This is a genomic window from Variovorax paradoxus (assembly GCA_016806145.1).
Taxonomy (GTDB): domain Bacteria; phylum Pseudomonadota; class Gammaproteobacteria; order Burkholderiales; family Burkholderiaceae_C; genus Variovorax.
Map to the genome: position 1 here is coordinate 6,309,108 of CP063166.1, position 357,348 is coordinate 6,666,455.

At 69.6% G+C, this 357,348-nt stretch carries 333 protein-coding genes, 1 tRNA gene and 9 pseudogenes; 156 read left to right on the plus strand and 187 right to left on the minus strand.

The window, feature by feature from the left end; genetic code table 11:
* Positions 1-49: 49 nt before the first annotated feature.
* Both INQ48_29480 and INQ48_29485 read left to right on the plus strand, forming a co-directional pair.
* On the plus strand, positions 50-538 hold the full coding sequence (locus INQ48_29480) for a tripartite tricarboxylate transporter TctB family protein (protein QRF57374.1): 489 nt from the start codon (positions 50-52) through the stop codon (positions 536-538).
* 13 nt (positions 539-551) lie between these two features.
* On the plus strand, positions 552-2,063 hold the full coding sequence (locus tag INQ48_29485; protein ID QRF57375.1) for a tripartite tricarboxylate transporter permease: 1,512 nt from the start codon (positions 552-554) through the stop codon (positions 2,061-2,063).
* A gap of 53 nt (positions 2,064-2,116) precedes the next feature.
* Here the strand turns inward: INQ48_29485 and INQ48_29490 are convergent, their stop codons facing one another.
* A complete protein-coding gene (locus INQ48_29490) occupies positions 2,117-2,875 on the minus strand; it encodes a TSUP family transporter (GenBank protein ID QRF57376.1) in 759 nt (252 codons plus the stop codon).
* 416 nt (positions 2,876-3,291) lie between these two features.
* Between INQ48_29490 and INQ48_29495 the strand changes: the two genes are divergently transcribed.
* Together INQ48_29495 and INQ48_29500 are read left to right on the plus strand one after the other, a co-directional pair.
* Positions 3,292-4,527 carry an ammonium transporter gene (locus INQ48_29495; protein QRF57377.1) on the plus strand — a complete coding sequence of 412 codons (1,236 nt, stop codon included), beginning with the start codon at positions 3,292-3,294 and terminating at the stop codon, positions 4,525-4,527.
* 6 nt (positions 4,528-4,533) lie between these two features.
* Positions 4,534-4,848, plus strand: coding sequence for a hypothetical protein (locus tag INQ48_29500; protein QRF57378.1), 315 nt, complete (start codon positions 4,534-4,536; stop codon positions 4,846-4,848).
* On the opposite strand, the gene INQ48_29505 is transcribed toward INQ48_29500, so the two are convergent.
* The 4 genes from INQ48_29505 to INQ48_29520 form a co-directional block, all read right to left on the minus strand.
* On the minus strand, positions 4,845-6,524 hold the full coding sequence (locus INQ48_29505; protein QRF57379.1) for a thiamine pyrophosphate-binding protein: 1,680 nt from the start codon (positions 6,522-6,524) through the stop codon (positions 4,845-4,847). The two genes, INQ48_29500 and INQ48_29505, sit on opposite strands and share 4 nt — an antisense overlap.
* Positions 6,525-6,654: 130 nt before the next feature.
* Positions 6,655-7,890 carry a pyridoxal phosphate-dependent aminotransferase gene (locus INQ48_29510; protein ID QRF57380.1) on the minus strand — a complete coding sequence of 412 codons (1,236 nt, stop codon included), beginning with the start codon at positions 7,888-7,890 and terminating at the stop codon, positions 6,655-6,657.
* Positions 7,887-8,804 (minus strand): amino acid ABC transporter substrate-binding protein, encoded by a 918-nt coding sequence (locus INQ48_29515; protein ID QRF57381.1) that lies wholly within the window; start codon positions 8,802-8,804, stop codon positions 7,887-7,889. The genes INQ48_29510 and INQ48_29515 overlap by 4 nt, the downstream gene beginning before the upstream one ends.
* A 105-nt stretch (positions 8,805-8,909) precedes the next feature.
* Positions 8,910-10,451, minus strand: a complete 1,542-nt coding sequence (locus INQ48_29520; GenBank protein ID QRF57382.1) for an aldehyde dehydrogenase family protein — start codon at positions 10,449-10,451, stop codon at positions 8,910-8,912.
* 259 nt (positions 10,452-10,710) lie between these two features.
* Between INQ48_29520 and INQ48_29525 the strand changes: the two genes are divergently transcribed.
* Entirely contained in the window at positions 10,711-11,214 is a 504-nt protein-coding gene (locus INQ48_29525) for a hypothetical protein (GenBank protein QRF57383.1), read from the plus strand.
* On the opposite strand, the gene INQ48_29530 is transcribed toward INQ48_29525, so the two are convergent.
* Positions 11,204-12,040 (minus strand): IclR family transcriptional regulator, encoded by an 837-nt coding sequence (locus INQ48_29530; protein ID QRF57384.1) that lies wholly within the window; start codon positions 12,038-12,040, stop codon positions 11,204-11,206. The genes INQ48_29525 and INQ48_29530 overlap by 11 nt on opposite strands.
* A 207-nt stretch (positions 12,041-12,247) precedes the next feature.
* Here INQ48_29530 and INQ48_29535 point away from each other — a divergent pair, with 207 nt between their 5' ends.
* From INQ48_29535 to INQ48_29565, 7 genes are all read left to right on the plus strand, one after another.
* Positions 12,248-13,318 carry an ABC transporter ATP-binding protein gene (locus INQ48_29535; GenBank protein QRF57385.1) on the plus strand — a complete coding sequence of 357 codons (1,071 nt, stop codon included), beginning with the start codon at positions 12,248-12,250 and terminating at the stop codon, positions 13,316-13,318.
* On the plus strand, positions 13,315-14,175 hold the full coding sequence (locus INQ48_29540; protein ID QRF57386.1) for an ABC transporter permease: 861 nt from the start codon (positions 13,315-13,317) through the stop codon (positions 14,173-14,175). The genes INQ48_29535 and INQ48_29540 overlap by 4 nt, the downstream gene beginning before the upstream one ends.
* 4 nt (positions 14,176-14,179) lie before the next feature.
* Positions 14,180-14,974 carry an ABC transporter permease gene (locus tag INQ48_29545; protein QRF57387.1) on the plus strand — a complete coding sequence of 265 codons (795 nt, stop codon included), beginning with the start codon at positions 14,180-14,182 and terminating at the stop codon, positions 14,972-14,974.
* Positions 14,975-15,271: a (2Fe-2S)-binding protein gene (locus tag INQ48_29550; GenBank protein ID QRF57388.1), complete on the plus strand. Its 297-nt coding sequence runs from the start codon at positions 14,975-14,977 to the stop codon at positions 15,269-15,271. It abuts the gene before it with no gap.
* A complete protein-coding gene (locus INQ48_29555; protein QRF57389.1) occupies positions 15,268-16,677 on the plus strand; it encodes an FAD-dependent oxidoreductase in 1,410 nt (469 codons plus the stop codon). Before INQ48_29550 ends, INQ48_29555 begins: the two co-directional genes overlap by 4 nt.
* Positions 16,674-17,855, plus strand: a complete 1,182-nt coding sequence (locus INQ48_29560) for an FAD-binding oxidoreductase (protein QRF57390.1) — start codon at positions 16,674-16,676, stop codon at positions 17,853-17,855. The genes INQ48_29555 and INQ48_29560 overlap by 4 nt, the downstream gene beginning before the upstream one ends.
* A 64-nt stretch (positions 17,856-17,919) precedes the next feature.
* Complete coding sequence (locus INQ48_29565; GenBank protein ID QRF57391.1) at positions 17,920-18,984, plus strand: ABC transporter substrate-binding protein; 1,065 nt, start codon at positions 17,920-17,922, stop codon at positions 18,982-18,984.
* A gap of 21 nt (positions 18,985-19,005) precedes the next feature.
* Here INQ48_29565 and tet read toward each other — a convergent pair whose 3' ends face one another.
* A complete protein-coding gene (gene tet / locus INQ48_29570) occupies positions 19,006-20,208 on the minus strand; it encodes a Tet(A)/Tet(B)/Tet(C) family tetracycline efflux MFS transporter (GenBank protein ID QRF57392.1) in 1,203 nt (400 codons plus the stop codon).
* 90 nt (positions 20,209-20,298) lie between these two features.
* Here tet and tetR point away from each other — a divergent pair, with 90 nt between their 5' ends.
* The gene (tetR, locus tag INQ48_29575) at positions 20,299-20,955 is read left to right on the plus strand and encodes a tetracycline resistance transcriptional repressor TetR (GenBank protein QRF57393.1); all 657 of its coding nucleotides are present in this window, start codon (positions 20,299-20,301) and stop codon (positions 20,953-20,955) included.
* Positions 20,956-20,962: 7 nt separating this feature from the next.
* On the opposite strand, the gene INQ48_29580 is transcribed toward tetR, so the two are convergent.
* Positions 20,963-22,612, minus strand: a complete 1,650-nt coding sequence (locus INQ48_29580; protein ID QRF57394.1) for a GMC family oxidoreductase N-terminal domain-containing protein — start codon at positions 22,610-22,612, stop codon at positions 20,963-20,965.
* Positions 22,613-22,741: 129 nt separating this feature from the next.
* On the opposite strand from INQ48_29580, the gene INQ48_29585 reads away from it, so the two are divergent.
* From INQ48_29585 to INQ48_29610, 6 genes are all read left to right on the plus strand, one after another.
* The gene (locus tag INQ48_29585) at positions 22,742-23,638 is read left to right on the plus strand and encodes a LysR family transcriptional regulator (GenBank protein ID QRF57395.1); all 897 of its coding nucleotides are present in this window, start codon (positions 22,742-22,744) and stop codon (positions 23,636-23,638) included.
* 210 nt (positions 23,639-23,848) lie between these two features.
* On the plus strand, positions 23,849-25,021 hold the full coding sequence (locus tag INQ48_29590) for an ABC transporter permease (protein ID QRF57396.1): 1,173 nt from the start codon (positions 23,849-23,851) through the stop codon (positions 25,019-25,021).
* Positions 25,018-25,872, plus strand: a complete 855-nt coding sequence (locus tag INQ48_29595; GenBank protein ID QRF57397.1) for an ATP-binding cassette domain-containing protein — start codon at positions 25,018-25,020, stop codon at positions 25,870-25,872. The genes INQ48_29590 and INQ48_29595 overlap by 4 nt, the downstream gene beginning before the upstream one ends.
* A gap of 3 nt (positions 25,873-25,875) precedes the next feature.
* Complete coding sequence (locus tag INQ48_29600; protein ID QRF57398.1) at positions 25,876-26,847, plus strand: MCE family protein; 972 nt, start codon at positions 25,876-25,878, stop codon at positions 26,845-26,847.
* 33 nt (positions 26,848-26,880) lie between these two features.
* On the plus strand, positions 26,881-27,543 hold the full coding sequence (locus tag INQ48_29605; protein ID QRF57399.1) for a membrane integrity-associated transporter subunit PqiC: 663 nt from the start codon (positions 26,881-26,883) through the stop codon (positions 27,541-27,543).
* Between the two features lie 55 nt (positions 27,544-27,598).
* A complete protein-coding gene (locus tag INQ48_29610; protein QRF57400.1) occupies positions 27,599-27,820 on the plus strand; it encodes a hypothetical protein in 222 nt (73 codons plus the stop codon).
* A 138-nt stretch (positions 27,821-27,958) separates the two neighbouring features.
* Here the strand turns inward: INQ48_29610 and INQ48_29615 are convergent, their stop codons facing one another.
* From INQ48_29615 to INQ48_29625, 3 genes are read right to left on the minus strand one after another with little or no spacing between them, the layout of a single operon-like run.
* Positions 27,959-28,981, minus strand: a complete 1,023-nt coding sequence (locus INQ48_29615; GenBank protein ID QRF57401.1) for a hypothetical protein — start codon at positions 28,979-28,981, stop codon at positions 27,959-27,961.
* Complete coding sequence (locus INQ48_29620; protein ID QRF57402.1) at positions 28,978-30,516, minus strand: serine hydrolase; 1,539 nt, start codon at positions 30,514-30,516, stop codon at positions 28,978-28,980. Before INQ48_29620 ends, INQ48_29615 begins: the two co-directional genes overlap by 4 nt.
* Positions 30,513-31,346, minus strand: a complete 834-nt coding sequence (locus tag INQ48_29625; GenBank protein QRF57403.1) for an IclR family transcriptional regulator — start codon at positions 31,344-31,346, stop codon at positions 30,513-30,515. The genes INQ48_29620 and INQ48_29625 overlap by 4 nt, the downstream gene beginning before the upstream one ends.
* A 115-nt stretch (positions 31,347-31,461) precedes the next feature.
* Here INQ48_29625 and INQ48_29630 point away from each other — a divergent pair, with 115 nt between their 5' ends.
* From INQ48_29630 to fahA, 6 genes are all read left to right on the plus strand, one after another.
* Complete coding sequence (locus tag INQ48_29630) at positions 31,462-32,421, plus strand: MBL fold metallo-hydrolase (GenBank protein ID QRF57404.1); 960 nt, start codon at positions 31,462-31,464, stop codon at positions 32,419-32,421.
* 153 nt (positions 32,422-32,574) lie between these two features.
* On the plus strand, positions 32,575-34,251 hold the full coding sequence (locus tag INQ48_29635) for an FAD-dependent oxidoreductase (GenBank protein QRF57405.1): 1,677 nt from the start codon (positions 32,575-32,577) through the stop codon (positions 34,249-34,251).
* 25 nt (positions 34,252-34,276) lie between these two features.
* Positions 34,277-34,474, plus strand: coding sequence for a DUF2783 domain-containing protein (locus INQ48_29640; protein ID QRF57406.1), 198 nt, complete (start codon positions 34,277-34,279; stop codon positions 34,472-34,474).
* Positions 34,475-34,495: 21 nt separating this feature from the next.
* Complete coding sequence (locus INQ48_29645; GenBank protein ID QRF57407.1) at positions 34,496-35,806, plus strand: homogentisate 1,2-dioxygenase; 1,311 nt, start codon at positions 34,496-34,498, stop codon at positions 35,804-35,806.
* Complete coding sequence (locus INQ48_29650) at positions 35,803-36,777, plus strand: tripartite tricarboxylate transporter substrate binding protein (GenBank protein QRF57408.1); 975 nt, start codon at positions 35,803-35,805, stop codon at positions 36,775-36,777. Before INQ48_29645 ends, INQ48_29650 begins: the two co-directional genes overlap by 4 nt.
* 121 nt (positions 36,778-36,898) lie before the next feature.
* A complete protein-coding gene (fahA, locus tag INQ48_29655; GenBank protein ID QRF57409.1) occupies positions 36,899-38,167 on the plus strand; it encodes a fumarylacetoacetase in 1,269 nt (422 codons plus the stop codon).
* A 36-nt stretch (positions 38,168-38,203) separates the two neighbouring features.
* On the opposite strand, the gene INQ48_29660 is transcribed toward fahA, so the two are convergent.
* Genes INQ48_29660 through INQ48_29670 form a run of 3 tightly spaced genes read right to left on the minus strand, consistent with a single transcriptional unit; the run spans position 38,204 to position 41,137 of the window.
* A complete protein-coding gene (locus INQ48_29660) occupies positions 38,204-39,298 on the minus strand; it encodes a hypothetical protein (GenBank protein ID QRF57410.1) in 1,095 nt (364 codons plus the stop codon).
* A 5-nt stretch (positions 39,299-39,303) separates the two neighbouring features.
* The gene (locus tag INQ48_29665) at positions 39,304-40,290 is read right to left on the minus strand and encodes a tripartite tricarboxylate transporter substrate binding protein (GenBank protein QRF57411.1); all 987 of its coding nucleotides are present in this window, start codon (positions 40,288-40,290) and stop codon (positions 39,304-39,306) included.
* Between the two features lie 43 nt (positions 40,291-40,333).
* Positions 40,334-41,137 carry an igiC gene (locus INQ48_29670; GenBank protein ID QRF57412.1) on the minus strand — a complete coding sequence of 268 codons (804 nt, stop codon included), beginning with the start codon at positions 41,135-41,137 and terminating at the stop codon, positions 40,334-40,336.
* Between the two features lie 179 nt (positions 41,138-41,316).
* On the opposite strand from INQ48_29670, the gene INQ48_29675 reads away from it, so the two are divergent.
* The 6 genes from INQ48_29675 to INQ48_29700 all read left to right on the plus strand — a co-directional run bounded on the left by INQ48_29675 (position 41,317) and on the right by INQ48_29700 (position 46,198).
* Entirely contained in the window at positions 41,317-42,012 is a 696-nt protein-coding gene (locus tag INQ48_29675) for a GntR family transcriptional regulator (protein QRF57413.1), read from the plus strand.
* A gap of 236 nt (positions 42,013-42,248) precedes the next feature.
* Entirely contained in the window at positions 42,249-42,992 is a 744-nt protein-coding gene (locus INQ48_29680; GenBank protein ID QRF57414.1) for a hypothetical protein, read from the plus strand.
* Positions 42,993-43,111: 119 nt separating this feature from the next.
* Entirely contained in the window at positions 43,112-43,501 is a 390-nt protein-coding gene (locus INQ48_29685) for a hypothetical protein (GenBank protein ID QRF57415.1), read from the plus strand.
* 175 nt (positions 43,502-43,676) lie between these two features.
* Positions 43,677-44,699 carry a thiamine pyrophosphate-dependent dehydrogenase E1 component subunit alpha gene (locus INQ48_29690; protein QRF57416.1) on the plus strand — a complete coding sequence of 341 codons (1,023 nt, stop codon included), beginning with the start codon at positions 43,677-43,679 and terminating at the stop codon, positions 44,697-44,699.
* Positions 44,690-45,670: an alpha-ketoacid dehydrogenase subunit beta gene (locus INQ48_29695; GenBank protein QRF57417.1), complete on the plus strand. Its 981-nt coding sequence runs from the start codon at positions 44,690-44,692 to the stop codon at positions 45,668-45,670. The genes INQ48_29690 and INQ48_29695 overlap by 10 nt, the downstream gene beginning before the upstream one ends.
* Before the next feature lie 18 nt (positions 45,671-45,688).
* The gene (locus INQ48_29700; protein QRF57418.1) at positions 45,689-46,198 is read left to right on the plus strand and encodes a MarR family transcriptional regulator; all 510 of its coding nucleotides are present in this window, start codon (positions 45,689-45,691) and stop codon (positions 46,196-46,198) included.
* Here the strand turns inward: INQ48_29700 and INQ48_29705 are convergent.
* Positions 46,126-46,806, minus strand: a complete 681-nt coding sequence (locus INQ48_29705; GenBank protein ID QRF57419.1) for an AhpC/TSA family protein — start codon at positions 46,804-46,806, stop codon at positions 46,126-46,128. The genes INQ48_29700 and INQ48_29705 overlap by 73 nt on opposite strands.
* A gap of 135 nt (positions 46,807-46,941) precedes the next feature.
* Between INQ48_29705 and INQ48_29710 the strand changes: the two genes are divergently transcribed.
* Positions 46,942-47,841 carry a LysR family transcriptional regulator gene (locus INQ48_29710; GenBank protein ID QRF57420.1) on the plus strand — a complete coding sequence of 300 codons (900 nt, stop codon included), beginning with the start codon at positions 46,942-46,944 and terminating at the stop codon, positions 47,839-47,841.
* Between the two features lie 21 nt (positions 47,842-47,862).
* Here INQ48_29710 and INQ48_29715 read toward each other — a convergent pair whose 3' ends face one another.
* The gene (locus tag INQ48_29715) at positions 47,863-48,636 is read right to left on the minus strand and encodes an SDR family oxidoreductase (protein QRF57421.1); all 774 of its coding nucleotides are present in this window, start codon (positions 48,634-48,636) and stop codon (positions 47,863-47,865) included.
* Between the two features lie 111 nt (positions 48,637-48,747).
* On the opposite strand from INQ48_29715, the gene INQ48_29720 reads away from it, so the two are divergent.
* Complete coding sequence (locus INQ48_29720) at positions 48,748-49,686, plus strand: LysR family transcriptional regulator (protein ID QRF57422.1); 939 nt, start codon at positions 48,748-48,750, stop codon at positions 49,684-49,686.
* Positions 49,687-49,809: 123 nt separating this feature from the next.
* A complete protein-coding gene (locus tag INQ48_29725; protein ID QRF57423.1) occupies positions 49,810-50,832 on the plus strand; it encodes a tripartite tricarboxylate transporter substrate binding protein in 1,023 nt (340 codons plus the stop codon).
* Positions 50,833-50,923: 91 nt separating this feature from the next.
* On the opposite strand, the gene INQ48_29730 is transcribed toward INQ48_29725, so the two are convergent.
* Positions 50,924-51,247 carry a DUF1840 domain-containing protein gene (locus tag INQ48_29730; GenBank protein ID QRF57424.1) on the minus strand — a complete coding sequence of 108 codons (324 nt, stop codon included), beginning with the start codon at positions 51,245-51,247 and terminating at the stop codon, positions 50,924-50,926.
* Positions 51,248-51,260: 13 nt separating this feature from the next.
* The gene (locus INQ48_29735) at positions 51,261-52,532 is read right to left on the minus strand and encodes a class I SAM-dependent methyltransferase (GenBank protein ID QRF57425.1); all 1,272 of its coding nucleotides are present in this window, start codon (positions 52,530-52,532) and stop codon (positions 51,261-51,263) included.
* A gap of 160 nt (positions 52,533-52,692) precedes the next feature.
* Here INQ48_29735 and INQ48_29740 point away from each other — a divergent pair, with 160 nt between their 5' ends.
* Genes INQ48_29740 through INQ48_29765 form a run of 6 tightly spaced genes read left to right on the plus strand, consistent with a single transcriptional unit; the run spans position 52,693 to position 59,651 of the window.
* Entirely contained in the window at positions 52,693-55,068 is a 2,376-nt protein-coding gene (locus INQ48_29740) for a bifunctional salicylyl-CoA 5-hydroxylase/oxidoreductase (protein QRF57426.1), read from the plus strand.
* 16 nt (positions 55,069-55,084) lie between these two features.
* Positions 55,085-55,564: a MarR family transcriptional regulator gene (locus tag INQ48_29745; protein ID QRF57427.1), complete on the plus strand. Its 480-nt coding sequence runs from the start codon at positions 55,085-55,087 to the stop codon at positions 55,562-55,564.
* Complete coding sequence (locus INQ48_29750) at positions 55,561-56,415, plus strand: enoyl-CoA hydratase family protein (protein ID QRF57428.1); 855 nt, start codon at positions 55,561-55,563, stop codon at positions 56,413-56,415. The genes INQ48_29745 and INQ48_29750 overlap by 4 nt, the downstream gene beginning before the upstream one ends.
* A 4-nt stretch (positions 56,416-56,419) precedes the next feature.
* Entirely contained in the window at positions 56,420-57,610 is a 1,191-nt protein-coding gene (locus INQ48_29755; GenBank protein QRF57429.1) for an acyl-CoA dehydrogenase family protein, read from the plus strand.
* On the plus strand, positions 57,607-59,259 hold the full coding sequence (locus INQ48_29760; protein QRF57430.1) for an AMP-binding protein: 1,653 nt from the start codon (positions 57,607-57,609) through the stop codon (positions 59,257-59,259). Before INQ48_29755 ends, INQ48_29760 begins: the two co-directional genes overlap by 4 nt.
* Positions 59,253-59,651, plus strand: a complete 399-nt coding sequence (locus tag INQ48_29765; protein QRF60951.1) for a RidA family protein — start codon at positions 59,253-59,255, stop codon at positions 59,649-59,651. Before INQ48_29760 ends, INQ48_29765 begins: the two co-directional genes overlap by 7 nt.
* 145 nt (positions 59,652-59,796) lie before the next feature.
* Here the strand turns inward: INQ48_29765 and INQ48_29770 are convergent.
* From INQ48_29770 to rplN, 18 genes are all read right to left on the minus strand, one after another.
* Positions 59,797-59,873: transfer RNA gene (locus tag INQ48_29770), tRNA-Met, on the minus strand.
* 21 nt (positions 59,874-59,894) lie between these two features.
* A complete protein-coding gene (gene rplQ / locus INQ48_29775) occupies positions 59,895-60,296 on the minus strand; it encodes a 50S ribosomal protein L17 (GenBank protein QRF57431.1) in 402 nt (133 codons plus the stop codon).
* A gap of 87 nt (positions 60,297-60,383) precedes the next feature.
* Positions 60,384-61,373: a DNA-directed RNA polymerase subunit alpha gene (gene rpoA / locus INQ48_29780; GenBank protein QRF57432.1), complete on the minus strand. Its 990-nt coding sequence runs from the start codon at positions 61,371-61,373 to the stop codon at positions 60,384-60,386.
* Between the two features lie 145 nt (positions 61,374-61,518).
* The gene (gene rpsD, locus INQ48_29785; GenBank protein QRF57433.1) at positions 61,519-62,142 is read right to left on the minus strand and encodes a 30S ribosomal protein S4; all 624 of its coding nucleotides are present in this window, start codon (positions 62,140-62,142) and stop codon (positions 61,519-61,521) included.
* 130 nt (positions 62,143-62,272) lie between these two features.
* On the minus strand, positions 62,273-62,677 hold the full coding sequence (gene rpsK / locus INQ48_29790; GenBank protein ID QRF57434.1) for a 30S ribosomal protein S11: 405 nt from the start codon (positions 62,675-62,677) through the stop codon (positions 62,273-62,275).
* A 13-nt stretch (positions 62,678-62,690) separates the two neighbouring features.
* On the minus strand, positions 62,691-63,056 hold the full coding sequence (gene rpsM / locus INQ48_29795) for a 30S ribosomal protein S13 (protein QRF57435.1): 366 nt from the start codon (positions 63,054-63,056) through the stop codon (positions 62,691-62,693).
* Positions 63,057-63,079: 23 nt separating this feature from the next.
* On the minus strand, positions 63,080-63,193 hold the full coding sequence (gene rpmJ, locus INQ48_29800) for a 50S ribosomal protein L36 (protein ID QRF57436.1): 114 nt from the start codon (positions 63,191-63,193) through the stop codon (positions 63,080-63,082).
* A gap of 51 nt (positions 63,194-63,244) precedes the next feature.
* On the minus strand, positions 63,245-64,558 hold the full coding sequence (gene secY, locus INQ48_29805) for a preprotein translocase subunit SecY (protein QRF57437.1): 1,314 nt from the start codon (positions 64,556-64,558) through the stop codon (positions 63,245-63,247).
* Positions 64,559-64,590: 32 nt separating this feature from the next.
* A complete protein-coding gene (gene rplO, locus INQ48_29810; protein ID QRF57438.1) occupies positions 64,591-65,022 on the minus strand; it encodes a 50S ribosomal protein L15 in 432 nt (143 codons plus the stop codon).
* A gap of 11 nt (positions 65,023-65,033) precedes the next feature.
* Entirely contained in the window at positions 65,034-65,219 is a 186-nt protein-coding gene (gene rpmD / locus INQ48_29815) for a 50S ribosomal protein L30 (protein ID QRF57439.1), read from the minus strand.
* A gap of 35 nt (positions 65,220-65,254) precedes the next feature.
* Complete coding sequence (rpsE, locus tag INQ48_29820) at positions 65,255-65,773, minus strand: 30S ribosomal protein S5 (GenBank protein QRF57440.1); 519 nt, start codon at positions 65,771-65,773, stop codon at positions 65,255-65,257.
* A gap of 18 nt (positions 65,774-65,791) precedes the next feature.
* Positions 65,792-66,157 carry a 50S ribosomal protein L18 gene (rplR, locus tag INQ48_29825; protein QRF60952.1) on the minus strand — a complete coding sequence of 122 codons (366 nt, stop codon included), beginning with the start codon at positions 66,155-66,157 and terminating at the stop codon, positions 65,792-65,794.
* Positions 66,158-66,171: 14 nt separating this feature from the next.
* Positions 66,172-66,705 (minus strand): 50S ribosomal protein L6, encoded by a 534-nt coding sequence (gene rplF, locus INQ48_29830; protein ID QRF57441.1) that lies wholly within the window; start codon positions 66,703-66,705, stop codon positions 66,172-66,174.
* Positions 66,706-66,730: 25 nt separating this feature from the next.
* A complete protein-coding gene (gene rpsH, locus INQ48_29835) occupies positions 66,731-67,126 on the minus strand; it encodes a 30S ribosomal protein S8 (protein ID QRF57442.1) in 396 nt (131 codons plus the stop codon).
* Between the two features lie 20 nt (positions 67,127-67,146).
* Complete coding sequence (gene rpsN / locus INQ48_29840; GenBank protein QRF57443.1) at positions 67,147-67,452, minus strand: 30S ribosomal protein S14; 306 nt, start codon at positions 67,450-67,452, stop codon at positions 67,147-67,149.
* An 8-nt stretch (positions 67,453-67,460) separates the two neighbouring features.
* On the minus strand, positions 67,461-68,000 hold the full coding sequence (rplE, locus tag INQ48_29845) for a 50S ribosomal protein L5 (protein QRF57444.1): 540 nt from the start codon (positions 67,998-68,000) through the stop codon (positions 67,461-67,463).
* 11 nt (positions 68,001-68,011) lie between these two features.
* On the minus strand, positions 68,012-68,344 hold the full coding sequence (gene rplX / locus INQ48_29850) for a 50S ribosomal protein L24 (protein ID QRF57445.1): 333 nt from the start codon (positions 68,342-68,344) through the stop codon (positions 68,012-68,014).
* A gap of 13 nt (positions 68,345-68,357) precedes the next feature.
* Positions 68,358-68,726: a 50S ribosomal protein L14 gene (gene rplN / locus INQ48_29855; GenBank protein ID QRF60953.1), complete on the minus strand. Its 369-nt coding sequence runs from the start codon at positions 68,724-68,726 to the stop codon at positions 68,358-68,360.
* A gap of 272 nt (positions 68,727-68,998) precedes the next feature.
* Between rplN and INQ48_29860 the strand changes: the two genes are divergently transcribed.
* Positions 68,999-70,144, plus strand: coding sequence for an esterase-like activity of phytase family protein (locus INQ48_29860; GenBank protein ID QRF60954.1), 1,146 nt, complete (start codon positions 68,999-69,001; stop codon positions 70,142-70,144).
* Positions 70,141-70,998, plus strand: a complete 858-nt coding sequence (locus tag INQ48_29865) for a pyrroline-5-carboxylate reductase (GenBank protein ID QRF57446.1) — start codon at positions 70,141-70,143, stop codon at positions 70,996-70,998. Before INQ48_29860 ends, INQ48_29865 begins: the two co-directional genes overlap by 4 nt.
* A gap of 6 nt (positions 70,999-71,004) precedes the next feature.
* On the opposite strand, the gene INQ48_29870 is transcribed toward INQ48_29865, so the two are convergent.
* The 6 genes from INQ48_29870 to INQ48_29895 all read right to left on the minus strand — a co-directional run bounded on the left by INQ48_29870 (position 71,005) and on the right by INQ48_29895 (position 75,758).
* Positions 71,005-71,520, minus strand: coding sequence for a MaoC family dehydratase N-terminal domain-containing protein (locus INQ48_29870; protein QRF57447.1), 516 nt, complete (start codon positions 71,518-71,520; stop codon positions 71,005-71,007).
* Between the two features lie 29 nt (positions 71,521-71,549).
* The gene (ubiA, locus tag INQ48_29875) at positions 71,550-72,389 is read right to left on the minus strand and encodes a 4-hydroxybenzoate octaprenyltransferase (protein ID QRF57448.1); all 840 of its coding nucleotides are present in this window, start codon (positions 72,387-72,389) and stop codon (positions 71,550-71,552) included.
* A gap of 56 nt (positions 72,390-72,445) precedes the next feature.
* Positions 72,446-72,952 (minus strand): DNA starvation/stationary phase protection protein, encoded by a 507-nt coding sequence (locus INQ48_29880; GenBank protein ID QRF60955.1) that lies wholly within the window; start codon positions 72,950-72,952, stop codon positions 72,446-72,448.
* A gap of 221 nt (positions 72,953-73,173) precedes the next feature.
* A complete protein-coding gene (locus INQ48_29885; GenBank protein ID QRF57449.1) occupies positions 73,174-74,139 on the minus strand; it encodes a LysR family transcriptional regulator in 966 nt (321 codons plus the stop codon).
* Between the two features lie 74 nt (positions 74,140-74,213).
* Positions 74,214-74,609, minus strand: coding sequence for a tautomerase (locus tag INQ48_29890; protein QRF57450.1), 396 nt, complete (start codon positions 74,607-74,609; stop codon positions 74,214-74,216).
* A gap of 231 nt (positions 74,610-74,840) precedes the next feature.
* Entirely contained in the window at positions 74,841-75,758 is a 918-nt protein-coding gene (locus INQ48_29895) for a LysR family transcriptional regulator (GenBank protein ID QRF57451.1), read from the minus strand.
* Positions 75,759-75,843: 85 nt separating this feature from the next.
* Here INQ48_29895 and INQ48_29900 point away from each other — a divergent pair, with 85 nt between their 5' ends.
* From INQ48_29900 to INQ48_29910, 3 genes are all read left to right on the plus strand, one after another.
* Entirely contained in the window at positions 75,844-76,911 is a 1,068-nt protein-coding gene (locus INQ48_29900) for an aminotransferase class I/II-fold pyridoxal phosphate-dependent enzyme (GenBank protein QRF57452.1), read from the plus strand.
* A gap of 25 nt (positions 76,912-76,936) precedes the next feature.
* Positions 76,937-77,917 (plus strand): tripartite tricarboxylate transporter substrate binding protein, encoded by a 981-nt coding sequence (locus INQ48_29905; protein QRF57453.1) that lies wholly within the window; start codon positions 76,937-76,939, stop codon positions 77,915-77,917.
* A gap of 135 nt (positions 77,918-78,052) precedes the next feature.
* Positions 78,053-78,610 (plus strand): thioredoxin family protein, encoded by a 558-nt coding sequence (locus INQ48_29910; GenBank protein ID QRF57454.1) that lies wholly within the window; start codon positions 78,053-78,055, stop codon positions 78,608-78,610.
* 126 nt (positions 78,611-78,736) lie between these two features.
* On the opposite strand, the gene INQ48_29915 is transcribed toward INQ48_29910, so the two are convergent.
* On the minus strand, positions 78,737-79,477 hold the full coding sequence (locus INQ48_29915; protein QRF57455.1) for a response regulator: 741 nt from the start codon (positions 79,475-79,477) through the stop codon (positions 78,737-78,739).
* Between the two features lie 266 nt (positions 79,478-79,743).
* Here INQ48_29915 and INQ48_29920 point away from each other — a divergent pair, with 266 nt between their 5' ends.
* From INQ48_29920 to INQ48_29935, 4 genes are all read left to right on the plus strand, one after another.
* Entirely contained in the window at positions 79,744-80,163 is a 420-nt protein-coding gene (locus INQ48_29920) for an organic hydroperoxide resistance protein (protein ID QRF57456.1), read from the plus strand.
* A 56-nt stretch (positions 80,164-80,219) separates the two neighbouring features.
* On the plus strand, positions 80,220-81,593 hold the full coding sequence (locus tag INQ48_29925) for a HAMP domain-containing histidine kinase (GenBank protein QRF57457.1): 1,374 nt from the start codon (positions 80,220-80,222) through the stop codon (positions 81,591-81,593).
* A gap of 114 nt (positions 81,594-81,707) precedes the next feature.
* Complete coding sequence (locus INQ48_29930; protein QRF57458.1) at positions 81,708-83,495, plus strand: redoxin domain-containing protein; 1,788 nt, start codon at positions 81,708-81,710, stop codon at positions 83,493-83,495.
* Between the two features lie 61 nt (positions 83,496-83,556).
* On the plus strand, positions 83,557-84,186 hold the full coding sequence (locus INQ48_29935) for a LysE family translocator (GenBank protein ID QRF57459.1): 630 nt from the start codon (positions 83,557-83,559) through the stop codon (positions 84,184-84,186).
* 107 nt (positions 84,187-84,293) lie between these two features.
* Here INQ48_29935 and recG read toward each other — a convergent pair whose 3' ends face one another.
* The 3 genes and pseudogenes from recG to INQ48_29950 form a co-directional block, all read right to left on the minus strand.
* On the minus strand, positions 84,294-86,468 hold the full coding sequence (gene recG / locus INQ48_29940) for an ATP-dependent DNA helicase RecG (GenBank protein QRF57460.1): 2,175 nt from the start codon (positions 86,466-86,468) through the stop codon (positions 84,294-84,296).
* A gap of 11 nt (positions 86,469-86,479) precedes the next feature.
* Positions 86,480-87,969: pseudogene (locus INQ48_29945) on the minus strand (TIGR01777 family protein).
* Positions 87,966-88,637, minus strand: coding sequence for a DUF4166 domain-containing protein (locus INQ48_29950; GenBank protein QRF57461.1), 672 nt, complete (start codon positions 88,635-88,637; stop codon positions 87,966-87,968). The pseudogene INQ48_29945 and the gene INQ48_29950 overlap by 4 nt, the downstream one beginning before the upstream one ends.
* Before the next feature lie 141 nt (positions 88,638-88,778).
* Between INQ48_29950 and queA the strand changes: the two genes are divergently transcribed.
* The 5 genes from queA to INQ48_29975 all read left to right on the plus strand — a co-directional run bounded on the left by queA (position 88,779) and on the right by INQ48_29975 (position 93,968).
* On the plus strand, positions 88,779-89,840 hold the full coding sequence (queA, locus tag INQ48_29955; GenBank protein ID QRF57462.1) for a tRNA preQ1(34) S-adenosylmethionine ribosyltransferase-isomerase QueA: 1,062 nt from the start codon (positions 88,779-88,781) through the stop codon (positions 89,838-89,840).
* 62 nt (positions 89,841-89,902) lie between these two features.
* On the plus strand, positions 89,903-91,339 hold the full coding sequence (locus INQ48_29960; protein QRF57463.1) for an AAA family ATPase: 1,437 nt from the start codon (positions 89,903-89,905) through the stop codon (positions 91,337-91,339).
* Positions 91,340-91,356: 17 nt separating this feature from the next.
* Complete coding sequence (locus tag INQ48_29965) at positions 91,357-91,974, plus strand: DUF4276 family protein (protein ID QRF57464.1); 618 nt, start codon at positions 91,357-91,359, stop codon at positions 91,972-91,974.
* Positions 91,958-93,133 carry a tRNA guanosine(34) transglycosylase Tgt gene (tgt, locus tag INQ48_29970; GenBank protein QRF57465.1) on the plus strand — a complete coding sequence of 392 codons (1,176 nt, stop codon included), beginning with the start codon at positions 91,958-91,960 and terminating at the stop codon, positions 93,131-93,133. Before INQ48_29965 ends, tgt begins: the two co-directional genes overlap by 17 nt.
* Before the next feature lie 58 nt (positions 93,134-93,191).
* Positions 93,192-93,968, plus strand: a complete 777-nt coding sequence (locus INQ48_29975; protein ID QRF57466.1) for an SDR family oxidoreductase — start codon at positions 93,192-93,194, stop codon at positions 93,966-93,968.
* Positions 93,969-94,039: 71 nt separating this feature from the next.
* Here the strand turns inward: INQ48_29975 and INQ48_29980 are convergent.
* From INQ48_29980 to INQ48_30010, 7 genes and pseudogenes are all read right to left on the minus strand, one after another.
* Positions 94,040-94,431 (minus strand): annotated as a pseudogene (locus tag INQ48_29980) (DUF3597 domain-containing protein).
* 98 nt (positions 94,432-94,529) lie between these two features.
* Positions 94,530-95,621, minus strand: a complete 1,092-nt coding sequence (locus tag INQ48_29985) for a zinc ribbon domain-containing protein (protein ID QRF57467.1) — start codon at positions 95,619-95,621, stop codon at positions 94,530-94,532.
* Positions 95,622-95,658: 37 nt separating this feature from the next.
* Positions 95,659-96,453: a DUF2145 domain-containing protein gene (locus INQ48_29990; protein QRF57468.1), complete on the minus strand. Its 795-nt coding sequence runs from the start codon at positions 96,451-96,453 to the stop codon at positions 95,659-95,661.
* The gene (locus INQ48_29995; protein QRF57469.1) at positions 96,450-96,929 is read right to left on the minus strand and encodes a hypothetical protein; all 480 of its coding nucleotides are present in this window, start codon (positions 96,927-96,929) and stop codon (positions 96,450-96,452) included. Before INQ48_29995 ends, INQ48_29990 begins: the two co-directional genes overlap by 4 nt.
* Positions 96,930-96,970: 41 nt before the next feature.
* Positions 96,971-97,468 carry a hypothetical protein gene (locus tag INQ48_30000; GenBank protein ID QRF57470.1) on the minus strand — a complete coding sequence of 166 codons (498 nt, stop codon included), beginning with the start codon at positions 97,466-97,468 and terminating at the stop codon, positions 96,971-96,973.
* Between the two features lie 185 nt (positions 97,469-97,653).
* Positions 97,654-99,594 (minus strand): MFS transporter, encoded by a 1,941-nt coding sequence (locus INQ48_30005; GenBank protein QRF57471.1) that lies wholly within the window; start codon positions 99,592-99,594, stop codon positions 97,654-97,656.
* A gap of 70 nt (positions 99,595-99,664) precedes the next feature.
* A complete protein-coding gene (locus INQ48_30010) occupies positions 99,665-100,522 on the minus strand; it encodes a hypothetical protein (GenBank protein QRF57472.1) in 858 nt (285 codons plus the stop codon).
* Between the two features lie 157 nt (positions 100,523-100,679).
* Between INQ48_30010 and INQ48_30015 the strand changes: the two genes are divergently transcribed.
* Positions 100,680-101,414 carry a helix-turn-helix transcriptional regulator gene (locus INQ48_30015; protein ID QRF57473.1) on the plus strand — a complete coding sequence of 245 codons (735 nt, stop codon included), beginning with the start codon at positions 100,680-100,682 and terminating at the stop codon, positions 101,412-101,414.
* A 94-nt stretch (positions 101,415-101,508) separates the two neighbouring features.
* Here the strand turns inward: INQ48_30015 and pyrF are convergent, their stop codons facing one another.
* The 6 genes and pseudogenes from pyrF to INQ48_30045 form a co-directional block, all read right to left on the minus strand.
* Positions 101,509-102,333, minus strand: a complete 825-nt coding sequence (gene pyrF, locus INQ48_30020; GenBank protein QRF57474.1) for an orotidine-5'-phosphate decarboxylase — start codon at positions 102,331-102,333, stop codon at positions 101,509-101,511.
* 33 nt (positions 102,334-102,366) lie between these two features.
* Positions 102,367-103,190: pseudogene (locus INQ48_30025) on the minus strand (uracil-DNA glycosylase).
* The gene (gene rimI / locus INQ48_30030; protein QRF57475.1) at positions 103,187-103,741 is read right to left on the minus strand and encodes a ribosomal protein S18-alanine N-acetyltransferase; all 555 of its coding nucleotides are present in this window, start codon (positions 103,739-103,741) and stop codon (positions 103,187-103,189) included. The pseudogene INQ48_30025 and the gene rimI overlap by 4 nt, the downstream one beginning before the upstream one ends.
* Entirely contained in the window at positions 103,738-104,466 is a 729-nt protein-coding gene (gene tsaB / locus INQ48_30035; protein QRF57476.1) for a tRNA (adenosine(37)-N6)-threonylcarbamoyltransferase complex dimerization subunit type 1 TsaB, read from the minus strand. The genes rimI and tsaB overlap by 4 nt, the downstream gene beginning before the upstream one ends.
* Positions 104,459-105,475, minus strand: coding sequence for a DMT family transporter (locus tag INQ48_30040; protein QRF57477.1), 1,017 nt, complete (start codon positions 105,473-105,475; stop codon positions 104,459-104,461). Before INQ48_30040 ends, tsaB begins: the two co-directional genes overlap by 8 nt.
* A gap of 84 nt (positions 105,476-105,559) precedes the next feature.
* Positions 105,560-106,330 carry a DeoR/GlpR transcriptional regulator gene (locus INQ48_30045; GenBank protein ID QRF57478.1) on the minus strand — a complete coding sequence of 257 codons (771 nt, stop codon included), beginning with the start codon at positions 106,328-106,330 and terminating at the stop codon, positions 105,560-105,562.
* Positions 106,331-106,409: 79 nt separating this feature from the next.
* Between INQ48_30045 and INQ48_30050 the strand changes: the two genes are divergently transcribed.
* The 3 genes from INQ48_30050 to INQ48_30060 all read left to right on the plus strand — a co-directional run bounded on the left by INQ48_30050 (position 106,410) and on the right by INQ48_30060 (position 110,217).
* Complete coding sequence (locus INQ48_30050) at positions 106,410-106,997, plus strand: NUDIX domain-containing protein (GenBank protein QRF57479.1); 588 nt, start codon at positions 106,410-106,412, stop codon at positions 106,995-106,997.
* Positions 106,998-107,005: 8 nt separating this feature from the next.
* Positions 107,006-108,457 (plus strand): D-alanyl-D-alanine carboxypeptidase/D-alanyl-D-alanine-endopeptidase, encoded by a 1,452-nt coding sequence (dacB, locus tag INQ48_30055; GenBank protein ID QRF57480.1) that lies wholly within the window; start codon positions 107,006-107,008, stop codon positions 108,455-108,457.
* Between the two features lie 170 nt (positions 108,458-108,627).
* Complete coding sequence (locus INQ48_30060; GenBank protein ID QRF60956.1) at positions 108,628-110,217, plus strand: prolyl oligopeptidase family serine peptidase; 1,590 nt, start codon at positions 108,628-108,630, stop codon at positions 110,215-110,217.
* A gap of 150 nt (positions 110,218-110,367) precedes the next feature.
* Here the strand turns inward: INQ48_30060 and INQ48_30065 are convergent, their stop codons facing one another.
* Genes INQ48_30065 through purE form a run of 3 tightly spaced genes read right to left on the minus strand, consistent with a single transcriptional unit; the run spans position 110,368 to position 113,097 of the window.
* Positions 110,368-111,369 (minus strand): threonylcarbamoyl-AMP synthase, encoded by a 1,002-nt coding sequence (locus INQ48_30065; GenBank protein ID QRF57481.1) that lies wholly within the window; start codon positions 111,367-111,369, stop codon positions 110,368-110,370.
* A 7-nt stretch (positions 111,370-111,376) separates the two neighbouring features.
* Entirely contained in the window at positions 111,377-112,558 is a 1,182-nt protein-coding gene (locus INQ48_30070; GenBank protein ID QRF57482.1) for a 5-(carboxyamino)imidazole ribonucleotide synthase, read from the minus strand.
* Entirely contained in the window at positions 112,555-113,097 is a 543-nt protein-coding gene (gene purE, locus INQ48_30075) for a 5-(carboxyamino)imidazole ribonucleotide mutase (protein ID QRF57483.1), read from the minus strand. The genes INQ48_30070 and purE overlap by 4 nt, the downstream gene beginning before the upstream one ends.
* 36 nt (positions 113,098-113,133) lie before the next feature.
* Here purE and INQ48_30080 point away from each other — a divergent pair, with 36 nt between their 5' ends.
* The 4 genes from INQ48_30080 to INQ48_30095 all read left to right on the plus strand — a co-directional run bounded on the left by INQ48_30080 (position 113,134) and on the right by INQ48_30095 (position 116,387).
* Positions 113,134-114,054 (plus strand): tetratricopeptide repeat protein, encoded by a 921-nt coding sequence (locus INQ48_30080; GenBank protein ID QRF57484.1) that lies wholly within the window; start codon positions 113,134-113,136, stop codon positions 114,052-114,054.
* 131 nt (positions 114,055-114,185) lie between these two features.
* On the plus strand, positions 114,186-114,485 hold the full coding sequence (locus INQ48_30085) for a helix-turn-helix transcriptional regulator (protein QRF57485.1): 300 nt from the start codon (positions 114,186-114,188) through the stop codon (positions 114,483-114,485).
* Between the two features lie 41 nt (positions 114,486-114,526).
* On the plus strand, positions 114,527-115,828 hold the full coding sequence (locus INQ48_30090; protein ID QRF60957.1) for a type II toxin-antitoxin system HipA family toxin: 1,302 nt from the start codon (positions 114,527-114,529) through the stop codon (positions 115,826-115,828).
* Between the two features lie 112 nt (positions 115,829-115,940).
* Positions 115,941-116,387 carry an META domain-containing protein gene (locus INQ48_30095; protein ID QRF57486.1) on the plus strand — a complete coding sequence of 149 codons (447 nt, stop codon included), beginning with the start codon at positions 115,941-115,943 and terminating at the stop codon, positions 116,385-116,387.
* A 22-nt stretch (positions 116,388-116,409) separates the two neighbouring features.
* Here INQ48_30095 and INQ48_30100 read toward each other — a convergent pair whose 3' ends face one another.
* The 7 genes from INQ48_30100 to INQ48_30130 all read right to left on the minus strand — a co-directional run bounded on the left by INQ48_30100 (position 116,410) and on the right by INQ48_30130 (position 125,167).
* On the minus strand, positions 116,410-117,933 hold the full coding sequence (locus tag INQ48_30100; protein QRF57487.1) for a hypothetical protein: 1,524 nt from the start codon (positions 117,931-117,933) through the stop codon (positions 116,410-116,412).
* Positions 117,934-118,115: 182 nt separating this feature from the next.
* Entirely contained in the window at positions 118,116-119,021 is a 906-nt protein-coding gene (locus INQ48_30105) for a phosphoribosylaminoimidazolesuccinocarboxamide synthase (protein ID QRF57488.1), read from the minus strand.
* Between the two features lie 103 nt (positions 119,022-119,124).
* Positions 119,125-120,189, minus strand: a complete 1,065-nt coding sequence (locus INQ48_30110) for a fructose-bisphosphate aldolase class II (GenBank protein QRF57489.1) — start codon at positions 120,187-120,189, stop codon at positions 119,125-119,127.
* 66 nt (positions 120,190-120,255) lie between these two features.
* Positions 120,256-121,185: an alpha/beta hydrolase gene (locus INQ48_30115; protein ID QRF57490.1), complete on the minus strand. Its 930-nt coding sequence runs from the start codon at positions 121,183-121,185 to the stop codon at positions 120,256-120,258.
* 228 nt (positions 121,186-121,413) lie between these two features.
* The gene (gene pyk, locus INQ48_30120) at positions 121,414-122,862 is read right to left on the minus strand and encodes a pyruvate kinase (GenBank protein ID QRF57491.1); all 1,449 of its coding nucleotides are present in this window, start codon (positions 122,860-122,862) and stop codon (positions 121,414-121,416) included.
* Between the two features lie 100 nt (positions 122,863-122,962).
* Positions 122,963-124,156: a phosphoglycerate kinase gene (locus INQ48_30125; protein QRF57492.1), complete on the minus strand. Its 1,194-nt coding sequence runs from the start codon at positions 124,154-124,156 to the stop codon at positions 122,963-122,965.
* A 102-nt stretch (positions 124,157-124,258) separates the two neighbouring features.
* Positions 124,259-125,167: a LysR family transcriptional regulator gene (locus INQ48_30130; protein QRF57493.1), complete on the minus strand. Its 909-nt coding sequence runs from the start codon at positions 125,165-125,167 to the stop codon at positions 124,259-124,261.
* Between the two features lie 106 nt (positions 125,168-125,273).
* Between INQ48_30130 and INQ48_30135 the strand changes: the two genes are divergently transcribed.
* The 7 genes from INQ48_30135 to INQ48_30165 are packed head-to-tail and all read left to right on the plus strand — an operon-like array spanning position 125,274 to position 131,800.
* Positions 125,274-125,819: a VOC family protein gene (locus tag INQ48_30135; protein ID QRF57494.1), complete on the plus strand. Its 546-nt coding sequence runs from the start codon at positions 125,274-125,276 to the stop codon at positions 125,817-125,819.
* Entirely contained in the window at positions 125,812-126,933 is a 1,122-nt protein-coding gene (locus tag INQ48_30140) for an alpha/beta hydrolase (protein QRF57495.1), read from the plus strand. Before INQ48_30135 ends, INQ48_30140 begins: the two co-directional genes overlap by 8 nt.
* Before the next feature lie 15 nt (positions 126,934-126,948).
* On the plus strand, positions 126,949-128,610 hold the full coding sequence (locus tag INQ48_30145) for an FAD-dependent monooxygenase (GenBank protein ID QRF57496.1): 1,662 nt from the start codon (positions 126,949-126,951) through the stop codon (positions 128,608-128,610).
* Positions 128,607-128,816: a DUF2783 domain-containing protein gene (locus tag INQ48_30150; GenBank protein QRF57497.1), complete on the plus strand. Its 210-nt coding sequence runs from the start codon at positions 128,607-128,609 to the stop codon at positions 128,814-128,816. Before INQ48_30145 ends, INQ48_30150 begins: the two co-directional genes overlap by 4 nt.
* A complete protein-coding gene (locus INQ48_30155) occupies positions 128,813-129,787 on the plus strand; it encodes an MBL fold metallo-hydrolase (GenBank protein ID QRF57498.1) in 975 nt (324 codons plus the stop codon). Before INQ48_30150 ends, INQ48_30155 begins: the two co-directional genes overlap by 4 nt.
* A 47-nt stretch (positions 129,788-129,834) precedes the next feature.
* Entirely contained in the window at positions 129,835-130,818 is a 984-nt protein-coding gene (locus tag INQ48_30160) for a tripartite tricarboxylate transporter substrate binding protein (protein ID QRF57499.1), read from the plus strand.
* Between the two features lie 37 nt (positions 130,819-130,855).
* Positions 130,856-131,800 carry an NAD(P)-dependent oxidoreductase gene (locus tag INQ48_30165; protein ID QRF57500.1) on the plus strand — a complete coding sequence of 315 codons (945 nt, stop codon included), beginning with the start codon at positions 130,856-130,858 and terminating at the stop codon, positions 131,798-131,800.
* Here INQ48_30165 and INQ48_30170 read toward each other — a convergent pair.
* From INQ48_30170 to INQ48_30190, 5 genes are read right to left on the minus strand one after another with little or no spacing between them, the layout of a single operon-like run.
* A complete protein-coding gene (locus tag INQ48_30170) occupies positions 131,784-132,122 on the minus strand; it encodes an AzlD domain-containing protein (GenBank protein ID QRF57501.1) in 339 nt (112 codons plus the stop codon). The two genes, INQ48_30165 and INQ48_30170, sit on opposite strands and share 17 nt — an antisense overlap.
* Positions 132,119-132,859, minus strand: coding sequence for an AzlC family ABC transporter permease (locus INQ48_30175; protein ID QRF57502.1), 741 nt, complete (start codon positions 132,857-132,859; stop codon positions 132,119-132,121). Before INQ48_30175 ends, INQ48_30170 begins: the two co-directional genes overlap by 4 nt.
* 7 nt (positions 132,860-132,866) lie before the next feature.
* Complete coding sequence (locus tag INQ48_30180) at positions 132,867-133,826, minus strand: methionyl-tRNA formyltransferase (GenBank protein ID QRF57503.1); 960 nt, start codon at positions 133,824-133,826, stop codon at positions 132,867-132,869.
* Complete coding sequence (locus INQ48_30185; protein ID QRF57504.1) at positions 133,823-134,326, minus strand: hypothetical protein; 504 nt, start codon at positions 134,324-134,326, stop codon at positions 133,823-133,825. Before INQ48_30185 ends, INQ48_30180 begins: the two co-directional genes overlap by 4 nt.
* A 3-nt stretch (positions 134,327-134,329) precedes the next feature.
* Positions 134,330-134,851 (minus strand): peptide deformylase, encoded by a 522-nt coding sequence (locus INQ48_30190; protein ID QRF57505.1) that lies wholly within the window; start codon positions 134,849-134,851, stop codon positions 134,330-134,332.
* Between the two features lie 160 nt (positions 134,852-135,011).
* Here INQ48_30190 and INQ48_30195 point away from each other — a divergent pair, with 160 nt between their 5' ends.
* The 3 genes from INQ48_30195 (at position 135,012) to INQ48_30205 (ending at position 138,053) form a co-directional block, all read left to right on the plus strand.
* Positions 135,012-136,229: a LysM peptidoglycan-binding domain-containing protein gene (locus INQ48_30195; GenBank protein ID QRF57506.1), complete on the plus strand. Its 1,218-nt coding sequence runs from the start codon at positions 135,012-135,014 to the stop codon at positions 136,227-136,229.
* Between the two features lie 16 nt (positions 136,230-136,245).
* The gene (gene dprA / locus INQ48_30200) at positions 136,246-137,400 is read left to right on the plus strand and encodes a DNA-protecting protein DprA (protein QRF57507.1); all 1,155 of its coding nucleotides are present in this window, start codon (positions 136,246-136,248) and stop codon (positions 137,398-137,400) included.
* Positions 137,401-137,537: 137 nt separating this feature from the next.
* Positions 137,538-138,053, plus strand: coding sequence for a DUF494 domain-containing protein (locus INQ48_30205; GenBank protein QRF57508.1), 516 nt, complete (start codon positions 137,538-137,540; stop codon positions 138,051-138,053).
* 13 nt (positions 138,054-138,066) lie between these two features.
* On the opposite strand, the gene INQ48_30210 is transcribed toward INQ48_30205, so the two are convergent.
* The 6 genes from INQ48_30210 to INQ48_30235 form a co-directional block, all read right to left on the minus strand.
* A complete protein-coding gene (locus INQ48_30210; protein ID QRF57509.1) occupies positions 138,067-140,487 on the minus strand; it encodes a DUF1631 domain-containing protein in 2,421 nt (806 codons plus the stop codon).
* Between the two features lie 165 nt (positions 140,488-140,652).
* Positions 140,653-141,606, minus strand: a complete 954-nt coding sequence (gene secF, locus INQ48_30215) for a protein translocase subunit SecF (protein QRF57510.1) — start codon at positions 141,604-141,606, stop codon at positions 140,653-140,655.
* Positions 141,607-141,618: 12 nt separating this feature from the next.
* The gene (gene secD / locus INQ48_30220) at positions 141,619-143,511 is read right to left on the minus strand and encodes a protein translocase subunit SecD (protein QRF57511.1); all 1,893 of its coding nucleotides are present in this window, start codon (positions 143,509-143,511) and stop codon (positions 141,619-141,621) included.
* Between the two features lie 93 nt (positions 143,512-143,604).
* Positions 143,605-143,937 (minus strand): preprotein translocase subunit YajC, encoded by a 333-nt coding sequence (gene yajC / locus INQ48_30225; GenBank protein ID QRF57512.1) that lies wholly within the window; start codon positions 143,935-143,937, stop codon positions 143,605-143,607.
* Positions 143,938-144,268: 331 nt separating this feature from the next.
* On the minus strand, positions 144,269-147,871 hold the full coding sequence (locus INQ48_30230; protein ID QRF57513.1) for an indolepyruvate ferredoxin oxidoreductase family protein: 3,603 nt from the start codon (positions 147,869-147,871) through the stop codon (positions 144,269-144,271).
* A complete protein-coding gene (locus tag INQ48_30235; protein QRF57514.1) occupies positions 147,868-148,032 on the minus strand; it encodes a hypothetical protein in 165 nt (54 codons plus the stop codon). Before INQ48_30235 ends, INQ48_30230 begins: the two co-directional genes overlap by 4 nt.
* A 178-nt stretch (positions 148,033-148,210) precedes the next feature.
* On the opposite strand from INQ48_30235, the gene INQ48_30240 reads away from it, so the two are divergent.
* The 16 genes from INQ48_30240 (at position 148,211) to INQ48_30315 (ending at position 166,389) form a co-directional block, all read left to right on the plus strand.
* Positions 148,211-148,687, plus strand: coding sequence for an Lrp/AsnC family transcriptional regulator (locus tag INQ48_30240; protein ID QRF57515.1), 477 nt, complete (start codon positions 148,211-148,213; stop codon positions 148,685-148,687).
* A 131-nt stretch (positions 148,688-148,818) separates the two neighbouring features.
* Complete coding sequence (gene tssI, locus INQ48_30245) at positions 148,819-151,272, plus strand: type VI secretion system tip protein VgrG (GenBank protein ID QRF57516.1); 2,454 nt, start codon at positions 148,819-148,821, stop codon at positions 151,270-151,272.
* 15 nt (positions 151,273-151,287) lie between these two features.
* Positions 151,288-153,534, plus strand: a complete 2,247-nt coding sequence (locus INQ48_30250) for a M23 family metallopeptidase (GenBank protein QRF57517.1) — start codon at positions 151,288-151,290, stop codon at positions 153,532-153,534.
* Positions 153,531-153,995 carry a hypothetical protein gene (locus INQ48_30255; GenBank protein ID QRF57518.1) on the plus strand — a complete coding sequence of 155 codons (465 nt, stop codon included), beginning with the start codon at positions 153,531-153,533 and terminating at the stop codon, positions 153,993-153,995. Before INQ48_30250 ends, INQ48_30255 begins: the two co-directional genes overlap by 4 nt.
* An 87-nt stretch (positions 153,996-154,082) precedes the next feature.
* Positions 154,083-154,853 carry a basic amino acid ABC transporter substrate-binding protein gene (locus INQ48_30260; protein ID QRF57519.1) on the plus strand — a complete coding sequence of 257 codons (771 nt, stop codon included), beginning with the start codon at positions 154,083-154,085 and terminating at the stop codon, positions 154,851-154,853.
* Between the two features lie 91 nt (positions 154,854-154,944).
* Positions 154,945-155,715 carry an amino acid ABC transporter permease gene (locus INQ48_30265; GenBank protein QRF57520.1) on the plus strand — a complete coding sequence of 257 codons (771 nt, stop codon included), beginning with the start codon at positions 154,945-154,947 and terminating at the stop codon, positions 155,713-155,715.
* Between the two features lie 45 nt (positions 155,716-155,760).
* Positions 155,761-157,386: an MFS transporter gene (locus INQ48_30270; protein QRF57521.1), complete on the plus strand. Its 1,626-nt coding sequence runs from the start codon at positions 155,761-155,763 to the stop codon at positions 157,384-157,386.
* A gap of 21 nt (positions 157,387-157,407) precedes the next feature.
* Positions 157,408-158,571: an MFS transporter gene (locus tag INQ48_30275; protein QRF57522.1), complete on the plus strand. Its 1,164-nt coding sequence runs from the start codon at positions 157,408-157,410 to the stop codon at positions 158,569-158,571.
* Between the two features lie 117 nt (positions 158,572-158,688).
* Complete coding sequence (locus tag INQ48_30280; protein QRF57523.1) at positions 158,689-159,510, plus strand: creatininase family protein; 822 nt, start codon at positions 158,689-158,691, stop codon at positions 159,508-159,510.
* Positions 159,511-159,543: 33 nt separating this feature from the next.
* Positions 159,544-160,350: an ABC transporter ATP-binding protein gene (locus INQ48_30285; protein ID QRF57524.1), complete on the plus strand. Its 807-nt coding sequence runs from the start codon at positions 159,544-159,546 to the stop codon at positions 160,348-160,350.
* Positions 160,328-161,227, plus strand: a complete 900-nt coding sequence (locus tag INQ48_30290; protein ID QRF57525.1) for an ABC transporter permease — start codon at positions 160,328-160,330, stop codon at positions 161,225-161,227. The genes INQ48_30285 and INQ48_30290 overlap by 23 nt, the downstream gene beginning before the upstream one ends.
* Positions 161,199-162,599 carry an FAD-binding oxidoreductase gene (locus tag INQ48_30295; protein ID QRF57526.1) on the plus strand — a complete coding sequence of 467 codons (1,401 nt, stop codon included), beginning with the start codon at positions 161,199-161,201 and terminating at the stop codon, positions 162,597-162,599. Before INQ48_30290 ends, INQ48_30295 begins: the two co-directional genes overlap by 29 nt.
* Before the next feature lie 53 nt (positions 162,600-162,652).
* A complete protein-coding gene (locus INQ48_30300) occupies positions 162,653-163,690 on the plus strand; it encodes an ABC transporter substrate-binding protein (protein QRF57527.1) in 1,038 nt (345 codons plus the stop codon).
* A 431-nt stretch (positions 163,691-164,121) separates the two neighbouring features.
* Positions 164,122-164,712, plus strand: coding sequence for an NAD(P)H-dependent oxidoreductase (locus INQ48_30305; GenBank protein ID QRF57528.1), 591 nt, complete (start codon positions 164,122-164,124; stop codon positions 164,710-164,712).
* Between the two features lie 31 nt (positions 164,713-164,743).
* Positions 164,744-165,715 carry an oxidoreductase gene (locus tag INQ48_30310; GenBank protein ID QRF57529.1) on the plus strand — a complete coding sequence of 324 codons (972 nt, stop codon included), beginning with the start codon at positions 164,744-164,746 and terminating at the stop codon, positions 165,713-165,715.
* An 8-nt stretch (positions 165,716-165,723) separates the two neighbouring features.
* Positions 165,724-166,389: a TetR family transcriptional regulator C-terminal domain-containing protein gene (locus INQ48_30315; GenBank protein ID QRF57530.1), complete on the plus strand. Its 666-nt coding sequence runs from the start codon at positions 165,724-165,726 to the stop codon at positions 166,387-166,389.
* Between the two features lie 132 nt (positions 166,390-166,521).
* Here INQ48_30315 and INQ48_30320 read toward each other — a convergent pair whose 3' ends face one another.
* The 9 genes from INQ48_30320 to INQ48_30360 form a co-directional block, all read right to left on the minus strand.
* The gene (locus tag INQ48_30320) at positions 166,522-166,983 is read right to left on the minus strand and encodes a RidA family protein (GenBank protein ID QRF57531.1); all 462 of its coding nucleotides are present in this window, start codon (positions 166,981-166,983) and stop codon (positions 166,522-166,524) included.
* Positions 166,980-168,173 carry an amidohydrolase family protein gene (locus INQ48_30325; GenBank protein ID QRF60958.1) on the minus strand — a complete coding sequence of 398 codons (1,194 nt, stop codon included), beginning with the start codon at positions 168,171-168,173 and terminating at the stop codon, positions 166,980-166,982. The genes INQ48_30320 and INQ48_30325 overlap by 4 nt, the downstream gene beginning before the upstream one ends.
* The gene (locus INQ48_30330) at positions 168,170-168,988 is read right to left on the minus strand and encodes a hydroxypyruvate isomerase family protein (protein QRF57532.1); all 819 of its coding nucleotides are present in this window, start codon (positions 168,986-168,988) and stop codon (positions 168,170-168,172) included. Before INQ48_30330 ends, INQ48_30325 begins: the two co-directional genes overlap by 4 nt.
* 45 nt (positions 168,989-169,033) lie before the next feature.
* The gene (locus INQ48_30335; GenBank protein QRF57533.1) at positions 169,034-169,708 is read right to left on the minus strand and encodes an aldolase; all 675 of its coding nucleotides are present in this window, start codon (positions 169,706-169,708) and stop codon (positions 169,034-169,036) included.
* 280 nt (positions 169,709-169,988) lie between these two features.
* Positions 169,989-171,260: a four-carbon acid sugar kinase family protein gene (locus INQ48_30340; protein QRF57534.1), complete on the minus strand. Its 1,272-nt coding sequence runs from the start codon at positions 171,258-171,260 to the stop codon at positions 169,989-169,991.
* Positions 171,261-171,263: 3 nt separating this feature from the next.
* Positions 171,264-172,277, minus strand: a complete 1,014-nt coding sequence (locus INQ48_30345; GenBank protein ID QRF57535.1) for an NAD-dependent epimerase/dehydratase family protein — start codon at positions 172,275-172,277, stop codon at positions 171,264-171,266.
* A 34-nt stretch (positions 172,278-172,311) separates the two neighbouring features.
* Positions 172,312-173,115, minus strand: a complete 804-nt coding sequence (locus tag INQ48_30350; protein ID QRF60959.1) for an alpha/beta hydrolase — start codon at positions 173,113-173,115, stop codon at positions 172,312-172,314.
* Between the two features lie 83 nt (positions 173,116-173,198).
* Entirely contained in the window at positions 173,199-174,122 is a 924-nt protein-coding gene (locus INQ48_30355; protein ID QRF57536.1) for an NAD(P)-dependent oxidoreductase, read from the minus strand.
* Between the two features lie 82 nt (positions 174,123-174,204).
* Positions 174,205-175,014 carry a FadR family transcriptional regulator gene (locus INQ48_30360; GenBank protein QRF57537.1) on the minus strand — a complete coding sequence of 270 codons (810 nt, stop codon included), beginning with the start codon at positions 175,012-175,014 and terminating at the stop codon, positions 174,205-174,207.
* Positions 175,015-175,061: 47 nt separating this feature from the next.
* On the opposite strand from INQ48_30360, the gene INQ48_30365 reads away from it, so the two are divergent.
* Positions 175,062-175,745 (plus strand): hypothetical protein, encoded by a 684-nt coding sequence (locus INQ48_30365; GenBank protein QRF57538.1) that lies wholly within the window; start codon positions 175,062-175,064, stop codon positions 175,743-175,745.
* The gene (locus tag INQ48_30370; GenBank protein QRF57539.1) at positions 175,729-176,697 is read left to right on the plus strand and encodes a hypothetical protein; all 969 of its coding nucleotides are present in this window, start codon (positions 175,729-175,731) and stop codon (positions 176,695-176,697) included. The genes INQ48_30365 and INQ48_30370 overlap by 17 nt, the downstream gene beginning before the upstream one ends.
* Here the strand turns inward: INQ48_30370 and INQ48_30375 are convergent.
* The 3 genes from INQ48_30375 to mdeB form a co-directional block, all read right to left on the minus strand.
* Complete coding sequence (locus tag INQ48_30375) at positions 176,694-177,866, minus strand: MFS transporter (protein QRF57540.1); 1,173 nt, start codon at positions 177,864-177,866, stop codon at positions 176,694-176,696. The genes INQ48_30370 and INQ48_30375 overlap by 4 nt on opposite strands.
* Positions 177,867-177,869: 3 nt before the next feature.
* Complete coding sequence (locus INQ48_30380) at positions 177,870-178,889, minus strand: GlxA family transcriptional regulator (protein ID QRF57541.1); 1,020 nt, start codon at positions 178,887-178,889, stop codon at positions 177,870-177,872.
* 90 nt (positions 178,890-178,979) lie between these two features.
* The gene (gene mdeB / locus INQ48_30385) at positions 178,980-181,646 is read right to left on the minus strand and encodes an alpha-ketoglutarate dehydrogenase (GenBank protein QRF57542.1); all 2,667 of its coding nucleotides are present in this window, start codon (positions 181,644-181,646) and stop codon (positions 178,980-178,982) included.
* Positions 181,647-181,751: 105 nt separating this feature from the next.
* Here mdeB and INQ48_30390 point away from each other — a divergent pair, with 105 nt between their 5' ends.
* Positions 181,752-182,225: an Lrp/AsnC family transcriptional regulator gene (locus INQ48_30390; GenBank protein ID QRF57543.1), complete on the plus strand. Its 474-nt coding sequence runs from the start codon at positions 181,752-181,754 to the stop codon at positions 182,223-182,225.
* Positions 182,226-182,243: 18 nt separating this feature from the next.
* On the opposite strand, the gene INQ48_30395 is transcribed toward INQ48_30390, so the two are convergent.
* The 3 genes from INQ48_30395 to INQ48_30405 all read right to left on the minus strand — a co-directional run bounded on the left by INQ48_30395 (position 182,244) and on the right by INQ48_30405 (position 188,117).
* Positions 182,244-184,247: a DUF839 domain-containing protein gene (locus INQ48_30395; protein ID QRF57544.1), complete on the minus strand. Its 2,004-nt coding sequence runs from the start codon at positions 184,245-184,247 to the stop codon at positions 182,244-182,246.
* Between the two features lie 223 nt (positions 184,248-184,470).
* Complete coding sequence (locus INQ48_30400) at positions 184,471-186,696, minus strand: PhoX family phosphatase (protein ID QRF57545.1); 2,226 nt, start codon at positions 186,694-186,696, stop codon at positions 184,471-184,473.
* Between the two features lie 203 nt (positions 186,697-186,899).
* Positions 186,900-188,117 (minus strand): MltA domain-containing protein, encoded by a 1,218-nt coding sequence (locus INQ48_30405; GenBank protein ID QRF57546.1) that lies wholly within the window; start codon positions 188,115-188,117, stop codon positions 186,900-186,902.
* Between INQ48_30405 and INQ48_30410 the strand changes: the two genes are divergently transcribed.
* The 3 genes from INQ48_30410 (at position 188,050) to INQ48_30420 (ending at position 189,751) form a co-directional block, all read left to right on the plus strand.
* Entirely contained in the window at positions 188,050-188,211 is a 162-nt protein-coding gene (locus tag INQ48_30410; protein QRF57547.1) for a hypothetical protein, read from the plus strand. The two genes, INQ48_30405 and INQ48_30410, sit on opposite strands and share 68 nt — an antisense overlap.
* Positions 188,212-188,406: 195 nt before the next feature.
* Positions 188,407-189,069, plus strand: coding sequence for an OmpA family protein (locus INQ48_30415; GenBank protein QRF57548.1), 663 nt, complete (start codon positions 188,407-188,409; stop codon positions 189,067-189,069).
* 109 nt (positions 189,070-189,178) lie between these two features.
* On the plus strand, positions 189,179-189,751 hold the full coding sequence (locus INQ48_30420) for an OmpA family protein (GenBank protein QRF57549.1): 573 nt from the start codon (positions 189,179-189,181) through the stop codon (positions 189,749-189,751).
* 61 nt (positions 189,752-189,812) lie between these two features.
* On the opposite strand, the gene INQ48_30425 is transcribed toward INQ48_30420, so the two are convergent.
* From INQ48_30425 to INQ48_30440, 4 genes and pseudogenes are all read right to left on the minus strand, one after another.
* Positions 189,813-190,439: a response regulator transcription factor gene (locus INQ48_30425; protein ID QRF57550.1), complete on the minus strand. Its 627-nt coding sequence runs from the start codon at positions 190,437-190,439 to the stop codon at positions 189,813-189,815.
* Positions 190,440-190,482: 43 nt separating this feature from the next.
* Positions 190,483-192,576 (minus strand): PAS domain S-box protein, encoded by a 2,094-nt coding sequence (locus INQ48_30430; GenBank protein QRF57551.1) that lies wholly within the window; start codon positions 192,574-192,576, stop codon positions 190,483-190,485.
* A gap of 11 nt (positions 192,577-192,587) precedes the next feature.
* Positions 192,588-193,403 (minus strand): carbon-nitrogen hydrolase family protein, encoded by an 816-nt coding sequence (locus INQ48_30435; GenBank protein ID QRF57552.1) that lies wholly within the window; start codon positions 193,401-193,403, stop codon positions 192,588-192,590.
* Positions 193,400-197,775 (minus strand): annotated as a pseudogene (locus INQ48_30440) (TIGR02099 family protein). Before INQ48_30440 ends, INQ48_30435 begins: the two are co-directional and overlap by 4 nt.
* Positions 197,776-197,800: 25 nt before the next feature.
* On the opposite strand from INQ48_30440, the gene glnE reads away from it, so the two are divergent.
* A complete protein-coding gene (gene glnE / locus INQ48_30445; GenBank protein QRF57553.1) occupies positions 197,801-200,617 on the plus strand; it encodes a bifunctional [glutamate--ammonia ligase]-adenylyl-L-tyrosine phosphorylase/[glutamate--ammonia-ligase] adenylyltransferase in 2,817 nt (938 codons plus the stop codon).
* Positions 200,610-201,790: pseudogene (locus INQ48_30450) on the plus strand (septal ring lytic transglycosylase RlpA family protein). Before glnE ends, INQ48_30450 begins: the two are co-directional and overlap by 8 nt.
* 19 nt (positions 201,791-201,809) lie before the next feature.
* Here the strand turns inward: INQ48_30450 and INQ48_30455 are convergent.
* The 3 genes from INQ48_30455 to INQ48_30465 all read right to left on the minus strand — a co-directional run bounded on the left by INQ48_30455 (position 201,810) and on the right by INQ48_30465 (position 204,204).
* Entirely contained in the window at positions 201,810-202,271 is a 462-nt protein-coding gene (locus INQ48_30455) for a carboxymuconolactone decarboxylase family protein (GenBank protein QRF57554.1), read from the minus strand.
* A gap of 90 nt (positions 202,272-202,361) precedes the next feature.
* On the minus strand, positions 202,362-203,255 hold the full coding sequence (locus tag INQ48_30460; GenBank protein ID QRF57555.1) for an RNA polymerase sigma-70 factor: 894 nt from the start codon (positions 203,253-203,255) through the stop codon (positions 202,362-202,364).
* Positions 203,256-203,346: 91 nt separating this feature from the next.
* The gene (locus INQ48_30465) at positions 203,347-204,204 is read right to left on the minus strand and encodes a ferritin-like domain-containing protein (GenBank protein ID QRF57556.1); all 858 of its coding nucleotides are present in this window, start codon (positions 204,202-204,204) and stop codon (positions 203,347-203,349) included.
* A 169-nt stretch (positions 204,205-204,373) separates the two neighbouring features.
* Between INQ48_30465 and INQ48_30470 the strand changes: the two genes are divergently transcribed.
* From INQ48_30470 to INQ48_30485, 4 genes are all read left to right on the plus strand, one after another.
* A complete protein-coding gene (locus INQ48_30470; GenBank protein QRF60960.1) occupies positions 204,374-204,967 on the plus strand; it encodes a glutathione peroxidase in 594 nt (197 codons plus the stop codon).
* Positions 204,968-205,293: 326 nt separating this feature from the next.
* Positions 205,294-206,610, plus strand: a complete 1,317-nt coding sequence (locus INQ48_30475; GenBank protein QRF57557.1) for an FAD-dependent oxidoreductase — start codon at positions 205,294-205,296, stop codon at positions 206,608-206,610.
* Positions 206,607-207,410 carry a DUF1365 domain-containing protein gene (locus tag INQ48_30480; GenBank protein ID QRF57558.1) on the plus strand — a complete coding sequence of 268 codons (804 nt, stop codon included), beginning with the start codon at positions 206,607-206,609 and terminating at the stop codon, positions 207,408-207,410. The genes INQ48_30475 and INQ48_30480 overlap by 4 nt, the downstream gene beginning before the upstream one ends.
* Positions 207,407-208,651: a class I SAM-dependent methyltransferase gene (locus tag INQ48_30485; protein ID QRF57559.1), complete on the plus strand. Its 1,245-nt coding sequence runs from the start codon at positions 207,407-207,409 to the stop codon at positions 208,649-208,651. Before INQ48_30480 ends, INQ48_30485 begins: the two co-directional genes overlap by 4 nt.
* Positions 208,652-208,724: 73 nt before the next feature.
* Here the strand turns inward: INQ48_30485 and INQ48_30490 are convergent, their stop codons facing one another.
* Positions 208,725-209,336 (minus strand): glutathione S-transferase N-terminal domain-containing protein, encoded by a 612-nt coding sequence (locus INQ48_30490; GenBank protein ID QRF57560.1) that lies wholly within the window; start codon positions 209,334-209,336, stop codon positions 208,725-208,727.
* A 116-nt stretch (positions 209,337-209,452) separates the two neighbouring features.
* Here INQ48_30490 and purB point away from each other — a divergent pair, with 116 nt between their 5' ends.
* The 4 genes from purB to INQ48_30510 all read left to right on the plus strand — a co-directional run bounded on the left by purB (position 209,453) and on the right by INQ48_30510 (position 215,066).
* Positions 209,453-210,832, plus strand: coding sequence for an adenylosuccinate lyase (gene purB / locus INQ48_30495; protein ID QRF57561.1), 1,380 nt, complete (start codon positions 209,453-209,455; stop codon positions 210,830-210,832).
* 203 nt (positions 210,833-211,035) lie between these two features.
* Positions 211,036-212,169 carry a PepSY domain-containing protein gene (locus INQ48_30500; GenBank protein ID QRF57562.1) on the plus strand — a complete coding sequence of 378 codons (1,134 nt, stop codon included), beginning with the start codon at positions 211,036-211,038 and terminating at the stop codon, positions 212,167-212,169.
* Positions 212,170-212,305: 136 nt separating this feature from the next.
* Positions 212,306-214,441: a TonB-dependent siderophore receptor gene (locus tag INQ48_30505; protein QRF57563.1), complete on the plus strand. Its 2,136-nt coding sequence runs from the start codon at positions 212,306-212,308 to the stop codon at positions 214,439-214,441.
* A gap of 64 nt (positions 214,442-214,505) precedes the next feature.
* Positions 214,506-215,066, plus strand: coding sequence for a YaeQ family protein (locus tag INQ48_30510; protein ID QRF57564.1), 561 nt, complete (start codon positions 214,506-214,508; stop codon positions 215,064-215,066).
* Between the two features lie 9 nt (positions 215,067-215,075).
* Here the strand turns inward: INQ48_30510 and INQ48_30515 are convergent, their stop codons facing one another.
* Positions 215,076-215,378: a DUF2007 domain-containing protein gene (locus INQ48_30515; GenBank protein ID QRF57565.1), complete on the minus strand. Its 303-nt coding sequence runs from the start codon at positions 215,376-215,378 to the stop codon at positions 215,076-215,078.
* A 12-nt stretch (positions 215,379-215,390) separates the two neighbouring features.
* Positions 215,391-215,864 (minus strand): DUF3717 domain-containing protein, encoded by a 474-nt coding sequence (locus tag INQ48_30520; GenBank protein QRF57566.1) that lies wholly within the window; start codon positions 215,862-215,864, stop codon positions 215,391-215,393.
* A 496-nt stretch (positions 215,865-216,360) separates the two neighbouring features.
* Here INQ48_30520 and INQ48_30525 point away from each other — a divergent pair, with 496 nt between their 5' ends.
* The 3 genes from INQ48_30525 to INQ48_30535 all read left to right on the plus strand — a co-directional run bounded on the left by INQ48_30525 (position 216,361) and on the right by INQ48_30535 (position 218,149).
* Positions 216,361-217,107 (plus strand): TerC family protein, encoded by a 747-nt coding sequence (locus INQ48_30525; GenBank protein QRF57567.1) that lies wholly within the window; start codon positions 216,361-216,363, stop codon positions 217,105-217,107.
* Positions 217,108-217,179: 72 nt separating this feature from the next.
* Positions 217,180-217,644, plus strand: a complete 465-nt coding sequence (locus tag INQ48_30530; protein ID QRF57568.1) for a hypothetical protein — start codon at positions 217,180-217,182, stop codon at positions 217,642-217,644.
* A gap of 151 nt (positions 217,645-217,795) precedes the next feature.
* Entirely contained in the window at positions 217,796-218,149 is a 354-nt protein-coding gene (locus tag INQ48_30535) for a phage holin family protein (GenBank protein QRF57569.1), read from the plus strand.
* Between the two features lie 16 nt (positions 218,150-218,165).
* On the opposite strand, the gene INQ48_30540 is transcribed toward INQ48_30535, so the two are convergent.
* Positions 218,166-219,752: a M48 family metalloprotease gene (locus tag INQ48_30540; GenBank protein QRF57570.1), complete on the minus strand. Its 1,587-nt coding sequence runs from the start codon at positions 219,750-219,752 to the stop codon at positions 218,166-218,168.
* A gap of 54 nt (positions 219,753-219,806) precedes the next feature.
* Between INQ48_30540 and moaC the strand changes: the two genes are divergently transcribed.
* A complete protein-coding gene (gene moaC / locus INQ48_30545; GenBank protein QRF57571.1) occupies positions 219,807-220,301 on the plus strand; it encodes a cyclic pyranopterin monophosphate synthase MoaC in 495 nt (164 codons plus the stop codon).
* Here the strand turns inward: moaC and INQ48_30550 are convergent.
* On the minus strand, positions 220,298-221,836 hold the full coding sequence (locus tag INQ48_30550; GenBank protein ID QRF60961.1) for an O-antigen ligase C-terminal domain-containing protein: 1,539 nt from the start codon (positions 221,834-221,836) through the stop codon (positions 220,298-220,300). The genes moaC and INQ48_30550 overlap by 4 nt on opposite strands.
* Before the next feature lie 270 nt (positions 221,837-222,106).
* Here INQ48_30550 and INQ48_30555 point away from each other — a divergent pair, with 270 nt between their 5' ends.
* Genes INQ48_30555 through INQ48_30580 form a run of 6 tightly spaced genes read left to right on the plus strand, consistent with a single transcriptional unit; the run spans position 222,107 to position 229,509 of the window.
* The gene (locus INQ48_30555) at positions 222,107-222,553 is read left to right on the plus strand and encodes a prepilin-type N-terminal cleavage/methylation domain-containing protein (GenBank protein QRF60962.1); all 447 of its coding nucleotides are present in this window, start codon (positions 222,107-222,109) and stop codon (positions 222,551-222,553) included.
* On the plus strand, positions 222,547-223,146 hold the full coding sequence (locus INQ48_30560; protein QRF57572.1) for a GspH/FimT family pseudopilin: 600 nt from the start codon (positions 222,547-222,549) through the stop codon (positions 223,144-223,146). The genes INQ48_30555 and INQ48_30560 overlap by 7 nt, the downstream gene beginning before the upstream one ends.
* Before the next feature lie 2 nt (positions 223,147-223,148).
* Positions 223,149-223,547: a type IV pilus modification protein PilV gene (pilV, locus tag INQ48_30565; GenBank protein ID QRF60963.1), complete on the plus strand. Its 399-nt coding sequence runs from the start codon at positions 223,149-223,151 to the stop codon at positions 223,545-223,547.
* Entirely contained in the window at positions 223,547-224,716 is a 1,170-nt protein-coding gene (locus INQ48_30570; GenBank protein ID QRF57573.1) for a PilW family protein, read from the plus strand. The genes pilV and INQ48_30570 overlap by 1 nt, the downstream gene beginning before the upstream one ends.
* Positions 224,713-225,321 carry a hypothetical protein gene (locus INQ48_30575; GenBank protein QRF57574.1) on the plus strand — a complete coding sequence of 203 codons (609 nt, stop codon included), beginning with the start codon at positions 224,713-224,715 and terminating at the stop codon, positions 225,319-225,321. Before INQ48_30570 ends, INQ48_30575 begins: the two co-directional genes overlap by 4 nt.
* Positions 225,322-225,339: 18 nt before the next feature.
* A complete protein-coding gene (locus tag INQ48_30580) occupies positions 225,340-229,509 on the plus strand; it encodes a pilus assembly protein (GenBank protein QRF57575.1) in 4,170 nt (1,389 codons plus the stop codon).
* A 561-nt stretch (positions 229,510-230,070) separates the two neighbouring features.
* Here the strand turns inward: INQ48_30580 and INQ48_30585 are convergent.
* The 11 genes and pseudogenes from INQ48_30585 to sucC form a co-directional block, all read right to left on the minus strand.
* Positions 230,071-230,301 carry a hypothetical protein gene (locus tag INQ48_30585; GenBank protein ID QRF60976.1) on the minus strand — a complete coding sequence of 77 codons (231 nt, stop codon included), beginning with the start codon at positions 230,299-230,301 and terminating at the stop codon, positions 230,071-230,073.
* Positions 230,294-230,451 (minus strand): annotated as a pseudogene (locus tag INQ48_30590) (IS3 family transposase). Before INQ48_30590 ends, INQ48_30585 begins: the two are co-directional and overlap by 8 nt.
* 78 nt (positions 230,452-230,529) lie before the next feature.
* A pseudogene (locus INQ48_30595) lies at positions 230,530-231,699 on the minus strand (IS3 family transposase).
* 106 nt (positions 231,700-231,805) lie between these two features.
* Positions 231,806-232,294, minus strand: coding sequence for a pilin (locus tag INQ48_30600; GenBank protein ID QRF57576.1), 489 nt, complete (start codon positions 232,292-232,294; stop codon positions 231,806-231,808).
* A gap of 221 nt (positions 232,295-232,515) precedes the next feature.
* The gene (locus INQ48_30605) at positions 232,516-233,319 is read right to left on the minus strand and encodes a 3',5'-cyclic-nucleotide phosphodiesterase (protein ID QRF57577.1); all 804 of its coding nucleotides are present in this window, start codon (positions 233,317-233,319) and stop codon (positions 232,516-232,518) included.
* 26 nt (positions 233,320-233,345) lie between these two features.
* Positions 233,346-235,607, minus strand: coding sequence for a CHASE2 domain-containing protein (locus INQ48_30610; protein ID QRF57578.1), 2,262 nt, complete (start codon positions 235,605-235,607; stop codon positions 233,346-233,348).
* Positions 235,608-235,664: 57 nt separating this feature from the next.
* Entirely contained in the window at positions 235,665-236,318 is a 654-nt protein-coding gene (locus INQ48_30615; GenBank protein ID QRF57579.1) for an FHA domain-containing protein, read from the minus strand.
* Between the two features lie 75 nt (positions 236,319-236,393).
* Complete coding sequence (locus INQ48_30620; GenBank protein ID QRF57580.1) at positions 236,394-237,197, minus strand: Stp1/IreP family PP2C-type Ser/Thr phosphatase; 804 nt, start codon at positions 237,195-237,197, stop codon at positions 236,394-236,396.
* Positions 237,198-237,243: 46 nt separating this feature from the next.
* Positions 237,244-237,933 (minus strand): TerC family protein, encoded by a 690-nt coding sequence (locus INQ48_30625; protein QRF57581.1) that lies wholly within the window; start codon positions 237,931-237,933, stop codon positions 237,244-237,246.
* 119 nt (positions 237,934-238,052) lie between these two features.
* A complete protein-coding gene (gene sucD / locus INQ48_30630; GenBank protein QRF57582.1) occupies positions 238,053-238,946 on the minus strand; it encodes a succinate--CoA ligase subunit alpha in 894 nt (297 codons plus the stop codon).
* 11 nt (positions 238,947-238,957) lie between these two features.
* Positions 238,958-240,124, minus strand: coding sequence for an ADP-forming succinate--CoA ligase subunit beta (sucC, locus tag INQ48_30635; protein ID QRF57583.1), 1,167 nt, complete (start codon positions 240,122-240,124; stop codon positions 238,958-238,960).
* Between the two features lie 207 nt (positions 240,125-240,331).
* On the opposite strand from sucC, the gene argC reads away from it, so the two are divergent.
* Positions 240,332-241,255: an N-acetyl-gamma-glutamyl-phosphate reductase gene (gene argC / locus INQ48_30640; GenBank protein QRF57584.1), complete on the plus strand. Its 924-nt coding sequence runs from the start codon at positions 240,332-240,334 to the stop codon at positions 241,253-241,255.
* Between the two features lie 63 nt (positions 241,256-241,318).
* Here the strand turns inward: argC and INQ48_30645 are convergent, their stop codons facing one another.
* The 4 genes from INQ48_30645 to recA all read right to left on the minus strand — a co-directional run bounded on the left by INQ48_30645 (position 241,319) and on the right by recA (position 244,140).
* The gene (locus tag INQ48_30645) at positions 241,319-242,062 is read right to left on the minus strand and encodes a hypothetical protein (GenBank protein QRF57585.1); all 744 of its coding nucleotides are present in this window, start codon (positions 242,060-242,062) and stop codon (positions 241,319-241,321) included.
* A 73-nt stretch (positions 242,063-242,135) separates the two neighbouring features.
* Positions 242,136-242,570 (minus strand): SRPBCC family protein, encoded by a 435-nt coding sequence (locus INQ48_30650; GenBank protein QRF57586.1) that lies wholly within the window; start codon positions 242,568-242,570, stop codon positions 242,136-242,138.
* A complete protein-coding gene (recX, locus tag INQ48_30655) occupies positions 242,557-243,012 on the minus strand; it encodes a recombination regulator RecX (GenBank protein ID QRF57587.1) in 456 nt (151 codons plus the stop codon). Before recX ends, INQ48_30650 begins: the two co-directional genes overlap by 14 nt.
* A 66-nt stretch (positions 243,013-243,078) precedes the next feature.
* On the minus strand, positions 243,079-244,140 hold the full coding sequence (recA, locus tag INQ48_30660) for a recombinase RecA (protein ID QRF57588.1): 1,062 nt from the start codon (positions 244,138-244,140) through the stop codon (positions 243,079-243,081).
* A gap of 146 nt (positions 244,141-244,286) precedes the next feature.
* Here recA and INQ48_30665 point away from each other — a divergent pair, with 146 nt between their 5' ends.
* The 3 genes from INQ48_30665 (at position 244,287) to INQ48_30675 (ending at position 246,988) form a co-directional block, all read left to right on the plus strand.
* Positions 244,287-244,772 (plus strand): winged helix-turn-helix transcriptional regulator, encoded by a 486-nt coding sequence (locus tag INQ48_30665; GenBank protein QRF57589.1) that lies wholly within the window; start codon positions 244,287-244,289, stop codon positions 244,770-244,772.
* 67 nt (positions 244,773-244,839) lie between these two features.
* On the plus strand, positions 244,840-245,511 hold the full coding sequence (locus INQ48_30670; protein ID QRF57590.1) for a response regulator transcription factor: 672 nt from the start codon (positions 244,840-244,842) through the stop codon (positions 245,509-245,511).
* Positions 245,512-245,548: 37 nt separating this feature from the next.
* Positions 245,549-246,988: a sensor histidine kinase N-terminal domain-containing protein gene (locus INQ48_30675; protein QRF57591.1), complete on the plus strand. Its 1,440-nt coding sequence runs from the start codon at positions 245,549-245,551 to the stop codon at positions 246,986-246,988.
* Positions 246,989-246,997: 9 nt separating this feature from the next.
* Here the strand turns inward: INQ48_30675 and INQ48_30680 are convergent, their stop codons facing one another.
* Genes INQ48_30680 through INQ48_30690 form a run of 3 tightly spaced genes read right to left on the minus strand, consistent with a single transcriptional unit; the run spans position 246,998 to position 248,741 of the window.
* Positions 246,998-247,207 carry a sporulation protein gene (locus tag INQ48_30680; protein QRF57592.1) on the minus strand — a complete coding sequence of 70 codons (210 nt, stop codon included), beginning with the start codon at positions 247,205-247,207 and terminating at the stop codon, positions 246,998-247,000.
* Between the two features lie 14 nt (positions 247,208-247,221).
* Complete coding sequence (locus tag INQ48_30685; protein ID QRF57593.1) at positions 247,222-248,046, minus strand: biotin--[acetyl-CoA-carboxylase] ligase; 825 nt, start codon at positions 248,044-248,046, stop codon at positions 247,222-247,224.
* Between the two features lie 2 nt (positions 248,047-248,048).
* Positions 248,049-248,741 (minus strand): SET domain-containing protein-lysine N-methyltransferase, encoded by a 693-nt coding sequence (locus tag INQ48_30690; GenBank protein QRF57594.1) that lies wholly within the window; start codon positions 248,739-248,741, stop codon positions 248,049-248,051.
* Between the two features lie 140 nt (positions 248,742-248,881).
* Here INQ48_30690 and INQ48_30695 point away from each other — a divergent pair, with 140 nt between their 5' ends.
* Positions 248,882-251,833: a DNA topoisomerase III gene (locus tag INQ48_30695; protein QRF57595.1), complete on the plus strand. Its 2,952-nt coding sequence runs from the start codon at positions 248,882-248,884 to the stop codon at positions 251,831-251,833.
* Between the two features lie 3 nt (positions 251,834-251,836).
* Complete coding sequence (locus INQ48_30700; protein ID QRF57596.1) at positions 251,837-252,823, plus strand: tripartite tricarboxylate transporter substrate binding protein; 987 nt, start codon at positions 251,837-251,839, stop codon at positions 252,821-252,823.
* Between the two features lie 12 nt (positions 252,824-252,835).
* Here INQ48_30700 and INQ48_30705 read toward each other — a convergent pair whose 3' ends face one another.
* Positions 252,836-253,699 carry an oxidoreductase gene (locus INQ48_30705; GenBank protein ID QRF57597.1) on the minus strand — a complete coding sequence of 288 codons (864 nt, stop codon included), beginning with the start codon at positions 253,697-253,699 and terminating at the stop codon, positions 252,836-252,838.
* Between the two features lie 227 nt (positions 253,700-253,926).
* Here INQ48_30705 and INQ48_30710 point away from each other — a divergent pair, with 227 nt between their 5' ends.
* Positions 253,927-254,106 carry a hypothetical protein gene (locus INQ48_30710; GenBank protein ID QRF57598.1) on the plus strand — a complete coding sequence of 60 codons (180 nt, stop codon included), beginning with the start codon at positions 253,927-253,929 and terminating at the stop codon, positions 254,104-254,106.
* A 13-nt stretch (positions 254,107-254,119) separates the two neighbouring features.
* On the opposite strand, the gene INQ48_30715 is transcribed toward INQ48_30710, so the two are convergent.
* A complete protein-coding gene (locus INQ48_30715; protein ID QRF57599.1) occupies positions 254,120-255,013 on the minus strand; it encodes a gamma-glutamyl-gamma-aminobutyrate hydrolase family protein in 894 nt (297 codons plus the stop codon).
* A 106-nt stretch (positions 255,014-255,119) separates the two neighbouring features.
* On the opposite strand from INQ48_30715, the gene INQ48_30720 reads away from it, so the two are divergent.
* Complete coding sequence (locus INQ48_30720) at positions 255,120-256,175, plus strand: sugar phosphate isomerase/epimerase (protein QRF57600.1); 1,056 nt, start codon at positions 255,120-255,122, stop codon at positions 256,173-256,175.
* Between the two features lie 9 nt (positions 256,176-256,184).
* Here INQ48_30720 and INQ48_30725 read toward each other — a convergent pair whose 3' ends face one another.
* The gene (locus tag INQ48_30725) at positions 256,185-257,276 is read right to left on the minus strand and encodes a catalase family protein (GenBank protein QRF57601.1); all 1,092 of its coding nucleotides are present in this window, start codon (positions 257,274-257,276) and stop codon (positions 256,185-256,187) included.
* Between the two features lie 113 nt (positions 257,277-257,389).
* Positions 257,390-258,884, minus strand: a pseudogene (locus tag INQ48_30730) (PLP-dependent aminotransferase family protein).
* 82 nt (positions 258,885-258,966) lie between these two features.
* On the opposite strand from INQ48_30730, the gene INQ48_30735 reads away from it, so the two are divergent.
* From INQ48_30735 to dbpA, 3 genes are all read left to right on the plus strand, one after another.
* Entirely contained in the window at positions 258,967-260,211 is a 1,245-nt protein-coding gene (locus INQ48_30735) for an MFS transporter (protein QRF57602.1), read from the plus strand.
* A gap of 415 nt (positions 260,212-260,626) precedes the next feature.
* Positions 260,627-260,902 carry a translation initiation factor IF-1 gene (gene infA / locus INQ48_30740; protein QRF57603.1) on the plus strand — a complete coding sequence of 92 codons (276 nt, stop codon included), beginning with the start codon at positions 260,627-260,629 and terminating at the stop codon, positions 260,900-260,902.
* 137 nt (positions 260,903-261,039) lie between these two features.
* A complete protein-coding gene (gene dbpA / locus INQ48_30745) occupies positions 261,040-262,446 on the plus strand; it encodes an ATP-dependent RNA helicase DbpA (protein ID QRF57604.1) in 1,407 nt (468 codons plus the stop codon).
* Here the strand turns inward: dbpA and INQ48_30750 are convergent.
* On the minus strand, positions 262,421-263,896 hold the full coding sequence (locus INQ48_30750) for a polysaccharide biosynthesis C-terminal domain-containing protein (protein QRF57605.1): 1,476 nt from the start codon (positions 263,894-263,896) through the stop codon (positions 262,421-262,423). The genes dbpA and INQ48_30750 overlap by 26 nt on opposite strands.
* Before the next feature lie 59 nt (positions 263,897-263,955).
* Between INQ48_30750 and INQ48_30755 the strand changes: the two genes are divergently transcribed.
* The 4 genes from INQ48_30755 (at position 263,956) to INQ48_30770 (ending at position 266,857) form a co-directional block, all read left to right on the plus strand.
* Complete coding sequence (locus INQ48_30755; protein ID QRF57606.1) at positions 263,956-264,126, plus strand: hypothetical protein; 171 nt, start codon at positions 263,956-263,958, stop codon at positions 264,124-264,126.
* A 111-nt stretch (positions 264,127-264,237) separates the two neighbouring features.
* Positions 264,238-264,558: a hypothetical protein gene (locus INQ48_30760; GenBank protein ID QRF57607.1), complete on the plus strand. Its 321-nt coding sequence runs from the start codon at positions 264,238-264,240 to the stop codon at positions 264,556-264,558.
* A 17-nt stretch (positions 264,559-264,575) separates the two neighbouring features.
* The gene (locus INQ48_30765; GenBank protein ID QRF57608.1) at positions 264,576-265,583 is read left to right on the plus strand and encodes a MerR family transcriptional regulator; all 1,008 of its coding nucleotides are present in this window, start codon (positions 264,576-264,578) and stop codon (positions 265,581-265,583) included.
* A gap of 56 nt (positions 265,584-265,639) precedes the next feature.
* Positions 265,640-266,857: an acyltransferase family protein gene (locus INQ48_30770; GenBank protein ID QRF57609.1), complete on the plus strand. Its 1,218-nt coding sequence runs from the start codon at positions 265,640-265,642 to the stop codon at positions 266,855-266,857.
* Here the strand turns inward: INQ48_30770 and INQ48_30775 are convergent.
* Positions 266,794-267,681 carry a LysR family transcriptional regulator gene (locus INQ48_30775; GenBank protein QRF57610.1) on the minus strand — a complete coding sequence of 296 codons (888 nt, stop codon included), beginning with the start codon at positions 267,679-267,681 and terminating at the stop codon, positions 266,794-266,796. The genes INQ48_30770 and INQ48_30775 overlap by 64 nt on opposite strands.
* A gap of 79 nt (positions 267,682-267,760) precedes the next feature.
* On the opposite strand from INQ48_30775, the gene INQ48_30780 reads away from it, so the two are divergent.
* Positions 267,761-268,675, plus strand: coding sequence for an EamA family transporter (locus INQ48_30780; protein ID QRF57611.1), 915 nt, complete (start codon positions 267,761-267,763; stop codon positions 268,673-268,675).
* Between the two features lie 4 nt (positions 268,676-268,679).
* Here the strand turns inward: INQ48_30780 and INQ48_30785 are convergent, their stop codons facing one another.
* Positions 268,680-269,603, minus strand: coding sequence for a fatty acid desaturase family protein (locus INQ48_30785; protein ID QRF57612.1), 924 nt, complete (start codon positions 269,601-269,603; stop codon positions 268,680-268,682).
* 97 nt (positions 269,604-269,700) lie between these two features.
* Between INQ48_30785 and INQ48_30790 the strand changes: the two genes are divergently transcribed.
* Complete coding sequence (locus INQ48_30790; GenBank protein QRF57613.1) at positions 269,701-269,922, plus strand: 4-oxalocrotonate tautomerase family protein; 222 nt, start codon at positions 269,701-269,703, stop codon at positions 269,920-269,922.
* On the opposite strand, the gene INQ48_30795 is transcribed toward INQ48_30790, so the two are convergent.
* The 14 genes and pseudogenes from INQ48_30795 to INQ48_30860 form a co-directional block, all read right to left on the minus strand.
* Positions 269,919-270,593, minus strand: a complete 675-nt coding sequence (locus INQ48_30795; GenBank protein ID QRF57614.1) for a GntR family transcriptional regulator — start codon at positions 270,591-270,593, stop codon at positions 269,919-269,921. The genes INQ48_30790 and INQ48_30795 overlap by 4 nt on opposite strands.
* Before the next feature lie 34 nt (positions 270,594-270,627).
* Complete coding sequence (locus INQ48_30800) at positions 270,628-271,920, minus strand: FAD-dependent oxidoreductase (protein QRF57615.1); 1,293 nt, start codon at positions 271,918-271,920, stop codon at positions 270,628-270,630.
* Entirely contained in the window at positions 271,917-272,171 is a 255-nt protein-coding gene (locus INQ48_30805) for a (2Fe-2S)-binding protein (protein ID QRF57616.1), read from the minus strand. The genes INQ48_30800 and INQ48_30805 overlap by 4 nt, the downstream gene beginning before the upstream one ends.
* Positions 272,168-273,277 carry an FAD-binding oxidoreductase gene (locus INQ48_30810; protein ID QRF57617.1) on the minus strand — a complete coding sequence of 370 codons (1,110 nt, stop codon included), beginning with the start codon at positions 273,275-273,277 and terminating at the stop codon, positions 272,168-272,170. Before INQ48_30810 ends, INQ48_30805 begins: the two co-directional genes overlap by 4 nt.
* An 8-nt stretch (positions 273,278-273,285) precedes the next feature.
* Positions 273,286-274,230, minus strand: coding sequence for a 4-hydroxyproline epimerase (locus tag INQ48_30815; protein QRF57618.1), 945 nt, complete (start codon positions 274,228-274,230; stop codon positions 273,286-273,288).
* Positions 274,231-274,321: 91 nt separating this feature from the next.
* Positions 274,322-275,455: a branched-chain amino acid ABC transporter substrate-binding protein gene (locus tag INQ48_30820; GenBank protein QRF57619.1), complete on the minus strand. Its 1,134-nt coding sequence runs from the start codon at positions 275,453-275,455 to the stop codon at positions 274,322-274,324.
* 82 nt (positions 275,456-275,537) lie between these two features.
* A complete protein-coding gene (locus tag INQ48_30825; GenBank protein ID QRF57620.1) occupies positions 275,538-276,452 on the minus strand; it encodes a dihydrodipicolinate synthase family protein in 915 nt (304 codons plus the stop codon).
* Between the two features lie 147 nt (positions 276,453-276,599).
* Positions 276,600-277,283, minus strand: coding sequence for a glycine zipper 2TM domain-containing protein (locus tag INQ48_30830; protein ID QRF57621.1), 684 nt, complete (start codon positions 277,281-277,283; stop codon positions 276,600-276,602).
* Between the two features lie 137 nt (positions 277,284-277,420).
* Positions 277,421-278,734 carry a HipA domain-containing protein gene (locus tag INQ48_30835; protein QRF60964.1) on the minus strand — a complete coding sequence of 438 codons (1,314 nt, stop codon included), beginning with the start codon at positions 278,732-278,734 and terminating at the stop codon, positions 277,421-277,423.
* Positions 278,735-278,994: 260 nt separating this feature from the next.
* Positions 278,995-279,207: pseudogene (locus INQ48_30840) on the minus strand (helix-turn-helix domain-containing protein).
* Between the two features lie 92 nt (positions 279,208-279,299).
* Positions 279,300-280,262, minus strand: a complete 963-nt coding sequence (locus INQ48_30845; protein ID QRF57622.1) for a tripartite tricarboxylate transporter substrate binding protein — start codon at positions 280,260-280,262, stop codon at positions 279,300-279,302.
* Between the two features lie 53 nt (positions 280,263-280,315).
* On the minus strand, positions 280,316-281,518 hold the full coding sequence (locus INQ48_30850; GenBank protein ID QRF57623.1) for an amidohydrolase: 1,203 nt from the start codon (positions 281,516-281,518) through the stop codon (positions 280,316-280,318).
* Between the two features lie 103 nt (positions 281,519-281,621).
* Positions 281,622-282,485, minus strand: coding sequence for a pirin family protein (locus INQ48_30855; GenBank protein ID QRF57624.1), 864 nt, complete (start codon positions 282,483-282,485; stop codon positions 281,622-281,624).
* Positions 282,482-283,066 carry an NAD(P)H-dependent oxidoreductase gene (locus INQ48_30860; GenBank protein QRF57625.1) on the minus strand — a complete coding sequence of 195 codons (585 nt, stop codon included), beginning with the start codon at positions 283,064-283,066 and terminating at the stop codon, positions 282,482-282,484. The genes INQ48_30855 and INQ48_30860 overlap by 4 nt, the downstream gene beginning before the upstream one ends.
* Positions 283,067-283,207: 141 nt before the next feature.
* Here INQ48_30860 and INQ48_30865 point away from each other — a divergent pair, with 141 nt between their 5' ends.
* The 3 genes from INQ48_30865 to INQ48_30875 are packed head-to-tail and all read left to right on the plus strand — an operon-like array spanning position 283,208 to position 285,516.
* Positions 283,208-284,134 (plus strand): LysR family transcriptional regulator, encoded by a 927-nt coding sequence (locus tag INQ48_30865; protein QRF57626.1) that lies wholly within the window; start codon positions 283,208-283,210, stop codon positions 284,132-284,134.
* A gap of 37 nt (positions 284,135-284,171) precedes the next feature.
* Positions 284,172-284,648: a peptidylprolyl isomerase gene (locus tag INQ48_30870; protein QRF57627.1), complete on the plus strand. Its 477-nt coding sequence runs from the start codon at positions 284,172-284,174 to the stop codon at positions 284,646-284,648.
* A gap of 22 nt (positions 284,649-284,670) precedes the next feature.
* Positions 284,671-285,516, plus strand: a complete 846-nt coding sequence (locus INQ48_30875) for a hypothetical protein (GenBank protein QRF57628.1) — start codon at positions 284,671-284,673, stop codon at positions 285,514-285,516.
* A gap of 36 nt (positions 285,517-285,552) precedes the next feature.
* Here the strand turns inward: INQ48_30875 and INQ48_30880 are convergent, their stop codons facing one another.
* Positions 285,553-287,145, minus strand: coding sequence for a CYTH and CHAD domain-containing protein (locus INQ48_30880; protein ID QRF57629.1), 1,593 nt, complete (start codon positions 287,143-287,145; stop codon positions 285,553-285,555).
* Positions 287,146-287,367: 222 nt separating this feature from the next.
* Between INQ48_30880 and INQ48_30885 the strand changes: the two genes are divergently transcribed.
* On the plus strand, positions 287,368-287,784 hold the full coding sequence (locus INQ48_30885) for a VOC family protein (protein QRF57630.1): 417 nt from the start codon (positions 287,368-287,370) through the stop codon (positions 287,782-287,784).
* Between the two features lie 93 nt (positions 287,785-287,877).
* On the plus strand, positions 287,878-289,005 hold the full coding sequence (locus INQ48_30890) for a pirin family protein (GenBank protein ID QRF57631.1): 1,128 nt from the start codon (positions 287,878-287,880) through the stop codon (positions 289,003-289,005).
* 4 nt (positions 289,006-289,009) lie between these two features.
* Here the strand turns inward: INQ48_30890 and INQ48_30895 are convergent, their stop codons facing one another.
* Both INQ48_30895 and INQ48_30900 read right to left on the minus strand, forming a co-directional pair.
* The gene (locus tag INQ48_30895) at positions 289,010-289,300 is read right to left on the minus strand and encodes a hypothetical protein (protein QRF57632.1); all 291 of its coding nucleotides are present in this window, start codon (positions 289,298-289,300) and stop codon (positions 289,010-289,012) included.
* Positions 289,301-289,422: 122 nt separating this feature from the next.
* Positions 289,423-290,751, minus strand: a complete 1,329-nt coding sequence (locus tag INQ48_30900; GenBank protein ID QRF57633.1) for an Nramp family divalent metal transporter — start codon at positions 290,749-290,751, stop codon at positions 289,423-289,425.
* A gap of 139 nt (positions 290,752-290,890) precedes the next feature.
* On the opposite strand from INQ48_30900, the gene INQ48_30905 reads away from it, so the two are divergent.
* The 3 genes from INQ48_30905 (at position 290,891) to INQ48_30915 (ending at position 292,556) form a co-directional block, all read left to right on the plus strand.
* Positions 290,891-291,199: an antibiotic biosynthesis monooxygenase gene (locus INQ48_30905; protein QRF57634.1), complete on the plus strand. Its 309-nt coding sequence runs from the start codon at positions 290,891-290,893 to the stop codon at positions 291,197-291,199.
* A gap of 131 nt (positions 291,200-291,330) precedes the next feature.
* Positions 291,331-291,930: a hypothetical protein gene (locus INQ48_30910; protein ID QRF57635.1), complete on the plus strand. Its 600-nt coding sequence runs from the start codon at positions 291,331-291,333 to the stop codon at positions 291,928-291,930.
* A gap of 23 nt (positions 291,931-291,953) precedes the next feature.
* Positions 291,954-292,556 (plus strand): hypothetical protein, encoded by a 603-nt coding sequence (locus tag INQ48_30915; protein QRF57636.1) that lies wholly within the window; start codon positions 291,954-291,956, stop codon positions 292,554-292,556.
* Positions 292,557-292,621: 65 nt separating this feature from the next.
* Here the strand turns inward: INQ48_30915 and gap are convergent, their stop codons facing one another.
* Both gap and INQ48_30925 read right to left on the minus strand, forming a co-directional pair.
* Positions 292,622-293,623: a type I glyceraldehyde-3-phosphate dehydrogenase gene (gene gap / locus INQ48_30920; GenBank protein QRF57637.1), complete on the minus strand. Its 1,002-nt coding sequence runs from the start codon at positions 293,621-293,623 to the stop codon at positions 292,622-292,624.
* A 64-nt stretch (positions 293,624-293,687) separates the two neighbouring features.
* Positions 293,688-295,790, minus strand: coding sequence for a transketolase (locus INQ48_30925; protein QRF57638.1), 2,103 nt, complete (start codon positions 295,788-295,790; stop codon positions 293,688-293,690).
* Between the two features lie 172 nt (positions 295,791-295,962).
* On the opposite strand from INQ48_30925, the gene INQ48_30930 reads away from it, so the two are divergent.
* From INQ48_30930 to INQ48_30940, 3 genes are read left to right on the plus strand one after another with little or no spacing between them, the layout of a single operon-like run.
* Positions 295,963-296,349 carry an S-adenosylmethionine decarboxylase gene (locus INQ48_30930; protein ID QRF57639.1) on the plus strand — a complete coding sequence of 129 codons (387 nt, stop codon included), beginning with the start codon at positions 295,963-295,965 and terminating at the stop codon, positions 296,347-296,349.
* 29 nt (positions 296,350-296,378) lie between these two features.
* On the plus strand, positions 296,379-297,092 hold the full coding sequence (locus INQ48_30935; GenBank protein QRF60965.1) for a nucleotidyltransferase family protein: 714 nt from the start codon (positions 296,379-296,381) through the stop codon (positions 297,090-297,092).
* Positions 297,093-297,122: 30 nt separating this feature from the next.
* Positions 297,123-298,520 (plus strand): aminopeptidase P N-terminal domain-containing protein, encoded by a 1,398-nt coding sequence (locus INQ48_30940; protein ID QRF57640.1) that lies wholly within the window; start codon positions 297,123-297,125, stop codon positions 298,518-298,520.
* Positions 298,521-298,535: 15 nt separating this feature from the next.
* Here INQ48_30940 and INQ48_30945 read toward each other — a convergent pair whose 3' ends face one another.
* From INQ48_30945 to INQ48_31015, 15 genes are all read right to left on the minus strand, one after another.
* The gene (locus INQ48_30945; GenBank protein QRF57641.1) at positions 298,536-298,901 is read right to left on the minus strand and encodes a DUF3325 domain-containing protein; all 366 of its coding nucleotides are present in this window, start codon (positions 298,899-298,901) and stop codon (positions 298,536-298,538) included.
* Positions 298,901-300,574 (minus strand): PepSY domain-containing protein, encoded by a 1,674-nt coding sequence (locus INQ48_30950; protein ID QRF57642.1) that lies wholly within the window; start codon positions 300,572-300,574, stop codon positions 298,901-298,903. The genes INQ48_30945 and INQ48_30950 overlap by 1 nt, the downstream gene beginning before the upstream one ends.
* Positions 300,571-300,876, minus strand: a complete 306-nt coding sequence (locus tag INQ48_30955) for a DUF3649 domain-containing protein (GenBank protein ID QRF60966.1) — start codon at positions 300,874-300,876, stop codon at positions 300,571-300,573. Before INQ48_30955 ends, INQ48_30950 begins: the two co-directional genes overlap by 4 nt.
* A 162-nt stretch (positions 300,877-301,038) precedes the next feature.
* The gene (locus INQ48_30960; protein QRF57643.1) at positions 301,039-302,394 is read right to left on the minus strand and encodes an esterase-like activity of phytase family protein; all 1,356 of its coding nucleotides are present in this window, start codon (positions 302,392-302,394) and stop codon (positions 301,039-301,041) included.
* 74 nt (positions 302,395-302,468) lie between these two features.
* Entirely contained in the window at positions 302,469-304,802 is a 2,334-nt protein-coding gene (pbpC, locus tag INQ48_30965) for a penicillin-binding protein 1C (protein ID QRF57644.1), read from the minus strand.
* Between the two features lie 19 nt (positions 304,803-304,821).
* Entirely contained in the window at positions 304,822-310,845 is a 6,024-nt protein-coding gene (locus INQ48_30970) for an alpha-2-macroglobulin (GenBank protein QRF57645.1), read from the minus strand.
* A gap of 115 nt (positions 310,846-310,960) precedes the next feature.
* Positions 310,961-311,437 carry a DUF2269 domain-containing protein gene (locus INQ48_30975; protein QRF57646.1) on the minus strand — a complete coding sequence of 159 codons (477 nt, stop codon included), beginning with the start codon at positions 311,435-311,437 and terminating at the stop codon, positions 310,961-310,963.
* Positions 311,434-311,811 (minus strand): DoxX-like family protein, encoded by a 378-nt coding sequence (locus tag INQ48_30980; GenBank protein ID QRF57647.1) that lies wholly within the window; start codon positions 311,809-311,811, stop codon positions 311,434-311,436. The genes INQ48_30975 and INQ48_30980 overlap by 4 nt, the downstream gene beginning before the upstream one ends.
* Entirely contained in the window at positions 311,808-312,314 is a 507-nt protein-coding gene (locus tag INQ48_30985; protein ID QRF57648.1) for a hypothetical protein, read from the minus strand. Before INQ48_30985 ends, INQ48_30980 begins: the two co-directional genes overlap by 4 nt.
* Complete coding sequence (locus INQ48_30990; protein QRF57649.1) at positions 312,295-313,413, minus strand: saccharopine dehydrogenase NADP-binding domain-containing protein; 1,119 nt, start codon at positions 313,411-313,413, stop codon at positions 312,295-312,297. Before INQ48_30990 ends, INQ48_30985 begins: the two co-directional genes overlap by 20 nt.
* Positions 313,410-315,041: an FAD-dependent oxidoreductase gene (locus INQ48_30995; protein QRF57650.1), complete on the minus strand. Its 1,632-nt coding sequence runs from the start codon at positions 315,039-315,041 to the stop codon at positions 313,410-313,412. The genes INQ48_30990 and INQ48_30995 overlap by 4 nt, the downstream gene beginning before the upstream one ends.
* Positions 315,042-315,226: 185 nt before the next feature.
* Complete coding sequence (locus INQ48_31000) at positions 315,227-316,792, minus strand: polyamine aminopropyltransferase (protein ID QRF57651.1); 1,566 nt, start codon at positions 316,790-316,792, stop codon at positions 315,227-315,229.
* Positions 316,789-317,007 (minus strand): DUF350 domain-containing protein, encoded by a 219-nt coding sequence (locus tag INQ48_31005; GenBank protein QRF57652.1) that lies wholly within the window; start codon positions 317,005-317,007, stop codon positions 316,789-316,791. Before INQ48_31005 ends, INQ48_31000 begins: the two co-directional genes overlap by 4 nt.
* A gap of 63 nt (positions 317,008-317,070) precedes the next feature.
* Positions 317,071-318,564: a DUF4178 domain-containing protein gene (locus INQ48_31010; GenBank protein ID QRF57653.1), complete on the minus strand. Its 1,494-nt coding sequence runs from the start codon at positions 318,562-318,564 to the stop codon at positions 317,071-317,073.
* Positions 318,565-318,667: 103 nt separating this feature from the next.
* Positions 318,668-319,717: an SPFH domain-containing protein gene (locus INQ48_31015; protein QRF57654.1), complete on the minus strand. Its 1,050-nt coding sequence runs from the start codon at positions 319,715-319,717 to the stop codon at positions 318,668-318,670.
* Positions 319,718-319,897: 180 nt separating this feature from the next.
* Here INQ48_31015 and INQ48_31020 point away from each other — a divergent pair, with 180 nt between their 5' ends.
* The 4 genes from INQ48_31020 to INQ48_31035 all read left to right on the plus strand — a co-directional run bounded on the left by INQ48_31020 (position 319,898) and on the right by INQ48_31035 (position 323,579).
* Positions 319,898-322,246 (plus strand): NADP-dependent malic enzyme, encoded by a 2,349-nt coding sequence (locus tag INQ48_31020; GenBank protein ID QRF57655.1) that lies wholly within the window; start codon positions 319,898-319,900, stop codon positions 322,244-322,246.
* Positions 322,247-322,447: 201 nt separating this feature from the next.
* Positions 322,448-322,864, plus strand: a complete 417-nt coding sequence (locus INQ48_31025) for a guanine-specific ribonuclease N1 and T1 (protein ID QRF60967.1) — start codon at positions 322,448-322,450, stop codon at positions 322,862-322,864.
* Between the two features lie 53 nt (positions 322,865-322,917).
* Positions 322,918-323,343 carry a barstar family protein gene (locus INQ48_31030; GenBank protein ID QRF60968.1) on the plus strand — a complete coding sequence of 142 codons (426 nt, stop codon included), beginning with the start codon at positions 322,918-322,920 and terminating at the stop codon, positions 323,341-323,343.
* On the plus strand, positions 323,322-323,579 hold the full coding sequence (locus tag INQ48_31035) for a hypothetical protein (GenBank protein ID QRF57656.1): 258 nt from the start codon (positions 323,322-323,324) through the stop codon (positions 323,577-323,579). Before INQ48_31030 ends, INQ48_31035 begins: the two co-directional genes overlap by 22 nt.
* Positions 323,580-323,670: 91 nt before the next feature.
* Here INQ48_31035 and rsmA read toward each other — a convergent pair whose 3' ends face one another.
* The 3 genes from rsmA to INQ48_31050 are packed head-to-tail and all read right to left on the minus strand — an operon-like array spanning position 323,671 to position 328,495.
* Positions 323,671-324,438, minus strand: coding sequence for a 16S rRNA (adenine(1518)-N(6)/adenine(1519)-N(6))-dimethyltransferase RsmA (gene rsmA, locus INQ48_31040; GenBank protein QRF57657.1), 768 nt, complete (start codon positions 324,436-324,438; stop codon positions 323,671-323,673).
* A 10-nt stretch (positions 324,439-324,448) separates the two neighbouring features.
* Positions 324,449-325,861 (minus strand): peptidylprolyl isomerase, encoded by a 1,413-nt coding sequence (locus INQ48_31045; GenBank protein QRF57658.1) that lies wholly within the window; start codon positions 325,859-325,861, stop codon positions 324,449-324,451.
* Between the two features lie 21 nt (positions 325,862-325,882).
* Positions 325,883-328,495, minus strand: coding sequence for an LPS-assembly protein LptD (locus INQ48_31050; GenBank protein QRF57659.1), 2,613 nt, complete (start codon positions 328,493-328,495; stop codon positions 325,883-325,885).
* Positions 328,496-328,730: 235 nt separating this feature from the next.
* Between INQ48_31050 and INQ48_31055 the strand changes: the two genes are divergently transcribed.
* The 6 genes from INQ48_31055 to INQ48_31080 all read left to right on the plus strand — a co-directional run bounded on the left by INQ48_31055 (position 328,731) and on the right by INQ48_31080 (position 337,020).
* A complete protein-coding gene (locus INQ48_31055) occupies positions 328,731-329,849 on the plus strand; it encodes a phosphotransferase (protein QRF57660.1) in 1,119 nt (372 codons plus the stop codon).
* An 87-nt stretch (positions 329,850-329,936) separates the two neighbouring features.
* Entirely contained in the window at positions 329,937-330,671 is a 735-nt protein-coding gene (locus INQ48_31060; GenBank protein QRF57661.1) for a 16S rRNA (uracil(1498)-N(3))-methyltransferase, read from the plus strand.
* A gap of 134 nt (positions 330,672-330,805) precedes the next feature.
* The gene (locus tag INQ48_31065; GenBank protein ID QRF57662.1) at positions 330,806-332,173 is read left to right on the plus strand and encodes a M20/M25/M40 family metallo-hydrolase; all 1,368 of its coding nucleotides are present in this window, start codon (positions 330,806-330,808) and stop codon (positions 332,171-332,173) included.
* 98 nt (positions 332,174-332,271) lie between these two features.
* Positions 332,272-332,730: a DUF937 domain-containing protein gene (locus INQ48_31070; protein QRF57663.1), complete on the plus strand. Its 459-nt coding sequence runs from the start codon at positions 332,272-332,274 to the stop codon at positions 332,728-332,730.
* A gap of 132 nt (positions 332,731-332,862) precedes the next feature.
* Positions 332,863-334,032, plus strand: coding sequence for an MFS transporter (locus INQ48_31075; protein QRF57664.1), 1,170 nt, complete (start codon positions 332,863-332,865; stop codon positions 334,030-334,032).
* Between the two features lie 54 nt (positions 334,033-334,086).
* Positions 334,087-337,020, plus strand: coding sequence for a DUF4132 domain-containing protein (locus INQ48_31080; GenBank protein ID QRF57665.1), 2,934 nt, complete (start codon positions 334,087-334,089; stop codon positions 337,018-337,020).
* A 10-nt stretch (positions 337,021-337,030) separates the two neighbouring features.
* Here INQ48_31080 and INQ48_31085 read toward each other — a convergent pair whose 3' ends face one another.
* Together INQ48_31085 and INQ48_31090 are read right to left on the minus strand one after the other, a co-directional pair.
* The gene (locus INQ48_31085) at positions 337,031-337,786 is read right to left on the minus strand and encodes an alpha/beta hydrolase (protein ID QRF60969.1); all 756 of its coding nucleotides are present in this window, start codon (positions 337,784-337,786) and stop codon (positions 337,031-337,033) included.
* Positions 337,787-337,890: 104 nt separating this feature from the next.
* Positions 337,891-339,402: a M20 family metallopeptidase gene (locus INQ48_31090; protein ID QRF57666.1), complete on the minus strand. Its 1,512-nt coding sequence runs from the start codon at positions 339,400-339,402 to the stop codon at positions 337,891-337,893.
* 95 nt (positions 339,403-339,497) lie between these two features.
* Here INQ48_31090 and INQ48_31095 point away from each other — a divergent pair, with 95 nt between their 5' ends.
* Positions 339,498-340,400, plus strand: a complete 903-nt coding sequence (locus tag INQ48_31095; GenBank protein QRF57667.1) for a DUF72 domain-containing protein — start codon at positions 339,498-339,500, stop codon at positions 340,398-340,400.
* A 39-nt stretch (positions 340,401-340,439) separates the two neighbouring features.
* On the opposite strand, the gene INQ48_31100 is transcribed toward INQ48_31095, so the two are convergent.
* Positions 340,440-340,979 carry a polymer-forming cytoskeletal protein gene (locus INQ48_31100; GenBank protein ID QRF57668.1) on the minus strand — a complete coding sequence of 180 codons (540 nt, stop codon included), beginning with the start codon at positions 340,977-340,979 and terminating at the stop codon, positions 340,440-340,442.
* A 142-nt stretch (positions 340,980-341,121) separates the two neighbouring features.
* Here INQ48_31100 and INQ48_31105 point away from each other — a divergent pair, with 142 nt between their 5' ends.
* Complete coding sequence (locus tag INQ48_31105) at positions 341,122-342,075, plus strand: ion transporter (GenBank protein ID QRF57669.1); 954 nt, start codon at positions 341,122-341,124, stop codon at positions 342,073-342,075.
* Here INQ48_31105 and INQ48_31110 read toward each other — a convergent pair.
* From INQ48_31110 to INQ48_31125, 4 genes are all read right to left on the minus strand, one after another.
* Positions 342,020-342,607 carry a YigZ family protein gene (locus INQ48_31110; protein QRF57670.1) on the minus strand — a complete coding sequence of 196 codons (588 nt, stop codon included), beginning with the start codon at positions 342,605-342,607 and terminating at the stop codon, positions 342,020-342,022. The two genes, INQ48_31105 and INQ48_31110, sit on opposite strands and share 56 nt — an antisense overlap.
* Positions 342,608-342,623: 16 nt before the next feature.
* Positions 342,624-343,211, minus strand: a complete 588-nt coding sequence (gene metW, locus INQ48_31115; GenBank protein ID QRF57671.1) for a methionine biosynthesis protein MetW — start codon at positions 343,209-343,211, stop codon at positions 342,624-342,626.
* Complete coding sequence (locus INQ48_31120; protein ID QRF57672.1) at positions 343,208-344,368, minus strand: homoserine O-acetyltransferase; 1,161 nt, start codon at positions 344,366-344,368, stop codon at positions 343,208-343,210. Before INQ48_31120 ends, metW begins: the two co-directional genes overlap by 4 nt.
* Before the next feature lie 156 nt (positions 344,369-344,524).
* The gene (locus INQ48_31125) at positions 344,525-345,088 is read right to left on the minus strand and encodes a TMEM165/GDT1 family protein (GenBank protein QRF57673.1); all 564 of its coding nucleotides are present in this window, start codon (positions 345,086-345,088) and stop codon (positions 344,525-344,527) included.
* A 464-nt stretch (positions 345,089-345,552) separates the two neighbouring features.
* On the opposite strand from INQ48_31125, the gene INQ48_31130 reads away from it, so the two are divergent.
* Positions 345,553-346,086, plus strand: a complete 534-nt coding sequence (locus INQ48_31130; GenBank protein QRF57674.1) for an RNA-binding protein — start codon at positions 345,553-345,555, stop codon at positions 346,084-346,086.
* A 69-nt stretch (positions 346,087-346,155) separates the two neighbouring features.
* Here INQ48_31130 and INQ48_31135 read toward each other — a convergent pair whose 3' ends face one another.
* From INQ48_31135 to INQ48_31150, 4 genes are read right to left on the minus strand one after another with little or no spacing between them, the layout of a single operon-like run.
* A complete protein-coding gene (locus INQ48_31135; protein QRF57675.1) occupies positions 346,156-346,944 on the minus strand; it encodes an SDR family oxidoreductase in 789 nt (262 codons plus the stop codon).
* Positions 346,945-346,954: 10 nt separating this feature from the next.
* Entirely contained in the window at positions 346,955-347,611 is a 657-nt protein-coding gene (gene lptC / locus INQ48_31140) for an LPS export ABC transporter periplasmic protein LptC (protein ID QRF57676.1), read from the minus strand.
* On the minus strand, positions 347,608-348,156 hold the full coding sequence (locus INQ48_31145; GenBank protein QRF57677.1) for an HAD hydrolase family protein: 549 nt from the start codon (positions 348,154-348,156) through the stop codon (positions 347,608-347,610). The genes lptC and INQ48_31145 overlap by 4 nt, the downstream gene beginning before the upstream one ends.
* Positions 348,156-349,157, minus strand: a complete 1,002-nt coding sequence (locus tag INQ48_31150) for a KpsF/GutQ family sugar-phosphate isomerase (GenBank protein QRF57678.1) — start codon at positions 349,155-349,157, stop codon at positions 348,156-348,158. The genes INQ48_31145 and INQ48_31150 overlap by 1 nt, the downstream gene beginning before the upstream one ends.
* A 123-nt stretch (positions 349,158-349,280) precedes the next feature.
* Here INQ48_31150 and INQ48_31155 point away from each other — a divergent pair, with 123 nt between their 5' ends.
* Entirely contained in the window at positions 349,281-351,266 is a 1,986-nt protein-coding gene (locus tag INQ48_31155; protein QRF57679.1) for a cation:proton antiporter, read from the plus strand.
* A 12-nt stretch (positions 351,267-351,278) separates the two neighbouring features.
* On the opposite strand, the gene INQ48_31160 is transcribed toward INQ48_31155, so the two are convergent.
* The 7 genes from INQ48_31160 to rpmH form a co-directional block, all read right to left on the minus strand.
* The gene (locus INQ48_31160; protein ID QRF57680.1) at positions 351,279-352,226 is read right to left on the minus strand and encodes a zinc ribbon domain-containing protein; all 948 of its coding nucleotides are present in this window, start codon (positions 352,224-352,226) and stop codon (positions 351,279-351,281) included.
* A gap of 76 nt (positions 352,227-352,302) precedes the next feature.
* A complete protein-coding gene (locus INQ48_31165; GenBank protein QRF57681.1) occupies positions 352,303-352,764 on the minus strand; it encodes a cyclic nucleotide-binding domain-containing protein in 462 nt (153 codons plus the stop codon).
* Positions 352,765-352,870: 106 nt separating this feature from the next.
* Complete coding sequence (mnmE, locus tag INQ48_31170) at positions 352,871-354,289, minus strand: tRNA uridine-5-carboxymethylaminomethyl(34) synthesis GTPase MnmE (GenBank protein QRF57682.1); 1,419 nt, start codon at positions 354,287-354,289, stop codon at positions 352,871-352,873.
* A 76-nt stretch (positions 354,290-354,365) separates the two neighbouring features.
* Positions 354,366-356,054: a membrane protein insertase YidC gene (gene yidC / locus INQ48_31175; GenBank protein QRF57683.1), complete on the minus strand. Its 1,689-nt coding sequence runs from the start codon at positions 356,052-356,054 to the stop codon at positions 354,366-354,368.
* On the minus strand, positions 356,051-356,338 hold the full coding sequence (gene yidD / locus INQ48_31180; protein QRF57684.1) for a membrane protein insertion efficiency factor YidD: 288 nt from the start codon (positions 356,336-356,338) through the stop codon (positions 356,051-356,053). The genes yidC and yidD overlap by 4 nt, the downstream gene beginning before the upstream one ends.
* Entirely contained in the window at positions 356,335-356,757 is a 423-nt protein-coding gene (locus tag INQ48_31185; protein QRF60970.1) for a ribonuclease P protein component, read from the minus strand. Before INQ48_31185 ends, yidD begins: the two co-directional genes overlap by 4 nt.
* A gap of 86 nt (positions 356,758-356,843) precedes the next feature.
* The gene (gene rpmH, locus INQ48_31190) at positions 356,844-356,978 is read right to left on the minus strand and encodes a 50S ribosomal protein L34 (protein QRF57685.1); all 135 of its coding nucleotides are present in this window, start codon (positions 356,976-356,978) and stop codon (positions 356,844-356,846) included.
* Positions 356,979-357,348 lie beyond the last annotated feature (370 nt).

The window sequence follows — 357,348 nt, forward strand, 5'->3', positions numbered from 1 at the left end:
CAGTCGCCGGAAACGACCCTCATCCCTCCAAAACAGAGGGTCGAGAGACATGAAAATCAAGAGCCAGGCCGACTTCTTTTCAGGAGTCATGTTCACGGCCGTGGGCGGCGCCTTCGCCATCGGCGCCACCGCATACAACATCGGCGACGGGGCCCGCATGGGTCCCGGTTACTTCCCGCTCATGCTGGGCATCCTGCTCGCGCTGCTCGGGCTGGGGATCATGTTCCAGGCCATGGTGGTCGAGACCACCGACGGCGATCCGATCGGCAAATGGGCCTGGAAGCCGCTGGCCTACGTGCTGGGCGCCAACCTCGCGTTCGGCGTGCTGCTCGGCGGCCTGCCGAGCATCGGCCTGCCGGCCATGGGAATGATCATCGCGATCTACGCGCTCACCATCATCTCGAGCATGGCGGGCGAACACTTCAACCTGCGCGACGTGCTGGTGCTCGCCACCATCCTCGCGGCGGGCAGCTACGTGGCCTTCATCTGGGCGCTCAAGCTCCAGATCCAGGTCTGGCCCACCTTCATCGCCGGTTGAGGAGCACACCGCCATGGAACTGTTCCACAACCTCGCGACCGGCTTCGGCGTCGCCTTCACCTTCACCAACCTGCTGTACTGCCTGGTCGGCTGCATTCTGGGCACGCTGATCGGCGTGCTGCCGGGCATCGGCCCGGTCGCGACCATCGCGATGCTGCTGCCCGCGACCTACGCACTGCCGCCGGTCTCGGCCCTGATCATGCTGGCCGGCATCTACTACGGCGCGCAGTACGGCGGATCGACCACCGCCATCCTGGTCAACCTGCCCGGGGAGTCGTCCTCGGTCGTGACCTGCATCGACGGCTACCAGATGGCAAGGCAGGGCCGCGCGGGCCCGGCGCTCGCGGCCGCGGGCCTGGGCTCGTTCTTCGCGGGCTGCGTCGGCACGCTGATCCTGGCCGCCTTCGCGCCGCCGCTGACCGAGCTGGCCTTCAAGTTCGGCCCGGCCGAGTACTTCTCGCTGATGGTGCTGGGCCTGATCGGCGCGGTGGTGCTGGCCTCGGGCTCGCTGCTCAAGGCGGTGGCGATGATCGTGCTGGGCCTGCTGCTGGGCATCGTCGGCACCGACGTGAATTCGGGCGTGGCGCGCTTCAGCTTCGACATCCCCGAACTGACCGACGGCATCGGCTTCGTGGTGATCGCCATGGGCGTGTTCGGCTACGGCGAGATCATCGGCAATCTCTCGCAGCCCGACGACGAGCGCGAGGTCTTCACGCACAAGGTCAAGGGCCTGTGGCCCACCAAGGACGACTTCAAGCGCATGACGCCCGCGGTGCTGCGCGGCACGGCCCTCGGCTCGGCCCTGGGCATCCTGCCCGGCGGCGGCGCGCTGCTGGCGGCCTTCGCGGCCTATGCGCTCGAGAAGAAGATCAAGATGCGCCCGGGCGAAGTGCCCTTCGGCAAGGGCAACATCCGCGGCGTGGCCTCGCCCGAGTCGGCCAACAACGCCGGCGCGCAGACCTCCTTCATTCCGCTGCTGACGCTGGGCATCCCGCCCAACGCCGTGATGGCGCTGATGGTGGGCGCGATGACGATCCACAACATCCAGCCGGGTCCGCAGGTGATGACCAGCAACCCCGAGCTGTTCTGGGGCCTGATCGCCTCGATGTGGATCGGCAACGCGATGCTGATCATCCTGAACCTGCCGCTGATCGGCATGTGGATCAAGCTGCTGACGGTGCCCTACAAGTTCCTGTTCCCGGCGATCGTGCTGTTCTGCGCCATCGGCGTGTACTCGACCAACAACAACACCTTCGACGTCTGGATGGTCGCGATCTTCGGCTTCGTCGGCTACCTGTTCCTCAAGCTGCGCACCGAACCGGCTCCGCTGCTGCTGGGCTTCATCCTCGGGCCGATGATGGAAGAGAACCTGCGGCGCGCGCTGCTGCTGTCGCGCGGTGCCTGGAGCGTGTTCGTCACGCGGCCGCTGTCGGCCGGCCTGCTGGTGGCCGCGGCGCTGCTGCTGGGCATCGTGCTGCTGCCGGCCGTGAAGTCGAAGCGCGAGGAAGCCTTCGTCGAGGATTGAGCGCCCCGCGCATCCCATGAAAGAAAAGGCCCCGGTTTGTCCCGGGGCCTTTTCTATTGGAGGAAGGCGTCGTACGCGGTCTTGAGGATCAGCACGCTGACCACGACCATGAACACGATCCGCACGAAGCCCGCGCCGTGCCTGAGCGCCACGCGCGTGCCGATCAGGCTGCCGGCCACGTTGGCGACCGCCATCGCCAGCCCGTAGTGCCACCAGACGTGGCCCTTGAGCGCGAGCAGCAGCAGCGCCGCGCCGTTGGTGAGCACGTTGATGACCTTGGCCGAGGCCGAGGCGTTGAGGAAGTCGTAGCCCATCCAGCGCACGAACAGGAACACCAGGAAGCTGCCCGTTCCGGGACCGAAGAAGCCGTCATAGACGCCGATGCCCAGCCCGATGCTGCAGGCCGCAAACGTCTCGGCGCGGCCGGTGAAGCGCGGTGCGTGGTGGCGCCCCATGTCCTTGCGCGCCAGGGTGTAGAGCAGCACCGCCAGCAGGATCGCGGGCAGCGCGCGGCGCAGGAAATCGCCCGGGAACTGGGTGACGCCCCAGGCGCCGGCCAGCGCGCCGCAGAAACCGGCCAGCGCGGCCGGCCAGAGCGCGCCCCAGCGCATCCGCACGCGCTGGCTGAACTGCGCCGCCGAAGCGGCCGTGCCCCAGATCGACGCACTCTTGTTGGTGCCCAGCAACGTGGCCGGCGGCGCGCCGGGAAAGGCGGCGAACAGCGCCGGCACCAGGATCAGTCCACCCCCACCCACGATCGCATCCACGAACCCCGCGAGCAGCGAGGCCGCGGTCATCAGCCACATTTCCATGGCCACGATTGTCGCACCGGGATCGCTATCGAAAGAGTAGCTACAGACGGCGGCGCAGCCGACTCTCTGGCCGCTTTTCAAGGCAAGGAATCGGGGCGCCGATGCGACAGCGACAGGCAAAAAAAAGCGCCGACCAGCGGCGCTTCTGAATTTTTCAACCCGGCTCTCGGATGTAGCCTTTTGGATGATTGTTCTTGTCGATCGGGAATTTGTCTCCTCGGCCCTCGGCAGCACGAGCAGGGCCCGTTCGCGAGTGGCTGGACTTTAGGGGGTGCACCGCCGCAGTGCATTGGGAATTACCCGCTTTGCCTTACTTTCGCGCACGGCGTAGCAAACCAAAGTGTTTCACGCAGTTAACGATGTGGCACGACTTGTGCACAGAGCCAGGACCATCACTCCAAGAAGAGACCGCCGCCATGGCCCTGGTACCGCAAGCCTCCATCAGCGCCGCGGACACCGCGTGGATGATGACCTCCACGGTGCTGGTGCTGCTGATGACGCTGCCGGGCATCGCGCTCTTCTACGCCGGCATGGTGCGGCGCAAGAACGTGCTCGCCACCATGGCCTGCGTGGTCGCCATCGCCGCGGTGGTGTCGCTGACCTGGTTCGCGCTCGGCTACTCGCTGGCCTTCACGCCCGGCTGGCCCTGGCTCGGCGGCACCGGGCGCTTCTGGTTCGCGGGCTTCGACTACCTGAAGGATGCCGGCACGCTGGCCGTGAGCCACGTGGCGCCCAACGTGCCCGAGACGGTCTACGCGATGTTCCAGCTGAGCTTCGCGATCATCACCACCGCGCTGGTGCTCGGCGCCTTCGTCGAGCGCATGCGCTTCTCGGCCGTGCTGTGGTTCGCGCTGCTGTGGAGCGTGCTGGTCTATGCGCCGATCGCGCACTGGGTCTGGGAACCCGGCGGCTGGCTCGCGCAGATGGGCGCTCTCGACTTCGCGGGCGGCTCGGTGGTGCACGTCAACGCGGGCGTGGCGGGGCTGGTCTGCGCCTATGCGCTGGGCCGGCGCCGCGGCTATGGCCGCGAGCCCTTCGAGCCCTACAACCTGGCCTTCACCATGGCCGGCGCCAGCCTGCTGTGGGTGGGCTGGTTCGGCTTCAATGCGGGCTCGGCCGTGGCGGCCGACGGGCGCGCGGGCCTCGCGATGCTGGTCACGCACGTGGCGGCGGCCGCCGGTGCCGCGAGCTGGATGATCGCCGAGTGGACGGTGCGCCGCAGCCCCTCGCTGCTGGGCCTGTGCTCGGGCCTGGTCGCGGGGCTGGTGGCGATCACGCCGGCCGCGGGCTTCGTCACGCCGCCCTCGGCGCTGGCCATCGGCGCCATCGCCGGCCTGGCCTGCTACTGGGGTGCCACCGGCCTCAAGCGCCTGCTGGGCGCGGACGATTCGCTCGACGTGTTCGGCGTGCACGGCATCGGCGGCATCGTGGGCGCGCTGCTCACGGGCGTGTTCGCCGACAAGGCCATCTCGGGCGCCAGCGGCAACGTGCTGACGCAGGCGATCGCGGTCGGCGGCGTGGCGGTCTACAGCGCGGCCGGCACCGCGATCGTGCTGTTCCTGGTGCGCGCGCTGGTGGGGCTGCGCGTCGATCCCGACAGCGAGGTGCAGGGGCTCGACCTGGCCCAGCACCGCGAACACATCGGAGGCTGAACCGAGATGGATGGCCACGTCATGTCCGAGAGCGAGCGCATCGCGCTCGCGGCACGCCTGCACGTGGCCCTGCGCCGCAAGCACGGCCGCGTGACCGACACCGAGTGGATGGCCGTCAATGCCGAGTACGCCACCGAGATGGTGCGCTTCGCGCGCGCGCACGCGGCAGAAACCCACGACGACGAGCTCGCGGCCATCGCGTTGCGGCTCGAGCAGGCGATGGAGCCGCTGGCACGCGCCGCGCGGCTCGAGGCCGCGGCGCGGCTGCCCGACGGCAGCGGGCGGCAGCCGCCGCCGAAGTACATCGGCGGCCTGCGTTAGACCGTCTTCGCGAGCGCCGTGTCGCGGATCGCCTGCAGCGTGGTCGACGGCGTGATCGCCTCCGGATCGAGCACGCAGTGCAGGATCGCGGGCTTGCCGCTGGCCCGCGCACGCGCCAGCGCGGGGCCGAACTCGGCGGTGCTCGTCACGCGCTCGCCGTGGCCGCCGAACACCTCGGCATAGCCGCGGAAGTCGGGGTTCTTCAGCTGCGTGGCGCTGACGCGGCCCGGGTAGTGGCGCTCCTGGTGCATGCGGATGGTGCCGTACATGGCGTTGTCGAGCAGCACCACGAGGATCGGCAGCCCGTACTGCACCGCGGTCGCGAACTCCTGGCCGTGCATCAGGAAGTCGCCGTCGCCCGCGAACACCACCACCTCGCGCTGCGGCCACAGCCGCTTCGCGCCGACGCCGGCCGGCAGGCCGTAGCCCATCGAGCCGCTGGTGGGCGCGAGCTGGCTCGCGAAGGCGCGGAACGGCCAGAAGCGGTGCACCCAGGTCGCGAAGTTGCCCGCGCCGTTGCAGAAGATGGTGTCGTGCGGCAGCACCTCGCGCAGATGCTGCATCACCTCGCCCATCTGCAGCGGACCCGGCACGCGGATCGGCGCCGGATCGCTCCAGTGCAGGAACTCCTCGCGCGCCTCGGCCGTGCGCGACTTCCAGGCCGGCGCCTGCGCCGGCTTGAGCCCGGCCACCGCCTCGGCGAAGGCACGCGGCGTGGCATGGATGCCCAGCGCGGGCCGGTAGAGCCGGCCGAGCTCGTCGGCATCGGCATGCACGTGCACCAGCGCCTGCGCGGGCTGCGGAATGGCCAGCAGCTCGTAGCCCTGCGACGGCACCTCCGACAGCCGGCCGCCGACCAGCAGCACCAGGTCGGCCTCGCGGATGCGCTGCAGCATGCGCGGATTGGCGCCCAGCCCCAGGTCGCCCGCGTAGCAGGGATGCTCGGCCGACAGCAGCATCTGGCGCCGGAACGAGCAGTACACGGGCAGCGAGAAGTCCTCGGCGAATTGCGCGAACTGCCGCGTGGCCTCGGCCGACCAGCGGCCGCCGCCGAGCACCACCACCGGCCGCTCGGCCTGCGCGAGGCGCTGCTGCAGCTCGGCGAGCTGCGCCGCGCCCGGATGGGTTTCGGTCACGGCATAGGGCAGCGCGTCGGCCACCGCGGCGGCCTCGGTCAGCATGTCCTCGGGCAGCGCGATCACCACCGGACCGGGCCGGCCCGAGGTCGCCACGTGGAAGGCGCGCGACACCAGCTCGGGCACGCGCGCGGGGTCGTCGATCTGCACCACCCACTTGGCCATGGTGCCGAACACCGCGCCGTAGTCGAGCTCCTGGAAGGCCTCGCGCCCCAGGGCCTCGCGCGCCACCTGGCCCACGAACAGCAGCAGCGGCGTCGAGTCCTGGTGCGCGATGTGCACGCCGGCCGAGGCATTGGTCGCGCCCGGTCCGCGCGTGACGAAGCACACGCCGGGCCGGCCGGTGAGCTTGCCCTGCGCTTCGGCCATCATGGTGGCGCCTCCCTCCTGGCGGCAGACCGTGACGGCGATCGATGCGTCATGCAGCGCGTCGAGCACCGCGAGGAAGCTTTCGCCGGGAACGCAGAACAGCTGCTCGACGCCGTGCAGGACGAGCTGGTCGACCAGGAGCTGGCCGCCGGTGCGGGGGGAGTGATTCAAGTGCTTTCTCCAAGGAAGGGTTTTGCTCCTTCCCCCGCTGGGGGAAGGCCGGGATGGGGGCACCGGGCGATGGATGCGCCGCGAGCCCCCACCCCGGCCCTCCCCCAGCGGAGGAGGGAGACATGCGAAGTCATTCGAGCGCCGCGCAGGCCGCCGCGATGCGCGCGCAGGCCTCCTCGAGCTGCGCCATCGAGGTCGCGTACGAGATGCGGAAATAGGGCGCGAGCCCGAACACGCTGCCCGGCACCACCGCCACCTCGAAGTCCTCGAGCAGGTAGCGGCAGAAGTCCGCGTCGCTGGCCAGCAGCGCGCCGCGGCGCGTGCGCCGTCCCAGCAGGCCCTCGCAGCGCGCGAAGGTATAGAACGCGCCCTCGGGCCGCGGGCAATGCAGGCCGTCGATGCGGTTGAGCGCGGCCACCACGAAGTCGCGCCGGCGCTGGAAGTCGTCGCGCCGCTCGGCCACGATGCCCTGCGGCCCGGTCAGCGCCTCGATCGCCGCGGCCTGGCTCACCGACGAGGGGCACGAGGTGGTCTGGCTCTGCACCACGGCCATCGCCGCGATCAGCGCGCGCGGCCCGGCGCCGTAGCCCACGCGCCAGCCGGTCATCGCATAGGCCTTCGACACGCCGTTGATCGTCAGCGTGCGCTCGCGCAGCCGCGGCTCCACCGCCGCCGGCGTGGCGAAAGCGAGGCCGTCGTAGAGGATGTGCTCGTAGATGTCGTCGGCCAGCACCCACACGCGCGGATGCCGCAGCAGCACCTCGCACAGCGGCTTCAGCTGGTCGGCACCGTAGGCCGCGCCGCTCGGGTTCGAGGGCGAGTTGAGGAACAGCCAGCGCGTGCGCGGCGTGATCGCCGCCTCGAGCTGCGCGGCCTCGAGCCGGAAGCCCTGCGCGTCGCCGCAGGGCACGCCGACCGGCACGCCGCCGCAGATGCGCACGATGTCGGCGTACGAGGTCCAGTAGGGCGCGGGCAGGATCACCTCGTCGCCCGGATCCAGGCTCGCCATCAGCGCATTGAAGATCACCTGCTTGGCGCCCGCGCTCACGCTGATCTCGTCGAGGCCGAAGTCCAGCGCGTTGTCGCGCCTGAACTTGAGCTGCACCGCCGCCTTCATCGCCGGGCTGCCGTCGAGCACCGTGTAGCGCGTGTCGCCGCGCCCGATGGCGCGCACCGCGGCCTCGCGCACGTTGTCGGGCGTGTCGAAGTCGGGCTCGCCCGCGCCCAGCACGATCACCGGGCGGCCCGCGCGCTTGAGCGCATTGGCATGGTCGGTGATGCGCAGGATCTCCGACACGCCGAGCGCGCGCACGCGCTGCGCCGGCACGAAGTCCGAGGAAGAAGAGGCGGCGGTAGCGGGACTCACTTGGCGTAGCTCTCCAGCGGCTTGTCGTTGGGCTCGAGCACCAGCTGCTTGAGCACCGCGCTCATCGGCAGGTTCAGGCTGGTGTTCTTCGGCGGAATCGGCGCCACGAACCACTTGGTGTAGATGCGCTCGAGCTCGCCGCTCTTCATGAGGCGGCGCAGCGCGCCGTCGACCGCCGCCTTGAAGGCCGGGTCGTCCTTGCGGAACAGCAGCGCGATCGGCTCCGAGCCCAGCGGCTCGCCGGCGATGCGGTAGGCCGTCGGGTTCTTCGAGTTCGCGATGATCCCGGCCAGCAGGTTGTCGTCGAGCACGAAGGCATCGGCGCGGCCCGACTCCATCAGCAGGAAGCTCTCGAGGTGGTCCTTGCCGAGCATGGTGTTGATGCTCACGTTGTTGGTGCGCTCGCGCTTGCGCAGCAGCTGCACCGCCGTCGTGCCGGTCGAGGCCGACACGGTGCGGCCCGCGAGCTGGTCGAGCGTGGTGATGCCCGAGTCGACGCGCGTGGCCATGCGCACCTCGCTCACGTAGGTGGTGAGCGCGAAGGCCACCTGTTGCTGGCGCGCGAGGTTGTTGGTGGTGGGGCCGCAGCCGATGTCGAGCGTGCCGTTCTGCACCAGCGGGATGGTGTTCTGCGCGGTGACCGCCATGTACTCGAGCTTCGCGGCCGGCACGATGTCCTTGAGCACGCGCTCGCACAGCTCCACGTGGTAGCCCACGTACTTCTCGCCCGCGCCCAGCATGTAGGCCATGGGCGGCGAGGCCTCGCGCACGCCGAGCACCGCCTTGCCGCTGGCGGCGATCTTCTCGAGCGTGCCCGCGGGCGCAGGTTGCTGCGCGCCGGCCGTGGCGGCCAGGGCCAGCAGCAGCGTGGCGGCCGCGGCCTTGAGCGGGTGCAGGGATGGGATGAAGGTCATGTCGTCGTCTCCTCGTCGTTGTGGTGATGGGTCTGGCGCTCGCGCAGGCATCCGCCCGCGGCGACGCTCATGCGCCGCCGCGGCCAAAGCCTGCGCCGCGGGAAATCAGTCGCCGATGTCGAAGGTCACGCCTTGAGCGAGAGGCAGTGCCGTCGAGTAGTTGATGGTGTTCGTCGCCCGGCGCATGTAGGCCTTCCAGCTGTCGGAGCCGGCCTCGCGGCCGCCGCCGGTTTCCTTCTCGCCGCCGAAAGCCCCGCCGATCTCGGCGCCGCTCGGGCCGATGTTGACGTTGGCGATGCCGCAGTCGGAACCGGCGCACGAGAGGAAGCGCTCGGCCTCGCGCATGTCGAGCGTGAAGATCGACGACGACAGGCCCGCGCCCACCGCGTTGTGCTGCTCGATCGCCTCGTCGAGCGAGGCATAGCGCACCACGTAGAGGATCGGCGCGAAGGTCTCGCGCAGCACCGCGCCGGCATGGGCCTTGAGTTCGACCAGGGCCGGGCGCGCGTAGTAGGCCTCGGCGCCGCCGATGCCCTCGACGCGGCCGCCGCCATGCACGACGGCGCCGGCATCGCGGCTCTCGTCGAGCGCCTTCTGCATGCCCTCGAAGGCCGCGCGGTCGATCAGCGGACCGACCAGCGTGCCGGCCTCGCGCGGATCGCCGACCTTCACGCCGCCATACACCTTGACGAGGCGCGGCACCAGCTTGTCGTACACGCTCTCGTGCACGAACAGCCGGCGCAGCGTGGTGCAGCGCTGGCCCGCCGTGCCCATGGCCGCGAAGGCGATCGCGCGCAAGGTGAGGTCGAGGTCGGCCGAGGGCGTGACGATGGCCGCGTTGTTGCCGCCGAGCTCGAGGATGGCGCGCGCGAAGCGGGCCGCGAGCTTGGGGCCGACCTGGCGGCCCATGGCGGTGGAACCGGTGGCCGACAGCACCGCCACGCGATGGTCGTCGACCAGCAGCTCGCCGATGTCGCGCTGGCCCAGCAGCAGGCCGAGCAGGCCCTCGGGTGCGTCGGCGCCGAAGCGCTCGATGGCGCGCGCGGCGATCGCATGCACCGCGAGCGCGGTCAGCGGCGTCTTCTCGGACGGCTTCCACACCACCGGATCGCCGCACACCAGCGCCAGCGCCGCGTTCCACGACCACACCGCGACCGGGAAGTTGAAGGCCGAGATCACGCCGCACACGCCCAGCGGATGCCAGGTTTCCATCATCCGGTGCTCGGCGCGCTCGGTGGCCAGCGTGAGGCCGTAGAGCTGGCGCGACAGGCCGACCGCGAAGTCGCAGATGTCGATCATTTCCTGCACCTCGCCCGCGCCCTCGGACGGCACCTTGCCGGCCTCGAGCGTGACCAGCCGGCCGAGGTCGCGCTTGGCCGCGCGCAGTTCCTCGCCGAGCAGCCGCACCAGTTCGCCGCGCCGCGGCGCCGGCACCGCGCGCCAGGCCTTGAAGGCGGCATGCGCGCGCGCAATGGTCTCGGTGGCCGCGGCCGGCGCGGTCTGCGCGACCTGCGCGATCACCTCGCCCGTGAGCGGCGAGCGCACCGTCAGCGCGCCGCCGACATGGGACTCGCGCGGCACGCCCAGGCGCTGGAGCAGTTGTTCGACTTCGGAAGGGAGGGAGACGGAGGTGTGGACTTCGGACATGGCGCGCTCCGCGGGGGAGTCGGGAAGAAGGAAGAAGGAAGGCGACCGGGGTCGGGGGAACCGCGCCAATATCTGCGAAGTGGGCGGGGTTGGCTAGTGAAAATATGGAAGGACCTGATGCGTTTGGCGAAGGAACTCGGCCGCCGAAGCGCGCGTCCGCATGACCCGCCGCGCGCGTTCCTCGAAACGGCTCGCGCGCCTACGCACCGATCCGCGCCCGGCGCCGACGATGCGGCACCCTCACTTCGCCGCCCCTGCCATGAAGCTGATCCACACCCTCTATGCCGCGGTCCATGCGCTGATGGCGCTCGCCTTCGCCATCGCGTCGCTGGTTCTGATCGTGATCGCGGCACGCGCCGGCTGGGGCGCGGTCGTGCACGACCTCGACCTGCCGGCCGCCGAAGCGATCATCGAGGCGGTGGGCCTGCTCGCGGCCGCCGTGGTGGCGCTGCAGATCTCGCAGACGGTGGTGGAGGAAGAGGTGGTGCGCGACGCCCACATCGGCGCGCCGACGCGGGTGCGCCGCTTCCTCTCGCGCTTCATGGTGGTGATCGTGGTGGCGGTCGCGGTCGAAGGACTGGTCGCGACCTTCAAGGCGCGCGAGGCGCCGGAGCTGATGCTGCATGCGGCCGCCATGCTGGGCGCGGTCGGGCTGATGATGGCCGGCTGGGGCCTCTTCATCCGGCTCAACCGCTATGCCGAGGAACTGGAGCCCGAGGCGATGCAGGAAGCGAAGAACGAGGACCGCAAGCTCAAGCAGTGATCCTCTGCCCCGCCGGCGACCCCGCCAGGCTCTGCGCGGGCCGGCGCAGCGAGGCATCGAAGGGATTGATCCTCGGCCCGATCGCCAGCGCCTCGCGCTGCAGCAGGTCGACCACGGTCGGCAGCCGGTCGGCGTTGAGGCGGTCGGCGATGGTGCCCACGCTCAGCGCGGCCACGGCGCGGCCCTCACGGTCGAGGATGGGCACGGCCACGCCGGCCATGCCTTCGAGCAGGCCGGTGTTGCGGCCCGCGAAGCCGCTCTGGCGCACGCGCTCGATCTCGGTGCGCAGGTAGACCTCGTCGTACACGCCGTACTCGCGCACGCGCGAGAGGTTGAAGCGGATCACCTCCTCGCGCTCGCCCTCGGGCAGGAAGGCCAGGATCGCGAGCGCGCCCTGCCCCACGCCGAGCGCGATGCGCCCGCCGATGTCGCCGGTGAACGAGCGGATCGGGAACGGGCCCTCGCTGCGGTCGAGGCACACGGCGTCGAAGCCGCTGCGCACCAGCAGGAAGATGCTGTCGCCCAGGCTCGCGCACAGGCGCAGCAGCGCGGGCCGGCACAGGGTGCGCAGGTCGCCGGGATTGCCGGCGTTGGCCGCGAGCGCGAAGAACTCGATGCTCAGCCGGTACAGCTTGCTGCGCTCGTCCTGCTCGACCACGCCCTCGGCCATCAGCGACTGCAGCAGGCGGTGCGTGGTGGCCTGCGTGAGGCCGACGGCGCGCGCGATCTGGGTGACGCGGCCGCCCTCGGCCTGCACCACGCCGAGCGCCCGGATCACCGAAAAGATGCGCGGCACGCCGCCGCTGGCCGCGGTTGTGGTTTCCATGTCCCGTTTCCTTGGAATACGTCGATCTTGCTCGGGCCATCATATTCCATTGAACGGAATAAATTAAAGAAATATTCTGATTAATGGAATACCCGTGGCGGTCTGGCGCGATCGTTGCAATAGAGTGAACCGAAAGCACTCACGCATTCACGGCCCCGGCGCCCGCGCGCCGGCCGTGGATTCCGACCCCCGACGAAAGGCGTTTCCATGTCATTCCTGCGGCTCAGCGACGTGTCCAAGTCCTATGGCGGCACCCGCGCGGTGACGGCCATGAACCTCACTGTCGAGAAGGGCGAGTTCGTCTCGCTGCTCGGCCCCTCGGGCTGCGGCAAGACCACCACGCTGCAGATGATCGCGGGCTTCGAGGCCGTGACCAGCGGCCGCATCGAGCTCGCGGGCCAGGACATCACGCATGCCAAGGCCAACACGCGCGGCCTGGGCATCGTGTTCCAGAGCTATGCGCTGTTTCCGCACATGACGGTGGCCGACAACGTGAGCTTCGGCCTCGAGATGCGCAAGATGCAGAAGGCCGAGCGCCGCGAGCGCGTGCAGCAGGCGCTGGCGCTGGTGCACCTCGAGGCACATGCCACGCGCTATCCGCGCGAGCTCTCGGGCGGCCAGCGGCAGCGCGTGGCGCTGGCGCGCGCGCTGGTGATCGAGCCGCCGGTGCTGCTGCTCGACGAGCCGCTGTCGAACCTCGACGCCAAGCTGCGCGAGGAGATGCAGTTCGAGCTGCGCCAGATCCAGCGCAAGGTCGGCACCACCACGGTCATGGTCACGCACGACCAGAGCGAGGCGATGTCGATCAGCGACCGCGTGGTGGTGATGGAAGCCGGCCGCGCGACGCAGATCGACCATCCGTACCGCGTCTACGAGCATCCGAGCACGCGCTTCATCTCCACCTTCGTGGGCAAGGCCAACCTGCTGCCGGGCCGGGTCACGGCCTGCGGCACGGGCAGCTGCAACGTGGCGGTCGGACCGCTCGCGGTCGAGGTGGACGAAGGTGGCTACGACAGCGGCGCCGCCGTGCTGATGAGCGTGCGCCCCGAGAAGCTGCAGCTGGTGCCCGCGGGCACCGGCCGGCTCGACGGCACGGTGCAAGAGCGCTTCTTCCTCGGCAGCCAGTGGCTCTACCGGCTCGCCACGCCGGCCGGTGAGCTGATGGTGCTGAGCCCCAACGACGGCCGCGCCGCGCTCGACGAAGGCGACGCGGCCGGCATCGACTGGCCCGCGCACTGCACGCGCCTGTTGCGCGACGACGCGGCGGTGGCGGCATGAGCGGAACTTCTCGCAAGGCCACGCCCTGGTGGCTCTCCGGTCCCGCGCTGGTGCTGTTCATTGCGCTGCTCGTGGTGCCGCTGCTGCTCACGGCCGTGCTGTCCTTCAACGTCTACGACCCGGCCAGCGGCCCGCGCGCCGGCGAGTTCACGCTCGCGCACTACGCGCAGGTGTTCGGCGACGACTACTACCACGGCATCTTCTGGCGCACCTTCTGGATCTCGGCGCTGGTCACGCTGATCTGCGTGCTGATCGGTGCGCCCGAGGCCTATGTGCTGAGCCGCATGCGCAACCCCTGGCGCTCGGTGCTGCTGCTGGTGGTGCTGGCGCCGCTTTTGGTGTCGGTGGTGGTGCGCGCCTTCGGCTGGAGCATGCTGCTGGGCCCCGAGGGCGCGGTCAACGCGCTGCTGCAGCTGGTGGGCATCGGCCCGGTGAAGATCCTCTACACCAGCGCGGCCGTGGTGATCGCGCTGGTGCACGTGATGCTGCCGTTCATGGTGATCCCGGTCTGGACCTCGCTGCAGAAGCTCGATCCCGGCGTGGAGAACGCGGCGCTCTCGCTCAATGCCACGCCCTTCACCACGCTGCGCCGCATCGTGCTGCCGCAGGTGATGCCCGGCATCCTCTCGGGCAGCCTGATCGTGTTCGGCCTCGCGGCAAGCTCGTTCGCGATCCCCGGCCTGCTCGGCGGACGCCGCCTCAAGATGGTCGCGACCGTGGTCTACGACGAGTACCTGAGCGAGCTCAACTGGCCGCTCGGCGCGGCGGTGGCGCTCACGCTGCTGGTGGCCAACCTCGTGGTGATGCTGAGCTACAACCGGCTCGTGGAAGGCCGCTACAAGAAGGCGCTGGGGTGAGGCCATGAGCAAGAACGGCCCCATCGCCCTCGCGTTCAACGCGCTCGTCATCACCTTCATGCTGGCCCCGCTGCTGGTGGTCTGCATCGTCGCGTTCACGCCCGAGAACACGCTGACCATCCCGACCACGCACTTCTCGCTGCGCTGGTTCGAGGCGGTGTTCGCGCATCCCGACTTCATGCAGTCGTTCTGGAACAGCCTGTGGCTCGCGCTGAGCGCGGCCACCATCGCGACGCTGCTCGCGGTGCCGGCCGGCATGGCGATCACGCGCTACGACTTCCCGGGCCGCGATTTCCTCAACGGCCTGTTCCTGTCGCCGCTGATCATTCCGCACCTGGTGCTCGGCGTCGCGCTGCTGCGGCTGTTCGCGCTGGTGGGCGGCACGGGCAGCTTCGGCTGGCTGGTGATGGCGCATGCGCTGATCGTCACGCCCTACACGCTGCGGCTGGTGGTGGCGGCGCTCGTCGGCTTCGACCGCAGCGCCGAGCAGGCCGCGCTCTCGCTGGGCGCGAGCCAGGCCACCGTGTTCCGCCGCATCACGCTGCCGATGATCCTGCCGGGCGTCACCGGCGGCTGGATGCTGGCCTTCATCAACAGCTTCGACGAAGTGACGATGTCGATCTTCGTCACCTCGCCGAGCACGGTGACGCTGCCGGTGCGCATGTACATGTACGCCACCGAATCGATCGACCCGCTGATGGCCGCGGTGTCGGCGCTGATGGTGGCCGTGACCGCCATCGCGATGGTGGTGCTCGACCGGCTCTATGGCCTGGACCGCGTGCTGGTGGGGCGCAAGTAGATGGCGACCCATGCACTGCTGCACCGCGTGGCCGAGACCGGCCGCGCCACGGTGCCCTTCACGCTCGACGGCGCGCCCGCGTCGGCGCTGGCCGGCGACACGGTGCTGACCGCCGTGCTCACGCAGGCCGCCCAGCTGCGCCGCAACGAGTTCAGCGACGCGCCGCGCGCGGGCTTCTGCATGATGGGCGCCTGCCAGGACTGCTGGATCTCGACCGCCGAGGGCGAACGGCTGCGCGCCTGCTCCACCTTCATCGCGCCGGGCATGGCGCTGGTCACCGGGCGGAGCGAGGCATGACGACGACGGCCCATCCTCCCGTGATCGTCGGCGCCGGCCCGGCCGGCGTGCGCGCCGCGCAGGCGCTGGTCGCGCATGGCCTGCGGCCGATCGTCATCGACGAGGCCGCGCGCGCCGGCGGACAGATCTACCGCCGCCCGCCCGCCAACTTCGTCGAACGCGCGGCGGCCACGCTCTACGGCTTCGAGGCCGGGCGCGCGAACGCGGTGCACGCGGCCTTCGACGGCCTGCGCGATCGCATCGATTACCGGCCCGACAGCCTGGTATGGAACGCGCAGGGCGGCGTGCTCGACGTGCTGCACGGCCCGACGCGCAGCACCGCGCGCGTGCCGCATGGCCCGCTGATCGTGGCCACCGGCGCCACCGACCGCGTGCTGCCGCTGCCGGGCTGGACCCTGCCCGGCGTCTACACGCTCGGCGGCGCGCAGGTGGCGCTCAAGTTCCAGGGCTGCGCCATCGGGCAGCGCGTGGTGTTCATGGGCACGGGGCCGCTGCTCTATCTGGTGGCCTACCAGTATGCGAAGGCCGGCGCGCGGGTCGCGGCCGTGCTCGACACCGCGCGCCTCGCGGACCAGGTCGCGGCGACGCCCGCGATGCTGCGGCAGCCCGCGGTGCTCGCGAAGGGCGTCTACTTCGTTGCCTGGCTGCGCGCGCATGGCGTGCCGCTGCATGGCGGCGTGCGGCCGCTGCGCGTGCTCGGCGACGATGCCGCGAGCCGCGTCACCGGCGTCGCCTGGCACGACGGCCGCGAGGAGCGCCGCATCGATTGCGATGCCGTCGGCTTCGGCTATGCGCTGCGCTCCGAGACCCAGCTCGCCGACCTGCTGGGCTGCCGCTTCGAGTTCGCGCCGATGCACCGCGCCCACCTGCCGGTGCGCGACGCGGCAGGCCGCTCGAGCGTGGCGGGCGTGTACCTCGCGGGCGATGGCGCCGGCATCATGGGCGCCGACGCGGCCGAGTGGGCCGGCGAGCGCGCGGCGCTCGCGCTGCTCGCGGACCAGGGCGTGGCCGTCGATGGCGCGCGCGCCGCGCTGCTCGAACGCAAGCTCGACACGCTGGCGGGCTTTCGCCGCGGACTCGAACGCGCGTTTCCGCTGCCGCAGGACTGGGCCGCCCACGCACCCGACGAGCTCGTCGTCTGCCGCTGCGAGAACGTCACGGCCGGCACGCTGCGCCAGACGGTCGCGGTCAACGGCGCCGACGAACTCAATCGCCTCAAGGCGCTGTCGCGCGTGGGCATGGGCCGCTGCCAGGGCCGCATGTGCGGCGTGGCCGCGGCCGAGATCCTCGCGCATGCAACCGGCCAGCCACTCGCGCAGGTCGGCCGGCTGCGCGGGCAGGCGCCGGTCAAGCCGATACCGATCCGGCTCGTCACGCAGGCCCCCGCCGATGGAGTCAGCGCATGAGCACCACCCGCACCCTGCGCACTGACGTAGCGATCGTCGGCGGCGGCATCGTGGGTTCGTCGGCCGCGCTCGCGCTGCGGCGCATGGGCCTGGACGTGGTGCTGCTCGAGCGCGACCTCTGCGGCTCGCGCTCCAGCGGCGTCAACTACGGCGGCGTGCGGCGCCAGGGCCGGCCCTTGAGCCAGCTGCCGCTGGCGCAGCGCGCACACCGCATCTGGGGGCGGCTCGGCGAGCTGATCGGCACCGAGGGCGAGTACCAGCGCTCGGGTCATTTCAAGATCGGCCGCAGCGAGGACGACATGGCCGCGCTCGAGCGCTACCGCGCGAGCGTGCGCGACGCCGGCTTCGACCTCGGGCTCGAGCTGGTGACGGGCGCGCGGCTGCGCGAGCACTGCCCCTGGCTCGGCGCGCGCGCGCTCGGCGGCTCGTTGTGCATCGAGGACGGGCAGGCCAATCCGCGTCTGGTGTCGCCGGCCTTCGCGCTCGCGGCGCAGCGTGCGGGCGCGCGGGTGTTCGAGCGCCATCGCGTCGACGAGGTCGCGCACGACGGCACGCTGTTCCGGCTGTGCGCCACGCATGCCGAGGGCACGCTCGAGGTGCGCTCGCCGGTGCTGCTGAACTGCGCGGGCGCCTGGTCGGGCCCGATCGCCACGCACTTCGGCGAGGCCGTGCCGCTGCAGTCGGGCCATCCCGCGATGGCGGTGACCGAGCCCCTGCCCTTCTTCATGGACTGGAGCCTCGGCGTCGAGGGCGGCGGCATCTACTGCCGCCAGGTCGCGCGCGGCAACCTCGTGCTCGGCGGCGGCGCCGGCATCGGCCTCGATGCCGAGCGCGCGCGTTCCGAGCGCGACGCCATCGCCACGCTGTCGACGCAGGCGATCGAGCTGCTGCCGCGGCTCGCGCATGCGCATTTCATCCGCACCTGGAGCGGCACCGAGGGCTACCTGCCCGACCGCCAGCCGGTGCTGGGGCCGAGCCGCACCACGCCCGGCCTGTTCCACGGCTTCGGCTTCGCGGGCGCGGGCTTCCAGATCGGCCCGGCCGCGGGCGAGGTGCTGGCCGAACTGGCGCGCGACGGCCGCAGCACCACGCCGATCGAGGCCTTCGCGATCGAGCGCTTCTTTCCCGACACGCGGGCCGAGCGGCCCGCCGAAGCCGCCGCATCGGCCTCGCACTGAACCCGACAAGAGCAACCCACCGCAACCGCAGATCCACCCTCGACACTGAACGGAGAGTCCCACCATGGCACGACGCGAACGCACTTCCTTTTTCCTCACCTTCGCCGCCACCGCGGTGGCCGCCCTCGCGGGCTTCGGCGGCGCGGTCCACGCGCAGACGAAGACGCTCTACATCGGCATGAACGGCGGCACGATGGAGAAGGCGTACACGCAGTACGTCTTCCCGGCCTTCGAGAAGCTCTACAACGCGAAGGTGGTGGTGGTGCCCGGCACCTCCTCCGACATCCTCGCCAAGGCGCAGGCCAACAAGGACCGGCCGCAGATGCACGTGATGTTCCTCGACGACGGCATCATGGTGCGCGCCATCGGCATGGGCCTGTGCCAGAAGCAGAAGCCCAATCCCTCGCTGGCCGAGATCTACCCGGCCGCGCGCTTCAAGGACGACATGGCCAGCGGCGTGAGCCTGGGCATGACCGGCCTGGCCTACAACGCCAAGATGTTCAAGGAGAAGGGCTGGGCCGCGCCCACCTCGTGGATGGACCTGGCCGATCCGAAGTTCAAGGGCAAGGTGGTGTTCCAGTCGATGTCGTCCTCGTCCTTCGGGCTGCACGGCTTCCTGATGTTCAACCGCATCCAGGGCGGCAACGACAAGAACGTGGAGCCCGGCTTCAAGGCCTGGCCGACCACCATCGGCCCGAACGTGCTCGAGTACATCCCGAGCTCGGCCAAGCTCTCGGAGATGGTGCAGACCGGCGAGGCCGCGATCTTCCCGCTCACGCCGACGGCCGTGGCCGCGCTCAAGGTCAAGGGCATTCCGGTGGAATATGCGCCGCCCAAGGAAGGCGCGGTGGTGCTGATGGTGGGCCAGTGCGTGATCGCCAACAACAGCGAGCCCGAGCTGTCGCAGAAGCTCGCCGAGTTCCTGCTGAGCCCGCTGGCGCAGGCCAACGTGCTGCAGTACGGCGCGCAGATCCCGACCAATCCCAAGGCCCCGGCCGTGGGCGAGGGCGCGACGCAGGTGGCCGAGATCAACCAGTGGATGAAGACCGCGATCACCATCGACTGGGAGAGCATCAACGCCAACCGGCCGGCCTGGAACGCGCGCTGGAACAAGACGATCGAGAAGTGACCGCGCTGCCGGCGGAGCGGCTCAGCGCGTGCGGCGCAGCAGCACCGGCAGGCACAGCAGGTAGAGCGAAGCGCCCGCGAGCCACACGATGCCCGGAAAGCGCGTGCGGAACGCGAAGTACAGCGGGCTGATCAGGAGCGGCCCGAACACCGCGGCCAGGCTGGTGATGCTCGCGAGCACGCCCTGCAGCCGCCCCTGCTGCGCCTCGCCCACGCGCGCCGACAGCGTGGCCTGCAGCGCGGGCGCGCAGACGCCGCCCATGCACAGCAGCGGCAGCAGCGCGATGGCCATCCAGCCCTGGGAGGCGAAGGCGATCAGCGCATAGCCGGTGCCGTCGGCGATGGTGCCGACGGCGATCGCCGCGCGCTCGCCCCAGCGCTCGACCAGCGGGCCGGCCGCGAAGCCCTGCACCAGCGCATGCAGCAGGCCGAAGACCGCGAGCGAGAAGCCGACCATGGTGCCGTTCCAGGCATAGCGGTCCTGGCCGTAGAGCACCCAGGTCGTGCCCGCGACCTCGCCCACCAGCACCAGCAGCAGGAACACGCCGAGCAGCGGCAGCAGCGCCGGAAAGCTCGTGGCCCAGCGCAGCGGCGCGAGCGGATGCAGCACGCCGCGGTCGAAGGGCTGCGCGGCGAGCGCCGGCGGCCGCGATTCGCGCAGCACCAGCAGGCCGACCAGGAAGGTCAGGCCGTTGAGCGCGGCCGCCGCGATGAAGGGCAGGCGCACCCCGTGGTCGCCGAGCACGCCGCCGAGCGCCGGCCCGGCGATGAAGCCCAGCCCGAAGCAGGCGCCCATGCGGCCGAACCAGCGCGCGCGCTGGTGCTCGGGCGTGAGGTCGGCGATGGCGGCCGAGGCCACGGCCATGCTCGCGCCGGTCATGCCGGCGATCGCGCGGCCCACGAACAGCAGCCACAGTGACGGCGCGAAGGCCATGAACAGCGCGTCGATCGCGGCGCCCAGCACCGAGATCAGCAGCACCGGCCGGCGGCCGAAGCGGTCGCTGAGCGCGCCGAGCACGGGCGCGCAGAGGAACTGCATCAGCGCGTAGAGCGAGAGGAAGGCGCCGAAGTGCCAGCCGAGCTCGCCGCTGTGGCCGACCTCGCGCAGCAGGCTCGGCACGATCGGCATCACGAGGCTGATGCCGATGGCGTCGAGCGTGACGATCGCCAGGATCACCGCCTGCGCGTGGCGGCCTCCGGCGAATGGAATGGAAGGAGAAGACATGTTGGAATTTATCGTTGATAAGGAATTATCAGCGATAAATTTTGGACTGTGAAGTACCCTCCCGGATCGACACCCGGCAAGCACATCTGAATGAAACTGGACCGCGAAGCGATCCTCGAGGCGGCACTCTCGCTGCTCGACGAGGTCGGCATGGACAAGCTCAGCACCCGGCTGCTGGCCGAGCGGCTGGGCGTGCAGCAGCCCGCCCTCTACTGGCACTTCAAGAACAAGCGCGCGCTGCTCGACGCGATGAACGGCGAGATCCTGCGCCGCAGCCATCACCGCAAGCTGCCGCTGCCCGACGAATCGTGGGAGAGCTTCCTGCGCGAGAACGCGCGCAGCTTCCGGCGCGCGCTGCTGGCGCGGCGCGACGGCGCGCGCCTGCACGCGGGCTCCGAGCCCGACCCGGGCGACCTCGACATGGTGGAGGCCCAGCTCGCGGCCGTGGTGCGCCTGGGCGTGCCGCCCGCGCAGGCGATGACCCTGCTGATCGCGCTGGGCCGCTACACCGTGGGCTGCGTGCTCGAGCAGCAGGCGACGCCGGCCGACGCGGCGATGCAGCAGCAGACGCTCGATGCCGCCGCGGCCTCGCGGCCGCTGCTGGCCGAAGCCTTCGCCACTTACCGCGCGGCGGGGCCCGATGCGTTGTTCGAGATCGGCGTGGACCTGATGCTCGAAGGCGCGAAGGTGCGCCTGGCGGCCCAGGCCCCGCAGGCGAAACGGCGCGGTCCGGCGCCGCGGCGCTGAGGCTCTTTCAGCGCGCCTCGGCGCGAATCCAGCCCGCCGCCTTCTCCGCCATCATCAAGGTCGGACTGTTGGTGTTGCCGCTCGTGATCGTCGGCATCGCGCCCGCATCGACCACGCGCAGCCCCTGCACGCCGCGCACGCGCAGCCGCGCGTCGAGCACCGCCATCGGATCGTTGTCGGCGCCCATCCTGGTGGTGCCCACCGGATGGAAGATGGTCGTCGCGATGTCGCCGGCCAGGCGCGCGAGGTCCTCGTCGCTCTGGTACTGCACGCCGGGCTTCCATTCCTGCGGCTTGTACCTGGCGAGCGCGGGCTGCGCGGCGATGCGCCGCGTCACGCGCAGCGAGTCGGCCGCCACCTTGCGGTCGGCGTCGGTGCTCAGGTAGTTGGGCGCGATCGCCGGCGCGTCCGCGAAGCGATTCGAGCGGATGCGCACCGTGCCGCGGCTGGTCGGGTTGAGGTTGCACACGCTCGCGGTGAAGGCCGGGAACGCGTGCAGCGGCTCGCCGAAGGCATCGAGCGACAGCGGCTGCACGTGGTACTGGATGTTGGGCCACTCGCGGTCGGGCGAGCTGCGCGTGAAGGCGCCGAGCTGCGAGGGCGCCATGCTCATCGGGCCGCTGCGGCTGAGCAGGTACTCGAGGCCGATGCGCGCCTTGCCGACCATCGACGAGGCCAGCACGTTGAGCGTGGGCGCGCCGTCGATCTTGTAGACCGCGCGGATCTGCAGGTGGTCCTGCAGGTTGGCGCCGACGCCGGGCGCGTCGACCGCCACCTCGATGCCGTGCTGGCGCAGCAGTTCGGCCGGGCCGATGCCCGAGAGCTGCAGGATCTGCGGCGAGCCGATGCTGCCCGCGCTCAGGATCACCTCGCGCGTGGCGTGCGCCGTCACCATCTCGTGGCCGTTCCAGATCCGGGCGCCGGTGCAGCGCTGCGTGCCGTCGGCCTGCCGCTCGATCACCAGCTGCGAGACCTGCGCGCCGGTCCAGAGCTCGAAGTTGGGCCGGCCGTAGCAGGTGGGCCGCAGGAAGGCCTTGGCCGTGTTCCAGCGCCAGCCGTTCTTCTGGTTGACCTGGAAGTAGCCCACGCCCTCGTTGCTGCCGCGGTTGAAGTCGGTGGTGTGCGGCACGCCGGCCTCGACCGCGGCGGCCGCGAAGGCGTCGAGGATGTCCCAGCGCAGCCGCTGCTTCTCGACCCGCCATTCGCCGCCCGCGCCGTGCATCTCGTCGGCGCCGAGGTAGAAGTCCTCGTGCTTCTTGAAGGCCGGCAGCACGTTCTGCCAACGCCAGTCCTCGTCGCCGGTGAGCGATGCCCACTGCTCGTAGTCGCGCGACTGGCCGCGCATGTAGATCATGCCGTTGATGCTCGAGCAGCCGCCCAGTGTCTTGCCGCGCGGATAGCGCAGCACGCGGCCGTTGAGGCCGGCGTCGGGCTCGGTGCTGTAGAGCCAGTCGGTGCGCGGGTTGCCGATGCAGTAGAGGTAGCCGACCGGGATGTGGATCCAGTGGTAGTCGTCCTTGCGGCCGGCCTCGACCAGCAGCACGCGCTTGTCCTTGTCGGCGCTGAGCCGGTTCGCGAGCAGCGCGCCGGCGGTGCCCGCGCCGATGACGATGTAGTCGAAGGTGGTGTCGTTGCTCAAGGGGCTTGTCTCCGTCATCGATATTTCCCGTACTCATGGATCGGCCGTGAGCCGCTGCGCCTGATTTGGCCCAATCCACGCCAGGAATGCCAATGAAATCGAATCAGATGGCGTATAAATCCGATTTATATGACTGCCGCCGCCGCGATGGACCTGCAAATTCTGCGCGCCTTCGTGCTGGCCGCGCGCGAAGGCAGCGTCTCGCGCGCCGCCGCCCGGCTCCACCTCACGCAGCCGGCCGTGAGCCTGCAGCTCAAGCGCCTGGCGGAAGACACCGGCCTGCAGCTGTTCACGCGCACGCCGCACGGGCTGGCGCTCACGGCCGACGGCGCGGCGCTGCTGCCGCAGGCCGAGCGCGTGCTGGCCGCGGTGGGCGACCTGCAGCAGGCGGCGCGCAACCTGCAGTCGACGGTGCGTGGCGCGCTGCGCATCGGCACCATCCTCGATCCCGAATTCACGCGCCTGGGCATGTTCCTGCGCGAGCTGGTCGAGTCGGCGCCGCAGATCGAGACCGAGCTGCGCCACGGCATGAGCGGCACGGTGCTGGCGCAGGTGCTGCGCGGCGAGCTCGACGTGGGCTTCCACCTCGATGCGGACGGCGATGCGGACGCGGCCGGCGGCGATCCGGCGCTGGCCGCGCGCACCCTCACGCGCTTCACCTACCGCGTGGTGGCGCCGGCCGGCTGGGGGCCGCAGGTGACGGGGCGCGACTGGAAGGCGCTGGCCGCGCTGCCCTGGCTCGGGACGCCGCCCGAGTCGGCGCACCACCGGCTGCTCGAACGCGTGTTCGGACCGCTGGGGCTGGCGCCGCGCCGCGTGGCGCTGGTCGACCAGGAGGCCTCGATGCTCGACCTGTTGAAGTCGGGCGTGGGCCTGAGCCTGCTGCGCGACTCGATCGCGATCCGCGAGAGCCAGGCCCACGGGCTGGTGCTGGCCGACCGGGTGCAGCTCGACTGCGCGCTGCGCTTCGTGTCGCTGGCGGCGCGGCGCAACGAGCCGGTGATCGCGAGTGCCTGGGATGCGCTGACCCGCGCCTGGAGCTGAGAAGGCATGGATGACCCGCTGCGCGCCCCGATCGGTCTCACGAAAAGTTAAGAAAGGCCTCAGGAAAAACGGCGTGCTTCCCTACGTAATCCAGGGTTCGGTCGCACATGGCGCCCCGGGGCCTACGGTTACGATGCGCGCTGCATTTTGAAACCTTTGGTTCGTCCCGCGCCTCCTTCCTCCTCCTCTTCCCACCCGCTCCCCCGGACCATGCCCTCCACCACGCCGCCTGCCGACAGCCCCGCTGCAGCCGACGTCGGCGCGAGCCCCCGCATCGAGTCGCGCGAGCAGGACGGCAAGCGCTGGATCGTGGCGAGCGGCCGCTGGACCACGCTGGCGATGTCCTCGCCCTCCGACTGGCAGGCGCTCGCGAAGAGCCTGGACGCGCTGCCCAGGCAGGACGACGCGGCCTGGGACCTGCGCCCGATCGCGCAGCTCGACCACATCGGCGCGCAGCTGCTGTGGGAGCGCTGGCACCACGACTGGCCGGCCACGCTCGAGCTGGCGCCGCAGCACAAGGCGGTGCTCGACCAGGTGGCGCAGTACACCGTCGGCACGCCCGAGGAACCGCCCAAGACACTGGTCGAACGGCTGCGCGACTTCTCGCACAACGGCCCGCGCGCGATGGGCGTCACGCGCGACTTCGTCGGCCTGATCGGCCAGCTCACGATCGACGTCGGCCGGCTGCTGGCGGCGCCGCACCGCGGGCCCTGGCGCGACTTCTCGGGCCACCTCTACCAGTTCGGCGCGACGGCGCTGCACATCACGGCGCTGGTCGGCCTGCTGATCGGCGTGGTGCTGGCCTACCTGATCTCGCAGCAGCTGCGCCAGTACGGCGCCGAGACCTTCGTGGTCAACATCCTCGGCCTGTCGCTGGTGCGCGAGCTCGGGCCGGTGCTCGCGGCGGTGCTGATCGCGGGCCGCTCGGGCTCGGCGATCACGGCGCAAATCGGCGTGATGCGCGTGACCGAGGAGCTCGACGCGATGCGCGTGATGGGCATCCCGCACGGCTTCCGGCTGGTGATGCCGCGCGTGCTGGCGCTCGCCATCGCGATGCCGCTGATCAGCCTGTGGACCTCGATGGCGGCGCTCTTGGGCGGCATGCTCGCGGCCGACGCGGCGCTCGACATCTCGCCGGCCTATTTCCTCTCGGCGCTGCCGCGCGCGGTGCCGATCGCCAACCTCTGGCTGGCCACCGCCAAGTCGGCGGTGTTCGGCATCCTGATCGCGCTGATCGGCTGCTACTTCGGCATGAAGGTCAAGCCCAACACCGAGAGCCTGGGGCGCGGCACCACCTCGTCGGTCGTGACCTCGATCACCGCGGTGATCCTGGTCGATGCGCTGTTCGCCGTGCTGTTCAAGGGCATCGGGTTCCGCGGATGAACACGCAGGCCACGCCCTCTTCCGCCGCGTCCGAGACCGTGGTCGACATCCGTCGCCTGTGGACGGTGTTCAAGAACACCGACGGCGAGCAGGTGGTGCACCGCGACCTCGACCTGCGCATCGAGCGCGGCGAGGTGCTGTCGCTGGTCGGCGGCTCGGGCACCGGCAAGACGGTGCTGCTGCGCCAGATCCTCGGGCTCGAGAAGCCCTCGAAGGGCACGGTCGAGGTGCTGGGCCAGGCGCCCGGCGAGCTCAGCGCCGCGGGCGCGGCCAACGTCGGCATGCTGTTCCAGCACGGCGCGCTGTTCTCGGCCTTCAGCGTGCTCGAGAACATCGCCTTTCCGCTGCGCGAGCTCAAGCTGCTGCCCGACGAGCTGATCCGCAACGCGGCGCTGGTCAAGCTGCAGATGGTGGGCCTGGAGCCGCGCCATGCGAACCGCAGCCCGGCCGACCTGTCGGGCGGCATGATCAAGCGCGTGGCGCTGGCGCGCGCGCTGATCATGGACCCGCCGCTGCTGCTGCTCGACGAACCCACCGCCGGCCTCGATCCCGAGGCCTCCGACAGCTTCTGCGACCTGCTGCGCGGGCTGCACCGCGAGCTCGGCCTCACGGTGGTGATGGTCACGCACGACCTCGACACGCTGTTCGACCTGAGCACCCGCATCGCGGTGCTGGCCGACCAGAAGGTCATCGCCAGCGGCACCGCGCGCGAGGTGATCGCCTACCCGCATCCCTTCATCCACGAGTACTTTCTCGGAGGGCGCGGCCAGCGCGCCCTGGAGGCGCTGCACGACCGACCCGCCCCCGAACGACATGCGCCGCGGCCCGAGGCCGGCGGCGCCGAAAGGTAGTCCATGGAAAACAAGGCCCATGCCCTCGCCGCCGGAGCCTTCGTGCTCGGCCTGCTCGCCGTGCTCGTGGGGCTGGTGATCTGGTTCACGCGCGACAACACCGTGCGCAACATCTACGAGCTCTCCACGCGCGACGCGGTCAGCGGCCTGCAGCCGCAGGCGATGGTGCGCTACCGCGGCATCGCGGTCGGCAAGGTCACGCTGATCGACTTCGACCCCAAGGTGAAGGGCAACGTGCGCGTGCGCATCACGGTCGACGAACGCGTGCCGCTGACCACCTCGAGCTTCGCCACCCTGAGCTACCAGGGCGTGACCGGCCTGGCCTTCATCGCGCTGGACGACAAGGGCGAATCGAACGTGGCGCTCAAGCCCGACAACGGCGATCCGCCGCGCATCCCGCTCAAGCCCTCGATGCTGGCCCAGCTGCAGGACCGCGGCGAGGCGATCATCAACCAGGTCGAGGAGGTGACCAAGCGCGCCAACCGCCTGCTCAACGACGACAACCAGAAGCGCGTGGCCGACGCGCTCGAGAACATCGCGGCCGCGACCTCCAGCGCCAACCAGCTGATGCTGCGCCTCGACGGCACCGTGAAGACCGGCGTCGCGCCCGTGCTGCAGCGGCTGCCCGACACGCTCGACTCGGTGAAGAAGGCCGCGGGCGACGTCTCGCGCGTGGCCAACAACTTCAACGGCACCGTGACCCGGCTCAACGCGCCCGACGGTCCGGTGCAGCGGCTGGGCGACGGCACCAAGGCGCTGGCGCAGGCGGTCGACTCCTTCAACGCCGCCACGCTGCCGCGCGTGAACCGCGTGGCCGACGACACCTCGCACGCGGTGCGCCGGCTCGGCCGCGCGGCCGACAGCATCAACGACAACCCGCAATCGCTGCTGTTCGGCAACGGCGGCGCGGCGGCCGGACCGGGCGAGCCGGGCTTCTCGCCGCCGGCCGCGAGCGGCAACGGCGCCAGGCCCTGAGGCCGCGGCATCCACGATGGCAGGACAACGACCATGAAGAACGCCACGCATCCTCTTTCCGCCCTCGCGCTCGGCCTCGCGCTGCTGCTGGCCGGCTGCGGCGCGCTGCCCGACAAGCCCCAGCGCGCCACGCTCTACGACTTCGGTCCCGGACCGATGGCCGCGCAGCAGGCGAGCAGCGCGCCGACGCCGCAGGCCATGATCGCGCTGCCCGAGATCGAGGCCAGTCCGCGGCTCGACGGCACGCAGATCCTCTACCGGCTCGGCTATGCCGACGCCAACGAACTCAAGCCTTATGGCCAGTCGCGCTGGAGCCTGTCGCCCGCGCAACTGCTGCGCCAGCGGCTGCGCGACACGCTGGCCGAGCGCCGCACCGTGCTCGGCCCCGAGGAGAGCGCGACCATCGCACGCAGCGAGGGCCGCGTGCCCGACACGCTGCGCCTGTCGCTCGACGAGTTCAGCCACTACTTCGAATCGCCCGCGGCCAGCGTGGGCCTGGTGCGGCTGCGCGCCACGCTCGTGCGCGGCGGCACCGGCGGCGACCGCGTGCTGGGCCAGAAGCTGATCACCGTGCGCCGGCCCGCGCCGAGCGCCGATGCGCCCGGCGGCGTGAAGGCACTGGCCGCGGCCAGCGACGCGGCGATCGCCGAGCTCGTGCAGTGGGTGGACCAGCAGCAGCAACAGCAGCCGCGGTAGTAAGCTGCCGCCAGCCGCGGCACCCCGCATCGGCCCACGGACGGAGGAAACGCACATGAACGCCACCCGCATCGTCGGCATCATCCTGATCGTCGCCGGCATCGCCGGGCTGGGCCTCGGCGGCTTCAGCTTCACGCGCGAGACGCACCAGGCCAAGCTCGGGCCGATCGAGCTGTCGGTGAAGGAGAAGCAGACCGTGAACTTCCCGGCCTGGGCCGGCGTCGCGGCGATCGTGGTGGGCGGGGTGCTGGTGCTGTTCGGCGGCCGCAAGGGCTGAGCGGCTCGAGCGGCCTCACAAGGTGTGAAGAAACCGTAGCGAGCGCCCCGAGGTCGCGCCGAGGACCGGAGCCGTACCTTGTACGGTGAGGACCGCAGGTGCGAGATCGGGGCGCGTAGTAGGTTTATTCATACCTTGTCAGCCACCGCCGCGCGGCACGGCCAGCTTCTCCTTCACCGCCTCCACCATGCGGTCGCCCAGCGCCAGTTGCCCATGCATCGAGAAGTGGGTGTCGTTGGGCATGTAGAAGTCGCGGATCGCGGTCTTCTGACGCTGGGCGAAGGCGAACAGATCGGGGCCGAGCCCGGCTTCGTTGAAGGCCTTCACGAAGGCCTGCGAATGCGTGGGATCGAGGTAGGTGGTGGTCTTGTCGGGCACCACCATCCACAGGATGGTCACCCCGTCCCGGGCCTTGGCGAAGGCCTGCAGCTGCGCCGCGTGCTCCGCCGTGAGTTCGCGGCCGGTCGCGTCGACGGACAGGAACAGCGCCATCCCGCACCGCCGGTTGCTGAACAGCGCGCAGCCGTCGGGCACGGCCGCCGCGCGCACCTGCGGGTCGCAGCCGCTGCGCTCCTCGCCGGCGATCGCGGCGCGGGTGCAGCGCGCCGTGAGAAAGCCCGCGTAGAACTGCCCGTCCCAGTTGAGCGCGAAGCCCGGCACCTTGTCGAGCGGCGGCAACGGCACCTCGCGCTCGGTGACCATCGGCTTCCTCATCTCCACGCAGCCCTGCGAGCGCTCGAGACGCGCATCGACGAGCCGCTCCACGCTCTCGATGATCACCAGCTTGCCGTGGAAGCCGCCGTCCGTGAGCCAGCGATCGAAGTCGTCGCACAGCGATTCGCCGACCTCCAGCCAGGACGTGGAGGCCACGCCCCAGCCTTCCTGGACCAGCCGCGACTGCCAGCGGCGCGTGAGCGAGAAGCTGTCGCCGATGACCAGGATGTCGGCCTGCTCGATCGGCGTGCCGCGCAGCAGCGCCGCATCGACGCGCGGCGGATCGATGCGCCAGCCGAAGTCGTGTTCGGAGATGCGCCCGAGGCGCGAGAGGTCGCCATAGGGCACGGGCGTGAAGAGCGTCTGCATCACGAGGCCGAACAGCACCGCATAGCCGACGCCGAAGATCCCGAGCCACAGCCTGGCGAAGGGGGGTTTCACTGTCATGGCGCCTCCGCGCGCAGTTCGGCCTGGAAGCCATAGGAGTTGGAAAAGACGAGGTCGATGCCCTCGGTGCCATCGTCGCGCAGCCGCAGCAGGTAGCGGGTGCGCAGCGGTTCGCCGAGGATGCGCGCCTCCACGTCGAAGCTGCGCGCGTCGCTCCAGCGGCCCCGGGTGGCGACCACCGGCATCGGGCCGCCCGCGGGGCTGGTGCGGAACAGGCCGTCGAGGCCGATCGGCGCGGTGAAGCGCTCGTCGGCGCCGCCGGGTCCGCGCGCGGCGGTCACGACCTCGTAGTGCGGGTTCGCGGGATCGAGCTCGAGCCGCAGGCTGCGCAGCCCGATGGGGTTGCTGGCGAAGCGCCAGGTGCGGCCCGCGAGGCGTTGCCGCGCCGCCTCGGGCACCGGGCCGACCTCGGAGGGCTTCTCGGCCGTGGCCCTGGCCACCGAGGCCTCGAGCGCGGCCTGGGCCGCGGCATCGTCGGCAACGGCGCCGCCGGCCTTGACGGAGCGCAGGATGCGTTCGATCAAGAGCGGCACCGGCGCCGCGCGCGTGCTCGTGAACACCGCCACCGCGTCCGCCTCGGGCAGCACCACGATGCCCTGGCCGTTGTGGCCCATGGCCATGTAGATGCGGCGCGCGGGCAGGGTCCACCAGCCGTTGGCGTAGAAGAAGCCCGGCGTGCCGAGGTCCTTCATCTCGACCGTGGCCGCGAGGTTCTTCGCGACCCAGGCGGCCGGCACGAGCTGGCGGTCTTCCCAGCGGCCGCCGCGCAGGTAGAGCTGGCCGATCTTCGCCATGTCGCGCGGCTGCAGCGCCAGGCCGAAGCCGCCCACGGGCACGCCCTGCGGGTCCTGGCGCCAGCGCAGGTCGGCGATGCCCAGCGGCTTGAACAGGCGCTCGGTGGCATAGGCCCGCAGATCGCCGCCGGTGCGCCGCGCGAGCAGGGCCGACAGCAGCTGCGAGTTGCCGCTGTTGTAGTTGAAGCCGGCGCCGGGCGCCTGTGCCATCGGGCGGCCGCGCACGTAGGCGGCCCAGTCGCGCGAACGCTCCATCTCGATCAGCGAGACCGGCTTGCCGCGGTCGTTGAGCGGCTCGGTCCAGTCGATGCCCGAGGTCATGTCGAGCAGGTGCGCGACCGTGACCGCGGCGCGCCGGGGATCGGTGGCGTCGTCGAACACCCGGTCGTCGAGGCGCAGCTTGCCTTCCTCGATCGCGATGCCGGCGAGCGTGCCCATCACGGCCTTGGTGACCGAGTTGACCGCGTGGCGCAGGCCGGGGCGAAACGGCGCGTAGTAGGCCTCCACCACGATGCGGCCGTGGCGCACCACCAGCAGGCTGTCGAGCTGGTGGGTGGCGCCGAGCTCGACCAGCCGCGCGAGCTCGGCCGGGTCCATGCCCTGCGAGGCGGGCGTGGCGACGGTCCAGCCGGCGGTGGGCCAGGGGCCCTCGTCGGCCGCGGCGGCAGCACCGGCGAAAGCGAGCGACACCGACAGCGAAAGGGCCTGGAGGCCCGCGGCCACGGTCTGCGACGCCTTCATCGGCGGCTCGCCCCCAGCCGCTGCGACACCGCGTCCGCGCAGCCCTTGAGCGCGGTGCCGATGGCGCCGTCCCAGGCGGTGTCGAAGATGCCGGCCGGGCCGATGGCCGTGATCGCGAGCACGATCGCGCCCGTGTGGTCGAACACCGGCGCGGCCATGGCGCTCACGCCCTCGATCACCTCGCCGTCGGAACGGCTGATGCCGTGCGCGCGCACCTCCTGCAGCTGGCGCTCGAAATCGGCCCACGACGGCAGCGGCTGCACCGGCGGCATGCCGGCCGGCGGCGCGGGCTCGGCCTTGCGCTGCTTCTGGCGCTGGCGCTCGGCCTCGAGCAGGTCGCGCACGCGCCCGGCGTCGAGGTAGGCCGCGAACACCCGGCCCGAGGCCGTGTTGGTCAGCGAGAACACCGTGCCGTGGCGCATGTTGACGTGCACCGGCGAGGGCGACTCGGCCGTGCGCACGATGGTCGCGCCGCGCGCGCCCCAGACCGCCAGCGCGATGGTGTGGCCGGTCTGCTGCGCGAGCTGGGCGATGGCCGGCGTGGCGATGTGCACCGGGTCGGCCTGCTGCAGGCTGATCAGGCCCAGTTGCAGTGCCAGCGGGCCGAGCAGATAGTGGCCGCTCGCGCGGTCCTGCTCGATCAGCCCCAGCCGGCCGAAGCTCACCATGTAGGGATGGGCCTTGGCGGGCGTCATGTCGGCCTCGCGGGCCAGGTCCTTGAGCGCCATCGGCCGGCCGTGGTGCACCAGCGCGCGCAGCAGCTGGCCGCCGACCTCGATGCTCTGGATGCCGCGCTGGGCGCGGTCGGCGTCGGGTTGTGCTTCGTTCATGGAGTGGGGATTAGACATGAAGCGATTCGAGGCTTACACTCGCGGAAATTCGTTAACTGCAAATTCGTTCGCCCTAAACGAATTTCATCCCCCCAACACTCCACGGAGACACACGATGAGCCAAGCCAAGAAATTCGCCAGCCAGGCCGACATGGAAGAGAAGAAGGTCACCTTCAGCCAGATCTCGGAACACGCGTGGGCCTACACCGCCGAGGGCGACCCGAACACCGGCATCGTGATCGGCGACGACTGCGTGCTGGTGGCCGACACCCAGGCCACGCCCGCGATGGCGGCCGACGTGGTGCGCCGCATCCGCGAAGTGACCGACAAGCCGATCAAGTACGTGGTGCTCACCCACTACCACGCGGTGCGCGTGCTGGGCGCGGCCGGCTACGGCGCCGAGCACATCCTGGCGAGCCAGGACACGCGCGACCTGATCGTCGAGCGCGGCGAGCAGGACAAGGCCAGCGAGATCGGCCGCTTCCCGCGCCTGTTCCAGAACGTCGAGACGGTGCCGCCGGGCCTGACCTGGCCCACCATGACCTTCACCGGCAAGATGACCCTGTGGCTCGGCAAGCTCGAGGTGCAGCTGCTGCAGCTCGGCCGCGGCCACACCAAGGGCGACACCGTGGTCTGGCTGCCGCAGGAACGCGCGCTGCTCTCGGGCGACCTGGTCGAGTTCGGCGCCACGCCGTACGCGGGCGACGCCTATTTCAAGGACTGGCCGCAGACGCTCGACAACGTCGCCGCCCTCAAGCCCGCCGCGCTGGTGCCGGGCCGCGGCGCCGCGCTGACCACGCCCGAGGCCGTGGCCGAGGGCCTCACGGGCACGCGCGACTTCATCGCCGACGTCTACGCCAGCGTGCAGGAAGGCGTGAAGGCCGGGCGCGACCTCAACGCGGTCTACAAGGACACCTACGAGAAGCTCAAGCCCAAGTACAGCCAGTGGGTGATCTTCGACCACTGCATGCCCTTCGACGTGAGCCGCGCCTACGACGAGGCCTCGGGCCATGTCGACCCGCGCGTGTGGACCGCCGAGCGCGACGTGGAGATGTGGAAGGCGCTCGAAGGCTGAGATGAATGCCTCCCTCCCCCTCTGGGGGAGGGCCGGGGTGGGGGCACGCGGCAACCGCACGATGCGCGACCGGCCCCCATCCCCGCCGTCCCCCGGAGGGGGAAGGCGCAAGACAAGAGAGACGAAGACGGCACAGAGACGGAGACAACGGACGTGAACGCACTCGCCACCGAAGCCGCGCAGGTCGACTACCAGAGCCTGCGCTTCGACTACCGCCGCCACCCCGACCAGGACGCGGCCCCGCCCGCTCGCCACCCGGTGGTGGTGGTCGGCGCCGGCCCCGTGGGCCTGGCGCTGGCCATCGACCTCGCGCTGCGCCAGGTGCCGGTGGTGCTGCTCGACAACGACAACACCCTGTCGACCGGATCGCGCGCGATCTGCTTCGCCAAGCGCACGCTCGAGGTCTTCGACCGGCTGGGCTGCGGCGACCGCATGGTCGACAAGGGCGTGTCGTGGAACATCGGCAAGGTCTATTTCCACGACGAGCAGGTCTACCGCTTCGACCTGCTGCCCGAGCCCGGCCACGAGCGCCCGGCCTTCATCAACCTGCAGCAGTACTACGTCGAGGGCTACCTGGCCGAGCGCGCGGCCCAGCTGCCGCTGATCGACATCCGCTGGAACAACAAGGTCACCGGCATCGCGCAGGACGCCGAGGGCGCGACGCTGACCGTGGAAACGCCCGAGGGCGAGTACCGCCTGGCCGCCGACTACGTGAGCGCCTGCGACGGCTCGCGCTCGAACCTGCGCCAGCTGCTGGGCCAGGAATCGAAGGGCCGCGTGTTCCGCGACCGCTTCCTGATCGCCGACATCACGATGGACGCGCAGCTGCCGACCGAGCGCCGCTTCTGGTTCGACCCGCCCTTCCATCCGGGCCAGAGCGTGCTGCTGCACAAGCAGGCCGACGGCATGTGGCGCATCGACTTCCAGCTCGGCTGGGAGGCCGATCCGGTGGAGGAACGCAAGCCCGAGCGCATCGTGCCGCGCGTGCGCGCGCTGCTCGACAGCATCGGCCACGCGGGCGTGCAGTTCGAGATCGGCTGGGCCAGCGTCTACACCTTCGCCTGCCAGCGCATGGACAGCTTCCGCCACGGCCGCGTGCTGTTCGCGGGCGACTCGGCGCACGGCGTGTCGCCGTTCGGGGCGCGCGGCGCCAACTCGGGCGTGCAGGACGCCGACAACCTGGCCTGGAAGCTGGCCGCCGTGGTGCGCGGCGAGGCGCCCGACGCGCTGCTCGACAGCTACGCGGGCGAACGCGAGTACGCGGCCGACGAGAACATCCGCAACTCCACGCGCGCGACCGACTTCATCACGCCCAAGAGCGAGGTCAGCCGGCTGTTCCGCGACGCGGTGCTGGCGCTGACGCGGCGGCACGCCTTCGCGCGCACGCTGGTCAACAGCGGCCGGCTGTCGGTGCCCTCGGTGCTGCGCGGCTCGCCGCTCAACACGCCCGACGCACACGGCGACGGCTTCGCGGGCGCGATGGTGCCGGGCGCGGCCGCGGCCGACGCGCCGGTGGCGCTCGCCGACGGCGGCAGCGGCTGGCTGCTGCGCGAGCTCGGCCGCGCGCACGGCTTCACGGCGCTGGTGTTCGGCGATGCCGACGACGCGGCCGTGACGCGGAGCCTGCGCGCCATCGAGGCCGCGGCGCTGCCGCTGCGCACCGTGCGCGTGCCCGCGGGCGCGGCGAGCGAACTGGCCGTGCGGCGCTACGATGCGCACCCCGGCACGGTCTACCTGCTGCGCCCCGACCAGCATGTGAGCGCGCGCTGGCGCGCGCCATCGTCCGCGCAGATCCGCGCGGCCTTCGACCGCGCGCTCGGCAAGGCCTGAGACGACACGCAGCGAGACATTGCCCATGACCGCATCCACCCCCACGCTGATCACCGACGCGCACCTCGAGGCGCCCGACGATTTCTACGAAGCGCTGATCGAGGCGCACCAGGGCCTGAGCACCGAGGAGAGCCATGCGTACAACGCGCGCCTCGTGCTGCTGCTGGCCAACCACATCGGCTCGCTGCCCGTGCTGCGCGAAGCGCTGGCGGCCGCGAAATGAACACCATCCAGTGAGGACACCATGACCGCCGCAACTCCCGCCACCGAGCGCCGCTACCAGAGCGGCTTCGGCAACGAATACGCGTCCGAGGCCGTGCCCGGCGCGCTGCCGCAGGGCCGCAACAACCCGCAGCGCGGGCCCTTCGACCTCTACACCGAGCTGCTCTCGGGCACCGCCTTCACCGCGCCGCGCCACGAGAACCGCCGCACCTGGCTCTACCGCCGCCAGCCCTCGGTGGTGTCGGGCCGCTACCAGCCCTATGCGCAGGCGCACTGGAGCACCGGCGCCGACCGCGAGATCGCGCTGCCGCCCGAGCCGATGCGCTGGCATCCGCAGCCGCTGGACGGCGCGGGGGAGCACGACTTCGTCGACGGCATGCACACCATCGCGGCCAACGGCGATGCCGAGTCGCAGGTCGGCATCGGCTCGCTGATGTACCTGGCGGGCCGCTCGATGGACAAGCGCGCCTTCGTCAACGCCGACGGCGAGATGCTGGTGGTGCCGCAGCAGGGCCGGCTGGTCATCACCACCGAGCTCGGCGTGCTCGAGGTGAAGCCCGGCGAGATCGCGCTGCTGCCGCGCGGCATGGCCTTCAAGGTGGCGCTGCCCGACGGACTTTCGCGCGGCTACGTCTGCGAGAACTACGGCGCGCACTTCCGCCTGCCCGAACTCGGCCCGATCGGCTCGAACGGCCTGGCCAACGCGCGCGACTTCCAGGCGCCGGTGGCGGCCTTCGAGGCGGAAGAAGGCGGCTACGAGATCGTCAAGAAGTTCGGCGGCCGCTTCTGGCACGCGCCGATGAAGCAGACGCCCTTCAACGTGGTCGCCTGGCACGGCAACCTCGCGCCCGTGAAGTACGACACCGCGCACTTCATGGTGATCGGCTCGATCAGCTTCGACCATCCCGATCCCTCGATCTTCACCGTGCTGACTTCGCCCAGCGACACGCCCGGCACGGCCAACTGCGACTTCGTGATCTTCCCGCCGCGCTGGATGGTGATGGAGAACACCTTCCGTCCGCCGTGGTTCCACCGCAACCTGATGAGCGAGTTCATGGGCCTGGTGCTCGGCGAGTACGACGCCAAGCCGGGCGGCTTCAAGCCCGGCGGCGCGAGCCTGCACAACAGCATGGTGCCGCACGGCCCCGACGAGGAAGCCTTCGACAAGGCCACCCACGCCGACCTCAAGCCGCACAAGCTCGACAACACGCTGGCCTTCATGTTCGAGAGCCGCTACCGCTTCATCCCGACCAATTTCGCGCTGCAGAGCAAGGCGCTCGACACCGACTACGCCGACTGCTGGGCCGGCCTCAAGGATCAGTTCAAGCCATGAACCCCGTCTTCGCACTGACGCGCCGCGCCGCGGTCCTCGCGCTGCTCGCCGCGCCCCTGTTCTCGCAGGCCGCGGACTTCCCCGCCAAGCCGATCCGTTTCATCGTGCCCTACACCCCGGGCGGCACCACCGACCTGGTGGCGCGCACCGTGGGCCAGAAGGTGTCGGAGAAGCTGGGCCAGCCGGTGCTGATCGACAACCGCGGCGGCGCGGGCGGCAACATCGGCATGGACGCCGTGGCCAAGGCCGCGCCCGACGGCTACACCATCGGCTTCGGCGCCATCTCGACCAATGCGCTGAACCCGCACATCTACAAGTCGATGGCCTTCGATCCGCGCAAGGACTTCACCGCCATCAGCCTGCTGGGCACCTCGACCATCGTGCTCGAAGTGCCGGCGGCCTCGCCGATCAAGTCGGTGGCCGACCTGATCGCGGCCGCGAAGAAGACCCCCGGCATGCCCTACGCCACCGCGGGCGCGGGCACCTCGATGAACCTGGCCGGCGTGATGTTCGCGCAGATGACCGGCACCGAGCTGACCCACGTGGCCTACAAGGGCAGCGGCCCGGCCATCACCGACATGCTGGGCAACAACATCGGCCTGATGTTCGACAACCTGCCGGCCTCGCTGCCGCACATCCAGGCCGGCAAGCTGCGCGCGCTGGCCGTCGCCGGTCCCACGCGCTCGCCCTCGCTGCCCGAGGTGCCGACCATCGCCGAGGCCGGCCTCAAGGGCTATGCGCTCGAGCCCTGGTTCGGCGTCTACGGCCCCGCCAACCTGCCGGCGCCGATCGTGAAGGCGCTCAACGAGGCCTTCGTGGAGGCGCTCGCGCAGCCCGACGTGAAGGCCAAGCTGGCGCAGGCCGGCTTCTCGCCGCGCGGCTCGAGCGCGCAGGAACTGGCCACGCTCACGCAGACCGAGTACCAGCGGCTCGGCGAGGTGGCGAAGAAGGCCGGGATGACGGCCGAGTGAGCGCCCGATGAACACCCTGGTCCGTTCACGCTGAGCCTGTCGAAGCGCCGCGCGCGGCTTCGACAAGCTCAGCCCGAACGGTCCGGGACGATAGAACCGAATACAGAACCGAAGGACATCCATGACCACCGCACTGAACGCCACCCACGACCCGAAGCTGCGCAGCTGGGTCGCCTCGGCCAATGAAGCCGGCAGCGACTTCCCGATCCAGAACCTGCCCTTCGGCCGCTTCCGCGCCGCCGGCAGCACCGAGGCCTTCCGCATCGGCGTCGCCATCGGCGACCAGGTGCTCGACCTGCGCGCCGCGGGCCTCGTCGACAGCGACGACATGAACGCGCTGATGGCCGTCGGTACCCAGGAGCGCCAGGCGCTGCGCGCCGCGCTCTCCGCCGGCCTCGCCGAAGGCAGCGACAAGCAGGCCGCCTGGTCGAAGGCGCTCATCGCGCAGGCCCAGGCCGAGATGACCGTGCCCTGCCGCATCGGCGACTACACCGACTTCTACACCGGCATCCACCACGCGACCACGATCGGCAAGCTGTTCCGTCCCGACCAGCCGCTGATGCCCAACTACAAGTGGGTGCCGATCGGCTACCACGGCCGCGCCTCGTCGATCGGCGTGAGCGGCCAGGTCTTCAAGCGCCCGCAGGGCCAGACCAAGGCACCCGATGCCGCCGAGCCCAGCTTCGGCCCGTCCAAGCGCCTCGACTACGAACTCGAGCTCGGCTTCCTCATCGGCCGCGGCAATGCGCTCGGCGAGCCGATCGCCATCGGCGAGGCCGAGGAGCACCTGTTCGGCGTGACCCTGCTCAACGACTGGTCGGCACGCGACCTGCAGGCCTGGGAGTACCAGCCGCTCGGCCCCTTCCTCTCGAAGAACTTCGCGAGCACGCTGTCGCCGTGGATCGTGACCATGGAAGCGCTCGCGCCCTTCCGCGCGAAGTTCGAGCGGCCCGAGGGCGATCCGCAACCGCTGCCCTATCTCGATGCCCCCTCGAACCGCGAAGCCGGTGCGCTCGACATCACGCTCGAGGTGCTGCTGCAGACCGCGAAGATGCGCGAAGCCGGCGAAGCGCCGGTGCGCCTCACGCTCGGCAACACCACCGAGGCCGCCTACTGGACCGCGGCGCAGCTGGTGACGCACCACACGGTGAACGGCTGCAACCTGCAACCCGGCGACCTGCTGGGCTCGGGCACGCTCTCGGGCCCGAAGCCCGACCAGGCCGGTTCGCTGATCGAGCTCACGCTCGGCGGCAAGCAGGCCGTGACCTTGCCCAACGGCGAGAAGCGCGTCTTCCTCGAGAACGGCGACACGCTGGTGATCCGCGGCTGGTGCGAGCGCGCGGGCGCGGTGCGTATCGGGCTCGGCGAGGTCCGCGGCACGGTGGTCTGACGCCACCGGCGTTGCGCATGCGCAAGGGCGTGGCCCTCAACGCACCCTGAACACGGCCTGGTCGGCCTGCAGGCTATAGGGCGCGACGCGCGCCTTGTACGCCAGCAGGCTCTGGATCACGCGGCGCGCATCGGCATCGGCGCGCGCGCTGGCATCGAGCTCCACGCGCGTGGCCTCGCGCAGGGCCTCGACGACGGCCGGCGGCAGCGCCTCGATGCGCGTGCCGCGCGCCTCGAGTTCGCGCATCGCCACCGCGTTGCGGTCGTTGGCGCGCGCGATCGAGCGCAGCGCCGCGGCCTGCGCCGACTGCCGCACGATCTGCTGCAGGTCGGCCGGCAGCGCGAGGAACTTCGCGCGGCCGATGAACAGGTGCATCGCCACGTCGGGCTCGTGCCAGGGCGCGACATAGTGCGGCGCATAGCGCGCGAGCGGCAGCGTCGCGTCGATCGCGGGGCCGACCACGTCGGCCGCGTCGATGCGGCCCTCGGCGAAGGCCGGCACGATCTGCCCCAGCGGCAGGTTCACCGGCACCGCGCCCACGCGCGCCAGCACGCGGCCCGGAAAGCCCGCGATGCGCACGCGCACGCCGCGCAGGTCCTCGGGCGTGCGCAACGGCTTCGCGAACCAGCCGCCCATCTGGATGCCGGTGTGGCCCGCCATCAGCGGCAGCACGTCCAGCGGCGCCAGCACCGCCTCGAACAGCGCCTGGCCACCGCCCTCGTTGAGCCAGCCCTCCTGCTCGACCGGCAAGAGGCCGAAGGGCACGGCGGTGAAGAAGTCGATCGCGGGCACCTCGGCGGCGTAGTACTGCGCGGTCGTGTGCACGAGGTCGAACTCGCCGCCGCGCAGCGCCTGCAGCAGGCCCGCGGGCTTGCCATGGCGCGCGGGGTCGATGGTCTCGATGCGCAGGCGCCCGCCCGAGGCGGCGTTCACGGTGTCGGCGAAGTCGAGCGCGGCTTCGTGCAGCAGCGGCAGGCTGGTGGGCCACGAGGTGCCCATGCGCCACACGATGGGCTGCGTGCCCGGTGGCGCGGCGGCGGGTGCGGCGCAGCCGGCGAGCGATAGGGCGAACACGAACGGCAGCAGGAGCGCGGCCAGGCCGCGGCGCAGGAGAGCGAAGTTCCCGGGCATGGCCGTCACTCCGCCACGATGTGCTTGTCCGCGGCCAGCTTGCTCCAGCGCGCGATCTCGGCCTTCAGGTAGTCCTGCGCCTGGGCCGGCGTGCCGCCCGCGACGTCGGTGCCCAGCGCCGCGAGCTTGTCGCGCACCTCGGGCGACTGCAGCGTGCGGTTCATCGCATCGGCGAGCGCATCGACCACCGGCTTGGGCAGTCCGGCCGGGCCCATCAGCATGTACCAGGCGCCGATCTCGTAGTCGGGCACGCCGGCCTCGATCACCGTCGGTACCTCGGGCAGGCTGGCCGCGCGCTGGCGAGAGGTGACCGCGAGCGCGCGCAGCTTGCCGGCCTTCACCTGCTGCAGCACGGTGGGCACGGTGTCGAAGTTCACGTCGACCTGGCCCGCGATCAGGTCGGCCAGCGCCGCGCCGCTGCCCTTGTAGGGCACGTGCGTCATGGTGGTCCGCGTGGCCTGCTGGAACAGCTCGGCCGCGAAGTGCTGCTGCGTGCCCGCGCCCGAGGAGGCGTAGTTGACGCCACCCGGCTTGGTCTTCGCGAAGGCGATGAATTCCTGCAGCGTCTTCACGGGCAGGCTCGCGGGCACGGTCACCACCTGCGGCACGCTGCCGATCAGCGTGATGGCGGTGAAGTCGCGCGCCGCCGCGTAGGGCAGCTTCGGCATGATCGCCGGCACCATCGCGTTCGAGCTCACGTGGCCCAGCAGCAGCGTGTAGCCGTCGGGCCGCGCGCGCGCCGCGGCGGCGGTCGCGATGGTGCCGCTGGCGCCGGCGCGGTTCTCGACGATCACCGGCTGCTTCAGCAGCTCGGACAAGCGCGGCGCGACCTGGCGCGCGATCAGGTCGGTGCCGCCGCCGGGCGCGAAGCCCACCAGCAGCGTGACCGGCTTGGCCGGCCAGTGCTCCTGGGCCGCCGCGGGCAGCGGCCCGAGCAGCGCCCAGGCAGCGAGCGCGGCGCAGGCCGCGCGCATGCGTTGTCTCGTCGTCATGCTTGTCTCCTTCGTTCTGTGCGTCTGTGCGCGCGCGCCGGACTCAGTGGAATTCCGTCAGGCTGCCGAAGCCCGGGAACTGGTCTTTGATGCCCATCCTGCGCAGCGCCGACCAATAGATCACCGGGCCCGAGGCGAAGACCGGCTTCCTGAGCCACTTCTCGGCATCGTTGGCCACGCGCGCATAGGCCAGGTTGGTGCCCAGCTGCAGGATCGCGTCGGGCTTGGCGGCCTCGCAGCGCAGGGTGGCCTCGGCGAGCTGCTCGTAGGTCTGCGAGGCGACGTGGATGATGCTCTTGCACTTGAGCCCCTCGACGTGCACCACCTCGAAGCCGCGCGACGTGAAATAGCTGATGGCGTTGGTCTCGATCACCGGGTAGTAGGGCGTGAGCAGCGCGATGCGCTTCGCGCCGCAGAGCTTGAAGGCCTGCTCGGCCGACTGCGCGCCCATGGTCACCGGCACGCCCGAGAGCTTCTCGAGGTGCTCGAGCAGCGCGAAGCTGCCCTTCTCGCCGCCCATGTAGCTCTGCGAGGACATGCCGAGCACGAGGTGGTCGATCAGCGCTTCCTTGAGGCGGCGCACCGAGTCGTCGAGGTTGGCCGTGACGTTGCGCATGATCACCGACCAGTCCTCGTCCTGCGCGATCTTCTGGTTCGGCACGTAGTAGCGGTCGATGGCGTTGATCACGCCGCGCGGGCGCATGTCCATCATCTCGTTCTCGACGTTCACGTTCGGTCCCGGCGTCATCACGCCGATCACGCCGCGCGGGCCGAGGGCGTTGGTGTAGCGGTCGGTGTCGTGGGTCGAGCCTGCGATTTCGACGATGCCTTGCTGGAATGCATTCATAAATTGCCTTTTGAAGCTGGATTGGGGGAGTTTCGGGGGTTCAAGTGCTGCAAATGAATGCGTTCAATGTAGCGGAGGCCAGCCGACTCGGTCAACACTTTGAATTCAAATACTCGGAATTTCTCGCCTCCGAGGGCTTCAACCGGCCATTTCATCGAAAAATGAATTCATAATTGCCCATGGCCAAAGAATTCGTTCACAACGACCTGCTCGGAAACCTGCGCGAGGTGTTCGTGCAGGGCGAGTTCCCGCCGGGCAGCAAGGTGCCCGAAGCCCTGCTGTGCGAGCGCTTCGGCATCTCGCGCACGCCGCTGCGCGAGGCGCTCAAGGTGCTGGCCGCCGAGGGCCACGTCGAGCTGCTGCCCAACCGCGGCGCGCGCGTGCGCGAGCTGTCGCTCGAGGAGGTGGAGGGGCTGTTCGCGGTGGCCGGCGCGCTCGAGGCGCTGGCCGGCGAGCAGGCGGCCGCGCGCGTCACCGACGCGCAGCTCGCGGAGATCACCGCGCTGCACGAGCGCATGCGCGGTGCCTTCGCCGCGCGCGACATGGCGAGCTACTACGCGCTGAACCGCGGCATCCACGAGACCATCGTGCAGGCCACGCGCAACCCGGTGCTGCTCGACCAGTACGCGCTGATCAACGCGCGCATCCGGCGCATCCGCTTCAACTCGCCGATGACGCCCGAGATCTGGTCGCGCGCGATGGCGGAACACGAGGGCATGCTGAACGCGCTGGCGCGGCGCGACGCGGCCTCGCTGTCGGGCATCCTCAAGACCCACCTGAAGCACAAGTGCGAGGCGATCCTCGAGGGGATGAAGGCCACGGCCGATGCGGCCGCGGCGCAGGCCACGGGCTCGCAGCGGCGCAAGGCGGGCTGAGCGGGGCGCTACGGTCATTCCATCCAGGGCATCGCGAGACGCACAGGAAAAGGTCTCGCGATCTCGGGTCAGGCGGCCGATTCACGACGACGAGTTCGACTCATTGCTCCTATCGAGTGCCCAGCGCGAAGACTCGATACGCAATTCCATCTATTTCGATTCGCATCCCTGAGACCTCAGTGGATATTTTTCGAGTCTTGATTTCACACCACCGAGGGCACAAACTGCGTCGGCCAATGGGAATTGTTCTCATTGGGAAATCAAGGGGGTTTGCAATGAAATTATTAAAGATTCTTGCTGTATTTTTTGCCTTCTCAGGGATTTCGGCCAATTCTCAGGCCGCCTGCTTTTCATCTCTCGACGGGCCTTGCGGTCCCTGCATCGCCGGCGAACCTTCCGCGCGCAGGGATGGCCGAATCGCATGTTTTACTTGCGGAGGGGTTTGCATCCTGGTTCGGATGGCGACCGATCAAGTGATGCAGAACCCACGCCTCGACCCCTCCACGACGCGAACCGAGGGTGAGGTGGCCTATGTCGAATACAAGGAAAAAACAAGGATCGACCAAGGAATGCCATTCACTGATCGAAGCCACATTTATGCAATTGGCCAAGTCAACCCTCACGCCGCAATTGTCGTGGCCAACTTTCTTCCCGAATTTTCCAGGGAAACCCCTTTCATCAAAGGCGAAGCCTATTTCAACAGGATAGCGCTCGCCGGCGCGGTACACGCCTACCTCGAGCGAGACGTCGCCGACGAGAAATGGGATCAGGTTTCTCGACCCACGGCCGAGGGACAGTACGCGAAGACGGATTGGCGCGTTGAAAAAGATTCATCGGGAAGAATCAAAAACCTGCGAATCAAGACCTATCTCCAGGATAAAGCAGGAGCCACATTTGGCAGCATTTATCCCGACATCGTCATCGACGTGACGCCAGACAAGCCCTACAGGCTGGTTCGATGGAAGAGCGAACAGCAATGATCCGGCGAACTATTTTGGGTGTCTTGGGAGTTGCGGCCTTTTCAAGGCCCTCGATTTCCTCAATATCGCAACCATACGAGGGCGCAAGAGAAGTGGCGCAGAGATATTCAACCCACTTCATGAGACGCGACATTTCAACGATGGATGCTTCAATGAATCCAGTTTTTCGAGAGCTTCTAGCCGCAAAGGGATTGACCGGGCGCGAGTACCTCGAACGGCGCGACTCGGTCTATTTTTCGGAAGAAACCACCACCATTTCGGAAGACATCAGAGAAGTCGAATTGCTGGCATCCCCGAATTTGATCATCGCAATCGCTCCTCGAATTCGCCACATCGATTACGGGGTGCACGTTTCCGAAAGAAAAGGCATTTACCTGCTGATGAGCGAAGACGGCGCTCGACGATGGACCGTGTACGACAACGATTGCTCGCACGACGCCTTCCTGGAGCTGCTGCGCCCCGACGTTGACTGGGCTCCCGTGGTGACGAAGTACACGGAGCTTCCGTAGACGGTCGCGCCTTTCAGGCTGGGCACTTTCCGAGTTCGGCGTCCTTGGGACCCGCTTGCTCGCGGAGAACGCATCCCCGGGGACCGCGGTCCCCGGGGAAAGCCCCCTGCCCCCAGTCCGTCACGCTTGATACGATTTTTCCGCAAACGCCCATTCCACAGGCGTCGGAGACAAGATGGACCTGGACATCCCCAGCGGCGCCGCCGAGGCGCTGTACCGCACCATGGTGCGCATCCGCGCGTTCGAGAACGCGGCCGAGACGGCCAGCCAGGGCGGCGTGAGCGCCTATGGGCAGCAGGCCGGCGGCGCGGCCAAGGTGCGCGGGCCGCTGCACCTGTCGACCGGGCAGGAGGCGGTGCCGGCCGGCGTCTGCGCGCACCTGCGCACGAGCGACTACCTCACGTCCACCCACCGCGGCCACGGCCACACGCTGGCCAAGGGCGCCGACCTCGCACGCATGATGTGCGAGCTGTTCGGCAAGGCCACGGGCTTCAACGGCGGCAAGGGCGGCTCGATGCACATCGCCGATTTCTCGGTCGGCATGCTGGGCGCCAACGGCGTGGTGGCGGCCGGGCTGCCGATCGCGGTGGGCGCGGCGCATGCGCAGAAGGTGCTGGGCCAGGGCGACGCGCTCACGGTCTGCTTCTTCGGCGACGGCGCGATCAACCGCGGCCCCTTCCTCGAGGCGCTGAACTGGGCCCGCGTGTACGAGCTGCCGGTGCTGTTCGTCTGCGAGGACAACCGCTGGAGCGCGACCACCGCGAGCGGCCCGATGACCGCGGGCGAAGGTGCCTCGGCGCGTGCCGAAGCGCTGGGCATCGCGGCCACGCAGGTCGACGGCAACGACGTGTTCGCGGTGCACGCGGCCGCGGCGCGGCTGGTGGCCGAGGTGCGCGGCGGCGGCGGACCGCGGCTGCTGCATGCGCTGACCTACCGCGTGAAGGGCCACGTGTCGGTCGACCTCGCGGCCTACCGCGATCCGGCCGAGCTGGCGGCGGCGCTCGAGACCGATCCGCTGGCCCGCGCGCGCGGCCGGCTGCTGGAAGCCGGGCTCGAGGCGGCGGCGCTCGACGCGATCGAGAACGCGGCCACGGCCGAGGTCGAAGCCGCCCTGGCCACCGCCGACGCGGCGCCCTGGCCCGAGGCCGGCGCGGCCTTCACCGACGTGCAGACCACGGGAGCCGGGCAATGGCACTGAATGCAGCGAACACCGTGGAAGAACTCAGCTATGCCGAAGCCGCCGTGCGCGCCATCGCGCGCGAGATGGAAGCCGATGCGCGCGTGGTCGTGCTCGGCGAGGACGTGGGCCGCGGCGGCATCTTCGGCCAGTACAAGGGGCTGCAGCAGCGCTTCGGCGAGCGGCGCGTGATCGACACGCCGATCAGCGAGGCCGCGATCATGGGCGCGGGCGTGGGCATGGCGCTCGCGGGTCTGCGGCCGGTGGTCGAGATGCGCGTGGTCGACTTCGCGCTGTGCGGCATGGACGAGCTGGTGAACCAGGCCGCCAAGAACCGCTTCATGTTCGGTGGCCAGGGCCGCGTGCCGCTGGTGGCGCGCATGCCGGGCGGCATCTGGGACGCCTCGGCGGCGCAGCATTCGCAGTCGCTCGAGGCCTGGTTCGCGCACCTGCCGGGCGTGGTGGTGGTGAGCCCGTCGACGCCGCAGGACAACCATTCGCTGCTGCGCGCGGCGCTGCAGTGCGGCGACCCGGTGGTCTACATCGAGCACAAGACGCTGTGGGGCGCGCGCGGCCCGGTCGACGAGACGCTGGCGGTGCCGCTGGGCAAGGCGGCGCGCCTGCGTCAGGGCGACGCGCTCACGCTCGTGAGCTGGAGCCGGCAGGCGCAGGTCTGCGCCGAGGCCTGCGAGCGGCTCGCGGCCGAGGGCATCGCGGTCGACCTGATCGACCTGCGCACGCTCTGGCCCTGGGACCGCGAGACGGTGTTCGAATCGTGCGCGCGCACCGGCCGGCTGCTGGTGGCGCACGAGGCGGTGCAGGCCGCGGGCTTCGGCGCCGAGATCGCGGCCAGCGCGGCCGAGGCCACCGGCTGCCGCATCGCGCGGCTCGGCGCGCCGCGCATCCCGGTCGGCTATGCGCCGGTGCTCGAGGCGCAGTCGCGCGTGGGCGTGGACGCCATCGTCGCGGCGGCGAAGAAGCTGGCGGGCTGACACGCGCCCCGCGCACCGATGGACCCGCTGTTCTTCAAGCTGGTGCGCGTGGTCAACCTCACGGCGCGGCCCTTCCACGAACGCGTGGGCCGCGAGCACCAGCTCACGCTCAACGAGTGGCGCACGATGGCGGTGCTGGGCGCGCAGCCCGGGCTCACCGCCTCGCAGGTGGCCGACCAGACCGGCCTCGACAAGATGGCGGTGAGCCGCGCGCTGGCCGGCCTCAAGCGCCACCGGCGCGTGCAATGCCGCGAGGATCCGACAGACCAGCGCAGGAGCCGGCTGCACCTCACGGCCGCTGGCAAGGCGCTGCACGCAACGGTGAGCGAACTGGGCCGCGAGCGCGAGGCCGCGCTGTTCGCGGGCGTGAGCGCCGACGAGCTCGCGCGGCTGGGCACCACGCTCGACCGGCTGATCGCCTCGGTGGGCGGCGATGCCGAAATTCAGGCCCAGGCTCATGCGCCGGCGGTCGCGCGCAGCCGCTCGAGCACCGGCAGCAGCTCCGAGGGATCGGGCCGCTGCGTGTAGTCGGGATTGACCTCGGCATAGACGATGGTGCCGTCGCGCGCGATCACGTAGCGCGCCGGCATCGGCAGGGTCCAGCTCGGCTCGCCATTGACCACCGCGAGGTCGTTCCTGAACACGTCGCGGTAGAGGTCCCGCAGGTAGCCCGGAAGCTCGAAGCGCAGGCCGAAGGCGGCGGCCACGGCATTGCCGGTGTCCGACAGGATCGGAAAGGCGAGCTTGTTGTCGCGCGCCGACTTGCGGCTGTTCGAGGGCGTCTGCGGCGACACCGCCACCAGTTGCGCGCCGAGCGCCTGCAGGCCCGGCAGCGCTTCCTGCAGCGCCTGCAGGTCCAGGTTGCAGTACGGGCACCAGACGCCGCGGTAGAAGGTCAGCACCAGCGGGCCGCGGGCCAGCAGCTCCTGCGACGACCAGGCGCGGCCGTCGGCGTCGTGCAGCGTGAAGGCCGGGGCGCGATCGCCGGCGCGCAGCGCGCGGTCGGCGGCGCCCGAGGCGATCAGCTCGTCGGTGGCGCGGTGCATGGGTTCGTGGATGAAGGCGGGCGCGTTCCACGGCGGGCCGCCGGCTTCGAAGTTGGCGCGGAAGGCGGCGAGTTTCTCGGGCAGTGACATGGCGATTTCTCCAGGGTGGTTTGCGGGGGTTGGGGCACCGGCGGTGCCGTGCCGTCACTGTCTTTGATTCGCCGATCGGCCGGTAGCCGGCGCGCACGACTAAGATCCATTCGCCATGCAAATCAATCAGGAACGATGAGCGACCGGCTGCTCGCCCTGCGGCTGTTCACGCGCGTCGCGCACGCGGGCAGCTTCTCGCGCGCGGGGCGCGAGTTCGGGCTCTCGCAGCCCTCGGCCTCGCGCGTGATCGCGACGCTCGAGAAGGAGGTCGGCGCGGCGCTGCTGACGCGCACCACGCGCGCCGTGACGCTGACCGAGGCCGGCGCCGACTACCTCGCGCGCATCGAGCCGATCCTGGCCGCGCTCGAGGAGGCCGACCATGCGGCGCGCGGCACCGGCGAGTTGCGCGGCGTGCTGCGCGTGGCGCTGTCCTCGAGCTTCGCGGTGCGCGAGGCGATCCCCGCGCTGCCGCCGTTCACGGCGCGGCATCCGGCGCTGCGCATCAAGCTGCTGATGCACGACCAGCTGCAGGACCTGGTGAGCGAGGGCGCGGACCTCGCGTTCCGCTTCGGCGCGCTGCCCGATTCCAGCGCCACCGCGCGCAGCCTGGGCCTGTTCGAGACCCTGCTGGTGGCCGCGCCCGGCTACCTGCACCGCGCCGGCACGCCGGCGCTGCCGGCCGACCTCGCGGCGCACGCGGTGGTGGCCGGCCCGAGCGGCGGTGCGTCATGGTCCTTCGAGCGCGGCGGCCGCCAGGTGTCGGTGCGCATCGCGGGCGCGCTGCTCAGCAGCACGATGAACGAGGGCTCGATCGCCGCGGCCGTGGCGGGCCTGGGCATCACGCACACCAGCGAGCTGGGCTGCGGCGCCGAGCTGGCGAGCGGCGCGCTGGTGCGGGTGCTCGCGGACTGGCGCATGGCGCCGGTGGAGCTGCATGCGGTGTTTCCGGCCGGGCGCGCCGCGAAGCCGTCGGCGCGCGCGCTGGCCGAGCACGTGGCCGCGGCGCTGGCGGCGCGGGCGGTGCCCGGCCGCTGAACCGCGCGCTGAATCGCGCGCTCAGGCCGCGAAGCCGCCGTCGATGTTGAGCCCGGCGCCGGTCACGAACGCGGCCTCGGGGCTCGCGAGGTAGGCCACCATGCCCGCGATCTCGTCGGCGTGGCCGTGGCGGTCGAGCGCCATGAAGCTGTGCATGGTCGCGGCCATGGGGCCGTTGGCCGGGTTCATGTCGGTGTCGACCGGGCCGGGCTGCACGTTGTTGACCGTGATGCCGCGCGGGCCGAGGTCGCGCGCCAGGCCCTGCACCAGGCCCGTGAGCGCCGACTTGCTCATGGCGTAGATGCTGCCGCCCGCGAAGGGCATGCGCTCGGCGTTGGTGCTGCCGATGTTGACGATGCGCCCGCCGCTGCCCATGTGCGCCAGCGCGGCCTGGATGGCGACGAACACGGCGCGCACGTTGACGGCGATGGTGCGGTCGAAATCGGCCAGCGTGAGCTGGTCGACCGGGCCCAGGTGCAGCACGCCGGCGCTGTTGACCAGGATGTCGATGCGGCCGCCGAAGTGGCGCGCCGCCTGGTCGATGCCGGCCTTGAGCGCCTCGGCATCGGCGCTGTCGATCTTCAGCGCGAGCGCGCGGCCGCCTTCGGCCTCGAGGCTGCGCGCGAGTTCCTCGGCGACGGCCTGCGAGCTGCTGTAGCTGAAGGCCACGGCGGCGCCGTCGCGCGCCAGGCGGCGCACGATGGCCGCGCCGATGCCGCGCGAGCCGCCGGTGACGAAGGCGACCTTGCCGGCGAGGACGGGGGTCGGGGAGGAGGAGGAGGTGGTGGTGGTCATGGTTTTTCCTGGGTGAGTGGGTTGGAAGGCCTCCAGTCTCTGCCTTCGATTGCCTTTGCGGTAGCCATCAATCGGTCCCATCAAATTCAACCGTTGGTTGAAAATAGAACGATGGAACCGCTCAACCATCTCGCGTCCTTCGTGCAGAGCGCCGAGGGCGGCAGCTTCTCGGCCGCCGCGCGCCGCCTCGGGCTCACGCCGGCCGCGGTCAGCAAGAACGTGGCGCGGCTGGAGGCGCGGCTCGGCGTGCGGCTGTTCCAGCGCAGCACGCGCCGGCTCACGCTGACCGAGGGCGGCGAGCGTTTCCTGGCGCAGATCGGCGGCGCGCTCGCGACCCTGCAGGACGCGGTGGCCGGCATCGACAAGGACGACGGCCAGCCCTCGGGCACGCTCAAGGTCAGCATGGGCCAGGCCTTCGGCCGCACCCACGTGCTGCCGATGATGGGCGACTTCCTCGCGCGCTATCCGGCGATCGTGCCGGACTGGCATTTCGACAACCTGCAGGCCGACCTCGTCGGCGAGGGCTTCGACGCGGCGATCGGCGGCGGCTTCGAGCTGTCGGCCGGGCTGGTGGCGCGCGAACTGGCGCGCATCCACGTGGTGGCGGTGGCAGCGCCGGCCTACATGGCGCAGCGCGCGATGCCGCGCAATCCGTCGGAGCTGGCGGCGCTCGACGCGCTGGTGCGCCGCTCCTCGCCCACGGGCCGGCTGCGCAGTTGGACCTTGCGGCATGCGCGAGGCGCGGCGAAGGAAGCGGAGGTCACGGTCGAGCTGCCGCGCCCGCGCGCGATCTTCAACGACCCCGAGGCCATCGCGCAGGCCGCGCTGATGGGACTGGGCGTGGCGATGCTGCCGATGCCCTTCGTGGAACAAGGACTGCGCGACGGCAGCCTGCTGCGGCTGCTGCCCGAATGGCACCACGACGCGGGCGCGGTCTGGCTCTACTACCCGAGCAAGAAGCTGCTGCCGCCGAAGACGCGGGCCTTCGTCGACTTCGTGCTCGAGCGCTTCCGCGAGGAGCGGTTCGCGCAGCGCATGCAGGTGGGCTGAGCGCCGCGCCGGGCCGCCCCAAGCAAGCTCGCACCGCAGTGCGGAGCACGAAGGTGCTCCAATGAACCACGCCCGGGGTTTTCACCCGCGACGGCCGCGGCACGCGCCTGTACAAAGGCGCGCATGACTTCTTCCCCTCTCCACTTCCCGTCCCGGCGCGCGCTGCTCGCCGCCTCGGTCGCCGCCGCCGCAACGCTGCTCGCCGCCCCCTCGTGGGCACAGGGCACCTGGCCCACCAAGCCGGTGCGCATCGTCGTGCCCTTCGCCGCGGGCGGCACCACCGACATCCTCGCGCGCGCGGTCGCGCCCGAACTCTCGAAGGCCTTCGGCCAGCAGTTCATCGTCGACAACCGCGCGGGCGCCGGCGGCAACGTGGGCGCGGAGATCGTCGCGCGCGCGCCGAACGACGGCTACACGCTGCTGATGGGCACGGTGGGCACGCACGGCATCAACCGCGCGCTCTATCCGAAGCTGCCCTTCGATCCGATCAAGGACTTCGCGCCGATCACCATGGTGGCCGCGGTGCCGAACGTGATGGAGATGAACGCCGAGAAGGCCAAGACGCTCGGCATCCACAACGTGCAGGACTTCATCAAGTACAGCAAGGCCAACCCCGGCAAGTTCAACATGGCCTCGAGCGGCAGCGGCACCTCGATCCATCTCGCGGGCGAGCTGTTCAAGAGCATGACGGGCACTTTCATGGCCCACATCCCCTACAAGGGCTCGGGCCCGGCCCTGCTCGACATGGTGGCCGGCAACGCCGACGTGATGTTCGACAACCTGCCCTCGTCGATGGCGCAGATCAAGGCCGGCAAGCTCACGGCACTGGCCGTGACCAGCGCGCAGCGTTCGCCCGCGCTGCCCGACGTGCCGACGGTGGAAGAGGCCGGCGGCCCGACGCTCAAGGGCTTCGAGGCCAGCTCGTGGTTCGGTCTGCTGGCGCCGGCGGGCACCTCGCCCGAGATCGTCAACCGCATCCAGCAGGAAGTCGCCAAGTCGCTCGGCACGGCGGCGATCAAGGAGAAGATGCTGGCGCAGGGCGCGATCCCGAGCGGCAACACGCCGGCCGACTTCACGAAGCTCATCGCGAGCGAGCACGTGAAGTGGGCGAAGGTGGTGAAGGAGTCGGGCGCGAAGGTGGACTGAGGGAGTCCGGCCCGAGTGAAGATTCAGCGCCCGTCCGTCGCGGACTGGCGCCGGACACCGGCCGCCGCGCGGCCGGTTGTCCGACCCGGACTCAGGTGGTCCAGGTCACGTCCTTGTTTTCGGCCAGCGATTCCTTGAGCATGTGCAGCAGCGGCGTAGCGCGCTGGTGCAGCGCCACATGCTGTTTTTCGGCGTCGTGGTTGTGGTCCTCGACGGCGAATTCGTCATGGTTGTGGGTGTTGGCTTTTTCGCGTGCGAGCGCGGCCTCGATGGCCGAGATCGCCCCGGGAATCTGCTCGACCGTGATGATTCCTTGCGCGGAAGGCGACTTGCCGACGATGTCGAACAACTGGCGCGCGTGCGTCTCGAGCATCACGAAATCCGACGAGGCCCTGGACTGGAAACGATAGAGCATGGGGGTGTCCCTTTCACTTGTAGAGATGATCACGCGTGAAAGGGTACACCGATTGCGCACCGCGCAAGTTGCCGTGATCGACCTTGCCGTCGGGCTTGGTCGAGACCATCTGGTACAGGCCGATCCAGCCCTGCTCGAAGCTCATGGCCGAGCCCGCGAGGTAGAGCCGGTAGGCGCGCAGGATGCGCTCGGCGTTGGCGTGCTGGCGCTCGCTGCCGCCGTTGCGCAGCACGGCGCGCGCGGTCTCGAGCTGCGCCTCGAGCGCGTCGGACCAGGCCCACAAGGTGCGGGCATAGTGCGGCCGCAGGCTCTCGACGTCGACGATCTCCAGGCCGGCCGCCGCGGTCTCGCGCAGCACGTGCGTGACGTGCAGCAGCTCGCCGCCCGGGAAGATGTACTTCTCAATGAAGTCGCCCATGCCGTTGCCGAGCTGGCGGTAGTTGAGCTGGCCCGAGGTGATGCCGTGGTTCATCAGCAGGCCGCCGGGCGCCAGCAATGAATGGATCTTGGCGAAGTAGGTCGGCATGTTGGCCGCGCCCACGTGCTCGAACATGCCCACCGAGGAGATCTTGTCGAACGGCCGCTCCACCGACAGCTCGCGGTAGTCGCGCAGCTCGACGCGCACGCGGCCCGTGAGGCCCTTCTCCTCGATCAGCCGCTGCACGTGCGCATGCTGGTTGCGCGACAGCGTGATGCCGGTGGCGTCGACGCCGTAGTGCTCGGCGGCCCACAGCAGCAGGCCGCCCCAGCCCGAGCCGACGTCGAGGTAGCGCTCGCCGGGCTTGAGCATCAGCTTGCGGCAGATGTGGTCGAGCTTGGCTTCCTGCGCCTGCGCCAGCGTGAGGTCGGGCGTCGCGTAGTAGGCGCACGAGTAGACGCGGCGCGGGTCGAGCCACAGTGCGTAGAAGTCGTCGGAGACGTCGTAGTGGAACTCGATCTGGGCGGCGTCCTTGCGCAGCGAGTGCGAGCCGCGGGACTTGGCCAGGTGCTGCAGGCGGCTCCACCATCCGGTGTCGGTCTCGGCCGGGTTGCCGGGCAGCAGGCCGACGGCGGCATCGATCAGGTCGCGCATGGCGCCCTCGATCTGCACCTTGCCCTCCACGTAGGCCTCGCCGATCGCGCCCACCTGTCGGGCCGCGAGCTTGGCCAGTGCCGACCACTCCGAAAAAGCCAGCGTGACACGCGAACCGGCTGCGGCAACCCGTCGCCCATCGGGCAGTTCCAGTGCCACGGGCACGGGTAGCGAAGCCAGCTGCGACTCGATCTTGGGTATCAAGCTTTGCATGGGCCGCATGGTATTGATTTTTCGATCTTCTTGCATGCCGTTGCATCGAGCGGCCCGGATCGCGTCGCGGGGACGGCGGCCGGCGCCGGCAGCGGTCGGCCCGATGTGCTGCGGGTAAATCCGTTTGACACCAGATTGTTTATGTCTAAACTATTCAACCATGAACAGCATCGCCCACGCCCCGTCCATGGACCTCCAACGCATCCTGTGCATCGGCGGCGGGCCCGCCGGCCTGTATTTCGCGCTGCTGATGAAGGCGCGCAACCCGGCCCTCAAGATCACGGTGGTGGAGCGCAACCGGCCCTTCGACACCTTCGGCTGGGGCGTGGTGCTCAGCGACCAGACGCTCGCCAACCTGCGCGCGGCCGACCCCGAATCGGCCGCGCTGATCGGCGACGACTTCCACCACTGGGACGACATCCAGGTCTTCTTCAAGGGCCGCCAGGTGCGCTCGGGCGGCCATGGCTTCTGCGGCATCGGCCGCAAGCGGCTGCTCAACATCCTGCAGGAGCGCTGCCTCGCGCTCGGCGTGGAGCTGGTGTTCGAGACCGACGTGACCGACGACCAGGCGCTGGCCGCGAAGTACGAGGCCGACCTGGTGATCGCGAGCGACGGCCTCAACAGCCGCATCCGCCAGCGCTATGCCGACGTGTTCCAGCCCGACATCGACCTGCGCCAGTGCCGCTTCGTCTGGCTCGGCACGCACCAGACCTTCGACGCCTTCACCTTCGCCTTCGAACAGACCGAGCACGGCTGGTTCCAGGCCCACGCCTACCAGTTCGACAAGGACACCTCGACCTTCATCGTCGAGACGCCCGAAGCCGTGTGGCAGGCCCATGGCCTCGACAAGATGGAGCAGCCCGAGGCGATCGCCTTCTGCGAGAAGCTGTTCGCCAAGTACCTCGACGGCCACACGCTGATCAGCAACGCCACGCACCTGCGCGGCTCGGCCAACTGGATCCGCTTCCCGCGCGTGGTGTGCGAGCACTGGACGCACCGCGTCGACGTCGGCGGCCGCTCGGTGCCCGTGGTGCTGATGGGCGACGCCGCGCACACGGCGCACTTCTCGATCGGCTCGGGCACCAAGCTCGCGCTCGAGGACGCGATCGACCTGGCCAACGAATTCGCCGCCGGTGGCAGCACCGACCAGGTGCTCGAGCAGTACGAGGCGCGCCGCAGCGTCGAGGTGCTCAAGATCCAGAACGCCGCGCGCAACTCCACCGAATGGTTCGAGAACGTGCCGCGCTACACCGGCATGGAGATCGAGCAGTTCGCCTATTCGCTGCTCACGCGCTCGCAGCGCATCAGCCACGAGAACCTGCGGCTGCGCGACACCAAGTGGCTCGGCGGCTACGAGCAGTGGCTGGCCGGCGGCAAGGCCGTCGCGCCGATGCTGATGCCGCTCAAGGTGCGCGGCCTCGAGCTCAAGAACCGCATCCTGGTGTCGCCGATGGCGACCTACAGCGCGGTCGACGGCGTGCCGCAGGACTTCCTGCTGGTGCACCTGGGCGCGCGCGCGCTCGGCGGCGCGGCGATGGTGTTCGTCGAGATGACCAGCCCCACGCCCGAAGGCCGCATCACGCCCGGCTGCACCGGCCTCTACAACGACGAGCAGCAGGCCGCGTTCAAGCGCATCGTCGACTTCGTGCACGCGCAGTCGAGCGCGAAGATCGCGATGCAGCTCGGCCACAGCGGTCCCAAGGGCTCGACGCAGGTGGGCTGGGAAGGCACCGACGAGCCGCTGCCCAGCGGCAACTGGCCGCTGCTGGCCGCCAGCGCGCTGCCCTACGGCGAGCAGAACCAGCTGCCCGCCGCGATCACGCGCGCCGAGATGGACACGCTGCGCGATCAGTTCGTGGCATCGACGCGCCGCACGGCCGAGGCCGGCTTCGACTGGCTCGAGCTGCACTGCGCGCACGGCTACCTGCTGTCGGCCTTCATCAGCCCGCTGACCAACCTGCGCGAGGACGAGTACGGCGGCAGCCTCGAGAACCGCTGCCGCTATCCACTCGAGGTGTTCCGCGCGATGCGCGCCGCCTGGCCGGCCGACAGGCCGATGAGCGTGCGCATCTCGGCCCACGACTGGGCACCGGGCGGCAACACCGATGCCGACGCGGTGGCGATCGCGCGCTTCTTCAAGGACGCGGGCGCCGACTTCATCGACGTGTCCTCGGGCCAGACCACGCGCGCCGCCAAGCCGGTCTACGGCCGCATGTACCAGACGCCGTTCGCCGACCGCATCCGCAACGAGGTCGGCATCTCGACCATCGCGGTGGGCGCGATCACCGAGGCCGACCAGGCCAACAGCATCATCGCGGCCGGTCGCGCCGACCTCTGCGCGATCGCGCGGCCGCACCTGGCCGACCCGGCCTGGACGCTGCACGAGGCCGCCAAGCTGCAGAGCCGCGCCGTCGAATGGCCGAAGCAGTACCTGAGCGGGCGCGACCAGATGTACCGCGAGATCGCCAAGCAGCAGCAGATGGCGGCAGCAGCCACCGCGGCGATGGCCGCGGCGCAGAGCGAAGAAACGCACTGATCGCCGGCGGCACCCCATGGACCTCGAAGCCCGCGCCCACGCCGAGCATCCCGAAGCGCTGCGGCTGTGGCTGCGCCTGCTGACCTGCACGCAGCTGATCGAGAAGGAAGTGCGCAACGGGCTGCGCGCGCAGTTCACCACCACGCTGCCGCGCTTCGACCTGATGTCGCAGCTCGAGCGCTCGCCCGAGGGGCTGAAGATGAACGAGCTGTCGCGCCGGATGATGGTGACCGGCGGCAACGTCACCGGCATCACCGACCAGCTCGTGACCGAGGGCCTGGTCGAGCGCGTCGACGTCGAGGGCGATCGCCGCGCCTGGCGCGTGCGGCTCACGCCGCGCGGCCGCAAGCTGTTCCACGAGATGGCGCAGCAGCACGAGGACTGGATCGTCGGGGCCTTCGCGGGCCTCACGGGCAAGGAGATCGCGCAGCTGCACAAGCTGCTCGGCAAGGTCAAGCAACACTCACAGAGCCAGACACTGGCGGAGGCCGAATGAAGCACTACATCGGCGCGGGCAATCCCATGCACGCGCAATTCGAAGCGAAGGCGGCCTATGCCGCGAAGCACTTCGCCTGGCACTACGACAACGGCGTGGGCACCATCACGCTGAACCGCCCCGAGCGCAAGAACCCGCTGACCTTCGACTCGTACGCCGAGCTGCGCGACCTGTTCCGCGCGCTCAACTACGCGAGCGACGTGAAGGTGATCGTGGTCACGGGCGCGGGCGGCAACTTCTGCTCGGGCGGCGACGTGCACGAGATCATCGGCCCGCTGACCGGCATGCGCATGCCCGAGCTGCTCGAGTTCACGCGCATGACCGGCGACCTGGTGAAGGCGATCCGCGCCTGCCCGCAGCCGATCGTCGGCGCCATCGACGGCGTGTGCGCCGGCGCCGGCGCGATGATCGCGCTGGCCTGCGACCTGCGCTACGGCTCGCCCGCCACGCGCACCGCCTTCCTGTTCACGCGCGTCGGCCTGGCCGGCGCGGACATGGGCGCCTGCGCGCTGCTGCCGCGCGTGATCGGCCAGGGCCGTGCTTCCGAGCTGCTGTTCACGGGCCGCGCGATGACCGCGCAGGAAGGCCATGCCTGGGGCTTCTTCAACGCGCTGCACGAGAGCGACGCGCTGCTCGAGGCCGCGACCAAGATGGCACGCGAGCTGGCCGAGGGCCCGAGCTTCGCGCACGGCATGACCAAGACCATGCTGGCGCAGGAATGGTCGATGACCATCGACCAGGCGATCGAGGCCGAGGCGCAGGCGCAGGCGATCTGCATGCAGACCGAGGACTTCCGCCGCGCCTACGAGGCCTTCGCGGCCAAGCGCAAGCCGGTGTTCGGCGGGGACTGAGGCCATGGCGAAGATCCCGGCTCCTCCTTCCACCGCGCACCTGGCGCTGCCTTTCTTCGACGAGGCGCACCGCACGCTCGCGAGCGACCTGCTGCCCTGGTGCGCCGCGCAGGAGGTCGACGAACGCGACGACCGCGCGGCCTGCCGCGAATGGGTGCGCCGCCTCGGCGACGGCGGCTGGCTGCGCTACGCGGTGCCCGGCAGCGCCGGCGGCGCGCTCGAGCGCCTCGATTCGCGCGCGCTGGTGCTGCTGCGCGAAACCCTCGGCTACCACTCGCCGCTGGCCGATTTCGCCTTCGCGATGCAGGGCCTGGGCAGCGGCGCGATCACGCTCGCGGGCACGCCCGAGCAGCAGTCGCGCTACCTCGGCGCGGTCGGCAAGGGCGAGAAGATCGCGGCCTTCGCGCTGAGCGAGCCCGAGGCAGGCTCGGACGTGGCCGCCATGGCCATGCGCGCCGAGCCCACGGCCGACGGCTGGCGCCTCGATGGCAGCAAGACCTGGATCAGCAACGGCGGCATCGCCGACTTCTACTGCGTGTTCGCCAAGACCGATCCCGCGGGCGGCACGCGCGGCATCACGGTGTTCATCGTCGATGCGAGCACGCCCGGCCTCGACACCTCCGAGCACATCGACGTGATGGCGCCGCATCCGCTGGCCACCCTGCGCTTCGACGACTGCGTGGTGCCGCGGGACGCGCAGCTCGGCGAACTCAACGGCGGCTTCAAGCTCGCGATGCGCACGCTCGACATCTTCCGCGCCTCGGTGGCCGGTGCCGCGCTCGGCATGGGCCGGCGCGCGCTGGCCGAGGCGATCTCGCATGCGAAGAACCGCCGCATGTTCGGCCAGACGCTGGCCGACTTCCAGCTCACGCAGGCCAAGCTCGGCGAGATGGCGGCGCTGATCGACGGCGCGGCGCTGCTGACCTACCGCGCGGCCTGGATGCGCGACGAGGCCGAGCAGCGCGGCGGCGCGCCGGTGGGCGACGTGTCGGCCGCGGCCGCGATGGCCAAGATGGCCGCGACCGAGAACGCCAGCCGCGTGATCGACATGGCGCTGCAGATGCATGGCGGCCTCGGCGTCAAGGTCGGCACCAAGATCGAGGCCCTCTACCGCGACATCCGTTCGCTGCGCATCTACGAGGGCGCGACGGAAGTGCAGCAACTGATCATCGGCAAATCCGTACTGCGGGGATGAACACCGTGACCGCTCCATCCGCCCAAGTCGACCGCTTCGTGCACGACCGGCTGCCGCCCGCGGCGCAGCTGCCGGTCTTTCGCTACGACCGGCCCGAACTGCAACTGCCCGACCGGCTCAACCTGGTCGAGGAACTGCTCGACAAGGCGCCCGCCAAGGGCTTCGGCGACCGGCCGCTGCTGCGCTCGCCGCAGGGCACGCTCAGCTATTCGCAGGCCGCCATCGAGGTCAACCGCATCGCACAGGTGCTGACCGAGGACCTGGGCCTGGTGCCCGGCAACCGCGTGCTGCTGCGCGGCGGCAACTCGGTGGCGATGGCGCTGGCCTGGCTCGCGGTGGTGAAGGCGGGACTGATCGCCGTCGCAACCATGCCGCTGCTGCGCGCCAAGGAGCTCGGCGACATCATCGAGAAGTCGCAGCCGGTGGCCGCGCTGTGCGACGGCCGCCTGCTCGACGAGCTGGTGGCCGCGCAGCAGGCGCACCCGGTGCTCGCCGACATCGTCGCCTTCAACCGGCCCGATGCGCCCGATTCGCTGTCGACACGTGCGGCCGCCAAGAGCGGCATCTTCGAGGCCTGCCCCACGGCGGCCGACGACATCGCGCTCTTGGCCTTCACCTCGGGCACCACGGGCAAGCCGAAGGCGCCCGTGACCACGCATCGCGACGTGCTCGCGATGTGCGAGACCTGGCCGCGCCACGTGCTGCGGGCGCGGCCCGACGACGTGGTGGTGGGCTCGCCGCCGCTGGCCTTCACCTTCGGGCTCGGCGGGCTGCTGGTGTTCCCGATGTACGCGGGCGCCTCGATCTACTTCCCCGACGCGCCCTTCACGCCCGAGGGCCTGGTGAAGCTGATCAACGAGGTCGGCGCGACCATCTGCTACACCGCGCCGACGTTCTACCGCCAGATGGCGCCGTTCGTGAAGCAGCACGGCGCGCCCACGCTGCGCATCAGCGTGAGCGCGGGCGAGGCCCTGCCCGATGCCACGCGCCAGCTCTGGAAGGAGGCCACCGGCCTCGAGATGCTCGACGGCATCGGCGGCACCGAGGTGTTCCACATCTACATCTCGGCCGCGGGCGACGAGGTGCGCCGCGGCGCCGTCGGCAAGGCCGTGCCGGGCTTCATCGCCAAGGTGGTCGATGCCGAGGGCAACGAGGTGCCGCGCGGCACGGTCGGCAAGCTGGCGCTGCAGGGCCCGGTGGGCTGCCGCTACCTCGACGACGCGCGGCAGGCCGACTACGTGAAGAACGGCTGGAACTATCCGGGCGATTCCTTCGTCCAGGACGACGACGGCTATTTCTTCTACCAGGCGCGCGCCGACGACATGATCATCACCGCCGGCTACAACGTCGGCGGCCCCGAGGTCGAGGATGCGCTGCTCAAGCATCCGGCCGTGGCCGAGTGCGGCGTGATCGGCAAGCCCGATGCCGACCGCGGCATGATCGTCAAGGCCTTCTGCGTGCTGAAGCCCGGACAGACCGGCGATGCCGGCCTCGTGAAGGCGCTGCAGGACCACGTGAAGGCCACGATCGCGCCGTTCAAGTACCCGCGCGAGATCGAGTTCGTGTCCGTGCTGCCACGCACCGAAACCGGCAAGCTGCAACGCTTCAAACTGAGACAAACCGAAGACAACAGGTCCACCACATCATGATCAAACTCTTGCAGCCTCCGGGCTGGTTGCCCCCCAAGGGCTATGCGAATGGCGTCGCCGCGCGCGGCACCATGGTGTTCGTCGGCGGACAGATCGGCTGGAATGCCCAGCAGCAGTTCGAGTCGGACGATTTCATCGACCAGTGCGGCCTGGCGCTGCGCAACATCGTCGAGGTGCTGCGCGAGGCCGGTGCCGGCCCCGAGCACATGGTGCGCATGACTTGGTACGTGGTCGACCGCGACGAGTACAGCCGCCGGCTCGCCGAGCTCGGCCCGGTGTACCGCGATGCGATGGGCCGCAACTTCCCGGCCATGACCTGCGTGCAGGTCGCGGCGCTGGTGGAGCCGCGCGCGAAGATCGAGATCGAGGTCACGGCGGTCGTGCCGGACTGACGAAGGCCCTTCGCCCCATCAACGACAAAGCCCTCTCGCGAGGGCTTTTTTTTGGGGCGCGCGCTTTGCGTTGTTGCAACGCGCTTGCGAATCCACGGCGGGAAAAGAAAAAGGGTCTTTCGTTTCCGAAAGACCCTTATCAATTTGGTTGCGCGAGCAAGATTTGAACTTGCGACCTTTGGGTTATGAGCCCAACGAGCTACCAGGCTGCTCCATCGCGCGGCAAGAGATAAATTATAGCACTTATTCCGCGGCGTTCTGCTCGGTGGCAGAAACTTCGCTCACTTCAGGGCGATCGACGAGTTCGACCAGCGCCATCGGCGCGTTGTCGCCCACGCGGAAACCCATCTTGAGGATGCGGGTGTAGCCACCGGGACGCGCGGCGAAGCGCGGGCCCAGTTCGCCGAACAGCTTGACGACGGAGTCGCGGCTGCGCAGGCGGTCGAAGGCCAGGCGCTTGTTGGCGACGGTGGGCTTCTTGGCGAGCGTGATCATCGGCTCGATGACGCGGCGCAGTTCCTTGGCCTTGGGGACCGTGGTCTTGATGACTTCGTGCTCGATGAGCGAGTTCATCATGTTCTGCAGCATCGCGAGGCGGTGCGAGCTGGTGCGGTTGAGTTTGCGGAGTCCGTGTCCGTGACGCATGGTGCTTTCCTTTGCTTTTTGAAGAACGGGCAGCCGTGTCAGGTACTGCCCGGTGCACTGGCCCTTTTCAGAGGGCCGTTAAAAAAATCAACGCTTGTCGAGGCCGGCCGGCGGCCAGCTTTCGAGCTTCATACCCAGGGTCAGGCCGCGCGAGGCGAGCACTTCCTTGATTTCGTTGAGCGACTTGCGCCCCAGGTTCGGGGTCTTGAGCAGCTCGTTCTCGGTACGCTGGATCAGGTCGCCGATGTAGTAGATGTTTTCGGCCTTCAGGCAGTTGGCCGAACGCACGGTGAGCTCGAGCTCGTCGACCGGGCGCAGCAGGATCGGGTCGAACTGCTGTGCGCTGCGCGGTGCCGGGGCATCGAACGCGGCCAGTTCGCCACCTTCGAGCTGCGCGAACACGGCGAGTTGCTCGACCAGGATCTTGGCCGAGGCGCGCACGGCGTCTTCGGCGGTGATCGCGCCGTTGGTCTCGATTTCGACCAGCAGCTTGTCGAGGTCGGTGCGCTGCTCGACGCGGGCGCTTTCGACGGTGTAGCTCACGCGCTTCACGGGCGAGAACGAAGCATCGAGAACGATGCGGCCGATCGACTTGGTCGGCTCGTCGGCATAGCGGCGCATCGTGCCGGGCACGTAGCCGCGGCCCTTCTCGACCTTGATCTGCATGTCGAGCTTGCCGCCTTGCGACAGGTGCGCGATCACGTGGTCGGGATTGATGATCTCGACGTCGTGCGGGGTCTGGATGTCCGATGCCAGGACCGGGCCTTCGCCGTCCTTGCGCAGGCTCAGCGTGACTTCATCGCGGTTGTGGAGCTTGAACACCACGCCCTTGAGGTTCAGCAGGATGTTGACGACGTCTTCCTGCACGCCATCGATCGACGAGTACTCGTGCAGAACGCCGGCGATCGTGACTTCGGTGGCCGAATAACCGACCATGGACGACAGCAGCACGCGACGCAGCGCGTTGCCGAGCGTGTGGCCGTAGCCGCGCTCGAAAGGCTCGAGCGTCACCTTGGCCTTGTTGGCCGCGAGTTGCTCGACCTGGATGGTCTTGGGTTTCAGCAGGGTGGTTTGCATGCAGACTTCCTCTCAATACCCCCGGCTCGTTACACCGGTAAGGCTGGTGAAGCGCCTGGCCCGCAGCGCGAGTGCGGCACGAACCAGGAACGTGAACAACAAAAACAGGACTCCCGCCGCCGCTTGCGCGGTGCGGGAGTGGAAATCAACGCGAATACAGTTCGACGATCAGCGATTCGTTGATGTCCGCAGCGAACTCGTCGCGATCCGGGACCTTCTTGAAGGTGCCTTCGGCCTTGTCGGCATTCACGTCGACCCAGCCGGGGATACCGACTTGCTGGGCGAGTTGCAGCGCTTCGACGATGCGGTTCTGCTTCTTCGACTTCTCGCGCACGGCGATCACGTCGCCGGTCTTGACCAGGTACGACGGGATGTTGACCGACTGGCCGTTCACCGTGATCGCCTTGTGCGACACGAGCTGACGCGCTTCGGCGCGGGTCGAGCCGAAGCCCATGCGGTAGACGACGTTGTCCAGGCGCGATTCGAGCAGGAACAGCAGGTTGGCGCCGGTGTTGCCACGGCGGCGATCGGCTTCCTCGAAGTAGCGGCGGAACTGCTTCTCGAGCACGCCGTACATGCGCTTGACCTTCTGCTTCTCACGCAGCTGCAGACCGTAGTCCGAGGTGCGCTGACCCGAGGTGCGGCCGTGCTGGCCGGGCTTGGAGTCGAACTTGGCCTTGTCCTGGATCGAGCGGCGGGCGCTCTTCAGGAACAGGTCGGTGCCTTCGCGGCGGGAAAGTTTGGCCTTGGGGCCGAGGTAGCGTGCCACGTCTTTTCCTTTGTTTGCTGCCGCAGTCGCCTGCGGGAGCCATCGACAAGATATTGCCGATGGCGGTGGGCTTAGTTAAAAAACAAATGCGCAGCCGCTTTGAAACGGCTGCGCCTGAGGGGGCTGACGATCAGATGCGACGACGCTTCTGGGGGCGGCAGCCGTTGTGCGGAACGGGCGTCACGTCGGCAATGGAATTGATCCGGATGCCGAGCGCAGCCAGTGCGCGCACCGACGATTCGCGACCGGGGCCGGGGCCCTTGATCTCGACGTCGAGGTTCTTGATGCCTTGTTCGACAGCAGCACGGCCGGCCACTTCCGAAGCGACCTGCGCAGCGAACGGGGTCGACTTGCGCGAGCCCTTGAAGCCCTGGCCACCCGACGAAGCCCACGACAGGGCGTTGCCCTGGCGATCGGTGATCGTGATGATGGTGTTGTTGAACGAGGCGTGCACGTGGGCGATGCCGTCCGCAACGTTCTTGCGAACCTTCTTGCGAACGCGCTGTGCGGCGTTGTTGGCAGGAGCTTTAGCCATGCTGTTTCAATCCTTACTTCTTCAGGGACTGCGCAGCCTTGCGCGGACCCTTGCGGGTGCGGGCATTGGTGCGCGTGCGCTGGCCGCGCATCGGCAGGCCGCGACGATGACGGAAGCCGCGGTAGCAGCCGATGTCCATCAAGCGCTTGATGTTCATCGTCGTCTCGCGGCGCAGGTCGCCTTCGATCGTGAACAAGGCGATCTGGTCGCGGATCTTCTCGAGATCGGCGTCGGTCAGATCCTTGATCTTCTTCGAATATTCGATGCCGCTCGCTTCGCAGATTTGACGGGCGCGGGTGCGACCGATACCGAAGATGGCGGTCAGGCCGATCTCAGCGTGCTTGTGCGGCGGAATGTTGATGCCAGCAATACGTGCCATGTGCGTCCTCTAATACTCTTTGATCAACCCTGGCGCTGCTTGTGGCGCGGGTCGGTACAGATCACGCGCACCACACCCTTGCGGCGGATGATCTTGCAATTACGGCAGATGGTTTTGACCGAAGCCGAAACTCTCATTTCACTCTCCTAAATCTCTGTTCAACCGGCGGGGGGACGGTGCCCTGTGCCTTACGAAGTCTTGAAATTGGCCTTCTTCAGCAGCGACTCGTACTGCTGGGACATCATGTAGTTCTGCACCTGGGCCATGAAGTCCATCGTGACGACCACGATGATCAACAGGGAGGTACCACCGAAGTAGAACGGGACGTTGTACTTCAGGATCAGGAACTCGGGCAGCAGACAGACGAAGGTGATGTACACCGCGCCGGCCAACGTCAGGCGAACCAGGATCTTGTCGATGTAGCGTGCCGTCTGGTCACCCGGGCGGATGCCCGGAATGAACGCACCGCTCTTCTTCAGGTTGTCGGCGGTCTCGCGGCTGTTGAACACGAGGGCCGTATAGAAGAAGCAGAAGAACACGATCGCGGCGGCATACAGCAGCACGTAGATCGGCTCGCCCGGGCGCAGAGCGCTCGCCACGTCCTTGATCCAGCGGAACCCGCCTTCGCCGGTGCTGAACCAGCCCACCACCGTTGCCGGCAGCAGAATGATCGAGGACGCGAAGATCGGCGGAATCACACCGGCCATGTTCAGCTTCAGCGGCAGGTGCGACGACTGGCCGCCATACACCTTGTTGCCGACCTGGCGCCGCGCATAGTTCACGAGGATCTTGCGTTGGCCGCGTTCGACGAACACCACGAAGTAGGTGACCAGCACCACCACCGCGACGATGAACAGCGCGATGATCACGTTCATGGCGCCGGTACGCACCAGCTCCAGCAGACCGCCGATGGCGTTCGGCAGACCGGCGGCGATACCCGCGAAGATCAGGATCGAGATGCCGTTGCCCAGGCCGCGTTCGGTGATCTGCTCGCCGAGCCACATCAGGAACATCGAACCTGCCGTCAGGCTCACCATGGCGGTGATGCGGAAGCCGAAGCCGGGCGAGATCACCAGGCCGGCCGACGACTCGAGCGCCACCGCGATGCTGAACGACTGGAACAGCGCCAGACCCAGTGCACCGTAACGGGTGTACTGCGTGATCTTGCGACGGCCCGCCTCGCCTTCCTTCTTCAATTGCTCGAAGCTCGGAAGCACGTAGGTCATCAGCTGCATGATGATCGACGCCGAGATGTACGGCATGATCCCCAGCGCAAACACCGTGAAACGCGACAGCGCGCCACCCGAGAACATGTTGAACAGGCTCAGGATGCCGCCCTGCTGCCCCTGGAACAACGCCGCGAGCTGGTCGGGGTTGATGCCGGGCACGGGAATGTGCGCGCCGATCCGGTAGACCACGAGCGCGAGCAGCAAGAAGACCAGCCGGCGACGCAGGTCGCCGAACTTGCCCGTCTTTGCGATCGTTGCCGCGTTAGTTGCCACGAGGAGCTTCTTTCAGTCCGAAGGTCTGTCGATCAGGCGACGCTGCCGCCGGCCGCTTCGATCGCGGCCTTGGCACCAGCGGTGGCGCCGACGCCCGTCAGCTTGACGGCCTTGGTGAGTTCGCCGGTCTTGATGATCTTCACCACCTTGGCGAGCTGGCCCACGAGGCCGGCTTGCTTCAGGGCGAGCACATCGACTTCGGCCAGGCCGAGCTGCTCGAGAGCAGCCAGCGTGACTTCGGCGTTGAACTTGAGCGTCTGCGACTTGAAGCCACGCTTCGGCAGGCGACGCTGCAGCGGCATTTGACCGCCTTCGAAGCCGACCTTGTGGAAACCGCCTGCGCGCGACTTCTGGCCCTTGTGACCGCGACCCGCGGTCTTGCCGATGCCGGAGCCGATACCGCGGCCAACGCGGCGCTTGGCGTGCTTGGCGCCATCCGCCGGCTTGATGCCATTGAGTTCCATATCAGTCTCTCTTACAGAACTTTGACCAGATAACTGATCTTGTTGATCATGCCGCGCACCGCGGGGGTGTCCTGCAGTTCGCTCACGCTGTTGAGCTTGCGCAGGCCCAGGCCACGAACGGTGGCACGGTGCGATTCCTTGGTGCCGATCGGGCTCTTGACCAATTGCACCTTCAGGGTTTGTTGTTGCGTCGTCATTTGAATGCTTCCTTCAGCCTTGCAAGAGCTCGCGCTCAGGCGAAGATTTCTTCGACGGTGAGGCCACGCTTGGCAGCCACTGCGGACGCGGTCGTCGAGTTCTTCAACCCGTCGAGCGTGGCGCGAACCATGTTGTAGGGGTTCGACGAACCATGGCTCTTGGCCACGATGTCGGTGATGCCCATGACTTCGAACACGGCGCGCATCGGGCCGCCGGCGATGATGCCGGTACCCTTGGGGGCCGGGTACATCACGACGGTGGAGGCACCGTGGTGGCCTTGCACCTGATGGTGCAGCGTGCCGTTCTTGATCGGAGCCTTGAACAGGTTGCGACGGGCTTCTTCCATCGCCTTCTGCACGGCAGCGGGCACTTCCTTCGACTTGCCCTTGCCCATGCCGACGCGGCCATCGCCGTCACCGACCACGGTGAGTGCTGCGAAACCGAGGATACGACCACCCTTCACCACCTTGGTGACGCGGTTGATCGCGATCATCTTCTCGCGCAGACCGTCCTCGGGGCCTTCGTTCTGCGTTCTTGCCTGAATCTTTGCCATTTTGAATCTCGTGTCCGGTTAGAACTGCAGGCCGGCTTCGCGGGCGGCATCGGCCAGCGCCTTGACGCGGCCGTGGTACGCGAAACCTGCGCGGTCGAAGGCAACCTTCTCGACGCCGGCGGCCTTCGCCTTTTCGGCGATGCGCTTGCCGATGGCGGTGGCTGCAGCGGTGTTGCCACCCTTGCCCGAGCCGCCGAGCGCGGTACGCACTTCGGCTTCGGCGGTGGAGGCCGTGGCCAGCACCTTCGAGCCGTCGCCGGAGATGACGGTCGCGTAGATGTGCAGGTTGGTGCGGTTCACCGTGAGGCGAGCCACGCCCTGCGTCGCGATGCGGATGCGGGTCTGGCGCGAACGGCGGAGACGCTGTGCTTTTTTGGTCAACATCATTTTGCTGCCCCTTACTTCTTCTTGGTCTCTTTGATCACGATCTTCTCGTCCGCATAACGGATACCCTTGCCCTTGTAGGGCTCGGGCGGACGAACGGCACGGATCTCAGCGGCCACTTGGCCGACGCGCTGGCGATCGGCACCCTTGATCACGATTTCGGTCGGGGTCGCGGTGGCCACCGTGATGCCTTGCGGCATGTCGATGTTGACCGGGTGCGAGTAACCGACTTGCAGGTTCAACTTGGCACCTTGGGCGGCGGCCTTGTAGCCCACGCCGACCAGGTTGAGCTTCTTCTCGAAGCCCTTGGTCACACCGACCACCATGTTGTTCACGAGCTGACGAATCGTGCCGCTCATCGCGTTGGCTTCACGCGAGTCGTTGGCCGGCTCGAAGCTCAGCTTGCCGTCCTTGCTGACGACGTTGACCAGTGCGTTGCGCGCGAGGCTGAGCGAACCGCCCGTGCCCTTGACGCTAATCTGGTCTTCCTTGATCTGCACATCCACGCCTTGGGGGATGGCGACCGGCGATTTTCCTACTCGGGACATTTCAGTGTTCTCCTCGATGTCTCGGTCAGGCGACGTAGCACAGCACTTCGCCACCGACACCGGAGGCGCGTGCCTTGCGGTCGGTCATCACGCCCTGGGGGGTCGTGACGATCGCAACGCCGAGGCCGTTCTGGACTTGCGGAATGGCAGTGCTGGACTTGTAGACGCGCAGGCCGGGGCGGCTCACGCGCTCGATGCGCTCGATGACCGGGCGACCAGCGTAGTACTTCAGCGAAATTTCGAGTTCGCTCTTGCCGGCTTCGGTCTTGACCTGGAAGCCGTCGATGTAGCCCTCGTCCTTCAGGACTTGTGCGATCGCGATCTTCACCTTGGAAGACGGGACCGACACGGTGGGCTTCGCCACCATCTGCGCGTTGCGGATACGCGTCAGCAGGTCGGCAATGGGATCACTCATGCTCATGTTGTTTGCTCCTGCCTGGCTTACCAGCTGGCCTTGATGACACCGGGGATGTCACCGTTGAAGGCCAGTTCGCGGATCTTGGCGCGGGCCAGACCGAATTGACGGAAGGTGCCGCGCGGACGACCGGTGATTTCGCAACGGTTGCGTTGACGCGTGGGGTTCGCGTTGCGCGGGAGCTTTTGCAGTGCCAGGCGGGCGGCTGCGCGCTCTTCTTCGGTCTTCTTGAGGTCGTTCGAGGCGGCCTTCAGTTCGGCGTGCTTGGCGGCGAACTTGGCAACCAGCTTGTCGCGCTTGAGTTCGCGCTGGATCAAAGATGCTTTAGCCACGGATCACCTCAGTTCTTGAACGGGAAACGGAAGCCGGCGAGCAGCGCCTTGGCTTCTTCATCGGTCTTGGCCGTCGTCGTGATGCTGATGTTCAGACCACGCAGGGCGTCGACCTTGTCGTACTCGATCTCGGGGAAGATGATCTGCTCTTTCACGCCGATGTTGTAGTTGCCGCGACCGTCGAAGGCACGACCCGAGATACCGCGGAAGTCGCGAACGCGGGGCAGAGCCACCGTCACGAAGCGGTCCAGGAATTCGTACATCTGGACGCCGCGCAGCGTGACCATGCAGCCGATGGGTTGGTTCTCGCGGATCTTGAAACCGGCGATGGCCTTCTTCGACTTGGTGACCACGGGCTTCTGGCCGGCAATCTTGGTCAGGTCGGCGACGGCGTTGTCGAGGACCTTCTTGTCGGCGACGGCTTCACCCACGCCCATGTTGAGCGTGATCTTGGTGAGGCGCGGGACCTGCATCGGCGAGACATAACCGAACTTCTCGGTCAGGTCCTTGGCGATCTTTTCGCGATAGTGTTGTTGGAGACGTGCCATCTGAGTACCTCTTAGGCGATCTTGATTTCTTCGCCGCTGGACTTGAAGACACGCACTGCGACGCGCTTGCCTTCGGCATCCTGGCTCACCTTGATGCCCACGCGATCGGCCTTGCCGGTCGCGGCATTGAAGATCGCCACGTTGGATTGGTGAATCGGCATGGCCTTCTCGACGATGCCACCGGTCGTACCCTTGAGCGGGTTCGGCTTGGTGTGCTTCTTGACGAGGTTGATGCCTTCGACGAGCACGTGCGAGTCGTCCTTGCGCAGCGTGACGACGCCACGCTTGCCCTTGTCGCGGCCGGCCAACACGATGACCTGGTCGCCTTTGCGAATCTTGTTCATGGCGTTGTTGTCCTTAGAGAACTTCGGGTGCCAGCGACACGATCTTCATGAACTTCTCGGTGCGCAGTTCGCGCGTCACCGGTCCGAAGATGCGGGTGCCGATCGGCTCCAGCTTGGCGTTGAGCAGCACGGCGGCATTGCCGTCGAACTTGACGAGCGAGCCGTCGGCGCGACGGATGCCCTTGGCGGTGCGCACGACCACAGCGCTGTAGATCTCGCCCTTCTTGACGCGACCACGCGGAGCGGCTTCCTTGATGCTGACCTTGATGACGTCGCCCACGCTGGCATAACGCCGCTTGGAGCCACCGAGCACCTTGATACACAGGACGGACTTCGCGCCTGTGTTGTCGGCCACTTCGAGCCGGGATTCAGTTTGGATCATTTCTTGATATTCCCAACTTGTACCAATGCGCGGCCCGGAGGGATTCGCGTGTCTCGCATCGGTCAGTCTTGGGCCCGCCGTCCGCGCTTCGAACCACTCGAAGCGCTTCCCGTTTGGGCTGAAATCTTCGCCTTTTTGAAGCGAAGCCCGCGATTGTGGCATCCGCCTGCTTCGATGTCAACTGCCTTCTTTGCGCCACCCGCCAAGACACTAGACTCTGGCCCGTGCGCCCTCCCGCCCCTCCTCCCTCGTTCTCGACCACCCGCCGCCTCGTGCTGGGCGGCCTCGCGGGGGCCGCTGGCGCCCTGGCGCTGGGCGTCGCCGGCTGCGGCGCCCCGGCGGCCGCGCCCGGTTCGCCGGCGTCCGGCCGGCTGCGTCGCCTCGCGGAAGCACGCTGGCCGCACCGGTTCTCCATCGGCGGCACGCCGGCGGGCGGACTCTCGGGCATCGACTTCGACGCCCGCGCGGGTGAGTACCTGCTCCTGAGCGACGACCGGTCGGACCTGGCGCCCGTGCGCTTCTATAGGGCGCGCTGGCCCGCGCCCTGGAACGCCGCGCCCGAACCCACCGGTGTCGTCGAACTGCAACGCCCGGGCGGCGGCCCCTGGCCTTCGCGCCGCCAGGCCATTGCCGGCCTGCCGGTGCCCGACCCCGAATCGCTGCGCCTGCGCCCCGACACCGGCACCCTGCTGTGGAGCAGCGAGGGCGACCTCGCGCGCGGCTTCGGCCCCGCGCTCTACGAATCGGCGCGCGACGGCCGCTTCCTGCGCGAATTCGCGCTGCCCGCGATGTTCCAGCCCGATCCGGCCCAGCGCCGCGGCCCGCGCGACAACCTCGCCTTCGAGGGCCTCGCGCTGGTGCCCGACGGCCGCACGGCCTGGCTGGCGATGGAGAACGCGCTGATCCAGGACGGTCCCGTGCCCACGGTCGACGCCGCCGGCGGCCCCTGCCGCTTCACGCGCATCGACCTGGCCAGCGGCCGCGCGACCGGCCAGATCGCCTATGTGCCCGACGCGATTCCGCTGCGCCCCCTGGTGCCGGGCACCTATGCCGACAACGGCGTGAGCGAGGTGCTGATGATCGACGCGCACCGCATGCTGGTGCTCGAGCGCGCCTACGCCGCCGGCACCGGGAATTCGCTGCGCCTCTATGAGATAGACACCCGCGGCGGCAGCGACGTGCTGGGCCTGGAGGCGCTGGCCCCTGGCAACCACCGGCCGGTCGCCAAGACCCTGGTCGCCGATTTCTCCCGGCTCGGGCCCGGCAACGGCCTCTCGCGCCTCGACAACAGCGAGGGCATGTGCTGGGGACCGCCGCTGCCCGGTGGCGGGCGGACGCTGATGATCGTCAGCGACGACAATTTCAACCCGCTGCAGATCACGCAGTTCGCCGCCTTCGAATTCCTCGACCGACCATGACCATCGCCGCCACCTTCCTGCCCCGCAACGCCCCCGCGCCGCTGCCGCCCATCGCCTTCATCGGCGGCGGCAACATGGCCAGCGCCATCATCGGCGGGCTGATCCAGCAAGGCACGCCGGCCACCTCCTTCGAGGTGGTCGAGCCCTTCGAGGAGGCGCGCGCCAGGCTGTCCAACACCTTCGGCATCGCGGCCCAGCCGGAGGCCGGCGCGGCGCTGTCGCGCTGCGCGGTGGTGGTCTGGGCGGTCAAGCCCCAGACCTTCGCCGAGGCCACGCGCCCGGTGCGCCCGTTCGCCGAAAACGCCCTGCACCTGAGCGTGGCCGCGGGCATCCCGTCCGACAGCATCGCCCGCTGGCTGGCCACCGAACGCGTGGTGCGGGCCATGCCGAACACGCCGGCGCTGGTCGGCCAGGGCATGACGGGCCTGTTCGCGCGCGCCGGTGCCGACGGCGCCGACCGCGCGCTGGTCGGCCAGCTGCTGACGCCCACCGGCGAGCTGATCTGGGTCGACGAGGAACCGGCGCTCGACGCGGTGACCGCGATGTCGGGCTCGGGCCCGGCCTACGTGTTCTATTTCATCGAGGCCATGACCGAGGCCGGCATCGAGATGAACCTCACGCCCGACCAGGCGCAGCGCCTGGCGATCGGCACCTTCACCGGCGCCTCGGCGCTGGCCGACAGCGCGCACGAACCGCCCGCGGTGCTGCGCGAGCGCGTGACCTCCAAGGGCGGCACCACCTACGCGGCGATCAGCGCGCTGCAGCAGGCCGACGTCAAGGGACAGTTCAAGACCGCGATCCGTGCGGCGCAGAAGCGCGCGGCCGAGCTCGGCGAGGAATTCGGCCGCGGCTGAGGGCCCTCAGGCCGGCGGCGCGTCGAAGGTGCCCGCCAGCGCGCGCGGGCCGAGGAAGAACAGCCAGTCGGCCGCCAGCGTGACGGTGCCGTCCTCCAGCTCGAGCTGCAGCGCTTCCTTCAGCAGGAAGCTGTCGCCGGGCTTGGGCGTGACCTCCGCGATGCGCACGCGCGCCCGGAAGCGCGCGCCCACCGGCATCGGCCGCACGAAGCGCAGGCGGTCGAAGCCGTAGTTCAGCGCATGGTTGGTGTCGAAGGGCAGCAGGCTGCGCATCGCCTCGCCGCTGAGCTTGATCAGGTGCGAGACCTGGAAGAAGCCCTGCACGATGGCACCGCCGTAGCCGGCCTCGCGCGCGGCGCGCTCCGGATCGAGATGGATCCATTCGCCCTCGCCGTCTCCCGACAGCTCGGCGTAGCGCGCCACCATGTCCTGGGTGATGCGGTGCCATTCCGAATGGGCCTCGCGGCCGATCCGGGCGCGCAGATTCTCCAGCGTGGCCTCGGCGTCGGGCGTGGGCTGCATTCGGTCTCGTTTCCGTTGCCGGCCGTGGATCAGCGCAGGCCGTAGCCGGCCACCACGCCGGCGAAGACCGCGAAGCCCAGCCAGTGGTTAAGCCGGAAGGCCTGGAAGCAGCCTTCGCGCGTGCGATCGCGGATCAGCCGCCAGTGCCAGGCCGCTTGCCCCGCCGCGATCGCGATCGCGAGGTAGAACGCGATGCCGAGCCCGCGGCTCGCGCCGGCCCAGGTCCACACGGCGAGGAAGACCGCATAGCTCGCCATTACCGCCGCCACGTCGAAGCGGCCGAAGGTGATGGCCGAGGTCTTCATGCCGATCTTGAGGTCGTCGTCGCGGTCGACCATCGCGTACTCGGTGTCGTAGGCCAGCACCCAGAACAGGTTGCCCGCCAGCAGCCACCACGCGAAGGCCGGCACGGTGGCCTGCACGGCCGCGAAGGCCATCGGAATGCCGAAGCTGAACGCGATGCCGAGCACCGCCTGCGGGATCGACACGAAGCGCTTCGCATAGGGGTAGACCAGCGTGACCGCGAGCGCGGCGAACGACCAGTACACCGTGACCCGGTTGGTCGTGAGCACCAGCCCGAAGGCCACCAGCGCGAGCACCGCGCCGAACAGCAGCGCCTCGCGCACCGAAATCTCGCCGCTGGTCACGGGCCGCTGCGCGGTGCGCTTCACGTGGCGGTCGAAGTCGCGGTCGGCCACGTCGTTGATGCAGCAGCCCGCGCTGCGCATCAGGATCGTGCCGAGCACGAACACCGCGACCAGGTGCCAGCCCGGCCAGCCGTCGGCCGCGAACCAGAGCGCGCCGAGGCTGGGCCACAGCAGCAGCAGCCAGCCCGCGGGACGGTTCCAGCGGATCAGGTCGAGGTACACGGCAAAACGCCCGCGGCGTGACGCGGGCGTGAGGCCGTGGGGGGCGGGATGGGAGGTCAATCCTCGAGCAGCGAACGCAGCATCCAGGCGGTCTGGTCATGCACCGTGCAGCGCGCAGTCAGCATGTCGGCCGTCGGATCGTCGCCGGCTTCCTCGGCCACGGGGATGAATTCGCGCGCGATGCGCGACACGGTCTCGTGGCCCTTCACCAGGATGCGCACCATCTCCATCGCCTTGGGCGGGTCCTGCGGCACGTCGGGCACGGTGGCGATCTTGCTGAACTCGGCGTACGAGCCCGGCGCGTAGTGGCCCAGCGCGCGGATGCGCTCGGCGATCACGTCGGTCGAGTTCCACAGCTCGGTGTACTGCGCCATGAACATCGCGTGCAGCGAGTTGAAGTGCGGACCCGTCACGTTCCAGTGGAAGTTGTGCGTGGTGAGGTAGAGCGTGTAGGTGTCGGCGAGCACGCGGCTCAGGCCTTCGGCGATGGCCGCGCGGTCCTGGCGCTCGATGCCGATGTTGATGATCGGCGCATTGCGGCTGCCGGACTCCTGCGCAACCACGGTGCCGCCCTTCTTGGGCACCTTGCCGGCGGAGGAAGCGGGAGAGGGCTTGGTTTTCTTGGGAGCTTTGGCCATGGCAAAAGATCTTTCTTCAAGTTGGGAGTGACACCGGAATTCTCGAAGCCGGCGCGCGGCTTCGCAACAGCGTCACTCTATCGCAGCGTTCGATATTCCAGGCTTGCGGCGGCGTAGGCCGAGGTCGCGAATTCGCCTGCCCTGGCTCAGGAGAGCCGCTTCACGCCCGGCAGCTCGCAGGCATAGATCGCATTGCGCAGCGCCGCGATGGCCTCGTAGCGCGTGAAGGTGCGCCGCCATGCGAGCACCACGCGGCGCGTGGGCGGATCGCGGTCCTGCGCATCGCGCACCGGCAGGTAGCGCACCATCTGCTCCGATTCCTTGCGGCCCTTGCCCCGGGGCTTGAGCGCCTCGGCCGGCACCGACAGCCGCGGCACCAGCGTCACGCCCATGCCCGAGGCCACCATGTGCTTGATGGTCTCGAGCGACGAGCCCTCGAAGCTCTTGCGGATGCCCTCGGCATTGCTCGAGAAGCGTGCGAACTCGGGGCAGACCTCGAGCACGTGGTCGCGAAAGCAGTGGCCCGTGCCCAGCAGCAGCATGGTCTCGCTCTGCAGCTCTTCGGAGGTGATCGATTCGCGGTCGGCGAACTTGTGCTTGACCGGCAGCGCCGCCACGAAGGGCTCGTCGTACAGCGGCGCCATCGCGAGGCCGGTATCGGGAAAGGGCTCGGCCATGATCGCGCAGTCGATCTCGCCGGCGCGCAGCATCTCGAGCAGCTTGACGGTGAAGTTCTCCTGCAGCACCAGCGGCATCTGCGGCGTGCGCGCGATCACCTGGCGCACGAGGTCGGGCAGCAGGTAGGGCCCGATGGTGTAGATCACGCCGAGGTTCAGCGGCCCGGCCAGCGGGTCCTTGCCGCGCTTGGCGATCTCCTTGATGCTGGCCGCCTGGTCGAGCACGCTCTGGGCCTGCTGCACGATCTGCTCGCCGAGCGGCGTGACCGTGACTTCGCCGGCGCTGCGCTCGAAGAGCTTGACTTCGAGTTCGTCCTCGAGCTTCTTGATGGCCACCGAGAGCGTGGGCTGGGACACGTAGCAGGCTTCGGCCGCCTTGCCGAAATGGCGCTCCCTGGCCACGGCAACGATGTATTTGAGTTCGGTGAGGGTCATAGCTTGCGTCAATTATGCGCAAGGCACCGTGACCGCTCGCCGCCAGGGGTCGGGCGCCACCGAAGCGGCACGCGTCAGGACTCGCCGGGCGTCCAGTCCGGGCTGTAGCCGCCGAGCGTGGGGTGGTACATCTCGTCGCCCGTGTGCTGGGTGAACTCGACGTTGAGCCGATCCTCGCGCAGGCCCAGCAGCTCGATGCAGTGGGCGCACAGCGCCTTGGCGAGCGCCATGCGCAGCTCGGGCGGCCGGCCGTGGCGGATGTCCAGCATCATCAGCGCGACCGGCACCGGCGGGCCCTCCGGATCGGGAATGCGCCAGAGCCCGCCCTCGCCGAGCTCGCGCACCGCGACGCTGATGCGGCGGATGTCCACCGACATCATCTCGGCGTAGGTGCGGCTCATGCGTTCGGCCAGGCGCTGCTTGAGCTCGCTCGGGTAGTTGTCGTTGACGTCCAGCTGGAGGTACGGCATGCGGGGCTCCTGAAAAGAAGAAGAAAGGAGGACTCAGCGCGCCAGACCATAGCGCGCGGCCGGGATGGTGCTGGCCGATTCCTTCTGCGGGGCCCGATCGAGGTGATCGCGCGCGAAACCGGGTTCGGCGACCGCGAGCGCATGCGGCAGGCCTTCCTGCGCGCCTTCGGACAGCCGCCGCAGGCGATCCAGCGCATCTCGGCCAACGCCGAGCTGGCGCAGCCGGTGGCCTCAGCGCCGGTACGGCCGGATCACCTCGAGGTCCGACGCGATCACCGCGCGCACCTGGTCCGCGAAGGCGCTCACCAGCCGCGAATCCGGCGCATCGGGCGGCAGCAGCAGCGCGAGCCGCACCGGGATCGCGGGCACGAAGGCGCGCACCGCGAGCTCGAGGTTGCGCCGCTCCTCGAGCGCCGCCAGCGGGTTGAGCACGCTGACGCCCAGGCCCGCGGCGACCAGCGCGCAGACGGAAGCACCGAGATCCGACTCCAGCACCGTGCGCGTGCGGGCGCCCGCGGCCGCCAGCACGCGGTCGATGCGTTCGCGCGGCGCGCTGCCCAGCGGGAACGAGACGAAGGCCTCGCCCTCGAGGTCGGCGGCCGCGACCTGCTTGCGCTTCGCGAGCCGGTGCCCGATCGGCAGCACGGCCACGCAGTCCATGGTCAGCAGGGTCTGGACCTGCATGCCCGGCACGTCGTCGCCGTAGAGGATCGCCAGCCCGAGCTCGCACAGGCCCGAGCTGACCCAGGTGTTGACGGTGGCGGCCGCGCCCGAGTGGATGGTGAGCAGGGTCTCGGGATGCTCGGCCTTGAACTGCGCGACGGCCTTGCTCAGCAGCCCGCCCGCGATCCGCGGCATGGCGGCCACCGCGAGCCGGTCGCCGCCGAAGGAGCGGATGTTCGAGGCCGCGCCCTCCAGGCCCTCGAGCCCGACGAAGGCCTTCTCCACGTCCTGGAAGAAGCGCTTGCCGTCGAGCGAGGGCAGAAGGCGCGTGCCGCGGCGCTCGAACAGCAGGAAGCCGACGATGGCCTCGAGCTGCGACACCAGCCGGCTGACCTGGGGCTGCGAGGTGTGGAGCCGGCGCGCGGCCTCGGTCATCGAGCCCGTCTGCATGACGATGCGGAAGGCCTCGATGTGCTTGAGGGTCATGCGGCGGGTCGTCATATCAAAATTGTATGACGCACCCTCTACAAGGAATTTTGCGTATCCGGGCGGCGCGCGAATACTCGCCGCCATGACAGGCACCGATACGAACGCACCCTCCGATCCTCCCGGCGTGGACCTGCGCAGCGACACCGTCACGCGGCCCACGCCCGCGATGTACGAACGCATGCGCAGCGCGCCGCTGGGCGACGACGGCCTCGACGGCGACCCGACCGCGCGCGAACTCGAGGCGCTGGTGGCGCGCACGCTCGACAAGGAGGCCGGCCTCTACGTGCCCACGGCCACCATGGGCAACCTGCTGGCCGTGCTCGCGCAGACCGAGCGCCAGGGCCAGGTGCTGCTCGAGGCCACGGCCCACATGTTCCTGACCGAGCGCGGCGGCGCCACGCTCGCGGGCCTGGCCTACCTCGGCATCGCGGGCACGGCCGGCGCCATGGACCTCGACGAGCTGGAACACACGCTGCGCCGCCCCGGCGGCCTGCGCACCGAACTCGTCGGCATGGAGACCTCGCACGCGAACGCGGGCGGCGCCGTGCCGCCGCTCGAGCACATGCGCGCGGTGATGGAGGCCGCGCGGGGCGCGGGCGCGCGCGTGCACCTCGACGGCGCGCGGCTGTTCAACGCGGCGGTCGCGCTCGAGCTGGCGCCCGCCGCCATCGCGCGCTGCGCCGACAGCGTGTCCGTCTGCCTCTCGAAGGGCCTGAGCGCGCCGGCCGGCGCGGTGCTGGTCGGCACCGCCGCGACGATCGAACGCGCGCGCCGGCTGCGCAAGATGCTCGGCGGCACGCAGCGTCAGATCGGCGTGGTCGCGGCGGCCGGGCTCGAGGCCATCGAGACCATGGTCGGCCGGCTCGCCGACGACCACCGCCAGGCGCGGCGGCTGGCCGAGGGCCTGGCCGACATCCGGCCCGGCGCGCTGCGCACCAACGCGCCCGCCACCAACATCGTGCTCGCCGACCTGCCCGCGAACGGCCCCGACAGCGCGGCCTGGACCCGCGCGCTGCGCGAGCACGGCGTGCTGGTGCGCGCCTGGGGCGGCCACCGGCTGCGCCTCGTGACGCACCGCCACATCGACACCGCCGGCGTCGACACCGCCATCGCCGCCTTCCGCCGCGCCGCCGACGCCCTACTCCGCTGAGCCGCCCCCTTCCAGGAGATCCACCATGCCCACCCTGTCCCGCCGCGACTTCGTCGCCACCTCCCTCTCGGCCGCGGCCCTGTCGCTCAGCCGCCCCGCCTTCGCCAATGACTACCCGAGCCGCCCGATCCGCTTGGTCGTGCCCTATGCGCCCGGTGGCGGCTCCGACGTGGTCGGGCGTCTGGTGGCGCAGAAGCTGACCGAGTCCAGCGGCTGGAACGTCATCGTCGACAACAAGGCCGGCGCCTCCGCCATGATCGGCACCGACGCCGTGGCCAAGAGCGCGGCCGACGGCTACACGCTGCTGATCGCCGATGCCGCGCACGCCACCAACGCGGCGGTGCAGCCGCGGCTGCCCTTCGATTCGACCCGGGACTTCGCGCCGCTCACGCTGATCGGCTCCTCGCCGCAATTGCTGGTGGCGCACCCGTCGCTTCCCGCCAACTCGCTCAAGGAACTGCTGGCGCTGCCGCGCGAGCAGGTGCGCCAGTACGGCGTCGGCACGCCGGGCCAGGGCTCGGCGCCGCACCTGCTCTACGAGCTGCTCAAGCTCAAGACCGGGATGGAGCTGGTGCACGTGCCGTACAAGGGCGGCGCGCTCGCGCTGACCGACGCCATCGGCGGCCAGGTGCCGATGGTGATCAACTCGGTGCCGGCCTGCATGCCGCACATCGAGGCGAAGCGGCTCAAGGTGCTCGCCATCGCGAGCACGGCGCGCGATCCCAAGCTGCCGCAGGTGCAGACCTTCGCGGAGAGCGCGCCCGGCATCGTCGGCAGCGTCTGGTACGGCCTCATGGTGCCCGCGAAGACGCCCGCCGACGTGCAGCAGCGCCTCAATGCCGCGCTCGCCAAGGTGCTCGACCTGCCCGAGGTCAAGACCCGGCTGGCCGATGCCTTCATCGATCCGATGCCGCGCGGCAGCCAGGCCTTCGCGAAGCACCTGAACGACGAGATCGCGCGCTGGCAGGCGGTGGTGAAGCAGACGGGGTTCACGCTCAACAGCTAGCAGCGTGCAACGTACTGTGCGGCTTGCGTCCCGCGGATACACAGGCATACGCAGCACGCGCGGCAGCGGTGGCGGGCGTCGAAGAATCGCCGCATCGATTCTTCCACCGCCTCTTTCTCACCCGAAGGAACCGCCATGCGCATCCCCGCCGCACCGCTCGCCATCGCCGCCGCCATCGCCGCCTCGGTGGCTTTCGTCACCCTCGCCGCGCCACCCGGCGGCGGCGACATCCCCGCCGCGCAGGCCGCGCCCGCGCCGGCCTTCACCAACATCGACACCTGGCTCAACTCGCCGCCGCTGGACATGGCCGCGCTGCGCGGCAAGGTGGTGCTGGTCGACTTCTGGACCTACACCTGCATCAACTGCCTGAACCACCTGCCCTACGTCAAGGACTGGGACGCGAAGTACAAGGACCAGGGGCTGGTCGTGGTCGGCGTGCACACGCCCGAGTTCGCCTACGAGAAGTCGACGCAGAACGTGAAGGACGCGATCCAGCGCCTGCAGATCCGTCATGCGGTGGCGCAGGACAACGGCTATGGCACCTGGAAGGCCTTCCGCAACCAGTACTGGCCGGCCGTCTACCTGATCGACAAGCAGGGCCGCATCGTCTATTCGCACTTCGGCGAGGGCAGCTACGGAGCTACCGAGAAGAAGATCCAGGCACTGCTGGCCGAACCCGCGCCGGCGTCCTGAGATGAAGAAGCTCTGGTTCGCCCTGCTGTTCCTCGCGGGCGGCTTCGCGCACGAAGTCCGCCAGCCGACGAACTGCCAATGCATCTCGACCCGTTCGGCGACGGGTCCCTCGAAGCGAAAAGGCGCCTAGTCGCGCGCCTCGACCGCCGCGGCCAGCACGTAGCCTTCGCTGCGCACCGTCTTCAGGTAGCGCGGCTCGCGCGCATCGTCGCGCAGGCGCTGGCGCAGCCGGCTCACCAGCAGGTCGATCGAGCGCTCGAACAGCTCGGCCTCGCGGCCCTGGGTCAGGCTCAGCAGCTGGTCGCGGCTCAGCACCTTCTGCGGATGGTCGAGGAACACGCGCAGCAGCCGGTACTCGGCGCCGCTGAGCGCGACCATGGTGCCGCTCTCGTCGAGCAGGTGGCGCTCCACCGTGTCGACCTGCCATTCGCCGAACACCAGCTTGCGCGCGGCCTCGGCCGAGCCCATGTTGGGCGGCAGCATGCGGGTGCGGCGCATCACCGAGCGGATGCGCGCGAGCAGCTCGCGCGCCGAGAAGGGCTTGGCCAGGTAGTCGTCGGCGCCCATCTCCAAGCCGAGGATGCGGTCGGCCTCCTCGCTGCGCGCGGTCAGCATCAGGATCGGCGTGGCCTTGTACTTGCCGGTGCGCAGGTCGCGGCACAGGGTCAGGCCGTCCTCGCCCGGCAGCATCAGGTCGAGGATGATCAGGTCGAAGGGCCCCGAGTCCTCGAGCGCCGCGCGCATGTGGCGCCCGGTCGGCACCGCCACCACGCGCAGGCCGTTCTTCACCAGGTAGGTGCTCAGCAGTTCGCGGATCTCCCGGTCGTCGTCGACGATGAGGATGTGGTCGGAAGGCCTGGTGTTCATGGCGCGGTCTCTGGGTTGTCGTGCAGCGCAATGTAGCCGCCGGCCGGCGCGCGAGAGCGGCTTTTGTATGCCCAAGTATCCGGCGCGGCGAAGCGCCACATGCCGTTGCACTCGGGGCTGGCCGCCCCCGGGGACGTGAAACGTACTGTGTGCGTTTTTCGCGCGGATACACAGGCATACGCAAGGCGCGCCGCGGGGGTGGCCGCGGCCCAAGAATCCGTTCCGTTCGACGAACAACCCCTTCTTCATCCATCCAAGGAACCACCATGAGCCAGATCGACAAGGTCCTCTACACCGGCAAGACCCACACCACCTCCGGCGGCCGCGACGGCAGCGCGCGCAGCAGCGACGGCCGGCTCGACATCCAGCTGTCCTCGCCCGGCTCCGCCGGCCAGGGCACCAATCCCGAGCAGCTGTTCGCGGCCGGCTGGTCGGCCTGCTTCATCGGCGCGATGGGCCTGGCCGCCGTCAAACAGAAGATCGCGCTGCCGGCCGACCTGAGCGTGAACGCCGAGGTCGACCTCGGCAGCGGCACGGGCGGCTACTTCCTGCAGGCCCGGCTCGACGTGAGCATCCCGGGCCTGGACCGCGAGGTGGCCCAGGGCCTGGTCGACGCGGCGCACCAGACCTGCCCGTACTCGAAGGCCACGCGCGGCAACATCGACGTGACGCTGCGCCTGGTCTGAGCCGCAACGCGCCGGCCGATGCCGGCGCCTTCCTCCACCCGTCTATAAAGGCGTCCATGTCCACCCCCGCCAGCCCCGCCGCCAGCCAGGCCGCCCCCGTCCGCCGCGGGCTGCGCCGGCTGGTCCCGCGCTCGCTGTTCGCGCGCGTCACGCTGATCATCGTGGTCGGCCTCGCGATCGCGCAGGCCCTGACCTTCGGCGCGATCAACTACGAGCGCGGCCTCGCGATGCGCGAGCTGATGATGATCGGCATCGAGCGCGACATCGCGAGCTCGGTGGCGCTCCTCGACCGCCTGCCGGCCGGCGAGCGCGCGGACTGGCTCGCGCGGCTGGAGCGGCGCAACTACCACTTCACGCTCGGCGGCGAGGCCGGTGGCAAGGCGCCGGCCTCGGCCTCGCTGCGCCAGTTCGGCGAGGCCATCATGGACGCGATGCGCCCGTTCGAGATCGTGAAGATCGGCGAGGTCGGCAACCCCGTCGGCGGCCTGGAGATCCAGGTGCGGCTGCACGACGGCTCGGCGCTGATCGTGCATGCGCGCCGGGTCGACATGCCGATGTCGCCCTGGCTGGTGTGGGGCCTCGCGGTGCAGCTGCTGGTGCTGGCGCTGTGCGCCTGGGCCGCGGTGCGGCTGGTCACGCGGCCGCTGGCGCAGCTGGCGAGCGCGGCCGACGAGCTCGGGCCCGACCTCAAGGGCCGGCCGCTCGATGAGCACGGCCCGAGCGAGGTGGCCCATGCCGCGCGCGCCTTCAATGCGATGCAGCAGCGCATCTCGGGCTACATGTCGGAGCGCGTCGAGATCCTGGCCGCGATCTCGCACGACCTGCAGACGCCGATCACGCGCATGCGGCTGCGCACCGAGCTGATGGACGCCACACCCGACCGCGACAAGTTCCGCCAGGACCTCGACGCGATGAAGTCGCTGGTGCGCGAGGGCGTGACCTATGCGCGCACGCTGCACGGCGCGACCGAGCCGCCGCTGCGCGTGGATGCCGATGCGCTGGTGCAGAGCATGCTGGCCGACTACGAGGACGCGGGCCAGCCGGTGCGGCTCGAGGGCCGCGCCGGCACGCCGATCGTGACCCGGCCCAACGCGCTGCGCCGCATCCTCGCCAACCTGATCGACAACGCGCTCAAGTTCGGCACCGAGGTCAGCGTGCGCGTGCAGCCCGAGGCCGCCGGCGGCCAGCTGCGCATCGCGGTGGTCGACAACGGCCCGGGCATCCCGGCCGACGAGCTCGACGCGGTGCTCAAGCCCTTCTACCGCGTCGAGAGCTCGCGCAACCGCGACACCGGCGGCACCGGCCTCGGCCTCGCGATCGCGCAGCAGCTCGCGACCGCGATGGGCGCGCAGCTGCGGCTGGCCAACCGGCCCGAGGGCGGGCTCGAGGCCAGCCTGCTGCTGGGCACGCGGCCCGCGCCGGGCGACTGAGCGCACACAACCCACCACGGCGACATCCGACGGCGGCCGCGCGACGCGAGGCCGCGGGGGATGCGCACGCCCCTTCCCCACCGATCCACCCACGACCCAACCAGGAGCGCCACCATGCTCGTTCTCATCGTTGCCTACCTCGGCGGGGTGCTCACCATCCTGAGCCCCTGCATCCTGCCGGTGCTGCCCTTCGTGTTCGCGCGCGCCGACCGCCCGTTCCGCTCGCACGGTCTGCCGATGCTCGCGGGCATGGCGCTGGCCTTCGCGGCCGTCGCCACCCTCGCGGCCGTGGGCGGCGGCTGGGTGGTGGCGCTCAACGAGTGGGGGCGCTACGCGGCGATCGCGCTGCTCGCGCTGTTCGGCCTCACGCTGCTGCTGCCCGCGCTGGCCGACCGGCTGAGCCGGCCGCTGGTGGCGCTCGGGCTGCGGCTGGCCGATGCGCCCACCGGCGGCTCGGCGTTCACGCCGCTGCTGCTGGGCGTGGGCACGGGCCTGCTGTGGGCGCCCTGCGCGGGCCCGATCCTGGGCCTGATCCTGACCGGCGCCGCGCTCAATGGCGCCAGCGCCGGCACCTCGCTGCTGCTCTTGGCCTACGCGGCCGGTGCCTGCACCTCGCTGGCGGCCGCGCTGCTGTTCGGCAACCGGATGTTCGCGCGCATGAAGGCCTCGCTGCGCACCGGCGAATGGCTGCGCCGCGCGGCCGGCGCCGCGGTGCTCGCGGGCGTGGGCGCGATCGCGCTCGGGCTGGACACCGGCCTGCTGAGCCAGCTCTCGGGCGGCAGCACCAACGCGCTCGAACAGGCGCTGCTCGATCGCCTCGGGCCGCCGAAGCCCGCCGCACCGCAAGCCATGCCGCAGTCCGCGCGCGAGGACCAGGGCGGCCTGATGCGCGTCAGCGCCGAAGCACCCGCCCCCGCCTTCACGCCGCGCCCCCTGCGCGACCAGGGCCCGTTCCCCGCGCTGGCCGGCGCCACCGAGTGGATCAACTCGCCGCCGCTCACGCCCGAGGCGCTGCGCGGCAAGGTGGTGCTGGTCGACTTCTGGACCTACTCCTGCATCAACTGCCTGCGCACCCTGCCCTACCTGCGCGCCTGGGCCGAGAAGTACAGGGACGCCGGCCTCGTGGTGGTGGGCGTGCACACGCCCGAGTTCGCGTTCGAGAAGCGCCCGGCCAACGTGCGCCGCGCGGTCAAGGACCTCGATATCGGCTTCCCGGTCGCGGTCGACAGCGACTACGCGATCTGGCGCGCCTTCGGCAACCAGGCCTGGCCGGCCTTCTACTTCGTCGACGCGCAGGGGCGCATCCGCCACCAGCTGTTCGGCGAGGGCCAGTACGCGAAGTCCGAGCAGGTGATCCAGCAACTGCTGGCCGAGGCCGGGCCGTCGCGCGTGGCCGCGGGTCTGGTCGCGCCGCAGGGGCTGGGCACGCAGGCCGCGCCCGGCACCGAGCCCGTGCGCTCGGGCGAGACCTACATCGGCCAGGAACGCGCCGAGGGCTTCGCCTCGCCGGGCGGGCTGGTCGCGGGCCGCACCCATGCCTACCAGGTGCCGGCCGCGCTGCGCATCAACCAGTGGGCGCTGGCGGGCGACTGGGCGGTCGATGCCGAGCGCGCGGTGCTCGCGCGCCCGGGCGGACGCATCGCCTACCGCTTCCAGGCGCGCGACCTGCACCTGGTGCTCGGCCCCGCGGCCGACGGCAAGCCGGTGCGCTTCCGCGTGCGCATCGACGGCCAGCCGCCGCTGGCCGACCACGGCTTCGACACCGACGCGCAAGGGCTGGGCACGGTCGACGCGCAGCGGCTCTACCAGCTGGTGCGCCAGCAGCAGGGCGCGCGCGAGCGGCTGTTCGAGATCGAGTTCCTCGACCCCGGCGCGCAGGCCTATGCCTTCACCTTCGGCTGAAGCCGGCGGTCCGCGGCGCTGCGGATAATGGTCGCCTCCCCCGCCTCCCACCGCAGACGCCATGACCCTGTCCGCCTACCTGCTGTTCCTGCCGGCCTGCTTCGCCATCAACATGGCGTTCGGCCCCAACAACCTGCTCTCGGTGAGCAACGGCGCGCGCTACGGCATCGCGCAGGCCGTGACCGCCGCGGCCGGCCGCCTCGTCGCCTTCGCGCTGATGATCGCGATCGCCGGCCTGGGCATGGGCGCGGTGCTGGTCGCGTCCGAGCTGGCCTTCGACGTCGTCAAGTGGATCGGCGCCGCCTACCTCGTGTGGATCGGCATCCGGCTGCTGCGCGCGCCCGCGCCCGAACTGGCGCGGCAGGCGCGCGAGCTCGCGGGCCCGCCGCCGATGCGCGTGCTGGTGCGGCAGGAGTTCACCGTCGCCGCGGGCAACCCGAAGGCGATCCTGGTGTTCACCGCCTTCTTCCCGCAGTTCGTGGTGCCGGGCGCCTATGCCTCGAGCTACCTGCTGCTGGGCCTGACCTTCCTGGTCTTCGAGGTGGTGGCGATCGCGCTCTATGCGCTGCTCGGCGCGCGCATGCGCCGGCTGGCCGGCGGCAGCCGCGCGATGCGCTGGTTCAACCGCGTGAGCGGCAGCATGATGATCGGCTTCGGCTGCCTGCTGGCGTTGACGCGGCGGCCGAGTTGAGCGCTTCCACCCGTTCAGGCTGAGCCTGTCGAAGCCTCGCGCACGGCTTCGATCGTTCGACAGGCTCACGACAGGCCAAGCTCAGCCCGAACGGATCGTTGATCGCCTCAAGCCTTCAGATACTCGGCCTTGGTGCCGAGCCAGCGGTCGATGTGCCGCCGCGCCAGCTCGGGATGCTGCTCGAGCATGCGCGGCGCGAGCTCGCGTGCCCAGTCGAGCAGCAAGGTGTCGGTCGTGAGGTCGGCGAAGCGCAGCAGCGGCGCGCCCGACTGGCGCGCGCCGAGGAACTCGCCGGGTCCGCGGATCTCGAGGTCGCGGCGCGCGATCTCGAAGCCGTCGCCGGTCTCGGCCATCGCGCGCAGCCGCGCGCGCGCGGCCTCGCCGACGCGGCCGCTGTCGCCGGGCGCATAGAGCAGCACGCAGGCCGAGGCCGCCGCGCCGCGGCCCACGCGCCCGCGCAGCTGGTGCAGCTGCGACAGGCCGAAGCGCTCGGCATGCTCGATCACCATCAGCGAGGCATTGGGCACGTCCACGCCGACCTCGATCACCGTGGTGCTCACCAGCACGTGCATCTCATTGGCGGTGAAGGCCGCCATCACCGCCTGCTTCTCGGCCGTGGGCATGCGCGAATGCAGCAGCCCGACGTTGACCTGCGGCCCGAGCAGGTCGGCCAGCTCGTCGCGCGTGGCGGTGGCGTTGCGCAGGTCGACCGCCTCGCTCTCCTCGATCAGCGGGCAGACCCAGTAGACCTGCCGGCCCTGCTCGATCTGCGACTGGATGCGCGCGATCACCTCGTCGCGCCGATGCTCGGCCACCAGCCGGGTGACGATGGGCGTGCGGCCCGGCGGCAGCTCGTCGAGCGTGGAGACGTCGAGGTCGGCGTAGTAGCTCATCGCGAGCGTGCGCGGGATCGGCGTGGCGCTCATCATCAGCAGGTGCGGCTCGAGCTCGTCGCGCGCCTTGCCGCGCAGCGCCAGCCGCTGCGCCACGCCGAAGCGGTGCTGCTCGTCGATGATGGCCAGCGCGAGGTTGTGGAAGCGCACCTTCTCGGAGATCACGGCATGGGTGCCGATCACCAGCGCGGCCTCGCCGCTCTCGACCGCCGCGCCCATGGCGTCGCGCTCCTTCTTCTTCTGGCTGCCGGTGAGCCAGGCCACGCGCAGGCCGCGCTCGGCCAGCAGCGGATCGAGCCAGCCGACCAGCTTGCCGAAATGCTGGGCCGCGAGGATCTCGGTCGGCGCCATCAGCGCGCACTGGAAGCCCGCGTCGATGCAGCGCGCCGCCGCGAGCGCGGCCACCACTGTCTTGCCCGAGCCCACGTCGCCCTGCAGCAGCCGGTGCATCGGCAGCTCGCGCCCGAGGTCGCGCGCGATCTCCTCGCCCACGCGCGCCTGCGCGCCGGTCAGGCCGAAGGGCAGCACGGCCAGCAGCGCGTCGTGCAGCGAGCCCTTGCCGCCGACGGGCGCGGCCGCCATGTCGAGCATCGGCGCGCGCTGCGCCGCGCGCTCCATGCGCGCCTGCATCTGCGACAGCTGCTGCGCCAGCAACTCCTCGGCCTTGATGCGCTGCCAGGCCGGGTGGCTGTGGTCCTCGAGCGTGGCCATCGCCACGTCGGGTGTCGGATAGTGCAGGAAGCTCAGCGCGGCGCGCAGGTCCCAGGCGCCGCGCAGGCCGATCTGCACCGGGACGGTCTCGTCGAGCACCGCGCGCGCGAGGCCCGAGCGCACCTCGCGCCGCAGCACCGGCTGCGCGAGGCCGGCCACGGTCGGGTAGACCGGCGTGAGCGCCTCGGGCAGCGCGGTGCCCGCGGCCTTGACCGTGGGATGCATCATCTGCCGCCCGACGAAGCCGCCGCGCACCTCGCCGCGCACGCGCACCCGCGCGCCCACCGCGAGCTGCTTCTGCTGCGAGGGATAGAAGTTGAAGAAGCGCAGCTGGCAGGTCTCGCCGCCGTCGTCGATGGTGACGATGAGCTGGCGCCGCGGCCGGTAGGCCACCTCGGCCTCCGTCACCACGCCCTCGATCTGCGCGGTGTCGCCGTCGCGCGTGTCGGCCAGCCGCACCACGCGGGTCTCGTCCTCGTAGCGCATCGGCAGGTAGAGCGCGAAGTCGATGTCGCGCACCAGGCCGAGCTTGCGCAGCGCGCGCTGCACGACGCTGAGGCCGCTGCCCGGTGGGCCGGCCGGGGCGGCGGGCGCGGCGGGTGCGGCGGGTGCAGGCGTGGCGACGCCCGGTGCGCTCGGCGCGGCGGCAGGTGGGGAGGCTTTCTTCTTGGCGGGCACGGACAGGTCTTCTAGCGTGGACGGCAAAGGTCCGTCAAGGCGCCGCGCGCATCGGGGAACATGAACTGGAAGCCTTCGCGCAGCAGCCGCGCGGGCACCACGCGCTGGCCTTCGAGCAGCAGGTCGGCCTGCTCGCCGAGCAGCAGCTTCACGGGCGCCGCAGGCGTGGGCATCCAGCAGGGGCGATGCAGCACGCTGGCCGCGACGCGCGTGAAGTCGTGCTGGCTCAGCGCCTGCGGCGCGGTCACGTTGAAGGCGCGCGCGGCCGGCGTGCCGCCTTCGCGTTCGATCTGGCTCCAGGCATGCGCGAGCGCGCGCACCAGGTCGTGCACATGCACCCACGACAGCCACTGCCGCCCGCTGCCCAGCCGCCCGCCGACACCGAGCCGCACCGGCAGCAGCAGCTGCGGCAGCGAGCCCTGGTGGCCCAGCACGAAGCCGAAGCGCATGCAGGCCACCTGCACGCCCAGCGCGACCGCGGCCTGCGCCGCCTGTTCCCAGCGCTGGCACAGGCGCGACATGAAGATGTCCTGTGGCGGCGCGTCCTCGTCGAGCGCGGTGGCATCGCCCTGCGGCTGCACGCCGTAGTAGCCGATGGCCGAGCCCGAGAGCAGCAGCCAGGGCTTGCGCGGGCGCGCGGCCATCCATTCGACCAGCTGCCGCGTCAGGCCCTCGCGGCTGGCCAGCAACTGGCGCTGCCGCCGCTCGCTCCAGCGCGCGCCGAGGATGCGCGCGCCCGCGAGGTTGACGACCACCTCGATCTCCTCGGCCGCCGGCAGCTCGGCCAGCGACTGCACGCAGCGCACCGCGCCGCCGAAGTTCCAGGCCGCCGCGCGCGCGTCGCGCGTCCACACCGTGACCGCATGGCCGTCGGCCAGCAGATGGCGCACGAGGATCTGGCCGATGAAGCCGGTGCCGCCCGTGACCAGCACGCGCCGCGGCCGCGCGCCGAAGCGCACCGGCGCCTCGGTCTCGCGCAGCCGCGCCTGGCGCCGGCGCCGCACAGCGCGCGCGCCGCGAAGGCATCGCGCAGCCCCGACACGCCCACCCCCACGCCGCACAGCGCGAGGAAGGCGCCGAGCCAGCCCTGCGGCTGCCAGGCGAGCGCGGTCGGCTCGGCGGCCCAGCCGACGGCCGCCAGCGCCAGCAGCGCGATGAAGGCGCCCGCGTTGATCGCCAGCACCGTGTGCGTGACGCGCTCGGTGGCCGGCAGCAGGCGGCTGCGGTCCTCGACCACGAAGTCCCACAGCGTGAGCACGATCTCGACGCCGAACACCGCGAGCAGCACCCAGGCCCAGGCGCCATGCCAGGCCCAGAACGAGAGGCCGATGAACAGCAGGCAGTAGATCGACGAGCGCGTGGCGTGGATCGCGAGCTCGCGCCCGGCCGAGGCGCGCCGCGGCAGGGCCTCGGTGCCCTCGTGGTGGTAGAGCGTGTCGAAGGCGCCGAGCGCGCCCTGGGCCGCCATCAGCTGCAGCGCCAGCAGGTGCGTGTCGATCATGCGGGGGCGGACACTTCCTCGAACACGCCGACCTGGGTGAAGGTGGTGCCCATCAGCGGGTGGCGGATCTCGATGCGGATGTTGAAGCGCTCGGGCGTCTCGTTGTGGTGCCAGAGGAAGGTCTTGCCCGGCGTGAGCAGGCCCGGCAGGGGGAGGCGCCAGCCGAACAGCTGCCAGAAGTAGCCGTCGCTGCGGAAATGCAGGCTGCCGTTCTCCACGCTGAGCACCAGCTTCATGCCCAGGCCCATGCCGACGTACTCGAGCACCTCGCCGCGTTCGCTCTCGCGCATGAAGCTGGTGAACTGGATCGGCCGGCGCCCGTGCAGCCGGTAGATGCGCTGCTTGTAGATCGCGGGGTCGCCGGGCTTCGCGTAGACCTGGATCTCGACCGGGAAGTCGGCGTCGCTGTAGGGGATCAGCGCGCCCTGGATCAGCGGCTGCGTGAGGTGGCCCAGCAGCCGGCCGAAGCGCGAGCAGCGCAGTTCGCTGAGCCGGCCCCGGTAATGCAGCGCCTTGCCGGGCGAGGGGTTCTTGTCGAAGCGGCGGCGGATGTCGGCATGCAGGCCCTGCCAGGCGGCGCCGAGGATCTTCTTGAAGAGCTCGCCCTCGGAGGGTCCGGGCGCGGACCCGGCCTCCGGCGTGACGCGCGCTGCATGTGTATCGACCATGCGGCGATTCTGCCTCGCCGGCTCTGGCCCGACCCCGCGGCGGCGGACGGTTTTCGCGCCATGGGACAATCGCCGCCTCGCTCTCCGAACGGCCCCTCGCGGCCACCTTCTTGGAACGGGCCCGTCCGGCCCTCAAGCATCATGCGCGCCTTCACGCTCTCCGATTTCGATTTCGCCCTGCCGCCCGAGCTGGTGGCGCAACACCCGGCCACCGAACGCACCGCGTCCCGCCTGCTCGACGGCACCGGCCCCGCACCGTCCGACCGCATCTTTCGCGACCTGCCCTCGCTGCTGCGCGAGGGCGACCTGCTGGTCTTCAACGACACCCGCGTCGTCAAGGCGCGCCTGTTCGGCGAGAAGCCGACCGGCGGCAAGCTCGAGCTGCTGGTCGAGCGCGTGCTGCAGGGGCAGGAGGTGGTGGCCCACATGAAGGTCAGCAAGAAGCCGCCCGTGGGCACCACGCTGCAGATGGTCGGCGGCTTCCGCGCCACCCTGCTCGGCCGCTGGCCCGAGGAGGACGGCGCCCTGTTCCGCTTCGCCTTCGAGAGCGACACGGGCGAGAACCCCTACCTGCTGATGGAGCGCTGCGGCCACGTGCCGCTGCCGCCCTACATCACGCACGACGACTCGGCCGAGGACGAGCGCCGCTACCAGACCGTGTTCGCGCGCGTGCCCGGCGCCGTGGCCGCGCCCACCGCCGCGCTGCACTTCGACGAGGGCCTGCTGGCCGCGCTCGAGGCGCGCGGCGTGCAGCGCGCCAACGTCACGCTGCACGTGGGCGCCGGCACCTTCCAGCCGGTGAAGACCGAGAACATCGCCGAGCACACCATGCATGCCGAGCGCTACGAGGTGCCCGAGGCCACGCAGCGCGCCATCGCCGAATGCAAGGCGCGCGGCGGCCGCATCGTGGCCGTGGGCACGACCACCGTGCGCACGCTCGAGTCATGGGCCAGGAGCGGCGAGGCCGCGGGCGACACCCGCATCTTCATCACGCCGGGCTTCGCCTTCGCGCACGTCGACCTGCTGATCACCAACTTCCACCTGCCCAAGAGCACGCTGATGATGCTGGTCTCGGCCCTAGCGGGCTACGAGCGCGTGATGGCGCTCTATGCGCACGCCATCGCGCAGCGCTATCGCTTCTTCAGCTATGGCGATGCGATGCTGTTGGAGCGCGCTAGCTCCTACAGCAAGCGGTCAGAATAGATCGATTTTTTGATCCCACCTCTACCTTTGTCAGGCATCTCAGAACAGCTCCGGAGAATGAAATGCTCACTCGCCTAAAAGTTTCGGGATTTAAGAACTTACGTGATATCGACATCCAATTTGGGTTGTTCACCTGTATCGCAGGCGCAAACGGTGTGGGAAAGTCAAATCTTTTTGATGCCATCACGTTCTTGAGCGACTTGGCATCGATGCCAATCATCAAGGCCTGCAGCAACGTTCGGGGGACACATGGCCGAGCGTCAGACTTTGCCTCGCTCTTTTTTAGAGAAAAAGGATCTGATGCGCTACGCATGGAGTTTCTTGCCGAACTGATCATTCCCAATGAAGTCGTCGATGACTTCGATCGAAAAGCCAGACCCACTGCAACATTGGTGGAGTACACGCTCGTCCTCCGTTTGAACTCAGATGCGGTTTCGGGGCCATCAAAGGATCCGGTCTACATAGAGAAAGAAGAGCTTCGCGCAAAACCATCGAGCGATGCCCAGAAATTCCTTCAGTTCGAAGGAGGGGCGGAGCTCGCGAAAAACAAGAAAATCGTCTTCGGACCGGGTCCGCGGACGTCTCCATTCATCGAAACGGACAACACGGGGACCGACACGGCAATTCTCCTGAGAGGCGATGGAGGTGGAAGGGGCAACCCCCAGCGAATCTTCGCGCAGAAGAGCCCCCAAACCGTGCTATCCGGCGTCAATCTCTCATCCCACCCCACAGCGCTTGCAGTTCGAAGAGAGATGCAATCGTGGCGGATGCTGCAGTTGGAGCCAACCGCTCTTCGGGCGCCCGATGACATTTTTGGAGACTCGTCGCTGTCTCCTACTGGCGAGCATCTCCCGAACACTCTATTTCGACTCGGTCGCTATGGAGATATCGCAAATCGACTCGCTGACCTGATTCCCGGCGTCGAATCTCTAGATGTCGATACCGATCAGACGCGTCAACAGCGTACGCTCTCGGTGACCATGAGCGACAAGCGCCCATATTCTGCAAGCTCCTTGTCGGACGGCACGCTGCGGTTTTTGGCGCTCGCAGTGCTATCGAATGATCCGGATGCGAGTGGTCTTGTTTGTCTGGAAGAACCAGAGAATGGTATTCACCCACAGCGAATTCCGGAGATGCTCAAGTTAGTTCGCGAGTTGTCGGATGCAGATCTTTCTCCAGCCGAGCTTGCGAGTCAGCTTAATCTCCGACAAGTGATCATCAACACGCACTCTCCGCTTGTTGTAGCCGAGCTTCTTGATGATGAACTTCTTTTTGCCGAAACGGTTCGCCTGAAAGCTCAATCGTTCGCCAACTTCAAGCCTATCAATGGAACATGGAGAACGAAGTCCTCGACGACGCAGCAGCCGTCAAGCATCATTACCCGGGGAGAGTTGCACGCCTACTTGTCTGGAAACCGTCTTCCGTCGAAACCGAAGGGGGCTAACAAACTGGTGCGGGATCACCTTCCCGAAACCATCGACCTCTTTCAAGGACCCTGAAGCGTGGCGTGCCTGCAATGAGAACACTTACTGCAACATTGGTCACCGATGGCACCTCTGATCGAACGCTTCTTCCCGTAGTGCAGTTTTTGCTCGACGAATGGAGCCCGATTCCTCATCGTATTCTGTTCGCCGAAGGCTTGCATCGCGGTCCATTAACTGCGCGGCTTCCCCGCGTTCTGCAGCTTTATCCTTGCGATCTGTTGTTCATTCATCGAGATGCGGAAGCGGCCCCTCCTGCTACGAGACAGCAGGAGATCGAACAAGCTGCAAAGCAGGTGCGAATACCCACATCGCACATCTGTCTGATACCGGTCCGCATGACAGAAAGTTGGTTGCTGCTTGACTCAAAGGCAATTCGAGCGGCTGCGGGCAACCCGGATGGAAATTCTCCGCTGCAGTTGCCTCCTCCCAAGTCCATTGAGAAATTGACAGATCCCAAGGCCAAACTCTTCGAAGCACTGGTTTCGGCCTCGGATCGAACAGGTAGACGCAAACGACAGTTCAAACCCGAGGCAGCAAGACATCGTGTGGCAGAGCTGATGGACTTATCCAGTCTCCGCCTTATCCCATCGTTCGCGCACGCCGAAGCGCAGGTCAAACAGTTTTTTGAAATCTATGGAAAACGGGCTTAAGTTCCAGGTACTGCGTCAAGAGGGCCACGCGCGCCGCGCCACGCTCACGCTCAACCACGGCGTGGTGCAGACGCCGATCTTCATGCCCGTGGGCACCTACGGCACCGTCAAGGGCGTGATGCCGCGCAGCCTCGAGGAGATGGGTGCGCAGATCATCCTGGGCAACACCTTCCACCTGTGGATGCGCCCGGGCCTGGACGTGATGCAGAGCTTCGGCGGGCTGCACCCCTTCGAGAAGTGGAACAAGCCCATCCTCACCGACTCGGGCGGCTTCCAGGTCTGGTCGCTGGGCGCGATGCGCAAGATCAGCGAGGAGGGCGTGAAGTTCGCGTCGCCGGTCAACGGCGACAAGCTGTTCCTCACGCCCGAGGTCTCGATGCAGATCCAGACCGTCCTCAACAGCGACATCGTGATGCAGTTCGACGAGTGCACGCCCTACGACACCAAGGGCCACATCACGACCGAGGCCGAGGCGCGCATCTCGATGGAGCTGAGCCTGCGCTGGGCCAAGCGCTGCCAGACGGAATTCGAGCGCCTGTCGAACCCGAACGCGCTGTTCGGCATCGTGCAGGGCGGCATGTTCGAGAACCTGCGCGAGGAATCGCTGGCGGCGCTGGTCGAGCTGGACTTCCCCGGCTACGCCATCGGCGGCGTGAGCGTGGGCGAGCCCAAGGAGGAGATGCTGCACATCATGGGCCACACGCCGCACCGGCTGCCCGCGAACAAGCCGCGCTACCTGATGGGCGTGGGCACGCCCGAGGACCTGGTGCAGGGCGTGGCCGACGGCGTCGACATGTTCGACTGCGTGATGCCCACGCGCAATGCGCGCAACGGCACGCTGTTCACGCGCTTCGGCGACCTCAAGATGCGCAACGCGCGCCACAAGAGCGACCCGCAGCCCATCGATCCGAGCTGCACCTGCCACGCCTGCGCGGGCAGCTCGGGCGTGAGCTGGAACGACGGCGGGCGCGAGGGCTTCAGCCGCGCCTACCTGCATCACCTCGACCGCTGCGGCGAGATGCTCGGGCCGATGCTCACGACCATCCACAACCTGCACTACTACCTGAATCTGATGCGCGAGATCCGCGAGGCGCTCGACGCGGGAACGTTCACGGCATTCCGGGCGCGCTTCAAGTCCGAGCGCGCGCGCGGGGTCTGAGACGCGACGGGCGTTCCGCGCTAACCTCGCGGGCTTCCAGGCTGTCGTCTTCCACGCCATGAGCACCGCACCCTCGCCCTACACCGCGCGCTATCCCTCGCTCGCCCAGCGCACCGTCTTCATCTCGGGCGGTGCGAGCGGCATCGGCGAAGCGCTGGTGCGGGCCTTCCATGCGCAGGGCGCGAAGGTCGGCTTCTGCGACATCGACGCCGCCGCGGGCCAGGCGCTCGCGGGCCGGTTGCAGGGCGACCATCCCGCGCTGTTCCTGCCCTGCGACGTGACCGACACGGCCGCGCTGGGCGCCACCATCGATGCGGTGCGCTCGCGCTTCGGGCCGGTGGGCGTGCTGCTCAACAACGCGGCCAACGACCGCCGCCACGAGATGGCCGACGTCACCGACGAGGACTTCGACCGGCTGGTGGCCGTGAACCTCAAGCACCAGTTCTTCGCCGCGCAGGCGGTGGCGCCCGACATGCGCGCGCTGGGCGGCGGCTCGATCGTCAACTTCGGCTCGGTCAGCTGGATGATGAAGGGCCGCGGCTATCCGGTCTACCAGGCCTGCAAGGCGGCCGTGCGCGGCCTCACGCGCTCGCTGGCGCGCGACCTGGGCAAGCAGAACATCCGCGTCAACACGATCGTGCCGGGCTGGGTGATGACCGAGCGGCAGCTGCGGCTGTGGGTCAAGCCCGAGTCGGGCGCGGAGATCGACACGGCCCAGTGCCTGCCGGGCCGCGTGATGGGCGAGGACATCGCGGCGATGGCGCTGTTCCTGGCGGCCGACGATTCGCGCATGTGCACGGCGCAGGACTACGTGGTGGACGCGGGCTGGACCTGAAGCCTTCTTCGCGCCTCCAAAGCAAACAGCCCGGCAATGCCGGGCTGTTTGCATGGTGGAAACAGCGCGGATCAGTCGCGCAGTTCGGCCGGCACCTTGCCGCCATTGGCGGCCAGCTTGGTCATGACCTGGCGGTGCAGCCAGATGTTCATCTTGGCGCTGTCGCTGGTGTCGGCGCCGTAGCTCAGTTCGGCCGCGAGCTGCTTGCGCGCGTCGAGGCTGCTGTCCAGGCCCAGCAGCTTCATCAGGTCGACGATGGAGGTGCGCCAGTTGAGCTGCTTCGCGCCCGGCATGCCGTCGAGCAGGGCCTCGACGTCGACCACCGTGATGGCCGGCGGCGGTGCCGCGGCGGCCGGTGCGCCCGCGGGCGCCGGCGCGGCGGGGGGCAGGGTGCCGCGGCCGGCGGTTGCGCGGCCTGCGCGGACGGGAAGATCTTGGAAAGGATGCTGCCGAAGATGCTCATTGCGCGTACTCCTTCGAGGTGAGGCATGGAACGGACCGGGCTGCGGCCGCGAACGCGGCGCAGCGGGCGGTTGTAGCACGAGCGCGTGACCGCCCTTCTCAGGTCGCGGGTTGCGGCGGGGTCCGGGGCGTGAAGGATTTTGCGTCCGGTTCCGACGCCGCAGCCGAGGCACCGCAGGCATGGCAGAAGCGCGAGAAGGCACTCTTGCGCGTCTCGCAGACCTCGCAGTGGTCGTGCAGGCCGATGCCGCAGTGCGGGCAGAAGTCGATCGCGGTGTTCTTCAGGTCCACCGGCCGTTCGCAGCCGGGGCACACGCCCTTGTCGAGCCGCGCCAGCGCGGTGTCGTAGCTCAGCTCCTCGCGCCGCACCTGGTCGGGCTGCTGCTCGGCCAGCTTCTGGCGCGCCAGGTAGTTGTTGAGCGCGACGATCGCGTAGCGCCCCACCAGCACCGTGATCACGATGCCCACCGCGTAGCGCACGTAGCCGCCGTAGCTCGGCAGGTAGGGCACCAGCTCGACGAAGAAGGCGAACAGCGCGAACAGGATGAAGCCCCAGACGAAGGGCCACCAGGTGCTCTTGCGCTTCTTCACGAACAGCCAGCCCGCGACCACCAGGAGCGGCAGCGTGAGCGCGAGCCGGTAGGCGAACACGCGCAGTTCGATGCGGCGGTACTCGGCGTCGAGCTTGAGCTGCGCGTCGCGCTCCAGCTCGGCCAGCGCGGTGCGCGCGCGCTGCTCGGCCTGGCGCGCGTCGAGCATGCGCTGCTGCTGCGCATTGACCTGGCGCTGCACCGCCTCCTCCTTCTGCTTGATGGCATCGAGCGCCTTGGTGCGCGCGATCAGCTCGGGATCCTGGTCGGGCTGCGCGGTGGCGCGGCGCGTGGCGATCCAGTTGCCGAAGGTCTCGCGCGCATTGGCGCCGGCCTGCTGCGCCGCCTGCAGCTGCAGCCGGATCTGGTCGAGGTCGCGCGAGGCCTGCAGCTCGGCCCCCTCCGAGGCCTTGACGGTGGCGCGCAGCGGATCGGCCGCGCGGTGGTCGATGAAGTCCTCGATGGTGCGCACGCGCTCGACCTGCGGTAGGTCGCCCACGATGGTGCTGCCCAGCCCGATCAAAAAGCCCGCGAACACCAGCGCCACCAGCCAGAGGCCGCGGCGGAACCATTTCTCGGAGAGGCGCAGGGATTTGCTCATGTCGTCGTTCCTTCCATTCTTCTCGCGCGGGCCGCGCTCACAGCTTGAACCCCACCGGCGCCGCGCCCAGGCCCGCGCGCTGCAGCCATTCGAACACCGAATCGACGGTCACGGTCTCGATGCGGTCCGAGAAGCGCTTGTCGTTGGGGTGATCGTCGAAGGCGATGTTGGCCGAGCCGACACGCCCGCCCAGGCGGGTCAGCGGGCCGAGCTTCAAGGTGGTGGGCTCGTAGCCCTTGAACTGCAGCCAGGCCTGCGCCTGCGAGCGGTTGGCGATGGTGGCGGGTTCCATCGCGGCGGCCAGCGTCTCGAGCGCCCACTGGTTCGACTGCTGGTACTTCCGGCCCCAGGCATAGCTGACGACGCTGTAGGGCGCGGCATGCAGCCGCACCAGGCGCGGCGTCGGCTCCTGCAGCGCGGCCAGCAGCTGCGCCTGCACCTGCGGCGTGGGCACGACCCAGGCGGCCTCGTAGCGCCAGAGGTCGTCGAGGAAGAACTCGCCGAGCCCCTGCCGATAGACCGCCGCCACGGCCGTGCCGCACTGGTTGAGCTTGTGCACCACGCGCCACGGGCCGGCCTCGGTCTTGTAGGCGAGGCCGAAGTGCGAGTAGCGCAGGCCGTATTTGCTGAGGTCCTGGCCGGCACGCGCCAGCACGACGACGCGCGCGCCGCTGGCGTCGAGCTGCTGCGAGGTGCGCTCGGCCAGCTCCATGCCCTTGGCGATCAGCGCGGCGCCGGGCTTGACCTGCTCGCACGAGCGGCCGGCCTGCGCCTGCGTCGTCGCGGCGGCCACGACGAACGCGGCCAGCGCCAGGAAGGCGACGCGCTTCACGACAGCCTCTCGTTGGCCAGCAGCGCACGGCCGATGGCGTTGGGCACGAAGGCCAGCACCTCGCCCGCGGCCGAGAGCACGACGCCGGTGCCGATCACGCTGACGACGATGGCGGTGCCGACCGCGGTCGAGGCGCCCTGCGCCACGCGGCCCGCCACCTTGACGCTGGCGCGCGCGCCGTCGGCGGTGCGTTCGAGCACGTAGACCGTGCCGTCGGCCGAGGCCTCGACGGCGACCACGGTGAGGACCGAGCCTCCGACCGAGAGCGCGGCCGGCACTTCGCTGGCCCTGGCGGCCGAGGCGCCGGCGGCACCGACCGCGGAGGCGCCGACCAGCACCGAGGCCACGGGCAGCATCGACAGCGCGACGGAGGCGTCGCTCTGGGCGCGGGCCACGGGGGCCGCGAACGCGGCGAAGGCGGTGCAGGCGGCCACGAGGACGGTGGCCAGGGACTTGCGGGCGAAAGCGGTGTTCATGAGCGGGCTCCTTGCGTGCGGTTGCGGGCGGTTGCGGGCGGTCATTCGGCGGCCGGGGTCTGGGCGGCTTCGGCGCGGGCGGCGCGGCGGCCTTGCAGGCGGGCTTCGGCGAGGTCGGCCTCGTGGCGGTCGCGCAGGGTCTTGGCCAGCGTGAAGGCCGAGCTGATCAGGAACAGCCAGCTCACGCCGAGGAAGGCCTTGTAGGTGTCGTTGACCTCCATGCGCAGCAGGCCCCAGCCGGTCAGCAGCATGGCGACGAAGAAGCTGCCCCAGACGACCAGCTTCCACATCGGCAGGTCGCGGCCGGCGGCATGCTGGTTGTCGCGCACGAACTTCGACAGCACGAAGGCGGTGCTCAGGCAGAACACATAGCCCATCACCATGAAGGCCCGGTCCAGTGCCTCGCCCGGCAGCCAGCTCAGGCCGGTCGCGCAGAGGAAGACGGCGATCGCGAAGGACGCCCAGACCTGGAACTGCCAGGCCCGCGTGTCGCGCTGGACCGGGGCGTTGGTGATGGTGTTGGCTATGTGAGTTTGCATGAGTGCCTCGCGGCGTAGTGAAGGTGGGCGGATGATGGTCCGCCCCCGCGCCGCGGGACTCGAATGATTCGACCGGTTCAGCGTTTCGGCTCCGGCGGTATCTCCAACGGATACTTTTCGGGGTATCTCGCCCCTCAAGAGAAAGGCCGCCCGAAGGCGGCCTGTCCGTGCGTGCAGTCCCCGACTCAGGGACTCAGCAGCCCGCCCACGCGCTGCTGCAGCAGCTCGGGCCGCACCTCGGCCGGCGCCACCGGGGCGCCGACGTTGAGGCCCACGCGGCTGAAGAAGCCGCGGCGGAAGGGCTTGACCATCGCCACCGGTTCGCCGCCGCGCAGCTCGATGCGGCTGAAGAACGAGCCCCAGAGGTTGGTCAGCGCCATCGGGATCACGGGCGGCTCGATGCCCTCGGCGCGCGCGCTGTCCACGATCTTCATCACGCCGCCCCTGAAGGGCTGCAGCGCGCCGTCGCGCGTGATCGCGCCCTCGGGGAAGATGGCCAGCAGGTCGCCCTCGCGCAGCACGCCGAGCGCCTTGGCGAAGGCCGCCTCGTAGGCCGCCGGGTCCTCCTTCTGCGACGCGATCGGGATCGCCTTGGCGAGCTTGAACAGCCAGCCGAGCACCGGCACCTTGAAGATGCGGTGGTCCATGATGAAGCGGATCGGCCGCGGGCTCGCGGCCATCAGCAGCACCGCGTCGATGAAGCTCACGTGGTTGCACACCAGCACGGCCGGCCCCTCGACGGGGATGTGCTCGTCGCCCTGGATGTCGAAGCGGTAGACGAAGCGCGACAGCACCCAGGCCACGAAGCGCAGCAGGTACTCGGGCACCAGCATGAAGATGTAGAAGGCCACCACCGCGTTGGCGATGCCGGTGAACAGGAAGATCTGCGGGATGGTGAAGCCCGCGCCCAGCAGCGCGCCCGCGATGACCGAGCTGCCGATCATGAACAGGGCGTTGAGGATGTTGTTGGCCGCGATGATGCGCGCGCGGTGCGTGGGCTGGCTGCGCAGCTGGATCAGCGCGTACATCGGCACGCTGTAGAGGCCCGCGAACAGCGACAGCAGCGCCAGGTCGGCCATCACGCGCCAGTGCGCGGCCTGGCGCAGGAAGGCGCCGAGCCCCATCTCCGGCACCGCGGGCAGGCCGCGCGCGGCGAAGTACAGGTCGATCGCGAACACGCTCATGCCGATGGCGCCCAGCGGCACCAGACCGATCTCGACCTGGCGCCGGCTCAGCGTCTCGCACAGCAGCGAGCCGACGCCGATGCCGATCGAGAACACCACCAGCAGCAGCGAGGCGACCTGCTCGTTGCCGTGCAGCACCTCCTTGGCGAAGCTCGGGAACTGGCTCAGGAACACGGCGCCGAAGAACCACATCCACGAGATGCCCAGCAGCGAGCGGAACACCACGATGTTCTCGTGCGCGAGCTTGAGGTTGCGCCAGGTCTCGCTGACCGGGTTCCAGTTGACGACCAGGCTCGGGTCGGTGGCCGGCGCGGGCGGGATCGCCTGGGCCACTGCGCGCCCGGCCAGCGCCAGGGCCACGCAGGCGACGGCCACGCTCAGGTGGCCGATCTGCGGCACCGCCACCAGCAGGCCGCCGGCCACCTGGCCCAGCAGGATCGCGATGAAGGTGCCCATCTCGACCATGCCGTTGCCGCCCGTGAGCTCGCGCGCGTCGAGCACCTGCGGCAGGTAGGCGAACTTGACCGGGCCGAACAGGGTGGAGTGCAGGCCCATGAGGAACACGCAGCCCAGCAGGATCACCGCGTCGGCGCGCACGAAGCCCCAGGCCGCGATCAGCATGATCGCGATCTCGAGGTTCTTGACGAAGCGGATCATCTTCGTCTTGTCGAACTTGTCGGTGAGCTGGCCCGCGGTGGCCGAGAACAGCAGGAACGGCAGGATGAACAGCGCCCCGATCGCCAGCCCCGCCATGGAGGGCTGCATCCAGCTGAGCTGCAGCTGGTAGGTCACCATCACGGTGAAGGCGAACTTGAACAGGTTGTCGTTCGCCGCGCCCGCGAACTGGGTCCAGAAGAAGGGCGCGAAACGCCGCTGGCCGAGCAGCGCGAACTGGTTGGCATGGGCATTCGCCTCGGACGGGGCAGCAGCGGGCGTGGTCATTCGGAAGCTTCTCCTCTTGGCGGCTCCGCGCGGCCTGCGCGGGGAAGGCTCGCGGGGCCGGGGGCTGTCGTCAGGCCGTCAGGGCGGCCGCGCCGGGATTGTGCCGCAGGGCCACGGCGCGCCAGCCGCTGTCGAGCCGCTTGAGCGCGGCCAGCACCGGCAGCGCGGCCAGGGCGGCGCACAGGTGCTTGAGCGTGTGGCCCGAGATCACGCCGTGCGTGGCCTCGTAGATCGGCTGGTCGGCGAGTTCGAAGGCCTTGGCCAGCACGTAGGCCGCGATCACCCAGCCCAGGCGCAGGCCGACGGCGCCGGGCATCGGCCGCGACAGCGCCAGCGTGAGCACCAGCGCCATGCCGCCGAACTGCACCAGCGCCCAGGGCAGCACGTTGCCGGTCTCCTGCGCGATCTCGGCCGACAGCAGGCCGGTGGTGAGCACGAACCAGGCGGCCGGCCAGCCGGCGCGCTGGCTCACGCGCTCGCAGACCGCCACCCCGATCAGGCCGGCGAAGGCGACCGCCATGCCGGCGCGGTCGGCCGCCAGCCGCGGCGCGTCGGGCGCCAGGTGGTAGAAGGCCGAGCCGGCGGCGGTGGCGATCAGGCCGGCGAAGAACAGCCACGCGCAGTCGAGCGTGTTGTCGGGCGGATCGCTGGCCGGCGGCGCGAGCGGGAAGCCGGCCAGCGCCTCGTGGTGCGCGCGGTCGATGCGGTTGAGCCAGTACAGGCCCCAGCAGCCCATGAAGACGAAGGGCAGGTTGCTCAGCACGTCCATGGCGTTGGGCAGGCCGTGCCAGGCACGGGTGTCGGCGAACACCAGGGCGATCGCGACCTCGGCGGCCGGCAGCGCCGGGCCGACGATGCCGATCAGCAGCAGCAGGCCCAGGAAGAAGGCCAGGCCACGTTCGCGGCGTGTCAGGGAGTGGAGGAGCATGTCTGTTCTCGAAGTTGGGTGATGGCGGGATGGCCGATCGGTTGGCGGGCGGAATTTAGTTGCCAGCCTCTCCCCAGGCATCGAGAATCGATACGAGGCACTATTTCACACCCATCGGTATCTCCAACCGATACCCAACCGGAACCCCGCCACCTTCATGAGCACCACCGTCGACCTCGTCCAGGCCCTCAAGAACGAACTCAAGAGCGCCCGCATGACCTACGCCGACCTGGCGCGCTCGCTCGACATGGCCGAGTCCAGCGTCAAGCGGATGCTGGCCAAGAGCGACATGCCGCTGTCGCGCGTGGACGCCATCTGCCGCGCGCTGAAGATCGATTTCGCCGAGCTGGCGCGGCGCGTGGCCGACGCCCAGCCGCTGCTCAAGGAGCTGACGCACGAGCAGGAGAAGGCCGTGGTCAAGGACAAGAAGCTGCTGCTGGTTGCGATCAGCGTGCTGAGCCAGTGGACGCTGGAGCAGATCGTGACGGCCTACCGGATCAGCGAGGCCGAGTGCATCGGCTTCCTGGCCCAGCTCGACCGGATCGGGATCATCGAGCTGCGGCCGTTGAACCGCTATCGCCTGAAGCTCGCCAAGACCTTCCGCTGGCGCCCGCACGGGCCGGTGATGGAGTTCTTCCGCGAGAACGTGGTGCTCGACTACTACCGCGGCGGCTTCGACGGCCCGGCCGAGGGCCTGCTGCTGGTGCACGGCTCGATCAGCCGTTCGCTGGCGCCGGCCTTCCTCGAGCGGCTGCAGCGCGTGGCGCAGGACTTCGCGCAGCAGCACCAGACCGACCAGAAACTGTCGCCCAAGGACCGCGAGGGCTACACGCTGCTCCTGGGGATGCGCAACTGGGAGTTCGAGCTGTTCACGCGGCTGCGGCGGGCCTGAGAACGAGCGGAAGGACGCTCCCGCACCGTTCAGGCTGAGCCTGTCGAAGCCCTGCGCGGCGCTTCGACAGGCTCAGCGTGAACGGCTGGGGGTCTCAGGCCTTGGCGGCTTCGAGCGTGTCGCGCGTGGTCCGCGCCGCGGCGCGCGCGGCCTCGGCGAAATCGTCGCCCGACGAGGCATAGATGATCGCGCGCGAGGAGTTCACGACGATCGGCGCGTCGGCGCGCCAGCCGGCGCGCACCGTGGCGACCGCGTCGCCGCCCTGGGCGCCGACGCCCGGGATCAGCAGCGGCACCGTCGGCGCCAGCGCGCGCACGCGCTCGATCTCGGCCGGGTAGGTGGCGCCGACCACGAGGCCGAGCTGGCCGTTGAGGTTCCACGGGCCCTGCGCCAGCCGCGCCACGTGCTCGTAGAGGAAGGGCTGGCCTTCGACGCTCGCGAGCCGCTGGCCCTGCAGGTCGGAACCGCCGGGGTTGCTGGTGCGGCACAGCAGGAACGCGCCCTTGCCGTGGTGGCGCAGGTAGGGCTCGACCGAGTCGAAGCCCATGAAGGGCGAGAGCGTGACCGCGTCGGCGCCATAGCGTTCGAAGGCCTCGATGGCGTACTGCTCGGCGGTGGAGCCGATGTCGCCGCGCTTGGCGTCGAGGATGGTCGGCACCTGGGGCGCGTTGCGGCGCATGTGCTCCATGAGCTGCTCGAGCTGGTCCTCGGCGCGATGGGCCGCGAAGTAGGCGATCTGCGGCTTGAAGGCGATGGCGAGGTCGGCCGTGGCGTCGACGATGCGGGCGCAGAAGTCGTAGATGCGGCGCGCGTCGCCCTTGAACTGCCCCGGGAACTTCGCCGGCTCCGGATCGAGCCCCACGCAGAGCAACGAACCGTTTGTTTGCTGCGCGGCGGCAAGCTTGTCGAGGAAAGTCATGGGGGCGATTTTAAAGGGGGCCCCCGGCCCGGCTCAGCCCGCCTCGGGCTGCTGCGCGGCCGCCAGGCACAGGTCGGCCCAGGCGCGGCCCTTGTCGACCGGGTTGCGCAGCAGGTAGGCCGGGTGGTAGGTGGCGACCACCGGCACGCCCGCCAGCTGCGCCGCCTGGCCGACCCGGCCGCGCAGCTTGCCGAGCGGCTCGCCGCTTTGCATCAAGCCCTGCGCGGCCAGCGGACCCATGGCCAGCACCAGCCGGGGCGCGAGCGCCGCGGCGTGTTCGGCGAAGGCCTCGTCGAGCGCGCGCGGGCCGCCGGGCTGGCCCGAGGCCACGCCGCGGTGCAGGCGCATCAGGTGCACCGGCGTGCCGCCCTCGTGCAGCTTGAGCGCGCGCAGCATGTTGTCGAGCAGCCGGCCGGCATCGCCCGCGAAGGGCTCGCCGTGGCGGCCGTCGGCCTCGGGCGGCATGTCGGCCAGCACCAGCCAGCCGCCCTGCGGCGCGACGCCCTCGGCGGCGTCGGCATAGAGACGGCGCGGCGCCTCGACCAGCACGGCCGCGCCGTGGCCGGCCGGGACCGGCGCCGGGCGCGGCGGCGGCGCGGCCACGGGCGCGCGCGCGGCGGCCGGGCGCGCGGCGCGACCGGTTCGGGTTCGGGCGCGGGGTCGTCACGGGTGTCGTGGCGGGCGTCCGGCGGCGGCATGTCGACCGGCTCGGCCTCGTCCTCCACCACCGGCGCGGGCGCCACCGCCACGGGGACCTCGACCACCTCGGGCACCGGCCACCAGACCTTCACGCCCATCTCGTCGAGCATCGCGCGCTGGCGCGCATCGAGCCGCAGGGTCTGCACGGCGGCGTTCATCGCAACGCTCCCCAGGCACTGCCTGTTTCGTTGAGGCGCATGCTCATGACGATCGCGTCCTCGCGGCCGCCCTCGGCGCCCGGGTAGTAGCCCTTGCGCACGCCGACCGTGCGATAGCCCTGGCGCAGGTAGATGTCGAGCGCGCGCCGGTTGCTCTGGCGCACCTCGAGCCACAGCCACTGGGCGCCCTGGGCGCGCGACCAGCCGGTCAGCGCCTCGAGCATCAGCGGCGCCCAGCCCTGGCGCTGGAACGCTGGCGCCACGGTGATGTTGAGCAGGTGCACCTCGTCGACGCCCTTCATGGCCACGAAGTAGCCGATCAGCATCTCGCCGAGGCTGGTGACCGGAGAGAAGCGCGCCGCCTCGATGCCGGTGCCGGCGACCGGCGCCAGCAGGCACTGGCAGTGGTAGCCGACGGCGATCGAGTCGGTGAAGTTGGCGCGCGTCCAGGGATGGCTGTAGGCCGTCTGCTCGACGGCGCAGACGGCGTCGAGCCGCTCGATGGTGAGCGGCTCGAGGCGGGCTTCCACGGGTTGCGGGAGGGCGCTCATGCGGTCGCGGGCGGTGTGTTGTGGTGGGCGGCGGCCGCCTTGATGGCGGCACGTTCCTCGGTGGTTTGCGCCACTTTATCGCGAACGTAGAGCGGCCAGGCCTGCGCCGCGGGCACGGTGCGGCCTGCCGCCAACAGCGCGGGGGCCAGGCGCAGCAGGGCGGCGGCCGTGGGCAGCACGGCGTGGCGCGCGGCCGCGGCCGGCAGGCGCTCGCCGTAGGCGGCGAAGGCATTGCCGGCCAGCGCCCAGCCGGCGGGCACCGCGAGCGATTCGGGCGCCATCAGCAGCGGACCCTCGGCGCCGGCGGCGGGCTCGCCGAGCGGGCCATGGGCCTCGAAGTCGTAGCGCGCGGCGTAGATCTCCTCCATGCGCGCATCGAGCAGCGCCACCGTGCGCTGCGCGCCGAAGGCATGGCGCGCCTCCTCGGCCACGGCCAGCAGGGTGTCGACCGGCAGCAGCGGCACGCCCGAGCCGAGCGCCAGGCCCTGCGCCACCGCGCAGGCGGTGCGCAGCCCGGTGAACGAGCCCGGGCCGCGGCCGAAGGCGATGGCATCGAGCTGCGCGAGCGCGAGGCCGGCCTCGGCCAGCAGCTGCTGGATCAGCGGGATCAGCGTGGCCGAGGACTGGGCGCCGCCCGCGCCCTCGTGGGTCCACACGCGCTCGCCGCGGCGCACCGCGATCGACAGCTGCTCGGTGCTGGTGTCGAAGGCCAACACATCAGGCATCGCGACGCCCTCCCGCCACCGCGGCCACGGCCGGCACCAGGCCGGCGGCGCGCGCGGGCGCCGGCTTCTGCACGCCGAACAGGATGCCGGCGGTCACCAGCAGCAGGCCGGCGATCAGGTTCCAGTAGAGCGGCTCGTCGAGCCACAGCACCGCGCCCAGCGCCGACAGGCCGGGCACCAGCGCCGTGATCATGGTGGTGCGCACCGGACCGAAGTGCTGGACCATCTTCGTGAAGGTGATGCCCGACACCACGACCGAGCCGATGCCCTGGAACAGCATCTGGAACGCCAGCTCGCCCCAGGGCGCGCTGCCGATGCGGCTCGCGACCCAGCCGCCGGCCACCAGCAGGCTGTAGACCGGCACGTAGCTCAGCAGCGCGAACACGGTGATGGCGATGGTGGTGCGCACGGCGTCGAGGCCGTGGCGGCGCACCACGATGCTGTAGCAGGCCCAGCAGAAGGCCGCGCCCATGAACAGGAGGTCGCCCTTCCAGACCTCGCCGCCCTCGAAGGCATGCAGCAGGCTGCGCCCGCCCACCAGCAGGTCGCCCGCGACGATCAGCGCCAGCCCGAGCGCGCGCAGCGGCGTGATGCGGTCGCGCAGCACCAGCGCGGCCAGCAGGGTGGTCCACAGCGGCAGGCTGCCGGGCAGCAGCACCGCGGCATGGCTGGCCGGCGCGAAGAAGAAGCCGCAGTAGGCGCACACGGCATAGGCGACGCCGCCGGACACGCCGGCCATGGCCGTGACGCGCAGCGACAGCGGCGACAGGCCGAAGAAGGAGGCCGCCGTCGGCGCACCACCGGCGCGGGCGCGCATCACGAGCCACGCGCCCCACGGCACCAGCACCAGGCTGGCGCCGCAGATGCGCGCGAAGGCGATGTCGAACGGGGACAGCGAGCGGCCGGCCGAGGCGCGCGCGATGACGATGAAGGCGGTCCACACCAGCACGGTGATCGCGGCCGCACCGATGCCGACGGTGCGGGGGGAGAGACGGGCAGGGGGAGACATCGGGGGCGCGGCGGGCATCCCCGGGATTATCGAGGGGCCCCGCGGTCCCCGCCCGGCAGGGGCGAATCGTGGACCACGGTTCGGTCAGCCGGCCTCGGCGTCGCTGCGCACGATCGCCAGCCCGGCCCGGCGCAGCGGCGCCAGCGCCTTCTCGGGCGCCTCGGGCGACACCAGCAGCCGCGCGGCCGCGCGCACCGGGTTCACGCCCCAGGCCGAGGCCGCGCCCAGCTTCTCGGACGAGGCCAGCACCACGGTCTCGGCGGCCGCGGCCATCAACGCGCGCTTGATCTCGGCCTCCTCGCTGTCGCCGGTGGTCAGGCCGGCCTCGGCATGCACGCCGGTGACGCCCATGAAGTAGAGGTCGGCATGCACGCGCGAGATGGCGTCCATGGCGGCCGCGCCCACCGCCACCATCGAATGGCGGAACAGCCGCCCGCCGATCAAGAGCAGCTCGAGCCGCTCGTGGCCGGCCAGTTCGGCCGCCACCAGCGGGCTGTGGGTGACGACCGTGGCGCGCAGGTCCAGCGGCAGGTGGCGCGCGAGCTGCACGGCGGTGGTGCCGCCGTCGACGAACACCACCTGGCCCGGGCGCACCATGCGCGCGGCGGCGCGGCCGATCGCCACCTTCTCCCCGGGCGCGATGCGCTGGCGGCCCGCGAGGTCGGCCTCGGCCGGCGCCAGCGGCAGCGCGCCGCCGTGCACCCGCTGCAGCCGCCCCTCGGCCGCGAGCTCGCGCAGGTCGCGCCGGATCGTGTCTTCCGACAGGCCCAGCGCTTCGCTGAGCGGCTTGGCGACCACCTGGCCGTCGCGCGCCAGGACCGAGAGGATGTGTTGCTTGCGCTGGCGGGTGAGCATGGGCCGATGGTAGCGTCGGCTGCATAAGATTGCACGATTTTTCTTGTTATTGCACGAATTCGCGCCTATGCTCGCCGCCATGACCCTGCAAGACCGCGTCCGGGTGCACGAAGTCACCCTCCTGTCCGACAACTGGTACACGCTGAAGACCACGGCCTTCGACTGGCGCCGCAACGACGGCAGCTGGCAGCGCATGCACCGCGAGACCTACGACCGCGGCAACGGCGCCACCCTGCTGGCCTACAACCGCGCGCGGCGCACGGTGCTGCTGACGCGGCAGTTCCGCTACCCGGCCTTCGTCAACGGCTGGGACGACCTGCTGATCGAGGCCGCCGCCGGCCTGCTCGACAGCGCGGCGCCCGAGGAACGCATCCGCGCCGAGGTCGAGGAGGAGCTCGGCTACCGGCTGGGCGCGGTGCACAAGGTCTTCGAATGCTTCATGAGCCCGGGCTCGGTGACCGAGAAGCTGCACTTCTTCGTCGCCGAGTACGAGCCCTCGATGCGCGTGGGCGCGGGCGGCGGGCTGGCCGAGGAGGGCGAGGACATCGAGGTGCTCGAATTCGGCATCGACGAGGCGCTGGCGATGGTGGCCGACGGCCGCATCGCGGACGCGAAGACGATCCTGCTGCTGTACCACGCGCGGCTGCATCTTTTCGCGCCGGGATAATGGGCCGCATGCCCGCTGTCACCGTCGCACGCCTCCCCCTCCCCCGTCCCTCCCGTCCTTCCCGCGCGCTCTGCGCCATCGCGCTGTGCCTGGCGGCCGGCGCCCACGCCCAGCAGCCGCTGCCGGCCGAGGTCGATGCCGCGCTCACCCGCGCCAAGCTGCCGCGCGACGCCGTGACCATGCTGGTCGCCGATGCCGACGGCGTGCGGCCGCCGCGGCTGGCCTGGCGCACGCAGGTGCCGGTGAATCCCGCCTCGATCATGAAGCTGGTGACCACCTACGCCGCGCTCGACCTGCTGGGCGCTGCCTACACCTGGAACACGCCGGTCTACGTCGAGGGCAACATCGCCAACGGCGTGCTCAACGGCAACCTCTACATCAAGGGCCAGGGCGATCCCAAGCTGGTGATCGAGCGCATGTGGCTGCTGCTGCGCCACGTGCAGGGCCTGGGCATCACGAGCGTGAGCGGCGACATCGTGATCGACCGCAGCGCCTTCGAGAACACGGTCGAGAACGACCCGGCCGCCTTCGACGGCGAGCCGCTGCGCCCCTACAACGCCTCGCCCGACGCGCTGCTGCTGAACTTCAAGTCGGTCAACATGACCTTCGTTCCCGACCGCGGCGGCCAGTTCGCGCGCGTGAGCTACGAGCCGCCGCTCGCGGCCGTGGCGATGCCGCCGACGGTGCCGCTGTCGCCCGGCGAATGCGGCGACTGGCGCACGGCGCTGCGCGCCGACTACGGCGATCCGAACCGCATCCGCTTCAACGGCGGCTTTCCCGCCGCCTGCGGCGAGAAGAGCTGGGCCGTGGCCTATGCCGATCCGCGCAGCTACGCGCTGCGCGCCATCGGCGGCCTGTGGGCCGAGATGGGCGGGCGCGTGGGCGGCCAGATGCGCGAGGGCCGCGTGCCCGCGGGGCTCAAGCCGGCGTTCGAGTTCGCCTCGCCGCCGCTGCCCGAGGTGATCCGCGACATCAACAAGTACAGCAACAACGTGATGGCGCAGCAGGTGTTCCTGACCCTCGGCCTCACGCAGAAGAACCGCGGCACCTTCGAGGCCTCGCGCGGCGCGCTGGTCCAGTGGTGGCGCGACCGCATCGGCACCGGCGAGGCGCCGCCGGTGTTCGAGAACGGCTCGGGCCTGTCGCGCGACGAGCGCATCAGCGCGGCCGCGCTCGGCAAGATGCTGCAGGTGGCCTGGCGCTCGCCCGTGATGCCCGAGCTCGTGGGCTCGCTGCCCGCGCTCGGCGTGGACGGCACCCTGCGCAAGCGCACGCTGCGCTCGGGCGGCGCCGCGCACCTGAAGACCGGCACGCTGCGCGACGCCTCGGGCATCGCCGGCTACGTGCATGGCGCGAGCGGCCGGCGCTACGTGCTGGTGGCGATCGCCAACGCCGAGAACGCGGGCGCGGCGCGCGCGGCCTTCGACGCGCTGGTCGACTGGACCGCGCAGGACAACTGAAGGTTGAAGGCCGAGGCGCGCGGCCTGTACTGAAAACGTTGTGTAGGCCGCCACCGCTTGCGCGCCGCGGCGGCGCTGACAGAATCGAACGCCCGTTCGCCCGCCGCGCCGGGCCACGGTGCGCATCGCGCACCCCCATCGATCCAGGAGACAAAGACGTGCAAAGACCCGTGCCGCCCGCAAGGCCATCCGCTTCTTCCCGCCACCTGTTCGCCGTCGCCCTCGCGGGCGCGGCGCTGCTGCTCTCGGCCTGCGGAGGCGGAGGCGGTGGTGGCGGCATCGGCATCTTCCCGCCGACCACGCCGCCGCCCGAGGACACCGGCCGCGGCTCGGTGGTCACCAACCCGCCCGAGCGCGTGCTGAGCCTTTCGGCCGGCGACTTCCGCGCGCTGCTGCAGCTCGACGACAAGGGCAAGGCGCTGCTGCAGGTGTCGGGCCAGCCCAAGTGCGGCATCGACACGCGCTACCTCGAATACCGCACCGTCGGCGGCAAGGGCGAGGCCACCAACGCCACCGCCGCCATCATGGTGCCGCGCGGCGGCGACGCGGCCTGCAGCGGCCCGCGCCCGATCGTGCTGTACGCCCACGGCACCAATGCCGCGCGCGACTACAACATCGCCAAGTGGGCCGACGTGAACCAGGCCGCCGCCGGCGAAGGCGTGGTGATCGCGGCCATGCTGGCGGCGCAGGGCTTCATCGTGGTGGCGCCCAACTACGCGGGCTACGACAAGTCGACGCTGCCCTACCACCCCTACCTCAACGGCGACCAGCAGGGCAAGGACATGGTCGACGCGCTGACCGCCGCGCGCAAGACCTTCGCCAACATCGACGCCTCGGACGCGGGCTCGCTGTTCGTCACCGGCTATTCGCAGGGCGGCTACGTGGCGCTGGCCGCGCACCGCGAGCTGCAGGCCACGGGCAAGACGGTGACGGCCTCGGCGCCGCTGTCGGCGCCCTCGGCCATCAGCCTGCTGGTGGACTACAACTTCAAGGGCTGGCCGGCGCTCGGCAGCACGCTGTTCGTGCCGCTGCTGTCGACCAGCTGGCAGCAGCAGTTCGGCGACGTCTACGGCAGCACCAGCGACATCTACGAGGCGCAGTACGCGACCGGTATCGACACCCTGCTGCCGAGCCTCACGCCCACCAGCACGCTGATCGCGCAGGGCAAGCTGCCGCAGCTCGCGCTGTACCCGGCTGGTGCCACGCCCGGCCCGGTCGATCCCTCGCTGTCGATCTTCTACGGCGCCGGCAACCTGGTGCGCCAGAGCTACCTGACGCGCGCCTCCAGCGACATCGACGCCAACGGCTGCCCCGGCAACGCACTGAAGGCAACGCCGGCCTCGCTGAGCTCGGCCACGCCGCTCGACTGCGCGCCCACGCTGGGCTTCCGCAAGGCGGCGCGCGCCAACGACCTGCGCAACTGGGTGCCGGCCAAGCCGGTGCTGATGTGCGGCGGCGCGCAGGACCCGACCGTCAACTTCCTGAGCACGCGCGCCACCGCCGGCTACTTCCGCGCCAAGGGCATGCCGGCGCAGCAGCTGACCGTGGTCGACCTCGAGGACAGCGCGGCCACCGATGCCTACTCGGCCGCGCGCGCCGGCTTCGCGCAGGCCAAGGACGTGCTCAAGCAGGGCACCGAGGGCAGCGATGCCGACAAGGACCGCGCCGTGACGCTGGCCTACCACGGCACGCTGGCGCCGCCGTTCTGCCTGGCGGCGGCGCGCGGCTTCTTCCAGGGCGTGCTGGCGGCGGGGGGCTGAAGCTCGGAGGCTGCCGAAATCGGGCAGCCGAACGCAGAAGTCGCGAAGCTTTCGCAGAGGTCGCAGAAGGAACAGCCAAGATGGGATGTTCCTTCCGCGACCTCTGCGCGCTTTGGTCTTCCTTCTGCGTTCGGCTGCCCGATCCCGATGTCAGGCCGCGGCGGCCCGCTGCAGGCGGTCGCGCACGCCCTCCCACTCGGGCGTGTCGGGCGGCGTCTCGACCCAGATCAGCTTGACGCCCTGGGCGTCGAACTCGCGCAGCACCGCGAACAGCTGCTGCGCGCTGGCGGCGGCGTCGTCGGGCATGCGCCGCTGCACCACGCGCTGCGAACGGCTGCGCACCGTGCTGCGGGTCCAGATCGCGATATGGGCGGCATTGGCGCCGAGCACGTCGAGGCCGGTCTGGATCGCCTTGGCGTCCATCAGCCGCACCTTGGCGTCGGGCGCGTAGTGCGCCTCGAGCGTGCCCGAGGCGCGCGGATCGGGCATGGCCATGAGTTCGCGGTCGCGCAGGCGTTCGCCGCAGGCGGCCTCGATCTGCGCGCGCGTGATCAGCCCCGGCCGCAGCAGCACCGGCGCGCCGCGGCTGCAGTCGACGATGGTCGACTCGATGCCGACCTCGCAGGCGCCGCCGTCGATCACCGGCACGGTGTCGCCGAATTCGCCGAACACGTGCTGCGCGGTGGTCGGGCTCACGCGGCCGAAGCGGTTGGCGCTCGGGCCCGCGAGGCCGGGCACGCCCTGCTCGGCGCAGGCCTCGAGCAGCGTCTGCGCCACCGGGTGCGAGGGGCAGCGCAGGCCGATGGTGTCCTGCCCGCCGGCGGCGGCGGCGGCCACGCCGGGCTGGCGCGTGACGATCAGGGTCAGCGGTCCGGGCCAGAAGGCCTGCACCAGCTTCTGCGCGAACGGCGGCAGCGGCTGGGCGAAGCGCGACAGCGCCTCGGTGCCCTTGGTGCCCGCGGCCACGTGCACGATCAGCGGATGGTCGGCCGGCCGGCCCTTGGCCTGGAAGATGCCGGCCACGGCCGCGTCGTTGCTGGCGTCGGCGCCGAGGCCGTAGACGGTTTCGGTGGGAAAGGCCACCAGCCCGCCGGCGCGCAGGATGCGCGCCGCCTCGGCGATGGCTGCGGGCGATTGGCCGTCGAGGATCATGCGGCCTTCATGCCACCGGCGGCAGGCCGAGCAGCAGCGCGACCTGCGAGGCGATGGCGCGCACCTGGTCGGCGTCGGCGCCGGTGAAGGTCAGGTGGCCCATCTTGCGGCCGCGGCGCGGCTCGATCTTGCCGTACAGGTGCAGGTGGGCGCCGGGCAGCGCGAGCACCTCGCTCCAGCGCGGCGACACCGGCGTGTCGTCGCCGGCCGAGAACCACAGGTCGCCCAGCAGGTTCAGCATGACCGCCGGGCTGTGCTGGCGCGGCATGGCCAGCGGCAGGCCGGCCAGGGTGCGCACCTGCAGCTCGAACTGCGACACGTCGCAGGCCTCCATGGTGTAGTGGCCGCTGTTGTGCGGGCGCGGCGCCATTTCGTTGACCACCAGCGAGCCGTCGGCCAGCACGAAGAACTCGACGCACAGCACGCCCACGTAGCCGAGGCCGTTGGCGATGTTCTTCGCCCCGGTGATCGCGGCCTGGGCCACGGTCTTGGGCATGTTCTGCGGATGCACCTCGGTCACGGCCAGGATGCCATCGCGGTGCAGGTTGCGCTGGGGCGGGAAGTGCACCACCTGGCCGTCGCGGCCGCGCGCCACGATCACCGAGCATTCGAAGTCCAGCGGCAGCAGCTGTTCGAGCACGCAGGGCACGCAGCCCGTGGCCTGCCAGGCATCGACCAGCTCGGCGCGCGTGCGCACGCGCTGCTGGCCCTTGCCGTCGTAGCCCAGGCGCGCGGTCTTCAGGATGCCGGGCAGCAGACGATCTTCCACCGCCGCGAGCTGGGCCGCGGTCTCGATCGCCGCATAGGGCGCGCAGGCCACGCCGCAGCGGCCGAAATGGGCCTTCTCGGCGATCCGGTCCTGCGCGATCGCGATCGCCGGGGCGGCGGGCGCCACCGGCCGCGCCACCGCGAGGTGCTCGAGGGAGGGCGCGGGCACGTTCTCGAACTCGGTGGTCACGGCGTCGGCCAGGCCGGCCAGCCGCGCGAGGCCGTCGACGTCGCCGTAGTCGGTGTGGATGTGGTGGTGGCTGACCCGGCCGGCCGGACTGTCGGCGTCGGGGTCGAGCACCGCGGTGAAGTAGCCCATGCGCTGGGCGGCATGCACGAACATGCGGCCGAGCTGGCCGCCGCCGAGCACGCCGAGCGTGGCGCCCGGAAGGATCGGCAGGTCGCCGTTGTTGCTGCTCACAGGGCACCTCCGCCTTGCGGCGAGAAAGGAGAAACCGGGGCCGGTTCCACGGGCGGCAGCGCCATCGCCTCGGCCGCGGCGGTCTGGGCCGCGCGGAAGGCGTCGAGCTTCGCGCGCAGGCCGGGGTCGTTGACCGCCAGCATCGACACCGCGAACAGCGCCGCGTTGGCCGCGCCGGCGTTGCCGATGGCGAAGGTGGCGACCGGCACGCCCTTGGGCATCTGCACGATGCTGTAGAGGGAATCGACGCCCTGCAGGTGCCGGCTGGCGACCGGCACGCCGAGTACCGGCACCGTGGTCTTGGAGGCCAGCATGCCCGGCAGGTGGGCCGCGCCCCCCGCGCCGGCAATGATCGCCGCGAGGCCGCGCCCGGCGGCGCTTTCGGCGTACGCGAAGAGCGTATCGGGCATGCGGTGGGCGGACACCACCTTCGCTTCGTGACGGATGCCGAATTGCTGGAGAATCTCGACCGCGTTGCGCATCGTCTCCCAATCGGAGTTGGAGCCCATCACCACACCGACCTGAATGGTTTCGTTCATGGTTTCAATTTTACGTTTCACCCCCAGTTGTTCCCGATGATCGACATCACTCTCGAAAATTTCCAGGACGAGCTGATCGAAGCCTCCCTCGCCCGGCCGGTGCTGCTGGACATCTGGGCCGAATGGTGCGGCCCCTGCAAACAGCTCGGGCCGGTGCTCGAAAAGCTCGAGGTGGAATACGCCGGACGCTTCACGCTGGCCAAGCTCGACGCCGACAAGGTGCCGCAGATCTCCTCGCAGCTGTCCGAGATGTTCGGCGTGCGCAGCATCCCGTTCTGCGTGATGTTCAAGGACGGCCAGCCGGTCGACGGCTTCGTCGGCGCCATCCCCGCCGAGAAGATCCGCGAGTTCCTCGACAAGCACGTGCCGGGCGCCGACGAGGCCGAGGCGGCCGCCGAGGAAGAAGCGGCGCAGGAAGCGCTGGCCGAGGGCGACACCGAGGGTGCGCTCGAGAAGCTGCAGCACGCGGTGGCCACCGACCCGGCCAACGACGATGCCCGCTTCGACTACGTGAAGCTGCTGCTGCAGCTCGGTCGCGCCGACGATGCCAAGGTGGCGTTCGCGCCGGTGATCGCCAAGGCCGCGGCGGTGCGCCGCTTCGATGCGCTGCAGCGCTGGATGGACGCCATCGACTTCGCCGCCCCGCCCACGGGCGCCGCGCCCGCGGTGGCCGAGCTCGACGCGAAGATCGCGGCCAACAAGCGCGACTTCCAGGCCCGCTTCGACCGTGCTCGCCTGCTGGTCGCCGACCAGCAGTGGACCGCCGCGATGGACGAGCTGCTCGAGATCCTGATGCGCGACAAGGCCTGGAGCGAGGAGCTCGCGCGCAAGACCTACGTGGCGATCCTCGAACTGATCGAGCCCCCCAAGGTGAAGGTGGCCGACGGCCAGATCCCGCCCGACGATCCGACCGTGGCGACCTACCGGCGCCGGCTCAGCAGCGTGGTGCTGAGCTGAGGCAAATCACGAAAAAGCGCATTTAGATGCGCAATTTCATCGAAAAGCGACTTCAGGGTCGCTTTTTTATTTGCCGGATCCAACTCAGATAGCTACTATCAATACTCATTTTTATTGAAAAGATACTTCCAATGATCGAATTGATCCAGGAACTCGAGCAGGCCCGCAAGGCCGCCGGCCTGAGCCAGGATGCGCTGGCCAAGGCCGCCGGGCTGTCGCGCATGACGGTGCAGCGCATCGAGAGCGGCCAGATCGATCCGCGGCTGTCGACCCTGCTCGAGATGGCGCGCGTGCTGGGGCTCGGGCTGATGCCCGTGCCGGCAGCGCTGCGCCCCACGCTCGAGGACTTCGTGCGCGCGGGCGGCCGGCTGCTCGGCCAGCCGGCCGGCATCGAGGCGCCGCCCTCCATCGCCCAGAGCCTCGGGCGTTGAGCACCGGCGCCGCCTTCGGCACCAGCATCCGCTACCTGCGGATGTACCTGCACGCCCCGGGCGGCGATGCCTCGCGGCGGCGCGCCATCGGCTGGCTCTCGCAGTACGGCGACATCCTGCGCGTGTCCTTCGAGCCCGGCTACGTCGACGACCCGGCGCGCCCCACGCTGTCGCTGGCCTACCGCGGCGCCGACGAGGCCGCCACGCGCGCCATCCTGGGCTCGGCGCGCGATGCGCGGGTGTCGCGCGCTGACGGCCACTGGCCCGGCTATTTCCAGAACCTGCTGCCCGAGGGCCACAACCGCGAGCGCCTCGCGCAGCAGCGCGGCTGCCGCGCCGACGACGAGTTCGAACTGCTGGCCGCCGCCGGTCACGACCTGATGGGCGCGATCGAGGTCGAGCCGGTGCCGCCGGCCGAGGGCATTCCCGACACGGTGCGGCACTGGCACACCGCGCTCGGGCTCGACGTGCTCGAGCCCGGCTTCGTCGAGCTGCCGGTGGAGGACGCGGCCGCCATCCCCGGCGTGGTGACCAAGTTCTCGGCCGTGCAGGACGGCCGGCGCTACGTCGTGCGGCGTCACGGCGCGGCCGGCTCCTTCATCCTCAAGCTGCCGACCGTGCGCCACCCCGACCTGGTCGCCAACGAGATCGCCGGCTACCGCCTGTGCGGCGCGCTCGGCCTGGACTGCGCCGAGGCCAGCGTGATCGGCCGCACCGACGCCGACCTGCCCGAGCAGCTGCCGTTCGAGCAGATCCTCGCGGTGCGTCGCTTCGACCGCACGCCCGACGGCGGACGCATCCACATGGAGGAGTTCGCGCAGGTGCTGCAGTACGAGCCGCGCCAGAAATACGGCCGCGGCCTCGCGATCGACGGGCCCGCGATGCTGCGCGTGCTCGACCGGCTGTCGCCGAAGCCCGTGGCCGACGTGCGCGAATGCGTGCGGCGCATCGTCGCCTTCATCCTGCTGGGCAACAGCGACGCGCACCTGAAGAACTGGGCGCTGCGCTATCCCGACGGCGTGGCGCCGGTGCTCGCACCGCTCTACGACCCGGTCTGCGTGGCCGCCTTCTTCGAGCAGGTGCCCGGCGGCGACTACGCGGTCAACCGCGCCATCGACGCCAGGCTGCGCGGCTTCGGCTGGCCCGCGCTCGAGGCGCTGCTGCGCGAGGCGGGGCTGCTGCGTCCCGCGCGGCTGCTGGCGATCGCGCGCGACACGGTGCGCCAGGCGCGCGCCGAATGGCCGGCGCTGCTGGCCGACGACGCCATCCCGCCGGCCGTGCGGCGCTGCGTGCAGGCGCGGCTCGATGGCGGCGTGGCACTCGCGGCCGACCTGCCGCGCTGAGCGCACCGGGGCGAAAACCCCACGGCCCCCCGGCGTTGGCGAGCCACGCCGGCTCGCATACGATCACACCGATTTCACCTTGTTGCAGATTCGTCAAAAGGACCGACCGGCCATGCGCTTTCCCGCCCGCCCTGCCGCCCTGCGCGTGCTTCCCACCCTCGCCGCCACCGCGCTCGCCGCGCTGCTGACCGCCTGCGGCAGCGGCATCAACCTCGACGAGCCGATCGAAGGCCCGGTGTGGCGCCTGGCGCAGCTGGGCGAGGAGGCGATCGCGCCGGGCAGCGACGCGCAGCTGCAGTTCGACCGCGCCAATGCCCGCGTCACCGGCTCGGGCGGCTGCAACCGCATCACGGGTTCGTACACGCGCACCGGCAGCGCACTGCGCATCGGCCAGCTCGCCGCCACCCGCATGGCCTGCGCCGACCCCGTGCGCGGCGCGACCGAGGCGCAGTTCCTCGCGGTGCTGCAGGGCACGACCAGCTACCGGCTGGCGCCCGGACGGCTGATCCTGCTCGACGCGGGCGGGCGCACGGTGGCGACGCTGAGTTCGGGGCGCTGAGCCCCCGGAACGCGCGGCGGGCCTATCGGTCGTCGACCGTGAGCTGGATGTCCTCGGTGGCCGATGCCTGGTCGGACACCGCGATGTCCACCACGCCCTTCGCGTCCGGCCTGATGTTGACGCGCACGATGTACTGGTTCGGCCCGGGTCCGATCACGATCTCGTGGTCCGCGGGTCCCTTGAGCGCGATCTTCGGCACTGCGGTCACGCCGGTCACCGTGATCGGGTAGACATCGCCCGGCTTCACCTTCGCGTCTCCGGCGGACGACAGGTTCATCGCGCTGGCCCCGCCAAAGCAGGTGCTGTTTTTTCCCACGCTCTTGCGCGCCTCGTGGAAGGCGAGCAGGCGATGGCTCAGTGGTCGGCGGAATGCATAGAGATAAGACGTGGCGGTCGCCAGCTTTACCGCGATCTGGTTGTCTCGCTCGCTCACCGGCTTCTTGGCCGACAGTAGAGCGACTCGCTTCTCCAGCACTTCGATTTTTTTGGCGGCGGCATCGGAATCCTGCTGGTGAAGTCGCGCGATCTGCCGCAGCATGGGCTCCAGATCGGGATTGCTCGAAACCTTGGCCGTAGACGAACCCGTGGCGGCCGAGTTGAAGCTGCCCCCTCCGCTTCCCGCGGCAACGCTGGCCGCAGAGACACCCACTCCCTGGCTCTCGCTGGCCGGATCGATCTTCACGGCCCGGAAGCTACCGGCGATGCCCGTGGCCTGCGACAGCAGCGAATCCGGTTCGGACACGGATCGATGGGTCGTGTTGATGCGCGCCGCGACGCGCGCGAAGACCAGGTCGCCTTCGCGCATCATGACGACGCCGCTGTTGCGCAGTTGCTCTAGCAATTGGCCACTGGAAGCGAGCGTGCGGCGCGCCCGCCCCAGGGCATCGCGTGCCTCGATGCGAACCAGCGCGTGCGGCGAGGTATCGCCGGGCGGATAGCGCAGGACGGCCTCCTCCACGCGCAGCAACCTGTCGAGTTCGTTGATGGCGCCGGACAAATGTTCGCGCTCGTCCCTCATCGCGCGGAAATCCTCCTCGCTCATACGCAGCGGCTCGATGTTCAGCATCGCGCATGTCAGGTCGCGGATGCCGTCCACATAGGCCTGCTCCTGAGCCGGGTTGATGAACCAGGTGCTGCCCGTGTACGCAGCGAGTCCGACGCCCCCCGCCAGCGCAAGGCGCGACCGGTCGCCGTTGCTGGTCACGCCGGACTTCAGCCCGCCATAGAACGCCGCGGCGGTCAGGCCGATCAGTCCCAGTTGCGTGATGGCACGCATCCTGGCCTGCGTCGACAGCGATTCGTACCACTCGCGTCGCTGATCCTTGAGCACCACGAGCGCACCGTGCAGGTCGCCGGCCAGCAGTTCGGTGTCGCCGTAGCGTTCCGCCGCCTCCTTGCCGAGTTGGCGAACAGGCGTATCCACCCGCTGGCTGCGCTGGTAGGGATCGAAGCTGCTGCAGCCGGCCAGCGAAACGGCCAGGCAGACGGTTAGGCAGACGGCCGCGCGGCGCTGCCAGCGCACCCGCGCATGATGTCGATGGTTCATCCTCGCTCCTCTGCGGCGCCTGTCAGGGCAGGCGTCCGGGCCGGATCATGGAACCGGCCGGAAGCGGGCGCATCATCTATTCAGATGACTGGAAACCGGTGGAACGTGCGCGCCATCGCCCCGAAACAGGCCGGCGCGCGAATGCCGGCGGCGCCGGCGACAGCGGCGGGAACTCGGCCCGCTCAGGCCGTCAACCGCTCCAGCGCCTCGCGGTACTTGGCGGCGGTCTTCTCGATCACCTCGGCCGGCAGGCGCGGCGCCGGCGGCGTCTTGTCCCAGGGCTTGCCGTTGATCTTGGTGGCCTCGAGCCAGTCGCGCACGAACTGCTTGTCGTAGCTCGGCGGGTTGGTGCCGGCGGCCAGCGCGGCCTCGTAGCCCTCGACCGGCCAGTAGCGCGAGCTGTCGGGCGTGAGCACCTCGTCCATCAGCACCAGCGTGCCGGCCTCGTCGAGGCCGAACTCGAACTTGGTGTCGGCAATGATCATGCCCTTGGCCAGCGCGATCTGGGCCGCGGTCTCGTAGATCGCGATGCTGGTCTCGCGGATCTGCTGCGCGAGCTTGGGGCCGACGATCTCGACCACGCGGTCGTAGCTGATGTTCTCGTCGTGCTCGCCGGCCGCGGCCTTGGCCGCGGGCGTGAAGATCGGGCGCGGCAGCTTGCTCGCGTTGGTCAGGCCCTCGGGCAGCGGCACGCCGCAGACCGCGCGCGACTCCTGGTACTCCTTCCAGCCGCTGCCGGCCAGGTAGCCGCGCACCACGGCCTCGACCGGGATCGGCTTCAGGCGCTTGACCAGCATCGAGCGGCCGGTGACCTGGGCGACTTCCTCGGGCTTGACCACGCTCTCGGGCGCGTCGCCGGTCAGGTGGTTGGGACAGAGCTGGCCGAGCCGCTCGAACCACCACAGCGCCATCTGCGTGAGGATCTCGCCCTTGCCGGGGATCGGCTCGCCCATGATCACGTCGAAGGCGCTGAGCCGGTCGCTCGCGACCATCAGGATGCGGTCCTCGCCGACCGCGTAGTTGTCGCGCACCTTCCCGCGCGCAAGCAGGGGCAGGCTCTGGATGGAGGAGGTGTGGACGGTGGTCATGGGCAGGGACAACGGACGGTGAAAAACGGGGGGACGGTGAAGCGGATTGTGCGCGCAGAAAAAAGCCACCGCGAGCGGTGGCCGGGTATTCACGGCAAGCGGCTCAGACCACTTCTTGCGCGAGCTCGCCCTTGGTGTACTTGGCGGCGACGATCTGCAGCGATTCGCCCTTGATCTTGGGCGCCTGGCCTTCGCAGCCGAACTCGATGTAGCGCTGCTTGCAGATCTGCTTGGCGGCTTCGCGCGCGGGCTTGAGCCATTCACGGGCGTCGAACTTCTCGGGGTTCTCGGCCAGGAACTTGCGCACCGCGCCGGTCATCGCGAGGCGGATGTCGGTGTCGATGTTGATCTTGCGCACGCCGTACTTGATGGCTTCCTGGATCTCCTCGACCGGCACGCCGTAGGTTTCCTTCATGTTGCCGCCGTACTTGCGAATGATCTCGAGCAGATCCTGCGGCACCGACGACGAGCCGTGCATCACCAGGTGGGTGTTGGGCAGGCGGGCGTGGATTTCCTTCACGCGCGAGATCGACAGGATGTCGCCGGTGGGCTTGCGGGTGAACTTGTAGGCGCCGTGGCTGGTGCCGATGGCGATGGCCAGCGCGTCGAGCTGCGTGGCCTTGACGAACTGGGCGGCTTCCTCGGGGTCGGTCAGCAGGGCCGAGTGGTCGAGCACGCCCTCGGCGCCGATGCCGTCTTCCTCGCCGGCCATGCCGGTCTCGAGCGAGCCCAGGCAGCCCAGCTCGCCCTCGACGGTGACGCCGACCTTGTGGGCCAGCTGCACCACCCTGCGGGTCACGTCGACGTTGTAGTCGAACGAAGCCGGCGTCTTGCCGTCTTCATGCAGCGAGCCGTCCATCATCACGGACGAGAAGCCGAGGTCGATGGCGCCCTGGCAGATGGCCGGGCTCTGGCCGTGGTCCTGGTGCATCACCAGCGGAATCTGCGGATAGGCCTCGATGGCGGCCTGGATCAGGTGCTTGATGAAGGCTTCGCCGGCGTACTTGCGGGCGCCGGCGCTGGCCTGGAGGATCACGGGCGCGCCGACTTCCTTGGCGGCTTCCATCACGGCCTGCACCTGTTCGAGGTTATTGACGTTGAAGGCCGGAATGCCGTAGCCGTTGGCGGCTGCATGGTCCAGCAGTTCGCGCATCGAGACGAGTGCCATGGGGAAATACCTCGCGGGAAATAGGGTGAGAAGACGGGGAAAAGACGAGAGAAAACTGCCGCGATTCTACCGAGGGCCCTTGTGGGACGGGACTGACGGCAACCCGAGGAACTCGACGACCGGCGGCAGCACCGGCCCGCCGAGCCACTGGATGGGCTTGCCGAAGGCGCCCATCAGCGTGACGTGGCTCAGGTTGTCGAAGAGGCGCACCTCCACCGGCACGCCCGCGGCGCGCAGCGCGGCGGCCATCGGCAGGGTGTTGCGCTCGGGGTAGACCAGGTTGTCCTTGGCCGCGGCCATCAGCAGCGTGCGCGGCGCGCCGGACGTGACGTGCGCGAGCGGCTGCGAATCGGCCGGCGTGCGGGGCCAGTCGAAGGCGACGCGGGTCTGCGGATCGCCGATGGGCAGGAAGTCGTAGGGCCCGGCCAGCCCGATCCAGCCCGCGAGCTGGCGCGGACTGGCGCCGAGTTCGCCGAGCCAGCGGCCGTCGAGCGCGACCATGGCCGCGTTGTAGCCGCCCGAGCTGTGGCCCATCACGTAGACCTGCTTCGGGTCGGCCCCGAGCTGGGCCGCGTTGTCGAGCGCCCATTTCACCACCAGCGCGCTGTCGCGCACGAACACCGGGTAGGTGTGGCGCGGCGACAGGCCGTAGTCGGGCACCACCACCACCGCGCCGCGCGCGGCCAGCGCCTCGCCGAGGAAGCGGTAGCTCTCGCGGTCGCCGGTGGTCCAGGTGCCGCCGAAGAAGAACACCACCAGCGGCCGCCGGCCGCGCGCGGGCGCCGTGGCCGGCAGCGGCTGGTAGACGTCGAGCTGCTGGCGCGGCGCCGGCCCGTAGGCGATGTCGCCCTGGAACTGGTAGGTGTCGGTGGGCACCAGGCCGTTGAGCAGCTTGATCGGCGAGCAGGCCGCGAGCACGGTGGCCGCGGCGACGCCCAGGGCGGTGGACAGGGCACGGCGCCGCCGGCGAAGCGACGCAAGAACGGGAAAGATCATCGAAGGGGTACGCGCGGGAAGGGGCGCCGGTTTCGCGGCGCAACGAAGCGCCGATTGCAACGCATGGCGCGCGCGCCGCGTGTCAGAGAGGCCGCTGTGTCGTCGACAGCACCTGCTCGGGCATGACGAAGGTCCGGATCTGGCGCACGCCCGGCGGGTCGCGCGGGCACGCCTGGGCGGCGTGCGCGCCCTCGATGCCTACAGCTTCCTGTTGCGCAACGCCCGCACTCAGCTCGCGCGGCAGATCTTCAGCATGTTGGTGCCGCCCGGCGCGCCCATCGGCTCGCCGCAGGTGATCGCGTAGACGTCGCCGCTCTGCACGATGCCGCGCTTCTTCAGATGCGCCTCGGCCTGCTCGAGCGCGGTGTCGCGGTCGCTTTCCGAATCCATCAGCAGCGGGCGCACGTTGCGGTAGAGCGCCATCTTGCGCTGAGTGGCCAGGCGCGAGGTCAGCGCGTACATCGGGATGTGGGCGCGGTGGCGGCTCATCCACAGCGGGGTCGAGCCCGACTCGGTCAGCGCGACGATGGCCTTGGCGCCCAGGTGGTGCGCGGTGAACAGCGCGCCCATGGCGATCGACTGGTCGATGCGCGCATAGGACTGGCCGCTGAAGTCGGCGTCGAGCTGCTTGTCTTCGGCTGCCTCGGCGGCTTCGCAGATGCGGCTCATCTCCTGCACGGTCTCGAGTGGGTAGCGGCCCGAGGCGGTCTCGGCCGAGAGCATCACGGCGTCGGTGCCGTCGAGCACCGCGTTCGCCACGTCGCTGACCTCGGCGCGCGTGGGCACGGGGTTGGTGATCATCGACTCCATCATCTGGGTCGCGGTGATCGCCACCTTGTCCATCTCGCGCGCCATGCGGATCATCCTCTTCTGCAGTGCCGGCACCGCGGCATTGCCGACCTCGACCGCGAGGTCGCCGCGCGCGACCATGATGCCGTCGCTGGCGCGCAGGATCTCCTCGAGCCGCGGGATCGCCTCGGCGCGCTCGATCTTCGCGATGAGCCCGGGCTTGTGGCCGTATTCGGCGGCCGCCACGTTGCACAGCTGGCGCGCCATTTCCATGTCGGTCGCGTTCTTCGGGAAGCTCACGGCCACGTAGTCGGCCTGGAAGCTCATGGCGGTCTTGATGTCCTCCATGTCCTTGGCCGTGAGCGCGGGTGCCGTGAGGCCGCCGCCCTGCTTGTTGATGCCCTTGTTGTTCGAGAGCTCGCCGCCGAGCTTGACGGTGGTGTGCACCGCCTCGCCGCGCACGGCGTCGACCACCAGCACGATCAGGCCGTCGTTGAGCAGCAGCCGGTCGCCGGCGCGCACGTCGCGCGGCAGGTCCTTGTAGTCGAGGCCCACGGCATCGATGTCGCCGGGCTCGGTGCGCGAGGCGTCGAGCACGAACTTCGCGCCCGGCTCGAGCCAGATCTTGCCCTGCGCGAACTTGCCCACGCGGATCTTCGGGCCCTGCAGGTCGGCCATGATCGCGACCTCGCGGCCGGCCTTGCGCGCCGCCTCGCGGACCATGGTGGCGCGGTCGATGTGGTCCTGCGCCGTCCCGTGGCTGAAGTTGAGCCGGACCACGCTGACCTTGTGGATGATCATCTGCTCGAGCAGCTCGGGCGTGCTCGACGCGGGGCCGAGCGTGGCGACGATCTTGGTGGCGTGGCGGGGAAGGCGGTCGGTGCTCATGGATCTATCTCCGTTTTTGTATCCGCTACTGTATACAATTTATGTGTCGCGTGGAAGACACCGCGCGGATCGATGGCATCCGCGCGCGCCTTCCGCGCTCTCAGCCCGCGGCGCGCTTGGCCAGGATCTCGAAGGCCGGCAGGGTCTTGCCCTCCAGCACCTCGAGGAAGGCGCCGCCGCCGGTCGAGATGTAGCCCACGTCCTTCTCGATGCCGTACTTGGCGATCGCCGCGAGGGTGTCGCCGCCGCCGGCGATCGAGAACGCGCTGCTCTCGGCGATCGCCTGGGCGATGGCCTTGGTGCCGCCCGCGAAGGCGTCGAACTCGAACACGCCCACCGGGCCGTTCCAGACGATGGTGCCGGCCTCGCGCAGCTGCGCGGCCAGTTGCGCGGCCGTCTTCGGGCCGATGTCGAGGATCAGGTCGTCGTCGGCCACCTCGCTGGCCGCCTTGACGGTGGCCGGCGCGTCGGCCGCGAAGGTCTTGGCCGTGACCACGTCGACCGGGATCGGCACGTCGGCGCCGCGCGCGCGCATCGATTCGATCACCGACTTGGCCTGGTCGACCAGGTCGGGCTCGGCCAGCGACTTGCCGATCTTCAGGCCGGCCGCGAGCAGGAAGGTGTTGGCGATGCCGCCGCCGACGATCAGCTGGTCGACGTTGGCCGACAGGCTCTGCAGGATGGTGAGCTTGGTGCTGACCTTGGAGCCCGCGACGATCGCCACCAGCGGCCGCTTGGGCTGGGCCAGGGCCTTGGTGATGGCGTCGATCTCGGCCGCCAGCAGTGGGCCGGCGCTCGCCACCTTGGCGAACTGCGCGATGCCGTAGGTGGTGGCTTCGGCGCGGTGCGCGGTGCCGAAGGCGTCGTTGACGTAGATGTCGGTCAGCGCGGCGAGCTTGCGCGCGAGCGCCTCGTCGTTCTTCTTCTCGCCCTTGTTGAGGCGGCAGTTCTCGAGCAGCACGACCTGGCCCGGCTTCACGTCGACGCCGTCGACCCAGTTCGCGACCAGCGGCACCTCGCGGCCCAGCAGCTCGCCCAGGCGCTTCGCGACCGGCGCCAGCGAATCCTCGGGCTTGAACTCGCCCTCGGTCGGGCGGCCCAGGTGCGAGGTGACCATCACCGCGGCACCGGCATCGAGCGCCAGCTGGATGCAGGGCACCGAGGCGCGGATGCGGGTGTCCTCGGTGATGTTGCCGGCATCGTCCTGCGGCACGTTGAGGTCGGCACGGATGAAGACGCGCTGGCCGGCGGCTTTGCCCTGGGCACAGAGGTCGGTGAATCGAAGAACGTTCATGGTCTGGATGGGATGGATACGGGTCGCCCCGCATTGTAGGTAGGGCCTCACTGCGCGACTGTGCGTCTCGTGACGCCGGCCGATGCTTTTCGGAAGGCGGTCTCAGGCCTCGCCCCGCTCGCTGGCGAAGCGCTCCAGAATCTGCACGAAGCTGGCCGCCGCGGGCGACAGCGAACGCCGCGCCGCGCCGTAGACGCAGACCTCGCGGTGGAAGTCGGGCGCCTCCAGCCGCACCATGCGCAGCCCGTGCGCCTGCACCAGCGGCGCCGAATAGGTCGGGCACACGGTCAGTCCGAGCCCCGAGGCCACCATGCCGAGCGCGGTGGTCATGTACGACACCTCCTGGGTGCCGGGGCGCTGCATCCAGGCACGCTCGGCGCTCGCGAGCTCGGGAAGCACGCGCTGACGGAAGTCGCGCGTGGGCGCGATGAAGGTGTAGGGCGCGAGCTCGGCCCAGCGCACCTTGCGCCGCCCCTCGAAGGCATGGCCGGGCGGGCAGATCAGCCAGTGGCGGTCGCGCAGCAGCGTGCGGCGCTCGATCAGCGCGGGGTCGACCTCGAGGTCCTGCCCCACGGCCAGCTCGACCTCGCCCGCGAGGATGCCGTCGAGCAGGTGCTCGGGCAGGGTGTCGGCCAGCCGCACCTCCACGTCGGGGTATTGCGCGCGATACACCGCGATCACGCGCGGCATCAGGGTGCAGGCCATGAGCTGCGGCGCGGCCAGCCGCAGCAGGCCCTTCTTCTTGTCGCGCAGCTCGGTCACGCCGGCCACCGCGCCCGCGAGGTCGCCGAGCAGCCGGTGCACCGAGGGCAGGAACTCGCGCCCGGCCTCCGACAGCAGCACGCGCCGCGTGTGGCGGTCGAGCAGCTGCACGCCCATCTCGCGTTCGAGTTCGCGCACCAGCACGCTGAGCGCCGACTGCGTCAGGTGCAGCTGCTGGGCGGCGGCGGTGAAGCTGCCGGTCTCGGCGACGGCGGCGAAGGCGCGCAGTTGGCGCAAGGTCAGATTCATATGGCTATTTCATCAATCGATGAATTAATTTCGATTGCATCATAGGTCCGGCCATCGCCCAATACCGGCTCGGACGGCCCCGATGGCCGTCCCGGAGACAAGCCCGATGCCGACCCCATCCGCCGCGCCCCCGATCCGGGGCCTGCACCATTTCGCCTGGCGCTGCCGCGACAGCGAGGAAACCCGCCGCTTCTACGAGGACCTGCTCGGCCTGCCGCTGGTGCACGTGATCAAGAGCGACCACGTGCCGAGCACCGGCGAGTACTGCCCCTACGTCCACATCTTCTTCCGGATGCGCGACGGCTCCTTCATCGCCTTCTTCGACCTCGGCGACGACATCGCCGCGCTGCCCTCGCCCAACACGCCCTCGTGGGTCAACCACATCGCGCTGCGCGTGGACGGCGTGCCCGACCTGCTGGCCGCCAAGGCCCGGCTCGAGGCCGCGGGCGTCGAGGTGCTGGGCATCACCGACCACCACATCATCGAGTCGATCTACTTCTTCGACCCCAACGGCATCCGCGTGGAACTGACCACGCCCACCGTGCCGCAGGCCGAGATGGACGCGCACGCGCTGCGCGCCCATGCCGACCTCGACGCCTGGACCGCGCGCAAGGCGCAGCTGCTGGCAGCGAAGGGCACGGCCGATGCCTGAACTGCAACTCGCCGTCATCGACGTCAAGCCCGGCGCGGCGCTCGAGAGCCAGTCGGGCCTGCAGATGCTGCGCCCGCGCATCTACGGCGCGTACCGCGCGCCCGCGGGTCCGAAGCGCATCGCGGCGATCGTGATGCATCCCACCAGCAACTTCATGGGCCACTACCTGATCGCGCCGCTGGCCGAGCGCGGCATCTGCTGCATGGGGCTCAACTCGCGCTACGTCGGCAACGACACGGTGCTGCTGATGGAACGCGCGATCCAGGACCTGGGCGCCGGCGTGCAGTACCTGCGCGCGGCCGGCTACGAGAAGGTGTTCCTGGTCGGCAACTCGGGCGGCGCCGCGCTCGCGGCCTTCTACCAGGCACAGGCCGAGCGGCTCACGGCCACGCGCTTCGCCGATGGCGACCCCACCCACCTGCACCCCGACGACCTGCCGCCGGTCGACGGCATCGCGCTGTGTGCCGCGCACCTGGGCCGCACGCGGCTGATGCGCGACTGGATCGATCCCTCGGTCACCGACGAGCACGACCCGCTGTCGGTGGACCCCGAACTCGACATGTACGACGCGCGCCACCGCGTGCCCTACGACGCCGATTTCCTCGCGCGCTTTTCCGCGGCGCAGCAGGCGCGGCTCGCGCGCATCGAGCAGTGGTGCCTCGACCGGCTCGCGCTGCTGCGCGGCACCGGGGGCGCGCCGCGCGACCAGACCTTCATCGTCTACCGCACCCACGCCGATCCGCGCTGCGTCGATCTCTCGCTCGACCCCAACGACCGCCTGCCCGGCAGCGTCTGGGGCGATGCGCGCCAGGTCAACTACTCGGCCAACGCGATGGGCCGCACCACCTCGCTCACGGCCTTCCTGTCGCAGTGGTCCTCGCGCTCGCAGGCCGACGGCCCGACCAACCTCGCGCGCACCACGGTGCCCCAGCTGCTGCTGACCTACACCGGCGACCAGTCGACCTTCCCGAGCACGCGCGATGCCTGGCTGGCCGCGGGCGGCGCGCGCATCCGCAACGTCGACATCGTCGGCGGCAACCACTACCTCGCGGGCCAGCCGGAGCTGGTGCCGCAGGCCGCCGACGCGATCGCCGAATTCGCGCATTCGCTCTAGTCACGCAGGCAAGCCATGGAAGAACAATTCGCTTTCGCGCCCGCCTACGAACTGCCGAGCTGGCCCTTCGTGCCGCCGCCCGAGCTGGCCAGCGGCCAGGTGGTGCGCCACCCGCTCGTGATCGTCGGCGCCGGCCCCTCGGGCCTCACGCTGGCCTGCGACCTCGCGCAGCGCGGCGTGCGCGCCGTGCTGCTCGACGAGGACGACACCGTCGGCGTGCGCGGCGCCTCCTCGCGCGGCATCTGCTATGCGCAGAAGAGCCTGGAGATCTTCGAGCGACTGGGCATCTTCGAGCGCATCGCGGCCAAGGGCATCACCTGGTCCTTCGGGCGCACCTTCTCGGGCGAGGAGGAGGTCTACAACTTCAACCTGCAGGCGGCCAGCGTCTCGCGGCAGCCGCCCTTCATCAACCTGCAGCAGTTCTACATCGAGTGGTTCCTGGTCGAGCGCATCCTCGAGCTCGGCCTGACCGACCTGCGCTGGAAGAGCCGCGTGACGCGCGTCGAACCGATCGCCGACGGCGTGCGCCTCGAGGTCGAGACGCCCGCGGGCCGCTACACGATCGAGGCCGACCGGCTGATCGACGCCACCGGCGCCAACAGCGCGATCCGCACCGGGCTCGGCATCGAGGCCCATGCCTCGCGCAGCACCGACCGCTGGTGCATCAGCGACGTGCGCTTTCGCAAGCCGCTGCCGACCGAGCGCTGGACCTGGGTCGACGCGCCCTTCAACGAGGGCCGCGGCGTCTGGCAGCACCTGATGGCCGACGGCGTCTGGCGCATCGACTACCAGATGCCCGAGGACTGCGACACCGCCTACATCAGCCGGCCCGAGGTGGCGGGCGCGCGGCTGCGCGAGCAGCTCGGGCCGGGCGTGGAGTTCGAGTTCGTCTGGATCGGCCCCTACGGCTACCGCGACCACCTGCTCGAGCGCTTCCGCCATGGCCGCGTGTTCTTCATCGGCGATGCCGCGCACGTGGTGAGCCCCTTCGGCGCGCGCGGCGGCAACAGCGGCATCCAGGACGCGGCCAACCTCGGCTGGAAGCTCGCACTGGTGGCGCGGGGCCAGGCCGGCGACGCGCTGCTCGACAGCTACGACGCCGAGCGCCAGCCGGCCGCGCGCGAGAACCTGCGGGTCACGAGCCGCTCGGCGCGCTTCCTCGCGCCGCGCTCGCCGGCCGAGCACACGCTGCGCCGCGCCGTGGTCGCACTGGCCGCGCGCTTTCCGTTCGCGCGCGCCCTGGTGAACACCGGGCGCATGTCGGTGGCCAACGACTACCCCGTCGCGCCGCAGCTGCCCGCGGGCGGCCGCACGGTGCAGAACCTGCCGCTGCGCCGGGCCGATGGCCGCGAGACCACGCTGATGCAGCTGCTGGCCGAGGACACGCGCTGCATCGGCCTGTGGTTCGCACCCACGGCGGATGCGGCACGGGCCGCGCTCGATGCGACGGCGGGACTGCCGCTGCGCCTGCTCGCGGTCGGCGGCACGGACCATGGCCTGCCCGCGCTGCAGCACGACGAGCGGCTCGCGGCCCATGTCGGCGCGGGCGAGCCCGGCAGCTTCGTGCTGGTGCGCCCCGATGCCTATCGCGCCCGCGTGCTCGCGCAGGCCACGCCGGAGGCCATCGCCGAAGCCGTCCGCACCGCCCTGGCCCTCCCCCTCGATCCCGCGCCATGAACACCGAACTCCGCATCCCCGATCCCGACGGCTTCTATGCCGCGCTCTTGGCCGCGCACGAAGGTCGCAGCGAGGCGCAGAGCGCCGATCTCAACGCCCGCCTCGTGCTGCTGCTGGCCAACCAGTGCGCCGACCAGGCGGTGCTGCTGGCCTGCATCCGCGCGGCCGCCGAAGAAGAACATTCCACGAGCCCCCACCCCGCATGACCGCCAACGTTTCCTTCGCCTCCGCCTCCGACACCCGCGAGCAGAAGCCGCAGCTGCGCGAGCTCGCGCCCGGCGCCTTCGGCTACATCAGCGACTTCGATCCCAACTGCGGCTTCGTGGTCGGCGACGAGCAGGTGGTGCTGATCGACACCCGCCCCACGCCGCGCATGGCGCGCGATTTCCTCGCGGCCATCCGCACGGTGACCGACAAGCCGATCAAGACCATCGTGCTGACCCACTACCACGCGGTGCGCGTGATGGGCGCGAGCGCCTTCGACGAGGTCGAGCAGATCGTCGCGAGCGCGGGCACGCTCGACTGGATCCGCACGCGCGGCCAGGCCGACTTCGATTCGGAGGTGGGCCGCTTCCCGCGCCTGTTCGCGGGCCTCGAGGAAATCCCGGGCCTGACCTGGCCGACGCTGAGCTTCCAGAACGAGATGAGCCTGTGGCTCGGCCCGCGCCCCGGCACCGGCCGCGAGCTGCGGCTGATGGCGCTGGGCCGCGGCCATTCGAGCGGCGACACCGTCGCCTGGCTGCCCGATTGCGGCCTGCTGTTCTCGGGCGACGTGGTCGAGAACCACTGCGGCGTGTACGCGGGCGATGCCTACATCGGCGACTGGGCCGGCACGCTCGACGCGGTGCGCGCGCTGCGCCCGCGCGTGCTGGTGCCGGGCCGCGGCGCGGTGCTGCAGGGCGAGGCCGCCTGCGCCGAGGCGATCGACCTGACCCAGGCCTTCCTCTCGACCCTGCTCGACAGCGTGCGCGCCGGCATCGCCGCGGGCGAGCCGCTCAAGGGCTGCTTCGCGCGCGCCGAGGCCGCGATGAAGCCGCGCTTCGGCCAGTGGCCGGTGTTCCAGCACGTGCTGCCCTTCGACGTCTCGCGCGCCTACGACGAGCTGCGCGGCATCGAGCACCCGGTGGTGTGGACCGCCGAGCGCGACCGCGAACTATGGCAGACGCTGCACGCGTAGGCCACCACGATTTCCCCTGAAGAAAAAACCACCCCGGAGACAAACCGATGAAGCGCTTCCTGCCCCTGATCGCCCCCGTGCTCGCCGCCTTCGCGCTGGCCGGCGCCAGCCTCGCGTCGGCCCAGAGCGGGCCCTATCCCAACCAGCCGATCAAGTGGCTGGTGCCCTATGCCGCGGGCGGCGGCACCGACAACATCGCGCGCCAGCTCGCCGATGCGATGCAGCCCTCGCTGGGCCAGCCGGTGGTGATCGACAACCGGCCGGGCGCCTCCACCAACATCGCGGTCGGCCTGCTGATGCAGTCGAAGCCCGATGGCTACACGATCATGCAGGCCGAGAACGCGGCGCTGCTGTTCAACGAGCACATGTTCGCCAAGCTGCCCTACAAGCCCGCGAGCGACTTCACCTACATCGGCGCCATCGGCCGCATTCCGCTGGCACTGGTGGTGCGGCCCGACTTCCAGGGCAAGACCCTCAAGGACTTCGTCGCCTACGTGAAGGCCAACGGCGACAAGACCAACTACGCCTCGCCCGGCATCGGCACGCCGCACCACATGGCGATGGAGCTGTTCAAGCAGAAGGCCGGCCTGTCGATCACGCACGTGGCCTACAAGGGCGGCGCGCCGGCGCTGCAGGACATCATGGGCGGCCAGGTGCCGATGATGATGCTCGACCTCACGGCCGCGCTGCCCTATCTCAAGACCGGCAAGCTGCGCGCGCTCGCGATCGCGCTGCCGCAGCGCGCCAAGGGCCTGCCCGACGTGCCGACCTTCGCCGAGCTCGGCTATCCGGAGGTCAACGCCTTCGCCTTCCACGGCCTGATCGGCCCGGCCGGCATGCCGCCCGAGGTGGTGAACCGGCTCAACGCCGAGCTGCACAAGGCGCTGCAGACGCCGCGCATCCAGCAGGTGTTCAGCGAATTCGGCTTCGAGGCGCTGCCCGGCACGCCGAAGGAGTTCCAGGAGATGGCGCGTTCGCAGAGCGCGTACTGGGGCCAGGTCATCAAGACTTCGGGCGTGCAGCTCGACTGAACACGCTCTTCATCCGACTGCTTTTTCTCTCTCATTCATGTCCAACGAACCATCCCCCGCTTCGACCGCGCGCGAGCGCGTCGGCTTCATCGGCCTCGGCGTCATGGGCGCGCCCATGGCCGGCCATCTGGCGCGCGCCGGCCACGCGGTCTCGGTCTACGACCTCGCGCCCGGCGCGGCGCAGCGGCTCGCCGAGTCGCAGCCCGGCATCACGGCGCGCGCCAGCCTGCGCGAGGTGGCGGCGCACAGCGACGTCATCGTGACCATGCTGCCCAACGGCCGCGTGGTGCGCGAGGTGGTGTTCGCCGACGACGGCCTGCTCGCGGGCTGGGCGCGCGGCGGCCTGCTGCTCGACACCTCCTCGGCCGAACCGTGGATCACGCGCGAGACCGCGGCGCGGCTGGCCGAAGGCGGCATCGCGATGGTCGACGCGCCGGTCTCGGGCGCGGCCTGGGGCGCGCAGGCGGCCGAGCTGGTGTTCATGGTCGGCGGCGCACAAGCCGACGTGGCGCGGGCGCGCCCGCTGCTCGATGCGATGGGCCGCGCGGTGTTCCACCTGGGCGCGCTCGGCGCCGGCCACACCATGAAGTGCCTCAACAACCTGATCACCGCCGTCACGCTCACGGCCACGGCCGAGGGGCTGGCGATCGGCACCCGCGCCGGGCTCGATCCGGCCGTGATGACCGACGTGCTCAACGAGGCCACCGGCGGCTCGTGGATCACGCGCACGCACATCCACCAGCGCGTGATCAGCCGCAGCTTCGACGATCCGTTCAAGCTCGAGCTGATGCTCAAGGATATGGGCATCGCGGTCGACCTGGCGCGCGAGCTCGGCATGCCGGCGCCGATCAGCGAGGAGGGCCGCCGGCTGTGGCAGCAGGCCGATGCGGCGCGCGGTCCCGGCGTGAGCGTGAGCGAGCTGGTGCGCTGGGTCGAGACCGAGGCCGGCACCGAGATCCGCTCGGCTACCAGCCCCAGATGAGGTGCAGCGGCAGGTACACCGCCATGCCGGCCAGCATGGTGCCGAGCACGCCGCGGCGCCAGTAGTAGTAGGCCGCACCGACCACGGTGGCGTAGATGCGCGCGTCGTGCAGCGAGGTGATCAGGTGGCCCTGCGTCATCACGATCTCGGGCGCGATCACGCCGGCCAGCGCGGCGGCCGGCGCGTAGTGCAGCGCGCGGTGCGCCCATTCGGGCAGGCCCCAGGGCCGGTCGAGGATGAAGAAGAAGCAGCGCGTGAGCACGGTGACGCCGGCGAGGCCGACGATCACGGCGAGCGTCCAGAAGTCGGTCTCGCCCTTCACTTGTCGTCCTCCGCCTCGGGGTCGAGGCCGAACTGCTTCTCGAGCCAGAAGCACAGCAGCACGGCCACGCCGATGGCGGCCACGATGTTGAGCTTGAGCGGCAGCGCATAGGCCGCGACCGCCGTGGCGCCCGCGATCAGCGCCGCGAGGATGCGCAGCCGCGTCGTGGCCATCGAGCAGACGATCGCCACCAGGCTCAGCACACCCGCGAAGCCCAGGCCCCAGCTCTGCGGGATCAGGTTGGCCAGCGCGATGCCCAGGAGGCTCATGCCCATCCAGGCGCACCAGGTCACGGCGTAGTTGCCCGTGAGGTAGGCCTCCTGCGCGAGCCGTTCCTCGTCGGTGACCGGCGGCGCCGGGTACTGCTTCGTGTACAGCGCATAGCTCATGTCGGCCGTGAGGTAGCCGTGCAGCATGCGGCGCCAGCGCGGCATGTGCATCAGGTAGGGCCGCAGGTGCAGGCTGAAGACCACGAAGCGCAGATTGACGCAGAAGCCGGTCGCCAGGATCACCCAGGCCGGCGCGCCCGCGAACAGCAGCGGAATGGCCGCGAGCTGCGAGCTGCCCGCGTAGACCAGCAGGGTCATCGCCACGGCCTCGAGCACGCTCATGTTCGACTTGACCATGGCCACGCCGGTCATCAGGCCCCAGGCGCCGATGCCCAGCGCCACGGGGGTCATGTCGCGCACGCCCACGCGGAACTGCGGGCGGCGCCGGATGGCGGCCGACAGGAACATCAGGCGCTCACCCGAACACCTGGCCGGTCTTGAGGTCGAAACCGCGCAGGAAATCGGCGACACCCAGGCGCTTGCCGCCCGGGCGCTGGAGCTCGGTGACGGTCACAACCGCGTCGGCGGCCGCCACCGCGATGCCGTCGCCGGTCACCGCGAGGATGGTGCCGGGCGCGTCGGAGACCGTGCCGGACACGGCATGCGCGGCCCAGAGCTTGATGGTCTCGTTCTCGAGCGGGCTGTTGGCGCCGGGGAAGGGATCGAAGGCGCGGATGCGGCGCACGATCTCGGCGGCGGGCCGCTGCCAGTCGATCAGCGCTTCCTGCTTCTCGACCTTGTTGGCGTAGGTCACGCCCTCGGCCGGCTGCGGCGTGCGCACCAGCCGGCCCTCGGCGGCACCGGCCAGCGCCGCGACGATCATGCGGCCGCCGAGCGCGGCCAGCCGGTCGTGCAGGCGGGCGGTGTTGTCCTCGCCGATCTCGAGCGCCTCGACCGACAGCATGTCGCCGGTGTCGAGGCCGGCGTCCATCTGCATGATCGTGATGCCGGTGCGCGCGTCGCCGGCCTCGATGGCGCGGTGGATCGGCGCGGCGCCGCGCCAGCGCGGCAGCAGGCTGGCGTGGATGTTGAGGCAGCCCAGGCGCGGCAGGTCGAGCACCCACTGCGGCAGGATCAGGCCGTAGGCCGCGACCACCATCACGTCGGCATGCGCCGCGAGCAGGGCCTCGCGCGCGGCGGCGGCCTCGTCGGGGTACTTGCCGTCCAGCCGCAGGCTGCGCGGCTGCGCCACGGGCCAGCCGTTGGCCAGCGCGCACTGCTTGACCGGCGAGGCCTGCAGCTTCATGCCGCGGCCGGCCGGGCGGTCGGGCTGGGTCAGCACCAGCGCCACATCGTGGCCGGCGGCCGCGATGGCCTCCAGCGCGACGCGCGCGAACTCGGGCGTGCCCGCGAAAACGACGCGCAGCGGGCTCACCAGCGCAGCCGATCGATGTCGAGGTCGTCGCCCGTGTGATAGCGCCGCACCACGCCGGCGGGGTCGATGTAGATGTGGAGCAGGCGGCGCTCGTTCACCGCCTTGTAGCGCCAGGTCCAGACGTTGCCGTCGAAGGAGGTCACGCGGCGGATCTCGTAGGGGCGGCCGTAGAAGGCCATGACGTCGTTCTGGCGCCACTTGTCGACCTGGATGTCATGGTCGAAGCGGCGCTCGTCGAGCACCTGGGTCACCGAGACCACCTTGCCGGCGGCGTCGACGTCGATGTCGGTGACCTCGAAGCCGGCCGGCGTGCGCGAGTACTGCAGCCGTTCGCCGCCGCCGTTCAGCGGATAGCGGCCCGTGGGCTCGCCCAGGCGCTGCAGGGTTTCGGCGGCCGAGGTGCCGGGGACGATGCGGGTGGGTTCGCTGGCGCAGCCGGCGAGCGCCAGCAGGACGGCGGCGCAGAGAAGGGGCAGGCGGGTCGAGGCACCGACGCGCATCGGTCAGGCCCTGCCTTCGCGCACGTCCTCGCGCTGCTGCTTGAGCAGCTTGCTCTTGATGCGGTTGCGCTTGAGCGGCGACAGGTATTCGACGAAGACCTTGCCCAGCAGGTGGTCGAGCTCGTGCTGGATGCACACGGCCAGGAGGCCGTCGGCCTCGAGGCTGCGCAGCTCGCCGTCGAGGTCGAGCGCCTGCACCTTGACCGAGGTCGAACGCTCGACGCCGTCGTAGATGCCGGGCACCGAGAGGCAGCCTTCCTCGTTGACGATCTTGTCGTCGCTGGCCCAGGTGATCTCGGGGTTGATCAGCACCAGCGGCTGGTCGCGCTCTTCCGACACGTCGATGACCACGACCCGTTCATGCACGTTGACCTGGGTGGCGGCCAGGCCGATGCCGTTGGCGTCGTACATGGTCTCGAGCATGTCGGCGACCAGGGCCTTGATGCGCGCGTCCACGCCCTGCACGGGCTTGGCCACCGTGTGCAGGCGCTTGTCCGGGTAACTCAGAATGATTCGTTTGGCCATGAAATCGGGGGGAAGTTGTGGCTATTTTCGCCAATTCGGCGGCTCCAGGCCGCGCGTTTGCCGGATAAACGTTGCCCTTCCGGGGGCTTGGCGCCAGAATTCGTAGCAAATTGTGAGATTCGTATGCGCCGCGATACGTCGCGCGCTCACCCATCCAGACATGAAAAAGCTCCCAATCCCGGCCCGACGCCCGAACCTCTCCGCCTCCCTGGCAGCCCTCGCGGTCGTTGCGGCGGGTGGCGTCGGCACCACGGCCTGGGCGCAGAATTATCCGATCACCCCGCAGCAGCGCGCCACGGCCCAGCAGACCGCCCAGGCCGGCGTGCCGCTGAGCGAGCTGGCGCCCAACGCGCCCGACGAGTACACGGTCAAGCCCGGCGACACGCTCTGGGCCATCTCGCGCCTGTACCTGCTGCGCCCCTGGCGCTGGCCCGAGCTCTGGGGCATGAACATCAACGAGATCGCGAACCCGCATCGCATCTACCCGGGCCAGGTGCTCTACCTCGACAAGAGCGGCGGCCGCGCCCGCCTCACCACGCGCCGCGGCGCCGGCGGCGGCGAGGGCGGCACCATCAAGCTGACGCCGCGCACCCGCTTCGACTCGCTGGCCGGCATGGCGCTGCCCACGCTCAACCCGAGCCTGATCGAGCCCTTCCTCAGCGAACCGATCGTGGTCGACGAGAACACGCTGCAGGCCGCGCCGCGCATCGTGGCCGGCAACGACAGCCGCGTGCTGCTGTCGCGCGGCGACCGCGCCTACGCGCGCGGCGAGAAAGATACGCCGCTGGTCGAGGTCCCGGGCCCGCTGCAGCACTACCGCGTGTTCCGCAGCGCCACGCCGCTCAAGGACCCCGGCACCGGCGAGATCCTCGGCTACGAAGCCCAGTACCTGGGCAAGGTCCGGCTGCAGCGTGGCGAATCGACCACGGTCGAGACCAAGGACGACAAGGACTACATCACGGTCGTGCCCGCCACCGTCGACGTGATCGCGGCGCGCGAGGAAATCCGCGCCGGCGACCGCCTGCTGCCCGAGCCGCCGCGCCAGCTGCTGAGCTACGCGCCGCGCGCGCCGTCCACGCAGGTCGAGGGCCGCATCGTGTCGGTCTACGGCAACGCGGTGCAGTTCGCGGCGCAGAACCAGGTGGTGGCCATCAACAAGGGCACGCGCGACGGCATCGACAGCGGCCACGTGCTGGCGATCCTCAAGAACGGCGAGACCATCCTCGACCGCACCGGCGAGAAGAAGGAAACCATCAAGCTGCCGAACGAACGCATCGGCCTGCTGATGGTGTTCCGCCCCTTCGAGAAGGTCTCGTACGCGCTGGTGCTCGAAATCAACGACACCCCGCGCGCCGGCGACTTCATCGTCAACCCCTGACCCACCCGGTTCCCGCGTGGACCGCGCAGAACTCGCGGGCTGGCTGCGGCTGTCGATGACGCCGGGCATCGGCGACGGCACCGCCCGTCGCCTGCTGGCCGCGTTCGGCCTGCCGGCAGACGTCTTCGGCCAGACCGAGGCCGCGCTGCAGCAGGTGGTGAGCGAAGCGCAGGCCGCGGCGCTGCGGCAGATGCCGGCCAACCTGCAGGCGCTGATCGACCAGACCCAGCTGTGGCTGCGCCAGCGCGAGGACGGCCCGGATGCGGTGGTGCGCCGCATCGTCACGCTCGGCGACCCCGGCTATCCGCGCTCGCTGCTCGAGACCGCCGACCCGCCACTGATGCTGCACGTGCTGGGCGCCGAAGCCTTCGACCTGACCCAGCTCGACCACAGCCTCGCCGTGGTCGGCAGCCGCAACCCGACGCCGCAGGGCGCCTCGAACGCGCGCGCCTTTGGCCGCGCGCTCGGCGAGGCCGGCCTGCCGGTGATCTCGGGCCTGGCGCTCGGCGTGGACGGCGCCGCGCACCAGGGTGCGCTCGATGCGGCCGATGCCGCGGGCGCCGGGCCGCGGCTGGCCACGGTGGCGGTGGTCGGTACCGGACTCGACCGCGTCTATCCGGCGCGGCATCGCGAGCTCGCGCAGCGCATCACGCAGCAGGGCCTGATCGTCAGCGAGTTCCTGCTCGGCACGCCGCCGCTCACGCAGAACTTTCCGAAGCGCAACCGGCTGATCGCAGGACTCGCGCGCGGCACGCTGGTGGTCGAGGCGGCGCTCGCCTCGGGCTCGCTGATCACGGCGCGGCTCACCTCCGAACAGGGCAAGGACGTGTTCGCGATCCCCGGCTCGATCCACTCGCCACAGTCGCGCGGCTGCCACGCACTGATCCGCCAGGGCGCGAAGCTGGTCGAGTCGGTGGCCGACATCCTCGAGGAATTGCAGCCCGTGGCGCGGCAGCCGTCGCCCGACACCTTCACGCCATGGAACGGCGACACGACCCACGGGGATCCGTTGCTCGAGGCGCTGGGTTTCGATCCGGTGAGTCTCGATGCGCTCGGCGCGCGCACCGGCTGGAGTGCCGCGGCGCTGCAGGCCCGCATGCTCGAGCTCGAGCTCGATGGCCGCGTGGCGCGCCTGCCGGGCGGGCTGTTCCAGCGCATGGGCGCGGCCTGAACGCACGACGGCGCACGGCCGCGCACCACCCGCCACCGTCGCGCACGGCCTCGCGAGCGGCCATCGGTGTTTACGCCGATCCTTGCATTTGCACCACGCGTCGCGCCGCATCCATCGTCGTGGGCTATATTGGGCCCATGTTCGAAGTGCTCGTGTTCGTCTACGAAAACTACTGGCGCAGCGATGCCTGCCCTGAACCCGAACAATTGAGCCGCAAGCTCAGCGCCCACGGCTTCGAGGCCGAGGAGATACGCGATGCCTTGCAATGGCTCGATGGCCTGAGCCTCGCCACGCAGGGCGTGCAGCTCACGCGCAACGACGAGGAGGGCAGCGTCACCGTCGCGCCTCGCCGCGCCACCGAGGCCACGATGCCGCAGTCACCCGATTCGATGCGCGTGTACTCGCAATCCGAGCAGGAGCACCTGGGCGCCGAATGCCTGGGCTTCATCCAGTTCCTCGAAGGCTCGAACGTGCTGCCTTGCGACATGCGCGAGATCGTGGTCGAGCGCGCGATGGCCGCGCCCGGCGCGCCGGTGGCGCTCGACGAGCTCAAGATCATCGTGCTGATGGTGCACTGGAGCACCGGTATCGAGCCCGATGCGCTGGTGCTCGACGAGCTCTGCGAGAGCCACGAAGGCCGGCTCGCGCACTGAGCCTTTCGGCGCCTCAGTTCAACAAGCGCTCGGGATTCGCGTCGAGCTTCGCGAGCGCCTCGCGCGTGGCGCGCACCGTCAGCGTTTCTTCCTCGGCCGGCGTCAGCAGCCCGGCCTGCAGATAGGACGCGAGCCGCCCGGCCTGGATCAGGAAGCTGCGCCCGTCGGCCGAGGCGAACAGGTGCAGCTGCTTGCGATCGCTGCGCCAGACGAACTGGACCTGGCTCACGCGGTCGTTGTGGTCGAGCATGAACCAGGTGCCCACCTGCAGCTCGTTGGCCCAGGCCAGCATGTCCTCGTTCGCGCGCGCGCCCGGCGTGTCGGCCACCACCTCGATGGCGCTCGCGTCCACGCCCAGCAGCAGCTCGATGTTGGTGGCATCGAGCGGCAGCTCGGCATCGCCGCCGCTGTCGCTCACGAAGTCCTCGAGGTGCGCGAGCCGCTCGGCCATGGCCTCGATCTTGGCCTGCGGAATGGCCTCGGTCTTGAGCATGAAGGCATCGGAGAGCGTCGCGCCGATGGTCTTGATGTAGGCCTCCTGCGGCTCGTCGACGATGCCCAGCAGCGCCATGCCCTGGCGCAGCCGCTGCAGCAGTTGCGGCAGGTCCTGGATCACGCGCGCGCGGTCGGTGCGGCTGGGCTTGGCGCTCGCGGCCCACACCAGTTCCGACGCCGCGCGCTTGAGCGTCACGGTCTGCTCGTCCTGGCCGCCGTAGCGCAGCGCGGCGATCGCCAGCACCTCGGCCCAGACCTTGAACAGGAATTCGCGGATCTCGTCGCGCACCGGCATGTCGTTGAGCATCTTGCGCAACTCGATGGTGTACTGGATCGCCATCGTCTCCTTCTGCTCGACCTGCTGCGCCACGCTCATCACGCGCTGCGCGGTGTCGCTCTGCGTGAGGTAGCGGTTGAGGAAGGCGACGAATTCGTCGAACACCAGCTTGAAGACGCGCTGCCCGGTCTCGGGGTACTGCTCGATCACTTGCACCACGCGCTTGATCTCGTTCTCGAGCGCGCTGCCCGAGATCGCGGCCGCGTCGAAGCCCATCACGCACGAGCCCATGCGGTCGATCAGCATGCGCGCGGGATGCTGCAAGGTGCCGAAGAACTCGGGCTCGGCGATGGCCACGCGCAGCACCGGCATCTGCAGCCGCGCGAACCACACGCGCGCCGAGAACGGAATGCGCTCCTCGGCCAGGATGGCCTGGAACATCAGCGCGACGATCTCGACCGTGGCCTTGTCGGCGGTGGTCGGCGCGCGCTTCTTGAGCTCGGTGCTGCGGCGGCGCAGGTCCGCGCTCTGCTGGATCAGCGTGGCCTGCTCGCCCGGCGCCTCGAGGTACTGGGTGGCGGCCGCGCGATAGGCGGCCTCGGCATCGGCGATGGCGCCCGCGAAGGTGCGCGAGAAGGGCCGCGGCGCGCCGAAGTCGGCGCCGCCCGCGCTGCCGCGGCCGTCGACGCCGATCGACGAGGCCGGCTGCGTGCTGTGGCCCGTGTCGCCGCCGATGCGGCCGGTGACGAAGCGCTTGAGGTTCAGCAGCGCGGTCTGCGCGCGCTGGCGCGCCGTGGCGAGCGGCGAACCGCCCGAGGGCACGCCGCCGCCGCGCTGGAACGCGCCGGGCACGGAGGCCGTCGCCGGCACCGTGCCGCCCGGCGCCGCGGGGCCGCCGGCTTGCCAAACACCCGATGCACCCGATGCGGCCGTTGCGGCCGATGCGGCCGATGCTCCAGGCGCGCCCGGCCCGGTCGCGCCGCCCGATGCCGCCGTAGCGCCGCCGGTGCGCCGCACGAAGCTCTTGAGGTCGATCTCGGGCATCACGCCGTTGGCGACCAGGTGGGCGTTGGCGTCCTCGTAGGCCTTGGCGATCACGTCGACCAGCTGCGCCTGCACCGTGTCCTGCACGCGGGTCCAGAGCTGGCGGCTCAGGCCGGCGGCCAGCCATTGCTCGACCAGCAGCTTGGCCAGGGTCTCGGGCTTGAGCACGTCCTTGCCGTCGAGCTCGCTCGTGCCCTCGAGGTGCTGGATGCGCAGCCGCAGGTCGCTGAGCTCGAAGCTCGCGCGGTCGTGGATCCTCTGCGCCAGGCGCGAGGACAGGATGTTGCTTTCCACCACCTCGTCGCCGATCAGCTCGAGCCGCAGCATCTGCGTGTGCGAGGTCGAGCTGTGGAAGCCGCTGGCGCCGCTCTCGCCGAGCGCCTTGCGCCAGCCGGTCTGCGCGAGCGACACCCATTGCGAGGCATGGCCCTGGAAGGCCACGAAATCGTCGCGGTTCTCCTGCATGGCGCGCGCGCTGCCGACCTCGGAAGCCAGCTGGGTCAGGCGGTCGCGGATGGCGCGGGCCAGCGGAACGATGGCGCCTTCCGTCGCCAGCACGAAACGCTCACGCGTCTCGCGAGCGAGCTGCAGGGACGAGGCTGATCGCGCGATGCTCATTGAGGAAGATCAGGGGGCAGGTACCGGTTTCACCCGACAGACGCGAGCTTGCATCGGGAAGCGCATCCGCACAAGGGTGCGCGCCCGGTCGCGTTGCATGGGCGCCTCGCGGCGAGGGACGGGCCCGACTTTACCTTGCCCAGCGCACGCCGCAGCGGCGCCGCTTCAGACCACCGCGCCGGCGTTCGGATCGTCCGGATCGCCGTCGCGCTTGACCGGGCCCTTGATCAGGTCCTCGCGCTTGATGCCGAGCCACATCGCGATGGCGGCCGCCACGAAGCACGACGAATAGATGCCGAAGCAGATGCCGATGGTGAGCGCCAGCGCGAAGTAGTGCAGCGTCGGACCGCCGAAGAAGAACATCGAGAGCACCACGAGCTGCGTGGAGCCGTGGGTGATGATGGTCCGGCTGATGGTCGAGGTGATCGCGTTGTCGATGATCTCGGTGGTGGTCATCTTCCGGTAGCGCCGGAAGTTCTCGCGGATCCGGTCGAAGATCACGACCGATTCGTTCACCGAGTAGCCCAGCACCGCCAGCACCGCCGCCAGCACCGCGAGCGAGAACTCCCACTGGAAGAAGGCGAAGAAGCCCAGGATGATCACCACGTCGTGCAGGTTGGCCAGCACGGTGGCGAGCGCGAACTTCCATTCGAAGCGGAACGCCAGGTAGATCATGATCCCGACCACCACCATGCCCAGTGCCTTCAGGCCGTTGGTGGTGAGCTCCTCGCCCACCTGCGGGCCGACGAACTCGATGCCGCGCTGCGTGGCGGAAGGGTCGATGGCCTTGAGCGCGGCCATCACCGGCACGCTCTGCTGTTCGGCGCTCATGCCCTGGCGCGCCGGCAGGCGGATCTGCACGTCGCGCGAGCTGCCGTAGTTCTGCACCAGCACTTCCTGGTAGCCGAGCTTGCTCACGGCGTCGCGGATCTTGCCGACGTCGGCGGGCTGCGAATAGGCCACCTCCATCACGGTGCCGCCGGTGAACTCGACCGACAGGTGCAGGCCGCGGTGCATCAGGAAGAACACCGCCAGCGCGAAGGTCGCGAAGGAGATGATGTTCAGCACCAGGGCATGGCGCATGAACGGGATGGTGCGGTGGATGCGGAAGAACTCCATGGCCTTCTTTCCTTACTTGGCTTGGGCCACGGACGTGCCGTCGGCGCTATCGGTCTTGGGGCGCCAGACGGTGCCGATCGACACGCTCTTGAGCTTCTTCTTGCCGCCGTACCAGAAGTTCACGATGCCGCGCGAGAAGAACACGGCCGAGAACATCGAGGTCACGATGCCCAGGCAGTGCACCACCGCGAAGCCGCGCACCGGGCCGGAGCCGAAGGCCAGCAGCGCGATGCCCGCGATCAGCGTGGTCACGTTGGAGTCGAGGATGGTGCCCCAGGCGCGGTCGTAGCCGGCATGGATCGCCGCCTGCGGCGAGGCGCCGTTGCGCAGCTCCTCGCGCACGCGCTCGTTGATCAGCACGTTGGAGTCGATCGCCACGCCGATCGCGAGCGCCATGGCCGCGATGCCGGGCAGCGTGAGCGTGGCCTGGATCATCGACAGCAGCGCCACCAGCAGCAGCAGGTTGACCGCCAGCGCGATCGACGAGAACAGGCCGAACAGCGCGTAGTACACGCACATGAAGACCATGATCGCCAGGAAGCCGTACATCACGGACTTGATGCCCTTGTCGATGTTGTCGGCGCCCAGCGTCGGGCCGATGGTGCGTTCCTGGATGATCTCCATCGGCGCGGCCAGCGAGCCGGCGCGCAGCAGCAGCGCGAGGTCGTTGGCCTCGGTCACGCTCATCGAGCCCGAGACCTGGAAGCGGTTGCCCAGCTCGCCGTTGATCGAGGGAGCCGTGAGCACTTCGCCCTTGCCCTTCTCGAAGATCATCATCGCCATGCGCTTCTTGTAGTTCTCGCGGCTGACGTCGCGCATGATGTTGCCGCCCTTGGCATCCATCGTCAGGTCGACCTTGGGCTGGTTGCTCTGCTGGTCGAAGCCGGGCTGCGCGTCGGTGAGGTTCTCGCCGGTGACCAGCACCTGCTTCTTGACGATCACCGGGCGGCCCGAGCGATCGAAGAACTTCTCGGAGCCGAAGGGCACCGGTCCGCCGCTGAGCTCGGCCGCGCGGCCTTCGGACGATTCGTCGACCAGGCGCATCTCGAGGGTCGCGGTGCGGCCGAGGATTTCCTTGGCCTTGGCGGTGTCCTGCACGCCCGGCAGCTGCACGACGATGCGGTCGATGCCCTGCTGCTGGATCACCGGCTCGGCCACGCCGAGTTCGTTGATCCGGTTGTGCAGCGTGGTGATGTTCTGCTTGAGCGCGGCGTCCTGCAGGCGGCGCGCGGCCTCGGGCTTGATGGTGGCGACGAGGCGCCAGTTGCTGCCGTCCGGACCGTCGGTGGTCGTGAGGTCGGGGAACTGGTCCTGGATCAGCTGCCTGGCCTTTTCCAGCGCCGCGGCGTCGCGGAAGCTCACCTCGACGGCCTGGCCGTTGCGGCTCACCTGGGTGCCGCGGATGTCCTTCGAGCGGAAGTTGGTGCGCAGGTCGCTCGCGAAGGACTCGGCCTTCTTGTCGATGGCGCCCTTCATGTCGACCTGCAGGAGGAAGTCGACGCCGCCGCGCAGGTCGAGCCCCAGGTACATCGGGAAGGCGTGCAGCGCGGTGAGCCACTTGGGCGAGCGCGACACCAGGTTCAGCGCCACCGTGTAGGGCGGGTCGGCGGCGTCGGGCACCAGCGCGTGCTGGATCAGGTCGCGCGCCTTGAGCTGCTCGTCGGGGCTGCCGAAGCGCGCGCGCAGCGAACCGCCGTCGAGCGTGATCAGATCGGGCACGAGGCTGCCCGCCTTCAGGGCCTCCTCGACGCGGGTCTGGGTGGCGGCGTCGACCTTGACGGTCGACTTGGCCGACGAGACCTGCACCGCAGGTGCCTCGCCGAAGAAATTGGGCAGGGCATAGATCAGCCCCACGAGCAGCACGATCACGATGATCGCGTACTTCCAGACCGGGTAACGGTTCATGAGATCGCGCTTTTCAGAGACGGCGGGAACGGGACACGGCGTGACTTGAGGTCCGCGGCAACGAAGCGCAAGACCGGGCCACGCTTTTCTTTCTTATTTGACGGCGCCCTTGGGCAGCACCTGCACCACCGCGCTGCGCTGCACCTTGATCTCGACGCCGTTGGCGATCTCGAGGCCCAGGTACTGGTCGCCGACCGAGGTGATCTTGCCGAGCACGCCGCCGGCGGTGGCGACTTCGTCGCCCTTGACCAGCGCCTCGATCATGGCGCGGGCTTCCTTCTGGCGCTTCATCTGCGGGCGGATCATGACGAAATACAGCACCACGAACATGAGCACCAGGGGGAGCATGCTGCCCAGCGAGGACATCATGTCGCCACCTCCGGCAGCGGGAGCGGCGGTCTGGGCGAAAGCGGTAGAAATGAACAAGGAAGTCTCCAACAGAGGGAAGAGGTAAGGGCGCCGGCGCGAGCCGGGCTCGGGGTCTGGCGGCACCCGGGCCTTCAAGGGGCCAAGGGCCGACGGGCACGGGCCCCAAATCGAAGCTCGGCGGGCTGGGCCGCGCACAGCACCGGGCATTGTATTCGTGGCGACGCGCCGCCCCACGCGCTTATCCGGCGCGAGGCGGTGGGCATTCGAAGGGGGAGAGGCGCTCCTGGATTGCTATGCTTTGAATAGCATCGATCCTAAGCCGTGCCTGTGACAGCACGGTTTCGGCGCCAGGCCCGCGGGCCCGGCGCCGGCGCGGCCGGGCGCGCGCTCAGGCCGCGGCGCGTTCGGCGCGGGGCTGGCGCCACTTGGCCAGCAGCTCGTTCCAGCGGATGCGCGCGGCGTCGAGGTTGCGCTCCTTCACGTGGCCGTAGCCGCGGATCTGCTCGGGCAGCGTGGCGATCTCGAGTGCCAGCGCATGATTGTCGGCGCGCAGCGCGCCGATCACCTCGTCGATGCTCGCGCGGTACTCGCCGATCAGCGCGCGCTCGGTCTTGCGTTCCTCGGTGCGGCCGAAGACGTCGAAGGCGGTGCCGCGCAGGCCCTTGAGCTTGGCCAGCAGCCTGAAGCCCGTCAGCATCGAGGGGCCGAACTTCTGCTTGAGCAATTGGCCCTTGGCGTTCTTCTTCGCGATCAGCGGCGGCGCGAGGTGGTAGTTGAGCTTGAAGTCGCCCTCGAACATGCCCTCGATGCGCTCGAGGAAGGCGCGGTCGGTGTGCAGCCGCGCGACCTCGTACTCGTCCTTGTAGGCCATGAGCTTGAACAGGTAGCGCGCGACCGCCTCCGTCAGCGAGCTCTTGCCGGTCAGGCTGGTCTCGGCCTGCTGCACCTTGGCGACGAAGCGGCGGTACTCGTCGGCATAGGCCGCGTTCTGGTAGCCGGTCAGGAACTCGACGCGGCGCGCCACCAGGCTGTCGACGCTCTCGCGCTTCTTGAACTCGATCACCTGGCCGGGGCGCACGCGCTTTTGCAGCTCGTCGGGCCGCACGGCGGCCTGGCGGCCCCATTCGAAGGCGGCCTTGTTGTTCTCGATCGCCACGGCGTTGAGCTCGATCGCGCGCATCAGCGACTCGTGCGCCAGCGGGATCCAGCCCTTCTGCCAGGCGTAGCCCAGGATCATCGGGTTGACGTAGATGGTGTCGCCCATGAGCGCGGTCGCGGCCGCGTCGGCATCGAAGGCGCCCACGCCATCGGCGCCCACGGCGCGCGCGATCTCGGCGGCACAGGCGTCCTCGGGGTTCTGCCAGTTGGCATTGCGCACGAAGGCCGCCGTGGGCGTGCTGTGCGTGTTGAGCGCCACGTGGGTGCGGCCCTCGCGCATGCGCGCCATGGTCTCGCCGTTCACCGACACGAGCGGGTCGCAGGCCAGGATCAGGTCGGCCGCCGCCGTGCCCACGCGGGTGGTGCGGATGTCGCCCTGGGTGTCGCCGATCAGCACGTGGCTCCAGGTGGCGCCGCCCTTTTGCGCCAGCCCGGCCGCGTCCTGCGTGACGATGCCCTTGGCCTCGATGTGCGCGGCCATGCCCAGCAGCTGGCCGATGGTGATCACGCCGGTGCCGCCGACGCCGGCCACCACCACGCCCCAGACCTTGCCGCCGGCCAGCGACGGGATCGCGGGCTCGGGCAGCAGGCCGAACTCGGCCGGCGTGGCCGCCTTGTTCTTCGCCTTCTTCTTGAGCTGGCCGCCCTCGACGCTGACGAAGCTCGGGCAGAAGCCCTTGAGGCAGCTCATGTCCTTGTTGCAGGTGCTCTGGTTGATCGCGCGCTTGCGGCCGAACTCGGTCTCCAGCGGCTCCACGCTCAGGCAGTTGCTCTGCACGCCGCAGTCGCCGCAGCCCTCGCAGACCAGTTCGTTGATGACCACGCGCTTGGCCGGATCGACGGCCGTGCCCCGCTTGCGGCGGCGGCGCTTTTCGGTGGCGCAGGTCTGGTCGTAAATGATGGCCGTGGTGCCGGGCATCGCGCGGAACTCGCGCTGGATCTCGTCGAGCAGGTCGCGGTGCTTGACCTGCACGTGGTCGCCCGGGATGCTGACGCCCTCGTACTTCTCGGGCTCGTCGGTCACGATCACGACCTTCTTGGCGCCCTCGGCATGCAGGCTCTCGGCGATCTGCAGCACCGAGTGGCCCTCGGGGCGCTCGCCCACGGTCTGGCCGCCGGTCATCGCGACCGCGTCGTTGTAGAGGATCTTGTAGGTGATGTTCACGCCGGCCGCGATGCTCTGGCGGATCGCCAGCAGGCCGCTGTGGAAGTAGGTGCCGTCGCCGAGGTTGGCGAAGATGTGCTGGTCGGTCGTGAACGGCTGCTGGCCCACCCACGGCACGCCCTCGCCGCCCATCTGCGTGAAGCCGATGGTGGAGCGGTCCATCCAGGTCGCCATGAAGTGGCAGCCGATGCCGCCCATGGCACGCGAGCCCTCGGGCACCACGGTGCTGGTGTTGTGCGGGCAGCCCGAGCAGAACCAGGGCTGGCGCGCGTCCTTCACGCCCTCGGCCTGGATCACCTGCATCGAGCGTTCCTTGGCCTCGAGGATCGCGAGCTGCGCGTCGATGCGCGCCGCCATGTCGGAGCCGGCGGGCAGCACGCCCGTCTTCTTGAGGCGCCCGGCGATCGCCTTGGCGATCAGCGCCGGGTTCAGGTCGGCGTTGGCGCGCAGCAGCGTGTGGGCGGTCGGGTTGGGCATCGACCATTCGCCGCCCGAGTAGCCCTCGGCCGCGTGCACCTCGCCCTCGTCGAACTTGCCGACCACGTTGGGTCGCACGTCGGAGCGCCAGTTGTAGAGCTCTTCCTTGAGCTGGTATTCGATGACCTGGCGCTTCTCCTCGACCACCAGGATCTCCTGCAGGCCGGTGGCGAACTCGCGCGTGAGCTGCGCCTCGAGCGGCCACACCACGCCCACCTTGTGCAGGCGGATGCCGAGCTGGCGGCAGGCCGCGTCGTCCAGGCCCAGGTCGATCAGGGCCTGGCGGGTGTCGTTGTAGGCCTTGCCGCTGGCCATGATGCCGAAGCGGTCGTTCGGGCCCTCGATCACGTTGTGGTTGAGGCGGTTGGCGCGGATGTAGGCCAGCGCGGCATACCACTTGTAGTGCATGAGCCGGGCTTCCTGCTCCAGCGCATGGTCGGGCCAGCGGATGTGCAGGCCGCCGGGCGGCATCTCGAAATCGGTCGGGATCACGATGTCGACGCGCTCGGGGTCGATCATGGCCGTGGCGCTCGACTCGACGATCTCCTGGATCGTCTTCATGCCCGACCACACGCCCGAGAAGCGGCTCAGCGCGAAGGCGTGGATGCCCAGGTCGAGGATTTCCTGCACGTTGGCCGGGAAGAACACCGGCGTGCCGCAGGCCTTGAAGATGTGGTCGCTCTGGTGCGCCGCGGTCGAGCTCTTGGAGATGTGGTCGTCGCCGGCCACCGCGATCACGCCGCCCCAGGCGGTGGTGCCCGCCATGTTGGCGTGCTTGAAGACGTCGGAGCAGCGGTCCACGCCCGGGCCCTTGCCGTACCAGATGCCGAAGACGCCGTCGAACTTGTTGGTGCCCTGCGGCGAGAAGCCCAGCTGCTGCGTGCCCCACAGCGCGGTGGCCGCGAGCTCCTCGTTCACGCCGGGCTGGAAGACGATGTTCTGTTCCTTGAGGAACTTGCTGGCCTTCCACAGCGCCTGGTCGTAGCCGCCGAGCGGCGAGCCGCGGTAGCCGCTGATGAAGCCGGCGGTGTTCTTGCCGACCTGCTTGTCGCGCAGGCGCTGCAGCATCGGCAGCTTGACCAGGGCCTGGACCCCGCTCATGAATGCGCGCCCGTAGTCGAGGCTGTATTTGTCGTCGAGCGTGACGGTTTCGAGCGCGCGGCGGATGTGCTCGGGCAGCGGGGCGTTCATACGGTACTCCCTTCGCAAACATGCTCGCCGCCAAATCCAGTGCGTCCGGCTACGCCGTCCGCGCCGTACTTGTGCCTTCGGCGCAACCCGCGTTGCGGGTTGTCGTCGAGCGTGACGGTTTCTAGCGCGCGGCGGATGTGCTCGGGCAGCGGGGCATTCATGTCTGTCGTCTCCGTGGTGGCAGGGCCTTGTGGGCCTGGCTGATAGGTGCGGGTCTGTGCCCGGTCGGGCGCGAGCCCATGATCACGCAAAGTGTATGCCGGGGTCCGCGACAGGTGTTTGCTTTCCATGCCCCCAAAAAGCCACTTCCAGAAAGAAGATTGCTTAACATCGGGCCTTATGGAAAGCATTGACAAGTTCGACCTTGCCATCCTGCAAGAACTGCAGACCGATGGCCGCCTTACCAACGCCGAGCTTGCGCAGCGCGTGGGCCTGTCGGCCGCGCCCTGCTGGCGCCGCGTGCGTGCGCTGGAAGAGGCCGGCTTCATCAAGGGCTACCGCGCCGAGATCGACCGGCACAAGATCGGGCTGGGCGTGCTCGCTTTCGTGCGCGTCGACACCGAGCGCGTCACCAACGAAGCGACCCGCAAGCTCGAGGACGCCATCCGCAAGATGCCCGAGGTCGTCGCCTGCCACTACATCAGCGGCACCGGCACCTTCGAGCTGCAGGTGGTGGCGCGCGACCTCGACGGTTTCTCCGCCTTCGCGCGGCAGCACCTGATGAACCTGCCGAACGTGAAGGACCTGCACACCAGCTTCTCGCTCGGCGAGGTGAAGGCGAGCAGCGCGCTGCCGCTGGGGCACCTGGCGAAGTAGCGGCGGCCATGACATTTCTCCGCCCTGCGGCGCTTTTGTGAGCGCTCGCTTGCGGGGATGACCATTGTTTGCAGTGCCAACGCGAAGGCGCTTGCACACTGCGCGACCTCGTTTCCCTGGAGGTCACGCCGATGTCGAATCTGCCGCGCACGCTGTCGGTCCTTGGACCGGCGCTTCCCCTCGTCGATGGACAGCCCGCGCTGCGGGCCGTGCGGCTGTCGGGCCGCGAGGGGCTCAATGCGCTGTTTTGTTATGAGCTGCTGCTCGAGTCGCCCGATGACGCGGACCTCGATCTCGATGCCTTCATCGGCCGCGAGATCCATTGCCGCATCGCGCTCGACGACGGGATGGACGGCATGCGCGAGATCAACGCGCTCGTCACCGAGGCCGCCTTTCTGGGCGAGGCGGGCCGCCACGCGCAGTACCTGCTGACATTGCGGCCCTGGCTGCACTTGGCCGCGCTGCGCACCGACTGCAGGATCTTCCAGGACCTGACGGTCGTCCAGATCCTCGAGGCCCTGCTCGCGCGCTATCCCTTCCCCGTCTGCTGGCGCCTGGCCGAGCACTATCCGCCGCGCGACTATCAGACCCAGTTCAACGAGAGCGACTTCGCTTTCTTCGAGCGGCTGTGCCAGGAGTGGGGCATCGGCTATTACTTCGAGCATGCGGACGGGGCGCACCGGCTGGTGCTTGGCGATGGGACGGGGGCTTTTCACCCCGCCGCCGGGCGCTACCGCACCCTGGACTTCCACCCGCCGGGCTGGAAGCTCGATGCGGAGTACGTTCACAGCTTCGTGCCCGTGCGCCGGATCGCCAGCGGGCGGTATGCGAGTCGGGAGTACGACTACATGCGGCCGCGGGCCGACCTCTCCGTCAGCCAGGGTGGCGATTCACAGGCCGAGGTCTACAGCTGGCATGACTCGGTGGGCGGCAGCCACTGGGCGCAGCCGAGGGCCGGGCGCGGGGGATTCGAGGAGGCGGCGAACGATCCGTTCGCCGAGGGGCGCCAGCTGGCGCTGCTTCGTCTGCAAGCCCTGCGCGCCGAAGCCGTTCGCGCAATTGGCAGCGGCCCGATCCGAGGCCTGGCTCCGGGCACCACCTTCCGTCTCCACGGCCACCCACGCCAGGAAATCGAAACCACCGAATACCTCGCGCTCGACACCCGCTTCCTGATCGAGGAGGTCGGCGCCGACAGCAACCGCCGCGAACACTGGCGCGTGAATCTCGACTTCACCGCCCACCCGCTGGCCGAACCGCTGCGCCCCGCGCTCGTGCGTCCCAAGCCCATGGCCGTCGGCCCGCAGGTGGCAAGAGTCGTCGGACCCGCGGGCCAGAACCTCTGGACCGATGCCCTGGGCCGCATCAAGGTGCAGTTCCCCTGGGACCGCGAGGGCGCGCACGACGCCCACAGCAGCTGCTGGCTGCGCGTGAGCGCGCCGTGGGCCGGCAACCAGCTCGGCGGCGTCTGGCTGCCGCGCATCGGCCAGGAAGTGATCGTGAGCTTCATCGGCGGCGATGCCGACCTGCCGATCTGCACGGGGCGGGTGCACGACCGGGACAACCTGCCGCCGTGGGCGCTGCCGGGTCAAGCCGCGCTCAGCGGCTTCAGGAGCCGCGAGCTGACCGAGGGCGGCGGCAATGCCGCGGCGGGGCGCAGCAACCATCTGGTGCTCGACGACACGCCCGACCGGATCCAGGCGCAGCTCAAGAGCGACCACCAGTGCAGCGTGCTGAGCCTGGGGCGCTTCGCGCGCATCGAGGACCATGCGGGGCGCAAGGAGGAGCGCGGCGAGGGCTTCGAGTTGCGCACCGACGGGCACGGGGTGCTGCGGGCAGCGCGCGGGATGCTGATCACCACCGAAGCCCGGCCGAACGCGGCGAACCATGCGCTGGACATGGGCGAGACCTCGGTGCGGCTGGCCGAAGCGCAGGAACAGCACGACATGCTCGCGGAAGCCGCCCGGCTGCACCGCGCGCAGGACGCCGGCACCGACCAGGACGAAGTGCAGCAGGCGCTCGCGAAGCAGAACGCAGCCATCGTCGGCACGGGCGCCCCTTTCCCCGAACTGGAAGCGCCGCACCTGGTGCTCGCGAGCCCCGCCGGCATCGCGGCTTCCACGTCGGGCCCGTTGCACCTGCACGCCAGGACCCACGCGGCCTTCACGAGCCGCGGCCATCTCGGTTTCAGCAGCGCCAGACGCTGGCTCGCCAGCGCCGCCGAGGGCATCCGCGCCTTCACGCAGCGGCACGGCATCCGCTTCGTCGCCGCCGAAGGCCCGATCGACGTCGAGGCCCATGCCGACGACCTGGTGCTGCTCGCGCACAAGGACGTGCGGATCCGGAGCATCGACGGCGAGCTCCACATCAGCGCCCGCAAGAAGGTCGTGATCATCGGCGGCGGCAGCTACACCGAATGGAGCGCGCAGGGGATCGTGCATGGCACGGCCGGCACCTGGCAGGAACATGCGGCGCTGCATGCACAGGTGGGGCCGATGCAGAGGCCGCCCAGTTTCCCGACGTTCGCGCGAGGCCGCTTTCACGGCAAAGACTCCGGGTCGTCTCACCGCTTTTCCCCGTCGGCTTGAGTCTCGAAAACACTCATGCTGATCAGCCCCCCGTTCCTGCCCGAATCGCTTGCCGATAACGAGGCTTTCGTCGCCGCGGCCATGCCGGATGGCGCGGACATCGCCCCCGGTTCCGGCGGTGCGCCACTGGGCTCATACCCGTTGACGACCGCGCTGACCTGGCACAACGGCTTGCACCTGCGCGCGCCCCGAGACGCCCAGAATCGCGCCGCGCCTGTCCGTGCCATCGCCGATGGCACTGTCATCTTCAAGCGCGAGCCGCGCACTTCGAACGCGACAGCCGGCGATCCGCAGAACTACAACCCCTACGGACTGGAGCCGGCCTGGACCGACAACGGCATCCTCATCCTGCGCCACAGCACCGAGATCGGAGCAACCGCCGATGTGCCCACGCGCCTGACCTACTACAGCGTCTACATGCACTTGTGCGGCATCGCTGCCACCGTGACGGAAGGAGGCTCCGTCTGGCGCAAGGATCCCATCGGTATTGCCGGGCGAATCCTGGGCCGCGAGGATCACCTTCATTTCGAGATCTGCCTCAGCCCAACTCACCTGCGCACGCTGTTGGGCAGCGCACGCGAATGCATCTGGACCGACCCATCGCGAGCGCCAACTGCCGATGGCCGCATCGACAGCGTGTTCGGAAGCATCCATATCTACCTGCCGGCTGGAACGCCGACCCGGAGCAGCTTCCCCGCCTCGCACCTGAGAGAAGGCAATGCTTCCAGAGGCGGCTCGAGCGCAGCCACGGATCACTTTCCTCCGGACACCTTGCGCACGGCTCAATGGGTGGAGATCCTTCACCAGAGAGGCAACACCACATACCGAAGCTATCTCGCGAGTGGCCCCCATGCCGGAGAGCCCATCGGCAGCGCCCACATCGCCCAAGGTTTCGAATACGACCTGTACACCGAAGCCTGTGCGCGGCATGACAGCCTCGGGGCGGCGGTTCGCGTCGGCAGCAGTCCGAGCGGGTGGTACGAGCTTCTGCGCTTCGGACGCAATCTGGGGCCTGACGCGCTGCCCGCCCATGCGGCGAACTGGCAGAAGATTCCCACGGCGGACGGCACGGTCTGGGTCGATCTCAATGCCGCGGGCACCTTCAAGTTCAGCGATGCGGACTTTCCTGGATACCGCGGCTGGCAATGTTTCGACGACGACACGAGCGAGGACAACCAGCGGTGCGACTCGTCGCATCTGAAAAGCCTGCTGCGCGACCCCTCGATACCCGAGCGCATCCGCGAGCGCGAGGCGCTTGCGCGCCGACTGGGCCAGCACGACATCCGCGAAAAGCTCTCTCGTGCCATCTGCAGGTTTCCGACCGAATGGGATCGGCGAACCATCGCCAAGCGCTACGAGTGGCTCAAAGTGGACGAGGAGTTTCGGGTGGAAAGCGGCAAGGAGTGGGACGAATTCAAAGCGCATGCCGAAGCCATCAGCTTCGACGATCTGCCCACCGAATATGTCGATGCGGTCTGGCACTTCCATCCACGCGCCTTCATCTCGCACATGCGCAAATGTGGATGGCTCAGCCGCGGGGAGATGGTTCAGTGCATCCCCCGGGTTTCCCCCGCAGGGGGCATTCCTCTCGCCACGGCCCGAACACGGGTCGACACGTGGTGCGTGGCGATCAACGCCATGGCCAGGAAGTTCGGTCTGGACAGCCCGCTGCGGATGACGCACCTTCTGGCCCAGGTCTGGGCCGAAACAGGCTACCTGCGCCTGACGCGCGAAGCAGGCGCGGACCACGCGCGCTACGCACCCTACATCGGCCGAGGCCTCATCCAGATCACCTGGAAGGACAAGTACGACGCCTATGCCGATTTCGCGAAGCTGGGCACGCCCCCCGCCAACTCGTTCAATCTGGAATTGATCGCCACCGATCCTTACCACGCCGGAAACTCATCGGGCTTCTACTGGGTCTCCAAGACCTACCTGGAGCCGAGAAAGACATCGAGCATCAATCTTTCGCGCATCGCCGATACCGGCTGGTCGACAAACTCCATCGGAAAGCTGTGCCTGTGGATCAATGGCGGAGGGAATCACTACGACCATCGGCATGTCCACGCGATCTTCATCGCGCGCGTGCTCGACGATATCGGCCACGCCCGGAGCACGGCCACGGAAACGGTCACGTTCCCGAAGATGGAGTTCGACAGGGAAAGCAGCGTCGTGAACGGTCGCTCCACCCGCAGGGTCGTCGGCACGCAGACATCGAACGACTCGATGACCATCTCGGTCAACTTCACTCCGCAAAGATGACTCACCACCACCTCCTCGCCTTGAGCGGGCTTCTTTTCTGCCACGCAGCCCTCGCAGGCGCCGCGGATGAATGTTTTCCCTCGCTCCCGGGAAGAGAAGACATCCCGTTCGACGCTCCCGGCGAGGTGAAGATCACCAGACTCCGAATCTCCGCGCAGCAGGAACTGGCCTACCTCGCCACCGAATACATCGGCGCCAAGAATCTGCAGGCAACGCTCTACCTGAAGCGTCCTGGCGGTTACTGCTTCTCCGGCGACCTGGGCGCCTTGACGAATTTCCGGGTGGACCGTTCGACCGCTTCGCACGGGCGCTACGGAATCGTCGTCCTGTCGGGTTCCGGCGACTCTCGCTTTTCGCGGCGATTCAGCTACAGAAAGCCATCGCAAAAGTACGAACTCGACGCTTGCCGTGTCGGAACGGAAGGTGGTCGTTGGAGAGCCTGCACCGCCTCCGAACAGTAGAGGAGCCGCTCACCCCAGGCGCCACCAGCCTAAAATCCTCGCCCACCCCAACCCCGCCCCCCCCCCCCGCGCACCCAAGGACCCCGCATGACCCCCACCCGCCGCGCCCTGGCGCTTGGCTTTGCCGCTGCCGTGATGGCTTTCGGTGCCCTGGCGCCCGCCCAGGCGCAGAACCGCGAACTGACCGTGGCCTCCAGCGCCACCTATGCGCCGTTCGCGTTCGAGAACAAGGACAAGCAGATCGTCGGTTTCGACATCGACATCATCAACGCCATCGCGAAGCAGCAGGGCCTGAAGATCAAGATCGTGAACACGCCGTTCACCGGCATCTTCGGCGCGCTCAACAACGGCGACGTCGACCTCGTGATCTCGGGCGTGACGATCAACGAGAAGCGCAAGCAGAGCTACGACTTCACGCCGCCGTACTTCGCGGCACGCCAGCTGATCGCGCTGCCGAAGAACAGCACGGTCGCCTCGCTCAAGGACCTCACGGGCAAGAAGATCGCGGTGGTGAGCGCCTCGACGGCCGACGACATCGCGTCGCGCGAGTTCGGCAAGACCAGCCCGAACATCCGCCGCTTCGAGAGCACGCCGCTGATCATCTCCGAGCTGGCCGGCGGTGGCGTCGACGCGGCGATGGGCGACAACGGCGTGATCGCCTACCGCGTGTCGCAGAACCCCGAGCTGAAGACCCTCGACGACAAGTCCTTCCCCGAGGAAGGCTTCGGCATCGTGGTGAAGAAGGGCGACAAGGCGCTGCTCGACAAGCTCACGGCCGGCCTGGCGGCGATTCGCGCCGACGGCAGCTACGTGACGATCTACAAGAAGTGGTTCAACAAGGACCCGAACGTGCGCTGAGCCGCACGGCCCCCGTTCTGCTCCCACGGCCGCGCTTCGCGGCCGTTTCGTTTTTCTTTTCGTTCGTTTCTCTGCATTGAAGGAAGCCGCCATGGAACAACCGGTGTTGCTGTTCGGATGGTTCCGCTGGGACATCCTGGTCGAATACAAGGACCTGTTCTGGCAGGGCGCCTGGATGACCTTGCGCATGACGGTGGTCTGCGTGCTGCTGGGCGCGAGCTGGGGCTTGTGCCTGGCGCTGGCGCGGCTCGCGCAGCCGCGGCACGCACCCTGGACCTGGGTGGCGCGCTTCTTCCTGCGCTGGCCGGCCACGGTGTACGTGAGCTTCTTCCGCGGCACGCCGCTGTTCGTGCAGATCCTCTTGATCCACTTCGCGGTGATGCCGGTGTTCATCCACCCCACCTCGGGCCTGCTGATCGACGGCGAGCTCGCGCGCACGCTCAAGCAGGAGCACGGCGCGCTGATCTCGGGCGTGGTGGCGCTCACGCTCAATTCGGCGGCCTACATCTCCGAGGTGTTCCGCGCGGGCATCCAGTCGATCTCGCGCGGCCAGTTCGACGCCGGCCGCTCGCTGGGCTTCAACCCGGCGCAGGTGATGCGCTACGTGGTGCTGCCGCAGGCCTTCCGCCGCATGTTGCCGCCGCTGGGCAACAACGCGATCGCGCTGCTCAAGGACACCTCCCTGGTCTCCGCCATCGGCCTGGCCGAGCTGGCCTACGCGGCGCGCACCGTGGCCGGTGCCTATGCGCGCTACTGGGAGCCCTATCTCGCGATCTCGGTGATCTACTGGGTGATGACGCTGGTGCTGACCACGCTGCTGCGCCGGCTCGAGCACCGGCTCGCGCGCAGCGACCGCGGCTGACCGCTGGCTGACCGGCTCGGGGCCTCGCGGCGACAATAGCCCCACATGCCCCCGATATCGCCCGAAGAGACACCCATCCCGCCCGCGCGGCCGAAGCCGCCCAAGCTCGCCGCGCTCGAGCCGCTGAAGCTGCCGGTGTTCCGCATGCTGTGGAGCACCTGGCTGATCGCCAACATCTGCATGTGGATGAACGACGTGGCGGCGGCGTGGATGATGACCTCGCTGACCACCTCGCCGATCTGGGTCGCGCTGGTGCAGTCGGCCTCCACGCTGCCGGTGTTCCTGCTCGGCCTGCCCAGCGGCGCGCTGGCCGACATCCTCGACCGCCGGCGCTGGCTGATGGCCACGCAGTTCTGGCTCGCGGGCACGGCGATCGTGCTGTGCGCCGCGATCGCGCTCGACATGATGACCGCGCCGCTGCTGCTGGCGCTGACCTTCGCCAACGGCATCGGGCTGGCGCTGCGCTGGCCGGTGTTCTCGGCCATCGTGCCCGAGCTGGTGCCGCGCCCGCAGTTGCCGGCCGCGCTCGGGCTCAACGGCATCGCGATGAATGCCTCGCGCATCATCGGCCCGCTCACGGCCGGCATGCTGATCGCGAGCGCGGGCAGCGTCTGGGTGTTCGCGCTCAACGCGGTGCTGTCGGTGGCCTCGGGCTTCGTGGTGCTGCGCTGGCGCCGCGAGCACACGCCCAATCCGCTGGGCCGCGAGCGGCTGATCAGCGCGATGCGCGTGGGCGTGCAGTTCGTCTGGCAGTCGCAGCGCATGCGCGCGGTGCTCAGCCGCATCACGATCTTCTTCTTCCATTCGACGGCGCTGCTGGCGCTGCTGCCGCTCCTCGCACGCAACCTCCAGGGCGGCGGTGCCGGCACCTTCACCCTGCTGCTGGCGGCCATGGGCTCGGGCGCGATCGTGGCGGTGCTGTTCCTGCCGCGGCTGCGCCAGGCGCTGGGGCGCGACCAGCTGGTGCTGCGCGGCACCGCGCTGCAGTCGGCCGCCACGGCGGTGATGGCCTTCGCACCCAACGCCTGGGTCGCGGTGCCGGCGATGTTCTTCGGCGGCATGGCCTGGATCACGGTGGCCAATTCGCTGTCGGTGTCGGCCCAGCTCGCGCTGCCCGACTGGGTGCGCGCGCGCGGCATGTCGACCTATCAGATGGCGATCATGGGCGCGAGCGCGATCGGCGCCGCGCTGTGGGGCCAGGTGGCCACGGTCACCGACCTGCGGATGAGCCTGGTCGTGGCCTCGGTCACCGGCACGCTGCTGATGCTGGCGGCGCTGCGCTGGGTCACCGATGTCTCGGGCGAGGACGACACCACGCCCGCCAAGGCCGGCTGGGCCTCCGGGCCGCCGTCCGAGGCGCCGCAGGAGAACGGCCGCGTGGTGATCAACGTCGAGTTCATCATCGACCCGGCACGCGCCGCGGCCTTCCACCTGGTGATGCAGCAGACGCGCCGCGCGCGGCTGAGCCAGGGCGCGATCGGCTGGGAGCTGCTGCACGACATCGGCGAGCCGGGCCGCTACGTCGAGCAGATCGTCGACGAGAGCTGGACCGAGCACCTGCGCCGCTTCAATCGCGCGACCGCCGCCGACATGGCGCTGCGCGAGCGCCGGCTGGCCTTCCACCTCGGCGAATCGCCGCCGGTGGTCACGCGCTACGTCGTGCGCCGCTGATCCACGCAGCCCCCTGACGCCATGAAGACGACCCAGGTCGCCACGCTGTTCTGCTGCCTGTTCCTCATCGGCTCGGCCGAGGTGGTGGCGGGCCCGATGATGGGCGCGATGAGCGCCGACCTCGGCGTGCGCTCGAGCGCCATCGCCTACCTGCCGGCCGCCTATGGGCTCGCCTACGGCGCCTTCGCGCTGATCGCCGGGCCGCTGTCTGACCGCTGGGGCCGCCGGCGGCCGCTGCAGGCCGGGCTGCTGGGCTTCGCGCTGCTCAGTGCCGCGCTCCCGAGCGCGCCGAGCCTGGCGGTGGCGATCGTGCTGTCTGCGCTGGCCGGGCTGTGCGCGGGTCTGATCCAGCCCAATGCGCTGTCGCTGGTGGCCGACGAATCGCCGCCCGAGCAGATCGGCCGCCGGCTCAGCCATGTCTTCGTCGGCCTGATGCTGGCCTTCGTGCTCACGCCGGTGGTGGCGGGCTGGCTGACCGACACCGCGGGCTGGCGCTCGGCCTACTACACGCTCGCGGCGATGGCCGCGCTGGCCTTTCTCGCGGTGACGCGCGCCTTCGTCCAGCGCGTGCCCGCGGCCGCGTCGCACGCGGGCTTCTTCGCCACCCATGCGCAGGCGCTGCGCACGCCCGGCGTGCGGCGGCGGCTCGCGGTCAGCTACCTCTGGCTGGGCTGGGTTGCCGGCTTCGGCGCGGTGGTGGCCGAGGTGGCGGCGCGCAAGCTGGTGCTGTCGTCGACCGACACCGGCCTGATCGCCGGCCTGTTCGGCCTAGCCGTGATCGCCGGCAACCTGGCCAGCGGCCGGCTGCAGCGCGCGCTCGGCGAAGCCGCGTTGCCACTGGCGGCGCTGGCCGCGGCGGCGGGCCTGCTGGGCCTGGCGCTGCCGGTGGGCTCGACCACGCAGCTGGTGCTGCTCGGCCTGCCCTGGGCCTTCGGCTACGGCTGCGCGGGGCCGCTGCACCATGCGCGGCTCAGCGCGCTGTCCGAGCGTTACCGCGGCACCATCAACTCCTATCACGCGAGCCTGCTCAACCTCGGCATCTTCTCGGTCTCGTTCCTGCTCGGCAGCGTGGTGCCGCGCTTCCCGGTCGAGGTGTTCTGCGCGCTGGCCGGCGGCGTGACGCTGGTCGGCGCCTGCCTGCTGCTGCCGTGGCCGTGGCGCAAGGCCGGGGTCGCGACGACCTGAGCGCGACGACCCGAGCGCAGGGCGGCAGCCCAAGGAAAACCCTGACGCGACTTTTTTTGACCATTCGGATAATTTAGGTCATCATCCGCGCCGTCGCCACGAACGAAGACCACCCCGATGAACCCGGTCACCCTGCGCAGCCGCTTCTGGTCGGACCTGACCAGCGAAGAGTTCTCCCGCCTCGACCGCGAACGGCTGATCGCCGTGCTGCCGGTGGGCGCCACCGAGCAGCACGGTCCGCACCTGCCGATGTCGACCGACACCGCCACCATCGACGGCATGGTGCGCGCCACGCTCCCCCACCTGCCCGACGACCTGCCGGTGCTGTTCCTGCCCACGGTGCCCTACGGCAAGAGCAACGAGCACTCGCGCTACCCGGGCACGCTCACGGTCTCGGCCAGCACGCTGATCGCGATGTGGACTGACATCGGCGCCTGCGTGGCGCGTGCCGGCGTGCGCAAGCTGGTGCTCTACAACAGCCACGGCGGCCAGATGAGCGTGATGGACATCGTGGCGCGCGACCTGCGCGAAGCGCACGGGATGATGGTGGTGGCCGCCAACTGGTACACGCTGGGCCTGCCCGAGGGCCTGTTCACCGCGCACGAAGGCAAGCACGGCATCCACGCCGGCGACCTCGAGAGCTCGGTGATGCTGCACCTCACGCCCGACTACGTGCGCGCCGACCAGTTCCGCAACTTCCACTCGATGACCGAGGACCTGGCGGCCGAGAACAAGTACCTCTCGATCACGCCCAGCGGCAAGCTCGGCTGGCAGATGCACGACATCAACCCGATGGGCGCGGCCGGCGACGCCACCCGCGCCACCGCCGAGAAGGGCGCCGCGGTGCTCGACCACGTGGGTCGGCGCTTCGTCGACCTGCTGCACGAGATCGACCGCTTCCCGCTGTCGCGCCTGGCCAACGAGCCCGCCTGGCGCTAGGCTCGCGCCCCGCCACGCCCTCCGGAACACCCCATGGAAAGCACCACGCCATCCACCCCCGATGCCGAAGCGCCGCTGGTCCGGCTGCGCAATGTCGGCAAGCGCTTCGCCAACGGCACGCTCGCGCTGCAGGGCATGTCGCTCGACATCGGCGCGCACGACTTCATCAGCTTCCTCGGCCCCTCGGGCTGCGGCAAGAGCACGGCGCTGCGGCTGATCGCCGGCCTCACGCGCGCCAGCAGCGGCGAGATGGCCTGGACCGGCGGCGCCGCCGCGCGCACCGACCGCGACCTGGGCTTCGTGTTCCAGGAACCGACGCTCATGCCCTGGGCCAAGGTGTTCGACAACGTCTGGCTGCCGCTCAAGCTCGCGGGCATGAAGCGCGATGCCGCCGCGCCCGTGGTGCAGCAGGTGCTCGAGATGGTCGGTCTCTCGCGCTTCGCCGACGTCTATCCGCGCGAGCTCTCGGGCGGCATGAAGATGCGGGTGTCGATCGCGCGCGCGCTGGTCACGCACCCGCGCCTCCTCCTGATGGACGAGCCCTTCGCCGCGCTCGACGAGATGACGCGCATCAAGCTCAACAACGACCTGCTCGCGATCTGGCGCGAGCACCGCTTCTCGGTGGTGTTCGTCACGCACAGCGTCTACGAGTCGGTCTACCTCTCGAACCGCATCGTGGTGATGGCCGCGCGCCCGGGCCGCGTGATCGACGAGATCCGCATCGACGAGCCCTATCCGCGCGGCGAGGCCTTCCGCACCTCGAGCCGCTACAACGCGCACTGCACCGCGGTGTCCCAATCCCTGCATGGAGCCCTGCATGGCGTCGACATCGATCACTGAGCCCGCGGTCACCGTTGCGCCCGCCCTGCACGACGACGACCTCGCCACGCCCTCGGCCGACGCCCAGCGCGCGCACGAGGACCGGCAGCGCCGGCGCGAATCGCTGCTGCGCATCGTGGTGCCCGCGGTGGTGGTCGGCGCGCTGCTGCTGCTGTGGGAATGGACCGTGCGCGCCAACAACATCCCGCACTACATCCTGCCCGCGCCCTCGCTGATCCTGAAGACGCTGTTCGACAACTGGGACACGCTCTCGAGCGCGCTGTGGTTCACCGTGCGGCTCACGCTGCTCGCGCTGGCCGCGGCCATCGTCGGCGGCGTGCTGCTGGCGATCGCCTTCGCGCTGTTCAAGTGGGTGGAGATCGGGCTGTTCCCGATCGCGGTGATCCTGCAGGTCACGCCGATCATCGCGATCGCGCCGCTGATCCTGATCTACGTCTCGAGCACCACCGCGGCACTGCTGCTGTGCGCCTGGATCGTGGCCTTCTTCCCGATCCTGTCGAACACGGTGGTGGGCCTCAAGAGCGCCGACAGCAACCTGCGCGACCTGTTCCAGCTCTACAAGGCCTCGCCCTGGCAGACCTTCCGCTACCTGCTCGCGCCCAGCGCGCTGCCCTACTTCATGGCGGGCCTGAAGATCGCGGGCGGCCTGAGCCTGATCGGCGCGGTGGTGGCCGAGTTCACCGCGGGCACGGCCGGCAAGGAAACCGGGCTGGCCTCGCGCATCCTCGAGTCGAGCTTCCGCACCGAGATTCCGATGATGTTCGCGGCGCTGCTCTTGGTGTCGCTGCTCGGGATCGTGATCTTCATCGTCTTCGCCGCGCTCTCGCGCCTGGTGCTGGGCCACTGGCATGAAAGCGAAATGCGCCGTGAACGCTAGGACCTCGCTCGCCCCGGCCGTCGACTGGGACGCGGTGCGCCGCGACCTCGCGGGCCTGAACCTGGTCACCGCGCCGGGCCAGCGCAAGCAGCTGTCGAAGGACTTCTTCTGGTACAGCCCGATCCTCACGGCGCAGCTCTCGGGCTGCGTGGCCGAGCTGGTCGTGAAGGTCGGCACCGAGGACGACGTGCGCCAGGTCTGCGCCACCGCCGCCAAGTGGAAGCTGCCGCTCACGGTGCGCGCGGGCGGCACCGGCAACTACGGCCAGTGCGTGCCGCTCGAGGGGGGGCTGGTGATGGACGTGACGCAGCTGTGCCGCGTGCTCGACATCGGCGACGGCCGCATGCGGGTGGAGGCCGGCGCGCGCATGCACGACATCGACCTGGCCGCGCGCGAGACCGGCCAGGCGCTGCGCATGTGGCCCTCGACCTGGCACGTGGCCAGCATCGGCGGCTTCATCGCGGGCGGCTTCGGCGGCATCGGCTCGTTCCGCCACGGCATCCTGCGCGACCCCGGCAACCTGCTGCGCGCGCGCGTGATGACGGTGGAGCGCGAGCCGCGCGTGATCGAGCTCGCGGGCGACGAGATCCAGCAGGTGCACCATGCCTACGGCACCAATGGCGTGATCCTCGACGTGGAGGTGGCGCTGAGCCCGGCCGTCGACTGGGTGCACTGCACGGTGCTGTTCGAGCGCTACCGCGCGGCGCTGGACTTCGGCATCGCGGCCAGCACGCCCGATCTCGACCTGTTCCTGCTGTCGACCGTGGAGGCGCGCTTCTCGCCCTACTACACGGCGATGGGCGAGCACTTTCCCGCCGACCGGCACGCGGTCTTCACGATGGTCGCGCCCGGGTCGATGGACGACTTCCGTACGCTCGCCGCCGCGCACGGCGGCCACATCGCACTGGCCGGAACCGAGGCCGAACTGCTCGCGGCCGGCCTGCCGCCGGCCTACGAATGCGCGTTCAACCACACGACGCTGCAGGCGCTCAAGATGGACCGCGGCTGGACCTACCTGCAGGTGGCCTATGCGCAGCCCTTCGATCCCGCGGTGGTCGAGCGCCACCTCGAGATCTTCGGCGACGAGGTGCTGCAGCACCAGGACTTCGCGCGCGCGGGCGGCGAGGCCGGCACCTTCGGCATCCTGCTGGTGCGCTGGACCGGCGAGGCGCGCCAGTACGAGCTGATCCGCGAGATCGAGTCGCAGGGCGGCTGCAAGATCTTCAATCCGCACGTGGTGACCATCGAGGACGGCGGCATGAAGACCATCGACACGCAGCAGATCGAGTTCAAGAAGCGCAGCGACCCGATGGGCCTGATGAACCCCGGCAAGACGCGCGGCTGGACCCCCGACATGGCCATCGACCGCTGAAAAGATTTAGGCTTCGCGTCCCTTCCAAAAAACCTCCACAGGAGCACGTCCTCATGCGCATCCCCGCTTTCCGCATCCGCCCGCTCGGCAGCCTGGCCCTCGGCTTGGCGCTGACCGCCGCCGCCTTCGCCGCGCAGGCGCAGGAGAAGGTGGTGTTCGCCACCAACTGGAAGGCGCAGGCCGGCCACGGCGGCTTCTACCAGGCGCTGGTGGACGGCACCTACAAGAAGTACGGCCTCGACGTCGAGATCCAGCAGGGCGGCCCGATGGTCAACAACCGGCCGATGCTGCCGGCCGGCAAGATCGACTTCCTGATGACCGGCAACCTGCTGCAGTCCTTCGACAACGTGAAGAACGGCGTGCCCACGGTGGTGGTCGCGGCCTTCTTCCAGAAGGACCCGCAGGCCATGTTCGCGCACCCGGGCCAGGGCTTCGACACCTTCAAGGACATGACCAAGGCGCCCGTGGCCTTCATCGGCAAGGACGGCCAGTTCAGCTTCTGGCAGTGGATGAAGTCGGAGCACGGCTTCAAGGATTCGCAGCTCAAGCCCTACACCTTCAACGTGGGTCCGTTCCTGGCCGACAAGAAGTCGATCCAGCAGGGCTACGCGATCTCCGAGCCGCTGTCGATCAAGGCCCAGGCCGGCTTCGACCCGGTGGTGCAGCTGCTGGCCGACAACGGCTTCTCGACCTACTCGACCACCATCGAGACGCGCGCCGACCTGGTGAAGACCAAGCCCGAGACGGTGCGCAAGTTCGTCGAGGCCTCGATCATCGGCTGGAACAACTACCTCTACGGCGACAACAAGGCCGCCAACGAGCTGATCGCCAAGACCAACCCCGACTCGCCCGTGGCCGCGCTGCAGGGCTCGATCGAGCTCATGAAGAAGATGGGCATCGTCGACAGCGGCGAGTCGCTGACCAAGGGCATCGGCGCGATGGACGAGGCGCGCGTGAAGGATTTCTACGACAAGATGGTCAAGGCCGGCCTCTACAAGCCCGGCGAGGTCGACCTGTCGAAGGTGGTCACGACCCAGTTCGTCAACAAGGGCGTGGGCCTGGACGTGCGCAAGAAGCTCACGGGCAAGTAAGCCGCGACCAAGGACCCGATCCACGACCACACCGATTTCTCCGCGGGCCGCGCGGTGCTTGCGCCGGGGTCAGATGCCGGCGCCTGGGATGCCATAAGGCACCGTGCGGCTCTTCATTTCTGGGCTCTGACCCCGTATTGCCGCCTAGGACCTGTTAACGCTATGCAAGGGGTCGCGTTGCCCCGCAAAGGGGCTGGATGCAAGGCGCCCGCGCGCAGCAAGGCTGGCGCCTTGCAAGCGCGGGCAACGCCGCAGACGGCCCCTTTGCGGGGCAACCCGGAGGGAAGCTCGCCAGAGCCCGCCCCTCGGCGTTGCGCTCCTAGCGTGTGCGGACGCACACGCGTCGTCGCGCGCCTTGATGGGCGGGCTCTGGCGAGCTTCGCGACCCCTTGCATAGCGTTAACAGGTCCTATCGGCGAACCGGCCCTTCCATGAAAACGCTCGTCGTTCATTGCCATCCGAACCCTGACAGCTTCAACCACGCGCTCTACCGCACGGCGCTCGCCGCCCTCGAACCCCGCCACCAGGTCCGGGCCATCGACCTGTACGCCGAGGGCTTCGACCCGACGCTGACCCGCGAGGAACGCATCGCGTACCTCGACAACACCCAATTGATCCGCGAACGCGTGCAACCCCACGTCGAGGCGCTGCTGTGGGCCGAGCACCTGGTGTTCGTCTATCCCACCTGGTTCCACGGACCGCCCTCGATGCTCAAGGGCTGGCTGGAACGGGTGTGGCTGCCCGGCGTGGCCTTCCTGCCGGCCGAGCGCAAGGGCCAGGCCGCGCGCTCGGGCATGCGCCACATCCAGCGCCTGACGGTGGTCACCACGGGCGGCTCGCCGCGCTGGTTCGTGATGATCATCGGCGACCCCGGGCGGCGGCTGTTCACGCGCGCGCTGCGCGCCCTGTTCGCCTGGCGCTGCAAGGTGACCTGGCTGCAGCTGCACGACATGAACGCCGTGACCGCGCTCGACCGCACGCGTTTCATCGAGCGCGTCGCGCGCAAGCTGCAAACGCTGTGACCACGACCCCAACGATCCGGGAGAAAACACCATGAGCCTCGAACGCACGCTCACCGTCCGCGTGACGCGCATCGCGCGCCAGACGCCCGAAATCCTGGCCTTCGAGCTGGCCCATCCCTGGGGCCGCGCGCTGCCCGGCTACGAGGCCGGCGCGCACATCGACGTGCACATGCCCGGCGGCTTCTCGCGCCAGTACTCGCTGGCTCGCGCGCCCTCGGCGGGCACCGTCTCGTCCTACCTGATCGGCGTGAAGCGCGAGGCCGCGAGCCGCGGCGGCTCGGCCTCGATGCACGAGCGCGTGCGCGAGGGCGACCTGCTGCCGATCAGCACGCCGCGCAACACCTTCCCGCTGCAGGCGCAGGCGCGCCACCACCTGCTGCTGGCCGGCGGCATCGGCATGACGCCGCTGCTGGCGATGGCGCAGGCGCTGGCCGCGCGCGGCGAGGGCTTCACGCTGTGCGTGTTCGCGCGCGCCGAGGAGCACCTGGCCTTCGCCGAGGCGCTGCGCGCTCCGGCGCTGGCGCCGCATGTGCGGCTGCACCTCGACCAGGGCGATGCCTCGCAGCGCATCGACCTGCGCGCGCTGCTGGCGGCGCATGCCGGCGCCGCCCATCTCTATGTCTGCGGCCCCGGCGGCTTCATGCAGGCGGTGCGCGACGCGGCGGCCGCCGCGCAGTGGCCCGAGGACGCGATCCACGCCGAGTACTTCGCCGCGCCCACCGATGCCGCCGCCACCGCGGGCCAGCCCTTCGTGCTGCGGCTCGCGCAGCGCGGCATCGCGGTGCCGGTGGCGGCCGACCAGACCGCGGTCGACGCGCTGCACGAGGTCGGCATCGACATCCCGGTGTCGTGCGAGCAGGGCCTGTGCGGCACCTGCGTGGTCGGTGCCGAAGGCGAGGGCGCCGAGCACCGCGACTTCTGCCTCACGGGCAGCGAGCGGCGCCACAAGGTGGCGCTGTGCTGCTCGCGCGCCAAGGGGGCCGAGCTGGTGGTGCAGCTCTGAGACCGCGCATGGCCCGCCCCCCCGCCGTCGACACCGCCGAGGACGCCGAGGGCCCCGCCACGCGCGGGCGCTCGCGCAAGTACGCGCAGGTGCTCGGCGTGATCAACCAGGCCGCGATCGAGGTGTTCGCGAGCGAGGGCCTGGCCGGCGCCTCGACCCAGGCGATCGCCGACAAGGCCGGGCTCTCGAAGGCGCAGCTGCACTACTACATCGACAGCAAGGAGGCGCTGTACCGGCAGATCCTGCAGGACATCCTCACCGACTGGATCGTGGTCTTCGGCTTCGACGACGAGGCCCTGGGCCCGCGCAAGGTGCTCGGCGACCTGATCCGCCGCAAGATGGCGTTCTCGTTCGAGCATCCGCTGCGTTCGCGCATCTTCACGGCCGAGATGCTGCGCGGCGCGCCGGTGCTCAACACCCTGATGGACACGAGCAAGCAGCGCACCGACCAGGCCGCCGCCGTGATCCGCAACTGGATGGACCAGGGCCTGATGGACGAGGCCGACCCGATGCTGGTGCTGTTCCACATCTGGGCCGTGACCCAGTTCTATGCCGACCATGCAACCCAGGCCGCGTACTTCCGCAACACCGCGCAGCACGGCGACGCGCAGGACCGCGATTACCTGGTCGAGCAGGTGACGGCGTTCCTGTTCAAGGGCGCGGGCGTCAGGTAGTTTGCCCGGCGGTACTCTACGAACCGTTCACGCTGAGCTTGTCGAAGCGCCGCGCGAGGCTTCGATCCTTCGGCAAGCTCAGGACAGGCCAAGCTCAGCCCGAACGGATCGTTGCGCAGCGACTTCCGCGCTTCACCGCTTCTGCGGCAGGTACATCGTGGCCTCGACCTCCACCAGCACCTCGTCGCCCGGTAGGAAGCGCGACACCTCCACCACCGTGCTGACCGGCGGCTCGCCCGGATAGAACAGGCCGCGCACGCGGTTGTAGAAGGCGTAGTGCGGCAGGTGGCGGAAGTACTGCACCAGCTTCACCACGTCCTCCATGGTGCCGCCGTGCTCGGCCGCGATCTGGCGGATGCGCTCGAGCACGAACCAGCTCTGCGCCACGATCGGCGCCTCGAACACGTCGACCGACATCTGGCCGGTAGCGTAGCCCAGGCCCTGCAGCGCGCTGCGCCCGGCCTCGGGAATGGCGTCGTAGCCGGCGACCGCGCGGCGCGTGGCCGGGTCGACGGCGACCACGCCGCTCATGTAGACGAAATCGCCGACGCGCTTGGCGGCGGCATAGTTGGCCATCGGCTTGCCCATGCTCATGCGGTGTGCTCCAGGATCCGGCCCGCGCGGATGACACTGCGGCGGCGGCCGCGCGGGTCGATGAGTTCGTGTTCGTCGGTGGCGGCCAGCACCACCAGGTCGGCCGGACAACCCGCGGCGATGCGACCGTCCCAGGCCAGCCCGAGCGCCCGCGCCGGCGCGAGCGTGATGCTGTCGATCCAGTCGAGCGCCGGCGCGAGGTGCGCCACCTGCACGCCGAGGCCGAAGGTCTCGACGAGGTCGTAGCTGCCGTAGGGATAGAAGGCGTCCTGCACGTTGTCCGTCGCCAGGCTCGCACGCAAGCCGCGTGCCGCGGCCTCGCGGATGCGCGTGATGCCGCGCGGCACCGGCGTGCGGTCCCAGGCGCCCTGCAGGTAGAGGTTGGTGGTGGGCAGCGCGACCAGGTGCAGGCCCGCGCCCGCGCACAGCGCCAGGGTTTCGTGCGCCACGGCATCGTCCTGCACCGAGAGCGAGCAGGCATGGCCGCAGACCACGCGGCCCGCGAAGCCGCGCGCGCGCACCAGCTGCGCGATGGCGCGCAGGCCGCTGGCGTCGGCATCGAGGCCCTCGTCGACATGGAAGTCGAGCGACAGCCCGTGCTTGTGGGCGAGCTCGAACACGCGGTCGAGCTTGGGCAACAGGGCCTCGTTGCGGTAGACGAAGGCACCCAGCGCGCCGCCCGCGCGCGCCACCTCGCGCGCGATGCGCTCGCCGGCCTCGGCATCGGCGAACAGGTCGAGCGGCGTGAGCGAGACGAACTGCAGCTCGACGCGGCCGCGCCAGGCTTCGCGCAGCGATTCGAACACCGCGAGCGAGACCGGCGCCTCGGGCTGCACCCAGTCGAGGTGGGTGCGCAGCGCGCGCGTGCCGCTGCGCCAGGCGTCCTCGAGCGCGCGTTCCATGCGCGGGCGCAGCGACTCGGCGGTCCAGCCGGCCCGGTGGCCGTTCATGCGCTCGATGGCCGCGAACAGGTTGCCCTGCGCCGCGCCCACTTCCTGCACGGTGTAGTTCTTGTCGATGTGCGCATGCGCGTCGACACAGGCGCTCAGCACGATGCCGCGCGCCGAATCCTGCCGCGCGCTCGGCGCGACCGAGGCCACGCGATCGCCGTCCAGCACCAGGTCGAACAGCTCGGCTTCCGACGCGAAGCCGCGCAGCGGCTTCGGGATGCGCAGCGCCTCGAGCTTCACTGCGCCTCGCGCCACGCGCGCAGCCAGCCCAGCCCGGCCGAGGTGCCGCCGGGCTCACTGCCGCGCCGCGGCCGGTATTCGCAGCCGACCCAACCCTGCCAGCCGGATTGCGCCGACACCTCGTCGATCACCTGGAACAGGTAGGGATAGTTCTGCTCGCCGATGTCGGGCTCGTGCCGCTCGGGCACGCCGGCGATCTGGATGTGGCCGACGCGGCCGGTGGGCAGGTACTGGCGCAGCTTCATCGCGACGTCGCCCTCGACGATCTGGCAGTGGTAGAGGTCCATCTGCACCTTGAGGTTCGGCGCGCCGATGCTCTCGACGATGGCATGCGCATGGTCCTGGCGGTTGAGGAAGAAGCGCGGGATGTCGCGCGTGTTGATCGGCTCGATCAGCACGTCGCGCCCGGCCTTCGCGGCCTCCTCGGCGGCCCAGCGCAGGTTGTCGACGTACACCCGCTGCACGGCATCGGCCGTGAGGCCCTCGGACACCAGCCCGGCCATGACGTGGATGCGCGGGCAGTCGAGCGCGACCGCGTAGTCGATGGCTTTCGCAATGCCTTCGCGGAACTCGGCGTCGCGCCCCGGCAGGCAGGCCAGGCCGCGTTCGCCGCCCTCCCAGTTGCCGGGCGGGCCGTTGAAGAGCACCTGTTGCAGGCCGTTGTGCCGGAGGCGCGCGACGATGTCTTCCTTGGAGAAGGCATAGGGGAACAGGTACTCGACGGCCTCGAAGCCGTCCTTCGCGGCGGCATCGAAGCGGTCAAGGAAGTCCAGCTCGGGATAGAGCATCGAGAGGTTGGCGGCGAAGCGTGGCATGGCGTTGTCTCTTTGAAGTTCTGGCGATTGTGGTCTCGAACGAACTTACCAGCGCGCGCCGAAGGTCGAGCGCAGTTCGGCGATCTGTTCGGGCGACAGCGGCGCGGGTGGCGTGGCATGGTCGCGCGTCATGAGGTGGAGCCTGGCGGTCTCCTCGAGTTCCTCGAGCACGGCCATCGCGGCGGCGGGAGTGTCGTGCCACACGTTGGGGCCGAGGCGGTCGAGCATCACGGCGCGGATCGGCACACCGGCCGCGCCGCGCTGCGCAATGACCTGCGCGACTTCGGCCGCCGCTTCGGGTGCGCCCGGGCGGTGGTAGTGAATGCGCGGCACGTGGCCGACCTTCATCACGAAGTACGGCGTGAGGGCGGGCAGCAGTTCGTCGCTGGTTTCGCTCAACGTGAGTGCGACGCAGTGGCTGCTGTGGGTGTGGATCACGCAGGCGGTCTCGGCGTCGAATGCTCGCGCTGCTTCGTAGATGCGCATGTGCAGCGCAATGGTCTTGCTGGCACGGTCACCGCTGGTCTGCTGGCCCTGCGCATCGAGCCTCGCGAGCCGCGCGGGGTCGAGGAAGCCCAGGCAGGCATCTGTCGGGGTGATGAGGAAGCCACCGTCTTCCAGGCGCACGCTGACGTTGCCGGCGGTGGCGTGGACGTAGCCTCGGTCGAACAGGCTTTTTGCTGTGCGGCAGATTTCTTCTCTTGCTTTTGTTTCGGTCATTTTTGGCTTCTTGTTCGGGGTGCGTGCACAGGGCATCGGGTACTTCCCTCCGCGAATGTCCCCCGCCCTTCGGGCTCCTCCTTTATTTCGCTGCGGGAAGCACCCGATACCCTGTGCACGAGACGCGCTCGTGTTGTGCGGCCGGTTCTACGGCCGTGTCCAGGCTCACGTCGATGGGGTACTCCCCGCAGCGAAATAAAGGAGGAGCCGAAGGCGGGGGACATTCGCGGAGGGGAGTACCCCATCGGCGTGAGCCCGCCCCGAACACGACCCAGGCAGTTCACCCCAACACCGCAAACGCTTTGGTAAAGAAATCATCCCCCCCGAAGTTCCCCGACTTCAACGCGATATGCACCCCAGTGTCCGGCGCCAACGAAGAACGCGCATGACACCAAGGCACCCCCGGATCGATCTGCGGCCCGATCTGCATCTGCGCGATGCCGAGCGCCTGCACGCAGGCCCCGGAGGTTTCGCCGCCCGCCACCACGAGTTGGCGCACACCATGCTCGACCAGCCCGCGCGCGATCGCGGCGATGGTGCGCTCGACCATCGCGCCGGCCTCTTCCACGCCCAGTTGGCCTTGTACCGACTTCACGGCACCGGCTTCGGCCGTGGAGTAGACGAGCACCGGCCCCTTGTCGATCAGCGGTGCGGCCCAGGCCAGCGCTTCGGCCGCGACGTCGACACCGGCCGCGATGCGCAGCGGATCGATGGCCAATGCCGCGCCGCCCCGTCCGATGAAGTCGAGCACCTGCCGGTTGGTGGCGAGCGAACAGCTGCCCGACACCACTGCCGTGCGGCCGCCGGCCTTCGGCAGCGCGCTGGCCTGCGAAGAGGGCGCGAGGCCGAAGTTGGCCGGCAGGCCGATGGCCACGCCCGAGCCCGCGGTGACCAGCGGCAGCTTCGCGAGCGCCGGGCCCATGCGCAGCAGGTCATCGTTCGACACTGCGTCGACGATCGCGATCGACACGCCCTCGGCCTTCAGCTGCGCGATGCGCGCTTCGATCGCTTGCGCGCCGCGCGCCACCACCGCGTGATCGATCAGCCCCACCTTACGCCGGCACTGCGCCTGCAGCACCCGCACCAGGTTCGGGTCGGTCATCGGCGTCAGCGGATGGTTCTGCATGCCGCTCTCGTTGAGCAGCACCTCGCCCGCGAACAGGTAGCCCTTGAACACCGTGCGCTTGTTGTCGGGGAAGGCCGGCGTGGCGATGGTGAAGTCGCTGCCCAGCGCCTCCATCAGCGTCTCGGTCACCGGGCCGATGTTGCCCCGCGGCGTGCTGTCGAAGGTCGAGCAGTACTTGAAGTAGATCTGTCGCGCGCCCTGCGCCTGCAGCCAGCGCAGCGCCTCGAGAGACTGCGCGATGGCCTCGGCCGGCGCGATGGTGCGCGACTTGAGCGCGACCACCACCGCATCCACCTCGGCCGCGAGCGGGCCCGCGGGCACGCCGATCGTCTGCACCACGCGCATGCCCGCGCGCACCAGGTTGTTGGCGAGGTCGGTGGCGCCGGTGAAATCGTCGGCGATGCAGCCGAGCAGCAGCTTCGCCATCGCTCAGCCCTTCACCGCGAGTTTGACCGCCTGCGGGTTCTCGCGCACGTAGTCGCGCAGGATCGCGTCGAAGCTGGCATCGGCCTTCAGACCCAGCGCCTCGGCACGCGCCGCATGCACGCGGCTGGGCCAGCTCGTGACGATCTTCGCGATCGCCGCGTCGGGCTCCCAGTCGATCAGGCTCGTTGCCTCGGTGCCGGCGATGCGCTCGAGCGCCTGCGCCATCTCGCGCACGGTGGTGGTCAGCGCGGGCAGGTTGATGGCGGTGCGCGCGCCCCACTCGGCGCCACTGGCCGTGGCCGCGCGCACGATGCCCGCGATGGTGTTGCCGGGCGAGGCCAGCGCCACCGGCGTGTCGGGCGCGACCGGGCAGCGCGCGCGTTCGCCCGCGAGCGGTTCGCGCAGCATGCCGCTGAGGAAGCTCGAGGCCGCGCCGTTGGGCCGGCCGGGACGCACCGACACCGTCATCAGCCGCACGTTGCGGCCCTGCACGAAGCCCTTGCGCGTGAAGTCGGCCACCAGTTGCTCGCCGACGAACTTCTGGATGCCGTAGCTGTTCTGCGGCGTGGGCAGCGTCGTGTCCTCGATCAGCGCCGGCAGCCGCTGCTCGGGCGAATCGCCGAACACCGCGACCGAGCTCGAGAACACGAACACCGGCGCATGGCCGGCGCGGCGCGCGGCCTCGAGCAGCGCGCGCGTGGTGTCGAGGTTGCTGCGCATGCCGAGGTCGAAGTCGGCCTCGCATTCGCCGCTGACGGCGGCAGCCAGGTGGAACACGAGCTGGCTGCTCGCGATCGGCAGCGTGCCGCTGTGCGCCTGCTCGAGCAGGTCGCCCTGCAGGAACTGCACGCGTGCGTCGGCCGCGAGATCGGCCGGCGGCGCCACGCGGTCGGCCAGCACGATGCGTTCGATGGGTTGCGGCGCGGCGCCGGCCAGCGCCAGCGGTCCCTGGGCGAGCAGCGTGCGCGCGAGGCGCGCGCCGAGGAAGCCGCAGCCGCCGGTGATGAGGATGTTCATGGTCGTCTTGTCTCGGTGGTCGTTCGCAAGTGGGTCAGAGGGCCGGCAGGAAGCGCAGCAGCGCATCGGCCACCGCGTCGGGTGCCTCGCGCTGCGGGAAGTGGCCGACGCCGTCCAGCAGCTCGCGGCGGTAGGGGCCGCTGAAGAAGCGCTCCTTGCCCGCCGAGCTGTCCGGATGATTGCACGCATCGGCCGCGCCGTGCAGCACCAGCGTGGACACCGACAGCACGGGCGCGGGATCGAGCGCCGCATCGTCGGCCGCGTAATGCGGATCGCCGGGCGCGTAGCCCCAGCGATGGCGGTACGAATGCACCACCACGCGGGCCCAGTCCTCGCCCTCGAAGGCGGCGGCGGTGGTGTCGAACTCGGCCTCGTCGTACCAGCCGGGCGGGCCCCAGGTGCGCCACATCATGCGCGTGAAGGCGAGGCGGTCGTCGTGCACCGTGCGCTCGCCGCGCGGCGTGGCCATGTACCAGTGGTACCAGTAGTTGCGCGCCTGCTCGAGCGGCACCGGCTGGCCCGGCGCGTTGGTGCCGTAGCCCACCGACAGCAGCGCCAGCGCGCTCGCCACGCCGGGGCGCAGCCCGCAGGCATTCGCCACCGCGCGGGCGCCCCAGTCGTGGCCGACCAGCGCGGGGCGCTCGAGCCGCAGCGCATCGATGAAGTCGAGCAGGTCGCGGCCCAGCGCCGAGAGCTGGCCGCTGCGCGGCGTGTCCGCATGCAGGAAGCGCGTGGGCGCGAAGCCGCGCAGCGCGGGCAGCAGCACGCGCCAGCCGGCGGCGGCCAGGCGCGCGGCCACGCCATGCCAGCCGCGCGGGCTGTCGGGCCAGCCGTGCATCAGCACCACGGTGGCGGCGCCGGTGGCGTTCCATTCCTCGTAGCCGATGCGCAGCAGCGGCGTGTCGACGGTCCTGTGTTCGCTCACGAGGCATTTCCTTTCGCGGCCGGCAGTTCGATGCCCGGGAAGATCTTGATCACCGCGCTGTCGTCCTCGCGCGCATGGCCCGCGGTCGAGGCCTGCATGAACATCTGGTGCGCGGTGGACGACAGCGGCAGCGGAAACTTGCTGGCGCGCGCCACGTCGAGCACCAGGCCCAGGTCCTTCACGAAGATGTCGACCGCCGACAGCGGCGTGTAGTCGCCCGCGAGCACGTGCGCCATGCGGTTCTCGAACATCCAGCTGTTTCCCGCGCTGTGGGTGATGACCTCGTAGAGCGCGGCCGGGTCCACGCCCTCGCGCAGGCCCAGTGCCATGGCCTCGGCCGCGGCCGCGATGTGCACGCCGGCCAGCAGCTGGTTGATGACCTTCACCTTGCTGCCCGCGCCCGCGCTGTCGCCGAGCCGGTAGACCTTGGCGGCCATCGCGTCGAGCACGCCCGCGGCCTTGTCGTAGGCCGCGGGCGTGCCGGCGGTCATCATCGTCATCTGGCCGCTCGCGGCCTTGGCGGCGCCGCCCGAGATCGGCGCGTCGAGGTAGAGCAGGCCGAGCTTTGCGAGCCGCGCCTCGAGCGCCACCGACCAGTTGGGGTCGACCGTCGAGCACATCACGAACAGGCTGCCGGGCTTCATTGAGGCCGCGCAGCCCGGCGTGCCGCCGTCGCCGAACAGCACCGCCTCGGTCTGCTGCGCGTTCACGACGACCGAGATCACGATGTCGCTGGCGGCGCCGAGCGCGGCCAGCGTGTCGCAGGCGGTGCCGCCGTCGCGCGCGAAGGCCTGCGCGGCCTCGCGGCGCAGGTCGAACACGTGCGGCGCATGGCCCGCGCGGCGCAGCGACTGCGCCATGCCGGCGCCCATGGCGCCGAGGCCCACGAGGCCGACGACGGGAGGGGAGGAAGTGGTCATGGAAGGAAGGGGCTGGATTATTTGTCAGGTCATCATACAAATTTGAGACGACTTTGTCTCGCACCGAATTCCAGCCCGCCCCTCAGGAGGCCTTCTTGCGCCGCCCCTTGCTGGCCGCGCCGCTCTCCTGCAGCCCCTCGACCAGCGGCCGCGCGAGCTGCGCGCCCTCCTGCTGCCAGAAGGCCGGGTCGGCCTGCTCGATGCGGCGGATCGCGTTGTCCATGTGGGTCTTGGCGGCCTCGCGCGCGCGCAGCGCATCGCCGGCCTCGATCGCCTCGACGATGCGCGCGTGTTCCTGCGCCACCTCGCGCGCGAAGTCGGCGCGGCGCGCCTCGTTGGCGCGCGTAACGCGGGTGGCGCCGTGCAGGAACTGCCGCAGGTACTGCAAGGTGCCGATCAGGAACGGATTGCGCGCCGCCTCGGCGATGGCGCGGTGGAAGCGCACGTCCTCGTCGGCACCGTTGCCGCCCACGGCCACGGCCGCATGCAGCGCCGCGATCGCGTCGCGGATGCGGCGCACGTCCTCGGCCGTGCGGCGCTCGGCCGCCAGCGCCGCCACCTCGGCCTCGAGCGCGCGGCGCAATTCGACCATCTGGATCACCGCCTCGCGCGAGGCCACGTGCGGCATCTCGAAGCGCAACGGCTCGACCCCGGCCGCGCGCACATAGACGCCGCTGCCCTGCCGCGAGTCGACCAGCCCGAGCGACTTGAGCCGCGACACCGCCTCGCGCACCACCGTGCGGCTGACGCCGAACTGCTCGGCCAGCGCGGACTCGGTCGGCAGCCGATCGCCCTCGGACAAGCGCCCGCTGCGCACCTCGGCCGCCAGCGCATCGGCCACCTGGTCGGCCAGGCGGACTGCGGGGGCGAGCGATTGGAAGCGGGCGGTCATGAATGGGCTGCGACTCTAACGCAGGCCCGCCGGCGGGATGCCATCGCATGCGGATGAAGGCAAGCGCGCAGTTCGGCGCATTTCCCGCGGCATTTCCTGCGCGTCGAGCGGCGCTGTGGGGCCCGCTGGCTATGCTGCCGCTCGTGATTCCGACCTTCAATCATTCGCACGTGCTGCCGCCATTCGAGGGCGAGCGGTTGAGTGGCGCGCACAGCTCGCCTTACCTGGTGTCGGCCAGCGAAATGGTGCAGCGCTTCGCCATCGGCACGGCGCGATGCACCATCCTCGACGGCCTGTTGCGCTATCGCGCCGAACTCCGCGGCATCGGGTTCGTCGAAGGCTTTCAGTGGCTCGATGGCAGTTTCGTCGAGGATATCGAGGCACGCGAAAGTCGCCCACCTCGGGACATCGACGTCGTGAGCTTCGCCTACCCGCCCCGGGGAATGAGCAAGACGGAGATCAATCGGATAATGGACGAGCGCCCCGATCTCTTCGATCACGAGCGCTGCAAGCAGGGGTTTCACTGCGACACCAGCATCATCAACCTGACCACCTCGCCGGAGCGGTTGGTGCAGCAGACGCGCTATTGGTATGGTTTGTTTTCTCATCGCCGCGGCGATGCCCTGTGGAAAGGCATGCTGCAGTTGCCCATGGATTCCGACGATCACTCCGCCCGTGTGATGCTCGATCGACTCATGCACCAAGGAGAACCGAATGCTGGCTCAACTTGAGAAGCAATTCCTGCAGGCTGACCTGGCGCAGGTTCGTCAGCTGCTGGCGGACGGGCAGGCACACGACGATCCGATCGCGGTGCATCAATATGCTCAGCGCGTCGCGCGCCTCGAAAAGGAACTGACCGAATTGTCGGAAGCAGGCACGAACGCACCCGTCGGCGTGGCCTTGTTCTTCGGGGGGCGCCCGGTCGTGGGCTCGAATGGCATCAAGGCGTCGTTCGGGACGCAGGCCATCGGCAAGTTTCAGAAGCTGGTAAGTCAGCGCTATGCGGCCGCCGAGACAGGCCCGCTCTCTTCGCGTGGCCGCGTGCCGATGAGCGACGACACCCAGTTGCTGGTCACCGACGTCGTACGCGGCTCGTTCGGTTTCGTGCTGCAGGGCAGCGAACCTGCCAGCAGCGACGCACCGCTCAAGGACGCCGTGGATCACGTGGCCGATACCCTCTCCCGCATGGCGGCGGCGGACGACGCCCTGTTCGACGAAGCCTCGGCCGACGTGGACAACCGCCAGCTCGGAACCTTGCAGGAGTTCTTCAAGCTGCTCGACGACGAGGGCGCCAGTCTTCGCCTCGTCGAAGGCGAGCGGGACTTCGAACTCTCGACGCAAGCCGTTCGACGCGCGCGCCAACGCGCCGAGGCGATGACCATCGAAGACCGCGTCGAGATGCTCGAAGGCGAGGTCATCGGCTGGGCCGAGTATTCGTCGCGCTTCGAACTGCGCCTGCATGGCGATCGGAGCGTGGTGGTCGGCACGGTGACGCGTGCCGCCATGGAGCACTCGCTGCAAGAGGGACTGGCGCCTCTGCATCGGCATGTCCGCGCCAGGGTCAAGGTGCGCGAAGCACGGCTGCGCAACCGCACGCCGCGCAAGACATTCGCCTTGCAGGCGCTCGACGTCATCGCCCCGCCCGCGGACTGGCCCGCGAGACCGGTCCAACAAGCGATCTAGGCCCGCTCCACCACCGGCCGCGCGTTGAGCCACAGCAGCGTCAACGCAAACGCCAGCAGCGGCAGCATCGCGAGGTTGATCGCGGTCCACCCCACGCCTGCGAGCAGCGCGCCCGAGCCGAAGGACATCAGCACGGCCGTGGTGCCGTTGCTGAGTTCCATCAGCGCCTGCGCAGGTCCGCGCTCGTGCTCGGCATGGGCCTCGGCCAGCAGCGTGGTGCCAGCGATCAACATCAGGTTCCAGCCCAGGCCCAGCAGCAGCGAGCTCGCGAGGAAGTGCGCGAAGTCCTGGCCCGAGAGCGCGACCGCGGCGCTGGTCGCGAGGATCGCCGAGCCGAGCATCGCGACGCGGCGGCTGCCCCAGCGGTCGACCAGCGCGCCGGCGAAGAAGGCCTGCGCGAACATGCCGAGCACGTGCCACTGGATCACCTGCGCGGCCGCGGAGGCGGAGAAGCCGCAGAAGTCCATCGCGAGCGGGGTCGCGTTCATCGCCAGCACCATGAGGCCGTGGCCGATGGCGGTCATGAGGATGGCGGCGCGCAGCATCGGGCGCGCGAGCAGCGCGCGCATCTGGGCCCAGCCGCGCGCCACGGCCGGCGGCGCCGCGCCTTCGCGCAAGCGCGACATGGCGACCACGCCGCACAGGGCGAGCACCGCGATCGCGAGGTAGGCGCCCACGAAGGGCACGGGCAGCGCGTTGCGCGTCCAGACCGCGATGGCGGGTGCGAACACGGCCGCGCAGACACCGCCGCCGACCACCAGCGCGGCGGCGCGGCCCTTGTGGCGCGGCTCGACGGCCTCGAGCGCGGCATAGCGGTAGAAGCCGGCCGAGGCCTGGTAGCCGCCGATGCAGGCGGCGCCGAGGCAGAACAGCGCGAAGCTGCCGAGCCCCAGGCCCGTGGCGCAGACCAGCCCGCCCACCACGCCGAGCAGCGCGCCGCCCATCAGGCCGTGGCGGCGGCCGCGCCGCTGCATGAACATCGACAGCGGCGACACGGCCGCGAGGTTGCCGAGCACCAGCAGCGCGAGCGGCAGGGTGGCCAGCGCGGGCCAGGGCGCGAGCCGCAGGCCCGCGACCGAGGTCAGCGTGATGCCGATGATCGAGCACGACCAGTAGAGCGCCTGGCCGAGGAACAGCAGCCGGATCGCGGGGTTGCGCAGCAGCTGCATCGCTCAGCCTCCCGCACGCGGCGCGCCCGCGCCGAAGCGCTCGGCGAAGGCCTGCGGACTCACGGCGAGGTGCTTGTGGAAGCTGCGCCGCAGCGTCTCGGGATGGCCGAAGCCGCACAGCCGCGCCACGGTCGACACCGAGGTCTGCGCATGGGCGAGCAAGGCCGAGGCGGCCTCGACGCGCACGCGCTCGACGTAGTGGCCGGGCGTCATGCCGAGCTCGCGCCGGAACACGCGGCTCAGGGTGCGCGGCGGCATGCAGGCGCGCTCGGCCAGCACCTCGAGCGAGAGGTCGCCCGCGAGCTGGCCCGGGATCCATTCGAGCAGCGACGACAGCCGTGGCGCATGCGTGGCCTCGGGCGCGAGGAAGCGGCTGAACTGCGCCTGCCCGCCGGGCCGGCGCAGGAACATCACGAGCCGGCGCGCCACCGCCAGCGCGATCGCGCGGCCGAGGTCGTGCTCGACCAGCGCCAGCGCGAGGTCGATGCCGGTGGTGACGCCGGCCGAGGTGAAGACATGGCCGTCGCCCTCGCGCCCGCTCGGGTCGTAGGTATGGAGCCGGTCGGCCGCCACCTCGACCGCGGGATGGCGCGTGCGCAGCGCCTCGACGCTGTCCCAGTGGGTGGTGGCGAGGCGGCCGTCGAGCAGGCCGGCCTGCGCGAGGATCAGCGCACCCGAGCAGACCGAGCCGAGCCGGCGCACGCGCGGCTCGGCGCGCTGGAGCCAGGCCAGCAGGGCCTCGTTGTTCAGCTGGTCCTCGGCGCCCCAGCCGCCGGGCACGAGCACGGTGTCGAAGCGCGCCGGGTCCTCGTCCTCGCGCGCGGCCTCGGCCAGCAGCGAGAAGCCGGCCGAGCAAGCCACCGGCCCCACCGCGTCGGCCAGCAGGTGCAGCGAGTAGCCGGCCGGGCGGCCCTGACGCTGCAGCTCGACGTTGGCCGAGGCGAACACCTGCAGCGGACCGGTGACGTCCAGCACCTGGACATCGGGGTAGATCGTGCAGGCGATGGCGCGCGGCGTTTGCATGCCGGCAGTGTCGTGCGCGCCGCGATTGGCCGCAACGACAACGACCCCACGGATCCGGCCACTTTCGGCGTGGCCGGCCCGTGTGGCGGGTTAGCCCAGCGCGTGCCGCGCGGCCTTCGCGATGCTCTGCGCGTCGACGCCGAAGAAGCCGCGCAGCGCGGCGCGCGTGTCGCTGCGCCCGAAGCCGTCGGTGCCCAGCGTGAGGTAGCGCCGGCCCGCGGGCAGGAAGGCGCGGATGCTCTCGGGCACGGCGCGCACGTAGTCGGTGGCGGCGACGATCGGCGCCTTGCCCTGGCCGAGCTGGCGCGCGACGAAGGCTTCGCCGGCGTCCTCGCCCGTTTGCTCGCCCGCGATGGCGCGCTGCTCGCAGGCCAGGCCGTCGCGCGCGAGCTCGCTCCAGCTCGTGACGCTGAACACCTCGGCCTCGATGCCCTCGTCGGCCAGCAGCTGCGCGGCCTTCACCACCTCGGTGAGGATCGCGCCCGAACCCATCAGCGTGACCTTCTTCTTCGCCTTGCCCGCGGCCGGCGCGTAGGTGCCGAAGCGATAGCAGCCGCGCAGGATGTCGGCCTCGGCGCCCGCGGGCACGTCGGGCTGCGCGTAGTTCTCGTTCATCAGCGTGACGTAATAGAACACGTCCTGCTGCTCGACCATCATCTCGCGGATGCCCGCGTCGACGATCACCGCCATCTCGCCCGCGTAGGCCGGGTCGTAGGCCTTGCAGTTGGGAATGGTCGCGGCCACGAGGTGGCTGCTGCCGTCCTGGTGCTGCAGCCCCTCGCCGCCGAGCGTGGTGCGCCCCGAGGTGGCGCCGAGCAGGAAGCCGCGCGCGCGCTGGTCGGCCGCGGCCCAGATCGCGTCGCCCACGCGCTGGAAGCCGAACATCGAGTAGTAGATGTAGAACGGCAGCATCGCCAGGCCGTGCACGCTGTAGCTGGTGGCCGCGGCGGTCCAGCTCGCGATGGCGCCGGCCTCGCTGATGCCTTCCTCGAGGATCTGGCCGTCGGTGGCCTCGCGGTAGCTCAGCACCGAGCCGATGTCCTCGGGCGCGTAGCGCTGGCCCACGCTCGAATAGATGCCGACCTGCTTGAACAGGTTCGCCATGCCGAAGGTGCGCGCCTCGTCGGCCACGATCGGCACGATGCGCGGGCCCAGCGCCTTGTCCTTGAGCAGGTTGCCCAAGAGGCGCACGAAGGCCATGGTGGTGCTCATCTCCTTGCCGGCGGCCGCGACCGCGAACTGCGCGTAGTTCGCGAGCTCGGGCTTGGCCACGGGTTCGCAGGCGGTTTCGCGGCGCGGCATGGCGCCGCCGAGCGCCTCGCGGTGCTGGCGCAGGTAGCGCATCTCGGCGCTGTCCTCGGCCGGGCGGTAGAAGTCCATGGCGGCGGCCTGCGCGTCGCTCAGCGGCAGGTCGAAGCGGTCGCGGAACTCGATCAGGTCGACCTCGCCCATCTTCTTGTGCGAGTGCGTGGTCATCTTTCCCTGGGCCGCGCTGCCCATGCCGTAGCCCTTCTTGGTGTGGGCCAGGATCACGGTGGGCCGGCCCTTGTGGGCGGCGGCCGCGGCATAGGCGGCATGGATCTTCACGAGGTCGTGGCCGCCGCGCTTGAGGCGGTCGATCTGCTCGTCGGTCATGCCCTCGGCCAGGCGCGCAAGCTCGGGGTTCTGGCCGAAGAAGTTGTCGCGGTTGAAGCGCCCGTCCTTGGCCGCGAAGGTCTGCATCTGGCCGTCGACGGTGGCGGCGAAGGCGCGCGCCAGCGCACCGCTGGTGTCGCGCGCGAACAGGCCGTCCCAGTCGCTGCCCCAGACCAGCTTGATGACGTTCCAGCCGGCGCCCGCGAACAGCTTCTCGAGCTCGTCGATGATGCGGCCGTTGCCGCGCACCGGGCCGTCGAGGCGCTGCAGGTTGCAGTTGACCACCCACACGAGGTTGTCGAGCTTCTCGCGCGCGGCCAGGGTCAGCGCGCTCATCGATTCGGGCTCGTCCATCTCGCCGTCGCCGAACACGCCCCAGACTTTGCGGCCTTCGCAGTTCAGCAGGTTGCGGTGCGAGAGGTAGCGCATGAAGCGCGCGTGGTAGATCGAGCTGATCGGACCGATCCCCATCGAGCCGGTGGGGAACTGCCAGAAGTCCGGCATCAGGTAGGGATGGGGATAGCTGCACAGGCCGCGCGCGCCGCTGCCGTCGACGAAGGCGGGCGCGGTGAGTTCCTGACGGTAGTGGGCGAGGTCGCCTTCGCTCAGGCGCCCCTCGAGGTAGGCGCGCGCGTAAACGCCCGGCGCGCTGTGCGGCTGGAAGAACACGAGGTCGCCGCCATGGGCCGCGCTGCGCGCGTGGAAGAAATGGTTGAAGCCGGTCTCGAACAGGTCGGCCGCGCTCGCGTAGCTCGCGATGTGGCCGCCGAGCTCGCCATAGGCCTGGTTGGCCTTGGCCACCATCGCGAGCGCGTTCCAGCGCATCAGCGAGGCCAGCTTCTCCTCGACGGCGAGGTCGCCCGGGAACGGCGGCTGGTCCTCGGCCGCGATGGTGTTGACGTACGGCGTCGACAGCTCCGGCTGCCAGCCGATGCGCTGCTGGCGCGCGAGCCGCGCGAGTTCGTCGAGCATCTGGCGCGCGCGCTGCGGCCCGTGGACCTGCGCCAGCGCGAGGAAGGACTCGCGCCATTCGGCGGTCTCGGCGGGATCGGGGTCGTGCGACAGCGCTGCCTCGTCGAGCAGCAGGGCACGGATCTGGTCGGCGGAAATCGGGGCGTTCATGCCGGCACTTTAAGCCGCCACGAAAAGAATTGGCTACTGCTGCAGTCCGCATCTTGACGTGGTTGAGGCATAAAATTCCGCCAACCCTTCAGTTCACGGCATTTCATGCAACTCGACGCCATCGACCTGCGCATCCTCGACGAATTGCAGCGCGATGGCGCGCTGTCGAACGTGGAACTCGCGCGCCGCGTGCACCTGTCGCCCTCGCCCTGCCTCGCGCGCGTGAAGCTGCTCGAGACCGAGGGCGTGATCGACCGCTACGTGGCGCTCGCGAGCGCCAAGGCGCTGGGCCTCGGCCTCAACGTGTTCATCTCGATCAGCCTCACGACGCAGAGCAAGCAGTCGCTGGCCGACTTCGAGCAGCGCATCGCCGAGCACGACGAGGTGATGGAGTGCTACCTGATGACCGGCGACAGCGACTACCTGATCCGCATCGCGGTGGCAGACATGGCGGCGCTCGAGAAATTCATCCTCGAGCAGCTCACGCCGATCCCGGGGATCGAGAAGATCCGCTCGAGCTTTGCGCTCAAGCAGGTGCGATACAAGACGGCGCTGCCGTTGCCGACAGCGCCGTCCTGATCACTTCGGCAGGGCCGATTACTTCGAGAGCTTCGGCTGCGCCGGATCGGCCGTGAGGTAACCCACCACGGCGCTGTAGCCCTGGTTGTAGTTCTGCTTGATCAGCGTCTCGAGCTTCTTGACGTCGCTGCTGGCGGTCTTGATGAACTCGCCCGGATGCTGGAAGTTGCTCATGATGTACGTCCAGCCGTTGATCTCGTCGACCGCGTGCAGGCCCGTGCACTCGGCACCGGTCGGGGTCGACAGGATGCGCGAGAGCTTCTTCGTGTCGACGTTGTAGGCCCACAGGAAGTTGTTGACGTGGTTGCCGCTGTCCTCGCCGATGAACAGGGTGCGCATCTTTTCCGAGAACTTGATGTTGTCGGGGCTGGCGATCTTGTCCGCATTGGCGTTGTTGCCGAGGCTGTCGGCCGTGTCGAGGTCCTCGCCCACGATCAAGGCCTTGGTCTTCACGGGCACCCATTCGCTGTTGATCACGGCGCCGCCGGTGTCCTTCTGGCCACCGGTCAGGTTGTGGGCCATCACGCCGCCGGCCACGAGCGCCTTTTCGACCGTGACGTTGAGATCCGAGCGCCACGCAGCGTTGCCCTTGACCATCGACGACTGGATGTTGGCCAGTGCCGAGTAGGCAATCTTGTCCTTGGCATTGACGGTCGTGCCTTCCATCTTGGTGAAGGCCATGCTGGCGCCCACGAGGTTGGCGTAGCGGTGCGTCTCGAGGAAGGCGGCAGCCTTCTCCATGCCGGGCACCAGCTTGACCCACTGCTTGACGCCGTCGGCGAAGATCTGGGTGTAGGAGACATTGGCCGGATCGGTGAACTTCACGTCCATGATGTCGGTCGGCAGCAGCGTGTTGGCGAAGGCCTCGATCTCGGCGCTGGTGGCGTGGCCGAGGCGGATCCAGGTCAGTGCGGCGCCCGCGGCGGCGGGGTCGATCGAGAAGCCGGTGCCTACCTTCGCGACGTACAGCGTGCCGGCCGAAAGATCCTTCTCCTTGTCGGCCACGAACATGAACAGGCCGCCGTTGGTGTAGTCGTCGCCCATCAGCGCGGTGCGGTTGTCGGGCATGACCTGGATCAGCTCGTGCGAGATGCGGCCCAGGCAGTAGTGCTTCTTGACGCTGCCGGTGCCGTCGGGATTCACGGTGACTTCGGGCAGGTGGCCATAGTGGTAGGCGCGGGCCGTGGTCTCGTCGCCGAACACGTTCTTGCTGTAGCCCTTGAACTGCGCGCTGGTCGAGGCGGTGAAGGCGTCGGGCTCGTACTCCTCGCTCGACAGGTGGGTGCCCCAGGGCGAGAGGCTTGCGCCGCAGGTGATCCACAGGCCGTGGGCGCTGGACATGTCGACGTTGTGGTACTTGACCAGTTCGAGCTTGCCGGTGGTCTGGTCCTGGTCGAGCGTGAGCACGGCGATCGGCGACGGCAGCTGGCCGTAGGTGCCCTCGCCCTTCAAGTTCTTCGTCATGTACTCGAACTGCACGACCGCGAACACCGGCTTGCCCTTGATGCCGGGCACGTTGGCGTTGGGCAGGCTCAGCAGCGAGCTGCCGTCCGGTGCGTCGGAGAAGAACTGGCGTTCCGAACCCACGACCGATTTGTCGATGATGGGCTGGTTCTTGATGTCGTAGTAACCGCCCGCCAGGATCTTGCCGCCCTTGCCGTCCGGCACCATGTCGCCGGTCTGGAAGAAGGGGTGGTAGGCCAGGCGGTATTCGGTGGAACTGCCGTTGTCGAACGAGACCTTGAGCGTCGAACCGACCGTGGTGGTCGCCATGGCGGCGGGATTGGCCAGCGAAGGCGCCGGCATGCCGATGAATTCGGCCGAGACGAACTGCGCGGCGGGAGCCGGCGGCGGTGCGGGCGGGGGCGGAACGATGGGCAGGAAGCCGTTGCCGCCTCCGCCGCCACCGCCGCAGGCGGTCAGGAAGGCAACGCCGCCGAGCGGCAGCATCGGTGCTGCGCTCAGCAGCTTGAGGGCGTGACGGCGCGAGGCGCCGGATTGCGCCTTGGTGGAATCGGACATGGATTTCTCCCGAGTTGTCGTGGGGTGTCGTGGGATGACCGTGCAGCCTCTGTTTCTCTCCGCCGCCGGTCAGTCGCGAACCTTAGTTAACTACTGTGACGACGACGTGCATCGCACATGACAAGGCCGTGACACCGCGCACGCGGATGCGACGACATCCGCATGTCACTCCCACCCGGGAGCCCCATGCGCGGACCGGCGAGCCGGTCCGCGGTATGGGGTTTCAGAGGCCGATCAGGCCGCCGTCGTCCTTCGTGATCACCAGCGTGGCCGAGCGCGGGCGGGCATTGCCGCCCTGGGGCCAGTGGCTGATGAACTTGGCCGGGTCGCCGAGGTCGGCGACTGGCGTGTTCTCGCCCGGATGCTGGATGTTCACGAACAGCGCGCGGCCATCGCCCGACTCGGCGATGCCGGTCAGCTCGCAGTCCTTCGGTCCCACGAGGAAGCGGCGCAGGCCGTCGGTGCCGGGCGCCTTGCCCACGAAGGTGTTCTGCGTCAGCGTGGTCGTGCCGTCGGTGTTGGTGATCACCTTCGCGCCGCCGTCGCCGAGCTTGCCCGGCAGCGCCGCCAGCAGCATGCAGTTCGTGACGTCGGTGTAGGCACCGTCGTCGGTCTGCAGCCACAGCAGGCCCGGGGCGGCATGGCTGAACCACATGCCGTCGGGGCTCGAGAAGTCGTTGTCGGCCGAGAGCTGCGACACGTTGACGTCGGCCGCGGCGGTGGAGCGCGCGCCGAACAGGTAGACGTCCCACTTGAAGCTCAGCGCGGCCGGGTCGGCGTTGTCGTCGGCGAAGCGCACGATGTGGCCGTTGGGGTTGCCCTTCTGGTCAGAGGTGCCCTTTTTGTCGTTGTAGAAGCGCGGGTTGGCGCCATCGGTCGAGGCGATCGGACGCGAACTCGCGTTGGTGTTGGTCAGCGTCACATAGACGTCGCCGTTCTTCGGATTCACGGCGGTCCACTCGGGACGGTCCATCTTGGTCGCGCCGGCGGAATCGGCGGCCAGGCGGGCATTGATCACCACGTCGGCCGCGTCGGCGAAGGCGTAGTTGGTGTTGCTCGAGGTGATGCCGTTGACGCCGAGCTTGAGCTCGAGCCACTTGCCGGTGCCGTCGGCCTCGAAGCGCGCCACGTAGAGGCGGCCGTCGTCCATGTACTTGTCGCCGGCGGCCATGCCGCCACCGATGTCGGCCGCATCCCAGTTCTTGGTCGAGACGAACTTGTAGATGTACTCGTTGCGCGAGTCGTCGCCCATGTACCAGACCAGCGGCTTGCCGACCACGACCGGTCCGAGGCAGGCGCCTTCGTGGCCGAAGCGGCCCAGCGCGGTGCGCTTCTTCGGCGTGCTCGAGGGGTTGAAGGGATCGATCTCGACCACCCAGCCGTAGGTGTTGTGGCCGTTGCGGTAGTCGGCGGTGGCACTGGCACCGAGCACCTCGGTGTTCCAGCGGCCGTACTGGTTGTCGGCGGTGTCGGGCGTGACGGTGGCCCAGAGTTCGCGGCCGGTGCTGGCGACGCCGTAGCGGCTGAAGGACTTGAGTTCCTTGGCGCTGCGCTTGGCATCGTCGGTGGCGGCGACACGGCGGAAGTAGCCGGCCCAGTTCTCTTCGCAGGTCAGGTACGTGCCCCACGGCGTGGTGCCGTTGGCGCAGTTGTTGAGCGTGCCGCGGGTCTTGCTGCCGTCGGTCGAGAACTTGGTCTTCAGGTAGTCGGTCTTGGCGGCCGGGCCCGAGAAAGTCATCTCGGTCAGCGTGTGGACGCGGCGGTTGAAGCTCGAGTCCTGCTTGTAGCTCCAGCTGTTGCCGCTCTTGTTGACCTCGATCACGCTCACGCCGTGCAGGTAGAACTCGCGCTTGACCTCGTCGGCCACGGTGCGCACGCCGCCGACGACGGTCTGGCCGTTGGGATGCAGGAACGACGGCGTGATGGCTTCATGGTTCATCACCAGCAGGCCGCGCGTCGCGTTGGCGGCGTCCCACTTGTTCGAGCCGTTCATGCCGAAGAAGGTCATGCCGTCGTGGTGGTCGCCGGCGCGGCGGTCGTAGGTGGCCGGATCGTCGGTGCCGTCGTTCTTGTACGCGGCCACGCCGGCGGCGATCGGGTCGCCCAGGCGATAGAGCACGCTGGCGGTGTAGCCGGCGGGCACGGTGACCACGTCGGCCAGGCTCTTGGCCACGGGGTTGAAGTTGAGCTTCAGCGGTGCCGGGGGCGCGGGCGGCGGGGGTGCCGGCGCGGGCGGGGGCGGGACGATGGGCAGGAACCCGCCACCGCCGCCACCACCGCCGCCGCAGGCCTGCAGCAGCGCGGTGCCGGCGGTGCCGACGCCCAGGCCGAACAGATGGCGGCGGCTCAGGCGCGAAGCGATCAGGTCGTTGAACGACGGGTTCTTGCTGGGATTGGTGCCGACGTCGTCGAGATCGTACGAAGGGTCGTCGCGGGTAGGTGCGGTCATGCGCGCTGTCTTTCTCGTGGGTTGAAAAGTAGCCAGCCCGCGAAGTTAGGCAGAACGGATGACAGTCCCGTGAATTACTCAGCCTCCGGTCAGGTTCAATCGATACGCGTTTTTGAGGTTGTCACGAAGCCGTCATGCGACGGCGCCAGCCGGGACGAAAAAAAAGGGGGCTGCGAGCCCCCTTCGTGGATTCGATCGGCGATTCAAGGCGGCGGCAGCTGCTTCGGCCACAGCGCCCACAGGCGCAGCGACTGGTTCATGCTCGCCGCGAAGCGCCCGGCATCGGCGCCGGTGCCCGCGAAGTAGTCGGCGCGCACCGCGCCGACGATGGCGCTGCCGGTGTCCTGCGCCACCACCAGCTTCTGCAGCTGCGCCGACGGGCCGGCCGAGGCCAGCCACACGGGCGTGCCGTAGGGAATGCTCTCGCGGTCGACCGCGATCGAGCGGCCCGCGGTCAGCGGCACGCCCTGGGCGCCGCGCGGGCCGAAGGCGGCGTCGACCTCGCTCAGGTCCTCCTCGCGGAAGAACACGTAGCGCGGGTTGCTCCACAGCAGTTGCGACACGCGCTGCGGGTTCTGCGCCACCCAGGCCTTGGTGTCGTCGGGCCAGCGGCTGACCCGGCTCACGCCCTGCGACATCAGCCACTGCTGCACGCTGCGGTAGGGCTGCTCGTTGGTGCCGGCGAAGGCCATGCGCACGGTGCGCTGCGAGCCGTCGGGCTCGGTCAGGCGCAGCCGGCCCGAACCCTGGATGTGCAGCATCAGCGCGTCGATGGGGTCGGCCATCCAGGCGATCTCGCGCCCGCGCAGCGCGGCCTGGGCCTCGGGCAGGGTCTCGATCTCCTGGCGCGTGTACCAGGGACGGCGCGGCACGAAGCCCGCGGGCACCTGGTAGAGCGGCACGTTGAACTGCGCGGTCGGCACGCGCGAGGCCTCGTACACCGGCTCGTAGTAGCTGGTGAGCTTGCCCTCGCTCGAACCGGCCAGCGATTCGACGCGGTAGGGCTGCAGCCGCTGCGTCATCCACTGGCGCTGCTCGTCCAGGGTCGCGATCGCGAGCTGGCGCACCTCGCGGCACAGCGGCGCGAAGGCGGCATTGGGCCGCGAGCAGTTCGCCACCAGCGCGATCCAGGCCTCGTGCAGCGGGTCCTCGCCGAAGCCCGGCAGCTCGGCCCAGCCCACGGGCACCCAGCGGCTCTTGGGATGGGTCATCGATCCGGTGAGGGGGCCGAGGTCGCGCGGCGGCTGCACGACGGGGGGTCGGGTGGGGGTGTCGGGCACGCGCGGCCCGACGGAGCAGCCGGCCAGCGTTGCTACGATCGCGAGCCCAACCAGCCACTGGAGTCCATTTCTCATGGGTTTGATTTTGCTTGAAGCCCTCGCGGCCGGACTCCTGTTCATCGGCATCGTCTGGTGGACCATGTTCTCGGGCCGCAAGAAGGGCGAGCTGCACGAGGAGGACGAGCCCCGGACGGGGGACGCGAAGGACGAACAAGACCCGCCGCCGCATCCGTGAATTCGTCGTGCAGTCCCGGGTCGACGCGCGCTGTCGGAGAAGGTCGTCTCGGCTATTACTTTGGTAGCAATCCAGCGAGGAATCACGGGGCTTTTCGAGGGTTGGGGTGTTTCAGCGCGGCTTCGGAAGCCGTACCATCGCAGCCGTCGCAAGGCTAAGCTGTGCCCGCTTGAATCAACCTCGAAAGGGATCGCCATGAAAAAACTCGTACTCGCCACCACCTCGCTCGCCATCGTTCTCGCGGGCTGCGCGGGCGGCGGCATGTCCGACACGCAACGCAACACCGCCATCGGCGCGGGCGCGGGCGCCCTGGGCGGCGCGGTCATCGGCTCGGCCACCGGCGGCAACCGCGGTGCGATCGGCACCGGTGCCGTGGTCGGCGCGGCGGCCGGCGCGCTCGGCGGCTACCTGTGGTCGCAGCGCATGGAAGCGCAGAAGCGCCAGATGGAAGCCGCCACGCAGGGCACCGGCGTGGCCGTGACGCAAACCCCCAACAACGAGCTGAAGCTCGCGATCCCGAGCGACGTCTCCTTCGACGTGGGCCGCTCGAACATCAAGCCCAACTTCGCGCCGGTGCTCGACCAGTTCGCCAGCGGCCTGCGCAACAACCCGGCCGCCGAGGTGCGCATCATCGGCCACACCGACAGCACCGGCTCCGACGCCATCAACAACCCGCTGTCGGTCGACCGTGCCGCGAGCACGCGCGACTACCTGGTGGCACGCGGCGTGAACGCGGCCATCTTCCGCATCGAGGGCCGCGGCTCGCACGAGCCGATCGCCGACAACAACAGCGACGCGGGCCGGGCACAGAACCGCCGCGTCGAGATCTACGTCGGCGAGCGCGGTCCGCGCGGCTGACGACCGGCCGGCCGCCGAGGCGGCCGACCACCTGCAGGGAAGGCAGGCGCGCCGGACCACCGGCGCCCACATCCACGTCTTGTCCAATGGTTCATTCGAGGGAATATTCATGAGGAAGCTCGTTGTTTCGAGCGCGGCCGCAGCCGTGCTGTTGTTCATCGCCGGTTGCGCTTCGCAATCGTCCACGCCGCCGGCCGACGGGGCCGTGCCCGCCGCCAAGACCGAGGCTCCGGCCGCCAACAGCTGGACCGCGCGGCTGGCGACGCTGAAGACCGACCTGGAAGCCGCCACCAAGGGCACGGGCGTGGTGATCGAGCAGACGGCCGACAACCAGCTGCACCTCGTGATTCCCAACGAGCTGTCGTTCGACACCGGCCGCGCCAACGTCAAGCGCAACCTGGCGCAGGTGCTCGACAAGGTCGCCGATGGCTTGAAGAGCGCCACCGCCGCCAGCGTGCGCGTGATCGGCCACACCGACAACACCGGCAGCGAGGAAGGCAACGAGCGCCTCTCGGTGAGCCGCGCCGACAGCGTGCGCAACCACCTGGTGGGCCGCGGCGTGTCGACCACCGCCGTCACCACCGACGGCCGCGGCTCGCGCGAGCCGGTGGCCGACAACGGCACCGTGGCCGGGCGCGCGCAGAACCGCCGCGTCGAACTGTTCGTGGCAGAGAAGGCCTGAGCGCCGCCCCGACCGGCGCATCGCCAGCCCTCCCCGCGCGGAGGGCTTTTTTACGCGCCGCTCAGAGCCCGCGCAGCTTGTTCGCGAGCTCGACCGCCGACTTCACTTCCATCTTGTCGAACACGCGCGCGCGATGGACCTCCACCGTGCGCACGCTGATCGCGAGCTGGTCGGCGATCAGCTTGTTGGGCAGCCCCTCGATCACGAGCCGCATCACGTCGCGCTCGCGCTCAGTCAGCTCGGCGATGCGGTCGGACAACCCGCGGCGCGCGCGCCGCGCCTCGAGCGCGTCCTGCGACAGCAGCAGCGCCTGCTCGATGCGGTCGACCAGCGCGTTGTCCGAGAAGGGCTTCTCGCAGAAGTCGAAGGCGCCGCGCTTCACTGCGTCGACCGCGGTCGGCACGTCGGCATGGCCGGTCAGGAAGATCACGGGCATCGCCGCGAGCAGGCCGCGCTCGACCAGCCGGTCGAACAGCACCAGCCCGCTGGTGCCGGGCATGCGCACGTCGAGCAGCAGGCACAGCGGCTGCTCGGGCAGCGGGCCCTCGGCCAGGCGCTGCTCGAAGGCCTCGGCGCTGCCGTAGTGCTCGCTCGCCAGGCGGCGCGAGCGCAGCAGCCAGGCCAGCGCCTCGCGCACGCTGGCGTCGTCGTCGACGATGAAGATCAGGCCATCGATCAGCGGTTGCATATCGGTCGGGAAGGAAATCGAAAAAAGGTCGGGAACGGCGGCATCAGGCCGCGGCCGGGAGGGTAAACCGGAACACGGTGCCGCGCGGGCGATTCGCCTCGAACATCAGCGCGCCGCCATGCTGCTCGACCACGGTGCGGCACAGGCTCAGGCCCAGCCCCATGCCGTCGGCGCGGGTGGTGAAGAAGGGCGTGAACAGGCGCGCGGCGACCTCCTCGCCGATGCCGCTGCCGAGGTCGGCCACCGAGAACTCGAGCCAGCGCCGCGCGTCGTCGACGCCACTGCCGCCGACCGCCACCGCGCGCGCCACGCGCAGCCGCAGCACGCGGTTGCCGATGTTGTCGGCCGTGTCCATGGCCTGCATCGCGTTGCGCGCGAGGTTCAGCAGCACCTGCTCGACCAGCGTGCGGTCGCACATCGCGGCCGGCAGCCGGTCCTCGAGCACCACTTCGATGATCACGCCGAGCTTGCGCGCCTGCAGCCGCACCAGCGGCAGCACGGCATCGATCAGCGCCTGCGGCGCGACCGCCTCGCGCGTGCGGTCGCGCCGGCGCACGAAGTCGTGCACGCTGCGGATCACCTGGCCCGCGCGGTCGGCCTGCTCGGCGATGCGGCGCACCGCCATCGCCACCTCGCCCTGCTCGCCGCGCGCATCGGGGCCGAGCATGTTGAGCGAACCGGTGGCGTAGCTGGCGATCGCGGCCAGCGGCTGGGTGAGCTCGTGGCTCAGCAGCGAGGCCATCTCGCCCACGGTGGCCAGCCGCGCGCTGGCCTGCAGCCGCTCCTGGCTGGCGCGCGAGAGCTCCTCGATGCGGCGCTGCTCGCTGACGTCGATGAAGGCGCTCATCCAGCCGGTCTGCACGCGCTGCGCGTTGAGCAGCGGCGCCTCGAAGATCAGCACCGGGAAGCGGGTGCCGTCCTTGCGCATGAAGACCGACTCGAAGCCCTCGCGCGGCGGCATGCCGCCGGCCAGCCGGCGCGCCTGGCGCTGCTGGTACTCGTGCGCGAGCTCGGTCGGCCAGTAGGGCGCGTCGTTGGCCTCGCGCGCCATCAGTTCCTCGGCGCTGAAGCCCACCATCTCGCAGAAGGCCGGGTTGACGTAGGTGATGCGGCCCTGCAGGTCGCGCGCGCGCAGGCCGGTGATGACCGAGTCCTCCATCGCCTTGCGGAAGGCCAGCGAATCGGCGAGGTCGCGCTCGGCGCGCAGGCGCCGCCGCGTGTCGCGCGCCAGCAGCACCAGCACCGACACCAGCGCGATCGAGATCGCCGTGACCAGCGCGGTCAGCACGTTCGGGAACAGGTCGGGCGCGGCGCGCCAGCCGTCCACGCGCAGCATCAGCGCGGCGCCGGGCAGGTCGATCAGCTGCTGCGCGGTGAACACGCGCGTGCCGACGCGGCGCGCGGTGCCGATGGCCACGAGGCGGGTGCCGTCGGTCTCGGTGAAGGCCACTTCCTGGCCGCGCGTGAGCGTGGGGCCGACCAGCTCGGCCAGCGTGTCGCGCAGCGAGTAGCTGGCCACCAGGAAGCCGCCGCCGGTGTCCATCGGCACGCACAGCTCCATCACCTCCATGCCGCCACCGCCGCCCAGCGGCACGTAGTGGCTCGGCGAGTAGGCGGGCGTGCCGAGCTTGCGCGCGGCGGCGCAGGCCAGCGAGACGTCGGACTGCTCGGCCGTGCGGCTCGCGGGATCGAGCACGTGCAGCCGGTAGGGCGTGTCGACGGCATCGAGCGCGCGCAGCTGCGCGTCGCGCCATTCGAGCCGCAGCCACTCGCGGTGCTCGCGCAGCAGCGCGGCCGCGGCCTCGGGCCAGTGCGAGCGGTCGGGGCCGGGCGCCTGCGTGGCGCGCAGGCTCTGGGCATTGCGCTGCAGGCCGCTGCGCAGGTCGGTCACGGCATCGGCGGTGTCGCGGTCGAGCGCGGCCTGCACCTGCTCGACCTCGTGCTTGCCCGCGAGCCAGACCACAGTGACCAGCAGCGCCAGCACCAGGATCGCGAGCAGCAGCCAGAGGAACCAGCGCTGCCACAGCGAGCGCAGGCGCGCGAAGCCGACGACGAGGCGGCGGTAGGGCGGCACCGGCAGCGGTGGCGGCGCATAGGCCGGCTCCGGCGGCGCGAGATCGGACGCATCCACCGCCATCGCGCCCGGCCCTACAGGATGCGGTGCGACAGCGCGGGCAGCTGCGTGCGCGCGCGCTCGAGCCGGGCGGTGTCGATGTCGAACAGCACCACGCCCTCCTCGCTCGCCTGCTGCGCGACCACCGTGCCCCAGGGATCGACGATCAGCGACTGGCCCCAGGTGCGGCGGCCGTTCTCGTGCGTGCCGCCCTGCGCGGGCGCGACCACCCAGGCCAGGTTCTCGATGGCGCGCGCGCGCAGCAGCACCTCCCAGTGCGCGGCGCCCGTGGTGTGGGTGAAGGCGCTGGGCACCAGCAGCAGGTCGGCGCCCTGGCGCGAGAGCGCGCGGTAGAGCTCGGGAAAGCGCAGGTCGTAGCACACGCTCAGGCCGATGCGCCACGCATGGCCGTCGCGCGAGGGCAGCTCGAACAGCACCGGCTCGGCGCCCGGCGCGATCACGCGGCGCTCGTCGAAGCGTTCGCGGCCGTTGTCGAAGAAGAACAGGTGGATCTTGTCGTAGCGCGCCACGCACTTGCCCTCGGGCGAGAAGGCCAGCGAGCTGTTGAAGACGTGGTCGGCATCGTGGCTCTCGATCGGCAGCGTGCCGCCCACGATCCACAGGCCGAACTCGCGCGCCGCGTCGGCCAGGAAGCCCTGCACCGTGCCCGCGCCGGCGGTCTCGCGCAAGGCCAGCTTGTCGGTGTCGCGCGCGCCCATCATGCAGAAGTACTCGGGCAGCACCGCGAGCTCGGCCCCCTCGGCGGCGGCCCGCGCGAGCAGGTCGTGCGCGCGGGCCAGGTTGGCTTCGCGGGCGATGGCCGACACCATCTGGATGGCTGCGACTTTCATTGCGTGGTCTCCGGTCTCCTGCCCTCGCCCGCGGCCGGCAGCCCCGGAATGCCCGGCAGGCTGGGGATGGCCGGCAGGTGCGGCAGGTTGTTCGACATCGTGGGCAGCAGCGGGCGCGCCACCTTCGCTATTTTGGGGTCGGCCCAGGTGCCCTCGATCTGGAACTCCTGCGTGGCCGCGTTCGACAGCGGCTTGCTCAGCACCCACTGCGCGAGGAAGGTACCGAGGCCGATGGCCGGGTTGATCGCGGTCGCCACCAGCGCGGCGGTGCCGGCGTTGATCTCGGGCACCACCACCACGCGCAGGTTCTGCGTCTCGTGGACGATGTCGGCCGAGCCGTCCATCAGCGCGGCGGCGTTCACGCCCTTCATCTGCAGATTGTTGGTGCTCGCGGTGCCGTTGGCGATCTTCGCGTCGCCGCGGATGAAGTCGAAGGCGAAGCCCTGGCTGAACACGTCGCGGAAGTCGAGCGTGAGCCGGCGCGGCAACGCCTGCAGGCTCAGCACGCCGAGCAGCTTGGCCAGGCCCGGGTCGGCCTTGAGGAACTGGCCCGACTCGACGTTCACGCCGAGCTGGCCGCCCAGGCTCGGGTAGTCGATGGAGAACGGCGAGCCGCGCCAGTCGACGTTGCCCTCGAGCCGGCCGTTGCCGCGCCGCAGCACGCCGGGCATGCCGAAGCGCCCGAGCAGGACGCCGGCGTCGTTGATGTCGAGCCGGAAGGTCATGGCGGTGCGGCGCTGCTCGGCGCGGCCGCCGCCGCCCGAGCCCGGGATCGCGGCCCAGGTGCCCTTGGCCACGAAGCTGGCCTCGGGCATGGTGAAGCTCAGCCGGTTGAGCAGCCATTCGCGGCCCACGCCGCCGCGGTTGACCGCGTCGATCTCGGCGCGGCCCAGGCGCTTGCCGAGCAGCTCGAAATCGTCGATCACGATGTCGAGCGCGGGCAGGGTGCCGGGCTGCTCGTCGAGCAGGGCCTCGACCTGGGGCGCCTCGCTCGGCGCGATCTTCAGCCGCGCGAGCCGCGCATAGAGCCGGCCGGCCTGGGCGTGGCGGTACTCGGCATAGCCGCTGAGTTCGGTGGCGTCGATGTTGGCGCGCCACAGCGCGCCGTCGCGCGTGCCGCCGAGCACCACCTCGTGCAGCGTGCGGCCCGCCACGCCGAGCTGCTGCGCGCGCACTGCGATGCGCGTGGGCAGGTAGGGCGAGGCCTCGTCGCCGGCCGCGGCCTGCACATCGGCGTCGCTCGCGCCGGTGGCTTCGCCGAAGGCCGCCTGCCAGGCCGCCATGTCGAGCCGCGCGAGGTTGATGTTGGCGAGCACGCCGCGCTCGGGCACGCTCGCGGTCTCGCCGGCCGCGAGGCCGACCGCGATGGCGCCGCGCAGCACGCGCGGCTCGCTGCCAGAGATGTCGCGCACGTACTGCACCGAGCCGACGCGGCCGATCTCCAGCCCGATCTGGTCCTGCGTGGCGACGCTGGCCGCGCCCGCGCTGCCCGCCGAGCCGGCGCGCGCCTCGCGCTGCACGATCTTCTTCTCGATGCGCAGCGGCATCTGCTCCTCGGCGCTCTTCGCGAGCGGCGCGGGCAGCTGCAGCGCCAGGCCCTGCAGGCTGCTGGCCACCGAGAACTCGGAGGCACCGTCGCGCATCGAGAAGCTCGCGGTGTAGGGCGTGGCGCCGGTGGCCTTCTTCGCGAGCCGCGCGAGCCAATCGACCTCGCGCGCGGCGCGCATGCCCTCGGCGCTGACGCTGCCCTGCGCGCGGATCGCGAGCTCGTGGCTCGCGGCCGGGCCGGTGTAGCGGCCGCGGCCGTCGATGCGCACGTCGCCGCCGAGCAGCCGGGCCTGCACGCCGGCCAGCGCGAAGCCGGTCTCGGTGAAGTTCAGCGTGCCCCTGGCCTGGGTCAGCAGCGGTGCCTCGGGCACCGGCTGCACCTCGTTGTTGTCGCCGAAGGCCACGCTGGCCTGCACCTTCGCCTTGTCCATGGCCTCGAGCGGCAGCTCGAGGTGCAGCTTGTAGTCGGCCACGCCGTTGGCGCGCACGCCGCGCAGGAACTCGCCGGCGTCGCCGGCCAGCGGCGCGCCCACGCGCAGCAACTCGCCCAGCGGCCCGCGCGCCTGCGCGTCGACCTTGAGCAGCGCGGCGTGGTGCGACATGTCGGGGATCTGGGCCTCGGCCTTCGACACCTCGATGGCGGTGGCACCCGCGAGCCGGCCGCGCGCGTTGCGCACCTGCATGCCGGCGCGCTCGAAGATCAGCTCGCCCGACAGGCCGGTGATCGCGGGCCACTGGGCCACGCTGGGCGCGGCGGGCGGGGCGACGGTCGGCAGGGGGTGGGCGCGGCGGCGACGCGGGCGGCCGCGGTGCCGCGCGCGGGTGCCGGCGCGGCGGTTGCAGCAGTGGCGGCCGCGGGCACGTGCGGCGGCGCGTAGGCGTAGTGCACGTCCTGCACCCTGGCCGCGATGCGGAACTCGCCGAGCCGCGGGTCCATGAAGGGCATGTCGTGCAGGTCGCCGCGCACGCGGAAGTCGACGCTGCTCGCGACGCCCTTGGTGACCGCGTCGCGCACGTAGTCGCGCGTGTGCTGCGGGATGTCGAGCGGCAGGTAGCGATAGACCCGCGTGCCGTCGGCCCGGGTCAGCTTGCCGCGCAGGTCGAGCACGCCGGGAAAGCGCGCCTTGCTGCTCGAGGTGGCCGGGTCGCTGGTGCGCCAGCTGGCCTCGGCATCGCCCTCGGCATCGACGTTGGCGAAGCGCAGCTTCGACACCTGCAGCTGCGTGTTGCCGTTGTCGATCTTCCACTGCAGCTGGGCCGAGAGCCGGTCGACCGGGATCGCGGGCTCCTCGAACACGCCGGGGAATTCGAGCCCGCCCTGCGCGATCGCCAGCGTGGCGGTGCCGCCCGCGTGGGTGGCGTCGAAGTCGAGCGTGGCGCCGCTGAGGCCGGGGGTGCCGGGGTGCACGCGCGGAGGGACCGCGGCGGTGGTCGCGGTGCCCGTCGGCGATGCCGGCGCGGGCGGCTTGACCGCAGGCGTGGTGGGCGTGGCGGGCGTGGTGGGTGCGACAGCAGGGGTCTCCGCCGGCGCCGCGCCGGCCTGCGAGGCGATGCGCAGCCCGCTGATGCGGCCCTTGGCCTGGTAGCGGTCGGGCGCGCCGAGCGAGCCCTGCCAGTTCAGGTCGATGCGCTCGACCAGCCCGCGCGGACCGTAGGCATCGAGCACGCGGTGGGTGGCGTCTCCGAGCGGCAGCCGGTCGGCGATGAGCGCCAGCGCCGCGAGGTCGAGCCGGTCGGCGCGCAGCGCGCCGTGCTCGGGCGTGCGGCCCTTGGCCGGCGTGTGCTGCAGCCAGAGGTTGCCGCCGGGCCAGCGCAGGCCGTCGGCGGTGTCGAACTGCAGCGCGGTGGTCGAGAACTCCATCGTGTCGACCGTGAGCCGGCCCGCGAGCCGGCCCGTGACGGCGCGCAGCACCAGCGGCTGCAGCCCCTGGCCGAGCGAGGCGTCGACGCGGTCGAGCCCGAGGTCGGCCGCGGCGCCGACGATCTGGCCCTCGTCCACGTCGGCCCACAGCCGCAGCGCGCCGTTGCCCTCGCGGATGCGCGCGTCGATCGACACGTAGCGCCCGAGCCGGGTCACGTCGATGTAGGGCAGGTCGGCGTAGATCTGGCCGTCCCAGGTCTGCCAGCGGCCGGTGCGCACCGACAGCAGCGGCTGGCGGAACTCGCCGCGCAGCGTGAAGCGGTCGCCCCAGCCGGCCGGCGGCGTGGCATCGAGGCGCAGGCCATGGCGGCGGCCGCCGTTGCGCGCCACGAAGCGCACGTCGGTCAGCATCAGCGGCTCGGCCTGGCGCTGCTCGTCGGTCCAGCGCACCGTGCCGCCCTCGATCACCAGTTCGCGCTGCGCGAAAAACCAGTCGGCGGCGCGGGTCTCTCCGGTCGTATCGGTCGACATGTGCAGGCCCGCGACATGGAGTTTTCCCTGAGTGTCGCGGCGCACGTCGAGCGCCGGGCCCTCGATGTAGAGCTGCTCGAAATTGAAGCGCCACAGCGAGCGCGGCGAGACGCTGGCCACCACGCGCACGAGGCGCAGCGCCTCGCGTTGCTGCGCGTCCTGCAGCACCACGTCGCGCAGCTCGAAGGCGGGGAACAGGCTGCCCGAGCGGGCCGTGATCGAACCGATGCGCACCGGCACCCCGATCGCCTTGCTGGCCTGCGCCTCCAGCGCACCACGGTAATCGCCGATTCGCGGCACAATCCACGCGTGCAGGACCACGACTGCCAGGGCCAGGAGAAGCCACGCAGCCACGAGAAGACCCAGGAGCCAGCGCGCCGTCACAGCGGTGATCTTGAGCAGACGTGAAGGGGAAGACGCCGTGTCGTTCATTGAGGATCGCGCTGTGCCGGGAATTATGACCGCCACCATCGGGGCGGGTTCCGCCGAAACCAGCACCAGTTTGAATCAGTTGTCAGCTACAGCATCGACGAGCCCCGACGCGGACAAGCCCGCGTTGTCCTCCTATTCGCGCTTCGTGCAGCGCCTGCGCCGCCGCTATGCGGGCGAGCTCGCGCTGCTGCCCGAGGGGGAGCCGCGCCGCGCATCGATGACGCAGGCCTACGAGGCACTGCGCGCGCGCGGCGACGGCGTGGGCGATGCCCTGCGCATCGTGCGGCAGTTGGTGATGGAACGCCTTGTCACACTCGACTGCGATCGCCAGGCCCCGTTGGCCGTGGTGACCACCGCGGTCACCGAGCTCGCCGAGTTCGCGCTCGACACCGCCTGCCGCGAGGCCTGCGCCGAACTCGACGCGGCGCACGGCGCGCCGCTGGGCGCCGACGGCCAGCGCTCGCAGCTGTGGATCGTGGGCATGGGCAAGCTTGGCGCGCGCGAGCTCAACGTGTCGAGCGACATCGACCTCATCTACCTCTACGACCAGGACGGCGACACCACCGGCGACCCGCAGGGCCGCGGCAAGCTCGCGAACCAGGAGTACTTCGCGCGCGCCGTTAAGCGCATCTACGCGCTGGTGGGCGACACCACCGAGCACGGCTTCGTGTTCCGCGTCGACCTGGCGCTGCGGCCCAACGGCAACTCGGGGCCGCCCGTGGTCTCGCTCGATGCGCTGGAGGAGTATTTCCAGGTGCAGGGCCGCGAATGGGAGCGCTTCGCCTGGATGAAGAGCCGCGTGGTCGCACCCACCGAGGTGGTCGCGCAGGGCCAGGCCCAGGGCCTGCGCGGCGCGGTGCTGCCCTTCGTGTTCCGCCGCTACCTCGACTACAGCGTGTTCGATTCGCTGCGCGTGCTGCACCGCCAGATCCGCGAGCAGTCGGCGCGCCGCAGCGCCGGCCGGCCCGAGCGCGCGAACGACGTGAAGCTCTCGCGCGGCGGCATCCGCGAGATCGAATTCACCGTGCAGCTGCTGCAGGTGGTGCGCGGCGGCCAGTTCCCCGAGCTGCGCACCCGGCCCACGCTCGATGCGCTGCAGCGGCTCGCGCGCGCCGGCCTGATGCCGCAGGAAACCGCCGACACGCTGGCCGCGGCCTACGAGTTCCTGCGCCGGGTCGAGCACCGCATCCAGTACCTCGACGACCAGCAGACCCATGCGCTGCCCGTGGCCGACGAGGACCTGCGCTGGATCGCGCAGACGCTCGGCTATGCCGACTGCTGCCCGTTCCTGGCCCAGCTCGACACCCACCGCGAGTTCGTCGCGCAGGAGTTCGACAAGCTGCTGGGCGGCGACAAGCCCTGCAACGGCAAGTGCAGCGGCGCGCGCAAGGCGGCCGCGCCGGCCGAGCTGTCGGACCTGCTCGACGAGCTGCCGCCGGCCTTCGCCGAGCGCATCAAGGACTGGTGCGAGACGCCGCGCATGATGGCGCTGCGCGACGAAACGCGTGCGCGCTTGCGCCAGCTGGTGCAGCGCACCGGCCAGTGGCTGCGCGAACCCGACGGCGACGGCCAGGGCCAGACCACTCACCCTGTCGAGGCCGCGCTGCGCTGGGCCGACTGGATCGAGCCGCTGCTGCGCCGCGAGAGCTACCTCGCGCTGCTGGTCGAACGGCCCGCGGTGCAGGAACGGCTGCTGCGCCTGCTGGGCTCGGCGCGCTGGCCGGCGCGCTACCTGATGCAGCATCCGGGCGTGATCGACGAGCTGGCCAGCGACGAGATGCTCTCGGGCCGCTTCGTGGCCGCCGAGTTCGAGCGCGAGCTCGAGGCGCGCCATGCCTCGCTGAGCCGCACCGGCGAGGCCGACGAGGAGCGCCTGCTGAACCTGCTGCGCCACGCGCACCATGCCGAGGTGTTCCGCACCCTGGCGCGCGACGTGGACGGCCGCATCACCGTCGAGCAGGTGGCCGACGACCTGAGCGCGCTGGCCGACACCACCTTGCGCGTGACCGCCCGCTGGTGCTGGCCGCATGTGCGCAACCGGCACCGCGAGGTGGCGCAGTTCGCGATCATCGGCTACGGCAAGCTGGGCGGCAAAGAACTGGGCTACGGCAGCGACCTCGACATCGTGTTCGTCTACGACGACGACGACGAGCGCGCCGGCGAGGTCTACGCGGCCTACGTGCGCAAGCTCATCAACTGGCTCACGGTGAAGACGCGCGAGGGCGACCTGTTCGAGATCGACACCGCGCTGCGGCCCAACGGCAACTCGGGCCTGCTGACCACCAGCTTCGAGGCCTACGAGAAGTACCAGCTCGGCCGCGGCAGCAACACCGCCTGGACCTGGGAACACCAGGCCATGACGCGCGCGCGCTTCGTGCTCGGCAGCGAGGACCACGGCGCCGAGCTGGGCGCGCGCTTCGACCAGGTGCGCGAGGCGGTGCTGGTGGCGCCGCGCAACCGCGAGGCGCTGAAGGCCGAGATCATCGCGATGCGCGACAAGCTGCGCGGCGCGCGGCCCGTGAAGGCCGACCGCTTCGACGTCAAGCACAGTCCCGGCGGCATGGTCGATGCCGAGTTCGCGGTGCAGTTCCTGGTGCTGTCGGCCTCGAGCGAGCATCCCGAACTGATCCCCAACCTCGGCAACATCGCGCTGCTGATCCGCGCCGAAGACGCCGGCCTGCTGCCCGCGGGCGTGGGCCGCAACGCGGCCGCGGCCTACCGCGAGCTGCGGCGCGTGCAGCACCGCGCACGCCTCAACGAGGAGCCGACGCAGGTGACGCCCCCCGCGCTGGCCACGCAGCGCGAGGCGATGCTGGCGCTGTGGAGGGCCGTGTTTGGTTGAGGCGCGCGGCGCCCGCCGACCCAGCGCGGCCTGCGCCGCCTGTGCGGTGGCTGTCGCCCTCGTGCTCGCGGGATGCGCGAGCGGGCCGCGCGGCGGCGGTGGCCGCGACGGTCCGGGCAGCAGCCCGCCATCGAACCTCGAGCGCGTGCCAGACGCCGAGCCCCGCATCGAGCCGATCCGCGGCAGCGGCGGAACCAGCAAGCCCTACAGCGTGCTCGGCCGCGGCTACACGCCGATCACCGACGACCGGCCGTTCCGCGAGTCGGGCCTGGCCTCCTGGTACGGGCGCAAGTTCCACGCGGGCTCGACGGCCAGCGGCGAGCCCTACGACATGTACGCGATGACGGCGGCCCACAAGACGCTGCCGCTGCCGAGCTACGTGCGCGTGCGCAACCCGGCCAACGGCCGCGAGGCGATCGTGCGCGTGAACGACCGCGGGCCCTTCGTCGACGGCCGCGTCATCGACCTGAGCTACACGGCCGCGCTCAAGCTCGACCTGCTGCGCGGCGTGGCGCCGGTGGAGATCGAGCGCATCACGAACGAGGACATCCGCACCGGCGCCTGGCGGCGCGGGTCGGACACGATGCTGGCGGCGGCGCCCGCTCCTGCGCCCTCGCCCGCTGCACCGGTCTACGTGCCGCCACCGCCGGTGCCGACCCGCGCGGCCCCCGCGCCGGTGGCCGTGCCCTCGGCCTGGGTCTCGACGGTGGGAACGAACGCGCCCGAGGCGTCGACGATGCCGGTGGCACCGTCGACCCTGGCCGGGCCCGCGCCTGGCGCCGACGACGAGGTCGAGCCGCCGGGACCGCGCCCGCCGATGGTGGTGAACACCTTGCCGCCGCTGGCACCGGCCGCGTCCGCGCCGCCGAGCGGGCCGTCGCCCGCCGCTGTGGCCGCCGCGGCCGCGCTTTCTGGCTGGCCGGGCCCGACACGCCGTCGGCCGGATTTTGGATTCAGCTCGGTGCCTTCCGCGAACGCGGCGGCGCCGAGACCCTGCGCGCCCAGGCCGCGCGCGGCCTGCCCTCGCTCGCGCCGCAGCTGCGCGTGTTCAGCGAAGCCGGCACGCACCGGCTGCAGGCCGGTCCCTTCGCCTCGCGCGGCGAAGCGGGCGAGGCGGTGTCGCAGGTGCGCGAGAGCCTGCGCATCTCGCCGGTGGTGGTCGAGCGGCGCTGAGAAGCGCCCGCCGCTGCTCTTATTCGAGCGGCTTGACCGGCGCGGGCACGTGCATCGCGACGTTCATGCGGTTCCACGAATTGATCTGCGCCACCGCGACCGTGAGCTCGGCGATCTCGAGGTCGCTGAAGGCGGCCTTCAGCGCCTCGTACTCGGCATCGCGCGCATCGTGGCGGTCGGCCATGCGCGTGAGCGATTCGGCCCAGGCCAGCGCGGCTCGCTCGCGCGCGTCGTAGAAGCTCATCTCGCGCCAGGTCGGGAGGCTGTTGATGCGCTGCCAGCCTTCGCCTTCCTTGCGCAGATCGCGCACGTGCATGTCGAGGCAGTAGGCACAGCCGTTGATCTGCGAGACGCGGGCGAACACGAGGTCGACCAGCTTCTTCTCTAGCGTGGTGTTGGCGATGGCGGTGTTGACCGACAGCAGGGCCTCGAAGGCCTTGGGCACGGTCTTGAACCAGTTGAGGCGGGGGGTGGTGTTCATGGCGCTGTTCTCCAGTGGTTGACGATGAAATCGGGATACACACTGAAGACGCGCCGGCCCGCCGGCCTGTGACGCGAAGTCCGAAAAAAATCAGCGCGCGAAGGCCGCGGCGATGCGCGCGAGCTTGTCGGGATTGCGCTGCGCGCGCACGCGTGCGATGCGGTCGCCGTCGAACTCGAAGGTCTGGGCCGACTCGAGCACGCCGCCGATGAAGCGCAGCAGGCCCGGCTCGCCGTTGAGGTCGACCAGCTCGGTGCGCACGCTGCGTTCCGGCTCGCCGCCCGCGTGGCGCCGCTGCACGGCGAAATAGAGCTGCGCGATGCGGCGCGCGCCGACCAGCCCGTGCGTGAAGGTCTGGACCTTGCCGCCGCCGTCGCCGACCAGCTCGGCCTCCTCGGTGAAGAAGGCCTCGAGCTCGCGCACGCTGCCCTTCGCCGAGGCCTCGGCGAAGCTGCGCAGCAGCCGCATCTGGGTCTCGCGCGAGACGCGGTAGCGCGGCCGCCCTTCCTGCACCTGGGTCTTGGCGCGATGCACGAGCTGGCGGCAGGCGGCCTCGCTCTTGCCGAGCATGCGCGCGATCTCGTCGTAGTCGGTGTCGAACACCTCGCGCAGCAGGAAGGCCGCGCGCGCCTCGGGCGCCAGCCGCTCGAGCACGGCCAGGAAGGCCACCGAGACGTCGTCGGCGCGCTCGAGCATCTGCTCGGGCGTGACCGGCGACTCGGTGAGCATGGGCTCGGGCATCCAGTGGCCGCTGTAGTGCTCGCGCTGCACCTTGGCCGCGCGCAGCCGATCGATGGAGAGCCGGGTCACGACCGTGACCAGCCAGGCCTCGGTGCTGTCGAGCGCCTCGGTGGCGGTTTCGTGCCAGCGCAGCCAGGCGTCCTGCACGACCTCCTCGGCCTCGGCCACGGAACCGAGCATGCGGTAGGCGATGCCCTGCAGGCGCGGGCGGTGGCGGTCGAAGGCGAGGGTGGCGGCGTCCATGGAAGCAAGACGGCTGGCGTTGCCGGTTTGTGACAGGGGCGCCCCAAAAAAAATCGCCCCGGCGTGCGGGGCGATTTTCTGCGGTCCTGGTTTACGCGCCCTGGTATTCGGGCTTGGGGCCGAGGCTGGCCGCCAGTTCCTTGCGGTAGCGGTTCAGTTCCTGGACCGTCTTGAAGCTGCGGTTCATCAGCAGGCTCAGGTTGTGCAGGATGCGCTCGCCGACCTTGGTTTCCCAGACGGCGTCGAACTTGATCTGCTTGTCGAGCCAGTGCTCGAGCCAGTCCGGATCGGGCATGCGGCTCTGGATCGTGTCGTTCGGGAACAGCGCCTTGTTCACATGCAGGTTGGTCGGATGCAACGCCTGGGCGGTGCGCCGGGCGCTCGCCATCAGCACGCCGACCTTGGTGAAGGCCGAACGGGCCTCGTCGCCGAACTTCTCGAGCGCGCGCTTCATGTAGCGCAGGTAGGCGCCGCCGTGACGGGCTTCGTCCTGGCTCAGCGTGGTGTAGATGTGCTTGATGACCGGCTCGGTGTGCCACTGGGCGGCACGGCGGTACCAGTGGTTGAGGCGGATCTCGCCGCAGAAGTGCAGCATCAGGGTTTCGAGCGGGGGCGCCGGGTCGAAGTCGAAGCGCACCTCGTGCAGCTCGGCCTCGGTGGGGGCGTGCTGGGGGCTGAAGCGCTTGAGGTACTCCATGAGCACCAGCGAGTGCTTCTGCTCCTCGAAGAACCAGATCGACATGAAAGCGGAAAAATCGCTATCGTGGCGGTTGTCGCGCAGGAACATCTCGGTGGCCGGCAGCGCCGCCCACTCCGTGATGGCGTTCATCTTGATGGTTTGCGCCTGCTCTTCGGACAGCAGCGAAGCGTCGAACGACTGCCACGGGATGTCCTTGTCCATGTCCCAGCGGACGGATTCGAGCTGTCTGAAGAGTTCCGGATAGAGCATCTATATCTTTCTAAGGCCGCCGATTTTAAACGGCACGTTTGGCGCATCCATGACAGGCGCGCGATGATGCGGATACGTGCGCCGTCGCGGCACGGATGCGCCCCCCCTTTTTGTGAACCAGGAGCCCGCCATGCGAACCCCCACCCCATTGTCGGTCCCGATGCTCGGTATGTCGGCAATGGCCCTGATGGCCGGCCTGTTGACCGCCACGGCACCGGCCTTCGCCCAGCAACCCGCGGCACCCGCGCCGGCTGCCGCGCCCCAGGCCGCGGCAGGCTGCCCCGCCATACTGCAACACACCTTCCCGCGGCTGCAGGACGAGAAACCACAGTCGCTGTGCCAGTACTCGGGCAAGGTGGTGCTGGTGGTCAACACCGCCAGCTTCTGCGGCTTCACGCCGCAGTACAAGGGACTGGAGGCCCTCGACAACAAGTACCGCGCGCGCGGGCTGGTGGTGCTGGGCTTCCCGTCGAACGATTTCGCCCAGGAATCGGCGTCGAACAAGGAGATCGCCGACTTCTGCGAAAGCACTTTCGGCGTGAAATTCCCGATGTTCGGCAAGTCCTCCGTGCGCGGCTCGGACGCCAACCCGCTGTTCAAGCAGCTGGCCCAGGCCTCGGGCACGACGCCCAAATGGAACTTCTACAAGTACCTGATCGGCCGCGACGGCAAGGTGGTGCAGGCCTGGTCGAGCATGACGGCGCCCGACGAGAACGCCTTCATCTCGATCATCGAGAAGCAGTTGGCGGCCAATCCGGGCTGAAGCCGGTAAGTTGGCACCCGCGCTCAAAACCTAAACTGATCAGTTCACACGGCGACGTATCGGTAATATTATTTACCGATGCGTCAATCAGATTGTGAACGGATCGTCACAAACGCTTACCACTGCGGTGGGAACCGTGCGGCAAAGTCTTCGCTCATAACTCGCGTGGGCAGTGAATGCCCCACGGTTTTCATGTTGCGAGGTCTTCCGGGCGCTTGCCGTCCGGTCGAAATCCCGAGGCGATTCTTCTCCTCCTCCCTCCCTCCCTCCTTCGCGTCGGGGCGCCTCGCAGCATTTTTGTCTTCCAGCCAACCCGGGGCGGTGCCATGAAGCCGCCGACCCGGGTCGCCATCGTCGGCGCCGGCATCTCGGGACTGGCCGCGGCCCACGCGCTGCGCGACTCGGCCCACATCACCCTCTTCGAAGCCAGTGACTACTTCGGTGGTCACGCCCACACGGCCACGGTCACGCTGCCGACGTCGCCCGGCTCGGGCGAACGCGTCGCGCACGGCGTCGACACCGGCTTCCTGGTCTACAACGACCGCACCTACCCCGAGCTGATCCGCCTGTTCGCCGACCTGGGCGTGGCGACCGCCGACTCGGACATGTCGTTCTCGGTCCAGGCCACGCGGCCCGGCGGCGGCCGGCTCGAATGGAGCGGCAGCAGCCTCGCGACCGTGTTCGCGCAGCGCCGCAACCTCGTCGACCCGCGCTTCCTCGGCATGCTGGCCGACCTGATGCGCTTCAACCGGCTGACCACGCGCATCGCGCTCGCCGGCACCGAGGGCGAACTGGCACAGCCGCTGGGCGACTTCCTCGATGCCCACCGCTTCGGCCCGGCGTTTCGCGACTGGTATTTCCTGCCGATGATGGCGTGCATCTGGAGCTGCCCAACCGCGCAGATGCTGGCCTTCCCGGTCGCGACCATGATCCGCTTCTGCCACAACCACGGCCTGATCCAGATCGCCAACCGGCCGCAGTGGCGCACCGTGCGCGGCGGCTCGCAGCGCTACGTCGAGAAGATCGTCGCGGGCCTGTCCGATGCGCGCCTGAACACGCCGGTGCGGCGCATCGAGCGCGACGCCGACGGCGTGCGCATCGCCACCGACGCCGGCACCGAGGCCTTCGACCACCTGGTGCTCGCCACCCATTCCGACCAGGCCCTGGCGCTGCTGGCCGAGCCCAGCCCCGCCGAGGCCGCGGTGCTCGGCGCCATCCGCTACCAGCCGAACCACGCGGTGCTGCACACCGACGCCTCGGTGCTGCCCGAGCGGCCCTCCGCCTGGGCGGCCTGGAACTACCAGCGCGCGGACGGCGCGCGGGAATCGGGCGGGGTCTGCCTGCACTACCTGCTCAACAAGCTGCAACCGCTGCCCTGGTCGCAACCGGTGATCGTTTCACTGAATCCGGTTCGCGAGATCGCGCGTAGTGAGGTCATGGCCGAATACGACTACGCCCACCCGGTGCTCGATCTCGCAGCGATCGAGGCCCAGTCGCGGGTGCCCGCGCTGCAGGGACGGCAACGCACCTGGTTCGCGGGTGCCTGGATGGGCTACGGCTTCCACGAGGACGGCCTGAAGGCCGGCCTGGCCGCGGCCCGCGGCCTGCAGGCGCAGCTGGCGACCGGGAAAGCCGCCCCATGACCACGGCGGGGCCGTTGCCGCTGATCGGCTTCGGCGAGGTCCGGCATGCGCGGCTGCGCCCGGCCCGCAATGCCTTCGCCTATCCCACCTTCTTCCTGCTGCTGCCGATGCGCGCCCTGCGCCGCGACGGCAGTCCGGCGCTCGCGTTCAACCGCCGCGGCGCGCTGTCCTTCCACGACGTCGACCATGGCGACGGCCGCGCGCCCGATGCCGGCGGCGCGCTGGCCTGGCTCGACGAGCTGCTGGCCTCGCACGGCATCGACGACGCCGACGGCGAGGCCTGGCTGCACTGCTACCCGCGGGTGTTCGGCTACACCTTCAAGCCGGTCAGCTTCTGGTACTGCCACGACCGCATGGGCGCGCTGCGCGCGATCGTGGTCGAGGTCAACAACACCTTCGGCGAGCGCCACTGCTACCTGCTCGACCGGCCGGCCTACGGCCCCGAGCTGCGCGCGACCAAGGCCTTCCACGTCTCGCCGTTCTGCCGCATCGACGGCAGCTACCGCTTCCGCTTCTTCACCGACGACGAACGCACGCGCACGCTGGTGCGCATCGACCACGACGACGCCGACGGCCCGCTGCTGCAGACCAGCGTCGGCGGCGAACTCCAGGCGCTCGACGCGGCCAGCCTGCGGCGCGCGCTCTGGCGCTACCCCGCCATGACGCTGGGCCTGATCGCGCGCATCCACTGGCAGGCCGCGCGGCTGTGGCTCAAGCGCGTGCCCTTCGTCCACAAGCCGGCCCCGCCGCTTCATTCCGTGTCGCGCGGCGAGCCGCGCCAGCCGCAGGCGAATCCATGACCCCGACGACGACCACTGCCGACTCGCCCGCCTCGGGCTTCCACCTGCCGCAGGACGCGCCGCGCGCGGCCCGCAGCGTGCTGCGCCTGCTGCAACGCCTGGCGCACGGCTCGCTGACCGTGCGGCTGCCCGACGACTCGGTGCGCCACTTCGGCGCCGCGCCGGGCGAGGGCCCGACCGCCTCGCTCACGCTGCGCAACTGGACGGTCTGCAGCGCCGCGCTGAAGTCGGGCGACATCGGCTTCGCCGAGAGCTACATCGCGGGCGACTGGACCACGCCGAATCTGGTCGAGCTGCTGCGCGTGTTCGTGGCGAACCGGCGCGCGATCGAGAACGTGTTCTACGGCAGCTGGACCGGCCGCCTGCTCTACCGCCTGCGCCACCTGCTGCTGAACCGCAACAGCAGGACCGGCAGCGCTCGCAACATCCAGGCGCACTACGACCTGGGCAATGCCTTCTACGAACTCTGGCTCGACGAGACGATGAACTACTCGTCGGCCTGGTTCGAGGGCGACCTGACGCGGCCGATGCCCGAGGCGCAGCACGCCAAGGTGCGGCGCGCGCTCCAGATGACGGGCGTGCGTCCCGGCGACCGGGTGCTCGAGATCGGCTGCGGCTGGGGCGCGCTGGCCGAGAAGGCCGCGACCGAATTCGGCGCCGCCGTGACCGGCGTGACGCTCTCGCACGAGCAGCTCGCCCACGCGCGCCAGCGCACCGAGGGCCTGCCGGTCGACCTGCGGCTGCAGGACTACCGCGACATCGGCCGGACCACCGGCGACGCGCCCTTCGATGCGATCTGCTCGATCGAGATGGTCGAGGCCGTGGGCCGCGAATACTGGCCGACCTACTTCGCGAGCGTGAGCCGGCTGCTCAAGCCGGGCGGGCGCGCCTGCATCCAGAGCATCGTGATCGACGACGCTCTGTTCGAGCGCTACGTGGACGCCACCGACTTCATCCAGCAGTACATCTTCCCGGGCGGCTGCTTGCCCTGCCCGCGCGAGTTCCGGCGCGCCGCCGAGGCCGCGGGGCTGGAAGTGGTCGACGAATTCGCCTTCGGCGCCGACTACGCCGAGACGCTGCGGCGCTGGCGCGAGCGCTTCCTGGCGCAGCGCGCCCAGGTGCTGCAGCTCGGCTTCGACGAGCGCTTCATGCGGATCTGGGAGTTCTACCTGGCCTACTGCGAGGCGGCCTTCGCCGAGCGCAGCATCGACGTGGTGCAGTACACGCTGCGCAAGCCCTGAGGTCGGGCCAACGACAAAAAAGCGCCGGAAGGCGCTTTTTTCATGGGCGAACGCGGTTCAGCCGCTCGGCGGCTCAGGGCTGGGTGTCGATGAAGCTCGGCCGCTGCATCAGCTTGTCGTAGAGCTTCGCGAGATTCGCGTAGTCGGCGCGCCACTCGATCTCGGGGAAGCGCAGGTTCAGCCAGCCCAGGGTGCAACCCACCGCGATGTCCGACAGGCTCAGGTGGATGCCGCTGCAGAAGGGCTTGTCGCCCAGGCCCTTGGCCATGGCGGCCACGCCGGCCTCGACCTTGGCGCGCTGCCGGTCGATCCAGGCCTCGCTGCGCTCGCCGTCGGCGCGGCCGGTCCAGGTGCGCTCCAGGCGCCACAGCACGCCGGCGTCCATCACGCCGTCGGCCAGCGCTTCCCAGGTCTTGACCTCGGCGCGCTCGCGGCTCTGCTGGGGAATCAGCTTGCCGACCGGCGACAGGGTGTCGATGTATTCGACGATCACGCGCGAGTCGAACATCGCCTCGCCGCCCTCCATGATCAGGCACGGCACCTTGCCCAGGGGGTTGGAATTGGCGATGGTCGTGTCGGGCGACCAGACGTCCTCGATCACGAACTGGTAGTCGAGCCGCTTCTCGGCCAGCACCACGCGCACCTTGCGCACATAGGGGCTGGCGGCGGATCCGATCAGTTTCATGAAGGCGCTCTCCCTCGATTTTGATAACGTTTGTTCATAATCATTTTAGGGGAACGCCAAAGCCGGGCTTTCGGTGTACCGGGTTCCTCCCCGGGCGGCCCGCCTAAAATTCGGGCATGAGCTTCTCCACCGTCTCCGCCCTTTCCCCCCTGGACGGCCGTTACGCGGCCAAACTCGCGGCCCTGCGTCCCCTGATGAGCGAGCAGGGCTACATGCACCGGCGCGTGCAGGTCGAAGTGGCGTGGTTCATCGCGCTGTCGGACTGCGGCTTCGCCGAATTCAAGCCCCTGACCGGCGGCGCCCGCAAGTACCTGATGGGCCTGGTCTCGCACTTCTCCGAGGCCGACGCGCTGGCCATCAAGGAGATCGAGAAGACCACCAACCACGACGTGAAGGCGGTCGAGTACTGGATCAAGTCCAAGTTCGAGGCCCGCCCCGAGCTGCTGGCCGCGGCCGAGTTCGTCCACTTCGCCTGCACCAGCGAGGACATCAACAACACCAGCCACGCGCTGCAGATCCAGGCCTCGCGCGACACCGTGCTGCTGCCCGCGATCGACGGCCTGATCGCCAAGTTGCGCGAGATGGCGCACCAGTTCGCCGACGTGTCGATGCTCTCGCGCACCCACGGCCAGACCGCCAGCCCGACCACGGTCGGCAAGGAGATCGCCAACGTGGCGGTGCGGCTGTCGAAGGCGCGCGCGCAGATCGCCTCGGTGCAGCTGCTGGGCAAGATGAACGGCGCGGTCGGCAACTACAACGCCCACCTGGCGGCCTGGCCCGACTTCGACTGGGAAGCCTTCAGCCGCAAGGTCGTCGAGACCCCGGCGCCGCTGGGCCTGGGCCTGAGCTTCCAGCCCTACAGCATCCAGATCGAGCCCCACGACTACATGGCCGAGCTGTTCGATGCCGTGGCGCGCGCCAACACCATCCTGGTCGACTTCTCGCGCGACGTCTGGGGCTACGTGAGCCTGGGCTACTTCAAGCAGCGGCTCAAGAAGGGCGAGATCGGCTCCTCGACCATGCCGCACAAGGTCAACCCGATCGACTTCGAGAACGCCGAGGGCAACCTGGGCCTGGCCAACGCGCTGCTGCGCCACCTGAGCGAGAAGCTGCCGATCAGCCGCTGGCAGCGCGACCTGACCGACAGCACGGTGCTGCGCAACATCGGCGTGGCCTTCGGCTACGCGACCCTGGCCTATGCCAGCCTGGCGACCGGCCTGGGCAAGCTCGAGCTCAACCGCGACGCGCTCGCGGCCGACCTCGACGCCTCGTGGGAAGTGCTGGCCGAGCCGATTCAGACCGTGATGCGCCGCTTCGGCGTGCAGGGCGCCTACGAGCAGCTCAAGGAAGTGACGCGCGGCCAGACCGTGACGGCCGAGGCGTTGCATGGCCTGATCCGCTCGCTCGCGATTCCGGAAGAGGAAAAAGCCCGCCTGCTGGCCATGACGCCGGCCAGCTACGTGGGCAAGGCGGCCGAACTCGCCGGTAGAATCTGACGCCCTGTGCATCGATGCACCAACCGCTTTTTCCAAGCGGTTGGTTTGCTCGCTGAGGCGGCCTGAGGCCCCTCGAGGACGGGCGATCCGTCTCGATCGCCCTTTCCGGTTTCCTTCCAATTTCCCAGCCAACGCACGCCGCCCGCCGGCCGTGCGCCAGCCAGCAACACTTCCGTGCGGACGCCTCGGCGTCCCCGTCGTCCATGCTGCGCGCTTCCCTGCGACGTCTCTGGCTCAAGATCCACCGCTGGGTCGGCCTCACGCTCGGCCCGATCCTCGCCGTCACCGCCCTGCTCGGCGCGGTACTGGTCGTGGGCCAGCCCCTCGACCGACAAGCCCACCCTGAACTCTTCGTCGCGCGCACGGCCGGCGACGCCACCGCGGCGCGGTTGCCGCTGGAACCGCTGCGCCAGCGCCTGCTGGCCGAGTTCGGCCCCGACACCAACCTGACCCTGCGACCGCCGCGCCAACCCGGCGACACCTATTGGGTGCTGGTGCGCGGCCCCTGGGACGGCACCGTCTACCTCGACCCCTTCACCGGCGCCGAACAGGGCCGGCGCGGCACCCAGGAAGGTGCCTACAGCCTGATCTACAAGATCCACAACAGCCTGCTGCTCGACAAGACCGGCAAGGGCATCCTGGCCTTCGTGGCGCTGGCCTATCTGGTGCTGCTGGTGACGGGCCTGGTGCTGTGGTGGCCGACGCGCTGGCCGCCGTCGCTGCGCATCGTGCTGAACCGCGGCCTGCTGCGCGGGCTGTTCGACCTGCACCGCACGGGCGGCGCGGTGCTCGGCCTGCTGATCGCGGTGTCGGTCGCCACCGGCGCCTACATGGCCTGGCGGCCGCTGGGCGACTTCATCTCCGCCGCCATGGGGCAGCAGCCGGTCAAGGCGCCGACGATCGCCAAGGGCGCGGCCCAGGGCCCGCGCCTGCCGCTCGACGAGATCGTGGCGCGCGCGCAGCAGGTGCATCCGGGCCAGCCGATCGGCTACGTGGTGGTGCCCGGCAAGGCCGACCGGCCCGTGCGCGTTCGCTTCAGGCTGCCCGACGACCCGCATCCCAACGGCATCAGCTCGGTCTGGCTCCACCCGGTCACCGGCGAGGTGCTGGCGGCGCGCAAGTGGCAGGAGCTCGATGCCGGCAACGGCTGGGTGGCGGTGATCTTCCCGCTGCACACCGGCGAGCTCGGCGGCGTGGTCCACGAGATCGTGACCGTGCTGCTGGGCCTGGCGCTCGGCGGCCTGGGTTTCAGCGGCATCTGGCTCTGGTGGCGGCGCCGCCGCACGGCCGCCGAGGCGGCCCGGCGCGGCGCAGCGCTCGCGCGGCCCTCGTCCTGAACCCACGCCCAGCGATTCGACGACGGCGCGACGACGCCGGCCTGCCCGAACGACGCGCCCCACGCCCGCCCGTTCCTTCTTCCATTTCGAAAACCGAGGAGTTCCCGTGTCTGCATTCAAACGCACCGCCATCGCGATGGCCCTGCTTCCCCTGAGCCTGCCCGGCTTCGCCGCCGAGGGCGATGCGCCCGCGGGCGCCGACGGCAAGGCGCTCGAGGCCATCACCGTCACCGGCGACTGGCTCGGCAGCCCGACCGAGAAGAAGGTGGTCGAGCATCCGGGCGCGCGGACCATCGTCGAGCAGCGCCAGATCCGCGAGAGCGGCTCGTCGAGCGTGCGCGACGTGCTGCGCCAGATCCCGGGCGTGCAGGTGCAGGAGAGCAACGGCACCGGCGGCAGCGACATCTCGCTGAACGTCGGCGTGCGCGGCCTGACCTCGCGCCTGTCGCCGCGCTCCACCATCCTGATGGACGGCGTGCCGCTGGCCTACGCGCCCTACGGCCAGCCACAGCTGTCGCTGGCACCACTGTCGCTGGGCAACATCGAGACGGTGGACGTGGTGCGCGGCGCCGGCTCGGTGCGCTTCGGACCGCAGAACGTGGGCGGCATCATCAACTTCGTGACGCGCTCGATCCCCGAGACCTTCGCCGCCGAGGCGAGCGTCGGCGTGGAGAGCGCGGGCCATGGAGGCGGCACCAAGTCGACGCCCAGCGTGTTCGTCGGCGGCACCAACGACAAGGGCCTGGGCCTGGCGCTGCTGTACTCGGGCACGCACGGCGAGGGCTTCCGCCAGAGCAACGACAAGACGAACATCGACGACCTGATGCTCAAGGGCAGCTACCGCTTCTCGAGGACCGACGACATCGCGGTGTCGCTGCACCACTTCGAAGGCCAGGGCCGCATGCCCGGCGGCCTGACGACCGCGCAGTACGCGCTGAACCCGTTCCAGTCGGACCGCCCCTTCGACGAGTTCACCGGACGGCGCACCGACGGCTCGCTGCGCTATACGCACAACGACGGCATCAACAAGTTCGAGCTGCTGACCTACTACACGAACTCGTTCCGCGGCAGCCACCTCGAGCAGGAAGGCACGGGCACCAGCGCCAACCAGCGCCGCCTGACCGCCGCGCCGCGCGAGTACCACACCTTCGCGATCGAGCCGCGCTACTCGCGCCTGATCGACTCGGGCAGCGTGGTGCAGGAAGTCAGCGTGGGCTACCGCTACCTCAAGGAGGCCAGCTCCGAGGTGGCCACGCGCAGCAGCTACTACCGCCCGCGCCTGGGCTTCGACGCCAGCACGCTCGCGCAGCCGGCCTACCAGACCAGCGCCGGAGGCACCACCGCCAACGCCTTCTACATCGACGACCGCATCGACTTCGGCAACTGGACCGTGACGCCCGGCGTGCGCTACGAGGCGACCCGCTCGCACAACGACGTGGTGGGCCTGACCAACGGCCGCATCAGCAGCGTGATCGCGCCGAAGATCGACTCCAACGAATGGCTGCCGACCGTGTCGGTGATGTACCGCATGAACGAGCGCTGGTCGCTGTTCGCGAACGCCGGCGTGTCCTTCGGCCCGCAGCAGTACGCGCAGCTCGCGCAGTCCACCGACGGCCTGCATCCCGAGAAGGCGAAGACCTATGAAATCGGCACGCACTACAAGGGCGAGGCCTGGAGCTCGGAGCTCACGCTGTTCAACATCAACTTCGACAAGGAGCTGCAGCTCGCGCGCTCGATCACGGGCGACGTCGGCCAGTGGACCGACCTGGGCGCCACGCGCCACCGCGGCCTGGAATCGGCGCTGCGCTACGAGCTCGGCGACCTGAGCCCGGCCCTCAAGGGGCTGTCGGTGTCGGCGACCTACACCTACACGCAGGCAATCCAGAAGGCCGGCGCCTTCGCGGGCCGCGACCTGCCGTTCTACTCGCGCCAGGTGGCCACGCTGGGCGCGCGCTACGAGCGCGGCCCGTGGACCTTCAACGCCGACGTCTACGCGCAGTCGAAGCAGCGTTCGCCGGGCTCGCCCGACACCAATGCGCGCTACGTCACGCTCGAGGACAGCACCGGCCGCCTCGGCAACATCCCCGGCTACGCGGTGATGAACGTGCGCGCGGGCTACGACTTCGGCCCGACGATGCGCAACCTCAAGCTGGCCGTGGGCGTGAAGAACCTGTTCGACCGCCGCTACTTCAACCGCTCGGTGGACAACAACGGCGGCAAGTACGTGGGCCAGCCGCGCACCGTGTACCTGCAGGCCTCGGTCGCCTACTGATCGGGCTGCGGGCAGCTCCCGGGCCGGCGCCGGCCCGGGAGCGCGCGCATACACTCGCGCACCCATGGCGCTCAAATCCACCATCTTCAAGGCCAACCTCGCGGTGGCCGACATTGACCACGGCTACTACGCCGACCATGCGCTCACGCTGGCGCGCCATCCGAGCGAGACCGACGAGCGGATGATGATCCGGCTGGTCGCGCTGGCGCTCAACGCGCACCAGCTGCAGGACATCTGCCGGGGCGACGGCACGCTGGCCTTCGGCGCCGGCCTGTCGAACGTGGACGAGCCCGATGTCTGGCTGCGCGACTTCACGGGCCAGACCCGGCTGTGGATCGAGGTCGGCCAGCCCGAGGACAAGCCCGTCATCAAGGCCTGCGGCAAGGCCGACCAGGTGATCGTCTACTGCTTCAACCACGCGGCCGAGATCTGGTGGCGCGGCATCGAGAACAAGCTCTCGCGGCCGCAGAACCTGCGCGTCTACCGCGTGCCCACGGCCGCCTCGCAGGCGCTCGCGGCGCTGGCGCAGCGCTCGATGCAGTTGCAGGCGACGATCCAGGAGAACACGCTGACGCTCGGCGACGGCGCGAACAGCGTCGACATCGAGCTGCTGCGCTGGAAGTAGCCTGGAATCTCAGAGCGGCATCATCTCGCCGCACTGCCAGCACTGCTCGAAGCCGCCCTCGATCCGCTCGCCGCAGACGCACTGCCAGCTGCGCTGCGGCCGGTGCTGCAGCGCATGCAGCAGCCGCTGCGCGAGCTCGAACTGGCTTTCGTCGTCGATCCAGATCTCGGGCAGGCACTGGTCGGGCGGCAGCTGGCCGGCCGCCGCACCCAGGTATTCGCGCTGCACCGTCGCGGCCACGCCGTCCTCGCGCAGCGCATGCACCCACAGCGTCGCGATGGCGAGGTTGGGGGCTTGCGCGAGGCGACGCATCGGGCCGGCCGTTCAGCTCGCGTCTTCGGGCCCGGTGGGCACGGCGGGATCGTCCGGCTCGTCGGGCCACTTCGGCGGCTCGGCCTCGCGCGCGCGCTCGGCATAGCGGTTGAAGCGCCAGGCCGAATCCTCCATGGTGATGCGGCGCCAGGTGACGCGCTTCTCGGCCGGCGTCATCGCGGGCCAGTGCTGCACCTCGTCGAAGCTGCGCCCGCAGCCCTTGCACTCGTCGTCGCCCTGGCTGGTGGAGCAGATCGCGATGCAGGGGGTGTCGGGCGTGCTCTGGTACCAGTCCAGCCAGGCGGCCCAGGCCTTGGCCGGGAAGCCGACCTCGTCGACCTCGTCCTCGTGGTGGTAGACCATGAGCGCATAGACCTCGGCCAGCGCGCGCAGCTCGGGCGCGAGCGTGACGCCATCGGGCGAGGGGCTCTTCTCGCGCCAGTGATTGATGGCGGCCTCGATGTCGGTGATGTGGATGGCGGCCATGAACGCAGAAAGATCGGCAGGGCGGGCGATCATAGTCCGCCAATGTCCCGAGACCGCCGAAGGTTATCCTCGCTACCAAAATTGTAGCAATAGACCTTGCTGCGATGCAGGTTTTGAACGCCTTCCTTTTGAAGGCTTGAAACTTTCGGTTGCCAGCGCGCGAGCGCCGATGCTCTAATCGCGCCCACGAAGGGGAGTAGCTCCCGGCCGTCGCAACAGCGACGGACATCGCCAGGTCGTCAATACGAAGCACAACACTTCCGGCCTGTCGGGCATCGCGCATGTCGCCCAGCGGCCATGCGCATGCCGAGCCAGACCTTCGATTTGAACCTGTGCAGGTTTGGTCGAAGCGTCGTTGAATCCCCCGGTGTCACCCGGTTTCATTTCCTCGCTTCGATCAGCCCGCCCGGGATGAATCGAAACGCATCGCACGTGCCATGCCCGCGGCCACCACGCCATGGTGGGGCGGGACGGTCACGAAGACACAGAGGAAACTATGGAACAGTTCATGACCCCGGAATTCTGGGTCGCAGTCGGTCAGATCATCATGATCGACATCCTTCTTGGCGGCGACAACGCCGTCGTGATCGCGCTGGCCTGCCGCAAGCTGCCGCCGGCCCAGCGCACGCAGGGCATCCTGTGGGGCACCGCCGGCGCCATCCTGCTGCGCGTGATCCTGATCTTCTTCGCGCTGACCCTGCTGGCGATTCCGTTCCTGAAGCTCGTGGGCGCGATCCTGCTGCTGTGGATCGGCGTCAAGCTGCTGGCGCCCGAGCATGACGACGCGCACGGCAACATCGCCGGCAGCGACAGGCTCTGGGGTGCCGTCAAGACCGTGATCATTGCCGACCTCGTGATGAGCGTCGACAACGTGATCGCCATCGCGGGTGCCGCTCAAGGCGCCGGCGAAGGCCATCAGATGCCGCTCGTGATCTTCGGCCTGCTCGTGAGCATCCCGATCATCGTCTGGGGCAGCCAGCTCGTGATCAAGCTGATGGACCGCTTCCCGATGATCATCACGCTCGGCGGCATGCTGCTGGGCTGGATCGCCGGCACCATGGCCGTGTCCGACCCCGCGGTGGTCAACCCCGCCGCCTGGACCTGGGTGCCGAAGCTGCCGCAGACCGATGTCGTGAAGTACGCCTCCGGCATCATCGGCGCGCTGCTCGTGCTGGCCATCGGCAAGTGGGTGGCCGCGCGCCAGGCTCGCGCCAAGTCCTCGACGCCGGCCACCGCGAGCTGAGCCCGGCCCCACGAAAGTCCCCTATCCATTTCGACCCGTCTCTGCCACTCTAACTACCTGAAGGAGCACCCTATGGAAAAGATCATTCTTTACGTCGACGACGCCGTCTACGCCTGCGAACAGTTCGCCGAACTGGCGCCGGACGCCGATACGGTGGTGGCGCGTCATTGGGTGCTCGTGGCCTGCGCGCCGCGCATGACGCATCGCATCAGCAAGTGGGTGAGCCACAGCGCGCGCGAAAACTGGCGCGCGAAGTGGTTCAGCAAGCTGCAGGCGCAGCTGCTGCCGCTGCTGGAGCGCAACGGTGGGCAGGTCACGGCCGTGCTGGCCAAGGGTCCGCTGACCGAGCTCACGCAGCAGCTCAAGCGCGAGCACATGGCATCGCACGTGGTCGACGCCCGCCGTCCGAAGGTCGGCGTGGACCTCGAGCCGGTCACGCCCGAGCAGAAGCCGGCCGGCCAGCAAGGCTGGGCCTTTCCCGGTGCCGTGATGGGCATGGGCGCGCTGCTGGTGCTGGCGAACGAACTGGCGGAGTAAGAGGGTCGCGGCCTCGGTGCCGCGCCATCCCGCTCAAGCGACGGCTCCTTCGGGAGCCGTTTTTTTTGGCCGCTGCCAACGCCCCGTCCCACGCGGGTTCGCGGGCATGTCCGGCTCGCCGCCGCCCCGGCGCTGCGGTATCCTGGGCCGCATGCGCATCCTTCTCAAATGGCTACTCAGCGCGGTGGCGCTGCTCGCGGTGGCCTACCTCTACAGCGGCGTCCAGATCAGCAGTTTCGGCGCGGCCCTGATCGCGGCCGTGGTCATCGGTCTGCTCAACATGATCGTGCGCCCGGTGCTGGTGGTGCTCACGCTGCCGGTCACCATCGTCACGCTCGGGCTGTTCCTGTTCGTGATCAACGCGCTGATGTTCTGGGCCGCCTCCGGCCTGCTGGCGGGCTTCCACGTCAACGGCTTCCTCGCCGCGCTCGTGGGTTCGCTGCTCTATTCGGTGCTCGGCCTGCTGATCGAGAGCGCGCTCGGCGGGCTGCTGACGCGCCGCTGATCCGCCCACCCGCCGGCTAACGCAGCGCCGGCTCCTCGGCCTGCCGCTTCACCAACACTTCGATCTCGCGCGCGCGGGTGTCGATGATCGACGCCTCGAAGTGGTCGATCGGCACCGATCCCGGGCGGCCGCTCTGGCTCTGGCGGATCAGTTCCTGCGCTGCCTTGAAGCGGTCGCGCGCGGCCGGATAGTCGAGGATCGCCACGTTCGACTCGGCGTCCGCGCGCACCGCGTGCAGCGTGTCGTTCTGCGCGCCGTAGAGATTGGCCAGCGTGCGCCAGGCCGTGGCATCGCGCGGATTCGCCGCCACCCAGTCGCGCAGCACCGGGATCATCGGCGCCGGTTGGCGGCTCGCCACCGCGACGTCGGCCGCCAGCAGCATCTCGGGCCGCGACTTGGCCTTGCCGTCGAGCAGCGAGGCCGCCTTGGCCACGCCCGCGCCGCCCGCCGCCAGTTCGATCTCGGCCTGCAGCCAGCGCGCCTGGCGCGCGGCCGGGGCATCGTCGGCCGTGCGCTCGACCAGCCGCTGCGCCAGCGCGCGCGCCGCCTTGTGGTCGCGCAGTTGCTTGGCCGACAGTGCCGCCGCGTAGAGCGTGCCCGCCTGCTGGGCGGGCGTGCTCCGGGCGAACTCGCCGGTGGAGGCCGCGTCGACCCATTGCCGCAGCACGTCGACGCCGGGGCGCGTCAGCACGCGCGCGCGCGAAGAGACCATCGCGTGGTCCATCAGCAACACCGGCGGCGGCACCGTGTCCATGCGGAACTGGAAGCGGCCCTGCATGTCGGAGATGCGCTCGGTCGTCAGCGGATGGCTGCGCAGGTAGGGGAAGGAGCCGTTGTCGTTGAGCCGCGAGGCGTACTGCAGCTTCTCGAACATCGTGGCCGCGCCCTGCGGCGCGAAGCCGGCCTGCGTCATCACGCCGAAGCCCACGCGGTCGGCCTCGCGCTCCATGTCGCGCGAGAAGTTCAGCTGGTTCTGCATGAACGCCGCCTGGCTGCCCATGACCATCGCCTGGCCCGCATCGCCGCCGCCGCGGCTCTTGCCCGCCGCGATCATGCCGAGGATCAGGCCCGCGAGCATCAGCGGGAACTGCTTGCTCTGCTTGTCCATCATGCGGGCGATGTGCCGCTGCGTGACGTGCGACAGCTCGTGCCCGAGCACGGTCGCCAGCTCGTCGCGGCTGCCCACCGCCGCCACCAGCCCGAGGTTGAGCCCGAGGTAGCCGCCCGGCAGCGCGAAGGCGTTGATGTTGCGGTCGCGCCCCAGCATCACCACCCAGGCATAGCGCTCGTCGAGCTCGGGCGTGAGCTCGCCGCGCACCCGCGCCGCCGCCAGCAGGCGCTGCCAGATCTCCTGCACGTAGTCGGCGATCACCGGGTCGTCGATGTAGTCGGTGTCGCGGTAGAGCTCGCGCGCGATCTGGTCGCCCAGATGGCGCTCGGCGGTCGCCGTCATCTCGCCGCCGTCGCCGAGCCCCGGCAGCAGCTGCGCGCGCGCCAGCGGCGGCATCAGCACCTGCGATGCTATTAAAACGCTAGCGCAAATCGTCCGCAGAGTGGGGACGAAAGGTCGTTTCTTGCGAGGGGGCGGGGTCCAGCGTGGCATGGCTTGTCCAGAACTCGGGCTCGTATGATGCACCTCCCTCTTGAACGTTCACCCATGAGCTCACTCACCCATTTCGACGCCCAGGGCCAGGCCCACATGGTCGACGTCGCCGCCAAGCCCGCCACCCACCGCGTGGCCGTGGCCACCGGCCGCATCGAGATGCGGGCCGAGACCCTGGCGCTGATCGCCTCGGGCAGCGCGAAGAAGGGCGACGTGCTGGGCATCGCGCGCATCGCCGGCATCCAGGCCGCCAAGAAGACCAGCGACCTGATCCCGCTGTGCCATCCGCTGGCCATCACCCGGGTGGCGGTCGATCTCGCGCTCTCCGACGCCGGCGACGCGACGCCGCATGTGCAATGCACCGCCACCGTCGAGACCGTTGGGCCGACCGGCGTCGAGATGGAGGCGCTGACCGCCGTGCAGATCGCGCTCCTGACCGTGTACGACATGTGCAAGGCGGTGGACCGGGGGATGACGGTCACCGGGGTGCATGTGGTGGAGAAGCATGGCGGGAAGTCGGGGAGCTGGACCGCCGCGCCCGCGATTTAAGGCGCCGGCGGCGCCTCGCCCGGAGTCTGCCGGAGCCAGCGCGCGTAGTCGCGCGGGAAGGCCACCCTGAAGCGCTCGGCGATCAGCCGTGCCTCGTCGTCATGGCCCGAGAGCTCGGCGCTCTCGATCAGCTTCACGATCACGCGCGGCTCCGGCGAGAAATGCAGCGTCCGCTCGGCGAGCGCATGCATCCGCGCGACGTTCTCGTGCGTGACCGGCGTCAGCGTCAGTTCGGCGAAATCGACCTGGCGCGCGAACAGCCAGGAATCGCGGACCTTCGCGAGCGTGTCGTCCTGCCAGGGCGGCAGGCGCTCGTCGCGCGGCAGGTAGACCTGGCTGATGCGGGTGTAGTCCCAGGCGGCGTAGACAACGAACGAGAGCAGGGCGATGCTCGCGAAGGCCTGGAATCTCCGGCGATCGGGGAGCCACCTCTTTCTCGATCGCGGTGACGATTCCTCGGTCTGGCGCGCGGGCCACAGCATGCCCAGGCACAGGCCGAAGACCAGCTGGAAGGGGCCATACCACAGCGGGTATTCGAGCAGGCTGTGCACGAGGATCACGCCCACGAGGCCCCAGGCCATGAGCCGGTTCGGATCGCGCTCGCGCCAGGGACGCGCGGAGATCACCAGCCAGAGAAAGCCGCCGCAGATCAACACGGCGGCCGGGATGCCGAGTTCGACCGCGAGGTGCAGGGGGAGGTTGTGGGCGTTGTCGAGCAGCACCGGGAAGCGCGGGCCCGGGTAGACGGCCATGAAATGGGCGTAGCTGAGTTCGCCCCAGCCCCAGCCAGTGAGCGGGCGCTCGGCGATGAGGGAGAGGACGTTGTGCCAGAGGGTGAGGCGGCTTTCGTTGCCGAGGGCGGCGGGTTGGAGGCGTTCGAACAGGGCGCCGGCGGAGGCGACGGCCTTGCCTTTTCCAGCGACCGCCAGGTATGGGAGAAGCCAGCTGAAAGCGAAATAGAGCGGAAGCAGGGCCAGCAGCGCCAAAGGAGGCGGCAGGCAGCGGCCCATGGATGAATGATTTGGTTTTCGGCTGCGCTGTCGCCAAGCGGCAAATCCCGCGACCGCCGATATAAGCGCCAGCTGAAGCACGCCGGTACGGGAGCCCGAGGCTGCAGCTCCAGCCATCAGCAACACGATTGCAGCAATGAACCATGGTCGTGCGAAGCGAGCCCCTGCCGTCGCATACAACCAAAGGACCGCAATCAGCCCCAGGCTGATCAGCGTGGCGAATTGATTGCGCTGGCGCAGCGTTCCCCAGGCTCGGCCCTGGCCGGGCGATATCAGCCAGGCGTCGAGCATGCCCGTCGCCCCGTTGAACTGCATCAACGCCAGCACAGCGTTGACTGTGGCCGAAATGACGATCCCCCATGCCAGAAACCCGACACGGCGTTTTCCGGGCGAAGACGAAGACGCGTCGCCGGTCCCAAAAAGCAAGGCGAGACACCCCCCGGTGGCCAGCAGTTGCCAAACGATCGGGGACGGTCCTGCGACCACGGGATTGAGGAAGCTGATCGCGACGAGCAACGCTGCCATCCACAGATTTGCGCCCTTTTTGCGCCTCGTGTCGCCTGCGCTGATGTCCTCGTTCATCGAACTATTGTCTTCGCGCAGCCGTTGGCACTGCGACAGGCGGCCATGAAGGCCGGACAAGTGGATTTGCAGTTTGCAACATTTAAAGACATTCTTTGACAACTATGGCTCAACTGTGGCCAACACCTTTTCCACCCAGCACCCGAACGCTCACCAGACATGAAGAACCATTGCGCATCGAAGGTTCGCCACCTGACGACTGCATCACTCGCAATGCATCGACGAGGTTTCACGCTGATCGAAGTCATGATCACCGTGGCCATCGTCGCGATCCTGGCGGCGATCGCCCTGCCGTCCTACCGGGACTACGTCTTGCGCGGACGACTAGTCGATGCGACGAACGGGCTGTCGGTTCTGCGTGCAGACATGGAGCGCTACTTCCAGGACAACCGTACTTACCTGGACTCGGGGTCGCTCAAGGCGCCTTGCACTGCAACCGAAACCAGGACCAACAAGATCGGTACGTTTCAACTTTCCTGTACGACTGATCCCGTGACTACAGCGACCGCCTACCGGCTGCAGGCAGTCGGCAGCGGCGCGACCAACGGCTTCACGTTCACGCTCGATCAGCAAGGCAATAAGTCCACCACGATCAGCGGCGTGTCTGGATGGTCTGGTTGTACCAGCGACTGGGTAACCAAGCGAGGCGGCGGATGCTGAGTGGACGTTCCCCGGGCGCAGCCGGCTTCGGTCTGATCGAACTGATGGTCACGATCACTCTGTTGAGCATTCTGCTGGCCGTCGGTGTGCCATCGATGAGTGCATGGATTCGCAACAACAAGATCCGAACCGTCACCGATTCGCTTCAGAACGGGCTGCGATCCGCGCAGGCCGAAGCGGCCCGGCGCAGCCGGCAGGTGGTGTTCTCGCTCACCGACGATGCGCCGACAAGCAATACCTACACGGCCAAGACCAACGGCCGAAACTGGGTGGCCAGCACCGTGGCGCTCCTGACTTCCGACGACAGCTCGGTCTTCATCGAGTCCGGGATTCTTCGCGACGCGGGTTCCGGCGTCGTCGTGACGGGGCCGAAGTCCATCTGCTTCAGTTCGATCGGACGCACGGTGATAAACGATGCGCCTGGGCCGACGGGCGCCAAGTGCGAGGCGGCGCCCTATACCTTCGACGTCAAGATGAGCACCGACTCGGCGGACGATCGCCCGTTGCGCGTGACCGTAGCGCTCGGTGGGCAAGTTCGCATGTGCGACCCGAAACGATCGCTTTCATCCAGCCAACCGGATGGCTGCCCATGACGATGACATCGCCAAAACAAGCGTCGCGCCGAAGCGCCCAGACAGGTGTAGCACTGCTGGAAGTCCTGGTATCGATCCTGATCTTCTCGTTCGGACTCCTGGGCCTCATCGGCCTGCAGGCGCGTGCGATCAGTTTCTCGGTCGACGCCGAGGACCGCAACAGGGCGGCCCTGCTGGCCAACGAAATCGTCAGCTTGATGTGGCTCAATCAATCGCCCACCGTTCCGGCTGCTGACTTGGACGCATGGAAAACAAGGGTGGCCGCTCCCGGATCTGGTGGCCTGCCAGGCGGCGAAGGTTCGGTGGACGTGTCGGGCAAGACCGCCAATGTCACGATCACATGGCAAGCCCCGGCAGCCAATAGCGGCAGCCGCCTGACGACCCACGTGGAGCTTCCGTGATGAGTGCACGACATCTGCATCTCGAGCGTGAAGCCGGACTGACCCTGATCGAGCTGCTCGTCGCCATGGTCATCGGACTGGTCGTCACGCTCGCCGTGACCAGCACAGTGATCTTCGGCGAGTCGACCAAGCGCTCGACCACCTCCGTCAACGACATGAACCAGTCGGGTTCGTTCGCAGCCTACCAACTCGATCGCGTGATCCGCAGTGCGGGTTCGGGCTTCACCCAGTCATGGGATCTCGGCGTCTATGGGTGTCCGCTGCAGGCGAAGCGCGGCACCACGAGCCTGCTCCCGCGCAGCGCCGTCTTCCCCGCTCCATTCGAGAAGTTTCTGGGAAACGCTGCGGGCGTTGCGAATCTGCGCATGGCACCGGTGCTCATCGGCAAGGGGCAATCTTCCGATGGCAAATCCGACGTCTTGCTCGTGATGAGCGGCAACGCCGCGGCAGGCGACGTGCCTCGACCCATCCTCGCCAAGGGCGCCAGCGACAATATCATGCGGCTGGACAACACTGTACAGATCAAGAAGAACGACATCGTGCTGGTGAGCCAAGTCGGCAAGGACTGCTTGATCGAACAGGTGGACTCGGCATTTGTCGACAGCGCATCGAACGAGCTCTTGACCCTCAACGGCACGTACTACACCGCCGGCACGGGCACGACGCTCGCGACGCTCACCGGCAGCGGCGCCGCCTATCTCACGCCGCTGGGCAATGCCACCGCTCAGAACGTTCAGTTCCAACTGTTTGGCGTAGGTGCCAACGCCACTCTCTTCAGCTATGACCTCTTGCGCTTCGACGGCAACGATGCGCCGCAAGCCATGGCCGAGGGCGTCACAGCGATGTACGCCATCTATGGCCTGGACACCAACACCGACGGCATCCTCAATGAGTGGAAAGCGCCGGATGCGACCGGTTTCGATATCAAGACCATGATGGAAACACCGGCATTGAGCCGACAGGTCGTGGCTGTTCGCGTTGCGCTGGTGCTGCGTACATCCACGTACGAAAAAGAGGCTGTCTCCTCAACCATTCCGGCAATGTTCGTGGGCACGGGCGCTGCGCGCAATGCCGTGACCCTGACCTCGGACGACGACAAGCACTACCGCTGGCGGGTCGTCGAATTCACCGTTCCGCTGCGCAACGTCCTGTTGCTACCCAAGTCATGAACCCGCTCCCTCACTCAAAGCCGCGGCGCGATCGTGGCATCGTTCTATTGGTATGCCTGATTGTTCTGGTGGTGCTGATGGCGGGCGCCGTGGCTGTGGTGCGCTCGATGAACACCACCTTGACGAGCGCAGGCAACCTGGCATTCAAGCGCGACCTGGTCAATCAAGGCGAGCAGGCGGCCGTCAAGGCGCTTGCGCTGTTCGGAACAGGAGGAAGTCTTTCCGCATCCGGCGCCGATACGACAAACGCACCGCAGTTCAACTACAGCGCGATCCGGCTCGATACCAATGACCAGGGTATCCCTCTCGCCTTGCTCAAGGATGCGACCTTCGACACGGTGGCGCAAGCCAGCAACAACATCACGCGCGACGCGGACAAGGTCATCGTTCGCTATGTGATCGACCGCCTGTGCAACAGCACTGGGGCCGCCAGCAAGAGCAACTGCGTCTATGCACCCGCCACCACGGACGTGCGTGGAGGCAGCGTCCAGGAATCCGCCCGTCCACCGCCTCCGAAGTCGCTGGTCTATCGCCTGAGCGTTCGCGTCGACGGCCCCAGGAATACGCAGGTGTTCTTGCAGTCGTCCTTCACCAAGCCCGAATAACGAATCGGCGAAGCTGTCATGCACAAGATCTTGAAACTTGCCGTGCGCATCGCACATGGCACCGTACTCGCGAGTGCCTTTCTCGCATCGCCATGGAGTGCCCATGGCGCAAGCCTCGCCGACCAGCCAGTGTTCGCCACGTCGAACGTACCAGGCAACCTGGCGCTGACCCTGTCAGTCGAGTGGCCGACGGCCTCTCGCACGGCTCACACGGCGACGTATTCGAGCGGCAGCACCTACCTCGGCTACTTCGATCCGAACAAGTGCTACACCTACGTATCCGATACGACGCGCAACGAAACCAACACGGGCGACAAGAGCTTCTTCGATCCGACGGGTGTCGCTACCAGCCGTAAATGTGGCGGCTCCCTCGGTTCCATGTGGAGCGGCAACTTCCTCAATTGGGCCGCCACTGCGACCATCGATCCGTTTCGGTGGGCCATGACCGGCGGCCGCCGCGTGGTGGACACCACCACCGACACGATTCTCGAGAAGGGGTATCACGCAGGCCAGGGCCTGTTCGGTGACCGGGATCTGCCCGTCGCCGAGATTGCGGGAGCGACTCCCTTCAGCAATGCAAGCAGCCTCGGCATCTCGGTCAACGGCCGCGGCTATGCCATGCGAATCACTGCTTCGGGGGCATCACTCAAAGGCGAGTACTTCAAGAACACGAAGACAGTGACCGGCACGCCTACCTACGTCAACAATCAAGACACCGGGGACAACAACTGGGGCAGTGGCGGCCCTGGAAACGGTGTAGGTACAGACAATTTTGCTGCTCGATACACCGGCAACTTTGTGGCACCCGCTACCGGCACCTATACCTTCCGCGTTCGAGCTGACGACGGCGTGCGCCTGTGGGTATCGGGTGCGTTGCTGGTCGACAAATGGATCGATCAAGGCGCGACCAACTACGACGCGACCGTGTCCTTGACCGCAGGTCAAGGTTTCGACGTGCGCATCGAGTATTACGAGAACGGCGGTGACGCCGTCATGCAGTTTCAATGGAAACGTCCCGGAAGCAACAGCTTTGCCACATTCACCAGCGATCTGAACGGTGCCGTCACCAATGACTACACGATGCGCAACCGGGTGTGCAAGACCACTGCGCCGGGCGGTGTCGAAAGCAATTGTGTGCAATACGGCAGCAATTGGAAGCCGGAGGGGCTCATCCAGCAGTACTCCCGCAGAATGCGTTTCAGCGCCTTCGGTTATCTGAACGAAGACGGAAACGGTCGCGACGGTGGCGTGATGCGCGCGCGCCAAAAATTCGTTGGGCCCCTGCAACCCAAGCCTGGTCTTCCCGACGAAGGCAATGCCGAGAAGGAGTGGAGTGAAACCACCGGCGTCTTCGTGCGCAACCCCAATCCCACCGATGCTTCGGCCACGTCCGCGAACGGTGTGACGATCGCCGACAGCGGAGTGATCAACTACCTCAACAAGTTCGGTCAGATCATCCCGGGCAACTACAAATCGAACGATCCGGTCAGCGAGTTGTACTACGCCGCGCTGCGCTACTACCGCAACCTCGGCAACGTGCCCGAGTGGAGCAACCTCAACACCACCGACACCAACACGACTGCGAGACGGCTTGATGGATTTCCGGTGATCAGGAACTGGGACGATCCTATCCAGTATTCGTGCCAGCGCAACTTCGTGCTTGGCATCGGAGATATCTACACGCATGGCGACAAGAACGTTCCGGGCAACACCAACTCCGCCGATGAGCCAACTCTACCCTCCGCCGTGGCGAATGACACCACCGTCAATGCCGTCACCGCGACCAACAAGGTCGGCCAACTCCAAGGGGGGATGGGCAACGACCTCGGGACTCGCACGAACATCTCGAACAACTGTTGCAGCAACAACTCTGCACGCATGGCCGGACTGGCGTACGACGCCAACACGAAGGACATTCGGCCGGACGATGCCACCAAGCCAAATACCATCGGTAAACAGACCGTACAGACCTACTGGGTCGACGTGCTCGAACAGGACTTCCAATCCAACAACCAGTTCTACCTTGCTGCCAAGTTCGGTGGTTTGCGAATACCCGCCAACCAAGCCTTCGACCCTTACACCTTCAGCGATCCGATCCCACTCGCCTGGTGGTCGACCAGTGGCCAGAACCTGACCGATACACGCTCGACTGGCATCACCCAGCCAAAGCCGGATAACTACTTCACGGCAGGCCGCCCCGATACCATGGTCGACGGCCTCACCAAGGCTTTCGCCAGCATCGCGAACGCGATCAAGTCGTTCACGACATCGTTCTCTCTGTCTAGTCCACAAGTCTCCTCGGCCGGCGCTGCGTCCTACGCTTCGCAGTACGACTCGAATGGATGGACAGGCACGATCACCGGTAGCCAGCTCACCTTTCCTGGCGGCGTGCCGACACTGGTCGAAAAGTGGAGTTCTGCCAGTACCTTAGAAACCCAACTCGCTGGCGCCGGCTGGGACACGGGAAGGCGGATGGTGACCTGGAACGGCACCGCTGGCGTGCCGTTCCGCAAAGCCAACCTGACAAATGCACAGGTCACGGCCCTCGACACCCCATGGGCCACGGGGGACGACAGTGGCGACTTTGTCAACTACCTGCGCGGCGACCGTAGCAAGGAAAGAACCACCACCGACGATACCAAGCCCTATCGGCGCCGTGCTCTGCTGCTCGGCGACGTGGTGAATGCCAAGGTCACGCCGGTGGGGCCACCTTCGGCCTCGCTGTCAAACACCGTCAATCCGGGCTATGCGGCATTCAAGACCGCGCGTGCCGGTCGTCCCACGATGGTTTACGTTGGTGCAAACGACGGCATGCTGCATGCGTTCAACGGCTCGTTGACCGGCACAGACGCGGGCAAGGAACAGTTCGCCTACGTGCCGAGCATGTTGTTCTCGGGCCCGAGCAGCCCGGCGACACCCACCCTCAATGGACTGGTTCAATTGGGCAACCCGGATTACGAGCACCGCTACTACGTCGATGCGACGCCGAAAGCCTACGACATCGATTTCGGCTCGGCCGGCGGGGTGTTCACGACCACAGCGTCCGGCAGCGGCGCGAGCTGGCGCACGGTACTGATCGGCGGGCTCGGCAAGGGCGGCAAAGGGTTTTATGCGATCGATATCACCGACCCCGCGAGCATGACCACGGAAGACGTCGTCAAGACCAAAGTGCTCTGGGAGTTCTCCGCTGCAACCGTGGGTGTGGGCAACACGTTGGGTTTCAGTTTCGGCACGCCTGTCGTGCTGAAGACAAAAAAGTACGGTTGGGTCGTCGTCTTCACCTCGGGATACAACAATGGCGATGGATTCGGCTATGTGTATTTCGTCGATCCGCGCAACGGCAATCTGCTCGAAAAGGTACAGACCGGTACATCTTCCGCCGGTCTTGCGCAGCTGACGGCCTACATCACGGACTTCACGGACGGTACGGCCGATGCGTTGTATGCCGGTGATCTCGACGGGCAACTGTGGCGATTCGACGTGACGGCGGCCAGAGGAACGGCGACTTCCTATCCGGCCCCCTTGAAACTGGCCACGTTGGCCGACGGGAGCCGCAACGCGCAGCCGATCACGACACAACCCCTGGTTGAAGTCGATCCTCGTTCACAACGGCGCTACGTAATGTTCGGCACCGGACAATTATTGGATACGGTGGATATCAACTCGACCGCTGGTCAGACCTTCTATGCCTTGATCGACGGAGGCGCGAACAGCTTCGGTACAGGGGGCACTTATCCAGTCACACGAGACAACCTTGCTGAACTTAACGAGGATCACCTCAAAGGGACGTCGACTTTCACACTGGGAACGAAGGGCGGGTGGTACTTGGACCTCGGAAAGGATGGAACTTCGAACATTACTTGGCGGGTGACACTGGGCGCAACTTCCTTCAATGGCGTCGTCGTTTTCTCCAGCCTGCTGACGACCGGAAACGCTTGCAGCCCGTCGGGCCAGAGCCGGCTCTATGCTGTCAATTTTGGTACGGGCAAGTCCGCCCTGTTGCCAGTCGGGACCGCTTATGTGAGCTATAGCAGCGCGATTACGGACAACCAGATCGTCAGCAATAACGGAAAGGGTCAAGGGCTGGTTGGATTCAACGACGGAGGAGTGAAAGATCCTTCTATCGATTTTGGCGGCGGGAACTCGCTGAAGCTGTTGAATTGGAGAGAAGTGCCTACAGTTGATTGAATTTCGCAAATTAATTTGAATATACTTTAATTAAGAGACAGCAATAACCCTGGCCCACCTCTACACGGGACTACTCTTTTTTTGAGAAAAGGCAAGACAGTGCAAACAGCATCAAATGCGAGTGAAGCGACTACGCGCTGGCTTTTATGTTGATGATTATCGAAACTGATTCGGCGATATAATAATTTCCGTTTAAGATGGCCCCACGTACAAGCCTACTCTGCTCATTTTTAAAGCAAGCGGTCGTAGGAGGATGTGGCGACTTTGAGTGTCATCAGACGCTGGGCGCTACGCGAACAGATGTCCACTCGCGAGACGGCCAAGCGTAAAGGCCTGTCTCATGACGCTTTCAAAGTACCTGCGAGCAGGCGAAAACCCGCCGCGCTAGGCTAAGCAGACAAGCTCGATCCATATGCCAAAAACTCGCGATCGAGGCCACGAAATCGAGGAAACAGCGGCGCAATCGGTGGCAGATCCACGCATCCAACCTAAAAAAGAAAACACCAAGCACTTATCCATACCGTGAAGCCTTCACGCTTAAAAAAGCGGAAGGGCCAGTATTCAATGGAAATCCAGGGTCAGAGCTTGGTAGAGTTCAACATCTAATAGTCCTCCTTTCAGGACATCGAACACGGCCTCGAACAATTGAGCCTTCTCGTTAGCCTCGCGAAGCTGGACTTCGAGGGCCTTGATTTTCTGCTCGGGGTCAGCAGCGCAGGCGCTGAAGTGGATTTTTCGACACTGGCATGGGCAACCGCGATGATGCCCCGAGCTCCCAGCGCTGGCGATCATGCTTTCGCAGCCACACCAGCACCGTCGAGCGACCCTGGATACCGTGGCGCTCTCGGGCCTGCCTGTAGCTCAATTCGCCTTTTTCTACCGATCACCCACCGACAGCTTAAAACCAGCGCGTAGCCGCACTGTGTGCGTCGGACGCCTCATTTTTTTCTCAAGGGGAAGGTGCCAACCTTGGGCAGGCTGGGTCAGCCTTTTTTTGAGGAAAAGGTGTCGACCCAGGTCAGGACGGGTCAGGCTATCGATCTGCACGGCCTGCTGGACCATCCGGCTGGCCTGGGCCAGAACGGCAGGCCGGTGCAACAGGAACTCCATCTTCAGGATCCGGTTGACGCGCTCGGCCAGCGCGTTCTGATAGCAGTCGTAGCCGTCCGTCATCGAGCAGGTGATGCCGTGGCGCCGATGAATCTCCTGATAGTCGTTCGAGCAGTACTGGATGCTCCTGTCCGAGTGATGCACCAGCATTTGCCGCGTCTGCCGCCCCTTGAGCGCGACCTTCAGTGCCCGGCTGATCTGCTCGGTGCGCAGGGTGTCGTGCACGTGATGGCCCACAATCTTGCGCGACCACGCATAGGTGACCAGGCTGAGATAGACGAACCCCTGGTCGGTGGGCAAGTACGTGATGTCGGCCACCCACACCTGCTCGCTGGCAGTCGCTCGAAGCTGATGCGGCCTCTCCTTGAGCAAGTTGGGATGGCGTCGGAATCGATGATGGCTGTCGGTGGTCTTGTGATACGCCCGCTTCGACGCCACCAGCATGCGCGCCTCGCGCAGCACGTCCAGCAACGCACGCGCCCCAGGCTCGCGCCGGCGTGCTGCAGCGGCTGCTTGTGCAGCTTGCGCGCGCCCAGGGGCTGACGCAGACGCACGCCGCGAACGAGCTCGATCGCGGTGTCGGCACGCGCACAGCGTTGCTGCTGATGCTGCAACTGCTGGTAGTAGGCTTGGCGGCTGACGCCCCAATGGCGGCAAGCCCTCGCCACGCTCAACCCTGGGAGGAGCGTTTGCGAGAGGACTTGCCCAAAGGCTCTTTTACGATGCGCACCCCGTAGTCCTTCTTCAAGACATCGATCACCACCTCGAACAGTTGGGCCTTCTCATTGGCTTCGCGAAGCTGGACTTCGAGGGCCTTGATCTTCTGTTCTGGAGTCGGCAGTGCAGCAGGTGCAGATGAGAGCTTCTTGATCGGTACTGGCATGGCAAGCCCAGATGATGCCGAACTCCAGTTCTGGCGACCATGCTTGCGCAGCCACACCAACACGGTCGAACGGCCCTGGATGCCGTAGCGCTTCTGGGCCTGTTTGTACGTGAGGTCGCCTTTTCCACTTGGTCGACCACCGACAGCTTAGAAGCCAGCGTGTAGTCCCGCTGCGTGCGTTTGACGCTTGATTCCATTGACTTGCCTTTTCTTGAGGAAAAGGTGTCAACCCAGGTCAGGACGGGTCAAACGCAAGAAAAAAGCCACCCCAAGGTGGCTTTCGCTGTAACCGTCTGACGCGGATTAGGCGCCGGCACAGGTCTTAGGGACGTACTTTTGCGCGATGCTGGAGGTGCACGTCCAAACAAACGAGCCCTTGTCGGCGTTACTCAGGGTTAGCGTGACGGTTCCAGAAACCAAGGGCGTCGCAACACCAGCGGCCTTCATGGTCGAGACAATCGTGCAGGCGCCCCCAGCAGCGGCCGTGCCACCAGCGGTAACTTTAGCCACATACTTGCCATTGATGTCGGTGTCCAATGCCATGCTGGAGGCCTTGGCCTTGGCCGCATCAGTGTTATCGGCGCAAACAGCGTCTTGCGTGAACTTCTCGGTAACGGCGATACGCTGGCCTTCAGCCAAGCTGATGGCTTCCGTCACTTGAGCGCGCGCTACGTAGTCTTGGTATGCAGGCAACGCCACAGCCGCCAAAATACCAATGATCGCCACAACGATCATCAATTCAATAAGGGTGAAACCCTTCTGCACATTGCGTGCGATAGAACGACGGTTCATTTCACTAACTCCAGGTTGGTTGGGTTGGTTGTCACTCCCGGGAGTCCTCCCCCCGGAGCGAAGAACCTTTCGCAGCATCCGTGCCACCCGTTTTGGCACCCCGTCAGCGACCTAACACGTCACTCCAGACCACATTGGTGTTACTGCACGTGACAGAAGATGTATCAAGATGCGACACATGGTGACAAATTTGTCATGCCATCCGTGCCGCACGACCGGGCTCAAAAGGTCAGGATGCCGTCCGCCTTGAGCCAGCGGATATCCCGCTGCGCCAGTCCCGACACCTGCCGCCCCGCCAGCGTTTCGATCTGACTCGTGATCTCCTCGGTTTCGGCCGGCTTGGTGTGCGTGATGTAGATCGGATAGTCCTTCCCCGGCTCGATGTGAGCCAGCTCGTCGGCCAGCATGGTGGGCGACAGGTGCAGGCTTCGTTCGGCCAGGGCCTGCTCGCGGTTGCTGAAGGCGGTCTCGATGACGAGCATCGCGACCTCGAGCGCATTGACCCGGTCCCAGAACGGCGCATTGCGCTCGGTATCGCCGCTGAAGACCCAATGCGCGCCGCCGTCCGCGCGGCTCACGGCAAAGCCGCAGGCGGGCACGGTATGGACGGCCGGCAGCACCTCGATGCGCTTGGGCGTGGCGCTGCCGAGCAGCAGGGTCTGGCCGACGGCGATGTCGTGGAAGGTGACGAAGGGGGCCTCGGGACTCGGGATGCTCTCGAAGTCGGGCCAGATGATGTTGTTGAACACATGGGCGCGCAGCGCCTCGATGGTGGCGCGCAGCGCATGCACGCGCAGCGGTCGGGTGCGGCGGCCGCCGACGGCGTCGAGCATCAGGGGCAGGGCGGCGATGTGGTCGAGATGGCAGTGCGTGAGCACCATGTCGTCGACACCGGCCATTTCTTCGAGGGTGAGGTCGCCGACGCCGGTGCCGGCATCGACGAGCAGGTCGGTATCGACCAGGAAAGAGGTGGTGCGGCAGTCTTTGGCGATGGCGCCCGAACAACCCAGCACGCGAACCTGCATTGTGAGAGACCCCTTGTCTGTGTCTGTCATTTGGTTTCGAACCGGGTTGCACCGTCCCACGACGGATCGTGCGGGCGCAAGGCCATCGAGGCTAATCTCTGCGCGTAGAGCTGGTAAAGGACTTTTTTGGCATCGGCCACGAGGAGGGGGTCCAGCAAGTTTCGGCCCAAGGCCCAGTCCTGGCGCCGGTAGGCGGCCAGCACCTCGGCCCAGCGCTCGAGCCGGTGCGCCTCGCGCACGGCGATGACGGCCGCCTCGTCCCAGGCGACGGCCAGCGGCGTGAACACGGCGACGGCCTGGGCCCGGCCCTTGACGAACACGCTGTCGAGCTCCTGCCAGACATAGGCCGGCGCGAGCTCGCGCGTGGCGCCGCTGGCGACGATCTCGACGCCGTAATGGCCGCTGAGCCCCTCGAGACGCGAGGCCAGGTTGACCGCGTCGCCGACCACGGTGTAGCTGCGCCGCGCGGCCGAGCCCATGTCGCCCACGCTCATGACGCCGCTGTTGATGCCGATGCCGATGCTGATCTCGGGCCGGCCGAGGGAACGGTGGATGCGGTTGAGGTCGTGCACCGCGTCGGCCATGTCGAGCGCGGCATTGACGGCGAGGCTGGCGTGCTCGGGCGTCTCGAGCGGCGCGCCCCAGAAGGCCATGACGCAATCGCCCATGTACTTGTCGACGGTGCCGCGGTGCGCGGTGATGACGTCGGTGAGGCGGCTGAACACGGTGTTGAGGAAGGCCTGCAGCTCGGAAGGCGACATCTGCTCCGAGAAGCGCGTGAAGTCGCGCATGTCGCAGAACATGACGGTCATGGTCTTGCTCTCGGCGCGCATGCTGTAGCGGCCGGGGCGCTCCAGCATCTCGTCGACGAGCTGCGGCGGCACGTAGGTGCCGAACAACTGCACCAGACCGCGGCGCGCGCGCGATTCGACCAGGTAGCCCCAGCTCATGTTGAGCAGGAAGGCGAGCGCGACCATGGCCAGCGCCGAGGCCAACGGCAGCACCAGGCCGTGCGCGACATAGAGCCAGGTGTTGAGCCCGACCAGCGCCGCGGCCACGGTCAGCATGAAGGCCACGGCGCGCAGCGCGGGCAGCAGCGACAGGCCGATGGCCAGCGCGATGCCGGCGACGAACACGCTCAGCACCTCGTAGCCGGGCGCGTAGTCGGGCACGGCGAGCAGGCGATCGTCGAGCAACGCCGAGACGATGTTGGCATGCACCTCGACACCGGCAAAGGACGGCGCCGCGGGCGTGGCGCGCAGGTCCTGCAGGCCCGGCGCGGTGGCGCCGACGAGCACGATCTTGTCCTTGAGCTCCTCGGGGGCGAGCCGGCCCTCGAGCACGTCGGCGGCCGCCACGTAGCGGAACGAGCCGCCGCGGCTGCCGCCCGGGCCGCGGAACGGCACCTGCACGCTGGCGTTGCGGTCGACCGGCACGCGCAGTTCGCCGATGCGCAGCGACTCGAGCTGCGCGACCGGGCTGCCGGGCACCAGCGCGGGCAGCACCGGCGGCGAGCCGCTGGCGAGCCGGTAGACGGCCAGTGCGAGCGACTCGTAATAGCCGGGCCGGGCCTGGTCGCCGTCGTAGCGCGCGATCAGCGGCACGCTGCGGATCACGCCGTCGTCGCTCTCGCCGACCAGGGTGTTGAGGAAGCCGCCGCTGGGCGCGGCCTGCGCGAGCACCGGCAGGCTGGCGCCGAAGCCGTTCCAGTGCGTGGTGTAGCCCTCCTTCGCGGGCAGCGCGTCGGCGGGCCACAGCGGCGCGGCGGGCAAGGCGCCGCGGGCGCGCGGCGTCTCGGCCTGGGTGAAGTAGTAGCCCAGCGCCACGGGCTGGCCCGCGAGCGTGCGCGCCAGCATGGCATCGTTGTCGAGCGAGGGCGCGAGTTTCTCGACCTCGCCGGCGAGCTCCGGGATGCCGCGCAGCGGGCCGTCCGCCAGTGCGCGCAGGCGGTCGATGCCCGAGCTGCGGTCGGGCTCGACGAACATGACGTCGAAGCCCACGACCCTGGCCTGCTGGTGCGACAGCAGCTCGCTCGCGAGCCGCGCCACCTTGTCGCGCGGCCAGGGCCATTGGCCCTGACGTGCGAGGCTCGCGTCGTCGACGTCGACGATCACGATGCGCGGATCGAAGGTGCCCGGCATGGTGGCGCGCAGGCGCACGTCGTAGATCAGGTGGTCGAGACGCTCGAGCATGCCGGCGTGCGAGAGCCCGGTGGCATGCGCCAGTGCCAGCAGCACGGGCAACAGGGTGACGGCGATGCGCGCCCAGTGGCGCCGCAATGCACTCATGGTCGACCGGAGCCGGGAACGGGATCGAGGCCGGTTCGCCGACGGACGACCCGCGGCTCAGACCCGCTGGAACTGCAGCCGCAGGGTGCCGAGCTCGAGCAGGTCGCGCTCGTGCAGCGCGATGGCCTCGACACCGAGCGGCTGGCCATTGAGCAGGACGGCGCCCATGACGCTCGCGGCCACGTAGCCCTGGCGGCGGCGCGTGATGACCGCGACGGCGACGCCGGGCTTGCCGACCGTGGTGACGACCTTCTGCAGCGGCAGGTCGTGCCCGGCGTTCTCGCCGGCCAGCACGCGCAGCACCGGCACGCCGAGCTCGACCAGCGCGCCCGATTCGGTGGGCGCGGCCGACAGGGGAATGGGGGTGGAAGGCTGCTCGTTGCCGACGATGACCTGAACCGGCACGCCGGGCGCGGGCGCGACGCTGCGCGAGCGGTAGTGGATGCGGCAGCCGCCGACCTCGATGACATCGTTGTCCTTGAGCGTCCGCTTCTGCACGGCCACCGCGTTGACGTAGGTGCCGTTGGTGCTGTTGAGGTCTTCAATCTGGACATCGCCGCCGCGCAGGGTCAGAACGGCATGCTCGCCGCTCACCGCGAGATTGTCGACCACGATGTCGTTGTAGGCGCGCCGTCCGAGGGTGGTACGGTCCTTCGCGAGCGTCACCTCCCGGATGACGACACCATCGATCGAGATACTCATTCTCGGCACTGCCGACTCCCTGGTTGCAATTGTCGCGAGGCCCGCGACGACGCAGCGGATGCTTCCGCCGCTCCATCGCCTGCGTCAGGTCGCCGCGCGTGGCAGGCTGGCCCGGGCCAGGATGACAGAAATGTTATCCCGACCGCCATTTTGGTTGGCGATGTTTGCCAAAAGTGATACCTTGGACTCAATACCACCGTCTTGTCTCGTCAGAAGCGTGAAAAGCTGGGCGTCCGGGACCATTTCGCTGAGCCCGTCGGAGCACAGCATATAGAGATCGTCGGGCCTGGCCGTGTGTTCGTGCATTTCCAGCAAGACTTGGGCCTCGACGCCGACGGCGCGGGTGACGAGATTCCGGTTGGGCGAGGACAGCGCTTCCTCGGCCGTGATGGCGCCGGCGTCGAGCTGCTGCTGGCGCAGCGAGTGGTCGCGAGTGAGCTGCTCGAGCTTGTCGTTGCGCAGCCGGTAGCAGCGCGAATCGCCGATGTGGCCCACCATCACGCGGTGCGGCCCGAAGGCGGCCAGGACCAGCGTGGTCCCCATGCCCTGCAGGTTGGGATTGGTCAGGCTGCCGTCGAGGATGGCGGCATTGGCCTCGTCGGTCGCGGCCTGCAGCGCGCGCCGCACGACGCGGGCCGGCGCCTGCGGTCCCGCCTGCACGTACCAGCGCCGGAAGTTCGCATGCACCAGCGACACCGCCATCGCGCTGGCGACCTCGCCGCCCTTGTAGCCGCCCATGCCGTCGGCCAGCACCGCCAGCCCGAGGACCGAGTCGACGTGGACCGCGTCCTCGTTGTGGGCGCGCACGCGGCCGACGTCGGTCAGCGCCGCGAACTCCCACGAGAGCGGCGGACGGGTCGAGAAGAGGGACGTGCCGACACCTACCATGGTCGCAAGTGTCGGCGAAGCGGCAGCCCGGTGGTGGCTTCCGCCGTCAGTGCTGCGCCGCGGCCGCGTGGGCGCGCCGCTGGAGCAGCTTGCCCACCGCCACCACGAGCAGCGCACCGGCCGCCGCGGCGGCGTAGTGCAGCCAGGGGTTGGCCGCCAGCACCTCGCGCAGCGACACGTCGCTCACGATGGTCTCGCCGCCGACCCAGCCGATCAGCGCCGCACCCAGCATCACGATGATGGGGAAGCGCTCCATCAGCTTGATCATCAGCGTGCTGCCGAAGATCACCAGCGGAATGCTGATCGCCAGGCCCAGCACCAGCAGCACCATGCTGCCCTGCGCGGCGGCCGCCACGGCGATCACGTTGTCCAGGCTCATCACGAGGTCGGCCAGCAGGATGGTGCGCACGGCCGCCATCATGCTGCCGTACTCCTTGGAGTCGCCGTCGCCCTCGTCTTCACCGCCGAGCAGCTGCAGGCCGATCCACAGCAGCAGCAGGCCGCCGACGATCTGCAGGTACGGCAGCGCCAGCAGCTTGGCCGCCACCACCGTCAGCACGATCCGCAGCACGACGGCCGCGCCGGAGCCGAAGAGCACCGCTTTTTTCTGCTGCTCGGGCGGCAGCGAACGCGCCGCCATGGCGATCACCACGGCGTTGTCGCCCGACAGGATGATGTTGATCCAGACGATCTTGATCAGGCCGATCCAGAAGTCCGTGCTTTGAAGAAGTTCCATGTCTCTGATCCCGCATTGTTTTTGTGAAAAAAACGCCCGCAATCGGATTGCGGGCGTCTTGTTCTTTCTTGCGCGTGTGAGGTCTCTTTACGGACCTTGCCGGGCGCGAACGCCGTGGCTTACAGCTTGCCCTTGAGCAGCTTGGCCAGTTCCGAGAAGTTGCGCGTCACGGTGAAGCCGCACTCTTCCATGATGGAGAGCTTGGCTTCGGCCGTGTCGGCGCCGCCCGAGATCAGCGCGCCGGCATGGCCCATGCGCTTGCCGGGAGGCGCGGTCACGCCGGCGATGAAGCCGACGACCGGCTTCTTCATGTTGTCCTTGCACCAGCGGGCAGCGTCGGCTTCGTCGGGACCGCCGATTTCGCCGATCATGATCACGGCGTCGGTGTCGGGATCGTCGTTGAAGGCCTTCATCACGTCGATGTGCTTGAGGCCGTTGATCGGGTCGCCGCCGATGCCCACCGCCGACGATTGGCCCAGGCCGATCTCGGTCAGTTGCGCCACGGCTTCATAGGTCAGCGTGCCCGAGCGGCTCACGACGCCGATGCGGCCCTTGCGGTGGATGTGGCCGGGCATGATGCCGATCTTGATCTCGTCGGGCGTGATCAGGCCGGGGCAGTTCGGGCCGAGCAGCAGCGTCTTCTTGCCACCGGCGGCTTCCTTGGCCTTCATCTTGTTGCGCACTTCGAGCATGTCGCGAACCGGAATGCCCTCGGTGATGCAGATCGCCATGTCCAGATCGGCCTCGACGGCTTCCCAGATCGCGGCCGCGGCGCCTGCCGGCGGCACGTAGATCACCGACACGGTGGCGCCGGTCTGCGTGGCGGCTTCCTTCACCGAACCGAAGATCGGGATGTTGAAGATCGACTCGCCGGCCTTCTTCGGGTTCACACCGGCCACGAAGGCGTTCTTGCCGTTCGCGTATTCCTGGCACTTCTCGGTGTGGAACTGGCCCGTCTTGCCGGTGATGCCTTGGGTGATGACTTTGGTGTCTTTGTTGATGTAGATCGACATGACTCTGTTCCTTAGGCCTTCTTGACTGCTGCCACGACCTTCTGGGCCGCTTCCGCCATGGTGTCGGCGCTGATGATCGGCAGGCCCGATTCGGCCAGCAGCTTCTTGCCTTCGGCTTCGTTGGTGCCCTTCATGCGCACGACCAGCGGCACTTGCAGGTTCACGGCCTTGCAGGCCGCGATCACGCCGGTGGCGATGGTGTCGCACTTCATGATGCCGCCGAAGATGTTGACGAGGATGGCCTCGACGTTCTTGTTCTTCAGCATGATCTTGAAGGCCTCGGTGACCTTCTCGGGGGTGGCGCCGCCGCCCACGTCGAGGAAGTTGGCCGGCTCGCCGCCGAACAGCTTGATGGTGTCCATCGTGGCCATCGCGAGGCCGGCGCCGTTCACCAGGCAGCCGATGTTGCCGTCGAGCGAGATGTAGGCGAGGTCGAACTTCGAGGCCTCGACTTCGGCCGGATCTTCCTCGTCGAGGTCGCGCAGCGCGACGATCTCGGGGTGGCGGAACAGCGCGTTGCTGTCGAAGTTGAACTTGGCGTCCAGGGCGACGATGTTGCCCTTGCTGTCACGGTTGAGCGGGTTGATCTCGACCAGCGAGGCGTCCGTCTCCATGTAGCAGGTGTAGAGCTTCTTGAAGATGTCGACGGCTTGCGCGGTCGAATCGGCCGGGATGCCGATGCCGTCGGCGATCTGCTTGGCCTGCTCGTCGGTCAGGCCGGCCTGCGGGTCGGCGAACACCGTGATGATCTTCTCGGGCGAGGAGTGGGCCACTTCCTCGATGTCCATGCCGCCTTCGCTCGAAGCGATGAAGGCCACCTTCTGGGTGGCGCGGTCGGTCACGGCCGAAACGTAGTATTCCTTCTGGATGTCGGCGCCGTCTTCGATGTACAGGCGGCGGACCTTCTGGCCTTCGGGGCCGGTCTGGTGCGTCTTGAGCTGCATGCCGAGGATCTCGCCAGCCAGCTTCTTCACGTCCTCGATGGTCTTCGCGACCTTCACGCCGCCGCCCTTGCCGCGGCCACCCGCATGGATCTGGGCCTTGACGACCCAGACCGGGCCGCCGAGCTTCTGGGCGGCTTCGACCGCCTCCTGAACCGTGTAGGCCGGAATGCCGCGCGGCACCGGCACGCCGAACTTGGCAAGGATTTCCTTGCCTTGGTACTCGTGAATCTTCATGAGGGATGTCTCTCGGAAGGAGGAGGTTGAAAAACGGGAGATCTAGGCAGGCTGGTGTTGGCTCTGTTGTCCACAGGCGACGGCAGCCTGACGGCTGGGGGCGGCGGACAATCGCGGACTGTATCATGGTGCGCCGCATCAATACTGACGGGCGTGTGCGGTCAATACGTACTTTCTTCTAGGCCCTCTCTATCAGGCAACCCCACCATGGCCAAGGTCTTTATCGACGGCGAAGCCGGCACCACCGGTCTGCAGATCCGCGAGCGGCTGCAGAACATGCCGCAGATCGAGCTCGTGAGCATCGCGCCCGAGCTGCGCAAGGACGTGAACGCCAAGCGTGAACTCATGGCCGGCGTCGACCTCGTCGTGCTGTGCCTGCACGACGACGCGGCACGCGAGTCGGTCGCGCTGATCGACCAGCTGTCGGGCAAGAAGCCCAAGATCATCGACGCCTCGACCGCGCACCGCGTGGCGCCGGGCTGGGTGTTCGGCTTTCCCGAGCTGGTCGAAGGCCACTGGCAGGCCGTGGCCCGGGCCGACCGCGTGGGCAACCCCGGCTGCTACGCCACCGGCGCGATCGCCATGGTGCGTCCGCTGGTCGACGCGGGCCTGCTGCCGGCCGACTTCCCGATCGCGCTGCCCTCGGTCAGCGGCTACTCGGGCGGCGGCCGGACCATGATCGAGGCCTACGAGAAGGGCGAGGCCCCGCTGTTCGAGACCTACGCACTGGGCCTCACGCACAAGCACATCCCCGAGATCATGAGATACACCGGCCTCACGCAGCGCCCGGTGTTCATCCCCTCGGTCGGCAATTTCAAGCAGGGCATGCTGGTCCAGCTGCCGCTGCACCTCGACCTGCTGCCCGGCAAGCCGAAGGCCGGCGACCTGCACGAGGCACTGGCCGCGCACTATGCGAAGAGCAACACGCCCGAGCAGTTCGTGAAGGTGCTGCCGCCCACCGCGGACGGCAAGCTCGACGCGCTGGCGCTCAACGACACCAACCAGCTCGAGATCCGCGTGTTCCCGAACGAGGACCATCGCCATGCCGTGGTGATCGCGCGCCTCGACAACCTCGGCAAGGGCGCGAGCGGCGCCGCGGTGCAGAACCTCCAGCTGATGCTGTCGCTCTGAGGCGCTGCCTCTTTCGCTGAAAAGTCCGCTGAAAAGGCGCCGGCCCCCGGCGCCTTTTTCGTTTCAGCTCACCAGCCAGAGCCCGGTGCCGAACAGCGCCGCATGCAGCGCGAGCACGATCCAGAACGGCTTGCGCGAGGGCGTCGACATCTCCTGCAGCGTCTCGTGGATGCGCCGCGTGATCAGCGCGCGCAAGGCGGGGTCCTGCGCGGGCGCCGCACCGCCCTGCGCCACGGGCAGCTGCGGCTCGCCCTGCGCGGCGCGGCCCTGCTGCCACTCGGCCAGCATCTCGTTGAGCGGCAGCCGGTTCAGCACGAAGGCGATCACCGCCCGCACCGCCTTGCCGTCGCCGAGCACCGGCGCGAGCTGCGCGCTCAGCGCATCGACCGAGAGCCAGTCGCTCGCGCGCCGCAGCGCCCCGTGGGTGCGCGGCATCGATTCGATGCGCCCGGCGATGGCATCGCCCAGGCGCTGCGCCACGGCCTCGCCGCGCGCGGCCACCAGGTGTCGCATCGCGCGCGTGCGGCCCTGCGACACGCCGAGGATCACGTACACGCCCATGAACAGCGCCAGCAGCACGGCCACCAGCAGCGGCGGCGAGAACAGCAGCGCCAGCAGCGCGCCGGCGCCGCCCGCGCGGGCACCGGGCATGCCGGGGCCGCTCAACTGGCTCACGTAATAGAAGAAGGCGCCGCCCCCGAGCAGCGCGCCGAAGAAGACGCCTTTGGCGACCGAGCCGACGAAGGCGGCGCCAGCGCGGGCGCCCGTGCGCACCAGTGAAGGGGATCCGGTGGGTTCCGAAGACATCTGCGACTCCTCCTCGTTGTATGAAGTCGCGGATCATGCCATCGGCTCGCCGCGGGCCCGCCCGATCGGCCGCTCAGCCGGCCGGTGCCTCGAGCAGCGCCTGCAGCGCGCGCAGGTCGCGCGCGATCCATTCGGCGTCGTGCGCGAAGGCCGCGTCGTCCATGTGCGGCTGGCGCAGCAGCGTGAGCTGCAGCTCGCAAACACCGGGCGCCACGCCGATGACGCGGAACGGCATGTAGACCTCGGGCACGCCCGCGGGCGCCACCCAGTGGTCGAGCACGCCGAACTCGTTGGGCGGCGCGAAGCGCAGCACCGCGCGGCCGCCGGGCGTGGTCGCGACCCAACACTCGCCCTCGCCCTCGCCCTCGCTCTCGCGCGCCAGCGCGCCATCGGCCAGGCCGCTGGCCCATTCGGGCAGCCGCGCGGGATCGGCCGCCAGCGCATGGGCCGCGCGCCAGTCGCAGGCCACGCGCTGCGTGATCACGCGGGACAGTTCATTCGAGTTCATCGATGTCGCTCCTCAGCACCTTGGCCGCCACCGCGGCCGAAAAGCCCCGCGCCATCAGGAAGCGGGCCTGGCGGGCGCGCTCCTTGGGATCGGCGGGCGGGGCGTCGAAGCGGCGGCGCCAGAGCGCGGCCGCGCGTTCGAGCTCGCTGCCCTGCAGCCCGGCCACCGCCTGCGAGATCGCTTCGGCGCCGATGCCCTTGGCCTGCAGCTCCTGCCGCACGCGCGCCGCGCCGAGCCGGCCCGCGCGCTGGTGCAGCACCGAGGCGACCACGCGCTCCTCGCTGATGAAGTCCTTGGCCGCGAGTTCGTCGAGCGCGGCCTTGAGCGTGCCCGGCTCTTCCTCATAGCGCGCCAGCTTGCGCTCGAGTTCGCTGCGCGAATGCTCGCGCTGGCTCAGCAGGCGCAGCGCGCGGCCCTTGAGGGAGGGAGCATCGAATGCCATCGGAAATGCGGGAGCGGAAAAGGAAAACGGGGCGACCGCAGGCGCCCGCTCGCGTGCATCGGCCGGTTATTCGGCCGAGCCGGTCGCGTCCGCCGCCAGCAGCGGGATGCCCAGCGATTCGCGCACCTTGTTCTCGATCTCGCGCGACAGCTCGGGGTTCTCGCGCAGGAACTCGCGCGCGTTGTCGCGGCCCTGGCCGATCTTCTCGCCGTTGTAGGCGTACCAGGCGCCCGACTTGTCGATGATCTTGGCGGTCACGCCCATGTCGATGATCTCGCCCTCGCGGCTGATGCCCTCGCCGAACAGGATGTCGAACTCGGCGGTCTTGAACGGGGGCGAGACCTTGTTCTTCACCACCTTGACCTTGGTTTCGTTGCCGATGGCCTCGTCGCCCTTCTTGATGGTGCCGATGCGACGGATGTCCAGGCGCACCGAAGCGTAGAACTTCAGCGCGTTGCCGCCGGTGGTGGTTTCGGGCGAGCCGAACATCACGCCGATCTTCATGCGGATCTGGTTGATGAAGATGACCATGCAGTTGGTCTTCTTGATCGTGGCCGTGAGCTTGCGCAGCGCCTGGCTCATCAGGCGGGCCTGCAGGCCGGGCAGCGAGTCGCCCATCTCGCCTTCGATTTCGGCCTTGGGCGTGAGCGCGGCGACCGAGTCGACCACGATCAGGTCGACAGCGCCCGAGCGCACCAGCGAGTCGACGATCTCGAGCGCCTGCTCGCCGGTGTCGGGCTGGCTGATCAGCAGGTCGGACAGGTTCACGCCGAGCTTCTGGGCGTACTGCACGTCGAGCGCGTGTTCGGCGTCGACGAAGGCGCAGGTGCCGGCCTGCTTCTGCATGGCGGCGATGACCTGCAGCGTGAGCGTGGTCTTGCCCGAGGATTCGGGACCGTAGATCTCGACCACCCGGCCGCGCGGCAGACCGCCGACGCCCAGTGCGATGTCGAGGCCCAGCGAGCCGGTGGAGACCACCTGGATGTCCTCGAGCGCCTCGCCTTCGCCGAGCCGCATGATCGTGCCCTTGCCGAACTGCTTCTCGATCTGGGCCAGCGCGGCCTGGAGGGCCTTGGCCTTTTCGGTGTTGGCGCCTGCGATGCTCGAGCCCTTGACGACTGCGTCCATGTGAAAAACTCCTTGAAGATCAACGGGTTGTGTACTGTCGGATCCATCTGCTTTTAACCACAGCCTGGATGCTTGAACAGTAGTGTAGGGGCGGATGGATTCGAGTGAACCCATTTTTTGGTCAGTTTGCTTTACCATTCGGCGCCGTGAGCGACACCCCCTTTCCCCTCGATCCCGATGCCTGGCGCCAGACCCACCTGGGCCGGCTGCTCGGCCATGCGATGCGGCGCTTCGACGAGCGCGTGCTCGCGCTGATGGCGCACGACGTCGACGTGCCGCTGGCGCTGTCGAACCTCGCGGCGCGCGCGCAGGTGAGCGCGGCCCACGTCCACATCACGCGCCACCTCGCGCGCGAGGGCTCGCGCCTGACCGAGCTCGCCGAGCGCGCCGGCATGACCAAGCAGGCCATGGGCGCGCTGGTCGACCAGTGCGAGGCCTGGGGGCTGGTCACGCGCGGGCCCGATCCGCTCGATGCGCGCGCGCGGCGCGTGCTGTTCACGGCCGACGGCCTGGCCTGGCTCGAGGCCTTCCGCCAGGCGGTGACGCAGGCCGAGCGCGAGTTCCGCGCCAGCGTGGGAGACGAGGTCGCCACCGTGGTAACCATCGGTCTGGAAGCCTATACGGCGGGCTAGACTCCAGCCCCAGCGGAGACAACGTGCAAAGGCGCCGCCCACGGCGCGAACCGGGCTGGAGGTGGCTATGCGGATACTGATTGCCGAGGACGACAAGGTGCTGGCCGATGCACTGCTGCGCAGCCTGCGTACCTCGGGGGCCGCCGTCGATCACGTGGCCAACGGCTCCGAGGCCGACACCGCGCTCATGACGCACAGCGAGTTCGACCTGCTGATCCTCGACCTCGGCCTGCCCAGCCTGCACGGCATCGAGATCCTCAAGCGGCTGCGCGCGCGCGGCTCGCAGCTGCCGGTGCTGGTGCTGACCGCGGCCGACAGCGTGGAGGAGCGCGTCAAGGGCCTGGACAACGGCGCCGACGACTACATGGCCAAGCCCTTCAGCCTGCAGGAGCTCGAGGCGCGCGTGCGCGCCCTCACGCGCCGCGGCATGGGCACCACCAGCAACGCGATCCGGCACGGCCCGCTGATCTACGACCAGGCCGGCCGCGTCGCCACGCTCGACGGCAAGATGGTCGAGCTGTCGGCGCGCGAACTGGGCCTGCTCGAGGTGCTGCTGCAGCGCGCGGGCCGACTGGTCAGCAAGGACCAGCTGGTGGAGCGCCTGTGCGAATGGGGCGAGGAAGTCAGCCTCAACGCGATCGAGGTCTACATCCACCGCCTGCGCAAGAAGATCGAGAAGGGCCCGGTGCGCATCGCCACCGTGCGCGGGCTCGGCTACTGCCTCGAAAAGATTCAGTGACGCGCGCGCGACCGCCGGGCGCGGCGGGTCCGGTCCGATGAAACTCTTCCAGCGCGCGCAGCGCTCCCTGTTCGGCGAGATCCTCGACTGGATGCTCACGCCGCTGCTGTTGCTGGTGCCGGTCAGCATCGGCGTGACCTGGCTGGTGGCCCAGGGCATCGCGAGCGCCTCCTTCGACCGCGTGCTCACGCACAACATCGAGACGCTGGCGCGCACGGTCTCGCTGCAGAAGGACAGCCCGCGCTTCGTGCTGCCGCAGCCGACGCGCGAGATCCTGCGCGGCGACGACACCGATCGCGTGTACTACCAGCTGCTCGACAGCCACGGCGCGCTGCTCAGCGGCGAGCACGACGTGCCGCATCCCAGCCTCGACGAACCGCCGGCCCTCGGCCAGGTCCAGCTGCGCGACGGCGAGATGAACGGCAAGTCGGTGCGCGTGGCCTGGGTCTGGCTGGCCGGCGACGCGCCCGATGCGCCGCCCGCGCTGCTGCAGGTGGCCGAGACGCGCCAGAAGCAGTCGCTGCTGGCGGCCGACATCATCAAGGGCGTGCTGCTGCCGCAGTTCGCGATCCTGCCGCTCGCGGTGCTGCTGATCTGGCTGGCGCTGGTGCGCGGCATCAAGCCGCTGTCGGTGGTGGAGGCGCGCATCCGCGAGCGCCGCCCCGGCGACCTGAGCCCGCTCGACGAGTCCTCGGTGCCGCTCGAGGTGGTGCCGCTGGTGTCGTCGGTCAACGAACTGCTCGACAAGCTCAACGATTCGATCGACACGCAGAAGCGCTTCCTGGCCGACGCGGCGCACCAGCTCAAGACGCCGCTCGCGGGCCTGCGCATGCAGGCCGACCTGGCGCAGCGCGAGAACGCCAACGCCGACGAGCTCAAGCAGTCGCTCAAGCAGATCGGCCGCGCCAGCGTGCGCGCCACCCACACGGTGAACCAGCTGCTGTCGCTGGCGCGCGCCGAGGGCAACAGCGCCGGCGCCCATCGCCAGCCCTGCGACCTGGCGCGGCTCACGATCGAGGTGGTGCGCGAGGCGGTGCCGCGCGCGATCGAGAAGCGCATCGACCTCGGCTACGACGGCCTCGATCCCGGCTCGCGCGGCGTGGTGCTCGAGGGCAACCCGACGCTGCTCAAGGAGCTGGTGCGCAACCTGGTCGACAACGCGATCAACTACACGCCCTCGCGGCCCGAACGCACCGGCGTGATCACCGCGCGGGTGCTGGCCGATCCCTTCGGCCGTGTGCTGCTGCTGCAGGTGGAGGACAACGGGCCGGGCATTTCGGAGGCCGACCGCGAGCTCGTGTTCGAGCCCTTCTACCGCGTGCTGGGCAACGAGGCCGACGGCTCGGGCCTGGGCCTGCCGATCGTGCGCGAGATCGCGAACCAGCACCATGCGCAGGTGACGCTCGAGGACGCGCATCCCGAGCGACAGCCGCCGGGTGCGCGCTTCACGGTGCGCTTCGAGAGCGCGCCGGCCTGAACCGTCGATCTATCGCGCGCCGGGACTCGAGGCGCCGGCCTTCGGCGGTTCGGCGCGGATCTGCAGGTACTCGGGATGGATCTGCCGCGCGAGGCGCTGCGGATCGCGCTCGTCGAGCCCCGCCGGCACGAGGCCGAAGCCCGCGAGGTCGCCGCGCGACCACAGCCAGTAGCCGCCGTTGAGGACCAGCAGGGCGATCACGACCAGGCGCAGCGGCATCGCGGCGTCCGGTTTCAGAGGGCCATGCCGCGCGGCCGCACGCTGACCTCGTCGCTGACGATGGCCTGCAGGCCCTCGGCCGTGCGCACCTGCAGCTCGCCGGTCCACGAGACGCCCTCGCACAGGCCCGAGCGGCCGTCGCTGAGCACCACCTCGCGCCCGCGCAGCACGTCGCGCGCAGCGAAGCGCTCGGCGAACGGCGCGAAGCCGCGCGCGCCGAACGCGAGCACGTCGCGCACCAGCGGCGGGATCAGCTCGGCCAGCACCGCGGGCGAGGTGGCGTCGGGGCGCCATTGGCGCACCCAGGCGGGTGGCGTGCGCATGCCCTCGGCATCGCGCGCGCCGATGTTCACGCCGATGCCGATGACCACGTAGCGCGGCGACGATGCACCACCGCCATGCGGCAGCGCGGTCTCGATCAGGATGCCCACGAGCTTGCGCTCGTCGACCCAGAGGTCGTTGGGCCACTTGAGCCCGAGCTTCGCCGCGCCCGTTGGGTCGAGGTTCTCGGCCAGGCTGACGCCGACCGCGAGCGAGAGCCCCGACCAGTCGGCCGGCGCGAGCGGCAGGCCCAGCGAGAAGGTCAGCGACGGCGCGACATCGTCGCCGGGCTGCTGCGCGCTCTGCCAGGGCCGGCCGAGTCGGCCGCGGCCCGCGGTCTGGCGCTCGGCCACGAGCAGCACGGGCTCGGTCCGCCCGGCGCGCGCGCGCCGCATGAGTTCGGTGTTGGTGGAATCGATCTCGCCGACCACCTCGGCAGCGAAGCCCGGCAGCAGAGGGGCGAGCGCCGCGGCGATCCGCTCCTCGTGCCACTGCAGGGCGCTGCCGCCGGCGGCCATGTTCAGAGCCCGCCGTTGCCGGCCGCGGGAGCGGTTTCGGCGGCAGCCTCGGCCTTCTTCGGCTTGTCCTTCTTTTTGCCGTCCTTCTTGTCCGCTTTCTTTTCCGACTTCTTCCCGGATTTCTTCTCGGACTTCTTGTCGGCCTTCTTGTCGGCCTTTTTCTTCTCGGCCTTCTTCGCTTCCTTCTTCTTCGCCTTCTTCTTTTTCTTCTTGTCCTCTTCCTCGTCGTCCTTCGGCGTGAGCAGCGTGCCGCGGCATTGCTCGGAGCCGCAGTAGCACGGGAACTCGGACAGCAGCTTCTCGGTGTACGGCTCGTCGATGATCAGGCCGTAGTCGTAGTTGAGTTCCTCGCCGGCCGCGATGTTGCGCAGCGCCTTGATATAAACGCGCCCATCGACCTCGTCGGCCTCGCAGTTCGGCTCGCACGAGTGATTGATCCAGCGGGCCGCATTGCCGTCGACGTTGCCGTCGATCACGCGCCCGTCGTCGATATGGAAGTAGAAAGTGTGATTCGGCTGGGCCGGATCGTGCGGATGGCGGCGCAGCGCCTCCTTCCACGTGATGATCTCGCCCTTGTATTCGATGATCCGCTCACCTTCGGCCAGGTCCTGCACCGCGAACACGCCGTTCCCGTGAACGGAGGAACGCCGCGTCTGGATTCGGCGGGCGTTGGAAAGTGGGGATTTGGAAGGCATCGCCGAAGTCTGTTAGTTTGAATATGCACACATGCGCGTGCGCGTGTGCGCACGCGAGAAGCCGCCGAGTATAGAGAGAGCCCATGGCACTGCGCGCATGGCCCGCGAGCCGGCTTGGCGAAACAGTTGAGAGAGCACAGATGACGAAGACATTGGTTATTGCAGAAAAACCGTCGGTGGCGCAGGACATCGTGCGTGCGCTCACGCCGGTGGCCGGCAAGTTCGACAAGCACGACGAGCACTTCGAGAACGACCAGTACGTCGTGACCAGTGCCGTCGGCCACCTGGTGGAAATCCAGGCGCCCGAGGAGTTCGACGTCAAGCGCGGCAAGTGGAGCTTCGCCAACCTGCCGGTGATCCCGCCGCACTTCGACCTCAAGCCGGTGGACAAGACCAAGACCCGCCTCAACGCGGTGGTCAAGCAGGCCAAGCGCAAGGACGTGACCCAGCTCGTGAACGCCTGCGACGCGGGCCGCGAGGGCGAACTGATCTTCCGCCTGATCGAGCAGTACGCCGGCGGCAAGACGGGCCTGAACAAGCCGGTGCGCCGGTTGTGGCTGCAGTCGATGACGCCGCAGGCGATCCGCGACGGCTTCGACTCGCTGCGCACCGAGAAGCAGATGCAGGGCCTGGCCGATGCCGCGCGCTCGCGCTCCGAGGCCGACTGGCTCGTGGGCATCAACGGCACGCGCGCGATGACGGCCTTCAACTCGCGCGACGGCGGCTTCTTCCTCACCACCGTGGGCCGGGTGCAGACGCCCACGCTGTCGGTGGTGGTCGAGCGCGAGGAGCAGATCCGCAAGTTCGTCTCGCGCGACTACTGGGAAGTGCACGCCAGCTTCCTGGCCGAAGCCGGCCACTATCCGGGCAAGTGGTTCGACCCGGCCTGGAAAAAGGCCAGCGCCCCGCTGCTGCCCAGCGGCGAGCCCGACCCCGAGCAACGCGCCGACCGGATCTGGAACGAGCGCGACGCGCTCGCCATCGCGCAGGCCGCGCGCGGCAAGCCCGCCAGCGTCACGGAAGAAAGCAAGCCCACCACCCAGGCCTCGCCCCAGCTGTTCGACCTGACCTCGCTGCAGCGCGAGGCCAACAGCCGCTTCGGCTTCTCGGCCAAGACCACGCTGGCGCTGGCCCAGAGCCTGTACGAACGTCACAAGGCACTGACCTACCCGCGGACCGACTCGCGCGCCCTGCCCGAGGACTACCTGCCGGTGGTCAAGCAGACCATGGGCATGCTCGCCACCAGCGGCATGCGCCACCTCGCGCCGTTCGCGCAGCAGGCGATCGACCAGAACTACGTGAAGCCGAGCAAGCGCATCTTCGACAACGCGAAGGTGTCGGATCACTTCGCGATCATCCCGACCCTGCAGGCGCCCAGCGGCCTGTCGGAAGCCGAGCAGCGCCTGTACGACTTCGTGGTGCGCCGCTTCCTGTCGGTGTTCTTCCCGAGCGCCGAATACCAGGTCACGACCCGCGTCAGCACGGTGGCGCAAGCTGGCAAGAACTACGCCTTCCGCTCCGACGGTAAGGTGCTGGTCAAGCCGGGCTGGCTCGCGATCTACGGCAAGGAAGCCGTCAGCGACGACGACGAGAAGGACGGCAAGAACCTGGTGCCGGTGAAGCCCGGCGAGATGGTGCTGGCCGAGACGGTCGACACCAAGGGCCTGAAGACGCGCCCGCCGGCGCGCTACTCCGAAGCCACGCTGCTCGGCGCCATGGAAGGCGCGGGCAAGACCATCGACGACGAGGAACTGCGCGAGGCCATGCAGGAGAAGGGCCTGGGCACGCCAGCCACGCGCGCGGCCACCATCGAAGGCCTGATCGCCGAGAAGTACATGCTGCGCGAGGGTCGCGAGCTGATCCCGACCGCCAAGGCCTTCCAGCTCATGACGCTGCTGCGCGGCCTCGGCGTGGAGGAACTCTCCAAGGCCGAGCTCACCGGCGAATGGGAATACAAGCTCGCGCAGATGGAGAAGGGGTCGCTGAGCCGCGACGCCTTCATGCGCGAGATCGCGGCGATGACCGAGCACATCGTCAAGAAGGCCAAGGAGTACGACCGCGACACCGTGCCCGGCGACTACACGACCCTGGCCACGCCCTGCCCCAACTGCGGCGGCGTGGTGAAGGAGAACTACCGCCGCTACGGCTGCACCGGCAAGAGCGGCACCGGCGAGGACGCCTGCGGCTTCTCGTTCGGCAAGTCGCCGGCCGGGCGCACCTTCGAGGTCGCCGAGGCCGAGGCGCTCCTGCGCGACAAGCACATCGGCCCGCTCGAGGGCTTCCGCTCCAAGGCCGGCTGGCCCTTCACCTCCGAGATCATCCTCAAGTACGACGAGGAGGCGAAGAACTGGAAGCTGGAGTTCGACTTCGGCGACGACAAGAACGAGGACAGCGGCGAGATCATCGACTTCAGCGAGCAGGACACGGTCGGCCCCTGCCCGATCTGCGGCGCGCCGGTGTTCGAGCACGGCAGCAACTACGTCTGCGAGAAGTCGGTGCCGACCCAGGCCCAGCCCACGCCGAGCTGCACCTTCAAGACCGGCAAGATCATCCTGCAGCAGCCGGTGGAGCGCGCGCAGATGGAGAAGCTGCTGGCCACCGGCAAGACCGACCTGCTCGACAAGTTCGTCTCGATGCGCACGCGCCGCGCCTTCAAGGCCTTCCTGACCTGGAATGCGGAAGAAGGCAAGGTGACCTTCGAGTTCGCGCCACGCGAGGGCGGCAGCAAATTCCCGCCGCGCAAGACCTTCGGCAAGGCCGCGCCGGCCGGCAAGACCGCGGCCGCCAAGAAGGTGGCGGCGAAGAAGGCGCCCGCGGCCAAGAAGGCTCCGGCCGAGAAGAAGGCGCCGCGCAAGACCGGCGCCGGCCTCAAGCCCAGCGACGCGCTCGCCGCGGTGATCGGCAACGAGCCGGTGGCGCGCACCGAGGTGGTCAAGAAGCTCTGGGACTACATCAAGGCCAACGGCCTGCAGGATGCGAAGGACAAGCGCTCGATCAATGCCGACGCCAAGCTCAAGCCGGTGTTCGGCAAGGACCAGGTGACGATGTTCGAACTCGCCGGCATCGTGGGCAAGCACCTCACGGCGCTCTGAGTCATGCGGCGCAGACGCTTCGCAGGCACGGCCGCCGGCCTCGCGCTGGCACTGCTGTCCGCCTGGGTCCCGGCCCAGGCCGCCGACTGGCCCGACAAGCCCGTCAAGCTGGTGGTGCCCTTCCCGCCCGGGCAGGCCACCGACATCTTCGCGCGCGCGCTCGCCGAGCAGCTCGGCCGCCGGCTGGGCCAGCCGGTGATCGTCGACAACAAGGCCGGCGCCGGCAGCAACATCGGCACCGAGTTCGTGGTGCGTTCCGCGCCCGACGGGTACACGCTGGTGGTGGCCGGCAGCGCGATGGCGGTCAACCAGACGCTCTACGCCAAGCCCGGCTTCGACCCGCGCCGCGACCTCGTGGGCATCTCGCTGATCGCGAAGGTGCCGCTGGTGTTCCTCGCCACGCCCGAGAGCGGCATCCGCACGCTGGGCGAACTCACGGCGCGCGCCAAGGCCGAGCCCGGCCGGCTCAGCTACGCGAGCGCCGGCATCGGCGGCACGCAGCATCTGTCGGGCGAGATGTACAAGTCGGCGGCGCATGTGTTCATCACGCACATTCCGTACCGGGGCAGCGGGCCCGCGCAGGCCGACTTCCTCGGCAACCAGGTGCCGCTGATGATCGATTCGGTGACCGCCGCGCTGCCGCACATCAAGGCCGGCAAGGCGATCCCGCTGGCCGTGACCTCGGCCACGCGCTCCTCGCAGCTGCCCGATGTGCCCACCGTGCGCGAGAGCGGCGTGGCCGGCACGCGCGACTTCGAGGCCGTGGGCTGGCTCGGCCTGATGGCGCCGCGCGGCACGCCACCCGAGGTGCTGGCACGCCTGAACCGCGAAGTGACCGAGATCCTCAAGAGCGAGCAGATGGCGCGCTTCATGCGCGAGCGCGGCTCGGAGCCGGCGCCCACGACCGGGCCCGAGTTCGACCGCTTCGTCGCGAGCGAGATCGGACTCTGGGGCGCGGCCGTCAAGGCCTCGGGCGCGAAGCCCGAATAGGCTGCGGCGCGATCAGGCCGGCGTGAAGTCGGTCGACAGCGACAGCGACTCCCACGCGCGCAGCTCCGCCTGCAGCGCGGCCAGCTTCTCGTGCACCGCCTTCACCGCGTCGCTGCCCAGCAGCAGGTGCGCGGGCGGCTTCGGCGCCTCGACGATGCGCAGCATGGCGCGCGCGGCCTTCACCGGATCGCCCGCCTGCTTGCCGCTGCGCGCCAGCCGCGCCGCGCGCACCGGGCCCAGCACGGGTTCATAGTCGGCGATGGTCTGCGGCGCGCGCACCATCGAGCGGCCGGCCCAGTCGGTGCGAAAGCCGCCAGGCTCCACTGCCGTGACATGGATGCCGAAGCCCGCCACTTCCTTGCCGAGCGCCTCGGAGAGGCCCTCGAGCGCGAACTTGCTGCCGTGGTAGATGCCGAGCCCCGGGAAGGTGACGATGCCGCCCATCGAGGTGATGTTGAGGATGTGGCCGCGGCGGCGCGCGCGCATGAAGGGCAGCACGGCCCGGGCGACGGCCACCGCGCCGAACACGTTGACCTCGAACTGCCGGCGCACCTCGTCGAGCGAGGATTCCTCGAGCGTGCCTTCGTGGCCGTAGCCGGCGTTGTTGACCAGCACGTCGATGGCGCCGATGCCGGCCTCGACCTCGGCCACCACGCGCTCGACCTCGTCGTGGCGCGTCACGTCGAGCAGGCGGCCGAAGGAGCGGCCGGGTTGCAGCGCGTCGAAGGCGGCGCGCGCGGTCTCATCGCGCAGGGTGCCGATCACGCGGTGGCCGGCGGCCAGCGCCTCCTGCGCGAGCGCGCGGCCGAAGCCGGTGCTCACGCCGGTGATGAACCAGGTGCGCTGCGGTGAAGAAGAAGCGGGAGCGGATGTCATGGCGGTGTTCTCTGGGTGTTGTGTGCCCTGAATGTGCGCCCGGCTTGCGCCTTTGATAAGCCGCCCGGCGAGCGAAGCGGCTTGCAGTTTTTCTTCAAGATCGCGCGCGGCGGGAACCCGGCTTGCCGCCGCGGCACCAACGACAAGACCCCGCGCGCGGGGTCTTGTTACATGCGCGCCATGATGCGCGGCCTATAGTCGTTCGATCCACCCCTGGGACAGATTCCATGAAGTCATTGATTGCCACCGCCTTCGCCCTCGCCATGGGCTTCTCGCTCGCGGGCTGTGCCTCGTCCTCGCGCACCGCCGATGCCGGCGGCACCGCGTCGTCGGGCAGCGGCGTGACGGTGTTCGGCACCATCGACGCCGGCGTCAGCGGCTACTCGACCAAGTCCGAGCGCCGCTGAACCGGCGCGGCGCTCAGCGGCGACGCCGCAGCAGCGCCTGCTGCAGCACGCGCGCCGCGCGGTCGCGGATCTTGCCGGGCGCGCCGCGCAGCGTGGTCTTCGGCGCCACCTTGGCGGTGGCGCAGGCCCACAGGAAGTCGTGCAGGATCGGCGTGTCGTCCACGGTCTCGGTGCTGCCGTACTTGTGGAATTCGGGATGCCACTGCGTGGCCGCGATGTAGCTGCGGCCGCGCTCGGGCCGGCGGCGGATCGCCTCGGCCACCCGGTCGGGCAGGCTCCAGGCCTCGACCTCGAAACCCGGCGCGAGGTCCTTCACGCCCTGGTGATGGATGCTGTTGACGCGCGCGGTCTGCACCTCGGGATAGAGCTTCGCGAGCCGCGTGCCGGGCACGATGCCGATCTGGTGGAAGTTCTGGTCGTAGGTCACCGGGTCGCGGTGGCGCAGCGTCTCGGGATGGCCGTGCTGCTCCTCGATGTCCTGGTAGAGCGTGCCGCCGAAGGCCACGTTGATGAGCTGCAGCCCGCGGCACACGCCGAAGATCGGCTTGCCGGCCTGCTCGAAGGCCTCGACCAGCGCGAGGTCGTAGAGGTCGCGCAGGCGGTCGCCGATCCAGGCGTCCTTCAGCGGCACCTCGCCGTAGCTGCCGGGCCAGACGTCGGCCCCGCCGTGCATCACCACGCCGTCGAGCCACTCGGCGTAGTGCGACAGCTTGGTGTCGCCGCGCGCGGTCTCGCCCGTGGGGCAGGGCACCATCACCACCATCGCGCCGGCCGACATCAGCCAGTGGGCGATCGACTGCTCGACGTACTGCAGGGTCTTGTTGGTGAACAGCGAGCGCGCCGGATCGGCGTGCGAGAAGCAGGCGGACAAACCGATCTTGAGTCGGGCGGAGACGGGCTGGGGCATCTCGATGGGTTCCCTGTGAGCGAAATTCATTCTGCGCCCACCGAACTTCGGTCGTGTGTCAGCCGAACCCGCGAAGTATCCTGTCGGGCCCACAAGGAGACACCGCATGCAGACGATCAAGGGGCCCGCCATCTTCCTGGCCCAGTTCGCGGGCGATACCGCGCCCTTCAACTCGCTCGACGCGATCGCGGGCTGGGCCGCGGGCCTGGGCTACAAGGGCGTGCAGATCCCGAGCTGGGACGCGCGTCTGATCGACCTGAAGAAGGCCGCCGAGAGCAGGACCTACTGCGAGGAGATCCAGGGCACGCTGGCCGCGCACGGCCTGTCGATCACCGAGCTATCGACCCATCTGCAGGGTCAACTCGTCGCGGTGCACCCGGCCTACGACGCGGGCTTCGACGGCTTCGCGGCGCCCGAGGTGCGCGGCAATCCGTCGGCGCGCCAGCAATGGGCGGTGCAGCAGCTGCACTACGCGGCGAAGGCCTCGGCCAACCTCGGCCTCACGGCGCACGCGACCTTCTCGGGCGCGCTGGCCTGGCCCTACCTGTACTCGTGGCCGCCGCGCCCGCCGGGACTGATCGAGGAAGCCTTCGACGAGCTCGCACGGCGCTGGCGCCCGATCCTCGATGCCTTCGACGCGGTGGGCGTGGACGTGGGCTACGAGATCCATCCGGGCGAGGACCTGCACGACGGCGTGAGCTACGAGATGTTCCTCGAGCGCGTGAACAACCATCCGCGCGCCTGCCTGCTCTACGACCCGAGCCACTTCGTGCTGCAGCAGCTCGACTACCTGGCCTACATCGACCACTTCCACGAGCGCATCAAGATCTTTCACGTGAAGGACGCCGAGTTCAATCCGACCGGCAAGCAGGGCGTGTACGGCGGCTTCCAGAAATGGATCGACCGCGCCGGGCGCTTCCGCTCGCTGGGTGACGGGCAGGTCGACTTCAAGGCCATCTTCTCGAAGATGGCGCAGTACGACTTCCCGGGCTGGGCGGTGCTCGAGTGGGAGTGCTGCATCAAGCATCCCGAGGACGGCGCGCGCGAGGGCGCGAAGTTCATCGCCGACCACATCATCCGCGTGGCCGACCGGGCCTTCGACGACTTCGCGGCCGGCGGTGTGGACGTGGCCGCCAACCGGCGCGTGCTCGGGCTCGACTGAGGCCGCCGCTCAGCGGTGCAACGGGCAGCCGTTGCGCTCACCGCGAAATTCCGACGAGGCCGCATAGGCCGCCTTGCGCGCACGCATCACGCCGCCCAGCGGCCGGTGCGCCGCGAGCGCATGCCAGGGACTGAAAGCCATGCCGTCGTCCATCTCGCGCGACAGCTCCGCGCTCCAGCCCGCCTGCGGCGGCGCCAGCACGCGCGCGATCGTCACGTAGGGACTGAGTTCCTGCGGCCATTCGACCGAGGCGTTCTCGACCGGCATGCGCTCGAGGTCGACGCACAGCTGGGCCCGCAGTTCCCACTCGCCGCCGTGATCTCGCAGGAAGTCCATCACCGCCTCGCGCGTGCCGTCGGGCTTGCCGTCCAGGTGCAGTTCCGCCTTCTCGAGCGCGACCAGCGCCTCGGACACCGGCGCGAGCTGCAGCTTGGCGATGTGATCGCCGAAGCGGATCGGCACCTGGGTGAAGAAGGTGGCGCCCAGCGGATGGGTCAGCGGATGCGCGCCCAGCGCGACCAGCTTCGGGCTCGAGCCGCCCGCCACCTCGATCAGCTTCTCGATGCTCTGCAATACGCCCGACAGCAGCAGCTTGCCGGTGGGCGCGCGGTCGGTGGTGGCCGCGAGCAGCTTGAGGCTGCGCAGGAAGCCGCGCGCATCGGGCGCGACGAACACCGGGCCGTCGACGAACAGGAAGTCCTGCGTGGTCTGGTCCTCGGAGCCCTCGACGCGCTCGCCCTCGACGTCGAACACCTTGAGCGCCATGCCGCGCGGCAGCGAGATGCGGTCGTCGAGCACCTCGGCCGGCGGCGTCGACAGCCGCATCGCCGCGCGATGGCGACCCGGCGTGGCGAACAGGCCCTGTGCGTAGGCGGGCGGCAGGCCCTCGGGCACGACGAGTTCGGCCTGCAGCAGGCCATGGCTCTTGGCGTGCACGGCGCGCATGGCGTGGCCGGCATGCTCGGCCACGGTCTGCGCCATGTCGCGCAAGGTGGCGACCAGTTCGATCTGGGTCTGGGCCTCGTCCTCGCGCTCGGTCTCCACGGCGGGGTCGAAGCGCACGGGGGCGAGCGTTGGCGTGGGCGTAGCGGTTTGGTTCATGGTCGGGGCTCCTTGGGCATCCTGGGCCGAACCATTGAGCGCGGTGCGACCGGCGCGCGATGTAGGCCGTCGGCTCCCGTGGCTGCGCTCGACCGCCTGCACGGCGGGCCGCGTCAGCCGGCGCGCGCGAGTTGCGCCACGCGCCGGATCGCGTCGTCGATGCGCGCGGCCTCGATCAGCCCGTAGCCGAAGGCCAGGCCCTCGGGCGCGTCGGCCACGCGCGGGTCGAAGGCATAGCGCGACAGCGGCGCCAGCGCGATGCCGGCCTCGGCCGCGCGCCGCGCCAGCGCCTCGGCGCGCAGCGGCGCATGCAGCCAGGCCGACAGGTGCAGGCCGGCCTGCGAGGGAATGGCCTCGAACAGGTCCGCGCCATGGCGCACCAGCGCCTCGAGCAGCGCGCGGCGGCGCTCGCCGTAGACCTTGCGCATCCTGCGGATGTGGCGCGCCAGATGGCCCTCGGCGATGAAGTCGGCCAGCGCGTCCTGGCCCAGCACCGGGCTGTGCCAGTCGGCCAGCTCGCGCATGCGCACCAGCGCCGCGCGCGCCCACGGCGGCGCCACCACGAAGCCCAGGCGCAGCGCGGGAAAGAGGCTCTTCGAGAAGGTGCCCACGTAGCAGACCGAGTCGGCACGGTCCAGCGTCTGCAGCGCGTCGAGTGGGCGGCCGGCGAAGCGGAATTCGCTGTCGTAGTCGTCCTCGATCACCACCGCTTGGCGCTCGCGCGCGAAGGCCAGCAGCGCGGCGCGCCGCGGCGTCGACATGGCCACGCCGGTGGGGAACTGGTGCGAGGGCGTCACGCAGATCACGCGCGCCTCGGCCGGCAACCGGTCGACGCACAGGCCCTCGGCGTCGGTGGGCACGGGCACCACCTTCGCGCCCGCGGCCGCCAGGGCCTCGCGCAGCGAGGGATAGGACAGCTGCTCGACCGCCACCACCGTGCGCCCCGGCACGACGAGGATGCGCGCGAGCAGCCCGAAGGCCTGCTGCGCGCCGGCGGTGACGACGATGTCGTCGGCACTGCAACCGACCGCGCGCGTGAAGGACACGTGGCGCGCGATCGCCTCGCGCAGCGCCGGCTGGCCGCGCGGGTCGGCGTACTGCGCGGCCTCGCCGCCGCCGCGCGCGATGCGGCGCAGCGCGCGGTCGGACAACCGGCGCCAGATGTCGAAGGGCAGCGCGCTCGCATCGGGCAGGCCGCCCGCGGAAATCGTCGCGCGCCGGGCGCTGCTGCAGCGTGGGCGGCAGGTCGGCGCCGGGCACGCGCGGCGGGACCAGACGTGGATCGCGGCGCGGCGCGGCGGCCTCGATGGGCGCGGCGGTGCGCGGCGACCGGCAGCGGCGCGAGGCCGGCAGGGTGTCGGCCACGTAGGTGCCGGCCCCGGGGCGGGCGACCAGATAACCCTCGCTGAGCAGCAGGTCGTAGGCCGCCAGCATGGTGTTGCGCGACACGCCCAGGCGCTGCGCGAGCGCGCGCGTGGCCGGCAGGCGGGCGCCGGGCCGCAGCCGGCCGTCGAGGATGGCGGCGTGCAGCTGCCGGTGCAGCTCGCGCAGCAGTTCGCGCGAGCCGGCCGCGGGCAGCTGCAGGGACAGCTCGAAAAGTGGCTCCATGGAATTGGTGGATTGTGGTTCTTTTTAGGAACCAATCGCAAGCCTACGCTGGACCCCATCGAATGCTCGATGGAGAAACGCCATGCACCACGACCCCGTCCCCTCTTCTTCCGCCGCGCCCGAGCGCCTGCCGCCGAGCCTCGCCTGGCTCGCGCTCGGCGCCTTCGCGATCGGCACCGAGAGCTTCATCGTCGCGGGCCTGCTGCCCGTGCTCGCGGCCGACCTGCGGATCAGCCCCACGCACGCGGGCCAGCTCGTGCTGCTGTTCGCGCTCAGCTATGCGATCGGCTCGCCGCTGATGGCCGCGGCCTGCGCGCGCTTCGGCCGCCGGCCGCTGCTGGTCGCGAGCCTCGCGGCCTTCAGCGGCCTGACGCTGCTGGCATCGATGGCGCAGGGCTTCGGCCAGCTCGCGCTGGCGCGTCTCGCGCTGGGCCTGGTGGCGGGCGTGTTCGTGCCGACCGCGAGCGCGGTGGCGGCTTCGCTGGTGTCGCCCGCCTTGCGCGGCCGGGCGCTGGCGATCGTGACCGGCGGCGGCACGCTGGCGGTGGCGCTCGGCGTGCCGCTGGGCGCCTGGATCGCGGGCTGGGGCGGCTGGCGCACGGCCTACCTGCTGATCGCCGCGCTGGGCCTGGTCGCGACCCTGGGCATCGCGGCCGGGCTGCCGCGCCGGCTCGGGGTGGCGGCGCCCGCCGCATCGGGCGGCGCGGCCTTCGCCGTGCTGCGCGCGCCGGGCGTGCTGGCCGGGCTCGGCGTCAGCGTGCTCTGGACCACGGGCGGCTTCAGCTTCTACACCTACATCGCGCTGTTCCTCTCGCGCACGGTGGGCATCGGCCCCGAAGGCATCGGCGCGGTCTTCGTCGCCATCGGCGTGGCGGCGGCGCTCGGCACCGCGGGCGGCGGCTGGGCCACCGACCGCTTCGGCGCCGACCGGGTGGCACGCGGCTTCGCGCTGCTGCTGGTGGCGGTCCTCGGCGGGTTGTCGCTCGCGGCCCAGGCGCTGCCGGGCGGCCTGGCGCTGCCGGTCGTGGTGGGCCTGGCGGCGCTGTGGGGTTTCGCGGGCTGGGGCTTCGGGCCGGCGCAGGCGGTGCGGCTGATCCGGCTGGCGCCCGAGCGCGCGCCGATGACACTGTCGCTCAACGCCTCGGCGATCTACCTCGGGATCGCGGCCGGCTCGCTGTTCGGCGGCGTGGCGATCGCGTGGTTCGGCGTGAGCACCGTCGGCTGGGTGGGCGCGGCCTGCCAGCTGGCCGGCGTGCTGCTGCTGGCCCATGGCCGCCGACGCGGCGGCGGCACGGTCGCGCGGGTCGGGGAGCCCGCGGCAGCCTGAGGGCTTTCAGCTACCCTTTTGATAGCAATATCGATCGATTTGTCGCGCGTTCGCGCCAGTCCCGGCCGAAACCTGAGCAACAGTCATGCCAGTCCGGTTACAATGCCGGGTTCGTTTCGATACTACGACGAAGTCTTTTCTCGTCACCCCACCGGTTGGCCGATTGGCACCGAGGCCCCCTGAACCCGATTTGAAATCCCCGGGTTCCGCACCTCCCCCGCCAGGCACGCCGGTTCTTGCCGTGTGTTGGAGCGCCAGTTCCGGCGCCCATGATTGCCACCACGGTCTTCGTTCATGTTGAAGCGAGCAGAGCGCGTCCCCGCTGCGCCGTGTGTGTCGGCCGGCCGTCGCGCCTGAAACCAAACACGACGGATTTCATTCATATCCAACAGACAACGAAGATTCGAGGTAAAGCATGCCGAAGGAAGAACTGATCGAAATGAACGGCGCAGTGACCGAAGTCCTGCCCGATTCGCGCTACCGCGTCACGCTCGACAACGGTCACCAGCTGATCGCCTACAGCGGCGGCAAGATGCGCAAGCACCACATCCGCATCCTGGCGGGCGACAAGGTGTCGCTGGAACTCTCGCCCTACGACCTGACCAAGGGCCGCATCACGTTCCGCCACCTGGAACGCCGCGGTCCTCCGCCGTCGGGTCCCGGCGGCAACAACGGCGCCCAGCGCCGCTGAACGACCGGCAAGCGCCGACCGTCGCAGCCCCCGAGGGCCTTGCAGCACTGTCGCCCTGGCGGCGGGCTGCAAGGCCCTGATTTTTTGCTCCTCCGACTCTCCTCCAAGCTTCCGCCGGGCCTGCTGGCGGCCACGCCATGACCACCACCTCTCCCGACGATTTCGCCACCCTGCCGCTCGCACCGCAGATGCTGGCCAACCTCGCGCTGCTCGGCTATGCGCGCATGACGCCGATCCAGGCCGCGAGCCTGCCGGTCGCGCTGCTCGGCAAGGACCTGATCGCCCAGGCCAAGACCGGCAGCGGCAAGACCGCCGCCTTCGCGCTGGCGCTGCTGGCCAACCTCAATCCGCGCCGCTTCGCGGTGCAGGCGATGGTGCTGTGCCCCACGCGCGAACTGGCCGACCAGGTCACGACCGAGATCCGCCGGCTGGCGCGCGCGGAAGAGAACATCAAGGTGGTCACGCTGTGCGGCGGCGTCGCGCTGCGCGGGCAGACCGCGAGCCTGGAGCACGGCGCCCACGTGGTGGTGGGCACGCCGGGGCGGATCATGGACCACCTCGAGCGCGAGAACCTCGTGCTCGACGCGCTCAACACGCTGGTGCTCGACGAGGCCGACCGCATGCTCGACATGGGCTTCTTCGACGACATCGTGACCGTGGCGCGCCAGTGCCCGAAGGAGCGCCAGACGCTGCTGTTCTCGGCCACCTATCCCGAGGGCATCGCCAAGCTCGCGCAGCAGTTCATGAAGGACCCGCAGCAGATCGCGGTGCAGGCCCAGCACACGGGCAGCGCGATCCGCCAGCGCTGGTACCAGGTCAAGGACGGCGAGCGGCTGCACACCGTGAGCCGGCTGCTCGACCACTTCCGCCCGGCCAGCACGCTGGCCTTCTGCAACACCAAGCAGCAGTGCCGCGACCTGGTCGAGGTGCTCAAGGCGCAGGGCTTCAGCGCGCTCGCGCTGTTCGGCGAGCTCGAGCAGCGCGAGCGCGACCAGGTGCTGGTGCAGTTCGCCAACCGCAGCTGCTCGGTGCTGGTGGCCACCGACGTGGCGGCGCGCGGGCTGGACATCGCGCAGCTCGAGGCGGTGATCAACGTCGACGTGACGCCCGATGCCGAGGTGCACGTGCATCGCATCGGCCGCACCGGCCGCGTCGGCCAACAGGGCGGCGCCGAGGGCCTGGCGCTGAACCTCGCGAGCATGGACGAGATGGGTTTCGTCGGGAAGATCGAGCAGCTGCAGGGCCGCGAGTCCGAATGGCACGAACTGGCCGAGCTCACGCCCGGCAAGGGCGCGCCGCTCGCGCCGGCGATGGCCACGCTGCAGATCGTGGGCGGGCGCAAGGAGAAGATCCGCGCCGGCGACGTGCTGGGCGCGCTGACCGGCGACTGCGGCTATGCGAAGGAGCAGGTCGGCAAGATCAACGTTAACGAGTACTCGACCTACGTCGCGGTCGATCGCGGCATCGCCGCCGAGGCGGCGCGCAAGCTCAACGACGGCCGCATCAAGGGCAAGAGCGTCAAGGTCCGGCTGCTGGATCTCTGAGGTCGCCCGCGAGCGCCGCCGCGCCGCCGGCGGCCGAGGTCGGCGCGACCGGTGCGTCGAGCACCGGCACCGCGTCTTCGGGCGGCGCCGGCGCGATGTCCTCGCGCAGCGCCAGCCGGTTCGCGAGCCGGAACGCCACCGTCACCGCGAGCACGCCGAAGATCGAGGCGCCCACCGCCTGCCCGATCAGCACGCCCGCCGCGCCGTACTGCGCGCCCCACCAGACGAAGGGCACCGTGCCCACCGTCGCGCGGCCCCAGTTGAAGACCGTCGACAGCAGCGGATGGCCGAGGTTGTTGAACGAGGCATTGGCCACGAACAGGCCGCCCGCGAAGAAGAAGCTGGCCGCCAGCCAGCTGCAGAACAGCGCGATCAGCTCGGCCGAGACGCCGTCGGCCGAGAAGGCGCGGATCAGGACGTCCTGCCCCAGCGCCAGCACCGCCCAGGCCACCGCCACCGACACGCCCATGACCAGCAGGCTGTCGCGCAGCCCCTGGCGCACGCGCCGGTACTGCCCGGCGCCGAGGTTCTGCGCCAGGATCGGCCCGACCGCGCCGCTCAGCGCATAGACCAGCCCGAAGGCCACCGGGCTCACGCGGTCGATGGTGGCGGCGCCGGCCACGGCCGCGGGCCCGAACTGCGCGATGCTGTGGGTGACGAAGGCGGCGCTCACCGGCGTCGCGAGATTGGTGAGCACCGCCGGCCCGGCCACCGCGGCCATCGCGCGGGCATCGGCGCCCAGCTGCTTCGGCTCGAAGCGGCCCAGCATGCGGTGCCGCACCGCCACGCCGTGCAGCCCGACCGCGGCCAGCGCCAGCCGCGAGAACACGGCGCTCACGGCCGCGCCGTCGAGCCCCATGCCGAAGCCGAAGATCAGGATCGGGTCGAGCACCGCGGTGACGAAGGCGCCGACCAGCGTGACCATCATCGCGCGCCGCGCATCGCCGACCGCGCGCAGCAGCGCCGAGCAGGCCATGCCCAGCCCGAGCAGCGGCATCGTGTGCACGGTGATCGCGAGGTAGCGCTGCGCGAAGCGCGCGGTCTCGCCCTCGGCACCCAGCGCATGCAGGGCCGGGCCGAGGAAGAAGGCGGTGCCGCTGCCCGCCACCAGCGAGATCGCCGCCATCAGCACCAGGCTCGCGGTGGCGATGCGGCGCGCGTCGTGCGCGCGGCCCGCGCCCACGGTGCGCGAGACCACGGCCGCGATGCCGATCATCAGCCCGATGCACAGCGAGGTGTGGAAGAAGCCGACCACGCCCGCGAAACCCACGGCCGCGGCGATGGCTTTCTCGCCGAGCAGCGAGATGTAGAACAGGTTGATCAGGTCGACCGCGAACACCGCGATCAGGCCGATGGCGCCGGTGCCCGCCATCACGCAGACATGCCGCAGCAGCGAGCCCGTGACGAACCTCGGCCGGGCCATGTCTCCCCCCATCGCGCTTTCTGGCATGCAAAATCCTCGCTGTGGCCTAATTACGCCTTCGAACTTCACTTTTACCCGAGCTTTCCATGCCCAAGAAAATCCGTACCGAAGCCGACCGTCTCGCCAGCCCGAAGCCCGTGCCCCTGCCCGGCTTCACCCTGCCGCGCAACGGTGGCGGCCAGAAGGTCAGCCTCGAGCGCGGCACCGCGACGCGCAGCAAGAAGAACCCCGGCAAGCGCGCCAAGAAGGGCGGCTGATCCGGCCTTCGCCGCCACGGCCCGCCGGGCCGGTGGCGCGAAACCCCGACAAACGCGCCCGCGGGCGCGTTTCGTCGTTGATGGGGCCCCTGCCGCGGCTATGAGGCTTCGATGTCCGACGACAACCAGATCCTGATCCCGCCCTCGTTCTTCGCCGTCTACACCGACGCGCGGCAGCGGCTGCGCGAACCCATCGGCGTGGTGCGCGAGCGCTACGAGATCTGCGAGGACCTGGCCAGCCACCTGGTGGGCCATGCGCAGATCCAGCACCACACCGAGGTGCCGGTCGAAAGCGAGATCCTGACGCGCATCCGTGCCGGCCTGGCCGTGCCCGAGGCGGGCCTGCAGCCGGCCGAGGCCGACTGGGTGGTGCAGCGGCTGGCCGAGCTGCTGGGCTGGCCCGGGCCCGAACCGGTGCCGTCCGAAGACTGAACCCCGGCGGCGCCGCCATGCTGCTCCAGGTCGGCGAACTCGCGCGGCGCACCGGGCTCACGGTGCGCACGCTCCACCACTACGACGCGATCGGCCTGCTCGCGCCCTCGGCGCGCTCGGAGGCGGGCTACCGGCTCTACGGCCCCGACGACATCGCGCGGCTGCACGCGATCCAGGCGCTGCGGCTGCTCGGGCTGCCGCTGGCCGAGATCGGCGGGCTGCTGGGCGCGGGCGGCGAATCGCTGCCCGCGATCGTCGAACGCCAGATCGCCGCGCTCGACCGGCAGATCGCGCAGGCCACCACGCTGCGCGAGCGGCTCGCGCTGCTCGAACAGCGGCTGGCCGAGGGCGGCCGGCCCGACACCGGCGACTGGCTCGCGACGCTCGAGCAGATGAGCACCTACGGCCGCTACTTCAGCCCCGAGGAGATCCGCGCGCTGATGGCGAACTGGAAGGCGGTGGCCGACCAGTGGCCGCCGCTGATCGCCGAGCTGAGCGAGCGCATGGCGCGCGGCGTGCCGGCCGATGCGCTCGAGCTGCAGCCGCTGGCCGCGCGCTGGATGACGCTGATGGGCCAGTGGATGGACGGCAACTACGACCTGATCGAGCGCTGGGGCGAGATGTACCGCAGCGAGCCGGTGGCGCGGCGCGACGACGGCCCCTCGGCCGCGCTGATCGGCTACATCGAACAGGCCATCGGTCTGCGCATGGCCGCGCTGCTGCGCCACCTCGACGCCGAGGACTTCGCGCGCCTGGGCACGCCGCCCGACGCGGCCTGGCGCCGGCTCTCGGGCGAACTCGAGGCCCTGCAGGCCCGGGGCGCGGCGCCCGGCGACCCGGCCGTGCAGGCGATCGCGCGCGAATGGGCCGCGCTGTTCGATGCCTTCTGCGACCACGACCCGGGCATCGCGGCCCGGCTGATGCAGGCCATGGCCACCGAGCCCGTGCTGCAGGCCGCGGCGGTGACCGCGCCGCCGGTGCGCGAGCTGCTGCTGCGCGCCATGGCGACGCTGCGCGCGACCTGAAAAACCCGCTCGTCCCCGCTTGACCCTGACGTTGCGTGAGGCCCAACAGTGGCCGCATGAACAACGCCAACACCCCTCCTTCCGCGCCGCAACGGCTGCACGCGCTCGACAACCTGCGCGCCCTCATGATGTGGCTGGGCATCGTGCTGCACGTGGCCCTCAACCACCTCACCGTCGCCTCGCCGCTGCCCTGGCGCGACCCGCAGACCTCGCGCGTCGCCGACCTGCTGCTGCTGTTCATCCACAGCTTCCGCATGCCGGTGTTCTTCGTGCTCGCGGGCTTCTTCGTCGCGCTGCTGATCGAGCGGCGCGGCGCCGGCGCCATGCTGCGCAATCGCGCGCTGCGGCTCGCCCTGCCCTTCGCGCTGTTCTGGCCGCCGCTGTTCGTGCTGACCACGCTGCTCGCGATGGTCTACATCCACCTCACGGTGCGCGGCGTGCCAGGGCTCGATGCGGCGCTGGCGCCGCCGCGCCCGCCGGGCGGCTCGCCGTTCAACACGCTGCACCTGTGGTTCATCTACCAGCTGTTCTGGTTCTGCGTGCTGGCCTGGGCCGGCGCGAAGCTGGGCCGCTTCGTGCCGGCGCGGCTGCGCGCGGGCTTCGGGCACGGCTTCGCGCTACTGGCACGCCAGCCCTGGGGCGTCCTGGTGCTGGCGCTGCCGCTGGCGCTGGCCGGGTCCTTCCATCCCACGGGCCTGGCGCCGCAGAGCGGCTCCTTCCTGCCGCCCTGGGGCGAATGGGTGCACAGCGGCCTGTTCTTCGTGTTCGGCCTGTGCCTGCACGGGCGGCAGGACCTGCTCGCCCGCTTCGCCGCGCGCTGCCAGGTCCTGGCGCTCGCGGGCCTGGCCTTCTTCGGCGCGACGCTCGTGCTGCTGGGCGCCGCGCGCGGCACGACGCCCTTGCCGCATGCCGCGTTCTGGGTCGCCTTCGCCTACGGCACCGCCGGCTGGCTCTGGAGCCTGGCGCTGATCGGCGCCTTCGTGCGCTGGCTGCCGCGGCGCAACGGCGTGCTCGACTACCTCTCGCGCAGCTCCTACTGGGTCTACCTGGTCCACATGCTCGGCACCGTTGGCTTCGGCGTGCTGCTGTTCCATGCGCCGCTCGGGGCGCTCGCGAAGATGGGCCTGAACATCGCGGCCACCTCGCTCGTCGCGCTCGCGAGCTACGAGCTGCTGGCGCGCCGCACGCCCATCGCCCGGCTGCTCAACGGTCAGCCCGAGGCGAAGCGCTCGAGCAGGAAGTCGACGAAGGCGCGCGTCTTCGCGGCCAGGTAACGCGAGGGATAGACGGCATAGACCGGCGTGCGGTCGGCCTCCCAATCTTCCAGCACCGCCTCGAGCCGGCCCGCGGCCAGCTCGTGCGCGACGTAGATGCGCGGGATCAGGCTCAGGCCGAAGCCCGCGAGCAGCGCGTCGCGCACCGCGAGGCTGGAGCTGACCTTGTAGCGCCCGTCGACCGGCACCGCCACGCTGCGGCCGGCACGCCGGAAGGTCCACTTGTGGGCATGGCCCGAGAGCGTGAACTGCACGCAGTCGAAGGCCTTCAGGTCCTCGGGCCGCGCGGGCCGGCCACGGGCGGCGAAATAGGCCGGCGCGCCGCACAGCACGTGGGTCATGGTCGTGAGCTCGCGCGCCACCAGGCTCGAGTCCTCGAGCCGGTCGCTGCCGCGGATCGCGAGGTCGTATCCGCCGCCGATCAGGTCGGTGCGCGCGTCCTGCAGGTCGAGCTCGAGCCGCAGGTTCGGATGGCGCTCCATGAAGGCCGGGATGCCTGGCGAGATGCAGGTCAGCGCGAAGGTGAGCGGCGCGCTGACCCGCAGCACGCCCGACGGGCTGCTGCCCATGGGCGCGAGCGCGGCGTCGGCCTCGCTCAGGTCGTCGAGGATGCGCGAGAGCCGCTGGTGGTAGGCGGCGCCGGCCTCGGTGAGGCTCATGCTGCGCGTGGTGCGGTTGATGAGCCGCACCTTCAGGTGCGCCTCGAGCTCGGCGATGTTCTTGCTGACCGCGGCGGCCGACAGCCCGAGCTGGCGCGCCGCGCCGGCGAAGCTGCCGCTGGTGGCGGCGGTGCGGAAGACCTGGAGGGCCGTGAGATGGTCCATGATCCACAACCATTGGTAATGAATCAATTCATTATTCAGACATTCACAACCAGCGGTCAATTGATAGATTCAAGCCTCCATGACCGACACCACCGACCGCAGCACCCGCCCTTCCGCCGGCGGCGCCGACATCCTGCTGACCGCCGCCGCGCCCGCGATCTGGGGCAGCACCTACATCGTCACCACCGAGCTGCTGCCCGCGAACTACCCGCTCACGGTCGCGATGCTGCGCGCGCTGCCCGCGGGCCTGCTGCTGCTGGCCATCGTGCGGCAGCTGCCCGAACGCGCCTGGTGGGGTCGCATCCTGGTGCTGGGCGCGCTCAATTTCTCGCTGCTGTGGGCGATGCTGTTCATCGCGGCCTACCGGCTGCCGGGCGGGGTGGCGGCCACGATCACCTCGCTGCAGCCGCTGATGGTGGTGTTCCTCGCGAGCGCGCTGCTCGGCACGCGGGTGCGCGCGCTGTCGGTGGTGGCGGCCGCGGTGGGCTTCGGCGGCGTGGCGCTGCTGGTGCTCACGCCGCAGGCGAGGCTCGACGCGGTGGGCATCGCGGCGGCGCTCGCGGGCGCGGTGTCGATGGCCTTCGGCACCGTGCTGGCGCGGCGCTGGCAGCCGCCGGTCTCGGCGCTGACCTTCACCGCCTGGCAGCTCACCGCGGGCGGCCTGCTGCTGCTGCCGGTGGCGCTGTGGCTCGAACCGGCGCTGCCGCCGCTCACGGCCACCAACTGGCTGGGCTTCGGCTGGCTCGGGCTGGTGGGCGCCGCGCTGACCTACATCCTGTGGTTCCGTGGCGTGGCCCGGCTGGAGCCGGCCGCCATCGCCTCGCTGGCCTTCCTGAGCCCGGTGACGGCCGTGATCCTCGGCTGGGTGCTGCTGGGCCAGCGGCTGTCGCCGCTGCAGGTGGCGGGCATCGCCATCGTGATCGCGAGCATCTGGCTGAGCCAGCATGCGCAGCGCGGCGCGCTGCCCACGGCGGCGCGGCCGGCTACGCGCTGAAGTTTCAGGCCGCCGTGGCCTGCTTCAGCAGACTCAGGTAGCCGGGCTGCACTTCCATGCGCGCGGTGGTGCCGCCGCGCCGCAGCAGCCGGTGCGCCTCGGGCAGGCTCCAGCACGGCAGGCTGGTGAACATGTGGTGCTCGCAGTGATAGTTGACCCAGTAGGGCGCGATGAAGATGCGCTCGGCCAGGTTGGCATGCGTGGTGCGCGCCTGGCGCAGCGGATCGGCCTCGTTCTGCGCCACCAGCGCATGCTCGGCGATGTTGCGCACCCGGCTCACGAGCGGCAGCCAGGTCGCCATGGGCAGCAGCCACAGCGCGAACCAGGCCCACCCGTAGCCGGCCAGCGCGAAGGCCAGCAGCCCGAGGCCGTTGGCGAGAAAGAAGCGCCGGTCCTTCGCGAGTTCGCGGCCGAACGCCTTCAGCGCCGATTCGCCCGGCGCGCGCAGGCGGATGCCTTCGGCGACATGGCCGAAGCGCTGCTTGTAGAAGGTCTGGCCGCTGAGGTCGCGCACCACCTTGCGCCACATCGAGGCGCGCGAGATCGGGAACGGCGCCGACAGCACGAGGTCGGGGTCCTCGGTCTGCTGCACGAAGCGGTGGTGCTGCAGGTGGTAGGGCCGGTACTCGCGCAGGGTCGACGAGCACAGCCAGTGGCCGACCCAGTCGTTGACGCGGCGGTTGCGGTGCAGCCCGGCATGGGCCGCGTCGTGCATCAGGATGAACAGGCCGAGCTGGCGCGCGCCGACGATCGGCACCATCAGCGGAAGGGTCCATGGCCAGACGATGCCCACCAGCATCGCGAGGCCGATGACGCCCCAGCAGTGCGCGACCAGCCACAGCCCCTTCCACGACGAGCGCGCGGTCAGCGCCTGCCATTCGTCGGTGCTGAAGAAATCCTCGGGGCGGGCTCGGGGTGCGACGGCCATCGGGCCAGTATGCGCCGCGGGTTGGCGCGGCGCACGCGGAATTCCCCGGGGCCGGCTGGCGAGAATCGGCGCTCCTCGACCTGACGGACACCCCACCATGCCTCTCGTGACCATCCGCCTCGCGCGCCGCGAAACACCGGCCACGCGCGAACAGAAAGCCGCGCTGATCGCCGGCGCCACCCGGCTGCTGCAGGAGGTGCTCGGCAAGCGCCCCGAGGACGTGACGGTGCTGATCGACGAGATCGATCCCGACAACTGGGGCCAGGGCGGCGAGAGCGCGACGGTGCTGCGGCAGCGGCGCCAGGGCGCAGCCTCCTAGCGGTCGATGATCTTGCGCGCGAAGCGCTCGAGGTAGTCCATCAGCCGGTCGGCGCCCGCGGTGGCGGCGGCCTCGTCGCCGGTGGCGATGCCCTGCGCCAGTTCGAGGTGGGCGTTGGCGCCCTCGACGATCTCGCCCTGGTGCTGGTAGGCGTACCAGAAGCGGCGGCACTGCACGATCAACGGCGTGACGGCCTTGACGGCCGAGTCGTTGTGGCTGGCCTGGTGGTTCACCAGGTCGAGCGCATGGTCGGCGCGCATGTAGCCGTCGAGGTCGCCGCGCGCGGCCGCCTCCACCATCTGCTCGGCGCAGCGCACGATCTCCTTGCGCTGCGGCGCGGTGGCGCGGCGCGCGGAGCAGGTGGCGATCAGCTGCTCGAGCACGCGGCGCGTCTGCACCACGTCGAGGTGGTCGGCGAGGTCGATGGTCGACACCAGCAGGCCGCGGCGCGCCTGCTGCACGACCAGGCCGATCGACACCATGCGCATCAGCGCCTCGCGCACCGGCGTGCGGCCCAGGCCGGTGCGCTCGGCCAGCTCGGCTTCGACGATCTGGCTGCCGGGCTCGAGCTGCAGCGTGGACAGCAGGGTCTCGATGGCGTCGTAGGCCATGTCGGCGGCGCGGCGCTTCGGGGCGGACGCGGGGGCAGGAGCGGGAATCGGAGCAGCCATGGATGTTTGGGGACGCGGATCTGCGTAGTGTGGATCAGTCCGGGTCGCGCGCGCCCAGGCCGGCCAGCGTCGCGATGCGCACGGGCGACAGCGGCGGCCGTGGCGCGGGCGGCGTCCAGCCGAACAGGAATTGCGCGGCGTCTCCGCACACGCGCCCCTGGCACGGGCCCATGCCGCAGCGCTGGTGCAGCTTGGCGTCGGTCCAGCCGCCGCAGCCGGCGAGCGCCGCGAAGGGCACGTCCTCGCAGCGGCACACCAGCGTGTCGGGCCGGGCCAGCGCGCGGATCGCGGGACCGGGCGCGAAGCTGCGGTGCAACCGCGTGGCGAAAGCGTTCCAGCGCGCGCGCTCGGCGTATTGCAAGCGTGCGGCCTTGTCGTCGCCGACGGCCGCATGGCCCGCGATGGCGCCCTGCGCGAGCGCGCGTTCGCTGCCGCCGAAGCCCGTGCATTCGCCGGCCGCGTAGACGTCGTCGAGGCGGGTGGCCTGCCGCTCGTCGACGGCCAGCGCGAGCGTGCCGCTGTCGCCGAAGGGAGCGAGCGCGCAGCCGAGCATCTGGCCGAGCTGGGTGTTGGGCACGAGGCCGAAACCGCAGGCCAGGCGCTCGCAGGCCATCTCCTGCAGGCGGCCGCCCTGGTTCAGGCGCACCGATTCGAGCCGTGTCGTACCCAGTGCTTCGACCACGTGCGAGCCGGTGCGGTAGGCCGCATCGGCCAGCGTCAGCGCCTGCACTGCCTTGCCGGGCCAGCGCGCGAGCCCCAGCGCGAAGCCCGCGACCGCGCCGAAGGCCGCCTGCTCAGCGATGCGCAGCACCTTCGCGCCGGCCTGGCGCGCGGTGGCCGCGGCCGCCAGCAGCAGCGGGCCGGTGCCGGCGACGACGATGCGCTCGCCCGCCACCGGCAGGCCGGCCTTGATCAGCGCCTGCAGGCCGCCCGCGCCGGTCACGCCGGGCAGGGTCCAGCCCGGAAAGGGCAGCAGGCGTTCGCGCGCGCCGGTGCACAGCACGAGCCTGCCCCAGCGCAGGCGCCAGGCGCGCTCTGCCTCCTCGAGCAGCAGCTCGCGCGGCGCGGCTGGCGGCCACGACGCGCGTGCCGCGCACGCACGCACGTTGGCGCGGGCAGCCAGCGCCTCGCGCAACCGGCGCGCGGCCGGCGGCAGGCTGGCGCCGGGACCATCGCGCCAGATCTGGCCGCCGGGTGCGGGGTTGTCGTCGATCACGACGATGGACGCGCCGCTGGGCGCGGCCGCCAGCGCGGCGGCCATGCCCGCGGGACCGGCGCCGACGATCAGCAGGTCGCAGTGTTCGAGCCCGATGGCGTCGGTGCTCATCGCAGGGTCTCCACGCGCATGCCTTCGCCGCAGACGGTCTGGCAGGCGAGGCGGCGACGGCCGTCGATGGCGACGCGGCATTCCTGGCAGATGCCCATGCCGCAAAAGGGCGCGCGCGGCTGGCCGGTGACGGAGACGCGCGCCACGCCCATGGCCGGGGTCGTGTCGGCGATGCGCAGCGCGGCGGCGACCGAGCTGCCGGCCGCGACGCGCACCTCGCGGCCGTCGATCTGCAGCAGGACCTGCGTCATGCCACCGTCTCCAGCAGCCGCCCGGGCGCAAAGGGCCGCGCATCGAACGGCGGCGCGGTGCCCGTCATCAGCGCCACCAGCAGCTCGGCGCTGCCCGGCGCGGTGGTCACGCCCAGGCCTTCGTGGCCGAGCGCGAGCCACAGCTTCTCGCGCCACGGATGCGCGCCCAGCAGCGGCAGGCCGTCGGGCGTGGCGGCGCGCAGGCCGGTCCAGCTGCGGATGGCGCTGAGTTCGCCGAGGCCCGGCAGGTAGTCGATCGCGCGCCGCAGCATGCGCGCGAGCATCGCGGGCTCGACCGCGGGATCGGTGGTGTCGAACTGCCGCGAGGAACCGACCAGCAGCTGCCCCGTGGGCCGCGGCTGCACGTTGAAGGCGACCGAGTCGCCCTCGGCATGGTGCGCGCTGGTGACGTAGCCGAGCTCGACCAGCTGGTGCCGCACGGTGCCCGGATAGCGGTCGGTGATCAGCAGGTGGCCCTTCTTGGGCCGCAGCGGCAGTTCGGGGCACAGCGCGGTGGCCTCGAGGCCGGCGGCCAGCACGACCTGCGCGGCGCGGCGCCGGCCGCCGTCGGCCAGAAGCAAGGTGCCGTCGTCCTCGATGGCCGCGACCCGGGCCTGCTCGAATTCGATCGCGGCGCCCGCGTCCGCGAGCAGCCAGCGCGCCGCGTTCGGCGCATAGAGGATGCCGTCGCCCGGCACCTCGAGCGCGCCCGCGAGGCCGGCGCGCAACGCGGGTTCGGCCGCGGCCAATGCCTTCGCGTCGAGCAGCCGGCTCGCGATGCCCAGCGCGGCGAGCCGCTCGCGCTTGCGCTCGGCCTCGGCCATCTCCGCGTCGTCGGCGGCGATCCAGAGCGTGCCGCAGGCGCTGTGCGCGCAGTCGGCCGGCATGCGCGGCGCGAGCGCGCGCCACAGGTCGATCGAGCGGCTGCTGAGCTCGAGCTCGGCGCGGTTGTCGTCCATCGCCACGAGATGGCCCATGCCGGCGCCGGTGGCGCCGCCCCGGCGCGCATCGATCACGCGCACACGGCGGCCGGCGCGCGCGAGCGCATGCGCGCAGGCGGCGCCGACGATGCCGGCGCCGATGACGATCGCGTCCGCGTCGGCCATCTGCCGCGTCAGAGCCGGATGCCCCAGGCGAAGGGATCGGCCTCGTCGATCAGCAGGGTGGCTTCGGCGCTGATGTGGGCGCGGCCGCGCAGTGTGGGGATGACGCGGCCGTCGTCGGCGGGCTCGTAGCTGGCCTCGAAGCGGCTGCCGATCACGCTGGCCTGCGTCCACACCTGGCCGGGCGCGAGCTTGCCGTCGGCCGCGAGGCAGGCGATCTTGGCGCTGGTGCCGGTGCCGCAGGGCGAGCGGTCGTAGGCATTGCCGGGGCACAGCACGAAGTTGCGGCTGTCGGCGCCGTCCGCGTCGTCGGCGAACAGTTCGATGTGGTCGATCTCCGCGCCCTCGGCGCCCGTGATGCCCTGCGCCGCGAGCGCGCGCCGCAGCGCGGCCGTGTAGTCGGTGAGCGCGGCGAGGTTGTCGCTCGCCACGCGCTGGCCGTGCGCGGTCTCGCTCACGAGGAAGAACCAGTTGCCGCCCCAGGCCACGTCGCCGCGCACCGTGCCGTGGCCCGGCAGCTCGACGGCCACCTGGTGCAGGTGCCGGTACGCGGGCACGTTGCGCACGCTGACCGCGCCGTCTTCGTGCAGCGTGGTGGTGACGGTGCCCACGGGCGTTTCGATGCGGTGCTCGCCGGGGCCGATGCGGCCCATGTGCGCGAGGCTCGCGACCAGGCCGATGGTGCCGTGGCCGCACATGCCGAGGTAGCCCGCGTTGTTGAAGAAGATCACGCCGGCCGCGGCATCGGGCGAAACCGGTTCGCACAGCAGCGCGCCGACCACGACGTCGCTGCCGCGCGGCTCGAGCACGGTAGCGGCGCGCCAGGGGTCGTGCCGTTCGGCCAGCAGCGCGCGGCGCTCGGCCATGCTGCCGCGGCCGAGGTCGGGAAAGCCGCCGGTCACGAGGCGGGTGGGCTCGCCGCCGGTGTGCGAGTCGATGATCTGGATGCGGTGCATGGGGGTTGGCGCATCGCCTTCCACGAAGACGGCGATGCGTTGAAGGAAAAGGAGGAGGAAGGGGCCGCGGCCCCTTCCGGGAAGGCGCGGCTCAGTAGCTCGCGAGCGCCGTCGGCGCGGCGTTCTTGAAGGTGAACACCGTGATCGGTGCCTGCTTCATGTTGCCCTTGTCGTCGTAGGCGTAGGTCGCGGCCACGCCCTTGTAGGTGGTCTTGTAGAGCTCGGCGCCGACCTTGTCGGGATCGATCGAGTTGGCCTTGGCCATCGACTCGCCGATGAACATCACCTGGTCGTAGTACGAGGCCGCGTAGGCATCGGCGTCGGCGCCGAAGCGCTTCTTGAACTTCTCCTTGAAGGCCGGACCGCTGACCGCCTTCTCGAGGATCGAGCCGCCCTGGGCGCAGAACACCGCGTCGTTGACCGCGTCGCCGCCGAGCTTGCCCATCGCGGGGCTGCACAGCGTGTCGCCGCCGAGCAGCTTGGCGTTGATGCCGAGCTGCTTCATCTGCCGCGTCATCGGCGCGCCCTGCGGTGCGTAGCCGCCGAAGAAGATCGCCTCGGGCTGCTTGGCCTTCATGTTGGTCAGGATGGCGGTGAAGTCGACCGCCTTGTCGGTGGTGAACTCCTGGCCGACCACGGTGAGGCCCTGCTTCTTCGCTTCCTTGGTGAACTCCTCGGCGAGCCCCTGGCCGAAGGCGGTGCGGTCGTCGATCACGCCGACCTTGGTGACCTTGAGCACCTTGGCCGCGTACACGGCCATGCTGCCGCCGATCTGGTTGTCGCTGGCGATGATGCGATAGAGGTTCTTGTAGCCGCCCTGCGTGACCTTCGGGTTGGTGCCCACGGTCGACAGCAGCACGCCGCCGTCGCTGTAGACGCGCGAGGCCGGGATGGCCACGCCCGAGCAGTACGGGCCCATGACGAACTTGACGTTGTCGTCGACGAACTTCTGCGCCACAGCCACGCCGCTCTTGGCATCGCAGGCATCGTCCTCCGACTTCAGTTCGAACTTGAGCGTCTTGCCGCCGACCACGAGCTTCTTCGCGTTGAGCTCCTCGATCGCGAGGCGCACGCCGTTCTCGTTGTCCTTGCCCGCGAACGCATTGGGGCCGGAGAGCGGCCCGGTATGGCCGATCTTGACCACCTGCTCCTGCGCCTTCGCCTGGGTTGCGAGGGCCAGCGCCACGAGGCCGAGCAGCGGAATCATCTTCGATGGTGTCTTCATGCTTCTTCCTGGATAAGGGGACACGGAGGGTACGAGGGAAACGAGGGCGCCGCCCTCGGGGGAAACGCAGCAAACGAAGGGCTTAGGCGACCGATTGGTACTTCGCGGGGCGGGTCGCGAGCGCCTTCTTCACGATGGCCTCGATGGCCTCGCGCTCGGCGCCCACCAGCGGCAGGCGCGGACGGCGCACGTGCTCGGTGCCCACGCCCACGAGGTGGTCGATGAGCTTGAGGTTCTGGACCAGCTTGGTCGAGACGTCGAGGTGCAGCATCGGCGTCATCCACTGGTAGAGCTTGAGCGCCTCGGCGAACTGGCCGGCCTTCATCAGGTCGTACAGCGCCACGGTCTCGCGCGGGAACGCGCAGCCCACGCCGGCCAGCAGGCCGTCGCAGCCCAGCGCCAGGCCCTCGAACGCGAGGTCGTCCACGCCGAGGAACAGCTGGTAGCGGTCGCCGACCGTGTTGCGCAGGTCGGTGATGCGGCGGATGTTGTCGGTGCTCTCCTTGATGGCCGCGATCCATTCGCAGTCGGCCAGCTCGACCATGTGCTCGGGCTTGAGGTCGACGCGGTAGGCCACCGGGTTGTTGTAGACCATCACCGGCTTCTGCGCCGCGTTGGCGATGGTGCGCACGTTGAGCATGGCTTCGCGCGCGTCGGCCACGTAGATCACCGAGGGCATGACCATGTAGCCGGCCACGCCGAGCTTGTTGCCGCCCTCGACGTAGCGCAGCGCATCGCGGGTGCTGGTCTCGGACACGTTGGCCAGCACCGGGATGCGGCCGTCGGCGGCCTCGAGCGCGATCTGCGCGACCTGCAGCTTCTCCTCGAGCGACAGCGTGCTGGCTTCGCCGAGCGAGCCGCAGGTGACGAGGCCGTGGATGCCGTTGCGGATCTGGAAGTCGATGTGGCGCGCGGTGCCTTCGGCATCGATGCGCTCGTCGGCATGGAACTTGGTGGTGACGGCGGGAAAGATGCCTTGCCAGCGGGGGTTGCTCACGAATTCGCTCCTTGGATGGGCCCGGATGGGCGGGGCTGGGACGGAGCGGATTTAAATATATTAAGTATATACCGTCAATATTCTCGTAAACGAGCATGCGCCCGGCAGGGCCTGCCGGGCGCGGTTCCGGGACGTGTCAGCGAACGCTTACTTGTGGCCGTCGGCCGGGCTCAGCGTGTGGCCCTTGAGCCTCACGGCCTTGCCGATCGGCGGCGCGCTGCGCGTCTCGACGCTGCGCAGGGTGCCGTTGTCCATGCGCACGCCGACCTGGTAGACGGTGACCGTGTGGGTGCGCTTCTCGATCTCGTTGCCGGCGTAGCCGCCGCCGACGGCGCCAAGCACGGTCGCGGCCGTGCGGCCGCCGCCGTGGCCGATCTGGTTGCCCACCAGCCCGCCGACCACGCCGCCGGCCACCATGCCGACGCCGCTCGGGCGCTGGGTGCGCTGCACGGCACGCACCGTCTCCACATGGCCGCAGACCGTGCAGGGCGGGGCGGCCACGGGTTCGGGCGCGGCGGCCATCGGCGCGGGGCCCGCGGCGGGCACGGGTTGCGGCGCGGCGCTCATGGCTGGCGCGGGCGCCGTCGCGTTGACGGTCGGGCCGGACGGCAAGGGCTGAAGCGCCGGCGGCGCCGCATCGGGCTTGAAGTCGTCGGGCGCCGGGCCCGTGGCCAGGGCCACGGGCGGTGCCGCCGCCGTGCCGCCCTGGTGCTTCTGCCACAGCGCGCCGCCGAGCGCGGCTACGGCCACCGCGAGCACGCCGATCGCCACCCAGAGCTTGTGCGTTCCGCCCTGGCGCGAGGGCATGCCTGTTGTCGTTGTCTGTTCCATGAAAGCCTTCCTTCCTGCGGTCCGGCCTCCGAGCCGGAACCCGTTCCCAGCATCGCCCGGGCAAGGCTGAAGTCAATGCACGGGCGTCCTACACGCCGGCACGCGGCGAGCGCATCCGGCTGGAGGACGACGCCCGGTCAGGGCGTCGCGGCGGGCGCCACGCCCGAGAGGAAGCGCCGCGCCTCGGCGCGCATGCCGCGCGAAACCGCCTCCCAGGTCCGCACGGGAAAGTCCGCGGGCAGCGCGGCCTCAACCTCGGCCAGCGCCTCGTCGAGCGTTTCGACCATCGCGAGCATCGCGCGCCAGGTGTGGTCGCCGCCGTTGCGCATCGCGAGCCCCCACCAGTGGCGGGCCTGGATGGTGTGCAGCGCGTAATGCGCGTTCTTCGAGCGCACGGCCATCGCCAGCTCGGCCCGGCGCGGCTGGAACTGGCTCGCGCCGTTGCCGAAGTAGGGCCACATCGACAGCACGTCGTAGAGCGGCGTCATCTCGTAGACGTCGCCGCGCTGCAGGTGGAGCGAGAAGTTCTTGGCATGCCCGTCGGTGGCCGCCAGCAGGAAGAAGGCGAGCTGCGCGAGCAGGAACAGCGTGCCGTCGTCCCGGTTGCGGCTGCCCTGCAGCAGTTGCAGGCAGCGGGTCATGCCGGGGCCGCCATGCTGCTCGTACTTGCGCTCGGGCGGCAGTGCCATCGCCTGGCAGAAATCTTCCTGCGGCAGGCGCGCGATCCAGCGCTCGCCGTTCGCGCTCGTCATCCATTCGCGGTCGAAGCGCTCGACCGCCAGCACCTGCTGGTCGCCGAAGGTCTCGATGGCGGTCGGCGCGACCGGCAGGCCCAGCGCGCCGACGATCCGCGCGCAGAGCCATTCGTTGTGGATCGAGTCCGAGGCATCGACGCGCCGCGAGCCACCGATCAGCCCCAGCGGCAGCTTGAGGATGTGGGTGGTCGGCGTGGCGCCGTGCGGGCGGCACCAGCGGCCGTCGACGCGGGTCAGCGCAGTCTTTTCCTGCGCGCCGGCCAGCGAGATCCGGAACAGGTCGCGGTCGCGCAGCCGCTCGGGCGTCGATTCGGTCGGCACGGCGCGCAGCAGCTCGGCCACCTGCTCGTCGGCGAGCGGCTCGCAGTCCACGCGGTCCCAGCCCTCGGGCATCGCGCCGTCGGGCAGCAGCTGCACCGCGCCCACGCAGTCGCGGCCGATGGCTTCGAGCAGGTCGAAGACCTTCGTGCTCCTGAGCCCGAAGCGCTGGCCCAGGCGAATGCGGATGCGCTCGTTGTCGGGCAGCAGGTTGTCGAAGTAGTTGCGCACCGCCTCGCCCTGGACTTCGAGCGCCGTGGTGATCGGCAACGAGAGCGACAGCGAGCGGCGCCGCGGCGACGCGAGCCACGCGGGCTCGTAGCGGAAGGTGTGGGATTCGCGGTCGACCGACCAGGTGCCGACGAGCTCGCCGTTCATCCAGGCCTTGAGCGCGCGCCTCACCAGGAGCCCTTCCTCGGCGCGGCGGCGAAGCGCTCGCGGGCGGCGGGCACGGGGCCAGCCGCGGCGGGGCGCGGCGCTTGCGGTTCGGGGAGCGACGAGGCGGCCGGCGGTTCCATGCCTTTTTCCTGGACGACCGGTGCGGCCGGCGACGGCACCCGGCCATAGGCGCGCGGCGCGTTGCGGTCGTTCGGGCGCGGGTCGCCATCGGGAAGCTCCGCATTCGCCGGAACCTCGTCCTCGTCGCGCAGCGAGATCGACGCACCCAGCGCCGCCAGCAATTTCATCAACTGCTCGAAGCCGACGGCCCCCGGATTCGCCTCGATCTCGGCGATCCGGGCCTGGCTGACGCCGACGAGGGCGCCGGCCTGCGCCTGCGTCAGGCCGCGCTTCTTCCGCAGCGCCTGGAGGTGCGCCCGGAGCTGGTCGGCAAAACGAAGGGGGTAGTCCATCTTGTCTTCAAGATAAAGGCCCTCCCTTGTTTTGTCAATTTACAGGTTTTGGCTTGTATTTACCTTTTATCTGCCAAAGCTTGTATTCGACGTCAGTCGACCTTCGCTCCCGACGCTTTCACCACCGCCCCCATCGCATCCCAGTCGGCGCGCAGCAGCTTCTGGAATTCCTCGACGCTCTGGCTGCGTGGCTCCACACCCAGCCGCGTGAAGCGTTCCTGGATGGCCGGGTCGGCGATCACCTTGTTGACGGCCGCGTTGAGCCGCTCGACCTCGGCCTTGGGCGTGGCCGCCGGCGCGAGCAGGCCGATCCACGAATCGAAGGCATAGCCGGGCAGGCCGCTCTCGGCCACGGTGGGCAGCTTCGGCAGGAAGGGGCTGCGCGACTGGCCGGTCGAGGCCAGCAGCTTCATGCGCGGATCGCTCTGGAAGCCCATCACGCCGATGCTCGAGGAGATCACCGCCTGCACCCGGCCCGCGAGCACCTCGTTGACCGCCTCGCCGGTGGACTTGGTCGGGATGTGCGTCATCTGCAGCCCGGCCTTGGCGAGGAACGAGGCCATCGCGAGGTGCGTGGCGCTGCCGTTGCCGGCCGAGGCGTAGTTGTACTTGCCGGGGTTGGCCTTGACCTCCTTGATGAAGTCGGCCGTGGTCGACACGTTCATGCCGCTGGCCACCGCGAGCACGTAGCCCGCGTTGCCGATGTTGGCCACGCCCACGAAGTCCTTGAGCGGGTCGTAGGGCAGCTTGCTGTAGAGGAAGCCCGCGATGTTGTGGCTCGCGGCCGCGAGCACCAGCGTGTTGCCGTCGGCCGGCGCCTTGGCTGCTATCGCCGCGCCCACGGTGCCGCCCGCGCCCGCGCGGTTCTCGACGATGGCGCTGGCATTGAGCGCCGCGCCGAGCTCGTTGTTGAAGGCGCGCGCCACGGTGTCCTGCACCGCGCCGGTGCCGAAGGGCACGACGATGTGGATCACGCGCTGCTGCGCCATCGCGGGCAGCGCGACAGCCACGCAAGCAAGGGCCAGGAGCGAGCGTCGGGCGAACGGGGTGGTCATCGGTAGGGCCGCTTTCGTCGGGTTGGGGAAAAGAGGAAATCCGCGTGGTCGCTTCAGCGCCCCGGCGCGAGCCAGCGCTGCGCCAGCCGCACGAAGTAGCTCGCGCCGATCGGGATGATCTCGTCGTTGAAGTCGAACGAGCTGTTGTGGATGATGCAAGGCCCGGGCCCGTGGCCGTCGAGCCGGTGGTCGCCGTCGCCATTGCCTAGGAAGGCATAGCAGCCGGGCCGCGCCAGCAGCATGTGGGCGAAGTCCTCGGCGCCCATCACCGCCGGGAAGTCGGTGGTGACCATGTCGTCGCCCACCACCTCGCGCATCACGCCGGCCGCGAAGCGCGCCTCGGCCGGATGGTTCACCGTCGGTGGCGAGGAGCGGTTGAAGAACACCTCGGCCGTGCAGCCGTGCGCCGCCGCCACGCCCGCGGCCACCTCGCGCAGCCGGGCTTCGAGCAGGTCGATGGCCTCGATCGAGAAGGTGCGGATGGTGCCGCCGACCGTGGCTTCGTCGGGAATGATGTTGGGCGCGTCCGAGCCGCGCAGTTGCGTGACCGCGAGCAGCGCGCGCTCGGTGCTCGGGATGGTGCGCGCGACGATGGTCTGCAGCTGCTGCGCGAGGTTGACCACCGCCGCCACCGGGTCGATGCCGGTGTGCGGCATCGAGGCATGCGTGCCGCGCCCGTGCAGCGTGATGCGGTAGGTGTTGCTCGAGGCCATGAGCGCGCCCTCGTTGAGCGCGAAGCGGCCCACGTCGCCGACGGGGAAGTTGTGCAGGCCGAAGACCGCGTCGCACGGGAAGCGTTCGAACAGGCCCTCGTCGATCATCTTCTTGGCACCGGCCTTGCCCATCTCCTCCGCGGGCTGGAAGATGAAATGCACCGTGCCGTCGAAGTCGTCCGGGCCCTGTTGCGACAGGTGCCAGGCGGCGGCCAGCAGCATGGTGGTGTGGCCGTCGTGGCCGCAGGCATGCATGCGGCCCGCGTGGCGCGACTTGTGGGCGAACTCGTTGGCCTCGTGCAGCGGCAGCGCATCCATGTCGGCGCGCAGGCCGATGGTGCGCCCGCCCGTGCCCTTGCGCAGCACGCCGACCAGGCCGGTGCCCGCGATGCCGCGGTGCACCTCGATGCCCCATTCGGCGAGCAGGCCGGCCACTTTCTCGGAGGTGCGGTGTTCCTCGAAGCCGAGTTCGGGGTGGGCGTGGATGTCGCGCCGGATGTCGACGAAGCGGGCGACGTCGGCGAAGGAATCGACGATGTTCATGGGGGGCGGCTGGCTGAATCGTTCTGGAAGCGAACGATTCTGGCGCAGCCGCCCGGCGCGCGCATGCTCGATTACGCGGCTCGTCGGAGCCGCGCTTCCTGCGCTATGCGGCCCGGCCGAGCCGGCCCTCCTGCCGCAGCTTCGCGCCGATGCGACGGATCTCGGCCTCGCCCTGGTCCAGCGTCGCGCGGCTGGTGTGCACCGAGTAGTGGCCCATCACGAGCTCGTGCGGATGCTTGACCGCCGAGCCCAGCACGAAGGAGGTGTCGCCATGCGCCACGAGGTCGATGGCCTCGCCCGACTCCTCGAACACCGCGAGCTCGCCGTCGCCGATCGACCCGCCCGCCTCGTCGCCCGCGTCGAGCCGGCCGCTCTCCACCGCGAGCCAGCCCACCGTATGGCCGGCCGGCGGCGTGTAGCGCCAGTGCTCGCCGTCCTTCAGCTGCACCGCGAGGTAGTTGATCGGCGCGGGTGCCGGAATCGCGCTGCGCGCCGCGCCGTAGCTGCCGAGCAGCACGCGCGCCGGGCCTTCGCGCGGCACCTGCGAGGGCGCGAGGTAGATGCTCTGCGCGGGCGCGTTCTCTTCCGATGCGGGCAGCGCCACCCAGAGCTGGAAGCCGCGCACGCGCTGCACGCCCGGCGCCGGCGCGCCCGTGTGCCACACGCCATTGCCCGCGCGCATCCATTCGACGCCGCCGCCGCGCAGCACGCCCTGTTCACCGGTCGTGTCCTCGTAGAGCGTATCGCCCTCGATCAGCCAGGTCAGCGTGGCGATGCCCGAGTGCGGATGCATGCCAAAGCCGCGATGGCCGCCCTCGGTGTCGAAGCCGAACAGGTCGAGGAAGACGAAGGGCTTGAGGAATTCGCCGAGGTCGCCCGGGCTCACGAGCCGTGCGATCGGACCGTGCTTCATGCCGCGCGTGCGATAGACGATGGCGCGGGTCCTGGTCGCGACGTCGGTGCTCATGCGGCCTCCCTCGCTGTCTTCAGCGCCTTGGTCCACCAGGCCAGGTCGTCGAGCATGCCGCCGGCCGCCTGCGCCAGGTGCGGGAAGTCCTCGAAGTTCTTGCCCTGCTGCCAGATGCCGAGGAACTCGACCATGCCGATGTGCACCGCGTTGCGCACCGGCGCCATCTGCATCTCGACCGCGATCAGCCGCAGCTGCTCGATCGCGCGCGCCGCGCCCACGCCGCCGTAGCCCACGAAGCCGACCGGCTTGCGCACGAACTCCTTGTAGGCCCAGTCGATCGCGTTCTTCAGCACCGCGCTCGGGCCGTGGTTGTACTCGGGCGTGACCACGACGAGGCCGTCGAAGCTGGCCAGCTTCGCCTGCCAGCGCTGCGCGGCCTCGTTCTTCACCGGGCCCCAGGCCGGCGCGCCGGCTTCGTCGAAGAAGGGCAGCGGATGGTCGCGCAGGTCGACCAGCTCGAAGGCGAGGTCGGTGCGCTGCTTCGCGATCTCGTGGATCCAGTGCGCGGGCTTCTCGCCGAAGCGGCCTTCGCGGGTCGAGCCGATGACGATGCCGATGCGGGGTTGGGTGGTGGACATGAAAGCTCCTGGGATTCGGGGTCGATGGATGGACGGACGGGCCGGCTGGCCCGATGGATCGAAGGTTAGGGCGCCACCCATTGATCGACTAGACGGTAGAGTCGGATTGCACTCGTCCATTTTTGGAAGGAATCGAATCCCATGCTCGACCTCAACGACATCGCCATGTTCGTGCAGGTGGTGCGCCATGGCAGCTTTGCGGAAGCCGCCCGGCGCCTCGGGATGCCGCCCAACACCGTGAGCCGGCGCATCCAGCAGCTCGAGGCGCAGCTGGGCACGCGGCTGATGCAGCGCTCCACCCGCAAGCTGACCCTGACCAGCGCGGGCCAGGCCTTCCACGAGCGCTGCGCGGGCGCGGTCGACGGGCTGGTCGAGGCCGGGCAGGAGCTGGTCACCGGCAGCCGCGAGCCCAGCGGCCTCGTGCGGGTGGCGGCGACCGCCGACTTCTTCGATTTCTTCCCGATGGAATGGGTGGCCGACTTCCTGGCCGCGCATCCGCGGGTCCGGGTCGACTTCGTGCTGAGCGACGCCCGGGCCGACCTGATCGCCGAGCAGATCGACGTCGCCTTCCGCGGCGGCGCGCAGCCCGATTCGGGCTACGTCGGCCGCAAGCTGCTGGGCCCGCGCACCGACGGCCTGGTGGCGAGCCCCGCCTACATCGCCGCGCACGGCGCGCCGGCCACGCTGCAGGATCTGGCACAGCACGACTGCGTGACCGCGCCGCATCCCAGCGGCCGCGCGACCTGGCGGCTGACCGGGCCGGACGGCGAGGAGGAGGTGCAGGTCGCCGGCCGCTTCAGCGGCAACACCGCGCAGGCGCTGCGCCGGGCGGCCGTGGCCGGCCTGGGCATCGCGCTGCTGCCGCCCTCGATGGGCCGGCTCGACGTGGCGGCCGGCCGGCTCATGCCGGTGCTGCCGCAGTACCAGCGCACGGGGCAGGGGCTCACCGTGCTGTACCCGAGCCGCAAGCACCTGCCGCTCGCGGTGTCGGCCTTCATCGCGATGGTGATGGAGAAGCTGAGCACCGAGGAAACCCTTCCGGAGGCCTTCCGTTCGTGGAAGACCTAGCTGCGACGGCCCATCGGTTTGCACGGAAAATGGCCCGATGAAAATCGCAAAAGACACCGTCGTCACCCTCAAGTACAAAGTCGCCGACGCCCAGGGCAAGCTGATCGAGGCCAGCCCCGAGCCCATGGCCTACCTGCATGGCGGCTACGAGAACACGCTGCCCAAGATCGAGGAAGCGCTCGACGGCCAGGAGAAGGGCTACCAGACCACCCTGAACCTCGCGCCCGAGGACGCCTTCGGCCAGCGCGACGAGACGCTGGTGCGCAGCATTCCCAAGACCGACTTCCCGCCGGGCGTGAAGGTGGGCGGCCAGCTGCAGGGCCGCCTCGACGACGGCCGCGAGCACGTGTTCACCGTGATCAAGATCAAGGGCCCGGTCGTCATGCTCGACGGCAACCATCCGTGGGCCGGCAAGGCGCTGCGCTTCAGCCTGACCGTGACGGACGTGCGCGAGGCACTGCCGGTGGAGATCGAGCATCGGCATGTGCATGGGGCGCACGGCCACCACCACTGAGCGCTAGCTGCGGCTACGTCCGATGGATTCCGCGAGCATTTCCGACGTCTCCAAAGTCTTCAGCATCGCAACGCCGCTGCTCATTTGCGGCGTGTTTTTGTGGACGATATGGCGGACGGAATCTCGCCATGTGCTGATCCGGCGGCTTTGGCAGCTGGTGCACGGGAATCAGGAGATTTCCGATCCAGAGATCCGGGCTTTCGTCGACGAGCAGACCAGCCTGGTCTCTTTTCGAATGTTTGCCGGACTGCCTGTCACGAGTCTGGAGAAAGCGAGAGAGCTCATCCGCTGGGCAAAGCTCAACGGTGTCCAGATGCGAACCCTGCGCATATGCGGCGAGTTCTTCGATCCAGATACGCGCGAGGTCAACGCAACGAAATTGCCATCGCAGAGTTTGCAGGGAGTGAAGCTGGCAGGCTTCGTTATCGCGGTACTGCTCTGCGCTGCCTCGGCAGCAAGCTTGGTCTCGTCGCGTTCGCTGATGAGTTTGAAGGCTACGAATCGCTTCTTCTTGGCAACGACCACGGACGTGAAGCCACTGTGGCCTCTATGGCCGTTCGATGAGACACCGCTGCGCGTGAGCAATTGCTCGGCAAGCAACGAGGCCATTCAGATCAGCACGTCTTTCACGCCGCAGGAGGTCGGCATCCTCTGCGAGATACTGAAGGAGAAAGAGTCCGCGAATTTCTTCAAGGACGCATTGAAAGAGCAGCGTTGGAGCGCTGCTCTTCTCTTCCTGTTTTGCGCATGGCTTTCCTGGATCGCGCTCTTCGCATGGGCAGCAGGAGCTGCCGCAAGGCGTCTGGCCGATCGCCGGCTTGATCCTGCGCTGCCGGGCTCTCAACTAAGTCTGGACCTTGGCAACTGACCGGCGTCGCTCGACTGCTGCCTGCATTGCAGCGGGTCAGCTCTTCCTCTTCTTCCAGAAGCGACGCGCCCCCTCGATCCTTTCCAGCGCCTCCCGACAGGCCGCCGCCCCCGCCGCATGCCGCGCGCTGAACCAGCCCACCGCGAACCAGGCGCGCACATCGTGCGCCGTGGCTTCGCGGTACAGGGCCATCGCGACGGCCTCGTCGTTGTACTCGCCCAATGCGTCCTGCGCGGGACGCAGGCGCTTCAGGTAGCGCTCGGCGGCGCTCTTGTCGTCGCCCTTCTTCTCGTCTTTGGTCTCGAACAGCGGCGCCGCGAATTCGGCGAGGTAGCGCAAGCGCTTGAGGCGCTTGCGCACGCGGTGCTGGCTGTCGGTGTCGAGCGATTCGAAGCGGCCGCCGTCGCGCAGGGCATGTTGGTGCAGGCGCTGCAGGCGCTTGCGCAGGAAGCGGCGGGCGTCGTCGGGATTCAGCGGCGTGACGGGCGGCGCGCCCTCCGCGGCCGGTTCGGGCGCCGGGGCCTCGGTGGCGGTGAAGCCGATCAGGGCCACCAGCACCGCCTGGAATGCCGGCGCGCGCACGGCCTCGCCGGGTGAAGGCTGGGAGGCGCCCGCACCAGCCGCATCGCCGGCCAGCGGATCCACCTCGGGCGCCCCGGCCTCGCGCAGCTTCGGCTGCGCGATCTTCGCCACCTGCTCGCGGTCGCGCAGCGCGCCGAGCGCGCGGAAGCAGTCGACCAGCGCCGGCTCCCAGCCCGCGCGGTCGAAGGCGCCCGTGGGATCGAGCCCCTCGAGTTCGCGCAGGGCAGTGCGCAGGCGCCGGATGCCGATGCGCAGCTGATGGATCTGTTCCTCGTCGTCGCTGCCCGCCGCGACCTCGGTGGCATTCGGCAGGATCTGCGCAAGGCAGTTCGCGACCACGGCGCGCTGGATCGCACGGCCATCAGGCGCGCTCGCGAAGCGCGGCGGCTCGGCCTTGACGGCGGGCACCACCTCGAGCCCCGCGAGCAGGCGGGCGCCGCGCTCGGCCTTCGAGATGGTGCTGAACCACAGCCCGTGCTGCTGCGACCAGCGCTGCGCCAGCGCGACCAAGCCCGGCACGCTGCCGCGCTTGAGTTCGAGCTCGAGTTCGCAGACCGGCGATGCGCGCTGTTCGGGCGTGCCGGCATGCGCCACCACCTTGCCGACATCGAGCGCCAGCTCGGCCACGACGCCGCCCGGCCCGGTGCTGCGCACGTCGCGCGTAAGCCGCACGATGTCGGTGGACTGGCGCTCGACCAGCGCCAGGAACTGTCCATCCTCGCCCGCGAGCGCCCGCGCCAGCCGCTCGCCGACCGGCGTGCCCTCGTGGCGCCGCGGATCGATGTCGGGCGAAGCGCCCGCGGTACCGAGGTCGACGTTGTGCTCGAGCCGGTGCAGCGCGTTGTCGCCCGTGGCCTTCACCGTCTGCACCCAGCGCCGGCCCTCCTTGCGCAGCCGCAGCACGATGCCCTGCGCGGCCAGCCGCTCGTCGGCGGTGTCGAAATAGCGCGCCTGCAGCCGCGTGCGCACCACGGCACCGCGACGCAGCGCGGCGTCGACGGCCTTCAGGCGGTCGGCGGGGATGTGGAACTTGAATTCGATTTCCATGAGCCGGCCATGATGCACGCTGCGCGCCGTGGCGCCACCCATCGACGCACGGTGCGCGCGGGCATCGGGGCGAGCCGCCGCGGGCCGGAAGCGTCTTCTTGCAAATTGATGTGGACACCGTCCATTTTGTTTTGCATAATTTGTGGACGCTGTACACAACAACCCGTCCAGCGACCCGAAGTCCCCTCTTTCGTTCTCTTCTTTCGACGCACAGGAAACACCATGGCCACCAAGCAGATCTTCGTGAACCTCCCCGTCAAGGACCTCGACAAGTCCAAGGCCTTCTTCAACGCGCTGGGCTACAGCTTCAACCCGCAGTTCACCGACGCCAATGCCGCCTGCATGGTGGTGCAGGAAGGCAGCATCCACGCGATGCTGCTGGTCGAGTCCTTCTTCAAGACCTTCACCGACAAGGCGATCGCCGACACCCGCACCAGCACCGAGGTGCTGCTGTGCCTGTCGTGCGAGAGCCGCGCCGAGGTCGACGAGCTGGTGGCCAAGGCGGTCGCCGCCGGCGGCACCACGCCGCGCGCGCCGCAGGACCTCGGCTTCATGTACGGCCATGGCTTCCAGGACCTCGACGGCCACCTCTGGGAACTCGTGTTCATGGACCCGAACGCGCAGATGCCCCAGCAATAAGGACGGCAGGCGACTCCGGCGATGCCCATCGTTCCATCCGCGAGCCGCACTGTCGCGCGCACGCGCCCTTCCGATGGGCGCCGGCGCCCCGACATGAGCGGCAAGGACACCGCGCCATCGACGGCGTCCGACCCCGAAAGGAAGGCCGACGTGCCCACCGCCACCGCCAGCTACAACCCCATCGTGGGGATCAAGCCCCTGGGCTTCCCGTGGGAGACGGTCGACCCGTTCCTGTTCTGCGTCTACCACGACGACGCCTATCCGCGCGCCAATGCGCAGATGGGCCCCGAGGCCTCGCTCGCGGGCCGCGACATCGGCCAGGACTTCAGCCGCAAGGACGGCTGGAGCATGTACCACGGCGAGACCGTGCCGGGCTTTCCCTCGCACCCGCACCGCGGCTTCGAGACCGTGACCATCGTGCGCAAAGGCTTGATCGACCATTCCGACTCGCTGGGCGCCACCGCGCGCTTCGGCGGCGGCGACGTGCAGTGGCTCACCGCCGGCAAGGGCATCGTGCATTCGGAGATGTTCCCGCTGCTCGACGCCGACGCGGCGAATCCGCTCGAGCTGTTCCAGATCTGGCTGAACCTGCCGGCCGCCAGCAAGATGGCCGAGCCGCACTTCACCATGTTCTGGTCGGAGGCGATTCCGCGCCTGGTGGTCGAGTCGCCGCGCGGCGGCCGCACCGAGATCGCGGTGATCGCGGGCCAGCTCGGCAACGCGGCCGAGGCCGGCGCGCCCGCGCCCATCGATCCGCTGGCGCCGCCGCCCGATTCGTGGGCCGCGCGCACCGAGGCCGACGTGGCGATCTGGACCCTGCGCATGACGCCCGGCGCCGACTGGACGCTGCCGGCCGCCAGCGGCGAAGGCACGCGGCGCATGCTGTACTTCTTCAAGGGTGCGCGGGCGCGCATCGCGGGCCGCGAGGTGCAGGGGCCGGCGGCCATCGAGCTGCATGCCGGCAGCGCGGTGGAGATCGTCAACGGCGAGGCCGACACGGCCGAGTTCCTGCTGCTGCAGGGCCGCCCGATCGCCGAGCCGGTGGTGCAGTACGGGCCCTTCGTGATGAACACGCAGGCCGAGATCAGCCAGACCCTGGCCGACTACCGCCGCACGCAGTTCGGCGGCTGGCCCTGGGACGACGGGGCGCCGGTGCATGGCCGCGACCCGGGGCGCTTCGCGCGGCACCCGGGCGGGCGCGAGGACAAGCCGGCGAGTTGAAGACTCAGAAGGTCTTGAGCATCTCGGCGCCCAGCGCCGTCATGCTCGGCACGAACTCGATCACCTCGGCGCGCGCCACCTCGCCCTGCACGAAGGGGTCGCGCGCCAGCACCGCCTCGAGCGCGGCGCGGTCGCCCGAGCGCGCGACGATCACGCCGCCGCGGCGCGGCACCTGGCGACCCGAGGCGATGAACATCCCGCTCTCGTAGTGCTTGCGCAGCCACACCATGTGCGCGTCGATCAGCGCGTCGACCTCCTCGAGGGGGCGGATGTAGGTGAGGGTCACGATGAACATGCGCGGGGCTTCCTGGGTGATGCGACCGACCGATGCTAGGGCCTTCGCATCACGGCCTCGGACCAAGCCGCGGTAACCGGATGCAAATCCACGCCCGGCATCCGCCATCTGGCACTTGGCGCTCAACCGATGCCCAGCACCACCGACGCCACCAGCCACACGTTGGCCGCGCTGATCACGCCGAACAGCAGCCAGGCCAGCGACTTCACCACCGGACCGTTCGCGAAGCCGCCCATCAGCGCGCGGTCGCTCGTGAAGCGGATCAGCGGCCACATCGCGAACGGCAGCTGGAAGCTCAGCATCACCTGGCTCAGCACCAGCATCTTGCCCACGCCACCGTCGCCGAACCACCACACGCCGACGAAGGCCGGCACCAGCGCCAGCGCGCGCGTGATCAGGCGCCGCTGCCAGCACGGGATCTTCAGGTCGAGAAAACCTTCCATGATGATCTGGCCCGCGATGGTGCCGGTGAAGGTCGAGCTCTGGCCCGAGGCCAGCAGCGCCACGCCGAACAGCGTGGCCGCCAGCGCGCTGCCCACCACCGGCTCGATCAGCCGGTAGGCATCGTCGATCTCGGTCACCGCCGTGTGGCCGGTGCCGTGGAAGGCGCTGGCCGCGAGCACCATGATGGCCGCGTTGACCAGCAGCGCGAGCGACAGCGAGACCACCGCGTCGAGCGTGCAGAAGCGCACCGCCTCGCGCCGCGCGGGCTCGGTCGGCGCCACCAGCCGGGTCTGCACGATCGACGAATGCAGGTAGAGGTTGTGCGGCATCACGGTCGCGCCCACGATGCCGATCGCGAGGTAGAGCGCGCCCGGCTGATGCAGCCGCTCGAGCATCGGCACGAAGCCGACCGCCACGCCGAGCCAGTTGGGCGGCGCCATCGCGAGCTCGACCACGAAGCAGGCCGCGATGGTGCCGACCAGGCCGAGCACGATCGCCTCCACGCGGCGGAAGCCGGCACCCTGCAGGCCCAGCACCAGCAGGGTGTCGAAGGCGGTGATGAGGATACCGACCGGGATCGAGACGCCGAACAGCAGGTGCAGCGCGAGCGCGCTGCCGAGCACCTCGGCCAGGTCGCAGGCCACGATGGCGAGTTCGGCGCCGAGCCAGAGGAAGCGGTTGACGCGCGGCGAATAGCGCTCGCGGCAGGCGCGCGCCAGATCCTTCTGCGCGATCAGCCCGAGCCGCACGCACAGGGTCTGCAGCAGCATCGCCGCGAGGCTCGCGAGCAGCACCACGAACAGCAGGCCGTAGCCGAAGCGCGAGCCGGCCTCGATGTCGGTGGCCCAGTTGCCCGGGTCCATGTAGCCCACCGACACCAGCAACCCCGGGCCCGCGTAGCGCAGCAGCTTGCGGCCGAAGGACAGTTCCCGCGGCACCGCGACGCTGCCTTTCACCTCGGACGGACAGAAGGGCGCGGTGGCGGTGCGGGGCAGCGGGAAGAACATGCGCGCGATGATAGGGACAAGCCCTCGGTCTTGTCGCCCATCGGACCAGCGCCCCCGGCAGGCCCGCGCGGAATCTTTTAGATTCGAAGGCTCGCGGCCGCACCGGCCCGTTCTTCCCATCCCCAGGAGACCCTCGCCCATGATCCACGTCGTCGCCGTCATCACCGCCAAGCCCGGCCAGCGCGCCGCACTGCTCGCCGCCTTCGCCGAGAACCGCGCCGCGGTGCTGGCCGAGAAGGGCTGCGTCGAGTACGGCGCCACCATCGACGCGCAAGGCATCCCGCCCTCGAAGGCCAGCTTCGGCGCCGACACCTTCGTCGTGATCGAGAAGTGGGAAACGCTGGCCGACCTGCAGGCCCATGCGGTCGCGCCGCACATGAAGGCCCATGGCGAGAAGACCAAGGCGCTGGTCGAGAGCAAGCTGATCCACGTGCTCGAGCCGGTCTGAGGTCGCGCGCCCGACGGGCGCTTTTGCTTCTTTCTCCTTCGCCGCCTACCCCTTTCCGTTGTATTCGCGCGCTCGCGATGCTGCTACCTTTGCCGGCAGCCGTTCAACGACACAGAGAGGGGACCACGGACATGGCGATCTTCCGTTCGCAAGGCACGCGCCGGTGTGCGCGTGCCGCCGCGGTGCCCGCCGCGCTGGCCGCGCTCGTGCTGCTGGCCAGCGGCTGCGCGCCGCTGATGGCGCCGCCCTACGCGGCCGACTACGAGGCGCTCGACCGCCTCGAGGCCACGCGCCCCGGCATGGTGGCGGTGGCGCGCGCGCAACCCACCGATCCCGAGGACAGGGTCAACAACGTGCGCATGCGCAGCACGCGCCTGGTCTCGCCCAACGGCAGCTTCGCGCTCTACCTCGAGGAGGCGATGCGGCGCGACCTGGCCGAGATCTCCATCCTCGATCCGAAGGCGCCCACGCGCATCGCGGCGCGCATCCTGCTCAACGAGCTCGACCTCGGCGTGTTCAACGGCGGCGGCCGCATGGAGGTCGAGATCGTGGTCACGCGCGGCGACGTGCAGCGGCTGCGCCGCACCTACCGCGGCGAGACGAAGTTCGAATCGGGCTACGGCGCCGCGGTGGCCGTGCCGGCCGGCCAGGCCGAGTACCCGCGCCTGGTGCGCGCGCTGCTGCGCCAGGTCTATGCCGATCCGCAGTTCGTGGCGGCGATCCGGCCATGACGACAACGACACGAGGCGCCGCCATGTCCCTGCTCCCTTCCTGCGCGCGCGCCGCCGGCATCGCCGCCCTCGCCTTCGGCGCGCTGCTGCTCGCGGCCTGCACCCATCCGATCACCATGGTCACCGACCCGGCGCCGCCGCGTTCGCTGCAGCACCTGGTGCAGAAGAAGGTGGCCTACGTGATGACCGACGCGCAGCGCGACACCCAGGTGGTCACGCCCGGCGGCAGCGGCGACAGGGTCAGCTACTTCCCCTACCGTGACCTCGAGAAGCCGGTGCGCGATGCGCTGCGCTCTGTCTACCGCGACGTGGTGGTGCTGCGCACCGCGAACGACGTGAAGGCCAACCAGGCGGCCGGCATCGCGCTGGTGTTCACGCCGAAGATCACGACCGACTCGAGCTCCACCTCGCTGCTCGCCTGGCCGCCGACCTCGTTCACCGCCGAGGTGCAGTGCGTGGTCACCGATGCCGCGGGTGCCGAGGTCACGCGGGTGCGCGCGGTCGGCAACGGCACGGCCGAGTTCGGCGAGTACAAGGGCGACTTCGGCCTGGCCGCGCGGCGCGCCGCGGCGCGCATGGCGGGGCAGCTCGCGAGCGAGATACGGCGCAACGAGAAGCTGCGCTGAAGGCGGCGCCCCCAAAGAAAAAACGCGCTCCGGAGAGCGCGTTTTTTCCTGGCGGGTTCGAAGGCTTACTTCGAGACGACCTTCACCATCTCGAGGCACTTGTTCGAATAGCCCCATTCGTTGTCGTACCAGCTCACGAGCTTCACGAAGGTGCCGTCGAGCGCGATGCCGGCTTCGGCGTCGAAGATCGAGGTGCGCGGGTCGCCGCGGAAGTCGGTGGCCACCACCTTGTCTTCCGTGTAGCCCAGCACGCCCTTGAGCGCGCCTTCGCTCTGCGCCTTCATCTCGGCGCAGATTTCCTTGTACGTGGCTTCCTTCACCAGCTCGACCGTCAGGTCGACCACCGACACGTCGGAGGTCGGCACGCGGAAGCTCATGCCCGTGAGCTTCTTGTTGAGCTCGGGGATCACCACGCCCACGGCCTTGGCCGCGCCCGTCGACGACGGGATGATGTTTTCGAGGATGCCGCGGCCGCCGCGCCAGTCCTTGTTGCTCGGGCCGTCCACGGTCTTCTGCGTGGCGGTGGCGGCGTGCACGGTGGTCATCAGGCCGCGCTTGATGCCCCACTTGTCGTTGAGCACCTTGGCCAGCGGGGCCAGGCAGTTGGTGGTGCAGCTGGCGTTGCTGACGATGGCTTCGCCGGCGTACTTCTTGTCGTTCACGCCGTAGACGAACATCGGCGTGTCGTCCTTCGACGGGGCCGAGAGGATCACCTTCTTGGCGCCCGCGTCGATGTGCTTCTGCGCCGTTTCCTTCGTGAGGAACAGGCCGGTCGACTCGAGCACGACGTCGGCGCCGACCTCGTTCCACTTGAGGTTCGCGGGGTCGCGTTCCTGCGTCAGGCGGATCTTCTTGCCGTTCACGATCAGCGTGTTGCCCTCGACCGTGACCTCGCCCTTGAAGCGGCCGTGCACCGAGTCGTACTGCAGCATGTAGGCCAGGTAGTCGGGCTCGAGCAGGTCGTTGATGGCAACGATTTCGATGTCGTTCTTGAAGTTCTGCACGGCTGCGCGCAGCACGTTGCGACCGATGCGGCCGAAGCCGTTGATACCGAGTTTGATAGCCATCTGACTTGCTCCTAAGGTTGAAAAACTTCTCTGATCTTGATCGGACGGAAGGCGCGCCGCGGCCTCAGTCGCGCAGCGCGGCCTCGACCGTGGCGGCGACGTTCTCGGCCGTGAAGCCGAAGTGCTTGAACAGCACCGGCGCGGGTGCCGATTCGCCGAACGTGTCGATGCCGACGACGGCGGCGCAGCCGTACTTCCACCAGCCGTCGGTGCAGCCCATCTCGACCGCGACGCGCGGCAGCTTCTTCGGCAGCACGGCCTTCTTGTAGGCCAGGTCCTGGCGGTCGAAGGTGGTGGTCGAGGGCATCGACACCACGCGCACCGCGATCTTCTTCTCGGCCAGCAGCTTCTGCGCGGCGAGCGCGAGCTGCACTTCGGAACCGGTGGCGATGATGACCGCCGCGGTCTTCTTGTTCTTCAGGCCGACCTGTTCGGGCTCGGACAGCACGTAGGCGCCGCGGCTGATGTCGCCGAGTTCGTTCTTCGCCGCATAGGCGATGTTCTGGCGGCTCAGCAGCAGCGCGGTCGGGCGCGACTGGTTCTGCAGCGCCACGGCCCAGGCCACGGCGGTCTCGGCCGTGTCGCCCGGACGCCAGACGTCGAGGTTGGGGATCAGGCGCAGCGAGGCGGCATGCTCGATCGACTGGTGCGTCGGGCCGTCTTCGCCCAGGCCGATGGAGTCGTGCGTGAACACGTGGATCACGCGGCGCTTCATCAGCGCGGCCATGCGGATCGCGTTGCGGCTGTAGTCGCTGAAGGTCAGGAAGGTGCCGCCGTAGGGGATGTAGCCGCCATGCAGCGCCACGCCGTTCATGATCGCGGCCATGCCGAACTCGCGCACGCCGTAGTTGATGTGGCGGCCGATGGTGCCGTGCGGGGCTTCGGCCGGCGCTTCGGACTTGGCTTCGTCTTCCGCGCCGGGCTTGGCCTCGACCGCCGGCACGTTCATGACCACGGCGCCGGTCTTCGGATCGAAGCGCAGCGCGGCGGTGCTCTTGGTGTTGGTGAGGTTCGAGCCGGTCAGGTCGGCGCTGCCGCCGAGCATTTCGGGCAGCGCGGCGGTGAACGCTTCCAGCGCGAGCTGGCTGGCCTTGCGGCTGGCCACGGTCTCGGCCTTGGTGTGCGCGGCCACCACGGTGTCGAACGCGACCTGGTGGAATTCCTTGGGCAGCTCGCCCTTCATGCGGCGCGTGAACTCGCCGGCCAGCTCGGGGTAGGCGACGGCATAGGCGGCGAAGCGATCGTTCCAGTCGGTCTCGAGGCGGTGGCCTTCGTCCTTGTGGTTCCAGTCGGCATAGACCTCGGTCGGGATCTCGAAGGCCGGCGCGGTCCAGCCCAGGGCTTCGCGCGTGAGCTTGATCTCTTCGGCGCCGAGCGCCTCGCCGTGCGCCTTGGCGGTGCCGGCGCGGTTCGGGCTGCCCTTGCCGATGGTGGTCTTGCAGGCGATCAGCGTGGGGCGCGACGTTTCCTTCTTCGCCTTGGCAATGGCCTTCGACACTTCCTGGGCGTCGTTGCCGTCGATCGGGCCGATGACGTTCCAGCCGTAGGCCTTGAAGCGCTCTTCCGTGTTGTCGATGAACCAGGGCTTGACCTGCCCGTCGATGCTGATGCCGTTGTCGTCGTACAGCGCGATCAGCTTGTTGAGGTGCCAGGCGCCGGCCAGCGCGCAGGCTTCGTGGCTGATGCCTTCCATCATGCAGCCATCGCCCAGGAAGGCGTAGGTGTGGTGGTCGACGATGTCGTGGCCCTTGCGGTTGAACTCGGCGGCCAGCAGCTTCTCGGCCAGCGCGAAGCCCACGGCATTGGTGATGCCCTGGCCCAGCGGGCCGGTGGTGGTTTCCACGCCGGGGGTCACGTCGACCTCGGGGTGGCCCGCGGTCTTGCTGTGCAGTTGGCGGAAGTTCTTGAGCTCGTCGATCGGCAGGTCGTAGCCGGTCAGGTGCAGCACCGCGTACAGCAGCATCGAGGCATGGCCGTTCGACAGCACGAAGCGGTCGCGATCGAACCAGTGCGGGTTGGCGGGGTTGTAGCGCAGGTGCTCGCCCCACAGCGCGACGGCCATGTCGGCCATCCCCATCGGTGCGCCCGGATGTCCGGAATTGGCTTGTTGAACGGCATCCATAGCCAACGCGCGGATCGCGTTGGCCATCAGGGCTTGGTTGGCCATGGGCAGGGAACTTTCGGGGGAGTTGGGTGGGTGGGACTCGGGAGAACCCGCGATTTTACCGGGCGAGCCCGAATCGGCACCGACAGCCTCTCTACACCCCTCTGCGCTTATTTTGCGCAGCCGGGCGGACCCGCGTTTTCCCTCATGAGCGATGTACTAAAGTCGCGGACATATGCACGGGCTGCACCTCACCGCCGACCTTCACGACTGCCAATGCGGCGCGCAGTGGTTCACCGATGGCGAGGCGCTCGGCGCCGTCTGCCTCAAGGCGGTGTCGGCCGCGGGGCTGCAGCCGGTGGGCAAGCTGGTCCACGGCTTCCCGGCCACCTCGCACGGCCCCGGCGGCGTCACCGCCACCGTGCTGCTGGCCGAATCGCACCTGTGCTTGCACACCTGGCCCGAGCAGCGCGCCGTCACGCTCGACGTCTACGTCTGCAACTTCGGCGGCGACCATTCGGCCAAGGCGCATGCGCTGATGGACTGCCTGGTCTCGCTGTTCCGCCCACGCCACAGCGAACGCAACGAGCTGCAACGCGGGCGCGTGGCGGCCAGCGCTTGAGCGGGAACGCGACGGTGGCGGCCAAGGCCATGGTGCTCGCGGCCGGTCGCGGCGAGCGCATGCGGCCGCTGACCGACACCACCCCCAAGCCCCTGCTCGAGGTCCGCGGCAAGCCGCTGATGCAATGGCCGATGGAAGCGCTGGCCGCCGGCGGCTTCACCGAACTGGTGCTCAACACGGCCTGGCTCGGCGACCGGATCTCCAGCCACTTCGGCTCGAAACCGTTGCTGGACGGCCAGGTGGCGCTATCGATTTCATACTCCGACGAGGCCCGCGACTTCGGCGGCGCGCTCGAGACCGCGGGCGGCATCGTGCGCGCGCTGCCGCTGCTGGGCGATCCGTTCTGGGTCGCGGCGGGCGACGTGTTCGCGCCCGGCTTCGTCTTCACCCAGGCCGCGGTCGAGCGCTTCGTGGCGGGCGGCAAGCTCGCGCACCTGTGGCTGGTGCCCAATCCCGCGCACAACCCCAAGGGCGACTTCGGCCTCTCGGCCGAGGGCCTCGCGCTCAACACGCCGAACGGCCCGCGCCACACCTTCTCGACCATCGGCCTGTACCGCGCCGCGCTGTTCGCGCCGCCCTACTGCGCCATCCCTGGCGGCAATCCCGGCGGCGTCAAAGCCCCGCTGGCGCCGATCCTGCGTGCCGCGATGGACAATGGCCTGGTGAGCGCCGAGCTCTACACCGGCCCCTGGACCGACGTGGGAACGCCCGAGCGCCTCGCCGAACTCAACCGGCCTTCGTAGCCAGCCCGTCTCAGAGGAAGTCTCCACGCGATGACCACCACCGACACCAAGAAGATCTACGCCGAGCGCCGCGCTCGCCTCGCCTCGCAACTGGGCAAGGACGGCATCGCGATCATCCCGACCGCGCCCGAACGCCAGCGCAACCGCGACAGCGACTTCCTGTTCCGCCACGACAGCTACTTCTACTACCTGAGCGGCTTCACCGAGCCCAACGCCTGGCTGGTGCTTGGCGGCGACGGCCGCGCGACGCTGTTCTGCGCGCCCAAGGACCTGGAGCGCGAGATCTGGGACGGCTACCGGCTCGGCCCCGACGCCGCGCCCGAGGCGCTCGGCCTCGACGAGGCCTTCTCGGTCACCGAGCTCGATGCGAAGCTGCCCAAGCTGCTCGAGAACCGCTCGGTCGTCTGGTATCCGTTCGCCACCCACAAGGGCCTCGAGACCCGCGTCGACGGCTGGCTGCAGTCGGTGCGCGCGCGGGTGCGCTACGGCGCGCTGTGCCCCGAGGAGCAGCGCGACCTCTGCGGCCCGCTCGACGAGATGCGCCTCGTGAAGGACGCGCACGAGCAGGACATCATGCGCCGCGCCGCGCAGATCAGCGCCCGCGCCCACATCCGCGCGATGCAGCTGTCGGCGCGCATGCTGCGCGAGGGCAAGGACGTGCGCGAGTACCACCTCGACGCCGAGCTGCTGCACGAGTTCCGCCTCGGCGGCTCGCAGTACCCGGCCTACGGTTCCATCGTCGCGGCCGGCGCCAACGCCTGCGTGTTGCATTACCGCGCCGATGCCGCGCCGGTGCGCGACGGCGAGCTGGTGCTGATCGATGCCGGCTGCGAGCTCGACGGCTACGCCAGCGACATCACGCGCACCTTTCCCGCCAACGGCAGGTTCACCGGCCCGCAGCGCGCGCTGTACGACCTCGTGCTCGCGAGCCAGGACGCCTCGGCCGCCGCCACCAAGGCCGGCAACCGCTTCAACGACCCGCACGACGCCGCCGTGCGCGTGCTCGCGCAGGGCATGCTCGACCTGGGCCTGCTCGACGCCAACAAGGTCGGTGGCCTCGACGACGTGATCGACAGCCGCGCCTACTTCCAGTTCTACATGCACCGCACCGGCCACTGGCTCGGCATGGACGTGCACGACTGCGGCAGCTACGTCGAGCCCACGCAGGTCGGCGAGGTCAGCGAGCGCAAGGACCCGCTGTCGAACGAGCTCATCAAGAACCGCCCGAGCCGCATCCTGCAGCCCGGCATGGTGCTCACGCTCGAACCCGGCATCTACGTGCGCCCGGCCGACGGCGTGCCCGAGCAGTTCCACAACATCGGCATCCGCACGGAAGACGACGCCATCGTCACGGCCACCGGCTGCGAACTCATTTCGCGCGGCGTGCCGGTGAAGGCGGACGAGATCGAGGCGCTGATGCGGGCCTGAGCGCCGCGCGGCGGCTCAATCGCCCAGCGCCGCCAGCACCAGGCACCCGAGCCCCGTCAGCAGCGCGATCGCCGCCGCCGCCGACGCCACCCAGTGGAAGCGGCGCGGCGCATAGCTCAAGAGCCCCACCACCGTCTGCGCGGCCGCCGTGAGCGCGCCGAGCCAGAGCACCCAGCCGATCGAATGGCCGGCGGCGCGCAGGCTGGCGACGAGCGACAGGCACAGCGCCACGCTGCCGCCGAGCTGCAGCCAGCGGCGCCACGGGCCGGGCGTGCTGCCGCGGCCGAAGACGTCCTCGTTGTGGCGATCCATTGCGAGGCCCAGCGCGCAGAAGCCCGCGAGCGAGGCGGCGAACACGGTTGCGATCAGCAAGGCGTTCATCACGATCCCTGGCCCGAGGTGGCGAGCGCAGGCGAGTCCGCCGCGTCATCGGCCGGGTCGGCCTTCGCGGCTTTCTTGGCCGAGGTGCTCAGGGCCTTGCGCCGTTTGCGTTCCACCATCCAGGCCGCGCCCGCGAGCCCCAGGCCCAGCGCGATCGACACCAGGTCGAAGCCGGCGACGGCGCTCGGACCCGAGCGCAGGCTGACCGTGAGCGGCGCGGGGCCGGTGAAGGCGTTGAGCATCGGCAGCAGCGCGAACAGCAGCGCGCCCGCGGCCAGCTGCGCCTGCCACATGCGCAGCGTGGGCCGCGCGAGCCCCAGCAGCGCGGCCGCGCCCCAGACCGCGAAGAACCAGCCGATCTCGGCCGCGCCGCGGTCGGCCGTGTCGAACGGCACCAGCCGGTTGGCCCAGAACAAGGCGGCCATCGCGAGCGGCAGGCCCGCGATCGCGCCGAGGTTGAGGCCGTCGACCAGCCGCAGGCCGAAGCTCACGCGGCCGCCCTGCTTGAGCCGCTTCGCGAACTTCTGGCGCTCCTTCACGGCCCACAACAGCAACCCGGTGGCGACCATCAGGCAGCCCGCGAGGCCGGAGACGAAGAACAGCGCGCGCAGCAGCGGATCGCCGAAGCGGCCGATGTGCAGGCCGTAGAGCACGCTGCGCGTCTCGACGGCGGGCCGCATGCTGTCGCCGTAGGCGCCGATCAGCGCGCCGGTCACGCCGTTGAAGACCATCGACGGTTGCTCGGACCCCAGTTGCGGCCCTTCGGCGCGGCGCACGATGACCGTCGCGTTGGCATCGTTCGGCGAGTTGACGGTGAGGCGGCCGACCGGCGCGCCGCCCCAGTGCGCGGAGGCCTGCGCGAGCATCGGCGCGACCGGTGCCATCGGCGCCTTCTGGCCCGCGGCCTTGAACTGCTCGCGCACGCCGCCCGCGAAGGCTTCGGAGAAGAAGGTCTGCGTGCCGCCGCTGTCCTTGTAGGCCACCTGCGGGCCCCAGGGCATGTACATGAACATCAGGGTGACCAGGCCCGTGTACGTGATCATCGCGTGATAGGGCAGCGCCAGCACCGCGGTCGCGTTGTGCGCGTCGAGCCACGAGCGCTGGCCCTTCTTCGGTCGGAAGGTGAAGAAGTCCTTGAAGATGCGCTTGTGCGTGACGATGCCGCTGAGGATCGCCACCAGCATGAACATCGCGCAGAAGCCGACGATCCAGCGGCCCCAGATCGCGGGCATGTAGTGCAGGTCGAAATGCAGGCGGTAGAAGAACTCGCCGCCGCGCGTCTCGCGCACCGCCGCCGAGGGCTGGCCACTGGCCGCGTCGAGCACCGCGCGGCCGAAGCGGTCGCGCCGGTCGCGCGGCGGCGAGCCGGCCGGCGGCGCGGGCCGGGTCCAGAACAGGCTGGTCGAGGGTTCGCGCTCGGTCGGCAAGGTGATGAACCAGCGCGGCGAGTCGGCCGCGTGCTGCTGCAGGTAGGCGTAGGCGCCCTCGGTGGCCTGCACCTGCGGCACCGGCGTGCGCGAAAGCCCGTGCAACTCGGGCTTCATCCAGAGCGTGATCTCGTCCTTGAAATACGAGGCCGTGCCAGCCGCGAACACCATGAACAGCACCCAGCCGACCAGGAGGCCCGACCAGGTGTGCAGCCAGGCCATCGACTGGCGGAAGCCCTCCTTCATGCGCCCGCTCCCGGCGTGGGCAGCACCAATAGCAGCGCGCCCAGCGGCGCCGCGGCGATGACCAGTCCGATCCAGGCGCGCCACGCGCTGCGCGCCGCGAACACCCACATCACCGCGACCGCGAACACGAGGAAGGAGGCCAGCGTGCCGGTCATCGCGGCTTCGCTGCGCGCCATGCCGAAGGCGGCGGGCAGGCACAGCGCGAGCGCGGCGGCGGAGAGCGCGGCCACGCCGTAACCGCCGGCGATGGCGGCGATGGCGCGTGAGGCCACGCCGAGGCGATAGCGCAGGCCGGCGCTCACGCCGCGCGCCGGACGGCGTGCGAGGTCGTTCGGGAAGTCATGCAAAAAGGGGAGAGGCCAGGGCCGGGAGAATGAGAATAATACTCATCTGGTACGATTTCCCCAAGGAAACGCCCTGCTATCTCGACCCGAACGCAGGGCGATAGCGGGCGCTTCCGCCGCTCACTTCGCCTGCAGCAGCGCCCCCGCCTCGAGCAGCACCAGCTCGTTGTCGTCGGCCTTGTTCGGCTCGCGGCTGCTCGAGAAGGGCAGGTTGTTGTCGTTGCCGACGACGATGTGGGTGGCATCGACCACGTCGACGTTCTCGATGGTGAAGAACGGGAACTTGAGCACGCCGTCGTTGAGCGGCTTGCGCGCGAGCTTGTCGGGGTCGGCGATGTTCAGCAGGTCGATGTAGCCGATCTTGCGCACCGGGCCGCCGACGTTGGCGTCGCTCAGTTCGACCTTGTAGACGCGCTTGAACTTCGCGATGTCGTGGAAGCAGTCGGTGCGTTTCTGGCCTTCGGGGCAGGCCTTGTCGCTGGTGCCTTCGCCGTTGTCGCGCTCGATGATCAGGCCCGTGGTGCCGTCGATCATGTTGAAGTCGCCGATGGCGTTGCCGTTGGCCTCGAGCACATACTTCCAGTGGCGGCCGGTCCACTTCTCGCCCGCGACGTCGAACTCGAGCACGCGCAGCGCTTCCTTGCCCTCGACCTTCTCGAAGTCCTTGGCCTCGGCGTTCCACACCGGGCCTTCGAGCAGCGCGTAGAGCTTGCTGCCGTCCTTCGAGGCGGCCATGCCCTCGAAGCCCTTGGAGCGCTTGATCTGGAAGTCGACCGCGCCGCCGGGCACGCCGGGCGTGGTCACGGCGGGGTTGTCGGGCGAGCGCACGACCTTGCCGTCGACCTGGGTGTCGAACACGGCGAGCACCTTGCCCTGGAGGTCGGCTTTGATCAGGTAGGGGCCGAACTCCTCGCCGATCCACAGCGCGCCGCCGGCGAACTGGAAGCTCTCGGGATCGAAGTCGGAGCCGGTCAGGTAGCGCTGCTTGCTGCCCTCGTGGACGATGCGGAACGGCACCTTCTTGTCGGGGTCGTGCAGGAACACGGTGGCCAGGCGCTGGAACTTGCCGCTCTTGAAGTCGACCTTGTAGTGGTTGAGGTAGAGCATGAAGTCGGGCGAGTTGGCCTTCGCGCCGGCACCGTTGTCGGTGAGGATCCAGAAGCTGCCGTCGTCCATCTTCTTGATGCCCGAGTGGCCCTGCAGCGGCTGGCCCTTGAAGGGCAGCGACACGCCGGTGCCGCGGCCGCCCGAGAGACCCTCGACGCTGCCGATGGCTTCCACGCGCTTGGGCGTGGTGAACTTGCCGCTGACCTGCAGGTCGCTGGGCGCGTCCTTCGGCGCGGCGACGAAGCTCTGCGCGGGCAGCACGGCATGGCCGGCGAGGGTGGCGGGGAAGGCGGTCTGGGCCGAGGCACCGGTGGCGGCGAACGCGGCGGCGGCGGCCAGGGCGAGGAGGGAAAGGCGCGTCTTCTTCATTGGAGGTCGGGAGTCCGAGTCGAAAACGCGAGACCTTGCCGACGACGCGTGACGCCGCGGTGACATGACTGCCACTAAGGTGCGATATCGACGATCACTTCACGCGACTCCGCGCGCCCCTGGTCGTCGACCACGCGCAGCACATAGCGCCGGCCCGACTCGGCCATATCGGGCATCCAGGCGAGGCCTTCCCCGGGCGCGACGCGGCCGACCAACGCATCGTCGGCGAACCAGTAAAGAGTCTGCGTGCCGGCCGCGGCTTCGGCGCGCAGCACCAGCGGCTCGGGCCTGGCCACGCGCAGCGTGTGGCGCACGCCGCGCAGTGGCGAGCTGATGAGCGGGGCCGCCTCGGGCGCGCCCGCATCCTTCTGCTCGCAGCCGTCGGCGGGCACGCTGGCGCGCGGCAGGCCGGCCTGGCGGAACAGGCGGCGCATGTCGCTGCCCCACTGCTCGACCACCTGCTGGCGCGCGTTCGGTTGCGGACCGCAGACCACCTTGCCCGTGGTCTCGTCGACCCACACGGCGCGATGCAGGTTGCTGACCTGGATCGGCGACTTGCCGGCGATGAACCAGGTGCGCGTGCGCACCGGGCACAGCGCATCGGGCAGGCCGCCGGTGGCGGCGCAGACTTCGACCTGGCGCAGGTTGGCCGGCTGCGTGACGGCGACCTCGCCGGGATCGAGCCGCTCGGCGCGCAGCGCGTCGACCATGCGCAGGAACAGCGGCGCGGCCGCGTCGACACCCACCAGCGCGGGGTTGCTGCTGCCGTCGAAGTTGCCGACCCACACCACCAGCACGTGGCGGCCGAACACGCCCGCGGTCCAGGCATCGCGAAAGCCCCAGGAGGTGCCGGTCTTCCAGGCGATGGCGGGCCGCGCGGGCAGGGTGGTGTCGGGGCGCGGCGTCTGGCGCAGCATGTCGAGCGTGATGAACGAGGCCTCCTCGCTCAGCAGCCGCAGCGGCTGCGCGGGCCGCTCGTCGGGCGCGGGCTCGGTGTAGCGCAGCGGCTGCGCGATGCCGCCGTTGGCCAGGGTGCCGTAGAGGCCCGCGAGCTCCTCGGGCGTGACCTCGCCGCCGCCGAGCACCAGCGCGAGGCCGTAGTGCGATTCGCTCTGCAGTTTCTGCACGCCGGCCAGCCGCATGAAGTCGTAGAGGCCCGGCTTCGAGAGCTTCGCGGCCACCGCGACCGCGGGCACGTTGCGGCTGCGGATCAACGCCTCCTGCGCCGACAGCGGCCCGGCGAAGCGGTGGTCGAAGTTCTCGGGCGCGTAGGGGCCGAACGCGGTCGGTGCGTCCTTCAGCATGGTCTTCGGATGCAGCAGGCCCTGGTCGAGCGCGAGCGCATAGATGAAGGGCTTGAGCGTGGAACCCGGCGAGCGCTTGGCCTGGGTGCTGTTGACCTGGCCCGCGATGGTGTCGTCGTGCCAGTCGGCCGAGCCGATCAGCGCGCGCACCTGCATGGTCGAGGCATCGAGCAGCAGCGCGCTCGCGTTGTTCATGCCGACGTCGGCATGCGTGCGCAGGTACTGGGCCATCACGCGCTCGAGCGTGGACTGCATGCGCAGGTCGATCGTGGCGCGGATCTCGACCGGCGCCGCGACGCCGGCATCGCTTCGCGGCTGCGCGAGCAGCATGTCTGTGAGGTGCGGCGCCAGGAAGGGCAGGCTGCCGCGCGACTGCGCCGAGAGCACGAGCTGCGCGTCGGGCGCATGCTGGCGCGCGGTGGGATCGCGCTCGGCCCACAGCGCCCACAGGCGTTCGCGCGCGGCCTGCAGCTCGGTGTTGCGGCCGCGCTCGGCGATGCGCTTGACCGGGTTCTGCGGAATCACCGCGAGCGTGAGCGCCTCGGGCAGGCTGAGCCTGGCGGCGTCCTTGCGGAAATAGATCAGGCTCGCGGCCTGCACGCCCTCGATGTTGCCGCCGTAGGGCGCGGTGTTGAGGTAGGCCTCGAGGATCTCGCGCTTGCCGTGGCGCGCCTCGATCCACAGCGCGGCGGCGATCTGCGCGACCTTGCCGCCGGCCGTGCGGCTGTCGATGCCGTAGAGCCGGCGCGCGAGCTGCATCGTGAGGGTGGAGCCGCCCTGGCGGCGCTCGCCGCTCGCGATGCGCCAGGCGCTGCGCACCAGGGCCGCGGGGTTGACGCCGGGGTGGGCGTGGAAGCGCCGGTCCTCGTAGAGCAGCACTGCGTCGATCAGGGTGGGCGAGATGCGCTCGAGCGGCACCCACAGCCGGTACTGCTCGTCGGCCGCGAGCGTGAGCCGCAACAGCTCGCCGCCGCGCGCATAGACGGCGCGCGAGCTGCCCACCGTCTCGCTGAGCGGGGCATGCGGCCACAGCCGCAGCAGCGCGAGCAGCAGGGCCAGCAGCACGCCCGCGATCAGGGCCCGACGCGCGAGGGTCCGGGTCATGACTCGCTCCGCTCCGGCCTCAGTTCGCGACCACCTGGAAGCGCGCACCGGCCGAGCGCGCGTAGATGCGCCGGTCGTACATCGCCTCGCCGTAGGCCGCGGGCACCACGAAGTCGCCGACGTTGGTGGCGCGCGCCTTGTAGGTCACCTCGAGCAGGTTCTTGTCGACGCTGCCGTAGAACACCACGCGGTCCTCGCGGATGTCGGCGTACTGCACCTTCCACGAGCCGTTGCCGCCCAGGCGCTTCTTCCAGACCGGCGCGTCGGCGTTCTCGCCCTCGGCATCGTCGCCCACGGCCTGCAGCACGGGCTCGAGGCCGCCGGGCAGCAGGTCGACCAGCGCGACGTCGGCGATCTGCGGCCGCTCGAGGCTGCGCACGCGCACCCGCACCGTGACTTCCTCGCCGAGCTTCGCCTTGGTGACCGGGTTGCCCTTGGCATCGAGCACCTCGTGGAACACCTCCAGCCCCTGGTTCACCGCGGTGTCGGGCTGCTTGCGTTCGAAGCCCTGCTCGGTCCAGCTGTAGTAGAGGTTGAAGTCGCTGTCGTTCGCGAGGCCCAGCTTCGCGGTGCCGGCGGGCACCGCGGCGCGCGCCACCGGGTTGACGGCGCCGAGCGCGAGCGCCGCGGCCTTGCCCTGCGCATCGATGGCCGAGGCCGTGAGCTTGCCCTCGGCGTTCTGCGCCACGGCGTCGAAGTAGGCATCGACCGCCATCAGCATCGCGGCCGACGACAGGCTGTTGTACCAGCCGTCGCGCACCATGCCGGCCATGCCTTCCCACACCGCGGGCTTCAGCGTCTTGAGCCGCGCGGGGAAGTGCCGGCCCACCAGGTGCAGCATCATGCTGTCGTGCACCAGCGGGTCGTAGTAGCGACCCCAGACGTTGCGGCGCTGGTTCTTCTCGCTGCGCGCGAGCAGGTCGGCCCACACGGGGTTGAGCAGCTCGTTGGCCACCTGCTCCTGCTTCACGAGCTGGTAGCTCGCCGCGAGGTAGACGGCGCCGAGGTCGTCGCTCCAGCCCGCGGTCTGCTTAACCTGCTGGTTGCGCCAGCTCTCGCGCAGGTTGGCCAGCGCGGCCGGCACCACGATGCCCTGGCGCGTCAGCAGGTAGGCCGCCTGCGTGCGCTGGCGCCAGCCGTCGAGCGACGAGTCGCCGCTGCCGAGCCAGCCTTGCAGGTAGGTGTTGGCGCGCTGCAGCAGGTCCTGCGGCACCGGCAGCTTGTGGTCGCGCGCCTCCACCAGCAGGTGCACCGCATAGAGCGTCGCGAACGGGTCGGCCCCCGCGCCGGGCCACAGCGAGAAGCCGCCGTCGGCCGTCTGGCGCGCGCGCAGCTGCACGAGGTAGCGCTCGAGCGTCTTGCGTGCCTCGGGCAGCGGGCCCTGGTCGGCCGCGCGGCCACGCGCCATCTCCTTCAGCAGCTCGGGCCGGCCCGCGAGCAGCACGGCCGGGAAGGTCTGGCTCGTGATCTGCTCGGTGCAGCCATGCGGATAGGCCTCGAGGTATTGCATCAAGCCGGTGGCGAAGGCCCAGGGCGCGGCCGACACCGCGAGGTCGCTGCGGCGGAAATTCGGATAGAAGTCGCCCTTGCTCGCGATCTCGCCCGAGCGCTGGAAGCTGCCGGCCTGCACCAGCGAGACGAAGGGCGAGGCGGGCCGCACGCTCACCTCGGTGGCGAGCCGCGCGCTGAAGTTCTTGTGGGTGGAGGTGAACACCAGCGCCGACGAACCCAGCACCGCTTGCTCGCCGGGCTTGGCGCGCACGTTGAACTTCGTGCTGGCCTCGCCGCGCTCGTTGACCTTGAGTGTCTGCGTCGCGTCGCCGACCACCTCGAGCCCGCCCGAGGCGGTGAGCGTGAGCGCGATCGGCGCCTCCTTGCCCGAGCCCGCGATGTTGTTGGCCAGGCCGACGCCGACCTCGACCGTGTCGCCGGGCGCCATCGCGAGCGGCGCATTCGGCAGGATCACCATGTCGCCACGCACCGTGGTGCGGGTGCTCTTCGCGGCCGTGGTCTCGTCGTTCACGGCCACCGCCATCACGCGCAGGCTGCCGTTGAAGCTCTCGGGCACGGTGTAGCTGAACTCGCGGCTGCCGTTCACGTCGACCAGGCCCGACCAGTAGGCCACCGGCTTGTCGCGCTTGCGCTTGAACGGGTTCAGGTGCTTGCCGAGCTCGCCTTCGCCGTCGCCGCCGGGCGCGGCGCCCTGCATCAGCTTCTTGAACTCGGGCAGGATCAGGTCGAGCGTCTGCAGGGTGCCGACCTCGAGCGCGCGCTTCTGGAAGAAGTGCTTGAGCGGGTCGGGCGTCTTGTAGCGCGCCACCTGCAGGATGCCCTCGTCGACCGCGAACACCACGGCACGCGTGGGCTGGTCGCTGGTGAGCTTCATCTTCACGGTCTGGCCGGGCTTCACGAGCTCGGTGCTCGTGAGCTGCAGGTTGGCAGTGCGCTTCGACAGGCTGGTCGCGAAGGGCACGACGCCGTAGGACAGCGGGCTCATGTAGACCTCGTCCGAGGCCGGGTCGCGCACGAAGTGCACGTTGATGTAGCCGGTGCCCTCGAAGTCCTTGGGCAGCACGATCTTCTGCACCGAGGCGGTCTTGTCGGTCTTGAACCAGGCATGGGCGTAGACCTTGTCGCGCTCGATGGTGATGAGGCCCGCGCCGACGTAGGGCGCGCGGATGCTGACCTCGATCTCCTGGCCCGGCTCGTAGTCCTTGCGATCGAGCGTGAGCTGCAGCTCGGCATTGCGGTCGAGCGAGCGGCTGACGTTGGCATTGCCCGCCACGCTGTACTCGACGCGGTTGAGCTCGAGCCCGCCGGCATTGCGCACCACGTAGGCGAAGTTGCCGGGCGTGCCGGTGTCGAGCGCCACGTTGTTGCCGGCTGCGCCGATGGCCAGCGGCTTCTCGTCGAGCACGATCTCCTTGCGGCGCGATTCGTAGCGGTACAGGCCGTTGTCCTGCTTGATCAGCACCGACAGCACCTTGCGCTCCACGCGCTGCAGCACCAGGTCGGCCACCGCGGTCTTCTTCGCCTGCGGGTCGATCGCGATCACGTGCGCGTTGCGCGCCGCGCCCTTGCTCACGTAGCCGGTGTCGCCGTCGACCTTGACGCCCACCAGGTAGGGCAGGTCGCTCACCAGCGTGCGCGCCTCGGCCGACACGCTGCGCCCGCCCTCGGGCTCGAAGGCCTTGGCCAGCACGTGCACCTGGTAGGTGGCGGAATCGAAGCGCGACAGCCGCAGGTCGAACTCGGCCTTGCCCTCGGCGCTGGTCTGCACGCTGCCGAGGTCGTCCACCTGCTTCTCGGCCGCGCGCTGCGGATCGAAGAAGGCGTAGTCGGCGAAGGCGCGGAACACCGGGAAGGCCGGGCTCAGCGTGAGCGTGCCCTCGACCTTGCGGTCGGGCGCGGGCGTGCCGAACAGGTTCTGCACGTCGATCAGCGCCTTCATGTCCTTCGGCTTGACCCAGCCTTCGGCGATCTCGCTGCTGAGCTTGGCCGTGACCTTGGTGCGGTCGGGCAGGAACTCCTGCACCTTCACCGTGGTGCTGCCCAGCAGCAGCCCCTGCACCTCGGGCGCGCCGGGCGAGGACTCGCGCGGCAGGTAGAGGTTGACGGTGTAGTTGCCGGTGGGCGAGGTGTCCTGCGTGGCGTGCGCGATCTCGGCCGCGCCGCCGGGGCCGAGGCGCAGCTTCTCGCGCCGCACGCTCAGGCCGCGCGCATCGATGATCTCGGCTTCGAGCGGCAGGTCGCGCAGCGAGGTGCCCCAGTTGCCGGCCTTCACCATCATCGCGATGTGCATGGTGTCGCCCGGGCGGTAGATGCCGCGGTCGCTGAAGACGTAGGCCGTCATCTGGTTCGGCACGCCGGCCGCGCGCAGGCCGCCGACGTCGAAGCGCGAGATGTCGAGCGTGCGGTCGGTCTTGTTGAAGGGCAGGAAGCTCAGGTCGCCGTCCTTGCGCACCACCAGCACCACCGGCTGCTTCTCGCGCTGGAAGCCCGCGAGGTTGGGCAGCTTCGCGCGGCCCGTGGCATCGGTGGCCTGCGACGCCACGATCATGCCGTTGCGGCCCCACACCTCGACCAGCGCGCCGCCCACGGGCTGGCCATTGGCGATGCTCTGCACGAACACGTCGCGCATGCCGTCGAGCGACTTCTTGGCGACGATGCCCAGGTCGGTGACCAGCACCAGCCGCTCGTCCTTCTGGTCCTCGGGGTTGCCGCTCTCGGGATTGCCCTCGTCCCCGCCGGACGATTGCTGCTCCTCGTCCTCGGACGACGCCTCGGCGGCGTCCGCTTCGCCCTCGGGCTTCTTCTTCGCCTTGGGATCGAAGCCCTGCACCTTGAGCAGGAACACGCCGCGCCGGTCGCTGATGTCGCTGCGCAGGTACTCGGCGAAATCGACCGTCTCGTAGTGCGCCTTGCCGGGCGGAATGGCCAGCGGGATCTGCTTCTCGAAGCGATCGACCAGGTTGTCGGTGCCGAGGCCGCCGTAGAACTTGGGATGCGAGAAATCGCCGTTGCTCTGCGTCACCAGGTGCTGCAGCTGCTGCGGCAGCAGGCGCCCGATCTCGACGCGCACGCCCGGCAGGTCGCGCACCAGGATCGGCAGCTTGCGCTCGCCCGACAGCGCGAGCAGCGAGCCCTGGCTCATGATCGTGAGCTCGGGCGCGAAGGTCTTGAGCAGCTGCACGCTCTGGAAGGCCGTGCCGAGCTGGTAGCCGCCGGGCGTCTTCAGGCCCTTGGCCACGCGCACCAGCAGGTAGCGCCCGCCCTCGGCCTGCGGCAGGCGGAAGCTGACCGTCTCGGTCACCTCGCGCTCGCTGGCGATGGGCTGCAGGCCGATCTTCTTCGCGCGGCGCAGCACCGCGTCGGTGATCTTCGCGGGATCGGCGGACCAGTCGAACTTGTCTTCGGGATCGCCCTTGGGATCTTCGGTGGCCGGCAGCAGCCAGGCCTGCACCAGGCGCGCCATCTCGCGCTCGTGCACCGGCATCGAGGCGCTGACGTGCATCACGTGCTCGGGCTCGCCGTTCTCGCCGGTGACGATGGTGGGCTCGACGCTCGCGATGTCGAGGCTGAAGAGGCCGGGGATGTCGACCGCGCGCGAGACGTCGTTGCGCTGGCCCGGGCCACCCTTCTGCGCCACCGCGCCGGAAGTGAGGCTCAGCAGCACGGGGCGGGTCTTCTCGGGAATGGGCAGGGGCTCGGACTGGACCGTGGCCGTGAGGCGCAGCTTGTCGTAGCTGACCGTGAACTTCTCGCTCGCGCACTTGCCGACGCTGAAGAACGAGCTGCTGCAGGCCTGGTCGTAGGTGAGCACCAGCCGCTTCTCGAACTCGGCGCTGTTCACGGGATGCGAGAAGCGCACCTGGAACAGCGCGCGCCGCACGTTGGCCTGCACCGGGTCCTGGTAGAACTCGGCGCCGGCGATGCGGGCGCTGAACTCGGCCGAGCTGAATTCGTACTTGCGCTGCTCGATCTCGATGTGCGGCGCGAGCGCGTCCTTCGAGAGCTGCACCTTGTAGGCCTGGCCCACCGGCCAGTCCTGCGTGGGCACGAACTCCAGCTTCTTGGCATCGGTCCAGATCCAGCGCCCCGCGATGGCGGGCTCGATGCCGACACCAACCGCTTCCTGGCCGACACGCGCGATGGGCGCGACCGAGGCCGAGAAGTTGATCACGACCGGATTGGGCCCCTTGTCGAGCTCGATCTGCGTGCGCGGCGGCGGCACGACCTGCGCGGTCGCCACGATGGGCTCGACGCGATCGGGCGTGAGGCCATGCCACCACTTCAGGAGCTGCGGGCTGGCCATCCAGCCCGCGAACGCCAGCAACACCAGCAGCAGCACCCAGACGAGCCGCTGCTGCAGCCATTGCAGTCCCAGCAGCAGCAGCGCGCCCGCGATGCGCAGCCAGCCCGGGGGTCGCCAGGAACCGATGAGCCCGCGTGCGAGCGGGCGCAGGAAGCCGAGCGCGCGGCTCAGCCCGGTGAAGAGCACGTCGCTGAGCGACGCGAGTTTTCGATTGGCAACTTGAAGCATGGAAGCTCCCCCGGTGTTTTTGTTGGCGCCTGGCAGTCTCCAGGCTGTCTGTGAAGCAATCGCGGCGTGTGTGAAGTCTGCGTGAAAACCGCACGGGCGCGCACCCCGGCCCGGTTCAGGGCGAGAGCGCGGGCTTGTTCACCATGAGCCAGAAGACCAGGACCATGGCCACGAAGGCGGGATAGCCGAGCCACTCCCACCAGCGTTGGTGGCGCGCGTACAGCGGCGGCAGCGGCTGGCCGTCGCGGTGCGCCTGCCCGGCGATCGCGGCCATGCGGATCTGCAGCCACACCACGGGCAGCCAGCACGCGCCCGCGAACACGAAGAGGCCCAGCGACAACGCGAGCCATGGCGTCGACAGCGGCCAGCCCGCCATGTGGGCGAGCGCGAAGCCGGTGGCCGGCTGCAGGATCACGGTGGGCGTGGTGAACCACCAGTCGGCGCGCACCACCAGCCGGCTCACCACCGCCTGCGCCGCCACGCTGCCGCTGCGGTTGGCGAAGAACATGTAGAAGGCCGATCCCAGCCCGGTGCCGACCATCAGCACGCTCGAGACGATGTGCAGCCACTTGAGGACCAGGTAGCTGTTCATGGCACGGCGCGCCGGTACAGGTGCCACAGCAGCGCGGCGATCGGCAGGTTCTTGAGCAGCGGCCCCAGCGGATGCAGCCACAGCGCCGGCTGCAGGCCGGTGGCGACCGCCGTCATGAGCAACAGCAGGCCGAGCGCCGCGAGGTAGCTGGCGCGGCCCGGCCGCCACCACAGCGCGAGGCCGACGACGAGGTCGGCCGCCGCGCCACCGACGATCAGCAGTTGCACCAGCCAGGGCGGCGAGGCGATACCGGCCTCGGCCAGCACCCGGCGGCTCTGGCCGTCGAGTTCGACGATGCTGACGACGGCCGTGACCAGCCAGACCGCGACGAGGCTCAGGCGCAGCAGGCGGTCGTCGTCGGCCCCCTGCCTCATGCCCGCGCGCTCCCGTGCTGCGTGCGCTGCCAGTCGACGACTTCCTGCGCATGGACCGCCAGGAACGCATGCATGCGCGCAAAGCGCCGCCGGGTCTGCCGCGCGAAGGCCCGGGCGACGATCGGTTGCAGCAACCAGCGCAGGGCCCTCGGCCCCGCCTCGATGGTGTAGGTGTAGATCAGCACGGAGCGGCCGGGCTCGGTGTCGCGGTGCCGCATGGACGCGGCCCAGCGATCGAACGGGAAGGAACGGCCGATCATCGAGGCGGCGGCCAGGTGCGGACGGTCGAAGCTCACGAAGCGGGTTCGCATCGACAGCCCGCGCAGCCAGCCATGGCCCACGTTCTCGGTCTCGGCGCCGACGAAGGGGCACGGCGCGCCGCCCACCACCCGGGCATCGCCGACCAGCGAGTCCCAGCGCGCGCGCCACACGTGGTAGTGGAAGGTGTCGAAGACCACGTCGGCCGGCGCCGGCATGTCGAACTCAAGCCGCTCGTGCGCCATCGTCGACCACGTCCGTCACCATGCCCCAGCGCGCGAACTCGGGCTCGAACTCCCGCAGCGCGAGCAGCCCCATGCAGGCCTGCGCGCCCATCGGCAGCGCATCGCCGCGCGCGAGCCGGCGCGCCAGCAGGATGGCGGCCATGCAGGGAATCTCCGGCCCATGGTTGTCGTCGGCCGCGATGTGCCAGGCGCGGTGCGCGGCGGCGCCTCGTGCGTCGATGCCTTCGACGCGCACCACCATGCCGCCGAGCGCGCTGCCGAACGCATCGAACAGGCCGCCCGTGGCATGCAGCAGCCGCGCCAGCTTCTGCGGCGCGGGCAGCAGGCCGATGCGGCGCAGGGCCGCCAGGAAGGCGAAGGCCTGCTGCGTGAGGCCGACCTCGAACGCGGCGCGGAACATCACCGACTGCACGCCCGGATGGCGCGCCGGGAAGAGTTCGAGATCGGGGATGTCGCACAGCGCGCCGCGGCGCGGGCGCATGCGCGCGAAGCGCACGGGCGAGGGTCTGGCCCAGCCGGGCTGCTCGGTCCAGCGGCCTTGCTGCCAGACGCGGATCGGCGCGCCGCAGTAGGCGAGCACGCCCGCGAGCGTGGCCTCGCCGCGCGGCGCGCCCTGGGCCGGCGCGATGCAGATGTCGATGCCGCGGATGCCCTGCCAACCGGCCGCGAGCTGGTCGACCACGGCCGAGGAAAGCGCCGGCACGGTGCTCGCGCCGGTGACGGCCGTGCGGCCCGCGCCGCGAAAGACGCCGTCGAGCGCCGCGGGAAAGTCGCAGACGAAGCGGCGGCCGTCGGCCAGGTCGATGTAGTGCGCGCCGGCGGCGGCCACCGCCCGCGGCACGCGGTAGTCCTGGTTCTGGAACGGACCGGCCGTGTGGATGACGAGCTCGACGCCGAGCTCGCGCAAGCCCCGCGCGAAATCCTGCGACTGCGCATCGACGCGGACGGCGCGCGCCCCGTCCGCCAACGATTGCACGAAGGCCGTGGCCCGTTCGAGATCGCGCCCGCCCACCAGCAGCTCGATGGCGTCATCGGTGGCCAGCGCGCGGCTGATGCGCGCGCCGAAGTTGCCGTAGCCGCCGAGCACCAGCGTCTTCATGCCAGGCTCGCTCCGGCCACGTGCCCGCGCGTGAAGGCTTCCTCGAAGATCGAATAGCCCGACCAGTCGGCATGCGCGAACGACAGCCGGCCCGCGATCACGCTGCCGCGGTGCGCATCGTCGGGCGCGGTGCGCTGCGAACCGATCTGCGCCAGCAGGCCGGGCCGCGGAATGGCCATGGCGTGCCCGTAGCGCGTGATCTCGATGCGCGTGGCCAGCGCGGGCAGGTCGGGGTGCGGCACCGAGAGCTCGGCCAGCAAGTCGTCGCGCCAGCCGGTCCAGGGCCGCTCGAGCAGCAGGCGGCGGCCGTCGCCCTCGTCGTAGCGGCTCGGGCCCAGCGGGCGATACCAGCTCAGCACGGTGCCGCGCGGCGTGGGGTCGAGCGTCTGGTGGCGCGCATCGACATAGCCGAGGCCGCGCGTGCCGTAGACCACGTTGTCCCAGCTCGGCGCGGCGCCGGGGCGGTCGACCAGCGGGCCGCGCAGGTGCACGTTGGCCACCAGCCAGGGCGCATGGCGCACGTGCGCGGCGGCATGCGCGAGCACCGCGGGCGCGTTCTCGACCACGCGCGCGGCGACGAACACCGGCAGCGCGACGATGCAATGCGCGGCCTGCCAGCGCACCAGCGATTGCGAGGCGGCATCCCAGGCATCGACCTCGACGCCGCCGCGCAGCTCGGCGATGCGCACGACCACCTGGCCCGTGCGCAGCCGTTCGCCCAATGGCTTGGCCAGCTGCTTCGTGAGCCAGCCGTTGCCCTCGGGCCAGGTCAGCACGCCGTCGCGCTCGGGGTTGGTGTCGTTGGCGCTGCCCGACGGATCGCCGGGCGCGTGAAAGCCGTGTCGGCTCGCGAAATAGTGGATGCCGGCCCAGGCCGAGACCTGCTCGATGCCCGCGCCGTAGTCGTCGCGGCAGCAGTAGTCGAGGTACCAGCGCAGGTGCTCGTCGCTGAAGCCCTCGCGGTCGAGCCAGGCCGAGAAGGCCTGCGCATCGAGCGCCAGCAGCTCGGGCGTGACCGCGACCTTGAGCGTGGGAATGGCGAAGTGGGCCGCATGCTGGAGCGCGTCGATGCGCTGCGCGAAGCGGCGGTACTGCGCCTGCGTGTCGGCGCCCACGCCATGCACCGGCAGCAGGCCGTCCTGCCACTCGCCGTGGAAGAACAGCCGCTCCTGCGGGCTGTGGCACAGCGTGCGCTCGTCGTATTCCCAGCGGCCGGCCACGCGCCGGCGCAGGCCGAGTTCTTCGAGCAGGTCCTGCACCTCGCGCGCATCGTCGCCGGGCACCGGCAGGTAGTGCGCGCCGAGCGGGCAGGCGATGCCGTTGACCATGCCGCCGCGCGCATTGCCGCCCGCGCTGTCCTCGAGCTCGAGCAGCGCGAAGTCGTCGATGCCCGCGAGCCGCAGCGCACGCGCCGCAGCGAGCCCCGCGACGCCACCACCGGCGATCAGCACGCGGGTCTTGCGGGTGCTCGCGGGCGCGCGCGACTTCAGCGTGCCGTCGCGCATCGCGTGGCCGCGCGCCATGTCGATGCCGGTGAAGCCGCCTTCGATGGGTGGCGGCGCATCGCAGCCGGCGAGCGCGAGCGCACCGGCGGCGCCGACCGTGCCGAGGAAGCTGCGTCGCCTCATGCCCATGTCGCCATCACCTCGCCGAGGCAACGAACTGAGCCCGACCTGCGGTCTGCCAAGGGACCGCGTAGCGCGGCCTGTTCGGGAGACACCGTGGAACCGGCTTTGCCGGGCCACGGGTGTCGCCCCCGGTGAGGGGGTTGGCGAAGCGGCACGCAGTGCCGCGCAGCCTGGGGGAGGACCATTTAATGTGCCATGACCTTGCCCCACTCCTGCTCGTAGGTGGTGACGAGGACCTGGTTGGAGAGCCGGTTGACCTCGGCCGGCACGCGCGCCATGTCGAGCGGGAAGTCGAACATCAGCGGCAGCGTGGGCGCGGACAGGAAGCGCAGGCCCGCGGGCAGCGCGTCGGGCTTTCGGTAGGGCCGGTGGCTCGCGATGATGAAGCCCCATTCGCCGAAGCTCGGCACGTGCACGTGATAGGGCGTCGCGGTCAGGCCCACCGACTCCACCGTCTGCGCCACGGTCCAGAAGCTCTTGCGCGCCACCAGCGGCGAGGTGGTCTGGATCACCGCGTAGCCGCTGGCCGCGAGGCGCTTGTCGAGCAGCGCGTAGAAGCTGTTGGTGTAGAGCTTGCCGATCGCGAAGTTGGTGGGATCGGGAAAGTCGACCACGATCACGTCGAACAGGTCGTCGTCACTGCGCTGCTGCAGCCACTGGAAAGCATCGGTGTTGACGATCTTGAGCTTCGGCGACGACAGCGAATGGCCGTTGAGCGCGGCCAGCGTCTCGTGGTCGGTGAACAGCTTCGTCATGTTCGGATCGAGCTCGACCAGCGTGACCGACTCCACCGACGGGTACTTGAGCACCTCGCGCACCGCCATGCCGTCGCCGCCGCCGAGCACCGCCACCTTCTTGGGCGCGCCGTGGGCGGCCATCACGGGATGCACCAGCGCCTCGTGGTAGCGGTACTCGTCGCGCTCGGCGAACTGCAGGTTGCCGTTGAGGAACAGCCGGTGCCCGAGCAGCCCGCGCGTGACCACGATGCGCTGGTAGGGCGAGGTGGCGCTGAAGACGATGCGGTCCTGGTAGAACTTGTCCTCGGCCAGCGTGGTGATGTGGTCGGCGCCGATGAAGCCGCCGAGCAGCGCCGCCAGCGACAGGAAGCAGGCCAGCGCATGCGCGCCGACGCGCCGCAGCTCGTGGCGGAACAGCCAGAGCGCCCACACCGCCACCGCCGCGTTCATGAAGCCGAACAGCAGGCCGGTGCGGATCATGCCGAGCTGCGGCACCAGGATCAGCGGGAAGGCCACCGACACCGCAAGCGCGCCGAGGTAGTCGAAGGTCAGCACCTGCGACACCAGGTTCTTGAGCGCCACGTTGCGCCGCAGGATGCGCATCACCAGCGGGATCTCGAGCCCGACCAGCGTGCCGACCACGACCACCAGCCCGTACAGCAGCAGCCGGAACGCGCCCGGCGCGTAGGCATTGGCCAGGAACAGCACCGCCGGCAGCGCGCCGCCGATCAGCGCCACCATCAGCTCGATGCGCAGGAAGTGGGCCGGCAGCTGGCGGTCGAAATAGCGCGACAGCCACGAGCCCACGCCCATCGCGAACAGGTAGGTGCCGATGATGGTGCTGAACTGCAGCACCGAGTCGCCCAGCAGGTAGGAGCTGAGCGCCGCCGCGCTGAGTTCGTAGACCAGCCCGCAGGCGGCCACCACGAAGACGCTGGCGAGCAGCGCGATCTCGACGGGCTGCGGCCCGCGCGCATCGGCCGGGCGCGCGGACGGGGCCTGCTCCGCGCTCAATGGATGGCGGCGGCGACGATGATGCTGATGCCCAGGCTCATCGCGGCGACGACCAGGCCCAGCGCCACGTTCTGCTTCTCGACGATCTCGCCCCACAGGTCATAGGGCGTGATCTTGTCGATGATCAGGAAGCAGAGCCAGAAGATCACCACGCCGATCAGCGCGTACACGAGCGATCCGAGGACCACGCCAGGTTTCAGCCATTCAAATCCCATGGGGACCTCCAGTCGTATCTGTATCTATCAGTCGATGAATCGAAAGCGGCAGCGCGATCTTCGTCATTTGTGGCCGCCGCCGCTCGAGGAGCCGCCGTAGGAGCCGCCCGAGCTGCGGTAGCCGCCGCCCGAACCGCCGCCGCTGCTGCTGCAGGTGCTCAGGATGATGACCAGCACGATGATCACGATGGCGATCACGATCATGGTGCCGCAGCCCAGCCCCGAAGCCGCGCTGACCGGCAGTGCGTCGGAGCGCTCGAACAGGTCCTTCTTGGCATCGAGCTTGAAGGCCGTGGCGACCGCGCCGCTGTCGATCTTGCTGCCCGAGGACCAGGTGAGCTCGTTGGCCGAGCGCTCCATCGACAGCAGGGCGCCGCCGGACGCGAAGTCGCGGTTGAAGGTCTTCTGCCCGCGCTCGACCTGCCAGTAGAACTCGCCGGCCACGTAGGTGGTCTCGGCGTTGTAGGCGTACTGCTGCTGGTAGCGCTTGCCGAGGTAGGTGGCGGTGCTGCCGTTCTCGGCCATCACCGGCGCGCCGGTGGTGGGGCGCACCATGCTCCAGCCGTCCTCGGCATCGACCAGGAAGCTGAAGCCGCGCTTCTTGTTGTAGAGCAGGTATTCGTCCCAGCCGAACTGCTCGTCGTCGCCGGGCTCGCTGCCCATGCGGTGCTGGAAACCCACCACCTGCCACTGCACGCCCTGCAGCTGGCCCATGCTGCCCAGCGCGATCAGCGGGCGCACCGGCTCGTTCTGCGCCGCATGCTTGAGCTCGCCGCCGATGCCCTGCGACAGGTCGATGATGCTGTTGCACGAACGGCAGGTGACGCTCTTGCTGTCGGCCAGGTTGAGCGTGACCGGCGAGCCGCAGTTGGGACAGTTGAAGCTGCGGCCCTTCTCGTCCTTGGCGGAGTCCTCGCGCAGGCCCGTGAGCTGCAGCGATTCGAGTTCGACCGAGCGGCCCAGCGCGGCCGTGGGCGGCTGCGAGCCGTAGTCCAGGCTCAGCACCAGGCCCTTGTCGTTGCGCAGCTCGACCACCTGGAACGGCCGGCCGAGCTCGGGCAGGTGCGGCAGTTCGCCCTGCGCCGAGACCAGCGTCACTTCCTCGTTCGAGGCGACGGTGTAGCTCTGGCCGTTGAAGGCGGTGGTGGCGCCCACGCGCAGGTCGGCCGCGGCCGGCGGCGTGCGCTGCAGTTCGAACGGCAGCGAGAAGACGTAGGCGCCGTTGTCCTCGCTGAGCACGCCGGTGCGGTCGCCGTCGAGGGCCGCGATCCATTCGGTCCAGCGGCCGCCGGCGTACTTGTATTGAAGCCGGCCGACGATGGTGAAGGGCTTGTCCTGGATCCGGCCCGCGGCGAACAGCTGCAGCGGGCTGAAGTCGTCGAACAGCTCGGCCATCTTGCCGGTGCGCGCGAGCGTGTCGCCCTGGCGCACGACGGTGCTCTGGCAGTAGGGGCAGACCGCATGGGTCGACTGGGCCGATCGGAACTCGACCGGCGCGCCGCAACCGGGGCAGGGCGCGCGGTAGTAGCGCTGGGTGCCGCCGGCTTCCTCAGCCATGGCGCGCACGCGCGGACGCGAGGCCCGCGGCGTTCTTCCAGCCGATCATGCCTCTCACGCCCGTCGAGCGGGCGTCAGGCGCTGTACAGAACATGGCGCCGGGTCAGACCAGCTTCTTGAGCAGTTCGGCCTTCTTGGCGTCGAACTCTTCCTGGGTCAGGATGCCCTTGGTCTTGAGTTCGCCGAGCTTCTCGAGCGTGGTCATCACGTCGTTGGGGTTCACCACCGCCACCGCCGGCTGCTGCTGGGTCGCGGCCGCCTGGGCCGCCGCGTTCGGGCTCAGGCCCTGCGCGAGGTTCTGCGCCAGCACCTGGCCGAGCGCCACGCCGGCGCCCAGGCCCATCGCGTCCCCCGCGATGCCGCCGCCGTTGGCGGCACCCTCGGCGAACTTGGGGATCGCCTGCGCCGTCTGGTACTGCATGAACTTGCCCATGTCGTTGCCGACCATGCCCATGCCGATCTTCTGGTCGAGGATCTTCTGCAGTTCCTCGGGCAGCGAGACGTTCTGGACCGTGATGTTCTCGAGCTTGATGCCGATCTTGGCGAACTCGGGCACCAGCTGGGCCGCCAGCGCCTGCGCGAATTGGATCTGGTTGGCCGCGAGGTCGAGGAAGGGCACGCCGCTGGAAGCGATGGCGTTGCTGATGTTCTGCAGCACCAGGCCGCGCAGCTGGCCGTCGAGGTCGGCCACGGTGTAGATGTCGCGCGTGCCCGAGATCTCGGTGTGGAACAGCTTGGCGTCGCCGATGCGGAACGAGTAGTTGCCGAAGGCGCGCAGGCGCACGGCGCCGAAGTCCTTGTCGCGGATGGTGATGGGCTGCGGCGTGCCCCACTTCTGGTCGACCTGCTGGCGCGTGCTGAAGAAGTAGACGTCGCTCTTGAACGGGGACTCGAAGAGCTTGTCCCAGTTCTTCAGGTAGGTCAGCACCGGCAGCGTCTGCGTGGTGAGCTTGTACATGCCGGGGCCGAACACGTCGGCCACCTGGCCTTCGTTGACGAACACCGCGATCTGCGACTCGCGCACCGTCAGCGAGGCGCCGTTCTGGATTTCCATCTCCGCCATCGGGAAGCGCCAGGCCAGCGTGCCGTCGCCGGACTCGGTCCACTGGATGATGTCGATGAACTGTTTCTTGATGAAATCCATCAGGGCCATGGCTGCGCTCCTCTAGAGGGTTTTTGTGCGGACTTGGCATATTGCCACACCGACTTGACGGCGGACCCGTGCTTTTGGTCATTTTGGTCATGGCTGCACCCTGGCCAGGCGGCATAGTCCGTCATCGTCCGAGGTCTACAATCGGCGCCCCCAGAAGAAGCGCCCCAGGAGCAACGGCACATGTCTGACACGACCCCTTCGTCATCCTCGACTCCCTCGCCCGAAGACAAACGCGCCGAACTTCGACGTGCCGCCCTCGAGTACCACGAGTTCCCGGTCCCGGGAAAGATCTCGATCGCCGCGACCAAGCAGATGGTCAACCAGCGCGACCTGTCGCTGGCCTACTCGCCCGGCGTGGCCGCGCCCTGCGAGGAGATCGTCAAGGACCCGGCCAACGCCTTCAAGTACACCGCGCGCGGCAACCTCGTGGCGGTCATCACCAACGGCACCGCGGTGCTGGGCCTGGGCGACATCGGCCCGCTGGCTTCCAAGCCGGTGATGGAAGGCAAGGGCGTTCTCTTCAAGAAATTCGCCGGCGTCGACGTGTTCGACATCGAGATCGACGAGAAGGACCCGGCGAAGCTGGTCGAGGTGATCGCCGCGCTCGAACCCACCTTCGGCGCGATCAACCTCGAGGACATCAAGGCGCCCGACTGCTTCTACGTCGAGCGCGAGCTGCGCAAGCGCATGAAGATCCCGGTCTTCCACGACGACCAGCACGGCACGGCGATCACCGTGGCCGCGGCCATGCTCAACGGCCTGAAGGTGGCCGGCAAGAACATCGCCGACGTGAAGCTCGTGACCTCGGGCGCGGGCGCCGCGGCGCTGGCCTGCCTGAACCTGCTGCTCAAGGTGGGCCTCAAGCGCGAGAACGTGTTCGTGACCGACCTGGCCGGCGTGGTCTACGAAGGCCGCACCGAGCTGATGGACGACGACAAGCGCCAGTACATGCAGAACACCACGGCGCGCTCGCTGGCCGAGGTGATCGAGGGTGCCGACGTGTTCCTGGGCCTGTCGGCCGGCGGCGTGCTCAAGCCCGCGATGGTCGCCAAGATGGCGACGCGCCCGGTGATCTTCGCGCTGGCCAATCCGAATCCGGAAATCACGCCCGAAGACGCGCGCACGGTGCGCGACGACATCATCATGGCCACCGGCCGCACCGATTACCCGAACCAGGTCAACAACGTCCTGTGCTTCCCGTACATCTTCCGCGGCGCGCTCGACTCGGGCGCGACCACGATCACCGACGAGATGGAGATCGCCGCGGTGCACGCCATCGCCGAGCTGGCCCAGGCCGAGCAGAGCGAGCGCGTGGCGGCCGCCTACGTCGGCGAGAAGCTGTCGTTCGGCCCCGAATACCTGATCCCGAAGCCCTTCGACCCGCGCCTGATGATGAAGATCGCGCCGGCCGTGGCCAAGGCGGCCGAGGAAAGCGGCGTGGCGCTGCGTCCGATCAAGGACATGGACGCCTACCGCGACAAGCTGCAGAGCTTCGTCTACGCCTCGGGCACCACCATGAAGCCGATCTTCGACGCCGCCAAGCGCGCGCCGAAGAAGCGCGTGGCCTACTGCGAGGGCGAGGAAGAGCGCGTGCTGCGCGCCGCGCAGATCGTGGTCGACGAGGGCATCGCGCGCCCGACGCTGATCGGCCGCCCGGCCATCATCGCCCAGCGCATCGAGAAGTTCGGCCTGCGCCTGAAGGAAGAGCTCGACTACGACGTGGTCAACGTCGAGCAGGACCACCGCTACCGCGACTTCTGGCAGACCTACCACCGCATGACCGAGCGCAAGGGCATCACGGTGCAGGTCGCCAAGATCGAGATGCGCCGCCGCCTCACGCTGATCGGCGCGATGCTGCTGCACAAGGGCGAGGTCGACGGCATGATCTGCGGCACCTGGGGCACCACGCTGATCCACCTGCACTACATCGACCAGGTGATCGGCAAGCGCCCCGGCGGCTGCGCCAGCACCCCGCAGGACGTGCCGGTGTACGCCTGCATGAACGGCCTGCTGCTGCCCGAGCGCCAGGTGTTCCTGGTCGACACCCACGTCAACTACGACCCGACGCCCGAGGAACTGGCCGAGATCACGACCATGGCGGCCGAGGAAATGATGCGCTTCGGCCTCAAGCCCAAGGCGGCGCTGCTGTCGCATTCGAACTTCGGCACCAGCAACGAGCCCAGCGCGCTGAAGATGCGCAAGACGCTCGACCTGCTGCGCGTGCAGGCGCCATGGCTCGAGGTCGACGGCGAAATGCACGGCGACGTGGCGCTCGACAGCAAGCAGCGCGCGGTGGTCATGCCGCACAGCGCGCTGGCCGGCGATGCCAACCTGCTGGTTTTCCCGAACATCGATTCGGCCAACATTTCCTACAACCTGCTCAAGACGGCGGCCGGCGGCAACATCGCGATCGGCCCGGTGCTGCTCGGAGCGGCCAAACCCGTGCACATTCTCACGGCGAGCGCCACCGTGCGGCGCATCGTGAACATGACGGCGCTCACGGTGGCCGACGCCAACGCTGAACGTTAAGCTTTAGCAAGCATTCCTTCGAGAGTGGACGCCAACTTATGGCGTCCCTGTCAAGCCCTCGATACTGCTCAAACTTTGGGCAGTCGCTTGCTATTTTCGCCAGCGTGGTGCACACTCGCGGGCTTGGATTTGCGGGTTAACCCCAAGGTTGATCGCTGATCCGAGCCCCCCGCTCTTTTCTTGTGGTGCCTCTCTATGGCGATGGCGTCTTGCGCCTCGATCACGTCCTCTGTCGCTAAGTTTGCGCTCACCGGCTTCATGCTGGCGGCGCTGGCGACGACGGGGGCCGAGGCCCGCGGATGGTTCGGCGCCGGGAATTCCACCGCCCAGGAAACGATTGCGCTGGCCGAGCTGCCGGCGCAAGGCCAGCGTACCTACGAAGCCATCCTGAACGGCGGCCCCTTCCGGTACGACAAGGACGGCTCGGTGTTCGGCAATCGCGAACGGCTCCTGCCCCCGGCCCGGCGCGGCCACTATCGCGAGTACACGGTGACCACGCCCGGATCGCGCGATCGCGGCGCCCGGCGCATCGTCTGCGGCGGCGAGAAGCGCACGGCACCCGAGGCCTGCTGGTACACGGCGGACCATTACGCGAGTTTCAGGCGGATCACGCCATGAGCGGCGACGACAACGACTTGAGCGGCGCACCGAAGCGCCCCGAAGAAATGATGATGACTATGGAAAGACCAGCGGAGATGACTTTATCCCTTCGTGGCGTACGCCCGAACATCGTGCAATCGATTCGCGCGTTCCGCGTGAGCGACCTGCAGGACGCCGCCAACGCAGCGGGCCAGCACTTCCTGTACGCCAACCTGGGCAACGCGCAGACCAAGCAGGACGTGCTCGACCTGATCGCCCAGCAGTTCACCTTTCCGGCGCACTTCGGCAAGAACTTCGACGCGCTGTACGACTGCATGACCGACCCGTTGCATAAATCGGGCCCGCAGCCCGGTTTCGTGATCGTTCTCGAACAGATCCCGGCCAACGGCAAGTTCGACAAGGAAGCGCGCGAGCAGCTGCTCGACATCTTCCGCGACGCGTCGGACTACTGGGGCGACCGCAAGGTGCCCTTCCGGTGCTTCTATTCTTTTCTGTAGCCCGTTCTGCACAAACCAGCCAAGCAGAACGGGCGAACGAGGCCCAGCCGACCGCCGCGGCAACCCTCGATGGCATCCAGATCGATCCGGCCACCGTCGCCCCCGCGGTGACCGCCACCGCGACCGACGAACCCACGGGCGAAAAAATGCCGACCGACAAACTGGTCGACGTCTCGCCGCTGGCCTTGCGCATGAGCAGCCCGTTCAACGCGGGTTACTGGCTCGCCGCGGCGTAGTCGAGAAAGCGCTCGCCGGGCACGTTCCGGCATCGCAAGAAAAAACCCGTCGTCGACGGGTTTTTTCGTTTCTCCCGCAGGCAACGCCCGCTCAGCCGAGCCCCGGCGTCTGCGCCAGCGCCACGTACTGCTCGACCGGCACTTCCTCGGCCCGCCGCTGCGTGTCGAATTCGCCGACGAAGCCGTGTTCGTCGAGCCACTTGCCCAGCGTGTGGCGCAGCAGCTTGCGGCGCTGGCTGAACGCGACCTGCACGATCTCCTCGAGCCGCTTCGCATCGACCGCCGGCGGCGTGGCCAGCGGCACCATGCGCACCACGGCGCTGTCGACGCGCGGCGGCGGATCGAAGCTCTCGGGCGGCACGAACAGCACGTTCTCCATCGCGTAGCGCCACTGCAGCATCACGCTCAGGCGGCTGTAGTCCGAGGTGGCGGGGCGCGCCACCATGCGGTCGATCACTTCCTTCTGCAGCATGAAGTGCTGGTCGGCCACCAGGTGGGCATAGCCCAGCAGGTGGAACAGGATCGGCGTGGAGATGTTGTAGGGCAGGTTGCCGACCACGCGCAGCGCGGTGGTCGGCACCTTCGCCGCCAGCGCCGCGAAGTCGACCTTGAGCACATCGGACTCGACCACCTCGAGCTGCGGATGGCTGCGCAGCCGCTTGGCGAGGTCGCGGTCGAGCTCGATGACGGTGAGCCGGCCGAGCCGCTCGACCAGCGGCTGCGTGAGCGCCGCGAGGCCGGGACCGATCTCGACCATGGGGTCGCCGGGCTGCGGCGCGATCTCGCGCACGATCGCGTCGATGATGCCGCCGTCGGACAGGAAGTGCTGGCCGAAGCGCTTCCTGGGAATGTGCGCCATCGTGTATCGATCAGGACTGCGGGGGCTCGCGGAACTCGACGTAGGCGCGCGCGCGAACTTCCTGCGCCCAGGTGTTGAAGGCTTCCTCGGTGCGCTGGTCGCGCAGCACGGCACGGGCGGCTTCGCGCTGCTCGTCCTGGCTCGGCTTGACGTTGCGGCGCTCGAGCACCTGGATCAGGTGGACGCCGAAGCGCGACACCACCGGATCGCTGATCTGGCCCGGCGCGAGGCGGTTCATGGCTTCCTCGAACTCGGGCACGAACATGCCCGGGCGAGCCCAGCCGAGGTCGCCGCCGTCCTTGGCGCTGCCGTCCTGCGAGTTGTCGCGTGCCAGGCTCGCGAAGTCGACGCTGCCGCCGCTGGCCTCGATGCGCCGCTTGAATTCGGCCAGCTGCGCCACCGCCTGCTCGGTGGTGCGCTTGGGATCGTTCTGCAGCAGGATGTGGCGCGCGTGGGTCTGCGTGACCACGGCATCGGCCGAGCCGACCTGTTCCTTGGCGATCACCTTGACGACGTGAAAGCCGGCGCCCGTGCGCACCGGCCCGACGATGCCGCCCACGGCCGTGGACTGCACGGCCTCGACGAACAGCGGCGGATAGCGGTCGGCCGTGCGCATGCCGAGCGCGCCGCCATTGGCGCGGTCGGGCGCGTCGGAATTGCTCTGCACCAGCTTGGTGAAGTCCTCGCCGGAACGCGCGCGCTGCGCGAGGCCCTGGGCCTTCTGCTGCGCCTGCGCCACCTGCGCGTCGGTGGCGTTCTCGGGCACGGCCACCAGCAGTTGCGCGAGGTTGAGGTTCAGCATGGACGGATCGCCCTTGCCGCCGCTGTTGCGCTGGTCCAGCAGGAACTGGTCGGCTTCCGCGTCGCTGACCTTGACCTTCGAATCGACCTCGCGGCCGCGCAGGCGCGTGAGCAGCAGCTGGTCGCGCAGGTCGTTGCGGAAGGCCTGCAGGCTGATGCCTTCGGCCGTCACGCGCTGGCGCAGCTCGGGCAGGGTCATCTGGTTCTGGCGCGCCACGGTCTGCTCGGCCTGGTCGATGGCGATCTCGTCGACCTTGATGCCGGTTTCCTTGGCGAGCTGCAATTGCGCGCGCTCGGAGATCAGCCTCTCGAGCACCATGCGCGCGAGTTCGGGGCGCGGCACGCGCTCGGCGTCGGGGTTCTCCTGGATCAGCCGCTGCACGCGGGTCAGCACCTCGGTGTTGGTGATCGGTTCGGAATTGACCAGCGCGACGATGAATTCGGCCGAGCGCTGCACCGGTGCCGGCGGCGCGGCGGGCCGTGCGGCCGGCGGCGCCAGGCGCGGACCGGCGCGCATGATGTCGGTGATGCCGCCGCTGGAACGGAAGCCCTGCTGGGCGCCGGCGGTAACGGCCAGCGTGGCGAGGCAGGCCAGGCTGAGAATGGAACGGATGTGTTTCATGGCGTTGCTCGGTCTCTCGTCTCAGTCGTAATTGGTGAAGCGGCTCGGCCCTTCGACCGGTGTGCGCAGGGGCTGGTAGCGTTGGATGTTGGTGCGCAGGGCCTGCATCGGGCTCGAGCCGATGGCCGCGAAACCGACGAATTCGAGCTGGAACATGATGCGGGTGTTGGCCGTCACCTGACCGGTGGTGATGCGCTGCAGCACCACGCGCCCGATCCAGCAGCAGCCGTCGTATTCGACGCCGAGGACGCCGTCGGTGAGCTTGCGGTCCTGCAGGTCGTAGTTCAGCCGGCCCACCGCGTACCAGCGTCCGCCGCCCTGGCCCTTGCCGGGACCGAGGTCCTTGCCCTTGTCGCCCCAGAAGTCGTTGAGCGGCCACTGCCAGCCGACGTCGATCGACTTGCTGCCGTCGTTGACGGCGGTGGTGTTCGGGTTGAGCGCCTTGGCCGCGAGGTAGGCATCGCTGGGCGCCTGGTAGCGCAGCGCGATGTTCACGTTGTGATAGGGCGCCGGGTTGTAGCGCGCGCTGATGGCGCTGCGCGTGGACTTGCGGGTGTCGGGGTTGTACTGGATGACCGTGTCTAGGCTCCACTTGGGCGTCCAGTTGATCTGGCCGCCCAGCAGCAGGTCGCTCGCGCGGTCGGTGACGGGATTCGCGCCTGGCAGCGTGACGCGCTGGTCGGAGAAGCGCAGCCGCTGCGCGACGCCGAAGCGCGCGGCCTCGGCACCGGTGTCGGGATCGATCAGCCTCGAGGTCACGCCCGTGGTGAGCGTGTTGGTGTCGGAGATGCGGTCGTTGCCCGAGAAAGCGTTCTCGGTGTAGATGGTCGCGAAGCTGAAGTCGTTGGCGGCCGTGTCGTAGTTGGGCAGCTTGCTCTGGTCGCGGAAGGGCGTGTAGACGTAGTAGGCGCGCGGCTCCAGCGTCTGGCGGAAGGCGCGGCCGAAGAAGCTCGCGTCGCGCTCGAAGATCAGGCCGCTGTCGAGGCTGAAGGTCGGCACCGTGCGGTTGGCCGAGGTGGACCAGAGCACCGGCGAGTTCGGGTCGTACGGAATGCCGTTCACGTACTGCACGTTGTTGACCGTGAGCTTCGGGATGTCGCCCTGCGGCACGTAGTAGCTGTAGGTGGTGGCGTGCAGCTGCACCTTCGGGATGACGAAGGTGCTCGGCGTGAGGAAGGGCCGGCTCAGCGCCGCCACGGCGTACAGGCGGTCGCCGTCGGGCTGCGACTGCTGGACCGCGTCGTAGCCCGGTTGGCCGGAGGCGATGCGGTTCACGCGGAAGCGCGTGTAGTCCGTGGTGAACGAGAAGTCGAAGCCGCCCCAGTCGTACTTGTTGTAGTTGGCCGTGATCTGCGGCATGCGGTCGTACGACGGCACGACGGGCGCCAGGGTGTACTGCAGCGTCTGGTAGCGCAGCGCGCGCACCACGCCGTTCCAGTCGCCCTTGCTCCAGCTGAGCGTGGCGTCGTTGGGCAGCAGGCGTTGCGACAGCGTGGGCGTGCGCGTGAAGTCGCGCCAGTAGTCGTTGTCGCTGACGCGGTTGATGTTGATGTTGGCCGCGAGCGAATCGAGACCGAGCGACTTGGCGTCGAAATCCTGGTGGTGGTTGAGCCAGACGCCCCAGCGCCGGGAACTGGGCTGCCGCAGGTCGAGGTCCTTGGCCTGGATCTGGCCGCTGGCCAGCTGCTGCAGCTGCGTGGCGCGCGACTCGTTGAAGCGCTGGCCCACCAGGCGGTCGCTGCCCATCAGGTCGAGCCGGACGGTGCCGTTGTAGCCCTTCTCGAGGTAGCGGAACTCCGAACCCAGGTTGATGCCGCGCTTGGACATCAGCGTCGGCGTGATGGTGGCGTCGCGATTCGGCGCGATGTTCCAGTAGTACGGCTGCGAATACTCGATGCCGTTGGTGTTGTCGATGCCGATGGTGGGCGGCAGCAGGCCGCTCTTGCGCTCGTTCGACAGCGGGAAGCTCAGGCTGGGCAGCGCCGGCGTGGTGATGCCCATGAAGCTCAGCCGCGCGTCCTTGGCGACGCCCACGTTCTCCTCGCTGTCGGTGGTGATCGAGGCGGCGCTCAGGATCCAGGCCGGCATCCAGCCCGGGAAGTCCTCGCGGCGGCAGGTGGTGTAGGTGCCCTGGCGCGCGATCGACACGTTGGAATCGACGAAGTCGATGCGCTGCGCCTCGCCGTGCCCGCCATTGGCGAGGAAGGTGTAGCGCACGTTGTTGAAGAAGCCCTCGAAGGTCTCGAGCTTGAGCTCGAGCTCGGGGCCCTCGTAGACGTTGCCCGCCTGGTTGACGCGCACGTTGCCCGTGGCACGCGCGCGGTCGTCGGGCTGGTAGTACTCGAGGCGGTCGGCGGTGATGGCGGTTTCGCCGCGCCGCAGGCTGGCATTGCCTTCCACCACGGTCTCGAGGTCGGGCCGGCCCGAGATGCGGTCGCCGCTCACGAGGCTGGGCAGCTGGCTGCGCAGCAGCGGCGGAATGGTCTCGGCGAGCTGGGGCGTGCGCTTGAGCGTGAGCGGGCCGTCGAGGCCCGTGCCCTGCGCCGAGGCGCCATGCGCGTGCAGCAGGGCCAGCGTCAGGAGGGCCAGCGGCAGCGGCGGGCCGGAACGGCGCACGTCGACTCGTCGGCTCATCAGGCCTCCCGCCGATCCGTTCCGAGGAGAGCCTGGCGTCCTCCCGAGGAAGGCAGCGAGCGCACAAGGTGCCAGGCGTCGGGGCATGGATTCGTAGGCATCGGTTCGGACAAAGGAAACGTCGGGGGAGGCGGCGCGGCAGGCCGGCCGGTTGCGGGAGCCGGCGGCGAACCGGTCCGATCGGGCGCCGATCGCAGAGGTTGCCGCGCCAGGCGGTTTGTAGAATCGATTATCCATGACAGCACCCCCGCCCCCGGCCTCCACGGCCCCAGCCCTCCATGGGGCCATTTCCTGGACTGATCCTCAACGCGCCGAAGCGTTCCGGGGTTGGCTTGCCGGCATCGCGGCTTCGCACGGCCTGCGGCCCGACACCGTGCGGCTCGCCTCCGCCGACGCGAGCTTCCGCCGCTACTTCCGCGTCGACAGCAGCGGCCCCGAGGGCACGCGCATCGTGATGGACGCGCCGCCCGACAAGGAGAACAGCGCCCCCTTCGTCCAGGTGGCGCAGCTCATGGCCGAGGCCGGCGTGCATGCGCCGCGCGTGCTCGAATGGGACCAGGCCCACGGCTTCCTGCTGCTCGACGACCTGGGCCGCCAGACCATGCTCGAGGTGCTCGACCCCGAGCGCCCCGACACCAGCCGCCCGCTCTACGACCAGGCGATCGACGCGCTGATCCGCTGGCAGCTCGCGTCGAAGCCCGGCGTGCTGCCGCCCTACGACCGCGCGCTGCTCGAGCGCGAGCTGTCGCTGTTTCCCGAGTGGTACCTGGGCCGCCACCGCGGCATCGCCATCGAGGGCAAGCTGAAGGAACGGCTGGAGCGCAGCTTCAAGCTGATCGTCGACAGCAACCTCGCCGCGGCCAGCGTCTACGTGCACCGCGACTTCATGCCGCGCAACCTCATGGTGGCGCCGGGCGACACCCTCGCCGAGCGCGCGAAGGCGCCGCTGGGCGTGCTCGATTTCCAGGACGCCGTCTACGGCCCGATCACCTACGACATCGCCTGCCTGATGCGCGATGCCTTCCTGAGCTGGGACGAGGAGTTCGTGCTCGACATCACCGTGCGCTACTGGCAGAAGGCCCGCAAGGCCGGCCTGCCAGTCGACGAGGACTTCGGCGCCTTCTACCGCGCGGTCGAGTGGATGGGCCTGCAGCGGCACCTCAAGGTGGCCGGCATCTTCGCGCGCATCACGCTGCGCGACGGCAAGCCGCGCTACCTCGCCGACGCCCCGCGCTTCATCGCCTACATCCGCGCCACCGCCAGCCGCTACAGCGAACTCACGCCGCTGCTGCGCGTGATCGACGAGGTCGAGGGCACGACCGCGACCACCGGCTTCGCCTACGGCCGGGTCTGACCGCTGAAGAAGCGCTGAACGAAACCTGAAGGAAGGGACGCTGTATCGCCCATGCAACGTGGGAATGCAGCTCCGAATCTCATAGCAATGCCGCGTTTTCACTGCTCCGTTCCGCTGCAGGCCGGCGCCACGCTGGCGCTGCCGCCCGGCGCCGCGCGCCACGTGCAGGTGCTGCGGCTGCAGCCCGGCGATGCCATCGTGCTGTTCGACGGCAGCGGCGGCGAGTACGCGGCCACGGTCGAGCGCATGGGCCGCAGCGAGGTCAGCGTGGTCGTCGGTGCGCACACGGCGCGCGAGAGCGAGGCGGCGCGCGCCGTGCACCTGGCGGTCGGCATGCCGGCCAACGAGCGCATGGACTGGCTGGTCGAGAAGGCCACCGAGCTCGGCGTGGCGAGCATCCAGCCGCTGGTCACCGCGCACGGCGTGCTGCGGCTGGCCGGCGAGCGCGCCGAGAAGAAGCGCGCGCACTGGGAGGCCATCGCGATCGCGGCCTGCGAGCAGTGCGGGCGCAACCGGGTGCCGGCGATCCATCCGGTGCGGCCGTTTGCCGGCTGGCTCGATGCGGCGCCGGACGACGGCGCGCACGGCCCGGCGCTGCGCCTCGTGCTGAGCCTGGCCGAGGGCACGCGCGCGCTCGGCGATGCGCTCGCGCAGGCCGGTGGCGACCCGGCCGCGGTGCGGGTGCTCAGCGGCCCCGAAGGCGGCCTGAGCGGCACCGAGGAAGCCGACGCCATCGCGCGCGGCTTCGCACCGGTAACGCTGGGTCCGCGCGTGCTGCGCGCCGAGACCGCCGCGCTCGCGGCGCTGGTGCGGCTCGCCTGACAAGGTGAGCCGGCGGCCCCCTCGGCCGCTCCTCCGGAATCCTCGTGGGTGTTTTCCGCGACGCGCGAGCACGGGCCTTTCGGAACAATGGGGCTCCACGTTCCATTGCATCGTTTCCAAAGGATCTCCCGCCCATGCATCGACCGCTTCGCGCGCCCCGGCTCGCCCCGCTGACCTTCGCCGTCGCACTGGCCGCTTTCGGCACCGTCCAGCTCGCCAGGGCGCAGAGCGCGCCGGTGGCGCCCACGCCGGCGCAGGTGAGCCCCGAGGTCGACCGGGCCTACACGCAGCTGATGGCCGCGCCCGCGATCCAGAAGCTGCTCGAGGCGGTGAAGGCGGACCACGAGCGCGCGGTGGAGGAGCTGAAGACGCTGACCGAGATCGAGGCGCCGCCGTTCAAGGAACAGAAGCGCGCCGAGGCCTTCCTCGCGCGCATGAAGGCCCTCGGCCTGACGGATGCGCGCATCGACGCCGAAGGCAACGTGGTCGGCCTGCGCAAGGGCACGGGCCATGGCCCGAAGCTGCTGGTCTCGGCCCACCTCGACACCGTGTTCCCCGCCGGCACGGACGTGAAGGTGAAGGAACGCGATGGCAGGCTCCATGCGCCCGGCATCGCCGACGACACGCGCGGCCTGTCGGTGCTGCTGTCGTGGCTCAAGGTGCTCAACGAGAACAAGGTGCAGACGCAGGGCGACCTGCTGTTCGTCGCCAACGTCGGCGAGGAGGAACTGGGCAACCTGCGCGGCATGAAGGCGATCTTCCGCGACCACCTCGACATCGACGGCATGGTCGGCCTCGAGCCCTCGCCCGACGGCCACGTGCTGGTGCTGGGCACCGCGAGCCATCGCTACGAGGTGAGCTTCAAGGGCCCGGGCGGCCACAGCTTCGGCGCCTTCGGCCAGGTGCCGAGCGCGATCCACGGCATGGGCCGCGCGATCGCCAAGATCGCCGAGGTGCGCACGCCGAGCTTCCCCAAGACCACCTTCACGGTCGGCACGGTCGGCGGCGGCACCTCGGTCAACACCATCGCGCCCGACGCGCGCATGGCGATCGACATCCGCTCGGACGACATGGCCTCGCTGCTCGAGGCCGAGAAGAAGATCCTGGCCACGCTCGACGAGGCGGTGGCCGAGGAGAACAGGCGCTGGAACGTGAACACGCTGAGCGTGAGCACCAAGCTGATCGGCGACCGTCCCGGTGGCCGCACGCCGACCGACTCGGTGATCGTGGAGGCCGCGGTGCGCGCGAACAGCGCCTTCGGCCACAAGACACTGCTGCGCGGCGGCAGTACCGACGCCAACGTGCCGATCTCGCTGGGCATCCCCGCGATCATCATCGGCGGCGGCGGCAAGTCGGGCGGATCGCATTCGACCCATGAATGGATCGACGTGACAGACGGATGGAAAGGCGCGCAGAATTCGCTGGTCACCGTGCTGGGCCTGGTCGGCGTTCCGGGCGTGAGCCCGGCCCTGCTGCCCAAACGCGCGGCACGTACCAAGTAATTTGTCACGTAGTAAGCCGAAAGTCAGCAAGCAAGATTTCGGCAACATTCCACCGCCAGGGAAAATCCCGCGGTTCTGTCACACACCAAGGAAAAGCCATGGGATTGCTCGACTCCGTACTCGGTCAGGTGCTCGGAGGCGCCGCGCAACAGCAGCCCCAGGGCGGGGCACTCGGCGGCCTGGGCGATCTGGGAGGCCTCGCCGGCGCGCTGGGCGGCCTGCTCGCCAACAACGGAAGCACGGGCGGCCTTGGCGGCCTCGTGTCGAAGTTCGAGCAGGCGGGCCTTGGCGACGTCATCGGCTCGTGGGTCGGCAAGGGGGAGAACCTGCCGGTCTCGGGCGGCCAGCTCCAGGATGCGCTGGGCGGCGACACCATCGCCAGCATCGCGTCGAAGCTCGGCATCAATGCGCAGACCCTGCTGCCGATGCTCGCCACCATGCTGCCGGCCCTGATCGATCAACTCACGCCGCACGGCAAGGTGCCCGAGCAGGGGCTCGGCAACCACGAAGATCTGCTGGGTTCGCTCAGCGGCCTGCTGCAAGGCCGGCAGTCCTGAATTGCAAGAAGCGGATCAAGGATTCGGCGCCCGCGAGGGCGCTTTTTTTTGGCCCGCTGGCGCAGTCCGGGCCGTTCGCGTAGAACCGCGGGCTCGCCCATCGTCCGCAACCCCCGTGCCGCTTCCTCCCCCATGAATCGCAACCTCTGGCTGCTCGCCATCTGCCAGGGCCTGTTCCTGACCAACAACGTCACCTTCATCGCGATCAACGGCCTGGTCGGCCTCGCGATCGCGCCGCGCGGCTGGATGGCGACGCTGCCCGTGATGGGCTATGTGGTCGGCAGCGCGCTCGCCACCGGGCTGGTGGTGCGCAGCCAGCGCCGCTTCGGCCGGCGCGGCGCGTTCCAGATCGGCCTGGCGGTGGCGCTGGGCTCGGCGCTGCTGTGCGCCTATGCGGCGTTCTCGAAGAACTTCTGGCTGCTGTGCTTCGCGACCGTGGTCGCGGGCTACTACAACGCCAACGCGGGGCTCTACCGCTTCGCGGCGGCCGAGCTCGCCGCGCCCGACTGGCGCGAGAAGGCGGTCTCGCTGGTGATGGCCGGCGGGCTGATCGGCGCGGTGGCAGGCCCGAACCTCGCGGCCGCCACGCGCCAGATGTTCGCAGTGCCCTTCGCGGGCGCCTACCTCGCGCTCGCACTGGTGGCGCTGCTGTCGATGGCGCTCATGCGCTTCATCGAGTTCCCCGCGCCGCCCGCGCGCGCGCAGGGCGGCGGACGGCCACTGGCCGAGATCGCGCGGCAGCCGGTGTTCATCGTGGCCGCCGCCGCGGGCGCGCTCGGCTACGGCGTGATGAACCTGCTGATGGCCGCGACGCCGATCGCGATGCAGATCTGCAGCCTGCCGTTCGAGGACGCCGCGCTGGTGCTCGAATGGCATGTGATCGGCATGTTCGCGCCGGGCTTCTTCACCGGTCACCTGATCCGCCGCTTCGGCGCGCTGCCGGTGATGGGCGCGGGGCTGGTGCTGAACCTGGCCTGCATCGCGGTCGCGCTGTCGGGCGTGGAGCTGCGGCACTTCACGATCGCGCTGTGCCTGCTCGGCGTGGGCTGGAATTTCCTCTTCACCGGCAGCACCACGCTGTCGCTGACCGCCTACACGGCCGAGGAGCGCGACCGGGCCCAGGGCGCGCTCAACTTCTGCGTGTTCGCGACGCTGGCGCTGACCTCCTTCGCCTCGGGCGTGCTGGTGACGACCCAGGGCTGGCAGCTGCTGAACCTCGGCTCGCTGGTGCCGGTGGCGCTGACCGGCGCCGCGCTGCTGTGGCTCGCGCACACGCGCCGCCGAGCGCGCACCGCGGCCTGAATCGGTCACGGCCATCCCCGACAATCCCGCCCGCATCAACCACGGGGAGAGGCGATGGCGGCTGGCCGCAAGGGGAAGCAGGACGATCCGGGCGCGCTGCCCGATGGCACGGTCCGCTGGACGGCGGCGATGCGCGGCGCGCTCGCCGAATTCCGCAACACGCCCTGCCGCCAGTGCGGCGCCACGCTGTCCGAAACCCAGCCGCTGCACGAGCTGCTCGACCACATCGGTCGCCACCCGCAGCCCGCCTGGCAGCAGCGGCCGCAGAGGCTGCGCGTGCTCGAGCTGCATGGCGCCGAGGCGCTGCCGCTGTTCCTCGAGCCCGCGCCGCGCAAAGAGGCGCTGGCCGACCTGCTCGCGATCCATCACGTCGACGCGGTGCGCTTCCTCGCGGGCCAGGTCCGGCATCCCGAATGCAAGACGGCGCTCGCGAAGCAGGCCGAGCGCTGGCCGCTGCTGGTGCTGGGCGAACTGCTGGCCGCCAACCCGTCGCGCCACCAGGCCGGCGCGGCGCTGGTGCTCGAGCTGCTGGCCGCGCATCCCGAATGGCAGGCACCGCTCGAAGCCACCTGCGACGAGCCCCGGCGCAAGGCGCTCGCGCGGCTGCAGGCCGACGACGGCGGCGGACTGGCCGATGCCGAACCCGCGCAGTGGCCGGCCTTCCTGCGCGCACCGCCCTGGAAGGACAGGCAGGCGCTGCCCGCGATCCCGGTGCTGGCGCTCGATGCCGTCGAACAGACCGCTCGGCTGCACTGGCAGCACGCGGTGCCGCGGCGCTATCCCCCGGTCAGCAGCGAGCCCGCGCAGTGGCTGGCCGATGAAGTGCGCGAGGCACAGCAGCGCGGCGAACGCCAGCTGACCGAGTACCCGCGTCCGCACCACACGACGCAGCCGCCGCCCGAGGCCCGGGCCTGGGACCGCCCGCGCAAGGCGCTGTGGATGCTGGGTCTGAAGGCCGAGCGCATCGAGGACGCGCTCCGCGACCACGGCGCCAGCCTGTCGGCGGACGACTTCGGCAAGCCGCCCGGCGACTCGTGGAGCTGCGGCGACCAGCTCTGGCAATTGCCCGAGCCGCTGGCGATGGCGGTGTTCGCGCGGCTGCCACCCGCGAGCCACTACATGGGCGACGCGAGCTACCTGCGGCCGCTGCTGCACCGCTTCGGCACGGCCGCGTTGCCGGGCCTGCCGCCCTATCTGAAGCAAGGCTCGCGCGCCATGTTCGAGCTGGCCGCGGTGATCGAATGGGACCGGCTCGCGCCCTGGATCGCCAAGGGCTTCCACGGCAACCGCTGGGTGCGGCAGGAAGCCTGCGCCTGGCTCGGCCGCTATCCCGAGGCCGCCGCGCGCGGCTTGGTGCCCGACGCGCTCGGCGCGCCGGGCATCGCACGCGATGCGGCGCAGGCCGCGCTGCGCTGGCTGCACGAAGCCGGCCATGCCGATGCGGTCCATGCGCAGGCCATGGCTTACGGCCCCGTCGCGGCCGAGGCCGTGTCGCAGCTGCTCGCCATCGCGCCCGAACATCTGCTGCCCGAGACGCTGCCGACACTGCCGAAGTCACTGCCGCTGCCGACCCTGCCGCGCCTGGTGCTCGCCGAGGACGCCACGCGAGCGCTGCCGGCGGCGCTGCTGCCCGACGTGCTGATGACGATGGCACTCGGCAAGCCCGAGACGCCGTACCCGGGCCTCGCCGCGCTGCAGGCCGCGGTCGCGCCCGAGGCGCTGGCACGTTTCGCACGCGCGCTGCTGGCCTGGTGGATCGGCAATGGCCGGCCAAGCAAGGAGCGCTGGATGTTCGCGCTGCAGGGCCGGCTCGGCGACGACGAGACCGCGCGCCAGCTCGCGAGCCTGCTGCGCCAGTGGCGCGCGGCGCTCGACCGCGTGCGCGCCTACGACGCGCTCGCGATGCTCGGCGAGATCGGCAGCGACGCCGCGCTGATGCACCTGGGCGAGCTCGCGCGCCAGACGCGCTACGCCGACCTCAACGCGCGGGCCTCCGCGCTGCTCGACGAGGTGGCGGCGCAGCGCGGCCTGAGCCTGGCGCAGCTGGCCGACCGCACGGTGCCCGAGCTCGGGCTCGATGCGCGCGCGGGCCTGGCGCTCGACTTCGGCCCGCGCCGCTTCACGCTGCAGATGGACGACCGCCTGCAGCCGCTGCTGCGCGACGACGCGGGCAAGCCGCTGAAGGCGCTGCCCAAGCCCAATGCCGCCGACGATGCGGCGCTGGCTGCCGCCGCGACCGAGCAGCTCAAGGAACTGCGCAAGCTGGCGAAAACCGTCGCGGCCACGCAGCTGCGCCGGCTCGAGGCCGCGATGTGCGAGCAGCGGCGCTGGACGCACGGCGAGTTCATGGCCTTCCTGGTGCGGCATCCGGTGATGCGCGTGTTCGTCCGGCAGCTGGTGTGGGGGCTGTTCGACGAGAGCGGTGGACTCGCAGCGAGCTTCCGCGTGAGCGCCGAGGGCGAGCTGGTCGATCCCCACGACGATCCCTTCGCGCTGCCCGACGACGAGGGCGCGCGCATCGGCATCGCGCACCCGCGCGAGTTCGCGGCGCGCGACCCCGCGCTGGCGACCGCCTGGGCCTCGGTGCTGGCCGACTACGAGATCGTGCAGCCCTTCGAACAGCTCGCGCGGGCGCACTTCACGCTCGATCCGGCGCTGCGCGCACAACGCGCGCTGCCGCAGTGGACCGGCCGCACGGTGACGAACGCCGGCCTGCTCGGCCTGGAAGCGCGCGGCTGGCAACGCGAGATTGGCGACGGCGGAATGGTCCATCGCTTCGGCAAGCCGGTGGGCGAAGGCCTGGCGATCTGGCTGCAGGTCGAGGAGGGCTGGTACGTGCAGGGCGCGGCCGATCCCAAGGCGCAGCAGACGGTGGCGAGCGTGGCGCTCGAGGGCGCCGAAGGCCGCTGCCTTGGCGACGTGGCGCCGATCGCGTGGAGCGAGGTCGAGCGCGACCTGCAGCGCGCCGTGTGGGCGCCGGCGCCCTGAACGCCCGCGCTCAGGCCGCGGCGGGAAAGCGCCGCTCCAGCCAGCGCTCGAGCGCGTCGAACACCGGCTGTGCCTCGCGTTCGTTGAAGAGCTCGTGATAGAGCGTCTCGAAGCCATGCGCCTCGACCTGCCCGCTCACCGACGCGGCCTGCGCGAAGGCCCGGCTCGCGGCCGGCTTCACGAGCCGATCGTCGCCCGCGTACAGCAGCAGCGTGGGCACCGGCCAGCGCGGCGCCTGGCGCAGCACGGTCTCGCCTTCGTAGGCGAGGAAGCGTGCGAGCCGGCTGCCGATGCGGTCGTGGGTCAGCGGATCGTCGCGGTAGGCCTGGACCACGGCGCGGTCGTGCGAGAGGAAGTTGTCGTCGAGCCCGTTGCCCACGCGCAGGTTGGGCGCGATGCGCGGCAGCACAGCGAGCAGCAGCTTCTGGAATCCGCTCAAGCCCGGGTCGAACCCCGGCGACGAAAGCACCAACCCATCGACCGGCCGCACGCCGCGCGCCACCAGGCTCGCCGCGACCAGTCCGCCCAGGCTGTGACCCAGCAGCACCAGCGGCAGGCCCGGGTTGGCGGCGCGGGCATCGTCGATCACGAGCGCGAGGTCGTCGACCAGCCGCAGTTCGCTCGGCAGGCCGCCGCGCGCGCCGCTCGAGGCGCCGTGGCCATGGTGGTCGTGGGCCCAGACGGCGAAGCCCCAGCCGTGCAGCCGCTCGGCCAGCGCGTGGTAGCGCCCGGCATGCTCGCCGAGGCCGTGCACCAGCACGACCACGGCGCGCGCCGGGCCCGGCGCGGGCAGGGCGGCGCAGCACCAGCGTTTCGCCGCCGGGCGCGGCGAGCGACACGCGCTGCGGCTCGGGCAACGCGGCCCGCGGCTCACGCGGCCGCCGGTGCTTCCTGCGCGGCGCGGTGCGCGGCCGGCAGCGCCGCGATCACCTCGGCCACGGCGGCCGTGAGCTTCTTGGCGTAGGGCACGTGCAGGAACTCGTTCGGGCCGTGGGCATTGCTCTTCGGGCCGAGCACGCCGCAGACCATCATCTGCGCGGTCGGGAAACCGGCGCTCAGCATGTTCATCAGCGGGATCGTGCCGCCCTGGCCGATGTAGCCGCAGGAGGCGCCGAAGTGGGCGCGCGAAGCCTTGTTGAGCGCGTCCTCGAACCACGGCGTGATGGTGGGCGCGTTCCAGCCGGTGGCGCCGCCGTTGCTCTCGAAGGTCACGCGCGCCTGGTAGGGCGCGTTGTCCTCGAGCAGCGTCTTGAGGCTGGCGACCGCCTCGGCCGCGTCGACCAGCGGCGGCAGCCGCAGCGACAGCTTGAAGGCGGTGTAGGGGCGCAGCACGTTGCCCGCGTCCTTCAGCGCCGGGAAGCCTTCGGCGCCGGTCACCGACAGCGTGGGCTTCCAGGTGCGGTTGAGCAGCGCCTCGACCGGATCGGTGGTGGTCGGCAGCGCGAACATGGTGGAGCCGCCGCAGTCGTAGTGCGCCCACGGGAAGCGCTTGTAGACCTCCTCGCCGAGGATCGCGGCGGTGGCCTTGGCCTGCGCCAGCCGGTCGGGCGGCACCTCGCAATGGAAGCTCGCGGGCAGCAGGCGGCCGGTGGCGCTGTCCTCGAGGCGGTCGAGCACCTGCCGCATGATGCGGAAGCTCGAGGGCACGAGCCCCGAGGCATCGCCCGAGTGGATGCCCTCGGTCAGCACCTCGACCTTGAGCGTGCCGCTGGCCATGCCGCGCAGCGAGGTGGTGAGCCACAGCTGGTCGTAGTTGCCGGCGCCCGAGTCGAGGCAGATCACCAGCTCGACCTCGCCCAGGCGCGGGCGCAGCGCGTCGACGTAGGGCAGCAGGTCGTAGGAGCCGCTCTCCTCGCAGGTCTCGATCAGGCCGACGATGCGCGGATGGGCCGTGCCCTGGCGCTTGATGGCCTGCAGCGCCGCGATGCTCGCGTAGACCGCGTAGCCGTCGTCGGCGCCGCCGCGGCCGTAGAGCAGGCCGTTCTCGTACTTGGGCGTCCAGGGGCCGAGGTCGTTGCGCCAGCCGGTGAACTCGGGCTGCTTGTCGAGGTGGCCGTACATCAGCACGGTCTCGCGCATGTCGGTGCCGGTGGCGGGCACCTCGAAGAACAGCACCGGCGTGCGGCCCTCGAGGCGCACGATCTCCAGCTTCAGGCCCTCGACCTTCTGCGCCTCGACCCAGGCCGCGGCATTGCGCAGCACGGTCTCGAGGTGGCCGTGGGCCGACCAGTCCTTGTCGAAGCCCGGCGACTTGGCCGGAATGGCGATGTAGTCGGTGAGCTGGCGCACGATGTCGCCGTCCCACTGGGCGGTGACGTCGGACAGGGCCCGCTCGGCGTCGAGCAGGCCGGCGGGAATTTCGCGGTGCAGGGGAGCGTTCATCGGGGTTCTCCGCGGTGGGGTGGCGAGACAAAAGCCGCATTTTGCGCCCATGGCCGCGGGCGCGTAGAGTGCGGTCGATCAACCTGGAGGGCGACGTGAGCAAGGCATCGACGACTCGGATCAAGGTGGGCATCGGCGGCTGGACCTACGAGCCCTGGCGCGACAACTTCTACCCCAAGGGACTCGCGCACGCGAAGGAGCTGAACTACGCGAGTCGCCACGTCAGCGCGATCGAGATCAACGGCACCTACTACAGCACCTTCAAGCCCGACAACTTCCGCAAGTGGCGCGACGACACGCCCGAGGGCTTCGTGTTCTCGATGAAGGCCTCGCGCTTCGCGACCAACCGCAAGCTGCTTTCGACCGCGGGCGAATCGATCCGGCGCTTCATCGACAGCGGCGTGACCGAGCTCGGACCCAAGCTCGGGCCGATCGTCTGGCAGTTCATGCCGACCAAGCAGTTCGATGCCGAGGACTTCGAGGCCTTCCTCGAGTTGCTGCCGAAGAAGGAGGGCAGCACGCCGCTGCGCCACGTGATGGACGTGCGCCACGAGAGCTTCATCGTGCCGGCCTACAAGGCGCTCGCGAAGAAGCACAAGGTGTCGACCGTCTTCACCGACGCCGACAAGTTTCCGTCCTTCGACGAGCCCGAGGGCGAGTTCGCCTATGCGCGGCTCATGATGGCCGACGCGAAGCAGAAAACGGGTTATGCAGCGAAGGCGCTCGACGACTGGGCCGAGCGCGCGCAGGGCTGGGCCGGAACGACCGCGAAGCCGCGCGAGGTGTTCGTCTACTTCATCAACGGCGCGAAGGAGCGTGCACCGGCGGCGGCGGCGGAATTGCTCAAGCGCCTGGGCTGGGAAGCGCCGGCTCCGGCGGAAGAACCCGCAGCGGCACCGAAGGCCCCCAAGACGCCGAAGCCGCCGGCTGCCGCCAAGAAGACGGCTGGCACGGCGGCCAAAAAAGCGAAGACCGGGGCGGCTTCGAAGAAAGCCTGACCCGGCCCGCGTTGCGATCGGAAACGGCCGATCGGCCGATCAGGCCGCGGCTTGCCCCGCGGGCTTCGCGCCGAAGCTGATCTCGCCCGAGATCTGGCCGCCTTCCTCGATCACGATCTTGCCGTAGCGGATCTTGCCCGTGACCTTGCCGGTCGAATGGATCACGAGCTTCTCGCGCACCGTGAGGTTGCCGTCGAACACGCCGCGGATCTCGGCGATGTCGATCTCGGCCGAGCCCTTGAACTCGCCCTGTTCGGCGATCTGCATCAGGCGCGAATCCATCGTGGCCTCGACCAGGCCTTCGACCACGAGCGTGTCGCAGTCGGTGATCTCGACGCCCTTGAGCTTGATGTTCGGGCCGACGGTGAGCTTGCTGCCGCCTTCCTTGGCTGCGGGTGCGGCGGCCGAGGCGGCATTGAGGCCGGCCTGGGCGGTCAACGAGGAGGGATTGACGGGGGAGCCCGAGAGGTTGGTGCCCGAGCCCACGAGCGGCGCGGGCCTGGAGGTCAATGCATCGTTTTCGCGGTCGCGCTTGCCGAAGAACGGGGAGGAAGAAGTGGCCAAAAGAGAGCTCCTCATGAAAACGACTATCGTAAGAATGCACTCGGCACCTCTTGCACTTCATTGCGCAAGAGGCGTAACCGAATAAATCGATCGCCCGCCATCATCGTCCGATTCGGCGACGGTGCCAACCACGGAGCGCATCGGACAATCCCCGACCATGACGACCTTCCTCTCGCGAGACACCATCGCTTCCCTCACGGCCGAGGCCGCGGCCGGCGACGCGCGCTTCGGCAAGCCCGAGCACGGCTGGCGCCGCTCGCTGTTCTCGGTGATCTTCGAATCGGAATCGCGCGCGGGCCGGCTGTTCGACCTGGTGCTGATCGCGGTGATCGTGACCAGCGTGGCGGTGGTGATCCTCGACAGCGTGCAGCCGATCCACCAGCGCTGGGGCTCGACCTTCAGCGTGCTCGAATGGTTCTTCACCGCGCTCTTCACGCTCGAGTACCTGGGCCGCCTCGCCTGCGTGAAGCGGCCGCTGCGCTATGCGCTGAGCTTCTACGGCGTGATCGACCTGCTGGCGCTGCTGCCGACCTTCCTGGCCATCCTCACGCCCGAGCTCGCCTACCTGATCGACGTGCGCATCCTGCGGCTCCTGCGCGTGTTCCGCATCTTCAAGCTCTCGCGCTATTCGGCCGAGTACCGCGCGCTGGTCTCAGCCGTGGCGGCCAGCCGCCGCAAGATCACCGTGTTCGTCGGCTTCGTGATGCTGGTGGTGCTGGTGATGGGCACGCTGATGTACGTGGTCGAGGGTCCGCAGCACGGCTTCACCAGCATCCCGGTGGCGGTGTACTGGGCGATCTCGACCATGGCCACCGTGGGTTTCGGCGACCTGGTGCCCAAGACCGACCTGGGCCGCGCGATCGCCTCGGTGATGATGCTGCTGGGCTGGGGCGTGCTCGCGGTGCCCACCGGCATCGTGACGGCCGAGATGGCGCGACGGCCCTTCGACGACGAGGGCGGCGCGGCGGCCTTGCCGCTGGCGTCGCGCGGCGTGCTCGCGATGACGGCGCTGGCGCCCGACGCGGCCGATGCGCCGGCCGTGCCGCGCAAGCGGATCACGCCCGCGGCCAGGCGACGCGCCCTTGGGCAGCATCGTCGAGGCGCGCGATGAAGGCCTCGGCCGCGGTCTCGGGCAGCGCGAAGACGAAGGCCACCGTGCTGGCGTGCGCCACCGATTCGAGCACCGCGCCAGCCGCGGCCAGCTCGCGCCGCACCAGGCCCTCGAGCGCATAGGGCACCTCGCAGCGCAAGGTGCGCAGGCGCACCAGCGGCACCAGCGTCGCGCCGGCCAGCGCCTGCGCGATGCTGTCGGTGTAGGCGCGCACCAGACCGCCCGCGCCGAGCTTCACGCCGCCGAAGTAGCGCACCACGGTCGCGAGCGCGCCCTCGACCTGCTGGTGGCGCAGCACCTCGAGCATCGGCCGGCCCGCGGTGCCGCCAGGCTCGCCGTCGTCGTTGGCGGCCGACTGGCCGCCGGCCATCAGCGCCCAGCACACATGGGCCGCACCCGGATGCGCGGCGCGCAGCGCGGCGACGACGGCCAGCGCCGCCTCGCGGTCGGGCACGGACTGCACGCAGCCGATGAAGCGGCTCTTCTTGATCAGCAGTTCGCTGTGGACCGGCTGGGCGAGCGTGAACGCCATGGACGGCGGGGCGCCTTCAGCCCCCGTGCTCGAACTTGAACACCGCGGTGCTCGCCCGCGCGTTGGGCAGCCAGCGCACGTCGCGGCCGTCCTGCAGGCCGAAGGCATCGAGCACGCGCAGGTTGTTCTTGCGCGCGAGCACCTCGAAGTCCTTGAAGGTGCCCACGCGGATGTTGGGCGTGTCGTACCACTGATAGGGCAGCCGCCGCGTGACCGGCATGCGGCCGCGCGCCACGCTGATGCGGTTGGGCCAGTGCGCGAAGTTGGGGAAGGCCACGATGCCGAAGCGGCCCACGCGCGCGGTCTCGCGCAGCATCACCTCGGCATTGCGCAGGTGCTGCAGGGTGTCGATCTGCAGCACCACGTCGAAGGTGGCGTCGTCGAACATCGCCAGGCCTTCGTCGAGGTTGAGCTGGATCACGTCGACGCCGCGGCGGATGCACTGCAGCACGTTGCCGTCGGCGATCTCGACGCCGTAACCGGTGCAGCCGCGCTCGCGCTGCAGCAGCGCGAGCAGGGCGCCGTCGCCGCAGCCGAGGTCGAGCACGCGCGAGCCCTCGGGCACGAGCGATGCGATGTGACGCTGGATGTCGTTGTCGCTCACGATGCGATCTCCTGCGCAACGCGCTCGAAATAGGACCGCACCACGCCCATGTAGCGCACGTCGTCGAGCAGGAAGGCGTCGTGGCCGTGCGGGGCGTCGATCTCGGCGTAGCTCACGTTGCGGCGGTTGTCGAGCAGCGCCTTCACCAGCTCGCGGCTGCGCGCGGGCGAGAAGCGCCAGTCGGTCTTGAAGCTCACGAGCAGGAACTTGGCGCTGGCGCGCGCGAACGCGGCCGTGAGGTTGCCGCCGTGCTCGCGCGCGGGGTCGAAGTAGTCGAGCGCGCGCGTGATCAGCAGGTAGGTGTTGGCGTCGAAGTACTCGCTGAACTTGTCGCCCTGGTAGCGCAGGTAGCTCTCAATCTGGAACTCGATCTCCTGCGTGGAGTAGCGGTAGGCCGCGTCGTTGCCGCCGGACTCGCCCTCGACCGCGTTGCGCAGCAGACGGCCGAACTTCGCGTTCATGACGTCGTCGCTGAGGTAGGTGATGTGGCCGATCATGCGGGCGATGCGCAGGCCGCGCTTGGGGATCACGCCGTGCTCGTAGAAGTGGCCGCCGTGGAAGTCGGGGTCGGTCACGATGGCCCGGCGCGCCACCTCGTTGAAGGCGATGTTCTCGGCCGTGAGGTTGGGCGCGCTCGCGACCACCACCGCGTGGCGCACGCGCTCGGGGTACTGCAGCGTCCACGACAGCGCCTGCATGCCGCCGAGGCTGCCGCCCATCACCGCCGCGAGCGTGCGGATGTCGAGCGCATCGAGCAGCGCCGCCTGGGCGTCGACCCAGTCCTCGACCGTGACCACCGGGAAGTCGGCGCCGTAGACGCGGCCGGTCGCGGGGTTGACGTGCATCGGCCCGGTGGAGCCGAAGCAGGAGCCGAGGTTGTTGACGCCGATGACGAAGAAGCGGTCGGTGTCCAGCGGCTTGCCGGGACCGACCATGTTGTCCCACCAGCCCGCGGAACGGGCCTGGCCCTCGTACACGCCCGCGACGTGGTGCGAGGCGTTGAGGGCGTGGCACACGAGCACCGCGTTGCTGCGGTCGGCGTTGAGCGTGCCGTAGGTTTCGTAGGCGAGCGTGTAGCTGCCGATGGTCGCGCCGCTGCGCAGGGCCAGCGGGCCCGCGAACTGCATCGACTGGGGGGTGACGACCAACGAGGACATGAAATGAAAAACCCGGCCTCGCCAAAAACGAGCCGGGTCACGGCATCCGTCTTTAGCTGTATTTATCAAGCGCCCGCAAGCTGGAGCAAATCGGCGCGAGAGGCAGTATATCGCCGCGGGCCCGGGACGGCAGGCCCCGGGCTTTGGACGGCGGCGCTACCAGCCGATCAGCGCGACCACGCCCAGCACGAGGAAGATGACGGCCGAGATCGAATGCACGAGCTTGATCGGCACGCGCTTGACGATGCGGTCGCCGAGCCAGACCACCGGCGCGTTGGCCAGCATCATCCCGAAGGTGGTGCCGACCACGACCCAGAAATAGGCCTCGGTGAAGCGCGCCGCGAGCATCACGGTGGCGATCTGCGTCTTGTCGCCCATCTCGGCGAGGAAGAAGGCGATGACCGTGGTGCCGAAGACGCCGAAGTGCGAGGAGCGCGGGGCATCGTCGTCGTCGAGCTTGTCGGGGATCAGCATCCAGATCGCCATCGCGATGAACGAGCCGCCGAGGATCCAGCGCAGGATGTCGGGGCCGAGCCAGTGGGTGATCCAGTTGCCGACCGCGCCCGCGAGCGCGTGGTTGATGACGGTGGCGGCGAAGATGCCCGCCACGATCGGCCAGGGTTTTCTGAAACGGGCCGCCAGCAGGAGGGCGAGCAACTGGGTCTTGTCGCCCATTTCGGCGAGCGCGACGACGCCGGTCGCGACGAGAAAAGCTTCCATGAAAAAACGGTTCCTTGGCCGAAGGGACGCAATTGACCGTGCAACACCTTCGGCCAAATTTCCCGAAGTTGCACGGTCAATGGTCTCGCCAGGTGTTGTTCTTCACTGCCCGCGCCATGTCCTGTGTGGGGCAGGACAAGTCTGTTGACACGGGCCCTTCTCGCAGATGGAAGGCGGCTACTCCCCAATGACGGGCAAATTCTAACCCTTAAGTGTCAAAGGCCCGGCGCGGGGCCTGGTTAGTAAGCGTGCGCTAACTCCAATGAACCAAATCTGTGCTACCGCAAGAAGCAATTTCCTGCTTGCATTTCTTGTATTTCACCCATAATGCACGAGCCTCCCTTTTCATTTCGGGTTGGAGGCACTGGGTGATCGGACAGTTTCGCGCGACTCGGCGGCTCTCGTTTGAGTGATGCTAATCGGGACTCCATCGCTTTTCTTGATGTGTTTATAGGAGTCCCTTGATGGGCAACAAACTGTACGTCGGCAACCTGCCTTACTCGGTGCGCGACGGTGATCTGGAGCAGGCATTCGGTCAGTTCGGTGCTGTGACCAGCGCCAAGGTCATGATGGAACGCGATACCGGCCGCTCGAAGGGCTTCGGCTTCGTCGAGATGGGCAGTGAAGCGGAAGCACAGGCCGCCATCAACGGCATGAACGGCCAACCCCTGGGCGGCCGCAGCGTGGTCGTCAACGAAGCCCGTCCGATGGAAGCACGTCCCCCGCGCAGCGGTGGTGGCGGCGGCTACGGCGGCGGCGGTGGTGGTTATGGCGGCGGTGGTGGCGGTGGCTACGGCGGCGGCGGTGGTGGCGGCTACGGTGGTGGTGGTGGCGGCGGTCGCAGCGGCGGCGGTGGTGGCTACGGCGGCGGTGGCCGCAGTGGTGGCGGCGGCGGTGGTGGCGATGGCGGTTTCCGCAGCCCCTACGGCGCCGGCCCGCGTGGCGGCGGCGGCGGTGGTCGCGGCGGCTACGGTGGCGGCGGCAACAGCGGCTACTGATCGCTTTCCCAAAGACAAAAGGCTCCTTCGGGAGCCTTTTTCGTTGCCGCGGCCGGTGCGGCCTCGGATTCAGCCTTCGCCGCGCCGCTTCTTCCGCCCGCGCCCCTGCACGGCGCGGTCGAGCAGCGCATTGGGCAGCATGCGCATGATCTTGGCGACCACCCCCATCTGCCAGGGAATCACGCGGTAGCTGGCGCCGCTCTCGATCGCGCCCAGCGCGCGGTCGGCGAAGGCCTCGGGCTTCATCAGGAACGGCATGCCGTAGCGGTTGCCCTGCGTGAGCGGGGTGTCGATGTAGCCGGGCAGCAGGGTCACGACCTTGACGCCGCTGTCGTGCAGCTCGCCGCGCAGGCTCTCGCAGTAGGCGACCACGCCGGCCTTGCTCGCGCAGTAGGCGCCGTGCCCCGGCAGTCCGCGAATGGCCGCGACGCTCGCGATGCCGACCAGCCGTCCGCTGCCGCGCTGCGTCATCGCGCGCACGAAGGGATGGAAGGTGGCGGCCAGCCCGACGTTGTTGGTGGCGAAGGTCTGCGTCAGCACGTCGAGGTCTTCGCGCTCCGCCGTATCGATGCCCACGCTGATGCCGGCATTGGCGATCACCACGTCGGGCACGCCCTGGCGTTCGATGCAGGCGGCGCCGGCGGCCACGATGCTGTCGGTGCGCGCCACGTCGGCGCTGTAGATCAGGTAGCGGCCGCGGTCGAGTCCGCGCGCGGTGGCCCAGGCCTCGATCTCGCCGGTGCGGCGCGCGACCAGCGCCAGCCGGTAGCCCGCGTCGTAGAAGCGCGCGGCCAGCGCCTGGCCGATGCCGCTGGAGGCGCCGGTGATGAAGACGAGGGGTGACGGCGCGGTGGTCATGGCGCGGCGCTCAGCGCTTGCCCGCGGGGGCCTTGGCCGCGGGCACCTTGGCCGAGGGCATCATCGTGCCGCGCACGCGGCCGTTGAGGTTGGCGATGCCGGTCAGGTTGTCGTAGTCCATCGTGTCGGCGGTGAACTGATCGGTGCCGCGGATCAGCGTGACGGGCTTGTTCGACTGCACGCGCTCGGTGTCGAGGAAGGCATGCAGGAAGTCGCCGCGGAACTCCAGGCGCGGCGAGGCCTTGCCGCTGGCGCCGACAGCCGCGTCACGGATCACGACCGCGTTGCCGAACAGCTGGATCTCGCTGCCATCGGAGTTCGACAGCCCGCGGTTGGCGGTGGCGTGGGTGGTGAAGCCCTGCGGCGACACCGAGCGCATGCGCACCTCGTCGACCTCGATGGTGTCGGTGTCGGGGTAGTGCCGGCCTTCCTTGCCGAACAGCTCGCTGCGCAGGTCGCCGCTGGGCAGGAAGTTCTTGATGACGAAGCCGCGCATGAAGTAGTCGGGCTCGTGGGTGGGCGCGACCTTGGCGGTGGGCTCGAGCAGCTTGGGCGCGTTGCGCACCAGCCAGTAGGTGCCGAGCGCGACCGCGGCCGTGAGGATGATCGGCAGGTAGATGGTGACGCGATCGAAGACGTCGCGCAGGAGGTTCCAGGCCTGCTTCATAGCGCGGTGTTCCGTGCGACGTCGAGCAGGCGCCGGTACTGTCCGCTGGCGGTGACCAGCAGGTCGCAGAATTCGCGCGCCGCGCCTTCGCCGCCGCGCGCGCGGGTCACGTAGCGCACGGCATCGCGCACCTCGACGTGGGCATTGGCCGGCGCGGCCGCGAAACCCACGCGCCCCAGCACCGGCAGGTCGGGCCAGTCGTCGCCGATGGCCGCGGCCTGCGGCCAGCCGAAGCCCAGCGACTGCAGCATGGCCTCGGCGGCCGGCAGCTTGTCCTCGGTGCCGTAGCGCACGTGCTCGATGCCGAGCGCCTCGAGCCGCACGCGCAGCGGCTTGGAATCGCGCCCGGTGATCACCGCCGGCAGGATGCCCGCCTTGCGCAGCAGCTTCAGGCCGTAGCCGTCGAGGATGCTGAAGCGCTTGAGGGTCTCGCCGTGCTCGGTGAAGTAGACGCCGCCGTCGGTCAGCACGCCATCGATGTCGAAGAAGGCGATGCGGATGTCCTGCGCGGCGAGCAATGTCTCTGGCTGGAATTCGAAGGGCATCAGATGACCTTCGCGCGCATCAGGTCGTTGATGCTGAGGGCGCCGATCAGCAGGCCCGCGGCGTCGACCACCAGCACGCTGGTGATGCGGTGCTGTTCCATCAGCTCGGCCGCCTCGACGCCCAGCGCGTCCGCGCGCAGCGTGCGCGGACCGCGGTGCATGACGTCGGCCGCGGTGAGGCCGCGCAGGTCCCCGCCGGTCTCGACCCTCCGGCGCAGGTCGCCGTCGGTGAAGATGCCGATGGCGCGGCCCTCGGCATCGACCACCGCGGTGGCACCCAGGCCCTTGGAGCTCATCTCGCGCATCAGCTCGCTGAAGCTGGCGCCCGGCGCCACGCGCGGCACGTCGGCGCCGGTGCGCATGAGGTCGCTCACATGCGTGAGCAACTTGCGCCCCAGCGCCCCGCCCGGATGCGAACGCGCGAAGTCCTCCGAGCCGAAGCCGCGCGCATCGAGCAGCGCCACGGCCAACGCGTCGCCCATCGCCATCTGGGCGGTGGTGCTCGCGGTGGGTGCGAGGTTCAGCGGGCAGGCTTCCTTGGCGACACCGGCGTCGAGCACGATGTCGGCATGCCGGGCGAGCGTGGAATCGGCGCGGCCCGTGATCGCGATCAGCGGGACGCCCTGGCGCTTGACCACCGGCAGGATCACCGTGAGCTCCTCGACCTCGCCGCTGTTGGAGATGGCGAGCACGAGGTCGACCGCCTTGATCATGCCGAGGTCGCCGTGGCTGGCCTCGGCCGGGTGCACGAACATCGCCGGCGTGCCGGTCGATGCCAGGGTGGCGGCGATCTTGCGGCCGACGTGGCCGCTCTTGCCCATGCCCATCACGACCACGCGGCCGCGCACCTCGAGGATCTTGCGCACGGCATCGACGAAGCTGTCGCCCACGCGCGCCTTGAGGCCGAGCACGGCTTCGGCTTCGATGTCGAAGGTGGCGCGCGCCCGCGCGAGCATCGCGGCGGGATCGACCACGGGGGGCGTGGGGGGGCTGGAGGGCATCGGCGGATTTTACGGGCCGCGCCCCGCCGCCTCGCGGTTCCCGGCGAGCCCCTACGCCGCGGCCCGGAATGGACCCGAAAGCCCCGCCACGCGCGCACGGCTCTTGCTCTAGCATCGCCCACCATGTCTTCGTTCGATCTCACGCTCTTGTATCTGGTGGCCGCGGTGATCGGCGTGGTGGCATGCCGCTTCCTCAAGCTGCCGCCGATGCTCGGCTACCTGACGGCCGGCGTGCTGATCGGCCCGCATGCGCTGGCGCTGGCGCAGAACTCCGAAGGCATCCGGCACCTGGGCGAATTCGGCGTGGTGTTCCTGATGTTCGTGATCGGGCTCGAATTCAGCCTGCCCAAGCTGCGCGCGATGCGCAAGCACGTGTTCGGGCTCGGGCTGTTGCAGGTGCTGCTGACGATGGCGATCGCCACCGTGGGCGCGCTGCTGATCGCCTCCTTCCTGCCGCCCGACTGGCGCCTGGGCTGGCAGACCGCGCTCGCGCTCTCGGGCGCGCTCACCATGAGCAGCACCGCCATCGTGGTCAAGCTGATGGCCGAGCGGCTCGAGCTCGAGAGCGAGCACGGCAAGCGCGTGATGGGCGTGCTGCTGTTCCAGGATCTGGCGGTGGTGCCGCTGCTGGTGCTGATCCCCGCGCTGGGCGCGCCGCCCGAGGCGCTGGCCAAGGCGCTGGGCTTCGCGCTGCTCAAGGCCTGCCTGCTGATCGGCGTGCTGCTGTACGGCGGGCCGCGCGTGATGCGCTGGTGGCTCACCCTGGTGGCGCGGCGGCGCAGCGAGGAGCTGTTCATCCTCAACGTGCTGCTGGTCACGCTGGGCCTGGCGTGGCTCACCGAGCTCGCGGGCCTGAGCCTGGCACTGGGCGCCTTCATCGCGGGCATGCTGGTCTCGGAGACCGAATACAAGCACCAGGTCGAGACCGACATCCGCCCCTTCCACGACGTGCTGCTGGGCCTGTTCTTCATCACCGTGGGCATGTCGCTCGACTGGCACATCGTGGTCGAGCGCTGGCTGCTGGTGGCGGTGCTGCTGCTGGTGCCGCTGCTGTTCAAGCTCGGCCTCGTGACGCTGCTCGCGCGCAGCCTGGGCGCGACCTCGGGCGTGTCGCTGCGCACCGGCCTGTACCTGGCGCAGGCCGGCGAGTTCGGCTTCGTGCTGCTGACGCTGGCGCAGGAACGCAGCCTGCTGCCGCCCTGGCTGGCCAACCCGGTGCTGGCCTCGATGGTGCTGTCGATGCTGGCCACGCCCTTCATCGTGATGTACAGCAACGCGATCGTGCGCAAGCTGGTGGCCAGCGACTGGCTGCAGCAGTCGCTGCAGATGACCTCGATCGCGCGCAAGACCATCAACACAGCGCGCCACGTGATCATCTGCGGCTACGGCCGCTGCGGCCAGAACCTGGCGCGCATCCTCGAGCGCGAGGGCATCCCCTACATGGCGCTCGACCTCGACCCCGACCGCGTGCGGCAGGCCGCCGCGGCCGGCGACTCGGTGGTCTTCGGCGACGCCGCGCGGCTGCAGGCGCTGATGGCCGCGGGCCTGGCGCGCGCCAGCGCGGTGGTCGTGACCTACCTCGACGTGCCCGGCGCGATGAAGGTGCTGGCCAACACGCGCGCCCATGCGCCGCAGGTGCCGGTGATCGTGCGCACGCAGGACGACCACGACCTCGAGAAACTGCAGGCCGCCGGCGCGACCGAGGTGGTGCCCGAGGCCATCGAGGGCTCGCTGATGCTCGCCAGCCATGCGCTGGCGCTGGTCGGCGTGCCGATGCGGCGCGTGATCCGCGTGGTGCAGGACCAGCGCGACGCGCGCTACAACCTGCTGCGCGGCTACTTCCATGGCGCCGACGACGACAACGCCGACGAGCTCGATCACGAGCGCCTCAACACCTTCACGCTCACGCCGGGCGCGCGCGCCATCGGCCAGACGCTGGAGCGGCTGTCGCTGCAGGGCCTGGGCGTGCGGGTGGCGAGCCTGCGGCGCCAGGACGGCCAGCCGCGCGTGCCGGCCGAGGACACCGTGCTGTCGGACGGCGACACGCTGGTGCTGTCGGGCAAGCCGGCCGCGCTGGCGATGGCGATCGAGCGGCTGCAGAAGGGCTGAGCCCGCCGGGGCTCAGTTCACCAGCGTCGGGTTGCGCTTCTCTTCGTCGAGCTGCTGCTGGCGCCGCACCGCTTCGCACTGGGCGTGGCCGCGGAACTCGGGCTTGGCGCATTGCGCGGCCATGCACTGGGCCCTGGCGATGAAGTTGCGGTCGCCGCACTGCGATTGCGGATCGGCCGGCGCGGCCACCGGGGCCGGCGCGGGGGCTGCCGCGGGTGCTGGCGCTGCCATCGGTGTTTCGGCCGCGGCCGGCGCCGCTGCGGGCGTCGCCGCCTTGCGCGCGGCCTTCGGCGGCGCGGTCGCGGCGGGTTTGGTCACCAGCGCGGGAGACTCCGCCGCGGCCGGCTCGGCGGGTGCCGCCGGGGGCGGTGTTTCTGCCGCCGGAGCCGGCTCGGCAGGCGCGGGCGGCGGTGCCGGTACTGGCGCCGGTTGCTGCGCGGGCGCCACGACGGCCGGCGTGGGCGACGCGGGCGCGGCACCGCGGCCGCCGAAGCCGTACCAGCCCGCCGCGATCATCGCCACGCCCAGCACCAGCAGGCCGACCCAGAGCCACATGCCGCTTCGGCCGGCGGCCGGCTGGGCCGGCTGAGCCTGCGCGCGCTCGCGGCGGCGCGCACGGCGGGCCTCGGCCGATTCGTCGGACGAGGATTCCGGCTTCGGCGCGCGCTTCGGCTTGCCCGCGCCGACCAGCACGGTGCGGTCGGCATCGCCGTCCCGCGGCTGGCCCTTGCCGCCGGGCGTGACGGCGGCCGCGTCGTAGAGCTCGCCGGGAATGGTCGGCGCGCGCAGTTGCGCGGGCGCGGTCGCGGCCCATTCGCGCTCGAAGCGCGTGCTCGGATTGGGCGTGGGCGCGGGCGGAACCGGTGGCGCCGAGGCGGGCGTCAACCGCTCGCCGCAGCGCATGCAGAAGTTGGCGCCCTCGCGGTTCTCCGCGCTGCAGACGGGACAGATCAAGGCCATGTCGAAGTGGGGCAATCCAGGAAGAACATGCTGGCTGGCAAGGGCCGCATGGGGGCTCGTCGTCTCGGGGCGCTGCTCAGGTCACCGCGACCCGCTTGGAGCGGTGCGCCATGCGCTTGGCGATGACGGCGCCGAGCGCCATCGTGAGCTCGAGCGCGAGGTTGGGCTGCCGGTTCGACATCTCGGAGAAGCGCACCGTGGTGAGGCGCCAGACCCGGCCGGCGCCCGTGACCACCACGTTGGCCGCATGCGGCTGGCGCGAGAAGAACGAGCCTTCGCCGACCACCGAGCCTGCGGCGAGCACCGCCAGGCGCATCTGCTCCTTGCTGCTCACGCGATGCACGCTGAGCGCGCCGCTCTCGAGGAAGAAGACCGAGCGGTCCTGCGCGCCCTGGGCGATCAGCACGTCGCCGACGTTGACGTCCTGCGGCTGCAGATACCCGGCCAGCGTGTCCCACTGCTGAACGTTGAGGATCAGCGCAAAGGCATCGTTGCTGGTGTTGTCCGCGATCGCGCGGCTCAGGTTCTGGATCGACATGCTGCTCTCACTCGCCCCCGGGCAGTTCAGCCGGAGTATCCGCGAACGGCCCACATTTCGGCTACAAATGTTTACGCAATAGGGGCGCCGGTTGCGCCGAGTGTCGCTATTTGCCGATACAGAACCGCGAAAAGATGACACCCAGCAGGTCGTCGGCGCCGAACTCGCCGGTGATCTCGTTGAGGGCGTTCTGCGCCAGCCGCAGTTCCTCGGCCAGCAGGTCGAGCGACTGGGCATGGGCCGCCAAATGCTCGGCCGCCAGCGCCAGGTGCATCTCGACCTGGCCCAGCGCCTGCACATGGCGCGCGCGCGCCAGGTACACGCCCTCGGGCACGGCCTGCCAGCCGGCCATGGCCAAGAGCTGCTCGCGCAACGCCTCGATGCCGGCACCGGTCTTGGCCGACAGCGCGATGCCTTCGGCCGGCACGGGCGCCGAGCCGGTCGCGCCGGCCGCGTCGAGCTTGTTCCAGACGTCGAGCACCGGCACGCCCGCAGGCAGCTTCTCGCGCAGGCCGCGCAGGATCTCGGCGTCGGCCGCGGCGTAGTCGGGCGCGGCGGCACGCGTCAGGTCGTGCAGGAACAGCACCGCATCGGCGCTCTCGATCTGGCCCCAGGCACGCGCCACGCCGATCTGCTCCACCTCGTCGCTGCTCTCGCGCAGACCCGCGGTATCGGCCACGTGCAGCGGCACGCCGTGGATCTGGATGGTCTGCGACACCACGTCGCGCGTGGTGCCGGCCACGGCGCTCACGATCGCGAGCTCGGCGCCGGCCAGCGCGTTGAGCAGCGAGCTCTTGCCGGCATTGGGCTGGCCCGCGATCACCACCTTGATGCCCTCGCGCAGCAGGGCGCCCTGGCGCGCGCGCTGCTGCACCGCCGCGAGCTGCGCCTGCAGCCGCGCGAGCTGGCCCGCGGCATCGGCCTTCTGCAGGAAGTCGATCTCCTCCTCGGGAAAGTCGAGCGTGGCCTCGACCAGCATGCGCAGGTGGATCAGCGCATCGCGCAGGGTGTGGATCTCGCGCGAGAAGGCGCCCGACAGCGAACGCCCGGCGCTGCGCGCCGCGGCCTCGGTGCTGGCGTCGATCAGGTCGGCGATGGCCTCGGCCTGGGCCAGGTCGATCTTGCCGTTGAGGAAAGCGCGCTGGCTGAATTCGCCGGGCTCGGCCACGCGCAGGCCCGGCAGCCGGGGGCGGCCGGTGACGGCGTCGGGCTCGGCCGCGGCCTCGAGGCAGCGCGCCAGCAGCAGCTGCAGCACGACCGCGCCGCCATGGGCCTGCAGCTCGAGCACGTCCTCGCCCGTGAACGAATGGGGCGCGGGGAAATGGATCGCCAGCCCATGGTCGACCGCCTCGCCCGCGGCATCGCGAAATGGCAGGTAGGTGGCCTCGCGCGGCTTGAGCGGTCGCGCGCACAGCGCCTCGATCAGCGGCGCGAGTCGCGCGCCCGACACCCGCACGATGCCGACCGCGCCGCGTCCGGAGGCGGTGGCGATGGCGACGATGGGATCGGAGGCGCGGGCGAGCATGGGCGGATTCTTTCAGCAAAAACGACAAGGGGCCGCTCGCGCGGCCCCTCGGGGAAAACGGTGACGCCGCGCCGGCCTACTTGCCGAGCACGCCGAGCCGCTTGTTGATCACCCACTGCTGGGCGATCGACAGGATGTTGTTCGTGATCCAGTACAGCACCAGGCCGGCCGGGAAGAAGATGAACATCACGCTGAAGGCCAGCGGCATGATCCACATCAGCTTGGCCTGCATCGGATCGGGCGGCGTCGGGTTCAGCCAGGTCTGCAGCAGCGAGGTGGCCGTCATCACGATCGGCAGGATGTACCAGGGGTCCGGTGCCGACAGGTCGGTGATCCAGCCGATCCAGGGCGCGTGGCGCATCTCGACCGAGGACAGCAGCACCCAGTACAGCGCGATGAACACCGGGATCTGGATCACGATCGGGAAGCAGCCGCCCATCGGATTGACCTTCTCGGTCTTGTAGATCCGCATCATCTCCTGCTGCATTTCCTGCGGCTTGTCCTTCAGCCGCTCGCGCATTTCCATGATCTTCGGATTGATGGCCTTCATCTTGGCCATGCTCGCGTAGGCCTTGGCGTTGAGCCAGTAGAAGGCGGCCTTGAGCAGCACCACCAGCGCCACGATCGACCAGCCCCAGTTGCCGATCAGGCCGTGCAGCTGGTTGAGCAGCCAGTACAGCGGCTTCGAGATGATCGCGAAGATGCCGTAGTCCTTGACCAGGTCGAGGCCCGGCGCGATGGCTTCGAGCTTCTTCTCTTCCTCGGGGCCGGCGAACAGCGTGCTGTTGACCACCTGGGTCGCGCCCGGGGCGATCTTCGGCAGCGTGGCCACCATGGCGATGGTGTAGAGGTTGTCGCCCAGGTCCTTCACGCGGAATTCGCGCTTCAGGCCTTCGCTGGCCGGGTCGCCGCGCAGCAGCCAGGCCGACACGAAGTAGTGCTGGACCATGGCGATCCAGCCGTCGTTAGCGGCCGGCGGGGGCTCGACCTTGCCCTTGGTGATGTCCGTGAACGCGAGCTTGTGGAACTTCTTCTCGTTCGTGTACGCCGCCGGACCGGTGAAGGTGTTGGTGCCGAACATGGTGCTCGAGGCCACGGTGCCGTGGCGCAGCAGCTGCATGTAGAGCTGCGCGTCGCGCGGCTGGTCGCTCACGTTGACGACTTCATGGCGCACGCCGATGGAGTAGTCGCCGCGGTGGAACACATAGGTCTTGACGTACTTGAGGCCGCCGACCGGCGCGCTCTCGAAGCCGACCTCGAGGGTGTTCTGGCCGTTGGCCATTTCGCGCGGACCGGCCTTGGGCGCCATCGGCGTCAGGTGGTTCGGGAAGCGCTCGCCGGTGTCGACCTGGTTCAGCAGGCCGGTCTGCGCGAGGTAGCGCGTGGCGGGCGAGCCGTTCTCGAACAGCACCACGTGCTTGGTGCGGTCGTTCTCGTCGTACTTGAGCAGCTCGAGGTAGTTGACCGTCGCGCCTTCGCTGTCGATCGTCGCCTTGAACAGGTCGGTGGTGACCGTGACCTGTTCCTTCGGCACGGCGGCCGCGGCCTGCGTGGGCACGGCACCGGCGCTGGCGCCCGGTGCGGCACTGGCGCTGGGCACGCTGCTGCCGGCGGCGCCGGTGGTGGGCGAGGGCGCCGTGACGGCGGGCTTGGTCGAGGGCAGGAAGGTCGGCTTGTTGCCGTTGAAGACCTGCCATTGGTCCCACAGCAGCACCAGCGAGAACCCAAAAATCACCCACAGGATCGTGCGGCGTATATCGTTCATGACGAAGACTTCTTGTCGGAGGAGAGAAGAGACGAAAACAGCGAGCCTGACCGGTCCGTGCGACGCTGTGATTTCGGTGGGACCGGATCGTGCCCGCCCTGGCACCAGGGCTGGCAGCGCGCGATGCGGTGCAGCGTGAGGTAGCTGCCCTTGAGCGCGCCGTGCACCTCGAGCGCCTCGATCGAATAGACCGAGCAGGTCGGCTCGAAACGGCACGACTGGCCGAGCCAGGGGCTCAGCAGCAGGCGGTAGCCTTTGACGAGGCCGATCAGCAGGCGTTTCATGGAGAAGACCGTGCGGGTGGCGCGGCAGGCGCGCGCGCCGGTGCCGGGCGCGCGGCGCGCTCCAGCAACAGTTCGAGCTCGGCCCGCACGGCTCGCTTGAGCCGCTCGGACGAGGCACTCACGAATTCCTTGCGGTCGAAGGCCGACTTCAGGCGAACCACGTGCGCCGCGCGCGGCAATCCCGCGTGGGGCAGGGCGCTCACGCTGTAGATCTGGCGCTTGATCGCATTGCGCGTGACCGCGCGGCGCGCCCAGCGCTTGGGCACCATGGCACCCAGCCAGACGTCGTCGGACGCAAAAAGCTGCGCGCTCGATTCGGAATCGAGCGCGCAGCGATGCAATGCGAAATGGGCAGTGCGGGCCACGGTGGCACCTGCGAGAACGGCCTGGAACTGCGCGCGGGTCTTGAGCCGCTGCATGGGAGCCGGGCTGGACACGCCGCTGGCGCGAGCCGTCGAAGCTGGCCCGGGCGTTCCGGCTGCTGGCAACTGCCGTGGGTCGGGCGTCAGACGGCCAGGCGCTTGCGGCCCTTGGCGCGGCGTGCGTTGATGACAGCACGGCCGCCACGGGTCTTCATGCGGACCAGGAAGCCGTGGGTACGGGCGCGGCGGACTTTGGATGCTTGGTAGGTGCGTTTCATGATGAGATTTCCTGATTCCCCTGTTTCCTCGGCAGTTCCGCGGTCATCGGCCCCTGGGGAATCCATGGGCTCGACGGGCGAGGGCTGCGCGAAAGGCGCTGGGTGCGGTTGGTTCCGGCCTCGTTGGGCTCAGCCGGTGGTTCGGTCGGACCCCGAAAGACGCAAAGAGGTTTTCAGGGAAACCCGCAATTATCGCAAACATTCGGCCCGGCAACAATCTTCGAGCGACTTTGCGGGCCTTTCCCCAGCCGTCCAGGGTATGTGGATAAGGTTTTGACAAGTTAGAATGCGCGGCGCCTTCCAGCAGAGAATATCCACAATACAAACAGCAAAAAAATGGCAGAGGGAACCATCCAAAATCCGAGCGCCC

Excerpts from the sequence above, each read along its gene's own strand:
- rpmJ (QRF57436.1), bottom strand. The coding sequence starts at position 63,193 with ATGAGAGTTTCGGCTTCGGTCAAAACCATCTGCCGTAATTGCAAGATC.
- moaC (QRF57571.1), top strand. The coding sequence starts at position 219,807 with ATGAGCTCACTCACCCATTTCGACGCCCAGGGCCAGGCCCACATGGTC.
- INQ48_30315 (QRF57530.1), top strand. The coding sequence starts at position 165,724 with ATGGCCCGCCCCCCCGCCGTCGACACCGCCGAGGACGCCGAGGGCCCC.
- INQ48_30115 (QRF57490.1), bottom strand. The coding sequence starts at position 121,185 with ATGATCTTTCCCGTTCTTGCGTCGCTTCGCCGGCGGCGCCGTGCCCTG.
- rplX (QRF57445.1), bottom strand. The coding sequence starts at position 68,344 with ATGAACAAGATTCGCAAAGGCGACCAGGTCATCGTGTTGGCCGGCCGC.
- INQ48_31165 (QRF57681.1), bottom strand. The coding sequence starts at position 352,764 with ATGTCGATCCAGAACCTGAGCCGCGCGATCGCGGACAACACCAGCAAC.
- INQ48_29675 (QRF57413.1), top strand. The coding sequence starts at position 41,317 with ATGGCCAAAGAATTCGTTCACAACGACCTGCTCGGAAACCTGCGCGAG.
- INQ48_29590 (QRF57396.1), top strand. The coding sequence starts at position 23,849 with ATGCCCTCCACCACGCCGCCTGCCGACAGCCCCGCTGCAGCCGACGTC.
- INQ48_30500 (QRF57562.1), top strand. The coding sequence starts at position 211,036 with ATGCTGCGCGCTTCCCTGCGACGTCTCTGGCTCAAGATCCACCGCTGG.
- rpsE (QRF57440.1), bottom strand. The coding sequence starts at position 65,773 with ATGGCAAAGATTCAGGCAAGAACGCAGAACGAAGGCCCCGAGGACGGT.
- INQ48_30835 (QRF60964.1), bottom strand. The coding sequence starts at position 278,734 with ATGAACGGCGAGCTCGTCGGCACCTGGTCGGTCGACCGCGAATCCCAC.
- INQ48_30805 (QRF57616.1), bottom strand. The coding sequence starts at position 272,171 with ATGACGCAGGTCCTGCTGCAGATCGACGGCCGCGAGGTGCGCGTCGCG.
- INQ48_29550 (QRF57388.1), top strand. The coding sequence starts at position 14,975 with ATGGCGACCCATGCACTGCTGCACCGCGTGGCCGAGACCGGCCGCGCC.
- INQ48_31160 (QRF57680.1), bottom strand. The coding sequence starts at position 352,226 with ATGGCCTTGATCTGTCCCGTCTGCAGCGCGGAGAACCGCGAGGGCGCC.
- INQ48_29995 (QRF57469.1), bottom strand. The coding sequence starts at position 96,929 with ATGAACACCGCTTTCGCCCGCAAGTCCCTGGCCACCGTCCTCGTGGCC.
- rplF (QRF57441.1), bottom strand. The coding sequence starts at position 66,705 with ATGTCCCGAGTAGGAAAATCGCCGGTCGCCATCCCCCAAGGCGTGGAT.
- INQ48_29730 (QRF57424.1), bottom strand. The coding sequence starts at position 51,247 with ATGCTCTATCGTTTCCAGTCCAGGGCCTCGTCGGATTTCGTGATGCTC.
- purB (QRF57561.1), top strand. The coding sequence starts at position 209,453 with ATGAGCTTCTCCACCGTCTCCGCCCTTTCCCCCCTGGACGGCCGTTAC.
- INQ48_30250 (QRF57517.1), top strand. The coding sequence starts at position 151,288 with ATGCTGATCAGCCCCCCGTTCCTGCCCGAATCGCTTGCCGATAACGAG.
- INQ48_30525 (QRF57567.1), top strand. The coding sequence starts at position 216,361 with ATGGAACAGTTCATGACCCCGGAATTCTGGGTCGCAGTCGGTCAGATC.
- INQ48_31060 (QRF57661.1), top strand. The coding sequence starts at position 329,937 with ATGCCGCGTTTTCACTGCTCCGTTCCGCTGCAGGCCGGCGCCACGCTG.
- INQ48_30960 (QRF57643.1), bottom strand. The coding sequence starts at position 302,394 with ATGAAGAAGACGCGCCTTTCCCTCCTCGCCCTGGCCGCCGCCGCCGCG.
- INQ48_30375 (QRF57540.1), bottom strand. The coding sequence starts at position 177,866 with ATGCAGCTGCTGCGCAACCCCGCGATCCGGCTGCTGTTCCTCGGCCAG.
- INQ48_30540 (QRF57570.1), bottom strand. The coding sequence starts at position 219,752 with ATGCCACGCTGGACCCCGCCCCCTCGCAAGAAACGACCTTTCGTCCCC.
- INQ48_30975 (QRF57646.1), bottom strand. The coding sequence starts at position 311,437 with ATGAACAGCTACCTGGTCCTCAAGTGGCTGCACATCGTCTCGAGCGTG.
- recX (QRF57587.1), bottom strand. The coding sequence starts at position 243,012 with ATGGCATTCGATGCTCCCTCCCTCAAGGGCCGCGCGCTGCGCCTGCTG.
- INQ48_30855 (QRF57624.1), bottom strand. The coding sequence starts at position 282,485 with ATGAGCACCGACGTCGCGACCAGGACCCGCGCCATCGTCTATCGCACG.
- glnE (QRF57553.1), top strand. The coding sequence starts at position 197,801 with ATGACCGCCACCATCGGGGCGGGTTCCGCCGAAACCAGCACCAGTTTG.
- INQ48_30145 (QRF57496.1), top strand. The coding sequence starts at position 126,949 with ATGGAAGAACAATTCGCTTTCGCGCCCGCCTACGAACTGCCGAGCTGG.
- INQ48_30415 (QRF57548.1), top strand. The coding sequence starts at position 188,407 with ATGAAAAAACTCGTACTCGCCACCACCTCGCTCGCCATCGTTCTCGCG.
- INQ48_31100 (QRF57668.1), bottom strand. The coding sequence starts at position 340,979 with ATGAGGAGCTCTCTTTTGGCCACTTCTTCCTCCCCGTTCTTCGGCAAG.
- INQ48_30605 (QRF57577.1), bottom strand. The coding sequence starts at position 233,319 with ATGCAGGTTCGCGTGCTGGGTTGTTCGGGCGCCATCGCCAAAGACTGC.
- INQ48_29900 (QRF57452.1), top strand. The coding sequence starts at position 75,844 with ATGACAGGCACCGATACGAACGCACCCTCCGATCCTCCCGGCGTGGAC.
- INQ48_29665 (QRF57411.1), bottom strand. The coding sequence starts at position 40,290 with ATGACGACGAGACAACGCATGCGCGCGGCCTGCGCCGCGCTCGCTGCC.
- INQ48_30340 (QRF57534.1), bottom strand. The coding sequence starts at position 171,260 with ATGGCGAAGCTGCTGCTCGGCTGCATCGCCGACGATTTCACCGGCGCC.
- INQ48_30995 (QRF57650.1), bottom strand. The coding sequence starts at position 315,041 with ATGAGGCGACGCAGCTTCCTCGGCACGGTCGGCGCCGCCGGTGCGCTC.
- INQ48_30010 (QRF57472.1), bottom strand. The coding sequence starts at position 100,522 with ATGCTCCTCCACTCCCTGACACGCCGCGAACGTGGCCTGGCCTTCTTC.
- INQ48_31120 (QRF57672.1), bottom strand. The coding sequence starts at position 344,368 with ATGTCCTCGTTGGTCGTCACCCCCCAGTCGATGCAGTTCGCGGGCCCG.
- INQ48_29700 (QRF57418.1), top strand. The coding sequence starts at position 45,689 with ATGGACCCGCTGTTCTTCAAGCTGGTGCGCGTGGTCAACCTCACGGCG.
- INQ48_30255 (QRF57518.1), top strand. The coding sequence starts at position 153,531 with ATGACTCACCACCACCTCCTCGCCTTGAGCGGGCTTCTTTTCTGCCAC.
- INQ48_30750 (QRF57605.1), bottom strand. The coding sequence starts at position 263,896 with ATGCCAGAAAGCGCGATGGGGGGAGACATGGCCCGGCCGAGGTTCGTC.
- INQ48_30320 (QRF57531.1), bottom strand. The coding sequence starts at position 166,983 with ATGAGCATGGGCAAGCCGATGGCCAACTATGCCGCCGCCAAGCGCGTC.
- INQ48_30090 (QRF60957.1), top strand. The coding sequence starts at position 114,527 with ATGTACCTGCACGCCCCGGGCGGCGATGCCTCGCGGCGGCGCGCCATC.
- INQ48_29750 (QRF57428.1), top strand. The coding sequence starts at position 55,561 with ATGAAGCACTACATCGGCGCGGGCAATCCCATGCACGCGCAATTCGAA.
- secD (QRF57511.1), bottom strand. The coding sequence starts at position 143,511 with ATGAACCGTTACCCGGTCTGGAAGTACGCGATCATCGTGATCGTGCTG.
- INQ48_29625 (QRF57403.1), bottom strand. The coding sequence starts at position 31,346 with ATGAACGAAGCACAACCCGACGCCGACCGCGCCCAGCGCGGCATCCAG.
- INQ48_30890 (QRF57631.1), top strand. The coding sequence starts at position 287,878 with ATGAGCGGCAAGGACACCGCGCCATCGACGGCGTCCGACCCCGAAAGG.
- INQ48_29965 (QRF57464.1), top strand. The coding sequence starts at position 91,357 with ATGAGAACACTTACTGCAACATTGGTCACCGATGGCACCTCTGATCGA.
- INQ48_30110 (QRF57489.1), bottom strand. The coding sequence starts at position 120,189 with ATGGCACTCGTCTCGATGCGCGAACTGCTGGACCATGCAGCCGCCAAC.
- INQ48_29710 (QRF57420.1), top strand. The coding sequence starts at position 46,942 with ATGAGCGACCGGCTGCTCGCCCTGCGGCTGTTCACGCGCGTCGCGCAC.
- INQ48_30380 (QRF57541.1), bottom strand. The coding sequence starts at position 178,889 with ATGCAAACGCCGCGCGCCATCGCCTGCACGATCTACCCCGATGTCCAG.
- INQ48_29930 (QRF57458.1), top strand. The coding sequence starts at position 81,708 with ATGCTCGTTCTCATCGTTGCCTACCTCGGCGGGGTGCTCACCATCCTG.
- INQ48_30370 (QRF57539.1), top strand. The coding sequence starts at position 175,729 with ATGCTGGCTCAACTTGAGAAGCAATTCCTGCAGGCTGACCTGGCGCAG.
- INQ48_30040 (QRF57477.1), bottom strand. The coding sequence starts at position 105,475 with ATGTCTCCCCCTGCCCGTCTCTCCCCCCGCACCGTCGGCATCGGTGCG.
- INQ48_30780 (QRF57611.1), top strand. The coding sequence starts at position 267,761 with ATGACCGACACCACCGACCGCAGCACCCGCCCTTCCGCCGGCGGCGCC.
- INQ48_31010 (QRF57653.1), bottom strand. The coding sequence starts at position 318,564 with ATGGCTGAGGAAGCCGGCGGCACCCAGCGCTACTACCGCGCGCCCTGC.
- INQ48_30240 (QRF57515.1), top strand. The coding sequence starts at position 148,211 with ATGGAAAGCATTGACAAGTTCGACCTTGCCATCCTGCAAGAACTGCAG.
- INQ48_30310 (QRF57529.1), top strand. The coding sequence starts at position 164,744 with ATGAGCCTCGAACGCACGCTCACCGTCCGCGTGACGCGCATCGCGCGC.
- INQ48_30485 (QRF57559.1), top strand. The coding sequence starts at position 207,407 with ATGACCCCGACGACGACCACTGCCGACTCGCCCGCCTCGGGCTTCCAC.
- INQ48_30165 (QRF57500.1), top strand. The coding sequence starts at position 130,856 with ATGTCCAACGAACCATCCCCCGCTTCGACCGCGCGCGAGCGCGTCGGC.
- INQ48_30850 (QRF57623.1), bottom strand. The coding sequence starts at position 281,518 with ATGAACATCGTCGATTCCTTCGCCGACGTCGCCCGCTTCGTCGACATC.
- INQ48_29595 (QRF57397.1), top strand. The coding sequence starts at position 25,018 with ATGAACACGCAGGCCACGCCCTCTTCCGCCGCGTCCGAGACCGTGGTC.
- INQ48_29950 (QRF57461.1), bottom strand. The coding sequence starts at position 88,637 with ATGGTCGATACACATGCAGCGCGCGTCACGCCGGAGGCCGGGTCCGCG.
- INQ48_29630 (QRF57404.1), top strand. The coding sequence starts at position 31,462 with ATGAGCCAAGCCAAGAAATTCGCCAGCCAGGCCGACATGGAAGAGAAG.
- INQ48_30925 (QRF57638.1), bottom strand. The coding sequence starts at position 295,790 with ATGGCCAACCAAGCCCTGATGGCCAACGCGATCCGCGCGTTGGCTATG.
- INQ48_31015 (QRF57654.1), bottom strand. The coding sequence starts at position 319,717 with ATGGCCCTGATGGATTTCATCAAGAAACAGTTCATCGACATCATCCAG.
- rsmA (QRF57657.1), bottom strand. The coding sequence starts at position 324,438 with ATGGCGCACATTCCCAGGAAGCGCTTCGGCCAGCACTTCCTGTCCGAC.
- INQ48_29935 (QRF57459.1), top strand. The coding sequence starts at position 83,557 with ATGACCCTGTCCGCCTACCTGCTGTTCCTGCCGGCCTGCTTCGCCATC.
- INQ48_30260 (QRF57519.1), top strand. The coding sequence starts at position 154,083 with ATGACCCCCACCCGCCGCGCCCTGGCGCTTGGCTTTGCCGCTGCCGTG.
- INQ48_30625 (QRF57581.1), bottom strand. The coding sequence starts at position 237,933 with ATGGAACTTCTTCAAAGCACGGACTTCTGGATCGGCCTGATCAAGATC.
- rpoA (QRF57432.1), bottom strand. The coding sequence starts at position 61,373 with ATGCAAACCACCCTGCTGAAACCCAAGACCATCCAGGTCGAGCAACTC.
- INQ48_29690 (QRF57416.1), top strand. The coding sequence starts at position 43,677 with ATGGACCTGGACATCCCCAGCGGCGCCGCCGAGGCGCTGTACCGCACC.
- INQ48_30930 (QRF57639.1), top strand. The coding sequence starts at position 295,963 with ATGCACGGGCTGCACCTCACCGCCGACCTTCACGACTGCCAATGCGGC.
- INQ48_30705 (QRF57597.1), bottom strand. The coding sequence starts at position 253,699 with ATGACATCCGCTCCCGCTTCTTCTTCACCGCAGCGCACCTGGTTCATC.
- INQ48_30150 (QRF57497.1), top strand. The coding sequence starts at position 128,607 with ATGAACACCGAACTCCGCATCCCCGATCCCGACGGCTTCTATGCCGCG.
- INQ48_29555 (QRF57389.1), top strand. The coding sequence starts at position 15,268 with ATGACGACGACGGCCCATCCTCCCGTGATCGTCGGCGCCGGCCCGGCC.
- INQ48_30560 (QRF57572.1), top strand. The coding sequence starts at position 222,547 with ATGCTGAGTGGACGTTCCCCGGGCGCAGCCGGCTTCGGTCTGATCGAA.
- sucC (QRF57583.1), bottom strand. The coding sequence starts at position 240,124 with ATGAAGATTCACGAGTACCAAGGCAAGGAAATCCTTGCCAAGTTCGGC.
- INQ48_30865 (QRF57626.1), top strand. The coding sequence starts at position 283,208 with ATGCTCGACCTCAACGACATCGCCATGTTCGTGCAGGTGGTGCGCCAT.
- INQ48_30520 (QRF57566.1), bottom strand. The coding sequence starts at position 215,864 with ATGGCCGCCATCCACATCACCGACATCGAGGCCGCCATCAATCACTGG.
- INQ48_29695 (QRF57417.1), top strand. The coding sequence starts at position 44,690 with ATGGCACTGAATGCAGCGAACACCGTGGAAGAACTCAGCTATGCCGAA.
- INQ48_30015 (QRF57473.1), top strand. The coding sequence starts at position 100,680 with ATGAGCACCACCGTCGACCTCGTCCAGGCCCTCAAGAACGAACTCAAG.
- INQ48_29650 (QRF57408.1), top strand. The coding sequence starts at position 35,803 with ATGAACCCCGTCTTCGCACTGACGCGCCGCGCCGCGGTCCTCGCGCTG.
- INQ48_30810 (QRF57617.1), bottom strand. The coding sequence starts at position 273,277 with ATGGCCGACGCGGACGCGATCGTCATCGGCGCCGGCATCGTCGGCGCC.
- INQ48_31135 (QRF57675.1), bottom strand. The coding sequence starts at position 346,944 with ATGACCACCGCGCCGTCACCCCTCGTCTTCATCACCGGCGCCTCCAGC.
- INQ48_30645 (QRF57585.1), bottom strand. The coding sequence starts at position 242,062 with ATGTCTTCGGAACCCACCGGATCCCCTTCACTGGTGCGCACGGGCGCC.
- INQ48_30135 (QRF57494.1), top strand. The coding sequence starts at position 125,274 with ATGCCGACCCCATCCGCCGCGCCCCCGATCCGGGGCCTGCACCATTTC.
- INQ48_29960 (QRF57463.1), top strand. The coding sequence starts at position 89,903 with ATGCTCACTCGCCTAAAAGTTTCGGGATTTAAGAACTTACGTGATATC.
- INQ48_30715 (QRF57599.1), bottom strand. The coding sequence starts at position 255,013 with ATGCCCCAGCCCGTCTCCGCCCGACTCAAGATCGGTTTGTCCGCCTGC.
- INQ48_30760 (QRF57607.1), top strand. The coding sequence starts at position 264,238 with ATGTCCGACGACAACCAGATCCTGATCCCGCCCTCGTTCTTCGCCGTC.
- yidC (QRF57683.1), bottom strand. The coding sequence starts at position 356,054 with ATGAACGATATACGCCGCACGATCCTGTGGGTGATTTTTGGGTTCTCG.
- INQ48_30390 (QRF57543.1), top strand. The coding sequence starts at position 181,752 with ATGCAACTCGACGCCATCGACCTGCGCATCCTCGACGAATTGCAGCGC.
- INQ48_30700 (QRF57596.1), top strand. The coding sequence starts at position 251,837 with ATGCGGCGCAGACGCTTCGCAGGCACGGCCGCCGGCCTCGCGCTGGCA.
- INQ48_30330 (QRF57532.1), bottom strand. The coding sequence starts at position 168,988 with ATGCCACGCTTCGCCGCCAACCTCTCGATGCTCTATCCCGAGCTGGAC.
- INQ48_31145 (QRF57677.1), bottom strand. The coding sequence starts at position 348,156 with ATGCCCTTCGAATTCCAGCCAGAGACATTGCTCGCCGCGCAGGACATC.
- INQ48_30470 (QRF60960.1), top strand. The coding sequence starts at position 204,374 with ATGTCGGCAATGGCCCTGATGGCCGGCCTGTTGACCGCCACGGCACCG.
- INQ48_30950 (QRF57642.1), bottom strand. The coding sequence starts at position 300,574 with ATGAAGGAGGGCTTCCGCCAGTCGATGGCCTGGCTGCACACCTGGTCG.
- rplN (QRF60953.1), bottom strand. The coding sequence starts at position 68,726 with ATGATCCAAACTGAATCCCGGCTCGAAGTGGCCGACAACACAGGCGCG.
- infA (QRF57603.1), top strand. The coding sequence starts at position 260,627 with ATGCCGAAGGAAGAACTGATCGAAATGAACGGCGCAGTGACCGAAGTC.
- INQ48_30585 (QRF60976.1), bottom strand. The coding sequence starts at position 230,301 with ATGATCGCCAGCGCTGGGAGCTCGGGGCATCATCGCGGTTGCCCATGC.
- INQ48_30350 (QRF60959.1), bottom strand. The coding sequence starts at position 173,115 with ATGCACGGCTGGCCCGACAGCCCGCGCGGCTGGCATGGCGTGGCCGCG.
- rplE (QRF57444.1), bottom strand. The coding sequence starts at position 68,000 with ATGGCACGTCTCCAACAACACTATCGCGAAAAGATCGCCAAGGACCTG.
- INQ48_30355 (QRF57536.1), bottom strand. The coding sequence starts at position 174,122 with ATGACCACTTCCTCCCCTCCCGTCGTCGGCCTCGTGGGCCTCGGCGCC.
- INQ48_30650 (QRF57586.1), bottom strand. The coding sequence starts at position 242,570 with ATGAACTCGAATGAACTGTCCCGCGTGATCACGCAGCGCGTGGCCTGC.
- INQ48_29525 (QRF57383.1), top strand. The coding sequence starts at position 10,711 with ATGAAGCTGATCCACACCCTCTATGCCGCGGTCCATGCGCTGATGGCG.
- INQ48_30050 (QRF57479.1), top strand. The coding sequence starts at position 106,410 with ATGACCCTGCAAGACCGCGTCCGGGTGCACGAAGTCACCCTCCTGTCC.
- INQ48_30100 (QRF57487.1), bottom strand. The coding sequence starts at position 117,933 with ATGAACCATCGACATCATGCGCGGGTGCGCTGGCAGCGCCGCGCGGCC.
- INQ48_29985 (QRF57467.1), bottom strand. The coding sequence starts at position 95,621 with ATGAGCAAATCCCTGCGCCTCTCCGAGAAATGGTTCCGCCGCGGCCTC.
- INQ48_30360 (QRF57537.1), bottom strand. The coding sequence starts at position 175,014 with ATGACCGCCCGCTTCCAATCGCTCGCCCCCGCAGTCCGCCTGGCCGAC.
- INQ48_29640 (QRF57406.1), top strand. The coding sequence starts at position 34,277 with ATGACCGCATCCACCCCCACGCTGATCACCGACGCGCACCTCGAGGCG.
- INQ48_29560 (QRF57390.1), top strand. The coding sequence starts at position 16,674 with ATGAGCACCACCCGCACCCTGCGCACTGACGTAGCGATCGTCGGCGGC.
- INQ48_29495 (QRF57377.1), top strand. The coding sequence starts at position 3,292 with ATGGCCCTGGTACCGCAAGCCTCCATCAGCGCCGCGGACACCGCGTGG.
- INQ48_30775 (QRF57610.1), bottom strand. The coding sequence starts at position 267,681 with ATGGACCATCTCACGGCCCTCCAGGTCTTCCGCACCGCCGCCACCAGC.
- INQ48_30675 (QRF57591.1), top strand. The coding sequence starts at position 245,549 with ATGAAACTCTTCCAGCGCGCGCAGCGCTCCCTGTTCGGCGAGATCCTC.
- INQ48_29925 (QRF57457.1), top strand. The coding sequence starts at position 80,220 with ATGTCCACCCCCGCCAGCCCCGCCGCCAGCCAGGCCGCCCCCGTCCGC.
- INQ48_30885 (QRF57630.1), top strand. The coding sequence starts at position 287,368 with ATGGCCACCAAGCAGATCTTCGTGAACCTCCCCGTCAAGGACCTCGAC.
- tssI (QRF57516.1), top strand. The coding sequence starts at position 148,819 with ATGTCGAATCTGCCGCGCACGCTGTCGGTCCTTGGACCGGCGCTTCCC.
- INQ48_30720 (QRF57600.1), top strand. The coding sequence starts at position 255,120 with ATGCAGACGATCAAGGGGCCCGCCATCTTCCTGGCCCAGTTCGCGGGC.
- INQ48_31150 (QRF57678.1), bottom strand. The coding sequence starts at position 349,157 with ATGCCCTCCAGCCCCCCCACGCCCCCCGTGGTCGATCCCGCCGCGATG.
- INQ48_30935 (QRF60965.1), top strand. The coding sequence starts at position 296,379 with ATGGTGCTCGCGGCCGGTCGCGGCGAGCGCATGCGGCCGCTGACCGAC.
- INQ48_29530 (QRF57384.1), bottom strand. The coding sequence starts at position 12,040 with ATGGAAACCACAACCGCGGCCAGCGGCGGCGTGCCGCGCATCTTTTCG.
- INQ48_29890 (QRF57450.1), bottom strand. The coding sequence starts at position 74,609 with ATGCCGTACCTCCAGCTGGACGTCAACGACAACTACCCGAGCGAGCTC.
- INQ48_30460 (QRF57555.1), bottom strand. The coding sequence starts at position 203,255 with ATGGACGCCGCCACCCTCGCCTTCGACCGCCACCGCCCGCGCCTGCAG.
- INQ48_30435 (QRF57552.1), bottom strand. The coding sequence starts at position 193,403 with ATGAAAGTCGCAGCCATCCAGATGGTGTCGGCCATCGCCCGCGAAGCC.
- INQ48_29610 (QRF57400.1), top strand. The coding sequence starts at position 27,599 with ATGAACGCCACCCGCATCGTCGGCATCATCCTGATCGTCGCCGGCATC.
- INQ48_29760 (QRF57430.1), top strand. The coding sequence starts at position 57,607 with ATGAACACCGTGACCGCTCCATCCGCCCAAGTCGACCGCTTCGTGCAC.
- INQ48_30505 (QRF57563.1), top strand. The coding sequence starts at position 212,306 with ATGGCCCTGCTTCCCCTGAGCCTGCCCGGCTTCGCCGCCGAGGGCGAT.
- INQ48_30290 (QRF57525.1), top strand. The coding sequence starts at position 160,328 with ATGGCGTCGACATCGATCACTGAGCCCGCGGTCACCGTTGCGCCCGCC.
- INQ48_31005 (QRF57652.1), bottom strand. The coding sequence starts at position 317,007 with ATGGGATTTGAATGGCTGAAACCTGGCGTGGTCCTCGGATCGCTCGTG.
- INQ48_30130 (QRF57493.1), bottom strand. The coding sequence starts at position 125,167 with ATGAATCTGACCTTGCGCCAACTGCGCGCCTTCGCCGCCGTCGCCGAG.
- INQ48_30490 (QRF57560.1), bottom strand. The coding sequence starts at position 209,336 with ATGAAACTGATCGGATCCGCCGCCAGCCCCTATGTGCGCAAGGTGCGC.
- INQ48_30125 (QRF57492.1), bottom strand. The coding sequence starts at position 124,156 with ATGAACGTTCTTCGATTCACCGACCTCTGTGCCCAGGGCAAAGCCGCC.
- INQ48_30335 (QRF57533.1), bottom strand. The coding sequence starts at position 169,708 with ATGACCGAAACAAAAGCAAGAGAAGAAATCTGCCGCACAGCAAAAAGC.
- INQ48_30680 (QRF57592.1), bottom strand. The coding sequence starts at position 247,207 with ATGCCGCTGCGCCTGGTCGTGATCGCCCTGCTGGTCCTCAACGGCGGC.
- INQ48_29865 (QRF57446.1), top strand. The coding sequence starts at position 70,141 with ATGACCATCGCCGCCACCTTCCTGCCCCGCAACGCCCCCGCGCCGCTG.
- INQ48_29605 (QRF57399.1), top strand. The coding sequence starts at position 26,881 with ATGAAGAACGCCACGCATCCTCTTTCCGCCCTCGCGCTCGGCCTCGCG.
- INQ48_29895 (QRF57451.1), bottom strand. The coding sequence starts at position 75,758 with ATGACCCTCAAGCACATCGAGGCCTTCCGCATCGTCATGCAGACGGGC.
- tet (QRF57392.1), bottom strand. The coding sequence starts at position 20,208 with ATGTCTTCTCCTTCCATTCCATTCGCCGGAGGCCGCCACGCGCAGGCG.
- INQ48_30880 (QRF57629.1), bottom strand. The coding sequence starts at position 287,145 with ATGGAAATCGAATTCAAGTTCCACATCCCCGCCGACCGCCTGAAGGCC.
- INQ48_29545 (QRF57387.1), top strand. The coding sequence starts at position 14,180 with ATGAGCAAGAACGGCCCCATCGCCCTCGCGTTCAACGCGCTCGTCATC.
- INQ48_30160 (QRF57499.1), top strand. The coding sequence starts at position 129,835 with ATGAAGCGCTTCCTGCCCCTGATCGCCCCCGTGCTCGCCGCCTTCGCG.
- INQ48_29565 (QRF57391.1), top strand. The coding sequence starts at position 17,920 with ATGGCACGACGCGAACGCACTTCCTTTTTCCTCACCTTCGCCGCCACC.
- INQ48_30860 (QRF57625.1), bottom strand. The coding sequence starts at position 283,066 with ATGTCCACCACCCAACCCCGCATCGGCATCGTCATCGGCTCGACCCGC.
- INQ48_30910 (QRF57635.1), top strand. The coding sequence starts at position 291,331 with ATGGCGATCTTCCGTTCGCAAGGCACGCGCCGGTGTGCGCGTGCCGCC.
- INQ48_31030 (QRF60968.1), top strand. The coding sequence starts at position 322,918 with ATGACTATGGAAAGACCAGCGGAGATGACTTTATCCCTTCGTGGCGTA.
- INQ48_29720 (QRF57422.1), top strand. The coding sequence starts at position 48,748 with ATGGAACCGCTCAACCATCTCGCGTCCTTCGTGCAGAGCGCCGAGGGC.
- tgt (QRF57465.1), top strand. The coding sequence starts at position 91,958 with ATGGAAAACGGGCTTAAGTTCCAGGTACTGCGTCAAGAGGGCCACGCG.
- pbpC (QRF57644.1), bottom strand. The coding sequence starts at position 304,802 with ATGACCCGGACCCTCGCGCGTCGGGCCCTGATCGCGGGCGTGCTGCTG.
- INQ48_30990 (QRF57649.1), bottom strand. The coding sequence starts at position 313,413 with ATGAAGACGCTGGTGCTCGGCGGCTACGGCAACTTCGGCGCGCGCATC.
- INQ48_30685 (QRF57593.1), bottom strand. The coding sequence starts at position 248,046 with ATGGCCGCCGGCGGCAGCGCCCTGCAGTGGCACGAGGAGCGGATCGCC.
- pilV (QRF60963.1), top strand. The coding sequence starts at position 223,149 with ATGACATCGCCAAAACAAGCGTCGCGCCGAAGCGCCCAGACAGGTGTA.
- INQ48_29685 (QRF57415.1), top strand. The coding sequence starts at position 43,112 with ATGAGACGCGACATTTCAACGATGGATGCTTCAATGAATCCAGTTTTT.
- INQ48_30555 (QRF60962.1), top strand. The coding sequence starts at position 222,107 with ATGCATCGACGAGGTTTCACGCTGATCGAAGTCATGATCACCGTGGCC.
- INQ48_29615 (QRF57401.1), bottom strand. The coding sequence starts at position 28,981 with ATGACAGTGAAACCCCCCTTCGCCAGGCTGTGGCTCGGGATCTTCGGC.
- INQ48_30195 (QRF57506.1), top strand. The coding sequence starts at position 135,012 with ATGAAAAAGCTCCCAATCCCGGCCCGACGCCCGAACCTCTCCGCCTCC.
- INQ48_30175 (QRF57502.1), bottom strand. The coding sequence starts at position 132,859 with ATGTTCCTGTCGGCCGCCATCCGGCGCCGCCCGCAGTTCCGCGTGGGC.
- INQ48_29645 (QRF57407.1), top strand. The coding sequence starts at position 34,496 with ATGACCGCCGCAACTCCCGCCACCGAGCGCCGCTACCAGAGCGGCTTC.
- INQ48_29870 (QRF57447.1), bottom strand. The coding sequence starts at position 71,520 with ATGCAGCCCACGCCCGACGCCGAGGCCACGCTGGAGAATCTGCGCGCC.
- INQ48_30830 (QRF57621.1), bottom strand. The coding sequence starts at position 277,283 with ATGGAACAGACAACGACAACAGGCATGCCCTCGCGCCAGGGCGGAACG.
- INQ48_29735 (QRF57425.1), bottom strand. The coding sequence starts at position 52,532 with ATGCAAAGCTTGATACCCAAGATCGAGTCGCAGCTGGCTTCGCTACCC.
- INQ48_29500 (QRF57378.1), top strand. The coding sequence starts at position 4,534 with ATGGATGGCCACGTCATGTCCGAGAGCGAGCGCATCGCGCTCGCGGCA.
- INQ48_30725 (QRF57601.1), bottom strand. The coding sequence starts at position 257,276 with ATGAACCAAACCGCTACGCCCACGCCAACGCTCGCCCCCGTGCGCTTC.
- fahA (QRF57409.1), top strand. The coding sequence starts at position 36,899 with ATGACCACCGCACTGAACGCCACCCACGACCCGAAGCTGCGCAGCTGG.
- INQ48_30185 (QRF57504.1), bottom strand. The coding sequence starts at position 134,326 with ATGCGCGTCGGTGCCTCGACCCGCCTGCCCCTTCTCTGCGCCGCCGTC.
- INQ48_30045 (QRF57478.1), bottom strand. The coding sequence starts at position 106,330 with ATGCTCACCCGCCAGCGCAAGCAACACATCCTCTCGGTCCTGGCGCGC.
- INQ48_30790 (QRF57613.1), top strand. The coding sequence starts at position 269,701 with ATGCCTCTCGTGACCATCCGCCTCGCGCGCCGCGAAACACCGGCCACG.
- INQ48_31065 (QRF57662.1), top strand. The coding sequence starts at position 330,806 with ATGCATCGACCGCTTCGCGCGCCCCGGCTCGCCCCGCTGACCTTCGCC.
- queA (QRF57462.1), top strand. The coding sequence starts at position 88,779 with ATGCGCGCCTTCACGCTCTCCGATTTCGATTTCGCCCTGCCGCCCGAG.
- INQ48_30610 (QRF57578.1), bottom strand. The coding sequence starts at position 235,607 with ATGAGTGCATTGCGGCGCCACTGGGCGCGCATCGCCGTCACCCTGTTG.
- INQ48_29680 (QRF57414.1), top strand. The coding sequence starts at position 42,249 with ATGGGAATTGTTCTCATTGGGAAATCAAGGGGGTTTGCAATGAAATTA.
- INQ48_30870 (QRF57627.1), top strand. The coding sequence starts at position 284,172 with ATGAAAATCGCAAAAGACACCGTCGTCACCCTCAAGTACAAAGTCGCC.
- lptC (QRF57676.1), bottom strand. The coding sequence starts at position 347,611 with ATGAAGCAGGCCTGGAACCTCCTGCGCGACGTCTTCGATCGCGTCACC.
- INQ48_29705 (QRF57419.1), bottom strand. The coding sequence starts at position 46,806 with ATGTCACTGCCCGAGAAACTCGCCGCCTTCCGCGCCAACTTCGAAGCC.
- INQ48_30095 (QRF57486.1), top strand. The coding sequence starts at position 115,941 with ATGCGCTTTCCCGCCCGCCCTGCCGCCCTGCGCGTGCTTCCCACCCTC.
- INQ48_31130 (QRF57674.1), top strand. The coding sequence starts at position 345,553 with ATGGGCAACAAACTGTACGTCGGCAACCTGCCTTACTCGGTGCGCGAC.
- INQ48_30515 (QRF57565.1), bottom strand. The coding sequence starts at position 215,378 with ATGCGTCGCCTCGCGCAAGCCCCCAACCTCGCCATCGCGACGCTGTGG.
- recA (QRF57588.1), bottom strand. The coding sequence starts at position 244,140 with ATGGACGCAGTCGTCAAGGGCTCGAGCATCGCAGGCGCCAACACCGAA.
- INQ48_29910 (QRF57454.1), top strand. The coding sequence starts at position 78,053 with ATGCGCATCCCCGCCGCACCGCTCGCCATCGCCGCCGCCATCGCCGCC.
- pyrF (QRF57474.1), bottom strand. The coding sequence starts at position 102,333 with ATGACTTTCCTCGACAAGCTTGCCGCCGCGCAGCAAACAAACGGTTCG.
- INQ48_31025 (QRF60967.1), top strand. The coding sequence starts at position 322,448 with ATGGCGTCTTGCGCCTCGATCACGTCCTCTGTCGCTAAGTTTGCGCTC.
- INQ48_30690 (QRF57594.1), bottom strand. The coding sequence starts at position 248,741 with ATGCCTTCCAAATCCCCACTTTCCAACGCCCGCCGAATCCAGACGCGG.
- INQ48_30765 (QRF57608.1), top strand. The coding sequence starts at position 264,576 with ATGCTGCTCCAGGTCGGCGAACTCGCGCGGCGCACCGGGCTCACGGTG.
- INQ48_30410 (QRF57547.1), top strand. The coding sequence starts at position 188,050 with ATGGGTTTGATTTTGCTTGAAGCCCTCGCGGCCGGACTCCTGTTCATC.
- rplO (QRF57438.1), bottom strand. The coding sequence starts at position 65,022 with ATGGAACTCAATGGCATCAAGCCGGCGGATGGCGCCAAGCACGCCAAG.
- INQ48_30800 (QRF57615.1), bottom strand. The coding sequence starts at position 271,920 with ATGAGCACCGACGCCATCGGGCTCGAACACTGCGACCTGCTGATCGTC.
- dbpA (QRF57604.1), top strand. The coding sequence starts at position 261,040 with ATGACCACCACCTCTCCCGACGATTTCGCCACCCTGCCGCTCGCACCG.
- rpmH (QRF57685.1), bottom strand. The coding sequence starts at position 356,978 with ATGAAACGCACCTACCAAGCATCCAAAGTCCGCCGCGCCCGTACCCAC.
- INQ48_30600 (QRF57576.1), bottom strand. The coding sequence starts at position 232,294 with ATGAACCGTCGTTCTATCGCACGCAATGTGCAGAAGGGTTTCACCCTT.
- INQ48_29585 (QRF57395.1), top strand. The coding sequence starts at position 22,742 with ATGGACCTGCAAATTCTGCGCGCCTTCGTGCTGGCCGCGCGCGAAGGC.
- INQ48_29670 (QRF57412.1), bottom strand. The coding sequence starts at position 41,137 with ATGAATGCATTCCAGCAAGGCATCGTCGAAATCGCAGGCTCGACCCAC.
- INQ48_30985 (QRF57648.1), bottom strand. The coding sequence starts at position 312,314 with ATGGCGCACGAGCGGCTTGAGTTCGACATGCCGGCGCCGGCCGACGTG.
- INQ48_30570 (QRF57573.1), top strand. The coding sequence starts at position 223,547 with ATGAGTGCACGACATCTGCATCTCGAGCGTGAAGCCGGACTGACCCTG.
- INQ48_30065 (QRF57481.1), bottom strand. The coding sequence starts at position 111,369 with ATGATCCTCGACGGCCAATCGCCCGCAGCCATCGCCGAGGCGGCGCGC.
- INQ48_30670 (QRF57590.1), top strand. The coding sequence starts at position 244,840 with ATGCGGATACTGATTGCCGAGGACGACAAGGTGCTGGCCGATGCACTG.
- INQ48_29535 (QRF57385.1), top strand. The coding sequence starts at position 12,248 with ATGTCATTCCTGCGGCTCAGCGACGTGTCCAAGTCCTATGGCGGCACC.
- INQ48_29620 (QRF57402.1), bottom strand. The coding sequence starts at position 30,516 with ATGAAGGCGTCGCAGACCGTGGCCGCGGGCCTCCAGGCCCTTTCGCTG.
- INQ48_29480 (QRF57374.1), top strand. The coding sequence starts at position 50 with ATGAAAATCAAGAGCCAGGCCGACTTCTTTTCAGGAGTCATGTTCACG.
- INQ48_30580 (QRF57575.1), top strand. The coding sequence starts at position 225,340 with ATGCACAAGATCTTGAAACTTGCCGTGCGCATCGCACATGGCACCGTA.
- INQ48_30710 (QRF57598.1), top strand. The coding sequence starts at position 253,927 with ATGAAGTCATTGATTGCCACCGCCTTCGCCCTCGCCATGGGCTTCTCG.
- rpsK (QRF57434.1), bottom strand. The coding sequence starts at position 62,677 with ATGGCTAAAGCTCCTGCCAACAACGCCGCACAGCGCGTTCGCAAGAAG.
- INQ48_30080 (QRF57484.1), top strand. The coding sequence starts at position 113,134 with ATGATCGACATCACTCTCGAAAATTTCCAGGACGAGCTGATCGAAGCC.
- sucD (QRF57582.1), bottom strand. The coding sequence starts at position 238,946 with ATGTCGATCTACATCAACAAAGACACCAAAGTCATCACCCAAGGCATC.
- INQ48_31125 (QRF57673.1), bottom strand. The coding sequence starts at position 345,088 with ATGGAAGCTTTTCTCGTCGCGACCGGCGTCGTCGCGCTCGCCGAAATG.
- INQ48_30155 (QRF57498.1), top strand. The coding sequence starts at position 128,813 with ATGACCGCCAACGTTTCCTTCGCCTCCGCCTCCGACACCCGCGAGCAG.
- gap (QRF57637.1), bottom strand. The coding sequence starts at position 293,623 with ATGGCTATCAAACTCGGTATCAACGGCTTCGGCCGCATCGGTCGCAAC.
- INQ48_30575 (QRF57574.1), top strand. The coding sequence starts at position 224,713 with ATGAACCCGCTCCCTCACTCAAAGCCGCGGCGCGATCGTGGCATCGTT.
- INQ48_31070 (QRF57663.1), top strand. The coding sequence starts at position 332,272 with ATGGGATTGCTCGACTCCGTACTCGGTCAGGTGCTCGGAGGCGCCGCG.
- INQ48_31080 (QRF57665.1), top strand. The coding sequence starts at position 334,087 with ATGGCGGCTGGCCGCAAGGGGAAGCAGGACGATCCGGGCGCGCTGCCC.
- INQ48_30400 (QRF57545.1), bottom strand. The coding sequence starts at position 186,696 with ATGACCGCACCTACCCGCGACGACCCTTCGTACGATCTCGACGACGTC.
- rimI (QRF57475.1), bottom strand. The coding sequence starts at position 103,741 with ATGAGCGCCCTCCCGCAACCCGTGGAAGCCCGCCTCGAGCCGCTCACC.
- INQ48_30620 (QRF57580.1), bottom strand. The coding sequence starts at position 237,197 with ATGGTAGGTGTCGGCACGTCCCTCTTCTCGACCCGTCCGCCGCTCTCG.
- INQ48_29885 (QRF57449.1), bottom strand. The coding sequence starts at position 74,139 with ATGACCCTCACCGAACTCAAATACATCGTTGCCGTGGCCAGGGAGCGC.
- mdeB (QRF57542.1), bottom strand. The coding sequence starts at position 181,646 with ATGAACGCCCCGATTTCCGCCGACCAGATCCGTGCCCTGCTGCTCGAC.
- rplQ (QRF57431.1), bottom strand. The coding sequence starts at position 60,296 with ATGCGTCACGGACACGGACTCCGCAAACTCAACCGCACCAGCTCGCAC.
- INQ48_29905 (QRF57453.1), top strand. The coding sequence starts at position 76,937 with ATGCCCACCCTGTCCCGCCGCGACTTCGTCGCCACCTCCCTCTCGGCC.
- INQ48_29580 (QRF57394.1), bottom strand. The coding sequence starts at position 22,612 with ATGACGGAGACAAGCCCCTTGAGCAACGACACCACCTTCGACTACATC.
- purE (QRF57483.1), bottom strand. The coding sequence starts at position 113,097 with ATGAACGAAACCATTCAGGTCGGTGTGGTGATGGGCTCCAACTCCGAT.
- INQ48_29485 (QRF57375.1), top strand. The coding sequence starts at position 552 with ATGGAACTGTTCCACAACCTCGCGACCGGCTTCGGCGTCGCCTTCACC.
- pyk (QRF57491.1), bottom strand. The coding sequence starts at position 122,862 with ATGAGCACCGACCGCCTTCCCCGCCACGCCACCAAGATCGTCGCCACG.
- INQ48_31185 (QRF60970.1), bottom strand. The coding sequence starts at position 356,757 with ATGCAGCGGCTCAAGACCCGCGCGCAGTTCCAGGCCGTTCTCGCAGGT.
- INQ48_29600 (QRF57398.1), top strand. The coding sequence starts at position 25,876 with ATGGAAAACAAGGCCCATGCCCTCGCCGCCGGAGCCTTCGTGCTCGGC.
- INQ48_29515 (QRF57381.1), bottom strand. The coding sequence starts at position 8,804 with ATGACCTTCATCCCATCCCTGCACCCGCTCAAGGCCGCGGCCGCCACG.
- INQ48_30425 (QRF57550.1), bottom strand. The coding sequence starts at position 190,439 with ATGCAACCGCTGATCGATGGCCTGATCTTCATCGTCGACGACGACGCC.
- rplR (QRF60952.1), bottom strand. The coding sequence starts at position 66,157 with ATGTTGACCAAAAAAGCACAGCGTCTCCGCCGTTCGCGCCAGACCCGC.
- INQ48_30755 (QRF57606.1), top strand. The coding sequence starts at position 263,956 with ATGCCCAAGAAAATCCGTACCGAAGCCGACCGTCTCGCCAGCCCGAAG.
- INQ48_31050 (QRF57659.1), bottom strand. The coding sequence starts at position 328,495 with ATGAGCCGACGAGTCGACGTGCGCCGTTCCGGCCCGCCGCTGCCGCTG.
- rpsM (QRF57435.1), bottom strand. The coding sequence starts at position 63,056 with ATGGCACGTATTGCTGGCATCAACATTCCGCCGCACAAGCACGCTGAG.
- rpsH (QRF57442.1), bottom strand. The coding sequence starts at position 67,126 with ATGAGCATGAGTGATCCCATTGCCGACCTGCTGACGCGTATCCGCAAC.
- dacB (QRF57480.1), top strand. The coding sequence starts at position 107,006 with ATGCCCGCTGTCACCGTCGCACGCCTCCCCCTCCCCCGTCCCTCCCGT.
- INQ48_30940 (QRF57640.1), top strand. The coding sequence starts at position 297,123 with ATGACCACCACCGACACCAAGAAGATCTACGCCGAGCGCCGCGCTCGC.
- INQ48_30945 (QRF57641.1), bottom strand. The coding sequence starts at position 298,901 with ATGAACGCCTTGCTGATCGCAACCGTGTTCGCCGCCTCGCTCGCGGGC.
- INQ48_30275 (QRF57522.1), top strand. The coding sequence starts at position 157,408 with ATGAAGACGACCCAGGTCGCCACGCTGTTCTGCTGCCTGTTCCTCATC.
- INQ48_30785 (QRF57612.1), bottom strand. The coding sequence starts at position 269,603 with ATGGCCGTCGCACCCCGAGCCCGCCCCGAGGATTTCTTCAGCACCGAC.
- INQ48_30395 (QRF57544.1), bottom strand. The coding sequence starts at position 184,247 with ATGTCCGATTCCACCAAGGCGCAATCCGGCGCCTCGCGCCGTCACGCC.
- INQ48_30905 (QRF57634.1), top strand. The coding sequence starts at position 290,891 with ATGATCCACGTCGTCGCCGTCATCACCGCCAAGCCCGGCCAGCGCGCC.
- secF (QRF57510.1), bottom strand. The coding sequence starts at position 141,606 with ATGGAGTTCTTCCGCATCCACCGCACCATCCCGTTCATGCGCCATGCC.
- INQ48_30455 (QRF57554.1), bottom strand. The coding sequence starts at position 202,271 with ATGAACACCACCCCCCGCCTCAACTGGTTCAAGACCGTGCCCAAGGCC.
- INQ48_29540 (QRF57386.1), top strand. The coding sequence starts at position 13,315 with ATGAGCGGAACTTCTCGCAAGGCCACGCCCTGGTGGCTCTCCGGTCCC.
- INQ48_30405 (QRF57546.1), bottom strand. The coding sequence starts at position 188,117 with ATGGTCCACCAGACGATGCCGATGAACAGGAGTCCGGCCGCGAGGGCT.
- INQ48_30550 (QRF60961.1), bottom strand. The coding sequence starts at position 221,836 with ATGGCAGCGTTGCTCGTCGCGATCAGCTTCCTCAATCCCGTGGTCGCA.
- INQ48_29490 (QRF57376.1), bottom strand. The coding sequence starts at position 2,875 with ATGGAAATGTGGCTGATGACCGCGGCCTCGCTGCTCGCGGGGTTCGTG.
- INQ48_30815 (QRF57618.1), bottom strand. The coding sequence starts at position 274,230 with ATGCACCGCATCCAGATCATCGACTCGCACACCGGCGGCGAGCCCACC.
- INQ48_30795 (QRF57614.1), bottom strand. The coding sequence starts at position 270,593 with ATGGCTGCTCCGATTCCCGCTCCTGCCCCCGCGTCCGCCCCGAAGCGC.
- INQ48_30900 (QRF57633.1), bottom strand. The coding sequence starts at position 290,751 with ATGTTCTTCCCGCTGCCCCGCACCGCCACCGCGCCCTTCTGTCCGTCC.
- INQ48_30270 (QRF57521.1), top strand. The coding sequence starts at position 155,761 with ATGCCCCCGATATCGCCCGAAGAGACACCCATCCCGCCCGCGCGGCCG.
- INQ48_30305 (QRF57528.1), top strand. The coding sequence starts at position 164,122 with ATGAAAACGCTCGTCGTTCATTGCCATCCGAACCCTGACAGCTTCAAC.
- INQ48_30735 (QRF57602.1), top strand. The coding sequence starts at position 258,967 with ATGCACCACGACCCCGTCCCCTCTTCTTCCGCCGCGCCCGAGCGCCTG.
- INQ48_30205 (QRF57508.1), top strand. The coding sequence starts at position 137,538 with ATGTTCGAAGTGCTCGTGTTCGTCTACGAAAACTACTGGCGCAGCGAT.
- INQ48_29715 (QRF57421.1), bottom strand. The coding sequence starts at position 48,636 with ATGACCACCACCACCTCCTCCTCCTCCCCGACCCCCGTCCTCGCCGGC.
- INQ48_30285 (QRF57524.1), top strand. The coding sequence starts at position 159,544 with ATGGAAAGCACCACGCCATCCACCCCCGATGCCGAAGCGCCGCTGGTC.
- INQ48_31110 (QRF57670.1), bottom strand. The coding sequence starts at position 342,607 with ATGGCGTTCACGCTCGCCCAGCCGGTCCACAGCGAACTGCTGATCAAG.
- INQ48_30915 (QRF57636.1), top strand. The coding sequence starts at position 291,954 with ATGTCCCTGCTCCCTTCCTGCGCGCGCGCCGCCGGCATCGCCGCCCTC.
- INQ48_31075 (QRF57664.1), top strand. The coding sequence starts at position 332,863 with ATGAATCGCAACCTCTGGCTGCTCGCCATCTGCCAGGGCCTGTTCCTG.
- INQ48_31105 (QRF57669.1), top strand. The coding sequence starts at position 341,122 with ATGACGACCTTCCTCTCGCGAGACACCATCGCTTCCCTCACGGCCGAG.
- INQ48_30510 (QRF57564.1), top strand. The coding sequence starts at position 214,506 with ATGGCGCTCAAATCCACCATCTTCAAGGCCAACCTCGCGGTGGCCGAC.
- INQ48_30300 (QRF57527.1), top strand. The coding sequence starts at position 162,653 with ATGCGCATCCCCGCTTTCCGCATCCGCCCGCTCGGCAGCCTGGCCCTC.
- INQ48_29915 (QRF57455.1), bottom strand. The coding sequence starts at position 79,477 with ATGAACACCAGGCCTTCCGACCACATCCTCATCGTCGACGACGACCGG.
- tetR (QRF57393.1), top strand. The coding sequence starts at position 20,299 with ATGAAACTGGACCGCGAAGCGATCCTCGAGGCGGCACTCTCGCTGCTC.
- INQ48_29740 (QRF57426.1), top strand. The coding sequence starts at position 52,693 with ATGAACAGCATCGCCCACGCCCCGTCCATGGACCTCCAACGCATCCTG.
- INQ48_31045 (QRF57658.1), bottom strand. The coding sequence starts at position 325,861 with ATGAAACACATCCGTTCCATTCTCAGCCTGGCCTGCCTCGCCACGCTG.
- INQ48_30535 (QRF57569.1), top strand. The coding sequence starts at position 217,796 with ATGCGCATCCTTCTCAAATGGCTACTCAGCGCGGTGGCGCTGCTCGCG.
- INQ48_31155 (QRF57679.1), top strand. The coding sequence starts at position 349,281 with ATGTCTTCGTTCGATCTCACGCTCTTGTATCTGGTGGCCGCGGTGATC.
- INQ48_30345 (QRF57535.1), bottom strand. The coding sequence starts at position 172,277 with ATGAACATCCTCATCACCGGCGGCTGCGGCTTCCTCGGCGCGCGCCTC.
- INQ48_30420 (QRF57549.1), top strand. The coding sequence starts at position 189,179 with ATGAGGAAGCTCGTTGTTTCGAGCGCGGCCGCAGCCGTGCTGTTGTTC.
- INQ48_30980 (QRF57647.1), bottom strand. The coding sequence starts at position 311,811 with ATGAGGCAGGGGGCCGACGACGACCGCCTGCTGCGCCTGAGCCTCGTC.
- INQ48_29725 (QRF57423.1), top strand. The coding sequence starts at position 49,810 with ATGACTTCTTCCCCTCTCCACTTCCCGTCCCGGCGCGCGCTGCTCGCC.
- mnmE (QRF57682.1), bottom strand. The coding sequence starts at position 354,289 with ATGCTCGCCCGCGCCTCCGATCCCATCGTCGCCATCGCCACCGCCTCC.
- INQ48_30365 (QRF57538.1), top strand. The coding sequence starts at position 175,062 with ATGCGGATGAAGGCAAGCGCGCAGTTCGGCGCATTTCCCGCGGCATTT.
- INQ48_29520 (QRF57382.1), bottom strand. The coding sequence starts at position 10,451 with ATGTCCGAAGTCCACACCTCCGTCTCCCTCCCTTCCGAAGTCGAACAA.
- INQ48_30465 (QRF57556.1), bottom strand. The coding sequence starts at position 204,204 with ATGCTCTATCCGGAACTCTTCAGACAGCTCGAATCCGTCCGCTGGGAC.
- INQ48_31055 (QRF57660.1), top strand. The coding sequence starts at position 328,731 with ATGACAGCACCCCCGCCCCCGGCCTCCACGGCCCCAGCCCTCCATGGG.
- INQ48_30280 (QRF57523.1), top strand. The coding sequence starts at position 158,689 with ATGAACCCGGTCACCCTGCGCAGCCGCTTCTGGTCGGACCTGACCAGC.
- yidD (QRF57684.1), bottom strand. The coding sequence starts at position 356,338 with ATGAAACGCCTGCTGATCGGCCTCGTCAAAGGCTACCGCCTGCTGCTG.
- INQ48_30140 (QRF57495.1), top strand. The coding sequence starts at position 125,812 with ATGCCTGAACTGCAACTCGCCGTCATCGACGTCAAGCCCGGCGCGGCG.
- rpmD (QRF57439.1), bottom strand. The coding sequence starts at position 65,219 with ATGACGACGCAACAACAAACCCTGAAGGTGCAATTGGTCAAGAGCCCG.
- INQ48_30695 (QRF57595.1), top strand. The coding sequence starts at position 248,882 with ATGACGAAGACATTGGTTATTGCAGAAAAACCGTCGGTGGCGCAGGAC.
- INQ48_30430 (QRF57551.1), bottom strand. The coding sequence starts at position 192,576 with ATGGCGGTGGATGCGTCCGATCTCGCGCCGCCGGAGCCGGCCTATGCG.
- INQ48_29755 (QRF57429.1), top strand. The coding sequence starts at position 56,420 with ATGGCGAAGATCCCGGCTCCTCCTTCCACCGCGCACCTGGCGCTGCCT.
- INQ48_29660 (QRF57410.1), bottom strand. The coding sequence starts at position 39,298 with ATGCCCGGGAACTTCGCTCTCCTGCGCCGCGGCCTGGCCGCGCTCCTG.
- INQ48_30845 (QRF57622.1), bottom strand. The coding sequence starts at position 280,262 with ATGACCACCCCGTTCGCCCGACGCTCGCTCCTGGCCCTTGCTTGCGTG.
- INQ48_30295 (QRF57526.1), top strand. The coding sequence starts at position 161,199 with ATGAAAGCGAAATGCGCCGTGAACGCTAGGACCTCGCTCGCCCCGGCC.
- INQ48_30895 (QRF57632.1), bottom strand. The coding sequence starts at position 289,300 with ATGTTCATCGTGACCCTCACCTACATCCGCCCCCTCGAGGAGGTCGAC.
- INQ48_30875 (QRF57628.1), top strand. The coding sequence starts at position 284,671 with ATGGATTCCGCGAGCATTTCCGACGTCTCCAAAGTCTTCAGCATCGCA.
- INQ48_30770 (QRF57609.1), top strand. The coding sequence starts at position 265,640 with ATGAACAACGCCAACACCCCTCCTTCCGCGCCGCAACGGCTGCACGCG.
- INQ48_30005 (QRF57471.1), bottom strand. The coding sequence starts at position 99,594 with ATGACCACGCCCGCTGCTGCCCCGTCCGAGGCGAATGCCCATGCCAAC.
- INQ48_31020 (QRF57655.1), top strand. The coding sequence starts at position 319,898 with ATGTCTGACACGACCCCTTCGTCATCCTCGACTCCCTCGCCCGAAGAC.
- INQ48_30105 (QRF57488.1), bottom strand. The coding sequence starts at position 119,021 with ATGACCACCGTCCACACCTCCTCCATCCAGAGCCTGCCCCTGCTTGCG.
- argC (QRF57584.1), top strand. The coding sequence starts at position 240,332 with ATGGCCAAGGTCTTTATCGACGGCGAAGCCGGCACCACCGGTCTGCAG.
- INQ48_30820 (QRF57619.1), bottom strand. The coding sequence starts at position 275,455 with ATGAAGACACCATCGAAGATGATTCCGCTGCTCGGCCTCGTGGCGCTG.
- INQ48_30475 (QRF57557.1), top strand. The coding sequence starts at position 205,294 with ATGAAGCCGCCGACCCGGGTCGCCATCGTCGGCGCCGGCATCTCGGGA.
- tsaB (QRF57476.1), bottom strand. The coding sequence starts at position 104,466 with ATGCCTGATGTGTTGGCCTTCGACACCAGCACCGAGCAGCTGTCGATC.
- INQ48_30085 (QRF57485.1), top strand. The coding sequence starts at position 114,186 with ATGATCGAATTGATCCAGGAACTCGAGCAGGCCCGCAAGGCCGCCGGC.
- INQ48_30480 (QRF57558.1), top strand. The coding sequence starts at position 206,607 with ATGACCACGGCGGGGCCGTTGCCGCTGATCGGCTTCGGCGAGGTCCGG.
- INQ48_30210 (QRF57509.1), bottom strand. The coding sequence starts at position 140,487 with ATGAGCATCGCGCGATCAGCCTCGTCCCTGCAGCTCGCTCGCGAGACG.
- INQ48_30000 (QRF57470.1), bottom strand. The coding sequence starts at position 97,468 with ATGCAAACTCACATAGCCAACACCATCACCAACGCCCCGGTCCAGCGC.
- INQ48_30970 (QRF57645.1), bottom strand. The coding sequence starts at position 310,845 with ATGCTTCAAGTTGCCAATCGAAAACTCGCGTCGCTCAGCGACGTGCTC.
- INQ48_30235 (QRF57514.1), bottom strand. The coding sequence starts at position 148,032 with ATGAATGCCCCGCTGCCCGAGCACATCCGCCGCGCGCTAGAAACCGTC.
- INQ48_30530 (QRF57568.1), top strand. The coding sequence starts at position 217,180 with ATGGAAAAGATCATTCTTTACGTCGACGACGCCGTCTACGCCTGCGAA.
- INQ48_30190 (QRF57505.1), bottom strand. The coding sequence starts at position 134,851 with ATGGCCAAACGAATCATTCTGAGTTACCCGGACAAGCGCCTGCACACG.
- INQ48_29975 (QRF57466.1), top strand. The coding sequence starts at position 93,192 with ATGAGCACCGCACCCTCGCCCTACACCGCGCGCTATCCCTCGCTCGCC.
- INQ48_30230 (QRF57513.1), bottom strand. The coding sequence starts at position 147,871 with ATGAACGCCCCGCTGCCCGAGCACATCCGCCGCGCGCTCGAAACCGTC.
- INQ48_29745 (QRF57427.1), top strand. The coding sequence starts at position 55,085 with ATGGACCTCGAAGCCCGCGCCCACGCCGAGCATCCCGAAGCGCTGCGG.
- INQ48_30265 (QRF57520.1), top strand. The coding sequence starts at position 154,945 with ATGGAACAACCGGTGTTGCTGTTCGGATGGTTCCGCTGGGACATCCTG.
- INQ48_31090 (QRF57666.1), bottom strand. The coding sequence starts at position 339,402 with ATGAACGCTCCCCTGCACCGCGAAATTCCCGCCGGCCTGCTCGACGCC.
- INQ48_29920 (QRF57456.1), top strand. The coding sequence starts at position 79,744 with ATGAGCCAGATCGACAAGGTCCTCTACACCGGCAAGACCCACACCACC.